This is a genomic window from Pedobacter sp. AW31-3R (assembly GCF_052180285.1).
Lineage (GTDB): Bacteria > Bacteroidota > Bacteroidia > Sphingobacteriales > Sphingobacteriaceae > Pedobacter.
In genome coordinates, this window is the sequence record NZ_CP197475.1 from 2191519 (window position 1) to 2652891 (window position 461373).

A 461373-nucleotide genomic window follows, 5' to 3' on the forward strand; every position below is an offset into this window, starting at 1 on the left:
ATACCCAACTATCCGTTCTTTCACATTTGGAATTAACGTCTTATTTTAATTAGAACAACATGAAGAAAATGAATATAAAAAATAAGGTCTGTGCAGCTGTGCTTGCAGGCTTGCTCTTCTCGCAGTCTGCCTGTACGGATTTGTCTGAAACGCTCTATAGTGATATCGCTACAGAAAAGACAAATTTTACTGATGCAGATATCAAAAACCTGATTGCACCTGCTTTCTCTAACCTGAGAAGTGTTTATTGGGGATGGGATGGAATGTTCGACATCTACGAGGAATCGTCCGATCTGCTTATGACGCCTTATAGAATAGGTACAGGCTGGGGGGATTATTATATCACTATGCATAAACATACCTATCATTCCTCTGTATCGCACTTCTATAATCTCTGGAATTTCGGTTATAAAGGCATCGGCAGTATCAATAACGTACTTGATCTGCAGAACCCTGTGGTAGATGAATACAGGCCGGAATTGCGTGCCATGAGGGCGTTGTTCTATTATTATTTATTTGATAATTTTAGAAATATACCACTGTTGACAACAAATAAGTTAGAGGCAGGATTTCTTCCTTCGCAGGTGGGGCAGCAGGAGATGTACGATTTTATTGTTTCTGAATTAATTGAAGTGAAGGAGACCATAAGTACCAGTACGACCAATTACGGGCACATGAACAGGTATGCTGTCAACATGTTGCTGGCGAAAATGTACCTGAACCATAATGCCTGGTTTGGTGGCAATGACAATACCTATTATCAGAAGGCATTGGCGGAGGTAAATGAGCTCATCGCTGCAGGCAAGTATTCCCTGGCACCAAATTATACAGATCCTTTCAAGGATAACCTTGCCAGCTGTCCTGAAGTAATTTTTGCTCTTCCTTTTGATATTGTTTATGCAAGTGGTAACTATTTATCCAATAAAGCATTACATGGTGGCAGTGCGGCTACTTTTAGTTTGAGTTCTGCACCATGGAACGGCAGTTGCGCAGTGCCACAATTTATTGATACTTATGATGCTGACGATTCCCGGTTGAAGTCAACCTGGCTCATCGGTACACAATATACTGCAAATGGAAACGTCATTCAGATAAATGGCAGCCCTATGGTGTACACAAAGGATGTGACCAGTATTGATAATCCGGGTGCATATGAATTTGAGGGTGCCCGTTTTCAGAAATACCAGATCTTGGCAGGCAATGTGGGGACTTATTCAGATGATGTTCCCTTATTCCGCTTAACTGATGCTTATTTTATTAAAGCAGAGTGTCTTTTACGTTTGGGTCAGGATGAGCAGACTGCTGCCGATCTGGTAACTCAGGTTCGTCGAAGGGCATTTACCAACAATACCAGTAAGGCTGAACGGACAGTGGCACAGCTGAAAGGGGCAAGTGTGTATAATTACGGCCATTATGAAAATAAGAAATGGCAGACCGTTGAAGGAGGAGCTAATATAGAGCTGGGAGGTCTTCTGGATGACCTGGCATGGGAATTCGTAGGAGAACACCACAGAAGGCAGGATCTGATCCGTTTTAAGGTAACTGGGACGGATGTCAATGTGTATACCGGTAAATCCTGGTTCTGTAAAGATGCTGAAACAAGCTCTGCGAACTACAAGAATGTTTATCCGATCAGTCAGACATTTCTTGATGCTAACATGAATTTGAAACAAAATCCTGGATATTGAGATCAGTGATTTTTTATACCTGGTGATTTATCCGAAAGGATTAATAAAGCCGCTTCAGAAGAAATTTTGAAGCGGCTTTTTGGTGTTTTCAGATAGTTCTTCTATACCTGGAGATAGTGGCAGGATGCTGAGTCAGGCTGGTTTTACAATTGTCAGTCGGTATTGGTTTTATTGTATTTTAGGATTGTAAGGTTATGCCTCATAGTCCTTCTGTCCTTGAAAATGATGCAATAGAGAAAAGATGAAATTTATACTTGTCTATGGAGGCAAAGTCTAATCTTCGTTTGCTGAATTTGCCTTTGCAATAACCTCCCTCAATTTATGCTGATGTTCAACTCCATTCTCCAAGCGTAAATATTACCGGTATCAAACTTTTCCCCAAATCTGTTAAACTATATTCTACTTTTGATGGGAGCTGGGGGGAGTCTCTTTTGTAACCAGTTCATGTTGTTCCAGTGCATTTAGGTGCATATTCAGGATCCGTCGGGAAGCATCAGGAATTTTACGCTGCAGTTCGCTGGGTCTTTGTGGCCCTGGTGAATAAAATATAATAAAAGGATTTTCCATTTCCCTTAAAGAACTTCAGCTAATAGGTCGAGCCCACAATTAAGTGACAATCCTATCTTCTTTTCATAAGTCATAAACAAGGATAAAATATTACTCCTGATGTTGCCATAGGGATAAATTTATCCCTATGCGAATCATTTTTCCGTATTTGTTTGAACCCTCATATAGCTCAGATTTGTCTTATGAAGAAAGAAATGGATCAATATCGCTTTAATAACGAATTATCAGTTAAAGTTGCCCTCGTAACAGGAGGCACAAAAGGAACGGAAGAGCAATAGCGGAAAGGCTGTCACAGGGTGGAGCTCAGGTGATTGTAACTGCCCGAACAAACCAGAAGATATCTCGGATGACGTCCAGTTTATTACGGCAGATCTCAGTACGGTTGATGGTACCACAAATTTGATTGCTGAGGTTAAAAGCCTGTTTGCTGGAGTTGACATTCTCATTAACAATCTGGGTGGCTCCGAAACGCACGGAGGTGGATTTAGCTTTTTAACGGACAAACACTGGGAGGATACTATTCAGGCAAATCTCTTTGCACCTGTTAGATTAGATAGGGGACTATTGCCTTATATGCTGGAGAAATTGGCAGGTTGTATTTTACATATTGCTTCGATTCAGGGAAGCCTGCCATTATATTATTCAACTATGCCTTACGCTGCTGCAAAAGCTGGCCTCATCAACTATAGCAAAAGCCTTTCTAATGAGGTTTCACCGAAGGGTGTATGGATGGATGCTTACCGTCTCCCCGGGATGGATCAGAACATCTACTGCGATCAGAATGATGGAACGACTAACACAAAGTTCAGGTGTTGGTATAGAAGAAGCGACTCAGGGTGTAATGGGTTCTCTTGGAGGAATACCTATGGGGAGGCCGGCTGACCCTGCAGAGGTTGTCGAATTAGTTGGTTTTCTAGCATCTCCGCGGTCTCCTTACTTAACGGGAGAGGAATATGTGATTGATGGGGGCACAATATCTACATTTCAATTGTAATTTCTTGAGTAGTCATAATATTTTTAGAGATAAACTTAATTATATAACTTTCAGCAAAAACCTTTCAGAGTTTAAGAAATTCTTAAAATAAAAAAATCCTATAAGTCGTTGACTTACAGGATGCTTAATTCAGGTGTTAAAATATTGATTGTTAATCGTATATCAAATAAAAATCAATTCAAGGAGCCTAATTGGTTACATTTTATTGGATATAAATTGTGCCTGATTAATGCTCTTATAGTTTATTGTAAAAATCTTTCTATTTTATTTTTTTTAATCTGTAAGTTACATTAGTATAGATTTGAAGAAGATGAGTGATGACTTATTCCATTCTATTCTACTTTAGGGTAATTGTTCTTTATAGGAAGAAAAATAATGTGTGTTTAGAATATATGAAAACGTTATGATAAAGGAATTAAGCTCTTTAATTATTACACGCTTGATGTGGTAATAATGATGGTTAAATTCAGCCTAAGTTATTATGGAATAATATTCTCAGTTGCTGATAAAGTGGTAATAAAAGAAGGAGAAGTATTAATATCTCCACTAGACTGCCAAGCATATCCGCCAGTCAGTCCTATAAAAAATGACCAACTTGATCCTCCTAAACTGAAACTACCTTGTATACTTCCCGATAAATGCCCTTGACCTCCTGCCCCACCTGTCACAGTTGCAGATCCACTTCCATTTCCAAGTCCTGTATATGTCACCAGTGGGGAGCTAGCAGAAGAGCTTACGACACCTGACGTTCCATTCAGGTAAGTTTTTACACCTGAAATTTTTTTCCAAGTGTATCCTATGGTCGCATGAGAAGTATATGAAACACCAACCATACTTAAAGTTGCGCCGCTCACCTGTGCAGTATTTGATGCCGGTGCGGTATATGACTTATAGTCTATACCTTGATCTTCTGCTAAGGATGAATTGATGCTTTGTATATCTTTAGATACAAATTCATCAGTTTCGACTATACTTGATGCTTTTGATTTTACTAACAGGGAGTCTTTATTATCTAGATATTTTAGACTCTGATACACTTCTTTGAATGTACTCACTTTTGTTATAGAATCATTTGTTGGAGATGTGGGGCCGATTAAGCGTAAGTTAACCATTTTCTCCAATTTAGCTTTGTAATAGGCTTCATCTAGTTGCTCATTTTTTGCAACATCCTTTTTACAAGAAGTCATTATTAGACAAAATGTCAATAATAATAGCAATGATTTGTTTTTTTTCATAGTTTTTAAATATTAATGATTTAATTTATTAAATAATTCAACAATCTCGGGTTTGCTTAATCCTGTACTGACCTCTGTGATAAATAATTGACTGATTTTTGGAGGTTTATTAGTTTCGTTCTTATCCTCCGATTCAAACCAAATGACTTGATATTTGAATTTTGGCAATAATCCATTTAATGGGGATTCAACTTTTATTTTATCTTTGGTATAAGCGAATCTGCAGGGTTGCCCGGAAATTTGTGCAATTGCTAATTGGCATTTAAATCCATTTATTTCAAATATATGTTTCGATAGTGTATCTAGTTTTTGAAATTGAGCTGTATCCTGTTTAAGGCTGGCTCTGTAAAAAAGATCGTAATTATAATCTTTTAGGTTGTATTTTTTAAATTCGTCTTTTTTTGAAGAATACGTTTTTCCTATAACTTTTTTAGATGTATAATCTATCAAATAAATGGGAGTCTCCATCACTGCAGTTAGTTTTGTCGTATCATTATTGTTTGGTGTCTCTAATTTAACTACGTTAGGTTCTGCTCTAAGAATTAAATTCTCAGCGACGTTATAAGTAGACCTATTCCACATTCGGCCCGAAGTGTCCTTACAATTGCTATCTGGTAGATAATACCATGAGACAACAATTTTACCTTGTCCGAAATTATGCTTATTTTGAGCTATAGCTCCTGTGGTTAAGAAAGTAATAAAAAATATTCTTAGTAAGAATGACATGCTTTTCGGATTGTTTTTTTAAAAATATTTATATTTACGTTCAAATAGTGGTTGAATTTTATCAATAAGTTTGCAATAATTATCTTTTTATTAAGAATTTGAGTTTTTATATTTTTTTTATTTGTGTTTATTGGAATAATGATGTTCTTGGTTGTTAACTTTAAATCTTATTTTTTATTTATTTATGTTTAAAATTGATCTAGGGAGCTGTAGTTGCCCGGATTTTTTCGACTTTTCAGCAGTCTGGTTTTTCGGGGGGAGGTCAATTTTATGAGTGACGTGCTTACAAATGGGCGGAAATTCAGAACGCTAAATGTGATAGATGATTATAACCGGGAGGCTATTGCCATTGAAGTTGCCCATTCTATGCCCGCCCTGCGGGTAACAGAACTATTAGAACGAATAATTCAAGAGCAAGGAAAGCCAAAAAGCATCAGGACTGATAATGGTCCGGAATTTATAAGCAAGGAATTTAATACCTGGTGCGAAGAGAATAATATTGAAATACAATATACTCAACCAGGTAGGCCGATGCAAAATGGATACATAGAACGTTTTAACAGGAGCTTCAGGGAAAGCATTCTTGATGCATATTTATTTGAAGATATCATGCAGGTACAAATACTGGCAGAAGAATGGGTGGCCGATTATAATTCCATGAGGCCACATGAAGCCCTAGATGGTAAAACACCTTTGGAATATAGAGCACAATGGAGCCTCAGCATGGAGTCAGCTCCGCGGGAGCTGACTCCATGCTGAGGCATGAAAAATAATATATAAATTTGAATTCTCGCCTCCTAAACCGGTTCGAAAAAAGGGAGGGTTACATCAGTACTCAAATACGAAAGAGAATTTTGAAGAAGCAGACATTATTAAAAATATTAACAAAGAACAACAAGAGTTAATCTCGAATGTTATCAAAATTGAATTGAACAAAGGGAATAAAATATCAACTCAAAATGCTACCAAGGTTTTATTCTTTCTGTTAAAACTTGCAGAAATTTGTATTTCTATCAAAATCAAGATCGGTTAAAAAAAGAAAATATTTAAAAGCTTGAACGTGGTTCGAATCCTGTCAACATATTTCAATATTCTCAATTTTTAATTCAAAAATAATTAAAAAACACTTTTGCAACTAAAGAAAATCTCAACAGGAACCCTTCCTATGGAAATAAAAAGGCATTTAAACAAAAAATGGCGCCACTTGTCTTTAAGTGGCGCCATTTGGCTTTTCAGTCGGGGTGGCAGGATTCGAACCTACGACCTCCTGCTCCCAAAGCAGGCGCGATACCGGGCTACGCTACACCCCGAAAAATTGGTATCACCTTTAGTATTTTACATAAAATTAAGAAATCCTCCTCAATTGCTGTGCGACAAAAGTAAGTAAATTGAGGTGACTTTTTTAATTTCTTAAGCTCCAAAAGACAAAAAAATCATAATGCATTGCTTTTCAAGCAGAAAAAAATCAAAAGAGTAACGAAATAATATAGAAAGCCTATCAAAACATCACAAATAGGCATAGAATTGAGCTCAGATGGGTCCATAACATCATATTTAATCCAGTCCGATTGCCTATTTACGGCCTTCCTTCTTTGTAATCATAATGATAATCAACCCTACCAAAATGGAAGGGTTTACCAGCTGTTTTTTTTCAATACAAACGTGTTTTATGTGTAATCGTTTGATAATAAGCGTGTAGTGTTTTGGTTGGTTAGCCTGGCATTCAATTCGCTTTCATGAGTCAAAATGAACCATGGATATAAACAATCATCACCATATCAATAAATACATTGAAATATATGAATAAGTTGGCGAATAAAGCTGATGACTGTCTTACTCAACTCATTTAAGTACAGATATTAAACATTAACCACATGAGTACATACCTGGAGTTTCTATTTACAGCGTTATTGATTTTTACAGGCAGTATCTTGCTCCTAAAATTCCGCCCTTCAAATAAAAGAAGATCGGGGAGTTTTCATAAGGGTAAAAAAAGTGGAACGAAGAAAACAGTTCCTGTTTTAAGTAAAGATTCATTTAAATTTATGGTGTTTTTGTGTATTGCCTGTTTATTCTTACCGGAGATGAGGTATCTGATGGGATCTGGACTGGTGATCTTCTGGTAATACTCGTCATCTGTAAAGAGCAAAGAAAAAGATGTCTAACAATTTTAACGTGTGCTATTTAAAAAAATGATATTATAAATGAAGATAAAAACAAAACTCCGCCTTGGATTTGGATTCCTTTTCCTGGTGGTACTGTTCTTCGGGTTCATTTCGCTTTATTATATGAACCAGATTTCAGTAAGTGCGAAAGTGATTCTGAAGGATAATTATAAAACCCTGAATTACACCAGGGAGATGAGAAGAATGCTGGATGAAAATGAACTGCCCCTCTCTAAAACACTAACCGCTCATTTCAGGGATCTCTTGCAGAAGGAGAACTCAAATCTTACAGAAAAAGGAGAGGAGCAGGCACTTCAGCTACTCAGTACTGCATTTGATACCGCTGTAAATCCCCTTCTTCCTGCAGCAACACAAAAAATTGCTTTAAGCCGGATCAAGCAACAACTGGCAGTGATTGATGACCTGAATATGTCAGCCATAGTAAGAAAAAATGAGGTGGCGCAGGCTTCCGTAGAAAAAGCGAGCCTCTATTTAATTACAGCAGCCTCTTTTTGTTTTCTGGTGTTGTTTTCTTTTATCGTGAATTTCCCTGGTTTTGTGGCCAATCCATTAAGAGAGTTTTCAGAAGCAATAGAGGCTATCGGACGAAAAAATTATAAACAACGTCTTGAATTTGATGGTGCTGATGAGTTCTCCGATCTCGCAAAATCTTTTAACGAAATGGTTGCTCAGCTGAATAAATGGGAGAATAGTAATCTTGCCAAAATACAATCCGAGAAATTAAGGATAGAAGCTATCATTGAGCAAATGCAGGATGCGATTATTGGCCTCAATGAACGTCAGGAGATTATTTTTATCAATAATTCTGCTGCACAGGTGCTGAACTTAAATGAAGGACAGGTTGTAGGAACCAATGTGACCAGCCTGATGAAGAAGAATGACCTGCTTGGCAGGATGATGAAGGAGGATAAAAAGAATGACCTGATAAAAATATTCGCAGATCATAAGGAATCTTATTTCCAGTTGGAAAAGAGAGAGATTTTGGTCCCTGAATATGAGGACCAGGATACTCCAATCATCAGACAAAGCACGAGGACTGCGGGGATGGTCTGTATTTTGAAAAATGTTACCCAGTTTAAGGAGCTGGACGAAGCAAAGACCAATTTTATAGCCACCGTGTCTCATGAGCTTAAAACCCCAATTTCTTCCATTAAGATGAGCGTGAAATTGCTTGATGATGAGCGGGTGGGGGACATGAATACCGAACAGAAGGAACTGATCAGCCATATCAAAGAGGATTGCAGCCGTTTGCTGAAAATTACCAGTGAGTTGCTTGATCTGGCGCAGGTGGAGACAGGGAATATTCAGCTGAATTTTGTAAATGCCAAACCGGAAGATATTGTTGCCTATGCGCTTAATGCTGTGAAATTTCAGGCAGAACAGCGTTTCATCCAATTGGAACTGAACAGCAAAAATGTGGTCTCTTCAGTGAATGCGGACGTAGAAAAAACAGCCTGGGTGCTGATCAATTTCCTGTCAAATGCATTAAGGTACAGTAGTGATAAAGGTAAAGTGATGATACAGGTGGAAGAAAAAGGTAAAAACATTGAATTTTCTGTCCGTGATTTTGGAAGGGGTATTGATGAACAGTACCAGAAAAGATTGTTCGACCGCTATTTCCAGGTCCCAACTGATGGGAATAATAAATCAGGATCCGGATTGGGGCTCGCCATATCAAAAGATTTTATAGAAGCAGAAAATGGTAAGATCTGGGTGGAGAGTGAAATTGGTGAAGGGAGCAGATTCTGTTTCTCACTCCCTGTTGTTCAGTAAAGTACTGTGTTTCCCCATAACGTATGGTGTTATTCAATAGCTGCTGTGGTACTGAATAAATATGAGGTTGGACAATACCTATTTCTTCGGAGGGTTGGTTGTTATGGACTGATCATCTTAAATGCCAGTGCTGCCGCAAGTTTAGAGGTAGCATTATTCTGGTCATATTTTGGATTACATTCCGCGATATCACTGCTGATGACCTTTCCACTCTCCAGGATAACCTGCAGGCAATGGAAAAAAAATGGATCAGGAAACAGCCCGTTATAGGCAACAGCACTCACTCCGGGGGCTACAGAGGAAGAAAATACATCCATACAGATGGTTAGGTATATCGCAGAAGATTCCGCTATAAAGGTGTGGATTTTATGTAGCAGTTCTGTTTGTTCATGAGGCATGAATTGCCCGGCAGTGATATAATTAACCCCCAGGTCATCGGCCTTATCAAACAGTTGTTTGGTATTGCTGTTTTTCTGGATCCCAATAGGGAGGTAGCGGAATTTTATATTCTCCTGCTGACAGTCATTGGCGATCTGCAGGAAGCCTGTACCGGAGTTATAGCCGTTTTCGTTGCTTTCGCGCATATCGAAATGTGCATCGAAATTAATGATGCCAATAGGAGCTGAGGGAGCTAAATAATTCTTAATCCCGTTATAGTGCCCATAAGCGATTTCATGCCCCCCTCCAATAACCAACGGTTGATAACCACTCATTAATGCATATTTTACCATAACGGAAAGTGCCTGCTGGGCTTCTTCCATGTCATGATCCGGACAGATGATATCTCCTAAGTCTACAAAAACCAGGCTTTCCTCAAAGTGTACTGGCAAACTGCCACAGGCTTTCCTGATATAAAAAGGCCCCTCTTTTGCTCCAACACGTCCTCCGTTGCGTTTCACACCTTCATCGCAGGAAAAACCAATCAGGGCAATGCCTTTTTTGTGCTCTAAATCGGGTAGGTCCTGTTTGAACAGGTCGATTAAAATAATGCGCTGATGCCAGCGCTGAACATTATTTTCGTTGCCGTCATTACGGCCGTTCCATACATCTTCAGCGGTCTTTCTATAAAATAAAGGATTGATATTCATAAAGGCAAAATGGGTAGTGTGGTGTGTATCTTTCATTAGCTTATACAAATTTCGTTCCTTCCTGCAGGTTTATTTCCGGCAAGATTGCTTTCTGATTGGTTTAAAATCCTTTTTTCGCAGATTCAATTGTGGTGTGATGAGGTTAACTGCTTAAATAACAGTGCCTTTTTTCCATATGCTGATTGGTTTTAGCTTGCCCTGCAGATATAATATTTCTCTGTAATCGGCACAGGGATAAGCCTGCATATCAGCCAGCATTCCGCTGGATAGGGCACCCCTGTCGGTCAGCCTTAAGGCATGTGCTGCACGGAAAGTGAGTCCCGCGAAAACTTCTGCACTGCTTAGCTTTTCAGCAGCACTCATAACGGCAGCCTGCATCAGTAAATCGCCCATTGGTGCCGAGCCCGGATTCCAGTCGCTCGCAATAGCCATACATGCACCGGCATCAAGCAGCTTCCTTGCTGGGGCATACTGCATTCCCAGGCCTAATGATGCGCCCGGTAAAACAACGGCAACAGTATCCGAATTTTTAATCAGCTCAATTTCCTCATCGCCTGAGGCTTCAAGGTGGTCTGCCGAAGCTGCACCCAGCTGCACTGCTACACGTAAACCTCCGGTAGAGAACTGATCGGCATGTACGGTGAGTTCAAATCCGAGTTCCCTCGCAGCAATCAGGTAATCTGTGGCAGTAGTGGGATCAAAAGCATTTTCCTCAATGAATATGTCTACCCTGGAACACAGATTTTCCTGCTTGAGAGTGGGAAGCAGGTTGCTGACTACATGATGAAGATAATCTGCTGCTGCACCTTCAAAATCTTTCGGCAACAGGTGAGCTGCCAGACAGGTAGGGATCAGATCTGCTTTTGTAGATTGTCCCGCGATGCTGATGGCCCGCAGTTGCTTGAGTTCATTGGATATATTGAGTCCATAACCGCTTTTTACTTCAATCGTGGTCACACCTTCCGCCAGATGACGGTTGGCACGTGCGGTTAGCAAAGCAATCAGTATAGATTCTTCCGCAGCCCGCGTTTGCTGGACAGAGTCCCAGATGCCTCCACCTGCCCTTGCGATCTCCATATAGGTTTTCCCCTGGATACGAAGACTATAATCCTTTGCCCTGCTACCGGCAAAACAAATATGGGTATGACAATCAATAAATCCAGGCAACAGCACCCTGTCGCCTTGAATGTCTTCAATCCTGGCTTCGGGGTGCTGCGTTTTTAACAGGTCAAAATCACCCGTTTCCAGGATCAACCCATCCTGTACGAGCAGGCCACCCTGAGGGATGATAGGCAATTGATCATCATTCAATGCTCCCTTTAAGGGCAGGTTGGCCATGGTAAGGATTTGTGTAAATGGGCCTATAATTGTTTTCATGATCTTTTTTTTATTTACCATACTTTCAGGCCGAATTCTTCCGCCCATTTTTGTGCTTTGTCGTACCCCGCATCCGCATGGCGGAATATGCCCATGGCGGGGTCATTGTAGAGTACCCTGCTGATACAGGACGCTGCCTGTGCTGTTCCGTCGGCTACGACTACCATTCCCGCATGCTGGGAATAGCCCATTCCCACGCCTCCACCGTGGTGGAAGGATACCCATGTGGCTCCACCGGAGGTATTGGCCATCAGGTTTAACAATGGCCAGTCGGATACCGCATCTGAGCCATCTTTCATGGATTCCGTTTCCCGGTTTGGTGATGCCACCGAACCACAGTCGAGGTGGTCCCTGCCAATCACGATAGGGCCTTTTACTTTTCCGCTGGCGACCAGTTCATTAAATAACAGTCCGGCTTTTTCTCTTTCCCCCATACCTAACCAGCATATCCTGGCTGGTAATCCCTGAAAGCTTACTTTCTGTTGTGCTTTTTCCAGCCAGTTGATTAAATGGGTATTCTCCGGAAAGGCTTCCATCAAAGCACGGTCAGTGGTATAGATATCTTCCGGATCCCCGGACAAGGCTACCCATCTGAAAGGGCCTTTTCCCTCGCAGAATAAAGGACGGATATAAGCAGGAGTGAAGCCTGGGAAATTAAATGCATCAGGTTCACCTCCCTGCTTGGCAAATTCTCTTAAGTTATTTCCATAGTCGAAGGTTACGGCACCCATTTCCTGTAATTTAAGCATGAAGCCTACATGGCGTGCCATACTTTTCAGGGAACGCTGCTTATATTCTTCGGGTGCATTTATGCGTAGTTCGGCAGCCTCAGGCAGTGATAAGCCATTGGGAATGTATCCGTTTAAAGGATCGTGTGCTGAAGTCTGGTCGGTTAAAATATCCGGCACCAGCTTATCTGCAATTAAACGTTCCAGTAAGTCGCCGGCATCGCTGACGAGTCCTACAGAAAGGGGCTCCCCCGTAGCCTTTGCTTCATTGATCCAGGTGATAGCCTCTTCGTAACTGTGCGTGATTCGGTCTATATATTTGGTATCTACCCTTTTCTGGATTCTTGAGGCGTCAACATCTGCGCCAAGGAATATTCCGCCGGCCATTGTGGCTGCCAGGGGTTGAGCGCCACCCATTCCACCAATACCTGCACTCACAATAAGTTTACCCTGCAGGTTATGCCCAAAATGCTGACGTCCGCATTCTACGAAGGTTTCATAAGTCCCCTGAAGAATCCCCTGTGTACCAATATAAATCCAGCTCCCTGCGGTCATCTGTCCATACATCATTAATCCTTTGCTGCGCAGTTCGTTGAAATGTTCCCAGGTTGCCCATGCAGGTACCAGGTTACTGTTCGCAATGAGTACACGTGGCGCCTGGGGGTGACTCCTGATGATGCCTACAGGTTTACCGGATTGTACCAGCAAGGAGTGATCTTCATCCAGTTCCAGCAGAATTTCAATGATTTTTAACAGGGATTCCGGATTCCGTGCTGCCTGGCCTATGCCGCCATACACCACAAGCGCTTCGGGATTTTCAGCCACTTCGCCATCCAGGTTGTTTAACAACATCCGTAATACCGATTCCGTCTGCCAGCTTTTGGCGTGCAGCTGCATGCCTTTCGGCGCTTTATAATGCGGGTGGTTCGCGTAGGTTTTAATAAATTCCGAATTCGTCATCGTTGTTTAAGTTTAAATGGTTCTGGAGAGCGGCTTCATTTGCTGTCGTCAACAGCAAGCCACTGGTGATCAATTGGTGCAGCTGATTGATGTCATCTGCAAAGACACGGTCTTCATTGATAAATGGGGTATGCTCACGTACCAGCGCATGGCAGGCTTCTACTACCGGTGCCGACTTCAGTGGTTTTCTGAAGTCCATTGCCTGTGCCGCATACAGGAGTTCAATGGCCTGAATATATTCGAGGTTATCAATTACCTGATGCAATTTTCTACCGCTGATCGAACCCATGGATACATGGTCTTCCTGTCCTAAAGAAGTAGGTACACTATCGGCACTTGCCGGAAAACACAGGGTCTTGTTTTCTGTCACCAATGCTGCGGTGGTATACTGGGGAATCATGAGCCCTGAATTTAGACCTGCATCTGCAGTAAGTAATTTAGGAAGTCCGTATTTCCCTTCATTCATCAGGTAACAACGCCTGTCCGATATATTGCCCAACTCTGCTGCGGCGACCGTTACATAATCCATTGCCATTGCCAAAGGCTGGCCATGGAAGTTACCCCCGCTGATGGAGTCTTCAGCACTGAAAATAATCGGATTGTCTGTCACTGAGTTCAACTCGATCTCCGTCAGTTCTTTCAGGTGTAGCCAGGCATTTCTGGAAGCACCATGTACCTGAGGCATGCAACGGATAGAGTAGGGGTCCTGAACCCGGCTGCAGTCAATATGAGAGAGGCCAATCTCAGAACCTTCCAGTAAAGCGGAGAGACGCTGAGCGACCAGTTTTGTTCCTTTGTAAGGTCTGAGCTGATGCAGGCGTTCGTCGAAAGGACGCTTGGATCCTGTTAAACCTTCCAGAGACATGGCACCGATGAGGTCGGCAATGTCCAAAGCATGACTTAAACGTTCTACTGCTTTTACCGCAAAGGCCAGGATAAATTGGGTGCCATTGATTAAAGCGAGCCCCTCTTTCGGCCCCAATGCCAGCGGACTTAAACCATGTTCTTCCAGCATTTTCGCGGAAGAGATGCGTTCTCCCTTACGAAATACTTCCCCCAGTCCGATGAGCGGCAGAAATAAATGCGATAAAGGCGCTAAATCGCCGGATGCACCTACAGAACCTTTTTCCGGTACCACGGGAATCACATCATTGTCTATATGCCATACAATCCGCTCCAAAGTTGCCAATGCTATGCCAGAATATCCCTGTGCCAGGGCATGAACTTTGGTAATCATCATGATCTTCGCAATTTCCTGAGGGATAGGTTTTCCGACGCCGACACTGTGACTTTTCAGGATATTGATCTGCAACAGGGAAGTATCACTTTCGGAGATATGCGTATCACATAGTGGACCGAATCCGGTGTTTACCCCATAAACGGGTTGCTGGCTGTGTACAATTTTTTTTACTTCTTCCCATGAAGAAGTGATGTTTGCTGCAGCTTCCTGGTCAATAAGGCCCTGCGTATTTCCTGCTGCTATAGAAAGGCAGATCCCACTGGTTAGGTGGCCTGTGCCGTATGAAAATGTATTATGCATTGGTTGGTGATTTTTCTGTCTGATGAATTTTGTCGGTGATACTTTTAACGATGTTTGTGGATTTAAAGGCAGTTTCCAGTTTGGTGAGCTTATCTAATAAATCCTCACTTTCTGCTCCGCCACCTGCTACCTCTTCCATCGTTTCCCGAATGGCATCCCATATCGGGATAATTTGCACTAAAAGCGCTTTGCCTTTTGGACTCAGCTGAATCAACTGTTTACGCGCATCATCCGGACTTGTGGTCGCTATCACCAGGTCTTTACTCTTAAGATTGGTGATCAGCTGGCTTGCGGCAGGATGGCTCACTTCAATGTGTTCACATAATTCCTGTATGGACAGGGAATGGTGTTGCGACAAAAGATGGAATACCGGAAACCAGGTTGTTTCAAAAACGATCCCTTCAGCACGGTAAGATTTGTTAATTTCTGAGAGGAAAAGCTCACTCAGGCGCTTTAGCCGACTTCCGAGAACCAGGTATCCTAAAGATTGATAATAATTCATGGCTAAATATATAAGTAATTATATAAGTACTTATATATTTAGCCATGAATTATTTTTTAACGCCCTTATTTTGACGCTTTTTACCTCCCTCCTAAACTTTCAACCAGCCAGTAATACTCCTTCTTGGTTTATTCGCTACCAGCACTTCGTGTTCCAGTTCACTGCTTTTAAAAAACACACTCTTCCCATTCAGGGGAGATATATGCTGGCTGCTGTCTTTATGATATACACAAAGTTCACCTCCATCTTCCTGTTGCCAGTCGGTATTTAAATACGTAATCATGGAATATTTCCGGCTTTCATTGTTGCGGAACTGATCCAGGTGTTTCTTGTAAAAACTTCCTTTTTCATAGAGGGCATAATGAAATTCATACCCCGTGATACCAGTGTAACAAGTACTGTTCAGATGGCTGACAAATTTATCCATCAGGTCGAAAAAATCATTTTCCCAGGGATCGTTATGCTTTCGGTCCAGCCAGTAAATACGGTCACTTCTGACAGATTTGTTGTGTGCCACGGTGGTGTCGTTTCCTGTTCCTGCGGAAAGGAAGAGGTCATTTTTAAAGAGATTATCCATATTGTCCTTCAGATGGGAAGATAGGGAGGCACTTAAAAAATTTTCTGCTATACCCACATTATTGTCAATAAAACTATCGATCAGTGTATTAAATATCTTTTGCAAAAGTGATGGGGAGGTTAGCACTATGATTGGCAAATCGCCGGAGTTTCGGTAAGGTAGTCTTAATTTTTTTTGTATTTTGCGGCAAAAATCATTATTCTTCAAAAAGTGCCCTCATCTATGTTTCACGAACATCTTTTATTAATTCTTGTGCTCCTGCTTGCTGTATTTATGCTGATTATGGTTGGACAGAAATTGAAAATATCCTATCCGATCTTCCTGGTACTTGCGGGCCTGGGAATAAGTTTTATTCCCGGCATTCCGAAGATAGAGGTACAGCCGGATATGATATTCCTGCTTTTTCTTCCCCCGCTTTTATATGAAGCGGCTTGGTATACCTCGTGGAATGATTTTATGAAATGGAGAAGGCCAATTGGGATGCTTGCCTTTGGACTTGTTTTTTTAACCTCTATTATTGTTGCCTATGTGTCTGTAGCGATGATCCCAGGTTTTACCCTGGCACTCGGATTTCTGCTTGGAGGGATTATTTCTCCTCCTGATGCAGTTGCGGCAGGTTCCGTATTAAAGAATATTAAAGTACCGAAGCGTATCACTACTATTCTGGAAGGGGAGAGTTTAATCAATGATGCCTCCAGTTTAATTGTATTCCGTTTTGCCCTGGCGGCAGTGCTTTCGGGACAATTTTCAATGACCCAGGCTGTAGGGCAGTTTTTCATTGTCGCTGTCATGGGAATCGTGATAGGACTGGCCATAGCACATATTTTATATGTGATACACCGTTTCTTACCTACAACCCCCAGCATGGATGCCGCACTCACACTGATGTCTCCATATATGATGTACCTGGCAGCAGAAGAATTCCATTTTTCGGGTGTAATGGCTGTTGTTAGTGGCGGTTTATTCCTTTCTTACCGCTCTCATGAGATTTTTTCTTCCAGCAGGGCGCGTCTGCAGACCGTCAATGTATGGGCTACTGTGGCTTTTATTCTTAACGGATTGGTTTTTATACTGATTGGCCTGGAGTTGCCGGCAATTATGGCCGATATGGGTGAATATTCTATCAGCGAAGCGATCTGGTACGGTCTGGTGATCAGTGTCATTTCAATTGTGATTCGTATCCTCTATGTGATGCCTATTGCCTATGTACCTAAATGGATGGGAAGAACGAAAAGAGCTGACCTGAAGAATCCTGCCTGGAAAGGGCCTTTGATTATAGGCTGGGCTGGGATGAGAGGGGTGGTTTCATTGGCATCAGCCTTATCTGTGCCTTTATTGCTTGGCAATGGACAGGGATTTCCGCACCGTAACCTCATTCTGTTTATCACTTTTGTTGTTATCCTGGTTACCCTCGTATTTCAGGGACTGACATTGCCGGTCCTGATCAGGTGGGTAGGGATAAAAGATACCGGTGATTTTCTACCTGAAGAAGAACAGGAGGCTGGTATTCGTCTCCGCTTGATGAAAGCCTCACTGCATAAACTGGATGAAAAATACAGCCATGAAATAAAGGACAACGAACTGGTGGGATTTTTTAAGAAGCAACTGGAAAATGATGCGTTCATTGTGGAACAGCAATTGGAGTCCTTAACCTGTGATGAAACGGAGAAAAAGGAACTAGACCTTTATCGTCATATTTTACTGGATATTTATAGTGTTCAGCGCCATGAACTGGTCGCATTGCGAAAAGAAAAGTTCTACAGTGACGAAGAACTGCGTAAGCAGGAAAGTCAGCTTGATCTTGATGAAGCCAAGGTTTTAGGCAACCTGGATTAATTTCATGAAACTCTGCTGAATGTAGAATTTTCATTTGTTTTCTTATCTACCTGATAGGGGTAAGATTATTGTTAATCGATAGTTAATGATAAGGGAGTTGAACAGTGTGACAATAGTTTTCTAATGAACTAGAGTTCCATGATTGACAGTTGAGTCATGTTTAACTCGTACCGGATGCACCATGAATGCAGGATGATCTTATCCCTCATCAGATAACCATTTGTCCCTGCTCTATTTTCGGTATTCTGATTGCTTTATGGGTATTGAAAATGTTTTGCCAGTTGATTTTGTTTTTGTGATTAAAGGTTGTGTTTTTATCTTTTCGATCATTTTTATTTGTATCTTGTTGGTAATTCTAAAATTTGGGGGATTTGTGCTAAACTTTTAGCTGGATAATTTGTTTTTAATTAAGCAATACCCATTAGCTAAACAACCAGATATGGCATTAGAGATCGTTGAAGAGTGCAGTAAATTCCTGATCAGGGAAGGATTTACCATTGCCTTTGCAGAAAGTGCTACAGCAGGACGTATATGTGCTGAATTCTCCCTAGCCAAAGATGCCGGGAAGTTTTTAAAAGGTGGGATTGTCTGTTATGATGCCTGCATTAAGCAGGATTTACTCCATGTCCCTGATCAACTGATTAAACAGTTTACACCAGAATCTGAAGAAGTCACTGAAGCGGCAGCACTTGGATTGAGGAAACTGATCCCTGCAGATATCCATATTGCAGTAACCGGCCTGACTTCTTCCGGTGGAAGTGAAACAATCAATAAACCTGTAGGTACGATCTTTATTCATGGGGTAATCGATAAAAAAATGTTCTCTGAAAGATGCCTCTTTAAAGGAGACAAAGAGGCTATACTCCTTCAGGCAGTAGAGCGGGTGGCCGGACTGATTTTGAACCGTGTGTTTTTTATGTACTGACCTGCCTTAGCCGTATCTCATTGGAACAGCTGATTGATATACTGTCAGCATCAGCGCTAATCCCATATAAAATTTTAAACTACCTTTGCTGAGTGCTAAAGGAAACTGTGGACAAATGCTGTTCAAATTTGAACATGAAACTGTTCGTTAACGTACACTTTTGAGCCCTTATCGAAGGTGTAAGTACAGTAAAGCTCGTTTTACTCCATGGCACAAGATTGGTATGTGAAGCAATATATACACCTCGCATTATGTTTCAACATCATTTGTTACTCCTCTATAGAAACCTGAAAAAGTACAAAAGTTCTTTTTTTATCAATCTGATTGGACTTTCTGCAGGCCTGACTTGTGCTTTGCTGATTTATCTGTGGGTGAATGACGAATTGCAGGTCGATAAATTTCATCAGAAAAGTGAGCGTTTGTTCCAGGTCATGGAAAACCAGACTACAGCAGATGCAATTCTTACAGGGGATGGCACGGCTGCAGTTTTAGCACAGACCTTACTGGCTGAATTTCCGGAAGTAGAAAGTGCCGTTGCCAGCTCTCCCTCTTATTGGCTGGAGCATACAAAAATAGAAGTGGGGCAGGGTCACACGGTGATTAACGCCGGAGGTAAATTCGCCGGAAAAGATTTCTTCACTTTATTTTCTTATCCCCTGATCACAGGAAAAGCAGATCAGGTGTTAAACGTTAAAAACAGCATCGTAGTTTCTGAAAGTCTCGCTCAAAAGTTATTTCATAGTTATGATGTGGTTGGAAAAGAATTGATATGGAACAATGCAGATATCGATAAACCGCTGCATGCGGTAATTTCCGGTGTTTTTAAAGATATTCCTGGCAATTCTTCAGATTATTTCGATTTTTTGATTTCACTGGATGTACTGTTCAATATATCTCCCAATTTCTCCAACTGGGGGAATGCAGGTCCTCATACTTTTGTGGTATTGAAGAAAGGTGTAAACCGGGGTGAGTTTGAAGCCAAAATTAAGGATTTTATGAAATCCAAAGGGCAGAAGGACAGGACGCTTTTTATCAGGCCTTATGCCGATGGTTACCTCTACGGTAAATATGAGAATGGGCTGCAGTCTGGCGGAAGAATTGAATACGTAAAGTTATTTTCCATTGTTGCTGTATTTATCTTATTGATCGCCTGCATCAATTTCATGAACCTGTCGACCGCAAAAGCTTCCAGAAGAATGAAGGAGGTGGGGATCAAAAAGGTTCTTGGTGCACAGAGAGGCTCATTGATTATCCAGTATATGGGAGAATCTATGCTGCTTACCTGTATGTCCTTATTTGTTGCTTTGCTGCTTACAGAACTCCTGCTTCCCCAGTTTAATGTAATTACCGGCAAACTTCTGCATCTGCATTTTGACATGCAGATGATCAGCTCTTTATTGGGGATTACCTTTATTACTGGTTTGATTGCAGGAAGTTACCCATCTTTTTATCTTTCAGGTTTCCATCCGGCACTTGCTCTTAAAGGGAAGATTGGAAATACGGCGGGAGAATTTTTTACCAGAAGGGGCTTGGTGGTATTCCAGTTTACTCTTTCCGTTGTTTTGATGGTTTGTGTATTGGTGGTATACAAGCAGATTGAATTTGTACAGACAAAAAATCCGGGATTTCAAAAGGAGAATGTGGTATATATTGAAGCCGATGGGGCGCTTAAAGACCGGGCGAATGCTTTTATGGCAGAAGTGAGAAAATTACCAGGGGTGAGAAATGTAGCTGGAATGGACAAGCGTTTCCTTGGTGATCTCCACGCCACAACAGGTGACTTCAGCTGGGAGGGAAGGGATCCTAAAGAGGTGATCAAGTTCCAGCATGCTGGTTTTAACAGTGGAATGGTGGAAACATTGGGGATAAAGATGGTGGCAGGACGCAGCTTCTCCCCGAAGTTTGGTGCCGATAGCAATAAAATCATGATCAATGAAACCGGACTCAGGGCGATGCGTTTAAAGGAGCCTATAGGTAAGGTATTTACACTTTGGGGAAAGGATTACCAGATTATTGGAATAGTGAAAGATTTCCATACAGAATCCCTTCATGAGATGGTAAAACCTATGTTTATAAGATTTGATGGGGTAAAAACCAGCAGGGTAATGATCAGCATAACCGCTGGAAAAACTACGGGAACGTTGTCAGACCTGAAAGAGGTTTTTGAAAAATATAATCCGGGAAGATCTTTTGAATACAAGTTCCTGGACCAGGATTTCCAGGCACAATATGTGGCGGAAAACAGGGTAGCATTGTTGTCGCGATATTTTGCAGCACTCGCTGTGCTAATATCTTGTCTTGGCCTGTTCGGTCTGGCTGCATTTACTGCAGAACGCAGGATGAAAGAGATTGGTGTGAGAAAAGTACTGGGAGCCAGTGAATGGAGTATTGTTTATATGTTATCTAAAGATTTTACTCAGCCCGTTATGATATCCATTATTGTGGCCCTGCCATTGAGTTATGTGATGAGCCGATCCTGGCTGGATACCTTTGCTTACCGTATAGACCTGGAAGTATGGTATTTCCTGTCTGCCGGACTTCTGGCCCTGGTGATATCCTGGATTACCGTGGGAATGCAGGCGGTAAAGGCTGCTTCGGTGAACCCTGTTCAATGTTTGAGGGATGAATAATGGTGGTCGCTACTACAAATAATAGTTGCTGATGTCGATTTCAGATGAAAGGGTTTTCCGGAATGGCTACAATATGGTAGCCGTTTTCTTCCAGTTCCCTGATCACCACCGCTTCTGGTATCTGTTTAAAAATGACTGCGGATAGCACCTGTCCTGGAATGATTTTACATTTCACCAGAAAATCGAGAATTTGTTTCTTCAGTCTGATGCTTCGGAATTTACTATTTCCCGGTTGTGCCGCCATATTTTCTGCTCCTTTGAAATAAAAATTGGGATTAATTTTCTTAAATGCGACCAGGGGCAAATTAAGGCCGGCAGCAAATTTTTCGAATTCCCTTTCGGATACTTTATAAACGAAATTGCCAACAGGCTCAAAAGAGAAACGGTTTTTCCAGAGTTTATTTACGAATAAAGATCCTGTGGGCAACAGGTTTACAAGAAATAATAACAATGGCATTTTTGAAATAGGATCCTGCGGTTCCATAATGACAATTCCTTTTTTCGCTACCCTCATCATTTCATATAATGCTGCATATGGCCTGGGGAAGTGATGGTATGATTCTTTACAAAGTACAAAATCGAATTGGTCGTTAGGAAAAGAAAGCTTTTCTGCATTTTCTGCAGCACATTGCGTGATGATTTCCTCCTCCCTTGCGATACTAAGGAAATCTGTATTGAGGTCTGTTGCCAATACGCTACCTCCCTTGCTGATGATATATTGTGCATCATATCCATAGGCATCCCCAACAGTAAGCCAGTGATGAGACCCGCTTTCCAGCAATGGGTCAAGACATTCGAAAAACAGCTGCTGCAACCAGTGTGATATGGTTAATTTTCCTTTCAGTTTGTTATTGCGGTAATAGTCGATTTTTGATTCCCTGGTTGGATAATGCTGATTATACCAGTTCTCGTGAAGGTCATAGCTTTTGTGATGGTACATAAATTTCTTAATGAGGTGTTATTCTTATTACGAGTGTACAGCACCATTCGTTGGGTAGGATTTTAATGAAAATGATAAAATAATAATTATAAAAAAAAAGTTCATATTCGCCCAGCGTTTTCAACTCCAGCTGCGTAACCTCAATAGATGACAATATATTTTCCGGAACTTAACTTATGGAATGAAACTTTTTGCTAGTCAGGAAGAACGGTTGGTTAGCGGCTGTAAGGCTAACCAACGTGCTGCGCAGGAGGGCTTGTATAAGTTGTTCTATGCTGAAATGCTGAGAATATGTTACCGGTACCTGAAAGCTGATGAACTCGCTGTTGAGGCCCTGAATGCTGGTTTCTTAAAAGTATTTCAGCACATCGGCAGTTTTGATGGTAAGAAGGGAGAGCTTGGTGCCTGGATCAGGACAATCATGCTGAGAACCTGTATTGATCTCGGCAGAAAGGAAGCCAGATTTTATGAGCACAATGGGGATGACCAGGAGATAGATGAGGTGGTGGTGGAACCTGAAATACTGGATAAATTATATGCTCAGGATCTTCTCCATGCAATTCGGCAATTGCCGGGAGCTACGCAACTGGTTTTTAACCTTTCTGTGATTGAAGGGTATTCCCATAAGGAAATTGCGGAGCAGTTACAGATAGGAGAGAGTACGTCCAGATGGCATTTATCGGAAGCCAGAAAACAGCTGAGGACGATCATTCATCCTGAGCACATCAGTTCAAATAAACCTACTGAAAATAAAAATACAGCAACATGAGAAATTCAGGATGGTATCATAAATTATGGCGTGATAAGCTGAACGAACTCCCGGTTGATACGGGGAATCTGGATGCGGTATGGAAAGAGATGAAGACTACTCTTGAGCAACAGCTGCCGGTAACCGGGCTGGTTGAGGGTGGAGTGGTTAAATCATTAACAGCAAAAATTATTTCAGTTCTTACCTATGCTCTTCCGGTAGCAGCAATGGTTGTTGCAGCTGCTTATTTTATTCTTTTACCTGAGAAACCTGGTCAATTACATCCTGGCCAATCGAAGGAGACGATTAAAAAGAAGACTGGACCTGATGCTCAGGAAATCTTTTCAGCAGATAGTGTTGTTACGGAGACAGACACGACAAGAATTTCTGCTTTTGAGCAGGTAGATAGCCTTTCAATTCGACAACAGCAGCTGCTAAAGGATTCCTTAAACATGGAAAAGAGGAATCATGATGCCGATCCTCCGGCAGATTATCATGGGAACCGTCGTCCGGTAGTTCATGGTGGAAAAGTATTGAGGATTGCGGATAAAGACAATTTGCTGGAGAAGCAAAGGAAAAGAGGGGCGGTGTTGAACAGTAACAGAAATTCAGTAGGGTTTAACAATTTATACCAGCAGCAGTTAGCCTATCAGGGAAAAATAGGTTGGCTGGATTCGTCGTTTCATGAGGATCGTATTAAACTCCTGACGTCAACATTCGTAGTTAACGAACAGGTGGTATCCCGTTCAGGGAAAGCTGTTATGGATAGGAAGGCAAAGAGAGAGGCACTGAAACAAGGTAAATTACTGAAACAAGGTAAGTTGTTAACTAAAGATAATAGAAGGGCAGTCAGCAAAATTCAAAAAGATAAAATTCCGGGAGATAAAAAAGCAAAGGATAAAAAAGTAAAAGATAAAAAGGCTGAGAAGAGCAAACCCAGGGAGATTGTGACACCGGATTATAATTACGGATTAATGATGGGGATGAATAGCCCTGATAAAAGTTTGTATCTGGGAGTCTTTGGCAGCTATGCTTTAAACAACAGATGGATCATCAATGGTGGCATTTCTGTAAACAGTAAACGATTGATCGAAGGAGAATATTCTCATGAAAGTTATTATAAGCCGGATTCCCTGCCACGTTTTGTTGTTATTGATTCAAGGAAAATACTAGTGATTGATATTCCTTTGAATCTGCAATACAGGGTTTCGCGGAAGATCAGTGTAAAAGCAGGCCCTGTGGTCGGGCTGACGCTAAAGCAATCGGCCATAAGCAGTAAAATAGGTCCGCTGGCTGATCCAAGGGACACACTTTATCATAGTAAACAAATTGATACGGCCTTAAGAAATACCACTGTCCCTAAAATCAACATTGGCTTCAGGGCTGGACTGAGTTTTCACCTGGGGCAGTTTGACATTGAGGGGAGTTATCAGATTCAGCCCCCCTATAAGGTGAAAAGTGATTTGGGAAGCTACCGTAAGTCATACCAGGTATTCCAGCTGGGGATTGGTTACCGGTTTAAATAAAGACCTTGCTGCGGATCAATCACCCGCAGGATCGCCATTTCTGATCACACTGTAATTCGGTGAAAGTATTTCTATTCCGGCAGTATTAAAGGCATCCTGAATATTTTCCAGCAGGCTGCTGTAAATTACCGCCTGTTTGTTGGCTTCCCTGGTATAGGCGTTGATCTGATAGGACACATAAAAATCATTCAGGCTCGTCTGTAAGACAAAAGGTTTCGGGTCTTCAAGAATATATGCAGTTTTTAAGGCCGACTGGATTAGTAAATCATAGACCTCCTTCCAGGCAACATCATAACCTACTGTTAAGGTGTAATGAACAATCAGGCCCTCGCTTTCTTTCCGGGTATGGTTGGAATAATTGATGGTACTGGAGGAAAGCACCATAGAATTGGGAACCGTAATGTCTTCGTTTTTGATCGTCTTGATACGGGTAACCAGCATGGTCTTCTCCATAACGTCACCGGTAACTTCCCCTATTTTCACCCTGTCACCTACTTTGAAAGGACGCATATAGGTAATCACCAGACCGGCAACAATATTGGTAATGGCACTTGAAGAACCCAGGGAAATCAGTATGCCCAGAAAGACGGATACCCCCTGGAATGCCGGAGAGCCTGATCCCGGTAAATAGGGAAATATAATGATCAGCATGAAGGCATAGAGAATCACCCTCAGGATATTGAAAGTCGGTATCGCCCAGTCCGCATGGAAACCACGCAGCTGGATATTCCCCCTTCTTACCTCTGTAAAGAAATAACGGATTCCTTTTAAGACATATTTAAAGATATAATAGATGACTAAAACGGTGAAGAGGTTGGGAAGATAATGTATAATGGAATTCAGGGCGGTATGTACCGGACTCAATATCCAGCTCAGCAGCGTCCCTGTCCATGCTTCAGTTACAGGAAATAAGCTGAACAATAAGGGTAGGGAGAGATAAATAATCAGGATGATGACGGTAATGCGCAGGATGTTGTTCAGTCTGACCAGCGCCTTTTCCAGGTGGGATGGTGTAAATATCCTGACATTCTTGATGGTCAATCCATTCAGAAATCTATCCTGGCGGGAGGAAATAAATTCAGATGACCTCCTGAATAAATAATTGATGGCTTTTATAATTATTGCCAGCAGAAGAATGATTAAAATGACCAGGCCCAGTCTTTTTAGCCAGTTCAACAAGCTGTTGGCTTGCTGTTCCTCAGCCACGCTCTGGTTGATCTTTTGCAGGTATTCTTTGGCCAGCTGCGCGTTGCTTTTCCCGAACCACAGACCGTCAAGGTCGGCCACGGAGAGGATGATGTCGTTACCCTTGTAGACAAGGTCATAGCTGTCTTCATTTTCTATCACAGCCAATGAATCTGTAGCATAGAACGGGTCTTCATATAAAGCTTCTATTTTTCTGGAAATGGCAGCAGCACGTTCTGAAGCATTGAAGGAACCTGTTCTGGTATAAATATAAAAAAGGGTATCATTATTTAATTTTACCGGGTATCCTTTCGCATTCTTTTTTAGTGCCTGTATCTTTTCGATCTGATGTATTTTACGCAGTGAATCGCTGATGACAATCTGACGAAGTTTTTGCTCCAGTTCTATCGTTTTTTTTGCATTTCCCGTTGCCTGCTGAAGTTCTTTCTGCAGCTGGATCTTGACTAAGGAATCTATTTGCTGCTGCTGGTTGTCCTTTATTAATAAAGCCTCATTCAGGTTCAGATTTTCAGTTTTTAGCGTGTCCGGTAATTGTTGTGCAATGCCGGGAAGCATAACCATCAACAGGCAGGAAATCATCAGAAAAATCTTCAGTCTCATCATAGGGGCAGCTTAGTTATTTCTTTTAAAGCTACACATATCTGTCGTAACACCAAAATAGGCCCTAACTGACTAAAGTTCTGTTGATGTCTTTTGGTTAAGAAGCGCTATAACTGATTCAGGTAGGCTATAGGCGCCCTAGCTGCACTATAAAGAATTGCGGATAATCACTGTTGAAGGAACAGCGAAAAGATCATGTTGAGGGGAGGAGACCATCTCGGCGGCCTTAGCACCCATGAGACGGAAGTCGGTGGAAATGGTTGTTACCCCATTCACAATGAGTTTCTTAATCGGGGTCTCATTGTAAGAGATCACTCCAATGTCTTTTCCTATCTTATACCCGGAAACCAGCATTTTATCGACCAGCAGGATGAGGTCATCTTCACTTAAACAGATATAAGCCACATTTTCTTTAATGGTTTCCTGGTTAATGTCACTGAATACGGTATAATCAAAGGCATAATCTATACAATAGCGGGAAAAGCCATTGATAATAGCCTTAGGATAATAGCTGTTATCGGGATACAACAGTTTTATTGTCTGATATTTGCTGAGGGATCCGTTAAGTTGCTGAAGGGAATCATAAATATCTTTCTCAAAATCCTCATAAACTGCAGCAAAGTTTCCTTTTACCAGCGGGTCGAGCTTATCAATTAACAGCAGTTTCTCTTTCGGAATGGCGTTCAGCAGCTGGTACGCTCGTTGGTCGTCCTCTTCGAATGAGGGGATCACCATATATCTGGCATAGTCTTTTTTTTCGGCCTGTTTGAGTATTTTCTTGAAGATCCGGAGTTCATTGTGGTAGATATGGAAATCCAGGAGATAACGACCTGCCAGTGCCTGGATAAAAGCATCGAGGATTATTTTTTTATGTCTGCTTAATTTATTGAAAAGGACCAGTATGCTTAAGGGCTTTTCAATTCCGCTATTGACCAGAAAGGTTTCTTCGCCAGGCACCGGAAGAATAACCTGGTTCTCCTGAAGTCCCTTATATAGGGCTTCTATGACAGATATGGGGATATTTAATTGTTCACTCAATTCAATTGCGGATGGCAGCAGGTCATCTTTAAGGAGATCCCCTTTTTCTAAGGCATGTAAAAAAGCATTGGAAAGCTGAACTGATTTTGGTATGGCAACATGTTCATCTACAGCTAAAATTTTTAAATAGTCTTTCACCACACTAATATAAGGATTAAATTAAACAGAAAAACCCATCGGTCACATTGTGCCGCCCCAATAGCTCAACTGTCAGTTGTTTGTTCCTGCTGAGACTGGTTTTGCCTGTAATTGGCCTAGTTGACCCATTTCCCGAATGCGGTATTCTGTCGGTGTGATGCCTGTTTTTTCCTTGAACAATTTGGAGAAGTAAAAACTCGACTCAAATTTGAGCAGGTGGGCAATTTCTTTCACCAGGATATTCGGGTCGGCCAGCATCACTTTTGCTTTTTCTATTTTTAGCTGTATGGCATATTGTCCCGGAGATAATCCGGTATAACTTTTAAATACTTTCCTGAACCAGGAATAGCCGACCTGCAGTTCTTCCGCAGCCTGTTCAGGCGAAAAAGCCTTGTCTATATTGGACCGGAAGAGGATCCTTGCTTTGTTTACCAGGATTTCTTTATCCCCGTGTTCTTTTGGAATTTGTTTGCTGAAAGAATTCAGGCAGCCCATGAGGTAAAAGATGGAGCCAGAGATCAGTGACTGGTAGCCGGGAAGTTCAGTTTTTGTTTTTTCTATAATGCTCTCGAAAATGTTAAATATATGCTCATTAAAGCCAATATGGAAACATGGGTTTTCAGGACGGAAGAAATGGTTGGAGACCAGGTTGTCCATGATCTCTCCCTTTGTACCGATCCAGTATTCATCCCATCCGGTATCCTGATGCGGTTTATAACGGTGCCTTTCTCCGGGAAAAAGGATGATAACGGTCCCTTCTTTAATTACCCTGTATTTGCAGCTGTCCGATTCAAAAAATCCTGATCCACGGGTAATGTAAAGTATTTGATACTCATCTAAAATCCTTCCGCTGGTCCAGTTAAAATAATGGTGTGACGGATGTGTGCTTACCGGATAAGCTACCGCAGGCTCCGTACGGATGGTACCTGCATTTAACACACATAATCCCCATTTTTTATCCTCGGCACTCAGAGGCAGGTATTTGTAGTAATTGGTCATGTAATTTTATTTGGTTAGGTAACATGAATCAGAATAAACTTACTAAGAATTTCCGGATTTGTAATTATGTGTCAAAAAATACAGGCAAAATATCAAATCAGATAACCCAGGAGATAGTCATTCCTATAATTTAGCAATACCAAATATGAACTGTATCCCAAGACAGGATTTTCCCCTGAATTGACAGATATAAATTCATTAAATAATATCTGATCAATGTATAGTATATGACTTTAACAGAGAGAACCACACATTCATGTAAAGAGTTGATCGGCCTGATGCTACGTGTAAAAAAAAGAAACCATAATTGATAACCCCCAAATTATTATTCTAACCAAATAACAAACAAATTATGCAGATTATTCTTGGAGTTTTATTCCATTTCATCGGAGGTTTTGCCTCAGGTAGTTTTTATATTCCCTATAAAAAAGTGAAAGGCTGGGCCTGGGAAAGCTACTGGATTGTTGGTGGGATTTTCTCCTGGCTGATTGTGCCGCCATTAGCGGCTTACCTTACTATTCCCGATTTTACTGAAATTATCAGGCATACCAATGGTTCTATCCTTTGGCTGACCTACTTTTTTGGCGTTTTGTGGGGTATCGGGGGCCTTACCTATGGTCTCGGTGTACGGTATCTCGGGGTTTCACTGGGAAGTTCCATCATTCTGGGATTAAGTTCTGTCTTCGGAGCTTTGCTGCCATCCATTTATTATGATGTTTTTCCGAAGGAAGGGAAAGATAGTTTCAGCCATATTTTTGGGAGTGAGTGGGGACAGGTTGTACTTGTCGGACTTGCGGTATGTGTCATCGGTATCATTCTCTGTGGAAAGGCAGGTATGATGAAGGACAGGGAACTGGCTGCACAAACGAAGGAAAGTACGGAGTTTAAAGTCGGACTTGGCCTTTTTGTCGCCATTGTGTCTGGTATCCTGAGTGCCTGTTTTGCTTTTGGTATCGACTCTGGAAAAGATATGGCACATGAAGCCAATAACCTCTGGAAGAATCTCCATCCGGGAGAAGGGGAGTTCCTGTACCAGAATAATGTGACCTATGTAATTATCCTGTGGGGGGGACTCACCACGAACCTTTTGTGGTGTCTGATCCTGAATACAAAGAACAAGAGCTTTAAAGATTACAGCAATAAAAAGACTCCCTTGTTATCCAATTATGTGTTCTGTGCGCTGGCCGGTACAACCTGGTTCCTGCAATTTTTCTTCTATGGCATGGCAGAAAGTAAACTGGGTAATGGCGCTAGTTCGTGGATCCTGCATATGGCATTTATCATATTGATTGCCAATGTATGGGGACTGGTGCTGAAGGAATGGACTGCCGTGAGCAGGAAGACCTTAATGACTGTCCTTGGAGGGATTGCTTTCATTATTGCCTCAATTATTATCGTAGGGTATGGTAATTCCATCAAGTAGTATAAAAACTCAATTCAATAATATTATCATTTAACATCAAAGTATATGTACAACGAAACAGACCGTTTTAAGCACGTAAGTTATTTATGGGATGAAACTGAAGCCGCTAAGTTAGCTGGCGATGAGGTAGCTTTATTACTTTACCGCTCCAATTTACTGGGGGCGGATTTGCGTTTAACAAATTATGGCGGCGGGAATACTTCCTGCAAAGCAGACGCTGTAGATCCTTTAACCGGGAATACTGCGGAAATCATGTGGATCAAAGGTTCCGGTGGTGATATCGGTACGTTGAAACGTAATGGACTGGCTGCGCTGTATGTAGAGCGTCTGAGAAGTCTGAAAAACATTTACAAAGGGATAGACCAGGAAGATGAGATGGTAGAGTTGTTTAACCATTGCATTTATGACCTGAATTCCAAGGCTCCATCAATCGACACACCACTGCATGGTTTTCTTCCATTCAAGCATATCGATCACCTGCATCCGGATGCCGCTATTGCCATTGCTGCGGCAAAAGATGGTCAGCAAATTACGCAGGAGCTGTTCAACGGAACCATTGGCTGGGTGGACTGGCAGAAACCTGGTTTCGACCTGGGTTTACAGTTAAAACAATGCCTGGATGAAAATCCTGGCATCCGTGGTATTATGCTGGGCTCCCACGGTCTGTTTACCTGGGGAGATACAGCTTATGAGAGTTATATCAATACCCTGGAGGTGATTGAGATCTGTGCCAATTACCTGGAAGAAAATTACGGTAAAAAGGGACCTGTTTTCGGGGGACAAAAATTAAGCAGCCCTGAAAAATCTGTTAGGGAAGCACAGGCTGCATTGCTGGCGCCTGTTTTGCGTGGTTTCTGTTCAAGTGAACGTCATATGGTAGGCCATTTTACCGATGATGCACGTGTGTTGGAGTTTATCAATTCCAACGACCTTTCCCGTCTTGCTCCCCTGGGAACCAGCTGTCCGGATCATTTCCTGCGTACCAAAATCAGCCCGCTGGTACTTGAACTGGATCCTGAAGAGGACCTTACAGATACAGCAAAAATTAAAGAGCGGCTGGAACCTGCTTTTGTGGCTTATCGCCAGATGTACAGCGATTATTATGAGACCTGTAAACATGACAACAGTCCCGCGATACGTGATGCCAATCCGGTAATCATTTTATATCCTGGGATCGGCTTGTTCTCTTTCTCAAAAGATAAGCAAACTACCCGTGTAGCGGCAGAATTTTATACCAATGCCATTAACGTGATGAAAGGTGCTGAAGCCATTTCGGAATATACGTCATTGCCACGTCAGGAAGCTTTCAATATTGAATACTGGTTGCTGGAAGAAGCCAAACTACAGCGCATGCCTAAGCCTAAAGCACTTTCCGGAAAGATTGCCCTGGTTACCGGCAGTGCCGGCGGGATCGGGAAAGCGATAGCCAAAAAATTTGTGGAAGAAGGAGCAGTAGTGGTCATCAATGATAACGACAGCAGTCGCCTGGAAAATGCCGCCGCAGAATTTAAAGGCTTGTTTGGAAAAGATGCCTATACGACGGCGAAACTGGACGTCACCAGTGGTGCTGATATCCAGCAGGCTTTTGACATTGCAGCTATTGCCTTTGGCGGGGTCGATATCGTGGTCAACTGTGCAGGTCTTTCGATCTCTAAACCGATAGAAGAGCATACCGATAAAGACTGGGACTTGCTTTATGATGTGCTGGTGAAAGGTCAGTTTAAAGTGACCCAAAAGGCTGTTGAAGTAATGCGTAAGCAAGCTGTTGGCGGAGATATCCTGAACATTGTCAGCAAAAACGCTTTGGTATCGGGACCTAATAATGCCGGTTATGGCTCGGCAAAGGCTGCGCAGCTTCACCTGAGCAGGTTAAATGCCGCAGAACTTGGTGGCGATAAGATCCGTGTCAATGTGGTCAATCCGGATGCTGTAATTTCTGACAGTAAAATCTGGGAGGGCGACTGGGCTGCGGGACGTGCCAAAGCCTATGGGGTTAAAGTAGAAGAGTTACCTGCATTTTATGCCAAACGTACCTTATTGGACAAAATTATCCTGCCGGAAGATATTGCCAATGCCTGTATGGTATTTGTGGGTGGAATGTTAAGCAAATCGACCGGAAATGTCCTGAATGTGGATGGCGGAGTAGCCATGGCATTTGTAAGGTAACAGAAAAGATAATCTGAAAGAAGTTAAGAATTAAATAAAAGGTAAGAACATGGAAATAGAAAAATATCAGATAGATGCCCATAACCATCAATTGGAGAATGAACATCAGCGTAGATTTGACTTTGCTGCATCGACCAATGACAATGTGGAAGAGGTGATCAGTAAATTAATTAAATTCCAGATTGCTATACCAAGCTGGGCTTTGGGAACCGGGGGTACGCGCTTTGGCCGTTTCTCTGGTGGGGGAGAACCACGGAGCCTGGAAGAAAAAATTGAAGATGTAGGTCTGCTGCACAAACTAAATCAGTCGAGCGGAGCCATTTCGCTTCATATTCCATGGGATATCCCACAGGACTATGCAGCTATAAAATCGCTCGCTGCCCACCATTCCCTGCGTTTTGATGCCATGAATTCAAATACTTTCCAGGATCAGCAGGGACAGGCACAGAGCTATAAATTCGGCTCCCTGCAACATGTGGATAAAGCCGTTCGCCAGCAGGCGATTGAACACAATATTGAAGTCATCAGACAGGGAGTAGCCTTAGGTTCTGATGCTTTAACTGTATGGCTCGCCGACGGATCCTGCTTCCCTGGTCAGCTGAACTTCAGAAATGCCTTCCAGAACACGCTGGAAAGTCTCCAGGAAATCTATGCGGCATTACCTGAGCAATGGAAAATCTTTGTAGAGTACAAAGCATTTGAGCCCAATTTTTATTCCACTACGGTGGGCGACTGGGGGCAGTCCTTGCTGTATGCGACAAAACTAGGGCCTAAAGCTTTCACGCTGGTGGATTTGGGCCATCATTTGCCGAATGCAAATATCGAGCAGATTGTTTCCTTATTGCTCATGGAAGGAAAACTGGGTGGTTTCCACTTCAACGATTCCAAATATGGTGACGATGACCTGACGGCCGGAAGCATGAAGCCTTACCAATTGTTCCTGATTTTCAATGAACTTGTGGAAGGAATGGATGCCAAGGGAATTGACCACGCCACAGGATTGGGCTGGATGATTGATGCTTCACACAATGTAAAAGATCCGCTGGAAGATTTACTGCAGTCGGTTGAAGCCATCATGTTGTCCTACACCCAGGCTTTGCTGGTGGATAGAAAAGCACTGCAGCTTGCTCAGCATGAAAATGATGTTGTCCGTTGCCAGGAGATCCTGCAGCATGCTTTCCGCACAGATGTGAGAGCTATTGTTCAGGAAGCCCGCTTAAGAAGTGGTGGTGCTGCACAGCCAGTAGAATTATACCGTGAGCTGAAGGTAAGGGAAAACCTGATCAATGCCAGGGGATTGAAAACTGTAGCCACAGGACTGTAATGAGTGCGCTGCCGGTAATCGTAATTTTTGATGTCGGGAAGACCAATAAAAAGATCTTCCTGTTCGACGAGAATTATAAGATTGTATTCGAGCGCTCTGCCCGTTTCATAGAAACTTATGATGAGGATGGTGACCCTTGTGAAAACCTGGAAAGTTTAAGATTATCCATATTCGATTCTTTGCGCGAAGTCATTAAGCGCAAAGAATTTGAAATAAAAGCGATTAATTTCTCCACTTATGGTGCAAGTCTCGTATATATAGATGAATATGGGAAGCCACTCGCTCCCTTATATAACTATTTAAAAGAATATCCTGAAGCATTGAAAAAGGAATTTTATGAGACTTATGGCGGGGAAGAGGCCATTTCCGCAGCAACGGCATCGCCCATTTTGGGCAGCCTGAACTCAGGGATGCAATTGTACAGGATAAAAAAGGAAAAGCCGGAAATTTATAAACAGATAAAATATGCATTGCACCTGCCGCAATACCTCAGCTACCTGGTTTCAGGTATGGAGTACTCAGATTGCACGAGCATAGGATGCCATACCCAGTTATGGGATTTCACTAAAAATGATTACCATGCCTGGGTGAAGAAAGAGAGACTGGATAAAAAGCTGGCACCTATTGTCGATGCTGAAGTAGTTTTTCCTTCTGAATTTCCAGGAAATCAGTATAAGGTAGGGGTTGGTCTGCATGACAGTTCTGCGGCACTTATTCCTTACCTGATCAATTTCCATGATCCTTTTCTGCTGATCTCAACCGGTACCTGGTGTATCACCATGAATCCGTTTAATGCTTCTCCGCTTACGGTAGAAGAGCTGGAACAGGATTGCCTGAGTTATATGCAGTTTAAGGGGAAACCCGTAAAAGCCTCACGGATTTTTGCAGGTTATGAACATGAGCAGCAGATTAAACGTATCGCGGCCCACTTCAACCAGAATGTTGGCCGCTACCGCAATATGAAATTTGATGCAGGTATTGTTTACGAGCTGTTGAAAGAAATGGAAAAGCGAAATGAACCCGCTCCGCAGGCAACCAAGGTATCTGCTTTTGGTGCCAGGGAGCTGTCTTCTTTCCCTTCAGATGAGATCGCCTACCATCAGTTCATGCTGGACATTGCGCGGCAGCAGTATGCCTCTTCCAGGCTGGTCATGGCGGGCGAGCAGGTGAAACGTATTTTTGTAGACGGTGGTTTCAGTAAAAATGCCATTTACATGAATTTACTGGCCATGTTGTTTCCTGATATGGAAGTATTTGCAGCTTCCATGGCGCAGGCAACTGCAATCGGAACAGCCTTATCCATCCATAAATCATGGAACAGAAAGCCTATGCCGAGTGATATTATTGAACTTAAATTTTACGCAACAAATAACGATCTTGCCGTATGAGAGTAGGACTTTTTATTCCCTGTTATGTGGATCAGTTTTATCCGAACGCGGGGATAGCTACCTATAAATTGCTGGTTAAACTCGGTGTGGATGTCAGCTATCCGATGGGGCAAACCTGCTGTGGTCAGCCGATGGCGAATTCTGGTTTTGCACACCTGACAAAGGAGTGTGATGAGCTCTTTGTGGATAATTTCTCCGCATTCGATTATATTGTTTCCCCTTCGGGAAGCTGTGTGCTGCACCTGAAAGACCATCTGCACTCGGAAAAAAATGAAGCTGGCGCACAGGGCATAAGGAAGAAAATATATGAGTTGGTGGAGTTCCTGGTAGATGTGCTGAAGGTTGATAATCTTCAGGCCAGTTTTCCTTACAAAGTAGGGCTGCACCAGAGCTGTCATGGCCAGAGAGGGTTATTGCTCAGTCAGATGACAGAACTTGTGGCGCCTTATTTTTCCAAGCCGGAACAGTTGCTGGCACAAGTGAAGGGCCTTGAACTGGTTCCGCTCAGCAGGGGAGATGAGTGCTGTGGATTTGGGGGGACTTTTTGCGTGGTAGAGGAAGCGGTTTCTTCGAAGATGGGAAAAGACAGGGTAAAAGATCACCTTAGCCATGGGGCAGAATATATCACAGGTGCAGATATGTCCTGTCTGATGCATATGGAAGGGATTTTAAAAAGGGAAAATAGTAAGGTTAAAGTATTGCATATCGCAGAGATTCTGAATGCAGATTAAAACTGCTGCCAGAATTGAGGATGCATACTTAAACAATCAAATATAATTTAGAGTCAAGCTTACAGGCATGGAATCAAAGGTGAAAACGCACCCGGAACTATCAGATCTATTCAATACCGATGAGGACAGGGTTGACTGGCACGACCAGACCTTGTGGTGGATCAGGCAGAAGCGGGACAAATCTGCCCATAGTATTGCGGAATGGGAACTGCTCAGGGAGACTGCCTCGGGCATTAAGAACAATGTCTTGTCGAATCTGGCCAGCTACCTGGAAACCTTTGAGCGGAATGCTTTGGCCAATGGGGTTATTGTACACTGGGCAGCAGATGCTGAAGCGCATAACCGCATTGTACATGGTATTTTAGTAAAGCATGGGATCACCGAAATGGTAAAAAGTAAATCCATGCTCACCGAGGAATGCCATCTGAATGAATACCTCGAGCGCAATGGGATAGGGGTGATCGATTCCGATCTGGGTGAACGTATTGTTCAGCTGGCTAAGGAGCCCCCAAGTCATATTGTACTGCCTTGTATCCACAAGAAAAAAGAAGAGATAGGTGAGCTGTTCCATGAACATCTGGGTGTTCCGGCCGGGACTTCTGACCCTCAGATCCTGACAGAAGCAGCAAGGCAACACTTAAGGGAAACTTTCCTTACCCGGAAAGCGGCCTTAACCGGTGTGAACTTCGCGGTTGCAGAAACCGGAGAGTTTGTGGTCTGCACCAATGAAGGGAATGCCGATATGGGAGCTCATCTGGCAGATGTCCATATTGCCAGTATGGGTATGGAGAAGATCATTCCTGAACGTCAGCATCTTGGTGTCTTTTTAAGGCTACTGGCCAGGAGCGCCACGGGGCAGCCGGTGACAACCTATTCCAGTCATTTCAAAAAGCCCCGTAAAGGTCAGGAGATGCACCTCATCATTGTCGATAACGGGCGCAGTATCCAGATGGGGCGTGAGGACTTCAGGGCATCGCTGAAATGTATCCGCTGCGGGGCCTGTATGAATACCTGCCCTGTTTACCGGAGGAGTGGGGGGCACAGTTACCACAATGCCATTTCAGGTCCTATTGGAGCAATTCTGGCTCCTAACCTGGATATGAAAAAGTATGCGGACCTGCCTTTTGCTTCCACTTTGTGCGGTTCCTGTTCCAATGTGTGTCCGGTGAAGATTGATATCCACCAGCAATTGTATAAATGGCGACAGGTGATCGTCAAAGAAGGTTATGCAGATACCACAAAGAAAATTGGCATGAAACTGATGACACTCACCCTGTCTTCTCCCGTAGCTTTTCGAACGGCCGGTAAAGCAGGGCGGTGGTTTTTAAAACATGTGCCCTTTGCGGTAAATAATAAATTAAATCCCTGGTATAAACACAGGGAGATGCCGGCTCCGCCAGCAGAGTCGTTTGGGGAATGGTATAAAAAGAATGTTAAAAAATGAGCAGAGAACAGATACTGGCAACTTTAAGGGGAAATCAGCCTGCAGTTGTACAATTGCCGGTTATACCGGAATTTAAACCGGATCCTAAGCTTGATCTTGTAGAAAAGTTTAAGCTGATGGCTGAAGGTATAGGAAGTACGGTATACGTGATAGAGCGGCTGACTGATGTGATTCCGCTTATTTTGGCCCGGTTTTCCGGTCAGGGGAGGATCGTGACAACAGTGGAGGAGCTGGTGACCAGGGAGATTCCTGCATTTGAACTGAACACAGATCCACATACGTATGCAGATGTGGATGTGGCTATTTTTAAGCCTTTGCTGGCCGTTGCGGAAAATTCTGCCTTATGGCTTACAGAAGATTTACTGGGCATAAGGGTGTTGCCTTTCATCACACAGCATATTGTCATGGTGGTGGATATGGCTACGCTTGTCCCGGATATGCACAGGGCTTATCAGCAAATTGGTTCAGCGGAGTATGGTTTCGGTACCTTCATTGCCGGGCCTTCCAAGACCGCGGATATAGAGCAGTCATTGGTGTTGGGTGCACATGGTCCACGGAGTATGACGATTTATCTGTATTCCTCAAAGTGATCTCCGTTCAGATTTCCCTCCTGGAGACTGTGGTCAGTGTAGGTATATAAGATCCCTCTGCCTAATAGCTTATTTACAGGGTCGCTAAACGCCGACCCTGTTGACCATTTCTTTGTGATTGATAAAGGCATCAATGTTGTTAAACGTAGTGGTTGCAATTTGTTCCATTGCTTCCTTCGTCAGGAATCCCTGGTGGGAAGTAATCAACACATTAGGGAAGGAAATCAGTCTTATGATAAGTTCATCCTGAATGATATCTTCTGATAAGTTCTGAAAAAACAGCTTTCCTTCCTGTTCATACACATCAAGTCCCAGGTACCCTAATTTGCCGGTTTTCAAGGCTTCAATTACATCAGGGGTATTGATTAATCCGCCCCGGCTGGTATTGATCAGCATTGCGCCATTTTTGAACAGCTTCAGCGATTCAGCATTGATAATGTGTCTGGTACTGTCCATCAGCGGGCAATGTAAGGAAACAATATCGGCATCTTTCAGGGTTTCCTCCAGTGTACCATAAATTACACCATTATCAATGAGCTCCTGATTGGGATAAATGTCATATGCCCTGAGTTCACAGCCGAAACCTTTTAATAATTTGCAGAAGATCCTGCCAATATTTCCAGTTCCAATGACGGCGATCTTCCGGTTATGAAGGTTAAAACCCATTAATTTCTCCAGGGAGAAGTTACCTTCACGTACCCTGTTGTAGGCTTTATGTGTTTTTCTGTTCAGGGTTAAGATCAGCGCCAGTGCATGCTCTGCCACAGCTTCAGGAGAATATGCCGGTACACGGAGCACAGGTATCCCCAGTTCTTCAGCTGCTTTTATATCTACATTGTTAAAACCTGCACATCGCAGTACAATCAGTTTTACACCGTTGTCTTTCAGCATATGCAGGACTTCTTCATTTACGATGTCATTGACGAAGATGCAAATGGCTTCAAATCCTTTTGTGAGTGCAGCAGTTTGCTCATTCAGTGCTACTGCATAGTAGGTTATTTTATGACCCGGATTGAATTGGTTAAGGTATTCTTCATCGTATTGGTAGGTACTAAAAACGGCAATTTTCATATGGTTACAGGTGATTTATTAGAACAGGTTAATTTACTATGGTATTGACGTACTATTCAAATATAGTTTTTTCTCTATAATAAATTAGTTTTTGACTGTTAAGGTTCTGTTCGCTTTATATGTGTAGGTTGTTATGCCCTTATTAAAATTAAAAGCTTATAGGAATGGTGTTTATCTTCGTTTTTATAGAAATAGTTTTGATTTCTGATGAATAGTTGTACTTTTGCCGGCCTGAAAAATGGTGGTTTTAGCTCAGTTGGTTAGAGCATCGGTTTGTGGTACCGAGGGTCGTGGGTTCGAGCCCCATATTCCACCCGTGATGGGACAAGAGATTTTTAAAGGTTTTTTGTCCCTTTTTTTTTGCTCTCTAAAGTCTTGTTTATTAGATAAATATATCGAAACAGTTGAGTCAAATCTGCGGTTCGATGTTTTAAGGAAAATAAATCAAACTTTTCGACGCACATCGAACCAATCAGCCTTCTTTTATCAATAACCCCCGATTTGCTGAAAATCACGCTCAACTGAGAAAGGGTCAAAATACTCCTATCCAAGATAGGTTCCAGTTGCGCCCGCTTGTATTTTTTCTTTTTCGCTTCTTCCAAAAGTGCTTCCAACCGCACCACATTTTCCTCGCAGTCCGATTTGATATTTTTATATTCCGTTCCTTCCAGATCTCCAGCTAACAGCAACTCACGCGCCCTGCTAAGCTTTGCATGGTTTTCCGACAGTTGTTTTGCCAGGGAACTTTTATACTCTTTGTTTTCCAATGTATCACTGGCATGTTCATCCAGGATTACCATCTTGAACAATTCGGCTGTTTTAGTATTGAGTGTATATTCTTTCAACAACTGCATGAATTCCTGGTTCACTTCCTCTGCCTTTAATCGGCAACCACATTCTGAAGAACAGTGGTAATAATGGTAATGCTTGCTTCGTCCTCTTGAAGCACTCCCGCAAAGCGTCCTGGTGCACAATGAGCAACTCAAAAAAACCTTTCAGGAACAAAAGGTCGTTTGACCTGATTTTTGCTTTTAAACTCCGCTTTTTTCCATTTAAAATATCCTGAACTTCCAGGAACAGTGCAGGGGACACCAAAGGCTCGTGGACACCTTTAACAACAGAAGCCTCTTCGTCTTTATATTTCCGGATGTGAATTTCTCCGCAGTAGAAGGGATTCCTCAAATGCCGGGTGAAATTTTTCTTGGTGCAGTCAAGGCCAAAGTCTTTTGCCCGCAGGTAAACTTGACCTAGGGAATATTTACCTTTGACAACTTCTTTGAATGCCCAAATGAGCGCTTTTGCAGGATCTGGATCAATAGCAATATTCTTCTTCCCGTTTTCCGCTGTCCGGTTGATGTACCCCATTGGCGCGAGTCCCGGCCAGCGCCCTTCTTTTCTTGCCCTGCGCATGCCATACATGGTGTTGAGCCCGCGCCTGTCATTTTCAATTTCCGGTGCGGTGAGGTAGATTGCCAGCATCATCTTGTTTTCCGGCACATCCATGTCCAGCGGCTGTTCTATCGCCTGAGGTTCTACACCTAGGGATTTGAGTTTGCTGATCATGTTGTAGGCATCAGGGGCATTCCGGCTGAACCTGTCCCATTTGGTAAATAGCACGAGGTCGGTTTTATTGCGCTGTTTGCGGAGCAACAATAGTAATTTCTCCCATTGCGGGCGTATGAAGATCTTGGCGGAATGATCCTCATAAATGATTTTCCGGATGGAGATATTATTTACCTTGCAATGCCTCGTCAAACGTTCTTCCTGATCACGTTGGGAAAATCCTTTATCGGCCTGCTCATCGGAACTTACCCTTACTGGAGTTGCTATATTTGAGTGGACACGAAGTTAAGAGAATTACATACCTTAACAGAAATTATGTCACGAGAAAGAAAAGCGTACTCGAAGGAGTTCAAGTTGATGAGTGTTGAACTGAGCAATACCCGCACGGATCTGACTGCACTAGCTAAAGAATTGGATATCAATGTAACCTTATTGTATAGATGGCGGAAGGAATTTGTAAACAAACAAGGGAGTAGTTTTCCTGGGAATGGGAAAGTTATCTTGACCGCTGCCGAACAGGAATTGGCCATTTTGAAGAAGAAACTTCGTGAAACACAGATGGAAAGGGACATTTTAAAAAAGGCTATCAGCATTTTCTCCAAGGGCGACAACAAATATTCAGGTTCATAAAAGAGCATAGCAGGATATTTTTAGCCTCAGAAAATGTGCTCGGTATTCAAAGTAAGCCGAGGTGGATTTTATAAATGGACGATGCATATCCCATCAAAAAGGAGCATTGAAAATCAGCTGATTGAGTCCGAAGTCCAACAGTCCTTTGAAAACAGTAAAAAAATATATGTTAGCCCAAGAGTTACACTGGAACTGAATAAGAAAAATATAAAAGTTTCCAGACCACGAGTGGCCAGAATGATGTGGAAAGCAAAACTTAGAAGTATCGTGAAAAAGAAATTTAAGGTCACCACAGACTCCAGTCATAAATTTCCTGTACCGGAAAATATATTGGATCGTGACTTTAAGCCGGAAATAATAAGTACAGTTGGGGTTTCTGATATCACCTACATCAGAACGAAAAAAGGTTGGCTCTATTTGACTACGGTAATTGACCTTGGCGATCGAAAAATAATAGGCTGGTCCTTAAGTTTGACTATGAAGGCAATTGATACAGTGATACCTGCGTTTAAAATGGCTCATAGAAGACGGCCAATTACAAAGGAGCTGATCTTTCATTCTGACCGGGGAGTTCAGTATGCCTGTAATGAATTTAGGTGCCTGCTGGAAAAGAATCCCCTGATCACAAGAAGTATGAGCAGAAAGGGAAATTGCTGGGACAATGCAGTGGCTGAGAGCTTCTTTAAGACGCTCAAAGCTGAATGTATATACCAACATAAGTTTGCAGACAAAGAGCAGGCAGCGCTCATCGTCTTTGAATATATAGAAACTTGGTATAACCCTAAAAGACTACATTCTGCCCCTGGATACCTGTCCCCGGAAGAATTTGGTAGGAACTTAAATAAACAAAAAAATGCTGCTTAACTAAATGTCAACTTTAATGTTGCAATTCCACTGATAGGATGAAATGAATTTTTGACATTTCACTACTGAAAAAAATTCAGGATCTCTGAAATTTTTTCAGTTTGGATCGCAGCTCGGGCCTTCAGAATTCCTTTTTTCCAATTGGCATAAGATTGGATATAGTCTCTTTGAACACAATGTTCAGCGTTTAATTAATTGTAAGTTTTAATCATTAAATCAAATTAAGGAGGACAGACCTATGACACTTGTTAAATTTAATTCCGACAAAAACAAAAATGCAAACGTTCCAGCTTTCAGCAACGTTTTTGATTCCATCTTCAATGACACCTTTTTCTCGGACCGCATGATGACCCGGGTTCCGGCCGCTAACATCAGCGAGACCGCAGACCACTTCCACGTGGAGCTGGCTGCACCCGGCCTGAAGAAAGATGATTTCAAACTGAAACTGGAAAGGGATGTGCTGAGCATTTCGGTGGAACAGGTGAACCAAAATGAAGCAGCGGAGCGCAGCTATGCCAAACGCGAATTCAGCTACAGTTCATTTGTGCGTGCCTTCACCCTGCCTGAAAGCGCAAATGCAGAAGGCATCGAAGCCAAATACAATGACGGGGTATTGTGCATCAATATTCCTAAACGCGAGGAAGCCAAAATGGTAACACGCCAGATCGAGATCAAGTAATTTCAAAAGCTTTTTAACCGGAGCCGCCTAGCAGCGGCTCTTTTTATAAGCAACATATGGAAACAAGATTTGAAATTTCCCTGAACATGAAAACCTGCAAAGGCATCGAAACCTATGGCTGTTTTGATATTGGTCAGGATACCCGCTTTGCGAGGGAGCTGTTCGATAGCCTGCAAGGCAGCAAGGAAGTAACGCCCGATTCGGTCATGACGGTCGATTTGATAAAAAGGAAAAATGGAATTCCTTACCCTTTAGATCTGAAACACTGCAGCCTCGCCCAGCTGGGCGAGAATGTAAAACAGATCAGTAAGGAACTGTTCAAACACCTGAACCTGGAACAATAACCATTCGTTCTAAGGAGAACCTGGATTTAAATATTCCGCAAGGAATGGAGCTGTCCGGCTGTCATGGAATTTAAGGAAGTCCCCTGGGCTGGTGCTGCATACCACTTTACCGCCTTTCAGCCCTGCACCTGGACCAATCTCCATGATCCAGTCGCTTGCGGCAATAACAGAGAGGTCATGCTCAACCAGGATCACGGTATTGCCCTGTTCCACCAGGTAATTGAGTTGAACCATCAGTTTCTCCACGTCTGCCGGGTGCAGTCCGGTTGTAGGCTCATCCATCACGTAAAGTGTCCTGCCCTGCTGGCTGCGCTGCAGCTCAGTGGCCAGTTTGATCCGCTGCGCCTCACCGCCGGAAAGTTCGGTTGCAGGCTGGCCGAGTTTCAGATAGCCAAGTCCAACCTGCCTGACAATATCCAGTCCGCGTGCAAGCGAAACCTCTTCCCTGAAAAATTCCCAGGCCTGATCCACAGTCATTCGGAGAACTTCAGTGATGTTTTTTCCATTGAACGTGATTTCAAGGGTTTCCTCATTGTAGCGTGTCCCCTTACAGACCGGGCAGGGACTGTACACGCTGGGAAGGAACAACAGTTCAACCATAACAAAGCCTTCACCCTGACAATGTGCGCATCGACCTTTTGCAATGTTGAAACTAAAGCGTCCTGCATCATATTTCCTTTTCCGGGCCTGTGGTGTGGTGGCAAAAAGTTTCCTTATCGGATCGAACAGTCCGGTGTAGGTTGCCAGATTAGACCGCGGTGTCCTGCCTATCGGCTTTTGATCTACCTGGACTAATCTTTTGATGTGGCTGATACCCGATGTGATCCTTCCGGTTAACTGTAGGTTTTCTTCCTGCAACAGATCCGGGCTGTTGTCTTCGGGTTCATCCTTCGACTTTTGTCCTAATGCCGCCGAAACCAATGATACCAGTGCCTGGCTCACCAGGGTGCTTTTACCGGAACCGGAAATCCCGGTCACACTGGTCAGCACTCCAAGCGGAAACGCTACATCCAGATGCTGAAGGTTATTCCGGCTCAACGCTTCCAGTTTCAACCATGCCTGAGGCTCACGCGGGTTTTCATTTAGGGTATTTTTCTTATTGAAAATATATGCTCTGGTTTTTGAATCTTTGATTTGCCGAAGCCCCTCAGGCCTGCCGCTGTAGAGGATCTGCCCGCCATCTTCTCCTGCCCCGGGCCCTACATCCACGATCCAGTCGGCGTGCCGGATCACATCCAGCTCATGTTCCACTACAAATACCGAGTTGCCTGTGGCCTTCAGTTTATCCAGTGCGCTTAGTAAAGCCTGTGTATCGGCCGGGTGCAATCCTGCAGAAGGTTCATCCAGTACGTAAACCACCCCGAATAAATTCGAGCGGATCTGCGTGGCCAGCCGAAGACGCTGGAGCTCACCGGGGGAAAGGCTGGGCGTACTTCTGTCCAGGCTCAGATAACCCAAGCCAAGATCCAGTACAGTTTCCAGCCGGGACACCAGGTCAGCTGCAATCCGCTGGGTGACCATGTTTTTTTCCGGATGCGCAGATGATGATATTTTATCTGCCTGGGAATAATCCTTAAAGATCTCGTAGAGCTCATCCAGGGAAAAAGCATGCAGCTCGCTGATGTCTTTTCCGTCAAATGTCACACTTAAAGATTCTTTACGCAGCTTTTTACCTTGACATAGCGGGCAGAGCACACTGAGCATAAACTGGCTCACCCGCTTTTTCATGAGCTGACTCTGGCTTCCGGCAAAAGTTTGCATCACATATTTTTTAGCGCCGGTGAAAGTGCCCATGTAATCAGGCTGTACTTTTCCGGCAATAGCTCTTTTCACCTGCTCCGCGGTATAACGGGGATATACCGGAACTACCGGTTGTTCATCGGTAAATAGAATCCAATCCCGGTCTTTCTTAGGAAGTTTTCTCCAGGGTGTATCCACGTCATATCCCAGAGTGATCAAAATGTCACGGAGGTTTTGACCCTGCCAGGCTGTAGGCCAGGCAGCAATCGCCCTTTCCCGGATGGTCAATGAGTCGTCGGGGACCATAGATTGTTCAGTGACCTCGTAGACCCGCCCGATCCCGTGACATTGCGGGCAGGCACCTTCAGGGGTGTTGGCGGAAAATCCCTCGGCATAAATGATCTCCTGATCCTTGGGATAGTTTCCGGCCCTGGAATACAGCATACGCAATAAGTTGGACAATGTCGTTACACTGCCCACCGAGGACCTGGAATTGGATGCACCACGCTGCTGCTGTAATGCAATGGCAGGCGGAAGCCCTTCAATCTCGTCAACCTCCGGAATGGCCATCTGGTTGAACAGCCGTCTTGCGTACGGAGATACCGATTCCAGGTACCTGCGTTGGGCCTCGGCATACAAGGTACCGAAAGCCAATGAAGATTTACCCGAGCCGGATACCCCGGTAAAGACCACGAAGGCATCCCTGGGGATTTCAAGGCTTACATTTTTCAGGTTGTTTTCCCTTGCGCCGCTTACTTTTACAAAACCTTCGTTTTTCATGCTATCCTTCCTAATTTGTATTTGCTCGAAACTGATATTGATCAAAAATTCTACTGCCTGGCGTTCAGCCTTTATTGCCCAAAAATCAAATTCATCATTTGATCTTGTAAGTTAACCAGAGCACTTCATCTTCAATCTGTTTTACACGCTCCAGCTTTAATAAAGTGGCTTCTCCTTTTTTAACCGAAGGCTCAATTTCAAACAGGGTTGATGTTTCAATAGTCCCGTCCGCAATTGGCAGTATCAGTTGATGCAGTTCATCAATGAGCCCCTCATTCAGGAAGCTGCCATTGAGGCGGGCACCGCCTTCGAGCATGAGTTTCCTGATACCAAAAAGCGCCCGCAATTTATACAAAGCAGTCTTAAGATCTACTTGTTCCTGCCCGGCGAAAATATAAGAAACACCGATATCCTGCAAATGCGCCAGATAGGCGTCCGGAACTGCCTCAGTCAATACCGTGATGACATGGTCCCCCTGCATCTCCGCATTTTGCCATCCCAGTTTTCCAGAGCCGTCTATGGCAATGGCAAAGGATTCCGCGTCTGGTACTGCTACGAAATCCTCGCGTTCGATTTCCTGATGGCCTTTTTTGAGGATAGGCTTAGCGTACTGCGTAAAATCTTTCTCCATGGTTGTGCGGCCGACGATCCAGGCCTTGTTACCGATCTCTGTATGAATCTGCTCAAACTTCTGCGCCAGGTGTTTAACCTTGGGGTTATTTCCCCATTTCTCTGAAAGTATTTTCCCGTCTACCGAAGTCATCATCAGGCAGATTACATATGGACGTTCATTTTTCATTTTTTTATGTGAGTTTTTTTCAAGCTATCAATAACGTGACCATTTATTCAACATCAGTCGCCGAGGCCAAACGCAATGAGCTACCTTCGCCGAACGCTTATCGGAGATGGGCAAGCTTATCCAGGTTGACTACTGCTGAAAAGTCCTTCAAGAGCTGCTGTAGTTTTGGGTTGACGACGTTACGGCAAAAAGGCTTATCGGGGTCGGCGAAATAATAGTTCAGGTATTCAGGAGTGTTCAGCTTAAACGAACCCAATCTCAATACTTCAGTGATGAGTGGAGCCTCAAAGTCCTGCTGTGAGTCCTGTACCATCCCGACCGCCTGTGCCTGCTGTTCCCTGTCCATCGTATACACTGCGGAACGGTATTTATCACGCATGCTGTGATCGGATGTGCTGCTGTGCGTGTGCAAATGGACCGCAATCAGGATTTTCATGGGGATGATCTGCGGATCAAATTCCACCAGCACCGCTTCGCTGAATCGGGACGGATCTGCTGATGAGGCGACCCATCCCTGCTCAACTGTAGTCACTCCCTTCAGTGAAAGAAAAATGGCTTCGGTGCACCAGTGACAACTTCCGCCAAATCCAATCTTTTCCATTTTTTACAGGGTGCTTTCTTCCTCATCTGCGTTCCCATCAGGCCCGCTTAAAGCCTGCAGGTCATCATCTATCAGGTCATATTCGCCTGCATCCAGATCTGCCTCATTGACCGTGTCAAAACCTGCACCCCTTGAAAGCTCTGCCTCATCGCCATCGGCTGCCTCAGCCTGTTTGATGTTGCTTTGCTCACCCTGATCCCTAGGCTTCGGGCTGATGCCCTTTTCCGGTTCGAGCGTAAAAGATGCTGCGCTAGCCTCGGTGGCCTGATCCAGTTCTTCCTGTTGATGTGGTTCCTGGCCGGCCAGCAGCGAATCGTCTTGTTGATTTTCCTGAGTATCCATAATTATAGGTTTTATGTTAAGTAAACACCGCTCAGCTACAATCGTTCTGGAAAGTTTAAAACAATAAATGGAACGACTAGCCAGGCACATTTATCAATCTACAGATCTACTGTTCAGAAATATGCACACCGAAATGAACCTGGCCGGTTAGAACATCTTTACCTTGATAATTGGATAAAAAGGAGAAGCCCTGGCAATTAGCCAGGGCTTCTCCTTGTAGGCTGAATTAACTCGGCTCATGCCGTTTTAAGTTCGTTTTTGTAGCTGCTCTCGTACATCTTCAAATGCTTTTTAAGTTCCTTGCGGGCTACATGAATGCGGGTTTTTACAGTTCCTATAGGGATATTAAGTTCATCAGCTATTTCATGGTATTTTTATCCTTCAAAATATCTTAGGAAAGGAACGGAGTGTTCGGGTTACAACCTGCTGAGTGCGGTTTCGATGTCTTTCATTCATAAGAAATTTATTCTCCGCCTGATTTCTGGTTGCACTCATGCTCAGGTGCTGCGGAGTAAATTCTTCAGTGTTTTGGATAATGCATTTTTCCTTGAACCTTTGCGGTAATCATTGATAAGGGTGTTTTTCATGATCGTATACAACCAGCCCTTCAGATTGGTGCCTGCTTTATACAGGTGGTGGTAACGGATCGCTTTGATTAAAGTATCCTGTACCAGGTCATTGGCATCTTCTACATCCTGGGTAAATTTCATGGCGAAGGTTTCCAGGCATGAACGGTGATCGCATACGGCGTCATTGAATGAGATAGTTTTCATAAGTAGATGATATTAGTTTTTTGTTTTTAATAGGCAGGTCTATGAACACAAATCCTATACCAATTGAGAGAAAGTAGAAATATGTAATTATTTTCGCTGGATATATAAACGAAAAAGCCCCTGCTGATCACAGGGACTTTTTATGGAATACAGATAGTACTTATTTCAGTGCAGCCTTCAACTGGCCGGTGGCATATGCCATCGCTTCTTTAGCTTCCGGTACAACAGCACCCATTCCAAAGAATTCATGGGTCACCCCGTCATAGTTCTTGCTGTCCACTTTCACATCAGCAGCCCGGAGCTTATCGGCCAGCAACATGCCGTCACTTTGCAGCGGATCGATCTCTGCAGTAATGATCGTTACCGGAGGCAGTCCTTTCAGGTTTGCTGCGACCAGGTTGATGCGCGGATCTTTTGCCTCGGCCATCGAGCTCAGGTAATTTTTTACAAACCACATCATCATGGGTTTATCCAGTGGTTTTGCTTTCGCATGGGCCTGGTAAGACTTGGTATTCATGTCTGATCCGGCCACCGGATAAACTGCCAGTATTGCCGTTGGGATCATGATCTTGCTGTCTTTGGCTTTGATGGCTGTATTGATGGCCAGGTTACCGCCCGCACTTTCTCCGGCTACAGCAACCCGTTTTGGGTCTCCTTTGAAAGATGCTGCATTTTTCAGAACCCACTGGTAAGCGGCGAAAGCATCATTATGGGCAACCGGGAATTTATGCTCCGGCGCCAAACGGTAAGCTACCGAAACTACGATCGCACCTGTTTGCTCAGCCAAAGCCTTTGCCGATGCGTCATATACATCCAGATTGGCGATCACAAAACCACCCCCATGGTAATAAACAACAACAGGCAGGGGACTGCTTCCGGCTTTAGGGGTATACATACGCAAATGGATATTGCCTCCGCTCACCGGGATGTCTTTGCCCATGGTATCCACGTTCATCACGGGAGCCGGGATGTTGTTTTCCTTCATCAGGGCCATTACAGCATCAGTTGGGGTATGGTTCTTCCGTGCCTGTACCGCGGTTAGTTCAGGAATGGGTTTATCGCCGTAACTGGCCAGCTTCTCCATCACTGCCTGCATTTCGGGTCTGATGGTCGGTGCCCATTCAGGTGCAGGTCCCATTGGTTTGACCGCGTTTACCGTAGATGCAGTGTCTTTCATCATGGTATCAGTTGCAGCCATTGTGCTGTCTGCCGATTCAGAACCGGTCTTGTTACTTTGACATGCCGTGAGTCCGATTGCGCCGGCTACAGCCATAGAAATTAATAATTTAGTTTTCATAATTAGGTAGATAGAATTCTTTCTATCTAACACACTGTCAGCACTCTTGTTTTGAGTGTCTTACCGTTAAAACCAGTGGTTGTGAGTTTTAGAGATTAATCATCCAATTGACGCTTCTTAAGCACTAAATTTTAATGACCATGCCCTCCCTCGCTACCGGAAGTTCGATCTTTGGCAACTCTTTTAACATTTCTTCAGACAGGTGGGTCAGCAGGATCTGCTTGCAGGTCAGCCTGGGAATCTCTGCAATGAGCTTAAGGTAATTCAGGTGTGTTGGGGTACTGGTATGGTAAAAATTGCACTCACAAATAAACAGATCAGCGCCTTCGCTTAAGGGCACCAGGTTTTCCGTCCAGCTCGTGTCTCCGGAGTAACTCAGGATCTTGTCACCAATGGTAATGCGCAGGCCGTGTGAAAGTGCCGCCTGGGAATGTACTACCGGAAATGCTTTAACCTGGATTCCAGCCAGCCTGATGACCTGGTCAGGAGCATAAGCTAAAAATTCTACCGGAAGTTTCTCGGTTTTATCAGATGCGGGATACAGCAGATCAAGCAGTGCTTTAATCCTGGCTTCACCTGTCGGGGGCGTTACAATGGTCAGTTTTTTCTGGCGCTTATTGACAGCGGCATCCATCAAAAAGTAGGGCAAGCCTCCGTAATGGTCGCCGTGAAGGTGCGTGATCAGGATCACATCGATATCTTCAGGCTTCACCTCAAACTTTTTTAAGCTTTGAAGTACTGTTGCTCCGCAATCTATGAGCACACCGGCTTTTGGTGTATGCAGGTAAAAGCAGGTGTGGAACTGGCCCCCGCTGGCGAATGCATCTCCGCAACCCAAAATTCGCAGGCTATTGGTGGTCATACTGAACGTTTGGTGAACAAATGAATTACCGGCTTTTTTTTAACGCGGATGCCACTACAGCTGTTATCAGGGCTCCAAAAACATAATAGCCCACTGTCATCGCCTTGATGCCGTCTGTTTTTGCGACTGGTTTGGGGTTCAAGCCTAAAGGCTCGGGCAGCTTAACTGCGCCAATGCCCGCAAGCAGGCCCATAGCGATTGCCTTGGTAAACAAATGCTGGCTTTTTGCTGAAGCGATCCAGCTGTAATAAATCGTATTTGAAATGATGTCCCCTGCCAGCGTAGCCTTATAAAGATCATCCGTGTCGGAGATGTTGCCGCCAAAATAGCGGACTGTTTTTTGAAGGGCCTGTTCACCCAGGAAATCAATTCTGGGCGTAGTTTTTTTATCCTTTAAAGATTCATGCAGCACATTGAGTGCGACGGCGCTGGCAAAACCAGCAAATAGGTTACTTATCTTTCCCATGTTTTTAATAATTGATGAACCAAGTATAATCCAGAACACAGCCATTTTTTTCTGACTGGCTGCGTGTTTCAATTCAACAACCAACGGATATTTAAAGTTTGAAAAATCATCCCCATTGATAACGCGTTATTAGGCGGGCTAAAGCAGCCTGTGGTGTGATGGCGACGGTATAAGTTCCAAGTATGTTGTTTTGGATGTTAGCAACTTAGCCAGGCCGGGGTTTTGATGCGCGGAAATGTCTGCGGTGTGCTGGATGGTGGTAAGGGTGGAGTAGCTGCTATTGCCCTTGTGCAAATTTATTCTTGTTCTTTTTTCGGGTTTTGATCGGGGTGCAGGAATTCCTGACTGCGCTCCCGGAGGTCATCCAGTTTTTGGTTGGACTCGGCAATGCGTTCGAGCAGCTCGCTCTGTTTTTTCAAAATATCATTGGAAATTTCTTTCGCGCTCTAAATGTCATTCGCTTAATTTTGTTCTTCCATGGTCTTTTTTTTATCTAATATAAAGCTTGTAAATTAATAACGGTAAAAATACAGGTCACAGTATAGTGACGGGTTTGCAGGCAGTAGCTGAGTTTGAAATTAAGATAGGGAATCAGAGAACAAATTTATCTCTCTACCATCTTCGAAAAATCGAAACCGTTCTTTTAAGAACTGGTTTATTGAAACAACTCGTTTTCTCAGCAGAGAAAGACGCGCAAAAGTTCTATCTGAAAGGCAACAGGTCGGCTGGGGTCAGGTTAAGGGCTGCATTGCAGAAAAGTAAGGTGTTAGCGCAGGAAGTTCGCCAATCAGTATTGGCGAAAAAAAACAAAAAATAGGTTTATCGGGTTTATTGGGAGCCGTTCTGCTGGAACGGCTCCTTTTTATTTTTGAGATGTATCATGGTTAAACTTTTTATCGTAGGTTATCCGCTGGATATGGCGGAGGCGGAATTAATTGAAATGGTTGCAGCACATGGGATGCTGCACAATATGGTTTGATGATGGAGGAATCGACGGGTAAGTCCAAAGGATTTGGTTTCTTGGAGATGCTGGAAAGGCAGGGTGCCGAACGGGTGATCGCGGCTTTAAACGGGCTGGTCCTGCGTGGAAGGCTGCTCACGGTGAAGTTTGCAGATAAACCGGTCAGGCAGCGTATCGCCGGCGCTGTCATTGCTGCTTAAATGCTAACTCATGATGGCAGCGCTGGAAAACCTTCAGTGCATCTGCTTGTTGTTTGTATAAACATCGATTTATGCTGACAAAAATTGAAAACCTGCCTGATCATGTATTGGGTGTCCGCGCTGCGGGAGAAGTTGATAAAAATGACCTGGATACGGTATTTTTACCTGGCCTGCAAGCCTTAGCTGATCGATACGGCGAGATTTATTATCTGTTGGTATTGGAAACGCCTGTGGAGAATTTTACAGCTGGTGCCTGGTGGAGTGATCTGGTTGCGGGAATTAAACACCTGACCCATTGGAAGAAGATGGCGATCGTGACTGATCAGAAAGCAATTGAAAATTTCACCGATATCTTCAGTTATGTAGATCCGGGTGAGGCGAAAGGTTTTCAGCTTTCAGAACTCGATGAAGCGATCAGTTGGGTAAGCATCAAAGCAGATTGATATGCGTGCGTATGTATTGTTAGCCATGTTGCTGGGTTTTGGGCTGAAGCTTTCGGCGCAAAACGATACGGCACGTTATACCAAAACGCCGACGGGCTATTTGATGGTCTTGCGTCAGGGAGATGATGTGTTCAAGGAAATTGAGAAAATGGCAGTTGCCGAAAAGATACCTTCAGCAAATTTAACAGGGATGGGATTTGTAAATGCGAAGTTCGGTTTTTTTGATTTCAAGAAGAAGGAATATAAACCTAAGGATTTTCAGCAGGTGGAAATGGGCAGTATGACCGGTTCCATCGCCTGGCAGAAAGATAAGCCTTCACTGCATGTGCATGGGGTGGTCACTGACGCATCCTTTAAAGCCTGGGGCGGGCATTTGCTGTCCGCGACGGTGAGTACCGGGTCCCTGGAAATTATGGTGATCGTGCACGACAAAAGGTTGGAGCGGAAAATGGAAGAGCCGCTTGGTGCGAATGTCTTGCAGTTACAATAGTTTAAAAGGATGAAAGAACTGCTGTTTAAAAATTGGGAAAGTCTCTGGCATGTAGCGGTCTGTACATTGCTGGCCTATTTTGTGTTGTTTTTGTTCATTCGCATATCTGGTAAACGCACACTGGCGAAATTGACGGCTTTTGATTTTGTGGTGTCTGTGACCCTGGGTTCTACGCTTTCCTCCATGATGCTCGGGAAAGTGACCCTGGCTGAAGGTGCGGTAGCGCTGGTGGTCATTATTGGTTTGCAATATGCACTCGCCTGGATGGCCAGGGAATCCAAGCCCCTGGAAAAGGTCATCAATTCTTCGCCCACAATGGTGTTTTACCGGGGTGATTTTTTAGAGGATGCGATGAAGAAAGAAGTGCTGACCCATGAAGAGATTTATGCGGAGATCAGGAAGTTCCGCATGCTGGATGTGGACCAGGTAGAGGCTGTGGTGATGGAACTGAACGGGGAGCTCACGGTGATCAAGAAATCGCCGGGTTCCGCGCATACATCGTTGAAGGCTCTGGATAGTGAAGGCTCATGATGGGCAGCTATGAACCGGCACTGATTCTGACCCTGCGTATGGATGAAGCATCAGCTTTGTATTTTGATGGCCTCCGTCAGCTGCATTTTCCGCCGGAACGGAATTTTTTGAAGGCGCATTTGACGCTGTTTCACAAATTACCCGAGGATGCCGGGCTTTTGGAGCGTCTTTCAGTGGTTGATTTCGCTGGGTTTGAAATGGAGGTAACGGGACTGATCAATCTGGGCGCAGGGGTGGCCTTTCGGCTGGAAAGCGAAGAATTGCTCCGATTGCGTCATCGTTTGATGGAGTTATTTGAATTTGGGCTTTCTGCTCAGGACAGCCAGGGCTTCCGTGGACATGTCACGGTTCAGAATAAAACCAGTCCGGAGCAGGCCAGGACTTTGCTGGCTGAGCTGTCTGCTGGTTTTAAGCCCTTCCGGGTGCAGGCCCTGGGACTGGATATTTGGTACTACCTGGGCGGGCCATGGGCACATGCAGGGTATTATCCCTTTGGGAGTTAAATGGTTTTTAGCTTACTGATCGCTATAGGCCTGCAGGTTCAGAAAACGCTGGGTTTTCTGGTCTTTTTCTCCGTCGAAAAATTGTTTTAGGACTTGCTGAAAAACCGGGTCTGATCCGGGAACAGCAGCAAACAGGGTCATACTGGAACGGAGCTTCAGATCATCCGGGCTGCCCAGGATTTGCTGTGTGCTCCGGTCTGTATGTTCTAGAAGGGCTTTGCTGATGGTGATCAGTCTTGGGCCAAGCGTAGTATGGCTAAGGTATTCCCTGGCTTCTTTGAGGTCTTTAATGCCGTAAAATTTTGCAGATTCAGAGAAACCCAGCCCCTGGATCTGCGGAAAAATGTACCACATCCAGTGGCTTTCTTTCCTGCCATACCTGATTTCTGTAAGTGCTTTTTCATAATCCCGCTCCTGGGCAAGCAGGAAACGCTCTAGTCCCTGGGAATCTGTGGTGTCCATAGTGTGATGGATTTGGTTATTCGTTTATTCTTCTTCGTCTTTTTTAATGATCAGGCTTTCCTCGGTGGGTACGGGGTTATTGCTTCCTGTTCCAATAGTTTTTGGGGGATGTTCTGTTTCTTCCTGTTTTACGAATTTTTCCAGCGCCTCTGAGGGCCTGACGTCCTGCTGGTTCTGTTGTGATGATTGCTGATTTTCCATAATGCTTTTTTTAATCCTTAACACTGTGGAAGGGCTAATGGTTTAGCGGAACTGAAGGATTTTGTTTGGAATGTGAGCAGGATGAGCCCTTACAGGCGATAACGCAGGGCCAAATTTCTTGCAATCGCCTTCAGCAGGTCTGGCTTGTCGGAAATGGTGGTGTCGGCGGCATACCATTCACCTTTCCCGGTAGGTACGAGTTCGAATTCTTTTCCCTCCATTTCAATACGGATCAGGGTGCTGAGTTTGTTAATGGATTTGGTGAGTACCTTGTAAGTATAATCCCTCCCTTCAAATGTAATGCGCAGTGGTAGTCCCATAAAACAAATATATCATTAGGGTTGGATTTCAAAATGGTTATTTAAAAATCGATGCTGATGGGTATTTAAAGTATATTGTTTCAAACTTAGGGGTTTGGGAGTTGTTTAAAGTAAAAGTTTCGGCTATGAAAAAGGAAGAATTTGCAGATGCACAGGACATCAATATGGACAATGATTTTGAGGTTGAGTATTGGACCAGCCAATTGAAGGTTACCAATGATGAGTTGAGGGAAGCAGTTGCCGAGGTGGGCAATGGCATCGAAGCAGTTAAAGTTTATTTAAATAAAGCATAATACGAGAGTTATGGAATCATTTGAGATACAATTACTGGAAGATCGCTTCCGGGTGGAACCGCAGGATAATGGCGTATACCGCATCCTGGAAGGGGAAAATAAAATTGGGGTCATTTACGCGGAAGCAGAGGGAGACCAGGTCAGGTGGTTCAGCCAGGATGAGCTGGACGAGGGCTTTGTTCAGCAGTTGGGTGAGCTGATCACTGAGCACAACCTGTAACGATGAAAAGCCTGTTCTATGAGATCGCAGCATACCAGCTGTTTGCTGCGGGGGATGACCTCACGGTGATCCCTATGGCGGATGGCGTCTATCGGATTTGTTTTGCCGGTCAACAGATTGTGGACCTGTACCCCGAGATTACTGCTGCGGGAATATACTGGAATGGTTTTGGGCTGATTGAGCCCTGGCGCGCTGAGGAAATTGGCGCTGCAATATTCGCTTACGAAGTCTAATGCTGAAGTGATGAAAAAGAATTTTGAATTGTACCAGTTGGCTGATGATGGGCTGATCCCCAATAGTTGTTATCCGCTGATCGTTTACCATAATGTCCTGGACGGACATCCGGGAAATGCGGCTGATTTTCTAGAAGACGGCTTTGCAAAAAATGTCTGGGGTAATGCCTTCAGGTGGCGGGTGTATGATTTCCACCATTACCATACCAATACGCATGAGGTACTCGGGGTATATGTTGGGACAGCGGAATTGCAACTGGGCGGACCCCAGGGGAAATTATTGCATGTTGCGCCGGGCGATGTATTGGTTCTGCCTGCCGGAACGGGTCATATTTCGTTAGTCCATAGTGATGATTTTGCGGTCGTGGGTGCTTATCCCGGTGGGGTGGAACCGGATCTGATTAAGCTTACGGACAGCCGGCCGGAAGCGGTTCGGGAGCAGGTGGATGGCATCCCGGTTCCGGAGCTTGACCCTGTTTTTGGTGATCACCAGGATGCGGCGCTCCGCAGATGGGATGAATTGCGTGTTTAATTTAAATGCTGATGAATATGAAAGCTAAAGTATTGAGCCCTAAACAGCATGCGCTGGTGGATTATGCCTTGACCGGGGCTTTAATGGTCTTGCCCAGCCTGCTGAAACTGAGTAAGAAAGTCCGTTGGATTTATGCAGCGGAAGCTACAGTGCTTTTGCCTTATGTTGCGTTGACCCGTCAGCCTGTGGCGGTAAAAGGACTGATCCCTTTTAAAACGCATGGGAAAATCGATCCCTTTAATGTTGCCCAGTTTGCTTTGCAAAGCCTGGCGCCTGCTTTCCGTAAAAACCGGAAGGAATTGTGGTTTAACCTGGCCTTTACGGCGATTGCTGGTGCAACGGTTCTACTGACAGATTGGAATGGCAGGACAAAAAAGTGATGGCTGGCTTAAGGATGTTCAAGGATGTTGACCAGCTGGTTAAAGGGGTCCTGTACAAAAAAGCGCCGGACGCCCCAGGGCTCTTCGGTGAGTGGGTAAATGATCTGGAATCCAGCTTTCTTCATGGCGATGTAGATGGCATCCAGATTGTCCACTTCGATGGACAGATCAGGTACCGGCGTACCTGAGCCGCCTTCACTGGCGATACTGATCTGAACTTGCATCTGCTGAGTGGAGCCGTAGGTGATGATCCAGCCATGGTTCATTAGTTCTTTTAATCCCAGTATTTCATTGTAAAATGTTTTGGCTTTCTCCAGGTCATTTCCCTGGATGTTGGCCACAATTCTTTTGACGCTCATGGTTTTAATTGGAGTTGCTGTTTGATTTCAAGGGTATCGCACCACAATTTGAAGCAGTTTCTTTGTTTGCGTAAACTTGAACCGGATTGTCTAAGAGGCTTTGCATTTTTAGGGGCTTGTCTTTGAACCTGCTTTCTGATCAGGTACTTTAATTTAAATTGGGTTTCAACAGGCTGTGCAGGCGTTTTGTGACATCATCCAAATCAAAGGGTTTTGAAATGAATCCATCAGTATGGATCTCGGGCACTATTTTTTCCGGGCTCATGTGGGCAGACATCATCACTACCGGAATGTTCCGGGTGTCTGAATCTTCTTTGATCTCCTGGCACAGGGCAAGACCGTTTCCGTCGGGAAGCATGATGTCCAGCAGAAACAGGTCAGGCAGTTCATCTTTCATCCTGCTTTTGATGGCGGCAACATTCGGAAATACTTCCACGTCAAAACCTTCGTTGACCAGTAATAATTCCAGGATGTAGCCGATGTCCTGGCTGTCTTCTAATATATAAATCTGCTGCATATTCGTTTGTGTGTATTGAGCTAACAAGTTGAGCGGTTGATGGTTTGAGGAAATTCGAAAGACTGTCGGAATTTCGTAGCATTTGCCGCAACTTGACAAACAACGGTGGCTCATTTACCTGAACGGCTTTGCCCGCTGCATTTTTTACTGCAATATTTAACCTGCTCCCAGTTCTTTTCCCATTTCTTGCGCCAAGTGAAAGGGCGCTGGCAGATGGGGCAGATCTTGGTAGGCAGGTTCTGTTTTTTTATGGGCTTCATGTTTAGCCGTAACGTTTTTTCCAGTCGGACTTCAGGTGTTTGTAAATGGGGTTGGCCTCGGCCTGTTTGTATTTGTCATAGAAGATTTGGGCTGCAGCTGCTTTTTCGGCTTCCCCTGTCCCGCGTTCGTTAAGTTTGTAGTCGTTGTCCTTTTGGTATTTGACCCCGCCTTTGTAGTTGGCGTATCTTCTGGCCCTGGTATAACCCATCTGGAGGTATTTACGTGCCATGTCTGCGCCCACGAAATCGTTATTCTGGAGGTACTGGCTGAACATGGAGAATATCTGTTCGCTGCTTTTGATGGCAATTTCCACGTTTTTAAAACGCCAGTGCTGGCCGATCTCGGATTTGTAGGGCTCGCAAATCAGTACGCCCTGTTCGCCTTTTCCGACTTTGTATTTTTCAGGATGCCGGCGGTAATCGATATCCGGTTTCCAGGGATAGGAACCGGTATCGAAGTTCAGGTAGGAAGGTTGTTGAATTTTAGGCATGTGTTGGGTTTGCTACCAGGTTAACCATGTTTATTTGGAAATGGTTTTTGAACATTGGGAACTCACGATCAAATAAAAAAGCCGGATTGCTCCGGCTTTAGTTTTCATAGGTAGGTGTAGGTATTTTATTCACTGATATTTTCCAGGCGGTGGCGGTAGGTCTCAATTTCACTCAAAGCCTCGCGGATACCGGTGCGCTGTCTTTGCAGCAGTTCGATGTGGTCGGCATGGGTAGCGGGGTCATCCAGCGTCTGGTCGAATTTTTCGATGGCTGCTTTTTCTCCGGTTTCGATGGCGTTAAGGATGGCCAAATCTTCTTTGCTGGTCAAAGCTTGTTTGATGTCGATCCAGGTACGGTGCAGTGCGCCCAATATTCCGCCTGTTTCATTTTCAGATTCGCCACCATGTTGTTCCAGGTGTGCTTTCAGGTCATCGGCAAAAGCAGCGCGCTGGGCGGAATATTTCAGGAAAAGCCCTTGCAGTTCTATACTCTCAGTGGTTTCGCTCGCAGATTCGTAGCCTTCTTTACCATCGTTTAGGATATTGATCAGGCCTTTCAGGTCGCTGATGATTGTTTTGTTGTCTTCCATGGTTTTAGGATTGTTGTTTGTGATAACCTGCTACCCGGGAAAAAGTTTGCTTTTTGTAGGGTTGGGTGATAGGGGTTACCTGATCCTCAATTCAAGGAGCAATCAATCTTAAATTGCCAATGACTGCTAAAATGAAACGCCCCGGAAAATTGCCGGGGCGTTTCATTTTAGCAAGGTAATATTACTCTGCGGAAGCAGGAGCATTGATAGAGGTCTCCGCAAGCTCGGTAAGCGCTACATCGGTCGCTTTTTCATTTTCCAGGGTTTGGGAGAGCAGTTGTTCTACTTCTGTATGGCCCATGTTAGCTGCAAATACCCGTAAGGTACCATAAGTTGCAATTTCATAGTGCTCGACTTTCTGAGCGGCAAGGATCAATCCTGCATCGCGGATCATGGTCCCTTTATCGGTATCCTCAATAATCCCGCTGGCTTCTTCCAGCAGACCTGCCATCGCATCGCATTTTTTGGCCACCGCTTTTTCGTCCAGGAGTTCAAATACTTTTTCCAGGGTTTCGATGTGCTGCTGGGTTTCCTGGGTATGTTTTTCAAATGCCGCCGCAAGTTCAGGACTGGTCGCCGCTTTCTGCATTTTTGGCAGGGCTTTCACCAGATGTTTTTCTGCCCAGTAGATGTCTTTCAATTCGTCAACGAAGAATTCATGAAATTCTGAGTCTTCCATTTTGCCGGTTTTCGAAGCTGCTGCTTTCGAAGCTTTTGTAGTTGCCATAATTTTGTTTTTTATAAGTGAATAGATGTAGTCACAGAACAATTTGTGAGGGATGGTGGTTTTTAAAATAAAAAAATATGGATCCATTTAATATCATCATCAGACCAGGAGGTAATCAGATTGACCTCAACATCCACCCTCAGGAAGCAGGCACTTATAAAATCATTTATCATGGCGCATTGCTGGGAGAAATATTTATGGGCAGCGGCGGGGAAAATTGGGAAGCCATTACCGCCGATGAGCTGGAACCCGGAGGTTATCCGGTTTATGAGTATGATGAAAGTTCTGGGCACCAGGACCTGCTGCTTGATGAGCAGGTGATCCAGGAGATTGGGCATGAAATTGCCAAAAGCCAGAACCTAGCCTAAGGAAACTTTCATTTATTCTGGTTTATTGTTCTCATTGAAATCCTCAGATGAACTTCCGGTGTGACTATCGCTATCATCCGGATTCTCGCTAGGTTTCGGTGAGGAGCCTGTATAGCCATCATCGCTTAAAGAATCGTAGCCTTGGGTGCCTGTATTATCCAGTCCGTCCCTGGGACTAATTGGTGTAGAGGGGTGATGGGTTTCTTTGCCATAGCTCAATTGATTTATTTAAAAACACTACCTGGGTACTTTTGTTTTGACGTGGCCCCTGGAACCTCATTTCCCCTTATTTTTAATTTTTTAGAAAAATTTTGAGAGGTTAGCAGGATTGACAGTGTTTTGGGGCGCAATGATTGGCACATTGCATTTGGAGATATCTAATACCGCCAAAGTCAATCACCCGGTATCAGCACTAACAAGACTACAAGGATACCTACCCTTCTTTCTAATCGTGGTGGCTGGTTTCGGGATCATGGACGATGCCGGAGATATCCCTGTCACCGGACCGACAATTGCCCAGGATCATAATTATAACCTGTTTCTTTTCAGGACAAGAAGTCCGGCAGCTGCAATCAGCAATAAACCGGAGGCCAGGTATTTTCTATGGGCTTTCGGTTTTCCCGGTAAACCCCATCCGCCATATACCGCATTTCCAAAAGCGGCCGGCAGGAATAAATTGCCGTCAGTTTTTTCAATCGGTTCGGCCTGTTTTAAATATCCTTTGATGACCATTCCTGTAATTGTCCGGGTGATCATGGGAAACAGGGCATAACTCGCCCTCAGCAAATGAGAAAGGCTGCCGATCATGGTTTCGGACCTTGGCCGCAGGGAAACCTTGACTACTGCCTGAGCGATGCGTGCGGGATCGTAAACCGGCGGAGCAGGTTTTATACTTTTCCCGGTATAGTTTGCTGCGTGCTGAATACCTGGTGTATCCAGGAAGGCCGGGAAAATATCGCAGACATGAATCTCCGGAAATCCGCTCAGTTCAGCTTTTAACGCGGCAGAAAATCCCCTGAGCCCGAATTTACTGGCAGAGTAACCTGTTCCATAGGGTACCGGAAGAAATCCACCAATAGAAATGTTGTTGATAATGATGCCCCTTCCTTGCTTCTTAAAATAGGGAAGTATTGCATGAGCCCCATGAATGTATCCCATAAGGTTGGTCTTGATGACCTGATCCAGGACAACTACAGGTGTTTCCTCAAAAAGTCCCGCGGCAAGGACCCCGGCATTGTTTACCCATACATCTACACCGCCACCAAAATCATCGGCCATTGCGGCGACACTGATCATGTCGCCGGACTCAGTTACATCGGCCTGTATATATTTGACCTCAGCTCCAAGGCTTTCACATTCTGCAGCGATTTCTTCCAGCGCTGTCAGATTCCTGGAGGCTAGCACTAATTTTTCTTTCCTTTGGGCAAAAGCCAGCGCAATTGCTCTTCCTGCTCCACTGGTTGCACCCGTTATGACTATCGTTCTAAGCATTTTTTCTAGGTATTGATTCATAATCATGATTAACCATATGGAACTCCAGATTGTTTCGTTTCGGTTACCACAGACTACTTGCCGGTCTCCATGTGCGGCGCATCTACAGGCTTGGATTCAGGAGATCCTTTCTGACGCAGGTAAATGGTCAGGAATACGATTGCAAGTACCGAAAGAAATTCACTCTGCCAGTTCTGAAAGGTTTCAAACCAGAATTCTGCCTGGCCTAAATACGCGGCTACACTTTCTTTTGGCAGATGTTTGGCAAGCTGCTCCACATTGTGGTTCTGCCAACTGCCGTAGAAGTGCAATACCCAGGAAAACAGGAACAGCAGCGAAAAAACGATGGATAGCGAACGGCTGTACAGCCAAAGGACCCAGCCGCCTTTTTTTACTGCCCAGGGAGCGTTTTTCGCGGCCTTTGGCTCCCGATCTACCTCTTCGGGTTCATCCAGCTTTTTAGATTCTGCGGAGCCGATTTGTCTCAATGAAATGGTTAGCATAACATATAATGACATTTGCAGGAACTCACTTTCAAAATTCTCAAATGTAGCAGAAATAAAATGACCGCTTTTCAGGTAGGTGCCGAGTCCGAGTTCTGGAGCATGCTCTTCGGTCAGGTCTTTATTATGCTGTTTCCAGCCTGTGAGTCCCTGCGCCGTCAGTGTGAGAAGAAACAAAGACAGGAAGACCAGGCTCAGCCCGTTCCGGTAAAAAAAGCCATATCTGGCCCGGTTTGCTAAGTTGTTCATTTCGATTGGTTTATTATTCCTAAACAGCTCGGGAATAAACTTGTTTCGGGGATTTATGCTGAAACTTTTTCTTTTTCAAGGTGTTGGTTTAGCTGTCTAACTATTTAAAACATCCTTATGAAAGCAGCAGTATTTCACAAACCTGGAGACATCAGCTACACGACCGTAGCGGATCCCAGAATTGAACTGGCGACAGACATCATCCTAAAAGTAACTTCCACCGCGATCTGCGGATCCGATCTGCACATCCTGAGTGGTTCCGTACCTCAGACCACTGATATGGTCATGGGGCACGAGTTTATGGGTATCGTTGAAGAGGTCGGTGCGGAGGTCAAAAACCTAAAAAAAGGCGACCGGGTGATTGTCCCTTTCCCGATTGCCTGCGGTTCTTGCTTTTTTTGTAATCATGGCGCCTCTCCAAGTTGCGAGAATTCCAACTACAAACATTATGGGCCGAATGGTGACCTGATGGACCAAAAAGGGGCAGCATTGTTCGGTTACACGGATCTTTACGGCGGTTATTCCGGCGGACAGGCAGAGTACGTACGTGTACCTTATGCGGATGTAAGCCCGAGAATCATTCCTGACAACATCACCGATGAACAGGCCTTATTTCTTACGGATATTTTTCCTACCGGCTGGTCGGGCGTAGACTGGGCACAAATGAAGGGCGGAGAGGTGGTCGCCATCTTTGGTTCTGGTCCTGTCGGCCTGATGGCACAAAAAGCAGCATGGCTGCACGGTGCCAGCAGGGTGATTGCGATCGATCCGCTAGATTACCGTTTGGAAAAAGCAAAAGCAGTCAACAATGTGGATACCCTCAATCCGCATAAAGTGGATGTGGTAGAAGCCATCCGCGAAATGACGCAGGGCCGAGGAGCCGATGTCTGCATTGATGCGGTAGGATTTGAACCTGAACGCACCTTCCTGGATAAAGTAAAAGCCACGATCAATTTTGAAAAGGGCAGCATCAAGGTACTGGAAATGTGTTTTGAAGCGGTCAGAAGGAGCGGTACGGTTTCTATACTCGGTGTGTATGGCAGTCCCTATGATAACTTCCCTTTGTTCCGGATTTTTGATAAAGGCTTGACCATCAAGCAGGGACAGGCGCCGGTACTGAACCATGTCGATACCCTCATTCAACTGGTGAAAGAAGAAAAGGTGGTGCTGGATGACATCATTACCCACGTGATGCCACTAAGTGAAGTCTCACATGCTTACAAGATCTTTGACGAAAAACAGGACGACTGTGTTAAAGTAGTGTTGAAACCTTAATCCCCTTGTGATGAAAAAGTTCATTAATCACATTCCAAGAGACGGCTCCACCCTAAGTCCCTGGCAGCTGGAAGAGCAGGTTTCGCTGACAGATCGCGCAGTCCAATCTCCAGATACCTTTGATACCATCATCGTCGGGGCAGGAATCACAGCGATCACTACAGCCTTGACGCTGCAAAGAGCCGGACATACATGTGTTGTTCTTGAAGCCGCAAATATTGGTTTTGGTACTACCGGCGGTACGAGTGCGCACCTGAATACGTTCTTCGATGCCACTTACCCGGAAATTGAAAGTGATTTTGGTGAAGCGGCAGCGAAACTGGTGGCTGATTCGGGGAAGGAAGCATTTTCGAGCATCAAAGGTTTTATTGATGAATATGGGATCGATTGCGATTTTGAATATAAAAAAGGCTATTTATTTTCGGAAACTGATAAGGAAACCAAACAGCTAAAGGAAATCCTGGATTCTTCAGTAAAAGCCGGCATCGCAGTTGAGGAATCATCAAAAAATGATGTGCCGGTTCCCTTTGAGCTGGCCATTTGTTTTGACCAGCAGGGTCAGTTCCACCCGCTGAAATACGTCAATGCACTTGCCAGGGAGTTTATCGGACTGGGAGGTGTCATCCTGCAAAATACTTTTGTGAAAGAGAGTAGAGTAAATGACGGAACTATTGAAGTTACAGCAGGGAACAAAACTTTTAAAGCCACCAACTTGGTTTATGCAACACATATACCTCCGGGAATCACAGCTTTCAGTTTTCGTTGTGCACCTTATCGCAGTTATGTTCTTGGCGTCAGGCTGAAAGATAACCAATATCCTGAAGGGCTCAGTTATGATATGCAAGAGCCTTATCATTATTTCAGGACTCACGAAATAGACGGTCAGAAATATCTTATTGTTGGTGGTGAAGATCATAAGACCGGGCATGATGAGCCGGAAAAGGCATTCGCAAATCTGGAAAGTTATGTAAACCAATATTACCAGGTAGAATCAGTGGTTTACAGGTGGTCGTCACAGTATTACATCCCGGCCGACGGCTTGCCCTACATCGGTCGGTTAGGCGCCTCAGGTGGAAATATTTATATGGCAACAGGCTTTAACGGGAACGGGATGATGTTTGGTACTTTATCAGCTCAAATCATCAGTGACCAGATCCAGGGAACCGAAAATCGATATTCGGAACTGTACAGTCCCTCTAGATTGAAACCGGTAGCCGGTTTTACGGAATTCGTTAAGGAGAATGCAGATGTGGCCTGGCATTTCATTGCCGATCGGTTCGGAACGGAAGAACTTGATGCGGTATCCGGGCTCAAAAGAGGTGAGGGCAAAGTAGCTGAACTGGAAGGGCATAAACTTGCGCTTTATAAGGATGACCACGGTAAAGTTACAGCACTGAGGCCGGAGTGTACCCATGCGGGTTGTATTGTCAATTACAACACTGCAGAAAAAAGCTGGGACTGCCCTTGTCATGGAGGAAGATTTGATCTTTACGGGAAAGTGATCTCCGGTCCGCCCCGAAAAGACCTGGAACAAATTACCCTCTCCAAATAACGGAATAATAGATATATAAACAATCCTATGAATACAACAAATAAATATGCCTTGATTACCGGTGCAACCAGCGGTATAGGCTACGAACTTGCTAAATTATTTGCGGCTGATGGTTACAACCTGGTCATTGTCTCCAGAAACCAGGGCGACTTGGATGCAAGGGCATCAGAACTGAAGCAAAAAGGGATTACCGTGATTCCCATCGCAAAAGATCTTTTTGATCCCGAAGAGGCGTTTGCACTTTATGCGGAGCTGCAGGAGCAGCATATTCGGATTGATGTGTTGGTCAATAATGCCGGTCAGGGTGTTTACGGAGAATTTGAAGAAACCGATATCGACCGTGAACTGGACATCATTAACTTGAACATTTCTTCCCTGGTGGTGCTGACCAAGTTATTCCTCAAAGAAATGATCGCCAGAAATTCAGGTAAAATACTGAACCTGGCCTCGGTGGCCAGTAAAGGCCCGGGGCCATGGCAAGCGGTATATCATGGGACGAAAGCATTTGTGCTGTCCTTCAGCGAAGCGATTCGTGAAGAACTGAGGGATACAGAGATTACGGTAACTGCACTTATGCCGGGAGTGACAGACACCGACTTTTTCAATAAAGCAGATATGCTGGACAGTAAAGCAGTCCAGGACAAAGATGCGATGGCTGATCCTGCCGATGTAGCCAAAGATGGTTATGACGCGCTGATGGCCGGGAAAGATAAAGTGGTATCAGGACTAAAGAATAAATTGCAGGTTGGAATGAGTAATGTGCTACCAGACAGCACGGTTGCCCATCAGACCTATGAGCAGCAAAAACCTGTTGATCACAAGTAGTCAATTATTAGATCTATTATCGCTTCGGAACGGCATTCACACTGGCAATCAGCAAGAATGCCGTTCTTTCTATAGTTTGCAAAATGATTTCTTCCGGGGCGCCCTTATAGAAACTGCGTTCTCCGAAGAGCAGGTCTTTACCGCTAAGTCCATAAATAAACATGGTTCCTACAGGCTTTTCAGGAGTTTCACTTCCGCCAGGACAGGTCAGCCCTGTACACCCGACGTGGATATCGGCAGCAATCAGCTGCTGAAGGCCAAGGGCAATAGCATGTGTAACTTCCGGAGATTCCGGCGTTAGGTCGGTTATGAGTTGTTCAGGTACTTCAAGCAAACTTGTTTTCAGCGCGGCATCATAGGAGATTAAGCCACCTTTGAGGAATTTACCGCATCCGGGACCAGCGAGAATTCAGCTGCGATCCGGCCGGTGGTTGCGCTTTCTGCAAAGGCAATGGTCAGATTTTTTTTGATCAGGAGTTCCCCGCGGGCAGTTAAAGTCTTGCTTGTTTTTCTCATCATGGTTTAATACTGTTTCCCTGCCTTAGCGTGTTACGCGTATATTCTGAGTTAAACCGGGTATGGCAGAGATCTCAGGAAAAGAAACACTGGAACTTTTTGCTGCGATGACCGCTCCGGCATCTGCTTTTTTCACGGTCTTTTTAGAAGATTTTTTTGAACGGGACATAGCTGTAGGATTTGGTTAAAGCATAAACAGGTGTGGGAATGATCTTGTTTAATATTTTTTTTGCTTTTCTAAACACAGGATGCCTGGACGGATGTTATACAACAAACTCTGAACATGATCGTAAATTATACAGAATCTGGATGGCAGATCATTACACAGCGCTCCCACGGTTTGCTCGCTGCCCAAATCTGCGCACACTGGTGCAAAGACAATCAGCCTGAGCGCTGGGTAGATACGCTGACCGCTACTGCGGAACATGATGACGTATATAATGAATTCGAAAACGACGATTTGCTGAACGATAACGGCGGACCCGTAAACGATTTTATCGGAACACGAAACCAATGTCAAGAGTAAAATGAGGGTAGTAATATGGAGATTGTTTTTCATTGGATGGGATGTCTGTCTTTTGCTGAACTTGGGTTAGCTGAGCTCTTTTGATTTTATCTCAGCGTTCAATGTTTTAACCCGTAAATAGACTGGGAGAAAACCTAAAATAATCGTAACAACGGGAAGAAACAACGCTATGTTACTTTTTTTGTAATAAAAGTAAATGGCGGCAGCGAGTATACATGGCCAAAGGATACAGACACCGATAAGGAGGCCTCTGAGAAAATCTCTTTGTTTGATCAGCGTTTTGAGATCTTTAGGGTTGGATGGAATTTTAGTTGTCATTTTTATTGTTATCGTTTAATAATGAGGTAAATATGCTTTAGTCTTGTGATAGGGTATGCCATCAATTTTTCGATAGCATACCTCTCCAATATTGTTAATAGTGTTGTACTCGTATAATCATTCTATCTTCTGACAGTTATCACTGGACACCATCTTTTGAGTTGGATTGGTTATCAAAGAATCAGGGGTTTTATACCGGAAAGTAGAAGTGTCAACGATACTGTTCGATTTCTGCACCTGTATGCTTTCAGATTTAGTTTGTTCTGTTTGTGTCTGCATTAGTTGCGCTTCTTGTTCCTTGCTACAGGATTGCAAAAAGATGGTTCCATTTACTGTGAGGAACAAAAGTTAATTTTTTTCATTGTTGAATGGGTTCAGATGGTTATTTGTCTGGCTTTAGAAGTGCACATTAAAAGTCTTCCGGTTTAGAAATCAGAAGAAATATTAAAGCTCCCCTAAATGCTGCGCAAGTGTAAAAATAGTAAATATTATTTTATATCACAATATTGTGATATAAAATAAATACGTTCTTTGTTTCGCAGTGATCTGATTTTGTTGTCACCTGAATTCTGTATAGAATTGGCCTTAGCGCTCAATAAAATGCAAAAGCCATTTGTTTCTATAGAGGAATCTTTGACTGTGGCGCAAAAAAATTGCAAATTGCACCAAAGTTGAATCAAATGGCAAGAAAAGTTACAGATGGCCCTGTTAGGAACAAGGAACGCACCAAGGCGAACCTGATCACCGCTTTGGGAAAAATTCTGAAAAAAGATGGTTTTTCCGGGCTTAGTATCAGCAAGGTTGCTGATGCTGCAGAGGTAGATAGGAGGCTGATTTATGACTATTTCGGTAGTCTTGAGGGACTAGTTAAGGAGTATCTCAATACCAATGACTACTGGAAAATTAGTCCGGAGGAAGTCGGTGATATCGTGGAAACCAGTAAAGCGGATGCTGGAAAGACGCTTGCTTACAATGTTCTGGAGAACCAGTTCGACAGTCTGATCAAGAATGAGGAAATGCGCCGGATCATTACCTGGGGCCTTAGCGAGAAGTTGCCGATTTTGAAAGAACTTGATTTGAAACGCGAGAACATAGGTAATCAGGTGTTGAGTGAGGTCTTCGATGGACATTTTGAGGGTAGCGATAAAAACTTTAGGGCGATGTATGCTTTACTAATGGGAGGGGTCTATTACCTTACCCTTCATGCCAAGATGCAGGAGAACCCTTTTTGTGGTATTGACTTGCAACAGCCGTCTGGTCAGGAAGAAGTTAAGAAAGCGCTCAAACGGTTTATTGAACTTGCCTACTCTTAATTGCTCTATACAAAATTACATTCATTTGTGAACATATAAATAACATTGAAGTACTATAAATCGATTATACACGTCTGGGGCCTCAACAGTTAGCTTACTAAACTGAAGACCTTTAGTTTAACAATAGGTATCTTACTTTTCAGGACTTGGTTCTAAGTATGTTGGCTAAGACAAAATATAGCTGACAAAGTATTTACACTTCTAAATAAATTTCTTTCGATCTTTTGCACTCAGTTTAAATATTGTTATATCACAATATTGTGATTTATTATTTTTAAATTTGAACTCTTTTCAAGGAGAAGTGATTCTATGCAAATGCATTGTTTTAAGGCAACGCCGAATTTTTGATCCGTTATTATTTTGCGGATTCCGAAATGACCTGATATAATGACAATTGCATCATCAAATGAGTATCAACACCTTGATTAGACGTAAGCTTATAACAATAATGAAATATAGAATCTACATTACGCTTATTACAGTTATCTTTTCCAGCTGTGCCATAAAGCTAACAGACGCTAGAAAATCGAGTCTAAAAAATGAACTGGCAGCTATGGTTAAAACCGATCAGATTGCGGCCTTCCGATGGGAGAAACAGTGGGACACTTATAAGGATAGTGTTTTCACGGCTCATAAATTGCAGGTGGAGAAACTTTTCAAACAATATGGTTATTTGGGCTTTGATAAAGTGGGGCAAGATGGTTCGGATAACTTCTGGCTGATCGTACAACATTGTGATAAATTTCCCGAGTTTCAGAAAAGGGTGTTGACGGCAATGAACAAAGAGGTTCAAAAGAAAAACGCAAACCCCAAAAACTATGCATATCTGTTTGATAGGGTTGAGGTGAATGCAGGACGCAGGCAACTTTTCGGAACCCAGGTGGATTATGAAGTGGAGAAAACAGGGAGGGCATTTGTGAAGAATGGCTTAACCGATAGTTCAAATGTTGACAGTCATAGAAAAGCCTATGATCTGAACTCTCTAAAGGAATATCTGAATATGATGACAACAATGCACTATGAGATGAACAAAGCCCGTTATCAGGGCATGGGCGTTGCAAAACCGACATTATATTAATTCGTTGCGAGTTTTTCAATGGTCACTGATGCTGATTTCATACCCCAAAGGGCTTTCCTGACACCTGGTCACTACATCACGATAAACTGTTGATTGAAATCCTTTCGGCGCAGCTAAAGTGTATTTGCCCATTTCCAAATTCCTCTTATAAAATTTATGGAATTGTTTAGGTGAAATTGGCCATCTGATATTCTCTTCGTCTGATGGGGCATGCTTGTTTCTTAGTGTCTCTGGGTTAGCTGTTCTTATAAAAAATATGGTGTCGTCTGCGTTTTCAAAACGTTCATCCATTGTCTCACGCGCATGTACAATGATTGTTTCTGCAGTATCCCCTTGATAACCTGTCTTATAAAAAAAGAGATTGTCGGAAACGTTATTTGTATTCCTTATGATAAAATACCCTTTTTCGTCAGACCGAACCTGCTGCCGATCTTATCCTAACAAAACGTCTTTTAAAGGAAGATTGGTTTTGCTATCAAAAATGTAACCATGATACCCACTCTTTCTGCAGGATACTAGTAATATGCAGATCATTAATGTGAATGATCTAAGTGCTGTGGGATTAATTGTACTTATCATGTGGGGTACGTGTAGCGCTTGATAGCTAATGTTGGCTAGCGTATAGTGCTGTATGTGGTGGTTTTATTTCTTTTCTACAGACCGGAGCCACATCAGCTGGTTATCTTTGTCTATGCGGTAAATATCTTGCCACCATCGTGCACCTCCTCTACAAGCCGTGTAAAAAAGCTTTTGTTTGGCATCTAGGCTTACGTCGCATAGTCCGGAACATTTTGCACGTGGATCCTTACTTTCCTGCAAGGGCTCAAAACGTTTGGTTGCCGGGTTATATAGCCAAATGTTAAAATCTTGATAAACCCCCATGCCAGCATCAGGAAGAGAAAATGCAAGGTCGTCGTAACCATCGAAGTTATAGTCTCTAATGTAACATGATCTGGTTACATTTGGTGCATCTAACGAAATGAAGTTAGGGCTGCTAACTTTTCCGTTAGGATATGTGAACATAAACTGGTTGTCTGCACTGGTCCAGGCAAACGTAACCAGCACATTGTGTAGCAGGTATTTTTGAATATCATCGTGCGAGGCGTCTTTAACAAATCCGGTCAATTTGAACCGCCGGCCATCTTTGTTGCGCGTATACCAGGCGTCTGTAACCTTGCCCAACTGTTCTTTAACTACATAACTGCCGGTAATTTTTCCTGCTAAGACTTCGCTCCATTCATAATAATAGCCCTTAGGTTGCTTATTCGTATTGGTAAGAACGCTAGTAGTAAATTTTTTAAGACTTAATGCCATAAATCCTTCTTGCCCTCTATATTGAACAAGGCCCGCCTCACCTTCAGCAGTACAGTAGATGCGCAGGTTGAACGTTTTAGCCTGGTTAACGGATGATAATTGAAATGATTTGGCATTCGCTAGGCCGGCAAGTACCATAAAGAATAGCAGGTTGAGAAGTTTTGTGAGCATGGAAACGATGAATTAAAGAAATAAAACTGGATTGCGGTAGCTTTCAAATAGTTATATAATGGTCAGGTTGTCAAAGGCTTAACACGGGAACCAACATTGCATAAAATAAAGCTTTTCGTTTTTAAGGAAAAGATTAACATGCCCGTCAGAAACATTGTCTTTGTCTTCTCTTAACTTTATGACTTGTAGGCTGCCCTCATTAGCTACATCCATCGCTCCGATTTGTTTTGCAGCATTTGGAAATAACGCCTGTAAATCTACAAGTGTAGTGTTTCCGTAGAGTTTCTGATTATGGTACATAATGAAATCGCCCTTCGCAAATTTTATCTCGTCGATAGCTACTTTATCTCTGGAGCACTCAAAGCGCGATCCGTTCTTATATAAATACTTAGCTTTGGGATCAATAGAGCCATCTTCTTCCTGAAAAATGTTAGTGCAGGGTTCGGCATCACTTAATAGTTGAATGCTGTCGGGATCGCCAAGTACAAAATGGGAGTTTCGGTAAAAGTGGTTGTTCCCCGCTTTTGGTCGTAATTATGATAATTGAAGGTTAGTGTTCGTTACAAAATAATGAATATTGCCAATCTAATTTTCTCTTCTGCTGATATATTTAAGGTTATTTCTGTAGTTAATCAGATAAATACATATGTGCAGAGCCAGCAGAGAATATATTTATGTCTAAATTGCTGTGAACCCTTTACCAAAATACATAGTTATTACATATGGAAGTTCAATGATCTAACCACCTTGGAAAAGGGCAGCAAACCAGCAGAAAGAATATGTTATCATTTTTTAGTACCTGTCAGCGATACTAGTTTGCTGATGCTTATCCATAGAGCTTCTTTACCTGGCCCTGTCGTTTTTACGGCCATAGGGATTGATGATTGGGCTCACAAAAAGCGGGAGAGGTATGGCCGCATTTAGGTAGATTTAATAACAAAAAGAGTTGTCGATTTGTTGCTGAATCAACTTCAGGGCTGGATAGAAAATGTGCTGGACTCAGGCATTAGCGAGATCGTGGCTTTTGCTAATGGTCTGTTAAGGGATTACCAAGCCATTGAAAACGCAATCAGCTTGTCTGGGAGCAATGGCCCGGTAGAAGGCAATGTAAATAAGCTAAAGACTATCAAACGGCAAATGTCTGGAAGGGCCAGTTTCAAATTGCTCAGAAAAAGATTGCTACTCAAACCGAAGTAACCACCAAAAGTGGTGAAGAACCACTTTTGAAACTCCCACTAATGCCGCTGATTACAAATATCCATACCTGCTGAAAGAATTGAAGATAGAGCATTCGGGACAGGTATGGTAGCTGCTATCACCTACATTTCAATGTCCAGTGGCTTTATGTACACATTGCCATCATTGATGTTTACATCCACAAAATTGTAGGTTAGCGCATCTCTAATACCAGAATTTTAGAATGGTGCAGCGAGGTACTACTCTGAACCATACATGAACACTTTGCTCTAAAGATATTTAACACTGATCAGGGCTCAGAATTTACCAGTACCATATCCATAAAAGTCTTGAAGGATAATGAGATATCTATGGCGGGTAAAGGAAGGGCTCTGGACGACGAGTATATTGATGGACAAAACAGGAATATAATTATCTGAATCCACCCAATGGCAGTATTGAATTATTGCAAGAAGTAAAACGATACGTGGAATTCTATTATAATGAAAGAAGACAACAGGCAAATGGTGACCTTACTCCTAATGAAGTGTTTTACCAGAACAATAAAAAAGTATTAAAATAATCTCAGTTCTGACCTATAGCTGTAGGAAAGATTGGGAGTACTTCACCTTAACTATATATAGTCTTCATCTTAACACTACATGATCTGTTACTCTTACTTCAAAAAAATAATATGTTTCAGCTATCAATAGTTCTTTTTTATTAAAAAATAAATAAAATTGTGAAATAATAATTCTATATTTATATCATAGGATTCAGGAAATAAATTTAATTATGTACAACTGTATTGTAGTCGATGATCACATTCATGCCATAGAAGGAATTAAAACTTATCTTGAATCATTTCCGGAATTGCAATTATTTGCAAGTTATACGGACTCTTTAACAGCATTAGCGGCAATCAATTCGCTTGCTGAACCCATAGATCTGGTGTTACTGGACATTGATATGCCGAAAGTAAATGGTTTGGAACTTTCACGTATCATCAGGAAAAAGACGAATAAACTAGTATTTACCACTGGACATACTCGGTATGGATATGAGGCCTTTCAGGTAGATGCAGATGCTTATTTATTGAAGCCCTATACGTTGGCGGAATTTGCTGCTATTATCGATAAACTATTTCTACCAGAGAAAGAGAATGAAATAAGGATTCAGAAAAATGAGTTTTTTCTTGTAAAAAGCAAAGAGGATAATCAAAAACTGATAAATGTAAAATATAGAGATATCATTGCCATTGAAAGCAAGCTCAACTATATTATGATTTATACTAGGACAAAAAAAATTCTAACCTACATGTCTCTCACCGAAATCGCGAAAGTGTTAAGTAAGCATCCAGGATTTATGCAATTTCAAAGGAGTTATATAATAGCTCAGGATTACATCGAATCAATTGATGGAAACTCTATAAGAATGATCAATGGACTTGAAATTACAGTAGGTGATTACTACCGTAAGGATTTTACGAGATTCCTTAATGAAAAGATAATAAAGCTAGGGAGGAAAGGGTAAAAGAACTTGCGAATTATTATTTCTTTAATTAAACATTTATTGTTTTGAATTCATTGTCTCCAAAATACCTGTAACAGTTATGGTAATTGTCATGGTGGTTGGTTCAGTAGTTCTTAGTTTATTCTTGTTGCTGTTGTTTTTATATACAAAAAGTGTGTTTTTCGTAATATTTAACATTTTATTCTTCATAAGAGTGTATTTGTTTTATAGGATATGAAGCTATCAAACTCATTTTCATTGCTTTTTGCAAGCGGTATGGTTAGGGTAGTTTCATAAGAATATATCGTTTTTTAGTGGTCGTGAAGCAATTAGGATTTTATATTAATTTGGTTATGTGATTTGAAAAATCGTGATAGTTTCATCTTGCTCTTGAGAAAATACAATGAATTCTATCGCATTAAAAAACTAGTATATATAAAGCTTGAAAAGCTATATTAAAAGGCATATTTAGATGAAAGAGATCTTTTCAAAATGGTTTATTGCTAATAAGATCCACCTGCTTACCTGGGGAATTTTTATACTTTATGAAACTCTTGTAGTGGGTATTATTTTCAATATTTATGGGAATCCAATAACTTACCTTCTCCATTATGCAGTGATCATCTTATGCTTTTACCTTAATGCTATTGTGAGTTTACCGTGGGCTTTAAGCCAAAAAGGAGCTAAGTGGTGGCGGATATTTTTGACCATCCTATACTATCTGGCAAGCTATATTATTCTCCACTACATAGTCGACTTGTTTTTAATATACCTTCAAGTTGTTGGTATTGATGGCGTTTATAGGTTAGATTATCAATTTGTTCTAAAGAATCTTTACAGAGGAATTTTCTTTTTAGGATTTTCTACGGGTTACTATTTTCTCAAAACATATTTACAGGAAAAATCACGACAGCAAGAATATGCAGCGCAGCATTTTAAAGATATTATGAATCAGCGTGATACTGAAAAAAAACTGGCTGATGCACAAAATTCATTTCTTAAAGCACAAATAAGTCCGCATTTTCTTTTCAACACACTTGATTTTATTTACTATAATATTGACAGGAATTCAGTTAATGCATCAGAAGCTATTATTATTCTGTCTAAAATGATGCGTTATATAGTAGATCTTGATAAAATGGGAGATTTTGTTTTATTGGAAGATGAAATAGAACAAGTAGAGCATTTAGTTCAGCTTTATCAACTTATGAGGAATACCAAATTAGATATTCATTTAGAATGTCATCCGGAAATAAGGAATATTCGTTTTGTACCCTTAGTGTTGCTTACGCTTGTAGAAAATATATTTAAACATGGAGATCTGAGCAAAAATGGACCGGGCGCATTCATTCGCATGTGGATTAAAGATGAATTTTTTCATATCCAAACAAAAAACCAACCGAATAGAATACCTGATACTTCAGGAAGTAAGAATGGACTCAAAAATATTAAAAACAGACTGTTTTACGCCTACGGTTCCGGATTGCATTTTGATTCCTGCATAGATCAAGATGATAATTTTATTATTCAAATCAGCTCTTCTATGGCCACGATATCCAAATCATATAATGCCTGTAACTGATCAAGGAGGTTTTTCTGTATAAATTCACACTTATTATCAGGAGTATATCCGCTGATTTTTGACCTGCATATGGTAATAATCGAAGGTATGATCTTCTTTTCTTTCAGATTTTTTATCAGACTGGAAATCCTCGTCTGTATAATCTCCTCCTCTACGTTTTCTGCAAAAGGATAGACTTCTTTAAAATTATTAATTACATAATAATACTTATCCTGGATTTGTAGGGTCTCAATCTGCTGGTCAAGCATCACATAACGCAGCATATGGTATTTATCCACATTAAATTCATCAAATTCATCTTTTGTAATTTCAATATAAGTTTCCTTCATCTTCTGAGGATCTCCGGTGCAACAGAAATAATCCAGATCAATGTCAAGCAAAAGATCATGGGCAGGTATCATATCTTCAGCGTGATGCAGATAATAATCAAAACGCTTAAGATCACTTCCTTCCGCTATGTTTTCAGCAGCTGCCTCAGCATCTGTTTTGCTGCATTTTATTTTTTTTCCTGCAGCGTTATAAGATCTCGCAAGCATGCTGAAGTGTCCGTACCTCTTTTTATGGTGGTGTTGTTTAATCCAGAATACCTTATCAAACAGGCCAAGCAATACGGCAGGAACAATGAAGCCCCCAATGCTTACCTCATTATAGGTGAAATCTCTTATGGCTTTAAATGAGAGGGAGGAATCATAAATCGATGTCTTATACTGACTGACACCCATATCAGAATGTTCATCAATATGGATCAGGGTGTTGTTCTTTTTCTTTATAAGGTCCGATTTCAGCGCATATTGCCATACCATGTAGGCTTCATTATGCTCTTCAAGTATAAAAGTTTTAATCTTCATTAGGATATCTTTTTAAAGGTCATGCAACTATTGCTGCTTATATGGTGTTCTGGATGTATTTTGTGTTTCAATCAATTTTTTCTGTCTAATTCTTCCTCTATGATGGAATTGGATACTTTACTTCTTTTCTGCGGGGCAGAAGAGAATTTATAGGTAAAAGAGAGGCCTATTCTCCTGGCATCCCAATAATATCTGGACCTAAAGTATTGGTTCGCAAAATCTACAGTTCCTTTTGAGTTTTGTGTATTAAAGAGGTCTGTTAAAGTTAATCTTAAGGCTGCCCTGCTCTTTAATAAAGATTTTCTTATTGCAATACTGGTAATGAAATAGGAATTATAGTGAGTTTGGGCATCAATCCTTCTCGACTTATAATAAGTAAACAGGGTGATGGAAGCTGTCTTATTCAGGATGAAGTTATTGTTGAGTCTCAAGCTATAAGCACCAAGTTTACTGTCTACCACCCCCGAATTGGTTTGTCCTTTATAGGTATCATAGCCATAATTAAAATCAAATTGTGATTTTAACCAGGTGTTTACTGTAAAGGGAAGTATCAGTATTGCGTAGTAAGATTTGTAGGAATCGATGTTAACCGTATTAAATGTAAAAACACGGGTAGTGTCATTCTGGTTTGAAAATTCTGACTGGATAAAGTTTTTTGAATCTTTTATTCCTGCAGACAGAATGTAGTCCTTAAAAGTATAATTCAACTCAAATGAATTGGTAATCTGGGGGGACAAGTTCGGGTTTCCTTCCTCATAAAAATAGGGATCATAGTAAAACTTTAGTGGATTCAGGCTTTGATAATTAGGGCGCTGTATTCGCCTGCTGTATGAAAAAACCACATCATTGTCTTCATTTAACGACTTTTTTATAAATAAGGAAGGAAAAAGATTTAAGTAATCTTTTTTCGACACTGCATCAATAGAAACGGCCTCTCCTCTGGTGCTTGTATTTTCCAGCCGCAGGCCAGCCTGAATCTCCCAGCTTTTAAAAGACCTGTTCCAGTTCAGGTATCCTGCAAAAATATGCTCGTTGTAAGTAAATTGGTTACTTCGGTCGGCAATAAATTCCATCGTATTCAGATTAAAGAATGCTATGGAATTGTATGTTTTAATAAAAGAGGTTTTTATACCTATCTCTACTTTATTCTTGCTCCAGAGTGTAGAAATATAATCTGCTTTAAAGGAATGAATATCCAGATTTGTTGGATTATAGGATGTGTTGCGGTCCATTCCTCTCTTTTCGAGACCATCACTATCATAAAAAGAGGTATTATAAGCTACATCTTTCTTGTCCCTGAAAACTGAAAAAACATAGCCAAGGTTCAATTGAGTTCCTATAGTGTCGAGTTTAAGCTGATATCCTACATTGGAAGCGAAATTCATACTGGTAAGATCCGATCTGTTCTGCGTTACAAATGAAGAATCAAGTGATTGTTGTCCATTATATGCCAGTGTAGAGGAGTTATAGTCACTATTCAATTTTTGGAATAGTCCATTAATGCCCACACTAACTATACTATTTCTTGTAAGGTTGTAATCAGATTGAATGTTATAGTTAAAGGTTGGCTTTTTGTCAAGTGTAGTATCAGCCTGATTAAAAGAAAAGGGGGAGGGTACTACTTCATAATTCCGGTTTACATAGTAGTAGCCTATAGATCTTGTCTGATTTACATTAAGGGAGGAGTAAAATCCAAGCTTTTTGCCCTGGTAATTATAGTTTATACTGCCGTTTGAATAAAGGTATTTCCTGCCCCGGGTATGCGATAAGTTCACATCACCATTAGACCCTATGCCATGTGCTTTTTTCAGGATGATATTGATAATGCCTGCTGATCCTTCAGCGTCATAACTTGCCGGAGGGTTTGTGATCACTTCAATACTTTTAATCTGATCAGTTTGATATCCCTTTAAGATGCTCGTCAGTTGTTCACCGACAGCATAAATTCTTTTTCCATTCACAAAAAAAATGAGTCCCGATTTTCCGTTTACCTGCACCTGATCTCTTTCATTTACAAACAGGCCAGGCAAGTATTGCATGCCTTCGACCAGATTGTATCCCGTAGCTACCATAGATTCTTCCAGGTTAATTACATACCGGTCAATCTTGCGTTGAATAAGTTTTGGATTTGCCCTTATGGTAACCGAATCAAGGCTGATGGATTGATCTTTGAGGATGATATTTCCCATATCAATCATATGATCAGCATTAATAGCTGGTATTTTCTTCACTGCAGTACTATTATAACCTACTGCACTTATAGTCATGCTTAAAGCTTCTGTGTAAGCAAACAAAAATTCAAACTTCCCGGCAGAATCTGTGGTAAAGGTTACCTGATTGTTCGTATCACCTTCCTTTGTCATCGTAATATTTGCAAAAGGAATACTCTTTCTGTTCACCGATTTCACATTACCCTTAAACATAACCTTTTTTGAAATAACAGTTGATTGTGAATTGCCGGTACTACAAAACAAAAAGGAATAAATAAGCACAATACATAAAGCAGTATATTTTTTAAACTTCGATTCCGCCATATTCTAATACTTCTTTTGGAATGAAAACCGTTTTTTCTCTTCGTTTATTGTGCTGTTCTGCAGGGGAAAATGCTCTTTTTTATACAACTTATCCACCATTTCCGGACTTAATTTACTTATTATTTTGTCCTTAAGCATAGCCAATTCTTCTGCTTTTTCTTCAATACTGTATTTGCGGTCAAGCGGATAAAATGCTTTTCTGAAAGCAACATCATCATTGGCAAGTTTTATGATCAGGTCAGTGAGTACCTTTAACCAGGTTGTCATCATCAGTGTAATATGGATGCTGGCAAAAATAGAATCATGCATAAATAGTTCGTAAGTAAACCCTTTTGGCACGAAGGCCGTGTCGCCATCATTCAGTGTAAATTCCAGGGGAACACTACAATCCAGCTCATCATTTCTCCATATCTTTATTTTACAATTCCCGTAAAAAGCAAGAAGCAGCAGATCTTCCGTCTCTACGCAAGTCTTCTCATACTTGCTTCCATATGGAAAAACAGTAGTCGCCAATCCGATATTGCAGCACAACTCCGACTTCACTGAATTCTGTAACGCTTTGGCTTCTACTGAATCCGGCAGGTAACCATTGAATCTTACAATTGATTTACCGTGGTGAAAAAATTCCAGCATTGTGGCAGCATGAACTGCAGTTTTGATATCCAGGTTATAAATGCTGCTGAACGACATATAGACGTTATCCGGAATTTCTCCTGCTGCATTGATGATGGATATATTTAGCGTATTCAACAAATGAGGCGAATTTAATATGTCCTCGATATCTTCAAGCCGCACAATAGGTCCAAAGTAATTTTTCTGATTCCTGTTAATCACAAAAGGTTTTTTTTCAAGGAATTCATTTACGAATACCTTAAAATTATAAGGGCTTATACAATGTTGTAGCGTCATATCAGTTTTCGGTTATCCTTAAGATCTATTTGAAAATGCTATCAGATGTATCGGTTTGAAAAGAGCGGTGCATATTTTGGTCGAGTGTTTCCTCAAAAATCTGCTCCAGATAGCGTATAGTCAGCTTCTCATGGATGATGCTGCTGATCTTATGAAGGTCTTTTAGTTGCTCAGCCTCACTTTTATAAAGGTTTAACAGTGCCCCTTTGGCGAACACAGGTTCATCGGCCACCATTTTTTTCAATGAATCGATCAGGCCCCGGGTCCAGGATGTGGTATATGCTCCCACAGAGACGTGAGCCGACAGCTGGTCTGAGGTCATCGCTTCATGAATAACCCCCCGTGGAATATATATCAGGTCGCCGGCTTCGATCAGTTCGTCGATCACAGGGACCAGCTTAGCTTTATCAAAAGGCTTACCTCTTTGCGTACCGATTGGAAGTTCAACAGGATCAGGATTGTCGTATACTATCCATCGCTTTACACCATATATCTGTAGAACAAAAACATCATGAATGTCAAAATGGGCTTTAAATCCCTGCGAGTGGGCTGGTGTGATATAAGCATTAGCTCCAACTGCACATTTTAATTCCTCATTTAAAGCCTTACATAACCACAATAGTGTATCGCAGCTATCAATAATATTCTCAATCACTACGGTAGCCTGCTGTTCCTTAAACAGGGAAACTATTTTATTTAAATCGATACCTACATTAAGATATGCCGGGCCTGCCTTTTGACTTTTTACATATAATGATGGATTCACTTTACCTTTTGACGAAACTAGTCTTACGTTGACCGGACTTAGCGCCTGTGCCTGAAACAGCATCTTCTCTAACTGGCTTAATACAAGCAGCTGCTGGTAATAGTCTATATTCTGACGTTTAATCAGCAGCGGCCTTTGACCAAAATTCCGGGTAAGAAAGGCATCCCGCGCTTTCGATCCTAATATCCACTGTAAATTAAAGTGCTCCTCCATAATTATATTTTATTAAGCTCTAAATAAACTTGTGTATTTATCCCTGTTCGAGACAACTGACTCGTGGTTGCCCGCAGAAATCAGCTTTCCGTCTTTTAAATAAAGTATTTCATCCACGTCAACGATAGTAGTTATGCGGTGGCTGATGATGATAACCAGTTTATCCTTAAACAATTTGAAGATATTGCCTAGTATAAACTGTTCGCTTTCCGTGTCTAGGGCAGATGTTGCTTCATCCAGGATCAGTACCTGAGGATTTCTGAGAATCGCGCGTGCAAGCGCAATTCTCTGCATTTGTCCGAATGATAATCTGAAGCCTTTATTGTCAATTTCAAAATCCAAGCCCTGGGGGTGTGAAGTTACAAACTCACTGAATCCTACCTTTTCCAAGACATGTAAAATGTCCCTGTCTGTTTTAGTGTATGAGCCATACCTGACATTTTCCCGTATAGAATCCGTATACATTTGTGGTTCCTGAGGAACGATACAGATATTCTCCAGCCATTCTATCTGATTTAAAGTTTTCAGGTTAAATGTATCATTCACCATCATTATACCCTGGCAGGGCTGCAGCAGTTTGCAGATTAAATTCACCAGTGTAGACTTCCCGGCACCACTGGGCCCCACGATAGCATATTTCTTTCCAGTTTCGAAATCGAATGAAATTCTATCAATAACAGGATCCAGGCCAGTGTATCTGAACGATACATCCTTAAATGAAATCTTATCGATTCTTTCCTTCATTGCTATACCCGACCGCGCAGCATCAAAATTTTCATCAACCGGAGTATTCAGAATCTCAACAAGCTGCTGCATAGATACCTTTGCCTTAATCAAATCATTATGAAAATTGATCAAGTCTGTGGATGGGGCATATAGCCGGTTCAGATATTGCAAAAATGCTACAATTGTACCCAGCGTAGCCTGGTCAGAGAATACCTGCCAGCCACCGAAACCAAATACTGTAACCGGGCCCAATGCTATAAAGAAAAGTGATAAATTCCTGTTTACAGATGATGTTTTTACTGTATTGAGGTTAACATTTATTAATCCCGTCAGCATTGAATTTAATTTATCACTTTCGTGACGCATTGCGTTAAACAGCCTGATAAACTTTACATTACTTAATCGTTCAGTGAAAAAATGGTTTATTCCTGCCTCACGTTTACTCGCTTTTTTATACTGTCTTCGCAGGATTGGCGTAAAATATATCGTAGTGTATATGATTAAAGGGAAAAGTACTATAGATACAAAGAACAGCTGTTTATTCAGAATGTACAGCATTACTATAAGGCCGGCAACAGTTAATATGTTGGTAACATATCTTGTTACCCCATTTGTAAGAATATATTCTACTCTATCCACCTCATTTGATATTTTATGGACAAGTTCACCTACTTTATTTTCCTCGAAAAAAATTGGCGGTACCAGGAGTAAATGGTTGAATATATCAAGTCTTATTTCCTTAACAATTCTGTTTCCCATTAATGCAAAATAATACTCAGTGGCATACATAGTAACCAGTCTGACTACATAAATAGAGACAAGGAACAAGAGTACTTTTATCAGCAGGATATGATCTTTATGCGGAAAGGCCTGATCTATGATTATTTTTAAAGCATAGGGAGAAGCCAGAGAGCATACACTGGTCAGCAGCAGCAAAAAAAATATAATAAACAGTGTCTTCAGATACCGGGCAACATATTTTTTAAAAAAAAAATAGTGCAGCCTTCCGCGATAATTATTCCGGTTTATCTTCAGCATATTTCAGCGCTAAAGTCAGTCTCGAAGCAGAGCAGGTCCGCATCGGCAGTGAACCGATGTGTTCTATGGCACCGGGAAATAAAACAAACCTGCCTGGCTTTGGTAAAACTGCAACCCTGGTATCGTGGTCTTCATAAAATTTCGTTTCTCCACCCCAGGTATAGTCCCATTCCCTGTTCACATAATAAAGAACCGTTATATCAGTGTCTTTAACATTACAATCCGTGTGCGGGTATTCCATATCTCCGAAATGGCACATATTAATGTATGCCCTTTTCAATTTATAGTTGCTGCCATTCATCAGTTCATTTAACAGCGTGCGTGCCGTCTGGCCTACTTCTGTATTTGTTTCAAATTGCGACGTTTTAAAATTTGTGCTGAAAATAGGGTACATATCAGTATCATTACTGCGTTCGCTCCTATAATAGGGTAGCGATAAAGACATTTTATAAAATTCCTCTATTACATTTTCGGGAAGAACAGCATCTACCACAAACATATTCTTGTTATCCAATTTTATTTCCCGTTTATGATACATAACTGCCTGTTGTTAATTCACCATTATTTTCGTTTTTCAAGTTCATTGCTACAATATTACTCATCGTTTTATGGGATTTCATCATATCGGATTTCTGGAAATAAGTCAATACATTCTGCCAGTTGGTGCTGTTAATAAAATTTTCAGTCACCGAGATTCCTGCTTCTAAATTATACACCGCATGCCACCAATTGCCAGGCGTGAAAACAACATCTCCTGGTTCCTGTATACATATAAGGGGTTTTGCATTTTTGTATTTTTCAAATTTCGCCAAATCAGGGTTAAAAGGATTTACCATACCATCGTATAAAAATTCCTGCTGTTCTTTATCAAAAAATAACCATAGTTTTTTGCCTGTAATTACACAATGCCAGGCGCTTGTATTCCATATATCAAGATGAAGGGAAGAAAATGTATCCCTGGCACCGATATATAGCCATGACAGGTTATATTTTCTGCTTGCGTCCGGGAGATTGGCATACCAGCAATTAAAATAATCGGGAGGAGTATAGTGCGTACGCAACACTGTTCCGATATGAAAATTGCAATTTTTCAAATAGTAGGGTGGTACGTCAGGATTAGTCACAAAGTGATCGATAAATTCTGCCATTTTAAATGATCTTTTAATCATCTGGTCACCATTAACAGCTTCGCCGTTTACCACTACTTCACCGAAATTATTTCTGAAGAAGTCAAAATCCCATAAATTTAATGCAGGCCAGCTAGTCGCAAGATCCCTGATGAGAACAGGTTTACCCGGTATTCCATATCTTTCATCAAAAGTTTCCTTATTAAGATTGGTTGCAGTTTCAATTTTTTCCAGGTCTTGATAATTAATCGTATTCATGTAGTTACTTGTTAGAATGGCCAGTATTTTCTTTCATCATATTCTCTGGGGCAGCAAATTCCTCAGGATAATTTACCATATTCAGGTATTGTAACTTCAAGATATCCTCCGTATTGTTTTTCCATGCCGTACATGATGGCGGCGGGGAGTCATGGTGTTTAAGAACTTCGTAAGAGCAGGTCAGCTGATCACATACAGGCAAAAATTTGCAGTTTCTGCAGATTGCATTTAATTCACATCTATCATACGCCATATAAGATGTAAAATCCCTGGAATCATATTTCTCAAAGACAGAAGTGGCGGCTTTTTGTTCTTCATGGATAGTTTCCCAACATTTATGAATATTGCCAACCGGATCTATTACAAGACTGTATTGCGAGGTCCAGGTGGCGCATTCATCCTGCAAGCTGGGCAGTAACCAGCTTAGCCGAGCTTTTTTTAAGTTTTGAGTATGTGCCCAGAAGTTGTACAGTCTGAGTTTCGACTGTCTGAAATCCAGCAGGTACCTGAAAAAATCATCATTGGTCATTCTGCCAGACACATCCGTTTCATTGGCATCAGGATACGTTCTGAGCCATGAGGGCGAGAGGCTAATAGAGCTATGCATTTGTGGCCATATTCCATAGTCATTCAGGTCACTAAAGAATTTTGGCATTGTGGCCGCTATTTTATTATCAGTATTTATTCTTATCGTAACATTGATCTCTGCTGGTTTCTTTGAAATATTTTCAAGTATCTGCGTATAATTACTTGCATTGCCATTTTTCAGCGGCCTGCTGATATCATGTGTTTCCTGAGATCCGTCAATTGTAATTTGCGCATTGGTTACATGGTTATCTTTTAGCAGCCTCCATGTATCCGGGGTCAATAGGATCCCATTTGTAATAATTTTTGCTGAGTAGACTATACTGTGTTTCTCACACAATTCCATTAACATTGGTGTTAATTCAGCTATGGCGCTTTTGTTGATCAGCGGTTCGCCACCATACCAGGTAACAATCAGGTTTAGCCAATTATTGACCGGAGATTTTTGAATCATATCCTCCAGATAAATGATCAGTGCATCCATAATTTTAGGATCGCGAAGAGATTTATTAGGTTTTTCAAATTCATAGCAATAGGCACAGCCCATATTGCAGGTAATTGTGGTGCCGATTGTTAATGTGATAGATTTTTCTGTACCACTAAAGAAGCGTTCCTGTTTGCTTTTATAAAGGAGAGAATACTTTTCTACTTCATCAATCTCGCTATTAATCAGATAACCTTTATTTTTCAAGGCCTGGACAACGATCTGAAGTTCATCTGTAAGCAGGTCAACATCGAATGACTTGTTTTCAGGGATTTCATAGAGAAACCGGCCTTCCTCTGCTGTTAGTATTTCAATGCCACCTGTTAAGATGTTATATAACAGCCATTCATTTGTTTCCTTTACTTCAGTCAAAACATTGTAGAGACTAGATTTTAACTTTTCCATACTCAAGTTTATTTATCGATAATTTGTAGGTAGCAGTATTCCCTCCTCCGTTCACAGGTGGGATCGAATTTCATAGGGAATCTAGAAAATCAAATCTTCATCAGCAGTTGAGGCATTTCTTGCATTCTCGTTTCTTCCACGAGCGCAGGAGCAGTCGCCATCAATAGGATTTGTAATCAGGAACGCTTCCTCAATAGAATTAGGAACAACCAATTCTCTGAGGTTAATTCTGGTCACTTCTAGGTTTTTCATAAGGCATCATTTTAAATTGTTAGTCAATACCGTTTCTTAAAAGATCAGATCCTCATCAATAGTTGATGATCCATTCCTGGTTCCTGCGTTTCGCCCTCTGGCGCATGAACAATCTCCGTCAACCGGATCTATGGTTAGAAAATTTTGCTCCGAAAGATTTGGTTCAACCAATTCTTTTAGATTAAGCTGGGATACTTCTTTTTTTTTCATGATCAGACATTTTATATTTAAATAACAATAACGATTGGGTGGTAGAAATAAGAAGAAATTAGAAGATCAAATCTTCGTCAATAGTACTTGAGCCATTTCTGGTATCAGCGTTTCGTCCACGCCCACAAGAGCAGTCTCCGTCAACAGGGTCTATAATCAAAAAGGATTGTTCTGAAAGATTTGGCGTCACCAATTCCTTCAAAGTAATTTTGGATGCATCTAGGTTTTTCATAGCTTTTATGTTTAAATATTTTACTTGAATTTAGTAAGTTCCTTCAGTACGCCGGTTACCTTTTATATGAAAAGGTGTTTTTGCAGGACATAAAGGGAGCTATGTTGTATTGAATTTTTGGGAAAGTGATTTTGATCATTTATTTCCCAATAATTGGAACTTAAAGCATGGAAGAATTTTGGGAAAGAGTGCTCAGGCTTTGAGTATCAACATTTAACTGGACAACATAGGGGTGCGTATCAACAAGATTTATGATGATATGCTCAAAGAGCAAGGATTTGCAAATGCGCAAAAGATAAAACTATCCTTTTTGGGAGTTGGTGTATGGATGATGCCATACTTAAAGTTTTTAAAGACCAGAATGAGGATTTTGAAAGAATGGTTAGCAAAGGCAAATGTTCCCAAAACACTTATAATAAGTATAAGACCGTTTTTAATCATCTTTCGGAATTTATTAGGGAACGATACCACAGGAAGGATTTAGCTTTTCGAGAACTTACATCCTACTTTATCCGCGAATTCGATTTTTTTCTGCGTATAAATAAGGAGTGCACTCATAATACGGTTTGGGTTTATATCACGCCTGTTATTGTATTTGCAGATTTGGCTATAAAAAAAAGACTCATACGCCAAAATCTTTTCGAAGATTATGAAATCAGCATGGAAGAAACTGATCGTAATTATCTTTTAAAAGAGAATGTAGAAAAATTAATGCTTTTAAAATCATCTAAGTCCAAATGTGAGCTTGTAAAAGACCTCTTCATTTTTAGTCGCTTTACCAGACTTTCTTATGTAGATATCCAGAAGCTGAAATGGAGGAATACTCAGTGCTTTTTTGATGGGCACCAATGGATCATTAGTAGAAGGAAAAAATCTGATGTTGCTTCAAATGTGCGCTTATCAGAAATTTCAAAACATATTATTGAAAAGTACAGAGGAATTACTCACAATGAGTATGTCTTTCTGGTCCCTTCCAATGCTACTTGCAATAGCCATGTCAAGAAATTGATAGAGGAAGCCGAAATCATTACAGAACAAAAAGTAACCTTTCATACTGCGAGACACACATTTGCTAACATGTTCCTAACTGAGGGGGGGGCTTGAAAGTCTTAGCAAAATGATAGGGCATAAATATATATCCACCACGCAAATTTATACTAAGACTACAAGTCAAAAGATCAGTAAAGATATGGACATGGTATCCCATAAATTCAAAGCAATGGAAAGCGCTTTTATGGGAGCCGTGTAAGTTTCACAAATAACAAAAGCAGGTTTACCATTCCTGCTTCTGTTGTTGCGATTTTTTAACTTCAGAAAGAATTAATCGTAGACCTTACGAACATATGAAAGATTTCTTGTGACAATTTTCAATTTCAAGACACGTCTAAATTCCAGAGAAGATTGAACCTTTAATTCTTTTAAAGTTCTGATTCAATTTGCTTCTAAACTTAAGGAAGTAGTTTCCCATCATACAAATTACTTCAGGTGATTCAAGAAACTGAATAAGAGTAATATATTTTAGTCTCAAGTTATTGTCCCTGCTTGATTTTCTGTCCATATCGATATAGGGCTTCATAAATTCCAAAAAATACATTTTCATCTTTTTCGTCTAATGAAGTATTGAAAAATACGACAACCCCGATCTCCCTTTCCAGATCAGAAAGCATAAAAGTTCTTACACCTGGGTCGGAGCCGTTGTGTCCAATCCTTGTACCTCCTAATTTTGTTGACCAGAATATTCCGGAATTCATTTTTTTTATATCTAAGCTGTCTGGCTTGTTTTTTTCGGTGTATTGGAATCTCAGCATTTCCTGCGCAAGCTCTTTTTTTAGTAGCCTCTTTCCATTATATTCACCATCATTCAAAAGTGTGATGAAGAATCGGGACAATTCGTCCACAGAAGTTCTTACGCCGCCATCCGGATAAGTAATACCTTCATATAAGGGGATTTGTTCAATTTTGCCTTCCTTTTTTGCATAAAGCTTGGAATGCTTAACCATATCGATTTCCGATAAAAACCAACCCGAATTTTTCATTTTTAAAGAATTGAAAATAAATTGCTTACCGTACGCATTAAGTTTTTTACCAGTTCTCAATTCTACAATATATCCGGTCAAGCCTGTTGCAATATTGGAGTAATCACGAATCTTTCCAGGTTTTGCATTTAGAAAATTATCCTTTGAATAATATTTTCCACCCTTTACATAGTAATTTTTCAAAAAAATACCCAAATCTTCAGCTTTTTGTCCATCATAAATATAAGTACTATCCGTATAAAAAGGATAACGGTCAGTCAATCCGGAGGTGTGCGTTGCCAATCGTCTTAACGTAATTTTTTCATCAGGGAAATTGGGATTCACCACCTTAAATGGTAGATAGTTATTAATATCCTCGTCCAGCGAAACCTTTTCCTCTTCCACAGCTTTCATCATGCAAAATCCGGTGAAGGTCTTGCTGATGGAAGCGATATTCATAACTGTAGAAGGTGTAAAAGCAATTCCTTTTTCTTTATCTGAGTAACCATAACCTTTTTCCCAGACCAGTTTTTTATCAATAATAATTGCTGCGCCGATGCCCACAATACCGGACTGCTTCATCTTATTCTCGATAATGCTGTCAATTAAGGATTTTTTTGAATCTAAGTTATTTATTAAATTTTGAGCTGATAATCTTTGGTAGTGAAAGATTGATATAGAGATAAAAATTAAAATGTAATTTATCTTTTTCATAATTTTTGATTTGAGCTACAATTGGGTATTAATATTGAACGTTAGATTTTTCGCTTGATACTTTACTTACCATTTCATTGATTGCATCTTCAATAATTTTTGGCTGTTCCTGATTGATATAATGTCCGCTATTTGGCACTGTTATTTGCTTGCTATCCGTTGAAAGAAGCAAAAAGTCTTTCTGCATTTTATTCCACGCACTAAGCATTTCATTTTTAAATTTTTTCTCCTTGATGGTACCATCAAAGCGTTTTTCATCTGCTGCGGTCAATACTAGAAGAGGGATATTGCCAAAAGATTTTATTTTTGATGCTTCTTTTTTGATGGAGCTCATCTCCTCCTGTTCTTCCAATACGGCATCGGCACTTTTGAAAAGTAATGCAGGCATTATCGAATTCTGATGTTCGAATGATTTGTCATTGGGAAACATTCCTTTGAACATCATTCTGGCAAGTCCGAAAGTATTGGCAAATTTTAGAAAACCGCTGGGAAGACCCTGATTTACCATTTTGCATAGTTCAGGAGATAAATATCTTTCATCATCAGGGCATTGGCTGTCCACCAATATCACACCTCCAATATCTTCAGGATATTTGTTGACGAAAAACCGGGCAAGCGTTCCACCAAAGGAATGTCCGACAAGAATATAAGGTTTGGGCATGCTTGCTTTTTCCAGCAAAAGATGCAGTTCTTCCGCCATTTTTTCTCCCGATTTTGCGTTTTTTCCACGCTCACTCCACAGAATTCCTGACCTATCATAGGAAAAGGTTGTGTAAGAATTAGGTAATTCTTGCTGAATATTGTACCACTGTAGGTGTCCTGCCGGGTCAAATGCGGTTTCAAAAACAATGGTAGGTCCGCCGTTCCTTTTTTTGTAATAATGCATCCTATGATTTTCAATCACTGCAAAGTTTCCGTCGGGATTAATCTTTTCGGCATCATGTCGGGATTTACTTTCGAAGATAAATCCTCCAATGAGTAAGAATATCACAAAGGTGATTAATGCTAAAGCTATCCGTTTTGCCCATTTGAGAATTCTTCTCATTGTTTTTTTACATTAAGACAATTTGGTTTAAGTTTTTAATATATCAGTATATTTTCTTGAGTATCTTCTTTATTTTTTCCATCCAACTTTTTTTCGCCATATAATATCTTCCGCATTTTGATTTTCAATGAATTCAATACTCTCGATGGGAGGGATACTGTCAATCTTTTCTTGCGTAAGCTCTGGCAGGTGATTTTTTTTTCTTAGCCCATTGATTTCGTTTTTATTGATAACCGGATAAATTGTTCCATCTGAATTAAGCTGAGTTCCAAATTTCTGTGGCGTCCCTTGAAAAAACTGAATCCTGTCAAATAAAAATGCAAGATGCCTCAAATTAACATCAGCCGAATTTTCCAGCATTAGTTTGTAAGAACTTTTCATAAATTCGGGCTCTGCTATCGAATGTTGAACAATCAGCCAAGCAGCATCACTTGCCTTTTCTCCGACTTTTGAGATGGTTGGAAAACCAATTTCCTTAATTATTTCTTTTAGGCGTTGGGCATTTTCTTTATGCACTTTTTCCATTTCAGGATTATATCCGTCAGAAAGTTTGTTTATCGCCAACAACTGTTCCCTTATCAACAAATCATTTTCTGCCAATTGTATCAATTCTTCAGAGAATTTATCCTTCATGCTTTTATAAATTTTCTTATATTTACTAAGTTAGTTGTGCTATAAGACGTATTAATAACAAGGTTTGTTACACAATATAAAGTTGTGATAATAATTTTGACCATTTCTAATGGCAATACCCTCTGAGGTTATCATGATTTTACACGCCGGACATCAAACACAGTTATCTCCTGAATCCATAGATTTTAATATTAGTGATAAGCACTTTTGCACCATTTTCATAGGTACATGGAGTGGTAAAATAAAAGTTTTTGGCAACGGAGGGATTAAAAAAGATTCCTTCCTGTAGTTTTTGCCTGTCCAGATATACGATCATCTGCTGTCCGTCTACAGCTAAAGCCACGTGTAGCGGGCGGTTTAAATAATTAGAAAGGTCAAACGTGGTATTGATGAATTTTTTAGGACTGCTATTGCCAAAATTTATCTGGTCACCATCATAATAATGGAATTCGACATAAGCGCCTGCATTGCTGGTATATTCCTCTGCGCTGTTGACTGTAGCAAAGCCAAAACGACATCGGGGAAATATCCTTTATCTTCTCACCTGTTGCCAATACATCAAATTCGACGGTGAACTGCCTAGGGTATATTATTGCTTTGAGCTTAATCCTTTTTTTCGCTGGCCATAGCCAACTCTTTTTGCGCATCTAATGCTTCCAGACGTGAGACCAAAGCAGCACGCATATCGCGGTAAGCATCACCGCCTAGGGCCAGCCGTAGTGGGGCAGGAGATACCGCCGTGCTATCAATTATAGCTTGTACGGTTTTATCTACATCTCCTTTAATAGGGAACGTGCCTTTGGCAATGGCCCGCCGTACGTCGCCAGCCGGAGTATGTTCATATGCCTCCATGACAGGCGCAGTAGTCATCCCCGAACCAAATGATGTTTCATGAGCTCCTGGCTCCACTATCGTTACACTGATATTAAGCGGAGCCAATTCCTTAGCTATAGTATCACAAAAACCTTCAACAGCCCATTTCGTGGTATGATAATAGCCAAAATTAGGATAAGTAGTTTGTCCACCGGCTGATGAAAGCTGCATAATATGCCCATGGCCCTGCTTTCTGAAATGTGGTAGTGCAGCTCTGATGACTTGTATAGAACCAATAACATTGGTGTTGATCTGGTGCAATATCTGTTCGTCACTTGCTTCTTCAACTGAGCAGAATAGTGCGTAGGCTGCATTATTCACGATTACGTCGATCTGCCCTACCTCTGCAAAAGCCTGATTGACGACTGTTTTGATAGCTGCGGTATCGGTAACATCCAGTACAACAACCCAAAGATGCTCAGGGTACTTCTCTTTCAATTCATTCAGCGCATCGGCTTTACGCAGGGTAGCCACTACGCGATCTCCTTTAGCCAGTAGCTTTTCGGTAAGCACTCTGCCCAATCCGGTTGATGTTCCGGTTATAAACCATGTTTTCATATCGTATCGTATTTTAATTTACGATACAAAATTACCTGGAGCAGCAGACATTGATGAACCTTAGTCAAACGGATGCTGACCATAATCAAACCATCAACGCATTATTCAAAGCATCAACGCATGGAAGATGGAGTTTTTCCAGTAGCGGAACGAAATGCCCTGGAAAAATGGGTAGGTTCTTCATATCCCAAACTATGGCTTATTTGACTTATGCTCCAGTTCGAATGTACCAATAGGGCACGCGCCTCCAGAATCAGCCTTTCGTTGATCAGTTGCGTGGTGGTTTTTCCTGTTACCTCCTTAAGCGCCCGGTTGAGTGAATTGGTATGCACAGCCAGTTGATCAGCAAATTGTTGTGGTGTACGCAGGGTAATCTGTTGATAGGGATAAGCCAATGGAAATTGACCGGCCAGCAAAGTTTTGAATGATGCAGCCAGCCGTGCAGTAGCTGCCTGGCTTTTACTTTCTACCTCGGGTTCCAGCTTTAAAGCACCATGAATACATTCCAGTACGTGTAGAAACAGCAGATCGTATTTATGCACATAGTTTGATGCCTGCTCGTCAAGCATTTTTTCAAAAAGGCCTGCAAAAGATGCGGCTTTTTGCGCATCAAGTTTAAAGACCGTTTGCGCGGAACCATTAAAAACGTCCCAGTCCATGGGACGTATGTGTGTATGTAGCGGCAGGAAATCTTCGGTAAACATACAGGCATAGCCTTTGCAAACGCCATCGTGCACTTCCCAGCGGTAAGGAACTTCGCTATTGGTGAACACCAGGGCCCATTCGTCGCCATGTAGACGATATTCTGTTCCCTGATAAAAATAGGAAGTATGACCAGTGATCAATGAGATCTTGTAAAAATCTTTTCGGCTATATTGAGCAGTGGCTGCAATGCTTTTTGCAGAAAAGTCTTCCAGGCGCACAGCCGCAAAAAATCCGGCTGCAGGATCCTTTTGGGTGGCTATATCCGGAGCAAACACATGAATGGGGTGCATATTGAGCATACCACAAAATTAAACATTAAAATGCCGAATACGATATCATTGGAAATGATCACAAAAGTTTGCCGATATGGAGTGTGCCAATCAATATTTTACAATCCAAGGATACAGTAAGGAAATAGATTCCCGGGTTCTTTCGCTAGCTTAGCTTTACATTCGCTTATAAATCATGTAATCAATGAAGAAAATAGGATTTTTATCATTCGGACACTGGTCTGATCATCCTTCATACCAGACGCGTACTGCGGGCGACACATTGCTGCAATCCATAGACCTCAGCGTTGCTGCGGAGGAAATAGGTTTGGATGGCGCCTATTTTAGGGTGCATCATTTTGCAAGGCAATTGGCTTCGCCATTCCCATTGCTTGCAGCTATTGGGGCAAAAACCAATAAGATAGAGATTGGGACAGGCGTGATCGATATGCGCTATGAAAACCCCTTTTATATGGTAGAAGATGCCAGTGCAGCAGATCTGATTTCCGATGGTCGTTTGCAGCTTGGTATCAGCAGAGGTTCGCCCGAGCAAGTCATCGAAGGCTGGCGTTATTTTGGTTATCAGCCCGAGCAGGGAGAAACGGATGCAGATATGGGCCGGAAAAAAGCCCTGGAGTTTTTAGATCGCTTAAAGGGCACCGGATTTGCCCAGCCCAATCCTAACCCCATGTTTCCGAATCCGCCGGGTCTGTTACGTTTAGAGCCTTATTCGGAAGGACTGCGGGAACGTATTTGGTGGGGAGCCGGCTCTAATGGAACTGCAGTCTGGGCTGCCGAGAATGGCATGAACCTGCAAAGTTCAACGCTTAAATTTGACGAAAGTGGTAAACCTTTTCATATCCAGCAGGCGGAACAGATCAGGTTGTATAAGGAAGCCTGGAAAAAAGCTGGGCACCAGCGGGAAGCCAGGGTTTCCGTAAGCCGTTCGATCTTTGCACTGGTTAATGACCAGGACAGATATTATTTCGGACAGCAGGGAAAAGGGTCGGATAGCTTTGGTTATATTGATGCTGAACAACGCGCGGTCTTCGGGAAGAGCTATGCAGCCGAACCTGATCAGCTCATTAAGGAACTGGCCGGAGATGAAGCTATACAGGAAGCGGATACACTGTTGCTGACTATTCCGAATACCTTGGGCGTGGATTACAATATCCATGTACTATCTGCCATTTTGGAGCATGTTGCTCCGGCACTGGGTTGGAGATGATGAAATCTTACCGGATATACGAAAAAAATAGACACAAATAATGATTATCTTGGATATATATCGATCATGTTATGGCACAAAGTTCAGAAGTTTGGCAAAGGGGACCAATCCCGGAAATTCCCGCTATGTTACAGCCAGTGGCCCATGCTTTGCTGCAGGCAAGGGAAGAAATAGAGGAATACCTGTTTAATTTTCCTGATGAACTCTTATGGGAGCGTCCGGCAGGTATGGCATCTTGTGGTTTTCACCTGCAACACCTCAGCGGGGTGCTGGACCGGGTTTTCACTTATGCCAGGGCAGAAGGCCTAAATCCGGATCAGTTTGCATGGCTGGAGGGAGAAGGTAAAAGTGCTTCCCATGGAACGACGGTAAAGGAGTTACTGGAGCGCTTTTCTAATCAGGTAGAGCTGGCATTGCTGCAGTTAAAGGAAACAGATCCTGCAATTTTACCTGATTACCGGGGAATAGGCCGGGCAGGACTACCCTCTACAGTCATCGGACTTTTGGTGCATGGCGCAGAACATACCATGCGGCATGTAGGGCAACTGATGGTGACCGCAGCTGTGGTAAAATCGCAGGATAAATTGAATTAAAATGCCTTATTTTGCGGCGAAACATTAATTGATAATTCTTAATACCTGTAATATGACGGAAAATGAATTTGTAATCTATTGCCAGAGCCAGTTGTCGGGCCCGTTTAAAGATGAAGATATTGTATTGATGCTGACGGCATGGGGACAAATAAAATATTCATCGGGATACAATCAGGCTTTAATTGATAATGGAATAGAAAATAAAGAAGATACTGCTTCTGCTGAAGGATTGCAGTAAATGAACTGAATTGCCTGGTTCTTTAACCGGGCAATTCTATCCTGAGATTTTAAAACCATCCTCTTTTTGAAGATGAATGAATAGACGTTCTGTCTATTTTCTGCTTCGGCGCCCTCCTCAAGTTTTTCTGATGAACATCCTGTCTGATGTCCTCTTCGGATATCAGTTTCCGGCAGAAATCAGTTTTGAACTTACCTTTCCTGATGAAACCATCATGAATCTACCGCTTGCCAACAGCAATGAACTTAATGAAGCATTCTCTTGAATACAAATGAAGAACAATAAAAGCTAATGAAAAACCGAGCATGCGAGTTCTTGAATACAAATGAAGAACAATAAAAGCTAATGAAAAATAAGCCTGTGATACTTTCATAACCGATAAACAGAGCCTCGGCGAACCCATGAACACAAATAAAATTGAAGGCTTGTGAATAAACTGCCGAAGACAGCTTGTACACCAAAACACCATAAAAAACTCCTGAAAAACAACTAAATCCTGATGGAAATAGGCCTCTAAACACTTAAAATAGCATATTTAAATATTTATTTAAATAAATTCTAAATAGCGTGGGGGTAAAGTTAGGGTTGTGATAATTAGAGTGTAGAAAAGGGTCATACAGTTCGTACCTGTATGACCCAAACCCTAAAAGGGATACTTCCAAATCGAAACATTTAAAAGTAATGCAAATTAAGAAAATCTTGCTAACGGGCATACTATGTGCCATTATTTTTTGTGTACAGGCACAAAAATCAAATACAGGCGGTATCAAAGGAAAACTTTCCGATGAACAATCGCTCTCCATCGCCTCCGCAACCGTCAGGCTTATGCCTCTAAAAAAAGAGGTGGTGACCGATAATCATGGAAACTACATTTTTACTCAGCTACCTGCCGGAAATTACACCATCCATATCAATGCTTTAGGTTTTGAGAAGCAGGAAAGGAAAGTCACTGTTAAAGTAGGACAGGTTCTGGTTCAGAATTTCTCTGTGGTGGTAGATGGCCGGGATATTGAAGAAGTAGCGATTGTTGGGCTTAGTAAAAATAAAAAAATTAGCCAGGAAGCTTATAATGTTTCCGTTATCGATGCTAAAAAATTATACAATACCACGATGGATATTGGACAGGCACTGAATCGTGTGTCTGGTGTAAGGTTAAGGGAGTCCGGTGGAGTGGGATCGAACATGACCTTCTCCTTAAATGGATTCTCAGGCAATCAGGTGAAAATGTTTCTGGATGGTTTGCCAATGGATAATTTTGGATCATCTTTTCAATTGAATAACATTCCTGTAAATTTTGCTGAAAGGGTGGAAGTGTACAGGGGAGTCGTCCCCGTTTGGTTGGGTGGTGACGCTTTAGGAGGCGCTGTAAATATTGTGTCCAAAACGGATCCGGGAAAATATCTCGATGCTTCCTATTCATTTGGTTCTTTCAATACACATAAAACCAATATCAATGCCGGATTTGTAGATAAAAATGGTTTTACTGTGCAGCTGAATGCTTTCCAGAACTATTCCGATAATAATTACTGGGTGAATATGAAAGTTGCCGACCTGGTCAGCGGGATATATAGTCCGGTACAGCGTGTAAGGCGTTTTCACAATACCTACCATAATGAAACAGTAGTCGCGAACGTGGGGGTATCAAATAAAAAATATGCAGATCAGTTATTGCTGAGCCTTACCGTAGGCAATAACCGTTCGGAGGTACAGACCGGAAATATTATGGAAGATGTATATGGCGGCAGGGAAACCAGGGGCAGTATTCTGCAGCCGGGTATCAAGTACCTGAAAAAGGATCTTTTCCTGAAAGGGTTAAATGTGAGTGTAACCGGGCGTTTCAATCTCGGAAAAGAAAGAAGTCTGGATACGGTACCAAGGAGATTTAACTGGCTTGGAGAAAGCGTACCCAGGTATCCCAACAATCCGGAAGCCCAGGGAGGGGAATCATCCCTTACCGATTACCGCTACAAGAATAATAACGGCCTGGCGTCTGCAAATGTGAGTTATGATATTTCAGAGAAACACAGTCTGATGTTAAATCACATGTATTCTACTTTTAACAGAACAGGATTAAACACCTATTTTCCGGATCTGCCAGAGAATAGATTCCCCAAAAAGACCAGTAAAAATATTACCGGACTGGGGTACCGCATCGCCTGGAATGAAAAGTGGAATACCAACTTATTTGTGAAACAGTACAACCAGAAGAATTCTTCTTATACCTATCTCAATGAGGTTTTTAACCTGAATGAGTCTTCCTTAAATAAAACAGGGTATGGTGTCGCTACGACCTACTTTTTGAAAAAGGATTTACAGTTTAAGTTGTCTTATGAAATGGCATACCGGCTACCGGAAGGCAGTGAGCTTTTTGGCGATGGTCTAAATCAAATTGCCAACCCTGATCTGAAACCTGAGAATAGTGATAATATAAATGTCGGATTATCCTACTTCTTCAAGCTTAACCATTCACACCGCTTTAGCGTAGACGCAAATTATGTATACCGAAGTGCAGATGACTATATCCGTGCGGTGTTAGGAAGTTTGCAATCCAATGGTTCACGTACACTCAGGTATGAAAATCAAAGAAGTGTAAGGAACAACAGTGTAGATGCAAACCTCAGATATTATTATAAGAATTTAATCTCTTTAGGAGGAAATATAACTTACCAGAATCTGATCAATACGACTAAAGGTGAGCCTGGTAAGTTGATTCAAAGTACAGTTTATAAAGACAGGTTACCAAATACGCCATACCTTTTCGGAAATGCAGATGCCAATATCAACTTCGCAAATGTACGTTCGAAAGGTGATGTCCTTAGTATTGGTTACAATTTACTGTATGTACATGAATTTTTCCTTGACTGGCCAAGTCTGGCTACTCCGTCTGAGCGGTTTACCATTCCCGGACAGCTTTCCCATGATGTAAACATGGTCTATACCATGGCTTCGGGCAAGTACAACATTGCCCTGGAATGTTTAAATATTACCGATGTGACGAGATATGACAATTTCGCCATGCAAAAGCCCAGCAGGAGCTTCAATGTTAAACTTCGCTATTTCATCAACAGATAGGCCTGCCTGAATAACAAAGGAAGCTCAAATAATGATTTGAGAGATCGGCTAATGAATAACAGTGGTATCAAAAAAATCATCTCAGCACTAAAAATCAAGTAATAACTAATCATATAATAATAAAATGAGAAAATCTAAAAATCTATTGAAAGCGTTTTTGTTGGCCGGATTGTTCAGTGCCAGTCTTTTGTCCTGCAGTAAAAAGGATAATGGTGAGCCTGAAACTTTTGAATCGGGAACCCAGAATTTTGTTTTTGTAGTGACCAGTGAAGCCGCATCAGAAGGTGGGGGAGCAGGAAGTTATGTCGTAGCGACAGATAATGTGACAGAGGGAACATTAAGTGTTGTAGGAAATGGTATTCCTTCCAATGAGTATTCTTTCCTTCCACAGAATAACTACGTTTTTGGAATGGTTTATGGCGATCAGGGACCAATTACCCCGTATGGATTTAATGATGCAGGCGTGTTGAAACGTTTTGATGACAGAACAGTGAATGCCATCCGTCCAGGTATCTACGGAACATATGGCGATAAAAATATCATTATCGGATCAACCAACAGGAATATTACCAGTCCTATAGCAACGCTGATGAACTACAATACAGAGACATTTTCTATTCAGGCACAGAATACTGTAAATCTGTCGACAGAAGTAGCCGGTAGTGGAAGAATGGCAATCTGGACAGGTTTATTCCAGGTTGGAGACAAAATTTATGTGCCTTATCAGATTGCGGATGGAACTTCTACCTGGGGTGGAAATATTCTGGAAGTCAACAAGTCGACTATCGCTATTTTCAGCTATCCTGACCTGAAACTGGTTAAAACAATTAGTGATGACCGTGGAAGTTTTATCGGAAACTGGGGTAGTCAGCAAGGGGTTGGTGTAACACCTAATGGGGATGCCTATACCTGGTTTACATCCGGAACTACAGAAGCTGGACTTGTTCCTAGAAATCCTTCAGGAATATTGAGGATAAAAAGTGGTACGGATGCTTTTGATTCCAGCTATTTCTTTGATGTAGAGGCTTTGGGTAAAGGAAAAATTGCCCGTGGAAATCATATCATTGACAATAAGTTCTTAATGACCATGTACACTACTTCAGAAACAGGTGGTACTGCCGGTGGAAAAGTGAACCTGGCCATCGTAGATGCGGAAGCCAAAACATTAAAAGAAGTGACGGGTATCCCTGCCCATGACCAGTCGTCTTACAACAATAAAGTTTATGTAGAGAAAGATGGTAAGACCGCATATTACCTGCTTCAGGATGATGCAGGTGAATATTATGTGTATGTGATAGACTTACAGAATTCAACTGCAAAACGTGGATTGCACCTGGTGGGTATTACAGATGTAAGTGCATTCACTAAACTGAATGTTAACTAAATACTGATACTGAGCAATTGTGGCAAGAGAAAATCCAATGAATATAAAAAGTATGCTGAGCAAAGTGAATGCCTGGCTTCACCTCTGGCTCGGGATAGCCTCAGGAATTATTGTCTTCGTGATCAGTATAACCGGATGTATCCTGGTTTTTGAACACGAGATCAAAAGTCTGTTAAATGCAAAACTGAATGTAGAGCCGCAGGAAGAAAGCAAGCTATTACCACCTTCTGTGCTGTATAAGTCGGTCGCGGAGGCTGTTCCTGGGAAAGAAATTCATTCATTTTGGTACCATGGATTAGGCAAATCAGTTGCTGTTTCTATGGACTCTGATTCTACAGTGTATGTCAACCCCTATACGGCAGAAATTGTTGCCTACATGGGTCATGAGGATATTTTTCATGAAGTAAATGACCTCCACAGAAACCTGATGCTCGGAAGAGATATTGGTAAGCCCATTATAGGATGGGCTACCTTTATCTTCTTCTTTCTGCTGATCAGCGGAATGATACTCTGGTGGCCGAAGAAATGGAATAAAACGAACCGGGACAAGAGTTTTAAGATTAAATGGAGTGCTAAGTTTAAGCGTATCAATTACGATTTGCATAATGTCCTGGGTTTTTATACCCTGTTGATTGCATTGTTAATGACCATTACCGGATTGGTGATGAGCTTTTCCTGGTTTTCCAGGAGCCTCTATTGGGTTACAGGCGGGGAAGGTGCTCCGAGAAGAAGGCCTCCGAAAGAAGTCATGGCCCCATCGGTAAATGCTGCGCTGGTAGATGCAGATAAAATCTGGTATAAAGTACGCAAAGAGATTGCCTTGTATAACAAAAATGAGGTGATTGTACATTTAGCGGAAAAACCAGACGAACTGATTTATGCCTGTACGGATATGCATGCAGGATATTGGAGGGACCTGTATTTTGAACCGGCTACCCTGGAATTATCCAAAAGGAGTGGTAAACGTTTGGGCGATTTGAAATTTCCGGACCAAGTACGGAAGCTCAACTATTCCCTGCATGTAGGGGCTTATGGGGGACTTGCCACGAAAATTATTTATTTCATTTGTAGTCTTGTCTGTGCCAGTCTACCGATCACAGGTTTTTATATCTGGTGGGGGAAAAAGAAAAAGAAGAAAAGTCCGAAGAAAGTGCTGGCTGTTTCATAAATTTTCCCTTCTTACTTGAAAAACTCCATCAGGTTTCTCTTCAAATGTGTGTTGATATAAATAGTAAACCCCAAAAGTTTTTGTCTAACTTCTGGGGTTTACTTTATTAGGATGCAGTCTTTTTGATCTCAGAGAGAAATGGCTATAAGGCCAGTTTTTTCCTTAGTTCTTTGGATAAGGCGGCTTTTGGAACAACCAAACTTACCGTATTGATCGCAAAATAAGGTTCAGATACCTCAATGTATCCCTGGAAAGGCCCCACGGCTCCCCATGAGTTTTTTACTTTAAAAAATAATTTGCCATCGGCAGACTGGTCTAATCCTGTCAGGTGCATCAAATGGTCATCCTGTGTGGTCAGGTTTTCATACAATTGCTGGCGTAATTCTGCTGAATAGGCTGTTTCTTTTGCCTCAGGATTTAATGGCGCCTGTTTACCGTCCTCTGTATTTGCGAACAACATCGCATAACCTTTTGCCTGCTGGAAATTTCTGTTGCTTACATCTGCATCCCACATAATGGTATATCCGCCTTTTAATGCGTCTTTGGTAAGACTCACCATTTCATTCAGCGGGAGATTATAAAAAGATCCATTGGAGAAGTTATCCGGTGCTTCTAAAATGAATGGACTATAATAAGGATGATGGGTAAATGAGGTAATGTTGACATAATCAGCAGCATTAAACTTTAACACCTCTTTTGCAAAAGTTTGGGGTGTATAGTTTTTTCCTTTAAAATCAAAGGTAGCTGGCGGAACACCTATTTTCTGATCAAGGATTGCTTCATAACCTTTCAGCCAGTCTGACGCCAAAGGACGTTTTTTCAATACTTCGTCCAGGTAAGTTTTCAAGGTTTCATCCAATCCGCTGTGGTCAGGGATTTCACCGGTTACCCCCTGAAAAGCTTCCTGAGGCATTGCGCCATAAATGGAAATGGCACGGATCAGGTCATGGCCAAGACCACCTTCACTGAATTGTGCTTTTCCCTGACGAAGGATATAATTTTTAGCTTTTTCAATATAGGTATTGCGGGCCGTAAACATTTCAGAAAGATTAAACTCCCCTAATCCTTTACGAAGTCCTTCAGCTTCCAGTAGGGAAGTGGTCGAATAATCCCAGCAGGTGCCGGATTTCCCCTGGTTTTTTACTGAGGTTACCGCATTGGTTTTGATGTTTTTTAAAGGTAATTCCTGGGCTTGTAACGACAGGGTAAATCCAATACCACAGGCAATCAGAACGATTTTCTTCATTTATCAAATAGTTTTTTATGAACGACTAAAAATACTCAAAATTTATAAATACGAATATCATATAATAATTTAGACAGGTAATAAATCAATCTTTTCCAGTTGAATGGTAACTAACAATAGTTCAGCCCGTTTTACTGATGCTCAGATCAGACCTTAGGAAGGCTATAGCCATTATGGTAGGGTGCAAGAAGATATTTATCATTAATCTGCTGGTCGGTAAATTGATGTTTCCCCTCATCCCAGGTAAGTTTCTCTCCGCTTCTGAAAGCAATGTTCCCCATTTGGGATACGGTAGCCACGTGTGCACCTGCCTGAATTGAACAATTCAGCTCTTCCTTTTTTCGCGACCTTAAACAACTAAAGAAATTGACCATATGGTTGTCAAGCCCCCTGTCTGATGCTTTGACAAGTGGTTTGCTTACTTTATTTCCACTTTGCTTTTCTTCAATCACTTCCCATCCGCCGCGGTTTAAGATCAGGGTGCCGTTATTTCCTATATAGGCTATTCCATGGTCCCTGTTGTAAGATCCATTGTCAATGCCCATGGCTGAATCCCATACCATGTTAAAGTTATCGAACTCATACAGCGTGGTTAATGTATCAGGGGTTTCTTCATATAAATCAGGATAGGCAAACCGGCCTCCAAGCGCTGATATGGTTTTTGGTACCGGAGAATTCATTCCCAGCAAGCCGTAGTCCAGTAAATGTACGCCCCAGTCGGTCATCAATCCACCGGCATAGTCCCAAAACCAGCGGAAGTTAAAATGGTACCTGCTGGAATTAAACGCACGTTTTTTAGCGGGTCCAAGCCATAGCTCATAGTCGGCACCAACAGGAGGGAGGGAATCCGGGACTATGGGGCCAGGTTTCATCCAGCCCTGGTAACACCAGACTTTGACAGTCCTGATATTTCCCAGCTGCCCGCTTTTTACGAAATCTACCGCATCTTTAAAATGCTGCTGACTCCGCTGCCATTGCCCGGCCTGCACTACTTTATTGTATTTTTCCTGGGCAGCTACCATGGTACGGCATTCAATGATGGAATTTCCTACAGGTTTTTCGATGTATACATCTTTGCCGGCTTCACAGGCATGTACCATCATGAGTGCATGCCAGTGATCCGGAGTACCTATGATCACTGCATCAATATCTTTTCTATCCAGTAAGGAACGGTAATCCTTATAGGCTTTTACTTTTTTACTGTCAATATTCATCGATTTCAGTTCAGCCATACGCTGATCGAGTACATTTTTATCTGAGTCGCATAAAGCAACAAGATTTACACCCGGGACTTTTAACGCAGCCTGCAGGTCTGACCATCCCATTCCCTTGATCCCTATCACTCCGATATTGATCTGATCATTTGCACCAACAGTGCGTTGGTAAAAAGCATAAAGTGGGTTATCAAGTGCAGAAAGGAGTACAGTACTTCCCAGCGCACCCGCAGTGTTGCGGATAAAGTTTCTTCGGTTTAACATTTGGTTATCTTTTAGCGGTTGAAATTCTATCTAAAATACAAATTATAATCGACTAATCTTTTTGTCATCACAATGATACCTTACGATTTTTTCAGGTAAATCTTCTGGAATTTTCCTGTCAGGGTTTACCCTGTACTGTAGTTTATCCTGTAAAAAATATCATGAAATTAGAATGAGATTAGAGAAAAGAACTATTGTTAACAATATGTTTAATTACTGAAACTTATTTGGGTTCCGCTACGTAGCTAAGGCTATACATCACATCGAAAGACCACCAACAAGTGGTCGTAAACAAAAACCTATTATGAAAATATTTAATTTATCCCTATCTCAGATCAGCATGTACTGTGCGTGTGTTGTGCTCCTTACCTTCTCTTCCTGCAAAAAGGACGATCAGAACGATAACAATGAAAAGGGGACCACAGGACCTGATTTATCTTTTTATGCCTTAACAGATAACAATGTATTGCTTCAACTGAATGCCAGCAATGTATCTTCAATTACTAAACAAAGTACGATTACAGGTCTGCAGACCGGAGAAAAAATTCTTGGGATTGATTTCAGACCAGCTACGGGGACACTTTACGGGGTAGGGAGCAGCAGCCGGATCTATGTGATCAATACCGGAACCGGAGCAGCAAGGGCAATAGGTGCTGCGGCGTTTACTCCGGCAATCAACGGTGGGGCTATCGGGCTTGATTTCAATCCGACGGTAGACAGGATCCGTTTGGTGACTTCCGCTGGGCAGAACCTTCGCCTGCATCCTGAAACCGGTGCTGTAGCAGCAACTGATGGCGCATTGAATGGTGTCACCAATCCAAATGTTACTGCCGCCGCCTATACCATGAACCGTGCCGGTGCTGCAACAACGGTGTTATTTGTCATCGATGTGGCTACAGATAAACTGTATAAACAAGACCCGCCGAATGACGGAAAACTGGTAGAGATAGGAAATATTGGCTTTGACGTGGAACAGGCGGGAGATTTTGATATCAGTCCTGATGGGGAAAATGCTTTGGCCGCATTAAAGGTAGGTGGTAAAACTCATCTGTATCAGATAGATCTTGGGACCGGTAAGGCGACAAAGATCGCAAATGAATTTACAAACACCATTATCAGTATTGCCATTCCTACAGAACCAGTGGCTTATGCTGTCAATAGCGCCAATGAACTGGTTATTTTTAATCCCTTGAATCCAGTTCCCGTAACTAAAGCAATTACTGGTTTGGTTACAGGTGAAAATATCCTTGGAATGGATTTTCGTCCGTTAAACGGTCAGTTGTATGCCCTGGGAAGCAGCAGCAGGTTGTATACAATCAATGCGTCATCAGGGGTGGCAGCAGTTGTCGGTTCAGTACCATTGGCCACCTTACTTGGAGGAACGGAGTTCGGGTTTGATTTTAATCCTACCGTAGACCGTATCCGTTTGGTGAGCAATACAGGTCAGAACCTGAGGTTGAATCCTGACAATGGAACCATCGCAGCAATTGATGGAAACTTAAGTCCTGCTGCAGCAGTAATAACCGGGGCAGCCTACACCAATAATTTCGCGGGTGCAACCACTACGGTATTGTATGATATCGATTCGCAAAACGGGCTTTTGTATAAACAGGATCCACCAAATGATGGTGATCTTGTCGCTGTTGGCCCACTGGGTGTGACAGGTGCTGCCGGGAATGGTTTTGATATTGGAAGTACCAGTGGTACGGCTTATGCTTTACTGACCGTGAATGGCGTAACTAAAATATATACCGTAAACCTGACTACAGGTGCTGCTACGGCAGGAGCAACACTCTCTGGATCTGTAAAGGCATTTACACTGGGTTTAGGATTCTAGATCCCGCTTAGATTATCTTACCTGAATGCAAAAGGCCTGCGCATAGTGCAGGCCTTTTGCATTCAGGTAAGATATGATATTTTTCACCAGATCATTTCTTTTCTGCCATACGCTAAAGTTAGGCTGTGCTGAAACAACAGCTTATCGCGGTGATAAACAGCGGAGGTTTAGAATTTAATGGAAAGCACTTCCGCCATAAGTTTATTATTGTCATAGTATTCGAATACCCAGCTTTCATTTTTTTTGAAAACTATTCCATGATAATTTCCTTTGGCTGCGATGAAATAATTCTCCACCGAGGTCTTTGATAGTGTTAAAATTATTTTTGGTGTAGCATCTACCAGCTGGAATCCTATGGCTGTAGGCTGAGCATATAGTGTGGCTGCAGCTGGTGCAGCAGATTCAGCAACGGCAGCTTTTATGGCCGGCTGGATGGTAGCTACAGGTACCGTTTGGGGAACAGCCTGTGGTTCTGCAGCAATTACAGCTCCATTGTAAGCATATTGAAATTCATTTAATGACGTAAAGGCAGCTTTCAGGGAAAAGTTATAGGCAAGTCTGTATTCCTTCTCACGGCTTTTGCCTTCTTTTCCTTTGAAGAGGACATTGCCTTTACAATCTTTTAAAACCAGGGTCAGATTGGTACTGAACATGCTGTTTTTTTCGAGCACTTCAAGAACCAGTGCACTGCATCTGTTATTGGCAATTTCAGAAGGCAGCTCGGAATTGTCAAAATAAACGGTAAAACCCTTCTCTTCCAGGTTGGTTTTTGCCTGCGAATTTAATCCGTACTGATCTGCTTCTTTGAGAAAGTTGAATCTTTCAGGTACCAGTACATATTTATAATTGTTAAGGGTGTTCTGGGCATAACCAGAGAAGGAGATGAATAAAAGAACCAGTAAAAAGTATTTTTTCATATTTGACATTGATTGATATTTTCAATTGTTAAAAAGTGATTATTCCTGTATCTGATCAGGATTAGCCGAAGGCTAAGTTAATAAATTAGGGACACAAATATATTTTTTGTATTTTTCAGTCATCTGGTCTTTTTGCGGACAAATATAAATACACATAAAGCACGTATATATAAATAATCACGATCCATTATATTAAGATTATAGATGCTTTCCTATATTTGAACATATGATTAGCACAAATTGACCCGGAATATTTCTGACAGCGAACTTTGGGCCATGTTATTAAGCGGTGAAAGTTCTGCATTCGAACTGATTTATAAACATAATTTTCACAGTCTTTTCCAATATGGCATGCGTATCCTTGATGATGAGGATGCTGTTGGGGATTGTGTACATAACCTTTTCGTCAAGATCTGGGAAAACCGTAAAAACCTCAGTCCGGTTGTCAATACGCGGTTTTACCTGATGTCTTCCCTCCGGAATATCATTTTCAATTACAATACACAGCAGAACAGGTTTGCGAAAAGGGAAATAGATGATACCAATTATTTTGATCTCAAGTTCACGCTGGAATCTGACATGATCCGTAAAGAGGAAGTGAATGAGAAAGCAGTCCAGCTTGCTGCGGCAATGAATAAGCTTACCCCAAGACAGAAAGAAATTATCTATCTCAAATATTTTGAAGAGCTCAGTTATAACGAAATTGCGGAATTGATGGACCTGAATGTGAACGGAGCCTATAAATTGGCTGCCCGTGCATTGGAAGCACTCCGGGAATTACTTAAAATTGACAAAACGCTACTTCTTGCATTACTTGCCGAAGCCAAATACCAATCTTTTTTTTAAAATAATTCAATTTTCATGGGTTGATTTTAAAAATACAACTGTCTATAGTGTAAAGAGGTAATAATTTATACCATTTATTATATGCAAAAGGCAGAATATACAGGATTTAATGTGACTGACTTCTTAGATAACGCAGACTTTGTCCGTTTTATCAAGTTTCAGCAGGCTGATGATGTTCTTTTCTGGAACACATGGCAATCATCGCATCCTGATAATTTGGAATCATTTAAACAAGCCTCTTTTCAACTGAGGTTGATCCTGAGTCCCGGCCATTATCAGGTGCGGGCAGGACTGCAGGATGATATCTTTACATCGATACAAAACACGATACAGCAAAACCGTGTCCATCTTAAAGTTCAGCGCCGGAAATACTACTGGATGTCTGGACTCGCAGCTTCTCTTCTTGCGGGTATGTATGGCCTGTGGTTTTTCAATTCAACCGTTACCCTCAAAGCGGCTTATGGGACAAATGTAAACTATACGCTGCCGGATGGAACAGCAGTTAAGCTGAATGCAAATTCGGTACTGACTTATCCGCGGAGTATAAACTGGAACAAAGTGCGGCAGGTCACCCTCAACGGGGAGGCTTATTTCAAAGTGAATCACCTCAATAAAAACAACCGGTTTATCCGGAATGGCGATCGGTTCGTGATCACCACCAGCCATCTGCTGGTGGAAGTACTCGGTACAGAATTCAATTTAAAAGACCGTCGTAACCGTGCAGAAATTATGCTGGTGAAAGGTCAGGTGAACGTGAAATCTGTGGAGACCGGAGAAGCGTATATTATGAAACCCGGTAATGCTGTACAGTGGCATCGCAACAAGCTTCAGCTAAAACAGCAAGTCGATTCCCTGGAAAAAACTGCCTGGCTGCAAGGAAAGCTGCAAGTGAACCAGACTTCGGCGAGAGACATCATCAATGAATTCGAAGACCTGTACGGCTATCATGTGGTACTGACAGATACCGCAAAAGCAAACAAAAAAATCGATGGAGTCATCTCTATTAAAAGTGAAGATTCGATGCTGTTCGTAATTAGCCATATCCTGGAAGTAAACATTAAAAAAGAAGGAAAAACAATCTACCTGACCAACAACGGGAACTGATCAATCCCGCACCAATACAATTAACAACAATTTATCAAACCACCTAAACCAACAATTATGAAATCAACTTTTACCAGACTATGCTGTCTGGGCTTGTTGTTTACCTTACTATTGCCATTCTCTGCGGCAAATGCTCAAGGATCAAGAATAAGCCTTGCCCAGGCCCTGCAACTCATCTCGAAAAAATTCAAGACTGAATTTGCTTATGAGCACAGCATTATCGAAGGGAAATTTACCAGTAGCAACAATCTCAAAAGTAAGGAGATAGACGAGGTACTGAAATCCGTTTTATATCCCAATAACCTGTTGTTCCTTTACCTAAGCAAAGGTAACTATACGATAGTAGAAGGGAATGAGAAATCAGCTGCTCCGGCAAGCTCAGTTATAGCTAATAAAGCCAATACAAATAATAGTGATGAGATCTTTGTATCAGGACAGGTTGTCGACGATAGTGGCAAGCCTTTTCCTGGTGTTACCTTAAAATCTGATGGATCAAACAGATCTTTAACTACAGACGGGCAGGGTAATTTCTCCCTTTTTGTACCTGTTGAAGCAAAGTACGTTAGCTTCTCTTATCTTGGTTACGAGCGCAAAGAAATTCCGTTGACTGGCCAGTCACACAGGTATACGGTGACTTTAAATCCGTCTTCGGGTACTAATCTTCAGGAAGTAATGGTCGTTTCTACTGGTTATCAAAATATCAGTCCTGAACGTGTAACGGGTTCTGCACCTGTAATCACTGCGAAGCAAATTGAGCAGGTAAAGACGGCTAATATTATTCAGCGTCTGGAGTCGATGATCCCAGGAGTGAAGATCAATATCACATCGGGCGACAATAGTTTTGCTTATGGTAACACGCAACCAGCAATTAATAGCGGTACCAGAACGATAGGTGCTACAGATTACGGTATGACCATCCGCGGGACAAGCTCCCTTAGAGGTAATGCATTTCCACTCGTGGTAGTAGACGGTGCAATTACCGAATTTGACCTCTCTACCCTTAATCCAAATGACATAGAAACCATCACTTTCTTAAAAGATGCAGCAGCGGCGTCAATTTGGGGTGTACGTGCTGCTAATGGTGTAATTGTAATTAAAACTAAAGGTGGCAAGAATAACCAGGCACCTCAAATCAGCTTCTCTACCACAGCATCAGTTAGTAATGCGCCAAACCTCAGCTATCTTAAAATCATGTCTTCTTCAGAGCAGATTGCTTATGAGCAGGAACTAGTACGCAAATCTTTAATAGTAAGACCTAATGTAAATGCATTTCTTGGGGCTCCCGTGGCGGATGTAACCGACCTTACTTTTCAGTTGGCTGATGGCAGGATTTCCCAGTCCGATTATGACGCACAGATCAATCTGTTCAGCAGCAGGGATAGTCGCGCTCAAATACAAAAGTATCTTCTCCAGCCTGCTAATAATCAGCAATACAATCTTTCAGTAGCCGGTGGTAGCACATCTAACACTTATTTTTATTCTGCATCTTATAGTAAGGAAAGACCAAATGCGGTAGGCAATAATGCAAAGCGATTGACGCTGACTTTGAACAATACTTTCAAATTGTTTAAAACTGCCACATTGAGCACCAATGTGAAGGGATCGTTTTTCAACTATGTGAACAACGGAATTGGCCTGAGTAGTTTATTTCGTCCGTCGGCTACTACTTTCATGCCTTACAATCAATTGGTGGATGATCAGGGAAACAGAACTAGCTTTTCTTCCAGTTATTATTCTGGATGGACACGCAATCTAGAGGCTAGTGGATTCCTGAACTGGAACACCAGTTATCTTGACGAACAGGATAATGCTGATAACACACAAAATGTTAACAATTACTCATTTACTGCCAACCTGAATGTACCTATTGTAAAAGGTCTGTCTGCGAATGCTTTTTATAGCAATGAGCGTACTTTCGGCAAGCAAAAAAATTATTATAATGAGAGTACCATTTATTACCGTAATCTTGTAAATAGTTTTACTCCAGTTCCTGTATCGGGCAAAGCAGTAAATTCCATAGGTCTTAGTCAGGGTGGAGGAATTTTGCAACAGGTAAGTTCAACCAATAACAACTATACTGTACGCGGTCAGTTGAATTACGACAACACTTTTGCAGAGAAACATCAATTGAATATTATTGCCGGATCTGAGATCAGGCAAACCATAGAAGGACAGGGTAGTAATACGCTATATGGTTACAATACTGGTACTGGTTTTTCAAAACCTGTTAACTATAGTTCAGGTTATCAAACTATACAGGGCTACTCTGGCGCAGTAGGGGGCGCACCTAATCAGCAGGACAAAACAAGACGTTTTCTTTCTTATTTTAGTAATGCAGGATATACTTTTGATAATAAATACACCCTTTCTGCAAGTGTGCGTTATGATGATTACAACAATTTTGGGGTAGATAGAAAGTTCCGGGCTACGCCTTTATGGTCTACCGGACTAAGGTGGAATCTGGCAAAAGAGAATTTTATCAAATCGCAGCAATGGATCAGCAGCCTGGCAATAAGGGCTTCTTATGGCGTAAACGGAAATATTGCGAATTCATTATACCCTTTTACCTCTATTGGGCTGGGTGATTTAAACTATGAAACTGGCTTGCCGTATGCATTTATCACTTCACCTGCAAATCCTGAACTGCGCTGGGAAAAAACATATGTAACCAATATTGGCCTCGATTTGGGACTTTTCAATGGAAGAATGAGTGCTACCGCAGATTACTATCGTAAAAATGGTAAAGATCTTTTTTACGAGTTTCCAATCAACCAAACTTATGGTGTATCTACTTTAACCAGGAACTCAACCACCTTACTAGGTAAAGGTTTTGATTTGGGTTTGAGAGGCATTTTGTACACTACAAAAGACTGGGAGGTGAATACAGGCATCAACTTCTCTTACAATACCAATAAAATTACCGATGCCAGATTTGTGCAGAACTCTTCCCTTTTTGGTAATCCGGCTTATGCTGCGCAAATGGCAGGTTATCCGATGGATAAATTACTGGTCTATAAAAATGCTGGCCTTGATGCAAGAGGCTTAACCCAGATTTTTGACCAGAATGGCAACAAAGTGGCTGCAGAAGGCAATATCAGTTCACTTGATGCACTTACTTTTGCTGGTCGTTCAAGCGCGCCTTATTTCGGAAGTGTGAATACCAATTTCAGGTATAAGCGTTTCACGCTATTGGCTATAGCCACCTATCAATTTGGCAGTGTATTTCTGCGTCCTACAATCACTACTTTCGCAGGAGGAAGGCGTGGATTGTTCTATGACTTAAATGCTGATATCGCTAAGAGATGGCAAAAACCGGGTGATGAAGCATTTACTACAGTGCCGGGTGCCGCTGGAAATGCCGCAGCTACCAGTTTATTACGTTATCAGCAGTCGGACATTAATGTACTAAAGGGCGACTATATCCGCTTAAGGGAGTTGTCTCTTACTTATGCTATTCCGTTGGAGCGTTTCACTAATATCGCAAAAACTGCTGATTTTGGTTTCTCCGTACGCAATCTGGGTTTACTATGGAGAGCGAATAAAGAGGGAATAGATCCTGATTTTACATCCGGTCTAAGCAGCAATACACTAGGACTTCCTGCGGCCGTATCTTATAATTTCTCTTTAAATGTTAATTTCTAATCCTGCAAAAATGAAACCATTATATCAATTCCTCATACTCTCTCTCTCAGTAGCAGGTTTAACCGGCTGTAAGAAATATGTAGATATCAAAACTCAGGGTAATTTAGTACCCAGTCAAACTATCAATTACCGTTATCTGTTAAATAATAATCAGGCGCTGGAAGCTACAGCAAGTTTGTCTGATTTTGCTTCATCAGACATCAACTTCACTGATGCAGATCAGATTGCTGGATTGACCAGCAGCTCTTATTACAGTCAATTTGTGAAGGCATATAGCTGGCAGAATAATATCTACATTTTAGGCTCTACAGATGAGAACGATTATAACTGGGCGGTACTGTACACGAGAATTCTATATTGTAATACAATTATCAATGAGCTCCCGGCAAGTAATGGTACTGCTGCTGAAAAAGCTGCACTTACAGCAGAGGCTTTAGTGCACCGTGCTGATGCCTATTTTACATTGGTTAATACCTATGCAAAACCATATAATGCAAGTACTGCTGCAACCGACCTTGGTGTGCCTTTATTACTGGAGCAAACGGTAAGTCAGCGTTTAAACAGGGCAACGGTACAGGTAATCTATAATCAGATCATCAGCGATCTTACAACGGCCGTTGGTTCACTTCCTGCTACACAGCAGATGAATACCTTACCCTCTAAACCTTCAGCCTATGGTGAGTTGGCGCGTTGTTATACGTATATGCACGATTATACAAATGCTGCAAGATATGCTGATATGGCCCTGGCTTCGAGAAACACGATTGTGGATCTCTCAGGAATGGATCAGAGTACGATGTACACTTATCCTACACGCTTTGTTAATCCGGAAATTCTACTTTCTGAGCTTCCTCAAAGTGGTGCAGCTTCCTATTCACCACTTATTTTTAAATTGAGTAACGAATACCTTGCATTGTTGGGCACGGCAGATCAACGTTTTACTCTCTTTACTTCTGATGCTTCAAATGTGTCAAGCACATACACTGGCAGATTTTTCACTAAAGAAGCCGCAACTGGTCAGACTAGAAACGAAGGTCCTTCAGTACCAGAAATGATGCTAATCAAAGCAGAAGCTTTCGCCCGGGCCGGGGATGTCGGTAGTGCGATGGAATGGGTAAATAATCTACGTGTAAAACGTTTCAAAGCAGCAGATTATGAAGCAATGACAGCGTCAAGTCCAAATGATGCACTCGTTAAAGTGATCGATGAACGCAGGCGTGAATTCTACGGTACATCGTTGCGCTGGTGGGATATGCGACGTTTAAAAGACGAATCTCTTTTCCAACGTAGCTACACCAGGTTTTTTAATGGAGTTACTTATACTTTGGAACCCAATAGTGACCGCTATGTATTTCCTATAGCTGCCAAATTAAGCCAGTTAAACCCTGAGCTAGAGCCCAACCCTTAATATCATAACGATGTACGTATGCTGATCAATACCATGTTAAATTCAGCATACGTTCATTATATACACCCTTAAAAATTAAACACACAATATGAAATCTTTAACAAAACAGAGTTTATTCCTTCTGATGATACTGTGCCTGGCCCTGAAAAGCTTTGCACAGATTCATCCTAATTTTACCTTCAAACCGGAGAAGCCTACGAATGGGCAGACCGTGGAAATGTCTTATGATGCAAAAGGTACTCCTCTGGAGGGTAAGCAGAAGATTACTTCAGTAGTTTACCAATATATTAACTACAAATGGGTGGCAGCAGACGTGCCTTTTAGTGGTGGAAATAATAGTTGGAAAGCCAGCTTTAAAACACCTGCAGACTGCGGATTTTTAGCTGTTAAATTTAAATCCGATACCCTGACAGATAATAACCATGATACCGGTTATTTCATCATGTTGCAGGATAAGGATCGTCCCGGAGCTCTCGCCCCAGGGTCTTATCTGGGATGGGGAGTGGCGCGTTCTCCAAAAACCGAGATGGACATCCCAGGGTATATGAAATTTGAAGGTATTAGTGATACCGCAACGTACATGTGGTTTAACCAGGAGATTACGTTTAATCAGGCTAATAAGTCTAAACTAGTAGTGCCGTATGCCAAGGCGGTAAAAAATTATCTTAAAGATGCTGCTACGCCGAAACTGAGAGCTGCTATAACTTTCCTTACCCGTACGGATGCCACTGAAGATGAACTGTTAAAAGCAAGATCCATTAGCGGCAATGTCATGGAAGATGCAAAACTGAAAGATTCTATTGATCATATAATTACCACAAGATTCCCTAAAGGTAGCCTGGCAAGATTGGCAGCTTTTAAAAATATCAGTACCAACAAGGAAATGCCAGCAATGGTTAAAGCGGGTGAAAAATTCCTCGCTGATTTCCCTGTTGCTGAAACGAATGCAGAATTTGATAAAGAGAATTTTATCAATTATGGTACGGTTTATCAGAACATTATTGTAACTGGTAGTTATCTTGATAAAAACGATGATTATCTTAATAAGTACATCAATCTATTGCCATACAACATCCTGTCAACTGTTTTTTACAAGATAGTTGGTATCCCCTACAAAAGAAAAGATGAAACAGATGCGAGATTATTGGCCAAAACAGAGTTGCTGATGTCACGTTATAATTATTTCCTGGCTAATCAGCCTGCAGATTTAGCTTATCTGTCGCCATTAGAATGGAAAACGAACTGGGAAATGGAACGCTCCAAATTTGAGTTTATTCCTTATATCGGGTTGCTGATCAGTGCCGGAAAAGATGAGGAGGCTTTCAAATATACTGAATTGGCTGAAAAATATCTGGAATATCATGATGCGACAGTTAATAATTACTATACAATACTTTTACAAAAAAGAGGGGAAACAGCACATTTGAAAGAGGTATTAAAATACAGCCTTTATAATAACCAGGCAACAACTGAAATGCTGGAAATGGTTAAAGCAGATTATGTGAAACAGAATGGATCCGATAAAGGATATGATGACTACCTGAGTAAATTGAAAAATCCGGCTGATAAAGCGGACTTTGAAAAAGAAGTAGCCGAAGGAATGATCAACAAAGCTATGCCGGAATGGTCTATGAAAGATATGAACGGTAAGGTAGTCAGCTCAAAGTCGCTGCGTGGAAAAACTGTTATATTGGATTTCTGGGCAACCTGGTGCGTGCCTTGTAAGGCTTCTTTCCCGGGTATGAAACTGGCTGTGGAGAAATATAAAAATGACAAAAATGTTGTTTTCTATTTTGTAGATACCGAAGAGCGGGGTTCGACCTATAAAGCTGAAGTGATGAAATATATCAAAGACAACAATTATCCATTTAACATCCTTTTTGATAATACAGCTGCAGGATCTAAACAAAACAGTGAAGTTTTCGACCGTATCTGTAAAGAATTCACGATTTCGGGAATACCACAGAAACTTTTCATTGATCAAAACGGCAAATTGCGCTTTATCTCTGTAGGTTATAATGGAAGTGCTTCTGCATTGGCAGACGATATCTCTACACTGGTTGAAATGACTAAAACAGCAAAATAATATGAAGTACTCTTTTTTAATTTTATCTGCATTGTTTTGCTGCACAGCGGCAAATGCACAACAGCAATCTTCAAAAACAAAACTGCCGGCTAAAAAGCCGGTTGTTGCAACTGCACAACAGCAGAAATATACCGAGACCACAGTAAGCTTCAAAAGTCAAGACGATACGATTACTTTTGCAGGCGCCTTAACGCTGCCAAAAGGAAAAACAAACATACCCGCAGTAGTCATTGTTTCTGGTAGTTATAAGCAGGATAGGGATGGTATGATGGCTGGCCACCCTCTATTTAAAGATATAGCTGATTACCTGAGCAGTAATGGTATAGCGGTATTGCGGTTGGACGATCGTGGTACGGGTAAAACTACTGGTGTTTATGAGACGGCAACCACGGCAGACTTTGGAGATGATGCGTTGAAAGCCATTCAGTATTTGAAAGGAATCAAAGAGATCAATCCTTTTAAGATTGGTCTTCTGGGCCATAGCGAAGGTGGCGCTGCAAGTGCCATAGCTGCAGCAAAGAGCAAAGATGTAGCCTTTATTGTGAGCGTGGCAGGTCTGGCTACGTCGGGTTATAATTCTTTGATTCAACAAAATGAAGATTTAGTGAACAATTCGCAGCTTACTGAGGTAGATAAAAAGCGCTCCAATGAAATCAATGGGATGATGTTCAAAATAGCTTTTAAATATGCTGATTCGGATAGTCTGGAGAATAAACTGAATACTACTTACAATGACTGGAAGGTAAAAGATGATGCTTACTTTAAAACGTTAAATATAGAGTTTGACCATTTTCGTTTCCCTATTTACAGTTATGTAAATTATGCAATTGGCCCATGGTACAGGTATTTTGTGAAATTCGATGCGGCCAAAACCATTGGTCAGGTAAAGGTGCCAATATTAGCATTAAATGGCGATAAAGATCTGATGGTTTCTGGTCAATCTAATTTGGATAACTGGAAGAACTATGCCGCTGCGGGTGGAAATAATAAAGTGGAAACGCATTTGCTTCCTGGTTTAAACCATCTTTTTCTGCCTTGCGTTACCTGTACACCACAGGAATATTCAACAATAAAAGCAGGTTTTTCCCCTGAAGCCCTTTCTTTAATTCGCAACTGGATCCAGCAACACACAAAATAATAATGCAGGTTAGTAATAGTTAATAGTAGATTGAAGCCAGAACATCCGTTCTGGCTTTTTTTTAACAAGCTGGTAAAATTTATACGCAGATAATCCGTTATGATCTAAAATACATTTAACTATTTTTGGTTTGTAAAATTTAGGTGCCTAACTATAAGGTCAATAAAAGTACTTTACTTATCTGGAAGTGAGTAATGATGATAATCAGATAGTTATTATGGAAAATAAGACGGAAAAATGTTCAAAAAACAGTAATTGTCCGATTAGAACAGTTTTGGACAGATTTGGCGATAGGTGGTCCATGTTGGTGATTTTGGTATTGGGGGACTCGGAAAAAATGCGATTTAGCGAAATACATAAGGAATTGGGAGATATTTCGCAAAAAATGCTGACAAGTACCTTGAGGACTTTTGAGAATGATGGTCTTGTGCAACGGACTATCTTTCCGGAAATTCCTCCCAGGGTAGAATATAGACTTACTGATAAAGGAAGGTCTTTGTTACCGCATCTTTACAACCTAATAGAATGGGCGACGGAAAATATGCCATTGGCAGAAAAAGCAGTGTAAACGAAAAATAAAAAATCAATTGTAGACTTGTGTTATATAATCTATAATTGATTTATGAAATTAACCCCCAATCCATAAAGAAGAACAAAGGCTTTTACGATCATAAGCCTTTGTTCTTCTTTATTCTAATATTCATTATTACCCTTTCTTATCAGGTTGTAACTTATTTTTTATGTGCCATCGAAAATCGCCTTGAAATACTGAACCCCCATCTGTATTGCCCTTTTAACCACGAGCTGGTTGTTGATGGAATATACTGGATCTCTTCAATCGCAGTCGCGTTCGTGAAATTAAGATGGAATACGTGTCCGCCAGTTTCAATCTCTAAACCTATACCGAGGGGATTGTAGAATTTGGTAGCATTAACTTGCTCCAGATATTGCTTGTCTGATTTATTTCTGAATGGCAGAAAATAATCCACAACGAGCGCCATTCTTTTTGTAAACTTTAATCGCCCACCTGCACCCAGTGCAAATAGATCGTTCTGATCCCTAAAGGCTGTAAAGTTACGGTGTACATAACTAGGGGTAAGGATAAAAGAGAAGTTGGAATTAAATTTTCTGGCGATGATCATCTGGGCGACCCAATTCATACGATCTTTAAAACCATCATAGGCAATTGGTGAAGTCGGATCATCTCTGTTTGCCTGAACCCCGGCAATGGTATTACTCCCAAATAGCGTAATTGCAACGGGGATACGATTATCTGTAGTTTGCTGTATTAAGCGGTATTTTACGCTACCTTCATATAGCTGCTGGACAGCGGTCGCCCCTTTAGCTCTGGCAATTCCTACGGTTAAATTATCGGTCATTCCGTATTCAAAACCGATACGGACGTCCGTCGAGTTATCCAGTCCAAAAAATCTCCTTACACCTCCATTGGTACCAGCTATATCTCCGAAACGGTGATCGACCTTAAAGTCGAGTTCATTTTTGTAAAGGGTTTCATTGGTAGGGCCATTGATCAGTTTTGTAGATTTAAAAGTTGCAAGTACTTTCTCATGACTTGTCTCCTGATTGTTAAGTTCTTTTTCGAGCTCTTCTTGACCAAATACTTGTATTGCGCTGACTGTTAATACAGCGAAAAGAATCAGAAAGCGGGATTTAAATGTTTTTATTTTCATAAGTAATATTGTTTTTTATCGGTCATGAAGCTATCACAAGCTTATTTTTTAGCTATGTAGCTAGCCTGAACACTTACTTCAACGTATTCAGCGATATTTTTAAATACTAGAGTTGGAATTTCAATCCCATGGTCGGCGATCTTAACTTTAAATGCAGCTTTCGCAACTAAAATCCCTTTATTCACGGTCAGATCAGCTATACTCTTATAGGCCTTGTTGACACCATGTATATTTAAGATTCCTTCAATTTCCACTTTGTAGTTGCCATCCTTTTGAAAGTCAATCGGCGTTTTGATCTTTCCCTTAAATTCGGATGAAGGAAATTTTTCTGATTCCATGTAATTTTCATTAAAGTGTTCCTGCATCAACTTCTTTTTAAATTGAAATGAAGTATTCTTCACCTTGAAAATGATATTTCCTGATTTAGTATCAATAACAGAGCCTCCAACAGCACTCTTTCCTTCAATATCCTCCATCACTGTACTGGAGAAAAAGGATACTTTAGCATTGTTGCAAATTAGAATCTGCTGCGCGCGGACCACACTGACTGTTACAATGAATAGTACAGATAGATATATTTTTTTCATGATCATAGCTTTTATTCGGGCATATTATTATCGAACCATTGTTGTAGAGAAGTCAGTTCGGCAGCTGTTAAGCTACCGCCCAGAGGCATTGATCTCGTTACAAGTACCACACGACGAATTCTGGCCTCATTGGATACGACAGAACTACGGCCGTTAAAGGACCAGATTGATGATGCGGAGCCTCCTGCTGCATGGCATCCGGCACATCTGGTCTGCAGAAGATTTTGGGTAAAATTTGCGTAAGTAACTGCTGTGACAGGTGTCTCTGGATTTGTAGGGGGCGATGGAGTCATTTCTGCAGCTTGCCTTTTAGAGCAACTAATAGACAAGAGAACATAAATTAAAATGATGGTCGTATATACCATTTTGTGCTTAGTGGTCATAGATCTTATTTTAGGGCTACAATAAATTTGTTAGGTTGTCAAATGCGATAAATATTATTTGCTATTACTAAGGCCATGCTTGGGATCTGGATACAATGGAGATACTCATCATATCCCAGCTTTTTGAATTCGACAATAGATGGGTAATGATTTTCCATCTGAAAAATCGCCACTTGGTTTTGGTCGTGTTTTGCATAGTTCTTGAAAATTAAGTGTGAGGAATGTTTCAGTTCAAGTGATTTGGAAGAGTGCAACTTTATAATTTCTTAAGCTTTTGGATTCAATCGTGTCAATTATCTTTTATTGTAACATTAATGTGATGTTGACCAAATGTAGCGGGTAATATTCGGCTTGACAAGAAGGTACCTGTAGTTAAGATACTTACGTTGAAGAAACTATTATTGGTAATCAGATAGATAAGTGGCAAAAAAAAAGATAATATTCGTAACAATGGTTCAGATCCGGGTGTGCGAACCTTTATGCTATCGGATCTACAAAAGGAGATCGCTGTCATTTTCTTTGCCAATACCTCACTCAGCGAAAAAGAGGAAGATACTTTTTTTGATATTTATAATATACTTTATGATTACGGCATTACATTAAAAAACAAAGCTAATTGAATTTCACTGCCTAATAAAATGTAGAGAAATGTTGAGTGACGGAAAGAAATTCAAAAATAATAGTATAGCTTTTAAGCGTTACAAATAAAAATACAAAAGCATGGTACTGCTCAGATCCCGAAATGCAGAAACGAGAAATAAAGGCTTGGAAGAGAAAGGCTAGCTGGATAAAATAATTAACTGTCAATCTTTAGCCATGAACCGATTTTTCAACAATAATCACTGTTTCACCGTTTTCCAGGTCGTGGTTATTTTAATCTCCATCGCGCAATAATGACTATTTTTTCATCACCAAATATTGACAAAGAAAACCTGTCGCTCATTAGTATCACTTCATATTCAAAGTCAGTTACGATTAAGAATTTAAAGTCCCGACATAAATATCTGCTTTCCTGTAACTGGTTTGATCTTAAATGCGTCAAACATTAAAATTTAAAAAAATGATAAAAACAGACCCACTCAAAATGCTATCGATCCTATCTTTATTGGCCTTTAGCTTATACAAATAATCTTTTTGCGCAAAGCTTGGAAGACAGAATCGACAGCACCATAAAGATGGAATTCAACGACCCAAATGGGCCCGGTGGTGTATTCATGGTTGCTCAAAAAGGGAAGATCATTTATCATAAAGCTTTCGGTAAAGCTAATCTGGAGCTGGATGCAAACCTTCATACCGACAATGTTTTCGAACTGGGTTCCATGACAAAACAGTTCACTGCTGTGGCAGTACTAATGCTGGAGCAACAAGGTAAATTAAAAGTAAGCGATCCTATTACCAAATACATCCCGGATTACCCCTCAGGTGACAAGATCACTATTCATCACCTATTGACGCATACTTCCGGCATCAAAGATTTCACTAAAATGAAAGCGCTATCAGATATTGATCAAAAAGAGATGACACCCCAAATGATGGTTGATTTTTTTAAGAACGAGCAAGTTGATTTCGCGCCGGGCGAGAAATTCGAGTACGACAATTCCGGCTATGTGCTCCTAGGATATATAATAGAATTGGTTTCCGGGGAAACTTACGAGGATTTCGTCACTAAGCATATTTTCAAAAAAGCAGAAATGGAACATTCACATTATGCCAGTGACAGAAACGTGATCCCAAAAAGAGCTTATGGATACCATAAGAAATCTTATGGCTACGTTAATAAGACCGTGATCAGTTTTAGTGTTCCGTTTGCATCAGGTTCCCTGATGTCGACGCTGGATGATATGCTGAAGTGGCAAAATGCGTTAAACCATAATGTCCTTCTCAATAGTGCTGAAACTAAAAAAGCCTTCAGCAAATACAAATTGAATGACGGAAAAGAATTTAGCTATGGCTGGCATATCAAAGAAATAAATGGCATACCGACCAGAGAACATGGCGGAAGCATATTTGGATTTAAAACCATGGGCGTATACATTCCCAAGAACGATATTTATGTGTTAGGTTTAAGTAATTGTGATTGCCACTTGCCAACTAAAATAACAGGAGATATCGCAGCATTAGCGCTTAAAGTATTAACTAAGGCAAGCGATAAATACGGAAGGGTTAAACGGCTCCATGTCATCCAGCTAAAACTTGAAGATTAAAGGTTGTAAGGGATAATACTAGTGACATTTTTATCAATAGAGGTTAGCCACAGATAGAGACCAGAGAACGTTTCATTTAAATTCCTGCTTTTTCCGGCTCTTTTTAGGTGGTGTGGGAAATAAAAGCTTGCGCGTTCAGGAACTGACTTTAAAAACAAACATGCACTAGTTTTACATGGTCAGATGTATGTTGTAAAATACCATGTAAGCTAGCTAGCAGCATGCTTTTTATGTTTTAGGGTAGCAGTACCATAACGTGTCGGTAAGACAAGGTTATTTACTGAAAAAAATGATTTATGCAATCCACAAACTACGTTTGATGTATTGAATAAGCAGATACAAAACACAATAACAAAAACTTTGACGAGATCTATTGGCTGCAAAACAGCTTATTATCACAAATAAAATGAAAAGGCAGGCGCTAAAATTTCCAGATGTGGCTGCTATGCCTCAAGCTATTGAAATTTTCATCCTGGATTATAACGTTTCCACCTTTCATCCATTGTTCCCACTTGAATAAGGTTGTTTATTTTACTGGCTCTTCAGCTTCTTCCGGAACCTTAGTCAATCTGAACCTGTTTGCTTTATTTGCATCCTATATAAATTAGATACAGTTGAATTTATGGAATTTTATCGGTTTTTGACTCTTAGTTATTAAACGCGTCCTATGAACATTTGCAAAATTTTTGTTTCTATTTTCATCTTCTCAGTTTTAGTCAGCTGTAAACCGGCAATTAGTGAAACCTTTATTTCCAAACCTGAAGATCTTCAGGGACAATGGAAACTCACTCGCATCTTTCAGGACACTCTAACTTGTAAATGAGCCATAAAACCTGTGTTACATCTGTGCCTCTATCAACGAAATCGCCATTTAATACTAAGTGACCATCTCCATATATCCAGTTGCCTTTATTATCGATCACCCGGTTACTTAGCAAAAAGCTGAAATTTAATATCTGATATGGCAAGGACCTTGTCTGGAGTAGAGTATAGGGCTTTTTCAGCCTTTTCCAAGCTTTTTAGCTTTACTTTGAAATCCTGTAGATATTCCTTCCCTGTAAGGACTTTTATTTCGTTGTTTACTGTTAAGAATTTGCTTAAATGCCCTTTTTCATTCACTGAATACACTACCTTATTTATAATTTAAGGACCGTCTAAACCATCAAAGGCGGTTTCAAGGCTTTTGTTCTTTATTATCCCAAATTCTTGATTGTTAAATAGTGCATGCAAACCAGACCAATAAAATGTATACAGACCCTTCTTTTCGTCAACCTGGGAGTATCCAAAGTACAGTATGGTTAAGAAAAAAATAGACGGATATTATAACCAATAGCCATCTAGCTATTTTCCAGATTTTTTTATAAACATTTCCCCTAAATTGATTTAAAGGCTTTAGATCAACTGTTAAGCAATAAGTTGCAAAAATAACCTTCTAATTAGGATAAATTAATTCTAAATTTCTTCGTTTTTTAAGACTTTCCAAATACATCTTAATTTTTTTGTTGCGCTACTTGCCTGAATAAATTATAGCTAAAAGATAAATAGTCCCCGGATGATTGGCCAGGTGAAAAAAGCCTGCAGCCGAGATAGGAGTTGAAAGAGGAGACTATACCTTCCAATGATCAAGAAAAACATAAATATTAAACGACATCAATTAAGGATAATTCAGTAACATTGGCCAATATTATTCTGTAATTTTAACGGTGGCAAAAATATTCAACGCAGAGACACATAAATCATCAGATAAGGAATTGATCCTTTCTTTAAAGGAAGGCAAAAAAACTGCATTCGTTGAAATTTATGATCGGTATTGGTCACTGCTTTTATCGCATGCAATCAGAATGCTGCAAGATGAAGATATAGCTCAGGATGTTGTTCAGGATGTTTTTCAAATGCTATGGGAAAAGCACCTGACCTTGAATATCCACACCTCCTTGTCATCATTTTTATATTCGTCTGTCAGGTACCGGATTTTAGATCAGATGAAACGTGATAAAATTGAAGACCGTTTTTTATCGACACTACAAACTGAGATTGAAAGTGGAGTTACAAGTACTGATGATGCAATTGCAGAAAAGGAATTTACAAGAAAAATTGAAGAGGGATTAAACAAACTGCCGCCAAAAATGCGAACCGTATTTGAATTGAGTAGAATTCATGAATATTCTTATCAGGAAATATCCAAAGAGCTGAACCTTTCGGAAAATACTGTAAAAAAGCAAATTAGTAACTCGCTAAAAATCTTGCGTAACAGCATCAAAAAAGGATATTGGTTCTTTTGTTAACAAATATTTCATTTTAATATTACACAAAATCTGTTTTCAATCTTCATAACTATATAATCATCCTAAAATTTGATTAGTTATGAATAAAAAGGAAGCGGAACAGTTATTTGAAAAGTACTTGGCTGGTAATTGTACGCCCGAAGAACTGGGAATCATTAAACGTGCTTATAATAAAGAAATTCCTGGCGATATGAAGGAGATCTCTGAGAAACGTTACAGTGAAATGAAAGTAAATATGTGGAGTAGACTGAAGCAAGCACATGACTCCTATGTTACAACCTACAGTTTCTGGCCTAAGATTGCTATAGCGGCTGTTTTGTTGATAACAACCGGGGCTGGCCTGTACTTTTTCACCTTGAAAAAGGAAGAGGTTGATAAAAATAATATGTCAGTTTACGCTAATAAGATTCCTGCTGAAAAAAATACAGTTGTGCTGACATTGGCTAATGGAAAAAGGATAAACTTAAGTGATGCTAAATCGGGGGTAGTTATTAAAACATCAGAATTAACTTACGATGATGGCACACCCATAGAGAATATCAATTCGAAAGGTTCTGATATTACGACAATAAGTACCCCACGGGGCGGTCAATATAACATTGAATTATCTGATGGTACTAAAGTAGTCCTGAACGCAGCCAGTATGCTTAAATTCCCTTCAAGATTTGCAGGACTGATAAACAGGACTGTTGAGCTCAGCGGCGAGGGTTATTTTCAGGTAGCTAAAGACAAAAAGTATCCATTTATAGTCAAAAGCGGCAATCAGGAAGTGAAAGTACTTGGAACGCACTTCAATATCAATTGCTACCCTGATGAAGACATCATGAAAACTACATTGGTAGAAGGCAGCGTAGAGATCAGACCTTTGTCAGGTACGTTCAGTAGTAAAAAGCTTGTGCCGGGTCAGCAGGCTGAATTGAGTAAAGGTGGTATCGAGATATCCATTGTGGATACTGAATCTGCGTTGGCCTGGAAAGATGGGGATTTTATCTTTAACGATGATATTACAACAATCATGCGGCAAATTTCCCGCTGGTATGATGTAGAGGTAGTTTACCAGGGTAAGGTTTCAGCAAAGGAATTTGTGGGGACTTTTTCCAAATCAAAGGACATCAGTGAAATTTTAAAAGCTCTTGAACTAACAAACCGTGTCCACTTTAAGATTGAAGGAAGGAGGATCATAGTGATGCCTTAGTTTTTACAAAACGATGCTTTTCTGAGAAAGAACCGGAGGCGTTGGAAGCGCCCCCGATAACATTTGGTTAAGCGAATACTCATGCGACTAAACACAAATTTTCAACTACTAACCAGTTAACAAATGTATAAATTTTACTATACAATAGGGCATGGTCTAACTAGCTGTGTCCGGCAAACCATCATGAATTCATTGCGGCAGAAAGCGGATAACAATCCTAAATTTAACGGGTGGTTTATGCGAGGTAATTTTACCTGTGTCTTATTAACGCTTGCTTTGCTGCAGTTGGCATTTACTGTCAATGGGCAAAATATCAGCATGTCAAAAAAAAATGCCAACCTTACTGAGGTCTTCAAAGAGATCCGTAAACAAACAGGGTATGATTTTGTCTTACCAAAAGAATTATTAAAAGAAGCAAAAAAAGTATCTATACAGGTCAAAAATGCAAGAATTGCGGAAGTGCTTAAAATATGCTTTGAATCTCAGCCATTTACCTATAAGGTCAATAACAAAGTGATCATTGTCTTTAGTGAATCCCAAATCGAAAGTCCCGTAAAAATCATCGGCAAGCCTGAGACCATCAACCTTCGCGGGAAGGTACTGAATGATGAAGGGGAACCGCTGGAAAATGCCACAGTTAGGGCAAAGGGAAATTTGCGGGCGGCAACCACTAATCAAGAAGGAATATTTTACATTGAAGATATCGAAATAGGAACGTTACTGGATATTTCCTATGTTGGTTACCGGAAAACTGAAGTGAAAGTTGCAGTTGGACTTAAAGAGATCAGGCTGAGCGCTGATAAATCTCCGCTCGACGAAGTAAAAGTAATTGCCTATGGAACAACAACATCCCGTAAAAGCACCGGTGAGGTATCGACGGTTACTTCCCAGGATATTGCCCGACAGCCAGCTTCAGATGTATTGCAGGTACTACAAGGTCGTGTGGCGGGACTGGTGGTCAAACCTTCTAGCGGTTTTTTTTCAGGCAATTATAGTATCAAGATTCGGGGAAATAACAGCATCCCAATCAACGGTGGTAATGCTGTTAGCGATCCGCTATATGTTGTAGACGGCGTTTCGTTGACCGCAGGTAGCGGCGATCCGAATGGTGGCGGACTAAATCAGAACGGAATCGCAGGGCCGGTACAGGGGCAAAATCCGTTATTGTATTTAAATCCTTCGGACATCGAAAGCATTTCTGTTTTAAAAGATGCCGATGCGACAGCACTTTATGGTTCAAGAGGGGCAAATGGCGTTATTTTGATTACGACCAAAAAAGCGAAACCTGGGAAAACGCAGATCGATGTAAATGTATATACCGGATACAGTCAGCAAACTAAAAAACTAGACCTGATGAGTACACCGCAATATCTGGCGATGCGCCGGGAGGCCTTAAAGAACGATGGTCTTGTACCTGATGATCAAAATGCTTATGACCTGGTGGTTTGGGATACAACCCGGAATGTAAACTGGCAAAAACAACTGCTGGAAACCGCAAAAACGACTGATGCCCAAATAGGTTTTTCCGGTGGTGATGAAAAAACCACTTTCAGGCTGAATACTGGGTATCATCAGGAGACGCCGCCTTTTCCGGGTAATTTTTCCGAACGGCGTGTGAGTAGTTTATTGAATATTGGTCATTCAGATCTTAATGGGAAACTCAAGACTAATCTCATTTTAAATTATGCCAACACTTTTAGCAATTTACCCGCTTCTGATATTACCTCTTCTATTTTACAGGCACCTAATGCGCCTGATATTTACAATGCTGCGGGTAATTTGAATTATGGAGGCTGGAGGCCTGCAGACTACCCACGTGCTTTTACATCTTTAGAAAAGCCTTACAAGGCCAATACAAATAATTTTTCAAGCAGCCTCGTAGTTGACTACAGCATTTTGACAAATTTGCATTTCAATGTTTCTGGAGGCTACAATCTAACTAATCAGGATCAGACACAGCTCAATCCTGGGACAGCACAAGATCCAGAGGGAATCATACGACGGGAATCCACCTTTGGCCAGAATAATTACAAGACCTGGGTGCTGGAGCCAACGGTCAAGTGGATGCTCCCGCTAAAAAACAGTAATCTGGAAACAATGATCGGGGCCACCTATCAGGAAAGTATAGCTGATGGCAACCGGATCTCGCTGGGGGGATTTACCAATGACAAACAACTGGAAGACCGGGCTGCTGCATCTGAGTTTTTCCTTGCCGGAAGCAATTATACGCAAACTAAGATCCAGTCACTCTATGCCCGTGTCAATTACAGTTTCTTAGATAAATACATTGTCAATATCAACCTGCGCCGGGATGGTTCAAGCCGTTTTGGTCCGGGCAATCAGTTCGGGAATTTTGGTTCTGTTGGTGCCGCCTGGCTATTCAGTGAGGAAAGATTAGTGATAGATGCACTTCCATTTCTCAGCTTCGGTAAATTAACAGGTTCATATGGTACCACCGGGGGCGACCAGATTGGTGATTACGCTTACCTGTCAACGTATACATCCGGATACGCTCCCTATGACGGAAACCCGGTACTGCTTTTAAACAACGCGGATAATCCAGATTATAAATGGACCGTAAACAAAAAATTAAACGTATCGCTGAATCTTGGCTTTTTTAACGACCGTTTATTGTTGACTTCAACCTATTTCCGCAACCGTACTGGCAACCAACTGGTTTATTATCAGTTGCCTGCCTTAACTGGCTTTAGCTCTGTCATTGCTAACCTGCCTGCGCTTGTGCAGAATAAAGGATTTGAATTTCAATTGACCACTAAAAACATCCAGACCAATAAGATCAGCTGGAGTACTTCGGCAAACCTCAGTATCAACAGGAATAAATTACTCGCTTTTCCAGGACTCGAAAATTCCACTTATGCTAGTCAGTTTACGATAGGCCAATCGATATCCCGTACGGCACTTTACCATTATACTGGCCTGGATAAGGAAACAGGTACCTATACATTTGAGGATAAAAACCAAAATGGCACACTTGATCCAATTGATGATCAGTCGTTTTACAATAATGACCCTTCTTTTACCGGAGGAATAGACAATAACCTGCAATTTGGAAATCTGTCCCTGAGTTTCTTCTTCATCTTTACCAAGCAAAAAGGATTTGAGAACATTTATAATTTCGTACCCGGAGCACTTCAAGCCAATCAGTCAACAGCACTGATAAATAACCACTGGCAAATGCCGGGTGATGATAAAAAGTACGCCAGATTTACGACTTATAGTGAGGATATCATTAATTATGGTCAATCTGATGCGCTTTGGGTTGATGCTTCGTATATCAGATTACAGAATGTTTCGCTTTCCTATCGCCTTCCATCTACATTTTGGCGAAGTCAGCATATGCCAAGCACCACAATTTCTATGCAAGGGCAAAACCTGCTGACCTTCACCAGATACAAAGGTACAGATCCTTCCAATCCAGGTTTGCAATTGGCACTTCCATCAAGGCGCTTTTTAACGGCCAGAATTCAGTTTATTTTCTAACCCATTAATTACAGAACATGAAAGCAAAATACTTTTTTAAGTTATTGGCATTAGCTATAGTTGTGCAATGCATGGGGTGTAGCAAGTTTTTAGAGGTAGACCCACCTAAAACTGCACTTGTGGCTTCAGAGGCATTTAAGACCAGCGAAAGCGCCACTGCCGCGGTTACCGGTATTTATGACCAAATGAAAAGCCTCTCAGAGTCGCCCGCGGGCTACGCCGCTACCCTTTATCCAGGGCTGTCTGCCGATGAGTTAGTTAACTTTAACGCCAATCCGGATGTGGAACAGTTTGCAGCTAACCGGCTTAATCCATTAAACGCCATTGTTTCCAATATCTGGAACAGTAGTTATAAAATGATCGGCCAGGCCAACAGTGTAATCACCGGTTTAACGCAATCGACCACCCTACCGCCGGCGCTCAAATCGCAGCTTCTTGGTGAAGCCAAAATATCCCGGGCACTGATTTATTTCTACCTGTTGAACCTGTATGGTGATGTACCTCTGGTGCTGACCAATGACTGGAAGGCTACACAGACGATTTCCCGTTCATCTCAGGGAGAAGTGTATTCACAGGTGATAAAAGACCTGACAGAAGCTGCAACTGAAACTTCAGCGGCTTACCCTACAGCAGAGAAGGTAAGGCCTAACAAGTTTGCCGCACTTGCCTTACTGGCACGTGTTTATCTGTACACAAAAGATTATAAAAATGCTGAAGCTGCGGCCAGCCAGGTGATCGAATCTGGTGTTTATGGTCCTCTGCCGGATCTTGACGATGTTTTCTTAGCCAATAGTACAGAGGCAATCTGGCAGCTGGCTCCTACAACTGGTGTCGGTTATGTCACCTTTGAAGCCAATGTCTTTATTCCCGGGAGTAGCACTGGGCCACCGGATTATTATTTCAGCGATAAGCTGATCAATGCCTTTGAGGAAGGTGATAAACGTAAAGATCACTGGATGCAAAGAAGAGATTATCTTGGTACAACGTACTATTACCCTTTTAAATATAAGATTTTGAGTGCGTCAGGAGGCTATGGTGAATACTATACCATTTTACGTCTCGCAGAAACTTACCTTACCCGTGCGGAAGCCCGGGCGCAGAATGATAACCTGAGTGGTGCGTTGGAAGACCTTAACCTCCTTCGTGACCGTTCCCGTGCCGAGGCAACGGCGAGTGTTCCAAACCCTTTACCCGCTTTATCCTCAGCACTGTCCAAGCCTGCTGTATTGATTGCAGTTGAACAGGAACGAAGGACAGAGCTTTTCGCAGAATGGGGACATCGCTGGTTTGATTTGAAACGGACAGGGAAGGCTAATGCAATTCTGAGTCCGGAAAAACCGAATTGGAGCGTCAACGGGCAACTCTATCCCATACCCCAGTCAGAAATATTATTAGATAACAAGCTCGCTCAAAACCCTGGGTATTAATAACACTAGAATAACAAATTAAAAGATGAAACACCTACAAAATATTTTTAAAATAGCAACACTATGTATAGTCATTGCATATCAACCATTCATGACGCTTGCACAGAATAAAAAAAGTTTTCGTAAAGCCACTGAAACACAAGAGCAGCTAAAAACAGAACGTTTTGAAAAAACCTTCAAAACCAAGAATCTGGATTCAGTTCCTGTTTATCTCAATCAGTTTTTGACAAGGTATCCCAATGCAATCAATGAACCTCGTTATAGCTCGGATGCACTTTATGGAAACATTGCACAGCGGATGGCTGAAGAAAAGAAATGGGACCAGTACGAGATTTATCGCGCTAAACTGAGTATGACCGCATCGACGGATCTGGACTATGGCACTGCTTTTGATCTTAGCAGTAGAGGCGACTTTCAAGTGGCTGAACGCCTTGCGCTGAGAGCTGTACAACAATACGAAAAGGCAAATAGCTCAGTTCTGCCAAAAGATGGAAAACCGGATAACGTCTTTTTAAAAAATGAGGAGGAACGTTCAAAAGGAACGTATAGAAGGGCTTACAAAAATGGCAAACCCGATAGTACCCTTATAAATAACGAGAAGATCAGAACATATGGGAACATGGCATCCTTATATGCAGAGCTTGCTTACAGGAATAATCATGATTCATCAGGTATGCCGTATGCGGTTAAAGCCAGTTATATTATGGGGGATAATGTGAAGGAACTATACTTAAAACTATTGTCCCGTACGGCCGAGCCTGAAGTTGCGCTGTCTGCAATTGAAGCACACTACCGCGCAGGAAAACTCAACGATGATGAACTTCCGGGTATCGTTGCCGGTTTATTTAAAAAGCTTCATCCTTCCGGTGAAGGTTTTGCATCCTATTATGATGGCCTGCGTAGTCAATTGCTTGCTGCGACCAAGGAAAAGTTAATCATGGAAAAAATATCCATGCCCGCTCCAGATTTTTCATTGCTTAACATGAATGGTAATACAGTTAAATTATCTGAATTGAAAGGAAAGACAGTGATTCTTGATTTTTGGGCAACGTGGTGTTACTACTGTAAAAAAGGTTTTCCGGCCATGCAAAGAGTGATGGACACCTATAGCTCAGATAAAAACGTTGTTTTTTTGTTTATCAACACACAGGAGTCGTTAAGCCAATCTTCGCGTAAAAAACAGATTGCAGATTATCTAAAAGCCAACAAGTTTAATTTTAACGTTCTGCTGGATACCAAAGTGAAACCAGACTATGATGTTGTAACTGCTTACAAAGTAGATGGACTGCCCACAAAATTTATAATCGGCCCGGATGGGGGAATAGTTTTCAAGGAGGTCGGTTATTCGGGAAGTGATGAGAAGCTGATCAATGATCTCTCCACAATGATTGATCTTGCAAAACAAAAAGTCCCAAATCAATAGATTCGTAAAACTATCCATTATGTTCTTAAAAAAGCAGATCCCATATGGGATCTGCTACCCTTGCGATAATACCATATGGGAAACGAACTTTATGCTAATAATCGACAGCTAATTTGATAAAACCTTCTTATTTTAACCCCAAATGTGTCTTTTTCAAATTTTCAAGAAACTCTCCTATATTTGCTGCCGTCGCCAGATCTGAGAGAAATTGGTTCTTAACCATGCCTTCTTTTAGTATTTTTTGAAGAGATTATTTACATAGGATTTCTTTTTGGGCAATTTTACAGGTTCACACGACTTGGATTTCTGCCTTCAGTTTTTTAGGGTCATTACTATTCGCAATCGCGCACTTGTATCAAAGCACAGATTTCGTTGAGCTTATCGGAATATTCTCAATAACATTTCTTGGATCTGTGTTGTTCTCTTGGATCTACGCAGAATGGAAATTCAACTTATGGACAGCGATATTTTTGCATTGTTTAATGAACCAGTATTGGCTGATGTTCGATGTTGATGTGAATTCGTTAGGAGATTTATACCCTGATGTTTTCAGATTCTTAGTAGTATTCTTTTTGATTTATGTGGTTATTATTTATAAAAGAAAAATAATAATTTCTTTTGAAGTAATAAAAAAAACCTTGTGGATGAAGCCAGATAACAGACGACTTTAAAATTGTAAGGTTGAACCTTATTGCCCCATTTTCAACAGCCTATAATTTATGGCTTATTTATCTTTTCCTATCCAGCCCAAGCTGGTATGCTTAAAATCATCGGGAAACTTTAGGCCATACCCAAGCATACGGTCAAATGATGAATGCGCTGCCAATAGAAGTCCGCCAGTAATCAACATGTCCAGGTGTATCAAAAAGCCGGAAGCCAATAGAGTCAGTGCTATGGCACGGTGATGGAATAAATTGTAGGTAATGGCGCCAACCCGAGAATTGATGAGGTAGCCTACCATGGAAAGATCAGGGCTAAAAAACAGTAGCGCCCACAACCAAATCGTTAAGCCGAGATTGTATTTCGATAAAAAATAAATTAAAACTGCGGTTATTGCTGCTTCTTCAATTTGAATGGTGATGTTCATCGCTTTTTCCTGTAACATGATCCTGATTTTTGTTAAATCAAACTTAAGCGCGAAATAGCAGTTTTGCTCTTGACAAAAATCAAGAAAGCATTTTTCTTCTAATCCGGCTAAATGTCTCGGGTGTCATGCCCAGCATAGAGGCCAGGAATTGCAGGGGTACCTGATTAAAGAGTTCCCGGTTAGACTCAAATAGTTTTTGATAACGCTCTTCTGCAGTCATAGAAATGAGATCGAAAATGCGATCCTCCATCATCACAAAACATTTACCCAATAACAATTTTTCAAACTCATGCCATTTAGGCACCAGTTTTCCCATCGTGAGGTATCCTTCATAATCAATGGTGAATAATCGTATATCTGTCAGTGCTTGGATGTTGAATCGCGATTTATTACGGAACATAAAACCTTGGAGATCCGTTATGAAATAGCCGGCGGTACCTATCCATTGGGTGACTTCTCTATCGGGAAGGCTAACATACACCCTAATAATGCCGCTTTCTATAAAACTAAGCTTGTTGCAAAACTTACCAGTTCGTAAAAAGTAGCCCCCTTTTTCCAGTGTCTCGGCTCTAAATAATCCGCTTACTTTTTGACAGTCATCGGGACTAATACCGAAATGGTGATGAATATAACTTTCAAGCTCCGTCATTGTATGGCATTGTTAGCAGGAATAAAAATTACCGGTTTTAAATATATAAAAATAAGGTTGCGAGTTAACAATTCCCAAATAGTTTGTAAGCAAATCGAACAACACATTTGGCAGGGTCTAAATATACCACCCTTTTTCGATGATTTGAGATGAGTGATGATAGCGTATTTGTACCTATATTAACTCCTCTGATCATTTTGTATGCACCCTCAACTGTGCTTGCATTGAAAATAGCGAGAGTTTTTGATACCTCTGTAGATGAAATATTTATTTTAGAAGACTCTGATTAAAATAAAGTGTTACCATGGGAAATAAAGAATCAAGTCATAGTTTCTAAAAGTACTTGCATTCAGATATTCTATTATTTTTTTTACCTACTTTAGTATATGAAAATATCTGATGAGACACCTTCCATCGCACCCGCACATTTCTCTGAAATATCAAACACTGTTCAGAATGATGCAGATACTTTTCATATATTGGATCTTAGCATAGCTCACAACCTACTCCTTTCATTTGAATATAATAGGAAAATATTTTACACCGCCACATTACTACAGGGGGATTATCAACTTGAATTTGAAGACAGAAAGATTGATATTTCTGGCAACTCGTTACTTTTTACCACTACCAAAATTCCTTTTGGTATACATGCCACTGGTTTGGGATACGCCGGATTTAGCTGCGTGTTTAAAGAAGAGTTTGTCACTAAGGCTAACAGTGGTTATCGTTTACTTGAATTCCCGATCTATAAACCAGGCAGGCAGAACATCTATTCGCTTACCAATAGCCAAACAGAACATTTTATTGACATCTATGCTAAGATATTTAATGAACAACACGAAAATAGCACTTTTAAAAGTAACCTGCAACGCACTTATTTACTTGAAATTATTTTCGGCGCACAAAAACTCGCGCCGATTGACTCTTTTGTAAAAACAAATAATACGACAGAGTTCATTGCCTGTTCCTTCATAAGACTATTAGAATCACAGTTTCCCTTAGAATCCCCCCAAAGTGTGATCAAGTTTAAAACTCCAAAAGATTTTGCAGACAGTCTGTCGCTTCATCCCAACTACTTGAACCGTCAGGTAAAATTAGCTAAAGGCAGAACCGTAAGTGAGATCATAGCGGCAAGGATTGTTCAAGAGGCCAAGATCCTGTTAAAATTAACCAATTGGCATATTGCGGAGATTTCTTTTGTACTTGGTTTTGCGGAGCCATCACATTTCAATCTGTTTTTCAAAAAGAATGCAAACGTTTCTCCTACGGATTACAGGAAAGTACATAGGGAATAATTAGATTTATTACTTTCTGTTGATCTTATGCTCCCAAGCTTTAAGAGGCATGCAATGGCTGCTCCTCTACCAATTAAAGAAATCACCTACGAAATAGTGTGCTTTCAGAGATCTGGAACAAGAAAGTTTGATTTTAGTAAGGATCTGTTTTATTTACGCTAACAGCGGCTGTGTTATCTGTTCTACCTTTGTATTGAAATAAAACAATTTTCAACATGACAAAGATAGCATTAGTGACTGGAGCCAATAAGGGCATCGGTTTTGAAACAGCGAAACAACTTGCCGAGCAGAACATCAAGGTTTTTTTAGGGGCAAGAAATGAAACTGAAGGTAAAAAAGCAGAGGCAGTTTTAAGGGGATTATCATTAGATGTCACCTTCATAAGGCTGGACATCAGTGATTCCATAGATATAAAAAACGTTAAAAACTACATTGAAGGTGAATATGGTGTATTGGACATACTGATCAACAATGCAGCCGTATTTTTAGACAGTGCATGGTTTGGCAATAATACGGAAACCGTTTCCTTGCAGACCCTTCGCGACACTTTTGATATTAATTATTTTGGAACCGTGGAACTGACCCAGGCTTTGTTACCTGCCATCAGAAAAAGCGAGGCTGGACGTATTGTTAATATTAGTAGTGTTTCGGGTTCCTTCGGTGTACATTTGGATAAAGCACATTGGCTATACGATTTAAAACCTTACGCCTATAGTGCATCAAAAACAGCTCTTAACCAGTTCACTGTTTTTCTAGCAAATGCGCTTGGCGATTCCAAAATTAAGGTAAATGCGGTTAATCCAGGCTGGGTGCAGACCTCAATTGGTTCAGATCAGGCGCCGTTGACCCCAGAAGAAGGCGCCAAGTCAGGTGTTGCAATGGCATTGATTGATGAAAACGGGCCAACAGGAACTTTTTCTCAGTCAGGTGAAATCTTACCGTGGTAAATTCCGACCGTTATTTTGTATAATAGATATGAAGTTAGACAAAAAGGTATTGAGGATTAGCTAAGTTTGCTTAAATATAATTGCATCACTTTTTATTATGAATGTTGAAGAGTTCAGGGATTTCTGTTTGTCATTCCCGGATACCCGGGAAGGCATGCCATTTGGGGGATTCTTTCAGAATTCGAGGTCTATTCTTGTATTTTATGTGGGTAAGAAGATGTTCCGCTTGTTCGACCTTGAAAAATTTGACCGTTGTACATTAAAATGTGATCCTATGCTCATTGATGAGCTTAGAGAACATGAGGGCATCGACAAGCCATTTAACTTAAGCCCAAAACACTGGATAAGTGTTGATTTAAACGGGAAGGTTACTCTGGAATTAATCAAAGATCTTGTGGCGAAATCTTATAAACTTGTTGTAGGAAGTATTGCAAAGAAATAAATAAAAATTCCCCACCCTGACTCATCTTGGCAGATTGCTTGCGCGGGCTACGTGAGTGAGCGTATGAGCTGCTCCTGTTGCTGCGCCGCGTTGGCCGAGTCGAAATAGTCCCGCCAGACGGTGATTGCACCGTCCTCGATGGTGAGTGTCCCCATCACCGGTACTGTGAGGGTGGTGCCGTTAGCATGTAGAAAGTTATCAATCCGCTCGTTGAGCACGACATTGCCGACGGCGGCGAGATGAACGATTTCCCAGTTCGCCCGCAAGGTCGTACCGATACCGGCGTCATCATTAAATTTAAGGACTGCCTCTCTACCTATGAGGTCGGGAGTGGGAAAATTTTGATAGAGCACATCGGGCGAGAGCATGGCGAGTGCGTCTTCCACCCGATTGGCTTGCCAATGGGTGAAGAAGGTTTCAGCGACTTCTAGAGGATTATTGGACATGTTTTTTTGATAAAGTTAAAATAAATAGTTCTGAGCTGGTAATGTCGGCTTGGACGAAATATTGGAAAGGCGGTTTGATAGCTAGTTTGCTTACTAGCTGCCTGGTGTACCGGGCCAACAAGAATTCAAAGTCGACTTCTTTAAAGAATAACGCGGAGATAGCGAATCATTCAATTATACGATTGTTTAAATTGTTGTGGTGTCAAATCGTCGAAGACTCACTAATGTTAGTCATGTAAGCGGCTCTTTCTTCTTTGTTTAGATCAAGCCTAGCTTGTTTTGATGTAAAAATTTCGATAAAATACTTCATAATGTTAGTTTTTTTCTAATTATAAATAAAACTGGTCTATGTGACGCTCAACCGATAATGGTTGTATGCCTGGTCGCTTACAAAGATAAAGGCAATGAAAATGGTAAGTAATAGACAAATAGTGCTAAAAATGTCACTATTGGTGCCAAGTTCTGATCGATTAGGATTTTGCGCACCGATTTATTATCATTGTTATACTGCTCATATGTGTTATAGCGTATAAATACCCATACTAAAATAATCTATCTCAACTTCATGAAATCAATAGTTCAATATCATTTTATTAATGAAAAATATGGTAAAACTTTACTGATAGACATTGTTCCACTTTCTGAGATAAATAAGTATATAGAAAAAGAGCCCATTCATAGGCTTACATTTTATGATATTACTTTTATATCCAGTGGAAATGAAAACGTATTTATCAATCAAACGGAACTGAATATCCGTTCAGGAGATGTAATATGCTCTATTCCCGGTGAGATATGGAGCTGGCCGAAACAGACCGAAATGCAGGGGTATGTGCTGCTGTTTGAAGAGGAATTTCTGTTTTCATTCTTCAATGATAAACAGTTTTTAAATAAGTTCAGGTATCTGAATCATGGACGTAGTTCTCCATTGATCCGGCTTGACAAAAAGCTCTTTAAAACCATTGTCGCGTATTTGGAGCAGATTAACGATGAAATTCAATTGGGTGTTAGCAGTAGTGAACATGTTCTTCGTGCTTTGGTCTATCTGATCCTGGCATTGCTTGAACGGGCAGAGGCCGAAACCTTAAAGGCTACCGAAACATTCATAAAAGAAGAACAGGCCAACAGGCATATCCAAGCCTTTGTAAAGTTGGTTGATGAATATTATCTACAATCACATGACGTTCAGTTCTTTGCTGACAAACTCTTTATCTCAACTAATTATTTAAACAGGATGACGAAAGAGTATTTAGGAGCGACGTCCAAATCGTTTATACTAAACAGGGTTATTCTGGAAGCAAAAAACTTACTTAACTATACCAGCTTATCAATTGCGGAGATTAGCAATCAATTAAAATTTGAAACGCCGAATTACTTTTATCGTCTTTTCCGAAAGTATGTAGGGATGACACCAAAGCAATACCGCAAACTATTATCCGTTTAGGGATGGTGAGATTGCCGAATTAGAGCAAATATCCGAAAGTGAATATATTTCCGGAATACTAAATCGTCCGCTTGTTAAGGTGTTTAATAATATCCTGGAATACACTTTGAAACACAAAGGCAAAACAGCCGGTGCGGAAGGAAGAATAGCAATTTCTATAGCTGGAGATAACCAGAAACACAAAAAATTAGTCGCTCAGCTGGTTGATCTTACAGGTTTTGATACCGTTGATACTGGAAGCCTCGCTGAATCCTGGAGACAGCAGCCTGGCACACCCGCCTATTGTACTGAATTGAATGAAGCAGAATTAAAACAAGCACTAGCTAACGCTGAAAAGGAGAGGGCTCTGGCAATCCGGGACTTGATCATGGGCAACCTAATAAGTAAGGGGTCATGGCCTTCGTATGAAGAAATTCTAGCTGGTAACCGGTCACTTCAAATGGGAAATAAATAGATTGAATAACATTTTTTAAAAAAAATCCATAATGCAGGTGAGGAACACGTTGTCATTATTCTCACCATCACAAAAGTAAAATCCTTAAAGAAACTAAAAAACATTTGTTTATTTGAACACTGTTCAATATATTTGTGTCCTCAATTGAAATGAGAATTAAAATGGAAATATTTTCTACGTCTGATATATCTTACAAATCATAATTATCCATGGGCATTACAGAACGGAAACAAAAAGAGAAGCAGGAGATGCGGCAGCGAATATTAAATGGTGCCAGAAAGGTATTTCTTCAGAATGGCTACGAGCTGGCCAGTATGCGCAACATCGCCAGCGAGATCAATTATAGTGCAGGAGTGATTTATTTTCATTTTAAAGACAAGGGCGAAATCTTCCAGGAACTCCACAAGGAAGGCTTTAGCCTATTACTTAAACAACTTCGCGTGCTGGATTCGGTTATTGATCCATTTGAGCGATTAAAAGCTTCTGGTCGGGTATTCATCCAGTTTGCTCAAGAGAACAAAGACTATTATGATCTGATGTTCCTGGTGGAAGAACCATTGAAAAATTCAGAGGAAAGCGGTTTACAAATAGCCCAGAGCGCAATCAGCCACCTGCATAACCTAATCAAAGAATGTCAGGACCAGGGAAGGTTCAAAGACATGGACACCGATTATTTCTCTTTTATGTTTCTTTCTGCCATACATGGAATCTGTGCTCTTTTCTGTAAGGACCGGACTGTTGGTTTTGCGAACAGGACTAATGAAGAACTCATGGAAAATGGTTATACCTGTTTAGTTAATCTTCTGGAAAAAGGGTGATCCCCTTTTTTTAACCTATTATTGAACACTGTTTAAATTTAATACAATGATTAATTACATTCGAAATCTGCCTACTATTTACCGGCTGACCGTATTACAGCTTATGGTCATCTTACTCCCATTGGGGTTGAGTGCCCAAAGCCGCCTAAACGACTATATCTCGCAAGGGCTGGCATCAAATCAAAGCATCAAAGAGCAGGACTTCCTGCTGAAAAAGAACATGTATGCGCTTCAGGAGGCAAAAAGCATGTTTCTGCCGAGCGTTACGTTTTCTACCACCTACACCAAGGCAGATGGAGGCCGGACAATTGATTTTCCAACGGGTGATCTTTTTAATGCTGCCTATGCTACGTTAAACCAGCTGACTGGAAGCAACTCCTTTCCACAGTTGGAGAACCAGAGTATATTGCTCAATCCTGATAATTTCTACGATGCTAAGTTTCGCACCAGTCTTCCTATCCTAAATGCCGAATTGGTATATAATAAGAGAATCAAAGCGCAACAGGTAGACTTGCAGAAGGCAGAAGTATTGTTGTACAAACGTGAACTGGTGAAGGAAATCAAAACGGCCTACTATAATTATCTTAAGGCTACCAACGCCATCAGCATTTACCAATCCTTTCTCAAACTGCTTGAAGAGGGCGAAAGGGTGAACCGTAAACTCTTTGATAACAACAAGATTAATCGTACTGCCGTAATTCGTAGCCAGAACGAGGTGTCTAAAATAAAAGCATCACTTACTGCAGCCCAAAAAACAGAGGAATCTGCCCGTTACTATTTTAATTTCCTATTGAACAGGCCATTGACGGATCCTATTCTGACCGATGATGTTCCGTCACTGCCTGCACAGGATAACCTGCCACTGGGTGATGTAAATGGTCGTGAGGAACTGGCGAAGCTCGAAATTGCCAAAGGGATCAATAAAAACCTGACCGGCCTTGCTAAATCTTACCTCATACCAAAAATTGGCACATCGCTCGATCTGGGCTCTCAGGCTTTCGACTGGAAGTTTAATGATAAAAGCAGGTATTATCTATTTGGGGTTTCATTGGAATGGAACCTGTTTTCCTCGGGACGAAACAGTTATAAGATTAAACAGTCCATTGCCAGCGAGCAGGCGGTATCAGCGCAGACCAATCATGTCACCCAGCAATTGCTTACCGAACTGAATGTACGCAGGGCAAACCTGCAAAGTGCTGCTGCACAGTACCAGGCGGCGCAGTTTCAGTTGAAGACTAGCCAGACCTATTATAATGACATGACCAAGCTCTATAAAGAGGGGATGGCCATTTATATAGAGTTGCTTGACGCCCAAAACCAATGGGTAGATGCCCAGCTCCAATCCAACATTGCCCTATTCGATACCTGGATCTCCTTTACCGCCATCGAACGTGCCAACGCCAGTTTCAACATACAATAAAGATCATGAACAAGACACAACTCACATTTATTGCGCTTACATCACTATTGTTCGCCTGCAAAGAAAAACCGAAAAATACAAATCCCCTGGGCCAGCAAGATATCATCTCGGTGAAGGTAGCCCCCGTTTCCTCATTTGGCATTACTAGCGCTATTCAGGCCACAGGTCTGGTCAGCACTGAAAATGAAGCTAATTATTCATTTAAGATTGGCGGCGTAATCAGTAGCATACTGGTAGATGAGGGACAGTTCTTTAAAAACGGGCAATTGCTGGCTACCCTAAATGCCACCGAGATTTCGGCAGGTCTGGCCCAGGCAGACCTGGGTGTAGATAAGGCCACGCGGGACTATAACAGGGCAGTAAACCTTTATAAAGACAGCGTTTTTACACTGGAGCAACTGCAGAATACCAAGACGGCACTGGATGTTGCCAAAAAAACAAGTGAGGTAACCGCCTTTAACCAGCGCTATGCGAAGATCTATGCTGCCTCGGACGGTTTCGTGACTAAAAAAGTGGCCAGTGAAGGAGAAGTAATTGGTGGGGGAATGCCGGTACTGATGACCAGTTCTACCCAAAATAGCGATGGTTACCTGCTAAAGGTTGGAGTAACTGACCAGGAATGGGCAGGGATCAAGGCAGGGCAGTCTGCTATGGTGAGCCTTGACGGCTATCCTGACCAGCAATTCCAGGCAAAGGTGCTGCGTAAACTTCAGTCGGCTGACGCCTCAATAGGATCCTTTCAGGTAGAACTGAAACTTCAGCTCGGTAACTTAAGGCCTGCAATCGGCATGTTCGGTAAGGCAACAATCCAGACCAATGTTACACAAAACGCAACCGTGATTCCTTTTAGCGCCTTGGTGGAGGCAGATGGAGAGCGTGGTTACATCTTTACGCCTAAAGGCACAGACCGCGTTAGAAAAGTGCCCGTAACCATCCTGACGTTTGACAACAAAAATGTTTACCTCAAAGATAAACTGGAAGGGATTGAGCAGATCGTTACTTCCAACAGTGCCTATCTCAACGAACAGTCTACCGTAAAAATTATCAAGTAAAAACGCCGACATGACACCATCATGATTTGTCAAATCAAACATTTGGAAAAAAAATCATGATCGCTTCATCACCGTTAAAAACAAACTATATATACCGATGAAAATTACAAATTTTGCAGTAAAGAACTATCAGTTCACCCTGATCATATTTATGCTGGTTGCAGTGGTAGGGCTGCTTACGCTCTTTACCATGCCCCGCTCGGAAGATCCCACTACCCATCCGCCGCAATACCTGGTGACGGTCATCTACCCCGGTACCAGCCCCAAAGATATGGAAGAACAGGTGGTAAAGCCTATAGAAAATAAGATCTACGGCCTGGAGAACATTGATAAGATCCTGACTACAGTTGAAGATGGTGTAGCCGCCATTCAGATCAAGTTCAAATATGGGGTTGACGTAGACAACAAGTACCAGGAAATCTCAACAGAGATCAATGCCCTTAAAAATGGTGAACTTCCAAAGGACATTTATCTGATCAAGACCGAGAAAATTGCCTCTTCAGATGTAAAAATCATCCAGGTAGCGTTGATTTCCAATACTGCCTCGTCCAAAACATTGAGGGACAATGCGGATAAATTGAAGACCCAGCTGGAAAAGATCACTAACCTCAGGGAAGTGAAATACACTGGAATGCCGGAGCAGGAAATCCGGATCGATATGCAGCTGGATAAACTTGCACAACTCAAAATTCCCTTTAACGTGGTCTTGGGCAGTCTTCAAAGTGAGGCGGCCGATATTCCTGGCGGAAGCATCAACATGGACGACAAGGTTTTTAACGTAAAGACCAGTGGCAAGTTCAAGAATGTTGAGGATGTAGCAAATACGGTGATCTACAATGCTGGCGGCAAAATCATTTATCTAAAGGATGTCGCCAGGGTGAGCTATAAAGATGGGACGGTTAGCCATATTACCAGGATTAATGGACAGCGCTGTATATTGGTTACTTCTTCGATGAAGAATAATGTGGATATCAGCCAGGTGAAGAAAGAGTATACTCCGGTACTGGAACAGTTTTCTGAAACCTTGCCAGAGAATATTAAAATGGTCAAAAACTTTGACCAGGCAGATATGGTGTCCAAACGGTTAGGTCATCTTGGCTTTGATTTTGGACTGGCGATCGTATTGGTCGTAGTTACCTTGCTGCCTCTTGGCTTTAGGCCATCGCTGATCGTGATGATCTCCATTCCACTTTCGCTTGCCCTTGGCCTGATCGCAATGAACCTGTTGGGCTTTTCGCTCAACCAGCTCAGTATTGTGGGACTTGTGGTCGCATTGGGTTTATTAGTAGATGATAGTATCGTCGTTGTAGAGAATATCGAAAGGTGGCTCAGGGAAGGGCATTCCAGAAAGGATGCTATTTTAAAGGGTACCAAACAGATAGGGGCAGCAGTTGTCGGTTGTACCGCAACCCTTGTAATTGCCTTTTTACCACTGGCCTTCTTGCCTGATATGGCCGGGGAATTCATCCGAAGCCTGCCAATGGCCATCATTACCAGTGTACTGGCTTCGATGATCGTAGCACTTACCCTAGTGCCATTTATCGGCAGTAAGATCCTAAAAACCCATACGCATGGAGAGGGAAACTATTTCCTGAAAAAATTACAGGGCTTTTTGACATGGTCATATAAAGGTATTATGCCACTAGCACTCAAATGGCCAAAGGTGACCATTAGTATATCCATTGCACTCAGTGTGCTGGCCTTTTTACTCTTTCCTATGGCAGGATTTAAACTTTTTCCCACTTCGGAAAAGCCAATGTTCCTGATCAATATTAAAATGCCTTTGCAAGCTAATATCCCGGAAAGCGACAGGGCCGCAAAGCTGGTGGAAACGGAACTGAAAAAGCATAAGGAAATCATCTATTATACTTCAAACGTTGGAAAGGGCAATCCACAAATCTATTACAATGTGCACCAGCAGGACATCAAACCGGATTTTGCACAGATCTTCGTACAATTGGAAGAGGAAACCAGTCCAATCGACAAGACCGAACTGATCAAAATCCTCAGAACCAAATTCACTGATTTCCCCTATGCAAAAATAGAGGTGAAAGATTTCGAACAGGGCACGCCGATCGAAGCCAATATCGTGGTCAGGGTTTTTGGAGAGAACCAGGATACCCTGAGATCACTTTCGTTCAAAGTGGAAGAGTTGTTGCGCAGACATCCGGGAACTTTTTTCATCAATAATGAACTCAATGCCTATAAATCGGATGTTAAGATCAAGATAGATAAGGAGAAGGCACGGACCTTGGGCGTACTGACCAGCGATATTGACAAGGTGGTCAGGATGGCCGTTGCCGGACTGAATATTGGCGATTATATTGATGACATGGGCGATTCGAGAAATGTGGTGATCACCATGTCACGGGACAAATTCTCAAACCTGAACGCATTAAAGAACCTTTACGTGAATAATATCCAGGGTGCCCCGATCCAGATCGATCAGATTGCGGCCATCAGCATGGAGACCTCTCCCACAGCCATCAACCATTTTAATAAATCGCGGTTTGCCAAGGTCACCTCGCTCACAAAGGATGGGGTGCTGGCGAACGATATCCTCAAAGACATTGTACCAGAACTCAACAAGATGAAAATGCCAAAAGGCTATAACTACAAATTATCTGGTGAGGCGGAATCAGAAGGTGATGCGTTGGGTGGAAATTTCCTTTCAGTGATTATTTTGAGCACGTTCCTATTCATCGCGGTCCTGTTACTGCAGTTCAAGACATTCAAGGGAATCATCATTGTCTTGTCGATTATTCCATTGGGCGTGTTGGGCGGGGTAATCTTCCTTCTAATTACCGGGAATCCGATGTCCCTTGTCTCTATCATTGGTTTCATCGGTCTATCAGGCATACAGGTAAAAAACTCATTGCTATTAGTTGATTTTACTAACCAGTTGCGCGAAGAGGGTAAAAGCATTGATGAGGCGATAAATATTGCGGGTGAAACCAGGTTCCTACCTGTTGTACTTACCTCGATCACCGCCATCTGTGGTCTAATTCCAATTGCCATGAATCCGAATCCGCAGATCGCCCCACTGGCTATTGTACTGATTGGCGGACTGATCAGTTCTACGATATTATCTCGTATTGTGACTCCGGTGATGTACAAGCTTATACCACCGCAATTGGATGAAAAGATATGATCCGTCAAAATAGATGGGAAGAAATCCCGCCTACCAAGATGCAGATTTCCTGAAATAGGGAATCTGCTCAAAGAAGAATTCAAATATCAATCACTTATTAAGATCTTTTTATTGGCAAGATCTTTACGGTATCGAGTCACCGGGGCTGACCGTATTTTTATTACATGCGGTTATAGGCCCTACTTGTGTCATTGGGGGTGGTAATAATGCACATCACCAACATGACGTTGCAGCCAGTTCGCATAGACATGCGGAGTCTGATCATCAAAACTCTATAGATCACATGCATGCTGAGCACCATCAGCATGGTGATGGAAATAAAAATTGTTGCAAAGACGAAGTCGCTAAGCTCAATTCCAGTAATAAACTGACATCTCGCATTTTCGATCTTAGTCAGCTTTCTATGCCATTTGTGATACTTCCGGGTAATGTCTATCCGATAATCCTTGTAGTTAGTTTACCCGCTAATGTTCCGAATGCTTACTTTACCAGGCACTGTCGTTCACCAATAAGGGATGTTCGCGTGGCCATACAGAGTTTTCAGATTTGATTTTAGTATAATGTTCCCGGAAAGGTAATATCTTTCCGGATGGATAACTATGTACTTATTAAATCAAATAAAATGAACAAAATATTTCTGCTGGTGGCCTTCGTCGCAACCGCATTCGCACAAACTGGATTCTCCCAGCAAGAAAAAAAATCATCTGGCTTACTGCAATCATATGATAACGTCAAAGATGCCCTTGTAGCGGATAATGCGGCAATCGCCGCAACCATAGCTTCGGAATTTGTACAAGTCATTTCTGATACTGATGAAAAAACTATTAACAACATTGCAAGAAAATCTCTCCTTAAACATGCTGGCCTAATTGCTGCAAGCAAATACCTGGATAGCCAGCGGGAACATTTAGCAGCAGTTTCTGATGACTTGATTATAGTTGCTAAGACGGCAAAGCTCACTGTTGCTCCGGTTTACCAAATGTATTGCCCAATGAAGAAAAGTAATTGGCTAAGCAGCGAAGAAAGGGTAAAGAACCCTTACTACGATAGCGCTATGCTTACCTGCGGAAAAGTTGTGGGAACTATTAAGTAATTACAACTATTGGTCCCTCCCGATAGCGGGGGCTTTACCTGGATAATATCAATTAAGATATAATGAAAACGATCAGATATGATTAAACCATCTATTTTTAATTAAACACGTATATTTGATACTTAAGCATGTTATGTTAATTAAGCCCCTTCCTGAGGAAAGTGAATTGCTGCTCAAAGTTGCAAAGGGAAACGAGCATGCCTTTAAACTTCTATACAACCATTACCGTATCCTGGTTTATTCAAGGGCTTTGTATTTATTGAAGTCCGATTTGCTTGCTGAAGAAGTCCTGCAGGAGGTCATGCTCAAGCTCTGGCAAACAGCAGGCCGGCTTGCCCAAGACAGCAACCTGGCAGCTTATCTAACCACACTTACGCGTAACCGTAGTTTTCAGTTGTTGAGGAGAAAAGTTCTTGAAGCCAAAACAGATACGGAACTCGGAAAAGGCTGGACTGAGCAGGATAATGGAACTGAGGAGGAGATTTTGCTGGCCGATACCAGAAAGCTTCTCTCTGATGGCATTGCACTATTGCCGCCGCAACAGAAATTGGTTTATGAACTTTGTCACATTGAGGGACTCAAGTATGAGGAAGCCGCTCAAAAGATGAATTTAAGTGTTGAGACGGTCAGAAGTTATATGAAGCTAGCCCTTCGCTTTCTCCGGGCTTACCTGAAAACACATACCGATGTGACCGCCATTCTGATTCTTTTTAAATTACTTTAATTTATTTCGTCTTTCATACCCCCTAAAGTATTTCTCCGGGATTGTTATTAAAAAGGGAGGGAGTAATACCTTAAGCAAATACGATATGGTCAATTGGGAAGACAAAAGGATCATCGATTTATATTCGAGGTTCTCTGCAAAAACTGCTTCTGCTACTGAATTGGAAGCATTCAATACTTTTCTGAATACACCCGGTGCTGAGCAGCGGTTGTTCGACTTGCTGGAAACGGATTATCAGCTGAGTGAAAGCTACGAAAAAGATATTAGTGAATTCCGGGCCCTTCAGATTTTCCAAGAGGTGACCAGCCATCCTCAGGAGCTAAAAAAAGTGATCAGGCTTTGGCCACGCCTGGCCGGAGTTGCGGCAGTCGCAGCAATTATCGCCTTTTCATTTTTGCTAAAGAGGAATTTATTTAATGATGATACGAGTCGCTTGACTTCCATTGCTGCAGCTCAGGATATCGCACCAGGGACCAACACAGCAACGCTCACTCTGGGAAATGGCCGAAAGATTGTACTTTCTGCCGTCCTTAATGGGATACTGGCTGCCGAGTCCGGTGTCCGCATTTCTAAAACAGCGGATGGCGAAATAACTTATGAAATTGTAGACAATGGCCTGGCAGAAGGGCTGGGAATGAATATACTTTCTACTAACAGGGGTGAGACCTACCGCGTCAAATTGCCCGACGGCTCATTGGTTTGGCTAAACGCAGCCTCCTCAATAACATATCCGGCTTCCTTTAACGGGACAAAGAGCCGGAAGGTTAAGATGTCCGGAGAAGCGTACTTTGAAATCCAAAAGGATAAAGAACATCCGTTTATTGTGGAGACAAATGGACAGGAGGTAAAGGTGTTAGGAACCCATTTTAACATTAAAGCATATGAAGATGAGGCGGACGTAATCACAACGCTTCAGGAAGGAAGCGTCCGTGTAGATTTCGAGGCGGCCGCCTGGGGTAGCAAAGGAAAGGTCCGTTATAAAGACGAGATTGTGCTGAGTCCGGGACAGCAATCCCTGCTCAAGGGAGAGACAATCAGCATTTCCAAGGCTAATTTAGAAGAAAATATAGCATGGAAAGAGGGGGATTTTATATTCACTGAAGTTGGTATTGAAAAGGTTATGCGTGACATCGCCCGATGGTATAACATTCAGGTGATCTACGAAGGAGCTATCCCTCCAGGTACTTTTTCAGGAAATATTTCCAGAATTAAAAATATAAGCCAGATACTCATGGCTTTAGAATCCACAAAATTGGTACACTTTAAAATCGAAGGAAGGAGGGTATACGTGAGGAAATAAATACTAAAGAAAATGACCAGATCCCGGATACCGGAACCTGGTTTAAGTTTGGCTTAGGCCAATTATCAACTGATCAACCGAACCGCAGTTACCTTTCCCGTGGAAAGTTGAGGTATGCTGCAAAACCAAACCTAGACTAAATGTATACAAAATATACCAAAAACCCTGGTATGCCTAAAGGCGTATACCATAAAATTTTGCTCACTATGCGATTAACCAGCGTGATATTGTTAGCATCCCTTATGCAAGTTGCCGCGGCGGGCTTCGCACAAAAAATCACTTTGTCGGAGAGAAATGCTTCTCTGTCAGGTGTTTTTGCTAAAATTAAATTGCAGAGCGGTTACGATTTTGTCGCCGATGGCAACCTATTGAAAACCGCTGATCCTGTGAATATCCGCGTAAAGAATGTGGAACTTCCTGAAGTACTTGAGCTGATTTTCAAAAACCAGTCATTGAGTTTTGAGATCCAAAATAAAATGGTCGTTGTCATGAAGAGAGAAAGCTCCTTAATTGATCGGATCAGCGAAGCTATATTCAGGATTGATGTTAGAGGCCTGGTGTTGAACGAAAAAGGTGAAGCGATGGCTGGCGCAAGTGTCAAGGTACTTGGCCGGAATCACAGTGCAAGGACGGCATCAGACGGATCGTTCAACCTACTTGATCTAACGGGTAAGGAAACCTTGATTACCACCTTCATCGGCTACACACCGGATACATTAGAGTTGAATGGTCGAGCTAGTGTGGTAATTGCAATGAAGACTTTAGTAGCCGCTCTTGAGGATGTTTCGATTGTGAGTACAGGTTATCAGAATCTGAACAGAGACCGCGCAACTGGTTCATTTGGGATCGTAACGGCTAAGGAGATCGCACAATTTCCAACGGTCAGTATCCTGGAACGTTTGCAAGGTCTGGTTCCAGGAGTGAATATTTCGACAAAGACAACAGCTGGTAAAAGCCGCAACGGGACCATTAATATACGTGGTATTTCTACAATTGTTGGTAATTATACTCAGGTAAGCGTAGAGCCCCTTTTGGTGGTCGATGGCTTTCCATCGCAAATTTCCATTGCAAATGGTGCACTGGATTTGCTTAACGCAGATGATATTGAACAGATAACTTTCTTAAAGGATGCTGCTGCAGCATCTATATGGGGTATTCAGGCAGCAAATGGCGTCATTGTGATTACCACTAAAAGAGGCAAACAAAATGCAGCACCATCACTTAACTTTTCGACTACCTATAGCACCGGTGCAAAACCCAGGACGGATTACGGACCAATGATGTCTGTCGCTGATTACATTGATCTGGAAAAAGATATGATCAATAAAAATTATGTGAATGACGTTACACAATCATCCTATATAGAGGGAAACCTGACTCAAGCCCAAGCGATCATTTTTAAAAACAAGCGTGGCGAAATTTCTGAAGCCCAGATGAATGCGGAACTTGCTGCATTGGCGCAGTATGATAATGCAGATCAAATTTCTAAATACCTGCTTCAGCGGCAGGCCACAAAACAATATAATTTATCACTTTCCGGTGGTGGTGCAAATAGTTCTTATTACATGTCTGGCTCTTACTATACTGATGACAGGATATACAAAAGCAATAAGAATAAGGGTTACTCCTTCAATGTATCTACAACTTCCAATCTCCTAAAAGGACGCGTTGCAATTAATACTTCCCTGACTTATGGTAATACTACGGATCAAACTAATCCCGCCGCTGCGCTTGGGATGAGCATGTCTCAGTTTGGACTCCGCCCTTATGATTTGCTGGTCAATCCGGATGGAAGCACAATGTACTACGATGTCTTTACGACTCCATCCAGAGCCCGGAGTTTAGAAAGCAAAGGTTATCTTCCGTTTAGGTATTCAGCTCTGGATGAATTAAATTACAACAATACCATGAATACAGGTAACAATTTGGGACTGAATGTGGATGTCAGAACTAAGATTACTTCATGGCTTAATTTTTCGGTTTCTGGAAATATAGGCCGGAATTTTACCGAGCGTGAAAATTATCAGGAACCGGATAGCTACGAAGCCAGGATTATGGTAAATAAGGCGACTAGTATAAATTCTGCAGGAAACTTGGTTTATGGCCTTCCTATTGGTGGAAAGTTGATTATGAATAATGGATCAACCAGAAGCTATAATTTGAGGGGCCAGGTAAACGCAAATAAAAACTGGAACAATAAACATGAACTGAGCGCTGTACTGGGGAATGAAATTCGTGAGGTTTTTAATAAAACCAGCGGAGGAAGCCGTTATGGCTATAATAAGGAGATCAATGCATTTACGGAGGTAAATCCCAATGGCAGCTATCTGGATCTATTAGGAAACCGTCCGACTATTGGGTCTACGTCCTCGCCGGTTGTAGAGAAAACCACCAGGGCATTGTCTTATTATTCAACTGCCTCATACACCTATGACAGCAAGTATACCGTTTCGGCAAGTGCACGTTTTGATGATTTGAACCTGCTTGGTGTGGAACGGAGAAAAAGAGCCATCCCGCTTTGGTCTGGAGGATTAAGCTGGAACATGAAAAAGGAAAGCTTTTTGAAAGATGTGGAGTGGCTGAGCGCCTTATCCGGACGTTTTACTTATGGTTTCACCGGAAATGCCCCACAGGGCTATGCACCCGTAACGGTGATCAGTTTACTGGGGACAGATAGTTATTCCCTCCTTCCGAATGCGCAGATTAAAACCCCTGCGCGAGAAGATTTGGCATGGGAAAAAACTAAAATGCAGAATTACGGACTTGACTTTTCTCTTTTTGACAGCCGCATTTCCGGAACCTTTGAATACTATAAAAAACATACTAAGGATATCTTTTATGAGTTGCCCATTAACGCAACCTATGGTTTTTCAAGAACTTTATTTAATGCGGCCACATTAGACGGACAGGGTGTAGATTTAGGTCTTTCATTTGCACTCGCTAAATCCAAACAAGTGACCTGGGCCAACACGATCAATTTGTCTTACAATACCAATACTATTCATGATGAGCGTTTTAAATTGCCTATCCCCAATACGCTGGCGCCAGGGCAGGAGGCATTCTACGATAGTTACCCAACAGACTATTTATTTACGTATAAGTTTGCAGGACTGGATGAAAAAGGAGAAACATTAATAGAGGATCCTAAAGAGCCGGGTAAATTGTATACGACCTGGGATTTCCCTTTTTATGATGTAAAGTCGTATTCAGGAAGAACGTCCTCACCATGGTATGGTGCATATAGTACTAATGTTACCTACAAGAGGTTTGATCTGAGTCTACAATTTCAATACCAGCTCGGTGGTGTTTTTTTAAGGCCCTCAATTGCTGAAACGGGATATTATGTAAGCCGTGCCGGAGATTTGGCACAGCGCTGGAGAAAGCCAGGTGATGAATTAACGACCAACGTTCCAGGGATTACTTCGGATTATTCGCAGGGTTTTAATTATGGAACCAGTGTAGAGAGATATTCCAATTCGGATTTACTGGTGAGAAGCCGGAGCAATGTAAAATTGAATCAGGTGCGCCTGTCCTATGCGGTTCCTCAGCGGGTGGTGGCTAAAATGGGTATTAAGGCCTTGAGTTTATCTGCAGTTTGCAGGAACTTGGGTATGATCTGGGCCAAGAATAAGGAGAAAATTGATCCGGACTATTTATATAATGTGAGCAGCACTTACCAATTGGCTCCCGTACGCAACTATTCTTTTCAACTTAACCTAAGTTTATAATGCATAAAGAAATCACCATGAATGTATTTAAAATATTTTTCATCACTATAACTGCCACAACCTTACTTTCCTGCCGGAAATATGTAGAAAATGTTCCGGTGCAAGGCCAGCGGGTTTTAGTATATACAAATGATTATCGCCTACTTATGAACAGTAGAAACGATTTAGAATTAGGCTCGGCAAATGCAGCGATTATAGGTTGTGATGACATTGATCTTAAAGATCCAAACCTCCAAAGCGATATCTCTTTCAATAGGGTATACGTTTCGCAATATACCTGGGCAAAACCATTCTATATCGAACAAGAGGATGATTTTGACTGGAATTCTATGTATAAAGCTATATATACTTTTAACACCGTGATCTCAGGTGTATTAGAGAGTAAGAATGGCTCCCTGGCAGAGCAGAATGCGATTTATGCGGAAGCACTTGTTCAAAGGGCATTTACTTATTTTACACTGGTAAATTCATATGGGAAGCAATACGATGCTTCGACAGCTGGCACTGATCTTGGTGTACCGCTTTTATTGGAAGCAAAGCTGTTTGTAAACTTACAAAGGGCTACTGTTGCTCAGGTTTATGCCCAAATGCTGAAAGATATAGAAACCGCCATTCCTTTATTACCTACTGCTAAAACGAATTCAGTGAACGCGTATCGAGGCAGCGCATATGCGCTATTGGCAAAAGTGCATTTGAACATGCGTAATTTTGAGGCCGCTCGAGAAGCAGCAGAACAAGCATTAACACTTTCAAACGGACTTAATGATTATAATCTGTTCGTTAATGCTGCATTTCCTACGCTTATACAAAACAAAGAAGTTCTGTTACGTAAAATTCCCCGACTTAGTTACGGCAGCTTGCAGTTGAGCGAAGACTTATTGAACTTATTAGGTACTAAAGACTTGAGATATAGACTATTTACCAAATCAGGAAATGCCACTGACATTTGGCCAAACTTTTCGGGAATAGGTTACTGGGCTGGAAATGGAAGTGATGGGGCTAACGTAGGCTTATCTGTGAGCGAAACCTGGCTCATCCGGGCAGAATGCCTGGCACGTGCCGGAAGGCGTGAAGACGCCTTACAAGCGTTGAACGATTTGCGTAAATCGAGGTTTAAGGTGGAAGATTATGTGGCGCTTACGGCTACATCAGATCAGCAAGCATTAGAATTAGTAATTAATGAGCGTCGAAGGGAATTGTTTGGAACAGGGCTTCGCTGGTTTGACCAGAAGCGCCTAAATAAGGAGCCATTGTTTGCTAAAACAGTAACAAGGTCACTTAATGGTGTCACCTATACATTGGAGCCCAATAGCAATGGATATGTTTTTCCACTTTCAACAATTATTGTGAATCAAAACCCTGAGTTGATTCAAAATCCTGATTAATTTAAAATAAGCTGATTTTCTATTGATGTGCCCAACTCGGGCCATCAATAGATTGAAGAATATTCCTATAAAATGTAAAATCACTAAATTTTGGAAAAAAGTATTGTAAAGATAGAAAATTTGTCACATCGGTATAGCAGTAGTTGGGCGATAAGCGACATTAACATGGAAATTAGCCAGTATGGCATTGTTGGACTTTTAGGTTCCAACGGTGCTGGGAAATCTACCACAATGAACATCCTGTGCGGTTCGCTGAATCAAACGGAGGGAAATGTATATATCAATGGGATCAACTTTAGGGATGATCCAATGCGGGCTAAAATGGAGATTGGCTTTTTACCCCAGAACCCGCCTTTATATCTGGATCTTACCGTAGATGAGTACCTTGAATATTGCGCAAGCCTGAGGGACATGTCTGGACAGGTCAGAAAAGATGCGGTGAAAGAAGCCAAAGAACGCTGTGGAATAGATCACTTCAGCGGTAGGTTGATCAAAAACCTATCTGGCGGGTACAGACAACGCGTGGGCATCGCCCAGGCGATTGTACACCGGCCCAACGTCCTGGTTCTCGACGAACCGACAAATGGACTAGACCCCAATCAAATCATTGAGGTCAGAAACCTGATTAAAGACATCGCTAAAGACAGGGTGGTGATATTTTCCTCACACATTCTTTCCGAGGTACAGCTGCTGTGCCGGGACATTAAGATGATTGAGAACGGAAGGATCGTATTTGAAGATACCATGGATGCGTTCAACAACTATATAGAGCCGCACAGCATGTTGATTCATTTTAACAATATGCCGGAAATCGCTGCATTGGAAGCTATTGATGGGATCATGAGGGCGGAACTACTTACCGAAAGGCTTGCACGACTATATTTTAGTGGTGAGGCTTCAATCGCAGAAACCATCGTCACCATCAGCGTACAGAATGGTTGGCGCTTGCAAGAAATCACACTCGAAAAAAACTCTGTAGAGGAAATATTTAAACAATTGTCCCAACAATAATTACATCAAAAAAAACTTAATGAAAACAATTTTTCGAGTGGCTAAAACAGAATTGAAACTGCTGTTTTATTCTCCTATTGCCTGGTTTCTAATTATTATTTTTATGATCCAGTGCGGCTTTGTCTACCTTAAGGGACTTGACAACATCGCGATGACCATAGAAGGTGGTTACAAACTTCCGTTTAGCGTTATCAGTTCCATATTTTCAGGGGGGCAGGGCGTCCTCTCTAATGTGATGGGCAACCTTTACCTTTACCTTCCCCTTCTTACCATGGGGCTCATCAGCCGCGAAACGAGCAGCGGTACCATCCGGCTTTTATATTCCTCACCAATTCGCGTTAGGGATATTGTACTAGGGAAGTTTGTCGCAATGGTAGCCATGAGTATAGTCATGGTAGGCATTGTATCTATATATATCATCACCAGTTATTTTACGGTAAATAATCCGGATACGGGATTACTGCTGAGCTATGTGCTTGGTTTATTCTTATTGCTCTGCGCTTATTCCGCGATCGGAATCTTTATGTCCTGCCTAACCACCTATCAGATTGTAGCCGCTGTGTGTACTTTCGTAACCTTTGGTATACTTTATAATGTATCGGGTTTGTGGAAGGGAGTACCTTTTTTAAGGGACGTCACCTATTTTCTATCCGTAGCCGGACGTACAGATTGGATCCTCGCAGGACTGATCACCAGTAATGGAGTTATCTATTTCCTGGCTATTGTGTTTATGTTTCTGCAGTTGACTATTTACAAGCTGAAAACAGGGATGGAAACGACGTCTACGTGGGTAAAGGTAAGCCGATATAGCTTCATTGTCATTGTCACCATTGGTATTGGCTACATCAGCTCCATTCCGCAGCTTATTGGTTACTTTGACGTAACACGGGGAAAAAATAACACCATCAAGCCGGATACGCAGAAAATTGTAAAGGATCTTGGCGACGAGCCACTGGAAGTTACCGGCTACGCCAATATTCTGGGCGGATTTATGGAAGATGGAAATCCAGAGGCCTACCAATTGAACATTAACCGCTGGGCACCCTATGTACGGTTTAAACATAACATCAAGTTGAAAACGGTAATGTATTACGATACGCTCAACTTGGGTAATGGGATTATGAAAGCCAACCCGGGGAAAACTTTAGAAGAAATCATCAAAAAGATGGCCGAAACCGGCGACATGCGTCTGAGTCAGTTTAAGCGACCGGACGAGATCCGCAAGATGGTAGACCTTTCTCAAGAGCCCAATTATTACATTATGCAATTGAAATATAAAGGAAGAGAAACTTTCTTAAGGGTATTTCCTGACAACGATCACTGGCCATCGGAGACCGAAATTTCTGCGGCACTAAAAAGGCTGCTCCTTGCAAAAATCCCAAAAATCTTGTTTGTAACTGGCAACCTAGAGCGTAACATCAATAAAATGGGCGACCGTGATTACCGTGCGCTGGCGAACCTTAAAAATTTTAGGAATTCCTTAATTAACCAAGGGTTTGATGTAGACACTATTTCTCTGCAAAACGATTCGATACCTAAGAACATTTCTGCCCTGGTACTCGCTGACCCGAAAACAGCACTCAGCGGACTAGAGACAGCGAAACTGCAGCAATATATTGATGATGGTGGAAATTTACTGATTTCTGGCGAGCCGCGAAAACAAGCCGTGCTCAATCCACTTTTAAGTCAGTTTGGAGTTCAATTAATGAACGGAGCTATTGTACAAACCAGCAGAGACCTTGAGCCACATCTTGCAGCACCTTTTTTAACTGGTAACGGGGCTAAACTTTATCCTCCGCTGGAACAAGCCCATGCTGACAGTGTCGTGATTTCTATGCCGATGGCTACCGCACTGGGAATTGAAAGCTCAAGCCCATATACTATTAAGCCCTTGCTGGTTACTGATCCAAGAAAAAGCTGGCTGAAGAAGGACAAATTTGTAACAGATTCTGCAAAGGTGAAATTTGAACCGGAAAGAGGTGATTTGCAAAAATCCTTTCCGCTAGCGGTTAGCCTTACCAGAAAAACAAAAGGGAAGGAGCAGCGCATTGTTGTTGCGGGCGATGCCGATTTCATGTCTAATATCGAATTAAATCGCTTTAACATGAGGACAGCCAACTTTGCCTTCAACACTGGAATTTTTAGTTGGTTAAGTTACGGTGAGTTTCCAATCAGTAGTTACCGTCCGGCGCCGAAGGACACTACGATTTCAATCAAAAGAGAACAGATCAAATACTTGCGCATCACATTCCTTTGGGTATTCCCGGGTATCATGTTGGCAATCGGCGCATTGATATTAATTAGAAGAAAAAGAAAATAAAAAATGGCATTCCTTACCGATCAGCAAACAATAAATGACCTGAACCTTTTTGGGAAATCTGGTGGAGCGTCCATCTACCAGATTTTTAACAGGACTAAAACGCGTGGCGGGGCGGCCATGCTGGAAGAAATGTTTCGCTTTCCGCTGTCAGATGAACGTAAAATCAACCATCGTAGCCAGATCATTCAGCAATTTGCGAAGACAGGAGCATCATTCCCTTTTAGCATAGACCATTTTGATCCGGTTGAATCGTATTTGAAAAATACCGATTCAAGGACGAAGCTGTCCGCACAAGAGGATTCCATCACCAAAAAGTTAAGCAATATGGTCGCCGTAGATGCCATTACCTCCGGTATCTACCTCGGGATCGCTAATTTGTTGAAGTTGTTGAACGAGTTGCAGCAGTTTCTAAACAGTCATAACGGGGGAGATTTCGACTTCTACGAGCAGGATAAAGAAGATCTACTGGAAATGTTGGCTACCCCAGGGATTAAGGAGGTCCTTGAACTACCTGTCAATGTAAAGATTTCTGCCAGAGAATACATTCAGTACGATGAGCTGTTCCGCTTCCGTCACCGGGATGTGGTGCTCAAAATAATAAGTTATGTATACGGTCTAGACGTTTACTTTTCTGTGGCACTGGTCGCAGTAGAGCGTGCATTTGTTTTTCCAACAGCCTTGCCTAAGCAGCAGCATGTGCTAAAACTTGAGGGCGTGTATCATCCGGAATTACAAAAAGCAGTGCCCAATTCAATCCACATCAATGCGGGCAGTAATGTGATTTTCCTTACTGGTGCCAACATGGCCGGGAAATCAACCTTTATGAAGTCGCTGAGCATTGCGCTTTTTCTTGCTCACATAGGCTTCCCGGTTGCCGCTAAAAAAATGGAATTTTCTGTGCTTGATGGCATCTATACCACCATCAATCTTCCCGATAATCTGGGCATGGGAGCGAGTCATTTTTATGTGGAGGTACTGCGTACTAAAAGGATTGCCCAGGAGCTTAAGTTAGGTAGGAACCTGTTTGTACTTTTTGACGAAATGTTCAGGGGAACAAATGTGAAGGATGCTGCGGAAGCAACGATTGCTTTTACCGAAGCCTTCGCAGGAAAACGTGACAGTATTTTTGTTATTTCTACACACATCATTGAAGCGGGCGAGGTACTGAAAGAAAGATGTGATAACATTAATTTTGTTTACCTGCCAACCCATATGGACGGCACTAAGCCCATCTATACTTATACACTAGAACAAGGTTTAACTGCCGACAGGCACGGAATGATCATCATAAGAAACGAAGGTATACTAGAAATTTTGGCTACCGGCATGGCGCGGATGAATACACAAAAGATATGAACTTTACAGTCGACAAACAAACGCTTGAGGATTTAAACTTACTAGGTAAGTTCACACCAGGTTCCATTTTTAGCATGTTTAATAAGGTACAAACCAGTGGCGGTGAAAGGTTGTTGAATCAACTATTCAAAAATCCCTTAACTGATTTTGATGCGATCAATAAACGCAGTAGCCTATTCCGTTATTTTCAGGGGAAGGACCTGGCCTTTCCTTTTAGCCGTGCTGAATTCCAGACCGTGGAGAATTATTTTGGTATCGGTAGCAGCACAAACTATCCTGCAGCATTGCTAATGGCTTTCTCTAAAAAGATGCAGGCTACCCTACTCAGGGACGAGCGTTACCCAGCATTACAGAAAGGTCTGTTGGCCACGATATCGTTATTAAATGACTTGAATGATTTCCTGGGGCAGCTCAATGAACCGCAGTCAACACCTTTTGATGAAGAGCGACAGGTCATTCAGCGCATTCTGGCTACACCTTCATTGGGTAATTTGTTGAAGGAAAAAGAGGCAAGGGAATTTTCTACAGCCAAACTGGCGGCTTATGATCATTTAATAAAGCATACGCTGCGTAGCGATTTTGAAGTCCTGCTAGAGTACCTGTATAAGCTAGATGTCTACCTTGCCGTAGGCAAAGTAGGCAAGGCTCAAAACTTTAATTATGCACAGGCGTTGCCTAAAGAAATGCAACGGATAGAAACCGCGGCCTTATGGCATCCGGCATTAATTAAAGGAGTGGCGAATGCCGTCGATTTCAACGAAAACAATAATATGGTTTTCCTTACCGGAGCCAATATGGCGGGGAAGTCTACTTTCATGAAGTCGCTGGGTATAGCGCTTTACCTTGCGCATATGGGCTTTCCCCTTGCGGCGAAGGATCTTCATTTTTCGATCCTCGATGGAATCTATTCGTCTATAAATGTCCCCGATAGTCTGAATATGGGTTACAGCCATTTTTATGCGGAGGTTTTAAGGGTTAAAAAGGCAGCGGAAGAAGTGGCTGCTGGGAACAGCTTTTTAGTGTTGTTCGATGAACTGTTCAAAGGGACGAATGTTAAAGATGCTTACGACGCAACATTATCGGTCACCAACGCCTTTGCACAGTTCAGACAATGTTTTTTTATTATCTCTACCCATATTATTGAAGTAGGGGAAGCCTTGCAAAAGACTACTGGAAATGTGCAGTTCGCTTATTTGCCTACCATTATGGAAGGTAAGGTTCCAAAATATACATACTTGCTTGAGGATGGAATTACTACGGATAGGCAGGGCATGCTTATCATTGAAAATGAAGGTATTCTGGATCTGCTTAAAAATAAAAATTAACAAATTCGTGATGATGGCATCACTATAAACTAAATTTTACGTATGAAACATAGCATATTCTGCATTGGTATTTTACTGATGACAGCGGGGACTTCTGTTGCACAGAAGGCACTGAGCCGGAAAGAAGCGGAAGCACTTTCGGTTAAAGAATGGGCGCTGGAGAAGCAGCGTCTACTTCCTGCGGCACAAAAGGTGTGGTCAGAGGGGATTATTAAGTTTGGCGATTATATGATGCCCATTGCCTACAGGGTTTTTGGAGACAAGCCTGCAGATGGGCGAAGTCTCTATTTTTCGCTGCATGGCGGGGGTAATGCTCCTGCTGCGGTAAACCATCAGCAGTGGGAAAATCAGCGGACGCTTTATCCTATTCCGGAAGGTCTGGTCATTGTACCTCTGGCACCTACCAATACCTGGAATTTATGGCACGAGGATCACATAGATAACCTGCTGGATTCCCTGATACGCTATGGGATGATTTTAGAAGACGTGAATCCCAATAAAGTGTACATTCTGGGCTATTCTGCAGGTGGGGATGGTGTCTTTCAGCTGGGGCCGCGTATGGCCGACCGCTGGGCATCGGCTTCCATGATGGCTGGACATCCGGGTGACGCAAATCCGCTGAACCTTCGCAACCTTCCGTTTTCTATTTATATGGGGGGCAGAGATACTGCTTATCACAGAAATACACTGGCTGTTGCCTTTAATACAAAGCTGGACAGCCTCCAAAAGCTTGATCCGAAAGGCTTTGTTCATGATTTTCATTTGTATGCTGACAAAGCCCATTGGATGGACAGAAGGGATACGATCGCAATCCCATGGATGTCTTCCTTCAGGAGAAATCCATTCCCGGATAGGGTGGTATGGGTAGAAGACAACAGAGTTCAGCATCGGTCTTACTGGTTATCGACCCCTGTTTCGGCGCAGGTGAAAGGTTCGGCGGCGGATGTCAGTATCATTGGAAATGAAATTTATGTTAACAAAAATACTTTTAGCAAGCTTAATATCAACCTTAATGATCAGCTCCTGGATTTAGATAAGCCGGTTTCGGTAACGATAGGTGATAAGGTTGTATTTCGAAAGAAGCTTAAAAGGAGTTTGTCGATTATCAAAAAGACAATCCAAGAGTATCAGGATCCAACGATGGTTTTTTCCGTTACGCTCGTCCTGAACGGTAATAAAATTCGATAGGCCAGTTCTACACATGCATCAACTAGGTAAACCTTTTATGAAGAATACCATTCTTAAAAGAATATTGATTTTTACATTAATTGCAGTCGTTGCATTATCGAGTTTTAAAAAGAAAACCGCAGGGGCCGGAGACCATAGCCAAGTGAAAATGGTTTGGGCCATGCGTCTGGATGTGATGTAGAGAAAAATTAATTAATAAAAAATGCCGGCTTACCCTGGCATTTTTTATTAATGGCCTACAGTTCGTAAAACACAATTTGTTTTAACCTTAAGGGCGGCACAAATTTCCAGCGACTGCAACCTGTAAAGCTATTTAACCATGTGTTATGGGGAGGGAGCCTGATTTTTTTTTAATTCACTCGGCCGAATGCCATATTTTGATTTGAAGACCGTAGAGAAGTAATTCGGGGAAGAAAAACCAACCATATAAGTGATTTCTGCTATGCTATATCTTTCATTAATCAGTAGGTACTTGGCTTTTTTCAATCTTCTGTTCATGATATAGTCCGTTATACTACAGTCCAGCAGTGCTTTAACTTTGCTGTAGAGATGAACTCTTGAGATTCCTATTTCTTTACTGATTTCATCTACACTAAAATTTTCATTAGAAAGGTTCAATTCCACGATTCCGGCGAAATCGTTGATAAACCTTTTTGTCCAGACTTTTTAAAATGGGGTGTTTACCCGATGCACTAATGTCGCTCACATAATGGCTTTTGAGCAATGAGCGGTTCTTCAATATGCTTTTTACCGTTGCCAACAGGTATTCGTAGTTAAAGGGCTTTACAATATAAGCATCAGCCATACTCTCCATACCATTGATCTGGTGTTCCAGGCTGCCATGAGCGGACAGTAGTATAATTGGTATATGAGAGGTCCGGATATCTAATTTCAGTCTTTCAGTGAGCGAGCGTCCTGATTATCCGGGAAGAACAATATCCGATATGATCAGGTCTGGTACCTGTTCGTATGCTGAAACTATGCCTTTTTCACCCGAGTCTGCCAGGAAAACCTCATCGTCTTCATCAAACTTATTACCCAGATAATTCATTAGGTTATGGTTGTCTTCGATAATCAGTATCGATTGTTCTTTTATGGTGCCTAGTGCATTCAGGTTTCTTAAAGCCGGTGAGTCATTAAGCCCAGTAGTATAGATCTTGGCATATTCATAAAGTGCTTCTTTGCCGGCTTTACCTTTCAGTTTCTTCTCCTCGGTAAAGTGAGCGTCTCCCAGTTGCAACCGGATACTGAACCGGGTTCACTGTCATTTTGTATTTTCAACTGTAATGTCACCATGGTCGAGGGTCATCAGTTCCTTGGATAAAGATAAACCAAGTCCCGAGCCCTTTGCAGCATTGGTATGTGCCTGGTAGAAATACTCGAATACATGCTCAATCTATTCTTCGGCGATTCTTGGGCAATTGTCTTTTATGGAAAGCAATACGGATGCTGAACTATGACTAATTTCAGCATAAATAATCCCGCCCGCCGGGGTAAATTTTAAGGCGTTTGACAGGAGATTAAAGATGACTTTGTCCAGCATGTTAATATCGAACCATACGTTAATTTCCTGGGCATCTGTAATCAGCCCTAAACGTGGAGTACATTAGTGGATGGATTGATGGCCTAAAATTTGCGCTTCAGAATTCATTCTAATTTTAGGTCTTTAAAAAAATATTATGAGAAAGCTTATTTTCGCGCTTCCAGCGCTTATTCTCCTTGCTTCATGCGGTGGTGCATCAAGCGATAAGGCGACAACAACTGATCAGCAGGAAGCTGCTGCACAAGCAGGTAAAGCCTACATTATTGATACTATAACAACTTCTGTGACCTGGAAAGCCGCACACAAAGGTGGAATGGCTCCAAGATGGGGTGTCATAGGTGTCAGTTCTGGTATGATCTCAGTAGACAGCAATGCGGTGACAGGTGGAGAATTCATCGTGAATATGTCGTCTTTAAAAGTGGATAGTGCATCGGTTACAGAAAAGGACAAAAAAGCTGCTGACCTGGAAGGACACCTTAAAAGTGCAGATTTCTTTGATGTGGCAAAAGCACCGACTGCAAAATTCGTAATTACTAAAGTAGAAGCTTATGATGCCACAAAACAAAAAAGTTTGCTGGCTGATGCAAATTATTTGGTAAGTGGAAACCTAACCTTAAAAGACAGTACACTGAATATCACTTTTCCAGCAAAAATTGAGGTCACTGAAACTGGTGTAACTGCTACCGCTAAGTTTACGATCGACAGAACTGCATGGGGAGTGAATTACAAAACTGAAGGTAGTCCGGAAAACTGGGTGATTGCTAAAGACGTTGAAATTGGCTTAAACCTGAAAGCTACCAAATAATAGTTCTTTTGAGAACAGATCCCCGTCAGGTAAGCTGGCGGGGATTTTTTTTGCAGGAATCTTTTGTCATTTGCGATAGATTCATTGTCATTCATCTTTTTCCTGTGTTTTTTGTATGGATATATGTGATATTTTTAAACAATACCCGTAGCTGCTTGTTGCTCTGATAAATATCATGCTATGGAATTCAAGAAAATAATCAGAGCCGCGCTTAAAAAGGAATCTGGCGCAAACACAAAAGTTGCAGTAGCAATCATTACAGGTGTAGCAGTCGGTGCAACACTGGCTGTGCTGTTCGCTCCCCAAAGTGGAAGAAAAGTACTGAAAACGGTGGGCCATACCGGGAGGAAGTTTTCCGATCATGTAAACGATCTTGTCGCTGAACTGAAGGAAAAATTCTTCACTACCGGAGACAATGCTGAAGCGCAAAGGGCAGAAGAAATCACAAATGAGCTGCATGCGGTTAAAAAACCAAAGTCAGATATCAAAGAATTGCTCCATAAAGCACACCAAGCTGCCGCCCATCCAACTGAGGCATAAGTTTACAGGGCTATGCATAGGGGGGAAGGTCTTATTGACCTTCCCTGAGCCTGGTATTTTTTACCGGGCTTTGCTGTTGCCAAAGGCTGGAAGAAAGTATCTCGGGAGACCGGAGGATTTAAGAAAAAACGTAATCAGAAAATGGGAAGATTAGAGACTAAGATTCTTAATCAGTTTGTTCAGCAATTCATGTAATTGAATTCCTTCCTCTACAGATATCCCGATATTTGCCAACAGTTTTTCCTGTAATGCCGGAACCGATGACTTTAATGCTATCCCTTTTGGGCTGAGCGAAATGATAATACTCCTTTCATCCTTTTCGGAACGTACCCTTTCTACCAGTCTGGATTCCTGCATTCGTTTAAGTAATGGGGTGAGTGTATTTGACTGCAGTTTGAGTTTCTCTGAAAGCAGGCTCAGGTTCACTCCGTCACTTTCCCATAAGACCATTAAAACCAGATACTGGGGATAGGTAAGTCCCAGGTCATCAAGGACAGGCTGATAACATTTAGTGACCAGCCTGGATGCCGCATATAAAGGAAAGCACAATTGATTTTCTAATTTTAGCGATTCGTTGATGTCCATTCCATTTTTTTTAGGTTTCAATTCAGTAATGATGCGAAGTAAAACATTTTTTGTCTCATTTCCATCAGGATCAGCATCTGAGGATATTAAATCACTTCCAGCTGAACCTCTATATTCCCCCGGGTTGCATTTGAATAAGGACAGATGGTATGTGCTTTTTCAACCAGTTGCCGGGCTTTTTCCTTTTCAACACCAGGAATATGTACCAGTAAGGATACGCCAAGCTGAAAACCTCCATTTCCATTGGGGTTTAGGGATACTTTTGCTGTAACTGTTGAAGCCTCTTCAGGTGTTATTTTCGCCTGATTCATGATCAAATTGAGTGCGCTGTCGAAGCAGGAAGCATATCCTGCCGCAAAAAGCTGTTCTGGATTGGTGTATCCCTGTTGGGTACCTCCAAGTTCTTTAGGCATTCTGACTTCGAATTCAAGTGCGCCATCTTCGCTGGTTACTTTTCCGTTACGGCCACCGGTTACGGTAGCACTTGTTTCATATAGTGTTTTCATGTTTATATATCGTTAGCGATTATGTCGTTCACGATACAAATATAGGTAAAAGCTAAGAAATAGCAAGTGTTAAATCCTAAATGATTTTGATTTGACACTTGCTCCCTGGGAGCATATAGGTGCTTAAACCTTATATAATCCCTTTTTTAAAAAAACACAATGAATAGCTGTAAATCCCTGGTGTTGATACGGTCTGCGCCATTTGTTGTTTCTATTAAACCCTATAAAGTCTGGAATAATTGGTTTGTTGATTGTTCATCGATACATCTTCCGTTGTCAATACGTTGAATTCGATAAAGGGCGATTTAAGAGAGCCCTATCCACCTTTTTCTTATTTTCAATTATAATTGGGTCTTCAAAAGACCATGCGGAATTTATTGATGCTACTGAACGGGGGAGGGCTGTTTGCTCCCCTTTATTTCTGTTCAATTTTTTTTGAAATTCTGTAAACAATAGTGGTGATGTTTGGTTGTAGTAGGACATCTGACATATCAATAGATATGTAATCCAAAACCTATAAAAAAACGATTATGGCCACAACAAAAACAGCAGCGGCAAAGACCACTGCAAAACCAAAAGCAACCAAAAAGGAAAGTAACACAGAAAAAATGGAGAATTCTGAATTCCATCAATTCTTTGTAGATGAATTAAAAGACATTTATTGGGCGGAAAAGCACCTGTCTAAAGCGCTGCCGAAAATGAAAAAGGCAGCTACCAGTCCTGAGTTGGCTACAGCTTTTGAAACCCATACAGAAGAAACTAAAAACCACATTGCTACGCTGGAACAGGTATTTCAGTTGTTGGGGGAAAAAGCACAGGCTAAAAAATGTGACGCTATGGAAGGATTGATTGCTGAAGCTGAAAGTATTATAGAAGACACCGATGCAGGCACAATGATCCGTGATGCGGGGTTAATTCTTGCCGCACAGAAAGTGGAGCATTACGAAATTGCCACCTATGGTACTCTTGTCGTCTTTGCGCACAATATGGGGCATCAGGAGGTAGCTGATCTACTCCAGTTCACGCTTGATAATGAAAAGGCAACCGATATTGCACTGACAGAAATTGCTGTCAAAACAATCAACCAGGAGGCGGCTGCAGAGTAATATCAATGGCCTCAGACCATATCGTCTGAGGCCATTAATAGGATTTTCCACCCAACAATCTTAGGGGTATCGGACTTCTATTTCAGCTAAGGACGATCTGTAGGATTTTTTAAATAGCACACAGCCTTATTTTTGACAATCGGCCGGTATTTTCCATCGATATTGGCCAATTTTTCTACCCTGCACAATGATGGATTTACACCACACCCCAACTTTCTTCCATTTATATGCTGCCCAATTTTCCGTATCCAGGTATACTTTAATAAAAGAACCAGATAAAAAATATTTCTTCTGAATTTGTAACTGGAAAATTGATCAAAAAATCTATAGCTTTTTAATTTTAGTGTATCATTCTTTATATTAGGGTGTTATGTATTTAAAATAAAGTATACTGAAATGGTAGTATTTTATTTTAATTGCTATATTTGAGGACTATTAATTTTATAGAGAAGTTGTCATTGAATTTACTGGAATAAATCAGGAAGTTTATTTTTCTCTTTCATTCCTTCCCATAAAATTCAATTTAATTATGGTGTTAAAATTCCAATTTCCATCTCTATACAATTGTACATGCTTTACCAAAAGCAATAACAACTAATTAACTATTTAAACGAAAGGAGGCTATATAGCTGAATAAAAACTCAACTCTCTATATTCCATATTTAACTTATTGTAAAATGCAGGGGTAGTTGTAGCTACCCCTGCTAAAAGTGATGTCATTACAATAATTTACCAGAATGCGAATTAAAGTTTAAACCACTCAAACGAATATACCGAGAATTATGATGATTTCATAATTTCCTCGTTGATTGCTATGGGTATATCTTCTTATTACCTGGTATCTCTTGCTTATATGAAATTTGATGGTCAATGAACTTGTCAATCTAAATGATCGATACCGGATCGGCTTATGCCTGAATCGGTAGTTTAATTAACTATTATTTAAATAATATAATGAAAAGAACTTTACTCAGGTATCTTAGTGTTCTTCTAATGCTAACAATTTCAACAATTGCCAATGCTCAGGAAAAAACAATTACAGGTACAATAGTTTCAAAAGAAGATGGTTTGCCTCTGCCGGGGGTAAGTATCAAATTAAAAAAATCCACAATTGGCACAACGAGCAATGCTGCAGGGAAATTTACACTCAGGATTCCCGCGAATGAGGAGCATGTCCTGGTCATTAGTTTCATAGGTTACCTGACACAGGAGATAAAAACTGAAAGGAAAATTTCTTTTGATGTAGCCCTTGTTGCAAATGACAATACGTTAAATGAAGTGGTGGTTTCTGCGGGTGGTATACTTCGGAAACCAAAGGAGCAGGGTTATGCAGCGACCAGGGTTACCGCCGAAGAGCTCACTAAGGGAAAATCACCAACAATTGCCGGGGGATTAATTGCAAAGGTTCCCGGCCTTCAGATCAATGCGATCACAAGTGGTGTCAATCCAAATTATAGGTTGGTACTGAGGGGGAACAGGTCTCTTACAGGTGATAATACAGCCTTGATAGTGGTAGATAATGTTGTTGTGCCGAGTAGTATACTGGGAAACATCAATCCGGAGGATGTGGAAAATATATCTGTATTAAATGGGGCTGCAGGGGCAACCTTGTACGGTTCGGAAGCCTCAAATGGTGTATTGCTGATCACTACCAAAAAGGGAAAGGAAGGGAAACCTGTTGTCCGCTTGTCAAATACGACGACATTGGAGCAAATTAGCTTCTTTCCAAAATTGCAGGATAGGTTTGGTGCAGGATCAACTGCTGATGCGCAGATTTATAATCCTATAGAAAACCAGCAGTTCGGGCCTGCTTTTGACGGAAGCTCCCGTCCGCTGGGAGACCCGCTTGCCAATGGCGACCAGCAATATGTCATTTATTCTCCTGTGTCCGATAGGAATGATTTCTGGCAAACCGGCGTAACTACGCAGACAGACTTCTCTGTTTCCTCTGGTGACGATAAATCTACGACCTACGTAGCAGGCCAGTACCTTGATGGTTCAGGTACCACACCAGGTGACAAATTCAAAAGGATTTCCCTCCGGTTTAATGGAACCCGAAAAATCATTCCCAACCTCAGCATTGATTATGCGGCCAACTATATAGAAAACAACTATGATGTCACCAGCGCCACAGCTACGGTGTACTCTTCGTTAATTCAGGTGCCGGCAAATATTCCTTTAAGTGAGTACGAAGACTGGCAGAACGGCAAATATTCCAACCTTGACGGCTTTTACAACCCCTGGTATTTAAATCCTTATTGGGAGGCCGCTAACCGTCGCCAAAATAGTAAAAACGCTTACCTTACAGGTAAGGTTGAACTGAAATATTCACCACTGGCATGGTTAAACTTCACTTACAGAGCAGGTTTATCGAACAGGTATTATACCAACAAGTCAAGATCTGCAGTCGGCATTTATACCGATTATTCCCAATCGTTAGGAAAGACCAACTTTGCCGGTACGGTGAGTGATGCTGCCGAGCAGACTTCCAGGTTCAGTAATGATTTTCTGGTGAACATGAAGCAGGAAGTGAAGGACTTCTCTGTCAACCTGATCTTGGGAGCTTCATCAGTAAACAAAACCTCAAAAGATGTAGGCGTGGGGGCTAATGGACTGGTGATTCCCGACCTGTATAACGTGAGTAACCGTACAGGAATAGCCACGGCGACAGAGTCCAACACCAAAAGTAAATTGTACGGACTTTGGGCTGATGCCACGATCGGATACAAAAACTATCTTTACCTGCACCTTACAGGAAGAAATGACTGGACCTCTTTGTTAAGTAAAGAAAACCGCTCATTTTTTTATCCCTCAGCAGATCTTTCTTTTATCGTATCCGATGCTTTTCCTAAACTCAAAGAAACCAGGATAATTGACGATTTAAAGGTACGTGCCGCAGTATCTAAGACCGGTTTGGTGAACATCGATCCTTATTCCCTTGATCCTATATTCGATTCTGTTACCGGATTCAGCAGCGGCACCTTTTTTACGCAAAATGGCACCCTTGCCTCCACTGATCTGAAACCGGAAACAACAAGAGGGTATGAGCTGGGAACCGACTTCAGACTTTTTAACGGAAAGATCGATGCGGGTTTTACTTATTATTACACCAGTACCAAGGGACAGGCAATTTATGCAGGTATTCCTTTGTCCACCGGCTTTTCAAGCTACCTGATCAATACCGGGGAAGTCACCAATCAGGGAATTGAAACGGCATTGCATGTTACCCCCTTAGAAACAGGCGACTGGAAACTGACTGTTGGGGGAAACTATACCTTCAACGAAAACGTGCTTAAATCTCTTCATCCTACCTTAAAAACGATAAGTATCAATACCAGCAATGTGATTTATGCCGTTGAAGGCCAGCCGATCAACTCTATTATTGTGACCGATTATAAAAGGGACGACCAGGGCAGGGTAATCGTTGATCCTTATACGGGGTATCCGAGCCAGGCCGCCACTACGCAGAACCTGGGCAGTACGACGCCAAAATACAGGCTCGGACTGGATCTGCTGGTGTCGTACAAAGATTTTACTTTAACAAGCCTATTTGAATACCGTGGAGGATATAAAGTTGCATCCATAAGTCTTGGGAATAACCTGGACTTTGCCGGTGCTTCTGCGAGGAGTGCCTATTATAACCGTGAGCGTTTTGTCTTTCCGAATTCATCTTACCTAGATGCCTCAACCGGAAATTACGTAGAGAACACCAGTATCACGGTATCTGATGGCGGCTCAGGCTTCTGGACCAGCGGTGCACCAAACAGAAGTATCTACAGCAACTATGTCTATTCAGGAAACTACTGGAAATGGAGGGAAGTATCCCTTGCCTACAACCTTCCGGGCAAGATCCTTGGCAAGCAGAATGCCATTAAAGCACTTCAGGTTAGTGTACAGGGAAGAAACCTGTTGTTGTGGACTCCGGCATCCAATGAGTATACAGACCCTGATTACAGTGCCAACGATAACAATGCAGTTGGGGTTTCTACCTTGGCCCAAACACCACCTACACGTTATTTCGGTGCCACCTTATCCGTAACTTTTTAAACCTATGCCATGAAAACATATTATAACCTACTCAAATTTTTGGTATTGATAACCCTCCTGTCTTCTTGTGAAAAGGACCTGGATATTAACAATAATCCGAACAGTGCCACGGGCTCCACAGTAAAACCATCGCTGATTTTACCCAATGCACTTACGGTTACGGCCGCCAATACAATTACGTATAACACCTATGCCTCTTTCCTTGTGGGGTACCAACTGCCGGGTAGAGGAATAAGTGGATATAATGATACTTATTCCTACAATTTTACCTCATCATCCAATAATACCTTATGGAATAATGTATTTACAAACCTTAAGGATTACCAGTATATCATCAACAATTCTGAAACTGCTCCGGAATTGGTGTTGTTTAATGCGGTCGCACATATTGGAAAAGTGTATAACTACCAGCGGCTTGTAGACACCTATGGTGATGTCCCTTACACCGAGGCGCTTAAAGGCTCAGGGAATGTTGCGCCAAGATTTGATGCAGGTGCTTCAGTTTATGAAGGACTTGTCGCTGAGCTTGATGAAGCTATAGCAAAAATCAAATCCAACAGTGCCAATGCCGGGACCAGTGTGACAGCCTTAACCTCCAGTTCAGATGTACTTTTTGCGGGAAACCTCACGAAATGGATACAGTTTGCCAATAATATTAAACTCAGGATCCTGGTGCGTGCAGAAGGTTCCTCGATAGGAGGTTTTGTAACCAGTGCTTACCAGAATTTTTCAGCTGAAGGATTTTTACTGGAAGATGCCATTGTCAATCCGGGCTATAATGCCTCTGCCAATCAGAATCCATTTTGGAACACCTACCACAGTAGCGTGACTGGATCTGCAACCACTGCCGCCACTTATTTTATCCCTTCGAAGTATGTCTATACTTTCTATAATGGCCCTGTTTTAACTGATATCAGAAGAGGGGAACTGGTCTACAGAAACTTTCCATCCACTCCAACTGGTCAGCTGGGAGATGAAACAAATAATCCGGGTGCGATACCTACCTATTCTGCCTGGTATACCGGATCCGGATCGGGACTGACCGCCACCAATACCATCGGGGTGCTGAAAAGCCGCTCTTTTGGCCTTGCGATTTTTCTGGCCTCCGACATTTATTTCCTTCTTGCAGAAGCAGCGCTGAATGGCCACGAGTTATCGGGAGATGCAAAGACAAATTTTGATAAAGGTATTCTGGCATCCTTCAGGTACCTGGAGACCAATGGAAATAATGCCATAGAAAGTGGTTACGATCCGGAGAGTGATGCAGCTGCCTATCAATTGGAGAATAACACCTATCTGGCGAATTATGATCTCGCAGGAAGTAAAGAAACCAGGCTTGAAGCTATCATTACCCAAAAATATATTGCTTCCAACCTGATCAACAGTTTCGAATCCTGGTCAGATTTCAGAAGGACCGGGTATCCTAAAATTCAGGCGAATGGCACTGCTACCACCACATTTGTCTCCATTTCATCTGCTTCCACCAGACCAGATAAACTTCCTGTCCGGGATATCTATCCGCAAACAGAATATAACTTGAATCCCAACACGCCGGTTCTGAGCAATGCCTACACGAATCCGATATTCTGGGACCTTAATTAATAGAATGGAAGGCATGATATGCTTATAGTTTTCAAATGAGACCAGCAGACCGCTTACAAACAGTAATGAAAACCGGGCATGCGAGCTCTTGAATACAAATGAAAAACAATAAGAATTCATGAAAACCACTTATGATGGCTTCATAACCGATAAATAATACTATATTCAAATGAAAAAATATCTAAAAACCGGCCTGATGAGCAGTATCCTCCTGCTCTCATTTTTATCCTCCTGCACAAAGGAAGACAGCGTATTCACTGATGGTGGATCGGCGGGGATTGTTGAACTGGAATTACCTGCGCGTACAACCTCCACAGTTTATGCAGTGAAGAGTCTTTCCTTTACAGCCCAGGAAGAAGTAGATTTCCCTGTCTCCATTAACTACACAGGTGTAAATGGTACTCCCTCGGATGTTAAAATTGCTGTTGAAGTAAACAATAGTGCGGTAACTACCTATAATGCCGCTTCAAATACATCCTACACGCCTTTGCCAAATGAACTGTACACAGCTACTTCAAATGAAGTAACCATCCCCAGGGGAACAAAAACCGGAATCTTTTTAATCAAACTGAAAACCGGATCTTTTGATTTCACAAAATCATATGCCTTAGGAATCACTATACGGAGCACTTCATCAGGAACGGTAAGCGGAAATTATGGCACCGGCATTTACCGGGTCACTGCAAAGAATAATTATGAAGGGAGTTATAGAGTTACCGGATGGTTTTTTCATCCTACGGCAGGAAGGGCAATTAATGCGGTAAAAACACTTTCTACCACAGGAAAAGAAAGCGTATCTGCACCTCTGGGCGACTTGAGTGGTTATGCCATTGAATTTTCGATTAACGGGTCGAAACTTGAAGCTTACAAACCTCTGGGTTCTACACCGACAGGGTTAAACTCTGGATTTTTTACGGCAGACCAACCTGGGGTAAGTCCGACATGGATAAATAACCCTGTAAGCGCTGATGCCCCGGGGAAAGGGCCTTGGGTTGTCTCCACCTATAATAACAGTTATGATGAAACAGCAAAAACATTTTATCTTGCTTATGGATATGTGGCTTCAGGCGGTTCCGGTCAGTCGTCCTGGAGCCGGCAGATTTATGAAAAATGGGTAAAACAGTAAGGTTTTTTTTATGTTGCGCTCTTTTGCTCTCCGGTTGTATTTCCGGGGAGCAAAAAGTTTTTGTTTATCCCAGGATAGGTATCGGAGAAAAGATTTACCTTTCAACGGTATCCATTGATGGGGAGTACACGAAAAAAGACTCCTGTCTGATTTTGGAAAGCGGTAAAATGATCAGCTTCAATTTGCCGGAAGAAAACCAGCTGTATGCGCTGACTTCAGATTTCAACAGCTATTTTGTAGTCTTTATCAATGATAAGGGGGATAAGATCATCCATGCCGATTATTTTTCCCGGCACTATAGCATTTCCGGTTCTGCAGCTACTAAAAGCCTGATTCATTTCCAACGCTTACAAAATGAATTGGAAAAAAGGCGCAGGCTTGCAGCTGAGAAAAAAGAGGATCAACATGCAATGGAACTTGCTGAAAAAAAGCGAAAGTATTACATCAATTACGCGGACACCGTTGAAAATATAAAAGCCTTTCTGATTGTAAATGATGAACTGAACTTTGGTCAGGATACGAGGGCCTTTGAAAAATTTATGGAGAGGGCCAAGCTCAGGTTTAAGGGCAATCCGGAGTTTGATCAAATTTATCAGCGTTCTTTGGTATACCTACAGTCACAGAAAGAGCATCCGGAATAGCGGGATGTCGATGCCAATTTCTTAACAGCCATGGTGTAACCACTAAAGGTTAGACCATGGACTGTCTGAATCTATAGGCTGAATGTTTTGCCCCATGTTGCCGGCAAACAAACATTTCAACTGATATTTATCTTTATCTTCTGAATTATTTTGCCTTTAACCATGACAAATGCTCCGTTTACAAGTTGAGGAATGGTTGTTTATGGGCGGTAACTGGCGTAAAAGAAATGTGAATAAAAACAAAAGTTTATGAATAGTTTAGTGAAAAGTTCCGCCCCTGCGAAAATTATATTCCTGATTTTATCCTGCTTTTTGAGCGTTCCCGTAGCGGCACAACAGCTGACAGATTTTAATGTTCCAGCTGGTTACACTAAAATTATGGAAGTGAAAGGCGACCTGGATAAGGATGGAGTGGAGGAGATTGTATATGCTTATACAACAGATAAAAAGGTGGAAAACCTTGGGTTCCAAAGATTATTCTACATCTGCAAAGTGGTAAACGGGAAGGTGATGCTTTGGAAGAAGAATACATCTGTTTTAAGGAGCAGTACTGACTGTGGATTTTGTTTAGATAAAGGAATTGACCTCTCTATTGAAATCAAGAATAATACCCTGATCATCAGGCAGACATTCAATCATAATGCAAGGCATGACAGTACCCATAAGAACATTTTTCGCTATCAGAAAGGGGACTGGTTTCTGATTGGATCTACCTTTACGGATTATGATACCTGTTATTTCGATTTCCAGTACGATATTAATTTTTCCACAAAGCAGGTGAATGTAGCTGAAACTTATGGGGATTGTGATGATGGAAGAGAAGTGATGAAAGATGAGTTTTACGATTTCAAATATCCATTTAGCGGCATCCCGAAAATGGATGGCTTCAAACCTGGACAAGTGGAACTCCGTATTCCGGGATCTAAGAAATATTTTTATTATTAAAGTTTTGTTTTTAAGGGCGGGGGATAGTTGGGCATAAATTTAATCTTGTTGCTACTCTTTCTGTAAGTATTCATGGGCAGGAATGATATGTATGTCAATTGAGTATCCATGTGATCAGCTGCAGCAAGAATAATCTGTGTTAGCGGGCTTTTGTCGCGATAGCTATGCAGTCAAAAAGCATTGCAAAAATATCTGCATATTCATATCTTTGTTAAGTAAGTTTCTAATAATGAGAGTTAATACGGTACGCATATTACTTATTAGCGGACTAATAGTCCCTCTGTTATTCTGGGGTTCGATTCTCGTTTCGGCCAGTATGCAGGTTAACTATAACCACTTTAGAGACACGGTGAGTGCACTAGGAGCCATTGGATCCCCATCCGAAAAACTCATGGCAATTCTTACCTGGGGCTGTACAGCTTTTAGTATCACTTTTCTTGTCGGATTGTCTGTGGTATGCCAACAGTTGAAGCTCAATAAAACACCTTTGACGGGAATTGTGGGAGCAATTGTCATGTTTGCCTGGGCTGCTACTTTTCATTCAGGTAATCCCATGCACCCCAAAGCTGGCCCTGCTTTATTGCTTCTGCTCCTGGGACCTTTGTTATCCGTCATATTATGGAAGGAGGTGAAGCTGAAACCACTCAGAAAGTTTGGGATTTTAAGTTTCGTAATGATGTTAATGGTACTATTAAGGGCAATTCCTTCGGAAACACTTCAATATAATTTTACAGGTTTAATACAGCGGTTTGTACATTTCGGATGGTCAGTTTGGTTCGTTTCCCTTTCTTTAACTTTTCTCAAATTGAAAAATGATGGCATAAACTGAGAGTTACCTTCTATCCCTCCAAAATTTTACTGGCACATCTACTTCATGTGGGCAAAAAAAATACTGAATACAGCTGTTAGTGTATTCACTGTAGCTATCAAAAAAGTCCAGAATGCCCAGCTTCCAGTCTTGAAACGGCCCTTGCTGAGTTGAACAAACGAAATGATACCAATCAGCAATTGAGTGGCCAGCAATGGAAGGGTAAGAGCCTCCTGAATTGCACCAAGCATTTTATCCTGGATATTCAACCAATATGCGTTAGCAACCAGGAAGGCAAAATAGACCGCAATCGATCCACTCAAAAAGCATAAAATTTTACTGTTCATTCCGTTTATTGTTTTTTTATGATGTACATTAATCACAGCAACCACACCGTGTTAAAAGGTGTTCTGTACACGATGGTAGTTTGTGAAATTCTGTTGAATATTCCATCATGCAATTGATTTATCTCCACGGAATCGAATATAAACAATATACACCTATCATTTAATTTTTTAATAAGGGAAACCTTACTGTAGCCTGTGCACTGTTGCTCCAAATTCCTACTTTCCTGGCATCTTCTTTTATATCCGCAGCAGTGCTGAACTCACCACGCTCGATTTCAGCGTTATCTTTTACCATGTCTTTGTTATATTGCGCAGGTGTTTGTGGCTTCTCTGTGGTTTGAAACTCTGTGTTAAATAATTTACAACTATTACTATGAAACATATCAGTTTGTTTGCCGTTTGCATGTTGTTTAAAATAAGTGCTTTTTGCCAGGAAGGCGCTGCTGTTCTTGATCTGGCATTTCCAGAAGGGACAGTAAAGATTAATAAAGAACAATTTATAGACTTTTCTACTAAAAGATTTCCTTCTCCCTCATCTTTAACAGTAACAGAGTTTTTTTTTAATCTCTACCAAAAGGATAATATACTAGTTTATTTGCGCAATACTATGGCCAGTGTTACAGGAGCATATAGTCTCGAGATTAAACAAAAGGAAATGGTTTCTCTGGTTGGGCAAGCAGGATATGCTACGGATATAAGTTTCAGGATACTCATTTTTAATGAAGTTAGGTTTTTGGTCGTAAAGTATAAACATAATGGCTATTATACCTTCAGGTTTATTTCTGACCATGATTCGAAAGAGCGCTATATGTACGGAGATATTTTATTTGATATGGTTGATGCTGATAAAGCTGAAGATTACTTGCAGACTTTTTTAAAGACTATGCATTTTAAAAAGTAGAGGGGTATTTAAACGGGTTCTTTTTCAATCAGGTTATTTTTTATTTTATTCTTGAGATGAAACTGTTTTTTTGATTATCCGTATTGTTCTAAACCAGGTGGATATTCTGATCATGTCCAGAATATCCACCTGGCATCTTACATTGATTCTCTCCATTAATAAAGATGAATTTAAAATCAATTATATTAGAATAAAAAACTCTGGACATGAGGAACTCTATAGTTAATGGGGGCGAATACAAAGGTAACCTGGTGGGCGATTATATCGACTTGTTTGATAAAGTTAGAAGGACAATAAATTCTTGTAATACGGCAGGTCAGACAAAGGAACAATTGTTTGAACAATTAAATTTAGCAGGTTTTTAATCCAGGTCAACTAACTGCCTCACCACGATTTGCCGTTCTTTTTTTGTCTGAGGGATTATTCTTTTTTTGCAATTTTTCTTAAACTCCTCATCTTGCTAGGATTGATGCCTCTTATTAACTTTTTGCGGTAACAGACTTTGGCAGCATCAACAAAAATGGTAAAGCTTTGGAATAATTCAGATCAGGATATTCCAGACCTAATGCTCTTATGTTATTGTAATAAGTTTCGTGTATAGTAGATCTTGGAATTGCTAGATTTGCACCTAAATGGGTGAAAGAAATGTTTAATCTAACTTGGAAACGATGATAGACAACCTGAAAAAAATGTTGAGGGTTTTTAGAATGAAGGAGAAAATTTCAAAAGACGAATATTCATTCTTTTGGAATCTTGTAACAAGACTACCTGACAAATATGATTTTTTAAGGAATCAGGCTAATGAGGAATTTATTTTGGGAAAAAGACCAAATCCACTTAGTAAAAACGGAAGCTATAATTTTCTTTTAAACGCAAACTTAGAAAAAAAGTACTCTGATAAGTCTTTCCCAAATTATTTTATCTTAAAAGATATTAAAATATGGAATAAAGTAAAAGGAAGTTATGAAATGATAGAATTAGATATATTTAAAGGAATGTTGGCTGGATATAAATTGCCTTCGAAAATATCGGATCTTGATTACAATAAAATGGATGTTACACAAATCAAGGAAAAAACATTTGCTGAAGAAGATAGACATAAGGTCGAGCAGCTTTTAGGAGAAATCAGTGAAAATCTTAAGTCTATTCTTGATATACAAAGTGCTTTCCAAATAGAAATTCAGGGAGATATCTATTATGTGATCAAAGATTTGGGTGATGGTAATTATTTGTCAATCAATGAGGTGGGTGCAATCTGTCTTATGATTCATGATCCTTTTATGATTGAAGAAATATTTATAAATAAAAATTTATTTATAAATGCAGTAGAATCCGGTGACTTTAATATCCAAAAATTTTATGAATCAAAATTTAAGTAATTCAAAATATGTAAATTTAAAGGTGCATTTTACTTACGGATGAAAATTCTTGTATATTAAACTTGTAGGCTTCTCACAAAATCACACCATCGCTGGGTACTACACTGTATTTTTAGAGTGTTTCCAAAGCTCTAATTACCTTTTTTGCGGATAAGGGAAGATCCGGGGTCAATACATATTATCTCTTTGTTGTAATCATCAACAATATTTAACACCCCAAATTTCTTTTCATAAGCTATCACTCTTGAAGTCAATAGACTATACACCTACGCCTAATTCACGTAATAGCTCATTTCACTCCTTTGTCAGAAATGCCAGGAAGTGATTAAAGAGTCTAAATTCTTTGTTTAACAGATGATGTAAATTGGCTAAATACAAGTGAACGATTCTATGATTACCTCAGGCGTCAGCATCAAAAGTTTTAAGGTAAATTATCAATTTTTTTGCAGAATAACATTCGCATGAAAACTCCACTGTTTATTTAAACTTCCACTCTAGTTCCTGTGTAAATGGTACATTATATTTCTTTATAATGCGATTAATGATCACTCTGAAATCTTCTTCTGGTATCTCAGCTTTTGGTACAATTAATACTTCCGCAGTTTTGAATTTGATGAGGTAATAGCGACGAATTTCATAAATATACTCCAGTTGTTCAAGATTGATTTTTGATTCCCCGGCAAAGTCGGCACTTAGAAGCTGATCTTCTGTAAACTCTATCCAACCCGGTTTGCCATGTCTGTTCTTGTAAGTTTCAGCAATATTTTTTCTATAGTGTCTTTGGTATAACCAGCGTTGATAGAAAGAATATAGGAAGATAAATATAAAGGCAAAAATTATAATTTCCCACCATTTTATAGTAGGACGTTCTTCCAGAAGTGATGATATCGAAAATAACATAAAGGCCCCAAAAAGTATAATTAGAGTTTTTCTTCTTCTTCTTTTTACAAGTTTGGATTTCGAAGAAATAAAAAGTGATCCGGTAAGGTAATCTTCTTCGGTCAGGGTAAGTGCAAATCTCATGATCAGGGCGCGTAAATATCATCAATGATACGGTTAGTTGTTTTAATAATAAAATGAAATTAAAAATTCCAAAAAAACACCTTACTTCCTCGAATTAAACCGTCATAAATTATCAGTCAGGTACCTTGCCCCTGCGCTGATCACATTGCTTTTTGTCATTCCATCATAATAGTCAGCCCTTGTCTATGTTTTGTCCCCCCTCTCATTTTTTTATATGCATCAGGAAATGATATATCTTGCTGACATGATGTATTGTTATTGAGCAATCTTGTTTTTACCTATAAACTGAACAACGTAAGATCAGCATGTAAGCATCCTAATTTAACAGGAGTCTCTATAATAGTGATTTTGCCCTTAATAGTTCTAAAGGAGGGAAATCATGATCGAAGTAAAATGGTTAAATTGAAAAATGTATCAGTTGAGTCTTGCCCGATAATCAGTCGGAGAGACGCCTAATAATTTCTTAACATATCGGGTGAAAAATGACCTACTGCTGAAGTGCATCTTATTGGCGATTTCAGAAACGTTAAGGTTTCTGTTCTGTAATAAAATAATCAGCCGTTCTTTAACATGTCGTTGTATCCATTCTGAGGCGGTAATGCCTGAATGCACTTTACAAAGGTGATTCAGATATTTGGCACTAATGTTAAGTTTATTGCTGTAAAAACTTACTTCACGGTTCTGCATACAATGGTCTTCCAGCAGTTTGATGAAACGCTGATAATGTGTTCCAGTCTGGAGACTGTGTTTGCGTTGTTCATATTCATTTGCGAAGGTATGCCACATTTCAAGAATAAAAAGTTGCATCTGTAATTTGAGTCCCTCTTCGTAAAATCTATGGTCGAAATCTAAAAAACGTTCATTCAATCTGTTAAAATTGTCAATAATTCTCAACCTATCATGACTGTTGTGGATTAACTTTACTGGAAATACTCTTGAATGGAGTTGTGCATTAATGCTCCAGCCCTGGTCTGGCACATTGTCCATCAAAAAATTCTTTTCCACCAATAGAACGGTTGCCCTGAAATTTTTTGAAAAATGAAGACTGGATAAACGGCTTCCGGCAAACCAGAACAGGAATTGTCCACTTTTGCATTCCATTTCCAAATCATTAAATAAAAATTTGATTGTACCGCTTTGACAATATAAATGAGTGTGGTATAATCTAAAAAAGATATCCGGTAAATCAGATTCCTTTTTGATTTTCAGTAATTTAACCCTATTGATAGTAGTCATGATCCATTGATGAATAATCGTTTTGGTTAAAATAGGTAATATTTGACATTTTTGGCGTACTTAATATAACAAAACACTTGTGCCTTCAGGTGTACCTTTGTGTTTATATATCAAAACATAAATTTCATGACAGACAATATATTCGACAGCCTGAGAAATGGGGAAACTATTTCTGCAAATCATGCTGACGGTGGTAAATTAAGAGAGGCTTCTTTTGCGACGATGAAACTGCTTTGGCAGTTAAATAATTCCTTTGATCCAGAGGAGATCCAGGAAGTGTTTAGTAAAATCACCGGTTCAACTGTTGACCATAGCTTAGGACTTTTCCCCCCAATCTATATCAATTATGGGGAAAATTTAAAAATAGGAAAAAATGTATTTATTAATTTCAATTGTACCTTTTTGACACTGGGCGGCATTACTATTGAGGATGATGTACTGATCGGTCCCAATGTCAAGCTTATTTCTGAAGGCCACCCGCTTGATCCTGAAGAAAGGCACTCACTCGTTCCGGGGAAAATCCACATCAAACAAAATGCCTGGATCGGAGCGGGCGCAACAATCCTTCCAGGTGTCACCATCTACGAGAATGCTGTGGTTGCTGCTGGTGCAGTAGTCACAAAGAATGTCCCTGCAAATACAGTGGTAGCTGGTATACCTGCAAAAGCAATAAAAAAAGTTAAGTCATAGATTTTAAATAAAAATATAACAACACAGCATTAAAAAACCATTGCCAAAACATGTGGGAATGGATAAACCAAAAACAATTTAACATACAATATTATAATCATGCAATTAAAAAGAAATGGAACACAGTTTTCGGTTAAAGGAAATACCGATTGGTTCACAGGTGAGGTTCGGATTGACCCATTGTTTGCCAAACAAAATTCTACCAAAGCTGCAGGTGCGCTGGTGACTTTTGAGCCCGGTGCAAGAACTGCCTGGCATACTCACCCCGCCGGACAAACGTTGATCGTAGTTTCCGGACTAGGTTGGGTACAAAAAGAGGGTGAACAGCTGCAGGAAATATACCCTGGTGATGTGATTTACTTTGAACCAAATGAAAAGCACTGGCATGGTGCATCAAGAGATAAGGCTATGAGCCATATCGCTATACAGGAAGAAGTAAATGGTGAAGTGGTGACCTGGATGGAAAAAGTAGGTGATGATCAATACAAATTAAAAGGTTAATGGTAGGAGGTATAGGGTTTAACTTAGAACACGCCTTTAGGGCGAAATTGATCATGTTGCTGGGCTTACTTATGGTCCTAGGACAGTCATGCAAACAGTCTGCAGAACAAAATACCAATGACGGAGCAGGACAAACAATTGATTCCAGTGCAGATCATTATACTTTCAGGTTGAGTGATAAGGTGCTGCGCAGCAGAGTAAAATTTAAAAACCGTTATGGTATTACTCTTTCAGGTGATCTGTATATGCCTAAGACTAGTGACAGGAAGTCTTTATCTGCCATAGTAATTGGCGGCCCTTTCGGAGCGGTGAAAGAACAATCTTCAGGTTTATATGCAAATCAACTGGCGGAACGAGGCTTTGCAACATTGGCATTTGATCCTTCATTCACAGGTGAAAGCGGGGGAGAACCGCATAATACTGCTTCCCCGGATATTTATACTGAGGACATGAGTGCTGGTGTAGATTTCCTTGGTTTGCAACCCTCAGTGGACAGAAACCGTATCGGCATGATTGGTATTTGTGGTTCGGGTGGTTTTGCACTCAATGCGACTGCTGTAGATAAACGTGTAAAGGCAGTGGCAACAGCTGCGATGTATGATATATCACGCGGTTCGGCAAAAGGTTTAAATGATTCAATGACACCAGAACAGCGTGCTGAAATTTTGAAAAAACTGGGCGAACAGCGATGGAAAGATGCCGGAAGCGCTAAACCTTTTGTGGCCGGCCGACATATTCCGGATGTACTCCCAAAAGATGTTGACAGTATCACTAAGGAGTTTTGGGATTACTATAAAACCCCTCGAGGCTACCATAAAAATGCTGTGAATTCTAATGACACCTGGGTTTCAACAATGTCTATTTCATTTATGAATATGCCCCAATTAACGTATATTAAAGAGATTTCGCCACGACCGATTTTGATCATCTCAGGAGCAAATGCACATTCAAGGTACTTTAGCGAAGATGCCTTTAAAATGGCTAACCAGCCAAAAAAATTATTGATTGTTCCAAATGCTAACCATGTGGATTTATATGATCAGTTTGATAAAATTCCATTTGATACACTGGAACTGTTTTTCAAGGATAATCTGAAATAACTCATTTGAAGAAATTTTTGTCAAATGTAGGGTTGCCAGTTACAATCATTTATACTCTTGGTGTACTTCTTTGTTCGCGGTATTCGGATGGAGATAAGCCCATTACTTTGGTAAACAACCTGGAAAAATAATACTGATCATTTATGGCTATTTTGAAGGCAATCTCTTTAATTCTGAGTTGTGTAAACTGCAGGTATTGGCAAGCTTTCTGGATTTTAAGATGATTAAAATATTCAATGGGTGGGAAGCCTGTACGTTTTTTAAACAATGCAGAAAAATGGCTGGAAGAACTATTTACATTTTCTGCAATCATCTATAAGGTTAGGTTTCTGTCCAGGTTGTCTTGCATGTGTTTAAAGGATAAAAACTTTACAATTCTGGGGGTATCATTAGATCAACCAGGAAGAAAGCAAGCCTGGCTGGATGCTATTCATAAGGATGGCTTGACCTGGACCCACGTTAGCGACCTTAAGTTTTGGGATAATGCAGTGGTAAAACAATATGGTATTAAAGGAGTTCCCGCAAACTTTTTAATTGACCCGACCGGTAAAATTATTGCCAGAGATTTACGTGGTGAACAATTACAAGGAATGCTTGAGAAGGTGATTGGTGGTCATTGAAATGATGCTGACTGAGCAAGTATGAGCTTACTGAGCAAGCCTCTCAACTATTTTATGATATATCTTCACCACACACAATTTAATGAATTTCTACCAAGAGAATAATTAACGGAAGAATATATTACACACAGTGTTCTTAACCTGCTGTACTTCTATGGTTGGGCTTGAGAACACTGTGTTTAAAGAATCTACTCCATGTTGCCATGCTCCAATCCACCAATACCGATCACACCTAATTTATCACCTTTCTTAATATTGCTCCAAATTATTGCTATTTACTGGCTTCTGCTTTTAAAGCCGCAGCTGTCCTAAACTCACCATGCTCAATTTCAGCGTTACCATTTTCCAGGTCTTTGTTCTATTGCGCAGGTGTTTTGAAACAAGAATCTGCTAATTTTTATTCATTAAAGGATTAATGGTGTATATTTATCGCTTGCTGAACTAATTAATTGATGAATAGTGAATATTTAGAGGTAGAAACGGAAGAAAATCTTTTGCTTTTGATAAAGAAAGGCGATTATTCCGCTTTTAATAAAATTTATTCCCGCCATTGGTCTGTTTTATATGGAATGGCCTTTAATATTTTACGCGATCACCAACATAGTAATGATATTGTTCAGGATATATTCGTCTGGTTTTGGGAGAATCGGGTTCAATGGGAATTAACCTCCTGTCGCGGGTATCTTTTAACCGCTGTTAAATTTAAAACTGCCAATTTTATTCGTGCAAATAAAGTCCGGGAAGATTTCTTTAAAAGTGCTGGTACACGTGATGAACCAGTTTTCGATCAGAGTCTGATGCTTGAAGCGAAAGAGTTAGAAGTATTGATTCACAATATTATAGCCGACTTGCCTGGCAGGTGTAAGCATATATTTTCATTGAGCAGGTTGCAGCACATGTCAAATAAAGAAATAGCTGCCGAACTTAATATTTCAGAAAAGACTGTTGAGATGCAGATCACTATCGCTATAAAAAAACTAAAGGATAAGCTTGGAAAAAACAATATGCTGATGTTTTTATTTATCTGATAGTTAGTGTTATAGCGGGTATTTTCGATTTTATTTTTATTCTTTACAGGGCTAAGCCCTTCTGAAGTGCTTTACATTATATTAACACAGTTATAACATAATGGACAAGGCAGATTTAATTCTTATTGCGGATAGGGTTGCTGAAGGTACAGCCACAGAACAGGAAAGGGCAATATTTCTTTTTCATGTCAATAGTTATGCTCGGGAAAACCCGATTTGGGACCGTGTTCCCCTGTCCGCAAAAAATGAAATTGGAGCACAACTCCGCAAAACCATCGAAGAACGCATTAACTTACCACCTAAATTATCAGTAAAAAAGGCATTTACTTACTGGCGTAGTATTGCTGCTGCCATATTTTTGCTAATCACATCGGGATTATACTATGCGAGTACTTTAAATAAGAGCACGGTATCTGATCATACCGGATTAGTTGGCAATGATATTTCAGCAGGACACAACGGCGCAACGCTAAAATTGGCCAGCGGTGAATTGGTAGATCTGAGTGCAGCTAAGTCAGGGGTACAAATCAACCCGACCCAACTGACCTACAATGATGGGTCATCGCTCGCAACCCAGGAGCCGCTTACACCCCTTGGGTACGGTGAGGCTGCGGATAAAACTCTTGAGATTTCAACCGGACTTGGTCAGACGTACCGGGTCGATCTTTCAGATGGAACCAAAGTATGGCTCAATGCGGGAAGTAGCATAAGTTTTCCACGTGTATTCGACAAAGCAGGGGCACGAATGGTGAAACTTTCCGGGGAGGGGTATTTTGAAGTAGCCAAAGATAACTTTCATCCATTCATCGTGAAAAGTGACAGGCAGGAAATCAAAGTTTTAGGGACCCATTTCAATATCAATGCCTATGAAGATGATAAGGTTGTTAAAACGACCTTGCTCGAAGGCTCTGTTCAGGTTTTTAGTCACCATCAATCGCAGCTTCTTGTTCCTGGCCAGCAGTCTAATGTGTCAGCCCTGGGGATTACGATTGCTCAGCGTGTTGATTTGGAGGATGTCGTATCCTGGAAAGAAGGCTATTTCAAGTTTGATGACAGCTTAGAGGAAATTATGGTCAAAATTTCAAGATGGTACAATATTGAGGTAGAATACCGTATTAAACCTGATCCAGGACTTACTTTTTCAGGTGAAATTTCCCGTAGCAGAAATATTTCCGGAATCTTGAAAATGCTGGAATACAATGGAGATGTACACTTTATAATTGAAGGAAGGAGGGTGATCGTAACAAAATAGTTTATGGTGGTATCCTTTAAAATACCAAATCCCGATTGGAGTCGGGATCTGGTGATTTGTGGGCTTACCCTTCCTTAACAGGATAAAAAAGATTGACTTAGAACCAAACATTTAAGAACTAAACCCAACAACCCAAATTTATGAATTTTAACTTATATTTTAAGCATGAAGGAAACCGTCATGTCAGAAATAAATTTCTGCTGGTTATGAAATTAATTGTTCTTTTGCTTATCACTGCCTTTATGCAAGTAAACGCAAGTACCTTTGCACAGAAAATTTCTATAAAAAGGACAAATGCTCCGTTAGGACAGATTATCAATGAGATAAGGAAACAGAGCGGATATGATTTTTTATATAAAACCAAACTTCTTGAAATTGCTAAACCTGTTACCCTTAATGTAAAAGGAGCAAGTATTGAGGAAGTACTTCGTATTTGTTTTGAAAATCAACCCCTGACCTATAAACTGGAAGATAAAGCGGTGTGGCTTAAAGAGAAGGAAAAAACATTTATTGAAAGAATTGTCGATCAATTTCAAAAGATAGATGTCAGGGGAAGAGTGATGGACGGTGCAGGAATCCCACTGTCGGGTGCCAATGTGGTATACATTGGTGGGAAGAAGGGAATTAGCACTGATGCCAATGGCTACTTTTTACTTCATGATGTGGAAGAAAAGGATGTGATTACGATCTCTTATGTTGGCTATGGTGTCCGGAAATTAGAAGCAAAGGAGCAAATGGGCGATATTGTTCTGCAACTTGTAACGGCAGAGCTTGATGGTACCCAGGTGATTGGCTATGGAACAACTACCAGACGATTTAATGTGGGTTCGGTAAGTACAGTTACCGCAGAAGATATAGAACAGCAGCCCGGCAACAATGTTCTGCTTGCTTTGCAGGGACGGGTGCCTGGACTTACGGTTACTCCCAATGGAGGCGCACCAGGGGCTTCAGTTCGGATACAGGTGAGGGGCCAGAATACGGTTCAAAATAATATCAATGGATTTAGGCCCTATGATCAGCCTTTATTTATTATTGATGGTATTCCTTACTCGCCTCAAAATAAAAAGATCAATATCCTGAATGCTTTTGGTTCCCATGCCAATGGTACCGATGCACGGTCATTGACCGATGCGGATGGTTTTAGCCCATTTAGTAATATCAATCCGTCAGATATTGAAAGTATTACTGTATTGAAAGATGCCGATGCAACTTCTATATACGGTTCTCAGGGATCGAATGGGGTGGTGCTCATTACCACAAAAAGAGGAAAGAGTGGTAAAACTGAGGTGTCGGCGAAAGTGGAACGGAGCCTAAACTTTGTCGCACGCCCATTAGAGATGCTGAATACACAGCAGTACCTGGAGATCAGACAGGAGGCTTTGAAAAATGACAATGTTCCCGATTTTTTCTATACGGCATCGTCATATCCAGATTTACTGGTGTTCGACCAGAATAAATACACCAACTGGTATGAACAATTTTATGGGAAGACTTCCAATAATACCAATGCCAATGCTAGCATATCGGGGGGCTCTGATGCGACGCGGTTTATGTTCAGTGGAGGATACCTGAAAACAGAATATAACTTTCCCGGAGATTATGCAGATCAGAGATATTCCTTTCATAGTTCCCTTCAGCACAGTGCTTTCCATGATAAGTTGAATGTGGAATTCGGCACTGATTATTCGTATGAAAGAAACAATACTTCGGGAAGTCCCAGTGTGAGTAGTGCATTTACTCTTCCGCCAAATACACCTGATCTGTTAGACAGTAAGGGCGATTTGATCTGGAGATACGGGAATTCCTGGATTTCATCTTTTCAGCAATATGCCTATCTAAAACAAACGAGTAATCTTCAAAGTAATAATTTCAATACCTATCTCAGGGCAGGATATAAAATTGTAAAAGGCTTAAAGTTCAGTGCGAGCCTTGGTTATAACAGAGTGGGTGTCAATCAGGATGTTGCCACCCCCCTGGCCTCACAAACACCTGAGTTTACTGCACAGTCAAATGCGATTTTTACCAAAACGACGATGGAGACTATTAACATAGAGCCACAGCTAGATTATCAGTTGATTTCTGGAAAGGGCAGGTTTACTGCCTTACTGGGAGGGACCTATAAAAAGAGTACGAACAAAAGTACTGCCCTTGCAGGTTATGATTATGCAACTGATGCTTTGCTGGGATCCATCAATGGGGCGAGGACCATGTCGGCATCTGATGATGGTAACCTCTACAAATACGCCGCTGTCTTTGGACGTATCGGTTATATCTATGAGGAGAAGTACATTGTTAACTTAACCGGCAGAAGGGATGGCTCCAGTAATTTTGGCCCCAACAGGCAATTTGGGAATTTTGGTTCTGTTGGGCTGGGATGGATTTTTTCAGAGGAAGGCCGTTTTCAGAAAGCTCTTCCATTCATTAGTTATGCAAAGCTTTCCGGAAATTACGGAACCAGTGGCAGTGATGGGATTGCACCTTACCAGTTCCAGTCTTTCTGGACAGCATCCAACAGTGCGAGCCTTTTTCAGGGAACACGCCCATTTGTGCCCGGTAACCTGTATAATCCCGATTACAGTTGGGGGCTGAAAAAGACCTTGAACGTTGGATTGGATATCGGTATTTTCAAAAACCGTTTGTTGTTGAATACCACCTACTATTCCAGCAATTCAGGCAATCAGCTGAGTAATTATGTCCTGCCTACCCAAACAGGGTTTTCCGCAGTGCTGAGAAACTTTGATGCGGAAGTGAGAAATACCGGATTTGAATTTTCAGTTAATTCCACGAATATGAAGTCGAAAGATTTCAGCTGGTCAAGTAGTTTCAATATCTCATTTAACAAAAATAAACTTATTGCCTTTCCAGGCCTAGCGGAGTCATCTTATGCCTATATCTATACTATTGGTCAATCTGTAAATACGGTAAAAGGTTTCAATTATAAAGGAGTTAACCCTGTAACGGGCTTATTTGAATTTTATAAGTCAAATGGAGAACTGACCAGTACACCTGTATCGGAGTTGAAGGAAAAAGGTGGTGATATTGCCCCTCTCGTGGATCTCCAACCCAAGTTTACAGGTGGATTTAACAATACGCTAAGCTATAAGAACTTTTCGTTAACAGCATTCTTTCAGTTTACCAAACAGACTGGTCTGAATTATAAATATACATTATACAACCCCTCATCTGCACTTCCCGGAGGGGTGATTAATCTACCTGTCCAGGCTCTTGATCATTGGAGGCAAGAAGGGGATGTTTCAGAAATGCAGAAGGTTAGCACAGGTTTCGATAGCCAGGCAATGATCGCAGCCCAGGCTTTCAGTCAGTCTTCCGGTGCTTATAGCGACGCATCTTACATCCGTTTGAAAACTGTTGCCGTGGAATATAGACTGCCTTCGCATTCGCTGCGCAATGCCGGCCTGAACAATGTACGTGTTTTCCTCAATGCCCAGAATTTATTGACGATCACTGGCTATGAAGTAGGTGATCCTGAGTCGGCTGGAAATTTATATAGTTTTCCATTGCAACGTACCGTCACTGGTGGTTTATCCTTCAATTTTTAAGTATAATGTTATGAAAAGAATATTTGTAATTACCTATAAGAATATCTTGCCAGGCCTGATTTTAATCTGTGCACTGTTGAGTTCGTGCGAAAAATTAATCGAGATCCCGGTAAACCCACCCAATAAAATCTCAACAGATAATCTGGCTGCAGATAGCGCCACAGTTATGGGGGCAATTGCAGGAGTGTACAATGGAATGGGCGCAACGATGAATACCGGTCTGGGCTTCACTATCGCAGTCTATACGGGATTATCGACTGATGAATTGGTCGGCGGACAATTCCTGGATCCGAATGCTACCCAATTTTTGACGAATACGCTGATCAGCAGCAATTCTGTCGTACGTAGTTTATGGAGTGATGCTTATAAGAATATTTATCAGATAAATGCCTGCATCGATATCATCAATACTTCAGGGGCTATAAGCAGTACATTGAAGAAGCAACTGCTGGGAGAAATGTATGTGGTTCGTGCATTTTACTTATTCAATCTCTGGAATATTTATGGTGAGGTACCTTTGGTTGTATCTACCGATTACAATGTAAATGCCAGATTGCCCAGGGCAACTGAAGCTGAAATCTTTTCTAAGATCATCAGCGATTTACAGGAGGCGCAACAATTGCTGTTGGTTTCTTATCCATCCCTGCAGCGGGCGCGCCCAAATATCTTTGTAGCAAAAGCATTGCTGGCTAAAGTCTATCTGTATCAAAAGGAGTGGCAAATGGCTGAAGGTATTGCAAATGAGATTATTAATTCCGGTACTTATCTGCTGAATGCAGAATTAAACCATGTTTTTCTGGAGGGAAGTACTGAAGCGATCTGGCAATTGCCGGCAAATGGTTTATCCAGTCAGACGGCAGACGGACAGCGGTTTGTTCCTTTTTCTACCTCTACTGTACCTTCCTATCCGGTAAGTCCTTCATTAATAAATGCGTTTGAAGCAAATGACCAGCGGAAATTGAAATGGTTAGGGCATAATAGAGTGGATTTAAATTTTAACGGAACTTTAACGTCCTACTACTATCCCAATAAGTATAAAAATAACAGATTGGCTGCCGCTACTACTGAGGCTTATATGATTTTACGGGTCTCCGAACTATATTTGATCAGGGCGGAAGCCAGGGCAAGGCTCGGCAATTTAGCTGGTGCGGCAGCAGACCTGCAGGTTATCCGCGACAGGGCAGGGCTGGGGCCGGGGAATGCTGTTACCCAGGCAGATTTGTTGACCGCGATTGCCAAAGAACGTCAGACAGAGCTGTTTTGTGAATGGGGCAACCGCATGTTCGATCTCAGAAGAACAGGTACTATCGACGAGGTGATGGGCGCCGTCAAACCAGGCTGGAAATCTACTTACGCCCTATTTCCGATTCCTCTTGATCAAATCAGGGCCAATTCCTTTCTCAACCAAAATCCAGGGTACAATTAAATAATCAAATATCATGATCACGCTCCTCTAACCTGCGCTTTATGCGGGATGGGGAGCGTATAACTAAAAATTATTAGAAAATGCAAAACCAAATTTTAAAAATTGAGCATTTGTCACACCAATACAACAGCTCCTGGGCAATTCAGGATATCAATCTCGAAGTCCGGCAAAATGCAATTGTAGGCTTACTGGGCTCAAATGGTGCCGGCAAGTCTACTACAATGAATATCATGTGCGGTGTGCTCAGCCACACAGAGGGTTTGGTACAGATTGATGGAATAGACATGAGAAAGAACCCGGAAGAAGCAAAGAAAAGGATAGGGTTCCTGCCTCAGAATCCACCGCTGTATCTCGACTTTACCGTCGATGAATATCTGAATTACTGTGCATCACTTCGTCTGATTCCAAGACAGCTGATCACTGCCGCCGTTAGTGAGGCGAAAGAGCGGTGTGGGGTGACCCATTTTAGTTCGAGGCTGCTGAAGAATCTTTCGGGTGGGTACCGTCAGCGGGTTGGCATTGCTCAGGCGATTATTCACAAACCCAAGCTAGTTGTTTTGGATGAGCCAACAAATGGACTCGATCCGAATCAGATCGTTGAAGTCAGGTCTCTGATCAGGGATATTGCGGTAGACCGGGCGGTTATCCTCTCCTCGCATGTTCTTTCAGAAGTCCAATTACTGTGTAATGAAATCACCATGATCGAAAATGGAAAGGTAGTGTTTGCAGATACGATGGATGCATTCAATAATTACGTGGAACCACATAGTCTATTGATGCTGATGGATAACCCGCCACCGACAGAAGAGTTTATGAAGATTCCCGGCGTAAGCGGAGTCGATTTTCTCAGCACCAGACAAATCAGGTTATATTTTAATGGCGACCAGCAGATCAGTGGAAAAATTATAGAATTAAGTGCTTTAAAAAATTGGCAACTCAAAGAGATTTCCCTTGATAAAAGCGCTGTAGACGAAATTTTTGCACAATTGTCCAATAAATCCAAAAGATAATCGAATCCAAATTTATATATCATGAACACTTCAATAAAAATAGCGGGCGCCGAACTGCGTACGCTTTTTTACTCACCCATCGCCTGGTTCCTGACCATCATTTTTATTTTTCAGAGCGGCCTGTCATTTACCTCCATATTGGAGGAAAATTTTAAACTTCAAAGCCTTGGAGGTGGTTACGAGAATGGAATTGGTTATTTAACCATGAAACTGTTTGGAAGGACCGGACTTTTCGGTGAAGTTGCCAAGAAGGTTTACCTCTATCTTCCCCTTTTAACTATGGGGCTGATCAGTAGGGAAACGAGCAGTGGAACGATAAAGCTGCTTTATTCTTCTCCCATAAAAATCAGGGAGATTGTTACCGGTAAATTTTTAGCCATGATGGCCTATAATTTACTGCTCGTCATCATATTATCTTCTTATGTGGTTATTGGCAACACAATTATAGCGCATGCCAGCCTCACAACGATGTTATGTGGATTATTAGGTGTTTTCCTGATTTTTTGCACTTATGCAGCAATTGGTCTGTTTATGTCTTGTTTAACAAATTACCAGGTGATTGCTGCTTTGAGCACCTTAGTGGTTTTTGCAATTCTAAATTATATCGGCACTGTCTGGCAAAACTATGAGTTTGTAAGGAGTCTTACTTACTTCTTGTCCATTTCCTCACGGGCTGAACACATGTTTATTGGTTATATCAGCAGTAAGGATGTTGTTTACTTTTTGGCCATTATTGGAATGTTCTTAACTTTTGCTTACTTAAAAATGGAGGGGGAACGACAGCCGAAACCATTCCTGGTAAATGTCATGAGGTATGTGGTTACTTTCTGCGCAACGCTTTTTATCGGTTATCTGAGTACAATGCCTAGGTTTATTATTTCTTACGATGGTACTCCTATCAAATTGTTTACCCTGCATCCAAATGTTAAAAAATACATCGGGGAATTGGGCGATTATCCATTGGAGATTACAACTTATGTGAATTTGCTCGACAGGTTCGTCTGGATTGGCATACCCAGTCAGCGCAATAGGGATTTAGATAGATGGGAGCCCTATCTGAGGGCAAAAAATAACATTACCTTAAAATATGTCTATTATTATGATTATCCGGCGGATGAACAAAATGTAAGGGAATCCAACCAGGGCAAATCATTGAAGGAGATTGCTGAACATACCGCAAAAAACTTTGATATGGATCTGGCAGATTGTAAAAGCCCTGAAGAGATGCGTCAGATTATAGATTTGAGTGGGGAAGAAAACAGTTATGTTAGCGTGCTGAAATACCGCGGGAAATCTACAACATTGAGACTCTTTAATGATCTTGCGACTTTTCCAACAGAGACCGAAGTTGTTGCAGCATTGAAACGGTTAACGGTTCCAGTTCCAAAAATCGCTTTTGTGTCCGGGCAGCTGGAACGCGGCAGAAGTTCGAGGGCCTATCGCGACTACGGTGGTCTGACGAATGGCTTGCACATGAGAAACTCACTGATGAACCAGGGCTTTGATAGTGAAACCATCCTGTTGACTGGGCAGGAAATACCTGGAAATTTAACGGCTCTTGTTATTGCTGATCCCAAAACGGAATTTTCAATAGAGAACAGGCAAAAAATTCAGCGTTATATCGATGCTGGGGGGAATTTACTGATCTGCGGAGAGCCAGGAAAACAAGCGGTACTGAACCCGGTACTTGCCGGATTAGGCGTCCGGATTATGGATGGACAAATTGTGCAGGATGATAATCTTGCTAAAAAAACTGAGGTTGTACTTCCCGCACGTAGTGTGGCCGTATCTGGCCCTGGTGGTAAGATTGTGGGGCCACAAGGTCGTTCAAGTGGTCCTATCAGTATGGGATCTGCCAATCAGCAGGACGAAAATACAGTTCCCTACGAAGTTGTGCGCACAGGGGTTACTGCTGAAGCTGCACAAGAATCGAGGTTTTTTAGAAATGCCTACAACTCCAGGGTTCCTGTAACCATGACGGGCGTTGCTGCCCTGAATTATAAAGATACCAGCGGCTTTACGGTCAAAAAGATGCTGGTTTCTGACACCAGATTAAGCTGGATAAAAAAGAATAAGCTGGTGGCAGATTCCGCAGCGGTAGCATATTCCTCAGCTGACGGAGATGAACATGGTAGTTTCCCAACCGCGCTATTGTTGACCAGGAAGATCAATGGTAAACAACAACGGATTGTGGTTTCCGGTGATGCCGATTTTTTGAGCAATAAAGGTCTATTTGGAAATACATTTGGTGCACAGTCGAATGAGACTTTTGGCATTGGTATTTTTAGCTGGTTTGCCAATGGGGAATTTCCTGTCGATGCCGATCATCCCCCTATGCTGGATAAGAGGTTTGTGATGAATAACCTGCAGTTTAAAGCGATGAAGATATCCTATCTGGGGGTGTTGCCAGGTTTATTGCTGATTGCCGGTTCTATCTTTTTAATCAGACGTAAAAGGAAATAAGCTGATATGGAGTTCATCACAGATAAGCAGACGCTAGATGATCTGAATATTTTCAGTCCATCGGGCAGATCATCGGTTTATGGCATATTTAACCGGACATTCACCTCCGGCGGGGCAAGCATTATGGAGCAAATGTTTAGAAGTCCACTTGCCAGGGAGGAGGAGATCCGGAAACGGTCGTCAATCATTAGTCACTTCGTTCGCACAGATACTGCATTTCCTTTTGTAAATGAGAATTTTGCAGCTATAGAGGAATATTTAAATAACAGAGATGAAAGAACGCAACTAGCCGGGGAAGGACAAACGCTGTCAGGTAAGCTCAATGCGCTGATTGCTACAGACGGTAACTATAAAATGATACATCTTGGTCTGAAAGCAATAATGAGTACGGTAGTTTCCATGCGAAGATTTCTGCTGAATCCTGGAGAAACAGCTGAAACGGCATACAGTGCTTTACTTAATGGCATAGCAGGTTTATTGGCTACTGGTCCTTTTGCCAGTCTTCCCAGGGCGGATAAATATAAATTGTCTTACCAGGAATTAGCCGGCCTTGATGTGCTTTTACGATTCGAAAATCACCATCTGGTCAGGCAATTGCTTGACCAGATATACCATCTTGATGTATTCATTTCAGTCGCAAGGGTCGCAAAATCACGGTCATACACTTTTCCTTTGCTTACAGCTGAAGCTGAGCATCGTGTGCTTCTGGAAAATGTATATCATCCTGAACTGCAGAATGCTGTACCGAATTCGCTGCAGATCAATCCGGAGGGGAATTTAATTTTCTTAACCGGTGCCAACATGGCGGGTAAATCTACCTTTATGAAAACCCTGGGACTTGCAGTGTATCTGGCGCATATGGGATTTCCTGTACCGGCTGAAAGGATGGAATTTTCGGTGTTCGACGGGATATTTACGACGATTAATCTTTCGGATAACCTGAGTGCCGGAACGAGCCATTTTTATGCAGAGGTCCTTCGTGTAAAAACCATTGCGAAGGAACTTCAGGAGGGCAAAAAACTTTTTGTCATCATCGACGAGCTTTTCCGTGGTACCAATGTGAAGGATGCACATGAGGCTACCGTAGCGATTGCCACTGGTTTTGCTGCCATACCTGAATCAGTATTTGTCATCTCTACGCATATTGTAGAGGCAGCCCCGGTGTTGCAATCCGCGTGCCCAAATATCGTTTTCAAATATCTGCCCACAAAACTATTGGGCAACGTTCCACAGTATACTTATCAGCTGGAAAACGGAATCACAGATGACCGGCATGGGATGGTGATTATTCATAATGAGCAAATTTTGGAAATTCTTAAAAGGAGAAAATCATGAGCTTTTTTGCAGACCAACAAACCCTGGATGATTTAAACATTCAAGGGAAGTTTAAACAAGGTTCAATCTTTAACCTCTTTAACCGTGTAACAACTACGGGGGGAGAAAGACTTCTTCAGACCATGTTCAGGGCACCACTTGAAGAGGAAAACTTAATCAATGAACGGGTAGAAATATTCAACTACTTTTCAAAACAGTCGCTCAAATTGCCATTGGACCGGGAAGAATTTATGCTGTTAGAGAATTATCTCCGGACAAAAAATACAAATAACCTGTTATTTACTGGTTTGCAGACAGCAAAAAATCAACTGGTCAACTTCGCTGTTCAGGACGAAACATATCAGCTTGTTCTGTCGGGCATCCACTCCACTATTTCAATGATTAAGGCATTTAGGACCTTATTTAGTGAAATGCAGGTACCAGGAGAGCATCATCCATATGGTAAACATTACACGCTTTTGGGCGACAGTTTAAAATTCGTGGGAACACAGATCGGCAAAGTGGGACATACCTCCGGCGCATTATCCCTCCTGAAGGTCGCCCGGTATGATTACCTGTTCAGAAACAAACTGTACGATGCGCTTCAGATCCTACTTGAAATGGCTTACCATATGGATGTTTGCCTGGCCGTAAATGAGGTTGCTTTGGAGAAAAACCTGGTCTATCCAAGAGCTTTGCCTAAAGTTGACAATAGGCTTCATGTTCTTGATATGCGCCATCCTGCACTGGATCAGGCCAAAGCCAATGCCGTTTCATTCGGTCATCAGCATAACCTGATTTTTCTTACAGGAGCCAATATGGCGGGGAAATCAACCCTGATGAAGACATTGGGTGTTACGGTTTACCTGGCGCATATGGGATTTCCTGTAGCTGCGAAAAAAATGGTTTTTTCAGTGAAAGATGGAATATACACCTCAATTAATGTTCCGGATAGTTTAGGGAAAGGATTGAGCCATTTTTATGCCGAAGTCCTGCGGGTAAAAAAAGTTGCTGAAGCTGTTGACGGTGGTAAAGATTTGTATGTACTCTTTGATGAGCTTTTTAAGGGTACAAATGTCAAAGATGCCTATGATGCTACATTACAGGTTACCGCGGCTTTTTCAGTGCATAACAATTGCTTTTTCATTATTTCCACACACATCATTGAAGTGGGAGAGGCATTGGGTGAACAGTGTAAAAATATCCTTTTTGCTTATTTGCCCACGATCATGGACGGGCAAATCCCAAAGTATACCTATCAGTTAAAAGAGGGGATAACTGCCGACCGGCAAGGCATGACCATTATCCGGAATGAGGGTATTCTGGATATGTTAAAAATTAATTTACATCAATAAATAAATCATCATGAAAATCAAAATCTGCTGGAAAAATGTAATTCCAGTGCTGCTTGTTGGGCTAGGTACAGCACTTTCAACCCGGGCACAGCAACCTTTACCACAAAGTTCAGCCGGACAGGAGAATCTTCCACTTGATTCTGCCGTGAGAACTGGCAAATTGCCAAATGGGTTTACCTATTACATCAGGAAAAATCAAGAACCAAAAAACAAAGTGGTGATGTACCTGGTCAATAAGGTCGGCTCGATTCTTGAAAATGACGATCAGCAGGGGCTAGCCCATTTTTTAGAACACATGAGCTTCAATGGAACAGTTCATTACCCTGGAAAATCTATGGTAGACTTTTTGGAAAAGACAGGTGTGCGTTTTGGCGCCGACCTTAATGCTTATACCTCATTTGATGAAACTGTTTATCAACTTCCTTTTCCAATAGAAAACGCAGCAATGTTAAAAGATGGACTACAGGTGATGCGGGACTGGGCGCAGGAGGCTAGCCTTGATCCTATCGAAATTGACAAGGAAAGGGGAGTCGTTTTGGAAGAAAAGCGGCTTGGAGAAGGCACTAAGAAAAAGATTATGGACCTTGTTTTTCCAGTCATGACCAACGGTTCACGTTATGCCAGCCGTAGTCCCATTGGTACTGAAGAAGTCATTAAGAACTTTAAAGCGCATACACTTGAGGATTTTTATCGTACCTGGTACAGGCCAAACCTGCAGGCACTGATCGTTGTTGGAGATATCGATGTAAAACAGGTAGAAACAATGGTGAATACGATGTTTTCTGATTTGAAAAATCCGGTAAATGAAAAGGAAAGGTTAACTTATCCAATCGAGCTTAAGGGAAAAAATCAATTCACTGTTTTTACCGATAAGGAAGTTCCGGTAACGAGTATTCAGGTAAGTGTGAAACATTATCGGCAGGCATTCAGCACTTTCAATGATTACCGGGAAATGGTAATCAGGGCATTATTTAACCAGATGGCTGGCGCCCGGTTCGCATCGCTGGCAGAAAAGCATACGGAACTGTATTTAAATGCCGGAGTTGGAATCGCACCATTAATTGCTAATCTTGATAATTTCAGTGCTTCAGTTTCCACAAGACCTGGGCAGTTGGAAAAAGGCTTTAAGGCCTTTTGGACCGAAGTTATGGCGATCAGAAATGCTGGCTTCAGCACGGCAGAATTAGACAGGGCAAAAAAAAATTACCTCAGCGCCATGGAACGTGCAGTCAGTGAAAAGGACCATAAATCCTCCGCTGAATATGTTCAGGAATATACCCGTCATTTTACGGTCGGAGAATCAAGTCCGGGAATTGCGATGGAGTACAAACTGACAAAGGAATTCCTTGCACAGATCAGCCTTGCAACAATTACTGAGCTGGCTAAACGTACCATTGCCAATATCAACCGGGATGTGCTTATTATTGCGCCGGAGAATGAAAAAGCTAATTTACCCGGTGAGGAAAGATTTGCCTCCTGGTTCAAAACCATTGAAAATACACAGTCATTAACATTTGAGGATGAAGACCAGACTGCACCAGCTTTACTGGCGGATGTACCAAAGCCTGGTACCATCGTATCTCAGAAGAAGATAGCATCGTTGGGGGTCACTGAACTGACATTGAATAATGGAGTACGGGTTATCCTGAAACCAACCAAATTTAAAAAGGATGAGATTACGTTTTCAGCCTTTAGTGAGGGGGGAACATCTCTATATGCAAATGCTGATATTCCCTCTGCAGCGAGTGCCGCAGGTATCATCGCTGCAAGCGGTATAAGAGAACTGTCTCCTGTGCAATTGAAAAATACCCTCAATGGGAAGCAGGTAAGCGTTTCGCCATTTATTGGCGAAATGACAGAAGGTCTTTCCGGTGCAGCAAACAATGCTGATTTTGAAACGGCCATGCAGATGGTCTATCTTTATTTTACCCATCCAAGGGCTGATACAGCAATATTTAAAAATAGTATGAGCCGGAACAGGGCCGCATTCATTAACCTTGTAAAATCACCCGAAGAAGAATTCGCAGACACGATCAATGCAGTCGTAACCAATGGTCACAGCAGGCGGACAGGGCCAAGCCTGGAAAAACTGGAACAAATAGATCTTTATAGGGCATTGGAAATTTACAGGGAACGCTTTGCTGATGCCTCAGACTTTACTTTTATCCTCACCGGAAGTTTTGAGCCTGATCAGATACAGCCAGTATTATTAAAATACATTGGAGGTTTGCCTGCCATTTGGAGAAAAGAAAAATCAAAGGACCTCGGTGTAGGGATGCGAAAGGGAAAACTTGAAAAAACAATTCGTAGTGGTACAGCAGAAAAAGCTACGGTAAAATTGATGATAAGTGGAGATTATGTAGTTAATGATGAAAATAACCTTCAGCTACATGCGCTCAAAGCCATTCTCGGTTTCCGGTTAATTGAGCGTTTGAGAGAACAGGAGGGCGGTGTTTATTCTCCATCGGTTGGCCTCGAAATCACCAGGAAGCCCATACCCTATTATGCTTTTACCATCAATTTTGGATGTGCGCCTGAAAATGTAGACAAGTTGATTACGGCTACAAGAGAGGAAATTCATAAACTTCAGAAAGAAGGTGTATCAGCCGATGATATTCAAAAATATGTTGCAGAAGAAAAGGTCTCGATGGAAGCTGCTCTGCAGACCAATGCATTTTGGGGAAGTTATTTAAATGCGAAATATCAAAATCAGGAAGACCCTGAAAGCATACTGGATTACAAAGAAAACCTGAACCAGTTAAGCAGTAGGGTATTGCAAAAAGCGGCAGTTAAATACTTTAATCAACGAAATTTCTTGCGTTTTGTACTACTTCCCGTTCAATCAACAAGTGCTAAAAAATAATTCCCTGATGAAACTACCATAAACATTAATGCTTACACCAATCAATGAACAGCTTCATCAGCTTTAAACTGAGCCTTGGCGGGCTCATGAACACAAATCATATTGAACACTTTGAGTAAACCGCCGAAGGCAACTTGAAGGCCAAGAAGTAATAACCGGGCTTTACCTGGTTCTTGAAATCAATACATAAACTAAAAAATAACTCCTTAAAAAACAACTAGAAGAAAATGAAACCATCATAAGCTTATGATAGCTTCATCACCTTTAAAAAACAATTATATTTTTATGAAAAAACTATTTATATCATTCGTACTGCTCTTCATCACAGGTGTTTATGCAAATGCGCAATCCTCTCCTGCCAATATGCCGACAGCTAAGGAAATGGCCATAAGAACAAGTGGCGAACTTTCCAGCAAACTTAAGCTGAACGCGGCGCAGAAAACAAAAGTGACGGCTATCTTAACAGATTATAATGAAAAGATGTATAAATACTATACCATGAGTAAGAATAACCAGCAGGTCAGTCCTGCCATTTACAAGCAGCTCAATAGTGATACGGAAGTAAAAATTAATGCAGTGCTCAATGCCGCACAAAGAAAAGAACTCGCAAAATTAAAAGGGGGAAAAGAAAAACAATAGTCCAGGGCAAGTTAAAGTAAATCAGTACCGTAGAATGTTACTGATCAGAGTCAAACAACCATAAATCACGGATACTTTATCCGTGATTTTAAAAGATAGCCGATGATAGATGGAATGGTTATTCTGACCAGGAATTTATCAATTGGGCTATCTTTTATTATATTCGTCGTGTGATGATCATTTACAGTGTACTTTCCGACGATGAACTTGTTTTCTTGCTGAAAGAATCGGATCATGTTGCTTACACTGAAATCTATAAAAGGTACTGGGCTTTACTTTACCGTAATGCCTTGAAGATGCTGCACGATGAGGAAGAGGCCACTGACATTGTTCAGGAGATATTTGCCCGTCTGTGGGAAAAGGCAGATCAGTTCCAGTTAACCACCTCCCTGTCTTCTTATCTTTATACTGCGGTAAGGAATACGATCATTACGCTAATTAATAGAAACAAGCTTAAAAACTATTATCATGCTTCTCTGGCAGATTTCGTAAATAAAGGCGAGTATATTACCGATAATACGATTTTAGAAAGAGAACTTGCCCTTAAAATTGAGAAGGAAATCGCAGCCTTGCCAGAGAAAATGCGATTGGTTTTTGAACTCAGTCGTAAATCGAATCTTTCCCATGCAGAAATTGCCCAAAAACTTGGCATATCTGAAGGTACGGTTAAAAAGCAGATTCATAATGCCATTAAAATTCTGCGTATCAAGATGGGACTGGCATCGCGGATGAATCTCTTGTTCTTTTTTAAGGGTTTCTTTTAATTTTTACTGTTTTTTTGTTTTTTATCTACCACTTTGTTTGCAGTTCTTAGTCATATCTATAGAAGGCCTTAAAAAATCTTCATTATGGATCAGAACGGAGCAAAAGAATTGCTGGATAAATATATAAATGGAGCATGTACAGCAACGGAAAAGAGGTTGGTGGAAACATGGTTTCTGGAAGAATTGGAGCTGGCCAAAGCTGATTTTCCAGATCTTGATTATGAAGTAAAAGAGAAGCAGATTTATGCCAGATTGCCACAGGCAAAACCAAAAGCAAGTCCTGTGTTGTGGCCAGGGATTGCTGCGGCAGCAGCTATCCTTTTAGTGATCGGATTCGGTATTCAGTTTCTGGACAATAAAAAGGAAAGAAATAGTACGCAATCTTCTTATGCGCATGATTTTTCACCTGGTGGAAACAAAGCTATATTGACGCTGGCTAGCGGAAAGCAGATTGTGCTGGATGATGTTAAAAATGGCCGGCTGGCCGATGAAAGTAATTCGGTCATCAGAAAAACGAAAGAAGGACAAATTGTATATGATTTAAGGGAGGCTGCCCATTCGCCTGCTGATAGTCTTGCTTTCAATACGATTGCTACTCCACGCGGAGGGCAGTACCAGGTGATTCTGCCCGATGGTTCCCATGTATGGCTTAACGCCGCATCTTCTATCAAATTCCCGGTTTCTTTCTTGGGCAAAACCAGAAATGTTGAACTCCGTGGTGAGGCGTATTTTGAAGTGGCAAAAAATAAGGAAAAGCCGTTTAAGGTTTTCTCCGGAACACAGGTGGTGGAAGTTTTGGGCACACATTTTAATATGAATACCTACACTGACGAACCGGTGAATAAAACAACTCTGCTGGAAGGGCTTATCAGGATAAACCAAGGGAAGTCTGCCGGTCTGCTTCAACCTGGAGAGCAGGCGCAAATTTCTGCCCAAAGGCCTTTAAGGATTGTTGCGGCGGATACTGAAGAGGCTGTTGCCTGGAAAAATGGCATATTCAGTTTTAAAAGAGCAGATATCCCAACGGTAATGCGTCAGCTGTCACGCTGGTACGATTTTGAGCTGAAGTATGAGAATGGTTATCCTGATGTGCATTTTACGGGTGAGATTGACCGGAAGATCAAGGCGTCTCAAGCCCTGGATATGCTGAATTACCTGAACATCCGGTTTGAAATAAAAGGTAAACAAGTCATTGTTAAAAATTGATACGTGGAAGAAGTATCAGAGGAAATTAATTGAGATCAGTAAGTTCAATCTCAGCATCATTGGCCGGCAACACCCAAACAATAATCAACTAAAATTATCAATCAACTCAACCCCAAAACCACACATTATGCAGAAAAAATTACGAAAGCAGCATTAATCAGCACAGGGTCGTTTCAAAAAGCCGCAGAAGTACTGGAATACTTCTACGGCAAATATTTGAGTTAACCCTCTCCCGCAAGCGGGAAAAACAATTGGACATTGACGATTACGTATTAACCCAAAATCTTTTAAAAGTAATGAAATTTAGTCAAATTACTATAGCCACCGCTTTGGCCTGGCTTCCTCCTAAATTGATAAACAGGAGAACACTTATGCGGATAAACCTGACAACTCTTCTACTTATTATTGCACTCATGCAGGCTAGTGCAGCTGGTTACAGCCAGATTACGCTGAATCTGAAGCAAGCTTCCCTGGAAAAAGTGGTCACATCCTTAAAGAAACAATCCGGATTGATGTTTTTATACAATGACGATGAGCTGCAGGATATCAGGATTAGTGTACAACTGAAGAATGTGCCGCTTGACCAGGCATTGGCTACCTGTTTTAAAGACCTGCCGGTTACTTATAAGCTGGTAGACAATACCGTACTGATCAAAAAAAAGGAGCTGTCTTTAATGGATAAAGTAAAGACGTATTTAAATATTCCGGTGGATATAGCAGGCATGGTGACCGACTCGCTCGGTAATCCCCTGGCGGGGACAATCATTAAGGTTAGAGGTTCTGCGACACAGGTGCTTACCGGTGCAGATGGGAAGTTTTATCTGGATAACTTTCAGGATGGAACGGTGATTACCGTTTCCTATATTGGGTATGCCACCCAGACTTTAACAGTAGGGAAGGAATTTGTGACGGTGGTGATGAAGCCTGCCGTTGCTGCTTTAAAAGAGGTAACGGTATTGAGTACGGGGTATCAGGTATTATCAAAAGAAAGAGCCACCGGTTCCTTTTCGAAACCTGACCTGGAGATCTATAAAAACCGTACAGGAACCATGGATATTATCGGGAGACTGGAAGGATTGGTGGCTGGCCTTAGCATTACCAGTTCTAATAATGCAGAGGGGGAGACCTCTAAGAATCCCATTATCAGGGGTAACAGTAGTGTAGAGCTGACTTCTTCACCCTTATATGTGGTGAATGGCGTGATTGTAACCAGTATCAACGACCTTAATCCAAATGATATAGCTGATATTACTGTACTGAAAGATGCAGCTGCGGCGGCAATCTGGGGCGCACGTGCTGCAAACGGAGTGATTGTGATCACGACGCTTTCCGGTACCACAAATCAAAAGATAAATGTAAACTATTCTGGTTTTGTTAATTTTGGAGGAAAACCGGATTTTGGTTATAACAGGCTACTGAACAGTAAGCAGTATATTGAGGCAGCAAGGGAGACCTTCAGTCCGCAACTGAACCAGTGGGATTTCCTGTCCAATTCTGTCATTACTCCCCATGAGGTGATTTTGTATAATGAATACCGCGGATTGATCTCTAATGCCCAGGCCAATGCGAGTTTAGATAGCCTGTCTAATATCAATAATACCAGTCAGGTTAAAGACCTGCTGTATGCGAATGCACTCACGACAAATCAGACTTTTTCAGTATCCGGGGGTAGCAAGGCCTATTCTTTTTATGGATCCATGTCTTACACGGGAACCCATTCCAACCATCCGGGGCAGAAAAGCAATGCTTACGGACTGAATTTCACACAAGATATCAATCCTGCGAAATACTTGCGCATCTCCCTGAATACAGCTTTGAAAACAACCCAGTCGAATGCGCAAAGGAATATCAATATCCAGGATAAATTTTTGCCCTACCAGTTGTTCCGTGATGAAGAGGGGAACAATATTTCCATGCCGTATGTACAGGGCTGGTCGGATGAAACCCGTGCAGGTTACCAGGCGAGAAGCCGAATCAATCTGGATTATAATCCACTGGATGAACTGAATTATGGATATACCAAAAGCAATAACCTGGCGGTAAACCTCACCGGGAATGCATGGCTGAAATTACTGCCAGGTTTAAGTTTCCATGGAACTTACGGCTACAGTAAATCGCCCACAACCGGCAAATCCTATGATGATCACCAATCTTACCGCCTGCGCAGAGAGTTGCTGGGGCTTACTGAAGCTTCTTCCACTAGCGTAGACCCTGTGTATTACCTACCGACTACCGGCGGAACGTATTCCTTAGCACAGACTGAGCAGCGCAATTATACGCTTAGAAACCAACTGGAGTACATGTTTAGTGGTAGAAATGGAAATGACCAGCTTAATGTTCAGGTAGGACAGGAGGCGAATGAGCAATATGCGAGCTTTACTAACAACCGCTTGTATGGGTACAATGAGGGATTGGGGACTTATACCCAAATTAATTATGCGGCGATAAGTACGATTACTGATCCGGTAGATCCAGAGGGAGGTTATTTTGGAGGCGGAAACCCATATACAGAATCGGAAACCAAGTCGCGCGCCACTGCTTATTTTGCTTTGGGAAGTTATACATTTAACCGTAAATACAGTCTGGATGCCAGCTGGAGAATAGATCACAGTAGTTTAATCGGTCAGGATAAGTCGGCACAAAACAGGCCGATCTGGAGTATTGGCGGAAAATGGCTGGCAGCCAGAGAAGGATTTATGAAGAATGTGAGCTGGGTGAATGACCTTGCACTACGTGCGACTTACGGGATTACCGGTAACTCGCCTCTATCCGGTGCTTCTTCCTCTTATGATATCTTAACTGTTCAGCAAGACAGCTTTGGTGCAACTTATATTGGTGGGAATGCCTTGATGCTCAGTACACCTGCAAACCGGAAACTCAGTTGGGAAAGCACAGAGACCCTCAACATCGGTATTGATTTCGGTGTTTTGAATAGAATTAGCGGAAGTATAGATCTATACCGCAAGAAAACGACAGACCTGTTGGGTCAGCTGACCGCTAACCCCTTGACTGGCTATTCCTCTTATTTAAGTAACATCGGCAATCTGAATAACAAAGGTATTGAGCTGGATATCCGCAGCCAGAATATCATTGGCAGGGACTTCAGCTGGAGCACCGGATTTATATTTGCCTACAATAAAAATAAGCTGGTCAGTTATATTGCACCTACAGCTTACCAAAACACCGGTTTTGGCCGATTGTATAGCAGCAATATAGAAGGTTATCCTATCAATGCCGTTTTTGCATATCGTTACGCCGGACTTGATCATTTGGGAGATCCACAAATTCGTCTTGCAGATGGAACCGTAACTAAGGAACAGTCCGTAGCTACTGCGGCAGATTTAGTTTATATGGGCTCGAGGACCCCTAAGTTCAGCGGGGGATTGACAAATTCTTTCAGGTATAAAAGCTTCGGTTTATCTGTCAATATGGTATACAACCTTGGTGGGGTGATGAACAAAGAGGTGAATACTTTCTATACCGGCAGACTGACCTTACAAAATAGGGGATCATTCATCGGTAATGTTCCGGCATTGTTTGCCGATCGCTGGAAGGTAGCTGGCGATGAGGCATTTACTACCATCCCATCTTATGTAGCCGACAGTGAAGAAAGCGATAGCCGCAGGGATGTGGATTATTATCAGCATGCAGACATCAATGTGGTGAGTTCTTCTTATGCTAAAATACGTGATTTCACCTTGTCCTATACTTTATCGCCAAGGTTGCTGAGGAAGTTAAAAACACAGGCCATCAGCTTTAATGCACAAGCCACGAATTTTATGTTATGGACAGCGAATAAAGACGGGCTCGATCCTGAAAATCAGGATCTGTCCAGTGGCACTCGCTACCTGCCTGCAACTAAACACACCTTCAGCTTAGGTGTAAACGTAACTTTTTAACATTTTAAACTGAGACAAAATGTATCATTCCATGAGATTAAAAGCCTTATATATTTTCCTTTTCACCTTACTGGTTTCCTGTAAAAAAGAATTCCTGGAGTTTGTGCCCAAAGGCAGGCTCATCGCAACTACTGCTGAGGAATACCAGCTGCTGATGAACAACAATACTTTTTATAATTATAACATCACTTCGGGCTGGCATATGCCCATGCTAATGGGGGATGAGCTGGCTGCTGAGGGCCGTTATTTCAACTCAACCGGGGCAACGACAAGAAGGGCATTCCGGTGGGAGCCGGTTATTTTTGATCCTACAGCAAACGATTCCCAGCTTACTTCTTTCCTGTCTAATATCTACGTGTGTAACTCCATTATCAATCAAGTGATGGAGGTGGAAGGAACTGAGGCGCAAAAGAAATCAGTACAGGCACAGGCCAAGGCGACCAGGGCCTGGATTTATTTCCAGCTGATTAACTTTTACGGTAAACCTTACCTTGCCTCCAGTGCCGGACAGGATCCGGGATTCCCGATCATTACCGAGGGAGATATCAACCAGAATTCTTTCGACAGAACAAGTGTTCAGGCCGTCTATGATTTTATCATTAAAGACCTGACGGATGCGATTGCTAACCTGCCTGTGGACAATGGCATACGCACACGGATGTCAAAACCTGCGGCAGAAGGAATACTTGGTAAAGTTTATCTTTTCATGGGGCGCAACAGTGATGCATTGGTGCAGTTGAACGCGGCCATGAATGATATAGCAGGTTTATCAAATGGTCCCCGTTTATATGACTACAATAAAGAGTTAGGCACTGGGGGCTCTTTTATGCCCATAGGCACTACTGGTCCGGCGGGACCCTTGACCAATACCAATGACTATACGGAATCGGTGGTGTTTAAGACCTTCCCCAATTTTAACAGTGGCTCTTACGGAAATATAGGGATGGTGATCAGGCCGGAAGTAGCAGAATTGTTTAATGCATCAGATCTGCGCTTGAAATTTTATACCCCCAATAATCCGAATGGCACACCAAATACGGGCGGCAGGTTACGCAAATATGTAAGGTACACAAGGTTCGGATTGGAACTGGCAGATCTGTATATGCTGAACGCTGAATGTAAAGCCAGGTTAAATGACCTTACTGGCGCGACAGCTACGCTGGAAACTTTCCGTAAAAACAGGATGCCGGTAGCGGCTGCGGTGGTACCGGCTGAAATTTCCGGTAACCAATCGGCCCTGATTAAATTTATCATCGAGGAAAGGATCAGGGAATATGCGGAGGAAGGTTACCGGTGGTTTGATATGCGCAGGCTTTCAGTGGATCCTTTATTTGCCGGACAGGTCTTTACCCATACCATTTATGCGATTGATAACACAGAAACTGTGGTGACGATGGATCAGCCTAACCGTTTGGTGATGCGGATTCCCCAGACCATTATCAGTGCCAACGCGAATATGCAAAACAACCCTTAAAAGGCTTTCTGATTAACGCTTTATTCATTTTCCCCCGGAATTTTCTCCGGGGGGTAGATGGGTATGTCTCCTGGAATTCAGAAAAAAATAAATACAACCATACACAATGAACAAAACTATAGTACAGATTGAACACCTCTCGCACCGTTACAGTAAAGACTGGGCGATACGGGATATCAATTTTGAAATTGATGAAGTTGGAGTTTTAGGACTGTTAGGGTCTAACGGTGCGGGTAAATCAACCACCATGAATATTCTTTGCGGCGTACTCAACCAAACGGAGGGAAGAGTAATCATTGATGGGATCGACCTGCGTGACAAGCCGGAAGAAGCAAAAAGAAAACTTGGCTTCCTGCCTCAGAATGCACCTTTGTATTACGATTTTACGGTTGATGAATACCTAAATTACTGTGCTTTTATACGTGATATTGCATCCTCAAAAATTAAGTCGGCCGTAGCAGAGGCCAAAGAAAAATGTGGGATCAGCCATTTCAGCGGTCGACTGATCCAGAATCTTTCCGGTGGTTACCGCCAGCGTGTGGGGATTGCCCAGGCGATTATCCACAAGCCCAAACTGGTAGTCCTCGATGAACCCACCAATGGTCTGGATCCCAATCAGATCCTGGAAGTGCGCAAGCTGATCAAAGAAATTGCGGAAGAGCGGGCCGTTATCTTTTCTACCCATATTCTTTCCGAAGTACAGGCTACCTGTAAAAAGATCAGGATGATAGAGGGCGGACAAATGGTGTTTGCGGATACGATTGATGCATTTAACAATTATATAGCACCGAATTCGATGTTGCTGAATATGGAAACACCACCGGCAGCAGCGGTCCTGGCGGAGATACCCGGGGTAACTGCGGTTGATTTTATAGACGGCCAGAACATCAGGATAAGGTTCGTTGCCGGCCATTTGGTAAACAGACAGCTTATCGATATGAGCGTGAAACACGCCTGGAACCTCAATGAGATCACGCTGGAAAAAAGTTCGCTCGATGCCATATTCGCTAAATTATCAGGTAAAATAACATCATAACATGAAGAAGATCATAAAAATAGCTGCTACGGAATTAAAGAGTCTCTTTTACTCTCCGATAGCCTGGCTCATCCTCACCATATTTACAGTACAAACCGGTATTTCTTTTTTCGACGTACTGGAAGGATTTGCCAAAAACATGGGGCTTGGCCAACAGATTGCGCGGCTGACTTCAGAGGTGTTCGAGGGCAGGGAAGGGTTTCTGCTGCCGCTGCAATCCAATCTCTACCTTTACCTGCCTTTGCTGACTATGGGATTAATGAGCAGGGAGACCAGCAGTGGATCCATTAAGTTGCTGCTTTCTTCTCCTTTAAAGATCAGGGAAATCATATTGGGTAAATACCTGGCCATGATGATTTATGGATTGCTTCTGATTGCTGTGCTGGTGATGTTTTCCATTATTGCCGCTTTCTCCATTAAATCAATCGATTATGCTTTGGTGTTTTCAGGTTTATTAGGGCTGTACCTGTTGATTTGTACGTATGCCGCAATTGGTTTATTTCTATCCTGCCTCACCTCTTATCAGGTAGTAGCGGCAATCAGCACGCTGGTTGTATTCGCCACCCTGAGATATATTGGCACTGTATGGCAGCAAGTTGATTTTGTAAGGGATCTTACCTATGCACTTTCTATCTCAGGGAGAACAGACGATATGATCATCGGACTGATCAGCAGTAAAGATGTAATCTATTTTTTTACCATCATTATACTTTTTCTTGGTTTCAGCATTTTGCGCTTACAGGCAGACCGGGAGTCAAGGAACTGGATCAGGACAGGTAGCAAATACGTCATGCTGATTTGTGCGGTATTGCTGGTGGGTTATGTTTCCTCCAGGCCGAAACTCATCTTTTATAAAGATATGACCCATACTAAAGTGCGCACCCTCACGGAAAAAAGTCAGCAGGTAGCAGAGCAATTAAAAGGCGACCTGACGGTAACGACTTACGTCAACCTGCTCAATCAGGGGATGTATTATGGCTTGCCTTTAATGCGCAACACAGACATCGCCGCGCTTGCGCAATACCAGCGTTTTATTCCGGGGATGAATATGAAATACGTATATTATTACGACCAGAGTTCAAATCCGGGCATGTCTACCAGATTTCTTGAGCATGCGAAAAGCCTGGATGATGGGGCAAAAAAATACGCTAAATCTATTGATATCGACTTTGGTCTTTTTATTCCGCCTGCTGAAGTAAAGAAAATGGCAGACCTGAGCGGGGAGGACAATGAACTGGTCAGGCAGATTGAATACAAGGGTAAAAAGACCTTTTTGCGCTTTTTTAATGACATGCTCATTTACGCTTCTGAGGCAGAGGTTACCGCTGCATTGAAGCGACTGCTGGTCGATGCACCAAAAATTGCTTTTGTAACCGGTAACAATGAGCGGAATGCCTTTAAGATAGGCGACCGTGATTATGGATCTTCCCTAACGGCCAGGAAAAACAGGAATTCACTGCTGAACAATGGATTTGATGTCATCAATGTAAATCTCGATACCGCCTCAGTTCCAGCAGATATTTGTGTATTGGTTCTTGCAGATCCAACGGAAGCTTTATCACCGGTTGCACAGGAAAAAGTGAAGGCATGGCTAAATGCTGGTGGCAATATGATGATTGCCGCTGAGCCTGGTAAACAAAAATTGATCAATCCGCTGCTCGCTCAGTTGGGCGTAAGCCTAAAGGAGGGGACACTGGTTAATAAAACCAAAGAATACGCACCTGATTTATTAAATGGGGGTATTTCCGCCCAGGCGGCAGCTGTTGACAGCAGTCTGCTCAAATGGAATGCGTATGGAATTGTGCTGACTATGCCCACAGCTGCAGCTTTAACTATTGATAAAAAACCGGGTATTACGGTCGATTCTATTGTAGTCAGCGCTAACGACGCCTGGATCAGGCAGGGGCAGATTGACAATGCTGCCGAGATTAATTTTGACCCTAAAATAGGGGACGTAAAAGCTCAGTTTCCCGTGGTGGTGTCGCTGCGCAGAAAGATTAATGATAAAGAACAGCGGATCATCATTAGTGGGGATGCAGATTTTATGAGCAATGGAGAACTGGCGAAACGTTCCGGTACCGGTAATCTGGGGATGGTAAGCAAGCTATTCAAATGGTTCAGTAATGGTGTTTTTCCAATTGATGTCAGCAGGCCCGTTGCGCCGGATAACGAAATTTTGCTCAGCCGTGACCAACTGTTTACCCTGAGAATTATCTTCCTGTGGATAATGCCAGGGCTATTGATGCTCGGTGGAACACTTTTTCTGCTGCTTCGGAAAAGGAAGTAAACAAATTTACAGTTCTATAAATAATTTCCTGAATACCCTTGCATAGTGGTACCTGCCTATATCGCCGGAGTATCACTGTGCAATATTCCCTTTGATGGAGGCACCTATAGCCATCCATCAAAGGGATAGTCATTTTGCGAAATTATCGCTTCTCATTTTATATGTATGAATTATTATTCTATTTTAGGAGTCGCATATAATCTCGATGGTATCTTACAATAAACTTTCTGATCAGGATTTATCCATTCTTCTGGCAGAAGGTGATGAAGCTGCTTTTAAGGAAATTTATAACAGATATAAAGCTGTGTTATATGTACACGCTTACAACAGGCTCCGCAATGCTGAGGAGGTACATGACATCATCCACGAACTTTTTGCTACACTTTGGAATAAAAAGGGAACTCTTGAGTTTAAAAATAGTCTTTCGGGGTATCTATATACCTCCATCAGAAATAGGATCCTGGATTTCATCTCCCATCAGAAAGTAGAATCGGCCTACATTTCCGGATTTCAGGATTTTATAAACCGCAGTGAGTCTACAACAGACCATCTGGTACGGCAAAAAGATTTGTCGACCTTAATAGAGGCAGAAATATCTCTCCTGCCTTTAAAAATGCGCGAAGTATTTGAAATGAGTAGAAAACAGCATCTTTCTCATCGTGAAATTGCTGAAGAATTGCATTTGTCAGAAAAAACAGTTAAAAAACATATCAACAATGCCTTGAAAATATTACGCACAAGGCTTGGTGTGGTTGTTTATCTCTGTTTTCTCTTCAATAAGTAAATATTTTATAAATATTTCTTTTTTACTTACGCCCTAGCCTCTGCTTACCCGTCTTAACTATAGAATTAGATAAATCTAAACTATTCAATGAAATCACAGGCAAAGGAATTATTGCAGAAATATCAGTCTGCTTTATGTACACAGGAGGAGAAAGCAATTGTTGAATTTTACTATCAGCAATGGCAGCCGGTTACGGCGTATGATTTACCGGAGGAAGAACTACAGGCAGGTTTGGCTAAACTCGACCTGGCAATCAATAAATTGGTCAGCGTACGGCCACGTAGCCATACATTTTGGACTAAAGTTACTTCTGCCGCTGCTATTTTAATTATTGCAGGAGCCGGAGCATTCTTCTATTTGAAAAATAACAACACACCAGGTGGAATAACATATGCCACAGACATTGCCGCCGGATCCAATAAAGCAACGCTAACCCTATCTGATGGGAGGAAAATTAATCTTGATCAGGACAACAATAGTGAAATACCTACACAGGATGGATCAATCCTAAAAAAAGCAAATGGTCAACTTGTATATGACTTATCCCATTTATCATCGAAGGGTCCGGAAAAGTTAAAACAAGGGGAAGGCATAAATACTGTGCAAACGCCTTTGGGTGGACAGTATGAGGTGATTTTGTCAGATGGAACGCATGTCTGGCTAAATGCGGGCTCTTCTATAAGCTATCCGGTTGCTTTTAATGACAAAGTACGCAGTGTTCATATCAGGGGTGAAGTCTACTTTGAAGTAGCGAAGAATAAAAACAAACCTTTTATCGTACACGGAGGAAATCAAACCGTACAAGTGCTTGGCACCCATTTTAATATCAATTCCTATACGGATGAAGAAGCGGTTAAAACGACCTTGCTGGAAGGTATGGTCAAAATCAGCGTATCAGGTACCAGTGCTACCCTCATTCCGGGACAGCAGGCGCAGCTTGTCCAAAATAAGCGTATTTCGGTACTTTCAGTAAACACAGATGAAGTCGTTTCCTGGAAAAATGGTGAATTCTTTTTCAGGGATGAAAGCTTCAGGGCTAACATGCGCAAAATTGCGCGATGGTATAACGTAGATATAGATTACGATGCCTCTGCTCCGCAGAACCTGCCCCTTGGAGGATGGATATCAAGAAGTAAAAATATTTCCGAAGTGCTCAAAATGATGGAGGCGACAGGATATGTCCATTTTAAACTAGAAGGAAGGAGGATTACAGTGACTAAATAAATACACGTCCTGTAATGCAAGGAAAAAGCCAGAAGTGCGGAAACACTACTGGCCGGTATCCCGGCATTACGTTAATAAAATTTGCGATTGCATTAACCTTAAAACCAAGACTTAACAAATGTATAAAATTTATACCAGGAAAAATGGTGTACTGTATGAGTATGCCCGTAAGATTCTATTAATTATGCGTATTACCGCCATCCTTTTATTTATGACGATGATGCAGGTCAGTGCCAGTACCTATGGGCAGCGGATCACCATCAATAAGCGTAATGCTTCCCTGGAAGCTGTGTTTAAAGAAATCCGGAAGCAGAGTGGCTATGATTTTCTCTTTAACAGGGAGTTGTTAAAGGAGGCCTCGCCAGTGAATATCCGTCTGACCAATGCCAGTCTGGAAGAGGTGCTGAAAAGCTGCCTGTCTGGTCAGGCGCTGGAGTATGTAATAGGAAATCATTCGGTCATCATTAGAGCGAAAGAAAAGGGACTGCTCGATAGAGTAAGGGGCTTCCTGCAGATCGCTGTGATCAAAGGAAAAGTACTGAATGAAAGTGGCATCCCCCTGGCTGGTGCAACTATTAAAATTATAGGAACAAACCTTAGCGTAAATACCAATGCAGACGGTGAATTTATCATTAGTGGAAATACCGGAATGACAAAACTGAGTATCTCTTTTCTGGGATATGAAACAAGGATCATTAATGCCCAGGGTGATCTGGGAAATATAGTTTTGCAGGTTGTAACCGCGGAATTGCAGGAGGTGAAAATTTCTAAAGGCTATTATGAAACTACACAAAAACTGAATACCGGCTCGGTGGTGAAAGTTACGGCCGAAGAAATTGCAAGGCAGCCTTTAGCTAATCCCCTGCAAACACTGGAAGGCCTTGTTCCGGGAATGTTTATCAGACAGTCGTCCGGTATGGCGGGATCTGCAACCGGGGTGATTATCCGTGGAAGGAATTCACTGAACCCCGGGTCTTCTACCATACCTTTTTATGTGGTGGATGGGGTTCCTTTTAATGGTGCGCCGCTGGATCAGCAGATCGGGGCAGGAGCGGCACTGATAGGTGGACAGGCCAATGGTAGTACCGACCCTTTCAGTATGATCAACCCACAGGATATTGAAAGTATTACTATCCTTAAAGATGCAGATGCGACGGCTATATATGGCTCAAGAGGTGCAAATGGTGTGGTACTGATCACCACCAAGAAAGGGCTGAAAGGTAAGTCTACGCTTAATTTAAATGTATCACGGGGATTTGGTAAGGTGACCAATATGATGGAGCGGGTCTCCACAGCGCAACACCAGGCTATCCGCAGACAGGCTTTTATCAATGACGGGCGTACACCGACTGCAGCATTGTTGCCTGACCTTGTGTTATGGGATCCATCAAATCAAACTGATTATCAGAAGATGGTTATTGGAAATACCGCAGAGGTGACTGAAGCTACAGGTTCATTTTCCGGAGGGAATGAAACCACTACCTTTTTATTTAGTGGTACTTACCGTGATGAAGGAAGTGTGATCATGGGCGACTATGCTTACAAAAGGGGAAGTGTAAATATGAAGGTTAACCACACTTCAGAAGATGGTAAGCTGAAAGTAGATTTTAGCACGAACTATGCGCTTGGCAAAAATAATATGCCAGCATCTGACCTGACGACACTGGCACTGCAACTTCCTTCTCATTATCCAACATATAATGCAGATGGCAGCCTGTACTGGTTTTCATCTTTAAGCAATCCGGTGGGTGTTTTAAAAAGAAGGTATGATGTGGATAATAGCAATCTTTTTATAAATGGCGGACTGAGTTATGCTATTTTGCACAATTTAAATTTCAAATTAAGAGTAGGCCATAATTCGATTACACAGGACCAGCGACAGCTTTATCCCGCATCTTCTTCTAATCCGGTATTCAACAATGTATCCTCGGGATTGTACGCGAGCAATAACACGAAAAGTTATATTGCGGAGCCGCAAATAGATTACCATACCAAAATATGGAAGGGTAAACTGAATGCGATATTGGGCGGTAGCTGGCAGCATACCCTGTCAAAAATGCCGTATTTTGTACAGGCCTCAGGATTTTCTTCTGAAGGGTTGATGGATAGCTATGCCAGTGCGGGTACGCTCACTAATAGAACGATGGGCTCGGAGTACAAATATGTTTCCTTATTCGGGATCCTTAACTATAATATCAGCGATAAGTATATACTGAATGGTACTTTCCGCAGGGATGGTTCCTCACGCTTCGGCCCTAACCGGAAATTCGGGAATTTCGGCTCTGTAGGTGCTGCATGGATTCTTTCTGAAGAGCGCTTTATTAAAGATTTGAATATATTCAGTCTGGCGAAAATAAGAGGCAGTTATGGAATTACGGGTAGTGATCAAACAGATAATTATACCTATATGGATACTTATTCCTCAACGTTTGCACCGTACAATTCCAATGCTGGCCTTATTTCTACAAGGGTAGCCAATCCCTCTTTTAGTTGGGAAGAAAACAGAAAGATGGAAGTTGCGACTGAACTTGGCTTTTTCAATGACAGGCTGAATTTAAACGTATCTTATTATCGCAACCGTTCCAGTAATATGATAGGCTCAGTCCCTCTGGCTCCACAGACTGGCTTTGGCTCCTATATTGCCAATGTAAATGGTCTGGTACAAAACAGTGGTGTCGAACTTGAATTGAGAGGAACTCCTTTGAAAACAAACGAGCTGACCTGGAATGTGTTTTTTAATATCACCAAAGCAAAGAACAAACTGCTGAAATTTCCTACTGGCCTGGCCAGCAATTATAATACTAATTACATTGAAGGGGAGCCACTGAACCTGATTAGGGTGTATGAACTAACGGGGTTTGAAGATGGTGCAGCTCAATTTAAGGACAGGAATAATGATGGCAGGATCAGTGGTGGACTTTTAAATGATCAGATTGTCGCGGGCACTACGGATCCAAACTTTTATGGTGGTTTATCGAATAGCTTTAGGTATAAAAACCTGCAGTTAGATGTGCTGGTTAACTTTGTGAAACAAAAAGGTACCGCGGTAACCAGTTTACCTGGTCTGCTAGGCAGCACTACCGCTGATATTCTTGACAGTCAGTTTAAACCTACATCATTGGCTTCTTCTGCTTCTTACACCTCATACAATAACTATTATCTGTCTTCTGATGCCAGGATCGTGGATGCGTCTTTTATTCGCTTAAGAAATGTGTCTGTTTCCTATAATTTACCGGAAAGGTTTACGAAGACAATCAAGGTAAAGAATGCGAGAATATATGGCCTGGGACAAAATCTGGCTACAATAACCCCTTATAAAGGCTTTGATCCTGAAACACAGGGGATCACGCTGCCGCCTTTGAAAATGTTTACCCTTGGAATTCAATGTTCATTCTGATAAAATTGAAACGATGATGAAATTTAATATAAAACACATTTTGCTGCTTCTCAGCCTGATCACCGGGTTATCTGCCTGTGAGAAAATGGTTGATGTAGACCCGCCGGTTAATCAGTTGGTGTCTGCAAGTATATTTACCGATTCTTTAACTGCACAGGCTGCTATGAATGGAATCTATAGCTTAATGTATAACGGCAGTGGCCAGCTGGTGCAAAATGCATTTAGTGCGAATACTACATTTTTACCGGCAAAATTAGCTGATGAAATTTATATCCCTACCTCTTCAAGTGATGAGTTTATTTTGAACAGCCTGAGTGTATCCAGTGGACCTGTAACTACGATGTGGTCTGATGCTTACCGATTAGTTTATAATGTGAACAGTTTGCTTGAAGGAGTGCAGGGTTCTTCTCTTTCTCCAACCCTCAAAGCACATTTAACCGCAGAAGCGAAATTCCTGAGGGCCTTTATCTATTTCACCATGGTGAACAATTTTGGTGATGTGCCACTGGTGACCACGACTAACGTTGAGGTCAATAATATCATGGAAAGAACACCCTCCGCTACGGTACATGCACAAATCATTGCCGATCTTAAGGAGGCGCAATTTGGTTTGGCAGCAAGTTACTCCTGGTCGCAAAATAACCGGACCCGGGCAAATCAGGGTGCTGCAACAGCACTTCTGGCGAGGGTTTATTTATATATGGAAAACTGGGCAGGCGCCGAAGCGGAAGCTACACAGGTAATTAATCAGTCAATATACAGGCTATCGGATGACCTGAAAACTGTTTTCCTGAAAGCGAGTACTGAAGCAATATGGCAGTTTTCAGCGAACCAGAACGGGTATACCTTTATTGGTAATATTTTATTGCCAAACGGGGACATCGCCCCACAGAATGTACTGACACCGGAGCTGATGGATGCTTTTGAAGATAACGATAAAAGACGTACAGAATGGGTCAGGGTCTATTCTTCTGAAACAGCAACCTTTCCTTATGCCTATAAGTATACCACCAAAACCCCAGGCGCCAATACAGAGAATGATGTGGTATTGAGGCTTGCCGAACAATACCTTATCCGTGCAGAGGCGCGTGCGCAACTGAATAATTTTTCGGGATCCGCGTCAGACTTAAATGTTGTACGTGAACGTGCCGGACTGCCAGAGACTACTGCCAGCACGCGGGAAACCCTTTTAACTGTCATCGCTCAGGAGCGTCGGGTAGAGCTTTTCCTGGAATGGGGCCATCGCTGGTTCGATCTGAAAAGAACAGGACAAGCTACAGCTATTTTATCTGTCGTAAAAGGAACGGCATGGCAGCCAACAGATGTGCTGTTGCCCATTCCGGAATCATCCATTCTTATCAACCCTAATTTAACGCAAAATGATGGTTATTAACCCAGTGAGAATTATAATACTTACTCTTCTTGTTTTCCCTTCCCTGCTTTTTGCACAAGCAGGGAACAATAAGGCTATGCGTAAGCAAGCAACAGATCATACAGCTGTTCCTGATGAAGCATCTGCTAATAGGCCAGCGCATGTTAACGCCGGAAATTATACGATTAAGGCAGATATCGGTACTTTAGGTGCGCCTGCTTTAGCCTATCTGAATTATGTTTCCGGTGCTGAATCCTTTTTAGATTCAGTACCCATTGTTCAGGGGAAGTTTGAATTTAAAGGGCTGATAACAGATCCGTTAAAGGCAAATATCCTGATTAGTCCGGAAGGTAACAGAAAAACGTTTGCCACTAAAAATGTGATCCCTTTGTATCTTCAATCCGGGATGATCAAGATCCGGGCAACAGACGAGCCCATGTTTGCTGTGATCAGCGGAACTCCATTGAATGAGGTGAATGCTGAATTTTCTGCATTGCTGAAACCTTTAAAATTAAAGCTTCAGGCTGCTCAGGAGCAATCAGACAATGTTGCTAAAGAGGTTGGCAGAGAACAGCAGGAGCTGACGAGAAAATTCATTGCCAATCATCCTGATTCTGAGGTAAGCCTGGATCTGATTTATACTTATGCTGGAAGAAATCCATCTGTAGATACGCTGGAGTGGTATTACAAAAAGCTGTCGACACGAGTTCAACATAGCAAGCCGGGAAAGAATTTTGCGATAAAAATCGATGCCATGAGGCAGACGAATATTGGTGCGATGGCACCTGTTTTTACGCAGAATGATACAGCAGGACATCCAATTTCTTTAAAAGACTTCAGAGGGAAATATGTGCTGATCGATTTTTGGGCGAGCTGGTGTATGCCTTGCAGGGCTGAAAACCCTCATGTTGTTGCGGCTTACAAACAATTTAAAGATAAAGGATTTACTGTCCTAGGTGTTTCGTTAGACAGCGAACAAGGAAAGCAAGCCTGGTTAAAAGCAATTAAAGACGATGGCTTGACCTGGACACAGCTTGCAGATCTGCAGGCATGGAACAATTCCGCGGCAAAAATGTATGATGTAAAATCTATCCCGCAAAATTTTCTAATAGCACCGGATGGAAGGATCCTGGCGAAAAATCTTCGTGGGGAAGAATTGATCCGGACACTTTTAGCTTTACTAAAGTAGTTTTATATATCTTTTGAACTTGATTCCATTATTCCTGAGATTAGGTGTAAACAAGGCAGCCATTAAATTAAGATTTAATGGCTGCTTTTGTATTTCAGTGATGGAAGAGGTATTGGAGCTTGATCTTTAACATGTTGGAAACAGCATCTGTATAATTTATGGTATGATAACAAAAGATAGAATGGTTTTGATCAATGTTCTTGGAGACTAATATGGATACAGCAACCACTTGTCACATTATGAACATTATTTCCATTAGTTAAGTATTTTGCCTAATTTTCGCGGCCATCAGAGCACTATGAAATTTACTGATCAGACTATTATCGATGCTAAACTTGTCAAAGAAGTTGTAAAGAGTTATAACACGTTGGACTATAGCCCTCGATTGAAAGAATTACTGCGGATGATTTTCCCCGGCGATAGTTTCAACGGATTGTGTAAGCTGGATTTGCATCGGATGATGAATGAGCTCGTCGTTCGGTCATATGGAGGAGAACAAGTGGTCAAGTACGCTTTATTTAAGGCCTTCAAAAATAAAAATGTGGTCGGCGCCTATGAGATCAAGGTTAAGAGCAGCAGGGTGGACTTTTTAACGATAAATGGTCATACTACGAGTTTTGAAATTAAGTCTAACCTTGATAATTTAGATAAGCTAGCTAAGCAGTCTGCCGATTATTCATCGGCATTTGAATTTAACAATGTCGTAATTGATGAAAGGCACTTGAAAAAGTGCTTGGCTATGATCCCCGAACAATTTGGCATCATTACCGTTGACAGCAACGAACATCATTTTTTGCGCAAGCCGAAGATGAGCAAGCACCTTGATCCTATTGCCCAGTTGGCTCTGATGACAAAAAAGGAATTAGTGCAGAATTTTGGTCTGGTTATTATAGAAGATATTTTAAAGAGCAATAATTCTGAGACCATAAATGATCTTTTTAAAGTCGCTCTAAAAGATCGATATAGGAGTCGGTGGGAATTTATTGTCGAACATTCCGTTGATATTCTTCCAATTGATATTCAATTTTTCTTCAATAAGAATATAAAACCAGCCCAAATTTATACCTAAAATAGGAAATAACCAGAGTCAATTTTGGTTTTAATACAATGCAAATAGTGTTCCATAGATATTCTTTTGAATTTGCCTTGATTTTTTCCGCTTTCCACTTTATCCCGAATATTTTCTAGCATTTTCCAGCCTTTGTTTTGTGGACTAAGGAAATCCAATCGGGAGCCTTGCATCCTTGCGGCAGCGTCTGAATGAAGTACTGCAGGAACGATGATGGTCTCAAAGTCAATTAGTTCCCTTTCTCTTGAACCTTTGTAACCATAGAAATCATTATCTACTGCATCATAAAATATGAAACCGGGGCTTATACCTCCTCCGCCTTCTAAAGGGTCTTTTTTTATACCGCCATAATCAGCAAAGCTGTGTGCACCAAGTTTATCAAAATGATTCATCAGGCTGTTGTCTACTATTTCAATTTTATGCCCATGATTTAGCTCAAAGTTTTTTATCGTGTTGAAGATGGAATTGCGTAACAGTACAATATGACATTTGTCAAAAGTTTTCAGATAATTTAGCATAAACTGAATAGTTAACAGATCATCCGGATCAGACAAGTTATAATTTTCCAGGTCTACAATCAAAAAGTCCTGGGACTGCACTAATGCAATAATTTGGTTAATGTCGTTTCGAAAGGTAAGTTCGGATGTCCTAAAAGCGAGTATCGGATAAACCTCCCGCAAATCTGCTGCTTGTAACCTGATAGAGTTGGGTTCACCAGTTAGTTGAGCATAGGTGCTTATTACTGGGATGATTTTATCACGTAGGGGTTGGAGGCTTAAAAGGTAATCGGTACGAACTGCTCTATTGGCCACAACTCCGCGTAAGAATTCCAAGACTTCCTTTTTCATTTTTCGGGATTGTTTCAAATGAACAGGTAGATCGACGAATATTTTTTCGCTTTTAATGCTATTCAGTGTTGGCAAATAGGTCTCGTGGAAGTGCTTTGGTTTCCTGATAGTTTTTGTTTTACCTGGTTTTGGCTTCGGCGGAAGTCTTTCAAATTCCTTGAAGATCTCCACATAGGGAAAAATATCCCCGCCAAAATCAAAGGTAGTAAGTACCTTTTTTTCCTCTTGGCGTAATCGTAAAATAGGAATGTAAGTAGGTATGCTCATCATTGTTTTTTTAAATTGATAAGTGTTCTATGAAATAATCAAGATTGATTTTTACTTTTAAATCTACACCAAAAAAATGCGGCACTTTATTTAAGTTTTGAAGACGTCCTATGACAATTGCTGGGTGAGTGCCATAAGTTCTTGCGATCCGTCGAACAACTTTTTCGTCAATTTTTTCGTCAATAATCTCCTCTAAGAAAGAATCGGGCAACAACCAGTCCCGAGCAAATTCGTTTGCTTCTTTTTCTTTGTCTGCATCATTTTCGATACCCTCAAATTCTTCAATGAAGATATCCTTCTTGCCATGAAGCAAAATATGTGCGGCCTCATGATAAAAAGTAAACCAAAAATGATCGTTTGTCTTATAGCGGTCAGTGATCTGTATCAGTGGTATCCCGCCAACCCAACGAGCCGCACCGCTAATTGGTGCTTTAGGCAGGCTATGGGAATATACGACTGCTACACCGGCCTGCTGACACATCGACTTTAACACAGATGGATAATCTTCCGGCTGAGATTCGACAACTGGTTTTAATTTTTCCAACAGGCTTTTGAATATATCTTTTTTAAACTCAGGATAATGTTTATCCCTAAGTTGTAATTCTCCTATTCTCAGCCAGGCGGCCATACTGCCCATTAATGTTCTCTGTGCAGGACTTTTCCTAAAGCTGGTTTGTGCATAGTTCTGGATATAAATATTTTCCCATTGTAATGGCGAAGCCACACCATAAAATTTTAGACATTCTTCAACCATTTCCGTTCCTACCTTTTTACTTTTCAGGTACCCAAATTTTTGGAGTTCTTTGATCGGCTGTTCTTTTAGCCAGTCAATGTATTGCTCCAGAAATTCCTCCTGTTCAATTCTTGCCAATTTCTCGCGGTAGTGCATTTCCCTGTTCAGCCAAAATTGCATATCAATGCCAAGCACCTTTTCGAGTTGCAAGGCTGTGTTTACTGTAACAGGGGCTTTACCTGAAATTATATCGTTTACTTTCGCAGGTGTCTTTCCTATCCGCTCTGCTAATTCTGCTTGGCTCATTTTTAGAAATTCTATGGTTTCTAAAATGGTGTCACCAGGTTTGGTTAACATTTCTCTTTCTATTTTAATATTGCTGCTCATGTCTGTGTTGTTAGGGATTAATGGTAGTCTTTGGTTTCTATAATCCTTATGTCTGTCACTTTTATTGTTTCGATTCCACCAGTATCTTTTTCTGGTATAGGATCATGGTTAATATCAAAAATCATACGATGGTTTGCTGATATGTCTAGTGCCCATTCGCCTCTCATATCACCGGACAATGGGTGACAGTTCGCGGCAGGGAGTTGCATTAGTACTTTGAGGTTTGGAGATGATTCAATGTCGTCCAGCCTCATTTGTACTTTTTTTGCCATTACACCATAAGCCTTCTTTATTTCAGACAAGGAACTAAGCTTTTTTTTTATCTTATTTGAACCGTAACTAATGTCCATATCGTTTAATTTTGTTACCTAATTTCGGTAAGTATATTATCAAAGGTACGTTAGTTTTGGATATTTGTCAAATTATTAATGAGTTATGGTGTTGTGATGCCTTTCGTTCAGATGGAACTCGTATGGTTCTCGATCAATTCGCTCAGCAATTGTATAGCTATTGCATCATTTTGCACTGTAAATTTTCCTATTACAAACTATTTAATGGCGACATCAATTCCGGGACATTATTCACTTTCTTATTCACCACGGTAGAATTAACAGCTGTAGATACCCTGAAGGCCTTTATCTTTTCATCCGGATATGAATCACAAAGACCAAGCAAATCCGAAACCCCAATATCTCTGCTCAACCATAAACTTTCTTCCTGTTTATCCAGAATCACCGGCATCCTGAATTTTGGATCATGCACTTTTCCGACGGTTTACTTACCACAATGAATAATGTAAAAAATGCACTAAAGGGTGTCCATAAATTAGGGCTTGTAGCCGTACTGATCACAGCTGGCCTGCTAATGGGTTTCAAGGCTTCTGAAAACAAATTTGTCAACAAGAAATGGGGATACATACCATCCAATCCCCTGGGTTCCCAATATGTAGATGTAACCGGACAAATGCAATCCGGAGACCAGGGTGACGGACAATACCGTTGCGATGAAAGTAACCATCACCTTAAATTTTGTTCAATTCCACTGTCATCAATTTCATTTTGTGGTATCGGAAGCACATATTTCCTATCATTGGGCTGCAGCAGGTATTCCCTGTTATAAGCATTTCTTTTTAGGGTAACAGCGAACCGCACATCCTGGTTTAACCTTTTCAGATCAGCCCACCTGGTTGTTCTGGTAACCAGTTCTTTTCTACGCTCCGCAAGGATCTGCTTCAACGCATCTTCGCTGCCTGAAGCGGTAAAGGTTGGAAAAGGCACCTTATTGTTCCATCGTTTTTCCATCAGTAAATTCAGGTCTTCCATTGCCCCATTAACATCGGCAGCTCTTGCGCGGCATTCCGCACGGATCAGGTAAAGTTCATCATTGGCCAGTCCGGTAAAGATGGTACTGGATCCGCTGTAGTTCCCTTTGAAGGTCATGATTCCATTGCCCCTGTCCCGTAAAAAAACACCTTTCCTTAAATCATTAGGATGGTAAAGGCCAACCAGGTCTGAAGCAATACTTACCGTTGCTGAAGCTGCGAAGGAATAGGCGATCATGTATTGGGAAAAGATAATCTCCGTACTTCCGTTCTGGTAGCTGATGGGTCGTGTAGAGGTTGCGGACAGTTTATTGTAATCCAGCAATGCAGGAGAAATTTCGATGCATTTATCGGCATAGGATAGCGCCTTGGGGTAATCAGCCATGGAGAGATAAATACGTGACAGCAATGCCCATACGGCCAATTGGCTCGGGCGGGTCAGATAGTTTTCCTGTTTTAAGGGCAACAGCCCTTCTGCTCTGCCCAAATCGTTAATGACCTGATCGTAAACCTGTTTTTGTGTTCCCCTGCCCGGCCTTTCATTGACATCTGAACTGAGTTTTACAGGGATACCCAAAGACGTTCCTGCCGTTGCCGCATGGTAAGGTTCGGTAAATTCATCAGCCAGTTGATACAGCGCATAAGACCTGTAGAAAAGCGCGCTGCCCTTTATCTGGTTCCATTCCTTCCCATTGCCAGCTGTCACTGCAATCTTTTCAAGGCCGTCAAGGACAACATTCGCATAAAAAATAGTCTGGTAAGGCCGGTCCCAGTCCGGTGCATTATTGCCTTCATAAATGTCATCTGCCCACAGATAGGCATTCCTTTCGGCGGCCAGAACCAGTGGCGCTAAATTCGCTGTACTTATTTCATAATCATCGGTAGATAAGCCCTGCAATCCTGAATTGCGGTTCATCACATTGGTATTGTCAAGCAATGCCCACATATCGGTCAAGGTTGTCGGCACAAGCAAGCTCTGGTCGGGTTTAATGGCCAGGTAATCCTTTTTGCAGGAGAAGGGGACAAGCACCATTCCGTAGCTGAGCACCGTCAGCAGTGTTCTGTATAAAATTTTCATTTTCAGGTATTTTATGTTCAATATTAATTCAAGTCAATTTTTACACCTGCAGATAAGGTCAGGGGGATGTTGATCAGCTGGCTTTCGGGATCAACATCAAAATGGGTCGCCTTCCATAAAAGACCGATATTGGAGGCATACATGTAGAATTGCGCAAACCTGAACGGCATTTTCCGGGCAGTGCCGGCCTTCAGGTCATAACTCAGTCTGATGTCCTGCAGGCGTATATTGTCGGCCTTGTCCACCAAGGCATTTGAATACAGGTAAAACAGGTCGCGGTTATTATCTGCAGTTGCCGGTATCGAAGGGATAGAAGTATTCAGCTCGTCTCCGGGCTTTTGCCAGCGCAAGGCATAATCCCCGCTATTGGCATTCAGCCCATAAGTGTTGCCATAGCTTATGGAAGCTTTCCTGAAGTAATGCCCAAACCTGTATGCCAGATTAAAGGAACAGGCTATGTTTTTATAGCTGAACGTATTGCGGATTGATCCGAAGGTCGTTGGCCTTGCTGAACCATTGTATACCATGTTTTCTGTAGTTGTATTTGAAATGATGTTCACATAGTCAGTACTTAGGCTTCCATTGATATAACCCTGCGGATCTCCGGTCTGTGGGTGTAGTCCCGCCGATGGATAGCTGTAGATGGAATAAAGGGGCATTCCGGCAAGAGGGATGGCAAAAGAACTCTGGATGTAGCCACCGCTATTGGCACCCATTGTAAGGGCATAACTGGTTACCTTTTCGCTGAGGTAACCGAAAACAAGATCCGTATTCCATGAAACTAAACCCTTCATATTTTTGCTGCTCAAGGCAATATCTAGCCCATTGCCGGCAGTATTTGCTGAATTTCCCCTGAAAAGGCTAATTCCCGAGGAAGGAGGGAATGGCGTATCTCCAATCAGGTCTTTGCCTTGCTTGTGGTAATACTCCAGGCTACCGCTGAGCACATTCTCCTTTGTCCCGAAATCTATACCCGCATTGATGATCTTTATCCTTTCCCAGCGTAGCTCGGGGTTTGGGGGATTGATAATCGTCGCATAGGGAAGCTGGTAGATGTTAAGTCCTGTAAGGGATGCCGTGGTATAGGCGGAGACAGATTTATTCACACTTCCATTGTAACCATAGGTGGCCCGCAACTTAAGGTAGGGGAGAAAACCGGATTTGTAGAATGGCTCCCTGCTCAGTGTCCAGCTGAGACCTGCCGACCACAGCGGAACACCCTGCTGGTTGGTCTTCACACCAAATAAATTGCTCTGGTCTAACCGTGCACTGGCTGAAAGTGTAAACCTGCCATCATAGGTATATGCCGTATTTGCATAATAGGAACGGTAACGGTCTACATACATGCCACTTGCATCAGCATTAGGAATAGCGCCTACCTTTGAGGGATCATAGTAATAGGGCAGGGTATCGTCTGTATAATTCACCAGTCCGCTTTTGGCATGTTCAATATCATAACCATAATAGCGGTAATCCAGACTGTTGGTCCTGGTATCGCGCAACTCAAACCCTCCTATTGCGCTGAGCTCGTGCTTTTTTGCAAAACTATGCTGGTAATCAATTTGGGACCTGAAGGTATGGTTGATTGCCGATTGGCTGGAATGGTCCAGTATACCACCCAGTGGAACAGGGCGCAGGATATTTGTTCCGGTAACCTGGGTAAACTGATTGATCAGATCCCTGGCATAATAACTATCCTGGTGATGAAAATTGCGTGTCTGTGCATCCATATCAGTGTACTGGTAAAGGATTGAAGCCTTTAAACCGCTAAGGATAGCATAGGCCGCACCGGCATTTAAGCGCAGCGTTTTGCGTTTACCTACATTGTCTGACAGGTAAACTTCGGCCAGTGGTGAATACCCCCAGTCCAGTAAGCCATTTTGCTGTGCCGTGCTGATAAAAGAGGTCTTGTAATCTTTAACCACGGGGAGCGGATTTCCGGCATCGTCTGCAAGCCTGGCATAGGGAAAAGTATAATAGCCTGTGGTACCGTTATAAATACCTTCCCTGCCGGGATTGTTATTGCTGGTTTTATTGTGGATATAATTAATGCCTGTGGATAGGTCAAGCCTGTCTTTCAGCAATTTGAACGTATTTCCTGCATTGACAGTGATCCGCTGGTAACCGTTGCGTACAAGGTTTTCCCTGCTCCTGTCCAGGCCGGCAGAGAGGGTGTAGGTATGCTGTTTGCCGCCTCCATTCAGGCCGAGGGTATATTGCTGGTAGATACTTTTCTGGTAAAGGTATTTATCCAAATCGTTGCGGACATCTTCATTTTTGAGTGCTTCAATCCGCGCATTGATGGCAGCGGCTTTGCCGGGCTCGTCTTTAGCCTGATAAAGGAGTTCAACAGCCGGCGACAAAGGTTTATATCTCGTCAGATAGTCCGCATCGTAATAATTCTCCTGAAACAGCCTTTTTTCGATGTCAATGTAATCTGCTGAAGAAAGGGAATTGGCAACATAGAGATCAGGTTTTGGTGCGATAGTCACGTTACTGCTGAAGGAAACCTGTGCCGGGCGGTTAATTTTTCCTTTTTTGGAGGTAATCACGATAACGCCATTACCAGCCCTTGCACCCCATATGGAGGCTGCGGCGGCATCCTTTAACACGGTGATGCTTTCCACATCATTGGGGTTAATGTCCTGTAAATTACCATCGAAAGGGAAGTTGTCGATAACAACCAAAGGTTCTGCGTTACCAAATATGGTACTCTGACCCCTTATACTGAGGGCACTGGTTCCGGTCCTGTTGAAGGAAAGTCCGGGAACAACATCCCTCAGCCGGTCAATAATATGGGTACCCACACTCCGGTTAAGTAATTCATTATCAATTTGCACAAAAGAACCTGTAGCGCGTTCTTTTGGCAGGGTCTGGTAGCCTGTGGAAATAAATATTTCCTGTAAACTGGCATTCAGCTGTTCCAGTTTTATGTTCAGCTTATTGGGAAAGGGGGGAACTACCTGTTTGGAACGATAACCAACATAGCTCACTGTCAGCGTATCTGATGGGCTTAGAACTATCGTAAAAAGGCCATTTGCATCTGTAGAAACAGCCGTATTGTGACCCTTTATATTTATAGAAGCCCCGGGTAGCGGACGGTTATCTGAACTATCGGAAATTCGCCCCTGTATACGCTGTTGGGCGCTGGCGGAATAGGCAGTAAACAGGAGGATGAAAAGATGAATTTTATACATAATTGCTTGGTTTAGTGATCTGAAGAAAAATTGAATGGGTTTAGGTGATCTTGTCCCTGATGACAAGTACATAGGTGGGGTAATCTTCCAGGACAAATTCCAGGTCGTACTTAACCAGTTGCTTATTCAGCTCTTCCAGGCTTGAAAGATTGGCGTCGATATCCATATCCACCCGACCCTTGTACCCTGTGCCATTGACAATGGGGTATTTAGAATTTTGCATGTACAGTATTTCCAGGCGGGTAGTCAGTGCTTCCAGAAAGCTGTTCCGGATTTTACAGCCCTGGCCACTAAATTCAATTTCAGTGGTACCGCCCGAGGTATGCAGCTTGTTCTGTTTTGAACTGCGTTTAAGTACCAGGCACTTTACGCTTCTGTTTTCAGTATGTACGGCGTACCCGGGAAAAAACCTGCTCAGGTCTTCCTGCATGAATTTAAAGGAATTCGTGTCGGGCTTTAAAGGGATGATCAGTTCATAGCAGAACCCATTGTTTTTGCTTAGCCAGTACAGATATGATTTGCCGGTTTCTTTTGAGATCAGCCTTGTGCTGTCCCTGCATTCCAGGATAACCCTGTTCAGTCCTAAAAAATTATAGTAGCCACCATATGCAATGCAGTACAGCTGTAAGAGGTCAGTATTCCTTGCGGTGATCCTGAATTCATTGTCCTTGCTTCCCATAGGCGTAAACGTATAGCCTAACTTTAAACCTTCCTGATAACGGGTAAGCACTGAGTGGTATAATAAACCGCTTCCATCTCCGCCATTTCCATTGATGAGATAAGGCTTTTGGGGATTATAGGCAATCTGAAGATCCTGTTTTCGTTTAAGATCGGTTCTGCCCCGGAGCATATCCTGTATGTTTTCGGCAGATACGGCTTTATCTTCAGTAATGGCCTTAACCATGCCATTCCTGTCAATCCAGATGAAATGGGGTAGGGTATGGTGGGGGAAAAGCTTATGCAGTTCCTTATCGCCCATCACCTGGGCAATTTCATAGTGTTTACCGGCAACTTTCTCGTATCTCTCCAGAAATGGCAGCACCTCCTTCTCCTGTTGATAGGTGACTGAAAGAAATTGCACCTGGTCACCAAACTGTTTTTGGAGGCTGTCTATTTTTGGGAACATGGCAAGGCAGGGGCTGCACCAGGTAGCCCAGTAATCAAGTATCAACAGTTTGCCCTTAAAATCCGAGATTTTGGCGGTCTCTGTGTTGAAGTTATACACCTTCTTAAAGGTCACTTCAGGTAAGTAATGCCCGATTTGAAGGCCTTTTGAAGTGACATCAAAAGCCTTGGCAGGTTGAGCTTCTACCCTAAAAAAAAGGCATAGCAATGCCATTACGATAGTTATCGTTATTTTTTTCATGTGATATGATTTAGGTTATTTTAAATTTAAAGAACGTCCCTTACAGGGTCATAAATTGTCGGTGAGATAACTAGCCCGCGCCGATAACACCGCTTTTTGCCATTCCATCATGATAGCCCTCCCGGCTTTCACCTTTGCCGCAAAATCTTGCGTTTTGCCATTTGGAATATAGGCAGTTGCACGATTGAACTTGGTTAGGTATTTATCCTGGAGTTCCGGATCAACATGGTAAGATGCATCCTCATATTCAAGGAAATTGATGAAAAATAAAGTTGCCCAGCGCTCTTTACCGTCGGGATGGCTATAGAACAAGGGAAAGGAAAGACGGTCAATGAATAATTGAAGCAATGTTTCCGGGTTGATCTGGAAAATTGAACAGAGCATATCAAAGTCATCGCTTCCATACAGGGAAAGGTTGAGTTTGTTCTTCATGATGCATAAATTATTGAGGATTCATATTTTGATAATGTGTCTGATAGAAATTTTGAAGGATTGCAGTTCGTTCTTTGGGATCCCTGACGATGAAAATTTCAAGATGTAACTCTCTTTTTTTCTCATAGAAATCTATTTCCTGTTCGGTAAGATGAAGGGGCTGGTTGGCATCTCTGCCAAACCCGTTCACAATGGAAAGGAAAAACAGATAAAGGTAATTCTCCTTTTCTCTTTTTAGTCCCCGGAATGCATCTTCCTGTGCCAGGGAAATATGATCCATAAAATATTCAAGAAACTCTGATGGGTAGCAATTGTACAGTTCGCTCAGCACACAAATCTCCTGGTTAAGGTATAGCACCGAATCTTCGTTGAGGTATAGCCTGTCTGAAGGGGTATATACCCTTTCCATGGCATGGAAAATTGTCTTCACGTAACCTGCAGACTTATTTCTTAGTTTGCTGATATCACCATCGAAGAAGTGCAAATTTAAGATAGACTGAAGGGCAGTTGAAATTGTATCCATATTTTTCTTGAATCCCATTGAAGGAGTTGGGGATATTTTATGGCTCTTCACATAATTCCCAATCATCCAACTCGCTTCTGAATATCCCGGGCTATACCCTTTATGAAGGCTATCAATAAAGGTAACATGGTCTATGAAAACCTGTAATACTTCCGCGATTTCCACTTTATAAATGGCACATGCCAGTCTGAAATTTGATGGTATTCGAATTTGGACCTGATTATTTTTTTTCATTTCAATTGGTTATGTTATTCGTTTAGATTTTGCTCTTTTTACGGTTTGAGGAACCATCCGTTTCCATGCTACCGATAGCAATATCAATAATAATTTATGATCGCGTTATTCGGTTGCAAGGCTGGCAGGAAATCTCATGGATTCAAGCTTTTTCTCACATTTTGTTCTGGCTAATTTGATGGTCATACTGCATCTTTTTTGCAGATAGGTCACATCAACATCGTCATTGAGTGATAGTTTTCCGACCGACTTTACATTTTGGTGTGCCGTCAGTAGTGCATCGAAATTGCTTTTTTCCAAAGAGTTATTTCTTGGGAGCAGGGACTGCAGTTCTATGCTGAAATTGTTGCACAGGTGATTTAAGAAATTGAGGCTGGTATCAGCAGGTTTATAGCCAATAATACATAAATTATACCGAGATATATTTGTTCAAAGCTTTGTGCAATCAGTGACAACGCAACGTTTAAATCTTCATATAAAATATGTTTAGCTGCCTCGAGAAAAGATTCTGCTCTTTCCAGCCTTTCCATCCAATAATCATTGGTATCCATGTAGTCTATTTCAGCCATGAAATTCTGTTCGATTGTTAGAGGTGCAGCACTCTCACGACGATATAGCAGATTATTCTTTCTTAAAATCTCATGAAAAAATCTATTGTTTAGTTTCAGGGCATTGGAAAACTGGGTTCTGGTATGAATCAATAAGGTTGCACAAAAAGTGATACCGTACTTTTCACTGATCCATTTTTCAATTGCTGACTGAATAGCTACTTCATCAGATGTTACGATAAGCAGATCGTAACTCATTCTTGTTTGTACTTCATTTTCTGTTTCAAATATATTATCTGCTGTATGGTTGAAAAACCGCTGTCCAAAGCAGAAAATCAGTTCAACTTTTGGCAGTTTGGCTATGAATTTAGTGATGTTATCCAGTTCGATCTGATGGGATGGTATTACAGTATCAGTTTGATTTAATTTTAAGGTGGTTTTCATATTTCTTCGATAATTTGTTGAGATATATTCTGGATCTAAAAATTGGTTCAGGCATTAATATGGCTGACTAAGAATTAGTTGTATGGTGGTGAATCATCGATAGAATTTATGGAGGCTTATTATAAAGCTTAGAGTGGTGGTGGTGATTACACACGCTAATACAATCGAATAAAGAAATACCTATAGAAAGATAGCAATATTCAAAGTATTGGATTCGATTGGTGAATATGACTTCAGGTCCTAACTTCTTCCACTCATTATTACTGAGGCTTGAGAAACTGCCCGGTCTTTTTGCAAAGAAGTCGGACCATCTGCCATATAATATTTTTATAAATCTAGTCATCCCACAGTTATTTAGGTTTCTCAGGCCAGCAATAAGGATGATATTCAAATGTACAAATTATTTCTCTAATGTATATGATCGTATACAATATTTTTTCTGAAAACATTTCACCTTCATTCAATCCAACAAAGAGAGAAATATATGAATGAGGTTGATAAAATAAGGATGTCTAAATTTCGGGACAATCTTCGGAGATTGAGAGTAGAATTGATTGGATCGCAGCACGATTTGGCAAGTAAATGTAACGTGCAAAGATCAAAAATCAGTGCCCTTGAAACCAATTCAGATGCTAATCTGAATCTTACTACGTTATTTGAACTTGCGCGTGGGCTTGGTGTACACCCATCTAAGTTGATTGATTACCCATTCGATTTTGAGTGAAAAATTGAATTAGTCAAACTGTGATATTCTTTCCTGACAAGTTTGGGAGACAATCCTTTTCATTAGATTTATTTTTGTTAATAATGAAAAGGTTTCTTCTTTGGTTATCAGATAATCAGGTTGATATCTAGCATCAATATATCCTCGTTTTAGTAAGTCAAATAATCTTTTCTCTTTGCTATCATTGTTTGGGATGAGAAATATTGCATACAGTTCAATAGATAATTCTTTAGTATACTTTCTCAGTTTAGCAAGACTATGGATTTTTGGCTTGTAGCCAGTAAAGACTAATAGCATGGTATTATAAAAATTTTCGCAGGCTTGATGTAACTCGAATGCGGCCTTTCTGTAACTCCCACGTTCATATGCGTTAGTTCCATCGATAAGGAATTCGTCAGCAACAATGGACCAAATATTAAAATATTCTTTTGCTTTGATCTTCTCTTCTTCCAAGGTTAGAACCTTAGCTTTTTCAAATTCATAATTTCCATCGTCGAATAATAATATCCCCTCCTTGATTATATCAGTAAAAAAATACTGGCCAAAAGATAGCCCGTAATTGACGTAGTCAATTGTGTGGGAAATAATATTTATTTCTGTTTGAAAATGAAATCTATTAACAATTTTGTCACTAATCAAATGCTCTTTTGAACTATCATCTTTCATTATTATCAGAAAATCATAGTCACTGATATATTCAAACGTTATCCCATTCTCGACATATTTATCCTCTACATAGGTTCCTTTAGCATAGCTACCAAATAGGATGACTTTTGCTGGCTTTATGAGCTTGATAATCGCATTTGCTACATCATTTATTTGCTCCTGCTTAGCTTCCGGAAGATGTGAAAGAGATGTTTTCATACTATTGTAAAGTTAAGAAAATTCTCAAAAGTAAATGCGATTTAACTACTTCTCTATTGGATGTTCTTTAGCGTTGTTGCTTACAATTCATTTAACTACGTTCATGTTGAATACTCTGAATCCTCACAAATAGAGACGAGAGCTGATTTATAATATTGATCACATCACTATTCCACTTTTTCTTTACGATCGACAAAAAAATGTAAAGGACTCGCAATTAAAATACTAACTGGTAGGAAATAATATAGGTATTTTAAGTTTTTCCATAAGGGGAATGACCAAACATTTATAAAGGTTCCTAGAAGACAGAAGGCAATAATGAAAATGAAATTTAATAGAACTATCTTTTGTAAGAGGTTAATTTTGAGCTTTTTGCCTATGTAGGTTAAAACGAAATTATACGGTATCAATATCACAATTGAACAAAGAATTGGTGTAAAAAGGAAAATATTATAGACCCTTTGCACCTGATAATATTCCTGGAATGTTCCGGAGAATATATTGTGATCATGAAAAATCTCGACCTGAATATAATCTCTAATTACCACGCATAGCGGAATAATGATAAAAGCTAAAGCTAAATTTAATAGGATTCTATTTCTCATTGTGATATGATTAGTCTGGACTGTAGGCTTCCCGCAAAATCAGACCATTCAAAAGTAGAATTTAGCTGCTAATTGACCTGCAACAAATCTGCAGGTGTTTTGAGGCCTAGCACTTGATGTGGCCTGTGATTATTATAATCGTACATCCACTCTTCTGATTTCTCTCTGATCTCATCCAAGGTTCTAAATATGTATGCATTTAATAATTCCCTTCGCATTGATCCGTTAAAGCGTTCCACATATGCATTCTGTGTTGGCTGACCTGGCAGTACAAATATCAGGGTGATCTTCTATCAGGTAAAGTCTAATGTAATTCCGTATTTCACTCCTTTGTCAGAAATGCCAGGAAGTGATTAAAGAGTCTAAATTCTTTGTTTAACAGATAATGTAAATTGGGTTAACCACCATTCTACGTTTATGGATATGTTTTTCTTGTTAAGATATGGTGCCAATCGGTTAATATTTGTTTTCATTATTTAGTTTTTATATTATATTTTGTTGAAAGTTAATTGGTGCTAATAATTTTAACTGGACTGTTAATTATGAATTTTAAATATAAAGAATGTACTGTTCTGTTGATGCTATGCTTGGTCACAATTTGTACTCATGCGCAACCATTTATACAAAGTAAAGCGAAAACGGATTCAACATTATCAAATTTTGGGAGGCCAGGATATTTTCTGATTAAAGGAAAGATCAAAAATACTAATTCCACTTTCTTTGAATTTGTCATGACTTCATATCTGGACGATGAGATGCAGGCTGTGCCAATTCAGAAAGATGGTAGCTTTGAGCGCAAAATTGCAATATGTAATAGTCAGGATGTCTATTTGCTTCTAAATAATGATGTGGTACCATTAACGATGAAGGAAAATGATACACTTACATTAAACTGGGATGAGAAGGATTTTAATAGGACTTTTCAATTCAAAGGAACCAACAGATTGAGAGATAAACTTCTACATATACAATTCGCTGTTTTCAAAAAGCATCGTCAGGGGGAAATGAAGATGAGGGAGGAGTTGTCCCAGCAGAGCAGTACTCAGTACACTGATGAGCAGAAGTATACTTTAATCAATAAACAATACAATCGTACGCTTTTTACAACGCTCTCTCTTTCTGAGAACGGATCATTGCCTCTTGACCACTTACTGTTGGCAAATTACTTTAATTATTGTGAGTTACTGAGAAGCAATGGCCTACTACCCAGGTATAAGCTCACCATTATAACAGATAGTTTGCCAAAAAACTCAGAAGATACGGCAGTGGTCAATGGAGAAAAGCGTTTTTTTCCTAAGTATACCGTCCTTCATAATTATGTAAACTATATAAGCGAAAGTGACGACTGGTTTAAAAATATCGCAAGCTACCGTGAGTTCATCTTCAATTATATTCGCTCTTCCAGCGCAATGTCTGGGGCAAACTATTTATATCCCGTGCAGAATACTGTGCTTAAGGAGTATCATCTTGTAAAAGCAAATATTGTTTCGCCACTTATTCAGGATTGGCTCTTTACGAAGTCTGTTATCTTGGGTTTTATTCATTATGATTTCGAAAGTGTTGAGTCAGCTTATCAATGCATTTATCCAGAGTATCGGACAAGATTCTTTAAACAAGCCCTCTCTGGTTATTATGAAGCCATACGATTTCTCAGGCCAGGGAGCAAGGCCCCGGCATTCACTTTGAAAGATGAAAACGGGAAAGAGGTATCGCTTTCAGATTTCAAAGGGAAAGCGGTGTATATTGATTTCTGGGGTGTTTATTGTGGTCCGTGTATATATGAAATAGAAAATGAAGCCGCTAAAATGTATGATTTCTACAAAGACAAAAATCTAGTCTTTATCAATATCTGTGTGGATGTAAAGGAAAATCAATGGAAGAATGCCCTCAAAAAGTATAACATGCATGGGGTAAATCTCTTTGCTGAAGGTTGGGTGAAAAATCCGGTATGTCAGGCATATAATGTTACAGGAATTCCTCATTATGTGTTGATTGACAAGAATGGTAATATTGCTAACAATAATGCAGGTAGACCTTCAGATTTTAATAGGTCTCTAGGCCAGAATGAAATTGATAAGTTGAAATAATTGCTGATGCCCTGCAAGCGACTATTGATGATTTACTTTATTAGCTAATTTTATCTTGACAGGGGATTTCTACAATCTTATTGCATATAGGTTGTTCCTTTAAGCTGTCATTTCCAGGGATCACTAAAAAATCGTAATCGTTTAAGTATTCGTATAGTGTATCTTTTTCCTTGTATTGATCTTACTACATAACTATCTTTTCCATAACTTCCGAACAGAATAACTTTTTCAAACTGACTATTGATTGCACTTTATCGTTTATTTGGCTGTGTTTTGCTTCCGGAAGATGTGAAATAGATGTGTTCATACTAATTTAAAGCTAATAATATTCTCCCAATTACATCCAGTTTAACAGTTCTTCTCTGCCTCTTCTGGTATTTAGGAATTTAGCATTTAGTCGGTTTAATATGTTGTTATTCCCATTTCTTTCCAGAATTCCAGGCGTTTTTTGCACGTGAACAAAATAAAATGGAAAAGGCAGGCGGATGGATTCATTTCATCATCCCGCCTTCACAGTACACACAATGGATATGAAGAAGAATTTTTTACTGGCGATTGGTATGACAATGATAATATGCAACACTTGTTTTTCACAAATCAGCTCCCCTGGATTGGGCAAGGCGAAGACGGCCACCTGGCTAGCAGTTGGTATTAGGCAGGATTTGGATACCATTCAAAAATGGCAATCTGTTTCCTATATTGGAATCGGAAGAAAAAGTAATCCTGAACAATGGGATCCGCTGTTTAAACCTGCAATTCTCGTTTTCAATCAGGAATTTTACCATCAATTTAACCAACATTGGCAATCCTCCTTTGCATTAAGCTACCGTAGGCAGGATGAGTATATAGAGAATTCTCCCTACGTCCACAGCAGCCCAGACATTCAACAGGAGTTTAGGTTGTACAGCAGGTTATCCTATACAATAAAGAACTCCAGACTGAAATTCGTTCCCACATTCAGACAGGAATTCAGAAAGTTTTATACGCCTGATTTTAATCATATGCCGGAAGATTTTCAATTCCGCTCCAGATTGCGGCTGCAGCTCAGTCTGTATTTAAATGGAAATCAGACACGCAGACTTATCGCCGGATCGGAGCAGTTGTTTTCAATCAGTAAATACGCAGGTGCAAACTCCTGGTCTGGTTTTAATTATCATGAAAGCAGGTTTTCATTGTATTATTCTGTAAGCCCTCAGGCTATTCCTTTCACCTTTAGCCTGGGGTATGTGAACAATCTTGTTGGTGTTCACCATCCTTATGCTGTTCATTATTTATCATTTGATGTGATCTTTGAAAATCCATTTAAACGGCATGCAAGAAAAAAAACGCACCGCAATAGGGATTTGGAATAGTCTGGAAAGCCAGGCTACAGCTCATAAATCATTCTGGCAATAAAACTATATCCGCTGTTTTGATGTGCTATAGGAATACCTGAGGCCATACCAATACCCACATGCTTAGCTAACTGAACTTTAGCTTGTGGCCGTAGTACAGTAACGATCTCATGGTCTTTAAATTCCTGGTTCATTTCTACACCAATAAAATGACTGGCAACCATGTAGTGCATGCTGACGTTAAGTAGGTAGGTCGATTCATTTCGCTGAGTTTCAAAATCTTTGTAAAACTCAGGCCCCATGTATACCATCGAATGCAGATGGGTTCCCCATCGTTTGGCTACGATCAAAAAAGAATTGAAACTATTGCCCTTGATGAGTCCCAGGTGATCCTGGATCGATTCGAAAGAATGAAAGCGTAATTCATAAATCCCACCGGCAGCCATGGAGAGCCTTGCTTTTTTATTCACGAAAAAAGTATACTGAACCGCAGGCTTAATACCTTCGATTTTGTTTTTTGGTGCAACAATAGTCCCACCATTCTGGTAACTTCTGCTGTGGAACTGAAAAGGTATTTCAATCTCCAGACCTAACCTGTTTACCGGTGCAAACTCATACTCTATAAAGCCTCCCTGTGTAGCATAATCAACATTCTTTTCAGTTTCATATCCGATATTAAGTTCACGTTCCCCTTTTCTCGCCCCCAGATCGCGAACAATATCATTAAATACGGGTTCGGCATGTTTAATCTTTAAAGGGAGGCTATCAATTTTCTGTGCCATCGCCGCGGAGGTCCCTAAAGTAAAAACGATCAGGTTGAATATTCTTTTTCTCATCATTGCTGTGTTTGTATAGGGCAAAAGAAATCCGGGAAACTGGAAAGAAATGGGAAAAGAGAAATTTCAACCATACAACTGTTCAAATCGCAATCCGATGGGTACAGTTGGATATAATTCTATAATTTTGTAAAACGATGAAAGTACTGGTAATAGAAGATGAGGCCGAACTGCGGGAAATTATTCAGCAATCACTGGAGAAACAGAGTTATCTTGTAGAGACAGCAGGCACATTTACCGAAGGATTGGAAAAGATAGCTTCCTTTACCTATGATTGTATCCTGCTGGATATTATGCTTCCTGATGGCAGTGGTTTAAATTTATTGGACGAATTGAAAACCATCAACGGATCGAATAATGTCATTATCATTTCGGCAAAAGACTCGCTCGAAGATAAATTAGCAGGCCTGGATGGTGGTGCTGATGACTATCTGGTGAAGCCCTTCCATCTTGCAGAGCTCAATGCCAGGGTAAAATCAGTAGTAAGAAGAAAATCATTGAATGGCAATAACAAGGTTGAGCTTGCAGCGCTCTGTGTCGATTTGCAGGAGCGTCTTGTTACCGTAAATCAAAAAGAGCTGGTTTTAAACCGAAAAGAATTCGACATTCTGAGCTATCTGGTGATCAATAAAAACAGACTGGTTAATAAAACCGCCTTGGCAGAACAGGTTTGGGGAGACCATATGGATGAGGCCGACGATTATGAGTTTATCTATTCACAGATTAAAAATCTGCGTAAAAAGTTGCGGGACAGCGATTCCGGTGTAGAGATACAGGCAGTTTATGGGATCGGTTATAAACTTACTGGTATATGAACCTGCTCAATTACACACTCAAATATCTCTATGTAACGCTATTGGTGGTCATCAGTATCTGGGCCGTCATCTTTTATATCCGGATGATTGATGAAATAAGGGATAGCTTAGACGATGGACTGGAAAATGATAAGATGCTGGTTATTCAAAAGGTTGCCCATGATCCTGCCACCATTTCCAGGGCAGGATTTGATGAACATAATTATTCCATCAGGCAGATCAGTAAAACGCTGGCGAAGGATGTAAAGGATGATTACAGGGATACGATGATGTATACCTTAAATGAAAAAGATCTTGAACCATTCCGTGTGTTAACTACTGCTTTTGAGAATGATAAGGTGTATTACGAACTAAAAGTGGTGGCTTCTACATTAGAACAGGATGATCTGGTGAGATCCTTATTCTATAGTTTGCTGGGCTTATATGTTGCCATATTGATCAGTATCCTGGTGATTAACAATGTCCTGCTCCGAAAAATATGGATACCATTTTATCAATTGTTAGCGCGACTGAAAGTCTTCCGGCTGGATCAGGATATCCGGATTGAAATTACTGCAACCGGTATCAAGGAATTTAAAGAGCTTAATCTGGCGATCAGTGCCCTGGTAGATCAATCCGTTAAAGCTTATGGCAGTCAGAAACAATTTATTGAAAATGCTGCCCACGAATTACAGACTCCATTGGCCATTAGTCTCAACAGACTGGAATTGATGACAGATGACCAAAGCCTGTCACAAAGCAATATGGAATCTATTGACCAAGTGATTACAACGCTCCAAAGGCTTGCCAGACTCAATAGGTCATTACTGATCATATCAAAAATAGAAAACAAACAATATGGTGCAGTTGAAACCGTTGTCATCAATGATCTGGTAAAAGCCATGGTCAATGAATATCAGGATCTGGCCGAAGTGAGACAGGTAAGCCTGCTGGTTGAGGATGAAGGGATCTTTAATGCCGTGATGAATAAGGATCTTGCTGCGATATTGATATCCAATTTATTGAAGAATGCCATTAACCATAATATCTTAAATGGAATGGTGAAAATTTTAGTTGGCCGGAACAGTATCACCTTCCTGAACTCCGGGAAATCACAACCATTAGACCCTCAACAGATTTTTGAGCGTTTCAGGAAAGGAAGTCAATCAAAAAATAGCACGGGATTAGGATTGGCAATCGTTAAATCCATTACCAGCTTATACGGTTTTGATTTGCAGTATTCTTATGATGAGGCACATATGCATCAGTTTAAAGTGGTTCTGAGAACTTAAAACTAATGCTTTTTCCTAACCACTTTTCCATTCCAGTTTCTTTCCAGTTTTACCTTTTTATTTTGTGATATCAATTTATCTTAAATTATATATCATGAAACACCTCATCATTATTTCAGCAATACTGCTTAGCACAAACTTGTTGTCCGCACAAGACTTATCCTCTGCTGACGTTCCATCGGTAGTCAAAAACTCTTTCCATAAAATTTTCCCAAAAGCTGATCATGTGGAGTGGGAAAGAAAAGGGGATACGTACAATGCAGAATTTGATATCAACTGGAGAGATCACGAAGTATGGATCAGTCGTACAGGTGCTATTCTCAAATATAAAAAAGAGCTGAAAGCAAATGAATTACCTTCCGCAGTTACTGCACAGATTAAACAAAATTATGGGAGCTACCGCATAGATGATGTTGACCAGTATGAAGTAAACAAACGGTTTTACTACAAAGTTGAACTGAAGAAACATGATGAAGAAAGAAAAATTCTGTTTGATCAAAAAGGTAAGATTTCTAGTCTCATGCTGTAAATTTAATCCATTTATAATTCAAGGTTAGTATATCTGCTTGTTTTAGTTATTGGAGAGATACATATTATATTTTTTTTAGGAATATGTATCTCTCATCTATTTCTTGACCTTCTCAGCCACAATTTCTTCTCATTTGTTCCTAATTATTACAGGCGATAGGTAGAGAAAAACTAACAAGATAGGTTGTGCTACAAGTGCATCCTCTCTTTTAATTTTGGATAATTCAAAGGGAGCCTAGATGTGGATTGCAGCAAATCAAAAAGACAAAAAATGTAGGCAGGAATTGTAAAATATATAATAAAAATATATACAATAAAACTTCGGGGATAGGACAAAATAGGTTTTATGATAATAATTCAATGATCAATAGCTTTCATATTATCCCCCTGCTGTTCCCTTATTTTGGCTCTTCCACTTTGGGTTTTCTTCTCCTGGAAATGGTTTTAGCCAATTGTTTTTCAGTGATTTCCCGGAGTTCCGCAAGACTCTTTTTCAAATCAATGATCAATTCAATAAGCAATTGCACATGAAGATCGTCTGAATTCAAGAGTCTGAAGCACTGGTCATCCGCTAGATTGAATTGTTTTCTCAATATAGGAGGCACCCTATAACGTTGGGCAGTCAGTACACAGGCATAGGTGAACAAACACTTTATGGTTTCTACTAACAAGCGTTCATAATACTGCTTTAGTTTTTTGTAACTTTTCGATTTTTTGTACATGAGGTAGTAGGGTTTGTACCTGTAGGATTCATTGTCTAATACTTCATCATGAAAATCATGAACCTCGTCAATGTTAAGGATGTCTATTAACTTCAATTTATAATCTGCCAGTTTGAAATTTGCTTCCGCACAATTGGTCACATATAAATCTCCGGTAGTATAGAAAAAGGCCAAATCCAGAACGGGTACTTCGTCCGGATCATGGAATTCTTTCTTGTACATTCTCATAGACCGCTTGAAGGTTAAAACATAAGCATATTCGTAAACATCATCTAATACGAAGGAGATCATATTGCCCAGGCCTCTGAGACAAATATTAACATCGAACGGGTCATTTACGGAAGTTTTCATCATGGTTAGTTTTCTAGGTTACCAATTATTTTCTCTTCTCAGTTTGTACATTTAAATTGTTGAACGAATGTATTTCAAATTAGCGAAAACTCCACATGTTTTGCCGGGAGTGTCTTCATTTGTCTTCGTTTGTCTTCATTTGTCCTGTTCATACAGGACAAATGAAGACAAACCGCTCAAGGCATTTGGCCCATCGTCCATATGCTGAAATTAGTCCCTAGTTGACTAAACACAGCATTTCAAATTGCAACTGGGTTTGTGAAATTCATCCGGATAATTGATGCGCTGGTTGACAATGATTGAGCTCGTGCAAGGTACGTGCTTGTGAATGATTCGGTACGTCCTCGGGCAAGGTGCCATTCAAATCCGCCTTAGGTAAGCCCTACCTGCGTATTTTTTTTACTAGCTGTTTTCGGTGGTACCTAGGCCTTACCCGAAGCTTAGTTGAAAGTTACCTTCCCCGAACAGTTCTACAGCACTTCCCCTACAGTTCAGGGGGAATCTTCGAATTGACCCGGTAGTTGTTCATTCAATGTTGCTTTTTTTACCCTACGGGTATAGGTTAATCACACAAGACAAATGAAGACATTGTGATAAATTTATCTGAGAATGTAAATTATTTGATTTCAGAAATTATACTTTTGATTTTCATTTAAACAAATAAATACGATGGCCGAATATGATGGAAAATTCCTACGAGGAATTATTGGTCCCGTGGTTTTTAAAAAATCGAGGGGACGGCAACAGGTAATTGCCAAAACAGAACCCGGTACAACAAAGCAAACAGAAGCCACTAAAATAGCTTCCGCGAACTTTGGTAAGGCCGGCTTTATGAGCAGTCAGATCAAGAATGCATTTGACGAAGAAACGGATATAGCGGAAGATGGTTCTTTACATGCGCGACTTAGTGCAGTGCTCAACCAGGTGCTGATGCTGAGTCGTGACCAGGAAACCGGAGAGTACCATTTTGTAGAAGACAGCTTCTACGGACTGGAAGGTTTTGAATTTAATCAGGCACGGCGCTTAACAGAACGGCTGCCAGGAAAACTCCAGGTAAAGCTTGAGGACGGAAAGTTGCAGGTAACTTATCCGAATAGGGAGCTACCCAGGACGCTTAAATTCGTCACGGGCAGCACCGCCTGTGAACTGTGTTTCAGCATGGTCCTTTTCCGGTTAAAACAAGGTTTGGTATCCAGGACAGTTAACCGGCAGTCAGTAATGGTGGAAACTGAGGTCTTCGATTTGAACGGGTTATCCTTTTCCTTCGAGGTTCCGAACGACTGTTTGTGTTTGCTGGCGGTTACCCTGCAATATTACAACAGGAAAAGACCAATCTCCAAGCACAACTTGAATGTGGGGGGGATCTATGACGCCAGGATTGTACCTGGTGTGTACGATGAAACCAGAGAATTTCTATGGGCAGAAAATGACTTTTATTTATAAAAATTTTATAAGGATCTTTTTACCACACACCACCAATGGGCCGCATCAATTTTTTGGTGCGGTCTTTTTTGTTTCCCGGGTTTAATCCATTGTTCCTGTTTTAGAAATTCAGCATCGTCCTGATCAGCATACCGCAATCATAGGTACGCTGAAAATCTAAGGTCTGAATGTCCTGTTCACACCAGACAAATGAAGACAAACAAAGACAAATGAAGACACTTGTGTCTGAAGATGAGGTAATTATGAATTATTGCTGTACGTTTGACCTAACGAATTTAACCTACCGGTAGTAGAGACGTTTAATTAACAGATTAATTCAAATTCTAAATTTTAAAAAAATGGGAATCGTAAGAAATGGAATACTGGGAAGTGTTTCAGGCTCAGTAGGGCCAGTAGTGCTATGCACTTACCGTGACAAGGAAGTTGTCAAATCAAAACCAAAAAAATCATCAAAGCCAGCGGTGCAATCGCAGATTGACCAGCGAAGCAAATTCAAAATGATCACAGAGATAATGTCGTCTCTCTCGGACACCATTGAGTATGGTTACAAATCTGCCGATAAATCCACCTCGGCAATGAACAGGGCTGTGCGTTACCATCTCGACAATGCAGTAACCGGTGTATCACCAGATTTCAAACTAGATTTAAGTAAACTGAGACTCACCAGTGTGAACAAGGCTTCATTATTTGATACTGAAGTTGTCGCCGTGGCAGGCAGAATGCTGGAACTGACCTGGGGAGTTTCGGAGGAAGCAGACGAGGCTTTAAGGGTATTGCGCGATACCGATTATGCCATGATTCTATTTTATGGGGAAACTACGCAATTGTTCCTGAGCCAGAATCGGCTGGCCGTAAGGGGGGCAGGAAAGCATACGGCGAAATTTCCCCGCTTGTTTCTCGGAGATACGATCCATGGATGGATGTTCTTCTTGTCTAAAGACGGGAAAACAGTATTCAGGGATGCCTATCTCGGCGAGTACACACTTATTGCTTAGTCGCCATAGCTAAGTAATACAACTGGAATTCCCGGCCGGAAGCTGAACTGGCCGGGTTTCCATTACCAACAAATCTTTTTTTACACATTCAAAATTTACAACGATGACTACAAAAATTTATCAAACTCCCCATAACCGGGAGCAGGAAGATGATATCTCCTTCCTTACACCTTCAGTACCATTTCTGCTGTTTATTGCCTTACTGCTGATGTGGTTTTTTGTACCGATGCTCCTGAACAGGATAGATGCAACGATAGGAAATGTAGACCAGAGCATCTGGTTGCTGGTTCTCCTGAGCATGATCAGTTTCCTTATGGTCTGCGGACTGTGCTGGTGGCTTTTACAACAATTCTGGCTGGTTTTGCAGCTTCCCCCAATTGAACAGATGGTTTCACAATTTAATAGTCTACTGTTATGGCAGCAACTAAGTTTTTATTATGCATCTTTTGCTTTGCTCTTGGTGGCAGCATTGGGTTGCCTGATCGCCATTTGTTAAAGAAGACAGCTGAGGTAAAGCAGCTTGAGGCCCAACGCACAGCAATTGTCCAGATAGCGACGAATGAACTGGGGGTAAGGGAGAAAACAGGGAATAACGATGGCGAAAAAGTTGAGGCTTACCTGAAATGCGTTGACCTCAAAAAAGGGCAACCCTGGTGTGCTGCATATGTCAGCTGGGTGTTTGCCAAAGCAGGATTTAAAGCACCGCGTTCCGGCTGGTCACCGAGCCTGTTTCCCTCATCGCGATTAGCAAGGTCGGCTCTTCCCGGTAATGTGCTTGGCATCTACTTTCCAGCTTATAAACGCATAGCCCATGTGGGACTGATTACTGGCGTAGATGGCGAATGGATTGTTAGCGTAGAAGGAAATACCAATGTCACCGGTAGCCGGGAAGGAGATGGTGTATATAAAAAATGGAGGCACATCAAGACCATTTACAGGATGGCTGACTGGCTAAGAAAGGAGGAAGGAAAGTGATGAAACGCAGATATGACTTACATTTTTTTATGCTGCTATGTTGCTTCCTCCTATGCAGCAGCTGCGGTTTATTAAGAAAGACGGTAAAGACAAAAGACCTGATGCTTCTCGATTCTATTGCCAAAAGCGAAATGAAGGTGAGCAGCCAGGAGGAAAAGCTGACCAATACACTGATTTTGGGTGTAGACAAGGATTCTGCTGCCGGTAATTATCAGGTGAAGATATGGCCAAAAGGCAGTTTCACTATCAGCAGTGGCAATGGTTTTGAAGGGGAGGCAGACAGTGTGCAGATCAGCGGGGATTTCCAGCGAGTTGAAAATCGGGCTGCAGTGCGCTATTCGTCCGGCTCAGAAAAAACACAGTTCAATGCCAGTGAAAATCAGGAGACAAGGATCAAAAATAAATCGGAACAAAGCAGTGTCAGGCGTTCATTCGATTATAAGCTCATCGCGGGTGTGATTATTTTATTGACTGTTATCACATTTCTTGTATTTGGAAAAAAAATAAGTGCACTTAAATCGTGCTTTTTTAAAAATAAAGAATAAAGTGTCAGAAGGACTTGTGTATCAATTGTCTGTAAAATAGGCTTATAATTATGTTTTTATAACCCTTGGAGAATGGTTATTCTGATCTATCGTATAAATTAATAGTTGGTAAATCGGCCAAGTTGATAAATTTTTCTTAAACCAATTTTATTCTGCTAGGAGCGATAAAATTATACAGTTACGTTAATAGATTTGGATTAATACCTACAGCATTTGAAAAAATTATCCTTCATATGGTTATGTATCCTCGATATGAAATTTCCGCATGATTGCGGTAAGCATATTATTGCAATGAAGATTGCAGGGAAGATCGAAGAGTCAATCAGAAGCCAGTTTTTACAGCCTGGCGCACAGTTACCTCCAACAAGGGCAATAGCTGCTCATTTCGGTGCAGGAGTGAGCAAATCAACCGTTGATCTTGCCTGGCGAATTTTGAAAGAGGACCTGAAATTGATTGTCACCCGGTCGGGGCATGGTACGCATGTCGTTTCAGTATTACCTGAAAAGAAGCAGGAACTGAAAGACCGCAATGTACCTAAATTCAGGCCCAGAGGAGCTTTGTTTAATAAGGAGTGCATACTTCCAACAGACAATGTAATGAAAGGTCTGGATAACGAAATATTTAAAGGAGCCAGGTATTATTCTGTACAGGATGACCATAGGTTGGGAAAAATACTGCTTCCCTCATTGGTGAATAACCTGTTGACGTTGGTAAATGAAGGTTTATGTACTGCCTACAGAGACCATGAGTTGTATTATATGCAGGGATATCAGCAGTTGATCCATCACATTTGCCGGGCATTGCTTACACCACGAAAAATTTTTGTATTGGCAGATACGGCATCGGTACAGGTTGCAGATGCGGTAACCGGTGCAGGCTTTAAATGGGTAACAGTGAAGACGGATGCCTCCGGAATGATAATGGAAAGCCTGGAAAGTGTGCTGGAGAAGGGGAATGTAGGGATGGTGTATGTACGAAGCCGGTCGATTGTGCCCTGCCGGCAGATTCTGGGTGCAGATCGTATTGATTGCTTACTGGAACTGCAGAAGAAGTATGGTTTCATTCTTATTGATGACGACAGGTATGCAGGTTTTCAGGAGCATAACCGCCATTTGCTGATGGATAAAGCATATGACAGACATGCGAAGGTGATTTATATCCGGCCGGTTTCACGTACGCATCCCGACCTTTCGGAGATCAACATTGTAGTGGCCAGACGCAAAATGATTGGCCATTTGAGAAGCTTATTTCAAAAGGTAGGTAAGCTGCTGAACATGAGAATGAGCCGTTCGCTGAATATACTGGTGGACAACGGGTTGTTGACTAAATACGAGTACAGGATGCATCGCCAGTTACAGGTGATCAGAACAATGGCCTGCAATACATTGCTGGAATCGGGATTATGGAAAAAAGAAGGGTTGTTTCAGGATGATGGGTTCTTTTTTTACCTGGAGTTGAAAAATGGAATGTTGCCTCCAGACATTCATGAACTGCTTCTTGATGAACATATTTTCCTAATGGAGACTGCAGCATGCGGGTATAACCCGGGGCAGTCTACCATGATATTGAGTATTGCGGCTTATCTGGATGGCCAGCATTTAATCGATGATATTAAACGGCTGAATAGCTTCATTCTGCTTGTGATGAAGCTTAAAAACGAAGATAGTAATCACAAATTAACCTGAGTTTTTTACAATTAACCTTAAAAAAAAATGAAAAGAAAGAAGAAAAAAAATGTGTTTGATTCTGCTGACCTGACTCAAATTTTTCAGAAAAACATTCGCACAATTCTCCGCTGGACAAAGAAGAAGATCGTAAACGGAAATAAAGTGAGTGGGCGGTATTATTATGCTGCAGATGAGATTAATGCGCTGGTCCGTAAGCGAGAGGAAGGTAAGAGTAGTGATGAAAAAGCTTAATTATTATCCATTATTTATGGAGAATTTAAAAAAGTATAAAATTAAAATTATGAGTACAGTGAAATATAAATCAGAAGAAGTTATACCCATTGTAGCAGGGGTATTGTGTTTATCGGGATTAGGTATGGTTAGCCTTACTTTTAAACTTGCCCTGGAAGGGGTGTATGCAAAGCTGAAAGGTTTGGTTTCTCCTACAGAAGTAACGAAACAGATGGTCCATTTGGTGGAGAATCTGCAGGATGAAACGTCTAAAGTGATCCTGGATTCCTCCAGGAAGATTTATTATTGCATGGAGCAGATATGTGGGATGTTTAGTTTGAAAACGAAGAATTTGCTGTTGACTGAAGCCAAGCTTGATATTTATTCAATGTATTATGCTTTTAGCAGTTTTGGCCCCCTGGAAGAAGGGCAGGAAGAGATTCCTGCAGATAAAGTGTTTGATCTGGATGAGGTGACCCATTATATGTGTACGCTGCGCGGATTGTTTTCGAGGTTGTGTTATTTATTGAAGACCGGAGAGGTTGATATGGAGCTGGATGCGGAGTATTGGAACTGGGATATTTATACCCCCCATTATTGCCTGTTTGATTTACATAGCGAGAATGAGGTGATTAATTTGATTTCAAAGCTGTCATGGGAGCTGGATGAGAATTACAATAAACTGATCGTGATGGATTTGAGGAGCTGATGGGTTGAGCGTTTATACCTTATCTAAATGTAATAGCCAAATTAAGCTGTATTTTTGTATCAAAGTCGACAGGAGGCTGTATCAAATTAGATGATGCAGCCTTTTTTATTTTAATAAGTTTTGTACCATCTCTGGACACCAACGCGTTCATTTGCATTTTAGTCATCTGATTTTGAAAAAGGTCAATGAAACAGCTCTTTTAGGCTGCTTTTTTTCTGATATTTTGTGCAATTGCGAGTAAGCCCCATTCGATGGCCACTTTTTCCTTTCCACGGAGCCTAAAGCGGCGGAACCCGTGGTTCTGTTTGATATTTCCGAAGACAGGTTCTACATCATAACATCGTTTCTTTCGCCGCTGTATTCCTTCTTCGCTGTTCAGCTTTTCGAATGCGTTTTGCTTAAGCCTGTTCAGGTTTTCATTGATTTCAATGATGCGGTTCTCTTTTGATTTATGGCAAACTGCTCTCATAGGACAGTTTTCACAATTCCTTGCCTGGTATCTTTTAAGGGTTTGCTTAAAGCCTGTTGTCGTCTTTTTTGTGTAAGACCCGATTGACAGCATTTGCTGGCCCATTGGGCAGATATAACAATCCTGCTGCTGGTTATAAAAAAGCTTGTCTGCCCCAAAAGGAGATTTGCTGTTGTACTTACCCTTCTGCTGTTTATCGAACATGCCATATTTCACAAAAGCCTCAACTTTCTGATCTTCCAGCAGTTGGTAGTTTTCCTCAGAACCATAGCCTGCATCTGCTGTAAGTTTCTTTGGTGCTTTTCCAAAGCTGCTTACGTGTTGTTCCAGGTGGATCTTCAGGGTAGTCGTGTCGGTTGGGTTGGGATGTATCGTGTAATTGACGATAAACTGGTTAGAGGTAGATATCTGTACATTATAGCCGGGCTTCAGCTGTCCGTTTTTCATGTGGTCTTCTTTCATCCGCATGAAAGTAGCATCTGTATCTGTCTTGCTATAACTGTTTCTCTCGCCCAAAATAGCCTCCTGAGCTTCATATCTGGCTATATTCTGCGGATAATTTTTAGTTACATAATTTAGCTTATCCTTCACTTTCTTGTCTATATCTTTCCGCCCGGCAAGCTTTTCATTCAGCTGCTCTACAGCTTGCTTTACCTTCTCACTATCAATCTGTTTAAAATCAGGCGGCTCAGGCATCTTGTCTTCATCACTGGCCACCTGTTGCGCATATTCCCAAATGTGGGTCAGCTGCTTTTTCATTTTTTCCTTATTGGTCTGAATGGATTTCTTCCAGACAAAAGTGTACTTGTTGGCACTGGCTTCGATCTTAGTCCCGTCGGTATTGATTTCCTCAATGCTTAATAAGCCTTCAGCGGCAAGTAGTTTTACCACATCCTCAAATACACTGCGAAGGGCATGTTTCAGGCGTACACCCCGGAAACGGTTGATGGTATTGTGATCTGGGTAGCTCATGGAGCTCAGCCACATAAAGTAGATGCTTTCACGGCAAGCGGCAGCCAGCTTACGGCTCGAATAGATATTGGTGAGATAACCATAAACCAGAACTTTAAGCAAAAGTTGGGGATGATAGCTGGAACTGCCTTTAATGTGGTAGGCTTTTAGAAGAGGTTCTATACTAATCTTATTAATCACCTCATTTACAACTCTAACAGGATGGGAATCAGGAATTAATTCATCAAGAGTGGGCGGGATGGCAAGAATCTGCTGTTGGTTATAGGGCTTAAATACGGGTTCTCTGATTGCCATATCTAGTGTGTTTTAATACATTAAATATATGAAAATCAAATAATTGAGTCAATAGCGCTGCGAAAAAATGTTATAAAAAATAAGCAGAGACAGAAGCTATAAATAAAAAAAGAGGCTGATCATGATTTATGATACAGCCTCTTTGTCTATATTTTTCCCTCCTCTGATTTTTTCATTTGCGTCAGGAAATGATATTTATCTTAAGACCCGTGTTACTAAAAGAAGTTGCTTTGCTACCAATATTTTGGTCACGGGTAAAGGCCCTGGTTCGGAGAAAAAAAACGCTTCAGCCCTGCCGGCACCCCGGAAATGCTGATAGGCCGTTATCATTTTCGACACCAGTACCAGGAACTGTTATTAGGCTCTAAGGTGACTTTTCTATCACAGCGGAAGCGGATTTGCTTTTGCTGCTTGTACAGCAGAAGAATGAACTGCTGGAACGGCGTTTAGCGTTGATCAAACTTTGGGGAGAAGACACTTGTTTTAATGCCCGCAGTATGGATGTTTACAGGTTAGCGTTGCATGAATTTGCTAATAGCATATATCAGTTATATAATATGCAGCTAAACCTTCACTGCGCGAAATTCGTTGAATGCAACGTGAAAAAATAAAACAAGTTTTTCCAGGTATTGATATCATTCCCGGCATAGCATGTATGCTGCTGATGTTCCAGGCTTACCTTATCGCTCCCTTATCGCCAACACTGGCCAAAGATTTCAGTTCTTCGCTGATCAACCTCGCCGTACCTGCATTTGCAATCCCTTTTGCCATAGCCGCGGGTGGGATGATTTTACTAAAGCCTGCAGTTGATCTGCGCAAATGTTTTTTAGTTTCCCTGGCAGCGCTGTGGGCGGGTACCTATCTGCTCAGTATGGCCTGGTCGGCAACTGCATTTTTGCTGATCAGGGTGCTGACGGGGTTTGGTACGGGAGCTATGTTACCTTCGGCATTGTTACTGGCCATACGACCTGATGACAAAAAGCGTTCACTTAACCCTATGGTGCTGATCATATTTGCACTGGCAACCGGTATGACTTTCGGGCCCAGTTTGGGAGGCTGGTTCAATGGGCTGATTGGCTGGCGGGGTCTTTTCCGCTTGGTCATGATAGTGGCTGCCTTACTTTTTTTGGTTTATTGCCTGAAAGACAAACAAGAAAGCCCAGAGCGGATAGTGCAGTATAAAATGAAAACAAAAGCAAGCTCAGGATTGGATTGGAAAAGCACCTATATCTATAGCTTTGTATATTTAACGGGTGTTTTTCATTCAGGTGTATTTGTGTGGATCAGCTATTATTTTTCTACTCAATATGGATTGGATGAATTTCATATCGCAACTGATTTATTTATTTTCGGACTGCCCGGTTTTGTGGTTACCTTACTGATGCACTATTATCAGCTGGATAAAAAGGTGGTGAGTATCCTTTACATTGCACTTTGGCTGACGGTTACAGGACTGCTAATGTTGATGGGCAATTTGCCCTTGTGGATGGCCGAATGTTTACTGGGTATTATGTCTATTGGATTTGGCTGCAGTCAGCCTCTGTTTATAGGCATTCTTAAACTGCCGCGGGCAGGTGTATCTTTGATCGGGCCTGTTGCAAAAGGTTCAGGGCTTCTTTTTGCAGGTTATGGCAGCGGGCCATTAATGATGTTCGCATTACTCAACGTCAATTTGTGTGCTGCGACGTTTTTTTTGATCGTGTTAGTTTTAGCCCTTGCTTACAGTTCACTGCGTATATGGAACAAAGAGATTATTAAATGGACAGCAATATGAATTACGAACAAATTGCATTTACCGACGCGGTAAAAAAACTACAAGAGTTGTATGGCAGCCGTATGGCCTATGCGAGGATGGAAGCGGGTGATCATGAAGCAGGGTTTACTGATGACGAAATGAGTTTTATCAGTAGCAGGGACAGCTTTTATATGGCCAGCATCAGCCAGACTGGTTATCCTTATATACAACACAGAGGAGGGCCAAAAGGGTTTATTAAGGTATTGGATCATGCTACACTGGGTCTGGTTGATTTCAGCGGTAACAGACAGTACATCTCTGTGGGTAACGCGGCTGAAAATTCTAAAGTGTCTTTGATCCTGATGGATTATCCGCATAAAGCCCGGCTTAAGCTGTTTGCAGATCTAAAGATCGTTGAGATTTCGGACGACCCGGAACTTTTTGAAAAGCTTGATCCGGCGGGGTATAAACATAAAGCAGAGCGAATGTTACTTTTTTCGGTAAAGGGTTACAATTGGAATTGCCCGCAGCATATTACACCGAGATATACCCTGGAAGAAATAGAAGCAGCATTCGCTGAAAGGAATGGGTATGTACAGTCTTTGGAGCAGGAAATCAAACGCTTGCGGATGTTGAAGGGATAAATGATCAACCATGGCTTGCCTGGTAGGAAGGCCAGTTTCTGGCTAAAATATCTTCGAGATATTTGATCTCTTCCGGATAAGCTGTAGACTTGCGCTTCCCAAAATAGAGCGTATTTTCTACAAGAGGACTGCTTTCCCAGGCCAGTTTGATGACGTTGGCCGCTAACTCATTAGCACATAGGAAATCAGGCGCCACTGCAAAGCCTCTGCCATTTGAGATGCAGCGCAGAATTGAACCAAGAGAAGGTAAAACATATTTAGGCCTAAAGCAGGGTAAAGTGTCGAAACTGGCAGACCAGAAACGTTTGAGGTGTTCCATATCAGAAGCTGTAGTATACCAGATTTGCCTGGAGAGCCAGTCTTTCAATGCAGGCCGGTTATCTCTAAGCAGGAGTTCATCCAACTCAGTGGTATCTGTTTGGCTTCCACAGATCAGCACGATCCGTTCTTTGTTGAACGACTTGTATTCCTGGTTATGCTGCGTGCCTTTTTGTGGGCTGAGGATCAGGTCTAAAGTACCATTGTTCAGCTCCTGCAGCATCTGGGCATAATCGCCGAATTTGGTAACCAGGTTAAAGGGAAGCTCAGAAATATGCGCTTCGAGCATGTACTGAAAAATCTCTGCTGACATGCCTATACTAACCGTCGGCTTTTCCACCTTAGACTTCCGGTGAAGGTTATGCTCAGCCTCCTCGAGCTTATTCATATGGTCTATGATAAAATTGTAGAGCATTGTGCCCCGCTCGGTAGCTATCATTTTTCGGGTGTCCCTATCAAAAAGACGGTGACCGGCATAAGATTCCAGCGAACTTAAATGGAGACTTACCCCCGGCTGGGAAATAAACAAAGCTTGTGCTGCTGCAGATAACGTTCCCGTTTCATAGATAGCTTTAAAGGTCCTGAACCATTCTAAATTGATCATGGCCGATATGATTTTAGATATTCCATAACAACAGCATAGTCAAAGTTGTGCCACAATTGTTAGAACCTACAGTTGTGAAGAATTATTGCGAAATAAAATGATAATCAATTCATTGAAAGTTTAAAATATACACATTAAAACAAAAAATATTGGCTGACTCCGAATTTTTCGGAGCTGATCTGCTTTAAACTCTGAAAAAATTGGAGTAAACTGAAGAGATGATCAGTTTCCTGCGGAACCAGAATAGTCTTCCTTTCTGACGCCCAGTTTAGCTATTTTTGATTCTAATGTGGTTGGCTTAAGATTGAGTAACTCTGCTGCGCCGCTGCTTCCGCGAATACGTCCTTCTGTTTTTTTGAGCACAGAAATAATATAATTCTTTTCTGTTTCTCGCTGGACCTGTTTTACATCTTCGAGTGTTTCTATATTGGCTTTTTGGGAATGTTCTGCGGTGGCACTGTTAAGATGTTGCATCAATTGCAATTCGGAATTTCCGCTACTGAGAATTACGGAGCGCTCGATCACATTTTCAAGTTCACGGATATTGCCCGGCCAGTGATAACTGAGCATTGCGTCTATCATCGAAGCGGAGATACCCTTGAACTCTTTATTGAAACTGTTGCAGAAATTGCGGGCAAAAAAGGTGATTAATGCTACAATATCGCTTTTCCTTTCCCGTAAAGGCGGCAAGGTTATTGGAAATACGTTTAGACGATAATAGAGATCGAGCCTGAAATTACCTTCGGCAACTTCTTTTTCGAGGTTGCGGTTGGTTGCTGCAACGATACGGACATCCACTTTTTTAGGCATATTGCTGCCTACATAGTTGATTTCCTTTTGCTGTAAAACACGCAATAATTTAACTTGCATGTCTAAGGGTAGTTCTCCAATCTCATCTAAGAAAACGGTGCCTCCTTCAGCTTGTTCAAACCTGCCTTTTCTTTTTTCGGTGGCCCCGGTAAATGATCCCTTTTCGTGACCGAATAACTCCGACTCTATCAGTGCAGCTGGAATAGCTCCACAATTTAATTCGATGAACGGTCCGTTTTTTCTGGATGAAAGTGCGTGGATTGCATGTGCAACTTTTTCTTTTCCGGTTCCGCTTTCCCCAAGTAATAAAACAGAGGTATTATAAGGTGCTACCTGGGTAGCAAAATCTAGTGCGGCCAGTAAAAGCGGGTGTTTTCCGATAATACCTCTGAATTCCTGGCGATCAGGTTCTTTGCCGGGCCCGGCATCAGCAATACTGGCTTTAAGGGCGGGGGAGGGGTTTCCCGAAAGCATCATTTTGTTGGTAATTTCTGTTAAACAGCTTTTAAACTGCCTCAATACAGCCTCATGTTTTGAAGTATAGAGATTGCGCTCGCGGCTATGAAAGCAATAATTTACTATTGATCCGTTGCTGGTAACCAAAGATATGCTGAGCGATGAGGTTATTTTAAAACAGTTTCGCCATACTTTCTGTAACGGGGTAAATGCGGTATCATCATTTGATATTCCTTCATCACATGAACTATCGTTTAGCAGGTAACTCTCTTTGAGTATGCTGGAAAGGTTGTTGCTGCTCAGACCTGCAATGGTTATTAATTCCTTTTCACCGATGTACTGGTATTCATCAAAGCCTACGCGCAGATATCCGGAATCCGTAAACTGGGCATCATCCGTCGGGCTGCTGCCCGAAACAATAAGATCAAAGGGAATAAACACCCGTATCGCCTGTGCAATTTTTAAAAGTTTCTGTTTGACATCTGAAGTTTCATTACTGATGTCGGCTAAGTGTTTATGCAAAAGTACCTCTTGCTGTAACTTGGATTCCATTGCATTTTTTTGACGGTAAGAGGCAATATCAAGTGTTACCAACAGGTCTTTTTCCCTGAATGGTTTAACCAGGAATCCATATGGATCGGTTGCTTTTGCTTCTTCAAGTACTTGCTGGCTGGAATTTGCAGATAAATAAATAAAGGCGATATTATCCTGATTAAGCTTTCTTGCCAGGTCGATGCCCGATCGTCCTCCTTCTAACTGAATATCTAAAAGTACGAAATCCGGGCGCTGCTTTTGCAGCTGCTCATCAGCGGCTTTAGCTGAGGATGCAATGCCAGTTACTGTATAGCCTGCCTGCATCAGCGTTAAACGCAGCGCATTGGCTACAACAAATTCATCTTCAACGATTAGTATTTTTTTATTCATATCCACTAATTCTAACTATGTTTCTGATTTAGCAGCAGATTTCATCAAAGATAGTTATTGAACCAGGTTGTAATCCTGATGAGCAAATATACCGAATATTCGCTGATAATTAAGAGAGGAAGCCAAACCCTTTTACCTCATACAATAAGCGCATCAGCCGGGGGGAGGGTATATTGAGAGCAATCTACATTTTTGTAAATGAGTAGGTGGGCAAGTTGTTGTGTGCCATGACTTTGTGGTGTAGATAGATATATTATAAAACTAATACCATTTACTATTATCATGGTATACCAATATCGGCCTGTCCACTTAATTTTGATTGTAAGCTGATATTATTTAAAGAGTTAAGCATTTAAATTACCCGGTTACTTAACGGAATTTCACCTGCAAAAATCAACGAAAATTATGAATAGAGTTAAAAACAATGATGCAATTAGTGTCTGCTACAGAACGTTGACTATCAGTAACGTGGAAATATTTTACAGGGAAGCCGGAAATCCGGAAAAGCCCACTATTTTATTACTGCACGGCTTCCCGTCTTCGTCCCACATGTTTCGCAATCTAATCGAACAGCTCTCTGCCGATTACCATTTAATTGCGCCCGACTATCCGGGTTTTGGCTATAGCAGCTGCCCCGATCCTTCCGAATTTGATTACTCTTTTGACCATCTCTCAGAGATGATGGAGTTATTTATCGATGCCCTAAAGCTTGAAGATATTAATATTTATATGCAGGATTATGGCGGTCCTGTTGGATTCCGAATCATCAAAAAGAGACCGAAGCTGGTCAGCAGCCTCATTATTCAAAATGCCAATGTGTTTTTGGAAGGTCTGGGGCCTGATGTGCAAAAGATCGGAGCACTCGCAGAAGCGCAGGATTTAGCAGGGCTGGATGCAGCAATCGAGTACATGATGTCGCTGGAGGGAATCAAGAACCAATATGTTTCGGGAACCCTGCATCCTGAACGTATTAGTCCTGACAGCTATTTTATGGATCTTTTCTTTTTCGGACAGCCCGGTAAAAAGGCCATTCAAAAGATACTTTTTGCCAACTATAGCAGCAATTTTCCTAAATATCCGGAATGGCAGGCATACCTCCGAGAGCATCAGCCGCCCGTGCTGATCATCTGGGGTAAAAATGATGCTATTTTTCCCGGTTCCGGTGCCGTAGCTTATCAAAGGGAGCTGCCCGGTGCAGAGCTTCACTTATTTGACGGTGGTCATTTCCTGCTGGAGGAATATGGAATAGAAGCTGCCCGCTTGATCCGTTCCTTCCTGCAGAAGAAGGCCGTTGAATAAACTGAACTGCTGAAAGTTTATCCATAATATCTAAATCATTAATTCTTAACAACATGAAAAATCAGACAACTCACCACTTTATTGACATCAATGGTGTCAACATTTTCTATCGGGAAGCAGGGCCGAAAGATGCGCCAACCCTTGTATTACTACATGGTTATCCGGCATCATCTTTTATGTTCAGGAACCTGATCAACCAGCTATCAGACAAGTACCATTTGATTGCGGCCGACTATCCTGGTTACGGTAGGAGCGAACAGCCGACTATTGCTGACTTTGCTTATACATTTGACAATTATGCTTCAATTATTGAAGGGTTGCTGAGCAAGCTAGCGATTACCAAATACAGCTTGTACCTGATGGATTATGGTGCACCTGTTGGCTGGCGTATCGCGGCTAAACATCCGGAAAGGATTGACACACTGATCGTGCAAAACGGCTGCGCCTATGAAGAAGGTCTTCAAACTTTCTGGGATCCAATCAAAGCTTACTGGAAAGACAAAAACGATAAGGAAGCTGAAGATACTTTAAGGACCTTCCACAATCCGGATGGGTTGAAATGGCAGTATACGCATGGTGTGGCTGACACTACGCTGATTAGCCCCGACAATTGGGAAATGGATCTTCGCCACCTGGAAAGACTTGAAAATGACAGGATTCAGTTAGATATGTTTTACGACTATGGCACTAACCCACCCAAATATCCGGAATGGCAAAAGTATTTTAGGGACCATAACCCGGAAATGCTGATCGTATATGGCAAGAACGACTATATTTTTCCGGTAGCTGGTGCCGAAGCTTATAAAAAAGATGTTAAAAACCTGGAATACCACTTGTTTGAAGGCGGACATTTTGTACTGGAGAGCCACGGTGACGTGATCGCTGAGACGATCAAAGATTTCCTTGACCGTAAGGTAAAACGCTAATCCAACAGTATTTCAGTATCCGATTGAAGGACCTTAAGGTCCTTCAATCTTCACCTTACTTCACCCATTCCTATTCATTTTTACACATTACAGCAACTGTTCATGAATAATGTCTACTTCGACGGGGAATTTTAATGTAATCGTTAGTCCATTATCATTCTCGACAGAAAAGATGCCTCTAAGCTGTCCCGTAAGCCCTTTTAAGAGTGTGATCCCTAGTGTATTTGTGCTGTCAAAATCAAAATCTGCCGGCAAACCCACTCCATTATCGCTAATCTGCATCTCTATAAAATCTCCAATTTGTTTAACGAGGATAGTGATTGTTCCCATTTGATGATCAGGGAATGCATATTTTAATGCGTTAGTCACCATTTCATTCAAAATGATACCTACAGGTATGGCCTGCGAAACATCAATCGAGATCTCATCAATTTCCCATTTTAACCTAATATTGTTATTTTTTCGGTTTAAGGAATCATTTAGCGAATAAATCAGTTCCCTGATATATGATGATAGGTTGATTTCTGTAATATGCTCAGTTTTGTACAATTGATCATGAATCAGCGCTATGGACCGAACGCGGTTCTGGCTTTCCAAAATAGCCTGTTGTGCACTTTCGTTTGACAGATATACAGATTGTGACTGCAGCAGGTTCATGACGATCTGCAGATTGTTTTTAACCCTGTGGTTAACCTCCCTTAAAAGCAGGTCCTTTTCTAACAATAATTTATCCTTATCATCTAAAAGCTGGCTTTTATCCTTCACCAGCTCTTGCAGGGACTTGTTCTTATGGTCGATCTCCAACTTTTGCCGCGTAAGCAATGCATTGCTGCGTTGCTTTAATCTATAACGACTGTAAATTAGACCAGTGATGGTCAGGAGCATTATACATCCACCAATGGTTACCCGCTGTATAAGCTGGTTGCGCTTCAGTTTGCTATCGTTGATCTGTGCCTCGCGGGTGAGCGCATCGATATGTTTGTTTTTTTCCAGTGTTTCATTTTCGATCTGCAGCAGGGATATCTGGTACGCTTTTGCGATATGATCTATAGAGTCCTGCAGCTCTCGTCCTTTAAGGTAATGCCCGATAGCTAATTTTAAATTCCCTTTTAAAGAAATCAGTTTGTAATAACGATTTTCGGCCGTTCTGATACCTGCGATATAATTGAGTTTATGCGCCATTGCCGCATATAGATCCGTATAGTGGTACGCTATTTTCGCCTGGCCTATCTCCGCATAATACGCAGCGAGTGAATTATACGCATTCATGATCTCTGTTACATTATGCGGGGGAATGCCTGCTACCAGCTCTTTAACCTCCTGTGCATGTTTAGCAGCTGGTACATATTGTTTTGCATAGGTCAGGTGATTAAGGAAACCTACACTAACCGATAGTTTATCCAAATCACTATAAGCATTGTCTTTCATTTCATCGAGCAGCGTTAATGCTTTCGAAAGCTGGTTTGTGTGTGCATAAGCTAAAGCCAGAGTAGAAGAAATTGCATTGACATAGTCACGGGCTTTGTACCGTTTTGCAGCCCTCAATGCCTGGATGGAGTATGGAATTGCTCTGCCATAATCCTGCATTTTTATATAAGTTGAAGCAATGGAATGGTTGATACCGCAAAACTGCAGGGTAGTGTCTTTAACCTCTCTGGCCGTTTTATTTGCTAACAAATGGTATTTTAATGCATTTGGGTAATCACTTAATTGGGCGGATATTCTGCCGATCTGCCAGTATATTCCCTCGACAGTTCTGCGGCTTACACCTCTTCCCAAATTCAAAGCTTCGAACAATAATTTAAGTCCTTCGGTAGTTCGTCCAGATTGAAAAAGCAAATCTGCATTTGCTGTCAGCATGAAGGAGAGCCAGAGGATATTCTTGTTTTTCCGGAAGATGTCAATCGCCTTGTTGATGTAAAATATTCGGTTACGAAGCGCTATGGGGTCAGAAACCTGGTAGTATTGAGCAATCACATGATATGATCTTGCCTGCCCATCACTATTATTGTGCTGCTGAGAAAATGTAAGTGCGTTTTGAGCGGTCTTTAAACCCGTTTCCCAATCGTCTCTATTGTAAAAACTTTCTGCACTTAGCAGCATGGAATTGATTATTCCAAAATCATAATTAAGCTGACGGCTGAGTACAGCAGTCCGGGTGGCAAAATTCATTGCTGAATCAATATCCTTTTGTCCCTTGGTGGCTTTTAAAAGCATCAAATGACCCAGGGCAAGTTGTATTTGAACTTTATTTGTATCATTGATACTTGTTGCCAATTTTTGCCTTAATACGTTCAAAGGCAATTCATCCAAATTGCTGGTTTGCGCCAGAGCAGGTATTGTAAATTGAAGCAGGAAAATGCATAACAATATCTTTCTCATTAATTATTTTGATTTGCTGTTCAAATACATCCGGTGTTTTTATCGAACTAATATAATACAATGGCAACTTAGTTTTGCATCCAAATTTATATCGATTGGTCAAATCTGTATATCTTCCAGCTCGCTCCCTGCATAGAGAATATCCGGAGCCATTAAACATCGTTTTAAGCCACAGCTGATGGTCGTTTATCAGAAAGCTGATAATAGTTATTGAGCAGGTGATGACTCATTTCGTTAGGCTTTCGATAATTTGGTATTGAATAATTACCTCAATTCTAAATAAAACAGTTAAACATTATGAGTATGAAAAAGATCGCCATTTTTGGCTTTGGCCGGATTGGCCGACAATTAGTAAGGATAGCGCTTGACAAAGGTTTATTTATTCCTCATGCTGTGGCTGATGTGAAGGACATTAATACGCTGGGCGCTTTATTTTCCGTAGATACCAATTATGGGCGCTGGCATGGAACTGTGACTGCTGCGGGTTCTGCTTTCATTTTGAATGGGAATGAAATTTCTTACGTAGATTCTTCTACTGGTGTACCCAATTGGGGCGAAATGGGAGTAGACCTCGTTGTGGATTGCTCTGGCAGGGCCACAACGAGGGCAGGAGCGCAAGCCCATCTTGATCAAGGTGCCCGATATGTATTGGTAAGTGCCCCAAGCAAGTCGCTGGCAGATTGCGATGCTGTTCTGTTAAAGGGAATCAACCTGGAGCATTTTGACCCCACTGCGCAGCACATTATCAGTATGGGCAGTTGCACAACAAATGCACTGGCTGTTCCCATCAAGGTAATCAAGGAGGCTTTTGGTATAGAATACGGTCTTTTTTCTACGGTACACTCCTATACCAACTCCCAGTCGCTAACCGACCAGCCAATGGCGGATCTGCGGGATTCCTGGGCAGCGGCAGAAAATATCATTCCTTCATCATCCGGGGCAGCCAAAGCTTTACAATTTATATGGAGCGATTTAAAGGTTACCGGCAAAGCATACCGGGTGCCTACAAGAACAGGCAGTATAGCAGAATTAAACCTGATCACTACAAAACCCTGTACGGCAGAGGAGGTAAACGATGCTTTCCGTAAAGCTGCATCAGGAATGGAATTAGCGGGCATTTTGGATGTACTGGAAGATCAGTGGTCATCTGCAAGGATAGTAGCCGACCCGCATTCTTCTATTATTGACTTGAATCTAACTGCCAAACAAGGGGATCTTTTGTCCATTGCCACATGGTATGATAATGAGTGGGGCTTTAGCAACCGTTTGGCCGAAGTGGCTCAATATATTGCCGCAAGGATCTAGAACCTGTTCATCGTATTTATAAAAAATGAGGATTGATAGACGATAAATAAGGCCTGCGAACATTGATTTGCAGGCTTTTATAATATTGATCACATCAATATTCCACTTTTTCTTTACGATCGACAAAAAAATGTAAAGGACTCGCAATTAAAATACTAACTGGTAGGAAATAATATAGGTATTTCAAGTTTTTCCATAAGGGGAATGACCAAACATTTATAAAGATTCCTAAAAGACAGAAGGCAATAATGAAAATGAAATTTAATAGAACTTGCATTTTATGCTAGATTGAAGAGAGCCCGTTAGGACACTTAGAGGAATTTTGAGGGTGTCAGAGAAGATGATAAGAACAAATAGTATTCCTTTGATTTTCTTGTGTATACCAAATGGTTGTGTTGTTATTACAGAATTGTGTATGTTTATGTGTTATGCTTCAGTCTAAAAAACGACCTCTTGGAAAAAGAATATATTTTTTAATCTTATTATCGATTACTCTTTTTAGTTGTGAGCACTTCGACTCAGACAAACCTGATTCCGACAACAACAAAGAGCGATTTAAAGAATATGTAGAAATTGAATTAACAGGTGACATAAATAATATCTATACTTATGGAGACCTAGGCCCGGACTATAGTGTAATCATCTCATTTAATTGCGACTCTACAACAGTTGAGCGAATTATTAAAAAGAAGAATTTAAAACTTTCTCATCAACATCATGATACTGGTTTATTTTTCTTGGAAGAATTTCCTTGGTGGGATAAGGAACTGATTGATAAAATCAGACCTTATAAAAACATAAAAAAATCAAAACTGTCGCAATACTTGTGGTATGACAAAAAAAACAATAAAGCCTATTACGAGGAGCTTGGCTTTTAACAAAAGCCGAACATAATTAAGCCTTATTATAATATGCTGGTTCAGGTAGCAATATCAAGTTAAGTGTTTTTTGCTATTTTAGCGTCGGTTTAACTGAAAAAAACAGCTTCAGTGTGTCTGAAACGGGTTTAGCGGGGAATCGGATTACCCGCTACAACATCTACAGGAACTATTCAGAATAATCAGGGAAATCTACAAGGATAAGAAGCGGATGGATGAAAATGAAAATGTATAAATTGAACGGACAACGAGCTGAAAGCCTTTTATGTCTACTTAAAAGCAGAGTTTATCAAACACGATGATACCAAGGCTTTTATAAGAAGTAACTCAAAAAAAAACAGGGTTACAACATGACCCCACCTGAGATTTTAAAGGAAGGGAATTTTCCTGTATATGACAAGCAGGTTGAGGATATTTTAACTTTCTACACCAATAACATCATCCGCATGGGTTGGAAATAATAATGTAGGCAATTCTAAAAATCTGAACGAATTTGCCAGGAGGTAATTATTTTAGACGTTGATATCTTAATGTATTCACGAGCCTTATCGTTAAACCAGCTGTCAGCTAAATGATTGATAAGATCTAGTTATTTTTGTATCACGTATATCTTATTAACTTATACTCGCCTTTGTTACAAAAAAGGAATGAAACTGGGTTTGTTTTTTATGAGCGTTTATACCTCATTTAATAATATAGGATAAAGTATTTCTGCACATAAACCCAATTTTTTAATAGGCAGTTTTCAATAATTTAGAGGAGACTTGCTGGTGTGCCTCATACGAATGATACGAATCTGATCTTTTAAGATACGGTAGGAAATGCGATAGTGATACTTTTCAAAAGCCCTCCAAGTTCCATCATTGTCTTTTTTCAATTTATCCGAAGGATATTTCTCTGGGTGATTCGGTAATTCAATGGTCAAGTCAATTAGGGTGTCTCTTACCGTTTTTGCATTTTGTAAGGAATCCAAAGCAATATACTCATAAGCTTTTTTTAACTCAGCCTTTGCACTATTGCTCCAAACTACTACCATTTACTGGCTTCGGCTTTTAAGTCCACAGCAGTAGTGAACTCACCACGCTCGATTTCAGCGTTACCTTTTTCCAGGTCTTTGTTATATTGGGCATGTGTTTGTGGCTTCTCAGTAGTTTGAAATCCTATATTCATTAATTTCAGTGAATTAATTAACCACTCTCTTTTAGAAGGATCTTTTATTTTATCGAAATCAATTACTAGTTCCATAACATAAGTGTTTATATTACGAATTTACACATAATGATGCAAATAAACAAAGAAGAGCAGTAATTGGACAAACCACAAATAATCACCTCTTTAGCTAAGAATGAAATGATCATTTCATTTTTATAGTCAGATAATTTAGAGAGATGTTTTTTTGGCGAAGAAGGATTCGAACACTTAATGATCCTATAATTTCTAAGATGGTAGAAACTCTTTTTGCTGGCATTAGTGTATTTTTATAAGATGCATGAAACAGATTGAGTGTTGATGTAACAATGGAGTTTTATATTGAATTTACCCTTGTTCTCTCCCTATTACTGACATTGGCATCATCAACAAAAATGGTAAAGCTTTAGAATAATCCAAATCGGTATATTCCAAACCTAAAGCTCTGATATTAGTATAGTAAGTCTCATGCTGTGTATAGTAGTATTTCTCAGACTGGATAAACCATACTTTATCTCCTAGTTTTTGGGCTAAAAACCATTTTTCAAACAACTGTGCACTACGCCCATTGCCATCATTCCATGGATGTATTTTTACAAATACAAGGTGAAGCATACTGGCAAAGAAAAAAGCTTCTGAAATAGTCAGCTCAGTATCCAATAATATTTGAAGATCGGCATAGAGTTTATCCATTTCGGTGGGTACTTCAAAAGGTGTTGCTGCGACGTATTCAATGCGTCCGTCTTTAGTCGTAACAAACATCTTCTGATTTCTAAACTTGCCCAGCCAGTTATTAGACACAATATGTTTAGCTAAGAACATATGCATCTGTGCAAAGGTGGTTTCCTTTGGCTTATGTTCTGATGCGAACTGATAAGCCAAATACAAATCGTCTATTTTACAGGTGTAGTCGGGCTGAAATTCAATATTAAAACGCTTGTGCTTAATGTAAGAATCCAATTCTATTGCTTCACCTTCAATTTTGCTGGAATAGACAGCAGCTGCAGCAATAAAAAAGCTAAACCCATCCGTAGAGAGTTCGGCATCTTTTAATTGGTTGAATGCCGTAGATAAAGAGCTATCTGAAACAGTATTCTTGTATTGCTCAAGGAGATCTTTAGGGATGATTTGTAAATCTATTGCCAACATGGTCTTCTCGCTAAAAGGCTATAAACAAAAAAGCCTGCTAATCGTATGATTGCAGGCTTTTTGTTCAATTTAAGCGGAGGAAGAGGGATTCGAACCCTCGGTACCGTTGCCAGTACGACAGTTTAGCAAACTGTTCCTTTCGGCCACTCAGGCATCCCTCCGTTTTTCAAAATTGTTACCCGTTTTTCGGGATTGCAAATATAGCAATAGAATCATTAAATCAAAAATTATTTACACATTTTGTAGGTAATCTATGCGTACATGATGGATGCTCATAAGCATTGTCTTGAATATCAGCTTTATAGTTTCAAGGTCTTTTAACGTTAAATCGCAATTATCTAATTGGTTTTGTTCCAATTTGTAATTAATGATGCGTTCCACCAGATCATTGATGTTTTGGGCATCCGGATTTTTGATACTTCTTGAGGCTGCTTCAACAGAATCTGCCAGCATTAATACCCCTGTTTCCTTAGAAAAAGGAATTGGGCCAGGGTAGCGGAAGATATTTTCATCGACAAACTTCTCCGGTGAATTTTTTAGAAAGGACTGGTAGAAATAATCTACACGGGTATTCCCATGGTGCGTTCTGATAAAATCAATCACACTTTCCGGTAACTGGTGCTTACGGGTAATCTCAATCCCTTTAAGGACATGTTTAATGATAATCTGTGCACTTTGCTCATACGGCAGTTTGTCATGCGGACTAAGCGAGGTATTTTGGTTCTCTATGAAGTACTGTGGATTTTCAATCTTTCCGATATCATGGTAAAGTGCCCCGGCTCTCACCAGCAGGGAATTTCCTCCAATCTTGAAGATCGCCGCTTCAGCAAGGTTGGCTACCTGCAGGGAATGCTGGAAAGTTCCCGGTGCCTTAAAAGCAAGCTCCCTGAGCAACTTATTGTTTGTATTCGTCAACTCAATCAGCGCAACATCAGAAGTGATGCCGAATACCCGCTCAAAAGCATAAATCAAAGGATAGGCAAGCAGTGACAGCAGTACACTGATGACAAAGGGCAGGAAGTTGATCCATTCAATTTCACTGAAAGATCCTTCGCGTAAAAGGGCAATACCAAGGAAACAGATGAAATAGGCCGTCAATATAAATAAGGCAGAAAGCAGCAACTGTTCTCTTTTGATCAGGTTCCTGATACTATAGATGGCCACCATACCTGCTGAAGTCTGGAAAAACACAAACTCGAAGCTGTTTGGCACAAAGAACCCGGCAATCAGGATAACGAGCAAATGGAGGTAAAGTGCCAGACGCGTATCAAATAATATCCTGATGATAATCGGTACAATACAGAAAGGAATATAATACAGGCTCGGCAGGTTCAGTTTAATGGCCCAGGTGAGGGTGAGCAGCATGGTGGTGATGACCAGCATCAGGAGTGACAGCTGCCGGTTGTCTGCAAAGATGTCCTTCCGGAACATATAGAGGAAGATCATGAGCAGACTGAGGATAAAGCCTACCAGCAGAATCTGACCCAGGTATACAAGTTTACTGTCGCCAATGGTTTTGGTCTGCGCCTCATAAGTTTCCTTGAAAGATTGCAGTTTCTGGTAAATTTCATCGTCTATGACACTGTTCCTTGCAATGATCAGTTCTCCTTTTTGTACCATGCCCCGGGTGGTGGACAAACTGTTAATGGTGTTGGTTTGGACAATAGCGGTTAACTTTTCATCAAAAACAATATTCGGCTGTAAATGGTCTTCCACCAGGTTCATGACCACCTCTTTCTCTTTGAGGTTGATCGCGGTAAAGGTATTGTTGAAATAATCCAGTGCCGATTGTACGGTATATAAATCCTGCGTACTCAGTGTTTTTGAAATATTATTGTTGAGGAGGGAGATGTCATAATATTTTTTACCCTTCAGGTGTTTCGGATTCGTCGCAATGATACCTTTCTCGTAAATCGACTGCAAGAGTTTCATCGAGTTGGCCTTTATTGTTGGTTTTTCCTCTTCAGGAAAGGTATTGCCACGCCATTTGACATCAAACTCATTGCTGTAAGCTTCCTCTACATTGTTAAAAAGATCTGCATCATACCTGTATATCGGCAGTACATTTTCCAGCGCATCCCTTTTATCTGTATTTACCTGGGGATTGGTTTTCAGGATGGCAAAACTGAAAGGGGAGACGAGGTCTTTATTCAACCAGACTTTTCCCTTTTGGAATTCATACCTGAAACGCGGTTGTTTGGGTAAAAACAGCGTAATGATAAATACGGTAAGCACCATCATAATATATTTAATATTAGCGGAATACTTACGATAGAGCAGTTTGTGAGAGTTCTTTTTGATTTTAGCCAAAATGATATATATTGATAATAGTCAAAAATAATCATTTAAAATTGAATCTGACCAACTTACACAAATCCGATACACAAAGGCAGGAGAATCTCCTGCCGGAATGATGCAGCAGATTCCATTGTTACAGGGATAATTTAGGTAAGATCTCTCCATACATATCTGATATAATCACTAGGTTTGCTTAAATTTTTATACCCATGCAAAGCATCCTGATCATTGATGATGAAAAAAAATTATGCAGTCTCCTCGCCAGGATTATTGAACTGGAAGGTTTTACGGTTTTTCAGGCCAATACCGGAAAGGAGGGACTGAAAATTCTCGCTGCACAGGATATCTTAGTGGTGATCAGTGATGTCAAACTGCCCGATACCAATGGCGTAGAGCTGGTGAAGCAGATCAAAGAGATCAGGCCTTATGCAGAAGTGATTAACCTCACCGCATTCGGAACGATACAGGATGGTGTGAAGGCCATGCGTAACGGTGCATTCGACTATATCACCAAGGGAGATGACAATGATAAAATTATTCCACTGGTGTATAAAGCAATGGATAAGGCCAGTTTACAGTACCGCGTTTACGAACTGGAAACCAAAATACAGAAGCAATACGATTTTTCTTCCATTCTGGGACAGTCGAAAGCCATACTTGCTGCGGTAGATCTGGCCCGTAAAGTTGCACCAACAGATACCACCGTTTTGTTGCTGGGAGAAACCGGTACGGGTAAGGAAGTTTTTGCCCAGGCCATACATTATGAAAGTCCACGCAGGGCGAAACCTTTTGTCGCCTTAAATTGCAGCGGATTCAATCCCGATCTCCTGGAAAGTGAGCTCTTCGGTTATAAACAGGGCGCTTTTACCGGGGCACAAAAGGACAAAAAAGGACTGCTGCAGGAAGCCAATGAGGGAACACTTTTTCTGGATGAGATCGGGGAGATGAACCTTGATCTGCAGGCTAAATTATTGCGTGTGCTGGAAAATCAGACTTTTATTAAATTGGGAGATACGCAGACTTCTAAAGTGAATGTGCGTATTGTTGCCGCTACAAACCGCGATCTGAAGAAAGAAGCGGAAGAAGGCAGGTTCAGGCTTGATTTATTTTATCGTTTATCTGTATTTGCTATCGATTTGCCTTCCCTGAATGAACGTAAAGCTGATGTGCTGCTGATTTCTAAATTTTACCTGCGGCAGTTCTCTGTTAAGGTAAATAAACCATTGCTGACCATGGAGGAGGAATTCAGTCATTTATTGCTCAACCATACCTGGAAGGGGAATATCCGGGAACTCAAAAATGTGATAGAACGTGTGGTTATCCTGGCAGATGGCAATACAGCCAGTGCAGATCTGCTTCCCTATGAATTTCATCACCAGATACCGGAAGGTGATTCCATGAAAATGGAAACGGTGGAAAAAATACATATCATGAAGGTATTAAAGTATACCAGTAACAATAAAACAGAAACTGCAAGGTTATTGGGGATCGGATTGACCACATTATACCGTAAATTGGATGAATATCAACTGACCTAATGGATATGGACGGCCCAATCCGGTCTCTGTATATGCGCTACAGGCCTTTACTATCAACCGGCCTCATCGATAGGGCCGGCGCTATGTATGTGGATTCATTCTAAACTGCGTTTAAATAGCTTCCGAAGCGGATAAGTATAAACAAATAGCTGAAATTAGGTGTTACAAAATCGGTCTCTTTCTTTGTTTAGGCTAAACACAGAAAGGGAAAATGGATAAATTGACACCCAACAAAGCTATGATAGAAAACAAGTCCCTGGAAGAAGAGGTGAAATCAGGCGGTTCGCGCCGTGATTTCCTTAAAAAATCCTCTGTAATTACAGCGATAGCATTTACACCTGCTGCTGCTGTGAAAGCGTCCGATCTTAAACTGGACGAGCGTTTATCGGATGCTTTGGAACAAATGCCACTCAGTATCCACATCAACGGACAACAGCACCAGTTGCGGGTAGAACCGCGTTTAACCCTTCTTGATCTCTTAAGGGAACGACTGAAACTTACCGGCACGAAGAAAGGATGCGATCAGGGACAATGTGGTGCCTGTACCGTCCACATTGATGGTGTACGTACCAATGCTTGTCTCACACTGGCCATTATGCATGATGGTGCAAAAATAACTACTATTGAAGGTCTTGAAGATGGAGGAGAGCTGCATCCGATGCAGGAAGCTTTTATCAAACATGATGCTTTTCAATGCGGTTATTGTACCCCTGGACAAATTATGTCGGCTGTAGCCTGTATCAATGAAGGGCATGCGAATTCTGAAATGGAAATCAGGGAGTTTATGAGTGGCAATATCTGCAGGTGCGGGGCATATGCCAATATCGTAAATGCCATACAGGAAGTAAAAGCAGGAGGTAAAAATGCATAATTTTCAATATACCAGAGTGAAAAATACGGCAAATGCCATTGCAGAACTTGGTAAAGATGCTTCTGCCAAATTGGTCGCTGGAGGCACTAATCTCATCGATTTAATGAAATATGGGGTAATGGCACCCGATAAGCTGATTGATATCAATCGCTTGGAGTTCAATGACATTAAAAAGGATGGCAATCAATTGTATATAGGTTCTACCGTGCGGAATAGTGTGGCTGCGGCCGATCAGTTGGTGTTGCAATACCAGCCTTTGCTATCGCAGGCGATGCTTGCCGGTGCCTCTCCGCAATTGAGGAACAAGGCTACCATGGGAGGGAATTTATTACAGCGCACCCGCTGTCCGTATTTCTATGATATTTCTGCTGCCTGTAATAAGCGCAAGCCGGGGACCGGCTGTGATGCTGTTGGAGGTTTTAACAGGATGCATGCTATTTTTGGTGGCAGCAGTAGCTGTATCGCCGTGAACCCGAGTGATATGAATGTAGCACTGGTCGCGCTGGATGCAGTGATTGAGGTGACTGGCCCAAAAGGTAAACGGAGTATCCCTATGGCAGATTTTCATCGCCTGCCGGGTAAAAATCCTGAACTGGACAGTACGCTGGATAAAAGGGAAGTGATTACCGGACTGGTGATTCCTGATAACAATTTTGCAAAAAACACGACGTATTTAAAGGTACGCGACCGTGCTTCTTATGCATTTGCATTGGTCTCTGTTGCCGTTGCCATGGAAATGGAGGGCAATGTGATCAAGGATATTCGTTTGGCTATGGGCGGGGTTGCACATAAACCCTGGCGCCTGACAGCAGCTGAAAATATGCTGAAAGGAAAAGCAGCAGTCATGGAGAATTTTAAACTGGCTGCTGAGGTGGCCATGAAGGGGGCTGTGGCCTACGGACATAACGATTTCAAGCTGAAAATGGCACCAAATTCCATCATTCAGGCACTAAGAACCGCTTCGGGCATTAAAGCATAAATCATGAGTAAAAAACATTTAGACAATGCTGAGATGGCCAAAGCCATGAACAGGGTAGACGGAAGAGTGAAAGTGACAGGTGCTGCTAAATATTCGGCCGAAGTGCAGTTGCAGGACCTCAGTTATGCTGTTCTGGTAGAAAGTACAGTGGCTCAGGGAATAATCTCCAAACTCGATACCAAAAAAGCAGAATGGGCACCCGGAGTGATTGCTGTGGTTTCACATTTAAACACCCCTGGTGTACCGGAATATAAACTTGAAAATCAGGAGCTGATCCAAAAACAACTCCGCGTGTTCAATGATGCGAATATCTATTACAACGGACAGCCTATAGCAGTGGTGATTGCAGATTCTCTGGAGAGGGCACAATACGCAGCTTCTTTGGTCAGCGTAACCTATAAGCAGGAGAAACACCTGACGAACCTGGAGGAAAACCTTTCCAGGGCGGTAGTGCCCAAAAGGGCAAAGGCAGACCCAAAAGGGTTTACGGCAGATTTTATCCGTGGTAAAGCGGGAGCTTACCTTGATGCGGAGGTACAAGTTACAGAAGAGTATATTCAGCCTTCTGAAGTCCATCATCCCATGGAGTTACATTCCATTATAGCGAGTTGGGAAGGAGAGGACAGGTTAACGCTGGTGGATAAAACCCAGGGTTCACAGCAGACGCAGGCAAGTATTGCCAAATCTTTCCAGCTACCGGTAGAGCATGTGAAGGTACTGGCGACCTATGTAGGTGGCGCATTTGGCTCTGCATTGCGTGTGTGGCCACATGAGATCGTTGCGATCCTTGCCGCTAAAAAAGTGCAGAAACCCGTGAAACTGGTACTGACCAGGGGACAAATGTCGTACATGGTCGGGTACCGCCCATACACCACCCAAAAAGTATCGATTGGTGCGTCAAAGGATGGAAAACTACTGGGGATTTCTCATGAGTCTTATGGAAAAACTTCCATGTATGAGGAGTTTACGGAGAATGTGTTGCAGATGACACGTATGATGTATAATGTGCCGAATATTGATACAAAATACAGGATTGTTCCTTTGAACGTGAGTACACCGGCTCCCATGCGCGGACCGGGAGAGGCTACAGGTTCTTTCGCATTGGAATGTGCATTGGATGAGTTGTCATATAAACTGAATATCGATCCCCTGGAACTGCGGCTGATCAACTATGCTGAACAGGATCCGGATAAAAATATGCCCTGGTCGAGCAATTACCTGAAAGAATGTTACCGCTTGGGAGCAGAGAAAATTGGCTGGAATAAACGGAAGGCAAAGGCCGGAACAGTGCAGGAGGGGGAATGGAAAGTTGGATACGGTGTAGCTACCGGTACTTTTGGTGCGTTCAGGAGTGCCGCGACGATTAAAGCGACTTATAGATCGGATGGAAGTTTATTGCTGCAATCGGCAATTGCCGATATCGGTCCCGGTACAGGGACGGCAATGACAAGCATAGCTGCGGCAAACCTGGGCATTGATCCTTCGAGGATTACTTTCCAGCTGGGGAATTCCAGTTTCCCGAAAGCCCCGATGCAGGGTGGTTCTAATGTTGTGGCTACTGTAGGTTCTGCCGTGATTGCCGCCTGTACAAACCTGAAGGTTGACCTGGCAAAAAGAGCTGCAAAACAAAAATCAGAATGGCACAATGCGGTTCCTGACCATATCAGCTTAAAAGGAGCCCATCTGGTAAATAATGATGATACTTCTTCGAAAGTTGAGATTGCTTCCCTGTTTAAGCAGGATGGTCTGAATGAACTGGTGATTGAAGGGAGTGCAGCACAGGGAGAGGAGAGGAATAAATATTCCTTTTATTCGTACTCGGTTCATTTTATCGAAGCCCATGTACACGAACTTACCGGTGTAGTCCGTATTAAAAATGCGGTTTCCGTGGTAGATTGCGGTACTGTGGTGAGTCCGAAGACCGCGAGAAGTCAGCTGATGGGCGGGATTGTAGGTGGAATTGGAATGGCACTGATGGAAGAAGCGGTGATTGATGACCGCACCGGGCGGACCATCAATGCGAGTTTTGGGGATTACCATGTACCCGTGAATGCCGATATCCCGCAGATGGAAATGTTGTTTGTGAATGAAAAAGATCCTTACCTGAATCCCATGGGCTCGAAAGGCCTTGGGGAGGTCGTTATTATTGGGGTAGCACCTGCAGTAGCGAATGCGGTATACAATGCCACCGGTAAGAGGGTGCGGCATCTGCCGATCACGCCCGATAAGCTGATCTGATGAAATAGGGTGCCCCTGGATTGAAATCTGAGGGCATTTTTATTTATATTGGAACCATAAAATTTGAACGATAAACCTTATTTCATGGAAGATCTTATTGAAGAATACGCATATCCTATTGGCCGATTTCAGGCGGCCGAAAATTATACTTCCAAGTCTTTGACGCAATGGATTGGTTCCATTAATTCCATCCCACTTTTATTGGATTACTGCATCGAGAATCTCGACGAGGCGCAATTGAATACGCCGTACCGTCCGGGTGGCTGGACGATTGTCCAGGTGATCCATCATATTGCCGATAGCCATATGAATGCTTATGTCAGGTGTAAACTTGCCCTCACGGAAGACCGTCCTGTCATTAAACCTTATGATGAAAAGAGCTGGGCAGAACTGCCTGACGTAAATGATGTTCCTGTAAATGTTTCCATTACGCTGATCCATGCCCTGCACCGCCGCTGGACTTCGCTGCTCAGCCTGCTGAAGGAGGAAGATTTAGCGCGTGAATATTACCATCCCGGAGATCAGCGTGATGTTCCTTTGTGGCAGATGATCAATATGTACAGCTGGCATGGTAAACACCATGCGGAACAAATTCTGGCCCTGAGAAAAAGAATGGGCTGGTCATAGGTTTCCGCCCCTGAACACCCAGTACTTCTGCAATACATAGTTGAAGCCGAGGGACACGATAATATCTGTGATTACCCGGCTAATTTTATAATCTATCCCTAACCAGGTGGTCAGGAGGTAAGTTCCGGAAGATTTTAAAACGATACTTCCGGCAACTACCGTACAAAATTTGAATAGTTGTCCGGCGATAGCAGGAGAGGTATGTTCGCCATGGCGAAAAGTCCAGTGCCTGTTGATACTGAAGTTGACAATGGCACCAATCATGCCACTGATTAAAATAGAAAGGGTATAGTGGATATGAAGCAGTTCCGTGCAGGCTACCATGATCAGGTAGTCCACTATTCCGCCGGTAAAGGCAGATGCCTGTGCTTTTGCAAATACAATAAATGTATTTTTTTTAGTCATTGTTTACCCCCGTTTTGGTTTCCCTGGCGGCCTTTTCTTCTCTTTCTGCCTGGTCCCGGATGTCCCCGAGTTTCAGTAGTTTTACCGTATCTACAATGTTGATAATGGAAAGTATGGTTACCATTGCCGCCGCAAAGTATTTGATGGTATCATTGAATACCACCTCAAATACCAATACAAATACGAGGATAAAGCGGATCTCTGTCGGACCGATTATCCCTGCATCAATGGTGTACAGGTCGGTGATTTTATAACGCAACTGGGTAATGATCATGGCCCATCCATAGAGTACGACAAAAAGAAAGGGGATAAGTTCATAAGTACCTTTGGAATAGACGAGGTAACCAAGGCCGATCAGGACCATCCCAATCCAGTCCATCACAACATCCAGCGAAAATCCATACCACTTCCTTGGTTTCTGACGATAATAGGCCATTCGCCCATCCAGTGAATCACCAAACCAGTTCAGTGCTAAGCCCGGAATTCCCAGCAACAAGTAGTTGGGATTGAAATAGAAGCCCAGGATAAAGCCCAGCATCACGATGAGACATCCTATGGTGCCTGTAAAAGTAAGCATGTCGGAACTGATATAATCCGGTATTCTTTTCACCAGGAAGGATATTGTCCACTGCTCGCTTGCCCTTAGTATGTTTGTTCTTTCCCTGTCCTGGAAAATCCTTTTCAGTGTACCTTTTTCTGTTGTATTTACAGGTTGTTGTCCTGCAGATTTATTGTCTTCCATCAATGGCCATCCTCCTGTAATCAGGAACAAAAATAGGTAAATAAAACCGAATCCATTTTTTTCTTCTTCCTGAAGCTGTATCATTAACGCAACCAAGCCTCTGAGCATTGAATATTTGAAAATGCTTCCGTAGGAGGGTACGGGTAAAAACAACAAGAAAGAGGGTGGTCATGATTGATGATACACCCTCAGCGTACTGAAAGCAGGCTTGCGATATGGAAATTAAGCAAATAAATAGTATTTTGCTTAATTTCCATTAAACATCGTTTTCAGACAGGATGTCATCGTCTGTTAAGGAAAGCTTGCTTTGGATCTGCGGATAGATCAGCAGTTTGGTATACGTTTCAAACATGTTCTCCAGTTTACGCTGAATATTGGTCAGCGGAATCAGGTAAGTAGGCTCAGTATCCCGGTCGACTACAACAATGAGAAAATCTTCTGCGTTAATCTTATCTTTTAATAGTTTCCATTCTTTCCATACTTCTTCGTGGACAAAATTGAAAATAACACTGGACTTGGAAGCTGCCAGGAAATGGTTGATATGTGCTTTGGTCTCTTCGTCACAATAACAGTTGATGTCGAGGCTGAGTTCAGCACTTAGCCTGGTGACTTTAGATAACCATACCAGCATTGTCTTTTCTGTAGATAGGGAAGGGGGACAAACCAGCTGGATACTGTGATGTACAGTAAGCGGCCTTTGCAGGTGCAGGATAAAGAGATTTGCCGGGGAGCGTTCCACGAGGACGGCCGACTTATCGCCCATGAATTTATCAAATACCGTGACTTTCCTTGGCCAGCCGGTGATAATGATATTGGCTAATTTTTCCTTTGCGATGCGCAATACACCGCTGGGTACATTATAATCCAGTGTGGCAATGACTTCAACGTTGGTGCCGTTACCCGAAGCATATTTTATGGTTTCATTGAGTTTTTTACGGGCCGTAATCAGGTTGGCCTGGGCATTGTCACTGTCTGCCACCACCGAAAGCAGGTTTATGGGCTGTGTAGTCGTTTTATCGGTAAATAAAACAGCAAGATCCAGCAGGGATTCCATGTTGTTGAAGTCGGCGATCGGGATCAGGATATTCTCTGAATTCTGCTGTATGTCAGGCACATCGGTTTCTTCCGAAGCAATGATTCTCCGGCTTGCTTTTTCGGTGGCAAAGGAAGCCACGATACAGGTAATCAGGATCAGAATAATGGTGCCGTTGAGGATATGGTCGTCAATGATTTCCGCCTTGTAGCCTACCAGAATGATGGCCAGTGTAGCGGCGGCATGTGCACTGCTTAACCCGAAAATCAATAAGGTCTGGTTTTTGGTGTATTTAAAAATCCAGGAAGTGAAGGTGGCTGATAAATACTTACCCAGAATTGCAACAATCGTCAGTGATCCCGCTATGATCAGTGCATCCGGACCATTAAAAAGGACTTTTAAATCTACCAGCATGCCCACGCTGATGAGGAAAAAGGGAATGAACAGCGCATTACCCACAAACTCAATCCTGTTCATGAGGATAGAGGAGTGGGGAATCAGGCGGTTTAAGGCAAGTCCGGCGACAAATGCCCCGATGATCGGTTCAATCCCGGCGAGTTGTGCCATGAAAGCAGAAAAGAACACCACGGAAAGCACAAAGATATAATGTGAGGTTTTATCACTCTCCAGCTTCGTGAAAAACCATTTGGCAATTTTAGGGATAAGGATAAATACCGTGGCTGTAAATATGGACAGGGAGATGGCCAGCTGTATCCAGAAGGTACTGTTGAGCTGTCCGTCTACAGAACCCATGATCACGGCCAGGATAATCAGTACCGCTGTATCGGTCAGGATAGTTCCGCCTACAGTTACGGCCACTGCCTCGTTTTTCGCGATCCCAAATTTATTGACAATCGGATAGGCAACCAGCGTATGTGTGGCAAACATACTCGCGGTGAGGATGGAGGTCAGCAATGAATAGTTTAACAGGTAATAACATACCGGAAAACCGATAAGGATAGGGATAATGAAGGTAAAAAAGCCGAATACAAAACTCTTGTGTTTTTTCTTTTTGAATTCTGCCAGGTCGAGCTCGATACCTGCAATAAACATGATGTACAATAGACCTATGGTAGAAAATAAGTCAATTGCAGAGGTTTTTTTGAGAATATTAAACCCGTTCGGGCCAATGATAATCCCGGCAATGATAAAACCTACAATCCCAGGAATTTTAATTTTCCCAAGAAGGATAGGGGCAATGAGTATAATAAAAAGCAGTACTGAAAAAATAAGTACAGGGTTGGTAAAAGGTGGATCGAATTGTCTGGAAAGATGATCGAAAAAATTGCTGTGCATCATGAATTGAGTCCTCTGTTTTTTAGCTAAGTTAACCTAAAATAGCCGCTTAATGATAACAAGAATGTTATACAGCCTGTTTGGCCGACTTGTTTACCGTCCTTTTCAGGCTATCCTTCCTGTACCTTTACGCAGAAGCTGAGCAGCAGGTAACCAGCTGCTCAAGCCCCTTGGTTTGAATAAGCGGAATTCGTAAAATACTATAAAAAATAGAATAATTTGTATAGATTAGTTAAAAACCACACGATCATTATGCAGTATTCAGTATTGGGGAAATCAGATCTGAACGTAAGTTCAGTTAGCTTTGGCTGTATGTCATTAAATGGCAGTACGGCTGAAAACGAGGTGATTACGGGCAAGGCAATCGCTTCGGGAATCAACCTGTTTGATACGGCCGACCTGTATGAAAACGGAGGAAATGAAGTTAAAATCGGAAACCTGGTCAAATCCTGCAGGAAGGATATTGTTCTTGCGACAAAAGTAGGCAATCAATCCCGGCCGGATGGTAGCGGATGGGATTGGAATCCAGGAAAGGAATACATTCTTTCTGCTGTGGAAAAAAGTCTGAAAAGATTACAAACAGACTATATTGACCTGTATCAGTTACATGGCGGAACGATGGATGACCCGATGGACGAAACCATTGAAGCTTTTGAACGGTTGAAGGAACAAGGCAAAATAAGGCATTATGGCATTTCTTCTATCCGCCCTAATGTGATCAGGGAATATGTTAAACGCTCCAATATCGTCAGTGTGATGACACAATACAGTTTACTGGACCGTCGCCCTGAGGAAGAAAGCCTGGATTTGCTGGAAGAAAACGGTATTGGGGTCTTGTGCCGCGGGAGTATTGCGCAGGGATTGCTGGTCGACAAACCTGCAAAGGCCTATCTGAACTGGTCTGAACAAGAAGTTGCTGAAGTGGCCAGGGCAGTCAGCAGTTTTAACGGAAATCGAGGCCCTTCTGCAGAGACAGCGATCCGTTATGTTTTGCAGCACCCCGCCGTGAAAACAGCAGTGGTGGGTATATGGACGCTTGAACAACTGGAAGATGTGTTGCGTGCAGCTAATCGCCCCTTACTTTCAGCCGTGGAATTGGAAAGTTTAGTGAAGGGGATGCCGGTAAATTATTACCAGGAACACCGGTAAATTATTACGAGGAACACCGGTAAATTATTACCAGGATCACTGGTAAACAGCACCTGATGCGTATAAGTTAGCTGTAGGGCTAGCTGGGAACTTAAATAATCATTCAATAGTAAGGTATAGATATTATGAAATTATCATTTGGTACTACCGTAAATAACCAGCCAAATTATTTTATAGAAAAAATCTGGAAAGGACTATTGGAAGGACCGGGCCATCTGGAGGAAAGTTACCTGAATTATCAGGGACGCTACCTTGATAAGTTTGATGCTTTCTGGGATGGCGATACCTTCAGTGAGTTTCTGGAACCTAAACTCCATACCATTCGCCGCGACCCTGAGCACCTCTGGAAGGCAGGAATGGATATTCAGCTGGTGATCAACCAGGGGCAGCCCGATGAATTTCAGTTTGCGCCAACCATCCGCTGCCAGTCGGTACAGCGGATACAAATTGATTACTCCCTTTTAATCAATCCGGACGGTCCTGCAGTGTTCATTGATTACGAACTGCTAGATAAAGAAACGCTGGTCAGGCTGGCGATAAATGATGGCTTTGCCACAGTAGCAGATTTTTTCTATTACTTTAATGAAGAATTTACCGGTAACCTGGTGCATTGGAGCACCCTCAGCTATGGCTAAAGCAGGCTAGCGGTTCAGCAACAATTCAAAATGTTCGTAAAGCGGGGCATCTTCACCTTCCTGAAGCCCCTGGTGAGGAATAGCATAATAACTTCCGCTGATCGTCAGTCCCTCCGTCTTTTTCTCCACTTCAAGCTTTAAAAAGCCGTGCTGCATTACGCAAGAACGTTTTAGCACCACATCGTCGAAAAGTTCGCTTTCTTCTGTATAGTTCAGGTCGTCAGGATCTGCCAGCTTGTGCAGTTCATCGAAACCACCGCCCCCGCATACAATAAAGGGTACCGTGCTGCCATCTTCATAGGTTTTACTGAAACGCTGGTAATTATGAACGTGTCCGCTGAGGACCAGGTCGGGACGTACACCAGCTTCTTTAAAGCAGTCGTCCATAAACCCAATCATGGCCAAGCTGGAGCCGTGGTTTACATCGGCAGAATAAGGTGCATGGTGGATGCAAACAATAATTGCCTTCTCTGCTTTTTCGAGTGCTGCGTGGCGCAGTTCTTCTATGAACCAGTTTTTTTGTTCTTCTGTGATTACCCCAAACTTCGGCACATTACTGTGGAGGCCGATGATATTAGCCATAGGCACCTGTAAGGTCCAGTAGATATGGGGCTGCATTCCGCTTTTGCGTTCCTGATCCTCACAAAAGGGAATAACATGGGCTTCCCGGCCGCAAAAAACTTCCATAAAGGCATCCAGGCTGTGGTAAGGTGTTGCAGCTGCGGGATTTACATCACTGTCATGGTTCCCGGCAATGGCATATATGGGCTGTGGGTAGTTTTTATAAGGCGTAAAAAATTGTTTCTGGTATTCTCCGGCTTCACCAAAATGGTAAACAATATCGCCAACATGGTAAAGGAAATCAGGTTGGTCTGCTTCAGTACCGGCCTGAAAGTATTGCTTTGCCATTTCATTGGCAATAAGTTGCTGAAAAGCCGGAGATTTTATTCCTCCGGTATCACCGGCAACATGGAATACCAGTTTCCGGGTATTCTTTTTCAATGGAGTGTCCTGTTTTAAGCGATAGGGATAGTCGCCAACAGGTGCGGGGGTAGGTTGAAACTTATAACTATCGTCCGGCTGATTTAATTTGAATACGGGTTTTTCTCTTAATTTAGTTAAAGACATTCTTCTTTATGCATTTTTGATCAGGATAGATTCAAGGACGTTAGCTGCGTCATCACATTTATCCGATGCCATTTCGAGTGTCTGTAAAACCTCTTTCAGTTTGATGAGTTCAATCGCATCGGTCTCCAATTGGAATAAACGGGCAATGGCTGAATTACACAGGTAATCGGCCCGACCTTCTCCTTTATTAATTCTGGAACAAACATCAGCAATAATTTTTGAATTATTCGACACTCCAAGCTCAATAATCGCAATGTCCAGATCTTTACACATTTCAAGGAGCAGCTCCGCAAGCTGGACTACCTCTACACATATTTCTTTTATTTTATAGAGTTCTATGTTTAAGGCTGCAGCATAGATATAATCAGCAATATCATCCAGTGAACTGATCAGTGAATGGATGTCTTCCCTGTCAAATGGCGTGATAAAGTTCCTGCTCAGCTCCAGGAAGATGGAATGGGCAATATCATCACCAATCTGCTCCAGCTTGCCAATTTCTTTCAGTAAGCTCTTTTGCTCTGCCGCATCTTTTGTTTGCAGTGCAAGGACCAGCGTCTCTGAAATTTTCACCAGGTTTTTCGCACACTTTTCAAAGGCAGGCTGGAATTTTTTATCTTTGGGACTGAATAAATTAAATACGAAATTCATAATGGGATATTTCTTTCAAAATTAGCCTATTAATGTTAAGATAGTATAAAATATCTTTTTAATTACTGCTCGCCAGTTGCAGCAATTCCTCCTCAGAGATCAGGTCAGGATCTTTAAACTGCCGGTTCAGAATGGCGTTCCTTATTTTCAGTTTACGGGTACTGGTAAAAACTATTGCCCCCTTGCTGTTATAGGTATGGGACACATAAGTCCCTATAGAGGGGTTAAATTGTTCTATTCTGATGAGTAATTCGTAGATCACAAAGACGGGTATCGGCACTTCACAAAGCTACTGAAGCATTAGGATAATGTTAAATTATCATTATGTTGGTATTATTGAATAATTAACATTAATTTAATACAGTGTTTTATTCTGTAAAAGGGATACTGCCCTTATCGAATTCAATCAAAAAACGAATCATAGGCTATAATATTTTGATTTTTGGGCTTAGTTTACTGGTACTGAAAAAATACAATAATTTGCATCTCAATGAATTAACAATTGTATACATTTGCGCCACTCAATTTTAAAAAATGGCAAATCACAAAGATGTCAATAAACTAACAGCTGCTGGTTTATTAATAAGCTTAGGAATCATTTACGGTGATATCGGTACTTCCCCTTTATATGTGTTTAAAGCAATCATAGGAGACCGGCTGATCACGGCAGATCTTATCCTTGGCGGACTATCCTGTATTTTCTGGACCTTAACTTTACAGACTACAATTAAATATGTGGTGATTACACTGCAGGCAGACAATAAGGGAGAGGGAGGTATTTTTTCTCTTTATTCATTGGTGAAACGCAAGGCGAAGTGGCTGATTATACCTGCAATGATAGGTGGTGCAGCTTTACTGGCAGATGGGATTATGACACCGGCGGTGACGGTTTCCTCGGCCATTGAAGGTCTTGGAATTATCTATAAGGACCTGCCTACGGTACCTATCGTGATCTTGATTATTACCTTCCTGTTTGGTATTCAGCAATTTGGAACATCCTTTATCGGTAAAGCCTTCGGACCGATCATGTGGCTCTGGTTTACGATGATTGCCGTTCTTGGCGCGCTTTATGTCGCACAATTCCCGGAAATACTCAAAGCAATTAATCCTTATTATGCCTACCATATCCTGACGACCAACCCTGAAGCATTCCTGATTATCGGGGCAGTGTTTCTATGTACCACGGGAGCTGAAGCTTTATATTCAGACCTTGGACACTGTGGCCGCTCAAATATCCGCGTGAGCTGGGTATATGTTAAAATCTGCCTGATATTAAGTTATATGGGCCAGGGTGTATGGTTATGGCAGTTGCAGGGGCAACATCTTGGGGAAATCAACCCTTTCTTCCATATTATGCCCGATTGGTTCCTGATCTATGGAATCCTGATTGCGACTGTAGCGGCGGCAGTAGCCAGTCAGGCCCTGATTTCAGGTTCTTTTACGCTGATCTCTGAAGCCGTTAGGCTGAACTTATGGCCTAAAGTAAAAATTAATTATCCCAGTAATTCCAAAGGCCAGTTATACGTTCCTTCCATGAACTGGGTACTATTCATTGGTTGTATCCTGGTGGTGCTGATCTTCCGCAAGTCAGAACACATGGAAGCTGCCTACGGATTGTCTATTACTGTAGCCATGCTCATGACAACGATTCTGGTGTCTATATTCATGATGCGCAAAAAGGTGCCTATGTACCTGATTGTGATTTTCCTGAGCATCTATGGGGTCATAGAAATCACCTTCCTGGCCGGGAACGTCGCGAAGATACTCCATGGCGGATGGTTCACCCTGATCCTGGGCTTATTGCTGTTCTCTATCATGTGGGCCTGGTCTAACGGAAGAAGAATCAGGAACCGCTACATGAGCTTTGTGGATATTGAGAAATATTACCCGATTATCAGTAAAATAAGTGATGACGAGTCCATTCCTAAATATGCCTCACAACTGGTTTATTTAACCAGTGCCAACTTCAATTCTGAAATTGAATCTTCCATCATGTATTCCATCATTCAGAAACACCCGAAAAGAGCCGATGTCTATTGGTTATTGCATGTGGATGTTACCGATGAGCCTTTTACCATGGAATATAAAGTGGAGCAGCTGGTGGATAAAAAGCTGGTGCGCATCGACTTCCGTTTAGGTTTCAGGGTTGAGCAACGGGTGAACGTCCTGTTCAGAAAGGTGGTGGAAGAACTGGTGAAAAATGGAGAGATCGATATTACCAGTAAATACACCTCTTTGCAGGAGCATAAAATCGTTGGTGATTTCAGGTTCGTCGTGATCGAGAAAGTCCTTTCCAGATCTAATAGCCTGAAGTTCCTGGAGCGTTTTATCATGAGCTATTATGCGCATTTGAAAACATTCAGCGTGCCTGAAGAAAAAGGATTCGGACTCGACCTGAGCTTTGTTGCAGTAGAGAAAGTTCCGTTGATTGTCGACCTTCCGACCGATTTTTATTTAAAGCGACTGGTTTAAAAAGGTTCTTTTACCAAAATCTGATGGCCTGAAGTTCGTGAGCTGATAAAAAGCCTTGCTAAAAGAGGCGAGGCTGTTGTATCCTGATAAATAAGCGATTTCACTGGTAGATTTATCATTTTGCAGGATCATTTCTATGGCTTTTACAATCCGCAGCAATTTAAGGTACTGAAGGAAAGATATGCTCATGGTAGACTGAAAAAGCCTAGACAGTGTACGTTCTCCCATCCCGAAACGCGCACTGATGTTTTCCAGGGTGATGGTTTTCTCATAATTCTGCGATAGATACAGCAGGATCGGCTTCAGGCGGGTATTGTCGGTGGTCGGTAAAGCAATGGGATACGATTTGATCCCCATTACAGGAAGGATATTCTTTATGGCCGATAAAAAGGTGAATGCAGGTTCATTTTTCTCTATAGATCCACTCCAGTTTTCCGTAAATACAAGCATCTCGAACAACAGGTTATTTACCGGATAGATTCCCAGTTCCTGGTAAAAAGGGAATTTAGCGTCATCAGTGGTATAAAAGTACAGGTTTCTGGTTACCGTAGCTGAATTGCGGACCTTGACAAAATGTTCCAGTCCGGCCGGAATCCATACATAATGCCGCGCAGGGATAATATAGGTTTTATTGGCAATATGGATATAGGCAATCCCGCCGTCTACGTAGGTCAGCTGACTTTTGGTATGGGAATGCAGGGGAAGCAACCTTTCCAGCTTCTGGTGGACCACAAATACATTTTCCGGATGAAGATCGATATTACGAAGATACTCTTCAGTGTCTAAATTATACATTGGCTGGAATGGACAAATAATTGGTAATATAAGCAAAATTGTGGGTGATTTCAGTGCGTAAATTTGTCCATCGTTAATTTTATGAAATATTACAATAAGCCTCTCGCTCTTTTAGTACTTTCAGCTTTTCTGCTGAATGATGCAATTGCCCAGGAACACACAGGAAAAATACCGCTCACACTCAGCCAGGTATGGCAGAAAGTAAGTGAAAACAACAAGACCGTACAGATGCAGGGCCTTCGGGTTCTCGGTGCTGTAGAGAAGGTCAAGGATGCTAAAAATGAGCGCCTTCCGGAAATCAATGCAGAAGCTGAGTATGCCAAACTCAGCAATGTGCCCATTTATGAAGATGGATTGTTTCATGCCCACGACCAGTTCGAAGGGGTGATACACACTTCTTATAAATTTGGTGGGGATATGTATATGAATTTATACAATGGGGGCAAGACCACGCTTAAAATTGAAGAAGAAAAAAAGGAAAGTGAAATCACACGTGAACAGAAAAACCTGACGACTTCGGAAATGAAACTGAGAGCGACAGCCTATTACCTGGACCTGCAGCGGAGTACCATCTTTAAAAATCTGTTATTAAAAGATATCAGTACCCAGGAAAAGCAGCTGGAAGAAATTAAACAGCTGCAGAAAAATGGAGTGGTCCTAAAAAGTGATGTGCTTCGTGCCACTTTAAAGTTATCACGACAAAAAATGTCACTGGTACAGCTGGATAATGACCTGGCCATTGCCAACCAGAAGCTGAATATACTGACGGGAATGCCTGATGATACGGTTGTAGCAACAGAAGAAGATGCGGAGGCCGATCTGCCTGCATTGAAAGCTTATCCTGAATACTTAACCGAGGCAATGGAAAATTCTTATGCCTTTAAGATTTCAGAAAAAGAAGAAGAACTGCGGAAGCTGGAACTGAAGGAAGTAAAGGCCAATGTTTCTTTTAAACTGGGACTCTTTGCCAATTACAATTATGCCTATCCGCAGATTCTGCTGTATCCGTATTCTGCTGCTATATACGGTCTGGGCATGGCGGGTGTGAAAGCAAGTTTTCCCATCTCTTCTTTTTACCATAATGTCCATAAAACCAGGGGCGCAGAAATAAAATACCATATTCAGGAAGTTGAACATGCCGATACCCAGGATAAAATAAGGCAGGAAGTAAATGAAGCCTTTTTACGGTACAGGGAATCCCTGACGCGCATAGAGGTGGCCAAGGAAAATATCAGCCAGGCCAGTGAGAATTTAAGGATTGTAAACAATACCTATTTCAACCAGCTATCCCTGCTGACCGACTTACTTGATGCAGATACGCAACTGCTGCAAACGCGTTTCGATTATGCTGCAGCACGTATTGCCGCCAGACTACAATATTATCAGTTACAAAAAGCCTTAGGAAACCTCTAGAATGAAAACCAAGAATAATTACACGCAAACAGATCAGTTGATTACTAAAATAACGGGCTGGATAGCCACCGTTATCGCTATAGGCCTGGCCATATGGGGTGGTATATTTTTATATCAGTTATACAATTATGAAGAGACGAATGATGCCCAGGTGGAGGAATATATCAACCCCATTACTTCCCGGGTGTCCGGATTTATCCGGGAAATCAGGTACGAGGAAAATCAGGAAGTTAAAAAAGGAGATACCCTGTTGATTATTGATAACAGTGAATACAAGCTGCAGCAGGAGGAAGGTGAAGCTGCCCTGGCCAATGCTGAAGCACAGATCAGTGTGATGGAAAGTAATATCATCACCACTTCGAAAGTTTCTGAAGCCAGTGAATCGCAAATTGCCTCAGCAAAAGCTAAACTACTGAAACAGCAGCAGGATTATGACCGTTATTCACAGTTGTTTAAAGTGGAATCCGCTACCCGGCAGCAATTGGAAAACAGTAAGGCTGCCCTGGATGTGGCTACTTCTGAATACCAGTCTGCCGTAGAAAATTATCAGGCTTCTTTATCGAAGATAAATGATATCAAAGCCCAGAAAGGGGTTTACAATGCGGAAATTAAGCGCCGCCATGCCTTGTTGGACAGGAATAAACTGGATGTGGGATATACGGTGATCCGCGCACCGTACAATGGGAAAATGGGACGGAGAACCATTCAGGAAGGACAGCTGATACAGGCTGGACAGACCCTTGCTTTCATCGTGGATCAGGAAGCCGGAAAATGGGTGATTGCTAATTTTAAGGAAACGCAAATCGCACATATGCCTGTCAATGCGGAAGTGGAAATCACTACAGATGCCTTCCCCGATAAAATATTTAAAGGTGCCATCGTGTCCCTTTCTCCGGCAACCGGAGCAAGGTTTTCCTTATTGCCACCCGATAATTCGACAGGTAACTTTGTGAAAATCGTGCAGCGTATACCGGTTAAAATTAAATTAACCGATAGTGCCGCAACCTTAGCCCAATTGCGTGCAGGGATGAATGCAAATGTAAAAATCAAAAAAGACTAATGGCTATTTCCACTTTGCCCGTATTTAAATCGTGGGTGCCTGAATGGCTGACCGGCACCACGATCTTCCTGGTGCTGCTGCCCGGACTCCTGCTTTTTGGCCTTTCAACGGCCAGTGTGCCCGGTGCGGCAGGATATTATGGAATTGAGCCGGCCGATGTGCAATATTCTATGATTGTATTTTATGCCGCTGTTGCCAGTTTTTTCGCATTGGAACGCAGGTTCTTTGTTTTTACTGCGACAAGGGAATATTATATACTCAGCCTCATCATTCAGATGGTGACTGCCTATGTCTGTTTCCATACCCATAATTTTTATGTGTTACTGATCTTCAGGTTCCTGCAGGGAATGTCCAATTGTCAGTCTACCAGTATCTGTATCACCTTGATTTTTAGCCGGCTGCACAATGAACGGGCCAGGGAAATCGGCTATTCTATCTTTTATTGCCTGTTGTTGTGTATCACACCGGTATCGGCCTTAATTACCGCGCCTATCCTGGATGTATACGATTTCAATACTTTGTATAAGTTCCTGGTGTATGCCTATGTTCCGGGAGCGGTACTCCTGCTGATCGTGATGAATAATGTGCGGCTGAACCGGAAGATGCCCTTGTACCAGCTGGATTGGGCGAGTTTTATGATTTATGCTACTGCATTGTGTTTGCTGGGGTATGTCCTGGTCTATGGCCAGCAGTATTATTGGCTGGAAGACCGCCGTATTGCCTTCAGTTTATCGGCATCGGTAGTGTTGATCCTGCTGCATCTTTTCCGTCAGCAGCATTTAAGAAGGCCATATCTAAGCATTGAAGTCTTCAGGCACAGGAATTTTAACCTGGGCGTATTCCTGATCTTTATCCTGTATATGGTAAGGGGGGCATTGGGATTGGTTTCTGTTTATTTTGCAACCGTTTTGGGAATGGATCCTATACATGTTGCCTATATCTTATTGGCAAATGTAGCGGGGATTATGATCAGTGTACTTGTTTCCTCGCGATTAGTGTTGATGAAACGGCCGATGCGGCTGATCTGGATGTACGGATTTTTACTCCTGCTGGTCTTCCACGTCTGGATGTGGTTTCTGTTTAGTAGTCAGGGAGATCCCTCAACTTTTGTTTTGCCGCTGATGATCCAGGGGGCAGGTGCGGGGATGCTGATGACACCAATCATCATTTTTACCATTTCTTCCGTACCGGCAAACCTCGGAAGTACGGCCTCGGCAACCGGTGTGTTCTTCAGGTTTACAGGATTCTGCAGCAGTATAGCTTTTATAAATTATTTTCAGCTGCACCATAAAAATGCACATTATAACCGTTTTCAGGAGCATCTGAGTGTTTTAAGTACAGCTGTAACAGACAGAATTGCTTTGTACACCAGTTCCCTTACCGGAAAAGGGCTTGCACCCGACCAGGCGGCTAAAATAGCCAGGGGATTGTTCAACAGATCAGTGGATACACAGGCACAGCTGCGTGCGATAATGGACTATTATACTTTTATAAGTGTCGTCCTGGTATTGGTGGTGTTGGTCATTGCACTTTTTCCTAAGGTAAACCGTACCATTATCAACCTGAAATCCAATCAGCCGGCCCCAGCATCTTATTAAAATAATGGAATCACCCCGTGTTCTTAAGTCCTGATGATCTCTTCATGGCGGTCGTTGTCGTCATTATTTTTGCCGTTCCCAAGGTCGGTTTTTGACGGATCTCCATGCAGCGAGTGGTCATTTTTAGGAGCAGAAGATGAGTTTGTATCCTCTTTTGCCTCCTTTAAACCGTCTTTAAGGCCTTCATCGTGATTTAAATTTTCAATTGCGGGCAGTTTTTCTGCTTTACGCTCAGTAGTTGTGCTATTGTATAATGGCTTGGTGGTTGTTTGCGGATTTTCAATGTTATGTTGCTGTAAATCAACGCTTTTTGGTTCTTTTTCTTCTTCTTTGTTTTCCATGATCTGTTGCTTTAAAGGCACTAATGTTTTAACAAAAGCCATTTTAAATGGTTTTAAAAATTACCTGGACATATAAATTCTTAATAATCCTTCGTTTAAGATTTGGAAGAAAACCAATAATTATTACCTTTAAGGCCTTAAATCAAATTTAATTAACATAATATCATGGAAAAATTCGCAAAATTAAAAGAATTAATTGCCGGAGTAGAGGCAGATGCTGACAAGTTTTACAATTCAGGTAACGGCGCTGCTGGTACCAGAGTACGTAAAGCAATGCAAGATTTAAAAACTTTAGCTCAGGAAATTCGTACTGAAGTTACTGACAAGAAAAACAGCGCTAAATAAATACTGTATTTCTGGAGACAGAAGAAAAAATGAGCGTCCCGGTTAAGCAATTAACCGGGATTTTTCATTTAACTGGTGTGTAGTTTTATTTTTTCCGGCTGGAAAGCATTCTCATTTTTTCTGCGCAGGTTGCAGGTAATCCAATATTTTTTCCAACAGTTCTTTTTCTGTATAGGGTTTCACTAAATAGTCATTCAAACCGGCAACAAGATAACTCTGGTGTGATTCCGGCGAGACTTGTCCGGTAATGGCGATCACTGGTGTACCTGCTTTTTTGGGATCATGATGGGCACGTACTTTTTTAGTTAATTCAATTCCATCCATTAAAGGCATTTCTATATCCGTCAGGATCATTTCAAAATCTTTATCCTGGAATAATTCAAAGGCCTCTTCTCCATTTCTTGCCGTTTCAAAGGCTATTCCATGTTTGCCGAGGATCATCTTGATCACAATCAGGTTGATCTCCGCATCATCGACAATCAATAAGCGTATCTTTTTGAAAGCTTCTGTATGTAAAGGTAGCAGTGTTTCTATCGTCTGCATTTCTGCATTTTCCGGAGCAATGGTATAGGGTATGTCCAGGAAGAAAGTCGTTCCCTGGTTCACCAGGCTTGTCGCCCAGATTTTACCACGGTGGAGCTCTACCAGCTTTTTACAAATGGGCAAACCCAGGCCTGAACCTTTTTGCCAGTCATTTCTTTTCTGGTGTATCACCTGGGAGAATTCATCAAAAATATAAGGAAGATCTTTTGCTGCGATACCAATCCCGGTATCCTGTACCTGTATCTTCAGGATAATATGACTGGAGTCTACCTCCTGAGCTGCTACGTTTACATTAATTTCCCCTTGGTCAGAGAATTTAATCGCATTGGCTACCAAATTCATAATCAGTTGCTTCAGGCGGTAAGGATCTCCCGTGAGTAAAAGGTCAGGTGCCTGCTCCTGATTCAATTTTAATACGAGACCCTTTTGCTCGGCGAGAATTGCCGTTGCCGAAATAATTTCACTGGATACAGATTTATAGTAAAAAGGAGTATGGGAAAGGGATAGCTTTCCTGTTTCCAGTCTGGAGAAATCCAGTACTTCATTCACTGCAGATAACAGCATGGAAGATGAATTTTCGAGTAAAACTGACATCGTTTGCTGCTGCGCATTCAGCGGCGTAGATTTCAGCTGTTCCGTTACGCCAATGATGGCATTCAGGGGAGTCCGCATTTCGTGGCTCAGGCTGGTGAAAAATCTGGATTTGAAGATGACCTGCTCTTCAGCTGCTTTCTTTGCCTTTAGGATCCTGTTATAGGCGTAATACAGCTTTATAAGAAGAAATACGATCATCGCGAGTGAAATTACATTCACCAGTAAATGGATTTTTCCTGACCTGTCTATCACATCGATGGCATGAAGACTTTTGTTTTTCAGATCTGTTTTCCTGCTTTCTGCGATTTCACGTTCCCTGTTGCTGAATTCCTGAAATATCAATTTAATGTTCTGCAGGATCTGTTCATTCAGCTTTAAGATGGATTTCTCTTTTTCTGTAAGGTTGAGGTGGTTTTTCTGCTGCTGTTCAAAAAGATTCCTGTAGTATTTCTCTATTTTCTCCAGTTGTTTTTTACTGTAGGTACTCGAGTTTACTGCTGATTTCTCGTAAGTAGTTTCTACCTTGCTCGTTTTTATGGAGTCTGATTTTTGTTCTTTATTGAGAATGGCACTTTTCAGCCGTTGAAACAACCTGGTTTTCTTCGCCGGCTCTTTACTTTTGACCTCTTCCATTTTAACGGTCTGTTTAACCACCTGTTGTTTTAGGGGTAAAATAGCATGTATGGGGCCAGTTGTTTTTGTGCTGTCCATTTGCAGGTTGATGAACATAAGGGAATCGGTAAGCCTTTTGATCCTTACATACAGTAATAGTTGTTTTTTTCTTTCGAGAAGATCTGTATGTATATTTTCTGATGCGTTCCTTATCTGGTTTTCCTTGGAAAACTTTTCCAGCAGTACAGATACCCTTTTGATTCCTGCGTTGTATTTAGCGAAATATTCTTTCTTCCATGAGGTGGTATAAATCCTGTAATCATTTTCGGCTTCGCTGAGGCTCATGCTGATGGTATCGAGCCTGGAAATCTGTTTGCTGTTTACGGTCATCAGTTCACTCGTGGAGCGAAGACTGTTTTGTTCCGCATATTGGTCGAGCGACGTTTTAAAGAGGGCAGCTATACATAAAATGATGATGAGTGAGATCGTGGTGATAGAGATGTTACGGGTTTTCATCAAAGGGCAAGAGGCTAAAATATTTTTTGTTTAAAGAGAAACCATTTGCAAAGTTTATACCATTTTCTTAGAATGATATCCACCGGATTTTGCCCTAATCTTTTTTAGGAGCGGGATATAATCCTCCCATCTGCAGGACAACCAGAGGTTGTGCAGGAGAATAGGGGCTGAATGATGGTATTACCTGTGTTTAACGGTGTTTCTTGATTTTGATGTAATGGTCAACGGAGTAAGGACCTGAGCCGGCCACCCAGAATAAGATCAGCAAGAGCAATACCAATACGGAAAGCCAGAGTTCCGAGTTAAGCGATGAGAATCCCATGGTGATGTTCACAAAGAAAATGGCGCCCAGTAAAATAGGGATTTGTATCACTACCGCGAACCGGGTAACAAGGCCTATCATGATTAATAAACCTCCCACAAGATGTACAAAAGCAACAATATGCAGGACTGCCACAGCCATGAGTCCGGAAAACCCGAAAGTATTGTGTTGTAAAATCCAATCCTGCTGTGTATCGGTATGGCTGATAAAGGCAATACCTTTACCTAAAATAAGCAGCCCCAGGGCCATTCTTACGATATCTAGCCATTTGGCATGGTGCATATCGCCCCAATGCTCAATTTTTTGAAAAGTATTCATAACGTTCTACTTATGAAGTGTTTATATTTGGTTCTATTGAAGTTAGGAAAAAATAGCTGAAAAAGCTTAAGCTTTCTTTTTAATTTTTGAAACTATGATACGCCTTCAGGTTGTGGCGTGATGGGGGCTGAGGTGTATTTTTCTCCATTTGTTGTGTAAAATGCCCACAGCCATTAGCCGGCCATCCAGACAATTGCCCAAAGAGAAGCGCCTGAAATCGCTGCCCATAACAGGATCCCCTGAAGAAAAGGCCTGATGCCTATGGACCGGATAACTTTCAGGGAGAGGCCGGTGCCAATGAAAAAGAGGGTGAGGTGAAGCAGCTGTTTGCTCAATTTAACAATGAATGGGCCGATCTGCTGCAGGAATGGCACAAAGGTGTTCAATACCATCACTAGAATAAAAATGGCGATAAACCAGGGCATCTGCACCTTTTTACGATCGGTGTTAAACAGGCAGGCGGTAAAAAAGGAAACAGGGACGATCCAAAGGGCACGTGCAAGTTTAACAGTTGTTGCGATTTCTAATGCCTGTTCCCCATATTTACTGGCGGCGCCCACCACAGAACTGGTATCATGGATCGCTATGGCACACCACATCCCAAACTGGCTTTGCGTTAAGTGCAGGGCATGACCAAGTGGGGGAAAAATCAGGAGGGCAATAGCATTCAGAAAGAAGATGATACCCAATGAAACCGAAATCTCTTTTTCCCTGGCTTTCATGACCGGAGACAGCGCTGCAATAGCACTTCCTCCGCAAATAGCGGTTCCCGCAGAGATGAGAAAAGAAACTTTGCGCTGGTTTTTCATCACTTTTCCAAGCAAAAAACCCAGGGTAAGGACACTGAAAATGGAAATCACTGTCAATAGTATTCCTTCTTTACCCGCGTTGAATGCGCTGAAGATATTCATCCCGAAACCAAGTCCGATGACTGAAGATTTCAGGAGCCAGCCTGTGACTTTATGGTTCAGCCTTGGATAGGGGTGGTTGATGAATTGTGCACAGAGTAAGCCGGTCAGCAGCGCTGCGGGAGCTGACATAAAAGGCATTACACATAGGATTGCACTCGCTATAAAGATAATTTTGTGTGTATTCAGGGGGATAGCCATTGCTGTTATTTGTCCCGCAAATTGCACAACCGGAGCTGTTCCGTCAAATTCCTATAATTGATCTTCCATTACTTCAGGTTATGCAGCAACATGGCCTGACGTAAAAATACCTGCGAGAGGCCATCCGGTTTGCCCTGTAGCTGAATGAAATAGAAACTGCGCGCAATGGTTAATCCTGTGACATCAATGATACATAAACTCCCGCTCTGTAGTTCTTTATGCAGGGCATGAATAGAAATAAAGGCCAGGCAGTTGGAATGCATGAGATAGGATTTGATACTTTCTGTACTTGCCAGCTGGATTTCTACCTTAAGGTCCTGTATTTTGATGTCTATTGCTTTCAGGGCATGACCGAGTACTTCCAGTGTCCCTGATCCTTGTTCACGCATAACAAAGGAATGTTCCTGTAAAGATTCCGGACTGATTTCATTTTTCCGTGCCAGGGGATGCATTTTTCCGCAGACCAGTACCAGTTCATCCCCTATAAATTCGGTGTATCTTATTTCCTGGTTCCTTGATTTGCCCTCCACCAATGCCAGCTCTATCTCTTTTTCCAGCAAGGCTTTTTCAATCTGTTCTGTATTCCCGTTAATGAGATGGAGCTGTATCGCAGGAAATTTTTGCCTGAACCCTGCCAGTAATGGCGCGATGACATAACTGGAAATGGTTGTGCTTGCGCCCAGGTGCAGGATACCGTTGTCACGATGTGCCAATGCATTCATGTCAAAATCTATGTTCCTGTAAATGGAGAATAAGGATTCAGCATGTTTCAGCAGCAGGTGGCCTGCCGGTGTCAGCTCTATTTTATTCCCTTTTCTTTCAAATAACTTGTTGTTATATTGTTGTTCCAGTTCATTGATATGTTTGGTCACTGCCGGCTGCGTAATGAATAAGGTTTGTGCTGCCTTGGTAAAGCTGAGGCGCTTAGCTACCGCATAAAATACTTCTAAACGAAAATCTGCCATCGTGTTTTAATTCTGCTTGCCCAAAGCTAGTGGTAATCGCCGGAATTATAGCGCATCATCATAAATAAGCAGGTAAGGGGAGAGCAACAGCACTGGATAAAAAAGAAGCTGTATCATTAACGAAACTAAGCCTCTGAGAATTGAAGATTTGAAAATGCTTCCGTAGGAAGGTACAGGTAAAAACAACTGGAAAGAGGGTGGTCATGATTTATGATTCACCCTCGTAGCTATGCGGGAGATTTTTAGTTCAATCCCTGCAGTTTTTCGTCAATATGATTCAGCTCTTCAACAGTAAGGGTTAAATCTGCTGCCCTGGCATTGCTGATCGCCTGGTCTGCATTTCTCGCTCCGGCAAGCACGACGGTAATACCTGGCTGCAGACTTGTCCATTTTAATACCAGTTGAGCTAGTGAAGCATTTTTGCTTTCAGCAACAGGTTCAATACCAGCTAAGAACTGTTTTACTTTCTCCGGATTGAACTGCCCAAAGTAACCGTTACGGTGGTCATCAGATTTAAGTATGGCATCTTTGAAATATTTACCGGTCAGCAAGCCTCTTTCAAGCGGGCTGTAGGCAATAATTCCAATCTGCTGTTCAAGTGTAAACGGAACCAGGTCCTGCTCAATCGACCTGTTCAGCATACTGTAAGATACCTGGTCGGATGCCAGGCCGATGGTTTGTCCTGCTTCTTTTAACTGTTCAACAGTATAATTACTTACCCCTGCTGCCCTGATCTTGCCAGCTGAAATCAGTGTTTCAAGTGCTTCCATTGTCTCCTGGATGGAGGTTGTATGGTCCGGCCAGTGCAACTGAAGCAAATCGATATAATCTGTTCCCAGTCGCTTCAGGCTTTCTTCTACCTCTTTGATGAGGTTCGCTTTTGAAGCATACTTATATACCGGGACAGGATTTTCCTGCGTGCCTGCATCAAAAAAGAAATCTCCTTTACCATTGTTGCTGCCATCCCATACCAAGCCAAATTTGGTGAGTAACTGGATCTTAGTCCGGTCTTTACCTTTGATTGCTTCGCCTATTAATTCTTCACTTCGTCCGAATCCGTAAAAAGGTGCCGTGTCCAGACTGCTGACACCATGGTCGAGCGAAGCGTGGATAGCTGCTATCGAATCTTTCTTTTCATTACCGCCCCACATTGTTCCTCCAATAGCGAAAGCACCGTAAGTTATTGCAGATAGTGACAAGTCCGTTTTACCTAATTTTCTGTATTCCATGATTGTGTATTGATCTTTAACTTATTTTTTCTGTTTCATAAATAATAAATGGGCCATCTGTTAATGATGCTGACTCCTTTAAAAATTCAGCAAAATGTGCCTCCTGCTGATGCGCTTGAAGACCATTTCTGTCTGCCCAATGTTCATGAAATATAAAAGTATCCGGGTTTTCGGTGGATTGATGCAGGTCATATTGAAGACATGCCTCTTCTTTTGTGGATGCGGTGACCAATTTCAGCAGTAGCTGCCTGAGTAATGCCGTGTTCGTTTTATTACTTTTTGTAATGGCTGTTAAATAAATGCCCATATGTATTGCTTTTAGATGGAGAGCAAAATACGGGAATGTGTAGCTATTATAAAAATAACCAAACTAATAGTCTATCATGAGAATTCTGATAGATTATGGGATTACGGAATGCGTGGGTTTTAAGGTAACGGAGATCACCCCATTTTTACCTTTCTCTCCATATTTATCTAGGGCATGTTCACCTTTAAACACATTAATGGACAGGATTTCATCAGGCTTAAGCTGATCGAAGGAATCTGCCTCATGACCATCAATCAGGATCAGCGGCGGATTTTGTTTTCCATTGGAGGAAGGAGAATTGGAAGGCCGTACAGTTGATCGCACAGAAATTCCTGTTTTGTTATTCGTAACGGTCATCACTGTGGTATCCTTTTGGGTTTTTAAGGGCTGCTTCCGCAGTCCGTTATGGCTATTGCCTGTTACCCTACTGCCTGTTGCAACAATTTCTTTTACAGTGGTTTGTCTTGCTGAGCGGAAGGTTTTTGGTCTGACAGAAGCCGGGGCAGCCTTGCGGCGGATCTGATCTGCAGGTTGAATTTCTGTTTCTTTCGTGTCCGCTATATGCTGCGCAGTGCGCTGGATCACGGAGGGGGGATTTTTCATTTCAGGGCCAGTTGAAGTAGCTGCGGATACCCCTTTGATATAAGATACCCTGTAATCCGGTTTTGCAAAAGCATAAAGAAATAACAACATAGCCGGCAAGACCAGCAACACAAGCAGTTTTTTTATCGGCCTGGACTCCGGTTTGTCCATCATTCTGATCCTTTGCAAATTATTGACAGAAGCAAAAGAACTGGCCAGCTCAAACACCGGTGTCTGAAGCGTATGGTTAATTAAGACTGCGCGATATACAGCTACAGGATTTCCTGCATTCAGCACGGCATGGTCAGCCAGAAATTCATGGTTTTGTTTGACCACACGCAGATAAATCCATATAAATGGATTGAACCACTGTAAAGCACAAATGACCTGTACCAATAAAAGATCTGCCCAATGGCGTTGTTTAACATGTGCCAGTTCATGCTGAATAATTAATTCTCTTTCCTTCTCCGGGGCAGATTTTGAATTGTCAATAAATATGAAGCTGCCTATGGAAAATGAAGTCTTAAATATTGAATTATAAACTACCTTACAACCATTAACCAAAACATATCCATTCCGGCGGATCACCCTGCGGACGGTCAAAATCCCCCAAAGCTGTTTCAGGATATAAATGATAAAAAATAAGGCATAGCACAGAATAGCGGTATACATCCAGAAGGGCTGGCTGCTGGCTGAAGGAGGAGTATTGTTTCTGCCTGTATCGGAAGCAGGAATATCTGCCTGGATTTCCAGGTGTACGATATAACGGTAACTATAGAGGGGGAAGAGTACAGCACACAACAATCCTGCAATCAGGAAATACCTGTTGAAATGATAGAAGGTTTCATTTTTTAGAAAACACCAGTAAATACCGAAAAATAAGGTAGTACAAATTGCAGATTTTAAAAGGTATAAGATGAATTCTTCCATAACACAATCATTTTCTTATTTTTCTTTACGAAGTTCTTCCTTCGTATTTTCTATGAGGTTGTCCAATTCTTCGATGGTATAATTACTCTCTTTGGCAAAAAATGAGGCCATGGAGGAAAAGGAATTGTTGAAATAATTTTTCAGTAAACCGAATAACTGCGATTTGGAATAGACTTCTTTGCTGACCAGGGGGCTGTAATTATTCACTCTTCCAATGCTGTGGTGACTGGCAAACCCTTTGTTTTCAAGGATGGTCAATACCGTTGAAATGGTCGTTCTTGCAGGTTTGGGCTCTTCCAGCTTTTCGCGGATATCCTGCACGGTACCTTCTCCCAGCTGCCATAAAATCTGCATAACCTGCTCCTCAGCTTTGGTTAACTGAACTAGATCTTTTTTTTCCATAACACTATAAATGTATGACTAAATTTATAGACAAGCAATTTATTCAGCTTTATTTTTAATCTATTCCATGTTATTTTTACAGTTTCCCCCTGTAAATTACTCCCTGGACAAACTTCTGGGCGATTATTTAATCCTGAATCTGATGGACAGCAATATCTGGGCAGGACGCAGGTCATAGGCCGAATAATAGGTACTGATATCATTGTAAGTAGCAGAAATGTATTGTCGCGCATTAAATATATTGTCATATAAAATACCGAACTCCAACTGCCTGAATTTATACTTAGCCCCGATATCTGCAAAATGGATGTTTCTGTTACCCGCTGCTATGGCATTGGAATAAAAGTATTCATGTGCCATGTGTATATTGAGCCCTTTTAGCGGGAATAAATTGACCTGTGTATGCTGTGTATGGGAACGTATGGCCGCCAGAGGGTTTGCCTGATCAGGGATGGTGTTCTGGCTGACCATATATAGAAAATCATATTGTATGGCTGCCCAGGATTTTATTTTCGTAGCTATGCCGGGTTTGATGAGATAGGTTTGGTTCCGGTATTGGGTCAGCTGACCCAGTACGATCTGTGAATTCGAGGTATGGCTGTAACTGGCTTCCAGTGTAAATGTGGAGGCAATCCGGTCTGCTCCTTTACTCAGGCGTCCCTGAAAATTGTATCCTGAAACGTTGTTGGGAATGGCGTATGCTGTCTTTATCCTGAGATTTCCCAGGTAATCATAACCGTACAGGAGGTTGATGTTATTTCTGAAATAACGTCCCCCGAAATTGATGAATATGGCATGGAGCGGGTGGCGATAATTCAAATCTATGGTATAGGTTTGTGTTTTTTGTTCCGGCAGACTTCCATCATTTCTGCTGAGGTTGCGGTAAGTTTGCATGAGGAAACCTGTGTAGGCATCACCTATTTCTCCCATTTTATTGCTGTAAGCCGCTGCCGCAGTCATGGAAAGAAAGAGGTTGATGTTGTAATTGACACTGAATGTAGGATTAAAATACAAGCGGTCAAGGTGTTGCTCCTTCCGGGCCAGCTGGTCATCGGTGTGCAGATAATTATAGCTTAAGGGTAAATTTGCGGAGATCCGGAACTGGTCAGTCGTATAGGTATAATCCGGACTGAAATACAGCTGGTATTTGCCCCAGTTGAAATCGTTTCTCAGGGAATCTGCGCTGAACGAATCTGCCCCGGGGGAATGGACGGGAGAACGACCGCTCAGTTCCGAATTCAGCTGCTGCAGGTTGATATTTACACCGAGGTTATAGCTTTGTTTCCAATGTTCAGCCGACAATCCGAATGACAGCTTGTTGTTGGTAGTGAATTGTTTATTCCCATAATCCTGCACCGTAGCCTCCAGATTTTCCCCACCGAACAGGTCGGGATACAACATCGGGCTTACTGCGAGTGTCTGTTTCACACTTTTATACGATTGGTAGGAGTAGATTTTCAGGCTCCTTTTCTTGTAATTTTTGACCATATTCAGGGTGTTTTCCAGGGCAAAGGAAGGGCTCCTGACATGCTGGAGGATGGTATCCTGTTGTCTCACACTGCCTTCAGAATGATTCCGGCTCCCGCTGAAACTAAGGGTGTGATCGAGGTAGTAATCTTCTTTGTTTGCATTATACTGTAATGCCGCATTGAGCTGATTTATCCTTTCCGCTGAGGCCAGGCGCTCTTCTATCGTCAGTATACTATCTGCATTCAGGTAGTATACTGACCTGGAAAAACTGCTTTTTTGCTGAAGATCGTTCAGGTAAGCCATGGTGAGATTCAGCTGTTTGTCCTTACCCAGGCTCCATAGATTATTTGTTGAAAAGGCATGTGCCCTGTTGAACAGGTATCGATGCTGACTGATAGCGGGACTGCTTGGGGACTGTACAGATAAGAACGGAGCATTCGTCTTTTCTGCCTGCTGGAAAAAGGATTTAAATTCCGTGGCCGGATCTTCACCAATGTTATTTCCTTTATAGGTATTCATGCTTTGTCTTTCTTTGTTAAAATACATAGAAATCAGTTCATTGTCCCAAAGCACAGGAGCAAGTCCGGTGGCTAATTTGGTATTGGCAATCAGTACGCCTTTCGCCTCGTCGGTTAATTTCAGGTTTAATGCCGCTTCATCTGTGAATTCTCTGTTTTTAAGTGCCTTAATGGGTTGGTGGTTCTCCATCACCTGCACAGCGGCTACATCTTTAGCCTCTATATTGTTGGTGGCTATTCCATAACGTCCCTGCAGCAGATCTTTATTTTCGATGTAGAATTTATTGATGGGTTTGTTGTTATACAATATACTTCCGTCAGCTTTTACTTCAATACCCGGCATCTTTTTCAACACATCTCCGATGGTACGGTCACTATTATCTTTGAAGCCCTCTACGAGATAGTTAAGGGTATCATTCAGCTTACGGATTTTTGGAGGATTCACTTTAATTTCCTTTAATTTGATAGCACTGGCTTTGAGTTGAAAATCAACTTGTTGGTTGCGGTTAATCACTTCCCTGTTTTTCTTTTCTACATTGAATCCCGAAACGGAAATCACCAGGCTGTCTGCAGGACTTTTAAAACTTATTTCATAGCTACCATTCTCCCTGGTCAGGGCATAGCTGATCAAGGCAGTAGATTTCTTATCCTTTACAGTGATGTTGAGTCCCTGAATTCCCTTTCCGTCAGGATAACTTGTCACCCTGCCTTTTATCGTTGTTTGGGAAAAAGTAACCGTTGCATACCACATGAAGAATATGAAGAGAAGGGCAGTTTTCATCTGTCTATCTAAAATCGCGCTGTCAATTGATCTGTATACTTATTGGATTTCCATGGAAACATAATCGTAATTTCCTGGCAGCTCAGCAATGATCAAATTCCCTGCATTTAAATTGATCTGTGTTCCTGCACCCTGTTTTTTCTTTTGTTTTTCAAACTCTTCCCTGGTACATGTAACCATCTTTTTGGGATTTTGAGTGATGATGGGTACCTGCTTCGTCAGCTGTTCCAGGCCGATCAGCTGGAAACTGAACATAGTTTGGGTATCTTCTACGCTCAGGATAAGTCCCGGCAGGCCTTTAAATTTCCATGGACCGTCTTGCAGGGGGATTTCCGAAGTAAACCAGGCGACATAATCCCTTCCACGAAAATTTAAAAATGCTTTTTGACAAGGATATCCCTGTATCGTATCCGTTGCGGTATCAATTTTCCAATTCATCTTACTGTCCACATCTTCATAGCTGAACTTATCGCCAATTGCAGAGACATAGTCAATTACCGTTGTTTTTCCAGTTGATAAATCCTTGAAAATCTGGTAGCTTTCGCCGTCTGCGGAAGGAGAAGAAATCGTGCCGGGAATAGGAGACAGGTCTTTTGCTTTCTCCCCTTTGAATACAGTTACACTTTTGATCGATTCGGCACCCATGTTATTCATCCTGGCCGATAGAAGGGAATCCCTGCCAATTCTTGCAGGATCATAAAATCTGGAAATCCGCTCCCCGATCTCCAAAACCATCGTATCTGTGCGGTAGGGCTGGGTTTCAGTCGCTTTCTTTTTACTGAAGGTATAATAACATTTCAGCTTCACACTATCAATTGTTTGTTGTGCGGATGTTTTTGCGGGGCCAATGATCTGAAGTCCATTTAGCCTGACTGCATTCTGGCCAAAAGTGTAGCTGTTTAAACAGCCTAAAGCAAGTATCATAAATAGTTTCATGGGAATAGGATTAGGTTAATGATGATTTTAAATAAATTGCCCGCCTGTCCATTGGAATGAATAAGAGAGAAATCCTATACAATTCTACGTCTATAAATTTAGACAAACAAGTAAAAAGACATTTTTGTCTAAATATTTAGACGAATGATGATTTATGGCAGCTGGGGAGCCTGGCTGGGTCTCCTAAAAGGGGGGAAGGAAATGGCTTAAACCTGGTCAGCAGCTGTGCAGGATAAGATTAAACTATTCATTTGGGAATGTACTTTTAGAAAGAGAGACATTCCCAAATGGTAGCTGTTTAGGCAGAGCATTCACCTGATGGAGAGGAGTACTTAGTTTTCTTCAAAGAGATACCCGCTATAGGCAAGTCCTTTTGCAACGCTGGTAAAGTTATCTCCGGAATTTACAGGGATATGGGGGAATTTAGTTTTGAACAAATCCTGTATACCACCCACCAGTGAAGTTCCACCGGTAAGGAAGAGGCTATCAATGTCTTCAGGTTTGATATTGTTCTTCAGCATAAATTCATCCAGGTATACACTGATTTTTTTGATGTCTTTTTCAATGACGGCATCATACTGTGTTCGGGTAACCTGTTCATCTATCTCAATTTCCATATGCTCATAGGTAAACCTGGATGACTGGAGATCCGAGAGTTCAATTTTCGTCTTTTCAATGGACTGGAAAATGGAATACCCCAGATTGTTATCAATAAGGGTCATGAGGTTTTTAAACTTACGGTCCCTTTTGGAATAGTGATAGTAATTCTCCAGGTCTTTTTGTATCCTTAGTCCGTTGAAAAAGTTCATTTTATCCCAGGAGCAGATATTGGCGAAAAGAGATATGGGAACAGTTAACACTTTACCGGGTGTCGCTTCATACTGGGTATTTTTCCCAAAATACGGGGTGCCTTTTTCCCACATAAAAGCGGAATCAAAGCTATCTCCTCCAATATAAATACCACCGGATGCAATCATGTCACTTCTTCTGTCTTTATTGCCCGCATTTGCAGGGTCTAATATCAGGAAGGTAAAATCTGTGGTTCCGCCGCCGAGATCGGCAACTAGGACTTTCTCCTTTTTCTGGATTGTTTTTTCATAGGCAAAGGCAGCACCTATAGGTTCAAACTGGAACCTTACCTCATGAAAACCTGCGATTTTAGCAGCCTTGGTGAGCCTGGTTTGTGCAAGCGTATCTTTTTGTGCACTGTCATCATCAAAGAATACTGGCCGGCCAATAATAGCTTTCTGGCAATCCAGACCAATAATTTCATCAGCTTTTGCCTTCAGGTCTTTCAGGATCAATGCCACCAGGTCTGATGCATTGTATCTTTTATTGTGGATTCTGGTTTCAATAAAGCTGCTCCTGGAAAGGATTTGTTTGATAGACTTGATAAATCGGCCTTTCATCCCATCACTCAGATAGGCGGCAATGGCATGGGTACCTACCACATAATTTGTGGCTTCATTGGCTGTGTATTCCTGGTGAAAATAGAGTAGGGAAGGAACGGTTATAGTAGAGATGATTTCTTTTTTTTCTTCATCATAAATGGATAGGGCAGAATTGGTTGTTCCAAAATCAATTCCATAAATATACTTACTCATTGCAAGGGGAGATATAAGGGTTTTAATTGTTTTCTTCAGTAAATAGTTGTTTTTAAAAGGTTATGAGGCTATCATAAGTGCTTATTGTTTTTCATTTGCATTCAGGAACTCTTCAGCTTGGTTTTTCATGAGCTCTTATTGTGCTTCATTTGTATTTAAGAACTCTCCAGCTCGGTTTTTCATTAGTTCTTATTGTGCTTCATTAGCATTCGAGAACTCGCAGGCTTGGTTTTTCATGAGCTCTTATTGTGCTTCATTCGCATTTGAGAACTCGCAGGCTCGGTTTTCATTGCTGTTTGTAAAGTGGTAGGCGCATGATGGTTTCATCAGTAAAAATTGTTTTTTAAAGGTTATGATGGTTTTTTCAGAAGTGGTATGTTGCGGATTGTGTATTGATGCGATAGCTTCAATAGCGGGCAGACGAATACCTGAACTAATCTGCAAAACTATAAATCTATTGTTAAATTGCGAAGATTTGTTCTATTAAATTGGAAGGATACAGACCTTCCGGCAGGGGATACCGGAAATATGATTCATTCTGCTGCGGCCTTTACCCTAAATAGCTAATACTTTTGGTAATGTATGGATTTCAGGAGGGCTGTATTTAAATGAGGTCATTTTTAACAGCATGTGTGTAAAAAGTACAACAAGTGTCCTGCTCAGTAAGGGATTGGTAATATGAACTTAGGCAGCGAGTTGTGCTTTTACAGTATTGATCAGGTTATTGATATCGAATGGCTTAGCCAGAAAATCATTAGGTGAACCTGGCATAGTCAGAAAACTATCCATATTGTGGCTGGCAGAAATCATAATAATAGGAATCTGATTGTACACGGCATCACTCTTTAATGCCCTGCAAATATCCCTTCCATCTACTCCACCAAGCATTACATCAAGCAGAATTAAATCTGGCTTGTCATTATTCACATACTCAAATACTTTTTTTCCATCTGTAAGCGTGCTTACTTCATATCCTTCGTCTTCCAGGATAATCCTGATTACATCCAGTATGTCGTTATCATCATCAACCGCTAGTATTTTCTTAAACATTTTCTTTCCTCATTTCTATCTTGTGTTAGCGATTAACATGCCATAGATATAAAAAATGATAATTTATTATTTTTACTAAAATAATTAGCACTTTTGTATTCTTATTTGAATCGGAAGAATGTTATATGCTGTAGTAGATATTGAGACAACCGGTGGGCAACCTTCGGGTAATGGGATCACGGAGATTGCTATACTTATCCATGATGGTGTAAAAGTTATAGATTCCTATGAAACACTGATCAACCCCAATCAGTATATTCCTGATTACATACAGGCTTTAACTGGAATTGATAATGAAATGGTCATGGATGCCCCTGAATTTAATGAAGTGGCACCAAAAATTTATGATATGCTGAAGGATAAGGTTTTCGTAGCCCATAACGTCAACTTCGATTTTTCTTTTATTCACCATCAGCTGTCTGTGGCCGGATTTCAGCTGAAAAGCAAAAAATTATGTACGGTAAGGACGAGCCGTAAGCTGCTTCCCGGACATGCTTCCTATAGCCTTGGAAAACTATGCAGTGCTTTGAGGATCAATTTGAACGACAGGCACCGTGCCGGAGGTGATGCCAGGGCTACGGCCATATTGCTGACCATGCTGCTGGAGAAGGATACCGACGGGGTGATTTCACAGTCATTGCACAAAGCTTCAAAAGCGCAGGCTTTGCCTCCCAATTTGCCTGAAAAATATATTGATGCCCTTCCTGCAAGTCCGGGAGTTTACTATTTTAAAGATGCGAAAGGCAAAATAGTGTATGTCGGTAAGGCTGTCAATATTAAAAAAAGGGTGTGTTCCCATTTTACAGGAAATAGCATCAACAAACAGCGCCAGGAATTTCTTAAACATATCCATGAAGTAGATTTTACCGTTTGTGGAACGGAACTCATGGCATTGATCCTGGAAGCTTCAGAAATACAAAAAAATTGGCCGGAGAATAACCGTGCACTGAAGCGATTTGAACAACTGTATGCCTTGTATACTTTCGAGGATCAGAATGGATATATGCGGTTTGGAATTGATAAGTATAAAAAGAACAGCAAAGCTCTGTATACTTTTAGCAGCCTGCTTGCAGGGCACAGTATGCTGCGGGCCATGATTGCTGAACATTCCTTATGTGAAAAATTATGTTTTATTCAAAAAAACCGGGAGAGTTGCACTGCTCATGAAAGCGGGAATTGTCATGGCGCATGCCTGAAACAGGAGCATCCCTATAGTTACAATACCCGTGTGAAAGCTGCAATTCTGCATTTAAAATCTTCTTTACCCTCTTTTGTACTGCTGGATTCTGGCAGAAATGAGGAAGAACAGAGCTTTTTATTGGTCGAACAAGGTAAATTTAGCGGTATGGGATATATTTCTTTTCATTCAGATGTACAAAATATGGAGCTGTTGAGATCCTGTTTAGTTCCTTATCCATCAAATGATTATATCCTGAATATGGTGCTGGATTATGCCGTGTTGCACCCTGAAAAGAGGTTGGAGCTATCAGATTTCACATAATTTTTTAAAATATATTTGCTCCTATTGAGGATAAATTCTATCTTTGTCGCTCTCAAATGAGGATACGCATCCATAGCTCAGCTGGATAGAGCAACGGTTTTCTAAACCGTAGGTCATAGGTTCGAATCCTATTGGGTGTACAAAAGTAAAGAGCAGCTTCTAATCAAATTAGAAGCTGCTTTTGTTTAGAAAATAATTTGATTATACCTTAGTTGACGTAATTGCCCTGAATTTAATTAAATTGGTCGTCAACAAATGACTCGTACTATTCTTAATATTTAGTTGTCTCAAAGATTTTGAAAATTATGAAAGCATCAGATATATTAGAGATTATTCAGCAGGGAGAAAGTTCTAAAGTCCAATTCGAAGAAAAAATTCCTCATACTGATTCTTTAGCACATGAACTAATTGCATTCTCTAATTCAAAAGGTGGGATTATAATCATAGGGATTAGTGATAAAACAGGGGCTGTAATCGGTTTAACTTTCGAAGAGATCCAGGAATCTAATCAGAAACTGGTTAATACTGCTTCTCAATCTGTCTTTCCAGCTATTATAATTGAGACTGAAGTTTTAAATGTATCCGGTAAAAATGTAATTGTAGTTGATGTTGCAGAGGGCTTAAATAAACCATACAAGGATCATTTGGGAACTATATATTTAAAAAATGGTTCAGATAAAAGACGCGTTACATCTAATGATGAAATTGCAAGGCTACTTCAAAGCGGTGGTTCTTTTTTTACAGATGAAGCTCCTGTTTCCGGAACTTCAGCAAGCGATATTAATTTGAGCTTATACTCTAAATTTTTATATCGGAAACTGGGTAAACCATTCGCAGATCTTGGCCTCAATTTAGCACAATCACTAGAAAATCTGTGTTTGCTAAAGTCTGGACATCTAACTCTTGCTGGCCTTCTCTTGTTCTCGGAAAAGCGCAGTACGATAAAGCCCCAATTTTCGATACAATGTGTAGCAGTTAATGATGTAACATTAAATGGTAATAATTTCACTGATAATGAACCTGCTTTTGAAGGAACACTCAGTGAAGTTTATGAAAGGGCATTTGGCTTCATCGACAGGAATATCAGGAAGATACAAGTCGGCAATTCATTTAACAGCCTGGCTGTTTGGGAAATTCCACAGGAAGTCTTTGAAGAAGTTCTGGTTAATGCACTCATCCACAGGGATTATTTTATACAATCAACCATAAAGGTGTTTATTTTTTCTGACAGGATTGAAATTGTTAGCCCGGGAAAACTTCCAAATTCATTAACCATAGAGAATATAGCAAATGGTATTTCTATAGCGAGGAATCCGGTTTTGCAATCTCTTGCACAATATATTCTTCCTTACAAGGGATTGGGAACTGGTGTTGGACGGGCAATATCTGCTTATCCTCAAATAAAGTTTGTTAATGAGATAGATACTGAACAGTTTAAAGTTATCATTCCAAAACCTAAAGATAAGTAGATGCAATGGTTTCTAAACCACAGATCATAGGTTCGAATCCTATTGGGTGTACTTCTTTAAAAACGGCCTCTAATTAAACTTAAAGGCCGTTTTTGTTTTCTAAAATTGTTTTTTCTAATTAGTTTTATTTTACTATTTGAGTTTAACTTTGATACTGTGTATTTTTGGTTAAGAACTTAGTAACTATGGCAGCTACAGCAATTAGGGACAGACTATACGACTACATCCGTTACGCCGACGAAAAGAAGGTGAAAGCGATATATACAATGGTTGAAGATAAAATCAATGAGCAGATCAACTTATGGGACGATAAAGACTTTCTGAAAGAAATTGACATGCGCCTTAATGAGTATGAATCGGGTAATGTTCAAACTTCAACCTGGGAAGAGGTAAAACAAAAAGCTAAATTAGCAAAGAAAGGCTAATGGATTATAATGTTAAAGCGGATGGATGGACTGATGAAGCAATGACTTTTGCAAAAATTAAAGTCGTTTGCAATCAATGTTATATTGAAATTAAAGAACGAAACCAAGCCTTTTTTTGAATGTTACCTTGATAATTTATGAAGCTATAGCCATACTCATTTTGACAATAATCAGGCTTTGTTTTTTCAACCCTTTCCAGTGATGCTTAAGAAGGCAATTTTATTCAAATCTGTTAGCAACTCGTTTGACAATAATCTAGTCTGGAATACACATCAAAAAAACAGCTTCTAAATATTTAGAGGCTGTTTTTGTTTCTAGAACTAAATAGCTACGCTACATCTTTACATCCTATCTTTAACTTTGAAAAATGATCACCAATCGTGTTATATTTTTCATATTTGATAGCGTTCACCTTCTGGATCTGGCGGGTGCCGTAACCGTTTTTTATGAATCCGGATGCTGTGGAAAGAAATACGATATGCGGTATGTTTCGCCGTATTTCAATCCGGGAACTTCATCAGGGCTTGGATTTACAAATGTTGAGCCACTCGGTTCAGTAACAGTTGATAAGGATGATATTGTCATTATAGCCGGGATGGAAATTGAAAAGTGGAACAGGGCAGATGATCACCTCTGGATACCCTGGTTACAGTCTGCCGCTACAAGTGGTGCTACCATAGCTTCAGTTTGTACAGCAGCCTTTGCTCTTGCTGCTGCAGGCCTTTTAAATGGTCAAAATTGTACAACGCACTGGGCATGGACTACTGTTTTACAACAAAAATACCCGCTGCTTAAGGTGATAGAGAATAAACTATTCGTGCAAAGTGGCCGGATCTTTACCAGTGCAGGAATTGCTACAGGTATTGATCTTGCGCTCTATCTTATTGAAGAGCAGCATGGGGCAGCTTTTGCAAGTCTTGTAGCACAAGATATGGTAGTTTATATCCGCAGAGACGGAACGGAAGCTCAAAGTAGTATCTATTTGCAAAACAGACAGCATATTAATCATTCTATACATCAGGTACAAGATTTTATCACCAGGCATTTGCACCATAAAATAACAATAGGAGAACTGGCAGATTTAATCTTTATCAGTCCGCGGAACCTTACACGCTTATTCAAATCTTCTACAGGAATCACTATAGGGCAGTATATCCAATTGCTCAGACAGGAAAAAGCGAAGCAACTGCTTAAGACCAAACACAAGCTAGCCTGGATAGCGAAAGAATGCGGCTACAACAGTACCGCCCAGTTGCGAAAATTTGTCAAAGAAGCAAACGGTTAAAACATTTATCTAAGATAGAATGGCCGGATTGTTACTATAGCTGTCCTGATTTATTGTTTGGTTTCCCTTAATTTTGGAGCTAAATAATATATTTATGAAACCACTATTATTGTTATTTTTTTTGATTCCCTGCTTTGCATTTACGCAAAAATATGGAACTACCTATGTGTGTCCGCCATGCAGCCATCCATGTGATACTGCCACTTATCAGCAACCCGGCGTTTGTACGCATTGCGGGATGACATTAGTTGAGAAAAATCAACAGGTGTCAAATGATAAAAAAATAACGGTTTGCTTTTATTTATATGATGGAGTAGAGGTACTTGACTTTGCAGGACCTATGGAAGTCTTTTCCTATGCGGGCTTCAAAATTATAACCGTCGCAAAAACTAAAAGTCCTCTTTTGTCACAGGGAATTCTTAAGATCACTCCAGATTACAGTATTAAGGATGCACCGCAAACAGATATTTTTGCAGTATTTGGTGGCTCGGATGAAGTCGCAACGGATGACCCTGAAGTTATTTCATGGATAAAATCAAGGGACAGTGGGACTAAAAACTATTTTTCTGTTTGCACAGGTGCATTTATTCTTGGGAAAGCGGGCCTGCTTGATCAGCTTACAGTTACCACTTTTCATAAAAGCATAACAAATCTTCAAAAGGCTGTGCCGAAAGCTAAAGTACTTCAAAATGTCCGCTATGTCGATAATGGAAGGGTAATTACCACAGCAGGAATATCGGCTGGTATAGATGGTGCCCTGCATTTGGTTGCAAAATTGAGAGGTAAAGAAGTAGCTGAAGCCATCGCAAAACAAATAGAATATGACAAATATGTTCCTGAACAAGGTCTGGATCTATCGAACCAGCATTAAATTGCTTGGAAACACTTCTTTTGGTAACTTTCCAAAATTCTTGGCACTCCTGACTCAAGCTGTTCTACCAATTCTAAATCCCGAGATACATGCTATCCATTCCTCTTACGGATCATGCTCAAAAACACTGGCGTAATACCCAGATAGGAGGCAATGTGTTTTTGGGGGATGCGCTGCTCCAGTTGAGGGTAAAGGTGCTGAAACTGCACATAACGTTCTTCTGCGGATCTGGAGATGATTGAATTAACGCGCCGCTGATATAAACTGAAACCATTTTGGGCCAGTATCCGAAAGAAGCGCTCCAGTTTGGGCACATCAATATACAATTGCTCCAAAGACTGATAACTGAAATAAAATAGTTCCGTAGTTTCCAGGGCGGCGATACTGTAATAGGCTGGTACCTGACCCGAAAAGCTAGTCATGTCTGCAGCCCACCAGTTTCTGGGGCAAAACAGAACGTTATGCTCCAAACCGTCCTTATCCCGGTTAAAAACACGCAGGCAACCTTCGGCAACGAAATAAAGATTTCGGCATGTCTCGCCGGCTTCCAACAGCGTTTTGTTCTTTTCTAACGTTTTGTGCTGTAGAACAGACGTTATGTGCGCCTGTTCTACAACATCTAGGTTAACGTGAAGCGCAAAGTTTGCGAATATGCGTTCAAAATCAGGCATTCTACAAGGTAGGAACAAATCCTATGATCTTCGTCATCTTGTTTTCATCATTATATTCCACATAGTCCCGGCCTACAAATTCTCCTTTGCCTGGGATATCGATGCCCCAGGAGTAATAGCAATGATGATCGAAATATTCCGGTTCAGTCAGCAGGGAAAAGGTACGGCCAGGCACTTTCTCATGTGAAGACATGACCAAATCAACAAATGCATCAATTCCTGTGACCAAAGGGGTTTGCCTGTCCTGGTAAGTGATGTCATCGGTTAAGATGAGTACAAAATCAGCTTTCACTTCTGATGCTGTCATTTTGTTCCAGGCGCTAGTGTAGCGCTCAACTGTTTCTTTTATGTTTTTCATATCACAAAATTAAGGCGAGGGCTTCAGCCGAAAATTAAAGTAGTTTAATAAAATGAAAAAGATTTATAACAACAGCAGAAGCTGCGGGCGATAAATTTCGTTACCACAGGTTAGCATCAATAACTCTATCCTTCAACAGTTGGCCTGAGATGGTATTACTCTTCACTCAAACTTGCAAGGAGATGTTTTTTCTTTAATTTTAGGCTCTCAATCAATCGTGCTGTCATGAATTCAAGCATTGCTCCAGGATGTTTTTCTTCCTCTGTAAAACATTCCAGGTAATCTCGTTTATTAACTTCCTTTATGAAAATAGGGGGGAATCCTTTCTGTAATAAAATAAGGTTCATGAAAATACGCGCTATTCTACCATTTCCATCACCAAATGGATGTATGTGATTAAGAAACACGAAGTGGAAACGAGTAGCTATGGATAAGGGGTGAAATCCAATATCAGTTGAATTAAAATTTAAAGCTTCATTTGTCTCCCTAATCAATAATTCAATTGCCGTTTGAACTTCCTCTGGCGCTGCATATAAGTGTTCTTTACCATCAGATCTATAGGTACGATTTTCAAAAATCTTGTACTTACCTGGATCACAATAGGTATCATCTGCCCATTGGGCAGGATTTTTCATCAACTCTTTGTGTAGTTTCTTGATATTACTTTCTGTAATACGTTCTGATTGATAATTTTCGAAAACCAAATCGAGAACCTTTTTATGATTAAGGATATCAAGATAATCAGAAATAGAAGTATCCTTTGGGCTAACAAAATCCTTTAATATTTGAACGGTCTGTCCGTGTGATATCTTATTACCTTCAAGGTTATTGGATGCATACGTAAAATCAACTTTTACTTTTTCCAAATAATCCTGGTTCCATATTACAGGATCTGGCTCCAGCTTAAGGATTTGTTTTTGAAGGGCGTTTATTTTTTTAAATTGATCTTCAATTGCCATTTAAATAAACTTTACATCATAATCAAAACCACAAGTTTTGATCTTTTGTAACCATCTTTTATACGTATTTCTTCCTATAATTACTTTTCCGTCGCGTACACCTAGAGTTTCGCCTACAATGAAATTTTGAAGGTCTGCACGATACTCCTTCCTGAGATCAGTCAAAAAAACTCCATCTTTCCTCTCAGCAAGTTTAACTAGCGTATTTATCCTTCTGGAAATAAGATCTACTGTATGCATGAACGCAATCTGATAAGGTTATACATCAAAAATAACTAAAATATGTGTTCATTACAAAGTCTATTGATGATTAAAGAAAAGAAGGGCTTGATTAGTTATTCAATACCCGGTTATTTAAAATATTCCCCTCTGGAAATGCGAATAAACCCGATGTTCCATTACTCAATGTTGCCTCTACCTTGACCTCAGCCAATCCGCCACATGTAAAACCCCTCTTTAAATGCTACAATGAGCGTAGCAACGTAGGGATTTGGTCGTTATGAAGCCATGTCTAAGCCATTGTGAACCAATGATGTTACTGTAGTTGACAAGGTGCTGACAAGGTGTTGACAAGGGGCTGGCAAGGTGCTGACAGGGTCTAGTCCTTGTCAACACCTTGTCAGCACCTTGTTATTCACTTGTTAAACATAGTTTCACTATACTTTCATTTTCGTTTGACTATTGCTTTACCCCGATCATGATACGACCTTGTCCATAACGTATTCAGTTGTTAAACCAGAGAATTATGGCAAAATTACCAGATGGGATTAATGAATGGGCGAGCGGCCATATAGGAAATATGGTGTACTATGCCAACAAAAGAGGCTTCAGATAATGTTTATCTGGGTTGCGGTATTCTTCTCAGGTAGTTGAATTCCCTGATCAGACGACAAATGACGAATGACCCGCTATCCTGAAAAACTTCTCAATCCATGTTGATATTTAACTGTACCTCATAGAATGATTCTTCATCCACAATGCGGAGCAGATGCTTGCCCGGATATAAGATGTTCAGCCGCTTTTTGGTATTGGCAATGCCAACTTTAGTAGAGGTCAGGTGTGTGCTGTTTCGTGCAGATGAGTTTCGAATGCGCAGCTGCAGCACTGACTCTTCCATCCTGAATTCAATTTGTATAAAGCCCTTTGCCCCGGGAACTGGTGCCACATAATGCTTAAATGCATTTTCAACAAAACAGATCAGGATCATTGGTGCAATTGTATAGGATTGAAGTGCAGAATCTTCGGGCATACAGGAAAGCTTTACGGTACATCTTTCAGTGACCCGGTCAGCTTCAATCGTAATGTAATCACGGATGAAATTCAGGTCTTCCTGGAGGCTCACATATTTCCTGCCGGATAATTCAAGGTAATAGCGCATAATGCTGGCCATGTGCATGATCTTTTCCGGAACCTCTTCAGGTTTTTCAAGACTGATACCATACAGGTTGTTGAGGCTGTTGAATAGAAAATGCGGATTCAGCTGACTCCTCAATAGGTTCATCTCCATTTCTTTAAGTAGAATCTGGTTGTCGGTATCCCGGTTTTGCTGTTTGTAGTATTCAACAATGAAGAAGATGAACAATAGAATAATGAGAGAAACCAAACAACACAGCACATAGTATAAATAGAGCTGGGAATGTTTAACGACAGCCTCATCATACCAGCCTACGGTAGACAACCAGCTGTCGATAAGGTAGGCGAGAGTTCCAAACAAACATACCGTAGCCAGCGACAGCACACTGTACAATGCATACCGATGCGCAATAAAATAGGGTAAAATCAAAAACCTCTGGAACTGAAGATGAATATAGAGGATGAAAAATATGAAAAAACCGTCTCTGAATTCATGGGGCCTGATCATGCCTTCCCGGTCATTTAAAACCATGAGGATAAACAACAGGGTGAAGATGGAGATCTCCCTGATCCATTTATTTTCTATGATCTTTATTTGGAAATAGCCGTGCTTCAGTATGTTTCTTATCTTCTTCAAATTGCTTTTACAGTTTTGCCTTTACAGCGTAGGTTGGCCTTTATAGCGTGGGCAATTTAAGGATTTATCAGGGATGTGCCACCTGCAATTAAAGTTTGAATGCTTCCGCAAGGATTCTTCGGTAGGTAATTCCAACCGGTAAATCTATTTCCGGCTGAAGAAGTGAAACCATATCTCCTTTAATGTTTTCAATTTTACTGATGGCAACAATGTACGATTTATGAATTCTGATGAACTCAAATTTTGGCAGCCGTCTTTCTACTTCAGCAGTTGTTGCCGTACACAGGTGAGTCTGCGTGGCGGTATGGAGTTTAATGTAATTGCCCCAGCTTTGAATATAGGTAATCTGATCCAGCGGAAAATCAATCATCCCATCATCGGTTTTCAGGGTGATAAAGTTATTCGGAGCCAGTATCTCCGCATTTGTTTTGACCATCCCCTGGTGTTCATGATAGCGTAAAATGGCCTGCTCAAAGCGGGGGTAGGGAATGGGCTTCACCAGATAATCCAATACGCCATAATCATATGCCCTGAGTGCATACGTGGAATAAGCAGTGGTCAATATGATTTTTGGAGGAGAGGTTAATGCTGAAATCAGTTCAAAACCATCCAGCTCAGGCATGTTGATGTCCAGGAAAATTAAGTCAACAGCGGTATGCTGCATAAATTCGATCGCCTTTGCCGCGTCAAAAAATTGTGCAGTCAGCTGTAGTCCGGAATGCCTTTTAATGTAGTTCTGTAATACATAATGCGCATTTCGCTCATCATCGATAATCATACACTGAATGCCTTCTTTCATCTTAATTGTTGTTTATCCCGGTAGGTCTAATTCGTTTGTGTTTAAAGTTCCGGCTAACCATCAAAAGTACCGGAATGAGTTTATCTGATTCTTCTTGATGCGATCCCGGCAGGTATGGGTACAAATATACTTCAAGTATTTCAGGACTGTATCATTCCGGCTTTAAAACAACAATTCAGGCCTGGAAACAGACCTGAATTGTATTTGTTAATTTTTAGGGTTGCCAGAATACTTTATTGACTAAGCCGTCAATATTGCCTTGTTTGGCTACTTCAGCACTGTTGGTACTTACTTCTGACGATGGATAGCGCAATCTTTTCGGCGTAGTGGCAGCGGGTACCGCAACAGAAGAGGGCATCCCTCTGGGTAAACCGAGTCTCCTGAAATCGCTCCAGGCCTCTGCTCCATCAATACTGTTCAGGGCAAGCCATTTCTGGTCAATGATCCTCTCTATTTTGTCTGATGCAGAACTGTCATCAAAAGCGACACCCGCCTGAAGGTTATAGGTTGAAAAGGCGCTTTCAGGAACTCCGGTGTAGGCAAAGGAAGCTTTGATTCCATTTTCATACAGTGCTTTTGCTGTACCCGGTATCCAGCCGCGCTGCACGGCTTCCGCCTGAAGAAAATAAGCTTCTGCCAGGGAGAAGAGAAGGGCTGGGGAAGTGGCTGTTTTGATGATGCCTGCGCCCGGCCCCCTGAAGGCCGAAGTGGAAGTCGCATTCTGGGTCGCATCGGTGGTATTCTGACCCAACAATACCCCTTTGTAACCACCTCCATTTACTGCTTCAGCATAAATCAATGCTTTCCGCGGATCATTTACTGCCTCATATCTGGCCAGTAAAAACCGTGTAGGCCTTACTGCATTAAACATGGCTGCTGCTACGCCCTGGCTATTCCTGAAATAAGTAGTGAAGAATGGGTTCTGCTGATTGTCTGCCTGCAAAGTGAATCCCGGATTCGCCAGCACATCAGCCGTTATATATCCTGAACCTTCCGCGGTGATTTTTGCAATTTCTGCGGTAATGTAATTGCTTTTTTCCGCCAGCTGACTCTGGTGCAGTAATGCCCTCAGTTTAATGGTGTTTGCAAATTTTATCCAGGATAATGCATTGCCCCTGAAGAAGATATCTGCTGTAGTGGGTGCTGCGGTAACGCCTGAATTCTTGATGTCGGCAATACCGGATGTAATTAAATCCAGCGCCCCTGCATATACCTCTTCCCCTTTGTCATAAACAGGTTTGGTGATACTGGGATCTGAAGCCTGGGAAAAGGGAATATTGTTATAATGATCTACCAGTTGCAGGAAATGTAAGCCCTTGATGATTTTAGCGATTCCGGCATAAAAGGGTGCATTTTCCTGGGTCTGGTGCTGTAAAATCGTATAGTTGTAAATGGAAGTATAGGATTTTTCCCAGATGTCGGCAGCAAAATTATCAATTATACTGTAATTGCCGATAAGATCTAATGTTGTGCCTGCAGCCCCCGTGGTTGTTCCGGAGATGTCATATGCCTTACCCCAATACCCTCCCCAGAAGTTTCCGAGTTCATTAATGGTGTTGGTCTCCAGCCGCGTTGTAGTGAGCATGGAGCCGGCAAGCAGCATATCGTTGGTAACTGTAGTCGATGCATTTGGGTTGGTATTGATATCCAATACTTTTTTACACGCGGTACTGCAGCATGTGGCAGCAATGAATGTGGTATATAATATAGCTTTCTTCATGTTTTCTGATTGATACTTTTGGGGAATGGGACTAAATGGTAAGGCCTAAAGTGAAACCATAAGAGCGGGTAGAAGGCATGGTACGCCAGCCACTGAAACCAACTCCACTCAGATAGATAAATTCAGTTTCCCCGAAAATATTATCCTTAGCACGCAGGTTCACGAGATTACGGCCATATACAGACAGGTGTAATCCTTTGATCGCTTTCTGGTTTCCCAGCAACTTCACCGGAAAATCATAATTTAAGGCAACCTCACGAAGCTTCACAAAATGTCCGTCAAAGACGTTATTCGACAGGATGTTCTTATAGGTGTTCCAGAAAGCAAAATCACCATTGGTGAGTACCGAAGTATTTTCCGTAAATACCCCTGGAGAGCTTTCTAACACGGAATTCGGGAAAATGAATTTCTCTCTTCCGAAATCTTCGGCAGCACTTTTTGGCAATAAACCTGAAGCAGTGATATTTTCCGCTCCGGCAGTGTAGAACATACTTCCCCAGCGTGCATCAATTTGGGTGCTGAGCTGGAAGCGTTTGTAACGTACTGAAGTATTGAAACCTAACATATGTACGGGTTGTGAAGTCCCTTTGTCTGTTAAGGCAGAAGCCTGTGCAGGCAATCCTGTACTGGCATTGATAACGACCCTGCCCTGCGGATCCCTGACATAGTCAGGTAACTGATACGTTGGGTAACGGTCACCTACAGATAGATAGAGTCCTTTCCATTGATTCAGGGTTTCCTGTCCGCCTACGAGGCTGACTACCGTATTGTCATTATGGGTATAGTTGACTCCGGCCGACCAGCTCCAGTCTTTTGTTTTAATGAGGTCGCCGTTCATGGTCAGTTCAATGGATTTACTTTTCATCCGCGCCGCATTGGCTTTTGCGGATCCGAAACCGGAGGCATAGGAGGTACCGATATCCAGGATCTGATCCCTTGAATCTGCATAGGCATAAGTTCCTTCCACACGTAACCTGTCTTTGAAAAAGCCCAGTTGTATCCCGCCTTCATAGGAATAAACGAACTCAGGTTTCAGATTGCTGCTCAGGTTTTGTGCGTTTACCGTAGCACCTGGCAAACTTCCAAACGGAAATCCATCTACACTCGTGTATACATTTTGCAGGGCATACGGTTCAACCGTTACGTTACCGCTTTTACTGGCGGAACCATAGATCTTACCGAAGGATAGGATGCTGCTGTTGGCCAATGCCGGAATGGCCTGGGTAAACAGGAATGATACGTTTGCACCCGGATAGAAATAATTGCGGTTGTCTGCCGATAACAGGGAAACAGATTCCCGCCTGCCATTTAGTGTGGCAAACAGGTAATTGTTGTATCCTAGGGTAAACTCGCCAAAATAAGCATAACGTCGCTGATGGGTGATTTGCGAGCCACCGTTCAGGTTTCCGGTTAAGTTACTTTCATTGTATAAGTCTGGGAAGTTGAGTGCCGCTGCACCTACCTGCACAAATTTATATTGTATATCCTGGTAGTTCTGGCCAAGCAATAACCTGGTGCTGAATTTTCCGAAATCTTTATTGAATTGCAGGAGCAGGTCACTGTTCAGTTGCTGGTTGTTAACCGACTGGTCACTCACCATTCCGGATGCGGTTCCGCCATAACTGGTGCTTCTGCGTGTAGCAGTGACGATGTTTCCTGCTGCATCCATATAGCGGTAGGGGATGGATGCATCATCAAATTTGTTTCCGAAGCTTTTATAACCTGTATTGACACTGGTTAAGCCCAATCTGTAGGTTGCTTTGAACCATGGGGCTACCTGATAATCAAAACTTACATTCCCGGTCAGGTTTTCCTGTTTTACATCCTGGCGCTGATTGTCTATGGCCCAGTAAGGATTGAGTGTTGTGGTGGAAAAATAATACTGCGGTTGCGCATATGCGGTATTTTTCCAGTCTTTTAATTCATCCAGTGGGATAAATGAAGGAAGTCCGCGGACATTGTTCCACGGCTCTGAAGTAGTGGTAGAGGTATTGGTCTGTACATAATTAACGGTGTACGATGTTTTCAGTTTTCCGAAATTTCTGCTCCCGTTAAAGCGCAGGCTGGCCTTTTTACTCTGGTCTTTCGGAATAACCCCATTGTTATTGACATACTGACCGGAAAGGAAATAGGTAGATTTATCATCTCCGCCACTGAAGGAAATATTTTCCTGATGGGTGATTCCGGTATCAAAAAAGTCTGATTTTTGGTTTTTTACAGGAGAATAGGGCAATTCCCATTGTGTGCCATCTGGCAAAATAGGACCTACCTTCACCAGGCTGCCATCGTATTTTGGTCCCCATGAACGTACTTCATAAGGCTGGTATACCCCATTGAATCCGGATCCATAGGTCTCCTGAAATTCCGGAAGCCAACCTACATTCTCCAGCGTGGTGGCATGGGAGAAGCTGATGGTTCCCTGTCCGTTTTTACCGCTTTTTGTGGTAATGATGACTACCCCATTTACCCCCTGCGAGCCATATACCGCTGCGGCGCTGGCACCTTTTAAAACTGTTATATCTTCAATATCATTCGGGTTGATCATGGAAATGGCCGAGGCATCCCTCTTGTTGCCTGATGCCTGGGGATTGTAATAGGATACCGTGGCCAGGGGTACACCGTCTACCACGAACAATGGCTCATTCTTCGAATCATTGATGTTCCTGGCACCACGTAGGGTTACCCGTACCTGTGGATTTACACCCCCATCAAACATGTTTACCTGTAAGCCGGCAACCTTGCTTTGCAATCCGTTTAAGGGATTCACGACCTGGGTTTGTGTGACCTCATTGCCTGTTAAAGTAGCTACGGCTACCCCTAATTCTTTGGATTTGCGTTTGATACCAAAAGCTCCGGTGATTTGTACTTCCGACAGGTCGTTTGATGATTCTTCCAGACTCACGTTCAGGAAGTTTTTTCCCTTTTCTACCTGAAGCTCCAGTGTTTTGAATCCGATATAGTTGAAGATTAATAATTCGCCATGATGAGCATTGATACTGAATGTGCCTTTTTCATCGGTAAGACTTACTTTACTGGTCCCTTTAACACGTACTGTTGCACCGGGAATTGCCCTCCCGCCATTTTTCTCTGTTAAAACTCCTTTGATTTTTCTTTCCTGGGCAGTTGCAGTGCGCATTTGGCAAAGCAATCCGATCAGGAAAATGAAGCGTATACATTTCATCATATAATTAAGAATAGTTATAAATTGTCTGCAAAAGACGTTATTTAGACTAGTTCTTTCTAATTATGGAGACGAAGTTTTGGGATTAAATGACGAGTTGAATTCGTCATCGCTGAAGCGGATTTTCCCTGGTTGATTGAACGCGTTCCTGTTCAGGCCAACCAGGGGAGAAGTGTTGTATACGGTTATGTTGGTTTTCAGTTCCTTACCCGTAATAACACAGGTAGGCTACATCAGCATCGCAGCTGACTTCAAAGGAAGTTCCTGCGGCGACATCAAATTCCTGGTTTTCGGTATAGGTTTGATAGGCGCTGTCTTTCAGGAGTACTTCCAGTTTACCGGAGAGGATGATCATTTTTTCGGGTGATGAAGTGGAAAAAGTATAGGTACCTTTTTTCATGACGCCCAGGGTTGCTTTTCCTTTTGGCGTGTCTAGCCCAAGGCTCTGTACTTTTCCGTCGAAATACGTGTGGTGTGCTACAACCTCATGCTGTTGAGGTAGATCGGATGAATTGCTCATATATAGGGTTTGATTGGATTGAAGCTGAAAAATACAATTATTCTACCACAGTTTCAATCGCAATTGGGTTGGTCAGTATTTTATGGATGGGACATTTATCCGCAATTTCCAGAAGCCGCTGCCGTTGTGCTGTGCTGAGATCACCCTCAAATTCCATCTTCATGCTGATCCTGGTGTCTTTACTCAGTTCTTCCTCTTTGTTCTCTATGGCGAGGTGGATTTTCACAGCTTCCAGGGCTATTCCTTTTCTGTCGGCATACATTCTTAGGGTAATTGCCGTGCAGCTGCCCAGACTGGCCAGGAGCAATGCCGCAGGGGTCATGCCCTCATCGGTTCCCCCGATATCTTCAGGCTCGTCTGCGTAGATAAAATGTCCGCCAGCATAGACTTTGGTACGGTAATGGGATTGGTCAAGTTCTGTTATTGCGGTGACTTTGTTTTCTGCCATGTGAGGGTTTTGTTTTTTACATTTACTGCTGAATCAATTCTAATTTTATTCAAAATCAATTATTCTACTAATCAATCAGGTATGGAACAATCCGAAGCTGCAAATCGTTTAAATTTTTTAAAGTCCTTTATAGGGAAAGAGATCGAGGGTTCACCCTCCCCCTACATGAACTGGCTTAAACCTGTGGTGTTGTCTGCAGCACCGGGTTCACTTCAATTCAGTTATGTGGTGAGGAAAGAGATGACCAATCCTTACGGAACATTACACGGAGGGGTGACTGCAGGAATTATTGACGACCTGATTGGAGCCACAGTGTATAGCCTGGGACTTCAGGATGCTTTTACTACCGTGAATAATGCGATTGATTATTTTGCTCCTGCCCGCGAAGGGGACCTGATTGTGGCGCAAACCACCATCGTGAAAAGGGGACGGAGTGTGATCAACCTGCAATGTGAAATCTTCCTGCCCGCAAAGGACAGGCTGATCGCCAAAGGATACTCCAATATGATGAATATCGGATAGTGCTGAAGATCATATTTTTAGCGAATACTTTGCTGTAAAACTTAACGTTATGATATTATCAGCTTAAAATTCAGTAAACCTTTTTCGCTGATATTTGTTATCAAATGTAACTAACCAGATATGAATATGTTAAGTAATTATGTCAACTTTCAATTTGATGTACAGGGAAAGCCTGTAAAAGGGTTTTGCATGAAAATTCATGATGAATTTCATGAGACCTATGCTGTTGTAATGGATGGTTATCATTCATTTTGTGTGTGGCTCGATCAGCCTTCTTCTACATGGAAGTCTTCCAAGTATGTAAATGTGGAGCCGGGTGTTCTTGAAAAGATTATCAGTTATTTAAATATGGAAACGGCAACAGCTTAAATACGAGCAATAATAAAATTTAAAGGCCTTTTCTGATTGATCAGAAAAGGCCTTTTTCATAAACAGCACTTTAGTACTTTGTGCCAAATGCCCGCTTCTTTTTACATAGAACTGTCCATTTTAAACGAAACCATTTTCAAATGAGGGGGCTTTTATTTTAGTGGAAAAACAGATAAGCGACAAGCACCGCTGCTATGATCCCGGCCAGGTCTGCAATTAATCCATAAGGAATGGCGTAACGCGTGCGTTTAATCCCCACAGAACCAAAATATAAAGCCACAATGTAAAATGTAGTATCGGCAGAACCATTAAAAATGCAGGAAAGCCGGCCTACAAAGGAATCAGGGCCAAAGGTTTTCATGGTGTCTACCATCATTGCCTTGGCACCGCTGCCACTTAAAGGTTTGATCAGCGCCGTAGGCAGGGCAGGTGTAAAGTCTGTGTTGACACCAACCTGTACAAAACACCAGGTGAAACCATCTACGATGTATCCCAGTACGCCGGAATTACGCAGTACGCCAATGGCGACAATCATGCCCACCAGGTAGGGAATAATGGTAATACAGGTCGTGAATCCACCTTTTGCCCCCTCAATAAAAGTATCATAGACATTTATTTTTTTACGGATAGCACCTAGAATGAAGGCCACGATGATAAAAAACAGAATGAAATTGGAAGAGACTTTAGACACCACTTCTATTTGTTCTTTGCTCAGGTAATTGCTGAAATAATAAATCATTCCTCCAATGAATAGGGTAATGCCACCCAGCCAGGAAACTACCACCCTGTTGAATAAATTGATACGCTGTTTAATGGCCACAGCAATCAAACCAACCAATGTGGCAACATAGGTAGCAATCATGCAGGGAATGAAAATATCTGAAGGATCGGCAGCACCCAAAACGGCGCGTTGTGCCATGATACTCAGGGGAATGAGGGTCAGGCCAGAGGTGTGCAATACCAGGAACATGATCTGTGCATTACTCGCCGTATCTTTGTCGGGGTTAATTTCCTGCAGGCTCTGCATTGCTTTTAACCCGAAAGGGGTGGCCGCATTGTCTAGCCCCAGCAGGTTAGCAGAGAAATTCATGACCATATGGCCTGTTGCCGGATGGTTTTTAGGAACTTCAGGAAATATACGGTTAAAGAAAGGCCCGATAATCCTGGATAAAAAATTAATGGCGCCCGCTTTTTCTCCAATATTCATGATACCCAGCCAGAGCGTCATGATACCGATCAATGGTAAGGCAATGTCCATCACAGCGACCTTGGCAGAGTCAAATGTACCATCAACGATTAGCTTGAATATTTCCGTATCACCAAAAAATATAAGCCTGATGAGTGCTACGACGAATGCCACAAGGAAGAATGCGATCCACAAATAATTTAATGCCATTAATTTTTTAGTTTGAAGCCATGAAAGTAAAAAAAAGGATCTGTATTTATGAAATACAGATCCTTTTTAATAGAAATATAAATGAAATGGCCTTTAAGGTTTATCGTTTGTTAGTTCAAATCCCCATGTTCTGCCTTTTTCCGTAGCAGGTATTCCGCCTGTCATCCATACCGGAGCTTTTGCATCCTTCAGGTAATAATCAAAAAATTGCTGTTCACGGATTTGAATGTCTTTTCTATTCTGGCGTTGTACCAGATTATGCGCTTCGTTATTGTAATTTAATAACCATGCAGGTTTTCCAAGACGTTTAAGTCCGGTAAACATTTCAATTCCCTGGTACCATGGCACAGCTCCATCTGCATCATTTGCCATGATGACTACCGGGGTCTGTACCTTCGGTAAGTTGAACAGGGGTGAATTTTCCAGGTAAAGCTCTGGTTTTTCCCATAAGGTTGCGCCAATCCTGCTTTGCGTTTTTTCATACTGGAATTGTCTGTTCATGCCAGATTCCCAGCGAATACCCCCATAAGCTGAAGTCATGTTCACCACTGGTGCACCAGACCAGGCTGCCGCATACATATGGGTTGCCGTAATCAGGTGTGCGACCTGGTAACCGCCCCAGCTTTGTCCCTGGATACCGATCTTTGCACCATCAACCCAGGCATTTTTCTTTAAGGACTCTACACCAGAATTGATATATTCCTCGGCAGATTTCCCCGGGTGCCCAATTTCATAACTGATATCAGGAGCAAAGACCAGGTAACCATTACTCACAAAATAGGAGATGTTTAACCGTGATGGGGTAGGTGCAGGTGGAATGTAGGCGTACAGGTTATCAGATAGTTTCTCATAAAAATAGGCGATCATCGGATATTTTTTTGCCGGATCAAAGTTTTCCGGTTTGTAGAGTGTGCCTTCTGCCTGGTATCCTTTAGGCGTAGTCCATTTTACCAGTTCTGCCGTTCCCCAGTTATACTGCTGTTGCTGCGGATTGGTAGTACTGAGTTTAACTTCAGTTTTCAGGTCGTTCGAGACATATACATTCGGTGAAGTGGTATAGTTTGCCTTGTCATAGATCAGTTTTTCGGCCAGTTTAGCTTTGATCAAAGCCGAGTATTTGAACTTCGCCATCACCACTGGTTCAGGGTTTTTGGTACTTGCCGCGTTGGTACGGTAGAATCCATTTTCTTTGCTGAGATTGTTGAGTGTGCTCAACCACATCTCTTCCCCTTTTTTAAGGAAACGGGCTTCAGGATCCAAGTTTTCATAACGGAAGGTCAGGTTATTTTTCCTTCCGAAACCATTGGTCAGATTTTTGGCTTCGCTCTTACCATCAGGTGAAAAACTCCAGATATCATACCGGTCATAGAGTAAAACCTGCTTGTCATCTTCAGTCCATCCGGCAACACCATAGGCCGATGCATCTGCAGGGACATCATTGTCTTCTTCTGCAAATTTTACCATGTTGCTGGTGTTCAACTGTGTGATTTTCCCGGTGGCAATCGCGTAGGTGTACCAAAAACCTTTAGTTTTATCAAAGTATAAGACATAGTTCCCATCAGGAGAATCTGTTGCATAAGAGTTGATACCTGACAGGATCTTTTTCCTGATGCCGGTTTTGGTGTCTACAATGTAATAATCCCTAAGCGTACCTGCGTTCCACTGTGCCTGTATCCTGTTTCCGTAATCTGTACCGGCAAGAACGAGATTTGCATCTCCCTCTTTTAATGGCATGGCTTCCGGAAGTTTGAGGTCTGCCAGGGGAACGATTTTCGGATCACTGCTAAAAATGTCTATGACGGTTAAATAACTCCTTTTAAGTTCCTTTTCCAGATTTCTTAACTGCATAGGCTGCAGGTAATCATCTTTATACCCCCAGATATCCAGTTTGGCATTTTCAAAATCTACCAGTGTGGTGTCTTTTGCTGTTTTTACCGGCGCAATGCCGAAGAACAGTTTATTGCCATCTTTGCTGAATTTCAATTTGCCATCGCCACTTACACTCCATTTGGCCGGCATCCCTTCAATTTCCCGGTCGACCAATATTTGTGCGGTATCGAGGGTAAGCGAGTTGAAATAAATACTGTAATCTTTGATTTCTTCCTTTTCCGGAGAAGTTTCCCCCAGGAAGGCGACCTGCTCTCCATCTTCATCAAATACGAAATCCTTAAAGTTGCCCTTGGTGGTCACGAGTGATTTCAATGTTCCTTTTTCTGTCTGCAGAAGAAAAACACCGGCTTTTACATTTTTATCTTTTTTCGATGGGACTACGCTGAAGATCAGTTGTTTGCCGTTTTTGCTGAAATTGTATTCCACTACAGCACTGAAGGTCTTCTCTGTACCGCTGATCAGGTTACGAAAAACGAGGTCAGATCCTTCTTTTTTATCCCTGGTTTTTTCTTCTTCAGCAAAAAGAGAGTCTCCTGTATCATCTTTTTGTGTACCCTCCGTAGATTTCGATTTTTTAGTGGTATCTGGCAGCGGTTCTTTCTGATAAGCCAGGAATGCCCCACCATTCTCCGGAATTTTAAAGGATTTTACTCTGGGGATTTTTACGACTGCTGCAGTGGCAAGGTTGATGAATCCCAGGGAATCTTTAGTCATCTCAGCTGCTTTCTTCTTTTTAATCTTTTCCAGTCTTGTGGTGGCATATAAAGGCTTGATGATAAAACCTGCATACTTTGAATCTGCACTGAATTGTAACAAGTCTCCTCTGGAAACAGCGATTTTGGTATTTCCTGACAGATTATTCAGGAATAAGGTGGCATCACCCTGTTGTTTAACAATGGTATAAGCAGCCCACTGCCCATTCGGAGATAATTGTTTTGTCCCTACACTTTCCCATGAATCATAAACGGAATGGTCTAATGGTTTTTTCTGAGCGAATGAAGTCGTCGCATAGAATAAAATAATGATCGCTAGTAATCTTTGCATATGAATTGCTGTATCTTTTAGAAAATAATGTGGTCAGCATTTAAAAATTGTAAAATTTTATCAATAATCCCTTATTGTATATCAAATTTTACAAAAATATCGGCACGGTTGCGATAAGTAAAGCCATAGCTTATATCATTGGGATTTGAAATGGGGGAGAAGGCTATGGAAAAGGTGCTATTTTATACAAATAGGTTGAAATAAAAAAGAGGCCATGTCATCAATGAAACTGAGCCTCTGAGAATTGAATATTTGAAAATGATCCTAAGGGGATACGATTGAAACCAATAAAAAAGAGGCTGATCATAATTTTATGATACAGCCTCTTTTAAAAAAAGCAATTTGCTTATTTATTTTTCTTCTCCTGAGTTTTCACTTGTTGTTGCTGACGCATATAGTCATCTAAACGTGTTTGGAACTTGGATTTCTTTTTAACGACTTCAGGTTTTTTCTTGTTTTCTTTCAGGATGTTATGAATTTTCTCATCATTCACCATCGATTTGATCAGGAACTGCTGACCGAAAGTAAGCATGTTCGCTAAGAAATAATAGTAGTTCAATCCTGATGGATAGCTGTTCAGTACACCGAGGAAGATAATTGGCATGATGTAACCGATATACTTCATCTGTCCTGTAGCACCAGATACCTGGTTGTTAAAGTACGTATAGATCAGTGTGGAGATGGTCATCAATACACACATTAAACTCAGGTGGTCACCAATAAAGGGAACAGTAAATCCGAATTTAATGAAATCATCATACGTGGAAAGGTCATGCATCCATAAGAAGCTCTGTCCCCTCAACTCGAATAAATTCGGGAAGAAGAAGAAGAAAGCCATTACAATAGGTAACTGGAGCAGCATTGGTAGACATCCGCCAATTGGATTCACCCCCACCTGTTTGTATAATTTCAGGTATTCCTGTTGTAATAAAGTCGGATTATCTTCACCTACTTTAGCTTTGATCTCATCCATTTCAGGTTTCAGAATTCTCATCTTTGCCATTGAAATGTAGGATTTGTAAGTCAGTGGTGACAGTACCAGCTTAAGGGCAATCGTCAGCACTAAAATGATCAAGCCATAACCCCATCCAAAACCTTCAAGGAAGTTAAATACAGGAAGCACAATAAATCTGTTGATGTATTTCAATGGCCAGTAGCCCATTTCCACTAATTTCTCCAGTTCCTGGCCCTGCGCTTTTAATACTTTAAACTGGTTGGTGCCGAAGTAGAACTTCATGGCATAGTTTTGTGTAGCCAGCTGATTAAATGCCAAAGTCATGTTGGCTGCATAACCTTTTACCTCATTGGGGGTAGTCAGCAGTTTAACTTCCAAGTCGGCCTTGTCAAATGGAACGGCAGGAATCAATACTGCCGAGAAGAAATGCTGTTTGAATGCAATCCACTCTGTTTTTCCTTTGATCAGGTCTTCCTTTTCATCTTTGGCAACACTCAGGTGATCCGGGTTTTCTTCCACATACTTATAGTATGGTGCAGAATACTGCTGCTCATTTTTCAGGGATTTTTCCTGCTGAAGCAATACTGTTTCCCAGTTCAGGGTGATGGTGTTGTTTTGGATGACCTGGTTCAGCCCGTTCAGGTTGATGTTGAAAGCAACATCATGGGTATTTGATTTCAGATCATAGACAAATTCAACATATTTATCCGCGCTGTAGTTCGCACGCATCGTCATTGACTTATCCGTTTGGGTAGCCGTAAAATACAGGTCATTGGTATTGATGATTTTACCACCAATATTCAAATTCAGCCCGAACTTGTTGTTGTCTCCATTAAAAAGAACCACAGGTTTATCCAGATAAGTTTTCTCACCTTTTACTTCTACAGACTGGATTTTACCTCCTTTATTTGTGAAAGTTAATTTTAAGAAATCATTTTCAATTACACTAGTGGCCACAGTGCCTGAAATATTTGCGCCAAAAGGACCTTTCAGCGCTGCAGAATCTACTGCCGGAACAGCAGCTTTCACATCCGGCGTAGCTGCCGGCGATTTGTTGACATTGGCTTTCGCAGCGGAGTCAAGGGCAATCCTTTCGCGTTCTTTCTTGATTTCAGCCTCACCTGGCTTGAAAAAATAGAAGGAACCGGCCAAAACGATCATGATCAGGAATAATCCTGTGAATGTATTTCTATCCATTATTGTTATTTAAACGCGTATTAATTTGTTTTCTTCTTCGCAAACTCCATCGCAGCGGCGACAAATTTAACAAAAAGTGGGTGAGGATTAGCAACTGTTGATTTTAATTCTGGGTGAAACTGTCCGCCAACGAAAAAAGGATGGTTTTTAAGCTCAATTATTTCTACCAGATTACTGTCCGGATTAATACCTGAAGCGATCATACCTGCTTCTTCATACTGTTTTAAATAGGCACTGTTGAATTCATAACGGTGACGGTGACGTTCCTGGATATGTGCTTTTCCGTAAGCAGAATAAGCTTTAGTCCCTTTTTTAAGGTCGCATGGATAAGAACCCAGACGCATCGTTCCACCTTTGTTGGTTACCGTTTTCTGGTCTTCCATCATATTGATAACCGGATCAACGGTATTTTCATCAATTTCTGTTGTATTCGCTGTGGGTAAACCCAGCACGTTACGTCCGTACTCAATTACGGCACATTGCATTCCTAAACAAATTCCGAAGAAAGGCACATTATTTTCACGTACAAAACGGATAGAGTCGATTTTTCCTTCAATACCACGGCTGCCAAATCCTGGTGCAACCAGTACACCATCTAAATGGCTAAGTTTTTCTTTGGCATTGTCCGGATAAATTTCTTCCGAATGGATATATTCTACCCGTACTTTACATTCATTTTTAGCACCGGCATGGATGAAAGATTCAATGATCGATTTATAGGCATCTGGTAATTCCACATATTTTCCGATCAGTCCGATTTTAACTTCTGAAGTCGGATTTTTTAACCTGCCCAGGAAGTCTTTCCAGCTTTCCATATCCGGCTCATTTTTCTGCGCCAATTTAAGTTTGCTCAGTACAGTTTTGTCTAACTGTTCCTTGATCATTAACAAAGGAACAGAATAGATAGAAGAAGCATCGATAGATTCGATAACGGCATTTACATTCACGTTACAGAACAAAGCGATCTTTTTACGGATATCTGGGGTAAGGTGCTGTTCCGTACGGCAAACCAGGATGTCTGGCTGAATACCATACTCCAGTAAGGCCTTTACAGAGTGTTGGGTCGGTTTTGTTTTTAGTTCCCCTGCTGCGGCAAGGTAAGGAACCAGGGTAAGGTGGATCACAATCGCATTGTTTGCGCCAGCTTCCCATTTGAATTGTCTTACTGCTTCGATAAATGGTAAAGATTCAATATCACCTACTGTTCCACCAAGCTCAGTGATCACAATATCATAATCTCCGGTCTCTCCCAGGATACGCATGTTACGCTTGATCTCATCAGTGATGTGCGGAACCACCTGAACGGTTTTACCAAGGTACTGTCCCTGACGTTCTTTGTTGATGACATTCTGGTAGATACGGCCGGTAGTAATGTTGTTTGCCTGAGTGGTCGGTATATTCAGGAAGCGTTCATAATGACCAAGGTCAAGGTCAGTTTCTGCACCATCTTCTGTTACGTAACATTCGCCATGTTCATATGGATTTAGAGTCCCCGGATCAATATTAATATAAGGGTCAAATTTTTGAATGGTTACACGGTAACCTCTTGCTTGTAAAAGTTTGGCTAATGAAGCGGATATGATGCCCTTACCTAAAGAGGAAGTGACACCGCCCGTAACAAAAATATACTTAGTCATGTTTGTGAGTTTGTGTGATAAAAGCAGTTTTTAAAGCTGTTTTATTGTTTTTGTACGGGGTACAAAGCTAAGAAATATTGTCGGACTAGCTCAATGATTAATAGATATTTTTAATTGTCTTCTTTTGATGAACGAAATGATCAGGTTCGGGGAGCCAAACCAGAAGGCAAAAAAAGACCAGGTATTTGCCTGGCCTTTTCGATAATATATTTGGTTAGAATATGTCTGGATGGTCAGTGATAAAAACCTTGATTCTTAACACTAAGATAAATTTACAATTAATTTTACAATATTATTATGATTTAGATGTTGATTTTGTAAAATAATCGTATGTGACTGATTGTGAGGTGATTTAATTATTGGGGTAGCTGATTTGTTACATAAAATCGGCTGTATAATCCCCGTTTTTTCAGTGGTTATCCTGCGGTTTTCCTTCGGAAATGTTTTGGTGTTAAAGTGTAGTAATTACACGAAGTATTCTTTTTAAGAGTACGTTATTTTTGGCAGCACTGGTAATAGACCTTTACTTTTTTCTCTTGATCAGACCAGGCAATGTATACTTTGCTCTCTTTGCCAAGCCGGTACTGGAAGCCATTTAAAGAGGAAACTTTGAGCTCTTCAAAGAATTTTTTATCGGGCATATTTTCATCCGCTTCTTCCGATTCGGTTACTGCCGGTTCAATAAAGTTTTCTTCATCAAAAAACAGGTCAAGCTCCTGTTCCATAAATTTGATCTGCTGCTTTTTTTTATCTAAATCTACCGTTTCCTTATAGTTGTCCAGCAGTGCTGTGGCTTTTAAGGTTTTAGTATAGATCTGCTTTCCATCCTTGGGGACAATCGTGAAAACCAGTTCCATGTCTTTGGGTTTTTCACCGGTCAATACAATGCGGAAAGTATCCAGTGCAGTGGTATCGGAAAAGGAGCGGAGGACAGTTTTTGTTCGGCCTGCCAACAGTTCCTGTGGATCTTTAGAACCGCTGTTACAGGCGGAAAGCAGGAGGACAGCGATAAAGGTGGTATAGATACTTTTCATTCGCAAGCAATTTTTACCTCAATATAGGCAAATTAATTATTTTTTGAGCCTGATTATTTTTTCAAGGTCCTGCGGCGTGTCTACCGCTATCGTTTCCAGGTCTGTAATTTTGGTCTGTATTTTATACCCGTTTTCTACCCAGCGCAACTGTTCCAGGCTTTCCGCGAGTTCCAGTGTGGAAGGCTTCAGTTTCGTGATTTCCAACAGCGTAGCCGTCGTGTAACCATAAATGCCGATATGTTTATAAAACTGGTGTGCGGCCAGGTAATTTTCCCCTGATATATTTCTTAAGTAGGGGATGGTATGCCTGCTGAAATAAATTGCTTCCTGACGGGAGTTGATGACGACCTTAGGGATGTTGTTGTTAAACAGTTCTTCTTCCGAATCGATGATTTTGATCAGCGTGGCAAGCCTGACCTCCGGATCCCCGAAGCAGGAACTCAGCAGGTCAATCTGTATAGGGTCAATATAAGGCTCATCTCCCTGGATGTTGATGACAATGTCATATCCGGGACGTTGCAGGGCAACTTCAGCACAGCGGTCGGTACCACTCTGGTGGTCGTTGCGCGTTAAGGCATATTCGCCGCCAAAACTCTTTACGACATCCACAATCCGTTCATCATCAGTTGCAATGACCACCTGGTCGAGACTGGAAGAACTGCAGGCCTGTTCATAAACCCTTTGGATCATGCTTTTCCCATAGATATCTACCAGGGGTTTTCCGGGAAACCTTGTTGAAGCAAACCGGGCAGGGATAATTCCAAGCGTTTTCATTTAAAAAAGTCCGTTAATTTCTGCTTCGATCGACTCAATAACCGTTCCGAGGTCTTCCGGACTATTGGTGAAATCTAGCTTGTCTTTATCCAGGATGAGTAATTTTCCCAGGGAATAGCCTTTGATCCAGGCTTCGTATTTCTCATTTAGTTTGGATAAATAATCCAGACGGATGCCCGCTTCGTAATCACGGCCGCGGCGCTGAATGTTGTTCACCAATGTCGGTACTGAAGCACGCAGGTAGACCAGCAAATCGGGTGGTTTGATAAAAGAAGTGATGTTATCGAAAATATCCCTGTAATTCTGGTAATCACGGCTGGTCATGAGCCCCATATCATGCAGGTTCTCCGCAAAAATATGTGCGTCTTCATAAATGGTACGGTCCTGGATCACGTTCCTTTTATGCGTTTCAATATCGGTAATCTGCTGAAAACGGCTGTTGAGAAAATAGATCTGCAGGTTGAAACTCCAGCGTTTCATGTCGCTATAAAAATCTTCCAGGTAAGGATTGTTGTCTACAGCTTCATATAAAGCTTCCCATCCGTAGTGTTTGGCCAAAAGACTGGTCAGCGTAGTTTTGCCGGCACCGATATTTCCAACTATTGCTATATGCATATGATTACATTAATGAACTTAAGGTATTGATATTAAATGATATTTATGATGTCAGCAAATTAAAAAGGCTTAAAGCCAATCAATTCCCTCACCTCTTTTATGGTTTTGCGGGCACTTTCCCGCGCTTTTTCTGCACCGTGATTGGCCACTTTACGCAAGTAATCGGTATCTTTTGATATTTCTTCAATGCGCTCACGGATAGGGGAATTGAAAACAATCATATCCTCGGCAAGCTGTTTCTTGAAATCGCCATAACGGATCGCACATTTATTGTATAACTCATCGAAATGAGCCAGGGTGTCTGCCGGAGAAACAATTTTCATCAGGTCGAACAGGTTTTGGATCGCCTCAGGTTTAGGCTGGTTTTCTTCGGTCGGACCACCATCTGAAACGGCCTTCAATACCTTTTTGCGGATGATTTCCGGACTGTCTGCCAGGTAGATGCAATTCGCATCACCTTCAGATTTACCCATTTTTCCTTTGCCATCCAGCCCAGGAACTTTCACCAGGTTTGCCGAATAACTGAAAGCAAAAGATTCAGGGAAGTAATCTGCATTGTATAACCTGTTAAAGCGGTTTCCGAAAGTACGTGTCATTTCCAGGTGTTGTTCCTGGTCTTTACCTACAGGAACCTTGGTGGCTTTATGGATCAGGATATCGGCTGCCATCAGTGAAGGATAGGTCAGTAAGCCTGCATTTACATTGTCAGGCTGGGAACGGATCTTGTCCTTGAAGGAGGTACTTCTTTCCAGCTCTCCCATATAGGCATTCATGTTCAGGTAAAGGTAAAGTTCTGTCACCTCAGGTACATCCGACTGGATATAGATGGTACAGGCTTCAGGGTCAATGCCACAGGCAAGATATTCTACGAGTACATGTTTCACATACCCATGTAAATCTCCCGGGGTAGGGTGGGTCGTCAGGGAATGTAAATCAGCTATAAAAAAATAACAATTGTACTCATGCTGCATTTTCACAAAGTTGCTCACTGCACCAAAATAATTACCCAAATGTAATTTCCCTGTTGGACGAATACCACTAACTACCGTTTCTTTCATTTTACTTATATTTTCTGTTCTGCTTGGACTACATTTTTTATCAGGCCCGCCTGTGAATGCCGGGGCGTATAAAAATGATGAAGTTTGAGAGGTCGAAATTAATAAAAAACCCCTTAGCGGGAAGCTTATAATTTCTTTTTATCGTTAAACATTCTGTTTTATAACTAAATAAGATTTGATATTGTATATTTAAATATACTCTTCCATTTTTTTGTAGTTTTGAAATCGATGATGATACTACTCAAAAAGGTACACCGCTGCTACGTCCTGCTGATTATCCTGCTGTTTTTTGTCCTTTTTTATCCTTTTTATGCGATCGCCGCCAGACGTCCCGCCTGGTATGGCACGCTGAACAGGTTAAGGACGCTGAACAGCTTTTTATGCAGTATGTTTACCGGAATATTCTTTCGTTTTACCTATGCGGTACCGCTGGACAAAAACGCAACCTATATTTATTGCGGCAACCATACCTCTAATCTCGACATCATGATCCTTTGCCTCATCGCCAAAGGCCGGTTCCATTTTATGGGGAAAGAGGAACTGCTGAAGAATCCGGTACTGAAGATATTTTTCCAGACGATTGATATCCCTGTGAACAGGGAAAGTAAGATTTCGGCTTTCAGGGCCTTCAAAAGGGCAGCAGAGAACCTTAAACAGGGAATGAGCCTGGTGATTTTCCCCGAGGGGAAGATTGATGAGCACCAGTATCCGCCGGGTCTTTCCCCCTTTAAAAACGGGCCTTTCCGCCTTGCCATTGAAACCAATACGGCAATAGTGCCGGTGAGCATCACCAATGCATGGAAAAAAATGTGGGATGATGGCGCAAAGTATGGAACACGACCAGGAATTTGCGATATTTACATCCATGCACCACTGGATACTGCGGGATTGACAATTGAAGATGCGGATTCCCTTAAAGATTCGGTGTATGACCTGATTAACTTAAAGCTTATCAAACAATGAACATAGATAAAAATACCATTTACAAAGTTGCGGACCTTGCAAGGATCGAGATCAAGGCAGAGGAGGTAGACGACCTGACGGTAGACATGAATAAAATCCTGACTTTTATGGAGAAATTAAATGAGCTGGATACGACTGACGTGAAACCACTGATTTATATGAACCCCGGCCTGAATGTATGGCGTGAAGATGTGGCCAAACAGGAAATTTCCGTGGCCGACGGATTAAAAAATGCGGCCCTTCACAATGAAGCGTATTTTTTCGTCCCTAAAATCCTGGAAAAATAGGTGGCCCTGTAACAAAGGGGAGGCGAGTCTGTCTAAAATGAAATATAACCGCTAAAAGCAAAGAGATTCTGATGGAAAAGCCCCTGATTCATATTAAAGATATTGGCCGTAAATACGTAATCGGAGCTGAAGTGATTCATGCACTGAAATCTGTATCACTCGACATCCAAAAAGGTGAGTTTGTCGCACTGATGGGGCCATCAGGTTCAGGAAAGTCGACACTCATGAATATTCTTGGCTGCCTGGATACCCCCAGTAAAGGTGATTATGTACTGAACGGAACCAACGTCAGCCACATGACAGATGATTCCCTCGCCGAGGTGAGGAATAAGGAAATCGGTTTCGTATTCCAGACCTTTAATCTTTTACCGCGGTCAACCTCACTGGATAATGTTGCCCTGCCGTTAATTTATGCGGGAGTAAATAAAAATGACCGGGATAAACGCGCACAGGCGGCGCTGGAGAACGTGGGACTGGGGCACCGGGTGACACACAAGCCCAATGAGCTTTCAGGAGGACAGCGGCAGCGTGTGGCCGTTGCAAGGGCACTGATCAATAATCCTTCCATCATCCTTGCAGATGAGCCGACAGGTAACCTCGATACGAAGACCTCTGTAGAGATTATGGGACTGCTGGAAGAAATCCACAGTAAAGGAAATACCATTATCCTGGTTACCCACGAAGAGGACATTGCCCAGCATGCCCACCGGATTGTCAGAATGCGTGACGGATTGATAGAAAATGACTATTTAAACAAAGATATCAAAACCGTTTCTCCAAGATTGTCTGAGCTGGAGGATTTAAAATAAGGTTTTACCACACAAACCGATGAAGATATATACCAAGACAGGAGACCAGGGGGAGACCTCGCTGATCGGGGGGACAAGAGTCCCAAAATTCCACCTCCGCATAGAATGTTATGGTACTGTAGACGAACTGAACTCTTATATTGGGTTAATTCAATGTCAAGATATTACTGCACCTCAACAGCACATATTAAAAGAGATCCAGGATCGTTTATTTACCATAGGGGCATCCCTGGCTGCAGATCCGGAACGGTCTAAGATGAAAATCCCCGATTTACAGGAAGCAGATATACTTTTGCTGGAGAAGGAGATGGATGAGATGAATGCGCAGCTTCCCGACCTGAAACACTTTGTTTTACCGGGCGGAAACACCATTGTATCGTATTGCCATATCGCCAGGTGTGTCTGCAGAAGGGCAGAAAGGCTGACTGTTCATTTGGCTTCGGAGAGTTTTGTTGACCACAACATGACGATATACTTAAACCGCTTAAGCGATTATTTATTTGTTCTGGCACGTCAGATTGGATTCGATACGAAAACTGAAGAAAACATTTGGTTGCCCCGATTGTAAATGGTGGAAAAAAAAGTTTGTTTTCGTCAACTTTTTTAATATACTTTTGCAAAAACAAATAAGAACCATAAATAGTATAGGAATATGTATTGGACATTAGAACTAGCATCGCATTTGGAGGACGCTCCATGGCCTGCAACGAAAGACGAACTGATTGATTACGGTATCAGATCAGGTGCACCAGTAGAGGTGATCGAAAACCTACAAGCATTGGAAGATGACGGTGAACCTTATGAAACTATTGAAGAGATCTGGCCGGATTATCCGACAAAAGATGATTTCTTCTTTAATGAAGATGAATACTAGAGAATCATAATTTTTTAAGCCCCGTGTAACGGGGCTTTTTTTTTGGAACGATGATTGTTTATTAAATGTCAAGAAGCATCTAAATTTTTAAAATATTTAATTAACAAATCAAATCTAAAAAATTAAAACTATGGGAAATCTACTTTATTTAGTCGCAGTAATATTAGTTATATTATGGATCATAGGCTTTTTCTTTCATGGCTTTGGCGATGTAGGAGGCCTTATCCACGTGCTATTGGTAATCGCAGTGATTGCAATTATTCTCAAAATTATCAATAGAGCAGCATAAATTCATGTTTTAACCTAATTAAGACATAATTAAGGCTCCTGAAGAATCAGGGGCCTTTTTTTTGCAATAAAAAGGCTGCAAGTTCCAGGTCTTCCTGGTAGGTGATTTTCAGGTTGTTCCTGTCGCCGGGTACCATATGGATCAGGAAACCGGCCTTTTCTACTACGGAAGCATCATCCGTGAATTCCTTCGAAAAAGGTTGCTGGTAGGCTTTTTCAAGCTGACAGGTATGGAAGGTCTGCGGCGTTTGTACCAGAAACAGCTCTTCCCTGTTTACGGGTACCGAGGCCTGATCCTCCATTTTCCTCCTTACGGAATCTACAGGCTGTATAGCGGCTATGGCGTTGCCATTTTCTCCGGCCATCAGATAAGTTTTCAGGATCAGTTCCGGAGACACCAGTGGTCGCACAGCATCATGTATGGCTACTACAGCTTCACCATGTACGGCGGCCAGTCCGTTTCTTACCGAATCATAACGTTCCTGCCCCCCGTTAACCAGTTGATGCGGGATGTCAAATCCGTACGTGGCACCTAAACTTTTCCAATATTCCTGCTGCAGTTCATTCATGACCAGGATGATTTCCGGCTTCAGCTCACAGTTATGGAAAGCCTTCAGCGTATGCATAAGTACAGGAAGGCCATTCAGGACCAAAAACTGTTTGGCTATGCTGGTATTCATCCGGTTTCCTTTTCCTCCTGCAACAATGATTGCGTAATATTTCATGTTTATTTTTTCGGGTTGACCCTGTTTTTATGTTCCATTGCAAGGGTTGAACCCTGCGTTCCAGTGTTCAAAGGTAGGCAATACGGCATGAATTGTACCCCCGGAATGCAGGGAATACACTGTTTTTTATTCATTACTGATTATTATTGTATACACTCATCGCCATGCCAAGCGGGATTTTGAGGCAAAAAAAATAGGAGGAATCAAAAAAGATCCTCCTATTTTTCATATACACTTGCTTTTAAAGGTGATGAATTGATCAGATTTAGATAATCAGCATCGCATCACCATAGCTGTAAAATTTATATTTTTCTTTTAATGCCACATCATAAGCATGTCTTACATAGTCAAAACCACCGAAAGCACTCACCATCATCAACAGGGTTGATTCCGGGGTATGGAAGTTGGTGATCATGGAATTGGCAATGCTGAAATCGTATGGAGGGAAGATAAATTTGCTGGTCCATTCATTGGCTGCTTTCAATGTTTTAGCAGAAGAAACAGCAGATTCAATTGCACGCATTGAAGTGGTACCTACCGCACAGATACGTCTCTTTTCTGCCAGTGCCTTATTGACAATGTTCGCTTCTTTTTCATTGATAATGAATTGCTCAGAATCCATTTTATGTTTCGTCAGATCTTCTACCTCAACTGTTCTGAAAGTACCCAGGCCAATGTGTAAAGTCACTTCTGCAAAATTAATACCTTTTAATTCAAGGCGTTTCATCAGCTCACGGCTAAAGTGCATCCCTGCAGTAGGGGCAGCAACAGCACCTTCATGTTTCGCAAAAATGGTTTGGTAACGCTCTTTATCCTGTGCCGTAGCCTTACGCTTGATATATTTAGGAAGTGGTGTTTCTCCTAGAATTTCAATGTTCTTTCTGAATTCTTCATCAGTTCCGTCAAACAGGAAACGGATGGTACGTCCGCGTGAAGTGGTATTGTCTACAACTTCCGCAACCAATAAATCGTCATCACCAAAATATAACTTGTTTCCTACACGGATCTTACGTGCCGGATCTACCAGAACATCCCATAAACGTAATTCTTTATTCAATTCACGAAGTAAGAATACTTCAATCGTTGCACCTGTTTTCTCTTTGTTTCCGTATAAACGGGCAGGAAAAACTTTAGTGTTGTTCAGTATCATTACATCCTGATCATCAAAATATTCTAATACATCTTTAAATATCTTATGTTCAATTTTGCCACTATCTTTATGCAAAACCATTAAACGGGCTTCGTCCCTTTGCTCGGAAGGATTGTTGGCAACTAATGATTCAGGGAGATTAAACTTAAATTGAGATAACTTCATGTTTTCGGATAAAAATTATTAAGGGTGCAAATTTACGAAATATAATTTGTTTTAGTATATTTTATTTATATAGGCATTTTTTACATTAAATTTAAGGCAGCTGTAACCTTTTAGGTTAGATTTACTCTAACTTTTAATTATGATAATATTCAGACTGATTGGGGAAAGTTTCAGGTTTGCCATTGATGCGATCCGGCAGAATAAATTACGTACCATGCTTTCTTTGCTGGGGATCACCATTGGGATTTTCACGATCATTGCCGTTTTTTCCGGTGTGGATACACTGAGGGCTAAACTTCAGGATAGTGTGGACAAACTCGGATCGAATACGATTTATGTACAGAAGTGGCCATGGGTGGAAACAGGCGAATACCGCTGGTGGAAATACATGAACAGGCCAAGGCCGACTTTACGTGATTACCAGCGGCTGAATGAAAGATTGGGCAATGTGGAAGGGGTATGTTACCAGGCTTCCACAGAAAACAGGATCATTAAATACAGGAGCAGCACGGTGGAAGGTGTATCGGTTACGGCCGTGAGCCATGAATTCAGCAAGACCAAGAATCTGGAATTCCAGGAGGGCCGTTATTTTACAGATAATGAAAGCCGTTCCGGTTCACCCGTGATTATTATTGGGGCAGATGTGGCTAGTGGATTATTCGATGGACAGGAAGCTGTTGGTAAACAAATCAAAGCCATGGGCCGGAGGCTGACAGTGATTGGGGTCTACAAAAAAGAAGGAGAGAGCATGATCGATGAGTCATCGGACAATATTGTGACCATTCCCCTGAATTTTGCAAAGAGTATTTTTGATGTACAGGGGGATAATTATGGAGGAACAATTACAGTGAGGGGGAAAGACAATGTCAGTCTGGAAGAAGTAGAAAGTGAACTCCGCGGTGCCCTGCGTTCTATACATAGCCTGAAACCAGGCCAGGAAGATAACTTCTCCCTCAATAAAACCACCATGATCACAGAACAGCTGGATGCCATGTTCCAGATGTTAAAAATTGGCGGATGGGTAATCGGAGGATTCTCTATCCTTGTCGGTGGTTTCGGTATTGCGAATATCATGTTCGTATCGGTAAAGGAAAGAACAAATATCATCGGTATACAGAAATCGCTTGGTGCAAAGAACTATTTTATCCTGCTCCAGTTCATGTTTGAATCTGTCTCTTTATGCATTATGGGGGGAGGATTGGGACTCTTGCTGGTCTACGGCCTTACGCTCCTCTTTACCTATGCGATGGATTTTGAAATTGTGTTGTACATGAGTAATGTAATATTGGGAATTGGCATTTCGGTGGTGATCGGTACCATATCCGGTTTCTGGCCTGCCTATTCGGCATCCAGGCTGGACCCCGTGGAAGCGATCAGGTCTTAACCCTTAACCTTAATCTGGAAAGAAGCTATTAAAATTCTGCAAGCGGTTGAAAAACGCGCTGCCTGCTTTAAATAGATAAACCTTAATATATACAAAAGACCCCGGCCTGTTCCTATTGGCCGGGGTCTTTTGTATATATTAAGGTTTACGAGTATAGGCTTAGCTTAATTTGGCTAATGCTTCTTTAATTCTTGATACCGCTTTTACCAGTTGATCTTCCGCAGCAGCGTAAGAAAGACGGATACAATCTTCATTACCGAAAGCTTCTCCGGTTACCGTAGAAACATGGGCTTCATTCAACAGGTACAGACATAAATCTTCAGCATTATTGATGGTGCTGCCATTTACACTTTTACCGAAGTAAGATTTCACTTCAGGGAAGAAATAGAAGGCTCCGTCAGGAAGGTTTACTTTCACTCCCGGTATTGCTGTCAGCAGGCCGTACACTAAATCCCTGCGTTTTCTGAATTCATCTTTCATCGCTGTCACTGTTTCCAGTCCGCTTTGGTATGCCGCAAGGGCAGCACGTTGTGAAATTGATGAAGTACCGGAAGTAATCTGTCCCTGTAATTTATCGCAGGCATTGGCGATCTCTTTGTTCGAGGCCATATAACCCACTCTCCAACCTGTCATGGCATAAGCTTTTGAGAAACCGTTGATGATAATGACACGGTCTTTAATCGAATCAAAAGAAGCGATTGAAGCATGTTTGTCCACAAAGTTAATGTGCTCATAGATCTCATCAGAGATGATGTAAATTTCCGGGTATTTTTCAAACACAGCAGCCAGGCTGGCCAGTTCTTCATACGTATATACCGATCCGGTAGGATTACACGGAGAAGAGAACATAAACAATTTAGTTTTTGGCGTAATTGCAGCCTCGAGCTCTTCAGCAGTAATCTTGAAGTTATTTTCTACAGTAGCGTTAATGAATACGGTTTCGCCTTCTGCCAGTTTAATCATTTCAGAATAAGATACCCAGTATGGGGTAGGAACAATTACTTCCTGTCCCGGATCAACCAGGCACATGACCGCATTTGCCAGGGATTGTTTTGCTCCTGTGGAAACAACAATCTGATCAAAGGTGTAGTCTAATCCATTTTCATTTTTCAACTTTTCCACAACAGCCTTTCTCAATTCAGGATAACCGGAAACAGGAGTATAGTAAGAGTAGTTCTCGTCTATGGCCTTCTTCGCAGCTTCTTTAACATGTTCCGGCGTAAAAAAGTCTGGCTCTCCAAAGCTCAGATTGATTACGTCAACTCCTTTAGCGGTGAGTTCTCTCCCCAGCTTTGCCATTTTAATGGTCTGTGATTCTGATAGGTTGTTGATTCTTTTTGATAAAAATGTCATGGTTCTATTATAAGTAAGCAAATATAAAAACCTAAGGCTAATGTTAACTAAAAAAAATACTTTTAATAGATTATGGTGGCTAAATCGTATTTTTGGGAGCTAATACCAGTACTTTGCAACCTAAAAAGAAAGCCATATTAATCGCATTATGCATTAGTGTTTTACTTATGCTCGCGAAATTTGGTGCCTACTTTATTACCCATTCCAATGCGATTCTAACGGATGCCGCAGAAAGCATTGTGAATGTACTTGCCAGTAGCTTCGCCTTTTACAGCATTTATCTCGCCACACTTCCCAAAGATGAAAATCACCCTTACGGACATGGTAAGGTTGAATTCTTTTCTGCTTTTGTGGAAGGTGTTCTGATTGCTATCGCGGGACTCATTATTGTGTTCAAGTCGGGGTATGACCTTATTTTCCCCAGGGAAATCGTAAAACTTGTAGAAGGAGCCATCATTATCGGAATCACCGGGCTAATCAATATGCTGACGGGGTATTACCTGATCCGTACGGGGAAAGTGCAGCACTCGCTCACCCTGGAAGCAGATGGGAAACACCTGTTAACGGATGCGGTGACCAGCGCGGGACTGGTGATCGGAATTCTGCTGATTAAACTCACGGGAATTGATCTGCTGGATAGTATCATTTCTGTACTTCTTGGCATATATATTATTTACAATGGCTATAAACTCACCCGAAGGTCGGTCGGGGGATTGATGGACGAGAGCAATACAGAACTCGTCGAAAATATTGTCGGATTACTGCAGGACCACCGTCAGGATGCCTGGATCGATGTCCATAATTTCAGGGCGCAGCAGTATGGTGCCGATTTACATATCGACTGCCATATCACCCTGCCCTGGTACCTAGATTTGAATAAGGTACACAAAGAAATTTCAGATATTGACCGGTTGATCAATGGGAATAGTTCCCATGCTACCGAACTGTTTATACATGCAGACCCCTGTTTGCCGGAGTGCTGCAATTACTGCAAATTATTAACCTGTCCCGTGAGGAAGGAAGCCTTCCGTGAAGAAATCCGCTGGACAGTAGAAAACACCACTAAAAACAAAAAACATTTCCAATGAGCTATTTCAATGTAAGAGTCTACGGTTTATTAATCAATGCCCAAAATCAGCTATTAGTTAGTGATGAACAGTCTGGCGGCAGGATTTTCAGTAAATTTCCGGGAGGCGGATTAGAGTATGGTGAAGGTCTGATTGATGCTTTAAAGCGCGAATTCATGGAAGAATGTAACGCCGAAATAGAAGTCCTGAGCCATTTTTATACGACTGATTTTTTTGAAAAGTCGTCTTTCAATGACAGCCAGATCTTAAGTATTTATTACCTGGTGAGGGAAGTCAATCCCTTGGAAATGGTATTTAAAACCGAAGTTTTTGATTTTGATGCCGACACTGTACAGTCTTTCCGCTGGATAGATCTGGATGCACTGAAAGAAGAGGATGTGACTTTCAAAACGGATAAAACTGTGGTCAACATGTTGCTTTCCTTAATTTCAGAGAGCAATGAAAGTTATACGGAAGAAGAGGTATAATTTTTCCGTATCAGGCATATAAGCAGCAAATCAAGTACTATAGCAAATGAAGCACTATAGTAAATCAAGCGCTATTGCTATCCATAGTCAATTAAATGTGATGGCTACAAACGGCACATTAAACCGCAACAACTGAGGAAGGGGTAATAGCATAAAACTGATCACCTTCCTCAGTTTTAATTTTACTGAGTCCGGTAAACTGACTGAATGCAGGCAGTATCGCACAGTTTTTGCCAAAATAGAAGCAGGGCAGGCGCAGGCGCTGCCGTGATTTGCCAAATACTGTCACGCCAGGATGGATATGTCCGGTAATGTTATAGTAACCATCGGTTTGTTCGGGCTGGTCGTGGACAAAACGGAAAGGGCCGCACAGGAGCTCCTTTTGCCGGATGTCAATGTTCAGTCCCGCATAATCACTTTCCTTCAAACGGTCGTGGTTACCTTTGACGAGTATAATCTTCAGTGAAGCATGTGCTGCCCTCCATTCACGGAAGACTTCCGTATCACTGTTCAGCTGGTAGTGGAACATGTCCCCGGTAATCAGCAATACCTCAGGAACAAACTCGCCGATCAGCAGCGTCAATTTGTGCAGGTCGGTATTTCCTATCGTAGAAGGAACGGGGATCCCTGCCATCCTGAAAGTTGCCGACTTCCCCAGGTGCAGGTCGCTGATGATCAGCATTTTTTTCGATGCCCAGAAAATTGCCCTGTCCTTACTTAATATCAATTCTTCCCCTTTACAGCTGATGGTCATTCTTCTTCCTTCTTCTTTGTGGTTTTGTTTCTGTTTTATCGGCTTCAGCGGTCATGCGGGCGATCCTTTCTCCCAGCTCCTCGGTACTCATATTCTCTCTCAGGCTATCCACCTTAATTGGGAAACAAAGCGGGGTATAGCTTTCTGCTTTCACAATGATCACTTTACTGCGCTGTATCCTGTGTAAGGCTGCAGCCAGTCGCGGCTCTTCAATCTGCTGATAAAAAGCTTCATCATAGGCCTGGCGCAATAATAGGTTATGTTTATCGTAATCGCTAAAAACATTAAAAAATAATCCTGAAGAAGATTGCAGGTGTTTGTTCGCTACATATTTCCCCGGATATCCCTGGAATACCAATCCGGAAATACAGGCAATATCCCGGAACTTACGCCTGGCCATTTCAGTGGCATTAATGCTGGCCACAATATCTTCCCCCAGGTTTTTCGGACTGAACAATTCTTTCACCTTTTCCTCCTCAAGCGGAATAGGCTGCTCGCTCAGCAGTTCAAAACCATAATCATTCATGGCAATGGAAAAGCTTATCGGTTTAACCTTGCCCAGCCGGTAAGCGATCAGTGCAGCCATCACCTCATGTACCTGTCTCCCTTCAAAGGGGTAAGCAAAGAAATGGTAACCATCCCTGGTTTTGATCAGTTCAATCAGGAACTCATCGTCTTTAGGCACATGTGATACCTTCGCCTGTCTTTCAAACAGGGGCAGGACAATATCCAGTTCTTCATCGGTATGGGTTTTAGCCAGTGTTTCATTGTACTTCTTTCTCAGCAGGGCACCCAGGTTTGCCGTCAGGGAGAGTCTGCCGCCCAGCCAGCTGGGGGTGATGGCGGTTTTCTGTTTACTTTTCCTTACCAGCACGGTCATTTCTTTAACCATGATAAATTCCAGCACCCTGCCGGCCAGCGTAAAACTATTCCCTGGCTTCATTTTAGCCATAAATGATTCTTCCACCATGCCCACGTACCCCCCGGTAAGGTATTTTACCTTGATCATGGCATCACTGACAATTGTGCCAATATGCAGGCGGTGCCGCATGGCGATCTGCCTGTTGGTGACTTTCCATAATCCATCTTCCAGCACAACTTTACTGAATTCATTATAGGCGGTCAGGCTATCTCCTCCGGTGGTGATAAACTGCATCATCCAGTTCCATTCTGAAGGTTCCAGTTCCCGGAAAGCATGGGTTTCTTTGACTTCTGCATAAATCTGCTGTTCATTGAAGCCATCACCTACAGCCAGGGTCACCAAAAACTGGATCAGGGTGTCAAACGACATGACCACCGGTTCCCTGCTTTCAATGTTCTGTGTTTTTGCGGCTTCTTTAATGGCTGCAGCTTCCACCAGTTCCAGGGCATGGGTAGGAAGGAAGTAAATTGTTGACGTTTCGAATGGGGAGTGCCCGCTGCGTCCGGCACGTTGTAAAAAGCGGGCGACCCCTTTGGGTGAACCGATCTGTACAACGGTATCTACTGGCTTGAAGTCTACCCCAAGATCCAGGGAAGAGGTACTGATCACTGCTTTTAAGATTCCGGTATGGATGGCATCTTCAATCCAATTCCTTAACTCATAGTCGATTGATCCATGGTGTATAGCGATCTGTCCCGCCAGGTTCTCGTCCTGTTTCAACAGGTTCTGGTACCATAATTCCGCCTGCCCCCTGGTATTGCAGAAAATAAGTGTGGTTTTACTTTTTGCAATAATAGGCAATAACTTATGGGCGAGTTTGTGACCAAGGTGACCCGCCCAGGGCAGCATATCAATATGGTCGGGCAGGATGGATTTGATTTCTATTTTCTTTTCTATATCTGCTACCACAATGGTTTTTAAGACATCCTGATAAGGCACCAGTACGTCCAGTGCCTGCTCCATATTTCCTATCGTTGCCGAAATTCCCCAGATGCGCAGCAATCGTTCAGGATGTTTTTCTTTCAGCAGTCCTTTGATCCTTGAAATGGCAAGCTCGGCCATTACGCCTCTTTTACTGCCCAGCAGTTCATGCCATTCATCAGCGACAATACACTGGAGGTCGTTAAAATAATCTGAAGTATGTTTTTGTGCCAGCAGCAGGTGCATACTTTCCGGGGTAATGATCAGCACTTCCGGCATTTGCTTTTTCTGTTTCAGCTTTTCACTCTGGGCGGTATCGCCGTTACGTACGCCCACCTGCCAGTCCAGTTCCAATTCCAGGCATACTTCCCTCATTGCTCTGGCGAGGTCTTTCGCAAGGGAGCGCAGGGGGGTAATCCAGATCAGCTTCATTCCTCCTGATTTCTTCCTGATTGTTGACTTTTTTCCTGTTTTCAGCGGGACGGTCTTTTCATTTAGCGCCGATTTATTGAGCTCATCGATCGCTACCGCAAGGAACATAGAGAAGGTCTTTCCGAATCCTGTAGGCGCATTCACCAGTCCGCTGTATCCCTCCGCATAATATTCCCAGGCTTCGGTCTGGAACTTAAATGGCTTCCGTTTACTGCTTTTCAGCCATTTAATGACCTGTTTATACCCTTTACTTTTTTCTAAGTTCATAAGGTAGAAGCTAATAGTTGTCTCAAATCGTCCAGCGTATTGATCTCCGCAGCCTTTTTATCTTTACGCCAGCGGGCGATACGCGGAAAGCGCAGGGCGAGTCCCGCTTTATGTCTTTTACTTTCTGCGATCCCTTCAAAAGCGATCTCAAAGACCAGTTCCGGTTTGACTGTTCGCACCGGGCCAAATTTCTCTATCGCATTTTTCTTTACAAAGGCATCTACTTCCTTGATTTCCTTATCGGTTAATCCGGAATAAGCTTTGGCAACGGTAATCAGTTGTTCTCCGTCACGTACAGCGAATGTATAATCGGTGAAAAAATTGGCTCTTCTGCCACTTCCTTTTTGGGCATAAATCATGACGGTATCGACGGTATAGGGGTTGATTTTCCATTTCCACCAATCCCCGCGCTTGCGCCCGCTGTGATACAGGGAATCGAGTTTCTTCAGCATGATCCCTTCGCTGTTGTTGTCGCGGGAACCTTTCCGTATCTCTGCCAATGCCTCCCAATCTTCAAAAGGAATTACCGGAGAAATAACGGCAATATTTTTTTCAGTCAGGCGATCCATTATACTGCATAGCAGTTTCCGTCTTTCCGCCAGGGTTAAAGTACGGATATCCTCTCCTTTATACTCCAGGATATCATAGGTATAAAAACCAATGGGTGCATCATTCAGTTGCGATTTATTGATCGTTTTTCTATTCAGCCGCTGCTGGAGGATACTGAATGCCTGTACATTTCCGTCTTTTACGGAGAGGATTTCCCCATCCAGTACCGTGCCGTCGGGAAGGTCATCCTGCAGAAAATGAAGTTCAGGGAACTGATCCGTCACGAGTTCTTCGCCGCGCGACCAGATGAAGAGTTCTCCGTTCCGCTTAACGATCTGTCCCCGGATTCCATCCCATTTCCATTCTGCCTGCCAGGAGGAGGTTTCCCCCAGGCTTGCGGGTTCGACTTCCAGTGCATAGGCCAGACAGAAAGGGTAGGGCCAGGAGTTATCGGTATTTACATGTGCACCCGCAATAAGCTCCTGGTAGCTGATTTCCTCAGGCTTCCATTTCCCCATGATGCTGTGCATGATTTTATTGCTGTCCGTATCACTCTGTTTGGCCAGGGCATTGACCAGCATTTTGTTCGATACGCCAATTCTGAAATTGCCGGAAATCAATTTATTGAAGATAAAGCGTTCCTGTGTATCCAGGCTGTCCCAGGCATTGAGTATAAAGTCCTTCTTGAAGGCATCATCTTTACCATTCAGGTCTGCCAGGTCTGTAATCCATTCATGCAGTTTTCTGTCGGTCACCTTTGAAGCCGGTGGAAGTACCAATGCTATGGTTTCACTCAGGTCGCCCACACTGTGGTAACTTTCCGCAAAAAGCCATGGTGGAATGCCGCTCAGATCGATCGCCCATTCTTTGATCAGGGCTGTGGTGACCGGTCGTCGTGGTTTTTTACCTGTAAACATCGCGATGACATAAGGTTTATCTTTTTCATCGGCGGTACTGAAATAGGAAACAAGGGCCGCGATCTTATCGTTGGTCTTGTTGCTCATTTCCAGTTGCTGTATCAATTCTGTAAACCTTCTCAATATCTGTTTATTTTAACCCTTGTTCATTTTAACCCTGATTTATTCTGTTGTGGCAATGTCTTGTTGTGGCGATGGTCCGTTAGCTGTTGCTGTATTTTCTTCCAGCTCTTTTTTCTCCTCTTCTTCTTCATTGCCATACCGGGTAACGACTTCTTCTGAGGCGATACCGATTTCATTAAGGTATTTGGAGAAAGTAGAGACAAAACCATGGGTTACATATACTTTTTCTGCTGTTGTTGCTTTGATAGCCGATAATAAACCGGGCCAGTCGGCATGGTCACTCAAGGCAAAACCGGCATCCGCAGAACGCCAGCGTCTGCTCGCCCTTACCTGCATCCATCCTGAGCATACGCCGGTAGCAGCACTTTGCAGATTTTTAATCCACCTTCCATCGGCAAGCGCTGGCGGGACAATAACGATGCCCTGCTGCAGTTCTTCTTTTTTTATTTCGGGGGTGATACGAATAGTTTTCGGCAAATCCACTCCCGCCTGAATGAAACGCTCATTAAGATTGGCTATGGAGTTATGGACATAGATATGGTGGTCTGCTGCAAGGTTTTTAATGAGCCGTTGTGCTTTACCCAGACTGTAGGCCACCAGCACACTGGTTTTTTGTTTGTCATGATTATCGGCAATCCAGTTTTTTATTTCGTCGAAGACCAGCTGCTGCGGCTTCCATTTATAAATAGGTAAACCGAAGGTACTTTCCGATACAAAGGAATGGCACTTCACAGGTTCAAAGGCAGTGCTGATGCCATCATATTCTACCTTGTAATCGCCCGAAACCACGCAGATTTCACCTTTATATTCCAGCCTGATTTGAGAAGAACCAATGACGTGTCCAGCAGGAAAAAGGCTGACTTTTACGCCATTAATGCTGATTTCCTTGTTGTAAGGCAAGGTTTCGATATGAAGATCATGACCGAGACGCTGTTCTAATATAGGTTTGGTCAACTCATGGCACAGGTATGCCTTGTTGCCCCATTTTACATGGTCGGCATGTCCGTGGGTGGTGACAGCGAGGTCCACAGGTTTCCATGGGTCAATATAAAAGTTGCCCTGTTTACAGTAAATTCCTTTGTTGGTGAATGAAATTAATGCCATTGAGAGCTACAACAGTTCCTGAGTAAATAAAGTTTGGTTTTGCAGGATTTGTCTGGTCATTAATTTGATGAGCGCATAATTAAGGGTGAATATCTCAAATAAAATACATCGTGTAATTAATTTAATTTTTAGGTTAAATATATTTGAGTATTTGGATTTAAATTAGTTATTTTAGTGTCGTGGGGATAGCTGAAGATGAGCATTTGGAAATCGAGATTGATAAACTGACGAATAGTATAGTTGATACGATTACCGGGGAAAGTTTTGAAACTGAGGTCAATGAATTGAGTAAGGAAGACATTAAATCCATCTGTAAAAAGAATGGTTGGTTATTTAACTGGAAAGAGGAGTACAAACGTAAAGATGCAAAAATTTATAAGTTAACAATTCTTGCGCGCAATGACATACAAGGACTTGTCAGCCTATCGGATATGGGTGACCATATGTTTCTAAATTTAGCTGAAAGTGCTCCTTTCAACCGTAATAAAAAAAGGCTATATCAGGGGGTAGGTGGTAATTTATTCGCATTTTGTTGCAAGCAATCGTTTGATACTGGAAATGATGGGATAATTGCATTTGTAGCTAAAACAAAACTTATACAGCACTATCAGGAGACACTTGGCGCTGAAGTAATAAATGGAAACAAAATGGCTATTTTTCCAGAAAAGGCATTAATTTTGATTAATCATTATTTTAACAAGTAAGATTATGGGATATATAAAAGAACCCAAGGGCATAGATTTTATTGTAGCACCGAGTGTCCTAACAGCCGATGACAGAACGGAAATAAGTGAGTGTATAGCTAAATATAAAAAAGGCAAATCTAAAATTGCAGTTTTGGCTGAACCAAAATATAATATGAAGCTGGAAAAATCAACCGGAGATATAAAGAATACTACTGTTTCCAAGGGAAAGAAAGAATAAGCCGTTGCAACATAAATCATTACCTGATTTTTCAAATCGTCTGAAGAAGAATTATATATCAAAAGAAGTGAGTTATCCTGACTTAGTTCTCTGAGAGTTTTGCCGAATATTCTATATATAATGGGCTCTATGTATTGGGGCATTTCCTTCGATATAGTATGTTAAAATATTTTCATAAAATCCATGTAAAGGTGTATTCGCAGTAGAAATTGAGCGTGTGGATGGGGTGTAGCTAAAATATTTGTCTTTCAAAACCTCAAGGATAAAACCAATTCAGTGTTTCTTGGTTTTAAAAGGTAATATGACGAAATCAGCACCTTACTTACCTATTGAAGATTACGGGATTATTGGAAATATGAAAACGGTGGCCCTTATCTCTCTGGAAGGGTCGATAGATTTCATGTGTTTTCCTGATTTTGATTCACCAACCATCTTCGCCAGTCTGCTGGACCATAAAAAGGGTGGGAGTTTCTCCATTACGCCGCAATTCAAATCCCATAAAACGAAACAGCTGTATATTCCAGGTACGGCAGTATTGTTAACCCGTTTCTTTTCAGACGAAGGTATTGCAGAGTTAACGGACTACATGCCGGTTAAAGGGATGGCAGAAAACAGCATTTGTGCGATTGTAAGAAAAATAAAAACCATCCGAGGAAAGGTCACCTATAAAATTAACTGCAGGCCACGATTTGATTATGGCATGGCAGAACATGATACATATAAAGAAGGAAAAAATGAGCTGAATTTTCTGGCCATCAATGACGGGGATGCGGTAGTGCGGTTGATCGCCGATTTTCCACTAAAATTCAAGGAAAAAGATGGCTATGCAGAGGTCACTATACCACAGGGTGAAGAAGGATATATCGTATTGGAGTCTGTAAAAAAAGATGACAACAGTAAACTGCAGGACATTGATTTCTATAAAACCAGTACCTACCATGAAACGGTCGACTATTGGAAAAAGTGGATCAGTAAATCCACTTACAAAGGAAGGTGGAATGAGCTGATCTTACGCTCGGCCATTACCTTAAAGCTGCTTACTTCTGCATCACATGGTTCCATGGTCGCTGCTCCGACATTCAGTATCCCTGAATCACTGGAAGGGAACCGGAACTGGGATTATCGTTTCACCTGGATCAGGGATGCTGCATTTACAATGTATGCCTTTTTACGACTAGGTTTTTCTGAAGAAGCCGCTAAATTCCTGCACTGGATTCATGAACGTTCAGGAGATGAGATGCTGCACCTGATGTATTCCATAGACGGGTCATTGGCTTTAGAAGAAAAAGAACTTGAACATCTGGAAGGTTATCTTCAGACTGCTCCGGTGCTTATTGGCAATGGAGCGAGGGATCAGCACCAACTTGACATCTATGGTGAGCTGATCGACACGATCTATATCTATAATAAGAACCACTCTAAAATCAATTATGAACTGTGGCAGACTATCCAGAAACATATCCTTTGTGTGGTAGAAGGCTGGGAGAAGCCGGATCATGGGATCTGGGAATTCAGAAATGGAAAAAAACACTTTCTTCATACCCGTTTAATGTGTTGGGTAGCGATGGACAGGGCGATAAAGATTGCTACCGACCGGTCTTTTCCCTATCCTGAACAGGAATGGAAAAAAGTAAGGGACCTCATCTATACTGATATTTATGAAAATTTCTGGAATGAGAAAATCGGTGCCTGGGTACAATATAAGGGAGCAAATGAGGTTGATGCTTCAGCTTTGCTGATGCCGCTGACCCATTTTATAACTCCCGATGAACCCAGATGGTTATCAACGCTCCAGGTTATCGAAGAAACGCTGAGTACAGATGTTCTCATCTACAGGTACGACAACAGTAAAAATCAGGATGGGTTAAAAGGAGAGGAAGGAACATTCAATATGTGCTCTTTCTGGTTTATTGAAGCACTGGCAAAAAATAAGGAAACAGATAAGGCATTGGAATATTTCGAGAAAATGACCGGTTATGCCAACCATCTTGGACTATTCAGTGAACAGATCGGGAAAAGAGGGGAACATCTTGGAAACTTTCCCCAGGCATTTACGCATCTGGCTTTAATCAGTGCCGCCCTTGAACTCGATAAACAACTGGATAGGGTATGAGGTTTTTAGGCCGTAAAAGGTAGCTTGAAGGCAAAAAACACAATAAAAAAACAAACATATACTAATGAAACCATCATAAGCCTACCGATAATAAACAACAATGAATAGCTTATGATCGCTTCATCACCTTTAAAATCAATTATATACTAATGAAACCATCATAAGCCTACCGCTAATAAACAACAATGAATAGCTTATGATCTCTTCATCACCTTTAAAATCAATTATATACTAATGAAACCATCATAAGCCTACCGCTAATAAACAACAATGAATAGCTTATGATCTCTTCATCACCTTTAAAATCAATTATATACTAATGAAAAAACTTGAAAACAAAACTGCTCTCGTCACAGGATCTGACTCTGGAATTGGACGTGCAATCGCCATTGAGTTTGCCAGAAATGGGGCAAATGTTATTGTATGTTACTATAGTGATAAAGAAGGTGCAGAAGAAGCCCTGAAGGAAGTATCCCAGTTTGGCACCAAAACCAAGGTAATCCGGCTGGATGTCAGTGATGAAAAAGATGTAGAAAAGAAAATGGAGCAGCTGATCACTGAATTCTCCGGCCTGGATATCCTGGTGAACAATTCAGGTGTCAACGGATCTGGCATTCCTGTAGATGAAATGGAAACGGAAGTCTTCGATAAAACCATTAAAACCAATTTATACGGAACTTTTTTCTGCAGCAGGAAATTTGTGCAGCACCGGAAATCGCTGAAGAAACCGGGAAAAATCATCAATATCTCCTCCATTCATGAAGAGGTCAATGCACCGGGAAATGCAGATTACAATGCATCGAAAGCGGGAATAAGGAATTTCATGCGTACCCTGGCACTGGAAGTTGCTGCGCATGGGATTAATGTCAATAATATTGCTCCGGGAATGATCCTTACCCCAATGAACCAGAAGGCTGTAGATGATCCGAAGGCCTTAAAAAAGGCAGAAAAAAATATTCCTATGGGCAGGGCAGGTCGTCCCGAAGAAATTGCCTGGCTGGCTGTTTTTCTGGCTTCTGAAGAAGCGGACTATGTAACGGGCAGTACGTATGAAATGGACGGAGGTTTAATGATCAATCTGGGGCAGGGGGCATAGTATTTCACCCTTTCCTACAGTTATATCAATTGATCACTTTAAGTTTCAGGCTGAATTCCACCTTTAACTCATCTTTTGTTCTGATCATGCCACCGGCTTTTTTAGGAGGGGAAAGGTTAAAATCGGTGAAGTTCACATTTTGGGTGCCGATTAAGGTCAGGGATTTACCATTGCCGGAAATTACTTTGTAGTTCACGTCAAATTTTTTGGTTACACCTGCAAGGGAAATATTGACTGTACCATTGATCTGCTCAGGCTGTCCATCAAAATCAGGGTATTTGCTGAGGCTGACGAATTTGATCACCAGTTTTGGAAAAGCTTCTGCTTTCAGGGTTTTGCGTAAATCTTTGGTGATCATTGAGTTCTCGCAGTCAAAATTCTGTACGTCCAGTGCGACTGCGCCGGTCACTTTTACAGGAGCGGAAGCATTGGTATTGGCGAAGCTGAGGGTATCCGGATTGGAATAATTCAGGATGGTACAATTGAATTGGTTGATATTGGTTTTTCCGGCAACTTTTAAGGAACAGCCACTGCTGATCACCCATTTGGTATTGGGTTTAGGCGTAAAGCCTGAAACAAGAACCAGCATGATAAATAAGAAGAGAAGTTTTTGTGAAGTTTTCATCGTTATATTATTTATCTGGTGAATGGATAACGCAGTATCAGTAGATTAACGTCTTTTCTGTCTTAAACCTTATGGGATTTTACCGGTTAAAAATAAAAGGCTGAATAAATCAGCCCTTTATTCTTGGAAAAGTGTGGGTCTAGAAACCTACAACAGCGTGAATAACATATCCGTGGAATTTACCACCATTCAATAAGGTGTTCGTTGGATAGTCTTTGTATTTTTGGTTAACGTATTCACCTTTTAATAAGATGTTTTTAGTAAGAAACCAACCACCGGCTAATTCATAACGGTTAAGGTTAACATCTTCATTATAAGTAATTGCGGCAGTAGTAGCAGTTGCAGCTACGTTCGCTAATCTTGCGCTTACAGTGTTGTAACGTGCACCGATGAACAGGTTCTCATTCAGTTTGTTACCAATGGTAAATCTGTAGATACCTTCAATTGCATATTGTTCTGCTTTCCTTGTAGAAATTTCGTTTTTATTTCTACCTTTTGATTGCTCATAAGTAGCAAATACTTCGAAACCTTTCACTTTGGCAAATCCGTTTACCATAGCTGCATTTACATTTTTAGTGAAGCCTGGGTTAAAACGGCCTGAAGTTGCGTTAGCAGCATAAGTACCTGTTACAGGTTCCATTGGCATGTAGTAGTTGGAACCTGTACGGTCACCACTATACAAAGAGTTGCCTGAAGAACTTGCCTGGTTGTAGAATGATCCGGATAAACGTAATCTCACATCAGGATTCACTTGTTTATCCACACCTGCTTTGAAGTACAGGGAAGGGTTTTTGTGAATGTTACCATCCTGAGGTGTGGCAACCAGGCTGTCAATATAACCTCTTACAGTACCGTTACCTACGCCGACCATTCCGAAGAATGCACCTTTTCTCACATATACCTCACCACCAATCTCAGTATTGAAAGCATCCATGATATAGTTTTCAATGAATGGGTTGTAAATTGCGTTACCACCATCAGTTCTGCGGAAGTGCTGATCACCATAGTTGATCTCAGTGTGTCCGATCTGGATAGTTACATATTTCATGATCTCATCCCAGAACTCTCCTTCAAACGGAAGTTTGTTAAATTGGATATAACCACCTTTTACCCAGGTCTCATTGTGGTGACGTGCAGCTAAATAGCTGGTCAGGTTCATTCTGATACCTTCACCCAATTGAATATCCATGTACAGGTTAGCATTTGCGGTATTGAATCCCGGAGAGATTTTGTATAAACCACCGTTGGTATTAGAGTGTTTCAGGTTCTGGAAACCTTGTACGAAACCTGCACCCCAGTTAATTTTGATTTTATCGAATGGTTTGTTTACACTGTCTTTAGGAGCTTCAAAGACGTTAATTCCTGATTTATCATAAGCGCGGATACTTCCCAATTCAGTAGCATTCTGTGCATGAACCAGAGCGGGAGTTGACATTAAAAGTGCCACACCGGCTACTTTTAATAAGTTTGAAATTTGAGTTTTCATTTGTTTGGTCTTATTCGTAAAAATTTATATCATTTAGTTGTTTTAGCCTTTTAATTTCAGCTGGATGTCTATAGTCAGATCATCAGTTACTTTCATGGCTCCAAGCATAAATGAAGGGGCTTTTAGTTTAAACTGGCTAAATTTGATTTTCTGAGTTCCTTTAATGCTGATTACGCCTCCGCTTACAGTATAAGTCGATACAATGGTCACCGGTACAGTATTGCCAGCGATGGTTAAATTACCTGTAGCTTTGATTGTTTTGCCTGATACAGCTGCATCGGTTAATTTGAAATTGATGGTTTTGAATTTCTCTGCTTCCAATGCTTTGTAAGCTCTTGAGTCAAGCGACTTGTCTTTACTTTTTAAAGTCGTTACTGTGATAGATGCAGCCAGTGCAGAAATATCTGAGATCTGATCGCCTTTAACAACTATACTTGCATCGCAGTTTACAGTTTTTGAAGTCATCGTCCAGTCGTGGATGTTGGATGATCCGTTTACTGTGATCTGGCTTCCTTCTGCTTCATGGTAGGCAGTCTGTGCCATTACATTTTTACTGGTTGCACTAATCCCTAATATGATAAGAACTGTTAAAATACGGGTTAAGTAAGCTGGTGTTTTTCGAGTGTTTGTGCTTAAACGTTTCATAACTTTTGAATTTTTATCGTTGTTTTGATACCTCAAATGTAGGGTAGGTTAAACTGCTGTACCGTGATCTGAAACGTGGAAAAAAGTGATCTTCGGCACTAAATTTTTATGGAATAGCCCTTTGCAGCCTTTAAACGCAATTACGGTGTATCGAAGGACATTTTTTTTGTCTGGCAAAAAACAAAAAGGGAAAAAATAAAATGATTTTTTGAAGAAAATGTCTCAGCTGACCTTTGCTAAAACGAAAAAAGAGGCTGTATCATAAATCATGATCAGCCTCTTTTTTTATTTATAGCTTCTGTCTCTGCTTATTTTTTATAACATTTTTTCGCAGCGCTATTGACTCAATTATTTGATTTTCATATATTTAATGTATTAAAACACACTAGATATGGCAATCAGAGAACCCGTATTTAAGCCCTATAACCAACAGCAGATTCTTGCCATCCCGCCCACTCTTGATGAATTAATTCCTGATTCCCATCCTGTTAGAGTTGTAAATGAGGTGATTAATAAGATTAGTATAGAACCTCTTCTAAAAGCCTACCACATTAAAGGCAGTTCCAGCTATCATCCCCAACTTTTGCTTAAAGTTCTGGTTTATGGTTATCTCACCAATATCTATTCGAGCCGTAAGCTGGCTGCCGCTTGCCGTGAAAGCATCTACTTTATGTGGCTGAGCTCCATGAGCTACCCAGATCACAATACCATCAACCGTTTCCGGGGTGTACGCCTGAAACATGCCCTTCGCAGTGTATTTGAGGATGTGGTAAAACTACTTGCCGCTGAAGGCTTATTAAGCATTGAGGAAATCAATACCGACGGGACTAAGATCGAAGCCAGTGCCAACAAGTACACTTTTGTCTGGAAGAAATCCATTCAGACCAATAAGGAAAAAATGAAAAAGCAGCTGACCCACATTTGGGAATATGCGCAACAGGTGGCCAGTGATGAAGACAAGATGCCTGAGCCGCCTGATTTTAAACAGATTGATAGTGAGAAGGTAAAGCAAGCTGTAGAGCAGCTGAATGAAAAGCTTGCCGGGCGGAAAGATATAGACAAGAAAGTGAAGGATAAGCTAAATTATGTAACTAAAAATTATCCGCAGAATATAGCCAGATATGAAGCTCAGGAGGCTATTTTGGGCGAGAGAAACAGTTATAGCAAGACAGATACAGATGCTACTTTCATGCGGATGAAAGAAGACCACATGAAAAACGGACAGCTGAAGCCCGGCTATAATGTACAGATATCTACCTCTAACCAGTTTATCGTCAATTACACGATACATCCCAACCCAACCGACACGACTACCCTGAAGATCCACCTGGAACAACACGTAAGCAGCTTTGGAAAAGCACCAAAGAAACTTACAGCAGATGCAGGCTATGGTTCTGAGGAAAACTACCAACTGCTGGAAGATCAGAAAGTTGAGGCTTTTGTGAAATATGGCATGTTCGATAAACAGCAGAAGGGTAAGTACAACAGCAAATCTCCTTTTGGGGCAGACAAGCTTTTTTATAACCAGCAGCAGGATTGTTATATCTGCCCAATGGGCCAGCAAATGCTGTCAATCGGGTCTTACACAAAAAAGACGACAACAGGCTTTAAGCAAACCCTTAAAAGATACCAGGCAAGGAATTGTGAAAACTGTCCTATGAGAGCAGTTTGCCATAAATCAAAAGAGAACCGCATCATTGAAATCAATGAAAACCTGAACAGGCTTAAGCAAAACGCATTCGAAAAGCTGAACAGCGAAGAAGGAATACAGCGGCGAAAGAAACGATGTTATGATGTAGAACCTGTCTTCGGAAATATCAAACAGAACCACGGGTTCCGCCGCTTTAGGCTCCGTGGAAAGGAAAAAGTGGCCATCGAATGGGGCTTACTCGCAATTGCACAAAATATCAGAAAAAAAGCAGCCTAAAAGAGCTGTTTCATTGACCTTTTTCAAAATCAGATGACTAAAATGCAAATGAACGCGTTGGTGTCCAGAGATGGTACAAAACTTATTAAAATAAAAAAGGCTGCATCATCTAATTTGATACAGCCTCTCCTGAGTGCAATGAAACCATCATAAGATTACCGCTTACAAACCGTAATGAATAAGCTTATGATCACTTCATCACCTTTAAAAGGCAATTATATTCTGATGAAATAGACAGTGTGAAATCATGGCGATTACAATAAGCTTGTTTTTCTCCTGAAGTTGTACAGGCCGCATCCCCACAGTGCCAGTGCAATGATGGTTATGGATAAGATATGCTGTACGACGGTAGCTGTTGTATAACTGCTGTAATGTTCAGGATGGAATTGCTTCCAGTCTATGCTTTCTGCTGTTCCCCCGCTAAAAATGACCGGATAAAACTGTAAGCGTAACTTTTCATGGTAGATACTGACGGCACGCTGAAAGTCGAGTTGATTTTGCAGGTCAGAACCCGCAAGACTATTTAAACCAAGTTGTGCCTGAATTCCTGGTAACAATAAGGTGCTTATTTGTGTGAAATTCTGGCGCTGATGTAGTTTTTCAGCCATTCTGTCCGAGCTGGCTCCCGCTTCATCGTCCCCCATCTGCTGCATGGCATAGTACCAGTACCAGCTGAAAGTGAGATCAGCCGGAAAAGGGTATTTTTTGAACTGCGGATAGTGTGCGTAAAACTTGTCCATAGTAACGCTTTTATCAAGGTCCCATTTTTCATGGTATCCTTCCCGTTGTTTCACAACGTTCTCCAGGGCTTCAGGAACCGGGTATTGCTGCGTGAGCCATACATTTAACAGGGCAGGAGAAATGATATTCAGCACTACCCAGAAAGCAATCAGGCTGACTGCATTGTGGTTCGAGGACTTGCCCCTTGAAATTACCCAAAAGGATAGGCTGAACCAGAATAGCAGATATAAACTGATCAGCAAGCCTACCAGGAAAAAGCGCAGGTCTAAGGCGAGCTGGAGATAAATCACGGCACTACCCAGCAACACCAGCAGCACACCGAAGATAATGACGATCCTGATAACCAGCTTGCGCCATATGATTTGCACAGGAACCGGCGATTGCGACCTGACCAGTCCCCATACACCCGATTCCTGTTCTGCGGAAAGGAGGTTATAGGTAAATGCGATGATGACGAGTGGAAACAGGAAAACGATGACAAAGGCCATGTCCATGTTCCCCAGCAGTAAGGTAGTTGGGTTGTTCAGGTCGGTATCATAACGCTGCCCTTCCAGGCCAAGGATGGTTACGGATAGGAGATAGGGGTTGATATCCCGCTGGCCATTCGCAAAAGCGGCCCAGTTATCCGGAGTATTCGCAATAATGAATTTGTTATAAAAAAGGAGCAGTCCCAGGTCTTTGCCATGGTACTTCAGATTTTTAGCGATATGCTGTTCCTGAAGCTTTCCTGCCTTTTCAATGACTATCCGTTGCTCCGCTATAAATTCTTTGCCAAAATACAATCCTCCGGCACCGCTGAGGAGCAGGATCAGGATCCCGACCCAGGCAGCCTTACTTCTGAAGAAGATATTAAATTCTAATTGATATATATTTTTAATCATGATTGCTGTTTATAAGGTTTTAATCCATCTGGATGAGATTGCCAATGCCGCCACGACTACCGCAAACCAGCACAATAAAGAAAGCATCGTGCTCATCTGTCCGGCAATAACCCAACTCACCGGTTTAAATACATACTGGAAATCCGGCTGTTCCGCCCAGTGGGTATGACTGATGCTGGCTGCTTTTTCCTTCTCCCCATGCTTTTTGTTGCTTATTTTTTCAATCTGTAGCTGGTTCATGTGCTGGGCAAGCTGGTAACGGTAGGCTTCCGCCTGCTGCTGAAAATCCATATAGGTATTGAAGTCGGATGCCGTCAGTGCCATCGATAGGTTTTTTATCGCGAGAAAGGGATTGAAATAACCTGCGGCAACAGCAAAGCTATTCTGGGCTTCATATATTTTATTCAGTTCGCCCTGGTGCTGATTATAGATGCCTGCAGAAATCCGTTCTCCTTCTGCCATCACATAACCGCCGTAATTGAAAGGGAGTTTTTGCACCTCATCTACCTTATACTTTTTCAGTACATCGGCTTTGAATTGAGCATAATGCGGATCGTCAGGATTATGGCTGTCGCCCTGCTTTTGTAAATCTGACGCAATTGCCGCTGTAAATTCAATCTTTGAAGGGGAGGGGTAAACCTTCACTCCAATGGCCTGGGTAATTCTCGGCATCACGATAGTGAACACTACCCATAAAACAAGGAGTGTGGTCAATGCCGCTTTAGAGGATTGATGAAAGGCGGAAACCAGGACAGCGATACCGGAACAAATAATAAAGTAGACCGCATACGCGCTGATCAACAAGCATAGCCGGATCGCGGCATCTGCCGATACCTGCCAGTTGCTTAAGGCCGCCCAAAGGACAATGGTCAGGAGGATGACGGGGATAAACAGGCTGAAGCTGACACCAATGATGCCCAGGACCTTGCCGGAAAGCAGCTCCCGCCAGCTGACTCCCTGACACAACAGGATCTTTAATGTGCCTGCTTCCCGTTCTGCGGAGATACTGTTGTACCCCAGAAAGAAAATCAGCAGGGGCACCAGTAATTGCAGCACCATGGCTACACTCATTTCTCCGAACCGCAGCATGCCATTGGAAAATCCTGCCTCAGAGAAATTTACGGTGTTCTGCTTATGTGCTTCAAGGAAAATGGAAACGCCGGCAAAACTTTCTATACCAAAATCAAAAAAACTAAGTTCATGTTTGTCCCTGAAAGCCAGGTAACCATAGTGCGCCATCCTATGGGGGTGTTTATCCGGTTTGGAAAGCCATTTTTGTCGGACAATTTCCTTGTATTTTAAACGCTGTGCCTGCTGGATATTGAAATTCTGCCAGCCAATTAAGGTCGCCACACCCAATGCCAGACCAAGAATGATGGTGAGTATTAAAGTGGCCCTGTTTTGAAAGGCCGTTTTCCAGGTCCTGCAGGATATTATAAATAGTGTCTTCATGGTTATCAATTGATCAGAACCTATAGGTTACATTAAACATTACATTTCTGGGCGTGCCGGGAAATAAGCGAAGGTAATTTTGTGCACCCACCCAGTAGGTCTTGTTAAAAACATTGTTGACGTTCATCGCCAGCTGTACTTTTGTTTTTGCAGGCGAGTAGTATATTGCGGCATCTGCAATGGTGTAGGCAGGCAGAGTGAAATTTCTGATATATAAAGGCAGCTTATCCCCACTATACTGTACTCCTGCACCAAAACCTATACCTTTAAATAACCTGTTTTCCCGGAGGTCATACCTGGTCCATATGCTGCCGCTATGTTTCGGTGTATTCTGAACGCGGCTGCCAATTAAGGCCGCATCGTTGTCCTGTATCACCACCGCATCAACATAACTGTAGCCCAGGTTGAATTGCCATTGCGGAAGGATAAAACCTGAAGCCTCGAGCTCTATACCCCTGCTTCTCTGCGCCCCGCGTTCTACCAGCAGGTTCACGTCTACCGGATCGTTTGCATTCAGCAACAGGTTTTTCTGGTTGATCTCGAAAAGGGAGAAGCTAACCATCAGGGTACGGTTGAGCCATTCCGATTTTGCACCGATCTCCTTTAAATCACTTTCCAGGGGTTTGTAGTTGGTGCCGGCCGGTGGAGGTACAATGACAAGGTTGGAGGTGTTGCCCTGTGGCTGGTAACCTTCCAGGTAGGTACCATAAACATTGATGTTAGGGCTAAGGGCATAGGTCATTCCTAATCTGGGCAGCAGCTTCTGGCGGGAAATTTTTTTCTCGCTGAGCTGCTTGTAATTGCTGTAGTCTTCATACCATTCCTGTCTGAGCCCCAGGGTTAACCCTAGTTTACCGTAGCTGAGCTGGTCCTGGAGGTATACCGCATTCACAAGGGAGTAGGCAGGTGGGATTTCAGTTTTGCTGAATACATAATCGCTTAAGTTGCGGATGGTATAGCTGGGCGTAGCCAGGTTAAAGTGATCTACGTTGGGTACCGGCGCTGTGATGCCGTTGACTGTACTGAAAAGGTAAAGGTCTTTTTTAGCAGGATCATATCTGGATGCGATGGTGCCATCTTTTAAACGATAGCCCGCAGCACTGTTTTCTCCGCCACCTCGTTGTTTCCGGGTGGTGATTAAATCGTAACCCGCAACTATCTTATGTTTGACCGGACCAGTTTTGGCATTGATGCTGAAATAAGTACTCAGGTTATCGGTATCCCATTTTTGCTGACGCTGTACCGCACGCATTGCAGCAAGGGTTGGAATGGCAAGGTTGTTTTCCTCTACCCCGAAGGCATTTGTGGTACGGTGCTCCAGCAGATCTTCTGTCCATGCCTGTTTCATATAGGCCACATTGAATACAATGTCTTTAGTCAATGCATGGGACAGGTTGCTCATGAGCATTAGATCCTGGCTGATGAAGTAATCGTTACTGCCACCCATGTTAAAGCTTATTGGCGTGCTGTTTAAATCCGTTTTCCCTGCAATGGCACCGAATATGGCCTGTCCACGGTCTAACCTGGACTTGCTGTTGTTCATCACCAGCTCTACATTGATACTGGTCTTGTCATTGGGTACATAAGAGAATGAAGGGGAGATCAGGTACGCTTTTTTGTACTGCAGGTCTCTGAAGCTTTTGCTGTCCTCATAACCCACATTCAGGCGATACAACAAGGTTTTCTCCTCATTCAAGGGGCCCGTGAAATCCAGTGCCGCCCGCATGGTGCTGAAGCTGCCCGTGGTGATGCTGATTTGTTTCCTGTCTTCCGTCAGCGGCTTTTTAGTGACCATATTGATACTCCCGCCGGGGTCTACACTGGAAAATGTAGCACTCGCAGGGCCTTTGATCACTTCCACCCGTTCCAGATTGTTCGTGAGTGGCTGGTTGAAGAAGTATTGGTGTGTCCGCATCCCGTTGATAATCGCACCTTCCTGATTCTGGTTGATACCGCGGATGGCAAACTGGTTGTAGAAACTGCTCTGTGATACCCCTGCCACATTTTTTACCGCATCGACCAGTGTGGCGGCCTGTCTGTCGTTGATTAATTCCTTAGAGACCGTAGAAATCGACTGCGGTATATCTTTATTCAAGGCAGCGGTCTTGGTGGCCGAAAAAGAATAATCACTGAAGTATTTTTTTGCTTTTGTCCCCACAATTTCCACTGTCTGAAGTTCTTCGTTGGTAGCGGACAGGACAATCGTATCAAGCTTCAGGTCGGCATTGCTCTGCACAGGCAGTTCCTGGTGGTAGGGGAGGTAACCAATTGCACTTATGGTCAGGGTGTAGGTTCCAGTTTTTGGCAGCAGCAGCTGAAACCTGCCTGAGGAGTCGCTGGAAGTATTCAGTACATCCCTGCCATTTTTCAACCTGACCGTTGCATTTTTTAAGGGATTGTATTTCCCGGAGCTCACATGTCCACTTACTTTCGTTTGTCCGTAAGCATGGAAGGTAAAAAACAACACCACAGCCAGCGTGGAGGTCAATTTAAATAAGGTGTTTTTATATGGCCTTGTAGCGTATAATTTCATTGCGGAGCGCGCTGTTAAATCGTTTGTAAGTATAATTTCTGAAGATCGACAGCATTGATATCGCTCGCATTCAGGGTATGGATCAATTTACCCTTACGCATGATGCCAATATGGGTACCTACATTTACTGCATTAAAAATATCATGCGTCGCCATCAGGACAGATTTACCCTGTTCACCAAGATTTTTCACCAGCGCGGTGAATTCGTCGGTTGCCTTAGGGTCAAGTCCGCTGGTCGGCTCATCCATCAATATCGCATCTGCATTTTTTGCCAGTGCAATAGCGATACCTACTTTTTGCCGCATCCCCTTGCTAAACCCGGCCAGGTGTTTCTGATGGGCCTCGGCCTGTAGTCCGCATTGTAAAAGGAAAACGATGAGACGCGGTGTATCGTAACTGAACCCAGCCAGGCGACTAAAATAATCCAGGTTTTCTATGGCAGAAAGGTTACCGTATAACATCACCACTTCGGGGATATAGGCCAGATGTTTACGGGTATCTGCTGCGCCTGGCTTAACTTCCGAATGGTTAATCATCACTTTTCCGGAGGTCGCGGCAATGAATCCGAGAAATAAATTGATCGTGGTGGTTTTGCCCGCACCATTTTGTCCTAACAGACAAAATACTTCTCCGGGTTTCACTTGCAGGTTAAGATCATCCAGTGCCACATGGCCCTGGTAATGCTTTGATAAGGATATTGCTTGAAGCATAAAAAAAATTACAATATAGGAATGCGCAACCGGCAGGAAGCGTTGAATTTCAAATAAATACGGGGAAATACGGTGGGCAGCTGCGGATTAGCAGTGCTGACCGAAAATTGCAGGTGGCCCTTTATTGGCACATTGCAATATAAAACCGCTGCTTGATTGTACATGAAAAAGAGATGTTTCCTTTTTGATCAGCGGATGGATCAGGATAGCCATGTCAACTTGAGCAATATAAAAATGTACAGATCTATGTTTCATCATTTCACATAGCTTGCATTTTTCTACAGAAGAAGAGAAGGTTTTCTCGCGATTGTTTTTGAGATCATGACCAACCGTATGGTTTATCTGGCTAATCGTCTGAATAAATTCCTGGCTTTCATGGTGATGAAAGATTTCAATTAGCGATACACTTAGGAAAAGCAGCAACAGCAGCAGGGCTCCAATGCTTTGGGATAATTTCCCTAGGGGGGATAACAATTGCGCTTGCTTTTGCTGTTGAATCTTCATCAATGCAACAAAGTTACAAGAATTATATGAATACCGAAGTTTAATTCAGTTTTAGCTTTCATCCCATACCAGAAAGAGGCTATATCATTAAATCATGATTAGCCTCTTTCTGGTTGTTTTTACTCGTACCCCTGACTGGAGCATTTTCAACTATTCAATTCTTAGAGGCTCAGTTTCATGAATGATACGGCCTCTTTCTGGTATGGTGTCGTCCGGTAGGCCGACTCCAGATTTATTTTCCTCCTGCAGGACAAAACTGTTGCAGGAACCTGGTGTAAGTAAGCGCGAGATGTTCTCTTGTTCCTTCTCCTTCACTGATGCTGTGCGTACGGTTAGGGTATGACATCAGCTGGAACACTTTTTTGTTTTTAATCAATTCATCAATCAGCATTTCTGCATTCTGGTAATGAACATTGTCGTCACCTGTACCATGGATATACAATAAATTACCTTGCAGATTTTTAGCATAAGTAATAGGTGAACCTTTAATGTAAACCTCTTTCGTGGTTAGCGGAGGTCCCATATAACGTTCCTGATAAATATTATCATACGTAAGCTGATTGCCCACGGCAGCTATAGCGATACCTGTCTTATAAATCTCAGGATACTGGAACATAAGATTCAGGGTAGACGATCCGCCACCGCTCCAGCCCCAAACGGCAACCCTGTCTTTATCTACAAAAGGCCATTTGATGATTTGTTTGGCAGCATCTGCCTGATCTTTGATGTTCAGTAAACCGATATTCTTATAAATGCTCTTGCGGAATTCACGGCCTTTCGGTGCAGGTGCTCCACGGTTTTCAATAGAAATATAGATATATCCGTCTTTAGCCATATCTCCGGCATATAAACGGTTGTTTCCAGTGCCATAGGTATCGGTTACGGTCTGGCTGGCAGGTTCACCATACACATAAAACACAACCGGATATTTTTTTGTCTGGTCAAAGTTGTCTGGTTTCTTCATCCAGCCATCCAGCTCAGTACCATCTTCGGTCTTCACTTTGAAAAACTCAATTTTATTTTTCGGCGGCTGTATTCTGGCGAGCTGGTTGGTGATACTTCCTTCCATCGTAAAAGGATTCCCTGAAGTCATTCTCATCCATTCCGTAAGAGGTCTTACATTCACGCTGGTATACATGTGGATGGCATACAATCCATTGGGAGAAATATCATAACTATGGGTTCCCGGTAAAATAGAAGGGGTCACCATTTCTAATTTACCCTTACCATCAAGCTTTGTTTTATACAGGTAACGTTGTGTCGCATTTGTGGGGGAAGCCATAAAATAAAAAGTATTGTTCTTTTCATCCACCAGACTGCTCTCGATCACATCATAGTTTCCTTTGGTAATCAAAGTTTGTTTTTTACCATCCTTACTGATTCTGTAGGTATGTTTCCATCCGTCTTTCTCACTTACCCACATAAACTCCTTTCCATTATTGATCCACTGCCATGGGCTGGCGGCATCAATCCATGCCTTATCCGTTTCGGTATAGATGTTTTTTACTTCGGCCGATTTGGTATTGGCCACGAAGATCCTGCTGGTATTTTGTTCCCTGTTCAGCTGTTGTAAAATGATATCGCTGGTATTGGGTACCCAGTCCATCCTTGGGATATAATGCTGGATATTGTCTCCTGGTACCTGTACCCAGTTGGTCTGTGCAGTATTGATATCAACCACACCAATTTTACAGGCTGAAGGATTCTCACCAACTTTTGGATATTCTACAGGAATGGTAAAAGGGTAAATTGAATCTGTGTTATTGATCATCAGGAAGTTTTTAATCTTCCTGGCATCCAGTTGCCAGTAGGCAATAGAAGCACCATCAGGACTCCAGCGAAATCCGTCACGGCAGTCAAACTCTTCCTCGTACACCCAGTCGAAAGTACCATTGATCAGGCGGTCGGTACCATCCGTAGTCAGTGCCTTACCATTTGCTCCGTTAATATCTTCTACATACAGGTTATGGCCGCTCACATAGGCAACCTTTGTGGCATCTGGAGAGAATTTGGCAAACATCAGGGATGATGCCGGTTTATCTTTCCCAATCTGTGTCAGGGTATTAGCGGTCAGGTCAGCCACCCAGTAATCGCCACGGGTTTCGTAACGCCATACTTTCTTGCTATTCGTATAAATCAGTGCTTTGGTTCCATCCGGAGAAAGTACAAAGTCTTTAATCGCCAGTGGCTGGTAAGCTCCTTTTGGCGTAAGCAGGTTACGGCCAATCAGCGTTTTCTGTTCATTCTTCGGGAGGGTAATTATTGTAATCTCCCCATTGGCAGTTAAATAATATCCATTGCCATCCTTTGTCCAGTTGACCTCTCCACGATTCTGGGCATAGGTGGCGGGACAAAAGCTATAAATAAATACAGCAAGGGTCAATTTAAATAATAGGTTTTTAGGTTTCATTTGTCGTATTTAAGTTTTTCAGAAATATGTTTGGGTTGGTTTTGGTTTTTTTGTCTTTTCCTAAGGCTTAATTCGTTCTTTTAAGAGATAAGATGGTCAATAAACTGCTTTTCCGGCCTAATATAGCGATAATGCTTGTTTTTTAGAAGGATTACAAGCCAATAAAATGCTGGTGAACCGATTGTAAGTACGCTTTTCCGTTCCTGCTAAGTGTATCTGAATACTTTACATCCTTTGGCTGATCATTATATAATACCATTTTTCCAATATTATCAAATGTAACACATTGTTTGTGATCTATAAAACCCATTCCATTGTCCCAGCTAAACCACGCGAAGGCTTTGGTATAGGGGTTCAATAAGTTCTTGCTCCAGATAAAAGGTTTCGCATCCATATCCAGCTGGTGCAGCAGGGTAGAGGCAATATCAATCTGGCTGCCTACCTGGTCAAATCGTTTTCCTTTATACTCCTCTTTAATGACATCCCCAAAAAACAGCAATGGGATATGATAACGTTGGGGAACATACACTTCCTGACGGATTTTCGGGAGAATATGCCCATGGTCGGCCACAAAAATGAAGAGTGTATTTTTATACCAGGGTTGTTTTTTTGCTTCCATCAAAAAGGAATTCAGGCAGGAGTCTGTATAAAAGGCCGTACTCTTAAATTTTTCGACGTTGTCTTTATTCCCGAATTTAGGCTTTCCGGGTACTTCAAAAGGCTCGTGATTGGTAAGGGTCATCTGTGTTGAAAAGAAAGGCTCTTTTGTCTTGTTCAGTTCCTGTAGCTGCCTGTTAAACACTACACCGTCATAGGCTCCCCATTTGGAGTTCATGTCTTTGCTGGCAAAGCTGTTTTTATCCACCAGCAGCTGATAGTCGTGGCTCATAATAAATACCTTATAATTCTCGAATTCTGATTCCCCTCCGTAGAAAAAAGAGGTCTGGTATCCGTTTTTTGCAAAAGTCTGGGAAATGGCAGGAATCTTTTCCAGTTTCTCCGGCCATTTCACAATGTTCTCTGCCGCTATGCTGGGGAAACCTGCCAGGGTACCAATGATTCCCTTATCGGTACGGTTCCCTGTTGAATAAATATTGCTGAATAATATCCCTTCTTTCATCATCCTGTCCAAGTTAGGGGTAATCCCGTCTTCATTTCCCAGGGTTTTGGTCAGGTCGGCCGTAAAACTTTCCATGATGATCACGACAACATTCGGCCGTTTGGTTTTAAGGACCAGGGTTGTAGAATCTTTTTCAACGGCATACAGGTCCTTCACGATTTTTTCGGCCTCATCATTCGGGAAATACAAATCCGGATTGTTGCTGGAACGTTTATTGGCGAGGATGCTGGAAACCAATCCCCATTCCGTATTGACGGCAGCATGATTTAAAATAGGTACATCGCAGTAATAGGCCATACTCTGGTTATTTGGGGAAACCCCCAGTCCACCACGGATCATCAGGAAATTAACACCTACCAGCAATACCGCAAAGAATAATTTCAGGAGTACAGGGGAGGGGCGGAGTTCAATATTTTTTAAGGTCAGCCATTTATTCAGCGCAAGTCCCGCACAGATTAAAACAGCTAAAACGGAAAGACTAAGAAAAACAGGAGAGGAGGCACTGGAGGCAATAGCTTCATTGGGTGAAGTAATGGCAAAACCCAATGCCTTGGCATTGATCTTACTTCCCCATTCCCGGTAAATGTTAAAGTTGGCAACACCCAGGATGCTGAAAATTACCACCAATACCTTATTATAAACGCTGATCCATGAAAACGGAACTTTCTTTTTTAGGGGAATGAAAAAGAAAAACAGGAAGAACAAAATAGGGGCTACAGCCATATAGGCAACCATCGATAAATCCAGGCGCAGACTGTAATAACAGGAGGCAAGGATCTCCGTTGCAGAACTGTTTTTCAGCTGTTCCAGGTTGATCCCTATAAATATAAGCCTGTCCAGCAGAAAGAATAACAACCACAATACAAAAAATCGGGCAAAAAAAATCAGGGCTTTTAACATTGCGGCAAAATTAATGAAAAGCTGCGAATTAAAAACTCCTGATTTTGTAAAAATAGTTTCGTATGCTACTGACCGCCGCCCATTGACCTTAAGGCTTCCATCGTTGTCATTTCATAAGCTGAAGGTACGGTCAGGGATATTGGACCTACCTTTTCTTCTTTTAGCTCTTTCAGCGTCAGCGTTGTTTTTACGCCGTTCTGTACCGTGGTATATTTTACGGGTGTTGCATTAAGTTCCTTAAACTGTTGCCCGATAATGCCTTCAGGCAATATCAAGTCTTTCGTTGCCCACAGTTCAAGAGCGGCACCTTTATCATCTTTATAAGTGTATTTTTCTGTTTCATAGGTGCCTATTTTTTGTTTCTCTCCCGTAGCTTTGAAATCGCTTAGTTTAGGTGTTGGCCCCATGGTTTGCTCATTGTCTTCTTTGGTCGTTTTAACGGCATACTGTTTCTGCATGACAGGGATATCAACGAGTACCAGGCCTTCTTTTGAAATCCCATCTGATATAATGGTAATGGTTGCAGGTCCCTGGGACATCCCGATTTTTAACAGGTTACCGTTGAATTTTAATTTGGTTTCCGAAGGAAGCTGCCCTTCCAGTGAAGATTGTTCCGGGCTCAGTTCATAGGCCATTCCATAAGTAAGCGTTCCTTCTGTAACCTTTTTTTGAGCATAGGCAATCACTGCACTGGTCATGAGTATTGCTGCGATAACAGTAGTTTTAATAGATTTTATCATGTTTTCTGTTTTTTAGTATCAATTAATAGTAACTCTTGTAAATAGTTTGTCTAGTATGTAATAATTCTTTGATAGGATAATGCTTTGATAGGATAGGTCCTGGGTATGGTATTGATCCGCTTACCAGTTAATTTTCTCTTTGTTAATAAATGAAGCGATTCCCCGCTTGAAATCATCGCTTTCTCTCACCCTTGCATTGATCTGTACCGCGAGCTCAAGACTTTTATCCAATAAAGGATTTGTTGTTTGTCCGATGAGCTGTTTCGTTACCATTAACGCATTTCCTGATGCTCCATTGCATAAGTCCATTGCAAATTCCCATACCTTCTGACTGATTTCTTCCTTGTTTGTTACATAGGTAATCAAATTATAGGCTAATGCCTGTTCTGCAGGGAACAATTCTCCGGTAAGGAGAAGTTTTTTCGCTATGGTTTCCCCAGTCTTGCGCATCAGGAAGCAGGATACAATGGCAGGGACAAAACCCAGTTTAACTTCGGTATAGCCAAAGTTTGCCTCCGGAACAGCAAAGCTGATGTCACATACTGTCGCCAGGCCACATCCTCCGGCAATGGCATGACCCTCAATCTGTGCGATCACTACTTTTGGAAGGTAGTAAATAGTAGTAAATAAGGTTTTCAGGTTTTCACTGTCTGCTACATTCTCTTCATGTGTATTGTATTGCAACTGCTGGAGGTAAGCCAGGTCTGCACCGGCACTGAACGTATTCCCTGTAGCCTTTAAGATGATCACTTTTACCTCTTCATCGTCAGATGCACGCAGTAAACTCTCGGTGAGTGATTTGACGAGTTCAGGATTTAGCGCATTCCGCTTTTCTGGACGATTGATAGCTATGGTGGCTATCCGGTCTTTAACGCTGTATAAAACCAATTCTGTTGTCATAAAGAGTGACTGTTTAAGTTTAGTGGAGGGGAATATAAGATTTATCCTTGTAACTGTTTTGCCTTATCTTCCTTTTCTCTCAAGGATTGATACAGGAAATTTTGCCATACCGGTGGAAACCACACTTCCCTCTTTTCTTTCCACTGATGTAATATGGGATCAATCACCACTTTCCTTTGCAATGGATTCACACGCTCGTTTTCAGCAATTTCCCTGATCTGATTGACCATTTTTTCTGCGTTTTTGCTGTCATTCTTTTCCATATAACATTTGGCGAAGGCTATTAAGGTGGTGATTTTACTGTCGAACACCACATATCTGGGAATAATACCAAATTCTCCTTCCCCTTCCTCCAGCAAATGCAACACCTGCTGCGGATCGCGGGTCGAGAATTCCCCGGGAAATTCAGTTTGTAAAAATTCAAAGTAATCGGATATTTTTAACGCTTCAACCAGATTTTCCAGATGGCTCCTGAGTATTTTTTCCGACTGTTTTAAATCAACCTTCCAGCTGCCCCAATCACTCAAATGCTTATTCTTATCCCTGAATTCATCGGGTAACCACCCACTGAGTTCGTAGAAGAAATGCCAGTCTTCAGGTAAAAGTGTAACCTTCTTCTCCTGCCACTTGAGAATAAGGCTGTGCTGCAGGGCCAATTTGCAAAACAAGGTCTTTTCCTGCACATCCAGTTCCACCTGGATAAACTGGCGATGCCCCGGTCCATTATATTTTTCATCGGCAATGTCCTGATACCATAGCCACTTTTTATCAGGGATAATCTCTACATAATTCCAACCCAATGGCGCCAGGTAGTGATGGATTACCGGTTGTATCAGTTTTATCTTTTCTGGCCCCTGCGCTGTAGCCAGCAGTTCTTTCCGGTATGCGTCTTCCAGTTTTGCGCTGCTTTTTGAAAGGTCAAGCAGGTAGCGAGTCCTGTAAATTTCTTCTATTCCGCTCGCACTCATCAGGTTAACCTTCAACCCAGGAAAAGACAGGTAATCGTCGCTTCTTCTCCGGCTTTGCTGCTGGCTGACCTCATTTCGTACTGCTAAATCACGAAGCTCAGTAAAATCATCATCTTTTAATAAGTCTGGGAAGGTGGTTGGAATACCTTCTGTTTCACCAAAATCCCCTTCTAATATCGCATTAGCCAGGAAACTATACCATTGTTTCAATAAAGTGGTTTCCTGCTGTTGCGCTGCTTCGAGCATGAGTGTCTTAACGGTTTGTGTCACCGGAAGTTTTTGCGGACTTTGATGGTCTGCTTTTGGAAGGATATCCATTTCGCATAAGTGCTTCCAAAGCTGACTTCCGGCATCAGCGTATAAATTCACTGTTCCATTGTCGTTCAGGGCATAGGCAATCGTATTTCCATCGGCATCATTTACCCAGCCGTTTTTTCCATCGGTAGGAAGCGTGGTGGCTAGCTTGAGCTGAGGATAGCTGGCTGGCGTTATCTGATACACAAAATGATTCCCAAGTAAAATATCGATTACCCGGAAATGGGTATAGCTGGTATCAAACATTTCCTGCAGGCGGTACATATTGTACAACAGGTTTCGTTTTGTATTTAAATCAAAGTTTACCGATCTGTCTACCAAATGTGCGGTTTCTTCAACCAGATCCTCTATAGCGTGCATCGACATAGGCTCAATTATTTTTAGCTATCTTTTTATTTTCTGCTGAGGTCAGTTATCAATAATGGATTCTGCTGTGTTAAAGTTGTAATCAGTTCTTTTACGGCATCTGTTGTTGGATTTAGCTTCAGTAGTTCTACTTCAGTGTTGGTGATACCCACCAATTGCAGGAAGCTTAGTTCACCGTGGACTGTCTCGATTTTACCGAGTTCCGGATCCAGCGCAAACACAAAACCGGTAATTTCCGTTTCCGTATCCAGTCTTATTGGTCCGTTGGCCGGAATAAAGTGATTTTCTTCGAACCATTTACCACTCGAAAATACATAGCGGGCAAGGTTGTTCATCACCTGTACTGCCCAGAGCGGATCATTTTCATCTCCTTTATAGGGAGACAGTCGGAAAGTAAATTCAAAACCCCATTTGCTGAATTCTCCGCCGGCTTTCTCGGCGTTATAATACAATTCGCTCATTCCGTAGCTAACAATATGGCGATGGAAGGTTTGGTGATCACTGTCGTAAATACTTGCACCATCTATAGGGTCGGTGCCGCCGGCCATATAGTGGAGTCCGCATAAAGGAGGGTAGTGGCGTGGTTCTGCGTTGCCATAAAGCTTGTCTAACTGACTGTCAATGGCCTGCCATCCGGGAGTGTCTTCTGTTGTAAACTGTTTTTTATATTCTTCTGTATTCATCGCAATTGCCATTGTTTCTGATTAAATGAATTTTTAGTATAAAAAGCGTGCCTGATTTTTAACATCGAACAGATAATTTTCTTATTGCGATTATAGCTGTCATTATAGTACCTGCAAAAACTGTCACAAATAGTGGCGGGAATAGGATGAAATCACAATATGCTGATTCTTTAAAAATGTGATGATGAATTGGGACGGCAGTTTTATGCCTGGATAAGACAACTTGTATAAGTCATTTAGGAATACCATTTTAATCTGTATAACTATTTTACAATTAATTATAAACATGGTATAGCTATAATAGGAGAAGACACAGTTCGGAGACGCATTGGGGTAGGTCCGTGTTGACTTCGTGCTGAGTCCGACCTGAGTCCGACCTTTTTCAACTAGTTGTTTTTAGTCGGACTCAGGTCGGACTCAGTACGCACCCAGGTCGCAGCCACCCGAACGATGTACCATGCCTGTCTGTAGGTGTTAGCTGCTTCCGTGTCAGAATCAGTTAGGAACCGTAAACCTAAGAATGATATTTTTTTATGGCCTCAACTTTCCAATCCTGAAGGAAATTACCCTGGCCTTTCTCTTTTTCAAAACTATCGGAGCAATGCTGCGGGAATTCTGCTGAAACCTTTTCATCCATTTGTCTGTATTGGTCGCATCAATCCACAGTTGCTTAAGACCCACCTCATTTTGTAAGTCGCCTGGTTGAAGGTGCGGATTGTGCTGTATCCATACCGCATCAAATAGAGGGCGGTGAGCAATTTTTAAAGAATTGAACGCCTTATCCACGCGCAATATAGTGAAGCGTTTAAAACGCAGCTGGTGGCCCTGGATCTGCAAATTACTCGTGACCGTATCTCTTCCGGAAGGAATGCAACTCACATGCCGTATGTTTAACTGGTCCAGCGCGGGCTGAATGAAGAATTTAAAGCTTTTTTCATCCTGTTTCAAACCGGTGATCACTACGGCGGTGTCGGCTGATATAAAAGCAATGGCGTAATTCCTGTTCAGGGAAAACAGGATGATCTTCTGCTGGTGTGAAAGAATGATCCTGTCATACGCCAGATGGACTTCCAGCAACAGGAGCAACGTTGTGGCAATGATGAACTGAAATTTACTCCTAGCCACCAGGCTGCTGATCAGGAGGGTAATAAAAAGACACAGCAAAACCAATTCTGTCTTATTGATCCAGATGCCATCCGCGGTAGAGTAGGGGAGTTGCGATAGGAAATGAAGTCCCCGGTTGGTAAATACAATCAGCCATTCCAAGATGCCGGCCATCCATTGTATCCGGAGCAGTAAAACCAGTATCCCCAGGTACATCAGTAAAGTCATGGGGACTGCAATAAACAGGTTACTGATGATAAAATATACCGGGAATTGGTGGAAGTAGTAAATGCTGAAGGGGAAAGTCGTGGTCTGAGCAGCCAGCGATAAACAAATCAGACCCCATAGCTTTTCCAGAAATTTCCATTTAATGTGCAGTAGTCCCTGAATTTTCGGCTGCAGGCAGATTAAGCCGAATACGGACAAATAGGAAAGCTGGAAGCCTGCATCCCAAAGTAATTGGGGTTCGGATAACAACAGTACAAAGGCAGAAAATGCAAGGATGTTATAGCTGTTGGTGTTTTTATTCCATGACTTTGCGACAACAAAAGCAGATAACATAATCGCTGAACGAAGTACAGATGCCGAACATCCGGTAAGGACGGTGTAGCACCAGATGAGTAGCAGGATCAATACTGCTTTTACAATTTTTAATCCCCTGCAACGGTTAAGGAGCTGTAAAGCCCATTCTATAACGAGGTAGATAATGCCGACATGCATACCGGAAACCGAAAGCGCATGGATGGTTCCTGTCTTTGAATAAGCGGAGAGGGTGTCCGCGCTTAGGTCTGAGCGGTAACCCAGCAACAGTGTAGCGGCAACAGCGAAAGCTTCATCGTCCTTGATCAGTTTACGGTATACCGCAAGTTGCCGCTGGCGCAGGGCCAATGAAAAGCGGATAACAGGATTGCCTTTGTTTTCTCCGCACAAGACCAGCTGTTGTTGGCGAAGGAAGGTCTGCTGATGAATGTGCTTTCTGCTGAGCCAGGATTTGAAATCGAACTCGCCAGGATTAAAAGGAGGATCAGGTGTTTTGTATTTTGCCGGAATGAGATACAGTTCTCCATACCGTGGGGAAGCCGGATGAAGGCTGTCTGTTTTAAGGGCGACCAGTAAATGACCTGTACATTGGATTCCAAGGTATCCCTTGCTTTTCGGGGTCGTTTTTTTGTTTACACCTGTCGGGTAAACCTGAAGTACCCTCGCTTCGAACCTCGTGATGTCATTCTGTTGCAATGGTTCGTTTGCTATTTTTATTAGTAAAAAATCTCCGGGGATAGGACAGAAATAATGGGGATGCCCTGGAGCATAATGCAGGATGGAAAGCCAGCATCCAAAGCTGAAAAAGAAAAAATGAAACAGTAGTCCAATAATATGTTTGTAATGGTATACTTTAAGTGTTTTGTATAATGAATTGATTGTCAGTAATAAAATAAATATTAAAAATGCTAAATACCCCTGAACCAAATTTAGTTTGGCAAAATGGGCGGAATCTGAAACCCAGATTCCGCAGGCAAAAGGCAGTAAAATAACGGCGAACATGGAGGGGGATTGATGCCGCATATCCATCAGAACTGGTACCTGAGCTGTGCTTTCAATTCAGACTTTTGATGTCCCTGGATTTCGTCAAGTCCGCTTCCGATACGCTCCTGTTCCCCGTAAACAGAAAGCGCATATTTCAACCAGCCATGCAGTTTGCGGGTGATGCGTAATTTCAGGTTCAGATAGGTCCGCATTCCTTTTCCATAGTAAAGTCCGGAGGATGATGCGTACAGGACATCGTCCTCATAGGCGTACAGTCTGCTGTTGTAAGAGCTGGTGTGGAATCCGGCAATTCTCAGGTTGCCGCTGATGCGGGAGGATGGAGGGGTATAGGAGATATCCTGGTAAACCAAGTAGCCGGTTTCTGCTGGTGACGGACTTTTTTGGTAACGTGTGAGTTCCGCCCGGTGCTCCAAACTGATTTCCCTGTTCAGCTTCCAGGTGATTCCGATCCGGCAATTGTCCTTTTTAACCTGCTCCGCTGAATTGAAGGGAAGATATTCGTCTGTGTTTTGTGCTGTTTGCTTTGTTTTAAGCTTTAGCTGGGCTTTAAATGATTTGGATGGGGTGTAAGTTAGTTGGGTCATTAATTCGCTCCCAGAGGAGCTGAAATCGATTCTGTACCTGAGCCAGGGCAACTGGAAAGTGTTGAGGTAGGCGGAGCACAGCCATTTTGATGCCGGCCTGATGTTTATCCCTACGTAAATCCCACGTTCATTGTTGACCTCACCTTCAGCAAGTGCCTGCGCATAGAAGTTGTGGTAGTCTTTCGCATAGTTGCGGTAAAGCACCACGGCCGATACGCCGGGACTCAAACTGGCCATGATGCCATTCAGGAAAGCCATTCCTCCGGGAAGACTTTTTGAGCACTCTCCGAAAAGGTAGCTGTTGCGGTAACTGTAGTTGTAATGGAAGCCTGCGATGCTGAGCGATGTTCCGCTGAACTGGTGTTTTTTGTAGAGTGGATTTCCGGTGCTGAAGGGGTGTTTGTATTGAGAGTAGTTAAGGATAATGCCAGCGCTGAATGCCCTGCTGTGGTGCTCTGCAACTAATCCATAGAAGAGCAGGCGCTGGCTTCCCTTGCCGGCGATTTCTGATGCCGTGCGGTGTAGTCCGCTACTGCTGAGTCCTGTGCTGATCCATTCCTGATCTTGGTTTTGTGTGAGGTTTGCATCTAAATTTCTTAAGGATATAAAAGGTGTTAAGTTGATGATTTTTAATAGTTTAAAATTTACTGACAGACCCCTGAAAAAGCTGTGCTCACTTCCTGAGGTATAGCTGCCGAGGCCGGATTGTTTCTTTGCGAGTCCTGCTACGTCCGCTCCTTTGCCAAGGGAGAAGCCTGACCAGAGCGAGATGCCCTGGCCAAACTGCAGGCTGTAATCTCCTATCACCAGTCTGCTGAAAGGGCCGGCGTTTTTTAACAGGAGGCTGCCCGATACGAAGTCGAAACCTGTCCGGTTATTCCCGCTGAAGAAAGTTTCCCCGGCATCTTTTTTAAACAAGAGGGAGGCGTTGATGGTGTTGCCCATTCTATACCTGTATTTGAACAACAGTTTCTGGGGGCTTCCCAGATATCTGCTTCCCGGTAAGTCGGTATATCCTTTTTGCTGTTCAAGCACCTGCGCATAGCGGCTGAACAACTCGTGGTTTCCTTTTTTCAACAGGTCAGAAAACTTCAGCCGGCTGTATTCTGTTTCCTGTTCCAGGCTGAGAAAGGGAAGGAGTTTTTCGATGGTGGAAGTGTCGAACCCAGGCACCGATTGTAACTCCATTAAGTCGATCAGTTTCCCATTTTTGCGGAGATACCGGAAGAGATTGGCGACCTGTGCAGCAGAAAGAAATGGTATGTCCTTTAAAACTTCAGGTGTCGTTTTATTGATGTTGATTTTGTGGGTTTTATAGAATTTAAGATCGTCTGATAGGTTTGTTAGAAAGTCCATATTTTTGCTGCTTTCTTCCTCTGGTAAATCATCTGCAATCAGAGAAATAATCCGTTTTACCTCTTCTTCTTCCTCCTGTCCTCGGGCTGTATTCATTGGGCCCGGACTAAGGATAAAGGGGAAAATCAACAGGATGTGAAGGAAGGTTTTACCAGACATAGGACAAGTTAATTTGTGAACGGTAACCCATGATCTGATCGGAACAAGCCGTAAGATCTGCGCTTAAGGATTTCATGGAAAAGCCGAATCCGGCATAGTGTTTCAGGGGATGCAGGGCCAGCCCTCCACGGATGGTAAAGGGCAGAGCTGGGCGGTAGGACAGGCAGGCCCTGAAGTCTGCCGGCTGCTCTGTTTGTTGTTCGGCCATCCCTTCTAAAAGCACCTGTTCTGAACTTCTCCAGGCAATTCCAAAACCATATCGGGAGGCAATGGGTATGCCTGCCCGTACTGCCGGATACTGTTGCTGTGAAAGGTTCACACCATAGGCGCCAAGACTGATCTTTTCCTGAACCCTATAGACCAGGCCGAGGTTAACGGAAAAGCTGCCGGTACCTGCATAACCGGCCATGCCCAGCTGATGATAACTGAACTTCATTCCGATGGACAGTTCGCTTCCAAACATCTTTCCATAAATCACTCCTGCCGTGATTTGATTAAAGGCGCTGAACCCATACCGGTCCAGTTGAATACCAATGGAATTTCTGTTGAGCGGAAGAATGAACAACACCTCCTGTGTACTGATTTCAGGCAGGTTGAATGCTGCGCTATACTGCAGGGAAAGGCTTGGCTGATAGATGCTGCAGATCCCTGCGGGATTGCCGGATATACTCCAGGGGCCTGTACCTGTTGCTGTAGGCATCCCGGTTGCCGTGATTGTTGTGCCTGTCGGCCGCTGTGCATACATGCGGCCCGCAATACAAATAGAGGTAAAACAGAGGCAGCAGGTGATACAGATAAAACCGCCAAAGGACCTTCGGCAGAGGTTTCTGCGCCTTGGTAGGACGGCAGATAAGAGGAGAAAAAACATTAGCTCTGGCATGATTTTCCAAAGCTAATATGGTTTTAACTGATGTAGTTAACTTATTAATTTTTACTTAAATCTCGTCGTTCAGTTTCAACAGGAAATCTTTTAGTTTTTCCAGTGAAGCGATGATTTTCTGGTTTTCCTTTACGTCGCCGCTGTTGTTTTTCAAGTGCTCTTTGGCACCTTTGAGGGTAAAACCTTTATCATCTACCAGGTGAAAAATGATCTTCAGGTTTTCAATATCTTCAGGGGTAAAAAGGCGGTTGCCTTTCTTGTTTTTCTTGGGCTGAATGATGTCAAATTCCTTCTCATAAAAACGGATTTGTGACGCATTTACGTTAAACATTTCTGTCACCTCACCCATCGTATAATACATTTTATTAATTTCCCGCTCTTTGTAAGGCATACTTCTGTGTTGATTATAAGTCTTTTATAGGATTTGATTGAAGGATTCAAATGTAGCGGGATTTTAGTAGAATACCGCAATAAAATTTTAATTTTGTTGGATAATTTTCTACTCCGAATGACAGCAAAAGAAATAAGACAAGCCTATTTACAATTTTTCGAATCGAAACAACACCATATCGTTTCTTCGGCCCCTATAGTTGTAAAAAACGATCCCACATTGATGTTTACCAATGCAGGTATGAACCAGTTTAAGGACCTTTTTTTAGGTGAAGCGCCAATTAAGTACCCAAGGGTGACCGACACGCAACGCTGCCTGAGGGTTTCCGGTAAGCACAACGACCTGGAAGAGGTGGGGATTGATACCTATCACCATACCATGTTTGAGATGCTGGGAAACTGGAGTTTCGGCGATTATTTTAAGAAAGAAGCGATTGCCTGGAGCTGGGAATTACTGACTGAAGTGTACCGTATCCCCAAGGATAAATTATATGTCTCTATTTTTGAAGGAGATGATAAGGAAGGGCTGCCGAGAGATACGGATGCCTATGAATTATGGAAGCAGTTTGTTCCTGAAGACAGGATTATCCTGGGGAATAAAAAGGATAATTTCTGGGAAATGGGCGATACAGGACCTTGTGGTCCCTGCTCTGAAATCCATGTGGATTGCCGTCCAGACCATGAACGTGAGGCTGTTAGCGGTAAAGAGCTGGTGAATGCAGACCACCCGCAGGTGATTGAGATCTGGAATAATGTATTTATGCAGTTCAACAGGCTGAAGGATGGTTCATTGCAGCCATTGCCGGCACAACATGTGGATACGGGGATGGGCTTCGAACGCCTTGTCCGTGTGCTGCAGAATAAAGCTTCCAATTATGATACGGATGTTTTCCAGCCGCTGATCCAGTTTATCGCTGGCAAAGCTGGCATTGCTTATGGTGCCGATGAGAAAACGGATATTGCTATGCGGGTGATGGCCGACCATGTCCGTGCCATTTCATTTGTGATTGCCGACGGACAATTGCCGGCGAATAACAAGGCTGGTTATGTAATCCGCAGGATCCTGAGAAGGGCAGTGCGTTATGCTTATACTTTCCTGGACCTTAAGGAGCCGTTTTTAAACCAACTGGTGCCGGTACTGGCTGAACAGTTTAAAGGTGTTTTTGAAGAACTGGTTTTACAACAGGATTTTGTACAGAAAGTGGTGTTGGAAGAGGAAGTTTCTTTCCTGAGGACATTGGCTACGGGCATTCAGCGCTTTGAAAACTATACGAAAAAACAGGGTGAACTGTTGATGTCGGAGAATGCGATTGATCCGGAAAAACCTTTTACAGATGCCTGGGTGTATAGTATACTGAAGGACCAGATGGTGATTTCAGGTGAGTTTGCCTTTGAATTGCAGGATACATATGGCTTCCCGATCGACCTTACCGAATTGATGGCAAGGGAGAAAAACTGGACAGTGGATATGGAGGAATATGAGAAAAGCCTGCAGATCCAGAAATCGCGCTCCCGTGCGGCTACCGCTATTGATAAGGGGGACTGGATTACGGTGAATGATGATCCGGAGACCGCGTTTGTGGGGTATGATTTTCTTGAAATTGAAACTAAAATATTAAAATACAGACAGGTTACGGCGAAGGGGAAGGAGCAGTATCAGATTGTATTGCAAAACACTCCTTTCTATGGAGAAAGCGGTGGACAGGTAGGTGATACCGGTCGCCTGGAAGATCATTCACGCCTGTTTTCTGTAGAGATTACCGATACGAAAAAGGAAAATGGTGTAATTGTCCATTATACAGATACCCTGCCGGAAGATCCTGAAGGTCAGTTTTGGGCGGTAGTGGATGAAGATAAAAGAGTGCAGACCAATAATAACCACTCTGCTACACACTTGTTGCATGCTGCTTTGAAGCAAGTACTGGGAAGCCATGTGAATCAGAAGGGCTCTCTGGTTAACCCGGACTATCTGCGTTTCGATTTCTCCCATTTTGCAAAGATCACTGAGGAAGAACTGGCAAAAATTGAGCATTTGGTGAATAAAAAAATAAGGGAAAACCTGAGGTTGAAAGAACAAAGGGATGTGCCTTATGAGGAAGCTTTATCAAGTGGGGTTACGGCCCTGTTCGGAGAAAAATATGGTGATTTTGTCCGTATCATTACCTTTGATGACAATTATTCAAAAGAGCTTTGCGGAGGAACGCATGTGGCGGCAACCGGACAGATCGGTTATTTTAAAATCCTTTCGGAGAGTGCTGTAGCCGCTGGTGTGCGCCGTATTGAAGCCATTACCGCAGATGCTGCAGAAGCTTTTATCCTTGCACAGAACCAGGAAATTACGCAGTTGAAGGCATTGCTGAAAGGGAATAAGGACCTTACTGCTGCAGTGACATCATTGCTTGAAGAGAATGCTAAACTGAAAAAAGATGCTGAAAAGGCAGTTCTTGCACGTTCGGGCGACCTGAAGCATGAAATTGTGCACCATATGAAAACCATTAATGGGGTGAACCTGATTGCGGTGCATGTGGATCTGCCGAATGCGGATGCGGTTAAAAACCTGGCTTTTGCAGTGAAGGACCTGGTTGATAATTTGTTGCTTGTGTTTACTACCTTGATTGATGATAAACCGGGAATCAGTGTGATGCTGTCTGAAAACCTAATAGCGGAACGCGGATTAAATGCCTCGAATATCGTTAGGGAACTGGCAAAAGATATCCAGGGTGGAGGCGGCGGACAGCCTTTTTACGCTACTGCGGGCGGTAAAAATAAAGATGGATTGTCTAAGGTATTGGAGAAAGCTGCCGGTTTGATTAAATAGGCTGCTTCCAATATACTATATAATAAGGTAAATTATATACGGTAAAAAAAGGGAAGCCTGATCGCTTCTCAGAAATTTGATAATAACTCCATTGTTGTTCAGCTGTGCTGTTCTTTTTATTGCCCTGTTTCGTTTGTAAATGTGGATGATAAAAAGAACAGCTTTTTTTTTACATTATACAATGATCTCCTTAATCACTGCTGATTTGCTGATTTGTTTCTGTTGGCGTGTTTATTGTTTATATGTTCTTCTGTTTGTTCGATTTTTGTATTTGTAAATCAGCTGATTTTTAAGGGGTTGGTTGAATAGTTTAAGAAAATTTATCAATTACTCAGTATAATGAGTAATTTTACTCAGTATACTGAGTAATTCAAAATATATGTTTCAAAGACCTCATTTAAAAGAACTTAAAAGCAGGATTAAAGAGCCAAGAAAATTTCTGCAAGTAGTTATGGGACCACGTCAGGTCGGTAAAACTACATTAGTGAACCAACTTGCAGAGGAAATCAGTATTCGGACTTATTTTATTTCTGCAGATGCCGTCCCTTTTTCTGATGGCACCTGGTTGCTTCGTCAATGGGAAACAGCAAGACAGCAGATGGGTAGGCTGTTTTAAGCTACTGCAAGTGTTAAAGTTAAATATGCCCCATAAAAAAAGGGAAGCCTAACCGCTTCCCTTTGCTATAACTGAAGAAAAATTAATGACGGTCTCTTCTGCCGCCCTTGTCGTGTCCACGACCGTGGTCTCCTTTGCGTACTACTTTAACTTTATAATTGTCGCGGCCCCTGTGGTTATCTCTGCCATGATAAACCACTTTACGTCCGTTGTCGTGTCTGTAGTTGTTTCTTACAATTACTCTTGATGGTCTGCTGTAACCTCCGTATCTGCTGCGGTAATTGCTATGGTGAAGGTAGGGTTTTGGCGAGTTGATCACTACTTTTCTTCCGTGGTACAGGTCATAACTTCTGTAACGTGAAGGAAGTCTGCTTGATCTGATCCACCGGTTACCATTCAGGTAAATGAACTGCCTGCTGGGCACGTAATAATAACTTTCCACTTCCGGCAGATAATAATAATCTACATGATTATATCCGGTTGGACCCCATTGCGGCTGTGAGCCGATATTGATACTAACACTAACCTGTGCTTTTGCTGGTGCGGCTATCAGGACCCCAAGTCCTAAAGTAGCCAGTAAAAGTAGTTTTCTCATTTTGCTTTCATTTTGTGTGTGATAACATTTATTCCAAATGTATGCCAACTGTATAATTGTGCGGTTAAATAGCCGGCATTGAAAATTTGGTTATATTTGTGAGACAGTAATTCTATACATAAGTTTAATCTATTGCCCTTAAATGACTACACCTCCTGCAGTTTCAACCCATGATTTTGAGTTAGTATCTGGTTTAGAGATTCACGTTCAGCTGAATACGGCTTCAAAAATATTTTCTTCAGACAGTGCTACTTTCGGTGCGCAACCGAATGCGCATATCTCTGCAGTGTCGCTGGCATTGCCGGGTGCATTGCCGAAACTGAACAGAGAAGTAGTTGAAAAGGCGGTGAAGATGGGACTTGCGCTGAATTGTACCATCAATCAGCTGAATTACTTCGACCGGAAAAACTACTTTTATGCAGATTTGCCGAAGGGATATCAGATTACCCAGGATGCGGAACCAATCTGCCGTAACGGTTACCTGGACCTGGTCCTTGCAGATGGAACGGAAAGAAGGATAGGGATCAACAGGATTCACCTGGAAGAAGATGCAGGGAAAAGTCTGCACGACCAGGATGAAAACTTCTCTTATGTGGATCTAAACCGTGCCGGTGTACCTCTTATTGAAATTGTGACTGAACCTGATATCCGCTCTGCGGAAGAGGCTTCCCTGCTGCTGACAGAAATGAGGAAGCTGGTGAGGCACCTTGGGGTGAGTGATGGCAATATGGAAGAAGGGAGCCTGCGTTGTGATGCCAATATCTCTATACGTGAAAAGGGAGCAACCGCTTTCGGCACCCGCTGTGAGGTGAAAAACCTGAATTCCATCAGGAATGTACGCAGGGCGATGGACTTTGAGTTTAACCGTCAGAAGGAACTGGTTTCTGCCGGGGGAAGTATTGTACAGAGTACGCTTACTTTTGATGCCGACCAGGGGACTACAGCCCCTATGCGCAGTAAGGAAGAAGCGAATGATTACCGTTATTTTCCTGATCCTGACCTGGCACCAGTATCGATCAGTGAGGAGTGGCTGAATGCGATTAAAGCAGCGATGCCGGCCTTACCTGCAGAAATTACCCATAAGCTGGTGTCCGATTTCGGGATCAGCAATTCAGAAGCAGGTATTTTTGCTGAAGATGCGGCATTGCTGGATTATCTCCATAAGGCCCTGGAGACGGTAAAGAACCCTAAGAGTGTGATCAATTGGTTAACCGGGCCAATCCGGGCCTTGCTGAACGACAGGGGGACTGATATTTCCGGTTTTAAGGTGGATGCTGCACGGTTCGCGGAAGTCATTAATCTCGTAGATGATAAAAAACTGACGCAGCAGATTGCCATACAGCAGTTATTGCCTGCATTGGAACTGCAGCCTGCGAAGGATGCTGCAACGCTTGCAGCAGAAATGAGCCTGCTGATTACGGATAATGGTGACCAGCTGTCGGAATTTGCCGATCAGGTGCTGGAGAAGTTCAAACCGCAGGTGCAGGCTTATAAAAATGGTAAAAAAGGAGTGCTCGGTTTATTTGTAGGGGAAGTGATGAAAATGGCTGGCGGGAAAGCCGATGCACAGAAACTGAATGCCTTGCTACAGGAAAAATTGAAATAATTGCTGGTTTTGAAATAATTCCTGATTTTGAAATAACATCAGGTTTTGAAATGATGCTAGGATTTGAAATCATTCAAAATTGATGTACCTTATCCCTGTTTATGGAAAGAGGGGTAGACAACATAAAAACAGATCTGCTTACCTATATATTATTATATACAAACAAATGAACAAAATATTATTCTTCCTGTCCATCTGCATTGCATTTATGGCTTGTGGTGACAAAAGTAAATTTGAGATCAGCGGTAAATTTGAAAATGCACAACCGCAAACCAAGGTTTATCTCTATGGTATCAACAAGGCAAATGAAGAAGCGCTGGACTCTACTGTATTATCTGATAAAGGGGAATTCAGGTTCATCCATGCCACAGCCGATGTGGATTTCTTCAGGGTCAAGATCGACAATAGTGAGTATATGCTCATCGCGAAAAACGGAGATGCCATTAAACTGGAAGCCAATCTGACCGATCCTTCCATGAACTATACACTTTCCGGTGCCGCCGAAGCGGATAAACTGGAGGAGCTGAATAAAAACAAGAACGGCTATATAGCCAAAATTGCGGCCCTGCAGGCTCAATTTGAAGAGAATGTTGCGGGACAACCGCAGAACCGTGACGCGATTGCCAACCAGATGAGACCTGCTTTAATGAAGGAAAATGAAGGCCTGGTGAATTATATCCTGAAGTTTGCAATGGACAATACCAATTCCCTCGCAGGTTTTTATGCCATCAATTCCTTAAATCCGAGTGATTATGAAAAGGAAATCCTGGCCTATGCTGATAAAATCAAAAGTAATTTTAATAAAAATGCTGCGGTGACCGATTTCCTGGTGAGGATGGCGAAATTAAGATCGGTACAGGTAGGGCAGTTGGCGCCGGATTTTACGATGAATACGATCGACGGAAAAAGTATCAAGCTGTCTGACCTGAAGGGAAAATATGTGCTGCTGGATTTTTGGGCTTCCTGGTGTCAGCCTTGCAGGCAGGAGAACCCCAACGTTGTGCGTTTATACAAACAATATAAAGATAAGAACTTCACCATCCTGGGGGTGTCTTTAGATAAAGACCCGATTGCCTGGAAACAGGCCGTGATACAGGACGGATTGACTTGGACGCATGCCAGTGAACTGAAAGATTTTGAAAGTCCTACGGTACGTTTATATCAGGTTGATGCGATCCCAAGTTCGTTTTTATTGAGTCCTGATGGTAAAATTATTGCCAAAAACCTTCGTGGTGAGGAATTGGCTGCGTTTTTAGCAAAGACTTTATGATAAAACTAATTGAATGTTAAACTATATGTAGTGCTTAACAATTTGTTAACCTATCATTAACGTAACATTGCATTTGATTAGTTAATTTCGTAACAAATATTTAAAACATGAGCGCTGTAAAACAAAAAATTCTAATCGTAGACGACGAACCGGATATTTTAGAGTTAGTAGAATATAACCTGAAAAAGGAAGGTTACCAGGTATTTACTGCCGGTAATGGTCAGGATGGTATCACAGTGGCGAAAAAAGTACATCCTGATTTGATTATCCTGGATATCATGATGCCTAAAATGGATGGAATTGAAGCCTGTCGTTTAATGCGTGCCATTCCGGAATTTAAAAATACATTTATGGTGTTTCTGACTGCACGCAGTGAGGAGTATTCTGAGATTGCAGGTTTTAATGTAGGAGCTGATGATTATATCGCGAAACCAATTAAACCAAGAGCCCTGGTGAGCAGGATCAATGCGATATTAAGAAGAAATGTAAGCAGTGATGAGATCTCTGAAAATAAGGTCGAGATAGGTGACTTGGTGATTGACAGGGAAGCGTACCTGGTATTCCAAAACGGAGAGAAGGTGATTTTGGCGAAAAAAGAGTTTGAATTGTTATACCTGCTGGCCTCTAAACCAGGAAAAGTATATACCAGAGAGGCAATCCTGAAAAATATCTGGGAAGATTCTGTCGTGGTAACGAACCGTACAATTGATGTGCATATCCGTAAACTGAGAGAAAAATTAGGGGAGACCTATGTGGCTACAGTAAAGGGTGTAGGATATAAATTTGAACTTTCGTAAACAAATCCTTCAAATTAATCTATGGTAAGGGGATGAAATTGTACTTTTGTACTGTTTTATAAATCTATACCATTGAAATATCCCTCATTTAAAGACCTCATTCTATTCGAAGACGACCACCATATCGTTGTAAATAAGCCGCCATTTGTTGCCTCACTTGATGAACGTGGCGGCTCAGGCGAAGTAAATATTCTTCGTCTTGCCAAACAGTACAGTCCTGATGCTCAGGTCTGTCACCGTCTGGATAAGGAGACTTCCGGCTGTATCATTATCGCCAAGACCCCCGAAGCCTACCGCTCGGTTTCCATGCAGTTTGAAAAACGTAAAGTCAAGAAAACCTACCACGCAGTGGTGGACGGACAGTTTACGTTTAATGAGTTGTTTATTGACCTCCCTATCTTAAATGACGGCAATAAAAGTGTAACGATCGACCGCAAGGAAGGTAAAAGGGCAGAAACCATTTTTAATTCTATCAAATTCTACAGACATTATACCCTGGTAGAGTGTAAGCCGATTACCGGACGTATGCACCAGATCAGGATCCACCTGGCTACGCAACGTGCCGCCATCTGTGGAGATACGATGTATAAGGGGAAACCGGTATACCTTTCCAGCATGAAAAAAGGATACCGCATTGCCAAGGATGATGAAGAACAGCCGATTATGAAACGCTTTGCCCTCCATGCGAGGCACCTGGTATTTAAAGGGATGGACGAACAGGATATTGTGGTGGAAGCGCCGTACCCTAAAGATTATGCGACCCTGATCAAACTGCTGGATAAGTTTGATTGTTGATCCGTATGGAGATTAAGAAATATCAATTGATAAGTGTTTTTAAATATCGCTGGAACCCTGCAGATTTAAAATCTGGTTCCAGCAATGGTTAAAGAAAAAAAGATGTACATAAGAATGGTTGGCTATATTGACAGTATAAATCAGTATCGTAAAACTAAGATATCAAACAGAAACTTCCTGGTTTTTGCCGCCCTGGTAGTGGGTATCCTGGCAGGTCTTGCCGCTTCCCTGCTTAAATCCGTTACCCAGCATATTGAACATTTCCTGCAGGATGGTTTTCACTGGGAGTATAAATACTATTTGTTCCTGGTGTTTCCTACGATAGGGATCCTGCTTTCGGTGATGTATGTGCGCAGGTTTATCCGCCGGGGGAAATTTGAAACGGGCCTGACGCCCTTGTTATTTACGATATCCAAAAAATCAAGCAGGGTAGAACCTCATAATATTTATTCCCAGCTGATCACTGCTGCGCTGACTGTAGGTTTTGGAGGATCAACAGGTCTGGAAGCCCCAATTGTGACCAGTGGTGCGGGGATCGGTTCCGTCGTTGGCCGCTTTCTCGGCTTGTCTTACCGGGAGACAACCTTGTTACTGGCCTGTGGAGCCGCTGCGGGGATCGCAGGAGCGTTTAACAGTCCGATTGCAGGTATTGTGTTCGCCGTAGAAATTTTGCTCCCTGAGTTCACGATTCCGGCCTTTATTCCATTGCTGCTTTCTTCAGCTACGGCAGCCGTTGTGGCCAGGTTTTTTTACAATGAACAGCTGTTCTTTCTGGTGACCGAAGGCTGGGAGTATAAAGCCCTGGGCTGGTATGTAGTCCTGGCGATTCTGATTGGCCTGTTTTCTATTTTCTTCAATAAAACGTATTATTTTGTTAAACATTCCTTTTATAAGATCAAGGGGCCTTATCAGAAGGTGGTTGTTGGCGGGCTATTGCTCGGGGGACTCCTGTTTTTGTTCCCGACTTTATACGGGGAAGGGTTTATCACCATGAAGAATCTGCTTGGCGGGAATTACAGTACGGTGATTACGAATAGTATATTTGCTTCCTACAGTAATATTCCATTCGTTATTATTTTATTTACCACCATTACCTTATTTGCTAAGTCGGCCGCCACGCTGATTACCTTAAGCGCAGGAGGAAACGGGGGAATTTTTGCACCAAGCCTCATTATGGGTGGACTGATGGGATTTATCCTGGCTTTCAGCATCAACACCCTGGGGATTGCCCATGTGAATGTTGCTAATTTTATTGTGGCAGGAATGGCGGCTTCACTCAGTGCCATTATGCATGCGCCGCTGACCGGGATATTCCTGATTGCCGAGATCACGGGTGGGTATATCCTGATGGTTCCCCTGATGATTACTTCGGCGATTTCTTACCTGATTGGACGTCGTGCAAACCAGTATTCCATCTATACCAAACCGCTGGCAGAAAGCGGTGACCTGATGTCTTATGAAGATAAGGACTCAACAGTACTGAATATGATGAAACTGAAATACCTGGTGGAGAGTGATTACCTGGTCCTGAATGAAGACGACAGTATTTCCATTCGCCTCAATGAGGTGTTGCAGTCGAAAAGAAATATTTTTCCCGTGATTGGGGAAGACCAGCAGTTCAAAGGACTGGTTTATGTGGAAGAAGTGCTGAAAAAGGCAATCAATAATCCTAAAATAGACGAACTGACCATACATGACCTGATGCATACCGCGCCTGACCTTATCTTTATCAATGACTCGCTGAAAGCGGTACTGAAGAAAATGGATAAGGAAAATGCCTGGCTGCTGCCGGTGCTCAATGAGCAGAAAGAGTTTATCGGTTTTGTGTCCAAGACAGCTGTACTGAATAAATACAGGGCATTGCTGATCAGGCAGGCCGATTATATGAAGTAAGTCCTTAACCTAAAAAATCCCCGCTCAGCTACTGGACGGGGATTTTTTTTAGGTATTATATTTTGGTTTATTGTTCTGTAACTCTCTTTAAACCAAATTTTTCAATTTTACTGTACAGGTGACTGCGTTGAATATCAATATCGTCTGCTGTTTTGGATACGTTCCAGTTGTTTTTCTCCAGTTTGAACTTGATAAATTCTTTCTCTGCATGGTCTTTATAATCCTGGAAATTGCTGAATTTATCGAAATTGGTGGATACTGATGCTGAATTTCCATTCAGCGGTACACCGTTTGCAGCACCGATATTGGTTCCTCCACCTGGATTGGCAAATGCAGTGACATCATGTTCCGTGATCATCTTATCACTTAAAATAATCAGGCGTTCAATCATGTTGTGCAACTCGCGCACATTCCCTGTCCATGGAAGGTTTTGTAATGCTGTCATTCCTGTCTCGCTGATTTTCTTCACCGGCATGCCGTAATCCTTACAGATTTCCTCCAGGAAGCTCATGGCGATTTCAGGAATATCTTCCCTGCGTTCCGTTAAATGCGGAACATGGATATTGATCACGTTCAGACGGTGGTACAAGTCCATCCTGAAATTACCGTCTTCAATTTCTTTCAATAGGTCTTTGTTGGTCGCAGCAATCACGCGTACGTTCACTTCCAGTTCTTTTTCACCACCAACACGGGTAATTTTATGCTCCTGCAGGGCGCGCAATACCTTCGCCTGTGCCGAGATGCTCATATCGCCGATCTCATCAAGGAACAGTGTGCCGCCATTGGCCAACTCGAATTTACCGATACGCTGTTTAACAGCAGAGGTAAAAGAGCCCTTTTCATGTCCGAACAACTCACTTTCGATCAGTTCAGAAGGAATAGCTGCGCAGTTCACTTCAATCAGCGGACTGTCGGCACGGTGTGATTTTTCATGTAACCAGCGTGCAACCAGTTCTTTACCGCTTCCATTGGCGCCGGTAATCAATACACGGGCCTCAGTAGGAGCCACACGCTCAATAGTTTCCTTGATTTTGTTGATATTTTCAGAGTTTCCAAGGATATCCCTGGTTTTGCTTACTTTTCTTTTCAGGACCTTGGTTTCTGTCACCAGGTTTCCTCTGTCAAGCGCATTTCTAACTGTAATCAGCAGTCGGTTTAAATCAGGTGGTTTGGAAATAAAATCAAACGCTCCTTTTTTACTGGCCTCAATAGCCGTTTCTACAGTACCATGGCCGGAAATCATGATAAAGGGAAGGTCCGGACTATAAGCGAGTGCCTGTTCCAGTACTTCCATTCCGTCCATCTTGTTCATCTTGATGTCGCACAAAACGAGATTGTACTTTTTCTTCTTGATCAGTTCCAGTCCCTCAATGCCATTATCAATATCATCCACTTCGTAATTCTCATACTCCAAGATCTCACGGAGGGTGCTTCTGATTGCACGCTCATCATCAATTATCAATAATTTTGCCATAGCTTGTACTGTCTTCTTTGTTGGATACGAATATATTTACTAATTATCAATTAATATCTAATAATAAAAAAAAATGCAAGCCTGTAAGCCGGGTTCTGTACCTTAATGAATTAAGGCTTCTACCATTAATCTACTATAAATGTTGCCATTTATCTCTAACGACCTACCCACTAACATCGGACGAGCAGCCCTACATGCGTTAGCCTATTTGGTCTTTCAACTCCCGGGGTTTACCAGTCCTCCGGTCGCCCGGAAAACTCGTGAGCTCTTACCTCACGGTTTCAACCTTACCTGTGCTGTTGCCAGCCATCGGCGGTATACTTTCTGCTGCACTTTCCATAATTCAGGTATTCATTCCTGAACCTCTTCCCGTTAGGAAGCGAGATGCTCTGTGTTGCCCGGACTTTCCTCTTTATCAATGCTTTCACATTGATCCAGCGATAGAACGGCTTGCATTTTGCGCAAAGATAGGAAATTTTATGGTTTACAAGCCTTCAGATCCTGTGCGACCTGCTCTGTGGTATACATTCCCTGCTTATTCCCGAAATCGTTCGTGATATAAACGATCAATTGGGCAATGTCAATGTCGGCCATATTGAAAGCAGGCATTTTACCCTCATACACCTGGCCGTTGACGGTGACAGGAACATCATTGATTCCGTTTTTGATGAAACAGGCAAGCAGCTGTTTGTTCTTTTTCAGGTAAATGCTGTCGGTTAATGGTGGAGCAAGTGCGCCCAGTCCTTCTCCTTTGGCACCATGACAGTTCTGGCAACGGGAAATATAGAGGTCCCTGCCGTTCACATAATAAGCATCCTGTCTGATCTTATCGGCCGTTTGGCAAGAAAAGAAGAGTACGGTAAGGGTAGAGAGGAGGAATACTCCCAAAATAATTTTGCGCATATCTTATTTCTTATCTTCAGCAAGTAAAACGGGAATATCTTTTGTCAGCTGTGCCACCTGTGCAGCATCCGTACCATCATAGGCACCTCTGATTCTTCTGTCTTTGTCAATCAGTACAAGATAACCCTGGTGGACATAACCATCCCTGTTGGTGCTGTCTGCCTGTACCGCCACGAGGTAGTTTTTTTCAGCCATGGTATATATGGTCTCTTTCGGGCCATAAACAAACTGCCACTTCGGGCCATCCACACCCAGTTTCTGTGCATATTTTTTTAGCACGGAAGGTTTATCATATTTAAAGTCGATGGTATGCGATAAAAACATCACTTCCGGATTATCCTGAAACTGGTCATAAATTGTTTTCAGGTTTCTGTGCATCTGGGGACAGATACTGGTGCAGGAGGTAAAAAAGAAATCTGCGATATAAATTTTACCCTTAAACTGCGCATTGGTAATATAGGTACTGTCCTGATTCAGGAGTTTAAATGCCGGAATAGTCTGGTAAATGGTGTCCACGGTAGTGGAACCGTCTGCATTTTTAACGGTCTCCGTATCCCTTAAGCCATAAATTGGTAATTTTTTTTCTTCCTTACAGGAGGAAAGGAACAGTGCGGATACCGCCAGGACGGTGAATATGAATGTATACGGGTATTTCATAGTGTGTGATTTGTAGCCGCAAAGGTACAGTCCTATAAAAATAAAGTGTAACGTAGCTGTAAATATTTATTAGTTTTGCGCCGAAGAATTTTTGATACTTAATGAGAAAAAGATATAACGCTGTTATCACAGCTTTAGGAGGGTATGTTCCGGAGACCATTTTAACGAATCATGATCTGGAAAAAATGGTGGACACCAATAGTGACTGGATTATTTCCCGTACCGGGATTCACGAGAGAAGGATTTTAAATGATGATTCTCTGGCGACGTCTGATCTGGCAACTATGGCTGTTAAAAAACTTCTTGAAGACAGCAATATCAATCCTGAAGAAATTGAATGTGTGATTGTGGCTACAGCAACACCAGATTATATCATGGTTTCTACGGCAAGTATCGTATGTGAAAAGGCAGGCCTGAAAAATGCATGGGGAGTAGATTCCAATGCGGCTTGCAGCGGTTTTCTGTATGCCCTTACTTTAGGAGCCAGCCTGATTGAGAGCAACCGTTATAAAAATGTAATTGTTATCGGTGCAGATGCGAATAGTTCTATCGTAAACTATGAAGACAGGAATACCTGTATTTTGTTTGGTGACGGTGCCGGCGCGGTATTGCTGGAGCAGACAGAGGCAGAAGTCGGCTTGCTGGATAATGTATTTAAAACTGATGGTGTAGGTAAAGAACATTTGATCGTTACTGCCGGAGGTTCATTGAATCCTTCCTCACTGGATACGCTGGATAAAAAACTGAATTTCATCTCCCAAAATGGCAGGGTCGTATTTAAAGCCGCTATTGAGGGAATGAGCCAGACCTGTAATGAGGTGATGGAAAGGAATGGACTGGAGAATAAAGATATCAACTGGTTAATTCCGCACCAGGCTAACCTGCGTATTATACAGGCTGTGGGAGAAAAAATTGGTTTGGGTGCCGACCAGGTAAAGATCAATATCCAACGCTACGGCAATACGACGGCAGCGACGATTCCTTTGTGTATGTGGGAATATAAAGACGATTTCAAAGAAAATGATAACCTGTTGCTGACTGCTTTCGGGGCAGGATTTTCATGGGGTGCCACGTATCTGAAATGGGGTAAATTAAGAAGTTAAATAGGATGACACGCGCTGTAGCCATATTGCTTATCTTTTGTTCTCTTTCTGTGTGCCTGTCGGCTTTTATAGTCAACATCGGTTTTGAAATGAACAGGGCATATATTGCTACGGAGCTTTGTATCAATAAAGATCAACCACAGCTGCATTGCAACGGGAAATGTTACCTGATGAAAAAGCTGAAACAGGCGGAGGAGAAGGAGCAGAAACAAGCCCATGAGCTCCTGAAAATCCAGCTGCAGCAGCCTCTGGCGAACCTGCGTGTGGAATTTACCGCTTATACAGATCAGATGACACCTGTACATATTCCCTACAGTACAGGTAAACCTTTATCGAAGGTGAATCCGGTTTTCCAACCTCCGCAGGAAGCCTAGCCTGTTTGTATCACCGAAGTTTCTTGCTTCGGTCCTTATATTCCTTTAATTTTAATTCTTAATCCCCGCCGGTATTGTCCGGCAGGCAAAACGATATGTATATGAAACTTTTCCCAGCTGTATGGATAATCGCTGTTATGGCCGTTTCCTGCAAACCGACGTCAGATTATAAAGCAGAAAGAGATGAAGTCATGAAAATCCACGATGTGGTGATGGCTGATAATGGAGTCCTGGTCGCCAATGAAATGAAAGCAGATTCACTGCTGAAAGATCTGCCAGGTTTAAAAAAGAAATATCCTGACCTCGATATAGAAGCAGAGAAAGCGGCATTGAATGCCACCCTGCAAAGGTTAAAAAATGCGGAAGACCGGATGAACGACTGGATGCACAACTTCGAGCCTGATGTTACCGGAAAGTCTGATGAAGATGCCGTACAATATTTCAGGAATGAAAAAGTAAACATACAGAAACTGGATAGCATGTATAAAATGGAAATCAAGTCTTCCAATGCAACTCTAGCCAAATTCAGAAAATAATGGGGAGAAATATATGCTTATGCTGTCTCCTGGCGATATTCCTGCTGGGCAGTTGTAAAGATAAACAAAAGCGGTTGCCTTACCTCCAGCAGGAGATTACAGGGAATGATACCAGCTATCGTACCATTCCTACCTTTCAGTTCCTGAATCAGGACAGTGTTCCGGTGAGCAATAAGGACTTCGATCAGTCGATTTATGTGGCGGACTTTTTCTTTACCTCCTGTCCCACTATTTGCCCTACGATGCACCGGAACCTGTTAAAGATTTACCAGAAATATCTGGACAATCCACAGGTGAAATTTGCCTCGCATACCATTGACGTTAAATATGATACGCCTTCCAGAATGAAGGCCTATGCAGATAAGCTGGGGGTAAAGGGTACACAATGGGAGTTTTTATGGGGGAGCAGGGATTCTGTGTATACCCTGGCTGAAAAGAATTATCTGGTTGCTGTAGGGCAGGATAAGGCTGCTCCGGGCGGATTTATCCATCAGGGCTATCTGGTGCTGGTCGACAAGGAAAAACGCATCAGGGGAGCCTATGATGGTACCGTGGATGAACAGGTGAAGCAGCTGATGGATGACATGGATATATTACTTGAAGAGTACAAAAAGTAACAAACAATTATTCTCTACGGGGGTTATATCATTAATAAATACCATTACACATGAAATTATATAAAAGCTTATTGCCGGTTATCCTGTTATTGGCGGGAACCCAGTTCGTGAATGCACAATTTAAACTGGCACCTTTGCCATACGCATACAATGCTTTAGAACCTGCTATTGACAAGGAAACGATGGAGATCCATTATTCGAAGCACCACCAGACTTATGTCACCAACCTGAATGCAGCAGTTAAGGGGACGGCAGCGGAAGGAAAATCCCTGGCGGATTTGTTGGCTAAAGTATCTGCCTATCCAACAGTGATCAGGAACAATGCGGGCGGACATTTTAACCATAGCCTGTTCTGGCAGATCATGTCGCCGAAACCAAAACCTGCTTCTGCTGCTTTTATGAAAGAGATTGACGCAACTTTCGGCTCCCTGGAAAAGTTTAAGACGACTTTTGCCGACAGTGCTGCCAAACGTTTCGGTTCAGGTTGGGCATGGCTGATTGTCCACAATGGAAAACTGGCCATCACCACAACAGCTAATCAGGATAATCCACTGATGGACATCGCAGCACAAAAAGGTACACCTATTTTAGCGCTTGATGTCTGGGAGCATGCCTATTACCTGAAATATCAGAACAAGAGACCCGCCTATATTACGGCATGGTGGACAGTAGTCAACTGGGCAGAAGTAGAACGCAGGTATCATGAAGCGAGTAAAAAATAATTAACGGATTTCCTGTAAAGGTGAAATCAGACAATTAGATGATGCAAAAAGGCTGTCCTTACGGGCAGCTTTTTTAGTTTTGTATACAAGGCAAAATTTTAGATCATATATGAAGGTATTTGTAACCAGAATCCTTCCGGCAGCAGCTTTAGACCTATTGAAGGCGGCTGGACTGGAAGTAAAACAATGGACAGAAAAAAGAAAGCTGACACAGGAAGAATTAATTGCACATTGCCAGGATGCAGATGCATTGTTGTCGGCAGGACAACAGATCAATAAGGAATTCTTGCTGGCGAGTACCCATCTTAAAGTGATAGCCTTACATTCCGTTGGTTTTGACAATACTGATGTTGACACGGCTACTGAACTGAAAATCCCGATAGGCAATACCCCTGGGGTGCTGAGTGACGCTACTGCGGATACCGCATTTTTATTGATGCTGGCCACTTCCAGGAATGCATTTTATATGCACCAGCAGATCATTAACGGAGAGTGGGGTTTCTTTGAACCTACGGCAAATCTGGGGATTGAGCTTCAGGGAGCTACGCTGGGCATCTTTGGCTTAGGGAAAATAGGGCTGGAAATGGCCAAACGCTGTATAGGTGCCTACCAGATGAAAGTTATCTACCATAACAGGAGCAGAAATGAATCGGCAGAGCAGGAGCTGGGGGCCACCTATGTTTCTTTTGAGGAACTGCTGAAGCAGAGTGATGTGATCAGTGTACACACCTCGCTGACGACTGAAACTGAAGGCAAGTTTAATATGGAGGCCTTTAAACAGATGAAGGAACGTGCCATCTTTGTAAATACGGCGCGCGGTTCTATTCATCAGGAAGAAGATTTGACTAAGGCATTGCAGGAAAAGGTAATCTGGGGAGCAGGACTTGATGTGACCCATCCGGAGCCAATGGCACCAGATAATCCATTGCTGACTATGCCTAATGTGTGTGTATTGCCGCATATTGGCTCAGCAACTGTGGGGACCAGAAATGCAATGGCCAGGATTGCCGCAGAAAATATTATTGCCGGATTAAAAGGGGAGCGGCTTCCACATCTGGTCAATCCGGAGATTTACGGGTAATTGTACAGGGATATGGAGACTGCAATTTAAATATGAACCGAAGCGAAGGACAGGGGGACTGGCCTTCGCTTCGGTTTATAGACAGGACTGTATGTATCTGTGGTTATCCTGCTAAATCTCTTAATTCCCGGAATAATTTTCGCTGAGCATCAGATAAGGAGGCTGGTATTTTAACAATATAAGTCAAGAAGAGATCGCCAAACAGGCCATCCTTCTGGTATACAGGAAAACCTTTGCCCTTTAAACGGATCTTGGTTCCGTTTTGAGTCCCGGCCGGGACTTTAAGCTTCACTTTGCCATCAAGTGTATTGATGGTAGCTTCCCCGCCGAGAACCGCGGTGTACAAGTCAATTTCCTGGTCTTCATACAAGTGGTCATTCTGCCTTTTGAATATAGGGTCTTCAGCAATGATTATGGTAATAAAAAGATCACCGTCTGCACCACCATTTACTCCTGATCCTCCCTGGCCTTTCAATTTAATCACTTGTCCGTTGGCAATTCCACCTGGAATGGTGATCCTTAAGTTCTTACCGTTTACGGTAATGGTTCGTTTGTGTTGAACAGCAGCATCCCTGAGGGAAATGTTCAGCTCGGTCTGTAAATCCTGTCCCTTGAAACGGGAACTGCCCCTGGAACGGCCACCACCACCAAACATAGATTCAAAGAAATCTGAGAAATCACCGCCTCCGAAGCCACCTCCACCACCGCTGTAACCGCGGCCGCCGCCGAAGCCACCGCCGTTAAAAGGATTACGTGACTGCGCCTGGTCTGCATGTTTCCAGTTTTCTCCGTATTCATCATATTTTTTTCGTTTCTCCGGATCACTCAGCGCTTCATTTGCTTCGTTGATCTGCTGAAACATTTTATTCGCTTCCTGGTCATTTGGATTTAGATCAGGATGGTATTTTCTTGCCAGTTTTCTGTATGCTTTTTTAATATCTTCCTGGGATGCATTTTTGTCTACCCCCAGAACTTTATAATAATCAATGTATGCCATAATTTATGAACAGATGTAGAACAAATTTACGCTTTTAAATGATATTGATGGCAGAATATTATGGACAGACCGCTGCAATTGGCATCACCAACCAGAATTTACAGGGCTTGTTGGCAAAAAATACACCCTGGTATCTACTCAAAAAAATAAATATAAACTCATGCAAAAATAATTAAGGATCAGACAGTGCAGACTGTTTTATAATTAGATTTTAATTTTCTAGCTTGCCTGACAGAATTATAATTGACACACTTGCAGCATGTTGTTGCTGCAGGATAAAATAAAATAAACGGATGAAACCTCTTTCCATAAAAGATATTGCCAGCAAGGCAAATGTATCGATTACGACTGTATCTTTTATTTTGAATGGCAAGGCAGAGAAAATGCGGATCAGCCAGAAGATGATTGCGAAGGTGAACAGCATTATTCAGGAGGTAGGGTTCAGGCCTAACCAGGTAGCGCGAAGCCTGCGTACAGGAAATTCCAAAACTTTGGGCCTGATTGTGGAGGACATCTCCAATCCATTTTTCGCTTCCATAGCGAGGCTGATTGAAGACAGGGCTTACAAACACGGCTATAAGATCATCTATTCCAGCACAGAAAATGATATAGACAAAGCCAAAGGCTTGTTCAATATGTTTAAATCAAGGCAGGTAGATGGTTACATTATTGCACCCATGGCTGGTATGGAGGACGATATCAAGGCTTTGATTGCGGAGAAGATCCCGGTTGTCTTATTTGACAGGAACCTCCATACCCTGAATACGAATTGTGTGATGATAGACAATCTGGGTGGGAGCTATATGGCCACTGAATACCTCATCCGTAGGTTGAAAAAGAAAATTGCCTTTGTCACCGTTGATATTGATGTAGAGCAGATGAAAGACCGGTTAAAGGGCTATGAGCAGGCCTTGCGGGATTACCAGATGGAACCGCTGGAAAAATTGCGCATTGAGATCCCATTTACCAATACCGCGAAACAGACAACGAACAGCCTGAAGAAATTTTTCAAGAAGAATAAAGAAATAGATGCGGTAATATTTTCCACCAATTACCTTGCCGTAAGGGGCTTGTTCTGCTTCAGAGAAATGGGCAAGACCATTGATGATCATTTCCAGATGATTGCTTATGATGACCATGATGTTTTCAGCCTGCATTCTCCTCCCATCAGTGTGGTTAACCAGCCGGTAGAGGATATTGCTGATCACATCATCAGTTTAATGTTAAAGGAATTGGCGCTGGTGGACTCCTTTGAGAAAAAGCCTGATCCCCAGAAAATTATTCTGTCGGCAGAGTTTATTGAACGGTAGTTTTGGCGCAGGTTTTGTTGTGGATAAAGAAAATCGGTTAAAATTTGTTTTTACTGATTTTTTAATTAAATTTAATCAGCGTTTGCAAAAACGCTTTATGAATCAGGCAAGTATGTAGGTAATATAGGTGCAAAAAGAAGGCCTTCCGAAATCATTTGGAAGGCCTCTTTTTTTGGAAGGTGATTTTCCTACAGCGGTTAGGCCTGTAAATCTTCCATCAATGATTTTATTTTGGCGCCAAGTGCTGCATCTGCTGCTGCAAATTCTTCTTTGCTTGCCAATGGTGCATTTACACTGCAGTAGAACTTGATTTTAGGCTCTGTACCTGAAGGACGTGCAGAAATGATACTTCCGTCCTCAGTAATAAACTGAAGCACGTCAGATGTAGGGAAATCAAGTTTTGTCTTCTCTTTAGTGATCAGGTCTGTTTCTTCGCCCAATTCATAATCCTTTAAGGTTTTCACTGGAGATCCACCCAGCGTCAATGGAGGGTTTTCCCTGAATTTAACCATCATGGCTTTGATTTCTTCGGCACCGGTTTTTCCTTTTTTAGTCAAAGACACCAGTTCTTCTTTATACAGGCCGTATTCTACATACATGTTCAGCAGGGCATCGTATAAGCTGCTGCCTTTATCTTTGTAGAATGCGGTCATTTCTGCGATAAATGCACAGGACACCACGGCATCTTTATCCCTTACCAGTTCACCAATCAGGTAACCATAACTTTCCTCACCACCGCCGATAAAGGTTTTTTTGCCTTGCAGGCTGGTGATCAGCTGACCAATGTATTTGAATCCGGTCAGGGTGTTATAATATTTTACATTTTTTGCGTCAGCAATAGCTTCAATCAGGTTAGAAGTCACGATTGTTTTCACAATATACTGGTCGCCATCCAGTTTACCTTTCTCTTCCCATGCGGTAAGCAGGTAATTGATCAGCAGACTACCAGTCTGGTTTCCATTTAACAGGACGAATTCACCATCATTATTCTTAACGGCAATACCTACCCTGTCGGCATCCGGATCTGTAGCCAGAACCAGGTCGGCATCAATTTCCCTGGCTTTATTCAGGGCAAGGGTAAGCGCTTCTTTTTCTTCGGGGTTCGGATACACTACCGTAGGGAAATTACCATCGGGTATGCTCTGCTCTTCCACCAGGGTCAGGTTTTCAAAACCAAACTGTTCCAGTGCTTTTGGAACCAGGGTAATTCCTGTTCCGTGGATAGGAGAGAAAACGATCTTTAAGTCCTTTTGTCTTGCAATCGCTTCAGGAGAAACAGAAAGTGCGGTGATCTGGTCAAGATACAACTGGTCAATTTCTTCCCCGATCAGTTCAACATGGCTATCGACACGGTCGAATTTAACTTCATCGATGCTGCTGATCTTTGCAACTTCATCCATCACAAGCTGATCATCCGGAGAAGTAAACTGTCCGCCATCTGCACCATATGCTTTATAACCGTTATATTCCTTAGGGTTGTGTGAAGCCGTCAGCATCACACCGCTGCGGCAGCCCAGGTGCCTTACTGCGAAAGAGAGTTCCGGTGTAGGGCGTAAGGCGGAAAAGAAATATACATAAATACCATTTGCAGAAAATACATCGGCAGTAATTTTAGCAAAATAATCGGAGTTGTTCCTGCTGTCATGGGCAATTGCCACTTTAATTTCTTCTCCCGGATATTTGTTTAACAAGTAGTTTGACAAGCCTTGTGTGGCTGTACCAATCGTGTACTTATTGATTCTGTTAGATCCGGCACCCATAATGCCGCGTAATCCACCTGTACCGAATTCTAAACTTCTGTAGAAGGAGTCTGTGAGTTCTGTGACTGCTTCTTTGTCCATCAAATCCTGTATTTCCTGTTTGGTTTGCTGATCGTAATTTCCGTTCAGCCATTCATTGATGGTACTGAGTGTTGAGGCTTCTAATTGCATGAGATATTTGAGTATTTTGATTTACTGTTTTGTTCAACAATAAAAACGGCGGCATGTTTGGCCATTGAATAAAAAAAGCCAGTGCCGTTATTTTATTTTGCTGATATTATAATTATTAGGCGCGTTTTCTTTAATTTCACGCCCCAATACAATTATATACCAAATAATTTGAATTAGGAACACCTGTCTGAAATAAATTTTACCTTGGGTTTTATCCCTGGTTCCAGATATTATTTTATTCCGGGCATAAAAACCAGAACCATAAACAATAATTAAACAATACAGAAAAAAATGAAGATATTAAAGTTTGGCGGGACTTCCGTTGGAAGCCCTGAACGGATGACCAAATTGCTGGATATTATTGATCCTGCAGAAGAACAAATTGTAGTTTTATCAGCCGTGTCTGGTACAACAAATAGTTTAGTAGAGATTTCAGGCAAACTTTTAAAGGAAGATAAACAGGGGGCGTTAATTTTAATTAACGCCCTGAATGAAAAATACAATGATTTTGTGGCTGAACTGTTACCTGAAGAAGAATTCAGGGCACAGGGACAGGAAGTAGTCGATTATTATTTCGGTTTTCTGTCGACCCTGGCCAATGATATCTTTACCCCAATAGAGGATAAAGTGGTACTGGCACAGGGAGAACTGTTGTCGACTACTTTGTACCATATCTATTTAAAATCGATTGGCGTGCCTTCGGTTCTATTGCCGGCATTGGATTTCATGAAGACGGATGAAGACAATGAGCCTGATATCCCTTACACAACGGCGCATTTACAGCCTATCCTGGCTGCACATCCGGGTAATAAATTATTCATTACCCAGGGTTTCATTTGCCGGAACAGCTTTGGCGAGGTAGATAACCTGAGACGTGGTGGCAGCGATTATACGGCATCATTGTTAGGGGCGGCTATTATGGCTGAGGAAGTACAGATCTGGACAGATATTGATGGGATGCACAACAATGATCCGCGGATTGTGAAGGGCACCAAACCGATTTCACATTTATCATTTGATGAAGCTGCAGAGCTTGCCTACTTCGGTGCAAAGATCCTGCATCCGCAATCGGTGTTCCCTGCCCAGAAATACAAAATCCCGGTACGTCTGTTGAATACCATGGAACCAGCAGCTTTGGGAACCCTGATTTCCACAGAAAGTGAAAAAGGAAAGATCAAGTCTATCGCCGCTAAGGATGGTATTACTGCCATTAAAATACAATCGAGCCGCATGTTGCTGGCTTACGGTTTCCTGAGAAGGGTATTTGAAATTTTTGAGCGTTATAAAACGCCAATCGATATGATCACTACCTCTGAAGTAGCCGTATCCCTCACCATCGATTATATCGATAACCTGGATCAGATCATAGAGGAACTGCATGCTTTCGGAAGTGTGGAAATTGATAAGGACCAGTCGATTATCTGTGTGGTAGGTGATTTCGGTGCAGAGAAACATGGTTTTGCTTCCCGCGTGCTGGATTCTATTAAACATCTTCCTGTACGGATGATCTCTTATGGTGGAAGTAACTATAATATCTCCCTGCTGATCAATACAGAGGATAAAACGGAAGCATTAAGAAGTTTGCATAACCGTATTTTTGAATAAGGGGAAACGCTTTAAGTATTTCTGTTGATTTGAAAAATGGATACTTAAAGCGGTTTACTTTCTTTTTAGATAGGCAAGGACAGCGATAATGATAAACAGGAGAAGGATGGAGAGCCTGCTTCTTCTGTCATATTCCTTCTGGCTGATTTTATTCCGCTGGAGGTCGAAGTAGTTGCCCATGTAAATTAATACCATTCCAACTATAAAAAATATTATAAGATATTTAAACATTATGTTTTCTAACAAAGATATAGCGCAATTTGCACAATTAGAAACACCTTTTTATTATTATGACCTCAGTTTATTACAGGAGACCTTGTCTTCCTGTGCTGCTGCGGCAAAAGTTTACCATTTTCATGTGCATTATGCCATGAAAGCAAACTTCAATGATACACTGTTAAAGAAAATCAGGGAAACGGGTTTTGGTGCGGATTGTGTAAGTGGTAATGAAGTAAAGAAAGCCATAGAAATGGGTTTTTCTGCCGGTCAGGTCGTTTTTGCCGGAGTTGGTAAATCGGACAGGGAGATTAACTATGCTCTGGATCAGGATATTTTCTGCTTTAATGTGGAATCTGTGCAGGAACTGGAGGTCATCAATGAACTGGCCCTTCAAAAGGGTAAAAAAGTGAAAGTGGCCATCCGGATCAATCCGAATGTGGATGCACATACCCACCATAACATCACGACCGGACTGGATGAGAATAAATTCGGTGTGAATTCATGGGATTTGCCTGCCTGTGCGGAGATGCTGAAGAAATGTACTGCACTGGAGTTTGTAGGGATCCATTTCCATATCGGTTCACAGATTACCAACCTGGATGTGTACAAAAATCTATGTGTGCGTGTAAACGAATTTGCACAATGGTTTGAAGAGCGCGGATATTTAGTGCGCGTCCTGAATGTAGGTGGTGGACTGGGAATTGATTACCATAACCCCGACCAGCAAATTCCGGATTTCGAAGCCTATTTCAAGATTTTTAATGATTTTCTTGACGTGCGTTCCAACCAGGAAGTACATTTTGAACTCGGTAGGGCATTGGTCGGGCAGTCATCTTCCTTAATCAGTAAAGTTCTGTATGTGAAGAATGGCAAGAAGAAAAATTTCATTATCCTGGATGCGGGGATGACCGAACTGATGCGCCCGGCACTTTACCAGGCTTACCATCAGATTGAGAATATCAGCAAGAAAGGGCAGGAGGTCAACTTCAAATATGATGTGGTAGGGCCGATTTGCGAAAGTACCGATTGCTTTGGCAAAGAAGTCGCCTTACAGGAAACCCTGAGAGGTGACCTGATTGCGATAAGGAGTACGGGTGCTTACGGAGAAGTGATGGCTTCACATTATAACCTGCGTGAGAACGTTTCGGTAGTCTTCAGCGAAGAAAATTAAAGGAAGTAATCTTATAACGTATATGGCAGAAGATGCATGGTTAAACAGGTGGGAGGAAAGGTACAGTGGCGAAGCATTTGCTTACGGGACGGCACCTAACCATTACCTCAAAGAACAGCTGACGAAAATATCCCAGGGAAAAATCCTATTTGCTGCGGAAGGTGAGGGGAGGAATGCCGTATTTGCTGCCAGCCTTGGCTGGGAAGTGGCTGCATTTGACATCAGTACTGAAGGAAAAAATAAGGCAATGAAGCTGGCGGAGGCCCGTGGTGTGGAAATTGACTACCGGGTTGGTGAACTGGAAACCTTAGGATTTGCGAAGGAACAGTTTGATGTGATTGCTTTGATTTATGCCCATTTTCCGGCAGCGATCAAATCTTTGTGCCACCAGGCACTGGATAAATATCTGCGTAAAGGTGGAATCATCATTTTTGAAGCTTTCAGTAAAAAGCACATCGACTATCTTTCCAGAAATGAAAATGTTGGAGGGCCGAAAGATATCGCATCCTTATTCTCCATGGAAGAGCTGGAGGCTGATTTTTCAGGTTATGAATTTCAGGAACTGATGGAGACGGAAGTGGAACTGAGCGAGGGTTTATACCATAATGGCCTGGGATCCGTCATCAGGTGTATCGCCAGGAAGAAATAAGCATTTAAAAGAGAAATAAGCAAATAAAAAAGGTATTTACCGGTCTGGTTCTTTATCCTTAAAGACCAGACGGGTAAATACCTTTTATTGTTTTTTGGCGGTGGCCAGAACGACGATACCTGCGAGGATCACTACACCACCTGCATATGGAGGCCAGTTTACCGTTTTCTCTCTGTCTGCGGAAACCTGTATAGGTCCTGCGTCAATGATTTTTTCCTTCTTGGTATAGGTAAAGCCCGTCCATGCCAGGAGAGCGGCTCCTATAATGATTAATAGAAATCCAATCGTGCGATTCATAGTTTATGAGGTTAAAGAATTTATTCTTCCTCAAAGAAATCCGCTAAGCCTCCAATATAATGTTCATTAATACCACTTGTAAAATCATCATAATCCTCATCAGGAATATTGGTTTGTACAAACTCCAGGGATGTACCCTTCTTGTCTGTATGCAATTTAATGGTCACTATTGAAGGTTCATTTTCTTCTCCGAAGTACCATTGCTGTACAATTTTTTTGCCAAACTCGAATTCAATATTTTTTCCTACAATATCTCCGTCCCAAAATGAAAATTCTGTACCGGCTTCTTCTGTGAATTCTACTTCTGCGCCTGTCCACAATTGGATGCTTTGTGCTTTAGTCATAGCCAGATAGACTTCTTCCGGTGGAGCTGGCAGGTAATAATATTTTTTAAAGGTTTTCATTATTTTGTTGAATTAATCTTTTTGTGGTAAGGTATTTTGCTGTTCATGTATTGCGTTTTTCCAGGACGATTCCGGATAAGTAAACACAAAGGTTCTCGCCACCCGGGATGACCTTTTGAAATAAAGGATCCAAAGTATGGAGAACGTAATGCCGACGAAAATAGTTATTAATTCTTTTAAATTGAAAACTGGCTGGTTTTGGATGTTTTTGATGATTAATCCCGCAAGGTATACGAGGACGTACAAAGCCGTAGAAAAGATGGTGCTTTTTATGGCCTGTTCCGGTAACAATTCCCTTCTGTTGATGAAAAGAAAGAACAATAAAATCATCCAGCTGAAATCTATGGCATACCCTATGATTGTAATTAAATAGACGGCAGTTGTAAATATACAGGAAGTCAAATTCTGACTTTCTGTAAAATCCCATGCCGCATTGCTGAAGAGTCCTGTTGCTTTAAGCTGGAAGGGATAATAAATAATGGAAGAAACAAGCATAAAGGCAACAATGATCAGCAGCCCGCGAATGGGGAGTACATCTGCGATAGCCTTCAGATCGAATTCCATTTCCTGTTGATAAACCTTCATAAAGAAAAAACCGGACACTATAATCACCAGTACTGCCAGCATAATTGTGTAAGAATTTAAGTCGCCACCTGGTTTTTGCTCATCATAGAAAACAGCAAAAGAAAGCTTCTCCCGGGTGTTCTTGCTGTCTTTTATATATTTTTTAACCTCTTCAGAAGGCACATCAGCCTTCAGGCTTTTAAAATAATAATTGAGTGTAATTACATGGTCTTTATGGGTAGCATCAAAATCGAACGAGAAGTAATCGTTATCCATATTCCAGGAATCATTTCCAAAATCTGGTACATAAGGCAATTCGATGGAGACATGCTGTTCAAGATTTGCAGGATACTTTAAAGAAAGTGGTTGAACCCTGTTTTTAATATTTAACTTTCTCAACTGATTATAGATCAGATCGCCATAAAAATAGATGTAATTGCGCGGTTTTTGCTCCTCTTCTTCCAAAATCCATACATCGCTTATGGCATATGATTCTGTGAGTTCGACCCTGTTCTCCTTTTCATTGTCATTGATCTTAATATCTGCATTGCTTTCTGCCTCCGGGTAATAAGATTTGATATATTCAAGGAAAGATTTTTGAACACCGTCAGTTCCTTCATCAGCAATCAGGCTTCTGATATTATCTGCATAATTATCGGTGTACCTGCTTTTAATCACCAGTGTCGTTTTTGTTGAGCTGCTGGTATCCGCAACTTTAAATTTGAGGTTTGCGATGAGTTTTCCGGTAGCAGGGCTGATCACCTTTTCCGGGCTTTTAATGCCTTTTTTTAAGACCAGTGCCTTCCCGTAATCAGGAAAATATAGTTTTTTAACAGGGCCTCTCTGGTAAGAAATTGTCGGGTCGATCCATGTTTTCTGGTTTTGGTAGTCCACCATAACCACCACATGGTTAAAAAGGAAGGGGCTAGGTAAAAAGCCATCTAATTTCTTCCCTTCATAAGTGTCCACATAAGCCATGTATGCTGGGATATTGGCCTTTTTCAGCAGATAAACGAGTAACAAAGATTTATCTTTACAATCGCCATAACGCTGTTGGAGAACCTTTTCCGGTGAGTTTGGACGTTGTGAATATTCTCCAATCTCTATGCCCATGTACCTGATCTCATCCTGGACAAAACGGACGGCCAGTTCCATGTATGTAAGGGGATTGTTGCGGGCCTTTGTTTTAAACTCTTCGGCTAATTTATCTACCCCAGGTGTTTTTAAATCTGCATAATCATTGACCTTCAGTCCCCAGTCAACAATTTCTTCCCAGGAATTGTATTCTGAGATCTGGGTGCGTTTAAAAGGATTATACCAGGATGGCTCGAAATCAGCATTGGGATAAGTGTTGGTTTGTTTGCTTTCCCATTCGTACAATTTTAATCCGTCTTTATCTGACACTTTCGGTGCAGCTGCAGAGTTGAAGGCTTTGAATTTCAGTTTTCTATCTTTATCCACCAGGATATTGGTATAAGAATGACCATGGCGGTAAGCTCCTTCAAAGTATAATTCCTCGCTGTATTTATCTCCCCATATCGGATTATTTCCTTTCAGTGTGTAGGCATATTCAATGCGGTCACCTTTTCTGATGTCATCAAGCAACAGGTAGGCATCAAATGTGCCGCTATAGATGAATTTTGAAAGGTCCTTTTCATTTTGCAGCACTTTAAATTTTGTACCGCTCAGCTTATCTATGGGCTGGTTATTCCGCCACACGGTAACCTTATGAACGGTTAATTTCTGATAGGAAGGATCATAAGTAATAGAAAGCTGTGAGCCATTTTGGACACCGGCCTCTGAGGTAATTTCTCTGAATACGTGGGAAAATCTTTCCTGTAATTCGACATGGTGCTGCGCTTCCATAAGGGAAGCATAATAACCATCTACCACGTCTTTGGCTTTAACTTTCTCACCGTCAGTATTGATTTTAACTATCCAGGAGGGGAAAGACCGGCTGATATTAAAATTCTTGTGTTGGGAGAACGATAAAAGATTGTTAAAAAATAAAAGGAATACGACAAAAAAAACTTTTTTAAGGGAGTCGGCAAACATCGTCGAAGCGTTAATTTAATTATTGTTTCTAAAAATAATAATTAAATGTCCTGTTTAAGTATTTAAAGAAAAATATTGTGTTTAACAGTGAATATTGTTTTCATCCTTATGCTGAAACTAAACACCATCCATTCTTTAAGAGTAAACTATTTAAACGCATTCAATCCCGTCACATCCATCCCTGTAATCAACAGATGAATATCATGTGTCCCTTCATAGGTCACCACAGATTCAAGGTTCATCATGTGGCGCATGATGGAATATTCGCCGGTAATGCCCATTCCGCCGAGCATTTGTCGTGCATTCCTGGCAATATCCAGTGCAATCTCGACGCTGTTCCTTTTGGCCATAGAGATCTGTTCTGCCGTTGCCCTGTTTTCGCTTTTCAGCACGCCCAGGCGCCAGACCAGCAGCTGACCTTTGGTGATTTCGGTAATCATTTCTGCCAGTTTTTTCTGCTGCAGCTGAAAACCTCCTATGGGTTTACCAAACTGGATCCTTTCTTTCGAATAACGAAGGGCAGTATCATAACAATCCATGGCTGCGCCTAATGCTCCCCATGCAATGCCATAACGTGCCTGGTTCAAACAACCCAGGGGACCTTTCAGTCCGGACACATTGGGAAAAATATTTTCTTTGGGAATCTTCACATTGTCAAATACCAGTTCGCCGGTAGCAGATGCCCTCAAGCTCCATTTGTTATGGGTTTCAGGAGTCGTGAAACCTTGCATACCACGCTCAACCACCAGTCCTCTGATTTTTCCACTTTCATCCTTTGCCCATACCACGGCAATATCTGCAAAGGGAGCATTGGAAATCCACATTTTTGCACCATTGAGCAGATAATGGTCGCCATTGTCTTTGATATTGGTCACCATGCCGCCCGGATTTGATCCATGGTCTGGCTCCGTTAACCCGAAGCAGCCCATGATTTCTCCTGTTGCCAGTTTGGGTAAATATTTTTTACGCTGCTCTTCGGAACCATAGGTATAAATAGGGTACATCACCAGTGAACCTTGTACGGACGCAGTAGACCTGATCCCTGAATCTCCGCGTTCCAGTTCCTGCATCAGGATACCATACGCGATATAATCCAATCCTGCACCGCCATACTCCACCGGGATTGTCGGGCCGAATGCACCGATTTCCCCTAAACCTTTGATCAGCTGGGCAGGGAATTCTGCTTTCTGGGCATAATCCTCAATTACAGGACTCAGTTCTTTCTTCACCCAGTCGCGTGCCGAAGAGCGGATCAATAGATGTTCTTCCGATAATAACTCATCCAGCAAATAATAATCAGGTGCTTCGTAAAGGTCTTTCTTTCCGGTTTTATTCATGGTATATCCTATATTTGGTCAGCAATAGATGCTTTTGTGTATGCGGTAAATGGTAAGCGGTGCTGTTTCAAAGGTAATAATTTCAGCTAATCGCTGGTTAAAACCGATCAAAAAATTAATTTTGCTAATCGATCTACACTTATTCTAATCAATATTCCCCTATATGTTTGTACAAACGGTTGCGCTCAAAGATGTTAAATGTTTCGCCCTGCATGGTTACTATCCTGAAGAACAGGTAACCGGTACAGAATTTCTGGTGAGTGTGGAGGTTACCTTCTATCCTTCAGGAGATACGGAAGACCTGCAGCGGACGGTGAATTATGAGGTTTTAAATGACATCATCAGGGAAGAAATGGCCAGCACCAAGCAATTGCTGGAATCGGTAGTCAGACGGATACTCGACAGGGTGATCTCTGCGTACCCTTTTGTGCTCACTGCAGTGACGGGGATCAAAAAGATGCATCCGCCAATGCCGGGGGAAATCAACCATTCTTTTGTACAGCTGGCTTACCATGCTGAAAAGTACAGTCAACACCAGGTTTAAATTAGCAGAAATACATGACGCCAATATCCCAACTCTATACTCCCATCAACCAGGATCTGCTTGCACAGCTAAAAACTGCGGTGGGTGCTGAAAATATCTTCACCGATCTGGCGATACTGGAAGATTACAGCCATGATGAAACAGAAGATCTGCGTTACTACCCGGAGGTGGTGGCAAAACCTTTGGATACGGCTGCTGTGTCGGCCTTACTGAAACTATGTAATGCGCACCATGTTCCGGTTACCCCACGTGGGGCTGGGACGGGCCTGAGCGGTGGGGCATTGCCGGTTTTTGGCGGGGTATTGCTTTCCATGGAAAAGTTTAAGGCCATCCTGGATATAGACACGGAGAATCTGCAGGCAACGGTAGAACCGGGGGTAATCACAGAAGAATTCATGGATGCGGTGGCGGAGAAGGGTTTGCTTTATCCGGTAGATCCTTCCAGTAAAGGTTCCTGTTTCATCGGCGGCAATGTTGCCCATGGTTCCGGAGGCCCAAGAGTAGTGAAATACGGCACTATTCGGGAATATATTTTAAACCTGGAAGTGGTATTGCCTGATGGTTCGGTCATCTGGACAGGGGCAAATACGTTGAAATACGCTTCAGGATATAACCTTACGCAACTGATGATCGGTTCGGAAGGCACGCTTGGGGTAGTCACAAAAATTGTGACCAAGCTCATTCCAAAACCGCAGCTGAGTGTGGTCATGCTGGGTTCCTTTCCGGAAAATGAAAAGGCCTGTGCAGCAGTATCAGCGATATTCAGGGCGGGAATTATCCCATCTGCACTGGAATTTATGGAACGCAGGGGAGTAGAATGGGTCATCCGTTTCGACAATATCCGTTTTGACCTGAAAGATGGTGTCAATGCATTTCTGATGATTGAGTTTGATGGAAATGATATGGATGTCCTTTTGCGCGACTGTGAAAAGGTAAATGCAGTGCTGGAGCAGTTTGGTTGCACTGATGTGCTGCTTGCCGATACGGCACAGCAGAAAGAGGAATTATGGCGTATGCGGAGGACCATGGCCGAATCAGTAAAATCCAATTCTGTTTATAAGGAAGAAGATACGGTCGTGCCAAGGGCGGCGTTGCCCCGGCTGATCAATGGAATAAAGGAAATTGGCGGTCGTTATGGTTTTGAAAGTGTTTGTTACGGTCATGCCGGTGATGGTAACCTGCATATCAATATCATCAAGGCAGGCATGAGTGATGAGGACTGGAAAAACAAACTGAAGGACGGAATTAAGGAACTCTTTGTCCTTACTGCTGCGCTGGGAGGTACCATATCCGGAGAACATGGCATTGGGCTGGTTCAGAAAGAATTCATGCCCATCAAGTACACTGAAATTCATCTGGACCTGATGCGCAGTATCAAAAAGGTATTTGACCCGAACTGGATTCTCAATCCGGGGAAGATCTTCTAAGGGGTTAACTGTTCAAAAGTCATCATTTTAGTCTTTTCCGTTTCGGGGATGGGCATCGGCATTTTTGTGCTGTAATCAAATGCCACACATACAGATTTGCCCCTGGTGCAGATCTGTTCTTTCCCATTTTCACGTTTGACCAATACATATTCCAGTTCAAAGCTACTATTTCCTATCCTTGCAGTGCGGACATACATGGTAATTTTATCTTTCAGAAATACGGGTATGATATAATCCAGTGATGCCTGTGCGATCACCACCCCTGTTTTCTCCCAATCCCATGAAATTGCCTGTTTCCAGTATTTCGTTCTTGCGATTTCCATGTAGGTAAAATACACGGCATTGTTCACATGGCCCATCATATCGAAATCAGCAAAACGGGTTTCTATGTCGGTTTTGTACTTGAAATCCGATAAATCACTAGGTAGAACTGCCTTTTTGTCTGCTTGTTTTTCTTTTGTGCGCCAAAATGTCTTTAAAATCATAGAAAAATGGGTTGGTATGAGAGTTGAATAAGTGTTGATAATTAATCGATAATAAAAAATAAAAAGGAGAATATAACAATGACACTAGTAAAATTTAACAATCGTACAAGAAACACTGCACCTTACTTTAACAATGTATTTGATTCTTTGTTTAGTGAAGCATTGAATAAAAATTATGCAGTAAACAAAGTTCCCGGAGTAAATATCCTGGAAAATGAAAGCGACTATGTAATTGAATTGGCTGCACCTGGTTTGGTCAAAGAAGATTTCCAGATCAATCTGAAAAAAGACACTTTATCTGTTTGGGCGGAGAAAAAATCTGTTGATGAAGCCACTGCAAAAAATTACACCAGAAAAGAGTTTGATTACCTGTCGTTTGCGAGATCATTCAATTTACCTGAGACAATTGATGCGGATAAAATTGCCGCAGAATACCTGAATGGGATCTTAACGATCACTATTGGTAAAAAGTTAGATACACAGCCAGAATCGAAAGAAATCAAAGTATCTTAAGGGGCCTTGTAGAATCAATCCTTTTCTGAGTTTTTGAGTTCTCCGGAGGGGATAGAAAAATGACCTTTAAAAAAAGAGCCTGCCCAATGATGGTGCAGGCTCTTATTATTTTATGGCGGCTCTCCTTTGTGAGGAATCGCTGATCGCTGAAATTCTAGGTATAACCCAGGATTTTCAACACTTGTTTACTGTTTTGTTCTTCACCAAAAACTTCGAAATTGAAGGTTTCATCGCGGTTACGGCGGATAATCACATGTTTCGGACTCGGCAATAAGCAGTGGTGGATACCACCATATCCGCTCAGCACTTCCTGGTAAGCACCTGTATTAAAGAAACCAAGATACTGTACTTTACGTGTTTTCGGCATAAATACAGAGTTCATGTGTGCTTCCTGGTTGTAATAATCCTGACCGTCGCAGGTAATTCCACCAAGGTTGACCCTTTCATATTCTGCATCCCAGTTGTTCACCGGTAAAAGAATATACTTCTGGTTCAATGCCCATACATCAGGTAGGTTGGTAATAAATGATCCGTCCAGCATTAGCCACTTTTCACGGTCGTTCTGTTGTTTCCGGCCCAATACTTTATACAGGATGCCTGAAGCTTCGGCTACAGTATATTTTCCGAATTCGGTAATGATATCTGGTTCTACCACGTCATGCTCTGCACAAATCTCTTTGATACGTTTCACGATTTCGTTCACCATATATTCATAATCAAAATCAAATACCAGTGAATCTTTAAATGGCATACCGCCACCAATATCTAAAGTATCCAGTTCAGGATTGATTTTTTTGAATTTGCAATATAAAGTCACATATTTCTCCAGCTCATTCCAGTAGTACGGTGAATCCGTAATACCGGAGTTAATGAAGAAATGGAGCAATTTAACGCGGAAGTTTGGGTTATGTGAGATTTTATTGTTGTAAAACTCAATCACGTCTTCCATACGCACCCCAAGGCGGGAGGTATAAAACTGTGAATCGGGTTGTTCCTCTGCTGCGATACGGATCCCTAAATTACAAGGCGTATCCATTTCCACCTCATCATCAAAAAGGTTGAATTCCTCTTTATTGTCAAGTACAGGGATGATATTCTTATATCCGTCGTGCAACATATCGATGATATATTGTTTGTACTGATACGTTTTAAATCCGTTGCAAATCACAGTGATGTCTTTCGTAAGGGCACCTTTTTTCTCCAGGGCTTCAATCATAGGCATATCAAACGCAGATGATGTTTCCAGGTGAATACCATTCTTTAAAGCTTCCTCCACAATATGTTTGAAGTGAGAGCTTTTGGTACAATAGCAATATTTATAATCCCCACGGTAATTGTTCTTGATGATTGCCTGCTGAAACAACAGCTTAGCCTGTTGAATCTTTTTGCTTATCATCGGAAGATAAGTGAAACGTAATGGCGTGCCATAAGTTTCAATCATTTCCATTAGATTCAGATCTTGAAAGTATAATTCGTCGTCTATAACGCTATAGCCTTCCTGCGGAAAACCTACACTTAGATCAAGAAATTCGGAGTAACTCTGCATTTTTTATATTTTTGAACAATTATTTAAAGGGTTGACAAATTAAAATGAGTTAATTTTGGAGCCAAAGATAATCACTTTAGCATACACTCGTCATTTTTTTATGATTAAGAATCTAAAAATTACACAAGTTAAGCAAGATTTTGTAGCGTAAATGTTTTTCCTGATTTCAGGAAGTAACTGCGGTTATTGCTGCTTAACGGTTGAAGGGGAGGATTTGCTAGAGGAGGAATATCTTTAAAATAGAAGATTGGGGCTGTACTGGCTCTAGAAAAGAATAGAATTATGAATATCGAACAACATATAGTCACGGCGACAGTAAAAGCAGTAAAAGAATTGTATCAGCAGGATTTGCCTGAGGCACAGGTAAACCTTCAGGATACGCGCAGCGAATTTGAGGGACAGATTACGATTGTAGTCTTTCCTGTAGTACGGTTCTCTAAAAAATCTCCTGAAGCTACAGCAAATGACCTGGGGGAATACCTGGTCGCGCATATTGAAGAAGTGACCGCATTCAATGTCATTAAAGGCTTCCTGAACCTGAGTGTGGCCAGTACATACTGGGTGAATTTATTCAACACCTCATTGCTGAAACCTGATTTCGGGACGATCGCAGCAAACGGGAAAAAGGTCATGGTAGAATATTCTTCACCGAATACCAATAAACCTTTGCATTTAGGGCACGTACGTAACAACCTGTTGGGGTATTCTGTCTCTGAATTGCTGAAAGCCAACGGAGCAGAAGTGTATAAGGTAAACCTGGTGAATGACCGTGGGATTCATATCTGCAAGTCGATGCTGGCCTGGCAGAAATGGGGCAATGAAGAAACCCCGGAAAGTTCCGGTTTAAAAGGAGACCACCTGGTTGGGAAATACTATGTGATTTTCGACAAGGAATATAAAAAAGAAATTGAGGCACTGAAGCTGGAAGGGCAGACGGAAGAGGAAGCGAAAAAGAATGCGCCATTGATTAAAGAAGCGCAGGCGATGCTACTGGCCTGGGAAGCGGGTGATGATGCGGTGATCAGTCTCTGGAAAAAGATGAACAACTGGGTATACGATGGCTTTGCGATTAGCTATAAAAACCTGGGGGTCGACTTCGATAAATATTATTATGAAAGCAACACCTATCTTTTAGGAAAAGATACGGTAGAAGAAGGACTGGCAAAAGGGGTATTCTTCAAAAAGGAAGACGGTTCGGTATGGATTGACCTCACTGCTGATGGCTTAGACCAGAAACTGGTCTTGCGTGCTGATGGTACTTCAGTATACATTACGCAGGACCTGGGTACAGCACAGATGAAATTCGATGATTTCGGAATGGACGAGTCTATTTATGTGGTAGGAAATGAGCAGGATTACCATTTCAAGGTCTTGTTCCTCATCCTTGACAAACTGGGCAAAAGCTGGGCGAAGGGATTGTACCATTTATCTTACGGAATGGTGGATTTACCGAGTGGGAAAATGAAATCGCGTGAAGGAACTGTTGTTGATGCCGATGACCTGATTGCTGAAATGGTTGCTACTGCAAAGCAGAAGACAGAGGCTTTGGGTAAGGTGGATCATTTTAGTGAAGAAGAGAAGGATACGCTTTATTACAATATCGGAATGGGTGCTTTGAAGTACTTCCTGCTGAAAGTAGAACCTAAGAAACGTTTGTTATTTGATCCTGCGGAGTCTATCGATTTTCAGGGAAATACGGGGCCTTTTATCCAGTATACCCATGCCAGGATCAAGTCCTTGTTAAGCAAAGCTGATTTTAAGGAGGGGCAGACGGTGGATGAACAGATCAGCTTATCGGAAACAGAACTGGAAATGATTATCCTGCTGGCGAAATACCCGGCTGAGATTACTGCTGCGGCAAAAGCGTTCAGTCCTGCGATGCTGGCCAATTATGTGTATGAAGTAGCCAAGATGTTCAATAAGTTCTACCATGAAATTCCGCCAATTGTAAAGGAAGAAGATCTGCAGCTGAAACAGCACAGGTTAAACCTGAGTTCTGTAACGGCGAATATCCTGAAATCGGGCATGAGAATTTTAGGGATCCAGGTTCCTGAGCGGATGTAATACGAAGGATAAATGTAGCTGTGTTCTTTCATGGAAATATAGCGTTTCACACATAGAAATATAGCTGTCTCCTCCTGGAAACGGAGGGACTGGGAAAGTTCAAAATATTCCCTTAGGGGGATATTCCTAAAAGTAAAAGAAGAGGGTGTATCATCAATCATGACCACCCTCTTTCTAGTTGTTTTTACCCGTACTCTGCTACGGAAGCATTTTCAAATATTCAATTCCCAGAGGCTTAGTTTCGTTAATGATACCGCTTCTTTTCTGCTGGTAAACAAGAATTTATAAAGTAATTTATAAAATAACGTTGCGTTTAAATGCGCAGCCCAGCTCAATAATAGAATCCGTTTTGGCAATTCCGGGAATGTTGTCAATTTTACTGTACAGGACATCCCGCATATGGGCATGGTCTTTCGCAATGATCTTAAGATACAGCGTATACCCTCCTGTAATATAATAACACTCCGTGATTTCAGGTATTTTCTTCAATTCTTCTATAATCCTGTTGGAATCATGGTCCTTTTCCAGGGTCAGTCCCGTAAAAGCTCCCCAGTCATACCCCAATTGTTTTTCATTCAATACAGGTTTAATGCCGGTCAGTATTCCTTGTTCGGTCAGCCGGTTTACCCGCTGGTGGACCATGGTATTGGAAACTCCCAGTTCAGCTGCAATGGCAGAATAGGCCATGCGGCCATCGGTTTCAAGACGCTTTAAAATCTGTATGTCAAAATCATCAAGTTGATTCATTGTCTGTAGGGTTAGGAAATAGTTAAAAGTTAAATTTGATTAAATTGATGCTGTAAAAAGTCAAAGTTGGTCTGTTTTGGTGTTTTTTAATTTATTATCATACATTTGTATGATCGTAAAAACATCCAAAAAATGGAAACAGTAACAAAAGTAACAAAAAGTGAAGCTTTTATAGCAAAGGAAAATAATTATGGTGCGCACAATTACCATCCTCTTCCGGTAGTGCTGGAAAGAGGAGAGGGAGTATACGTCTGGGATGTGGAAGGCGATAGGTATTACGACTTCCTGTCTGCTTATTCTGCCGTAAACCAGGGTCATTGCCATCCAAGGATTATTCATGCCCTGAAGCAACAGGCCGAGAAACTGACGCTTACTTCCCGTGCGTTTTACAGCGATAAACTGGGTGATTTTGAAGAATACCTGTGCAAATTATTTGGCTATGAAAAAGCGCTGGTCATGAATTCCGGGGTTGAGGCGGTAGAAACGGCCATGAAACTGTGCAGGAAATGGGCATACGAGGTAAAAGGCTTGGCTGCGGATCAGGCAAAGATTGTCTTTGCGGATGGAAATTTCCACGGACGGACCATTTCTGTGATATCAGCCTCCAATGATGACAGTGCCAGGAAGAATTTCGGGCCTTTCGTTGATGGGATTGTACGGGTTCCCTATAATGATGTGGATGCTTTTGAACAATTGTTAAAAGAAGATAAAAATATAGCCGGATTTATTGTGGAGCCTATACAGGGTGAAGCAGGGGTAGTGGTTCCGGATGAAGATTACCTGTCCCGGATACGTTCCTTATGCAAGGAATACAATGTATTGTTCGTGATTGATGAAATACAGACTGGTATTGCACGGACTGGCCGGATGCTGGCTTCCTATGCGATAGATGAAAGTGACAGCAGTTCCAAACCGGATATCCTTATCCTGGGGAAAGCCCTTTCCGGCGGTGTACTTCCGGTATCGGCTGTTCTGGCAGATGATCAGGTTATGCTTTGCATCAAACCGGGTGAGCACGGGTCTACCTATGGAGGCAATCCACTTGCCTGTGCTGTTTCCCTGGAAGCCCTGCAGGTGGTGATCGATGAAAAGCTTGCCGACAATGCGCATTTGATGGGCATGGTCTTCCGTGCTGGCTTGAATGATATTGCAACGCGCTCACCGCTAATTAAAGAAGTAAGGGGCAAGGGGCTGCTTTCGGCCATTGTGATTGATGGTGCTGAGGATGGACACCTGGCCTGGGATATCTGTATGGAGTTTAAGGCCAATGGCCTGCTGGCGAAACCAACGCATGGCGACAAAATCAGGCTGGCACCTCCTTTGGTCATTAATGAGGAGCAGATCCATGAATGTTTGTCCATTATAGAAAAATCATTGGCCAGGTTTGCTTAATTGCTATGAAGAAAACAATTGAGCTTATCAAAAACAGGTCTGATATCGGTGCAGGCACCAGGGGTTCTGATCTGGGGATAGATGCAATAGAGATTGCTGCGATCAATCAGGGAAACCAATTCTTTAACAAGTATCCCTATGTGGATGTGGAAACCCGGAACAATTCCGTATATGATCCTAATTTCAGCCCATATGGCAAAAGGATAAAAGAAGTTTTGCACCAGTGCAAACGGGTGGCGATTGCGGTAGAAGAAACCTTGTCGGCCAATAAATTCCCTATGGTATTTTCGGGAGACCATTCTTCTGCGATTGGTACCATTGCGGGAATAAAGTCTGCCTTTCCGGATAAGACACTAGGGGTCATCTGGATTGATGCACATGCTGACCTGCATTCCCCATATACTACACCTTCTGGTAATTTACATGGAATGCCACTCGCTGCGGTCATCAATGAAGATAACCTGGATTGCCGGATCAATGAAGTGGACGAGGAAACGGTACTTTACTGGAACAAGCTGAAGGCCACAGGGGCACAGCAACCAAAGGTATTGCCGCAACATTTAATTTATTTTGGCGTCCGGGATACCGAAGAGCCAGAAGACAGACTGATCGCCAATTTAAATATTAAAAAATACCGTGTAGAAGAAGTACGCGAACGTGGCATAGACGATTGTGTGAATGAAGTATACGGTCAGCTGGCCGGGTGTGATTTCATCTATGTGTCTTTCGATGTAGACAGTATGGATAGCGAGTTGATTTCCAATGGTACGGGTACACCGGTACCCAAAGGGTTTGACCCCGCCGAGATCATCCTGCTCCTACAAAAATTCATCAACTCCGGGAAATTGGTCTGCCTGGAGATTGTGGAAGTCAATCCTTTATTGGATAGCAAGGGAAACAGGATGGCAGAGGTGACGTTTGACATCCTGAAAGTCGTGACCGAATCTATTGAAGCCGTCATTTGATTTTTTGGCGTTTGCTGATGGGCTATTGCCTGTATTTTCAGGTTAAAAGGGCAAGTTACTTCCTACAGTAACTTGCCCTTTGTGCTTAAATTGTTACGCATTATTCTTTTGGTAAATAATTTCTCTAACTTTAGGTCATGACCAAATTATACTTCTTATTGAGCCTGGCAGTCTTTTCACTGTTTCAGCAATCAGCCACAGCCGGATATAAAAAAACAAATGAACCGGATTCTGTCTATCTTTTCTCTTACACTACGGATAAAAATGAGAACAAAAATGGATTACACTTCGCCTGGAGCCGAAATGGTTCGGAATGGTATGCGATAGGAAATGAATACAGTTACCTGCGTTCAGATTATGGCCGCTGGGGATCAGAAAAAAGAATGTATAGTCCGTTTTTATTGCAGGGTCCGAATGGAAGCTGGCAATGTGTATGGAGTGTGAACGACCGCGACAATTCATTTGCCATTGCCACATCGGCCGACCTAATTCACTGGAAACCGCAAAGTTATCCTTTGGTGAAAGAGGGGACAAGCTTTTTGCTTCCTGTGGTAAAGTACGATGCCAGCCATAAGAATTATTTGGTTAGTTATGCAGACAAAGGAGGTAAACATTATCAGTTCAGCAGCCAGGATTTTAAGACCTACAGTCCGGTGAAGGAAATCCGCTCTTCGGAATATACTGATCCGGCCATATCTATTACTTTGGCTTCAGGTAAAGTAAAGGGGCAGAAACACCGTGTGGCCTGGTCGCTGGTTGACCAGCTGATCAAAACTTATGAATTGAAGCAATATAAGCAACAGTTAAGCAATGAGCTGATGGCGGATGATCCGCAAAGGTTTGCCGGTTTAAAGGATGTCAAGACAACGTTTACAGTTCAACCTAAACAGGCAAAACCCATCAGCGACTTGTTGACCGGGATATTTTTCGAGGATATCAATTATGCGGCAGACGGTGGTTTATATGCTGAGCTTGTGCAGAACCGTGACTTTGAATATGCGCTGAGTGATAAGGAAGGGCGTGACAAGAATTGGAACAGCAGTCATTCCTGGAAAGTCAGAGGGGAGGCTTCGGGTTTCAGCATTGATTCTGTAGCTCCGATCCATGCCAATAATCCGCATTATGCAGTACTACATGTACGGGAGTCGGGTGTGGTATTGGAAAATTCGGGTTTCGATGGTATTCCCCTGCGGAAAGGAGAAAGTTACGACTTTAGCCTGTTTGCGAAAGCACTGGAGGGAAAGTTTACTGCTTTGGAAGTCAGCCTGGTGGGCAAAGACGGAAAGGTATTGGCCCAATCTAAGATAAATTTAGCCTCTGGTGGTTGGAAGAATTTAAAAACCACGCTGGTCACCACTGCAGATGCGGCTGATGCCGTATTGACCATAAAACCCCAAGGCAGCGGAAAGCTGGCGCTGGACATGGTTTCTTTATTCCCGCGTAAAACATTTAAGGGCAGAAAAAATGGCTTAAGGCTGGACCTGGCACAGACCGTTGCGGATATCCATCCCCGCTTTGTGAGGTTTCCAGGTGGATGCGTGGCACATGGGGATGGCATAGAAAACATCTACCGCTGGAAAAATACAATCGGGCCATTGGAGAGCCGTACGCCACAGCGTAACCTTTGGGGATATCATCAGACTGCTGGTCTTGGATATTTCGAATATTTCCAGTTTTGCGAGGATATCGGTGCGCTTCCGCTTCCTGTTATTGCTGCGGGCGTACCCTGTCAGAATTCAGCCACAGGCGGGGCTGGTCAGCAGGCAGGAATTCCAATGGATCAGATGGATGCGTACATTCAGGATATCTTTGATCTGATTGAATGGGCAAATGGGGATGTGAGTACTCCATGGGGTAAAAAAAGAGCTGCTGCGGGACATCCTAAGCCCTTCCATTTGAAATATGTGGGCATCGGTAATGAAGATTTAATCGGTGATGTTTTTGAAGAAAGATTTACGATGATCTTTAATGCGATGAAAGCGAAACATCCGGAAATTACGGTTATTGGCACCGCAGGGCCAAATTCCGAAGGATCAGATTATGAGGCAGGATGGGATTTGGCTACAAAGTTACAGGTTCCGATGGTGGATGAGCATTATTATCAGAATGCTGCCTGGTTTATTCATAATCAGGATTTTTATGATAGGTATGACCGGTCGAAATCTAAAGTTTATCTTGGAGAGTATGCTGCTTTCCTGCCGGGAAGACCGAGTAACCTGGAAACAGCGCTTTCTGAAGCGCTCTATATGACCTCTCTTGAGCGCAATGGGGATGTGGTGAGTATGGCATCTTATGCACCTTTACTGGCGAAGGAAGGACATACCCAGTGGAATCCGAACCTGATTTATTTCAATAACACTGAGGTGAAACCTACAGCGGGTTATCAAATTCAAAAGTTATATGGAAATAATTCGGGGAACAGTTATGTGCCTGCTGAGAAAAGTGTAAACAGCGATCAGGATGCTGTGAAGAACAGGATTGCTTATTCATTTGTCAGGGATGCAGACAGTAAAGACCTTATTGTAAAATTAGTCAATCTTTTGCCTGTGAAAGTTGATGCGAAAGTAGACCTGAATGGTTTTGCTATTGCAGGTGCAAAATCTACCCGGACAGTAGTACAGGGAACACCCTCGGATAAACAGTTGAGTCCGGTGGTGTCTGATTTTACGGTGTCTGACCAGTTTAATGTTGACTTACCCGGATATTCTTTTACCATTATCAGGATCAAAGCAAAATAGAAACTGCTGCTGTGCCTGTTTTATTTGTTACAGGAATAGTGGAAAGCTTCCGTTTAAGGAAGGACGAATGAAAGCAATAAATGGAGGGTGTTCATATAATTTGCCTTCAAATAATATCATTACAGTGCCCCAAAAAGTATTTAACTTTCTGGGGCATTTTTTTTGTCATTACAGCAGGCAGTAATCCGATTTTACACTGAAAATTGTTGATGTTCAGTGTTGTATGGTGTTTGTGAACGGATTTTCAAATTCTCAGGGATTCGTATACATTCCGGATATTTCCTCCTCGTGTTTATCCAGCACACAATTTTTTATTTACACCATTCTGTTTCTAATGCGTGGCATGCAGAAGATGATCCTTATTTCTAAAAGGATTAAAAAGCTATTAATCCTATCGGTAATTTTTATGTTTATCGGCAATAATAGTTGGCAAGTGGTTTACCAGATCGTTTTTTATCTTACATATTTCATCCTATACAAAGAGCAGGAGTTGAACTTACAGCTCTTTGTATATTTATTGAGGGTGGAGTGATAGACGTGTATTTTGCTTCAAAGTAGTTGTAATGAGGGATAGGGAGGTGATGGTTAAATTATGCAGCAATATTTTTATAGATATTTTGTTATAAATAAAATGTTGTCTTATATTTATCCGATAATTTTCTGTGTCATATAATTATAGCCAAAAACAACACACCTAAATATGGGGAGGTTACTGACGTAACTTCCCTTTTTTCTTTCAAGCTGGATGTATGGAATGGGGAGCTATTCCTCGACGCCACCAGTGGTCTTTACCGTAGCTTTTTTTCTGAAAGTTGGAAAAGTCATGGGACTTCGAGCCGGTCTTTCATCCCCGAAAAGTACACCCCACTGTTTAAACATATCTGTTCTGTCAAATACGATCTTCATCACTGCAATGATTGGCATAGAGAGGAACATTCCTGAAACCCCGGCTACGCTGCCGCCAATCACCACTCCGAGGATGGACATTAGTGCATTGATCTTGATTTTTGAACCTACGATCCTTGGCATGAGAATATTGTTATCCAGAAACTGTACGCCTGCAATCACGGCAAGTACTGTAATAATTGGTGTCAGCGTGGTTGCTGCAGTTAAGGTCAGCAATACACCGATAATGTTACCCAATAGGGCACCTACATAAGGAATTAAATTGAGGATTGCGAAGATCACACCGATCAGTAAAGCATGTTTAATACCCAATAACAGGAGAATTCCACCCAGTAATACCGTCATATAAGTCACCTGAATCAGTAATCCCACCAGGTAACTTTTGATAATAGACTCTGTTTCATAGATAGCTTCCTTTACTTTTGGATGGTCGTCTTTTTTGAACCACATGAAGATAAAGCGCAATAAAATATCTTTATAAAAAAGCATCAGGTAAATATATATGGGCAACAGGCCTACAAAGACGAATACTGAACTCAGTGTGACTGCTGCTCCACTGGCGGCATTTCCTGCCATTGCCAATAGATCGTTACTCTTCTTATTGATAAATGCAAGCTGCTCTGTAGGTGAATAATGACTGATATTGCTGATCCACTCACTTAATGCATGGAGATGCAGGGACACATTTTTCTTGATTTGCGGAAAATCTGCAACCAGCATTCCGACCTGGGCGGTGAAAAACCATACAATCAATCCCACAAAGATGGCGACGATCAGGATAGGGAGGACAATTGCAAATACTTCAGGAATTTTGTGTTTTCTTAGGAACCGATAAATCGGAACGAGCATGATACTGATAAAAAATGCCATGATTACGGGCATGATGATATCGCTGCCTATGACAAAAAGGGCGCCGACTAACACTACTCCCAGTAATTCAATTGATCTCTTAACGGTTATTGGCATTTCATTCATTGTAATTCTTGTGTTAAATTTAGATGTTAGAACAGGAGAAGGTACGAAATGTTTGGCTAGTTTTGCGTATTCTTAAATCTAAGTCAATACACATGATATCAAATGAAACAATTGTAGCGTTATCTACTCCTCCCGGATCGGGAGCTATAGGCGTAATCCGCTTGTCTGGTGCTGCTGCGATTGAGATTACGAATTCCGTGTTCAGCGGGAAAAACCTGTTAAGCCAACCTACGCATACTTTACACTTCGGATTGATTAAGGATGGTGACATCGTTATCGATGAGGTGGTGGTGAGTTTGTTCGTCGGGCCGAAGTCATATACAAAGGAAAATGTGGTGGAGATTTCCTGCCATGGATCAAATTATATTATCCAGCAGATTATTAACCTGCTGATCAGGAAGGGAGCTACCGCAGCTAAACCTGGAGAGTTTACCCTTCGTGCTTTCTTAAACGGAGCGATGGATTTGTCGCAGGCAGAAGCAGTGGCTGACCTGATTTCTTCGGATTCCCAGGCGGCACATAGTGTGGCCATGAATCAGCTTCGCGGAGGTTTCAGTAATGAACTGAATGTTTTGCGTGAGCAGCTGATCCATTTTGCTTCCATGATTGAGCTGGAGCTTGATTTCTCTGAGGAGGATGTGGAGTTTGCGAACCGCGACCAGTTGCAGGAGCTGATCAATAAGATTACGCTGGTGCTGAGTAAGCTGATCCGTTCTTTTGAGTTGGGAAATGTGATTAAGGAAGGGATTAATACGGTTATTGCCGGAAGACCAAATGCCGGGAAGTCGACTTTACTGAATGCTTTGCTGAATGAGGACCGCGCTATTGTGAGTGAGATTGCAGGAACAACCAGGGATACGATTGAGGAGGTTTTAAATATCAATGGTATTAACTTCAGGCTGATTGATACGGCGGGTATACGCGAGGCTACAGATACGATTGAAGCGATAGGAGTGGAGAAGACGATGCAGAAGATTAGCCAGTCGGCCGTTTTGGTGTATGTTTTTGATGTGGTGAATCTGACGGTTACCGAGATTCAGGAGGATATTGCCAGTTTGTACCAACCGGGGATTGCTTTTGTTGCGGTTGCGAATAAGATTGATTTGACTTTTACGGATCGGCTGAAGGAGCTGGAGTTGCCATCAGATATTCAGTTTATGGCGATTTCTGCGAAGGAGAATCAGCATGTTGAAGATTTGAAGGGTTTGTTGTACGAGACTGCAGTGGGGGATAAGCTGTCGGAGAGCCATACGATGGTGACGAATATCAGGCATGTGGAAGCGTTGAGAAGGACTCAGGATTCATTGAATAGTGTGAGTGAAGGTTTGGTTAATCCGGTGACTTCGGAGTTTTTGGCGATTGATATTAAGCAGGCGCTGTATTATTTAGGGGAAATTACTGGGAAAGTGACGACGGATGATTTGCTGGAGAATATATTTAGTAAGTTTTGCATCGGCAAATAGTTCTTTAAAATTAAATAATTATCTTTGTTTATTTGTTGACGCTCGGTTCAGGTAATTTAACTAATCAATTAAAATAAGTAACCTTGGTTTATTTGTGCTGACTTATTCCATGGCAATAATCTCAATTTAAAAATGGAAGATAACCACTCATTTCAATTTTCGGATATTATTTTTTACAGTTCACCAACTGGGGGCGTTAATATTGAGGTTGTATTTAATGATGAAACATTTTGGCTTAGTCAGAAGCGTATGGCAGAACTTTTCGGTGTTGAAAGCCATACAATTAATTATCATTTAAAAGAAATTTATAAAACAGGTGAATTAGAAGAAGATTCAACTACTCGAAAAATTCGAGTAGTTCAAAAAGAAGGTACCAGGGATGTTTCCCGGGAGGTAGATTTCTATAATCTTGATGCAGTTATAGCAGTTGGATATCGTGTAAATAGCTTTCAGGCTACTCAATTTCGTATTTGGGCAACCAAGTTATTACGCGAGTTTATGATAAAGGGATTCGTTTTGGACGATGAGCGTCTTAAACAGGGGCAGAAGTTTGGGAAGGACTATTTTGATGAGCTTCTGCAACGTATTCGAGAAATACGGGCGAGTGAGCGCAGATTTTATTTGAAAATAACTGATATCTATGAGCAGTGTAGTATTGATTATAATAAAGAGGCAGAGATAACCCAGACATTTTTCAAGACCGTGCAGAATAAATTACATTATGCAATATCTGGGAAAACTGCCGCTCAAATTATAGCAGAAAGAGCAAATTCTGATCAACCTTATATGGGTTTACAAACATTTAAAAATGCTCCCGGAGGAAAAGTTTTAAAAGGCGATATTAGCATTGCAAAAAACTACCTGATAGAAAAAGAAATCAAAGATTTGGAAAGGATAGTCAGTATGTATCTCGACTATGCTGAAAATCAGGCTGCCAGACAAATACCTATGAAAATGGGCGACTGGATTAATAAATTAGATGCTTTTTTAGATTTCAATGAGTATCAGGTTCTGCAAGATGCTGGTAAAGTAAGGCATGATGTAGCTTTAAAACTTGCCGAAAAAGAATACGAAAAGTTTCGGATAGTTCAGGATCTAAATTTTATTAGCGACTTTGAGAAAAAAATCCTGAATTTACCGAAGAAATAAAACGGCCTTATTAATAGGTTGAGAATTATTTTAAATTAAATGCGCCTGAAATAGATTCATAATATTATTTGGTATTATAAGAAACCTTATAGTCAGTACAATATCTCCTGTAATGCATATGATTTATGGCATTTGCCTGGATATATTGCCCTTAAGAAATTGTGTGTTAGAAAAATAAAAATATTTTATTCTCTCCATCTTAACTACATTAAGGCCTTATTTTTGAATAAGATCTGGTTAAAACAATTAGCATGAGAAGAATGGTGATGGGAGATATTCATGGTGCATATAAAGCATTAAAACAATGCCTCCAGCAGTCGGGCTTTGATTATGAAAACGATCTGCTCATTCAGTTGGGGGATGTAGTAGATAGATATCCCGAATCTTACGAGTGCGTAGAGGAATTACTAAAGATCAAACATCTGATCATAATCAAAGGTAATCATGACGATTGGTTTGATGAATTCTCTAAAACAGAATTTCATCCTTATTTCTGGAACCATGGTGGTGAGGGCACGTTATTGTCTTATCTGGATCATGCAGGGAAAAGCGGCCGTTTATTCCGGACAGCCAGTGGATATAAAAGTGCATTGGAGTCTAAGGATATCCCGGAAAGCCATAAAGCATTCTTCAGCAATCAAAAGCCTTATTATATTGATCAGGAACAAAGATGTTTTGTACATGCCGGGTTCAATGCCAGCTTTCCTTTCCTAGCTCAAAATACTGAAGATTATTATTGGGACAGAAGTTTATGGGAAAGTGCATTCCGCAATCAAAAAAGTGGAATGCCGTTTAGCATCGAAGCTGATTTTAAGGAAATTTACATCGGTCATACACCCACTACAAAATTCAATTCTGACAAACCGCTAAATGCATTTAATATTTATAATCTCGATACCGGTGCAGGGAATTCTGGTCGTTTAACTATTATGGATATGGAGACCAAGGCTTTCTGGCAATCCGATTTGACTTCGGAACTTTATAATGAATATATAGTATAACTGATGTTACCTTATATTTTGGTTCACCGATCCATATTTCCTGATTAAAGACAAGCAATGGAGAATTCTCAATTTTTGACATTCGCTTGAACTAATGCCAAAGCGGAGGGTAGCTTAGAAAGTTTGTACCTTAATTTGTACATCGATATTTGCAAGTTGCTGCAGATCAATTGGCATTGCATTCTGCATCGTATCACTGCAAAATATCATTGCCGGAAATGGACAGGATGGGCAAAGCAGCCAATTTAAAAAAGTCCAAGATTATGCAAAGCACAGCTCTATAACCTGTCTAAAAAAGTACCGATAAATTTTATCATTTCGTCAAAATCAGGTTGACCAGAATAATACAATGCGGAAGTAGAAGCATATCGATCCTTGTAATCCGCCTTTGTTTCTTCATTCTCTAATAAAAATGCTTGATTCTTTGTGATTGGGATCACTAGATCAGCCTCTGGGAACCAAAATTTTTTGTGTTCACGATATTCATTAGTGCCAATAAATTCAATTATAGCATCTTGTTGCAATAGATTGTAGACATCATAATATTGTCGCATAAAATTCACCCTGGTTTTATCTTTCTTGCCTTCGGATTGGTCTGCCCTGTACTTAGTTGATATGGTTTGCAACTTTTCAACAAGTGCATAACCCGGGTGGTAGCAGCGTATATCCTGGGCACGGTTATCCCTTATTTTAAGCTTGGCTTTAACTGCTTTATCGTACATCCACGAACTTATTGTAAGGGGAGAGTTAGGCGTAACTTTTGCAAAACCTACTTCCAGTAATATTCCGTCCTTGATCCCCGGAACCGGATCAAATAAGGTCGGATAAATCAGTCTTATACCGGCACTCCTAAATTTTTCATCATCAAAAGCTTTATCACGAACAATCTCGGTAATTCCATCTATTTGTATATTTTGTGCAAGCCAGTCGAAAAGAATTTCTCGATTAGCGATGGCTGATTTGCTAGTAGCGCCAGGATTTTCGTTGACAGTTATTTGTGTTTCTTCGATGAATTTTTGGGGCGGACTAATATGGAGGTCAATATCTTCAGAAAAGCGTTCAATAATATTATAACCCTTAGAAAGTGATGTGCCTCCCTTTAATTCAAAACTAAGACCGCAGGAATGCAGTCCATTGAGTGATTGCATTATCCAATAGTCTTTTTCAATGAGTGCAGGTAAGATGGCCAGTTCTTCTGAGAGGGTTGAAAGAAGAACTTCAAAGTCCTTTCTTTCATGTAAATATTGTTCAGACATATTTTTTAACTGGTTTAAAGTACCTCTGCAAGTAATTTTCTGGTCTTAGGTGTTCCGTACTGGTGCAAAGCTTCCTGGAAAGATTTTGAGTCAAGGTTAGAAACCTGCTGATAAACCTTTTCCAAAACCTTCGGTTGATCTTCAGCGAGATTATTTAGGTTGTTTACCAAATCAATAAAGATAAATTCCTTTGTAGGCTTGTCAGGAAATGTATTTTTTTTCTTGAACATAAATTTTTTGGTGCCCAGTTTATATTCACCGCTTCTTACATGATTATATACTATCTTTTGATTGTACAGTTGCGTAGTTCCGAGCCCTAAACCGTTAAAATGATTGTAAGAAGTAATTAGAAACTTGTTGCTTTTCAGAAACTTTTGTATCAATTCAGCCTCTTGAGGTGGTTCTTTACCAAAAGCATTAGTTTTTGGATAATGATATATCCCTGTAGCGACCTTTTGGAGTGTCCCATCTTTTACAAGTTCTGCTACTTCGCGATCAACAGAATTTGACCACTGTTCCAGATCGGCACGTCGATATATTTTTCCACGGCGCAAATGTTTTTTCAAAGTTTCCGCTTTTGTCATATTCTTAATCCTTCCAATACAAATATAACAAATGTCTCTAGAGAAATGCATGAAATACGGTCAGATTTCATGCAATGTTGTGGTGGGTCTTATAATTTTACAGACCAATTTTGCAAACCACCCAGGTCATCCAGTTCAGGGGTTAAATCCTGAAAACAATCTCCTGTTGAATAGACATTACATCCCAAATTGTACCCTATTTTATGAAACCCATTCAGATAATTGAGGTGTCGGTTGCAAATAATTGAACCCTGCCGGACGGGGTACGTGTTCATAAAAGATTCGGTACGTCTTCGGGCAAGGTGCCATTCCGATCCGGGTTAGGTACGAGCTACGAGCCTATTTTTTTAACTAGTTATTTTCGGTGGTACCTAGCCCGTACCTGAGGCTTAGTTGAAAGGCACCTTCCCCGATCGATTCTGCTCCATGTATCCTGCAGTTCAGGGGGGATCTTTGAATCCACCTGGTTGTTTGCCAATTCACAATTCCTGCATTCTTGGAATGATACAGCCTTTTCTGGAACGAGACATGTCCTGTCACACCAGACAAATGAAGACAAACAAACACAAATGAAGACACGGATCTCTGAAAATGAAGCGATTGTAAATTATTACCGTACGTTTGACCCAACGAATCCAACCTACCGGGAGTAGAGGCGTTCAATTAACAGATTAATTCAAATTCTAAAATCTTAAAAAATGGGAATCTTAAAAATTGGAATACTAGGAAGTGTTTCAGGCTCAGTTGGGCCATTAGTGTTATGCAAGTACCGCAACAAGGAAGTGGTCAAATCAAAACCAAAAAAATCATCAAAGCCTGCGGTGCAATCGCAGATCGACCAGCGAAGCAAATTCAAATTGGTCACAGAATTTATGTCTGCCCTCGCAACAACCATCGAGGTGGGTTACAAATCTACAAATAAATCCTGCTCAGCAATGAACAGGGCAGTACGTTACCACCTTGACAATGTGGTAACCGGGGTATCACCAAACTTCGTTCTTGATTTCAGCAAGCTGAGGCTGACCAATGTGAAAAGGGCTTCGATATTTGATACTGAAGTCATTTCCATGACGGGAAGGATCCTGGAATTGACCTGGAGAGCCTCGGAGGATGCAGATGATGCGCTGAGGGCATTGCGTGATACCGATTATGCCATGATCATTTTTTATGGTGAAAACACGCAGATGTTCCTGAACCGGAGCCGCATGGCTGTAAGGGGCGATCGGAACCATTCTGTGAAATTTCATTCCAGGTTTGCCGGGGACACGATCCATGCATGGATGTTTTTCCTTTCTAAAGATGGGAAGACAGTCTCCAGAGATACCTATCTCGGCGAACATATACTTATTGCTTAGTTGCCATGGTTAAGGAATATCCCTGGAAGTCCTGGCCAGAAGCTGAACTGGCCGGACTTCTTTTACCAATAAATCTCATTTTATACATACAACTAACCGCAATGAACACCAAATTTTATCCACCTTCTAACAACCGGAGGCAGATATTTTCTTGGATAAACCTTTAAGTGTGGGTTCCTTCCCTAAGACGAAAGCTATAGCCCTAAAATTATTATGATTATATAACCTGATTACTATTTTATTTGGCCTTTTAAACTGGAATCCTGCTCAGCTTTCATCCCGGCAACATCCTTGATACCATATGCTTCAAAATACGAATTATTCGTACGTATATTATTTTTCAATTCTTCATAATAGTTTGCCGGTAGGCCTCTGGCAGCACATTCTTCCTTACTAAACTTTAAGACCTGCTTGTTATTTTCTACAGCCACTCCGTTAAGCAGGATATCTTTGATGGCATTTATCACTTTTTGCTGCTCAGACGTACGTAAGCTATCAGGAATCATGCCCAGGAATTTGTACTTGTTATTCTTAATGTCATAATAGGTAGTGTCCTTTGCCTTGACATTGTAATTGGTATAGGTAACCCCGTTGACAGTTATTTTTTTTCCCTCACCCTTGCAGGAATTCAAGAAATTTAGCGCAATAGGGCATAACAAAAATAACATCAATTGTACCCTGGTATGACCTGTAAATATTCTTTTCATATGGATCAAGTTTATGGTATAAGTCTATCAAATTATCATGAAATCCTAAATTTTTAAATCCTAAACTAGAGTTAAAAAACCATGTTCTTAAATTTTTAACTGGGAAAGCTCATTTTACACTATCAAGGAAACGAATAGCCTCTCCCAAAGCAGGAAGAGGCTATTCGTATTGTTGATCTGATCATCTATTCTCTGCACTTCCACTTGTTAATCCCCTTCACTTCTCAATTGAAACACGCCGGCATATCCCCTTAAGGAGTATATTTCCCCGGTTTAATTTGATGAGTAGACTCCTTAGGCTATTTTTTCACCAGCTCAACACGTCTGTTTTTCGCCATATTGGCTTCATTGTCATTCGCAACTAATGGTCGCTCTGCACCAAATCCAGCCGAAGTCAGCCTGTTTGCATCAATACCCCTTGAAGTTAATGATTTCAGGATCGTGTTTGCGCGTGCTGCGGAAAGGTCTTTATTGCGTTGAGCTGAACCCGCATTATCAGTATGGCCTTCAATAGCGATTTTGAGACCAGCGTTACTTTTCATCAGCGTCAGTATCTCGTCCACTACTTTCTGCCCATCAGGTTGCAGATTTGATTTGTCCGTATCGAAGTTGATATGTAAGATCGCTTTTCCATTCACATCAATATCCTTTTTCATCTGCACTGCTGTAGGTGCCTTTATGGTTTGCTCAAAGGCAGCTAACTCCACCACACCGACTTCGCCGCTGGCCGTATTGGAAAACACCTGGAACATAATTTTTCCTTTCGAATGGTTCAATGCATAAAACCTCACGGGTTCATTATAAGGGTCACCCACAATATGTTTATAGATGGCCATGTCATCATCCTTGTTTAAAAATTCTTTTTGTGCATTACTCACTTTCAGTTTACCCAATAATTTAGCGCCAATGCTAACCAGGTACTTCTCAACACTTGTGTCAAAGCCATATTGGTTCCATTCCGTACCTTCACCTTTCATACGGAATTTTAGTTTTGCGACCTTTCCCTCTGCATTATAGAAATACTGTCCATTAAATATAATCAGCTTGTTAAAATCGGACAGGTAAGAATAGCCATTTTTCGATTCATCATAACTGTCTTTTTCCTGTATGTAAAAACCTGCAGGAGCAGATAGGTAAGGGAAAGCACCAATCTCAGCAGTTGATGCTGGAATGGTGCTCCAGTCGAAATCTTTGAAGGTTTCTGTATTTGCCTTTGGATCTTCAGCCGTAGATGCCGCAGTTGCTGTAGATGTTGTTGCTACAGAGTCTGCCTCATCGCTATTTGTTTTATCGGAAGAACCGCAGCCCGTCATTGCAACTGTAAACGCCAGGGCTAAAAATATCTTTCCAGGTATAAAGTTTGTTTTCATATTGGTTTTTATCTTAAGGTAACATAAATCATTCCATTAAATGCCTAAAAATTTATACAGTAGAAAAAAATTACGTTACCGGCTTAACAATATGTTAGGTCTGTGATTGCCAACGAAAGAAACTCCCTGGTTTTATACCATAGCTTTCCCAGACGCTATAGTGCCAACCTTGTTTGTTTTCCTCTGTAGGAAATAGTTTTTGTATCTTTCAAACTTGAAACCCCTGTTGGTTTGTCTTTGCTGATTAAAGTGACTTTGAACTTTCTTGATTTGAGCATTTTGGGGAAACTGCCTTTCCTGTCTTCTATGCTGAGGGTTCCCGATACATCATCCCATTTGAACCTGATCGTAGAATAAATGCCCTTTTCATAGTTATAGTTGTCATTCTCGTCTTCGTAAAGTACAAATTCAGCATCAGCCCCGGCATAAACTCGTATTTCCAGCTGATCCCATTTTTTCTCTGTTGAGTACTGCACATCCGGCCCGAAAGGAAGGATAGAACCTGCTTTGATGTATAAAGGGACAATGTCTACAGCTGCTTCAGTATTGATCGTTTGTCCCCCGGAAATATATTCCCCTGTCCAGAAATTATACCAGTCACTTCCCTTTGGCAAATAAACTGGCCATTTCCTTGCCTGATATTGGGTAACCGGAGCGACCAAAATAGAACGTCCAAACAGGTATTCATTGCCTATTTCATGCGTTTTCTGGTCTGCAACAAAATCCATGATGAGGGGGCGCATAAATGTGCCGTTGTTTTTACTCACCTCCCAGGAGGTGCTGTAGATATAAGGCAGCAAGCTATAGCGCAATTTTATGGATTTCTCCTGTGCATCGAAGCACCATGTGCCACGATCACCAAAGTTCCAGATTTCACGGGGCAATTCCGTTCCATGGGAACGCATCATGGGACTAAAGGCACCAAACTGCATCCAGCGTACATATAGTTCCTGGAACTCTGGATTTTTGTTTCCTCCGTCTTTTTGCCAGCGTCCGGCGAAAAAGCCACCGATATCGCTGTTCCAGTTCGGTATTCCCATTAGCGTATAATTGAGGGCAGCCGGAATCTGTTTTTCAAACATGTCCCAGGTAGAGTTCACATCTCCACTCCAGGTATTGGAACCATAAAGCTGTTGCCCGATAAATCCTGATCGGGTAAGGATCACTACACGTTTCTTATCGTTACTTGCCCGCTGGTGCGTGGCAATACCCTTGTTGTGCATCAAACTATAGGCATTTTTAACGCTGAGGTAACTGCCCAGGAATGTTGGGAGCATAAAATCTGAAGCTTTTGCATTAATGTGGTCTGGTTCCGTTGAATCCAGCCACCAGCCATCATTCCCGATAGCACTGAATATCCCTTTATTTAAATAGCGCCAGTAAATGTCAAGGGCTTCTGGATTATACACATCGTAAGGTCTTGCCCCACTTTTCGGTGGCCAGGTATCGAAGTTGATGATCATTTTCTTACTGTCGAATTCCTTCCGCTGTTCCGTTTTCGGCCCAAAACCTGGCCAGGTAACTATCAGCAGTTTTGCATTTAGCTTATGGATTTCATCTGCCCATTTCTTTGGATCAGGAAACCGTTCTTTATCAAAACTCTGAGAGTTCCATGCGCTGTCCGACTTCTCGTATTCCGGCCAGTAACGCCAATCCTGGATGACCACATCCAGGGGTACCTTCAATTCACGGTATTTTTTTAATACATCCAGGCTTTCCTCCTGCGTATGGTAGCGTTCCTTGCTCTGGAAAAATCCATAAGCCCACAATGGAAGCATCGGCGCCTTTCCCGTGAGTTCGCGGACTTTTGAAATTACCCCATCCGCATTCTGCCCATACATAAAATAGTAATCTGAACAGTGGCCAATCCCCTCGAAAGACAGTTCCTGGGGATTATCATTGAATTCCGAGATGGAATAGTTATCCCACAAGACAGCATATCCCTTTACAGATAGAAAATAAGGGGAATAGGTTGACATGTTTTCATTTTGCATATGGTGGGAGGAGTTACGCCGGTTGAATTTGTTATCCAGGATTTGGCCAACCCCGTAAATTGCTTCCTGCTGATCGAGCAGAAAACCAGCCCTGACCTTGAATGAAGGGCTACCTGCATCATCCAATGGCGAAAACTGTGTGCCATAGTCTTTATCTTTGAGCAGCTCCTTACCCAATGAATCATAAAAATAGATTCCCCCGGTTTCCGTATTCACTTCTACCTGTAAAGCACTGCTTTTGAGGAGCGTGTTGCCCCCTTTTTTTTCAGAGGTAACCGATGTAGGTTTTGCCTGACTGACGACCGAAAGGCTTTTTTTAGAATAGGGTTTGCCAATGGGCGTTTTGTATACCCTGACAATATTTTCAGTATAGAATTCAATCCGGATATCCATTTGCTGCGCTGAAAATTGCAGCCCCTGCTGCGTCCGTTGGATCTGCTGTGCAGTCACCTGTAGGGTTACGAAGGATAACGCAATCGCTAAAAAAAGCCGGACTGCTTGAAGAAATTTAATGTTGCCAATCATATTTGTATTTGGTTGTGTGATGAGGCAAAAGTATCTCAGGGAGCGATTTGGAGATAACAATCCTGTTGAAAAAAACAGTAATCAGGTTGATTTTTTTGTTTTTTCGACGTATTCTGAAGGACGACAGCCGTATCTCTCCTGAAAACATTTGCTCAGATAACTAGAGCTGCTGAAGCCAACCCTTTCCGTGATCTCGGAGATATTGAGTTCTCCTTCCAGAATCAAGGCCGCTGCTTTCTCCAGGCGGACATTCCTGATGAATAGGGATGGGGATTTGTCCAGCAGGGTAATCAGTTTGCGGTAAAGGCCCGTACGGTCCATATGGAGGTCACGGCTGAGTTGTTCTACGGAATAGTTGGAGACATGGAGATTTTTCTCTACTTGCATGAGGGCCTTCGCCAGGAATGCCGATTCAGTTTGGTTTTGCCTTGTATCCGGTTCTGAATTGATGGAGTCCGGATGGGGCGTTCCCTGCTGGATTTCTTTTTCCGCCTGGAGATTGTTGCATTGGTCAATCAGGTTTCGAATTCTAAGCAGCAGGATGTCTTCGCGGTGGATGCGTTCAAGTTTTTTCCTGGTATAACGCAGGTAAAGGAATAGCATCGCAAAAACCAGTAGGAAGGAAAAGCTAATAAACAGTATGCAGGCAAGGGTAGTTTTGTACCATGGCGCATGAATGGTCAACTGTAGAACTGTGGCAGGAGCTTTCCAGTCACGATTGTTGTTGGATGACATGATCCTGAGCCTGTATTTTCCATGTGGGAGGTTGGTATAAGATTTAGTCAGGATGCCGGCAGTCGCCATATTGCCATTTTCCTCCCTGCCGTAAGTTTCTATCCAGTTTTTATCTATGCCTTCCAACTGGTACCTGTAATAAGTTTGAGAAGGATTTTGATAATTGAGGGCTGAAAATTCAAAAGTCAGGAAATTCTGATCGTGGGACAGTTCAAGGCATTGGGTGTAAGCGGTACTTTTTTGCAAAATGATGCGTCCATCGTATCGCTTCCCTATTTCGACCTTTTCTCCCCTTAAAAACAGCTTGCTGAAAACGGGTTTGAATGGTAGCCTTTTTTGTTTGAGGGTTTTCGGTTCCAGTATGCTGAATCCGTTGATGCCACCAAAATAAAGAGTACCGTTAGCGGACTCGAAAGCGGAGCCATCCGTATATTCTTCCTTCAATGTTCCTTCCTCCGGACCGAATTTGATGAAATTGATCTTTCTGTCTGGTGATGCTGCCTGAACTTTGTTGATCCCATAGCTGGTCGTTATCCAGATATTGTGGTAGCGGTCCTGAAGTAGAGCATGGATAAAATTATTGGATAATCCATCTCTGGTATAAAAAAATCGCTCAGTCTTTGTCTGGGGATCTATAACTTTTAAGCCATCTGCTGTTCCTATCCATCGGCGGTCATGAATATCGGTAAGTTCTGCCCTGTGCTCATTACTCAGGTGATCAGTCAATGTTTTTTGACGGAATTTTTCGGATATCTCCTGCGGCAGGGAAGAAGGCGTGATGGGGCCTGATAAGATATTATTCTTTGCCTTTGGATGGTACCGATAGATTTCAGATTGGCATTTGAGGTATATATTTCCGGAATGATCTTCCGCAAATGATTGCACGACAATATCCTTTGACCAGGTTTTCTGAAACTGCGATCGCCCCACATGGGTAAAGGTGTACCGTGAAGGGTGGTAATAAAGTAGTCCCTGGTTTACGGTTCCTAGCCAAAGGCCATCTTGTTTATCATAAAAGATGGTGCTGATCTCGGTATTCAGTGTAGTTCCGTCTGTTTTTTTTAATAAGGGCAGGTAGCGCTTTTTCCCGCTTCCGGAATCAATTACCCAAATGCCAGTGGCACAACTGATAGATGCCGTTCCGTCTGCATTAACGACTAAAGTGTTGAGGGTATAACTGGTCTCCAGGATTTTTCGCCAGGAGCGATCCCGGATGTCGAAAAAGAAAAAACCACCCATGCTGCCATTCCGGAGTTGATAAAATCCGTTTTTTCCTTTAACAACCAGCGAGGTGCGCCCGAATTTAACCTGTTGTGTTGCCGGATAGGCAGCAATACTGTACTGCTTTCTTTTTGTTTTTAAGTCATAACATACAACGGCTCCGGTATGGTAAAAGAGATATAAGTTATTCTTTTCTGTGGCTAAATCCTGTAACATACCCTCATGAGCTGAAATGTCTAGTGCCAGGGAATGATCTTCAAGTAGGAGTTTGCCGTCTATCAGCAGCCATAAACGTTTTCTTGCATCTACAAATACATCATTTATAGCTGTTTTAAAACCTATCTTTCTGAAATAGCTTCCTAAATCCTGGACATACTTTTCAGTACGCAAATCAACACACATCAGTTTATGGCTGTCTTTTATCCACAGGATGGAATCCCTGCTTTGGTAGATGCGGTAGAAACCATCATAAGCACTGAGAGGATAAAGTTGTCCTGCATCCTGGTGGAGATACTTAAAATGTGCGCCATCATAGATATTCAAATTGCCACTTGTTTTAAAAACCATTCTGCCATCAGGCAACTGAATGATGTAGCGTATTTGGTTGTCACTTAATCCTTGGGAAACATTGATGGCGGAAAAAACAAGATCCTGAGCTTTAGCGACTGTAAATGTGAGCAGAAAGATTGCAGTTACCCGGATTATTAGCTTCATCTATTTTGTGAATACTGGTTTATGATTTGGTCGATAAATAATGGAATACTGTCTTCAGCTTGTGTTGCAAACAGTAGGATAGCTTCCATAAACATGTTTATGAAAATTGCGCCGATCCAAAACAATCGATTGCTAATATCAGGAAAATAACTTGGTTTTTCTTTTTCAAATAATCGCAGCTGCGGGTTTTGAGGATTAGAATTTTAGGAATAAATCCGGGTTTTGGAACTTTCAAAAGCTGTGCAAAAAAATGTTGTGCTGCCAGGTAGAGGATGCTGGTTGATAGATTTATACGCATTGATCATTTGTAATGCTTTTTCAATTGAGCATCTGGCGGAATTCCAACGGGGACAGGGCCGTTTTCTTTTTAAAAAGTTTATTGAAAGACTGGGGATAGGAGAAGCCTAAACGGTAGGCGATCTGGGCAACAGTCAGGTCGGTGAGAGAAAGGTATTCCTTTGCCTTTTCAATAAGTTTATCCTGCAGGTGTTGCTGGGCACTCCTTGCGGTCAGTGAGCGTAGCATATCGCTTAGATAATGAGCAGATACATGAAGTTGTTCAGCAAGGCCTTCAACAGATGGGAGGCCTTTGTGCAAGGATTCTTCCTGGTCAAAATACGTGTCAATCAATTGTTCCATCCTGGTCAGCAGGTCGTGGTTTGCCGCTTTTCGGGTAATAAATTGTCGCTCATAAAAACGATTACTGTAGTTTAAAAGGAGGTCAATCTGAGAGAGAATGATATCCTGAGTATGCCGGTCAATGTATTGGTATTCTTCTGCGATTTTTATAAATAGCTCAGCGACATTCTGCTCTTCACGGGCTGAAAGATGGAGCGCCTCATGAACTGCATAGGAAAAGAAGCCATAGTTTTTGATCACTGTGGCGAGCGGATGTTTATATAGAAAGTCAGGGTGGAACAATAAGGCGTACCCATTTCCTGATTCCTGCTGCAGTTGGTCTTGACTGGAAATTTCAAGGGATTGGATCTGTTTTGGGGCAACAAAAGTCATCATACCTTTATCGTAATCATAATATTGCTGGCCATATTTCACTTTCGCGCGTATGTTTGTTTTTAGGGAAATGCAATAAAAGTCTAAAGCGAATGTGCCCCATAGGGCGTGCTCCTGGTACCGGATGTCCGCAACATTGATCACACTGATCAATGGGTGTAAGGGCTCAGGTAAAGAGGTCAGGCGGTGAAATTCTGAAATGGAGTTAATGATTTTCATGGTGTATAAACAATTAAAGTTACAACAGTAAAACCTCAAAGCTGAAGTTTTACTGTTTTTTCTTTTAGGCCTGGAATTGCTTTCTGATCTCCCTGCGGAATTCCTCATTTCCGATCTCAAGGCGTCTCTGGTAGAGTGCGTTGGCATCTCCACCCGCCACATAGCGGATTTGGTCTTTACCATCTGTTGCCGCCAGATAAACGACCTCTGCAATTTGTTCGGCGGTGGAGGCCGATTCCATCATGATATCGATATCTCCATATAGTTTATCCTCAAGCTGCCGGTAGGCAGGATGCGAACTGCGGTCCAGGGATCGTCCCAGAAAATCAGTAACGATTCCTCCCGGTGCGATGGTTTTGATGCCAATACCATGTAAACCCAATTCAAAGGACATGCTTTCCGACCAACCTTCTATAGCAAATTTGGTGGCATGGTAAATAGAGTGCAAAGGGAAGCCAAATAACCCGCCCATAGAGGTTGTGCTGATAAACAGACCGGATTTTTTCTCCCTGAAGTGGGGGATGAATGCTTGGGTAACACGCAATACGCCCAATAGGTTGGTATTGAGTTGTTTCATGATTTGTTCGTCAGTTAAAACTTCCAGGGCACCCATCAACCCGTAACCGGCATTATTAAAGACCACATTGATGTCGTGCTTAGCTATGGCGCTGGCTATGGTAGTTGTTATTTTTTCCGGATCGGTGACATCAAGCGGTAAAATAGTTACGCGGTCTAGCTGTGCAAGCTCGTCGCCGTTTTCCGGACTCCGCATGGTAGCGATGATGTTCCAGCCTTTCTCTTGAAATAGTTTTGCGGTGGCCTTTCCCAGTCCGCTGGATGCCCCGGTGATGAAGATTGTTTTTCTCATTTTTACAACAAATTGGATTATGGGTGTAAAGATCAGGACTCCTGCCGTCTGCAATGTTTCCAAACCGAAGGTAAGTGTATCCAAATCGTACCGATCTGTTCAAACATTCAGGGGCTGAACGTTATTGAAAGTGGCGGAGCAGGGAATGTACTCATTGTTTGCAGGTTACGGTAGGTAAACTGCAAACAAATTCCATTTCCATAGGTTATACTACAAAACACCTCATGTTATGTTATTGAACAAAGTGGAAAAAACAGCACTCTCTGGTTTTATTGGGACAAGCTTTATGACTGCGGGCAGCGCAGTGATGTCGCTTGCCGGACAGGACTTCCGCGAGCCGGAGCATTTAAGTACGATGGTTAGCCGCGTGGCTCCTTTTTTATCCAAGCGGGCAAAGGTGCTGGCAGGATGGGGTGGACACTATGCAATGGGACTTGTTTTTGCTTCCGTATATGTGGAGCTATGGGAAAGCCGGAAGATTGAACATCATCTCAAAAACGGTTTGATTCTCGGAGTTTTCAGTGGTATCATTGGTCTGTTGATATGGAAGGGAACTTTCAAAGTACATCCGCTGCCACCTTCAATGAAATATACAAATTTCTATTTACAACGTATTCCTGCACATATTGTATTCGCGGTTTTTACAACTATTGCTTATAGGATGATTAAAGAAAAGGAAGAGCGCGATATGGCCGGAAATCAATACCGGTAAGGAAAGGATGTATTCCTTTTTATCTAAGTGTCATTACCCACTTCAAACTGTAAGCCGCTTAAATACCGGTATAATCCCTGCTCACTGCTAATCAATTCTTGATGATTACCGGATTCAATTACCTGTCCTTTCTCCAGCACAATAATCGTGTCTGCCTCGCGGATGGTAGATAAGCGGTGTGCAATGATGATTGACGTACGGCCTTTCATTAATTCTTCTAGTGCTTCCTGTACCAGACGTTCCGATTCAGAGTCGAGCGAAGAGGTGGCCTCATCCAGAATCAGGATAGATGGGTTTTTCAGTAATGCACGGGCGATAGCGATGCGCTGACGTTGGCCGCCAGATAATTTTACGCCGCGTTCTCCAACTACGGTGTCGTAGGCTTCAGGGAATGAACTGATAAACTGATGGGCATTTGCCTGTTTTGCTGATTGTATGATTTCTTCTTTGGTCGCACTCAACTTGCCGTAGGCAATGTTCTCCAATATGGTACCGCCAAATAACATGACATCCTGTGGAACTATGGCTACCTGGTTCCTGATGTCAGTCAGTGAATACTCAGCGGCAGGTTTGCCGTCGAACAATATTTCGCCGCTTTGCGGATGATAAAACTGCAGGATCAATCCGGCGATGGTAGATTTTCCTGAGCCGCTGGGGCCAACGATGGCCAATTTCTGACCGGCCCTGGCATCGAAGGATACCCTGGTTAAAACTTCCATTTCGGGACGTGAAGGATAGGCGAAATTGACGTTGTTAAATGATAAGTTCCCCGCTATTTTTTGTTGCACCAGGTTATCTTTTTCATTTATGGATACTTCTTCGCCTTGTTCCGCCAATATTTCCAGTACCCTTTCGCTGGCACCTACTGTTTTTTGCAGATTTGCAAACAGCTCTGGGAAACTGCCGAGGGAACTCCCTAAGAACATAGCATAAAGAGAAAACTTCAATAGTTCGCCCAGGGTGATTTCATGCTGGCTGACCAGTACGCATCCATAGCCTACCACTGCCAGAACACCACCGAAAACACAAAGCACAATAAAGGAAACAAACATACCCCTGAATTTTGCGCCCTTAATGGCAATATTTGCCACCTCACGGATGGTGGTACTGTACCGTTTGGCTTCGAATGACTCATTGACAAAAGCTTTTACATTGCTTATGCCTAACAGGGTTTCTTCAACGATAGTATTCGATTCTGCCATCTTATCCTGGGCCTGACGTGAAATCTTTTTGATAAACCTACCGAAGTACACCGCAAAGACAATCATCAGAGGTAAAACCAGAAGCAAGGCAAACACCAGTTTTTTCGAAATGATAGCCATAAAGATAATACCGCCGATGAGTAAAACTGCTTGCCTTAACATTTCGGCAACGGTGGTGGTCAGCGTATCCTGAACCTGTGATAAATCGGCAGATATTCTGCTGTTGAGTTCCCCAACCCTGCGGTTGGAGAAAAAGTTCATTGGAAGCGTGATCAATTTGAAGTAGGTGTCCCGCCGGATGTCGGCCAATGATCTTTCTGCGACATTCACAAACCATAATATGCGAAAAAATGACACCACTGCCTGAAATACCAGGACGATAAAAGCCAATAGCAGGATGCCTTGTATGGTACCTGGTAAATAACTATTGGTATGCTTCCCTTGTGCAGTATCGATGAGCGCGCCAATAAATGAGGGAAAAGCAAGTCCGACCAAACTCGATAAAAACAGAAAGCATAAAGCTGCTATAAATTTACCGCGATAGGGTTTTAAATACGCGAGCAAACGTGACACGTGGGTTAAAGTCTCTCTGTTTATTTTTGCTTTTGATAATTCAATTCCTGAGGCGTTACCGCTGTTTAATTGTTCCCTTGCCATTATTTTTGTTTGGTACGCGGCTATTAAAACCGCAATCTGTATGAATCGATGATTTTCTGTTTCCATGACCGACGGTGTGCCAGTCCTGATCATACTAGTGAAGACGAATCAGAAGGAAAAAAACTTTAAATATTTTCAAAATATAATTGAAAAGATCAAGTCCGACTTTACAGGATAGGTTGAGCGGTCTACGGGTAGCTGCCATTGGGAGTATTGAAGCTATCATAAATACTCCGGTTGCGCTGTGTAAGCGGGATATTTATGATAGCTTCAATACTGAACAGGGGTATACTCAGCAGGTATATTGCAGTCCTCCAGCAATTTTATTTTTTGCTTTCCAGCACTTCTTCTAAAACTTTCTGAGCGGCTTTGGCTTCCTTTTTACCAACTGTTGATTTGATTACCGTTACGAATTGTTGTAGCTGATTTTTCGTTAAACCAACATGTATACATATATTCAGGTGTGATCTGAGCATGGGTTCCACTCCACCGATACTACTGAGTACCGATACGGTGATCAACTCCCTTTCAACATAGCTTAAGACATCCCGTTCAAAGATATCGGCAAAAAGATGTTCTTTGAGAAAGACTTCAATTACAGGTGCAAATGCTGCATATCCGGTTTTGGCCCCTGTTTCAGGGATACCGGTTAAAGCCTCTAATATGGCTTTTCCACGGTCGTATTTTTTACCCTCATCTTGAATAGGAGATGCTTCTGCACCCTGTTTATCGATGATACCTTTGGCCTTACGTTCATCCAGGACTGTCATGAATGTTTGTAATCCCCTTAGACTGCGTGGGAACCCGGCATAAGCATAGACTTGTATGATCGCTTCCCTGATCTGGTTGACCGTCAGACCGGCGTCTAGTCCTGCATTTAATTCCGTTGTTAACTTTGACAAATCGCCCTGGGCTGTTACCCCTGCAATACGTACAAAAGCTTGTTGGCTGATGCTTAGATCTTGATTTGCACCGGTTTGGGCATTTGCCGTAATTGAAAGTATTCCCATGAGTATGAATAGTATCGGTTTTAAGAATTTTATGCTAGTTTTTTTCATCAGTATATATTTGATTTTTAAAGGTGATGAAGTGATCATCAGCTTATTCATTGCGGTTTGTAAGCAGTAAGCTGATGATGGTTTCATTGGTAAATATTTGATTTTTAAAGGTGATGAAGCGATTTTAAAGGTAGTTATTTACCACCTGTGCTGACTAACTTAGTGAACGACAATGACCCTAATTTCCATGACCCATCCTGTTTGATATAAACTTCGGTGACCATAAAAGGATTTGTGACTTCGTTTCCACCAACAATAGCCAGCAAATCAATCCTATTCAAAAGAATGGCCGTATTATCGATGACCTCAACAGATACCTCGTGGATATCTGCTTTCTTATACCAAATACCTCCACTTTTAATGACATTGATTTCCTGCTGCTTTCCCCATGATCCCCCCATGTGGACAAACACCGATTTTTCATGAAATAACTTACCAAGGATATCTACATTCTTGTCCGACATCCATTGCCATTTTTCTTTGGAAAGTTTAATGATTTCCTGTGCTGCAGGCGAATTTTGTGCAAAGGACGATTGCATGCCCGCAATGATGAAGAATAGTCCTGTAATTAGTGCTTTCATATGGATTATTTATAAGTTGATGATGATTTCAATAGTTCAAAGAGTTATTTATCCAGGCCTTTTTCTTTTAGCCATTTTGATAATTTATCTGCTACCTGAATGTTGTTCAGGTCAGAAAATGGGAAGTGTGTATTTCCTTCGATACCAATTTCCGGCAGATGGATGACGGTGGCATCACCTCCATGTTTGTTGATAGTAGCTGCCCAGATCCTTGCCATTTCAAGTCCGGAACGCCAGTGGTCTTTATTCCAGGTCGTTGTGGACTCTTTAGCGATATTGTCACCGTAATAGATAATGATGGGCCTGCGGGTAAGTTTATTAAAATCTGATAAGGGTATCGCCACACCTTTTAATTCGCCGAAAAGACCATTTGATGGAATAGGCTGTGGAAGCTCTCCTTCGGGAAACACAAAGCCACTGTAGGGTTCATAGGCTACAACCGCTTTAATCTTATCATTTTTTATTGCTGTCAACCAACCCGGTCCGCCACCCTGTGAATGCGTAATTAAGATCCCTTCTCCAATTTTGTCGAATAGTTGGGAAAGGGCATCTGTGATTACACCGGTATCAAAAGCACCGGTATTGGGAGTCATTTGCCTGTAAAACTGTTCAAGCGAAGCTGCATCTTTTGGAAACTGTACCTTCGGAAAATAGTCTGGATAGTTGCCGATCCTGAATTGGGTGAACCAGAACTGCTCATCGGGAGTAGGGCTAATGTTTGCTGCAATGGAACTCTTTCCGGCCTCTCCGCGTCTGGGTTGGTCCAGCAGATAGACGCCAAAACCACGTCTCAGGAAAATGTTCTGAAAACCTTCTCTTCCGTCAGGTGTGGTTTCCCATGTTCTTTTTGATTGTCCCGCCCCATGGAGAAACACCAATGGGTATTTACGTGCCTTTACCGGGATTTGGTAAAAGACATAGGCATGGTCGCCATGGAAAGTTTGTCCCTGGGGCTTCAGGGCATTATCCAATGCAAATTGCCCGGCTTCGGTATGCTTTGTTCCTCCAATAGCGAAGCTGCCTTGCTGTTCAATGCTGAGGGGCTTCAGCTTAGGCTGTGCATGGAGTGCATGCGCAGTAACCAACAATATGAAGACTGCCCCTATGTACCTGATTGATTCATTTTTCATCTCATTCAATTTTATTCTGCTGTGCTGTATTCCCATCAAACCCTTACCTGACAAAGGTCTTGTTTGTGAGGGGCTAATGTGTATACCTATTACGGATTTTGCTACCAATATTACTTATTGTTATTCGCCTGCTACAGGACTTACCTGCTAATGCGTAATTTTGTTTGAGGTAATGATAAAATTAAGAAACATGAAGCAGGCATATGAATTTGATACAGTAAGCCAGTACAATGCATTCAATAACCAGGAGACCCTGCACCCTTTGGTCAGTATTATTGATTTTTCAAAAGCAAAGGAGAGGACTGGTTCCCGCATGACTTTTGGTCTTTACTGTATTTTCCTGAAGGATGTGCATTGCGGAAATTTAAAGTACGGATGCCATTCCTATGATTATGAGAAGGGGACACTGGTATTTGTTTCACCCGGACAGGTACTCGATGTAGAAAACAAAGTCGATTATTACCAGCCCATTGGCCATGGATTAATTTTTCATCCGGATTTAATTAAGGGTACCGCCCTTGCCAGGATATTGAATGAGTATAGTTTTTTCAGCTATAATACCAATGAGGCCTTACACCTCTCTGAAAAAGAGCGAAAAATTGTTTTTGATTGTTTTTCTAAAATTGAGAATGAATTGTCCCAGTCGGTCGACAAGCATAGTAAAAAATTGATTACCTCTAATATTGAATTGTTTTTGAATTACTGTGAACGTTTTTATGACCGCCAGTTCATTACCAGGGAACATGTAAATAGAGGAATACTGGAGCGGTTTGAACAGCAGTTGAACGATTATTTCGCCTCAGAAAAACCTTATCATATCGGCTTGCCTTCGGTCGCCTATTTTGCGGAGAGGTTACGCCTATCTCCGAATTATTTCGGAGACCTGATCAAAAAAGAAACCGGGAAATCTGCCCAGGATTATATCCAGAACAAGATCATTGCTATTGCAAAGGATAAAATTTATGGGAATCACAAGACCATCAGTGAGGTTGCCTATGCGCTGGGCTTTAAGTATCCACAGCATTTTAGCCGTCTATTCAAAAAACGCGCAGGTTATACACCCAATGAATACAGGAATTTAAATTGATCCAATAGGATGACGCTGTTAGCTGTGCATGGTTAACCTTCCGGGAACTTTTGCTTAGTTGAAAGCTGCCCGGAATTCAAGGGGCGACATATTGGTTTTCTTCCTGAAAAGGGTGCTGAAGGACTGCGCATGTTCAAAACCTAGCATATAAGCGATTTCACTTACAGATAAACTGGTCGTGGAAAGCCGTTCTTTCGCTTTTTCAATCAGCTTTTCGTGGATATGCTGCTGTGTATTTTGTCCGGTATGCACACGCAGAAGGTCACTCAGATAATTGGGAGATAAATTCATATGTGCTGCAATGTGCTGTACGGTTAACAAACCCTGCGCTGCAGTATGGTTGGTGTCAAAATAATCATCCACAAAGTGTTCAAATTTTGCAAGTAGCTGGTGGTTATTGTTTTTTCGGGTGATGAACTGTCGCTCATAAAAACGATTGGAATAGTTGAGCAGCAGGTCAATTTGCGACAGGATGATTTCCTGGGTATGCCTGTCAATGTGCATGCACTCCTTGTCAATTTTATTTAGGATCGTCATGAGGTCATCTTCCTCTTCAGCGGAGAGATGGAGGGCTTCATTGACTGCATAAGAGAAAAAGCCATAACTATTAATGCTGTTTGCCAGCGGATGTTTGAGCAGGAAATCAGGATGGAAGATCAGCAGGTTACCCTTACCACGACAGTCCACCGTTTGCAGATCTAAAGATTGCACCTGATTGGGGGCAGTGAAACTCAGAACGCCTTTGTCATAATCATAATGTTGCTGACCATATTTCACTTTTCCTGTTGCTTCTCTTTTCAGGGCTACGCAGTAAAACCGGTTCACAAATCCTTTCCACACCTCATCTTCCAGGAAAACGGCATCCGTAAGGCTGATCACACTGACCAGCGGGTGTCTTGGTTCGGGCAAAGACAATAACCGGTGGAACTCTGAAATGGATTTAATGGCATTCATACAACTAATTTAAAAATTACAAATGATAGAACAGCGGCTGTATTGTCATAAAATACAACCGCTGAAAAAGAATTAATCGATTAGCCCCATACTGAACTCATCATATGGATGGCCAGTATCGGTACCCAAAGGAACGATGCTTTCCAGTTTTGATACATCGGACGAGCTCAGCTCAATCGCAGTAGCTGCAATATTTTGCTCCAGGTATTTTCTCCGTTTGGTACCCGGAATAGGGAGTATCCCTTTGCTCATGATCCAGGCCAGTGCCAGCTGTGAAGAGGTCACATTTTTTTGTTCCGCCAAGGTCTCAATGGCTTTTACCAATTCCATATTTTTGTGGAAATGGGCCTCCTGAAAGCGCGGGATTGCCCGGCGGAAGTCGTTCTCTGGTAAATCATCTATTGAACGGATTTGTCCGGATAAGAACCCGCGGCCAAGAGGGGAGTAGGCTACAAACCCTACGCCCAGCTCTTCGAGTGTTTGCAGTACACCACGTTCTTCCACACTGCGTTCGAACAGGGAGTATTCACTTTGTACGGCAGTAACCGGATGAATGGCATGGGCTCTCTTTACGGTTTCTGAAGATACTTCTGATAAACCGATACAACCTATTTTTCCTTCTTTAACCAATTCGCCCATGGCTTCAACTGTTTCCTCAATAGGAGTTGTTTTATCAAGCCGGTGCATATAATAGAGGTCGATATAATCTGTTTGGAGGTTTTTCAGCGAGCGTTCAACCGATTTCTTTACGTATTCCTTTTTACCGTTGATGGCCCAGGTGAGGTTATCCTGATCGTCTATTTCCCAGCCGAATTTGGTGGCGATAATGTATTTGTCCCTGTTGCCTGCAATTGCCTTTGCAATCAGCTGCTCATTTTTAAAGGGACCGTAAAGGTCGGCCGTATCCAGAAAGTTGCCGCCCAGTTCGAGCGAGCGGTGAATGGTGGCGATCGCCTCGTCTTCATTTGCTTCCCCATACATATTGCCATCCTGAAAGCCGGTCATGCCCATACAGCCCAGACCGATTAAGGGAACGTTAAGTCCCTGTGTTCCCAATGCTATTTTCTTTATTTCCATAATGCTGATTTTATAGAGGTCAAAATTAGGCAGGATAGGCATGGGGCATGTATGCAAAGCCCTGAATGTTGTGTGTAAATCAGGGTTTGTGCAGAAGATAAAATCAGAAGGAAAAGCTTATTTTAAAGCCTAACCGGGTTTTGCCGCCCTGTCCCTGTGTTTTAGTTCAGCACTTTTCTTCCCAGGCAGTAGTGTTCATTCCAGGCACCAAGCACATCAATAAGGGGGAGTAAACTTTCTCCCAGTTCGCTCAAGGCGTATTCCACACGTGGGGGCGATTCTGCATATGCCATTCTTTTCAGGATTCCATCTCTTTCTAGTTCTCTCAGCTGGATCGTCAGGGTTGCCTGGGCAACATTATCTAATTTCCTGCGGAGTGCACCGAACCTTTCCATTTCTCCTGTCCTTAGAAATTCAATTATCGGAAGTTTGTATTTTCCTTTAAGTAAATTAAGGACATTTGTCACAGGGCAGTTATTTTGTTCGTTTATTGTTTTTTCAACGTTCTGGTTTACAGTATTAGTTTCATATTCCATACTTGGTATTGTATTTTTTCCTACTTGAAAAGCATTCCTGCATAGTGCAATTTCGCCTCGCCAATTTAAGCATAACCAGGGCCTTAATGCGTAATGCACATGACATATTTCAAAAACAAGCGAAAGTCACCATTTCTTCTCCTCCTTATTTTATCCTCTACCGTATTCCTGTCAGTACTGGATATTTTTATTGTAAATGTTTCTTTGCCTTCTATTCAAAGGGGATTGCTCGCATCCAATACCGACCTTCAGCTGATTGTTGCGAATTATCTGTTGTCCTATGCGGCTTGTTTGATCTTGGGAAGTAAGGTCGGGGACTGGCTGGGAAGAAAAAAAGTACTTATATTTTCTATTGCAGGTTTTTCCCTAAGCTCACTGGCCTGTGGTCTTGTTTCCTCGTCCGACCAATTGATTATCGGCAGAACATTTCAAGGCATCTGTGCAGCATTTATGGTTCCACAAGGTCTTGCTATACTCCAGACTGTATTTACCCATCAGGAGGCCAGGTCAAAGGCGCTTGGAACCTACGGCAGTATTGCAGGTATAGCATCCGTTTTAGGACAACTGCTTGGAGGACTGTTACCGGCTATGGAGATCTCTTCGCAGCTGTTTGGACACATCGAGGGATGGCGACTCATCTTTTTGATCAATGTACCTGTTGGAATTTTTGCAGCAATTCTGGGGATTAAAATGGTTCCTGAATCGGCTCAGCTAAAGTCAGCAGGTTTTGATCATCGCGGTTTTATCGCTTTAAGTATATCATTGATTGGCTTGATTTATCCATTAATATCCGGACGGGAAAAACAATGGCCTGTTTGGATGATTTGCCTGTTGATGATTTCATTGCTGGGATTTTGGTTTTTAACAAAAAATGCCAGATATGCCAATGATAAAAAGACAGTACCCTTCGTTGACCTGAAACTTTTTAAGGAAAGGAGCTTTAGGTATGGCAGTGTTTTAACATTGTTTTATTTTATTGCACAGGATTCTTATTTTCTGATAAACGGAGTTTTTATGCAGAGCGGACTTCGTCTTTCACCGGTCAGTGTGGGTCTTTTATTTATCTTTCAGGGTATCGGTTATGTTTGCGGCTCAGCATTGTCTTCAGGGACAGATGATGAAAAGCTTCCCCGGCTGTTGAAAATTGCGCTCCTCATGATGATGTTAGCACTTTGTGGCCATTTATACTTATTTGATAATGGGGAATTAACAGTATTACACTATTTGGTACTCATCATTTATGGAGTCGGATGCGGAATTGTCCTGCCATCCTTACTTCTGTTGTCACTTAAGGATATTTCCCAGGAAAATGCCGGTATGGCATCGGGAGTCTATTCGACTATTCAGCAAACAGCCATTGCATTGGGGGTGGCCATAACCGGGGGGATTTTTTTCTATCTTACTGAAAGTCTTCACACCTCTGCAAAGTTTGTTTTGGCCTATCATAATGCCACTTATGCTAATATTTTCTTTTTGTTTGTTGTGCTGCTGATTTTAAATAAACTAGACCGATAAGAGTAATGCTTTATATCGTGAATCCTGGAAATGAAACAGTCGATAAGAAATAAATTACAAGTGCCACCATGACAATGAAAATCCCGAGTAGAATAAAACTAACCGGTCTGGCAAAATTAAGCGTATATCCAGACATTCTTGATAGTTTCCTTGGAACCCATAAACGGGAATCGTTAGGGTTGAAATAGAAGGTGCCGAACCTGTAATTTTTTAAATCATCCATAGTAATAAATTCTTTTGGTATGTGTTGTTAACTAATATAAGAATTTTTATTGACTGTTTTATATTTGGTGCGTTAATTTTAATTGATTTTTACGCTACAGAGCTGCTGGTTTGTGTTTTATTTGTTTGGTAGCCATTGAAATAAAAAACCAGATGGACTATTTACATGTTCTACTAGAAATGATTCTTATGATAGCTTCATAACCGATAAAAAAAATATTTTATTGATGAAACCTTCATAAGCCTACCCTTACCAACAACAATGAATATATTTATGAGAGCTTCATCACCTTTAAAAATCAATTATGTACTGATGAAAACACAGTCTTTTATTAGTGCTTCCATTATAGCAGCGTGTATATTCGCTGGTTGTTCCAAAAGTGATACACCGGGGGAAGAATCCAGTTCGGATACTACCGCTACCAGCCCATCGGTTGAAACTAATCCTCCAAATACCAGCTACCAAGCCGCATTTTCTGGGCAAACCCGAATAGGCGGATTGAAGAGCGTTACAGCTTATACTGCTCAGGTGATGACTTCATCACTGACAAATCCGTGGGGGATAGTCAGTCTTCCGGACGGAAAACTTTTAGTTACGGAAAAAGCCGGACAGATGCGGATCGTTACAGCTGCCGGTACTGTAAGTAACGCCATTACCGGACTCCCGGCAGTGAATGCAGGTGGTCAGGGAGGATTATTGGGATTGTGCATAGATCCTTCCTTCACTTCGAACAGGTTAGTGTACTGGGTGTTTTCTGAACCTGTAACTGGCGGAAATGTAACAGCTGTGGCGAAAGGGAGGTTATCTGATGATGAAAACAGGATTGAAAATGCTGTTGTTATTTACCGTTCAAATACTCCCTACAATGGAACGCTCCATTATGGGGGCAGGGTTTTATTTGACAAAACAGGCAGTCTGTTAGTCAGTATTGGTGAAAGATCTGATATGCAGACTCGCCCTTTAGCGCAATCCTTAAGTAGCAGTCTGGGTAAAATCATTAGAATTCAAACCAATGGACAGCCCGCTCCTGGAAACCCGGTATTTAGTCAGGCAGGGGCCTTAGCCGAATTGTACAGCATTGGACATAGAAATCCTCAGGGTTTGGCTATACATCCTGAAACACAGGAGATATGGCAAAGTGAACATGGTCCCCGTGGTGGCGATGAAATCAATCGTCTGCAGGCAGGTGCGAATTACGGATGGCCAGTGATCACTTATGGTATTGAATACGGCGGACAAACAATCGGTGCAGGCCTCACCAAACAAGATGGAATGGAGCAACCTGTCTATTACTGGGATCCGGTAGTTTCACCAAGTGGTATGACCTTTTATAGTGGTAACAGTTTTCCTGAATGGCAAAATAATCTTTTCATTGGTTCATTGAGTGGGACACATATTGTACGATTAGTCATCAAAGACAACAAGGTTAGGGGAGAGGAACGGCTGTTGGCTGGTGAAAATCAACGTTTCAGAGATATTACTCAAGGCACTGGAGGGGCATTATATGCGGTCACCGATGCTGGCAGATTATACAAGATTGATAAAAAATAATTCATTTATACCAGGAAGGGACTGTAAGGGTTTACCATACAGACCCTTCTGGTCAATCTATTAATTCTGTTTTTTAATAGGCTGTCTCATCAGCTCCAATGTCAACCCTTAAGTTTTGTACCCTTGCTTGGTTATCGATGTCATACTCTCCGGATGCGGCAACAAAGGAAGGTAATCCTTTATTGATGCATGCAGATGAAACACTTGTTAAATGAAGATCAGGAGTTGGAAGAGTAGTAGAAGCGAATCCGGGTAATGCATAGGTAGAGTTTGCATCCAATCCCAATGCGGTTTGAAAGGATGCCAATGAATAATAACCCAGTGAATTGATTCCTCCCCAGTCGAATGTTATAGTTGATGAAGAGCCTGAGGCTGTATAATAATTGTTATAATCCATAGTCAGGTTGGTAGACGTATAATTTAGCAGGGCAATGACTACGATATTACTCCTCGACTGGATAATGTTGTTAATGATATTTAAATGATCTGTATTTTGGATATCTATTTCACCATCATATAATCCATTTGAAACGTTTTTAAATAACGTATTGTTGGAGATCGTTGAATTGGTCGCCTTCCCATTCGGCTGATTTGAACCCAGTAATAATCCTGCTTTCACATTGTTATAAATCAAATTATTGCGGATGTTAATATGATCTGCATTGTGATTGTTATTTTCACATCCTACACTAATTCCTACGGTGTTGGCATAGGTAATATTGCCTTCAATATTGATATAAGCTCCTCCGTCAACATATATACCTGCGGAAGTAGCCACCGGAGAGATGCAGTTATATACCGTGTTATGTCTTACGTTTCCTGAGCGGGCATAGTTCAGGGCAGCGGGTGCACCTGTCCATGCGTAATGGCCTGTCATATCAATACCGATATTAGGGATGTCGTGGACAGTATTATTTTCTATCAGGAAAAATTCAACATTTCCTGCCAGGGTAAGCCCTTCGCTATACCCTGTATTACAATCATAAACCTCGTTACTGCCTATGTAAACCTGATTATACGAGCTTGCACCGGTACCCACTACAATTAATGGACTGGCGTTATCCGTAGAAGATGGGTAAGCAGTTGAGCTGGTTGTCCAGCCTACATGGGAGACCTTGCAATAAGTCACATGCACATCTGTTCCTGAGCCTGCAATATAAATACCTTTTGCAAATGACATGATGTTATTCGTAAAATTGATATGGTCAATGCGGATATAACTTTTGCTGATGACACTGAGCAATGGGGTTTGAGCAGCTGTGGTGGTACTGCCATCCACTGTGACTACTCCTCCATTATAACTGGTAAGCGTAATAGGGGCGCCGGAAGCACCCGAATTTGGCCAGTTCAGCCGTTCGTAATAGGTGCCGCCCGCTACATAAATTGTGGCACCTGTACCTTCTGTGGTTTTGTTTAGTCCTGCCTGAATAGTTTTGAGGGCGCTTGATTCAGAAAGCCCTGAATTGGTGTCGCTGCCGGTACTCGCATTGACATAATAGTTGGTTCCTGCAATAAGTAAAGAACTGGCCAGTTCAGCATTCAATGCCATTTTGTCTGGTGTTAATTCTGAAGGAGATTGTTTTGAACATCCGGCGCAAAGGGATAAACACAAGAGCGCGAAAATTAAATGCTTCATAGTTTTTGGTTAAGGTTATTGAATAGTAAACAAGTTACGCTATTTTATAATGATTGTATGGTTGTATTTTGTTGTTAGTGAGGTATTTATGTTAATCAAACGTTTGCGTAATCGTACGCACACGTTTGTGTAATTTTCTTTTTACGATCTTTTGATGGTGAATGTTAGAGGGAATGTTCAATATTTTAAGGTGCAGTGGTATAGGTTGGCGGATAGCACACCCCTTAGTGTATGGGAAAGACAAGGTCATACCCCTACCTATATATTTCTGCACATTAGAATAAAATTAGAGATGGTTTTAGTTAATAGTATTATATTTGTTACATGGATAAGCAGTTTTCTGCTGATTCAACCAAATAAGAGCACCTGACTGTGGTTAATATTCCCATGAAAAAACTAGTATCGGTAGTGATTCCTGCGTATAATGAAGAAGATAATTTGATGGTTATCATTGATCGTCTTGAAAATATATTTCTAAATTCATCATATGATGTAGAATTTATTATAGTAGATGATGGCAGTTCAGATCAAACGGCATTAATTCTGAAGGCGATGACTAAGCTGAGGCAAAACATATTTTATATAGGGTTTTCGAGGAATTTTGGTCATCAGGTTGCGCTTAAGGCCGGTTTGGATAAGGCAAAGGGCGATTGTGTCATTTCGCTTGATGCCGATCTTCAACATCCCCCGGAACTCATTATCGACATGCTCCGGAAATGGGAGGAAGGGTATGAAGTCGTATACACCAGGCGTAAGGAAGATAAGAGGCTGCCTTTAATGAAAAGGAAAATGTCTTCCTTGTTTTATCACCTGCTTAATGTGTTGTCTGATGTAAATATTGAATCCGGCACGGCAGATTTCAGGTTAATGGATAAAAAAGTAGTAGATGTTTTTAGGGACATGGAAGAATACGAACCTTTTATAAGAGGGCTTGTGAAATGGATGGGATATAACCAATATGCAATTGATTATATCCCTAACGAGCGTTATAGTGGTTCAAGCAAGTACAACCTAAAAAAAATGATTCGGCTCGGTATTCACGGCGTTACTTCATTCAGTATCAAACCCCTGTATACTGCTGTCTATTTAGGGTTCATGTTTTCATTGTTATCTGTTTTATACATTCCTTATGTATTATACGCTTTCTGTGAAGGTATTGAAGTGGATGGCTGGGCTTCATTGATTATGACTGTGGTTTTTTTTGGCGGACTCCAGTTAATTATCCTTGGGATTATTGGCGTTTATATTGGAAAGATGTTTATGCAGACCAAAAACCGCCCTGGTTATATCATCAGTCACACTAACCTTACGCAATAAATCTATGGTCCTGTTAAGTTTTGATATTGAAGAATTCGACATGCCTTTCGAATACCAGAAGACGATTGCTTTTGAGGATCAGATCAGTATCTCTGTTCAAGGCACTACAAAAATATTAGACCTGTTAAAGAAACACGGAATGAAAGCTACATTTTTCAGTACGGTTGTTTTTGCAAGAAATGCGCCTCATCTCATCCAACGGATCATTGACGAAGGACATGAGCTGGCTTCCCATGGTTTTTATCATTCCGAATTTAAGACAGCACATTTGCTGGAATCCAGGTTGTTGCTTGAAGAGCTTTCAGGAAAAAGGGTCGCCGGCTATAGGATGCCCCGCATGATGCCAGTAGATGAGATAGAAATACAAAAGGCAGGATATCGCTATAACAGCTCCATCAACCCAACGTGGTTGCCGGGACGGTACAACAACCGGCATATTTCCAGAACCTGGTTTTTCCAGGAGGGGGTAATCCAATTACCTGCTTCGGTAAGTCCAATCACCCGTTTTCCTCTGTTTTGGTTATCTTTTCATCATCTTCCCCTTTGGTTTTATAAACACCTTTTATACAGGACCTATCAGAAAGATGGTTATCTGAATATTTATTTCCATCCCTGGGAGTTTATAGATCTCAGCGATCAGTCACGTTTCGGCTTCCCTGGTTATGTGAGTAAAAACACAGGTGCCGCTATGGAGGACAGGATGGATCGCCTCATGGGTTGGATAGTCCGGAAAGGATATCAGACGGGAACGATAGCTAATTTTATTGATCAACAGATCACTGCATCAGCAATACCTGAATGCTAAAAGAACCACTTTAATTTAAAAAATATGTACTCCAGGCAAGACCAGAAAAGTAATTTATACGAGGCTTTAAACAGGTTATTCACAAACAGGTTATTTATTCTCACCGTATTTATCATATTACCCAGTTTCATCTGTCTTAGCCGTTATCTTCATCACAGCAACCACAACAATTACAGAATCTTTATCTATACCTATTTCCATGCAGTAGATCAGGTATCACTATTTGTTAGCTATCCGGAATATGGGGACACAAACCATTATGGCCCATTTTTCTCCCTGATTATTGCCCCATTTGCCTTATTGCCTGAATATCTCGGCACCTATTTATGGGAATTGGTCAACACACTGTTCCTTTTTTATGCTGTTCAGACCTTGCCCCTGAAGAATAGCAAGATCATTGCAGTTTACTGGATCATAGCGAATGAATTGCTTACTTCACTCTTTGCCTGTCAGATCAATCCTGCAATTGCAGCGATAATTATCTTAAGTTATACACTGATGGAGAGAAAGCAGAATTTTATGGCTACCTGTCTCATTATGCTGGGGACATTTATCAAACTCTATGGCATCGTGGGACTTGCTTTTTTCTTTTTTGCAAAAGAAAAGCCTAAGTATATAGCATACTGTATCTTCTGGGCTATACTTTTCTTTGTCTTGCCCATGGTATTTTTTGGGCCTTCCTATATTCTTTCACAATACCGGGAATGGTATGTTTCACTTAGTGAAAAACAGCTTTTAAATGCCTCCCTGGATTCTCAGCAGGATATCTCTGTCATGGGTTTTATAAGACGGATTACGCAAAATCCGACAATCCCCAATCTCCCCTTCCTGCTAGCTGGGGTATTGGTCTTTGTTATACCTTATTTTCGCATTGGTCAGTACAAAAAATTGAACTTTAGGATGATGTATCTGGCATCTGCACTGATTATGGCAGTCATATTTAGCAATTCTTCAGAATCGCCTACTTATATTATCGCATTTGCTGGTATTGCTATCTGGTTTGTGCTGCAACCCCGGCCTTTATCGCGCACGGTCCTGGTGTTGTTTGTATTGTCCATCTTGTTTACAACGATGGTACCAACCGATTTCTATCCCAAATTTCTCCGTCAGTTTTTTCTGCATTATTCCATAAAAGCGGTGCCCTGTTTACTGATATGGTTGCATATTAGTTATCAATTAGTGTTTAAGGACTTTCATACAGAACAATGTCCATTAGCAGAAGAACCTGTTTTGAAATCGGAAGAAAAGGTGATCCCGGTTTAAGCGTTGCCGGGCTGATCAGTTATTTTCCGGAAGGTCACATACGTTTGAAAAAGATAGCTTATGCTGGCTAGTAAAACAATGATGAACCCCTGGGCAAGGGTAGCAGGGAGTTTCATTTTTCCGATCAGAAAGTGGAGCAGGATATACTCCAATACTATATTTGTGCTGGTCAAAGCAAAATAAAGAAACAGCTGCTTACCCGTACGGCCATTGATTTCCTGAAAAACGAAATACTTGTTTAAGAGAAAACCTATGGGAAAAGTAATGGATAAAGCCACGATATAAGCGGCAATGTATGGAGTGATACTAATGCCGGGTAACACCACGTTCTGCCGCTCGAATAAGTAGTTATAGCTGATATAAAATATAGCAAGATTTAAAACTGCATTGCTTCCGCCGGTCATCCCATAACGGAATGTTTTCAACGGAATAAATCTGGAAAAAGGAGTATGTATATAAATTATAGCTTTATCGAGGGAAGTGTTCACCATAATTGATTCTTGCTTGCTACGGTAAACCTAGAAAAATATTATGGGATATAAAAAGAAATTGATAAATCCAACCCCCTTCATCAAGGGGGGGTCCATTGTGCTGCAGTAAACGCCGGATTGAATTCTATGGCGGTAGTTGTTACTGTAATCGTGCTTTTTCCATCAGAAGATTCCGTAACTGATGGATACTTTATGCCATTTTTCTCGATGAAGTTACGATATACAGAAAAATAAGGAACTGCATTGATCACATAGCCATTTGCTTTCATTTTAAAGGCCTTGTCAATCAGGTAGACCACTTTTACTTTATGGATAAAAAAGCTAAGCGAATATTCCTCATCCTTTGTGAGGGATACTGTCCCTGAAAGGAAATGCTTGTTTAATTTTTGGTGTAAACCGAGAACACCCTGATGCAGGCTGAGTTCTATCTCTGTTTGATCACGCGGTGAAAGTGGACTGGTTATACCATTTAGCCACTGCCAGCCAGCATTTGCTTCCATCTGTTTTACCATCATCAACTTTCCATTTTGCCTTATTTCTATACGCAATCTATTATTGGCCAGGTCGGTTAAGGAAATAGCTTCCAGATTACCTGTTATGGCCGATGTTTCCTTAATTGTAGTGATTTTGTCTATGTTTTCAGCTCCATATGCTAAGCGCAGTTTATTCAATAATTGAGCTGCCGATGGCAATCCGACTGTTGCGTGAAGAGAAGTTCTTTCTTTAGCAGTATTTTCTGCAGTCTGGTTAGCGGCAGATTCTCCTTCTTCCTGCCTGAAATAAAACTCACCATTCACTACAATCAGGTCTTCTTCATTGGGCGGACTATAAAAGAAGCTCTGTTTCACCACATTTCCATTAGGGAAGCTTAGCGTGATTTCTCCCGGACTGAGTTTATACCTTCCTTTTTTTGCCTTGTCGTTATTTTCAACTTTTCCCCCAATGGTGCCGTCTGCCACATCACCACCTATTCCCACCATACCAGACCTGTCGGATGAAAAGTTCCCTTTGCCATCAAAATAAAGGAAATCAGAGGAGAACGCAGCTACGTTGGGCATACCTGTTCCCAACCCCCCGCTGCTTGAAGCTGTTTTGCTTTCGTATGCCGCTGCAGGTATGTTGATGACGTTTTTCACCTTATGCAAGGTATGTTTAATCCCTGATGTGCTTTCCAGGTTTCCATTACTGCTTAACTTGTATTTTTTAGTTTCGTTATCAGACCTAAACTGAACCCTATTGTTTTGAACTGTATATCTACCGCTGACATTGGTTTTCCAGTTGGGGATATTTAATTTGTCAGAGAATGTGCCGTCATTTCGGAAGTAGAAGACGAGATGATCTATCTGCATCCCGTTAAAGGGCGTATTGTATAACTGTGCACCAACATACACGCCATTAAGCTTCTGAACTTGTGCCGCTGCAAGAAAAGCGTTTAAAAGTAACAGACAAACCAACAGGGTTTTATTTTTCTTCATCTCACATCAGTTATTTTTCTTAAAAGTGATTGGGAGTGTTCAACATTTAATACCGGTATGGATAGCATAACAACTTGTATCGTGATTTTGCTTGTTTTTTCTGATATTTATGGAGTTGGGGTAATTTTTCCAATACACTTATCTGGCTGAAAATAAATGGTCAATTTAAAATAATACAGGCGGTTATAACCCAATTTTCCCTTCTACCCAATAAGGCTGTGTTTTGATATTCCGGCTACTGACTCCCTTTCCCAGTAAGGCTTTCCTGAAATTCTGAATGGAACGGCCGTTTCCCATTAAATAAAAGGCTCCGTTTTCCCACAACTTCCACACCCTTTCAGGTAAGCTCTCCAACAGGGAAATGGCATTTTGGGCTTTATTGGCCGAAGAGGAAACCACATCAAGGCCATTCCTGATATTCAATTTCACCTTTTGTGTATCTGTGTTCAACTCCATAATTCCAATATAATTTTGGCCATTTTCTTCAATCAGTTGCTGGAGGCTTTCAAACAAACCGATGGTGGTTTCATCGCCAAAAAGGAAATGGTAATTGTACTCTTTTCTGTAAAGATCGAAGCCACGGGGAAGTACAATACTTAATAAATCGTTTAATTGCAGGCCGGAGATGTAACTGCTGCCGGGACCATTGCCATGTAAATGAAAAATAACCTCAAAAATACCTTTTTCACTGTCCCAGTAGGAGGGGGTATAATTGCGGAAGTTGGTTTCATCAACCCTGATGCTGATGGCTTGGCCTGGTTTGAATATGACTTTGGAAAACTCACCGCGGAAGGTGACTTTTTTGATATAAGGATTAAGGTAAGTAATTTCTGAAACAGCAACTTTTCTGATCTGACCACTAAAGACGCTTTCCATTGCATCTGCAACCCATTTTGGAACTTTTGGCATAATACATTGTTTTTTATACAAAATACCATAACAATACCGGCTAAAAGATTTTATAGAAACAGGGAATGATTGGACTATTCGTGGAATCTTTTCCGGAAGGTCAGTGGGGTTTCATGGGTGATTTTTTTAAATAAACGCGAAAAATAGGTATGGTCCTGAAAGCCCAGATCAAACGCAATCTTTTTCACATCGTCATGGGTGTAATACAGCAACCTTTTCGCTTCCAATACCAAAGCCTGCTGTAGAAACTTCGTTACGGATAAACCGGTGGTCGATTTGATACATTCATTCAGATGGGCAGTTGTAATATGCAGTTTGTCTGCAAAAAAAGAGGCCGTGTGCAAAAACGAATGCTGTGTAACCAGTTCTTTGAACTTTTGGCTAAGCCTGAAGGATTGGTTCTGTTTCCCTTTATGTTGTGGTATGGATACTGAAAAAAGAGCAGCAGCCTTCACCAGGAATGCATTTAATAAATGCATCGTTATTTGTGTTTTGTAAAGATTCCCGTCATGGAACGACTGATATAAGAGTTGGGTCATCTTCAGGACCACTTTCATCTCCATAGCTGAAAGTTTGATACACTGATCAGGGATAGCAATATTCTCCAGGATATCCCTGCAAAAGGCTGGGACAAGAAAGGGGGCTATGCTAATAAAATAGGCATCGACCAGACTGGCATCTGGTCCTGCAGAATGAATCTGATACGGTTTTACCAGTAATATACTTTTTGGGCGGACAGCTACTGTTCCCATATCACATTTCATTGTTCCGCTTCCTTTCATCACCACACAAAGAATATAATATTCATCTCTGTGTGCTTGCAGTGTCTTTTTTCCATTGTATTGGAGGCGAAGGATGTCTACTGCACCAATTGCTGTTATCTTTTGCTGGTGGACCGGAATTTGATCTTGCTGCGACATGGTACGAATGTATACAATCATTTGCTAAATTCAGAAAAAGTCCAGGGCAGTAATTCTGGTCTTCCAGGATAAAAATAAGGTCGTGGTGAAAGATAGGCTAGGTTTGAACGATCTTTTGCAGCATGTTAAAAACTGCCAGCCTCAGGAATAGGCCAGTATGAAGGAAAAGATGGCGGAGGAATGGAGCAGAAGGTGGACACATTTCAATTTATTAAAATAATAGGGCTGACGGGTTGGATAACACCTGTTAAACTTTAACTTCGCCCAGGCAGGAAGATGAAGTCCTGCAGATGATCAACAATCCAATTCAGATGCAGCCAACCAAACTGGATATATTCAAGCGGTTCTTTACTTCCGGATCAGCATCCGGTATTCTTATATTCAGTGCGGTGATTTTGTCACTGATCATTGCCAATACTTCTTTTTCCGTACCCTTTCAGGCATTTCTGGATACACAGGCAGGATATCAATCCGAATTTCTACATCTTCGTTATCCGATCCAGCTTTGGATCAATGATGGCCTAATGGCTATCTTTTTTCTCCTGGTTGGCCTCGAAATCAAACGCGAGATGAGGGGAGGTGAGCTGTCTACACCGAAAAAAGCACTGATGCCGATACTTTGTGCTGCAGGTGGTGCCATCACCCCGGCAATTATTTATGCGGTTTTCAATAAAAATCAACCCACTGCAGGTGGTTGGGGGATTCCCATGGCTACCGATATTGCCTTTGCCCTCGCCATCATTGGTCTGCTCAGTAAGAAGCTTCCGGCTTCATTAAAGATATTTCTTGCCGCACTGGCCATAGTGGATGATCTGATGGCTATCCTGGTGATTGCCGTTTTTTATGCAGCTGAACTGCATGTAGCCTATCTTTTCTATTCTGCAGGAATTGTCCTGCTATTTTTTGTCCTGAACAAACTTAAAGTCGAGAAGCTGGCCTGTTACCTTATTCCAGGTGCGGTACTCTGGTATTTTGTGCATCATTCCGGTATCCATGCAACCATTGCAGGCGTACTTACCGCATTGTTTATTCCGGCGAGTTCCAATGGAAAACAATCCCCATTAGAGAAATTGGAGCACCTGCTGCTTACGCCTGTGAATTATCTGATCGTACCACTGTTTGCACTGGCCAATACCAATATCACGTTTCAAAGTGAGATGATCGGTGGACTGTTAAGTCCGCTCGGACTAGGTATTATCGCTGGACTGGTGATTGGAAAACCTGTGGGTATATTGCTGGTATCCTGGATAGGAGTGAAGACAGGGATCTGTCAGCTACCTGAAAAAGCAAACTGGTGGCACATTACGGGGGTGGGCATTCTTGCCGGAATAGGTTTCACCATGTCGATATTTATGGCATTGCTTTCTTTTGAAGACCCCTTACTGATCTCAGCAGCAAAAATATCAGTTCTTTGTGCTTCATTCGTCGCGGCAGTCGCTGGATATCAGTTGCTCAGGTCAACGGCAAAATCATCATTTAGCTGAGGAGTGTGAGGTACTGTCCGAAAGGAAAATTACTATAACCAATGCATGCAGCAGTCAGCATCAACAGGATAAAGATTCAGAAAATTCCTGGGTATATTGGTCATCACGGAATTTTCTGGATCTTTATTTAAAATGGAAGCTGAATCTGTTACTCCTGGGGCATCAGCATTTCTTCAAATTTACTGATCTCTACCTGGAGCCATTTCTCATACTCTGCATCCATAAATCGGTGGAAAATGCTGAGGTTCTTGTGTTTCCGGGTGTCAATAAGTGCCTGGAAATAAACGGCTTTTGTTTCGCTGTCGACAGTTGTCAAAGGCAAATTGAAAACCGCCTGTATATAATTCATGAGCAATCTCGACGTCCTTCCATTTCCGTCATAAAAAGGATGTATGCTGACCAGCTTGAAATGTGCATCATAAGCAAGGTCTAATTTTTCCCTTAACGTGGCAACCGTCTTCATGCGTTGATTCAGTTCCTCAGCCAGTTGATGGGTCAGTTCTTCAACCTGTTCAAAATTTGGGAAATAGCTTTCTCCTACAGTGATATTGCCTTTTCGGAATGCACCTGTAGCCGCATCAATGGAATGAAATTCAGTATGGTAAAGACCACCGTTGTTTTTCAGGACTATCGAATTCAGTTGTCTGATCAGGTCGGCTGTAATCGGCGTGTTCTTTTTTGCCTGGTTGAGGGTAAACTGAAGTGCGGCATAATAATCTTTTACCATCAGTTTTTCCAGTAAGGGTCTGCCTTTGGGCATCAGGCCGTCACTGAGGAAGATTTGTGTTTCCATCTCGGTCAGGGTCGAGCCTTCAATCCGTGTAGAATGGTAGACAATAGAGATCTGGTTGAATTTTTCATGATCAATTACCTCGTCAATGTCGAGGCTTTTATATTTCTCTATGAGTGCTGTAACTTTCATTTTTTTATAAATATAAAGGTAATCAATTATTTTTTTTTTTCTTTTATTATGTTTGTATTCAGGTGTTTGTGTGTTTTTAATTCATTTCAATCAGTTTTCCCTGGGTGAACCTCCTGTACTGTCCGGGGGTCATTTCTGTTTTTTTCCGGAAAAGTGTGGCATAGTACTCCGAATTGTCAAAACCGGTATGGTAAGCAATTTCCTTGATAGACATCAGTGAATTGGTCAGCAGGGTTTTACTTTTCTGTATACGCAATTCCAACACATATTGATTCGGGGAAAAACCGGTATATTCTTTAAAGGAATGCCTGAACCAGGAGTAACTCATCTTTACCTGTTCCGCAACTTCCTCAAAAGGAATATTGGTATTGAACCGGTCAGATAAGATCGTCTTGGCCTTGTTGATTTTATTGGAAATCTCCGTTTGTTCAAATGTTGAATTCTTGTGCAGGGAATACATGAGTCCCAGTAAATTGCTGACAAAACCTGACAGTTTTTGCTGGAATCCCGGTGTTTCATTCTGCGCGGTCTCAATGGCCTTTTTATAAAGTTGTATCACATCATCCTGAATCCCGATATCATAAACAGGCATCTGTTTATCAAAAAAACCATTTTTTACCCTGTTGTTCATAATCGCCCCATTGAAACCAATCCAGTATTCTTCCCAGCCGGTATGCTGATAGGGACGGTAATTATGCCATTCCCCCGGAAACAGTAAAAGTACATTTCCTTCCCTGACCGGGATTTCTTTGTGCTCACTGGATTGAAAAGTGCCTCCTCCTTTAACAATATAGACCAGTTGATATTCTTCAATCATACGTCCTTTCTGTGTGGAGAACCGGTAACGGGTAGGGTGATTGGCGGGAGGATAATTCTCATTCGTACCGATATGCTGAAAGCCAACCGTGTTCACCACATTTCCCCAAAGGTGATCTACCTCATTGGCCATCAAATATTGAATATGTATGGCCTGAATGCATGGTTTCATATCCGTACGATTAAAATTAGTATAAGCTTGGTCAGTTGATTACAAAAATGCAATATGTTTTCGTGGCAGATAATGATAGAAATCACTAAAGCCATTTTGTTAAGTATTTCTGCCAAAATCATCAAAAGTGGTGACCGTAACACCGCTTATGTTTGCCTCAGATGATGAACCTTAGTATAATTTCATGAAAACAAGCTACCACTTTTTTGCCTTCGACTTAGGCGCTACCAGCGGCAGATCTCTACTGGCAAAGATTGAAGATAATACGATCACCTTTCGGGAATTGACCCGCTTTCCCAATAAAATCACAAAGGTCCACGGTCAATATCATTGGAATATCTTTGCCCTGTTTGAAGCCTTGAAAGACGGCCTGAAAGCTGCTGTTGCGCAGGGGCTGAAAATAGATGCGATTGGTATTGATACCTGGGGGGTAGACTTTGTATATCTCGGCAAGGATGGTTGTATCCTGAGTGAACCCCGCTGTTACAGGGATCCCTATACCGATGGCATTCCGGAAGAATATTTCAATGTTATTCCCAAAAAGGAAGTGTATGAAGCGACAGGAATTCAGATCATGAATTTCAATTCTCTCTATCAGCTTTTTGCCGCTAAAAAAGAACATTCCTCTGCACTTGAAGCAGCTACTGGTATTCTTTTCATGCCCGATGCCCTTTCTTATTTGCTGACCGGTAAAAAAGTGTGTGAGTACACGATTGCCTCTACCTCACAGTTGCTGAACCCACGTACCAAAACTTTTGAATCCAAACTGTTTGAGGCTATTCCCCTGAGTTCTTCGCTGATGCAGCCCATTGTGATGCCCGGTGAAGTGATTGGAGAGCTGACAGAAAGTATCATGAAGGAATGTGGCATCGGGCCCGTCCCGGTTATTGCTGTTGCTGGTCACGATACCGGATCGGCTGTGGTTGCTGTACCGACCGACAATGAGAATTTTGCCTACCTGAGTTCAGGAACCTGGTCGCTGATGGGGATTGAAGTGAAAGACCCGATTATCAATGAGGAGTCTTTTGCACTGAACTTTACCAATGAAGGCGGCGTGAACGGCACGACACGTTTTCTGAAGAACATTACCGGAATGTGGTTACTGGAACAATGCCGCAAGGAATGGGAAAGTACAGGCCTGCAGTATAGCTATGAGCAGATTGTCAACCTGTCAGATACTGCGGAAGGCTTCCGTTCCCTTATTGATCCGGACCATGAGTCCTT

412 protein-coding genes, 4 tRNA genes, 1 other RNA gene and 4 pseudogenes (2 of these 421 cut by a window edge) are annotated in these 461373 nt (G+C 41.9%); 219 read left to right on the forward strand and 202 right to left on the reverse strand.

All coding sequences use genetic code 11. The annotated features are described in order from the left end of the window. Both ACSBL2_RS08805 and ACSBL2_RS08810 read left to right on the forward strand, forming a co-directional pair. Positions 1-49 carry the 3' end of a SusC/RagA family TonB-linked outer membrane protein gene (locus tag ACSBL2_RS08805; RefSeq protein ID WP_442591319.1) on the forward strand. Its footprint begins 2924 nt before the window's first position, so the window shows 49 of its 2973 coding nt (coding positions 2925-2973); its start codon lies beyond the left edge, outside the window; the stop codon is at positions 47-49. Between the two features lie 10 nt (positions 50-59). Then, positions 60-1688 carry a RagB/SusD family nutrient uptake outer membrane protein gene (locus ACSBL2_RS08810; protein ID WP_442591320.1) on the forward strand — a complete coding sequence of 543 codons (1629 nt, stop codon included), beginning with the start codon at positions 60-62 and terminating at the stop codon, positions 1686-1688. A gap of 331 nt (positions 1689-2019) precedes the next feature. Here the strand turns inward: ACSBL2_RS08810 and ACSBL2_RS08815 are convergent. After that, positions 2020-2255, reverse strand: a pseudogene (locus ACSBL2_RS08815) (winged helix-turn-helix transcriptional regulator). 360 nt (positions 2256-2615) lie between these two features. Here ACSBL2_RS08815 and ACSBL2_RS08820 point away from each other — a divergent pair. Beyond that, positions 2616-2933 (forward strand): annotated as a pseudogene (locus ACSBL2_RS08820) (SDR family NAD(P)-dependent oxidoreductase); the annotation flags it as partial. A 25-nt stretch (positions 2934-2958) separates the two neighbouring features. After that, entirely contained in the window at positions 2959-3249 is a 291-nt protein-coding gene (locus tag ACSBL2_RS08825; RefSeq protein ID WP_442591321.1) for an SDR family oxidoreductase, read from the forward strand. Between the two features lie 479 nt (positions 3250-3728). Here the strand turns inward: ACSBL2_RS08825 and ACSBL2_RS08830 are convergent, their stop codons facing one another. After that, the gene (locus tag ACSBL2_RS08830) at positions 3729-4484 is read right to left on the reverse strand and encodes a hypothetical protein (protein WP_442591322.1); all 756 of its coding nucleotides are present in this window, start codon (positions 4482-4484) and stop codon (positions 3729-3731) included. A gap of 12 nt (positions 4485-4496) precedes the next feature. Next, the gene (locus ACSBL2_RS08835; RefSeq protein WP_442591323.1) at positions 4497-5210 is read right to left on the reverse strand and encodes a hypothetical protein; all 714 of its coding nucleotides are present in this window, start codon (positions 5208-5210) and stop codon (positions 4497-4499) included. A gap of 270 nt (positions 5211-5480) precedes the next feature. Here ACSBL2_RS08835 and ACSBL2_RS08840 point away from each other — a divergent pair, with 270 nt between their 5' ends. After that, positions 5481-5969: a transposase gene (locus ACSBL2_RS08840; protein ID WP_442591324.1), complete on the forward strand. Its 489-nt coding sequence runs from the start codon at positions 5481-5483 to the stop codon at positions 5967-5969. Positions 5970-6446: 477 nt separating this feature from the next. Here the strand turns inward: ACSBL2_RS08840 and ACSBL2_RS08845 are convergent. After that, positions 6447-6520 (reverse strand) — tRNA-Pro (locus ACSBL2_RS08845). A 564-nt stretch (positions 6521-7084) separates the two neighbouring features. Between ACSBL2_RS08845 and ACSBL2_RS08850 the strand changes: the two genes are divergently transcribed. Beyond that, on the forward strand, positions 7085-7336 hold the full coding sequence (locus ACSBL2_RS08850) for a hypothetical protein (RefSeq protein ID WP_442591325.1): 252 nt from the start codon (positions 7085-7087) through the stop codon (positions 7334-7336). Between the two features lie 78 nt (positions 7337-7414). Then, positions 7415-9169 (forward strand): ATP-binding protein, encoded by a 1755-nt coding sequence (locus tag ACSBL2_RS08855; RefSeq protein WP_442591326.1) that lies wholly within the window; start codon positions 7415-7417, stop codon positions 9167-9169. A 101-nt stretch (positions 9170-9270) separates the two neighbouring features. Here the strand turns inward: ACSBL2_RS08855 and hutG are convergent, their stop codons facing one another. The 6 genes from hutG to ACSBL2_RS08885 all read right to left on the reverse strand — a co-directional run bounded on the left by hutG (position 9271) and on the right by ACSBL2_RS08885 (position 16046). Further along, positions 9271-10293: a formimidoylglutamase gene (hutG, locus tag ACSBL2_RS08860; RefSeq protein WP_442591327.1), complete on the reverse strand. Its 1023-nt coding sequence runs from the start codon at positions 10291-10293 to the stop codon at positions 9271-9273. A 114-nt stretch (positions 10294-10407) separates the two neighbouring features. Next, positions 10408-11634 (reverse strand): imidazolonepropionase, encoded by a 1227-nt coding sequence (hutI, locus tag ACSBL2_RS08865; RefSeq protein ID WP_442591328.1) that lies wholly within the window; start codon positions 11632-11634, stop codon positions 10408-10410. Between the two features lie 14 nt (positions 11635-11648). Then, on the reverse strand, positions 11649-13322 hold the full coding sequence (hutU, locus tag ACSBL2_RS08870) for a urocanate hydratase (RefSeq protein WP_442591329.1): 1674 nt from the start codon (positions 13320-13322) through the stop codon (positions 11649-11651). Then, entirely contained in the window at positions 13300-14862 is a 1563-nt protein-coding gene (gene hutH, locus ACSBL2_RS08875) for a histidine ammonia-lyase (RefSeq protein ID WP_442591330.1), read from the reverse strand. Before hutH ends, hutU begins: the two co-directional genes overlap by 23 nt. Beyond that, positions 14855-15364: a MarR family winged helix-turn-helix transcriptional regulator gene (locus tag ACSBL2_RS08880; RefSeq protein WP_442591331.1), complete on the reverse strand. Its 510-nt coding sequence runs from the start codon at positions 15362-15364 to the stop codon at positions 14855-14857. Before ACSBL2_RS08880 ends, hutH begins: the two co-directional genes overlap by 8 nt. A 91-nt stretch (positions 15365-15455) precedes the next feature. After that, positions 15456-16046, reverse strand: a complete 591-nt coding sequence (locus ACSBL2_RS08885) for a 2OG-Fe(II) oxygenase (RefSeq protein ID WP_442591332.1) — start codon at positions 16044-16046, stop codon at positions 15456-15458. Positions 16047-16163: 117 nt separating this feature from the next. Here ACSBL2_RS08885 and ACSBL2_RS08890 point away from each other — a divergent pair, with 117 nt between their 5' ends. From ACSBL2_RS08890 to ACSBL2_RS08900, 3 genes are all read left to right on the forward strand, one after another. Then, the gene (locus tag ACSBL2_RS08890) at positions 16164-17777 is read left to right on the forward strand and encodes a Na+/H+ antiporter (RefSeq protein ID WP_442591333.1); all 1614 of its coding nucleotides are present in this window, start codon (positions 16164-16166) and stop codon (positions 17775-17777) included. 439 nt (positions 17778-18216) lie between these two features. After that, on the forward strand, positions 18217-18702 hold the full coding sequence (locus tag ACSBL2_RS08895) for a CinA family protein (RefSeq protein WP_442591334.1): 486 nt from the start codon (positions 18217-18219) through the stop codon (positions 18700-18702). Positions 18703-18953: 251 nt separating this feature from the next. Further along, the gene (locus ACSBL2_RS08900) at positions 18954-21332 is read left to right on the forward strand and encodes an ABC transporter permease (protein ID WP_442591335.1); all 2379 of its coding nucleotides are present in this window, start codon (positions 18954-18956) and stop codon (positions 21330-21332) included. 40 nt (positions 21333-21372) lie between these two features. Here ACSBL2_RS08900 and ACSBL2_RS08905 read toward each other — a convergent pair whose 3' ends face one another. Then, on the reverse strand, positions 21373-22272 hold the full coding sequence (locus ACSBL2_RS08905) for a class I SAM-dependent methyltransferase (RefSeq protein ID WP_442591336.1): 900 nt from the start codon (positions 22270-22272) through the stop codon (positions 21373-21375). Positions 22273-22453: 181 nt separating this feature from the next. Here ACSBL2_RS08905 and ACSBL2_RS08910 point away from each other — a divergent pair, with 181 nt between their 5' ends. Continuing rightward, positions 22454-23041 carry an RNA polymerase sigma factor gene (locus ACSBL2_RS08910; protein ID WP_442591337.1) on the forward strand — a complete coding sequence of 196 codons (588 nt, stop codon included), beginning with the start codon at positions 22454-22456 and terminating at the stop codon, positions 23039-23041. Continuing rightward, positions 23038-24546: a hypothetical protein gene (locus tag ACSBL2_RS08915; protein WP_442591338.1), complete on the forward strand. Its 1509-nt coding sequence runs from the start codon at positions 23038-23040 to the stop codon at positions 24544-24546. Before ACSBL2_RS08910 ends, ACSBL2_RS08915 begins: the two co-directional genes overlap by 4 nt. Before the next feature lie 15 nt (positions 24547-24561). Here the strand turns inward: ACSBL2_RS08915 and ACSBL2_RS08920 are convergent, their stop codons facing one another. The 3 genes from ACSBL2_RS08920 to ACSBL2_RS08930 all read right to left on the reverse strand — a co-directional run bounded on the left by ACSBL2_RS08920 (position 24562) and on the right by ACSBL2_RS08930 (position 28527). Next, positions 24562-26355 carry a mechanosensitive ion channel family protein gene (locus ACSBL2_RS08920; RefSeq protein WP_442591339.1) on the reverse strand — a complete coding sequence of 598 codons (1794 nt, stop codon included), beginning with the start codon at positions 26353-26355 and terminating at the stop codon, positions 24562-24564. Positions 26356-26499: 144 nt separating this feature from the next. Next, entirely contained in the window at positions 26500-27528 is a 1029-nt protein-coding gene (locus ACSBL2_RS08925) for a substrate-binding domain-containing protein (protein WP_442591340.1), read from the reverse strand. Between the two features lie 72 nt (positions 27529-27600). Then, entirely contained in the window at positions 27601-28527 is a 927-nt protein-coding gene (locus tag ACSBL2_RS08930; RefSeq protein WP_442591341.1) for an AraC family transcriptional regulator, read from the reverse strand. Positions 28528-28879: 352 nt separating this feature from the next. Here ACSBL2_RS08930 and rhaT point away from each other — a divergent pair, with 352 nt between their 5' ends. From rhaT to ACSBL2_RS08965, 7 genes are all read left to right on the forward strand, one after another. Beyond that, the gene (gene rhaT / locus ACSBL2_RS08935; protein ID WP_442591342.1) at positions 28880-29950 is read left to right on the forward strand and encodes an L-rhamnose/proton symporter RhaT; all 1071 of its coding nucleotides are present in this window, start codon (positions 28880-28882) and stop codon (positions 29948-29950) included. 45 nt (positions 29951-29995) lie between these two features. Then, positions 29996-32116 (forward strand): bifunctional aldolase/short-chain dehydrogenase, encoded by a 2121-nt coding sequence (locus tag ACSBL2_RS08940; RefSeq protein ID WP_442591343.1) that lies wholly within the window; start codon positions 29996-29998, stop codon positions 32114-32116. A 49-nt stretch (positions 32117-32165) separates the two neighbouring features. After that, on the forward strand, positions 32166-33440 hold the full coding sequence (locus ACSBL2_RS08945) for a TIM barrel protein (protein ID WP_442591344.1): 1275 nt from the start codon (positions 32166-32168) through the stop codon (positions 33438-33440). After that, complete coding sequence (locus ACSBL2_RS08950) at positions 33440-34828, forward strand: FGGY-family carbohydrate kinase (RefSeq protein WP_442591345.1); 1389 nt, start codon at positions 33440-33442, stop codon at positions 34826-34828. Before ACSBL2_RS08945 ends, ACSBL2_RS08950 begins: the two co-directional genes overlap by 1 nt. Next, complete coding sequence (locus ACSBL2_RS08955) at positions 34825-35559, forward strand: (Fe-S)-binding protein (RefSeq protein ID WP_442591346.1); 735 nt, start codon at positions 34825-34827, stop codon at positions 35557-35559. Before ACSBL2_RS08950 ends, ACSBL2_RS08955 begins: the two co-directional genes overlap by 4 nt. A gap of 67 nt (positions 35560-35626) precedes the next feature. Beyond that, positions 35627-37003 carry a lactate utilization protein B gene (locus ACSBL2_RS08960; RefSeq protein WP_442591347.1) on the forward strand — a complete coding sequence of 459 codons (1377 nt, stop codon included), beginning with the start codon at positions 35627-35629 and terminating at the stop codon, positions 37001-37003. Next, positions 37000-37593 (forward strand): LutC/YkgG family protein, encoded by a 594-nt coding sequence (locus ACSBL2_RS08965; RefSeq protein WP_442591348.1) that lies wholly within the window; start codon positions 37000-37002, stop codon positions 37591-37593. Before ACSBL2_RS08960 ends, ACSBL2_RS08965 begins: the two co-directional genes overlap by 4 nt. A gap of 84 nt (positions 37594-37677) precedes the next feature. Here ACSBL2_RS08965 and ACSBL2_RS08970 read toward each other — a convergent pair whose 3' ends face one another. Continuing rightward, positions 37678-38664 (reverse strand): 2-hydroxyacid dehydrogenase, encoded by a 987-nt coding sequence (locus tag ACSBL2_RS08970; protein ID WP_442591349.1) that lies wholly within the window; start codon positions 38662-38664, stop codon positions 37678-37680. 240 nt (positions 38665-38904) lie between these two features. On the opposite strand from ACSBL2_RS08970, the gene ACSBL2_RS08975 reads away from it, so the two are divergent. Beyond that, positions 38905-38980 (forward strand) — tRNA-His (locus tag ACSBL2_RS08975). A gap of 19 nt (positions 38981-38999) precedes the next feature. Here ACSBL2_RS08975 and ACSBL2_RS08980 read toward each other — a convergent pair. Both ACSBL2_RS08980 and ACSBL2_RS08985 read right to left on the reverse strand, forming a co-directional pair. Continuing rightward, positions 39000-39509, reverse strand: a complete 510-nt coding sequence (locus ACSBL2_RS08980; protein WP_442591350.1) for a hypothetical protein — start codon at positions 39507-39509, stop codon at positions 39000-39002. Then, positions 39484-40494 carry a recombinase family protein gene (locus tag ACSBL2_RS08985; protein ID WP_442592229.1) on the reverse strand — a complete coding sequence of 337 codons (1011 nt, stop codon included), beginning with the start codon at positions 40492-40494 and terminating at the stop codon, positions 39484-39486. Before ACSBL2_RS08985 ends, ACSBL2_RS08980 begins: the two co-directional genes overlap by 26 nt. A 48-nt stretch (positions 40495-40542) precedes the next feature. On the opposite strand from ACSBL2_RS08985, the gene ACSBL2_RS08990 reads away from it, so the two are divergent. The 4 genes from ACSBL2_RS08990 to ACSBL2_RS09005 all read left to right on the forward strand — a co-directional run bounded on the left by ACSBL2_RS08990 (position 40543) and on the right by ACSBL2_RS09005 (position 42744). Further along, positions 40543-40857: a transposase gene (locus tag ACSBL2_RS08990; RefSeq protein ID WP_442591351.1), complete on the forward strand. Its 315-nt coding sequence runs from the start codon at positions 40543-40545 to the stop codon at positions 40855-40857. A gap of 81 nt (positions 40858-40938) precedes the next feature. Next, positions 40939-41721 carry an IS3 family transposase gene (locus tag ACSBL2_RS08995; RefSeq protein WP_442591352.1) on the forward strand — a complete coding sequence of 261 codons (783 nt, stop codon included), beginning with the start codon at positions 40939-40941 and terminating at the stop codon, positions 41719-41721. A gap of 238 nt (positions 41722-41959) precedes the next feature. Beyond that, a complete protein-coding gene (locus ACSBL2_RS09000; RefSeq protein WP_442591353.1) occupies positions 41960-42400 on the forward strand; it encodes an Hsp20/alpha crystallin family protein in 441 nt (146 codons plus the stop codon). 56 nt (positions 42401-42456) lie between these two features. Next, positions 42457-42744 (forward strand): hypothetical protein, encoded by a 288-nt coding sequence (locus ACSBL2_RS09005; RefSeq protein ID WP_442591354.1) that lies wholly within the window; start codon positions 42457-42459, stop codon positions 42742-42744. 9 nt (positions 42745-42753) lie between these two features. Here ACSBL2_RS09005 and uvrA read toward each other — a convergent pair whose 3' ends face one another. The 10 genes from uvrA to ACSBL2_RS09055 all read right to left on the reverse strand — a co-directional run bounded on the left by uvrA (position 42754) and on the right by ACSBL2_RS09055 (position 50823). Further along, a complete protein-coding gene (uvrA, locus tag ACSBL2_RS09010) occupies positions 42754-45264 on the reverse strand; it encodes an excinuclease ABC subunit UvrA (protein WP_442591355.1) in 2511 nt (836 codons plus the stop codon). Positions 45265-45358: 94 nt separating this feature from the next. Beyond that, on the reverse strand, positions 45359-46063 hold the full coding sequence (locus tag ACSBL2_RS09015; protein WP_442591356.1) for a dihydrofolate reductase family protein: 705 nt from the start codon (positions 46061-46063) through the stop codon (positions 45359-45361). 97 nt (positions 46064-46160) lie between these two features. Beyond that, complete coding sequence (locus ACSBL2_RS09020; RefSeq protein WP_442591357.1) at positions 46161-46664, reverse strand: peptide-methionine (S)-S-oxide reductase; 504 nt, start codon at positions 46662-46664, stop codon at positions 46161-46163. A gap of 3 nt (positions 46665-46667) precedes the next feature. Beyond that, entirely contained in the window at positions 46668-47006 is a 339-nt protein-coding gene (locus tag ACSBL2_RS09025; RefSeq protein ID WP_442591358.1) for a hypothetical protein, read from the reverse strand. A 236-nt stretch (positions 47007-47242) separates the two neighbouring features. Further along, positions 47243-47368, reverse strand: a complete 126-nt coding sequence (locus ACSBL2_RS09030; RefSeq protein WP_442592230.1) for a hypothetical protein — start codon at positions 47366-47368, stop codon at positions 47243-47245. A gap of 135 nt (positions 47369-47503) precedes the next feature. Further along, complete coding sequence (locus ACSBL2_RS09035; RefSeq protein ID WP_442591359.1) at positions 47504-47779, reverse strand: sigma factor; 276 nt, start codon at positions 47777-47779, stop codon at positions 47504-47506. Positions 47780-47939: 160 nt separating this feature from the next. Then, entirely contained in the window at positions 47940-49076 is a 1137-nt protein-coding gene (locus tag ACSBL2_RS09040) for an alpha/beta hydrolase fold domain-containing protein (protein WP_442591360.1), read from the reverse strand. Between the two features lie 124 nt (positions 49077-49200). Next, positions 49201-49938 carry an MBL fold metallo-hydrolase gene (locus ACSBL2_RS09045; RefSeq protein WP_442591361.1) on the reverse strand — a complete coding sequence of 246 codons (738 nt, stop codon included), beginning with the start codon at positions 49936-49938 and terminating at the stop codon, positions 49201-49203. A gap of 25 nt (positions 49939-49963) precedes the next feature. Beyond that, the gene (locus tag ACSBL2_RS09050; protein ID WP_442591362.1) at positions 49964-50476 is read right to left on the reverse strand and encodes a hypothetical protein; all 513 of its coding nucleotides are present in this window, start codon (positions 50474-50476) and stop codon (positions 49964-49966) included. Positions 50477-50700: 224 nt separating this feature from the next. After that, entirely contained in the window at positions 50701-50823 is a 123-nt protein-coding gene (locus ACSBL2_RS09055; RefSeq protein ID WP_442591363.1) for a hypothetical protein, read from the reverse strand. 239 nt (positions 50824-51062) lie between these two features. On the opposite strand from ACSBL2_RS09055, the gene ACSBL2_RS09060 reads away from it, so the two are divergent. The 6 genes from ACSBL2_RS09060 (at position 51063) to ACSBL2_RS09085 (ending at position 53532) form a co-directional block, all read left to right on the forward strand. Continuing rightward, positions 51063-51221: a histone H1 gene (locus tag ACSBL2_RS09060; RefSeq protein WP_442591364.1), complete on the forward strand. Its 159-nt coding sequence runs from the start codon at positions 51063-51065 to the stop codon at positions 51219-51221. A 161-nt stretch (positions 51222-51382) separates the two neighbouring features. Next, positions 51383-51565: a hypothetical protein gene (locus tag ACSBL2_RS09065; RefSeq protein WP_442591365.1), complete on the forward strand. Its 183-nt coding sequence runs from the start codon at positions 51383-51385 to the stop codon at positions 51563-51565. Positions 51566-51636: 71 nt separating this feature from the next. Beyond that, positions 51637-52008, forward strand: coding sequence for an STAS/SEC14 domain-containing protein (locus tag ACSBL2_RS09070; RefSeq protein ID WP_442591366.1), 372 nt, complete (start codon positions 51637-51639; stop codon positions 52006-52008). A gap of 1 nt (position 52009) precedes the next feature. Beyond that, positions 52010-52498 carry a PPC domain-containing DNA-binding protein gene (locus ACSBL2_RS09075; RefSeq protein WP_442591367.1) on the forward strand — a complete coding sequence of 163 codons (489 nt, stop codon included), beginning with the start codon at positions 52010-52012 and terminating at the stop codon, positions 52496-52498. A 9-nt stretch (positions 52499-52507) separates the two neighbouring features. Continuing rightward, entirely contained in the window at positions 52508-53029 is a 522-nt protein-coding gene (locus tag ACSBL2_RS09080) for a DUF421 domain-containing protein (RefSeq protein WP_442591368.1), read from the forward strand. Beyond that, positions 53026-53532, forward strand: coding sequence for a 2'-5' RNA ligase family protein (locus ACSBL2_RS09085; RefSeq protein WP_442591369.1), 507 nt, complete (start codon positions 53026-53028; stop codon positions 53530-53532). Before ACSBL2_RS09080 ends, ACSBL2_RS09085 begins: the two co-directional genes overlap by 4 nt. A 12-nt stretch (positions 53533-53544) precedes the next feature. On the opposite strand, the gene ACSBL2_RS09090 is transcribed toward ACSBL2_RS09085, so the two are convergent. From ACSBL2_RS09090 to ACSBL2_RS09100, 3 genes are all read right to left on the reverse strand, one after another. Then, a complete protein-coding gene (locus ACSBL2_RS09090) occupies positions 53545-53994 on the reverse strand; it encodes a DUF1810 domain-containing protein (RefSeq protein ID WP_442591370.1) in 450 nt (149 codons plus the stop codon). 24 nt (positions 53995-54018) lie between these two features. Then, positions 54019-54195 (reverse strand): hypothetical protein, encoded by a 177-nt coding sequence (locus tag ACSBL2_RS09095; protein ID WP_442591371.1) that lies wholly within the window; start codon positions 54193-54195, stop codon positions 54019-54021. Positions 54196-54284: 89 nt separating this feature from the next. After that, positions 54285-54515, reverse strand: coding sequence for a hypothetical protein (locus ACSBL2_RS09100; protein ID WP_442591372.1), 231 nt, complete (start codon positions 54513-54515; stop codon positions 54285-54287). 125 nt (positions 54516-54640) lie between these two features. Here ACSBL2_RS09100 and ACSBL2_RS09105 point away from each other — a divergent pair, with 125 nt between their 5' ends. From ACSBL2_RS09105 to ACSBL2_RS09125, 5 genes are read left to right on the forward strand one after another with little or no spacing between them, the layout of a single operon-like run. Further along, entirely contained in the window at positions 54641-54808 is a 168-nt protein-coding gene (locus ACSBL2_RS09105) for a DUF3606 domain-containing protein (RefSeq protein WP_442591373.1), read from the forward strand. 10 nt (positions 54809-54818) lie between these two features. Further along, positions 54819-55028: a hypothetical protein gene (locus ACSBL2_RS09110; protein WP_442591374.1), complete on the forward strand. Its 210-nt coding sequence runs from the start codon at positions 54819-54821 to the stop codon at positions 55026-55028. A 2-nt stretch (positions 55029-55030) separates the two neighbouring features. Continuing rightward, positions 55031-55261 (forward strand): hypothetical protein, encoded by a 231-nt coding sequence (locus tag ACSBL2_RS09115; protein WP_442591375.1) that lies wholly within the window; start codon positions 55031-55033, stop codon positions 55259-55261. A gap of 10 nt (positions 55262-55271) precedes the next feature. Beyond that, entirely contained in the window at positions 55272-55793 is a 522-nt protein-coding gene (locus tag ACSBL2_RS09120; protein ID WP_442591376.1) for a hypothetical protein, read from the forward strand. Between the two features lie 17 nt (positions 55794-55810). Continuing rightward, positions 55811-56173: a hypothetical protein gene (locus ACSBL2_RS09125; RefSeq protein WP_442591377.1), complete on the forward strand. Its 363-nt coding sequence runs from the start codon at positions 55811-55813 to the stop codon at positions 56171-56173. 8 nt (positions 56174-56181) lie between these two features. Here ACSBL2_RS09125 and ACSBL2_RS09130 read toward each other — a convergent pair whose 3' ends face one another. The 6 genes from ACSBL2_RS09130 to ACSBL2_RS09155 all read right to left on the reverse strand — a co-directional run bounded on the left by ACSBL2_RS09130 (position 56182) and on the right by ACSBL2_RS09155 (position 59117). Next, the gene (locus tag ACSBL2_RS09130; RefSeq protein WP_442591378.1) at positions 56182-56532 is read right to left on the reverse strand and encodes a VOC family protein; all 351 of its coding nucleotides are present in this window, start codon (positions 56530-56532) and stop codon (positions 56182-56184) included. 148 nt (positions 56533-56680) lie between these two features. Then, a complete protein-coding gene (locus ACSBL2_RS09135; RefSeq protein ID WP_442591379.1) occupies positions 56681-57049 on the reverse strand; it encodes a response regulator transcription factor in 369 nt (122 codons plus the stop codon). Between the two features lie 110 nt (positions 57050-57159). Continuing rightward, entirely contained in the window at positions 57160-57309 is a 150-nt protein-coding gene (locus ACSBL2_RS09140; protein WP_442591380.1) for a DUF2256 domain-containing protein, read from the reverse strand. 2 nt (positions 57310-57311) lie between these two features. After that, positions 57312-57800 carry a DUF4385 domain-containing protein gene (locus ACSBL2_RS09145; RefSeq protein WP_442591381.1) on the reverse strand — a complete coding sequence of 163 codons (489 nt, stop codon included), beginning with the start codon at positions 57798-57800 and terminating at the stop codon, positions 57312-57314. A 125-nt stretch (positions 57801-57925) separates the two neighbouring features. Continuing rightward, positions 57926-58390: a ferritin-like domain-containing protein gene (locus ACSBL2_RS09150; RefSeq protein WP_442591382.1), complete on the reverse strand. Its 465-nt coding sequence runs from the start codon at positions 58388-58390 to the stop codon at positions 57926-57928. A 181-nt stretch (positions 58391-58571) separates the two neighbouring features. After that, positions 58572-59117 (reverse strand): YciE/YciF ferroxidase family protein, encoded by a 546-nt coding sequence (locus tag ACSBL2_RS09155; protein ID WP_442591383.1) that lies wholly within the window; start codon positions 59115-59117, stop codon positions 58572-58574. A 77-nt stretch (positions 59118-59194) separates the two neighbouring features. Here ACSBL2_RS09155 and ACSBL2_RS09160 point away from each other — a divergent pair, with 77 nt between their 5' ends. Next, a complete protein-coding gene (locus ACSBL2_RS09160) occupies positions 59195-59485 on the forward strand; it encodes a hypothetical protein (RefSeq protein ID WP_442591384.1) in 291 nt (96 codons plus the stop codon). Between the two features lie 12 nt (positions 59486-59497). Here ACSBL2_RS09160 and ACSBL2_RS09165 read toward each other — a convergent pair whose 3' ends face one another. From ACSBL2_RS09165 to ACSBL2_RS09175, 3 genes are all read right to left on the reverse strand, one after another. Beyond that, complete coding sequence (locus ACSBL2_RS09165) at positions 59498-59704, reverse strand: hypothetical protein (protein WP_442591385.1); 207 nt, start codon at positions 59702-59704, stop codon at positions 59498-59500. Between the two features lie 309 nt (positions 59705-60013). Then, positions 60014-60997 carry an SDR family oxidoreductase gene (locus tag ACSBL2_RS09170; protein ID WP_442591387.1) on the reverse strand — a complete coding sequence of 328 codons (984 nt, stop codon included), beginning with the start codon at positions 60995-60997 and terminating at the stop codon, positions 60014-60016. A gap of 53 nt (positions 60998-61050) precedes the next feature. Beyond that, positions 61051-61728, reverse strand: coding sequence for a DUF6766 family protein (locus ACSBL2_RS09175; protein ID WP_442591388.1), 678 nt, complete (start codon positions 61726-61728; stop codon positions 61051-61053). A gap of 117 nt (positions 61729-61845) precedes the next feature. Here ACSBL2_RS09175 and ACSBL2_RS09180 point away from each other — a divergent pair, with 117 nt between their 5' ends. Genes ACSBL2_RS09180 through ACSBL2_RS09190 form a run of 3 tightly spaced genes read left to right on the forward strand, consistent with a single transcriptional unit; the run spans position 61846 to position 65380 of the window. Further along, positions 61846-63003 carry a zinc-dependent alcohol dehydrogenase gene (locus ACSBL2_RS09180; protein WP_442591389.1) on the forward strand — a complete coding sequence of 386 codons (1158 nt, stop codon included), beginning with the start codon at positions 61846-61848 and terminating at the stop codon, positions 63001-63003. Between the two features lie 10 nt (positions 63004-63013). Continuing rightward, entirely contained in the window at positions 63014-64555 is a 1542-nt protein-coding gene (locus tag ACSBL2_RS09185; RefSeq protein ID WP_442591390.1) for an FAD-dependent oxidoreductase, read from the forward strand. A 27-nt stretch (positions 64556-64582) separates the two neighbouring features. Further along, on the forward strand, positions 64583-65380 hold the full coding sequence (locus ACSBL2_RS09190) for an SDR family NAD(P)-dependent oxidoreductase (protein WP_442591391.1): 798 nt from the start codon (positions 64583-64585) through the stop codon (positions 65378-65380). 16 nt (positions 65381-65396) lie between these two features. Here the strand turns inward: ACSBL2_RS09190 and ACSBL2_RS09195 are convergent. Continuing rightward, positions 65397-65899: pseudogene (locus ACSBL2_RS09195) on the reverse strand (CinA family protein). 59 nt (positions 65900-65958) lie between these two features. On the opposite strand from ACSBL2_RS09195, the gene ACSBL2_RS09200 reads away from it, so the two are divergent. The 4 genes from ACSBL2_RS09200 to ACSBL2_RS09215 all read left to right on the forward strand — a co-directional run bounded on the left by ACSBL2_RS09200 (position 65959) and on the right by ACSBL2_RS09215 (position 69131). Further along, positions 65959-66084 carry a hypothetical protein gene (locus ACSBL2_RS09200; RefSeq protein WP_442591392.1) on the forward strand — a complete coding sequence of 42 codons (126 nt, stop codon included), beginning with the start codon at positions 65959-65961 and terminating at the stop codon, positions 66082-66084. 95 nt (positions 66085-66179) lie between these two features. Further along, a complete protein-coding gene (locus ACSBL2_RS09205) occupies positions 66180-66422 on the forward strand; it encodes a DUF3891 family protein (protein ID WP_442591393.1) in 243 nt (80 codons plus the stop codon). Positions 66423-67420: 998 nt separating this feature from the next. Then, positions 67421-68053: a TetR/AcrR family transcriptional regulator gene (locus tag ACSBL2_RS09210; protein ID WP_442591394.1), complete on the forward strand. Its 633-nt coding sequence runs from the start codon at positions 67421-67423 to the stop codon at positions 68051-68053. A gap of 406 nt (positions 68054-68459) precedes the next feature. Beyond that, positions 68460-69131, forward strand: coding sequence for a DUF6624 domain-containing protein (locus ACSBL2_RS09215; protein WP_442591395.1), 672 nt, complete (start codon positions 68460-68462; stop codon positions 69129-69131). Between the two features lie 642 nt (positions 69132-69773). On the opposite strand, the gene ACSBL2_RS09220 is transcribed toward ACSBL2_RS09215, so the two are convergent. After that, on the reverse strand, positions 69774-70616 hold the full coding sequence (locus tag ACSBL2_RS09220) for an XAC2610-related protein (protein ID WP_442591396.1): 843 nt from the start codon (positions 70614-70616) through the stop codon (positions 69774-69776). Between the two features lie 957 nt (positions 70617-71573). Between ACSBL2_RS09220 and ACSBL2_RS09225 the strand changes: the two genes are divergently transcribed. The 3 genes from ACSBL2_RS09225 (at position 71574) to ACSBL2_RS09235 (ending at position 74886) form a co-directional block, all read left to right on the forward strand. After that, a complete protein-coding gene (locus ACSBL2_RS09225) occupies positions 71574-71813 on the forward strand; it encodes a transposase (RefSeq protein ID WP_442591397.1) in 240 nt (79 codons plus the stop codon). 774 nt (positions 71814-72587) lie between these two features. Continuing rightward, on the forward strand, positions 72588-73325 hold the full coding sequence (locus ACSBL2_RS09230; protein WP_442591398.1) for a LytR/AlgR family response regulator transcription factor: 738 nt from the start codon (positions 72588-72590) through the stop codon (positions 73323-73325). A gap of 451 nt (positions 73326-73776) precedes the next feature. Further along, positions 73777-74886, forward strand: a complete 1110-nt coding sequence (locus tag ACSBL2_RS09235) for a sensor histidine kinase (RefSeq protein ID WP_442591399.1) — start codon at positions 73777-73779, stop codon at positions 74884-74886. Here ACSBL2_RS09235 and ACSBL2_RS09240 read toward each other — a convergent pair. From ACSBL2_RS09240 to ACSBL2_RS09290, 11 genes are all read right to left on the reverse strand, one after another. Beyond that, a complete protein-coding gene (locus ACSBL2_RS09240) occupies positions 74832-75734 on the reverse strand; it encodes a UPF0489 family protein (RefSeq protein ID WP_442591400.1) in 903 nt (300 codons plus the stop codon). The two genes, ACSBL2_RS09235 and ACSBL2_RS09240, sit on opposite strands and share 55 nt — an antisense overlap. A 71-nt stretch (positions 75735-75805) precedes the next feature. Continuing rightward, positions 75806-78157, reverse strand: a complete 2352-nt coding sequence (locus ACSBL2_RS09245; protein ID WP_442591401.1) for an outer membrane beta-barrel protein — start codon at positions 78155-78157, stop codon at positions 75806-75808. A gap of 114 nt (positions 78158-78271) precedes the next feature. Further along, positions 78272-79177: a hypothetical protein gene (locus tag ACSBL2_RS09250; RefSeq protein WP_442591402.1), complete on the reverse strand. Its 906-nt coding sequence runs from the start codon at positions 79175-79177 to the stop codon at positions 78272-78274. 25 nt (positions 79178-79202) lie between these two features. Then, positions 79203-80156: a cupin domain-containing protein gene (locus ACSBL2_RS09255; RefSeq protein WP_442591403.1), complete on the reverse strand. Its 954-nt coding sequence runs from the start codon at positions 80154-80156 to the stop codon at positions 79203-79205. A 12-nt stretch (positions 80157-80168) separates the two neighbouring features. Then, the gene (locus tag ACSBL2_RS09260) at positions 80169-81920 is read right to left on the reverse strand and encodes an ABC transporter ATP-binding protein (protein ID WP_442591404.1); all 1752 of its coding nucleotides are present in this window, start codon (positions 81918-81920) and stop codon (positions 80169-80171) included. After that, positions 81898-82458, reverse strand: a complete 561-nt coding sequence (locus tag ACSBL2_RS09265) for a 2OG-Fe(II) oxygenase (RefSeq protein ID WP_442591405.1) — start codon at positions 82456-82458, stop codon at positions 81898-81900. The genes ACSBL2_RS09260 and ACSBL2_RS09265 overlap by 23 nt, the downstream gene beginning before the upstream one ends. Further along, positions 82448-83305: a cupin-like domain-containing protein gene (locus ACSBL2_RS09270; protein ID WP_442591406.1), complete on the reverse strand. Its 858-nt coding sequence runs from the start codon at positions 83303-83305 to the stop codon at positions 82448-82450. The genes ACSBL2_RS09265 and ACSBL2_RS09270 overlap by 11 nt, the downstream gene beginning before the upstream one ends. Positions 83306-83309: 4 nt before the next feature. Further along, on the reverse strand, positions 83310-84779 hold the full coding sequence (locus tag ACSBL2_RS09275) for a radical SAM protein (protein ID WP_442591407.1): 1470 nt from the start codon (positions 84777-84779) through the stop codon (positions 83310-83312). A gap of 81 nt (positions 84780-84860) precedes the next feature. Next, positions 84861-85031: a hypothetical protein gene (locus tag ACSBL2_RS09280; RefSeq protein ID WP_442591408.1), complete on the reverse strand. Its 171-nt coding sequence runs from the start codon at positions 85029-85031 to the stop codon at positions 84861-84863. A 36-nt stretch (positions 85032-85067) separates the two neighbouring features. Beyond that, complete coding sequence (locus tag ACSBL2_RS09285) at positions 85068-85241, reverse strand: hypothetical protein (protein WP_442591409.1); 174 nt, start codon at positions 85239-85241, stop codon at positions 85068-85070. A gap of 58 nt (positions 85242-85299) precedes the next feature. Beyond that, positions 85300-85473 carry a hypothetical protein gene (locus ACSBL2_RS09290; RefSeq protein ID WP_442591410.1) on the reverse strand — a complete coding sequence of 58 codons (174 nt, stop codon included), beginning with the start codon at positions 85471-85473 and terminating at the stop codon, positions 85300-85302. A 324-nt stretch (positions 85474-85797) separates the two neighbouring features. Between ACSBL2_RS09290 and ACSBL2_RS09295 the strand changes: the two genes are divergently transcribed. After that, complete coding sequence (locus ACSBL2_RS09295) at positions 85798-86577, forward strand: site-specific integrase (protein ID WP_442591411.1); 780 nt, start codon at positions 85798-85800, stop codon at positions 86575-86577. A gap of 425 nt (positions 86578-87002) precedes the next feature. On the opposite strand, the gene ACSBL2_RS09300 is transcribed toward ACSBL2_RS09295, so the two are convergent. The 6 genes from ACSBL2_RS09300 to ACSBL2_RS09325 all read right to left on the reverse strand — a co-directional run bounded on the left by ACSBL2_RS09300 (position 87003) and on the right by ACSBL2_RS09325 (position 92315). Further along, the gene (locus tag ACSBL2_RS09300; RefSeq protein ID WP_442591412.1) at positions 87003-88202 is read right to left on the reverse strand and encodes a serine hydrolase domain-containing protein; all 1200 of its coding nucleotides are present in this window, start codon (positions 88200-88202) and stop codon (positions 87003-87005) included. Positions 88203-88230: 28 nt separating this feature from the next. Beyond that, positions 88231-89247 carry an alpha/beta hydrolase gene (locus ACSBL2_RS09305; RefSeq protein WP_442591413.1) on the reverse strand — a complete coding sequence of 339 codons (1017 nt, stop codon included), beginning with the start codon at positions 89245-89247 and terminating at the stop codon, positions 88231-88233. 69 nt (positions 89248-89316) lie between these two features. Continuing rightward, positions 89317-89880: a DUF6624 domain-containing protein gene (locus ACSBL2_RS09310; RefSeq protein WP_442591414.1), complete on the reverse strand. Its 564-nt coding sequence runs from the start codon at positions 89878-89880 to the stop codon at positions 89317-89319. A 163-nt stretch (positions 89881-90043) separates the two neighbouring features. Further along, positions 90044-90223 carry a hypothetical protein gene (locus ACSBL2_RS09315; protein WP_442591415.1) on the reverse strand — a complete coding sequence of 60 codons (180 nt, stop codon included), beginning with the start codon at positions 90221-90223 and terminating at the stop codon, positions 90044-90046. Between the two features lie 260 nt (positions 90224-90483). Then, entirely contained in the window at positions 90484-91311 is an 828-nt protein-coding gene (locus ACSBL2_RS09320; RefSeq protein WP_442591416.1) for an SDR family oxidoreductase, read from the reverse strand. A gap of 113 nt (positions 91312-91424) precedes the next feature. Continuing rightward, positions 91425-92315, reverse strand: a complete 891-nt coding sequence (locus tag ACSBL2_RS09325) for a helix-turn-helix domain-containing protein (protein ID WP_442591417.1) — start codon at positions 92313-92315, stop codon at positions 91425-91427. A 175-nt stretch (positions 92316-92490) separates the two neighbouring features. On the opposite strand from ACSBL2_RS09325, the gene ACSBL2_RS09330 reads away from it, so the two are divergent. From ACSBL2_RS09330 to ACSBL2_RS09360, 7 genes are all read left to right on the forward strand, one after another. Continuing rightward, positions 92491-93513, forward strand: a complete 1023-nt coding sequence (locus tag ACSBL2_RS09330) for an LLM class flavin-dependent oxidoreductase (RefSeq protein ID WP_442591418.1) — start codon at positions 92491-92493, stop codon at positions 93511-93513. 71 nt (positions 93514-93584) lie between these two features. Next, entirely contained in the window at positions 93585-94106 is a 522-nt protein-coding gene (locus tag ACSBL2_RS09335) for a DinB family protein (RefSeq protein ID WP_442591419.1), read from the forward strand. A gap of 52 nt (positions 94107-94158) precedes the next feature. Further along, entirely contained in the window at positions 94159-94344 is a 186-nt protein-coding gene (locus ACSBL2_RS09340; RefSeq protein ID WP_442591420.1) for a hypothetical protein, read from the forward strand. Positions 94345-94474: 130 nt separating this feature from the next. Further along, positions 94475-94609, forward strand: coding sequence for a hypothetical protein (locus ACSBL2_RS09345; RefSeq protein ID WP_442591421.1), 135 nt, complete (start codon positions 94475-94477; stop codon positions 94607-94609). A gap of 416 nt (positions 94610-95025) precedes the next feature. Then, positions 95026-97416, forward strand: a complete 2391-nt coding sequence (locus ACSBL2_RS09350) for a TonB-dependent receptor (protein WP_442591422.1) — start codon at positions 95026-95028, stop codon at positions 97414-97416. Between the two features lie 124 nt (positions 97417-97540). Then, a complete protein-coding gene (locus tag ACSBL2_RS09355; protein WP_442591423.1) occupies positions 97541-98800 on the forward strand; it encodes a DUF4374 domain-containing protein in 1260 nt (419 codons plus the stop codon). 37 nt (positions 98801-98837) lie between these two features. After that, complete coding sequence (locus tag ACSBL2_RS09360; RefSeq protein WP_442591424.1) at positions 98838-99968, forward strand: PepSY-associated TM helix domain-containing protein; 1131 nt, start codon at positions 98838-98840, stop codon at positions 99966-99968. A 142-nt stretch (positions 99969-100110) separates the two neighbouring features. Here ACSBL2_RS09360 and ACSBL2_RS09365 read toward each other — a convergent pair whose 3' ends face one another. Then, positions 100111-101214, reverse strand: a complete 1104-nt coding sequence (locus ACSBL2_RS09365; RefSeq protein ID WP_442591425.1) for a C1 family peptidase — start codon at positions 101212-101214, stop codon at positions 100111-100113. A 146-nt stretch (positions 101215-101360) separates the two neighbouring features. Further along, positions 101361-102692: a Gfo/Idh/MocA family protein gene (locus ACSBL2_RS09370; RefSeq protein WP_442591426.1), complete on the reverse strand. Its 1332-nt coding sequence runs from the start codon at positions 102690-102692 to the stop codon at positions 101361-101363. Between the two features lie 304 nt (positions 102693-102996). On the opposite strand from ACSBL2_RS09370, the gene ACSBL2_RS09375 reads away from it, so the two are divergent. Next, entirely contained in the window at positions 102997-104529 is a 1533-nt protein-coding gene (locus ACSBL2_RS09375; protein ID WP_442591427.1) for a DUF4394 domain-containing protein, read from the forward strand. 167 nt (positions 104530-104696) lie between these two features. Here the strand turns inward: ACSBL2_RS09375 and ACSBL2_RS09380 are convergent, their stop codons facing one another. After that, complete coding sequence (locus ACSBL2_RS09380; RefSeq protein WP_442591428.1) at positions 104697-105446, reverse strand: hypothetical protein; 750 nt, start codon at positions 105444-105446, stop codon at positions 104697-104699. A gap of 276 nt (positions 105447-105722) precedes the next feature. Here ACSBL2_RS09380 and ACSBL2_RS09385 point away from each other — a divergent pair, with 276 nt between their 5' ends. From ACSBL2_RS09385 to ACSBL2_RS09415, 7 genes are all read left to right on the forward strand, one after another. Beyond that, a complete protein-coding gene (locus tag ACSBL2_RS09385) occupies positions 105723-106292 on the forward strand; it encodes an RNA polymerase sigma factor (protein WP_442591429.1) in 570 nt (189 codons plus the stop codon). An 81-nt stretch (positions 106293-106373) separates the two neighbouring features. Continuing rightward, positions 106374-107396 (forward strand): FecR family protein, encoded by a 1023-nt coding sequence (locus ACSBL2_RS09390; RefSeq protein WP_442591430.1) that lies wholly within the window; start codon positions 106374-106376, stop codon positions 107394-107396. Between the two features lie 57 nt (positions 107397-107453). Next, positions 107454-111038 (forward strand): SusC/RagA family TonB-linked outer membrane protein, encoded by a 3585-nt coding sequence (locus ACSBL2_RS09395; RefSeq protein ID WP_442591431.1) that lies wholly within the window; start codon positions 107454-107456, stop codon positions 111036-111038. 10 nt (positions 111039-111048) lie between these two features. Continuing rightward, complete coding sequence (locus ACSBL2_RS09400) at positions 111049-112446, forward strand: RagB/SusD family nutrient uptake outer membrane protein (protein ID WP_442591432.1); 1398 nt, start codon at positions 111049-111051, stop codon at positions 112444-112446. An 88-nt stretch (positions 112447-112534) separates the two neighbouring features. After that, positions 112535-114532: a TlpA family protein disulfide reductase gene (locus ACSBL2_RS09405; protein ID WP_442591433.1), complete on the forward strand. Its 1998-nt coding sequence runs from the start codon at positions 112535-112537 to the stop codon at positions 114530-114532. Between the two features lies 1 nt (position 114533). Further along, positions 114534-115670 carry an alpha/beta hydrolase family protein gene (locus ACSBL2_RS09410; protein ID WP_442591434.1) on the forward strand — a complete coding sequence of 379 codons (1137 nt, stop codon included), beginning with the start codon at positions 114534-114536 and terminating at the stop codon, positions 115668-115670. Between the two features lie 217 nt (positions 115671-115887). Next, positions 115888-116238 carry a winged helix-turn-helix transcriptional regulator gene (locus tag ACSBL2_RS09415; RefSeq protein WP_442591435.1) on the forward strand — a complete coding sequence of 117 codons (351 nt, stop codon included), beginning with the start codon at positions 115888-115890 and terminating at the stop codon, positions 116236-116238. A 163-nt stretch (positions 116239-116401) separates the two neighbouring features. On the opposite strand, the gene ACSBL2_RS09420 is transcribed toward ACSBL2_RS09415, so the two are convergent. The 3 genes from ACSBL2_RS09420 to ACSBL2_RS09430 are packed head-to-tail and all read right to left on the reverse strand — an operon-like array spanning position 116402 to position 118331. Further along, the gene (locus ACSBL2_RS09420; RefSeq protein ID WP_442591436.1) at positions 116402-117361 is read right to left on the reverse strand and encodes a DUF5777 family beta-barrel protein; all 960 of its coding nucleotides are present in this window, start codon (positions 117359-117361) and stop codon (positions 116402-116404) included. A gap of 41 nt (positions 117362-117402) precedes the next feature. Continuing rightward, complete coding sequence (locus ACSBL2_RS09425) at positions 117403-117948, reverse strand: YceI family protein (RefSeq protein WP_442591437.1); 546 nt, start codon at positions 117946-117948, stop codon at positions 117403-117405. An 11-nt stretch (positions 117949-117959) separates the two neighbouring features. Then, positions 117960-118331 (reverse strand): hypothetical protein, encoded by a 372-nt coding sequence (locus ACSBL2_RS09430; protein ID WP_442591438.1) that lies wholly within the window; start codon positions 118329-118331, stop codon positions 117960-117962. 1145 nt (positions 118332-119476) lie between these two features. Between ACSBL2_RS09430 and ACSBL2_RS09435 the strand changes: the two genes are divergently transcribed. The 8 genes from ACSBL2_RS09435 (at position 119477) to ACSBL2_RS09470 (ending at position 131037) form a co-directional block, all read left to right on the forward strand. Further along, positions 119477-120535, forward strand: a complete 1059-nt coding sequence (locus tag ACSBL2_RS09435; RefSeq protein WP_442591439.1) for a serine hydrolase domain-containing protein — start codon at positions 119477-119479, stop codon at positions 120533-120535. Positions 120536-120908: 373 nt separating this feature from the next. Then, on the forward strand, positions 120909-121055 hold the full coding sequence (locus ACSBL2_RS09440) for a hypothetical protein (protein WP_442591440.1): 147 nt from the start codon (positions 120909-120911) through the stop codon (positions 121053-121055). A 1183-nt stretch (positions 121056-122238) separates the two neighbouring features. Next, positions 122239-122820 (forward strand): RNA polymerase sigma factor, encoded by a 582-nt coding sequence (locus tag ACSBL2_RS09445; protein ID WP_442591441.1) that lies wholly within the window; start codon positions 122239-122241, stop codon positions 122818-122820. Between the two features lie 79 nt (positions 122821-122899). Continuing rightward, a complete protein-coding gene (locus ACSBL2_RS09450; protein ID WP_442591442.1) occupies positions 122900-124015 on the forward strand; it encodes a FecR family protein in 1116 nt (371 codons plus the stop codon). A gap of 318 nt (positions 124016-124333) precedes the next feature. Continuing rightward, positions 124334-127516, forward strand: a complete 3183-nt coding sequence (locus tag ACSBL2_RS09455) for a SusC/RagA family TonB-linked outer membrane protein (RefSeq protein ID WP_442591443.1) — start codon at positions 124334-124336, stop codon at positions 127514-127516. Between the two features lie 17 nt (positions 127517-127533). Further along, positions 127534-128943 carry a RagB/SusD family nutrient uptake outer membrane protein gene (locus ACSBL2_RS09460; protein ID WP_442591444.1) on the forward strand — a complete coding sequence of 470 codons (1410 nt, stop codon included), beginning with the start codon at positions 127534-127536 and terminating at the stop codon, positions 128941-128943. Positions 128944-128968: 25 nt separating this feature from the next. Next, a complete protein-coding gene (locus ACSBL2_RS09465; RefSeq protein WP_442591445.1) occupies positions 128969-130366 on the forward strand; it encodes a TlpA family protein disulfide reductase in 1398 nt (465 codons plus the stop codon). Positions 130367-130668: 302 nt separating this feature from the next. Beyond that, positions 130669-131037 carry a CPBP family glutamic-type intramembrane protease gene (locus ACSBL2_RS09470; RefSeq protein ID WP_442592231.1) on the forward strand — a complete coding sequence of 123 codons (369 nt, stop codon included), beginning with the start codon at positions 130669-130671 and terminating at the stop codon, positions 131035-131037. 53 nt (positions 131038-131090) lie between these two features. Here the strand turns inward: ACSBL2_RS09470 and ACSBL2_RS09475 are convergent, their stop codons facing one another. Together ACSBL2_RS09475 and ACSBL2_RS09480 are read right to left on the reverse strand one after the other, a co-directional pair. Beyond that, positions 131091-131471 (reverse strand): DUF4260 domain-containing protein, encoded by a 381-nt coding sequence (locus tag ACSBL2_RS09475; RefSeq protein WP_442591446.1) that lies wholly within the window; start codon positions 131469-131471, stop codon positions 131091-131093. A gap of 61 nt (positions 131472-131532) precedes the next feature. Continuing rightward, complete coding sequence (locus tag ACSBL2_RS09480) at positions 131533-132102, reverse strand: Crp/Fnr family transcriptional regulator (RefSeq protein WP_442591447.1); 570 nt, start codon at positions 132100-132102, stop codon at positions 131533-131535. 386 nt (positions 132103-132488) lie between these two features. Here ACSBL2_RS09480 and ACSBL2_RS09485 point away from each other — a divergent pair, with 386 nt between their 5' ends. From ACSBL2_RS09485 to ACSBL2_RS09495, 3 genes are all read left to right on the forward strand, one after another. Next, positions 132489-133400, forward strand: a complete 912-nt coding sequence (locus ACSBL2_RS09485; RefSeq protein ID WP_442591448.1) for a helix-turn-helix domain-containing protein — start codon at positions 132489-132491, stop codon at positions 133398-133400. A gap of 215 nt (positions 133401-133615) precedes the next feature. Beyond that, on the forward strand, positions 133616-134347 hold the full coding sequence (locus ACSBL2_RS09490) for an SDR family oxidoreductase (RefSeq protein WP_442591449.1): 732 nt from the start codon (positions 133616-133618) through the stop codon (positions 134345-134347). Between the two features lie 97 nt (positions 134348-134444). Next, positions 134445-134789 (forward strand): MmcQ/YjbR family DNA-binding protein, encoded by a 345-nt coding sequence (locus tag ACSBL2_RS09495; RefSeq protein ID WP_442591450.1) that lies wholly within the window; start codon positions 134445-134447, stop codon positions 134787-134789. Between the two features lie 47 nt (positions 134790-134836). Here ACSBL2_RS09495 and ACSBL2_RS09500 read toward each other — a convergent pair whose 3' ends face one another. Both ACSBL2_RS09500 and ACSBL2_RS09505 read right to left on the reverse strand, forming a co-directional pair. After that, complete coding sequence (locus ACSBL2_RS09500) at positions 134837-135235, reverse strand: limonene-1,2-epoxide hydrolase family protein (protein WP_442591451.1); 399 nt, start codon at positions 135233-135235, stop codon at positions 134837-134839. Between the two features lie 202 nt (positions 135236-135437). Further along, positions 135438-135545 carry a DUF6616 family protein gene (locus tag ACSBL2_RS09505; RefSeq protein ID WP_442591452.1) on the reverse strand — a complete coding sequence of 36 codons (108 nt, stop codon included), beginning with the start codon at positions 135543-135545 and terminating at the stop codon, positions 135438-135440. Between the two features lie 255 nt (positions 135546-135800). Between ACSBL2_RS09505 and ACSBL2_RS09510 the strand changes: the two genes are divergently transcribed. From ACSBL2_RS09510 to ACSBL2_RS09590, 17 genes are all read left to right on the forward strand, one after another. Continuing rightward, positions 135801-136679 (forward strand): helix-turn-helix domain-containing protein, encoded by an 879-nt coding sequence (locus tag ACSBL2_RS09510; protein ID WP_442591453.1) that lies wholly within the window; start codon positions 135801-135803, stop codon positions 136677-136679. A gap of 79 nt (positions 136680-136758) precedes the next feature. Continuing rightward, positions 136759-137133 carry a hypothetical protein gene (locus ACSBL2_RS09515; protein WP_442591454.1) on the forward strand — a complete coding sequence of 125 codons (375 nt, stop codon included), beginning with the start codon at positions 136759-136761 and terminating at the stop codon, positions 137131-137133. A gap of 209 nt (positions 137134-137342) precedes the next feature. Further along, positions 137343-137951 (forward strand): TetR/AcrR family transcriptional regulator, encoded by a 609-nt coding sequence (locus ACSBL2_RS09520; RefSeq protein ID WP_442591455.1) that lies wholly within the window; start codon positions 137343-137345, stop codon positions 137949-137951. A 46-nt stretch (positions 137952-137997) separates the two neighbouring features. Then, positions 137998-139371 carry a TolC family protein gene (locus ACSBL2_RS09525; protein WP_442591456.1) on the forward strand — a complete coding sequence of 458 codons (1374 nt, stop codon included), beginning with the start codon at positions 137998-138000 and terminating at the stop codon, positions 139369-139371. A 5-nt stretch (positions 139372-139376) separates the two neighbouring features. Then, complete coding sequence (locus ACSBL2_RS09530) at positions 139377-140423, forward strand: efflux RND transporter periplasmic adaptor subunit (protein WP_442591457.1); 1047 nt, start codon at positions 139377-139379, stop codon at positions 140421-140423. Positions 140424-140520: 97 nt separating this feature from the next. After that, positions 140521-143574, forward strand: a complete 3054-nt coding sequence (locus ACSBL2_RS09535; protein ID WP_442591458.1) for an efflux RND transporter permease subunit — start codon at positions 140521-140523, stop codon at positions 143572-143574. A 589-nt stretch (positions 143575-144163) separates the two neighbouring features. Further along, positions 144164-144667: a DUF3347 domain-containing protein gene (locus ACSBL2_RS09540; RefSeq protein ID WP_442591459.1), complete on the forward strand. Its 504-nt coding sequence runs from the start codon at positions 144164-144166 to the stop codon at positions 144665-144667. Between the two features lie 133 nt (positions 144668-144800). Then, complete coding sequence (locus ACSBL2_RS09545; protein WP_442591460.1) at positions 144801-145391, forward strand: RNA polymerase sigma factor; 591 nt, start codon at positions 144801-144803, stop codon at positions 145389-145391. Positions 145392-145476: 85 nt separating this feature from the next. Further along, positions 145477-146691, forward strand: coding sequence for a FecR family protein (locus tag ACSBL2_RS09550; RefSeq protein WP_442591461.1), 1215 nt, complete (start codon positions 145477-145479; stop codon positions 146689-146691). A gap of 242 nt (positions 146692-146933) precedes the next feature. Then, positions 146934-150419 (forward strand): SusC/RagA family TonB-linked outer membrane protein, encoded by a 3486-nt coding sequence (locus ACSBL2_RS09555; protein ID WP_442591462.1) that lies wholly within the window; start codon positions 146934-146936, stop codon positions 150417-150419. Further along, positions 150419-151804, forward strand: coding sequence for a RagB/SusD family nutrient uptake outer membrane protein (locus tag ACSBL2_RS09560; protein WP_442591463.1), 1386 nt, complete (start codon positions 150419-150421; stop codon positions 151802-151804). Before ACSBL2_RS09555 ends, ACSBL2_RS09560 begins: the two co-directional genes overlap by 1 nt. A 90-nt stretch (positions 151805-151894) precedes the next feature. Then, a complete protein-coding gene (locus ACSBL2_RS09565; RefSeq protein ID WP_442591464.1) occupies positions 151895-152815 on the forward strand; it encodes an ABC transporter ATP-binding protein in 921 nt (306 codons plus the stop codon). A 19-nt stretch (positions 152816-152834) separates the two neighbouring features. Beyond that, a complete protein-coding gene (locus ACSBL2_RS09570; protein ID WP_442591465.1) occupies positions 152835-155135 on the forward strand; it encodes a Gldg family protein in 2301 nt (766 codons plus the stop codon). Between the two features lie 3 nt (positions 155136-155138). Continuing rightward, positions 155139-156491, forward strand: coding sequence for a MutS-related protein (locus ACSBL2_RS09575; protein WP_442591466.1), 1353 nt, complete (start codon positions 155139-155141; stop codon positions 156489-156491). Further along, positions 156488-157816: a MutS-related protein gene (locus tag ACSBL2_RS09580; RefSeq protein ID WP_442591467.1), complete on the forward strand. Its 1329-nt coding sequence runs from the start codon at positions 156488-156490 to the stop codon at positions 157814-157816. Before ACSBL2_RS09575 ends, ACSBL2_RS09580 begins: the two co-directional genes overlap by 4 nt. A 42-nt stretch (positions 157817-157858) precedes the next feature. Beyond that, positions 157859-159004: a hypothetical protein gene (locus tag ACSBL2_RS09585; RefSeq protein ID WP_442591468.1), complete on the forward strand. Its 1146-nt coding sequence runs from the start codon at positions 157859-157861 to the stop codon at positions 159002-159004. A 37-nt stretch (positions 159005-159041) separates the two neighbouring features. Continuing rightward, positions 159042-159185: a hypothetical protein gene (locus ACSBL2_RS09590; protein ID WP_442591469.1), complete on the forward strand. Its 144-nt coding sequence runs from the start codon at positions 159042-159044 to the stop codon at positions 159183-159185. Positions 159186-159328: 143 nt separating this feature from the next. Here the strand turns inward: ACSBL2_RS09590 and ACSBL2_RS09595 are convergent, their stop codons facing one another. The 3 genes from ACSBL2_RS09595 to ACSBL2_RS09605 all read right to left on the reverse strand — a co-directional run bounded on the left by ACSBL2_RS09595 (position 159329) and on the right by ACSBL2_RS09605 (position 160547). Beyond that, on the reverse strand, positions 159329-159628 hold the full coding sequence (locus tag ACSBL2_RS09595) for a helix-turn-helix domain-containing protein (RefSeq protein WP_442591470.1): 300 nt from the start codon (positions 159626-159628) through the stop codon (positions 159329-159331). Between the two features lie 295 nt (positions 159629-159923). After that, entirely contained in the window at positions 159924-160244 is a 321-nt protein-coding gene (locus ACSBL2_RS09600) for a hypothetical protein (protein WP_442591471.1), read from the reverse strand. A 156-nt stretch (positions 160245-160400) separates the two neighbouring features. Further along, positions 160401-160547: an ATP-binding protein gene (locus ACSBL2_RS09605; RefSeq protein WP_442591472.1), complete on the reverse strand. Its 147-nt coding sequence runs from the start codon at positions 160545-160547 to the stop codon at positions 160401-160403. A gap of 136 nt (positions 160548-160683) precedes the next feature. On the opposite strand from ACSBL2_RS09605, the gene ACSBL2_RS09610 reads away from it, so the two are divergent. Together ACSBL2_RS09610 and ACSBL2_RS09615 are read left to right on the forward strand one after the other, a co-directional pair. Then, entirely contained in the window at positions 160684-161352 is a 669-nt protein-coding gene (locus ACSBL2_RS09610) for a YceI family protein (RefSeq protein ID WP_442591473.1), read from the forward strand. Positions 161353-161532: 180 nt separating this feature from the next. Next, positions 161533-161892, forward strand: coding sequence for a YtxH domain-containing protein (locus tag ACSBL2_RS09615; RefSeq protein WP_442591474.1), 360 nt, complete (start codon positions 161533-161535; stop codon positions 161890-161892). A gap of 150 nt (positions 161893-162042) precedes the next feature. Here ACSBL2_RS09615 and ACSBL2_RS09620 read toward each other — a convergent pair whose 3' ends face one another. Both ACSBL2_RS09620 and ACSBL2_RS09625 read right to left on the reverse strand, forming a co-directional pair. Beyond that, positions 162043-162477, reverse strand: coding sequence for a MarR family winged helix-turn-helix transcriptional regulator (locus ACSBL2_RS09620; RefSeq protein WP_442591475.1), 435 nt, complete (start codon positions 162475-162477; stop codon positions 162043-162045). An 86-nt stretch (positions 162478-162563) separates the two neighbouring features. After that, entirely contained in the window at positions 162564-162983 is a 420-nt protein-coding gene (locus ACSBL2_RS09625) for an organic hydroperoxide resistance protein (RefSeq protein ID WP_442591476.1), read from the reverse strand. Positions 162984-163513: 530 nt separating this feature from the next. Between ACSBL2_RS09625 and ACSBL2_RS09630 the strand changes: the two genes are divergently transcribed. From ACSBL2_RS09630 to ACSBL2_RS09660, 7 genes are all read left to right on the forward strand, one after another. Further along, positions 163514-164089 carry a YciE/YciF ferroxidase family protein gene (locus ACSBL2_RS09630; protein WP_442591477.1) on the forward strand — a complete coding sequence of 192 codons (576 nt, stop codon included), beginning with the start codon at positions 163514-163516 and terminating at the stop codon, positions 164087-164089. A gap of 954 nt (positions 164090-165043) precedes the next feature. Then, positions 165044-168136, forward strand: coding sequence for a SusC/RagA family TonB-linked outer membrane protein (locus ACSBL2_RS09635; protein ID WP_442591478.1), 3093 nt, complete (start codon positions 165044-165046; stop codon positions 168134-168136). 9 nt (positions 168137-168145) lie between these two features. After that, complete coding sequence (locus ACSBL2_RS09640) at positions 168146-169738, forward strand: SusD/RagB family nutrient-binding outer membrane lipoprotein (protein WP_442591479.1); 1593 nt, start codon at positions 168146-168148, stop codon at positions 169736-169738. Positions 169739-169907: 169 nt separating this feature from the next. Then, positions 169908-170864, forward strand: coding sequence for a DUF1735 domain-containing protein (locus ACSBL2_RS09645; RefSeq protein ID WP_442591480.1), 957 nt, complete (start codon positions 169908-169910; stop codon positions 170862-170864). Beyond that, positions 170849-171505 (forward strand): hypothetical protein, encoded by a 657-nt coding sequence (locus ACSBL2_RS09650; RefSeq protein ID WP_442591481.1) that lies wholly within the window; start codon positions 170849-170851, stop codon positions 171503-171505. Before ACSBL2_RS09645 ends, ACSBL2_RS09650 begins: the two co-directional genes overlap by 16 nt. Positions 171506-171754: 249 nt before the next feature. Further along, positions 171755-172450 (forward strand): hypothetical protein, encoded by a 696-nt coding sequence (locus tag ACSBL2_RS09655; RefSeq protein ID WP_442591482.1) that lies wholly within the window; start codon positions 171755-171757, stop codon positions 172448-172450. Between the two features lie 229 nt (positions 172451-172679). After that, complete coding sequence (locus tag ACSBL2_RS09660) at positions 172680-173279, forward strand: DUF998 domain-containing protein (RefSeq protein WP_442591483.1); 600 nt, start codon at positions 172680-172682, stop codon at positions 173277-173279. A gap of 38 nt (positions 173280-173317) precedes the next feature. Here ACSBL2_RS09660 and ACSBL2_RS09665 read toward each other — a convergent pair whose 3' ends face one another. Both ACSBL2_RS09665 and ACSBL2_RS09670 read right to left on the reverse strand, forming a co-directional pair. Then, positions 173318-173605: a hypothetical protein gene (locus ACSBL2_RS09665; RefSeq protein ID WP_442591484.1), complete on the reverse strand. Its 288-nt coding sequence runs from the start codon at positions 173603-173605 to the stop codon at positions 173318-173320. A gap of 160 nt (positions 173606-173765) precedes the next feature. Beyond that, entirely contained in the window at positions 173766-173900 is a 135-nt protein-coding gene (locus ACSBL2_RS09670; RefSeq protein WP_442591485.1) for a hypothetical protein, read from the reverse strand. A gap of 78 nt (positions 173901-173978) precedes the next feature. Between ACSBL2_RS09670 and ACSBL2_RS09675 the strand changes: the two genes are divergently transcribed. The 3 genes from ACSBL2_RS09675 (at position 173979) to ACSBL2_RS09685 (ending at position 175885) form a co-directional block, all read left to right on the forward strand. Beyond that, the gene (locus ACSBL2_RS09675) at positions 173979-174506 is read left to right on the forward strand and encodes a hypothetical protein (protein WP_442591486.1); all 528 of its coding nucleotides are present in this window, start codon (positions 173979-173981) and stop codon (positions 174504-174506) included. Between the two features lie 206 nt (positions 174507-174712). Continuing rightward, positions 174713-174871 carry a hypothetical protein gene (locus ACSBL2_RS09680; RefSeq protein WP_442591487.1) on the forward strand — a complete coding sequence of 53 codons (159 nt, stop codon included), beginning with the start codon at positions 174713-174715 and terminating at the stop codon, positions 174869-174871. Between the two features lie 303 nt (positions 174872-175174). Next, positions 175175-175885: a hypothetical protein gene (locus ACSBL2_RS09685; RefSeq protein WP_442591488.1), complete on the forward strand. Its 711-nt coding sequence runs from the start codon at positions 175175-175177 to the stop codon at positions 175883-175885. Positions 175886-176362: 477 nt separating this feature from the next. On the opposite strand, the gene ACSBL2_RS09690 is transcribed toward ACSBL2_RS09685, so the two are convergent. Beyond that, a complete protein-coding gene (locus ACSBL2_RS09690) occupies positions 176363-176908 on the reverse strand; it encodes a YcxB family protein (protein WP_442591489.1) in 546 nt (181 codons plus the stop codon). Positions 176909-177322: 414 nt separating this feature from the next. Next, positions 177323-178009, reverse strand: a complete 687-nt coding sequence (locus ACSBL2_RS09695) for a helix-turn-helix domain-containing protein (protein ID WP_442591490.1) — start codon at positions 178007-178009, stop codon at positions 177323-177325. A 261-nt stretch (positions 178010-178270) separates the two neighbouring features. Between ACSBL2_RS09695 and ACSBL2_RS09700 the strand changes: the two genes are divergently transcribed. The 3 genes from ACSBL2_RS09700 to ACSBL2_RS09710 all read left to right on the forward strand — a co-directional run bounded on the left by ACSBL2_RS09700 (position 178271) and on the right by ACSBL2_RS09710 (position 180435). Continuing rightward, complete coding sequence (locus ACSBL2_RS09700) at positions 178271-178834, forward strand: DapH/DapD/GlmU-related protein (protein ID WP_442591491.1); 564 nt, start codon at positions 178271-178273, stop codon at positions 178832-178834. A 99-nt stretch (positions 178835-178933) separates the two neighbouring features. Then, entirely contained in the window at positions 178934-179335 is a 402-nt protein-coding gene (locus ACSBL2_RS09705) for a (R)-mandelonitrile lyase (RefSeq protein WP_442591492.1), read from the forward strand. Between the two features lie 71 nt (positions 179336-179406). Next, complete coding sequence (locus ACSBL2_RS09710; RefSeq protein ID WP_442591493.1) at positions 179407-180435, forward strand: alpha/beta hydrolase; 1029 nt, start codon at positions 179407-179409, stop codon at positions 180433-180435. A gap of 49 nt (positions 180436-180484) precedes the next feature. Here the strand turns inward: ACSBL2_RS09710 and ACSBL2_RS09715 are convergent, their stop codons facing one another. After that, a complete protein-coding gene (locus ACSBL2_RS09715; RefSeq protein WP_442591494.1) occupies positions 180485-180748 on the reverse strand; it encodes a helix-turn-helix domain-containing protein in 264 nt (87 codons plus the stop codon). On the opposite strand from ACSBL2_RS09715, the gene ACSBL2_RS09720 reads away from it, so the two are divergent. The 23 genes from ACSBL2_RS09720 to ACSBL2_RS09830 all read left to right on the forward strand — a co-directional run bounded on the left by ACSBL2_RS09720 (position 180672) and on the right by ACSBL2_RS09830 (position 217666). Continuing rightward, entirely contained in the window at positions 180672-181055 is a 384-nt protein-coding gene (locus tag ACSBL2_RS09720; protein WP_442591495.1) for a peroxiredoxin family protein, read from the forward strand. The genes ACSBL2_RS09715 and ACSBL2_RS09720 overlap by 77 nt on opposite strands. Positions 181056-181507: 452 nt before the next feature. After that, on the forward strand, positions 181508-182083 hold the full coding sequence (locus tag ACSBL2_RS09725) for an RNA polymerase sigma-70 factor (RefSeq protein WP_442591496.1): 576 nt from the start codon (positions 181508-181510) through the stop codon (positions 182081-182083). A 100-nt stretch (positions 182084-182183) separates the two neighbouring features. Further along, on the forward strand, positions 182184-183335 hold the full coding sequence (locus tag ACSBL2_RS09730; protein WP_442591497.1) for a FecR family protein: 1152 nt from the start codon (positions 182184-182186) through the stop codon (positions 183333-183335). A 242-nt stretch (positions 183336-183577) separates the two neighbouring features. Then, the gene (locus ACSBL2_RS09735) at positions 183578-186895 is read left to right on the forward strand and encodes a SusC/RagA family TonB-linked outer membrane protein (protein WP_442591498.1); all 3318 of its coding nucleotides are present in this window, start codon (positions 183578-183580) and stop codon (positions 186893-186895) included. Positions 186896-186905: 10 nt separating this feature from the next. Then, positions 186906-188321, forward strand: a complete 1416-nt coding sequence (locus tag ACSBL2_RS09740; protein WP_442591499.1) for a RagB/SusD family nutrient uptake outer membrane protein — start codon at positions 186906-186908, stop codon at positions 188319-188321. 80 nt (positions 188322-188401) lie between these two features. Continuing rightward, complete coding sequence (locus ACSBL2_RS09745; RefSeq protein WP_442591500.1) at positions 188402-189331, forward strand: ABC transporter ATP-binding protein; 930 nt, start codon at positions 188402-188404, stop codon at positions 189329-189331. A 21-nt stretch (positions 189332-189352) separates the two neighbouring features. Beyond that, positions 189353-191794 carry a Gldg family protein gene (locus ACSBL2_RS09750; protein ID WP_442591501.1) on the forward strand — a complete coding sequence of 814 codons (2442 nt, stop codon included), beginning with the start codon at positions 189353-189355 and terminating at the stop codon, positions 191792-191794. 6 nt (positions 191795-191800) lie between these two features. Next, positions 191801-193129, forward strand: a complete 1329-nt coding sequence (locus tag ACSBL2_RS09755; RefSeq protein WP_442591502.1) for a MutS-related protein — start codon at positions 191801-191803, stop codon at positions 193127-193129. After that, on the forward strand, positions 193126-194463 hold the full coding sequence (locus tag ACSBL2_RS09760) for a MutS-related protein (RefSeq protein ID WP_442591503.1): 1338 nt from the start codon (positions 193126-193128) through the stop codon (positions 194461-194463). The genes ACSBL2_RS09755 and ACSBL2_RS09760 overlap by 4 nt, the downstream gene beginning before the upstream one ends. A 10-nt stretch (positions 194464-194473) precedes the next feature. Then, the gene (locus tag ACSBL2_RS09765) at positions 194474-197326 is read left to right on the forward strand and encodes a M16 family metallopeptidase (protein WP_442591504.1); all 2853 of its coding nucleotides are present in this window, start codon (positions 194474-194476) and stop codon (positions 197324-197326) included. Between the two features lie 285 nt (positions 197327-197611). Continuing rightward, the gene (locus tag ACSBL2_RS09770; RefSeq protein WP_442591505.1) at positions 197612-197965 is read left to right on the forward strand and encodes a hypothetical protein; all 354 of its coding nucleotides are present in this window, start codon (positions 197612-197614) and stop codon (positions 197963-197965) included. 173 nt (positions 197966-198138) lie between these two features. Continuing rightward, positions 198139-198729: an RNA polymerase sigma factor gene (locus tag ACSBL2_RS09775; RefSeq protein WP_442591506.1), complete on the forward strand. Its 591-nt coding sequence runs from the start codon at positions 198139-198141 to the stop codon at positions 198727-198729. A gap of 84 nt (positions 198730-198813) precedes the next feature. Further along, complete coding sequence (locus ACSBL2_RS09780) at positions 198814-199935, forward strand: FecR family protein (RefSeq protein WP_442591507.1); 1122 nt, start codon at positions 198814-198816, stop codon at positions 199933-199935. Positions 199936-200348: 413 nt separating this feature from the next. Further along, complete coding sequence (locus ACSBL2_RS09785; RefSeq protein ID WP_442591508.1) at positions 200349-203834, forward strand: SusC/RagA family TonB-linked outer membrane protein; 3486 nt, start codon at positions 200349-200351, stop codon at positions 203832-203834. A gap of 31 nt (positions 203835-203865) precedes the next feature. After that, on the forward strand, positions 203866-205308 hold the full coding sequence (locus ACSBL2_RS09790; protein WP_442591509.1) for a RagB/SusD family nutrient uptake outer membrane protein: 1443 nt from the start codon (positions 203866-203868) through the stop codon (positions 205306-205308). A gap of 106 nt (positions 205309-205414) precedes the next feature. Continuing rightward, positions 205415-206344 (forward strand): ABC transporter ATP-binding protein, encoded by a 930-nt coding sequence (locus ACSBL2_RS09795; protein ID WP_442591510.1) that lies wholly within the window; start codon positions 205415-205417, stop codon positions 206342-206344. Between the two features lies 1 nt (position 206345). Continuing rightward, entirely contained in the window at positions 206346-208631 is a 2286-nt protein-coding gene (locus ACSBL2_RS09800; RefSeq protein WP_442591511.1) for a Gldg family protein, read from the forward strand. A 205-nt stretch (positions 208632-208836) separates the two neighbouring features. Then, positions 208837-209415 (forward strand): RNA polymerase sigma factor, encoded by a 579-nt coding sequence (locus ACSBL2_RS09805; RefSeq protein WP_442591512.1) that lies wholly within the window; start codon positions 208837-208839, stop codon positions 209413-209415. An 87-nt stretch (positions 209416-209502) separates the two neighbouring features. Continuing rightward, positions 209503-210639, forward strand: coding sequence for a FecR family protein (locus tag ACSBL2_RS09810; RefSeq protein WP_442591513.1), 1137 nt, complete (start codon positions 209503-209505; stop codon positions 210637-210639). Between the two features lie 118 nt (positions 210640-210757). Then, the gene (locus ACSBL2_RS09815) at positions 210758-214036 is read left to right on the forward strand and encodes a SusC/RagA family TonB-linked outer membrane protein (protein ID WP_442591514.1); all 3279 of its coding nucleotides are present in this window, start codon (positions 210758-210760) and stop codon (positions 214034-214036) included. Between the two features lie 13 nt (positions 214037-214049). Beyond that, positions 214050-215429 carry a RagB/SusD family nutrient uptake outer membrane protein gene (locus tag ACSBL2_RS09820; RefSeq protein WP_442591515.1) on the forward strand — a complete coding sequence of 460 codons (1380 nt, stop codon included), beginning with the start codon at positions 214050-214052 and terminating at the stop codon, positions 215427-215429. Between the two features lie 4 nt (positions 215430-215433). Continuing rightward, positions 215434-216597 carry a redoxin domain-containing protein gene (locus tag ACSBL2_RS09825; protein WP_442591516.1) on the forward strand — a complete coding sequence of 388 codons (1164 nt, stop codon included), beginning with the start codon at positions 215434-215436 and terminating at the stop codon, positions 216595-216597. Positions 216598-216895: 298 nt separating this feature from the next. Next, the gene (locus ACSBL2_RS09830) at positions 216896-217666 is read left to right on the forward strand and encodes a sce7726 family protein (protein WP_442591517.1); all 771 of its coding nucleotides are present in this window, start codon (positions 216896-216898) and stop codon (positions 217664-217666) included. Here ACSBL2_RS09830 and ACSBL2_RS09835 read toward each other — a convergent pair. The 10 genes from ACSBL2_RS09835 to ACSBL2_RS09880 all read right to left on the reverse strand — a co-directional run bounded on the left by ACSBL2_RS09835 (position 217663) and on the right by ACSBL2_RS09880 (position 229044). Further along, positions 217663-218784 carry a beta family protein gene (locus tag ACSBL2_RS09835; protein ID WP_442591518.1) on the reverse strand — a complete coding sequence of 374 codons (1122 nt, stop codon included), beginning with the start codon at positions 218782-218784 and terminating at the stop codon, positions 217663-217665. The two genes, ACSBL2_RS09830 and ACSBL2_RS09835, sit on opposite strands and share 4 nt — an antisense overlap. Positions 218785-218791: 7 nt before the next feature. Continuing rightward, a complete protein-coding gene (locus ACSBL2_RS09840; RefSeq protein ID WP_442591519.1) occupies positions 218792-219901 on the reverse strand; it encodes a HigA family addiction module antitoxin in 1110 nt (369 codons plus the stop codon). A gap of 17 nt (positions 219902-219918) precedes the next feature. Beyond that, complete coding sequence (locus ACSBL2_RS09845; protein ID WP_442591520.1) at positions 219919-220251, reverse strand: killer suppression protein HigA; 333 nt, start codon at positions 220249-220251, stop codon at positions 219919-219921. Between the two features lie 190 nt (positions 220252-220441). Then, entirely contained in the window at positions 220442-220663 is a 222-nt protein-coding gene (locus tag ACSBL2_RS09850) for an SOS response-associated peptidase family protein (protein WP_442591521.1), read from the reverse strand. 254 nt (positions 220664-220917) lie between these two features. Beyond that, positions 220918-222300: a RagB/SusD family nutrient uptake outer membrane protein gene (locus ACSBL2_RS09855; protein WP_442591522.1), complete on the reverse strand. Its 1383-nt coding sequence runs from the start codon at positions 222298-222300 to the stop codon at positions 220918-220920. 23 nt (positions 222301-222323) lie between these two features. Further along, entirely contained in the window at positions 222324-225497 is a 3174-nt protein-coding gene (locus tag ACSBL2_RS09860) for a SusC/RagA family TonB-linked outer membrane protein (protein WP_442591523.1), read from the reverse strand. A gap of 40 nt (positions 225498-225537) precedes the next feature. Beyond that, positions 225538-226863 (reverse strand): TlpA family protein disulfide reductase, encoded by a 1326-nt coding sequence (locus tag ACSBL2_RS09865; protein ID WP_442591524.1) that lies wholly within the window; start codon positions 226861-226863, stop codon positions 225538-225540. A gap of 48 nt (positions 226864-226911) precedes the next feature. Then, complete coding sequence (locus tag ACSBL2_RS09870; RefSeq protein ID WP_442591525.1) at positions 226912-227295, reverse strand: hypothetical protein; 384 nt, start codon at positions 227293-227295, stop codon at positions 226912-226914. 10 nt (positions 227296-227305) lie between these two features. Next, the gene (locus ACSBL2_RS09875) at positions 227306-228052 is read right to left on the reverse strand and encodes a hypothetical protein (RefSeq protein WP_442591526.1); all 747 of its coding nucleotides are present in this window, start codon (positions 228050-228052) and stop codon (positions 227306-227308) included. 359 nt (positions 228053-228411) lie between these two features. Continuing rightward, positions 228412-229044 (reverse strand): hypothetical protein, encoded by a 633-nt coding sequence (locus ACSBL2_RS09880; protein ID WP_442591527.1) that lies wholly within the window; start codon positions 229042-229044, stop codon positions 228412-228414. A gap of 508 nt (positions 229045-229552) precedes the next feature. Here ACSBL2_RS09880 and ACSBL2_RS09885 point away from each other — a divergent pair. After that, positions 229553-229768, forward strand: a complete 216-nt coding sequence (locus ACSBL2_RS09885) for a helix-turn-helix domain-containing protein (protein WP_442592232.1) — start codon at positions 229553-229555, stop codon at positions 229766-229768. Between the two features lie 9 nt (positions 229769-229777). Here the strand turns inward: ACSBL2_RS09885 and ACSBL2_RS09890 are convergent, their stop codons facing one another. Beyond that, the gene (locus ACSBL2_RS09890; RefSeq protein ID WP_442591528.1) at positions 229778-230632 is read right to left on the reverse strand and encodes a HEPN domain-containing protein; all 855 of its coding nucleotides are present in this window, start codon (positions 230630-230632) and stop codon (positions 229778-229780) included. Positions 230633-231305: 673 nt separating this feature from the next. Beyond that, a pseudogene (locus ACSBL2_RS09895) lies at positions 231306-231524 on the reverse strand (integrase core domain-containing protein); the annotation flags it as partial. A gap of 255 nt (positions 231525-231779) precedes the next feature. Here ACSBL2_RS09895 and ACSBL2_RS09900 point away from each other — a divergent pair. Further along, complete coding sequence (locus ACSBL2_RS09900; RefSeq protein WP_442591529.1) at positions 231780-233324, forward strand: TlpA family protein disulfide reductase; 1545 nt, start codon at positions 231780-231782, stop codon at positions 233322-233324. Positions 233325-233884: 560 nt separating this feature from the next. Next, entirely contained in the window at positions 233885-234676 is a 792-nt protein-coding gene (locus ACSBL2_RS09905) for a hypothetical protein (RefSeq protein WP_442591530.1), read from the forward strand. A gap of 14 nt (positions 234677-234690) precedes the next feature. Here the strand turns inward: ACSBL2_RS09905 and ACSBL2_RS09910 are convergent, their stop codons facing one another. Then, entirely contained in the window at positions 234691-235497 is an 807-nt protein-coding gene (locus ACSBL2_RS09910) for an HAEPLYID family protein (protein WP_442591531.1), read from the reverse strand. 134 nt (positions 235498-235631) lie between these two features. On the opposite strand from ACSBL2_RS09910, the gene ACSBL2_RS09915 reads away from it, so the two are divergent. The 3 genes from ACSBL2_RS09915 (at position 235632) to ACSBL2_RS09925 (ending at position 238109) form a co-directional block, all read left to right on the forward strand. Then, a complete protein-coding gene (locus ACSBL2_RS09915; RefSeq protein ID WP_442591532.1) occupies positions 235632-236309 on the forward strand; it encodes a response regulator transcription factor in 678 nt (225 codons plus the stop codon). After that, on the forward strand, positions 236306-237580 hold the full coding sequence (locus tag ACSBL2_RS09920) for a sensor histidine kinase (protein WP_442591533.1): 1275 nt from the start codon (positions 236306-236308) through the stop codon (positions 237578-237580). Before ACSBL2_RS09915 ends, ACSBL2_RS09920 begins: the two co-directional genes overlap by 4 nt. 94 nt (positions 237581-237674) lie before the next feature. Further along, positions 237675-238109: a PepSY-like domain-containing protein gene (locus ACSBL2_RS09925; protein ID WP_442591534.1), complete on the forward strand. Its 435-nt coding sequence runs from the start codon at positions 237675-237677 to the stop codon at positions 238107-238109. 397 nt (positions 238110-238506) lie between these two features. Here the strand turns inward: ACSBL2_RS09925 and ACSBL2_RS09930 are convergent, their stop codons facing one another. Beyond that, positions 238507-239184: a hypothetical protein gene (locus ACSBL2_RS09930; RefSeq protein WP_442591535.1), complete on the reverse strand. Its 678-nt coding sequence runs from the start codon at positions 239182-239184 to the stop codon at positions 238507-238509. A gap of 666 nt (positions 239185-239850) precedes the next feature. On the opposite strand from ACSBL2_RS09930, the gene ACSBL2_RS09935 reads away from it, so the two are divergent. The 8 genes from ACSBL2_RS09935 (at position 239851) to ACSBL2_RS09970 (ending at position 245747) form a co-directional block, all read left to right on the forward strand. Continuing rightward, entirely contained in the window at positions 239851-240624 is a 774-nt protein-coding gene (locus ACSBL2_RS09935) for a hypothetical protein (RefSeq protein WP_442591536.1), read from the forward strand. A gap of 338 nt (positions 240625-240962) precedes the next feature. Further along, positions 240963-241619, forward strand: coding sequence for a DUF6266 family protein (locus tag ACSBL2_RS09940; protein ID WP_442591537.1), 657 nt, complete (start codon positions 240963-240965; stop codon positions 241617-241619). A 103-nt stretch (positions 241620-241722) separates the two neighbouring features. Further along, positions 241723-242115 carry a hypothetical protein gene (locus tag ACSBL2_RS09945; protein WP_442591538.1) on the forward strand — a complete coding sequence of 131 codons (393 nt, stop codon included), beginning with the start codon at positions 241723-241725 and terminating at the stop codon, positions 242113-242115. Beyond that, a complete protein-coding gene (locus ACSBL2_RS09950; protein ID WP_442591539.1) occupies positions 242109-242594 on the forward strand; it encodes a peptidoglycan-binding protein in 486 nt (161 codons plus the stop codon). The genes ACSBL2_RS09945 and ACSBL2_RS09950 overlap by 7 nt, the downstream gene beginning before the upstream one ends. A 29-nt stretch (positions 242595-242623) precedes the next feature. Beyond that, a complete protein-coding gene (locus ACSBL2_RS09955) occupies positions 242624-243139 on the forward strand; it encodes a hypothetical protein (protein ID WP_442591540.1) in 516 nt (171 codons plus the stop codon). Positions 243140-243391: 252 nt separating this feature from the next. Beyond that, the gene (locus ACSBL2_RS09960) at positions 243392-244825 is read left to right on the forward strand and encodes an aminotransferase class I/II-fold pyridoxal phosphate-dependent enzyme (protein WP_442591541.1); all 1434 of its coding nucleotides are present in this window, start codon (positions 243392-243394) and stop codon (positions 244823-244825) included. 27 nt (positions 244826-244852) lie between these two features. Beyond that, the gene (locus ACSBL2_RS09965; RefSeq protein ID WP_442591542.1) at positions 244853-245059 is read left to right on the forward strand and encodes a hypothetical protein; all 207 of its coding nucleotides are present in this window, start codon (positions 244853-244855) and stop codon (positions 245057-245059) included. 49 nt (positions 245060-245108) lie between these two features. Next, the gene (locus ACSBL2_RS09970; RefSeq protein ID WP_442591543.1) at positions 245109-245747 is read left to right on the forward strand and encodes a hypothetical protein; all 639 of its coding nucleotides are present in this window, start codon (positions 245109-245111) and stop codon (positions 245745-245747) included. A gap of 199 nt (positions 245748-245946) precedes the next feature. Here ACSBL2_RS09970 and ACSBL2_RS09975 read toward each other — a convergent pair whose 3' ends face one another. Further along, entirely contained in the window at positions 245947-247482 is a 1536-nt protein-coding gene (locus ACSBL2_RS09975; protein WP_442591544.1) for an IS1182 family transposase, read from the reverse strand. A 592-nt stretch (positions 247483-248074) separates the two neighbouring features. Between ACSBL2_RS09975 and ACSBL2_RS09980 the strand changes: the two genes are divergently transcribed. Both ACSBL2_RS09980 and ACSBL2_RS09985 read left to right on the forward strand, forming a co-directional pair. Further along, positions 248075-249256, forward strand: coding sequence for an MFS transporter (locus tag ACSBL2_RS09980; protein ID WP_442591545.1), 1182 nt, complete (start codon positions 248075-248077; stop codon positions 249254-249256). After that, positions 249253-249861: a pyridoxamine 5'-phosphate oxidase family protein gene (locus tag ACSBL2_RS09985; RefSeq protein WP_442591546.1), complete on the forward strand. Its 609-nt coding sequence runs from the start codon at positions 249253-249255 to the stop codon at positions 249859-249861. The genes ACSBL2_RS09980 and ACSBL2_RS09985 overlap by 4 nt, the downstream gene beginning before the upstream one ends. A gap of 4 nt (positions 249862-249865) precedes the next feature. Here ACSBL2_RS09985 and ACSBL2_RS09990 read toward each other — a convergent pair whose 3' ends face one another. Both ACSBL2_RS09990 and ACSBL2_RS09995 read right to left on the reverse strand, forming a co-directional pair. Next, positions 249866-250783: a LysR family transcriptional regulator gene (locus tag ACSBL2_RS09990; RefSeq protein ID WP_442591547.1), complete on the reverse strand. Its 918-nt coding sequence runs from the start codon at positions 250781-250783 to the stop codon at positions 249866-249868. A gap of 222 nt (positions 250784-251005) precedes the next feature. After that, on the reverse strand, positions 251006-252973 hold the full coding sequence (locus ACSBL2_RS09995; RefSeq protein WP_442591548.1) for a sigma 54-interacting transcriptional regulator: 1968 nt from the start codon (positions 252971-252973) through the stop codon (positions 251006-251008). A 405-nt stretch (positions 252974-253378) separates the two neighbouring features. Between ACSBL2_RS09995 and ACSBL2_RS10000 the strand changes: the two genes are divergently transcribed. Together ACSBL2_RS10000 and ACSBL2_RS10005 are read left to right on the forward strand one after the other, a co-directional pair. Continuing rightward, a complete protein-coding gene (locus ACSBL2_RS10000; RefSeq protein ID WP_442591549.1) occupies positions 253379-254272 on the forward strand; it encodes an alpha/beta fold hydrolase in 894 nt (297 codons plus the stop codon). 53 nt (positions 254273-254325) lie between these two features. Next, on the forward strand, positions 254326-255198 hold the full coding sequence (locus ACSBL2_RS10005) for an alpha/beta fold hydrolase (RefSeq protein WP_442591550.1): 873 nt from the start codon (positions 254326-254328) through the stop codon (positions 255196-255198). A gap of 87 nt (positions 255199-255285) precedes the next feature. Here ACSBL2_RS10005 and ACSBL2_RS10010 read toward each other — a convergent pair whose 3' ends face one another. Beyond that, a complete protein-coding gene (locus ACSBL2_RS10010; RefSeq protein ID WP_442591551.1) occupies positions 255286-257580 on the reverse strand; it encodes a histidine kinase dimerization/phosphoacceptor domain -containing protein in 2295 nt (764 codons plus the stop codon). 303 nt (positions 257581-257883) lie between these two features. Here ACSBL2_RS10010 and ACSBL2_RS10015 point away from each other — a divergent pair, with 303 nt between their 5' ends. Together ACSBL2_RS10015 and ACSBL2_RS10020 are read left to right on the forward strand one after the other, a co-directional pair. Beyond that, positions 257884-258885, forward strand: a complete 1002-nt coding sequence (locus tag ACSBL2_RS10015; RefSeq protein ID WP_442591552.1) for a type I glyceraldehyde-3-phosphate dehydrogenase — start codon at positions 257884-257886, stop codon at positions 258883-258885. A gap of 428 nt (positions 258886-259313) precedes the next feature. Continuing rightward, positions 259314-259763, forward strand: a complete 450-nt coding sequence (locus tag ACSBL2_RS10020; RefSeq protein ID WP_442591553.1) for a hypothetical protein — start codon at positions 259314-259316, stop codon at positions 259761-259763. 745 nt (positions 259764-260508) lie between these two features. Here ACSBL2_RS10020 and ACSBL2_RS10025 read toward each other — a convergent pair. The 5 genes from ACSBL2_RS10025 to ACSBL2_RS10045 all read right to left on the reverse strand — a co-directional run bounded on the left by ACSBL2_RS10025 (position 260509) and on the right by ACSBL2_RS10045 (position 264338). Further along, entirely contained in the window at positions 260509-260799 is a 291-nt protein-coding gene (locus ACSBL2_RS10025; protein ID WP_442591554.1) for a type II toxin-antitoxin system RelE/ParE family toxin, read from the reverse strand. Then, positions 260793-261008 carry a hypothetical protein gene (locus ACSBL2_RS10030; protein ID WP_442591555.1) on the reverse strand — a complete coding sequence of 72 codons (216 nt, stop codon included), beginning with the start codon at positions 261006-261008 and terminating at the stop codon, positions 260793-260795. Before ACSBL2_RS10030 ends, ACSBL2_RS10025 begins: the two co-directional genes overlap by 7 nt. Positions 261009-261299: 291 nt before the next feature. Continuing rightward, a complete protein-coding gene (locus tag ACSBL2_RS10035; RefSeq protein ID WP_442591556.1) occupies positions 261300-262100 on the reverse strand; it encodes a Fic family protein in 801 nt (266 codons plus the stop codon). Positions 262101-262174: 74 nt separating this feature from the next. Further along, positions 262175-262261: transfer RNA gene (locus tag ACSBL2_RS10040), tRNA-Ser, on the reverse strand. A gap of 70 nt (positions 262262-262331) precedes the next feature. Continuing rightward, on the reverse strand, positions 262332-264338 hold the full coding sequence (locus ACSBL2_RS10045) for an HD family phosphohydrolase (RefSeq protein WP_442592233.1): 2007 nt from the start codon (positions 264336-264338) through the stop codon (positions 262332-262334). A gap of 269 nt (positions 264339-264607) precedes the next feature. Here ACSBL2_RS10045 and ACSBL2_RS10050 point away from each other — a divergent pair, with 269 nt between their 5' ends. The 5 genes from ACSBL2_RS10050 (at position 264608) to ACSBL2_RS10070 (ending at position 270651) form a co-directional block, all read left to right on the forward strand. Beyond that, the gene (locus ACSBL2_RS10050; RefSeq protein ID WP_442591557.1) at positions 264608-265936 is read left to right on the forward strand and encodes a sigma-54-dependent transcriptional regulator; all 1329 of its coding nucleotides are present in this window, start codon (positions 264608-264610) and stop codon (positions 265934-265936) included. A 211-nt stretch (positions 265937-266147) separates the two neighbouring features. Next, the gene (locus ACSBL2_RS10055; protein WP_442591558.1) at positions 266148-266807 is read left to right on the forward strand and encodes a 2Fe-2S iron-sulfur cluster-binding protein; all 660 of its coding nucleotides are present in this window, start codon (positions 266148-266150) and stop codon (positions 266805-266807) included. Beyond that, positions 266800-267786 (forward strand): FAD binding domain-containing protein, encoded by a 987-nt coding sequence (locus ACSBL2_RS10060; RefSeq protein WP_442591559.1) that lies wholly within the window; start codon positions 266800-266802, stop codon positions 267784-267786. Before ACSBL2_RS10055 ends, ACSBL2_RS10060 begins: the two co-directional genes overlap by 8 nt. A gap of 3 nt (positions 267787-267789) precedes the next feature. Next, positions 267790-270024: a xanthine dehydrogenase family protein molybdopterin-binding subunit gene (locus ACSBL2_RS10065; protein ID WP_442591560.1), complete on the forward strand. Its 2235-nt coding sequence runs from the start codon at positions 267790-267792 to the stop codon at positions 270022-270024. An 84-nt stretch (positions 270025-270108) separates the two neighbouring features. After that, a complete protein-coding gene (locus tag ACSBL2_RS10070) occupies positions 270109-270651 on the forward strand; it encodes a YfiT family bacillithiol transferase (protein ID WP_442591561.1) in 543 nt (180 codons plus the stop codon). Here ACSBL2_RS10070 and ACSBL2_RS10075 read toward each other — a convergent pair. The 3 genes from ACSBL2_RS10075 to ACSBL2_RS10085 form a co-directional block, all read right to left on the reverse strand. Beyond that, entirely contained in the window at positions 270646-271056 is a 411-nt protein-coding gene (locus ACSBL2_RS10075) for a GtrA family protein (RefSeq protein WP_442591562.1), read from the reverse strand. The genes ACSBL2_RS10070 and ACSBL2_RS10075 overlap by 6 nt on opposite strands. After that, a complete protein-coding gene (locus ACSBL2_RS10080) occupies positions 271049-271906 on the reverse strand; it encodes a CDP-alcohol phosphatidyltransferase (protein WP_442591563.1) in 858 nt (285 codons plus the stop codon). Before ACSBL2_RS10080 ends, ACSBL2_RS10075 begins: the two co-directional genes overlap by 8 nt. Before the next feature lie 148 nt (positions 271907-272054). Next, entirely contained in the window at positions 272055-274130 is a 2076-nt protein-coding gene (locus ACSBL2_RS10085) for a cation:proton antiporter (protein WP_442591564.1), read from the reverse strand. 249 nt (positions 274131-274379) lie between these two features. Here ACSBL2_RS10085 and ACSBL2_RS10090 point away from each other — a divergent pair, with 249 nt between their 5' ends. Further along, on the forward strand, positions 274380-275276 hold the full coding sequence (locus ACSBL2_RS10090; RefSeq protein ID WP_442591565.1) for an aldo/keto reductase: 897 nt from the start codon (positions 274380-274382) through the stop codon (positions 275274-275276). A gap of 125 nt (positions 275277-275401) precedes the next feature. After that, a complete protein-coding gene (locus tag ACSBL2_RS10095) occupies positions 275402-275911 on the forward strand; it encodes a hypothetical protein (RefSeq protein WP_442591566.1) in 510 nt (169 codons plus the stop codon). A 6-nt stretch (positions 275912-275917) separates the two neighbouring features. On the opposite strand, the gene ACSBL2_RS10100 is transcribed toward ACSBL2_RS10095, so the two are convergent. From ACSBL2_RS10100 to ACSBL2_RS10110, 3 genes are read right to left on the reverse strand one after another with little or no spacing between them, the layout of a single operon-like run. Then, positions 275918-277039 (reverse strand): metallophosphoesterase family protein, encoded by a 1122-nt coding sequence (locus ACSBL2_RS10100; RefSeq protein WP_442591567.1) that lies wholly within the window; start codon positions 277037-277039, stop codon positions 275918-275920. A gap of 6 nt (positions 277040-277045) precedes the next feature. Further along, complete coding sequence (locus ACSBL2_RS10105) at positions 277046-277687, reverse strand: DUF47 domain-containing protein (RefSeq protein WP_442591568.1); 642 nt, start codon at positions 277685-277687, stop codon at positions 277046-277048. Between the two features lie 58 nt (positions 277688-277745). Continuing rightward, positions 277746-277949 (reverse strand): hypothetical protein, encoded by a 204-nt coding sequence (locus ACSBL2_RS10110; RefSeq protein WP_442591569.1) that lies wholly within the window; start codon positions 277947-277949, stop codon positions 277746-277748. 272 nt (positions 277950-278221) lie between these two features. Between ACSBL2_RS10110 and ACSBL2_RS10115 the strand changes: the two genes are divergently transcribed. After that, positions 278222-280159: a KUP/HAK/KT family potassium transporter gene (locus ACSBL2_RS10115; protein WP_442591570.1), complete on the forward strand. Its 1938-nt coding sequence runs from the start codon at positions 278222-278224 to the stop codon at positions 280157-280159. Here the strand turns inward: ACSBL2_RS10115 and ACSBL2_RS10120 are convergent. After that, positions 280142-280954 carry an AraC family transcriptional regulator gene (locus tag ACSBL2_RS10120; protein ID WP_442591571.1) on the reverse strand — a complete coding sequence of 271 codons (813 nt, stop codon included), beginning with the start codon at positions 280952-280954 and terminating at the stop codon, positions 280142-280144. The two genes, ACSBL2_RS10115 and ACSBL2_RS10120, sit on opposite strands and share 18 nt — an antisense overlap. An 81-nt stretch (positions 280955-281035) precedes the next feature. Here ACSBL2_RS10120 and ACSBL2_RS10125 point away from each other — a divergent pair, with 81 nt between their 5' ends. From ACSBL2_RS10125 to ACSBL2_RS10135, 3 genes are read left to right on the forward strand one after another with little or no spacing between them, the layout of a single operon-like run. Further along, complete coding sequence (locus ACSBL2_RS10125; RefSeq protein WP_442591572.1) at positions 281036-282367, forward strand: TolC family protein; 1332 nt, start codon at positions 281036-281038, stop codon at positions 282365-282367. 1 nt (position 282368) lies between these two features. Then, a complete protein-coding gene (locus ACSBL2_RS10130; protein ID WP_442591573.1) occupies positions 282369-283427 on the forward strand; it encodes an HlyD family secretion protein in 1059 nt (352 codons plus the stop codon). After that, positions 283427-285025 (forward strand): MFS transporter, encoded by a 1599-nt coding sequence (locus ACSBL2_RS10135; protein ID WP_442591574.1) that lies wholly within the window; start codon positions 283427-283429, stop codon positions 285023-285025. Before ACSBL2_RS10130 ends, ACSBL2_RS10135 begins: the two co-directional genes overlap by 1 nt. A gap of 23 nt (positions 285026-285048) precedes the next feature. Here the strand turns inward: ACSBL2_RS10135 and ACSBL2_RS10140 are convergent, their stop codons facing one another. Continuing rightward, entirely contained in the window at positions 285049-285408 is a 360-nt protein-coding gene (locus ACSBL2_RS10140; protein ID WP_442591575.1) for a hypothetical protein, read from the reverse strand. 123 nt (positions 285409-285531) lie between these two features. Here ACSBL2_RS10140 and ACSBL2_RS10145 point away from each other — a divergent pair, with 123 nt between their 5' ends. Continuing rightward, on the forward strand, positions 285532-285711 hold the full coding sequence (locus ACSBL2_RS10145; RefSeq protein WP_442591576.1) for a histone H1: 180 nt from the start codon (positions 285532-285534) through the stop codon (positions 285709-285711). Positions 285712-285822: 111 nt separating this feature from the next. Here ACSBL2_RS10145 and ACSBL2_RS10150 read toward each other — a convergent pair whose 3' ends face one another. The 12 genes from ACSBL2_RS10150 to ACSBL2_RS10205 form a co-directional block, all read right to left on the reverse strand. Next, a complete protein-coding gene (locus tag ACSBL2_RS10150; protein WP_442591577.1) occupies positions 285823-287976 on the reverse strand; it encodes an ATP-binding protein in 2154 nt (717 codons plus the stop codon). A 190-nt stretch (positions 287977-288166) separates the two neighbouring features. Next, the gene (locus tag ACSBL2_RS10155) at positions 288167-288616 is read right to left on the reverse strand and encodes a DoxX family protein (RefSeq protein WP_442591578.1); all 450 of its coding nucleotides are present in this window, start codon (positions 288614-288616) and stop codon (positions 288167-288169) included. A gap of 173 nt (positions 288617-288789) precedes the next feature. Continuing rightward, positions 288790-289656, reverse strand: a complete 867-nt coding sequence (locus tag ACSBL2_RS10160) for a YeiH family protein (RefSeq protein WP_442591579.1) — start codon at positions 289654-289656, stop codon at positions 288790-288792. Between the two features lie 137 nt (positions 289657-289793). Next, positions 289794-290690, reverse strand: coding sequence for a LysR family transcriptional regulator (locus ACSBL2_RS10165; protein ID WP_442591580.1), 897 nt, complete (start codon positions 290688-290690; stop codon positions 289794-289796). Positions 290691-290932: 242 nt separating this feature from the next. After that, positions 290933-291919: an aldo/keto reductase gene (locus tag ACSBL2_RS10170; RefSeq protein ID WP_442591581.1), complete on the reverse strand. Its 987-nt coding sequence runs from the start codon at positions 291917-291919 to the stop codon at positions 290933-290935. A gap of 16 nt (positions 291920-291935) precedes the next feature. Next, the gene (locus ACSBL2_RS10175; protein ID WP_442591582.1) at positions 291936-292226 is read right to left on the reverse strand and encodes a putative quinol monooxygenase; all 291 of its coding nucleotides are present in this window, start codon (positions 292224-292226) and stop codon (positions 291936-291938) included. A 93-nt stretch (positions 292227-292319) separates the two neighbouring features. Continuing rightward, complete coding sequence (locus ACSBL2_RS10180; protein WP_442591583.1) at positions 292320-293738, reverse strand: M56 family metallopeptidase; 1419 nt, start codon at positions 293736-293738, stop codon at positions 292320-292322. A gap of 15 nt (positions 293739-293753) precedes the next feature. Next, positions 293754-294140, reverse strand: a complete 387-nt coding sequence (locus ACSBL2_RS10185) for a BlaI/MecI/CopY family transcriptional regulator (RefSeq protein ID WP_442591584.1) — start codon at positions 294138-294140, stop codon at positions 293754-293756. 123 nt (positions 294141-294263) lie between these two features. Next, a complete protein-coding gene (locus ACSBL2_RS10190; RefSeq protein ID WP_442591585.1) occupies positions 294264-296909 on the reverse strand; it encodes a hypothetical protein in 2646 nt (881 codons plus the stop codon). A gap of 39 nt (positions 296910-296948) precedes the next feature. Continuing rightward, a complete protein-coding gene (locus ACSBL2_RS10195) occupies positions 296949-297845 on the reverse strand; it encodes a GLPGLI family protein (protein ID WP_442591586.1) in 897 nt (298 codons plus the stop codon). Between the two features lie 332 nt (positions 297846-298177). Further along, positions 298178-299449 (reverse strand): Hsp70 family protein, encoded by a 1272-nt coding sequence (locus tag ACSBL2_RS10200; protein WP_442591587.1) that lies wholly within the window; start codon positions 299447-299449, stop codon positions 298178-298180. Positions 299450-300133: 684 nt separating this feature from the next. Next, a complete protein-coding gene (locus ACSBL2_RS10205; protein WP_442591588.1) occupies positions 300134-300499 on the reverse strand; it encodes a response regulator transcription factor in 366 nt (121 codons plus the stop codon). Between the two features lie 118 nt (positions 300500-300617). On the opposite strand from ACSBL2_RS10205, the gene ACSBL2_RS10210 reads away from it, so the two are divergent. The 6 genes from ACSBL2_RS10210 to ACSBL2_RS10235 all read left to right on the forward strand — a co-directional run bounded on the left by ACSBL2_RS10210 (position 300618) and on the right by ACSBL2_RS10235 (position 306050). Continuing rightward, positions 300618-302000, forward strand: coding sequence for an exonuclease domain-containing protein (locus ACSBL2_RS10210; RefSeq protein ID WP_442591589.1), 1383 nt, complete (start codon positions 300618-300620; stop codon positions 301998-302000). Positions 302001-302066: 66 nt separating this feature from the next. Continuing rightward, positions 302067-302140, forward strand: a tRNA-Arg gene (locus tag ACSBL2_RS10215). Positions 302141-302305: 165 nt separating this feature from the next. Further along, the gene (locus tag ACSBL2_RS10220) at positions 302306-303469 is read left to right on the forward strand and encodes an RNA-binding domain-containing protein (protein WP_442591590.1); all 1164 of its coding nucleotides are present in this window, start codon (positions 302306-302308) and stop codon (positions 303467-303469) included. A 185-nt stretch (positions 303470-303654) separates the two neighbouring features. Beyond that, the gene (locus tag ACSBL2_RS10225; protein ID WP_442591591.1) at positions 303655-303894 is read left to right on the forward strand and encodes an addiction module protein; all 240 of its coding nucleotides are present in this window, start codon (positions 303655-303657) and stop codon (positions 303892-303894) included. A 367-nt stretch (positions 303895-304261) separates the two neighbouring features. Then, positions 304262-305179, forward strand: coding sequence for a GlxA family transcriptional regulator (locus ACSBL2_RS10230; protein WP_442591592.1), 918 nt, complete (start codon positions 304262-304264; stop codon positions 305177-305179). Positions 305180-305273: 94 nt separating this feature from the next. Further along, the gene (locus ACSBL2_RS10235; protein ID WP_442591593.1) at positions 305274-306050 is read left to right on the forward strand and encodes a DJ-1/PfpI family protein; all 777 of its coding nucleotides are present in this window, start codon (positions 305274-305276) and stop codon (positions 306048-306050) included. A gap of 92 nt (positions 306051-306142) precedes the next feature. On the opposite strand, the gene ACSBL2_RS10240 is transcribed toward ACSBL2_RS10235, so the two are convergent. The 10 genes from ACSBL2_RS10240 to ACSBL2_RS10285 all read right to left on the reverse strand — a co-directional run bounded on the left by ACSBL2_RS10240 (position 306143) and on the right by ACSBL2_RS10285 (position 316696). Continuing rightward, positions 306143-306721: a Crp/Fnr family transcriptional regulator gene (locus ACSBL2_RS10240; protein ID WP_442591594.1), complete on the reverse strand. Its 579-nt coding sequence runs from the start codon at positions 306719-306721 to the stop codon at positions 306143-306145. Between the two features lies 1 nt (position 306722). Then, complete coding sequence (locus tag ACSBL2_RS10245) at positions 306723-307079, reverse strand: hypothetical protein (protein WP_442591595.1); 357 nt, start codon at positions 307077-307079, stop codon at positions 306723-306725. Between the two features lie 155 nt (positions 307080-307234). Beyond that, entirely contained in the window at positions 307235-308038 is an 804-nt protein-coding gene (locus ACSBL2_RS10250) for a Fic family protein (protein ID WP_442591596.1), read from the reverse strand. Further along, positions 308039-308278 carry a hypothetical protein gene (locus tag ACSBL2_RS10255; RefSeq protein WP_442591597.1) on the reverse strand — a complete coding sequence of 80 codons (240 nt, stop codon included), beginning with the start codon at positions 308276-308278 and terminating at the stop codon, positions 308039-308041. It lies immediately after the preceding gene. 685 nt (positions 308279-308963) lie between these two features. After that, a complete protein-coding gene (locus ACSBL2_RS10260; RefSeq protein WP_442591598.1) occupies positions 308964-310028 on the reverse strand; it encodes a sensor histidine kinase in 1065 nt (354 codons plus the stop codon). Positions 310029-310116: 88 nt separating this feature from the next. Next, positions 310117-310827 carry a LytR/AlgR family response regulator transcription factor gene (locus tag ACSBL2_RS10265; protein ID WP_442591599.1) on the reverse strand — a complete coding sequence of 237 codons (711 nt, stop codon included), beginning with the start codon at positions 310825-310827 and terminating at the stop codon, positions 310117-310119. 214 nt (positions 310828-311041) lie between these two features. Next, the gene (locus ACSBL2_RS10270; protein ID WP_442591600.1) at positions 311042-312547 is read right to left on the reverse strand and encodes a SusD/RagB family nutrient-binding outer membrane lipoprotein; all 1506 of its coding nucleotides are present in this window, start codon (positions 312545-312547) and stop codon (positions 311042-311044) included. A 31-nt stretch (positions 312548-312578) separates the two neighbouring features. Further along, positions 312579-315731, reverse strand: a complete 3153-nt coding sequence (locus tag ACSBL2_RS10275) for a SusC/RagA family TonB-linked outer membrane protein (RefSeq protein WP_442591601.1) — start codon at positions 315729-315731, stop codon at positions 312579-312581. Positions 315732-315933: 202 nt separating this feature from the next. Next, positions 315934-316248 (reverse strand): pyrimidine/purine nucleoside phosphorylase, encoded by a 315-nt coding sequence (ppnP, locus tag ACSBL2_RS10280; protein ID WP_442591602.1) that lies wholly within the window; start codon positions 316246-316248, stop codon positions 315934-315936. A gap of 37 nt (positions 316249-316285) precedes the next feature. Beyond that, complete coding sequence (locus ACSBL2_RS10285; protein WP_442591603.1) at positions 316286-316696, reverse strand: OsmC family protein; 411 nt, start codon at positions 316694-316696, stop codon at positions 316286-316288. 81 nt (positions 316697-316777) lie between these two features. On the opposite strand from ACSBL2_RS10285, the gene ACSBL2_RS10290 reads away from it, so the two are divergent. Next, the gene (locus tag ACSBL2_RS10290; protein WP_442591604.1) at positions 316778-317218 is read left to right on the forward strand and encodes a PaaI family thioesterase; all 441 of its coding nucleotides are present in this window, start codon (positions 316778-316780) and stop codon (positions 317216-317218) included. A 126-nt stretch (positions 317219-317344) separates the two neighbouring features. After that, on the forward strand, positions 317345-317587 hold the full coding sequence (locus ACSBL2_RS10295) for a hypothetical protein (protein WP_442591605.1): 243 nt from the start codon (positions 317345-317347) through the stop codon (positions 317585-317587). A 157-nt stretch (positions 317588-317744) separates the two neighbouring features. On the opposite strand, the gene ACSBL2_RS10300 is transcribed toward ACSBL2_RS10295, so the two are convergent. From ACSBL2_RS10300 to trpS, 8 genes are all read right to left on the reverse strand, one after another. Next, positions 317745-318983 (reverse strand): nucleoside recognition domain-containing protein, encoded by a 1239-nt coding sequence (locus ACSBL2_RS10300; protein ID WP_442591606.1) that lies wholly within the window; start codon positions 318981-318983, stop codon positions 317745-317747. Positions 318984-319076: 93 nt separating this feature from the next. After that, positions 319077-321917, reverse strand: coding sequence for a S9 family peptidase (locus tag ACSBL2_RS10305; protein ID WP_442591607.1), 2841 nt, complete (start codon positions 321915-321917; stop codon positions 319077-319079). 346 nt (positions 321918-322263) lie between these two features. Next, on the reverse strand, positions 322264-324069 hold the full coding sequence (gene yidC / locus ACSBL2_RS10310; protein ID WP_442591608.1) for a membrane protein insertase YidC: 1806 nt from the start codon (positions 324067-324069) through the stop codon (positions 322264-322266). Between the two features lie 20 nt (positions 324070-324089). After that, positions 324090-325706, reverse strand: coding sequence for a CTP synthase (locus tag ACSBL2_RS10315; RefSeq protein ID WP_442591609.1), 1617 nt, complete (start codon positions 325704-325706; stop codon positions 324090-324092). Between the two features lie 494 nt (positions 325707-326200). After that, positions 326201-326740, reverse strand: a complete 540-nt coding sequence (locus ACSBL2_RS10320; RefSeq protein WP_442591610.1) for a hypothetical protein — start codon at positions 326738-326740, stop codon at positions 326201-326203. Between the two features lie 36 nt (positions 326741-326776). Further along, positions 326777-327514: a 3-deoxy-manno-octulosonate cytidylyltransferase gene (kdsB, locus tag ACSBL2_RS10325; RefSeq protein ID WP_442591611.1), complete on the reverse strand. Its 738-nt coding sequence runs from the start codon at positions 327512-327514 to the stop codon at positions 326777-326779. Beyond that, positions 327515-328129, reverse strand: a complete 615-nt coding sequence (locus tag ACSBL2_RS10330) for a deoxynucleoside kinase (RefSeq protein WP_442591612.1) — start codon at positions 328127-328129, stop codon at positions 327515-327517. 59 nt (positions 328130-328188) lie between these two features. Next, positions 328189-329187 (reverse strand): tryptophan--tRNA ligase, encoded by a 999-nt coding sequence (gene trpS, locus ACSBL2_RS10335; RefSeq protein ID WP_442591613.1) that lies wholly within the window; start codon positions 329185-329187, stop codon positions 328189-328191. 228 nt (positions 329188-329415) lie between these two features. On the opposite strand from trpS, the gene ACSBL2_RS10340 reads away from it, so the two are divergent. The 6 genes from ACSBL2_RS10340 to ACSBL2_RS10365 all read left to right on the forward strand — a co-directional run bounded on the left by ACSBL2_RS10340 (position 329416) and on the right by ACSBL2_RS10365 (position 332409). After that, positions 329416-330150: a lysophospholipid acyltransferase family protein gene (locus ACSBL2_RS10340; protein WP_442591614.1), complete on the forward strand. Its 735-nt coding sequence runs from the start codon at positions 329416-329418 to the stop codon at positions 330148-330150. Then, positions 330147-330437: an Asp-tRNA(Asn)/Glu-tRNA(Gln) amidotransferase subunit GatC gene (gatC, locus tag ACSBL2_RS10345; protein ID WP_442591615.1), complete on the forward strand. Its 291-nt coding sequence runs from the start codon at positions 330147-330149 to the stop codon at positions 330435-330437. Before ACSBL2_RS10340 ends, gatC begins: the two co-directional genes overlap by 4 nt. A 71-nt stretch (positions 330438-330508) precedes the next feature. Then, entirely contained in the window at positions 330509-331246 is a 738-nt protein-coding gene (locus tag ACSBL2_RS10350; RefSeq protein ID WP_442591616.1) for an ABC transporter ATP-binding protein, read from the forward strand. A 19-nt stretch (positions 331247-331265) separates the two neighbouring features. After that, entirely contained in the window at positions 331266-331814 is a 549-nt protein-coding gene (locus ACSBL2_RS10355) for a cob(I)yrinic acid a,c-diamide adenosyltransferase (RefSeq protein WP_442591617.1), read from the forward strand. A gap of 84 nt (positions 331815-331898) precedes the next feature. Beyond that, positions 331899-332120 carry a DUF2795 domain-containing protein gene (locus tag ACSBL2_RS10360; RefSeq protein WP_008240955.1) on the forward strand — a complete coding sequence of 74 codons (222 nt, stop codon included), beginning with the start codon at positions 331899-331901 and terminating at the stop codon, positions 332118-332120. A 130-nt stretch (positions 332121-332250) separates the two neighbouring features. After that, the gene (locus ACSBL2_RS10365) at positions 332251-332409 is read left to right on the forward strand and encodes a lmo0937 family membrane protein (protein ID WP_442591618.1); all 159 of its coding nucleotides are present in this window, start codon (positions 332251-332253) and stop codon (positions 332407-332409) included. A gap of 46 nt (positions 332410-332455) precedes the next feature. Here ACSBL2_RS10365 and ACSBL2_RS10370 read toward each other — a convergent pair whose 3' ends face one another. Both ACSBL2_RS10370 and queA read right to left on the reverse strand, forming a co-directional pair. Next, on the reverse strand, positions 332456-333133 hold the full coding sequence (locus tag ACSBL2_RS10370; RefSeq protein WP_442591619.1) for a 2-C-methyl-D-erythritol 4-phosphate cytidylyltransferase: 678 nt from the start codon (positions 333131-333133) through the stop codon (positions 332456-332458). Between the two features lie 265 nt (positions 333134-333398). Beyond that, on the reverse strand, positions 333399-334448 hold the full coding sequence (gene queA, locus ACSBL2_RS10375) for a tRNA preQ1(34) S-adenosylmethionine ribosyltransferase-isomerase QueA (protein ID WP_442591620.1): 1050 nt from the start codon (positions 334446-334448) through the stop codon (positions 333399-333401). 139 nt (positions 334449-334587) lie between these two features. Here queA and ACSBL2_RS10380 point away from each other — a divergent pair, with 139 nt between their 5' ends. Continuing rightward, positions 334588-335832 carry an ABC transporter permease gene (locus tag ACSBL2_RS10380; protein WP_442591621.1) on the forward strand — a complete coding sequence of 415 codons (1245 nt, stop codon included), beginning with the start codon at positions 334588-334590 and terminating at the stop codon, positions 335830-335832. Positions 335833-335991: 159 nt separating this feature from the next. Here ACSBL2_RS10380 and ACSBL2_RS10385 read toward each other — a convergent pair whose 3' ends face one another. Beyond that, entirely contained in the window at positions 335992-337185 is a 1194-nt protein-coding gene (locus ACSBL2_RS10385; RefSeq protein ID WP_442591622.1) for a pyridoxal phosphate-dependent aminotransferase, read from the reverse strand. A 167-nt stretch (positions 337186-337352) separates the two neighbouring features. On the opposite strand from ACSBL2_RS10385, the gene ACSBL2_RS10390 reads away from it, so the two are divergent. Next, positions 337353-338273: a cation diffusion facilitator family transporter gene (locus ACSBL2_RS10390; RefSeq protein WP_442591623.1), complete on the forward strand. Its 921-nt coding sequence runs from the start codon at positions 337353-337355 to the stop codon at positions 338271-338273. Beyond that, on the forward strand, positions 338270-338740 hold the full coding sequence (locus tag ACSBL2_RS10395; RefSeq protein ID WP_442591624.1) for an NUDIX domain-containing protein: 471 nt from the start codon (positions 338270-338272) through the stop codon (positions 338738-338740). Before ACSBL2_RS10390 ends, ACSBL2_RS10395 begins: the two co-directional genes overlap by 4 nt. Positions 338741-338858: 118 nt before the next feature. Here ACSBL2_RS10395 and pdeM read toward each other — a convergent pair whose 3' ends face one another. Genes pdeM through ACSBL2_RS10415 form a run of 4 tightly spaced genes read right to left on the reverse strand, consistent with a single transcriptional unit; the run spans position 338859 to position 344729 of the window. Next, positions 338859-339494: a ligase-associated DNA damage response endonuclease PdeM gene (gene pdeM, locus ACSBL2_RS10400; RefSeq protein WP_442591625.1), complete on the reverse strand. Its 636-nt coding sequence runs from the start codon at positions 339492-339494 to the stop codon at positions 338859-338861. Beyond that, on the reverse strand, positions 339478-342036 hold the full coding sequence (locus ACSBL2_RS10405; protein WP_442591626.1) for a ligase-associated DNA damage response DEXH box helicase: 2559 nt from the start codon (positions 342034-342036) through the stop codon (positions 339478-339480). The genes pdeM and ACSBL2_RS10405 overlap by 17 nt, the downstream gene beginning before the upstream one ends. Continuing rightward, a complete protein-coding gene (locus ACSBL2_RS10410) occupies positions 342033-343625 on the reverse strand; it encodes an ATP-dependent DNA ligase (RefSeq protein WP_442591627.1) in 1593 nt (530 codons plus the stop codon). Before ACSBL2_RS10410 ends, ACSBL2_RS10405 begins: the two co-directional genes overlap by 4 nt. Before the next feature lie 39 nt (positions 343626-343664). Then, positions 343665-344729: a ligase-associated DNA damage response exonuclease gene (locus tag ACSBL2_RS10415; RefSeq protein WP_442591628.1), complete on the reverse strand. Its 1065-nt coding sequence runs from the start codon at positions 344727-344729 to the stop codon at positions 343665-343667. A gap of 179 nt (positions 344730-344908) precedes the next feature. Between ACSBL2_RS10415 and ACSBL2_RS10420 the strand changes: the two genes are divergently transcribed. From ACSBL2_RS10420 to ACSBL2_RS10435, 4 genes are all read left to right on the forward strand, one after another. Then, on the forward strand, positions 344909-345433 hold the full coding sequence (locus ACSBL2_RS10420) for a hypothetical protein (protein WP_442591629.1): 525 nt from the start codon (positions 344909-344911) through the stop codon (positions 345431-345433). Positions 345434-345437: 4 nt separating this feature from the next. Continuing rightward, the gene (locus ACSBL2_RS10425) at positions 345438-345653 is read left to right on the forward strand and encodes a hypothetical protein (RefSeq protein ID WP_442591630.1); all 216 of its coding nucleotides are present in this window, start codon (positions 345438-345440) and stop codon (positions 345651-345653) included. Positions 345654-345954: 301 nt separating this feature from the next. Further along, positions 345955-347766 (forward strand): glycoside hydrolase family 15 protein, encoded by a 1812-nt coding sequence (locus ACSBL2_RS10430; RefSeq protein WP_442591631.1) that lies wholly within the window; start codon positions 345955-345957, stop codon positions 347764-347766. A gap of 319 nt (positions 347767-348085) precedes the next feature. After that, entirely contained in the window at positions 348086-348862 is a 777-nt protein-coding gene (locus tag ACSBL2_RS10435) for an SDR family NAD(P)-dependent oxidoreductase (RefSeq protein WP_442591632.1), read from the forward strand. Positions 348863-348887: 25 nt separating this feature from the next. Here the strand turns inward: ACSBL2_RS10435 and ACSBL2_RS10440 are convergent, their stop codons facing one another. The 3 genes from ACSBL2_RS10440 to ACSBL2_RS10450 all read right to left on the reverse strand — a co-directional run bounded on the left by ACSBL2_RS10440 (position 348888) and on the right by ACSBL2_RS10450 (position 351618). Beyond that, a complete protein-coding gene (locus tag ACSBL2_RS10440) occupies positions 348888-349487 on the reverse strand; it encodes a YceI family protein (protein WP_442591633.1) in 600 nt (199 codons plus the stop codon). Positions 349488-349626: 139 nt separating this feature from the next. Next, a complete protein-coding gene (locus ACSBL2_RS10445) occupies positions 349627-350973 on the reverse strand; it encodes a hypothetical protein (protein WP_442591634.1) in 1347 nt (448 codons plus the stop codon). 42 nt (positions 350974-351015) lie between these two features. Then, a complete protein-coding gene (locus ACSBL2_RS10450) occupies positions 351016-351618 on the reverse strand; it encodes a YceI family protein (protein WP_442591635.1) in 603 nt (200 codons plus the stop codon). A 391-nt stretch (positions 351619-352009) separates the two neighbouring features. On the opposite strand from ACSBL2_RS10450, the gene ACSBL2_RS10455 reads away from it, so the two are divergent. Beyond that, the gene (locus tag ACSBL2_RS10455; RefSeq protein ID WP_442591544.1) at positions 352010-353545 is read left to right on the forward strand and encodes an IS1182 family transposase; all 1536 of its coding nucleotides are present in this window, start codon (positions 352010-352012) and stop codon (positions 353543-353545) included. A 254-nt stretch (positions 353546-353799) separates the two neighbouring features. Here ACSBL2_RS10455 and ACSBL2_RS10460 read toward each other — a convergent pair whose 3' ends face one another. The 15 genes from ACSBL2_RS10460 to ACSBL2_RS10530 form a co-directional block, all read right to left on the reverse strand. Continuing rightward, a complete protein-coding gene (locus ACSBL2_RS10460; protein WP_442591636.1) occupies positions 353800-355167 on the reverse strand; it encodes a DUF3526 domain-containing protein in 1368 nt (455 codons plus the stop codon). A 9-nt stretch (positions 355168-355176) separates the two neighbouring features. Beyond that, positions 355177-356619 carry a DUF3526 domain-containing protein gene (locus ACSBL2_RS10465; protein ID WP_442591637.1) on the reverse strand — a complete coding sequence of 481 codons (1443 nt, stop codon included), beginning with the start codon at positions 356617-356619 and terminating at the stop codon, positions 355177-355179. Positions 356620-356632: 13 nt separating this feature from the next. Further along, the gene (locus tag ACSBL2_RS10470; RefSeq protein ID WP_442591638.1) at positions 356633-359152 is read right to left on the reverse strand and encodes a TonB-dependent siderophore receptor; all 2520 of its coding nucleotides are present in this window, start codon (positions 359150-359152) and stop codon (positions 356633-356635) included. A 14-nt stretch (positions 359153-359166) separates the two neighbouring features. Then, complete coding sequence (locus ACSBL2_RS10475; RefSeq protein WP_442591639.1) at positions 359167-359862, reverse strand: ABC transporter ATP-binding protein; 696 nt, start codon at positions 359860-359862, stop codon at positions 359167-359169. Positions 359863-359949: 87 nt separating this feature from the next. Beyond that, complete coding sequence (locus tag ACSBL2_RS10480) at positions 359950-360366, reverse strand: hypothetical protein (protein ID WP_442591640.1); 417 nt, start codon at positions 360364-360366, stop codon at positions 359950-359952. Between the two features lie 232 nt (positions 360367-360598). Then, positions 360599-362776 (reverse strand): S9 family peptidase, encoded by a 2178-nt coding sequence (locus tag ACSBL2_RS10485; RefSeq protein WP_442591641.1) that lies wholly within the window; start codon positions 362774-362776, stop codon positions 360599-360601. Between the two features lie 151 nt (positions 362777-362927). Further along, positions 362928-364796 (reverse strand): LTA synthase family protein, encoded by a 1869-nt coding sequence (locus ACSBL2_RS10490; protein WP_442591642.1) that lies wholly within the window; start codon positions 364794-364796, stop codon positions 362928-362930. A gap of 65 nt (positions 364797-364861) precedes the next feature. Further along, positions 364862-365536 carry a DUF4412 domain-containing protein gene (locus ACSBL2_RS10495; protein ID WP_442591643.1) on the reverse strand — a complete coding sequence of 225 codons (675 nt, stop codon included), beginning with the start codon at positions 365534-365536 and terminating at the stop codon, positions 364862-364864. 120 nt (positions 365537-365656) lie between these two features. Further along, entirely contained in the window at positions 365657-366436 is a 780-nt protein-coding gene (locus ACSBL2_RS10500) for an enoyl-CoA hydratase/isomerase family protein (protein ID WP_442591644.1), read from the reverse strand. Positions 366437-366477: 41 nt separating this feature from the next. Continuing rightward, positions 366478-368085, reverse strand: a complete 1608-nt coding sequence (locus ACSBL2_RS10505) for a hypothetical protein (protein ID WP_442591645.1) — start codon at positions 368083-368085, stop codon at positions 366478-366480. A 26-nt stretch (positions 368086-368111) separates the two neighbouring features. Further along, positions 368112-368768: a suppressor of fused domain protein gene (locus ACSBL2_RS10510; RefSeq protein ID WP_442591646.1), complete on the reverse strand. Its 657-nt coding sequence runs from the start codon at positions 368766-368768 to the stop codon at positions 368112-368114. 531 nt (positions 368769-369299) lie between these two features. Further along, positions 369300-371441 carry a ComEC/Rec2 family competence protein gene (locus ACSBL2_RS10515; protein ID WP_442591647.1) on the reverse strand — a complete coding sequence of 714 codons (2142 nt, stop codon included), beginning with the start codon at positions 371439-371441 and terminating at the stop codon, positions 369300-369302. Next, positions 371441-373453, reverse strand: a complete 2013-nt coding sequence (locus ACSBL2_RS10520; protein WP_442591648.1) for a helix-hairpin-helix domain-containing protein — start codon at positions 373451-373453, stop codon at positions 371441-371443. Before ACSBL2_RS10520 ends, ACSBL2_RS10515 begins: the two co-directional genes overlap by 1 nt. Positions 373454-373505: 52 nt before the next feature. Continuing rightward, complete coding sequence (locus tag ACSBL2_RS10525; RefSeq protein ID WP_442591649.1) at positions 373506-374261, reverse strand: hypothetical protein; 756 nt, start codon at positions 374259-374261, stop codon at positions 373506-373508. Positions 374262-374451: 190 nt separating this feature from the next. Further along, the gene (locus ACSBL2_RS10530; protein ID WP_442591650.1) at positions 374452-374787 is read right to left on the reverse strand and encodes a MerR family transcriptional regulator; all 336 of its coding nucleotides are present in this window, start codon (positions 374785-374787) and stop codon (positions 374452-374454) included. A gap of 117 nt (positions 374788-374904) precedes the next feature. Between ACSBL2_RS10530 and alaS the strand changes: the two genes are divergently transcribed. Next, positions 374905-377604 carry an alanine--tRNA ligase gene (gene alaS, locus ACSBL2_RS10535; RefSeq protein WP_442591651.1) on the forward strand — a complete coding sequence of 900 codons (2700 nt, stop codon included), beginning with the start codon at positions 374905-374907 and terminating at the stop codon, positions 377602-377604. Positions 377605-377983: 379 nt separating this feature from the next. Beyond that, positions 377984-378220, forward strand: a complete 237-nt coding sequence (locus ACSBL2_RS10540; protein WP_442591652.1) for an AAA family ATPase — start codon at positions 377984-377986, stop codon at positions 378218-378220. 82 nt (positions 378221-378302) lie between these two features. Here ACSBL2_RS10540 and ACSBL2_RS10545 read toward each other — a convergent pair whose 3' ends face one another. Further along, positions 378303-378815: a hypothetical protein gene (locus ACSBL2_RS10545; RefSeq protein ID WP_442591653.1), complete on the reverse strand. Its 513-nt coding sequence runs from the start codon at positions 378813-378815 to the stop codon at positions 378303-378305. A gap of 142 nt (positions 378816-378957) precedes the next feature. Here ACSBL2_RS10545 and gatB point away from each other — a divergent pair, with 142 nt between their 5' ends. From gatB to ACSBL2_RS10570, 5 genes are all read left to right on the forward strand, one after another. Further along, positions 378958-380421 (forward strand): Asp-tRNA(Asn)/Glu-tRNA(Gln) amidotransferase subunit GatB, encoded by a 1464-nt coding sequence (gene gatB / locus ACSBL2_RS10550; RefSeq protein WP_442591654.1) that lies wholly within the window; start codon positions 378958-378960, stop codon positions 380419-380421. Positions 380422-380587: 166 nt separating this feature from the next. Then, entirely contained in the window at positions 380588-381691 is a 1104-nt protein-coding gene (locus ACSBL2_RS10555) for a redoxin domain-containing protein (RefSeq protein ID WP_442591655.1), read from the forward strand. A gap of 107 nt (positions 381692-381798) precedes the next feature. Continuing rightward, positions 381799-382488 carry a response regulator transcription factor gene (locus ACSBL2_RS10560; RefSeq protein WP_442591656.1) on the forward strand — a complete coding sequence of 230 codons (690 nt, stop codon included), beginning with the start codon at positions 381799-381801 and terminating at the stop codon, positions 382486-382488. A 72-nt stretch (positions 382489-382560) separates the two neighbouring features. Beyond that, entirely contained in the window at positions 382561-383283 is a 723-nt protein-coding gene (locus ACSBL2_RS10565; protein ID WP_442591657.1) for an RluA family pseudouridine synthase, read from the forward strand. A 102-nt stretch (positions 383284-383385) separates the two neighbouring features. Continuing rightward, a complete protein-coding gene (locus tag ACSBL2_RS10570) occupies positions 383386-385176 on the forward strand; it encodes a chloride channel protein (protein ID WP_442591658.1) in 1791 nt (596 codons plus the stop codon). 67 nt (positions 385177-385243) lie between these two features. Here the strand turns inward: ACSBL2_RS10570 and ACSBL2_RS10575 are convergent, their stop codons facing one another. The 4 genes from ACSBL2_RS10575 to ACSBL2_RS10590 form a co-directional block, all read right to left on the reverse strand. Next, entirely contained in the window at positions 385244-386650 is a 1407-nt protein-coding gene (locus ACSBL2_RS10575) for a sigma-54-dependent transcriptional regulator (RefSeq protein WP_442591659.1), read from the reverse strand. Between the two features lie 68 nt (positions 386651-386718). Then, positions 386719-387107: RNase P RNA component class A (gene rnpB, locus ACSBL2_RS10580), an RNA gene on the reverse strand. 20 nt (positions 387108-387127) lie between these two features. Then, positions 387128-387553, reverse strand: a complete 426-nt coding sequence (locus tag ACSBL2_RS10585) for a c-type cytochrome (protein ID WP_442591660.1) — start codon at positions 387551-387553, stop codon at positions 387128-387130. A 3-nt stretch (positions 387554-387556) separates the two neighbouring features. Next, positions 387557-388210 carry an SCO family protein gene (locus ACSBL2_RS10590; RefSeq protein ID WP_442591661.1) on the reverse strand — a complete coding sequence of 218 codons (654 nt, stop codon included), beginning with the start codon at positions 388208-388210 and terminating at the stop codon, positions 387557-387559. A gap of 101 nt (positions 388211-388311) precedes the next feature. On the opposite strand from ACSBL2_RS10590, the gene ACSBL2_RS10595 reads away from it, so the two are divergent. The 6 genes from ACSBL2_RS10595 to ACSBL2_RS10620 all read left to right on the forward strand — a co-directional run bounded on the left by ACSBL2_RS10595 (position 388312) and on the right by ACSBL2_RS10620 (position 392643). Beyond that, entirely contained in the window at positions 388312-389313 is a 1002-nt protein-coding gene (locus tag ACSBL2_RS10595; protein ID WP_442591662.1) for a beta-ketoacyl-ACP synthase III, read from the forward strand. A 5-nt stretch (positions 389314-389318) separates the two neighbouring features. Further along, positions 389319-389687 (forward strand): hypothetical protein, encoded by a 369-nt coding sequence (locus tag ACSBL2_RS10600; protein ID WP_442591663.1) that lies wholly within the window; start codon positions 389319-389321, stop codon positions 389685-389687. A gap of 101 nt (positions 389688-389788) precedes the next feature. Beyond that, entirely contained in the window at positions 389789-390223 is a 435-nt protein-coding gene (locus ACSBL2_RS10605) for a hypothetical protein (RefSeq protein ID WP_442591664.1), read from the forward strand. Beyond that, positions 390223-390840, forward strand: coding sequence for an SCO family protein (locus ACSBL2_RS10610; protein ID WP_442591665.1), 618 nt, complete (start codon positions 390223-390225; stop codon positions 390838-390840). The genes ACSBL2_RS10605 and ACSBL2_RS10610 overlap by 1 nt, the downstream gene beginning before the upstream one ends. A gap of 50 nt (positions 390841-390890) precedes the next feature. Beyond that, positions 390891-391562 carry a superoxide dismutase gene (locus ACSBL2_RS10615; protein ID WP_442591666.1) on the forward strand — a complete coding sequence of 224 codons (672 nt, stop codon included), beginning with the start codon at positions 390891-390893 and terminating at the stop codon, positions 391560-391562. 109 nt (positions 391563-391671) lie between these two features. Next, on the forward strand, positions 391672-392643 hold the full coding sequence (locus ACSBL2_RS10620; RefSeq protein ID WP_442591667.1) for a 2-hydroxyacid dehydrogenase: 972 nt from the start codon (positions 391672-391674) through the stop codon (positions 392641-392643). A 103-nt stretch (positions 392644-392746) separates the two neighbouring features. Here the strand turns inward: ACSBL2_RS10620 and ACSBL2_RS10625 are convergent, their stop codons facing one another. After that, positions 392747-393640 (reverse strand): DnaJ C-terminal domain-containing protein, encoded by an 894-nt coding sequence (locus tag ACSBL2_RS10625; protein WP_442591668.1) that lies wholly within the window; start codon positions 393638-393640, stop codon positions 392747-392749. Positions 393641-393933: 293 nt separating this feature from the next. On the opposite strand from ACSBL2_RS10625, the gene ACSBL2_RS10630 reads away from it, so the two are divergent. Next, positions 393934-394950, forward strand: a complete 1017-nt coding sequence (locus ACSBL2_RS10630; protein WP_442591669.1) for a LacI family DNA-binding transcriptional regulator — start codon at positions 393934-393936, stop codon at positions 394948-394950. 197 nt (positions 394951-395147) lie between these two features. Here ACSBL2_RS10630 and ACSBL2_RS10635 read toward each other — a convergent pair whose 3' ends face one another. Then, a complete protein-coding gene (locus ACSBL2_RS10635) occupies positions 395148-396881 on the reverse strand; it encodes a phospho-sugar mutase (protein ID WP_442591670.1) in 1734 nt (577 codons plus the stop codon). Positions 396882-397172: 291 nt separating this feature from the next. Here ACSBL2_RS10635 and ACSBL2_RS10640 point away from each other — a divergent pair, with 291 nt between their 5' ends. Continuing rightward, positions 397173-398486 carry an aspartate kinase gene (locus ACSBL2_RS10640; RefSeq protein ID WP_442591671.1) on the forward strand — a complete coding sequence of 438 codons (1314 nt, stop codon included), beginning with the start codon at positions 397173-397175 and terminating at the stop codon, positions 398484-398486. 54 nt (positions 398487-398540) lie between these two features. Here the strand turns inward: ACSBL2_RS10640 and ACSBL2_RS10645 are convergent, their stop codons facing one another. Continuing rightward, positions 398541-398681: a hypothetical protein gene (locus tag ACSBL2_RS10645; RefSeq protein WP_442591672.1), complete on the reverse strand. Its 141-nt coding sequence runs from the start codon at positions 398679-398681 to the stop codon at positions 398541-398543. Between the two features lie 37 nt (positions 398682-398718). On the opposite strand from ACSBL2_RS10645, the gene lysA reads away from it, so the two are divergent. Both lysA and ACSBL2_RS10655 read left to right on the forward strand, forming a co-directional pair. After that, on the forward strand, positions 398719-399876 hold the full coding sequence (gene lysA, locus ACSBL2_RS10650; RefSeq protein ID WP_442591673.1) for a diaminopimelate decarboxylase: 1158 nt from the start codon (positions 398719-398721) through the stop codon (positions 399874-399876). A gap of 22 nt (positions 399877-399898) precedes the next feature. Next, positions 399899-400525: a class I SAM-dependent methyltransferase gene (locus ACSBL2_RS10655; protein ID WP_442591674.1), complete on the forward strand. Its 627-nt coding sequence runs from the start codon at positions 399899-399901 to the stop codon at positions 400523-400525. Between the two features lie 84 nt (positions 400526-400609). On the opposite strand, the gene ACSBL2_RS10660 is transcribed toward ACSBL2_RS10655, so the two are convergent. From ACSBL2_RS10660 to ACSBL2_RS10675, 4 genes are all read right to left on the reverse strand, one after another. Next, positions 400610-400822, reverse strand: a complete 213-nt coding sequence (locus ACSBL2_RS10660) for a hypothetical protein (protein ID WP_442591675.1) — start codon at positions 400820-400822, stop codon at positions 400610-400612. A gap of 20 nt (positions 400823-400842) precedes the next feature. Beyond that, positions 400843-401226 (reverse strand): SRPBCC domain-containing protein, encoded by a 384-nt coding sequence (locus tag ACSBL2_RS10665; RefSeq protein WP_442591676.1) that lies wholly within the window; start codon positions 401224-401226, stop codon positions 400843-400845. A gap of 12 nt (positions 401227-401238) precedes the next feature. Next, positions 401239-403845, reverse strand: coding sequence for a DUF3857 domain-containing protein (locus tag ACSBL2_RS10670; protein ID WP_442591677.1), 2607 nt, complete (start codon positions 403843-403845; stop codon positions 401239-401241). 146 nt (positions 403846-403991) lie between these two features. Further along, positions 403992-405182 carry an acyl-CoA dehydrogenase family protein gene (locus ACSBL2_RS10675; protein ID WP_442591678.1) on the reverse strand — a complete coding sequence of 397 codons (1191 nt, stop codon included), beginning with the start codon at positions 405180-405182 and terminating at the stop codon, positions 403992-403994. 163 nt (positions 405183-405345) lie between these two features. Here ACSBL2_RS10675 and ACSBL2_RS10680 point away from each other — a divergent pair, with 163 nt between their 5' ends. Beyond that, on the forward strand, positions 405346-405726 hold the full coding sequence (locus tag ACSBL2_RS10680) for a dihydroneopterin aldolase (protein ID WP_442591679.1): 381 nt from the start codon (positions 405346-405348) through the stop codon (positions 405724-405726). A 14-nt stretch (positions 405727-405740) separates the two neighbouring features. Then, on the forward strand, positions 405741-407153 hold the full coding sequence (locus ACSBL2_RS10685) for an FAD-binding oxidoreductase (protein ID WP_442591680.1): 1413 nt from the start codon (positions 405741-405743) through the stop codon (positions 407151-407153). Here ACSBL2_RS10685 and ACSBL2_RS10690 read toward each other — a convergent pair. Then, complete coding sequence (locus tag ACSBL2_RS10690) at positions 407150-407638, reverse strand: acyl-CoA thioesterase (protein WP_442591681.1); 489 nt, start codon at positions 407636-407638, stop codon at positions 407150-407152. The two genes, ACSBL2_RS10685 and ACSBL2_RS10690, sit on opposite strands and share 4 nt — an antisense overlap. Positions 407639-407716: 78 nt before the next feature. On the opposite strand from ACSBL2_RS10690, the gene ACSBL2_RS10695 reads away from it, so the two are divergent. Further along, on the forward strand, positions 407717-408151 hold the full coding sequence (locus ACSBL2_RS10695) for an Hsp20/alpha crystallin family protein (protein ID WP_442591682.1): 435 nt from the start codon (positions 407717-407719) through the stop codon (positions 408149-408151). A gap of 154 nt (positions 408152-408305) precedes the next feature. On the opposite strand, the gene ACSBL2_RS10700 is transcribed toward ACSBL2_RS10695, so the two are convergent. After that, on the reverse strand, positions 408306-409697 hold the full coding sequence (locus ACSBL2_RS10700; RefSeq protein ID WP_442591683.1) for an arginine decarboxylase: 1392 nt from the start codon (positions 409695-409697) through the stop codon (positions 408306-408308). A gap of 282 nt (positions 409698-409979) precedes the next feature. Here ACSBL2_RS10700 and argS point away from each other — a divergent pair, with 282 nt between their 5' ends. Beyond that, a complete protein-coding gene (argS, locus tag ACSBL2_RS10705) occupies positions 409980-411761 on the forward strand; it encodes an arginine--tRNA ligase (RefSeq protein ID WP_442591684.1) in 1782 nt (593 codons plus the stop codon). A 294-nt stretch (positions 411762-412055) separates the two neighbouring features. On the opposite strand, the gene ACSBL2_RS10710 is transcribed toward argS, so the two are convergent. Continuing rightward, on the reverse strand, positions 412056-412508 hold the full coding sequence (locus ACSBL2_RS10710; RefSeq protein ID WP_442591685.1) for an Lrp/AsnC family transcriptional regulator: 453 nt from the start codon (positions 412506-412508) through the stop codon (positions 412056-412058). A 132-nt stretch (positions 412509-412640) separates the two neighbouring features. Here ACSBL2_RS10710 and rocD point away from each other — a divergent pair, with 132 nt between their 5' ends. The 3 genes from rocD to ACSBL2_RS10725 all read left to right on the forward strand — a co-directional run bounded on the left by rocD (position 412641) and on the right by ACSBL2_RS10725 (position 417603). Further along, positions 412641-413900: an ornithine--oxo-acid transaminase gene (gene rocD / locus ACSBL2_RS10715; protein ID WP_442591686.1), complete on the forward strand. Its 1260-nt coding sequence runs from the start codon at positions 412641-412643 to the stop codon at positions 413898-413900. 5 nt (positions 413901-413905) lie between these two features. Then, positions 413906-414865, forward strand: a complete 960-nt coding sequence (locus tag ACSBL2_RS10720; RefSeq protein ID WP_442591687.1) for an arginase — start codon at positions 413906-413908, stop codon at positions 414863-414865. Between the two features lie 137 nt (positions 414866-415002). Then, positions 415003-417603, forward strand: a complete 2601-nt coding sequence (locus tag ACSBL2_RS10725) for an alpha-L-arabinofuranosidase C-terminal domain-containing protein (protein ID WP_442591688.1) — start codon at positions 415003-415005, stop codon at positions 417601-417603. Positions 417604-418365: 762 nt separating this feature from the next. Here ACSBL2_RS10725 and ACSBL2_RS10730 read toward each other — a convergent pair. Then, positions 418366-419475 carry an AI-2E family transporter gene (locus ACSBL2_RS10730; protein ID WP_442591689.1) on the reverse strand — a complete coding sequence of 370 codons (1110 nt, stop codon included), beginning with the start codon at positions 419473-419475 and terminating at the stop codon, positions 418366-418368. 101 nt (positions 419476-419576) lie between these two features. Here ACSBL2_RS10730 and mnmE point away from each other — a divergent pair, with 101 nt between their 5' ends. The 3 genes from mnmE (at position 419577) to ACSBL2_RS10745 (ending at position 423097) form a co-directional block, all read left to right on the forward strand. Further along, positions 419577-420947, forward strand: a complete 1371-nt coding sequence (mnmE, locus tag ACSBL2_RS10735; protein ID WP_442591690.1) for a tRNA uridine-5-carboxymethylaminomethyl(34) synthesis GTPase MnmE — start codon at positions 419577-419579, stop codon at positions 420945-420947. A gap of 132 nt (positions 420948-421079) precedes the next feature. Continuing rightward, complete coding sequence (locus ACSBL2_RS10740; protein ID WP_442591691.1) at positions 421080-422096, forward strand: virulence RhuM family protein; 1017 nt, start codon at positions 421080-421082, stop codon at positions 422094-422096. 251 nt (positions 422097-422347) lie between these two features. Next, a complete protein-coding gene (locus ACSBL2_RS10745; protein ID WP_442591692.1) occupies positions 422348-423097 on the forward strand; it encodes a metallophosphoesterase in 750 nt (249 codons plus the stop codon). 278 nt (positions 423098-423375) lie between these two features. Here ACSBL2_RS10745 and ACSBL2_RS10750 read toward each other — a convergent pair whose 3' ends face one another. Together ACSBL2_RS10750 and ACSBL2_RS10755 are read right to left on the reverse strand one after the other, a co-directional pair. After that, positions 423376-424353 carry a nucleotidyl transferase AbiEii/AbiGii toxin family protein gene (locus ACSBL2_RS10750; protein WP_442591693.1) on the reverse strand — a complete coding sequence of 326 codons (978 nt, stop codon included), beginning with the start codon at positions 424351-424353 and terminating at the stop codon, positions 423376-423378. A gap of 14 nt (positions 424354-424367) precedes the next feature. Further along, positions 424368-424937, reverse strand: a complete 570-nt coding sequence (locus ACSBL2_RS10755) for a DUF6088 family protein (protein ID WP_442591694.1) — start codon at positions 424935-424937, stop codon at positions 424368-424370. Between the two features lie 698 nt (positions 424938-425635). Here ACSBL2_RS10755 and ACSBL2_RS10760 point away from each other — a divergent pair. Next, on the forward strand, positions 425636-426292 hold the full coding sequence (locus ACSBL2_RS10760) for a DUF6266 family protein (RefSeq protein ID WP_442591695.1): 657 nt from the start codon (positions 425636-425638) through the stop codon (positions 426290-426292). Positions 426293-426525: 233 nt separating this feature from the next. On the opposite strand, the gene ACSBL2_RS10765 is transcribed toward ACSBL2_RS10760, so the two are convergent. The 6 genes from ACSBL2_RS10765 to ACSBL2_RS10790 all read right to left on the reverse strand — a co-directional run bounded on the left by ACSBL2_RS10765 (position 426526) and on the right by ACSBL2_RS10790 (position 435656). After that, positions 426526-426999 carry a hypothetical protein gene (locus tag ACSBL2_RS10765; protein WP_442591696.1) on the reverse strand — a complete coding sequence of 158 codons (474 nt, stop codon included), beginning with the start codon at positions 426997-426999 and terminating at the stop codon, positions 426526-426528. A gap of 299 nt (positions 427000-427298) precedes the next feature. Beyond that, positions 427299-428369 (reverse strand): OmpA family protein, encoded by a 1071-nt coding sequence (locus ACSBL2_RS10770; RefSeq protein WP_442591697.1) that lies wholly within the window; start codon positions 428367-428369, stop codon positions 427299-427301. A 155-nt stretch (positions 428370-428524) separates the two neighbouring features. Beyond that, a complete protein-coding gene (locus ACSBL2_RS10775; protein ID WP_442591698.1) occupies positions 428525-430888 on the reverse strand; it encodes a glycoside hydrolase family 31 protein in 2364 nt (787 codons plus the stop codon). Between the two features lie 81 nt (positions 430889-430969). Beyond that, the gene (locus ACSBL2_RS10780; RefSeq protein ID WP_442591699.1) at positions 430970-433558 is read right to left on the reverse strand and encodes a ligand-binding sensor domain-containing protein; all 2589 of its coding nucleotides are present in this window, start codon (positions 433556-433558) and stop codon (positions 430970-430972) included. 318 nt (positions 433559-433876) lie between these two features. Continuing rightward, on the reverse strand, positions 433877-434788 hold the full coding sequence (locus ACSBL2_RS10785; RefSeq protein ID WP_442591700.1) for a helix-turn-helix domain-containing protein: 912 nt from the start codon (positions 434786-434788) through the stop codon (positions 433877-433879). 64 nt (positions 434789-434852) lie between these two features. Next, on the reverse strand, positions 434853-435656 hold the full coding sequence (locus ACSBL2_RS10790) for an SDR family oxidoreductase (protein ID WP_442591701.1): 804 nt from the start codon (positions 435654-435656) through the stop codon (positions 434853-434855). A 229-nt stretch (positions 435657-435885) separates the two neighbouring features. Between ACSBL2_RS10790 and ACSBL2_RS10795 the strand changes: the two genes are divergently transcribed. Further along, entirely contained in the window at positions 435886-436368 is a 483-nt protein-coding gene (locus tag ACSBL2_RS10795; protein WP_442591702.1) for a hypothetical protein, read from the forward strand. Positions 436369-436391: 23 nt separating this feature from the next. Here ACSBL2_RS10795 and ACSBL2_RS10800 read toward each other — a convergent pair whose 3' ends face one another. The 4 genes from ACSBL2_RS10800 to ACSBL2_RS10815 all read right to left on the reverse strand — a co-directional run bounded on the left by ACSBL2_RS10800 (position 436392) and on the right by ACSBL2_RS10815 (position 440996). Next, positions 436392-438227 carry an ABC transporter ATP-binding protein gene (locus ACSBL2_RS10800; protein WP_442591703.1) on the reverse strand — a complete coding sequence of 612 codons (1836 nt, stop codon included), beginning with the start codon at positions 438225-438227 and terminating at the stop codon, positions 436392-436394. A gap of 323 nt (positions 438228-438550) precedes the next feature. Next, on the reverse strand, positions 438551-439237 hold the full coding sequence (locus ACSBL2_RS10805) for a carboxymuconolactone decarboxylase family protein (protein ID WP_442591704.1): 687 nt from the start codon (positions 439235-439237) through the stop codon (positions 438551-438553). A gap of 182 nt (positions 439238-439419) precedes the next feature. After that, positions 439420-439866 (reverse strand): nuclear transport factor 2 family protein, encoded by a 447-nt coding sequence (locus tag ACSBL2_RS10810; protein ID WP_442591705.1) that lies wholly within the window; start codon positions 439864-439866, stop codon positions 439420-439422. 44 nt (positions 439867-439910) lie between these two features. Beyond that, positions 439911-440996 carry an alpha/beta hydrolase gene (locus ACSBL2_RS10815; protein WP_442591706.1) on the reverse strand — a complete coding sequence of 362 codons (1086 nt, stop codon included), beginning with the start codon at positions 440994-440996 and terminating at the stop codon, positions 439911-439913. A 190-nt stretch (positions 440997-441186) separates the two neighbouring features. On the opposite strand from ACSBL2_RS10815, the gene ACSBL2_RS10820 reads away from it, so the two are divergent. Further along, entirely contained in the window at positions 441187-442083 is an 897-nt protein-coding gene (locus tag ACSBL2_RS10820) for a helix-turn-helix domain-containing protein (RefSeq protein WP_442591707.1), read from the forward strand. A gap of 54 nt (positions 442084-442137) precedes the next feature. Here ACSBL2_RS10820 and ACSBL2_RS10825 read toward each other — a convergent pair whose 3' ends face one another. The 3 genes from ACSBL2_RS10825 to ACSBL2_RS10835 form a co-directional block, all read right to left on the reverse strand. After that, positions 442138-443037 (reverse strand): helix-turn-helix domain-containing protein, encoded by a 900-nt coding sequence (locus tag ACSBL2_RS10825; RefSeq protein WP_442591708.1) that lies wholly within the window; start codon positions 443035-443037, stop codon positions 442138-442140. 72 nt (positions 443038-443109) lie between these two features. Then, the gene (locus ACSBL2_RS10830; RefSeq protein ID WP_442591709.1) at positions 443110-444114 is read right to left on the reverse strand and encodes an aldo/keto reductase; all 1005 of its coding nucleotides are present in this window, start codon (positions 444112-444114) and stop codon (positions 443110-443112) included. 161 nt (positions 444115-444275) lie between these two features. Beyond that, positions 444276-444650: a winged helix-turn-helix transcriptional regulator gene (locus tag ACSBL2_RS10835; RefSeq protein WP_442591710.1), complete on the reverse strand. Its 375-nt coding sequence runs from the start codon at positions 444648-444650 to the stop codon at positions 444276-444278. 99 nt (positions 444651-444749) lie between these two features. Between ACSBL2_RS10835 and ACSBL2_RS10840 the strand changes: the two genes are divergently transcribed. Beyond that, on the forward strand, positions 444750-446165 hold the full coding sequence (locus ACSBL2_RS10840) for an MFS transporter (RefSeq protein WP_442591711.1): 1416 nt from the start codon (positions 444750-444752) through the stop codon (positions 446163-446165). A 496-nt stretch (positions 446166-446661) separates the two neighbouring features. Next, a complete protein-coding gene (locus ACSBL2_RS10845) occupies positions 446662-447939 on the forward strand; it encodes a PQQ-dependent sugar dehydrogenase (RefSeq protein ID WP_442591712.1) in 1278 nt (425 codons plus the stop codon). A 73-nt stretch (positions 447940-448012) separates the two neighbouring features. Here the strand turns inward: ACSBL2_RS10845 and ACSBL2_RS10850 are convergent, their stop codons facing one another. Further along, complete coding sequence (locus ACSBL2_RS10850; protein WP_442591713.1) at positions 448013-449575, reverse strand: right-handed parallel beta-helix repeat-containing protein; 1563 nt, start codon at positions 449573-449575, stop codon at positions 448013-448015. 387 nt (positions 449576-449962) lie between these two features. Here ACSBL2_RS10850 and ACSBL2_RS10855 point away from each other — a divergent pair, with 387 nt between their 5' ends. The 3 genes from ACSBL2_RS10855 to ACSBL2_RS10865 are packed head-to-tail and all read left to right on the forward strand — an operon-like array spanning position 449963 to position 452960. Beyond that, positions 449963-450892 carry a glycosyltransferase family 2 protein gene (locus ACSBL2_RS10855; protein WP_442591714.1) on the forward strand — a complete coding sequence of 310 codons (930 nt, stop codon included), beginning with the start codon at positions 449963-449965 and terminating at the stop codon, positions 450890-450892. A 4-nt stretch (positions 450893-450896) separates the two neighbouring features. Beyond that, entirely contained in the window at positions 450897-451697 is an 801-nt protein-coding gene (locus ACSBL2_RS10860; RefSeq protein ID WP_442591715.1) for a polysaccharide deacetylase family protein, read from the forward strand. A 24-nt stretch (positions 451698-451721) separates the two neighbouring features. Further along, entirely contained in the window at positions 451722-452960 is a 1239-nt protein-coding gene (locus ACSBL2_RS10865; protein WP_442591716.1) for a glycosyltransferase family 87 protein, read from the forward strand. Here ACSBL2_RS10865 and ACSBL2_RS10870 read toward each other — a convergent pair. The 4 genes from ACSBL2_RS10870 to ACSBL2_RS10885 form a co-directional block, all read right to left on the reverse strand. Next, positions 452957-453451: a GtrA family protein gene (locus tag ACSBL2_RS10870; RefSeq protein WP_442591717.1), complete on the reverse strand. Its 495-nt coding sequence runs from the start codon at positions 453449-453451 to the stop codon at positions 452957-452959. The genes ACSBL2_RS10865 and ACSBL2_RS10870 overlap by 4 nt on opposite strands. Before the next feature lie 80 nt (positions 453452-453531). Next, positions 453532-454926 carry a hypothetical protein gene (locus tag ACSBL2_RS10875; protein ID WP_442591718.1) on the reverse strand — a complete coding sequence of 465 codons (1395 nt, stop codon included), beginning with the start codon at positions 454924-454926 and terminating at the stop codon, positions 453532-453534. A gap of 183 nt (positions 454927-455109) precedes the next feature. Beyond that, on the reverse strand, positions 455110-455835 hold the full coding sequence (locus ACSBL2_RS10880; protein ID WP_442591719.1) for a siderophore-interacting protein: 726 nt from the start codon (positions 455833-455835) through the stop codon (positions 455110-455112). Positions 455836-455909: 74 nt separating this feature from the next. After that, positions 455910-456755 carry an AraC family transcriptional regulator gene (locus ACSBL2_RS10885; protein ID WP_442591720.1) on the reverse strand — a complete coding sequence of 282 codons (846 nt, stop codon included), beginning with the start codon at positions 456753-456755 and terminating at the stop codon, positions 455910-455912. A 311-nt stretch (positions 456756-457066) separates the two neighbouring features. On the opposite strand from ACSBL2_RS10885, the gene nhaA reads away from it, so the two are divergent. Next, positions 457067-458239, forward strand: a complete 1173-nt coding sequence (gene nhaA, locus ACSBL2_RS10890; protein ID WP_442591721.1) for a Na+/H+ antiporter NhaA — start codon at positions 457067-457069, stop codon at positions 458237-458239. A gap of 148 nt (positions 458240-458387) precedes the next feature. Here nhaA and ACSBL2_RS10895 read toward each other — a convergent pair whose 3' ends face one another. Next, positions 458388-459161: a Fic family protein gene (locus ACSBL2_RS10895; RefSeq protein ID WP_442591722.1), complete on the reverse strand. Its 774-nt coding sequence runs from the start codon at positions 459159-459161 to the stop codon at positions 458388-458390. 76 nt (positions 459162-459237) lie between these two features. Continuing rightward, positions 459238-460149: an AraC family transcriptional regulator gene (locus ACSBL2_RS10900; RefSeq protein ID WP_442591723.1), complete on the reverse strand. Its 912-nt coding sequence runs from the start codon at positions 460147-460149 to the stop codon at positions 459238-459240. Between the two features lie 184 nt (positions 460150-460333). Between ACSBL2_RS10900 and ACSBL2_RS10905 the strand changes: the two genes are divergently transcribed. Continuing rightward, positions 460334-461373, forward strand: the 5' portion of a protein-coding gene (locus tag ACSBL2_RS10905; protein ID WP_442591724.1) for a rhamnulokinase. It continues 466 nt past the right edge of the window; 1040 of the gene's 1506 nt are visible here — the first part of the coding sequence; it begins with the start codon at positions 460334-460336; its stop codon lies beyond the right edge, outside the window.

Bases quoted from the DNA above. Each gene is read 5' to 3' on its own strand.
- ACSBL2_RS10560 (WP_442591656.1), top strand. From the start codon at position 381,799: ATGAGCGCTGTAAAACAAAAAATTCTAATCGTAGACGACGAACCGGAT.
- ACSBL2_RS10085 (WP_442591564.1), bottom strand. From the start codon at position 274,130: ATGATGCACAGCAATTTTTTCGATCATCTTTCCAGACAATTCGATCCA.
- ACSBL2_RS10160 (WP_442591579.1), bottom strand. From the start codon at position 289,656: ATGTCAGCTCCCGCAGCGCTGCTGACCGGCTTACTCTGTGCACAATTC.
- ACSBL2_RS09505 (WP_442591452.1), bottom strand. From the start codon at position 135,545: ATGAAGTATTTTATCGAAATTTTTACATCAAAACAAGCTAGGCTTGAT.
- ACSBL2_RS09935 (WP_442591536.1), top strand. From the start codon at position 239,851: ATGGCCGAATATGATGGAAAATTCCTACGAGGAATTATTGGTCCCGTG.
- ACSBL2_RS09865 (WP_442591524.1), bottom strand. From the start codon at position 226,863: ATGAAAAAAATAACGATAACTATCGTAATGGCATTGCTATGCCTTTTT.
- ACSBL2_RS09015 (WP_442591356.1), bottom strand. From the start codon at position 46,063: ATGAAAAATGAACGTCCATATGTAATCTGCCTGATGATGACTTCGGTA.
- ACSBL2_RS10690 (WP_442591681.1), bottom strand. From the start codon at position 407,638: ATGATTTTAAAGACATTTTGGCGCACAAAAGAAAAACAAGCAGACAAA.
- ACSBL2_RS10330 (WP_442591612.1), bottom strand. From the start codon at position 328,129: ATGCATATAGCAATAGTTGGAAATATCGGTGCCGGCAAAACTACGCTG.
- ACSBL2_RS08835 (WP_442591323.1), bottom strand. From the start codon at position 5,210: ATGTCATTCTTACTAAGAATATTTTTTATTACTTTCTTAACCACAGGA.
- ACSBL2_RS09815 (WP_442591514.1), top strand. From the start codon at position 210,758: ATGTATAAAATTTATACCAGGAAAAATGGTGTACTGTATGAGTATGCC.
- ACSBL2_RS09265 (WP_442591405.1), bottom strand. From the start codon at position 82,458: ATGTATCATAAACGGGAAATAAAATTGGATAACAAGAATATGTTTGTG.
- ACSBL2_RS10885 (WP_442591720.1), bottom strand. From the start codon at position 456,755: ATGTCGCAGCAAGATCAAATTCCGGTCCACCAGCAAAAGATAACAGCA.
- ACSBL2_RS10240 (WP_442591594.1), bottom strand. From the start codon at position 306,721: ATGCCTGATTTTGAACGCATATTCGCAAACTTTGCGCTTCACGTTAAC.
- ACSBL2_RS09980 (WP_442591545.1), top strand. From the start codon at position 248,075: ATGCAACGTGAAAAAATAAAACAAGTTTTTCCAGGTATTGATATCATT.
- ACSBL2_RS10770 (WP_442591697.1), bottom strand. From the start codon at position 428,369: ATGAAAACAAACTTTATACCTGGAAAGATATTTTTAGCCCTGGCGTTT.
- ACSBL2_RS09820 (WP_442591515.1), top strand. From the start codon at position 214,050: ATGATGAAATTTAATATAAAACACATTTTGCTGCTTCTCAGCCTGATC.
- ACSBL2_RS10575 (WP_442591659.1), bottom strand. From the start codon at position 386,650: ATGGCAAAATTATTGATAATTGATGATGAGCGTGCAATCAGAAGCACC.
- trpS (WP_442591613.1), bottom strand. From the start codon at position 329,187: ATGAAAGAAACGGTAGTTAGTGGTATTCGTCCAACAGGGAAATTACAT.
- ACSBL2_RS10880 (WP_442591719.1), bottom strand. From the start codon at position 455,835: ATGCCAAAAGTTCCAAAATGGGTTGCAGATGCAATGGAAAGCGTCTTT.
- ACSBL2_RS10170 (WP_442591581.1), bottom strand. From the start codon at position 291,919: ATGGAATACAGAAAATTAGGTAAAACGGACTTGTCACTATCTGCAATA.
- ACSBL2_RS09295 (WP_442591411.1), top strand. From the start codon at position 85,798: ATGGATGATGCCATACTTAAAGTTTTTAAAGACCAGAATGAGGATTTT.
- ACSBL2_RS08825 (WP_442591321.1), top strand. From the start codon at position 2,959: ATGAGGTTTCACCGAAGGGTGTATGGATGGATGCTTACCGTCTCCCCG.
- ACSBL2_RS10065 (WP_442591560.1), top strand. From the start codon at position 267,790: ATGAGTAAAAAACATTTAGACAATGCTGAGATGGCCAAAGCCATGAAC.
- ACSBL2_RS10390 (WP_442591623.1), top strand. From the start codon at position 337,353: ATGCTCGCGAAATTTGGTGCCTACTTTATTACCCATTCCAATGCGATT.
- ACSBL2_RS10250 (WP_442591596.1), bottom strand. From the start codon at position 308,038: ATGGCAATTGAAGATCAATTTAAAAAAATAAACGCCCTTCAAAAACAA.
- ACSBL2_RS09135 (WP_442591379.1), bottom strand. From the start codon at position 57,049: ATGCAGCAGATTTATATATTAGAAGACAGCCAGGACATCGGCTACATC.
- ACSBL2_RS10025 (WP_442591554.1), bottom strand. From the start codon at position 260,799: ATGGTAGTAGTTTGGAGCAATAGTGCAAAGGCTGAGTTAAAAAAAGCT.
- ACSBL2_RS09215 (WP_442591395.1), top strand. From the start codon at position 68,460: ATGAGTATCAACACCTTGATTAGACGTAAGCTTATAACAATAATGAAA.
- ACSBL2_RS08905 (WP_442591336.1), bottom strand. From the start codon at position 22,272: ATGTACCATCACAAAAGCTATGACCTTCACGAGAACTGGTATAATCAG.
- ACSBL2_RS09235 (WP_442591399.1), top strand. From the start codon at position 73,777: ATGAAAGAGATCTTTTCAAAATGGTTTATTGCTAATAAGATCCACCTG.
- ACSBL2_RS09585 (WP_442591468.1), top strand. From the start codon at position 157,859: ATGAAACATAGCATATTCTGCATTGGTATTTTACTGATGACAGCGGGG.
- ACSBL2_RS09800 (WP_442591511.1), top strand. From the start codon at position 206,346: ATGAAGAAGATCATAAAAATAGCTGCTACGGAATTAAAGAGTCTCTTT.
- ACSBL2_RS09345 (WP_442591421.1), top strand. From the start codon at position 94,475: ATGAACATCCTGTCTGATGTCCTCTTCGGATATCAGTTTCCGGCAGAA.
- ACSBL2_RS09890 (WP_442591528.1), bottom strand. From the start codon at position 230,632: ATGAAAACATCTCTTTCACATCTTCCGGAAGCTAAGCAGGAGCAAATA.
- ACSBL2_RS10695 (WP_442591682.1), top strand. From the start codon at position 407,717: ATGACACTAGTAAAATTTAACAATCGTACAAGAAACACTGCACCTTAC.
- ACSBL2_RS09300 (WP_442591412.1), bottom strand. From the start codon at position 88,202: ATGAAAAAGATAAATTACATTTTAATTTTTATCTCTATATCAATCTTT.
- ACSBL2_RS09665 (WP_442591484.1), bottom strand. From the start codon at position 173,605: ATGAACAGTAAAATTTTATGCTTTTTGAGTGGATCGATTGCGGTCTAT.
- ACSBL2_RS10490 (WP_442591642.1), bottom strand. From the start codon at position 364,796: ATGTTAAAAGCCCTGATTTTTTTTGCCCGATTTTTTGTATTGTGGTTG.
- ACSBL2_RS09675 (WP_442591486.1), top strand. From the start codon at position 173,979: ATGAAACATATCAGTTTGTTTGCCGTTTGCATGTTGTTTAAAATAAGT.
- ACSBL2_RS10270 (WP_442591600.1), bottom strand. From the start codon at position 312,547: ATGAAGAAAGCTATATTATATACCACATTCATTGCTGCCACATGCTGC.
- ACSBL2_RS08960 (WP_442591347.1), top strand. From the start codon at position 35,627: ATGGAATCAAAGGTGAAAACGCACCCGGAACTATCAGATCTATTCAAT.
- ACSBL2_RS10760 (WP_442591695.1), top strand. From the start codon at position 425,636: ATGGGAATCTTAAAAATTGGAATACTAGGAAGTGTTTCAGGCTCAGTT.
- ACSBL2_RS10225 (WP_442591591.1), top strand. From the start codon at position 303,655: ATGGCAGCTACAGCAATTAGGGACAGACTATACGACTACATCCGTTAC.
- ACSBL2_RS10865 (WP_442591716.1), top strand. From the start codon at position 451,722: ATGTACTCCAGGCAAGACCAGAAAAGTAATTTATACGAGGCTTTAAAC.
- ACSBL2_RS10665 (WP_442591676.1), bottom strand. From the start codon at position 401,226: ATGAAAACCTTTAAAAAATATTATTACCTGCCAGCTCCACCGGAAGAA.
- ACSBL2_RS10195 (WP_442591586.1), bottom strand. From the start codon at position 297,845: ATGAAACTATTTATGATACTTGCTTTAGGCTGTTTAAACAGCTACACT.
- ACSBL2_RS09460 (WP_442591444.1), top strand. From the start codon at position 127,534: ATGAAAGCAAAATACTTTTTTAAGTTATTGGCATTAGCTATAGTTGTG.
- ACSBL2_RS09750 (WP_442591501.1), top strand. From the start codon at position 189,353: ATGAACACTTCAATAAAAATAGCGGGCGCCGAACTGCGTACGCTTTTT.
- ACSBL2_RS10285 (WP_442591603.1), bottom strand. From the start codon at position 316,696: ATGGCAGAAAACAAAGTCACCGCAATAACAGAACTTGACCAATCCCAT.
- ACSBL2_RS09535 (WP_442591458.1), top strand. From the start codon at position 140,521: ATGAAAATTACAAATTTTGCAGTAAAGAACTATCAGTTCACCCTGATC.
- ACSBL2_RS10115 (WP_442591570.1), top strand. From the start codon at position 278,222: ATGGCAAATCACAAAGATGTCAATAAACTAACAGCTGCTGGTTTATTA.
- ACSBL2_RS10135 (WP_442591574.1), top strand. From the start codon at position 283,427: ATGGCTATTTCCACTTTGCCCGTATTTAAATCGTGGGTGCCTGAATGG.
- yidC (WP_442591608.1), bottom strand. From the start codon at position 324,069: ATGGATAGAAATACATTCACAGGATTATTCCTGATCATGATCGTTTTG.
- ACSBL2_RS09105 (WP_442591373.1), top strand. From the start codon at position 54,641: ATGAAAAAGGAAGAATTTGCAGATGCACAGGACATCAATATGGACAAT.
- ACSBL2_RS09005 (WP_442591354.1), top strand. From the start codon at position 42,457: ATGGAAACAAGATTTGAAATTTCCCTGAACATGAAAACCTGCAAAGGC.
- ACSBL2_RS10205 (WP_442591588.1), bottom strand. From the start codon at position 300,499: ATGTTTAAGAAAATACTAGCGGTTGATGATGATAACGACATACTGGAT.
- ACSBL2_RS10645 (WP_442591672.1), bottom strand. From the start codon at position 398,681: ATGGTATTAATTTACATGGGCAACTACTTCGACCTCCAGCGGAATAAA.
- ACSBL2_RS10140 (WP_442591575.1), bottom strand. From the start codon at position 285,408: ATGGCTTTTGTTAAAACATTAGTGCCTTTAAAGCAACAGATCATGGAA.
- ACSBL2_RS10570 (WP_442591658.1), top strand. From the start codon at position 383,386: ATGTACATAAGAATGGTTGGCTATATTGACAGTATAAATCAGTATCGT.
- ACSBL2_RS10365 (WP_442591618.1), top strand. From the start codon at position 332,251: ATGGGAAATCTACTTTATTTAGTCGCAGTAATATTAGTTATATTATGG.
- ACSBL2_RS08940 (WP_442591343.1), top strand. From the start codon at position 29,996: ATGTACAACGAAACAGACCGTTTTAAGCACGTAAGTTATTTATGGGAT.
- ACSBL2_RS10640 (WP_442591671.1), top strand. From the start codon at position 397,173: ATGAAGATATTAAAGTTTGGCGGGACTTCCGTTGGAAGCCCTGAACGG.
- ACSBL2_RS09125 (WP_442591377.1), top strand. From the start codon at position 55,811: ATGAAAGCTAAAGTATTGAGCCCTAAACAGCATGCGCTGGTGGATTAT.
- ACSBL2_RS10360 (WP_008240955.1), top strand. From the start codon at position 331,899: ATGTATTGGACATTAGAACTAGCATCGCATTTGGAGGACGCTCCATGG.
- ACSBL2_RS10455 (WP_442591544.1), top strand. From the start codon at position 352,010: ATGGCAATCAGAGAACCCGTATTTAAGCCCTATAACCAACAGCAGATT.
- ACSBL2_RS09520 (WP_442591455.1), top strand. From the start codon at position 137,343: ATGGGCATTACAGAACGGAAACAAAAAGAGAAGCAGGAGATGCGGCAG.
- ACSBL2_RS09490 (WP_442591449.1), top strand. From the start codon at position 133,616: ATGACAAAGATAGCATTAGTGACTGGAGCCAATAAGGGCATCGGTTTT.
- hutG (WP_442591327.1), bottom strand. From the start codon at position 10,293: ATGAAAGATACACACCACACTACCCATTTTGCCTTTATGAATATCAAT.
- ACSBL2_RS09725 (WP_442591496.1), top strand. From the start codon at position 181,508: ATGAATAGTGAATATTTAGAGGTAGAAACGGAAGAAAATCTTTTGCTT.
- ACSBL2_RS09830 (WP_442591517.1), top strand. From the start codon at position 216,896: ATGAAATTTACTGATCAGACTATTATCGATGCTAAACTTGTCAAAGAA.
- ACSBL2_RS09660 (WP_442591483.1), top strand. From the start codon at position 172,680: ATGAGAGTTAATACGGTACGCATATTACTTATTAGCGGACTAATAGTC.
- ACSBL2_RS10780 (WP_442591699.1), bottom strand. From the start codon at position 433,558: ATGAAGCTAATAATCCGGGTAACTGCAATCTTTCTGCTCACATTTACA.
- ACSBL2_RS10845 (WP_442591712.1), top strand. From the start codon at position 446,662: ATGAGAGCTTCATCACCTTTAAAAATCAATTATGTACTGATGAAAACA.
- ACSBL2_RS10590 (WP_442591661.1), bottom strand. From the start codon at position 388,210: ATGAAATACCCGTATACATTCATATTCACCGTCCTGGCGGTATCCGCA.
- ACSBL2_RS08910 (WP_442591337.1), top strand. From the start codon at position 22,454: ATGAAACTTTTTGCTAGTCAGGAAGAACGGTTGGTTAGCGGCTGTAAG.
- ACSBL2_RS10530 (WP_442591650.1), bottom strand. From the start codon at position 374,787: ATGCCTTACAAAGAGCGGGAAATTAATAAAATGTATTATACGATGGGT.
- ACSBL2_RS10080 (WP_442591563.1), bottom strand. From the start codon at position 271,906: ATGCTCAGAGGCTTGGTTGCGTTAATGATACAGCTTCAGGAAGAAGAA.
- ACSBL2_RS09020 (WP_442591357.1), bottom strand. From the start codon at position 46,664: ATGGAAAAGATTGGATTTGGCGGAAGTTGTCACTGGTGCACCGAAGCC.
- ACSBL2_RS10435 (WP_442591632.1), top strand. From the start codon at position 348,086: ATGAAAAAACTTGAAAACAAAACTGCTCTCGTCACAGGATCTGACTCT.
- ACSBL2_RS10775 (WP_442591698.1), bottom strand. From the start codon at position 430,888: ATGATTGGCAACATTAAATTTCTTCAAGCAGTCCGGCTTTTTTTAGCG.
- ACSBL2_RS09875 (WP_442591526.1), bottom strand. From the start codon at position 228,052: ATGAAAAAAAATAATCAGGTCCAAATTCGAATACCATCAAATTTCAGA.
- ACSBL2_RS10795 (WP_442591702.1), top strand. From the start codon at position 435,886: ATGTTATTGAACAAAGTGGAAAAAACAGCACTCTCTGGTTTTATTGGG.
- ACSBL2_RS09150 (WP_442591382.1), bottom strand. From the start codon at position 58,390: ATGGAAGACAACAAAACAATCATCAGCGACCTGAAAGGCCTGATCAAT.
- ACSBL2_RS10315 (WP_442591609.1), bottom strand. From the start codon at position 325,706: ATGACTAAGTATATTTTTGTTACGGGCGGTGTCACTTCCTCTTTAGGT.
- ACSBL2_RS10810 (WP_442591705.1), bottom strand. From the start codon at position 439,866: ATGAAAGCACTAATTACAGGACTATTCTTCATCATTGCGGGCATGCAA.
- ACSBL2_RS10555 (WP_442591655.1), top strand. From the start codon at position 380,588: ATGAACAAAATATTATTCTTCCTGTCCATCTGCATTGCATTTATGGCT.
- ACSBL2_RS10220 (WP_442591590.1), top strand. From the start codon at position 302,306: ATGAAAGCATCAGATATATTAGAGATTATTCAGCAGGGAGAAAGTTCT.
- ACSBL2_RS09655 (WP_442591482.1), top strand. From the start codon at position 171,755: ATGAATAGTTTAGTGAAAAGTTCCGCCCCTGCGAAAATTATATTCCTG.
- ACSBL2_RS09335 (WP_442591419.1), top strand. From the start codon at position 93,585: ATGGCACAAAGTTCAGAAGTTTGGCAAAGGGGACCAATCCCGGAAATT.
- ACSBL2_RS10710 (WP_442591685.1), bottom strand. From the start codon at position 412,508: ATGAATCAACTTGATGATTTTGACATACAGATTTTAAAGCGTCTTGAA.
- ACSBL2_RS09170 (WP_442591387.1), bottom strand. From the start codon at position 60,997: ATGAATCAATACCTAGAAAAAATGCTTAGAACGATAGTCATAACGGGT.
- ACSBL2_RS10090 (WP_442591565.1), top strand. From the start codon at position 274,380: ATGCAGTATTCAGTATTGGGGAAATCAGATCTGAACGTAAGTTCAGTT.
- ACSBL2_RS09745 (WP_442591500.1), top strand. From the start codon at position 188,402: ATGCAAAACCAAATTTTAAAAATTGAGCATTTGTCACACCAATACAAC.
- ACSBL2_RS10210 (WP_442591589.1), top strand. From the start codon at position 300,618: ATGTTATATGCTGTAGTAGATATTGAGACAACCGGTGGGCAACCTTCG.
- ACSBL2_RS09095 (WP_442591371.1), bottom strand. From the start codon at position 54,195: ATGGAAAATCAGCAATCATCACAACAGAACCAGCAGGACGTCAGGCCC.
- ACSBL2_RS09915 (WP_442591532.1), top strand. From the start codon at position 235,632: ATGAAAGTACTGGTAATAGAAGATGAGGCCGAACTGCGGGAAATTATT.
- ACSBL2_RS08930 (WP_442591341.1), bottom strand. From the start codon at position 28,527: ATGACCAATTACTACAAATACCTGCCTCTGAGTGCCGAGGATAAAAAA.
- ACSBL2_RS10730 (WP_442591689.1), bottom strand. From the start codon at position 419,475: ATGCCAATAACCGTTAAGAGATCAATTGAATTACTGGGAGTAGTGTTA.
- ACSBL2_RS09730 (WP_442591497.1), top strand. From the start codon at position 182,184: ATGGACAAGGCAGATTTAATTCTTATTGCGGATAGGGTTGCTGAAGGT.
- ACSBL2_RS10700 (WP_442591683.1), bottom strand. From the start codon at position 409,697: ATGCAGAGTTACTCCGAATTTCTTGATCTAAGTGTAGGTTTTCCGCAG.
- ACSBL2_RS10840 (WP_442591711.1), top strand. From the start codon at position 444,750: ATGACATATTTCAAAAACAAGCGAAAGTCACCATTTCTTCTCCTCCTT.
- ACSBL2_RS09185 (WP_442591390.1), top strand. From the start codon at position 63,014: ATGAAAAAGTTCATTAATCACATTCCAAGAGACGGCTCCACCCTAAGT.
- ACSBL2_RS09970 (WP_442591543.1), top strand. From the start codon at position 245,109: ATGAGTACAGTGAAATATAAATCAGAAGAAGTTATACCCATTGTAGCA.
- ACSBL2_RS10480 (WP_442591640.1), bottom strand. From the start codon at position 360,366: ATGAAGATTCAACAGCAAAAGCAAGCGCAATTGTTATCCCCCCTAGGG.
- ACSBL2_RS09605 (WP_442591472.1), bottom strand. From the start codon at position 160,547: ATGCTGGACAAAGTCATCTTTAATCTCCTGTCAAACGCCTTAAAATTT.
- rhaT (WP_442591342.1), top strand. From the start codon at position 28,880: ATGCAGATTATTCTTGGAGTTTTATTCCATTTCATCGGAGGTTTTGCC.
- ACSBL2_RS10900 (WP_442591723.1), bottom strand. From the start codon at position 460,149: ATGAAACCATGCATTCAGGCCATACATATTCAATATTTGATGGCCAAT.
- ACSBL2_RS09795 (WP_442591510.1), top strand. From the start codon at position 205,415: ATGAACAAAACTATAGTACAGATTGAACACCTCTCGCACCGTTACAGT.
- ACSBL2_RS10740 (WP_442591691.1), top strand. From the start codon at position 421,080: ATGGAAGATAACCACTCATTTCAATTTTCGGATATTATTTTTTACAGT.
- ACSBL2_RS09835 (WP_442591518.1), bottom strand. From the start codon at position 218,784: ATGATGAGCATACCTACTTACATTCCTATTTTACGATTACGCCAAGAG.
- ACSBL2_RS09720 (WP_442591495.1), top strand. From the start codon at position 180,672: ATGGGTGGGAAGCCTGTACGTTTTTTAAACAATGCAGAAAAATGGCTG.
- ACSBL2_RS08990 (WP_442591351.1), top strand. From the start codon at position 40,543: ATGTCACGAGAAAGAAAAGCGTACTCGAAGGAGTTCAAGTTGATGAGT.
- ACSBL2_RS09810 (WP_442591513.1), top strand. From the start codon at position 209,503: ATGAAATCACAGGCAAAGGAATTATTGCAGAAATATCAGTCTGCTTTA.
- ACSBL2_RS10475 (WP_442591639.1), bottom strand. From the start codon at position 359,862: ATGCTTCAAGCAATATCCTTATCAAAGCATTACCAGGGCCATGTGGCA.
- ACSBL2_RS09485 (WP_442591448.1), top strand. From the start codon at position 132,489: ATGAAAATATCTGATGAGACACCTTCCATCGCACCCGCACATTTCTCT.
- ACSBL2_RS10725 (WP_442591688.1), top strand. From the start codon at position 415,003: ATGACCAAATTATACTTCTTATTGAGCCTGGCAGTCTTTTCACTGTTT.
- ACSBL2_RS10485 (WP_442591641.1), bottom strand. From the start codon at position 362,776: ATGAAACCTAAAAACCTATTATTTAAATTGACCCTTGCTGTATTTATT.
- ACSBL2_RS09805 (WP_442591512.1), top strand. From the start codon at position 208,837: ATGGTATCTTACAATAAACTTTCTGATCAGGATTTATCCATTCTTCTG.
- ACSBL2_RS09910 (WP_442591531.1), bottom strand. From the start codon at position 235,497: ATGATGAGAAAAAGAATATTCAACCTGATCGTTTTTACTTTAGGGACC.
- ACSBL2_RS10060 (WP_442591559.1), top strand. From the start codon at position 266,800: ATGCATAATTTTCAATATACCAGAGTGAAAAATACGGCAAATGCCATT.
- ACSBL2_RS10835 (WP_442591710.1), bottom strand. From the start codon at position 444,650: ATGGAATATGAAACTAATACTGTAAACCAGAACGTTGAAAAAACAATA.
- ACSBL2_RS09575 (WP_442591466.1), top strand. From the start codon at position 155,139: ATGGCATTCCTTACCGATCAGCAAACAATAAATGACCTGAACCTTTTT.
- ACSBL2_RS10385 (WP_442591622.1), bottom strand. From the start codon at position 337,185: ATGACATTTTTATCAAAAAGAATCAACAACCTATCAGAATCACAGACC.
- ACSBL2_RS10750 (WP_442591693.1), bottom strand. From the start codon at position 424,353: ATGTCTGAACAATATTTACATGAAAGAAAGGACTTTGAAGTTCTTCTT.
- ACSBL2_RS09785 (WP_442591508.1), top strand. From the start codon at position 200,349: ATGCAGGCTAGTGCAGCTGGTTACAGCCAGATTACGCTGAATCTGAAG.
- ACSBL2_RS10660 (WP_442591675.1), bottom strand. From the start codon at position 400,822: ATGAATCGCACGATTGGATTTCTATTAATCATTATAGGAGCCGCTCTC.
- ACSBL2_RS09765 (WP_442591504.1), top strand. From the start codon at position 194,474: ATGAAAATCAAAATCTGCTGGAAAAATGTAATTCCAGTGCTGCTTGTT.
- ACSBL2_RS09500 (WP_442591451.1), bottom strand. From the start codon at position 135,235: ATGTCCAATAATCCTCTAGAAGTCGCTGAAACCTTCTTCACCCATTGG.
- ACSBL2_RS10685 (WP_442591680.1), top strand. From the start codon at position 405,741: ATGACGCCAATATCCCAACTCTATACTCCCATCAACCAGGATCTGCTT.
- argS (WP_442591684.1), top strand. From the start codon at position 409,980: ATGAATATCGAACAACATATAGTCACGGCGACAGTAAAAGCAGTAAAA.
- ACSBL2_RS10600 (WP_442591663.1), top strand. From the start codon at position 389,319: ATGACACGCGCTGTAGCCATATTGCTTATCTTTTGTTCTCTTTCTGTG.
- ACSBL2_RS09855 (WP_442591522.1), bottom strand. From the start codon at position 222,300: ATGAAAATTTTATACAGAACACTGCTGACGGTGCTCAGCTACGGAATG.
- ACSBL2_RS10300 (WP_442591606.1), bottom strand. From the start codon at position 318,983: ATGGCATTAAATTATTTGTGGATCGCATTCTTCCTTGTGGCATTCGTC.
- ACSBL2_RS09510 (WP_442591453.1), top strand. From the start codon at position 135,801: ATGAAATCAATAGTTCAATATCATTTTATTAATGAAAAATATGGTAAA.
- ACSBL2_RS10855 (WP_442591714.1), top strand. From the start codon at position 449,963: ATGAAAAAACTAGTATCGGTAGTGATTCCTGCGTATAATGAAGAAGAT.
- ACSBL2_RS09230 (WP_442591398.1), top strand. From the start codon at position 72,588: ATGTACAACTGTATTGTAGTCGATGATCACATTCATGCCATAGAAGGA.
- ACSBL2_RS10235 (WP_442591593.1), top strand. From the start codon at position 305,274: ATGAAACCACTATTATTGTTATTTTTTTTGATTCCCTGCTTTGCATTT.
- ACSBL2_RS09450 (WP_442591442.1), top strand. From the start codon at position 122,900: ATGAATAAAAAGGAAGCGGAACAGTTATTTGAAAAGTACTTGGCTGGT.
- ACSBL2_RS09700 (WP_442591491.1), top strand. From the start codon at position 178,271: ATGACAGACAATATATTCGACAGCCTGAGAAATGGGGAAACTATTTCT.
- ACSBL2_RS09495 (WP_442591450.1), top strand. From the start codon at position 134,445: ATGAATGTTGAAGAGTTCAGGGATTTCTGTTTGTCATTCCCGGATACC.
- ACSBL2_RS10095 (WP_442591566.1), top strand. From the start codon at position 275,402: ATGAAATTATCATTTGGTACTACCGTAAATAACCAGCCAAATTATTTT.
- ACSBL2_RS09190 (WP_442591391.1), top strand. From the start codon at position 64,583: ATGAATACAACAAATAAATATGCCTTGATTACCGGTGCAACCAGCGGT.
- ACSBL2_RS09415 (WP_442591435.1), top strand. From the start codon at position 115,888: ATGGAAAATAAGACGGAAAAATGTTCAAAAAACAGTAATTGTCCGATT.
- ACSBL2_RS09285 (WP_442591409.1), bottom strand. From the start codon at position 85,241: ATGAAAAAAAAAGAAGTATCCCAGCTTAATCTAAAAGAATTGGTTGAA.
- ACSBL2_RS10585 (WP_442591660.1), bottom strand. From the start codon at position 387,553: ATGCGCAAAATTATTTTGGGAGTATTCCTCCTCTCTACCCTTACCGTA.
- ACSBL2_RS09365 (WP_442591425.1), bottom strand. From the start codon at position 101,214: ATGAAGAAAATCGTTCTGATTGCCTGTGGTATTGGATTTACCCTGTCG.
- ACSBL2_RS10505 (WP_442591645.1), bottom strand. From the start codon at position 368,085: ATGTCGATGCACGCTATAGAGGATCTGGTTGAAGAAACCGCACATTTG.
- ACSBL2_RS09610 (WP_442591473.1), top strand. From the start codon at position 160,684: ATGAGAAAGCTTATTTTCGCGCTTCCAGCGCTTATTCTCCTTGCTTCA.
- ACSBL2_RS09955 (WP_442591540.1), top strand. From the start codon at position 242,624: ATGCTGCTATGTTGCTTCCTCCTATGCAGCAGCTGCGGTTTATTAAGA.
- ACSBL2_RS09625 (WP_442591476.1), bottom strand. From the start codon at position 162,983: ATGAAAACACTATATGAAACAAGTGCTACCGTAACCGGTGGCCGTAAC.
- ACSBL2_RS09580 (WP_442591467.1), top strand. From the start codon at position 156,488: ATGAACTTTACAGTCGACAAACAAACGCTTGAGGATTTAAACTTACTA.
- ACSBL2_RS10520 (WP_442591648.1), bottom strand. From the start codon at position 373,453: ATGAATACAGCCCGAGGACAGGAGGAAGAAGAAGAGGTAAAACGGATT.
- ACSBL2_RS10815 (WP_442591706.1), bottom strand. From the start codon at position 440,996: ATGAAAAATGAATCAATCAGGTACATAGGGGCAGTCTTCATATTGTTG.
- ACSBL2_RS10605 (WP_442591664.1), top strand. From the start codon at position 389,789: ATGAAACTTTTCCCAGCTGTATGGATAATCGCTGTTATGGCCGTTTCC.
- ACSBL2_RS09840 (WP_442591519.1), bottom strand. From the start codon at position 219,901: ATGAGCAGCAATATTAAAATAGAAAGAGAAATGTTAACCAAACCTGGT.
- ACSBL2_RS09290 (WP_442591410.1), bottom strand. From the start codon at position 85,473: ATGAAAAACCTAGATGCATCCAAAATTACTTTGAAGGAATTGGTGACG.
- ACSBL2_RS09330 (WP_442591418.1), top strand. From the start codon at position 92,491: ATGAAGAAAATAGGATTTTTATCATTCGGACACTGGTCTGATCATCCT.
- ACSBL2_RS10245 (WP_442591595.1), bottom strand. From the start codon at position 307,079: ATGAAAAACATAAAAGAAACAGTTGAGCGCTACACTAGCGCCTGGAAC.
- ACSBL2_RS09650 (WP_442591481.1), top strand. From the start codon at position 170,849: ATGGGTAAAACAGTAAGGTTTTTTTTATGTTGCGCTCTTTTGCTCTCC.
- ACSBL2_RS09410 (WP_442591434.1), top strand. From the start codon at position 114,534: ATGAAGTACTCTTTTTTAATTTTATCTGCATTGTTTTGCTGCACAGCG.
- ACSBL2_RS10655 (WP_442591674.1), top strand. From the start codon at position 399,899: ATGGCAGAAGATGCATGGTTAAACAGGTGGGAGGAAAGGTACAGTGGC.
- ACSBL2_RS10830 (WP_442591709.1), bottom strand. From the start codon at position 444,114: ATGGAAATAAAGAAAATAGCATTGGGAACACAGGGACTTAACGTTCCC.
- ACSBL2_RS10860 (WP_442591715.1), top strand. From the start codon at position 450,897: ATGGTCCTGTTAAGTTTTGATATTGAAGAATTCGACATGCCTTTCGAA.
- ACSBL2_RS10800 (WP_442591703.1), bottom strand. From the start codon at position 438,227: ATGGCAAGGGAACAATTAAACAGCGGTAACGCCTCAGGAATTGAATTA.
- ACSBL2_RS10510 (WP_442591646.1), bottom strand. From the start codon at position 368,768: ATGAATACAGAAGAATATAAAAAACAGTTTACAACAGAAGACACTCCC.
- ACSBL2_RS10105 (WP_442591568.1), bottom strand. From the start codon at position 277,687: ATGAATTTCGTATTTAATTTATTCAGTCCCAAAGATAAAAAATTCCAG.
- ACSBL2_RS09120 (WP_442591376.1), top strand. From the start codon at position 55,272: ATGAAAAAGAATTTTGAATTGTACCAGTTGGCTGATGATGGGCTGATC.
- ACSBL2_RS09775 (WP_442591506.1), top strand. From the start codon at position 198,139: ATGATCATTTACAGTGTACTTTCCGACGATGAACTTGTTTTCTTGCTG.
- ACSBL2_RS09320 (WP_442591416.1), bottom strand. From the start codon at position 91,311: ATGAAAACATGGTTTATAACCGGAACATCAACCGGATTGGGCAGAGTG.
- ACSBL2_RS09845 (WP_442591520.1), bottom strand. From the start codon at position 220,251: ATGGACATTAGTTACGGTTCAAATAAGATAAAAAAAAAGCTTAGTTCC.
- ACSBL2_RS10450 (WP_442591635.1), bottom strand. From the start codon at position 351,618: ATGAAACGTTTAAGCACAAACACTCGAAAAACACCAGCTTACTTAACC.
- ACSBL2_RS10010 (WP_442591551.1), bottom strand. From the start codon at position 257,580: ATGAGAAAGATATTGTTATGCATTTTCCTGCTTCAATTTACAATACCT.
- ACSBL2_RS09045 (WP_442591361.1), bottom strand. From the start codon at position 49,938: ATGACCACCAATAGCCTGCGAATTTTGGGTTGCGGAGATGCATTCGCC.
- ACSBL2_RS09930 (WP_442591535.1), bottom strand. From the start codon at position 239,184: ATGATGAAAACTTCCGTAAATGACCCGTTCGATGTTAATATTTGTCTC.
- ACSBL2_RS09645 (WP_442591480.1), top strand. From the start codon at position 169,908: ATGAAAAAATATCTAAAAACCGGCCTGATGAGCAGTATCCTCCTGCTC.
- ACSBL2_RS10440 (WP_442591633.1), bottom strand. From the start codon at position 349,487: ATGAAAACTTCACAAAAACTTCTCTTCTTATTTATCATGCTGGTTCTT.
- ACSBL2_RS09140 (WP_442591380.1), bottom strand. From the start codon at position 57,309: ATGAAGCCCATAAAAAAACAGAACCTGCCTACCAAGATCTGCCCCATC.
- ACSBL2_RS10620 (WP_442591667.1), top strand. From the start codon at position 391,672: ATGAAGGTATTTGTAACCAGAATCCTTCCGGCAGCAGCTTTAGACCTA.
- ACSBL2_RS10340 (WP_442591614.1), top strand. From the start codon at position 329,416: ATGATGATACTACTCAAAAAGGTACACCGCTGCTACGTCCTGCTGATT.
- ACSBL2_RS09240 (WP_442591400.1), bottom strand. From the start codon at position 75,734: ATGAAGATTAAAACTTTTATACTTGAAGAGCATAATGAAGCCTACATG.
- ACSBL2_RS09400 (WP_442591432.1), top strand. From the start codon at position 111,049: ATGAAACCATTATATCAATTCCTCATACTCTCTCTCTCAGTAGCAGGT.
- ACSBL2_RS09900 (WP_442591529.1), top strand. From the start codon at position 231,780: ATGAATTTTAAATATAAAGAATGTACTGTTCTGTTGATGCTATGCTTG.
- ACSBL2_RS10130 (WP_442591573.1), top strand. From the start codon at position 282,369: ATGAAAACCAAGAATAATTACACGCAAACAGATCAGTTGATTACTAAA.
- ACSBL2_RS08855 (WP_442591326.1), top strand. From the start codon at position 7,415: ATGAAGATAAAAACAAAACTCCGCCTTGGATTTGGATTCCTTTTCCTG.
- ACSBL2_RS09615 (WP_442591474.1), top strand. From the start codon at position 161,533: ATGGAATTCAAGAAAATAATCAGAGCCGCGCTTAAAAAGGAATCTGGC.
- ACSBL2_RS10185 (WP_442591584.1), bottom strand. From the start codon at position 294,140: ATGGAAAAAAAAGATCTAGTTCAGTTAACCAAAGCTGAGGAGCAGGTT.
- lysA (WP_442591673.1), top strand. From the start codon at position 398,719: ATGTTTTCTAACAAAGATATAGCGCAATTTGCACAATTAGAAACACCT.
- ACSBL2_RS09385 (WP_442591429.1), top strand. From the start codon at position 105,723: ATGTTATTAAGCGGTGAAAGTTCTGCATTCGAACTGATTTATAAACAT.
- ACSBL2_RS10020 (WP_442591553.1), top strand. From the start codon at position 259,314: ATGCTTCAGTCTAAAAAACGACCTCTTGGAAAAAGAATATATTTTTTA.
- ACSBL2_RS10295 (WP_442591605.1), top strand. From the start codon at position 317,345: ATGTTAAGTAATTATGTCAACTTTCAATTTGATGTACAGGGAAAGCCT.
- ACSBL2_RS09200 (WP_442591392.1), top strand. From the start codon at position 65,959: ATGGCAGAGATCTCAGGAAAAGAAACACTGGAACTTTTTGCTGCGATG.
- ACSBL2_RS09115 (WP_442591375.1), top strand. From the start codon at position 55,031: ATGAAAAGCCTGTTCTATGAGATCGCAGCATACCAGCTGTTTGCTGCG.
- ACSBL2_RS09145 (WP_442591381.1), bottom strand. From the start codon at position 57,800: ATGCCTAAAATTCAACAACCTTCCTACCTGAACTTCGATACCGGTTCC.
- ACSBL2_RS10100 (WP_442591567.1), bottom strand. From the start codon at position 277,039: ATGTCTTTAACTAAATTAAGAGAAAAACCCGTATTCAAATTAAATCAG.
- ACSBL2_RS08810 (WP_442591320.1), top strand. From the start codon at position 60: ATGAAGAAAATGAATATAAAAAATAAGGTCTGTGCAGCTGTGCTTGCA.
- ACSBL2_RS08915 (WP_442591338.1), top strand. From the start codon at position 23,038: ATGAGAAATTCAGGATGGTATCATAAATTATGGCGTGATAAGCTGAAC.
- ACSBL2_RS09255 (WP_442591403.1), bottom strand. From the start codon at position 80,156: ATGGAGGAGCACTTTAATTTACAGTGGATATTAGGATCGAAAGCGCGG.
- ACSBL2_RS10180 (WP_442591583.1), bottom strand. From the start codon at position 293,738: ATGGAAGAATTCATCTTATACCTTTTAAAATCTGCAATTTGTACTACC.
- ACSBL2_RS09275 (WP_442591407.1), bottom strand. From the start codon at position 84,779: ATGGAAAAGTTAAAATCTAGTCTCTACAATGTTTTGACTGAAGTAAAG.
- ACSBL2_RS09355 (WP_442591423.1), top strand. From the start codon at position 97,541: ATGAGAAAATCTAAAAATCTATTGAAAGCGTTTTTGTTGGCCGGATTG.
- ACSBL2_RS10050 (WP_442591557.1), top strand. From the start codon at position 264,608: ATGCAAAGCATCCTGATCATTGATGATGAAAAAAAATTATGCAGTCTC.
- ACSBL2_RS10055 (WP_442591558.1), top strand. From the start codon at position 266,148: ATGGATAAATTGACACCCAACAAAGCTATGATAGAAAACAAGTCCCTG.
- ACSBL2_RS10615 (WP_442591666.1), top strand. From the start codon at position 390,891: ATGAAATTATATAAAAGCTTATTGCCGGTTATCCTGTTATTGGCGGGA.
- ACSBL2_RS09350 (WP_442591422.1), top strand. From the start codon at position 95,026: ATGCAAATTAAGAAAATCTTGCTAACGGGCATACTATGTGCCATTATT.
- ACSBL2_RS08890 (WP_442591333.1), top strand. From the start codon at position 16,164: ATGTTTCACGAACATCTTTTATTAATTCTTGTGCTCCTGCTTGCTGTA.
- ACSBL2_RS10000 (WP_442591549.1), top strand. From the start codon at position 253,379: ATGAATAGAGTTAAAAACAATGATGCAATTAGTGTCTGCTACAGAACG.
- ACSBL2_RS10790 (WP_442591701.1), bottom strand. From the start codon at position 435,656: ATGAGAAAAACAATCTTCATCACCGGGGCATCCAGCGGACTGGGAAAG.
- ACSBL2_RS10850 (WP_442591713.1), bottom strand. From the start codon at position 449,575: ATGAAGCATTTAATTTTCGCGCTCTTGTGTTTATCCCTTTGCGCCGGA.
- ACSBL2_RS09990 (WP_442591547.1), bottom strand. From the start codon at position 250,783: ATGATCAATTTAGAATGGTTCAGGACCTTTAAAGCTATCTATGAAACG.
- kdsB (WP_442591611.1), bottom strand. From the start codon at position 327,514: ATGAAAACGCTTGGAATTATCCCTGCCCGGTTTGCTTCAACAAGGTTT.
- ACSBL2_RS09370 (WP_442591426.1), bottom strand. From the start codon at position 102,692: ATGTTAAACCGAAGAAACTTTATCCGCAACACTGCGGGTGCGCTGGGA.
- ACSBL2_RS09205 (WP_442591393.1), top strand. From the start codon at position 66,180: ATGATCGTAAATTATACAGAATCTGGATGGCAGATCATTACACAGCGC.
- ACSBL2_RS09160 (WP_442591384.1), top strand. From the start codon at position 59,195: ATGGATCCATTTAATATCATCATCAGACCAGGAGGTAATCAGATTGAC.
- ACSBL2_RS10005 (WP_442591550.1), top strand. From the start codon at position 254,326: ATGAAAAATCAGACAACTCACCACTTTATTGACATCAATGGTGTCAAC.
- ACSBL2_RS08920 (WP_442591339.1), bottom strand. From the start codon at position 26,355: ATGATGAGACTGAAGATTTTTCTGATGATTTCCTGCCTGTTGATGGTT.
- ACSBL2_RS10320 (WP_442591610.1), bottom strand. From the start codon at position 326,740: ATGAAAAGTATCTATACCACCTTTATCGCTGTCCTCCTGCTTTCCGCC.
- ACSBL2_RS09790 (WP_442591509.1), top strand. From the start codon at position 203,866: ATGAGATTAAAAGCCTTATATATTTTCCTTTTCACCTTACTGGTTTCC.
- ACSBL2_RS10030 (WP_442591555.1), bottom strand. From the start codon at position 261,008: ATGGAACTAGTAATTGATTTCGATAAAATAAAAGATCCTTCTAAAAGA.
- ACSBL2_RS09395 (WP_442591431.1), top strand. From the start codon at position 107,454: ATGAAATCAACTTTTACCAGACTATGCTGTCTGGGCTTGTTGTTTACC.
- ACSBL2_RS09685 (WP_442591488.1), top strand. From the start codon at position 175,175: ATGATAGACAACCTGAAAAAAATGTTGAGGGTTTTTAGAATGAAGGAG.
- ACSBL2_RS10255 (WP_442591597.1), bottom strand. From the start codon at position 308,278: ATGCATACAGTAGATCTTATTTCCAGAAGGATAAATACGCTAGTTAAA.
- ACSBL2_RS09430 (WP_442591438.1), bottom strand. From the start codon at position 118,331: ATGACCACTAAGCACAAAATGGTATATACGACCATCATTTTAATTTAT.
- ACSBL2_RS09210 (WP_442591394.1), top strand. From the start codon at position 67,421: ATGGCAAGAAAAGTTACAGATGGCCCTGTTAGGAACAAGGAACGCACC.
- ACSBL2_RS10470 (WP_442591638.1), bottom strand. From the start codon at position 359,152: ATGAAATTATACGCTACAAGGCCATATAAAAACACCTTATTTAAATTG.
- ACSBL2_RS10305 (WP_442591607.1), bottom strand. From the start codon at position 321,917: ATGCAAAGATTACTAGCGATCATTATTTTATTCTATGCGACGACTTCA.
- ACSBL2_RS09715 (WP_442591494.1), bottom strand. From the start codon at position 180,748: ATGATTGCAGAAAATGTAAATAGTTCTTCCAGCCATTTTTCTGCATTG.
- ACSBL2_RS10155 (WP_442591578.1), bottom strand. From the start codon at position 288,616: ATGAATACTTTTCAAAAAATTGAGCATTGGGGCGATATGCACCATGCC.
- ACSBL2_RS09100 (WP_442591372.1), bottom strand. From the start codon at position 54,515: ATGGGACTACCACTGCGCATTACATTTGAAGGGAGGGATTATACTTAC.
- ACSBL2_RS09245 (WP_442591401.1), bottom strand. From the start codon at position 78,157: ATGTTTAAGGGTAATGTGAAATCGGTGAACAGAAAGAGTATTCCTTTT.
- ACSBL2_RS09880 (WP_442591527.1), bottom strand. From the start codon at position 229,044: ATGAAAACCACCTTAAAATTAAATCAAACTGATACTGTAATACCATCC.
- ACSBL2_RS09155 (WP_442591383.1), bottom strand. From the start codon at position 59,117: ATGGCAACTACAAAAGCTTCGAAAGCAGCAGCTTCGAAAACCGGCAAA.
- ACSBL2_RS10460 (WP_442591636.1), bottom strand. From the start codon at position 355,167: ATGATTAAAAATATATATCAATTAGAATTTAATATCTTCTTCAGAAGT.
- ACSBL2_RS09090 (WP_442591370.1), bottom strand. From the start codon at position 53,994: ATGGACACCACAGATTCCCAGGGACTAGAGCGTTTCCTGCTTGCCCAG.
- ACSBL2_RS09390 (WP_442591430.1), top strand. From the start codon at position 106,374: ATGCAAAAGGCAGAATATACAGGATTTAATGTGACTGACTTCTTAGAT.
- ACSBL2_RS09975 (WP_442591544.1), bottom strand. From the start codon at position 247,482: ATGGCAATCAGAGAACCCGTATTTAAGCCCTATAACCAACAGCAGATT.
- hutU (WP_442591329.1), bottom strand. From the start codon at position 13,322: ATGACGAATTCGGAATTTATTAAAACCTACGCGAACCACCCGCATTAT.
- ACSBL2_RS10495 (WP_442591643.1), bottom strand. From the start codon at position 365,536: ATGATAAAATCTATTAAAACTACTGTTATCGCAGCAATACTCATGACC.
- ACSBL2_RS10875 (WP_442591718.1), bottom strand. From the start codon at position 454,926: ATGAAGAAAAATAAAACCCTGTTGGTTTGTCTGTTACTTTTAAACGCT.
- ACSBL2_RS09635 (WP_442591478.1), top strand. From the start codon at position 165,044: ATGAAAAGAACTTTACTCAGGTATCTTAGTGTTCTTCTAATGCTAACA.
- ACSBL2_RS08840 (WP_442591324.1), top strand. From the start codon at position 5,481: ATGAGTGACGTGCTTACAAATGGGCGGAAATTCAGAACGCTAAATGTG.
- ACSBL2_RS09705 (WP_442591492.1), top strand. From the start codon at position 178,934: ATGCAATTAAAAAGAAATGGAACACAGTTTTCGGTTAAAGGAAATACC.
- hutH (WP_442591330.1), bottom strand. From the start codon at position 14,862: ATGCATAATACATTTTCATACGGCACAGGCCACCTAACCAGTGGGATC.
- ACSBL2_RS10395 (WP_442591624.1), top strand. From the start codon at position 338,270: ATGAGCTATTTCAATGTAAGAGTCTACGGTTTATTAATCAATGCCCAA.
- ACSBL2_RS09260 (WP_442591404.1), bottom strand. From the start codon at position 81,920: ATGCTGAAGATAAACCGGAATAATTATCGCGGAAGGCTGCACTATTTT.
- rocD (WP_442591686.1), top strand. From the start codon at position 412,641: ATGGAAACAGTAACAAAAGTAACAAAAAGTGAAGCTTTTATAGCAAAG.
- ACSBL2_RS09035 (WP_442591359.1), bottom strand. From the start codon at position 47,779: ATGAAAACTATCTCATTCAATGACGCCGTATGCGATCACCGTTCATGC.
- ACSBL2_RS10120 (WP_442591571.1), bottom strand. From the start codon at position 280,954: ATGTATAATTTAGACACTGAAGAGTATCTTCGTAATATCGATCTTCAT.
- ACSBL2_RS09000 (WP_442591353.1), top strand. From the start codon at position 41,960: ATGACACTTGTTAAATTTAATTCCGACAAAAACAAAAATGCAAACGTT.
- ACSBL2_RS10290 (WP_442591604.1), top strand. From the start codon at position 316,778: ATGGAACAATCCGAAGCTGCAAATCGTTTAAATTTTTTAAAGTCCTTT.
- ACSBL2_RS10150 (WP_442591577.1), bottom strand. From the start codon at position 287,976: ATGAAAACCCGTAACATCTCTATCACCACGATCTCACTCATCATCATT.
- ACSBL2_RS09070 (WP_442591366.1), top strand. From the start codon at position 51,637: ATGCTGACAAAAATTGAAAACCTGCCTGATCATGTATTGGGTGTCCGC.
- ACSBL2_RS10200 (WP_442591587.1), bottom strand. From the start codon at position 299,449: ATGAGTAAGTATATTTATGGAATTGATTTTGGAACAACCAATTCTGCC.
- ACSBL2_RS09960 (WP_442591541.1), top strand. From the start codon at position 243,392: ATGAAATTTCCGCATGATTGCGGTAAGCATATTATTGCAATGAAGATT.
- ACSBL2_RS09280 (WP_442591408.1), bottom strand. From the start codon at position 85,031: ATGAAAAACCTAGAAGTGACCAGAATTAACCTCAGAGAATTGGTTGTT.
- ACSBL2_RS09620 (WP_442591475.1), bottom strand. From the start codon at position 162,477: ATGGACATCAACGAATCGCTAAAATTAGAAAATCAATTGTGCTTTCCT.
- ACSBL2_RS09540 (WP_442591459.1), top strand. From the start codon at position 144,164: ATGGATAACTATGTACTTATTAAATCAAATAAAATGAACAAAATATTT.
- ACSBL2_RS09305 (WP_442591413.1), bottom strand. From the start codon at position 89,247: ATGAGAAGAATTCTCAAATGGGCAAAACGGATAGCTTTAGCATTAATC.
- ACSBL2_RS09530 (WP_442591457.1), top strand. From the start codon at position 139,377: ATGAACAAGACACAACTCACATTTATTGCGCTTACATCACTATTGTTC.
- ACSBL2_RS09780 (WP_442591507.1), top strand. From the start codon at position 198,814: ATGGATCAGAACGGAGCAAAAGAATTGCTGGATAAATATATAAATGGA.
- ACSBL2_RS10540 (WP_442591652.1), top strand. From the start codon at position 377,984: ATGTTTCAAAGACCTCATTTAAAAGAACTTAAAAGCAGGATTAAAGAG.
- ACSBL2_RS10630 (WP_442591669.1), top strand. From the start codon at position 393,934: ATGAAACCTCTTTCCATAAAAGATATTGCCAGCAAGGCAAATGTATCG.
- ACSBL2_RS08995 (WP_442591352.1), top strand. From the start codon at position 40,939: ATGCATATCCCATCAAAAAGGAGCATTGAAAATCAGCTGATTGAGTCC.
- ACSBL2_RS08850 (WP_442591325.1), top strand. From the start codon at position 7,085: ATGAGTACATACCTGGAGTTTCTATTTACAGCGTTATTGATTTTTACA.
- ACSBL2_RS10425 (WP_442591630.1), top strand. From the start codon at position 345,438: ATGGGATATATAAAAGAACCCAAGGGCATAGATTTTATTGTAGCACCG.
- ACSBL2_RS09040 (WP_442591360.1), bottom strand. From the start codon at position 49,076: ATGAAAACTAAATTATTAATTTCTATGGCTGTAGCCGGCGCAATCGGA.
- ACSBL2_RS09465 (WP_442591445.1), top strand. From the start codon at position 128,969: ATGAAACACCTACAAAATATTTTTAAAATAGCAACACTATGTATAGTC.
- ACSBL2_RS10430 (WP_442591631.1), top strand. From the start codon at position 345,955: ATGACGAAATCAGCACCTTACTTACCTATTGAAGATTACGGGATTATT.
- ACSBL2_RS09075 (WP_442591367.1), top strand. From the start codon at position 52,010: ATGCGTGCGTATGTATTGTTAGCCATGTTGCTGGGTTTTGGGCTGAAG.
- ACSBL2_RS08970 (WP_442591349.1), bottom strand. From the start codon at position 38,664: ATGAAAATTGCCGTTTTTAGTACCTACCAATACGATGAAGAATACCTT.
- gatC (WP_442591615.1), top strand. From the start codon at position 330,147: ATGAACATAGATAAAAATACCATTTACAAAGTTGCGGACCTTGCAAGG.
- ACSBL2_RS09680 (WP_442591487.1), top strand. From the start codon at position 174,713: ATGAGGAACTCTATAGTTAATGGGGGCGAATACAAAGGTAACCTGGTG.
- ACSBL2_RS10015 (WP_442591552.1), top strand. From the start codon at position 257,884: ATGAAAAAGATCGCCATTTTTGGCTTTGGCCGGATTGGCCGACAATTA.
- nhaA (WP_442591721.1), top strand. From the start codon at position 457,067: ATGCAGCCAACCAAACTGGATATATTCAAGCGGTTCTTTACTTCCGGA.
- ACSBL2_RS10070 (WP_442591561.1), top strand. From the start codon at position 270,109: ATGGAAGATCTTATTGAAGAATACGCATATCCTATTGGCCGATTTCAG.
- ACSBL2_RS10595 (WP_442591662.1), top strand. From the start codon at position 388,312: ATGAGAAAAAGATATAACGCTGTTATCACAGCTTTAGGAGGGTATGTT.
- ACSBL2_RS09965 (WP_442591542.1), top strand. From the start codon at position 244,853: ATGAAAAGAAAGAAGAAAAAAAATGTGTTTGATTCTGCTGACCTGACT.
- ACSBL2_RS09360 (WP_442591424.1), top strand. From the start codon at position 98,838: ATGAATATAAAAAGTATGCTGAGCAAAGTGAATGCCTGGCTTCACCTC.
- ACSBL2_RS10415 (WP_442591628.1), bottom strand. From the start codon at position 344,729: ATGGCATTAATTTCATTCACCAACAAAGGAATTTACTGTAAACAGGGC.
- ACSBL2_RS10465 (WP_442591637.1), bottom strand. From the start codon at position 356,619: ATGAAGACACTATTTATAATATCCTGCAGGACCTGGAAAACGGCCTTT.
- ACSBL2_RS10720 (WP_442591687.1), top strand. From the start codon at position 413,906: ATGAAGAAAACAATTGAGCTTATCAAAAACAGGTCTGATATCGGTGCA.
- ACSBL2_RS09885 (WP_442592232.1), top strand. From the start codon at position 229,553: ATGTCTAAATTTCGGGACAATCTTCGGAGATTGAGAGTAGAATTGATT.
- ACSBL2_RS09945 (WP_442591538.1), top strand. From the start codon at position 241,723: ATGACTACAAAAATTTATCAAACTCCCCATAACCGGGAGCAGGAAGAT.
- hutI (WP_442591328.1), bottom strand. From the start codon at position 11,634: ATGAAAACAATTATAGGCCCATTTACACAAATCCTTACCATGGCCAAC.
- ACSBL2_RS09180 (WP_442591389.1), top strand. From the start codon at position 61,846: ATGAAAGCAGCAGTATTTCACAAACCTGGAGACATCAGCTACACGACC.
- ACSBL2_RS08955 (WP_442591346.1), top strand. From the start codon at position 34,825: ATGAGAGTAGGACTTTTTATTCCCTGTTATGTGGATCAGTTTTATCCG.
- ACSBL2_RS09130 (WP_442591378.1), bottom strand. From the start codon at position 56,532: ATGAGCGTCAAAAGAATTGTGGCCAACATCCAGGGAAATGACCTGGAG.
- ACSBL2_RS09025 (WP_442591358.1), bottom strand. From the start codon at position 47,006: ATGGATACTCAGGAAAATCAACAAGACGATTCGCTGCTGGCCGGCCAG.
- ACSBL2_RS09455 (WP_442591443.1), top strand. From the start codon at position 124,334: ATGTCAAAAAAAAATGCCAACCTTACTGAGGTCTTCAAAGAGATCCGT.
- ACSBL2_RS09740 (WP_442591499.1), top strand. From the start codon at position 186,906: ATGAAAAGAATATTTGTAATTACCTATAAGAATATCTTGCCAGGCCTG.
- ACSBL2_RS09940 (WP_442591537.1), top strand. From the start codon at position 240,963: ATGGGAATCGTAAGAAATGGAATACTGGGAAGTGTTTCAGGCTCAGTA.
- ACSBL2_RS09760 (WP_442591503.1), top strand. From the start codon at position 193,126: ATGAGCTTTTTTGCAGACCAACAAACCCTGGATGATTTAAACATTCAA.
- ACSBL2_RS09695 (WP_442591490.1), bottom strand. From the start codon at position 178,009: ATGGAATGCAAAAGTGGACAATTCCTGTTCTGGTTTGCCGGAAGCCGT.
- ACSBL2_RS09550 (WP_442591461.1), top strand. From the start codon at position 145,477: ATGGTCAATTGGGAAGACAAAAGGATCATCGATTTATATTCGAGGTTC.
- ACSBL2_RS09985 (WP_442591546.1), top strand. From the start codon at position 249,253: ATGAATTACGAACAAATTGCATTTACCGACGCGGTAAAAAAACTACAA.
- ACSBL2_RS08900 (WP_442591335.1), top strand. From the start codon at position 18,954: ATGTTTCAACATCATTTGTTACTCCTCTATAGAAACCTGAAAAAGTAC.
- ACSBL2_RS09250 (WP_442591402.1), bottom strand. From the start codon at position 79,177: ATGACGCTACAACATTGTATAAGCCCTTATAATTTTAAGGTATTCGTA.
- ACSBL2_RS09555 (WP_442591462.1), top strand. From the start codon at position 146,934: ATGCAAGTTGCCGCGGCGGGCTTCGCACAAAAAATCACTTTGTCGGAG.
- ACSBL2_RS10370 (WP_442591619.1), bottom strand. From the start codon at position 333,133: ATGAAATATTACGCAATCATTGTTGCAGGAGGAAAAGGAAACCGGATG.
- ACSBL2_RS09690 (WP_442591489.1), bottom strand. From the start codon at position 176,908: ATGAGATTTGCACTTACCCTGACCGAAGAAGATTACCTTACCGGATCA.
- ACSBL2_RS09340 (WP_442591420.1), top strand. From the start codon at position 94,159: ATGACGGAAAATGAATTTGTAATCTATTGCCAGAGCCAGTTGTCGGGC.
- ACSBL2_RS09640 (WP_442591479.1), top strand. From the start codon at position 168,146: ATGAAAACATATTATAACCTACTCAAATTTTTGGTATTGATAACCCTC.
- ACSBL2_RS10755 (WP_442591694.1), bottom strand. From the start codon at position 424,937: ATGACAAAAGCGGAAACTTTGAAAAAACATTTGCGCCGTGGAAAAATA.
- ACSBL2_RS10230 (WP_442591592.1), top strand. From the start codon at position 304,262: ATGATCACCAATCGTGTTATATTTTTCATATTTGATAGCGTTCACCTT.
- ACSBL2_RS09590 (WP_442591469.1), top strand. From the start codon at position 159,042: ATGAAGAATACCATTCTTAAAAGAATATTGATTTTTACATTAATTGCA.
- ACSBL2_RS09670 (WP_442591485.1), bottom strand. From the start codon at position 173,900: ATGGTAAAAGATAACGCTGAAATCGAGCGTGGTGAGTTCAGCACTGCT.
- ACSBL2_RS10805 (WP_442591704.1), bottom strand. From the start codon at position 439,237: ATGGGAATACTTTCAATTACGGCAAATGCCCAAACCGGTGCAAATCAA.
- ACSBL2_RS09175 (WP_442591388.1), bottom strand. From the start codon at position 61,728: ATGAACAACTTAGCAAACCGGGCCAGATATGGCTTTTTTTACCGGAAC.
- ACSBL2_RS10165 (WP_442591580.1), bottom strand. From the start codon at position 290,690: ATGGCAGATTTTCGTTTAGAAGTATTTTATGCGGTAGCTAAGCGCCTC.
- ACSBL2_RS09545 (WP_442591460.1), top strand. From the start codon at position 144,801: ATGTTAATTAAGCCCCTTCCTGAGGAAAGTGAATTGCTGCTCAAAGTT.
- ACSBL2_RS09080 (WP_442591368.1), top strand. From the start codon at position 52,508: ATGAAAGAACTGCTGTTTAAAAATTGGGAAAGTCTCTGGCATGTAGCG.
- ACSBL2_RS10675 (WP_442591678.1), bottom strand. From the start codon at position 405,182: ATGAATAAAACCGGAAAGAAAGACCTTTACGAAGCACCTGATTATTAT.
- ACSBL2_RS09380 (WP_442591428.1), bottom strand. From the start codon at position 105,446: ATGAAAAAATACTTTTTACTGGTTCTTTTATTCATCTCCTTCTCTGGT.
- ACSBL2_RS10355 (WP_442591617.1), top strand. From the start codon at position 331,266: ATGAAGATATATACCAAGACAGGAGACCAGGGGGAGACCTCGCTGATC.
- ACSBL2_RS10035 (WP_442591556.1), bottom strand. From the start codon at position 262,100: ATGTTGGCAATAGATTTACAAATCATCCCTAAAGATCTCCTTGAGCAA.
- ACSBL2_RS10075 (WP_442591562.1), bottom strand. From the start codon at position 271,056: ATGACTAAAAAAAATACATTTATTGTATTTGCAAAAGCACAGGCATCT.
- ACSBL2_RS09065 (WP_442591365.1), top strand. From the start codon at position 51,383: ATGATGGAGGAATCGACGGGTAAGTCCAAAGGATTTGGTTTCTTGGAG.
- ACSBL2_RS08950 (WP_442591345.1), top strand. From the start codon at position 33,440: ATGAGTGCGCTGCCGGTAATCGTAATTTTTGATGTCGGGAAGACCAAT.
- ACSBL2_RS09525 (WP_442591456.1), top strand. From the start codon at position 137,998: ATGATTAATTACATTCGAAATCTGCCTACTATTTACCGGCTGACCGTA.
- ACSBL2_RS09770 (WP_442591505.1), top strand. From the start codon at position 197,612: ATGAAAAAACTATTTATATCATTCGTACTGCTCTTCATCACAGGTGTT.
- ACSBL2_RS10635 (WP_442591670.1), bottom strand. From the start codon at position 396,881: ATGCAATTAGAAGCCTCAACACTCAGTACCATCAATGAATGGCTGAAC.
- queA (WP_442591620.1), bottom strand. From the start codon at position 334,448: ATGAAGTTATCTCAATTTAAGTTTAATCTCCCTGAATCATTAGTTGCC.
- ACSBL2_RS10825 (WP_442591708.1), bottom strand. From the start codon at position 443,037: ATGAATGCCATTAAATCCATTTCAGAGTTCCACCGGTTATTGTCTTTG.
- ACSBL2_RS10515 (WP_442591647.1), bottom strand. From the start codon at position 371,441: ATGGATATGCGGCATCAATCCCCCTCCATGTTCGCCGTTATTTTACTG.
- ACSBL2_RS10190 (WP_442591585.1), bottom strand. From the start codon at position 296,909: ATGAAAACTGCCCTTCTCTTCATATTCTTCATGTGGTATGCAACGGTT.
- ACSBL2_RS08830 (WP_442591322.1), bottom strand. From the start codon at position 4,484: ATGAAAAAAAACAAATCATTGCTATTATTATTGACATTTTGTCTAATA.
- ACSBL2_RS09630 (WP_442591477.1), top strand. From the start codon at position 163,514: ATGGCCACAACAAAAACAGCAGCGGCAAAGACCACTGCAAAACCAAAA.
- ACSBL2_RS09310 (WP_442591414.1), bottom strand. From the start codon at position 89,880: ATGAAGGATAAATTCTCTGAAGAATTGATACAATTGGCAGAAAATGAT.
- ACSBL2_RS10265 (WP_442591599.1), bottom strand. From the start codon at position 310,827: ATGAAAGAAGGCATTCAGTGTATGATTATCGATGATGAGCGAAATGCG.
- ACSBL2_RS10680 (WP_442591679.1), top strand. From the start codon at position 405,346: ATGTTTGTACAAACGGTTGCGCTCAAAGATGTTAAATGTTTCGCCCTG.
- mnmE (WP_442591690.1), top strand. From the start codon at position 419,577: ATGATATCAAATGAAACAATTGTAGCGTTATCTACTCCTCCCGGATCG.
- ACSBL2_RS10625 (WP_442591668.1), bottom strand. From the start codon at position 393,640: ATGGCATACATTGATTATTATAAAGTTCTGGGGGTAGACAAAAATGCA.
- ACSBL2_RS08880 (WP_442591331.1), bottom strand. From the start codon at position 15,364: ATGAATTATTATCAATCTTTAGGATACCTGGTTCTCGGAAGTCGGCTA.
- ACSBL2_RS09710 (WP_442591493.1), top strand. From the start codon at position 179,407: ATGGTCCTAGGACAGTCATGCAAACAGTCTGCAGAACAAAATACCAAT.
- ACSBL2_RS10275 (WP_442591601.1), bottom strand. From the start codon at position 315,731: ATGATGAAATGTATACGCTTCATTTTCCTGATCGGATTGCTTTGCCAA.
- ACSBL2_RS10405 (WP_442591626.1), bottom strand. From the start codon at position 342,036: ATGAACTTAGAAAAAAGTAAAGGGTATAAACAGGTCATTAAATGGCTG.
- ACSBL2_RS10125 (WP_442591572.1), top strand. From the start codon at position 281,036: ATGAAATATTACAATAAGCCTCTCGCTCTTTTAGTACTTTCAGCTTTT.
- ACSBL2_RS09920 (WP_442591533.1), top strand. From the start codon at position 236,306: ATGAACCTGCTCAATTACACACTCAAATATCTCTATGTAACGCTATTG.
- pdeM (WP_442591625.1), bottom strand. From the start codon at position 339,494: ATGACCATCAGCTGTAAAGGGGAAGAATTGATATTAAGTAAGGACAGG.
- ACSBL2_RS09480 (WP_442591447.1), bottom strand. From the start codon at position 132,102: ATGACGGAGCTTGAAAGTTATATTCATCACCATTTCGGTATTAGTCCC.
- ACSBL2_RS10380 (WP_442591621.1), top strand. From the start codon at position 334,588: ATGATAATATTCAGACTGATTGGGGAAAGTTTCAGGTTTGCCATTGAT.
- uvrA (WP_442591355.1), bottom strand. From the start codon at position 45,264: ATGAAAAACGAAGGTTTTGTAAAAGTAAGCGGCGCAAGGGAAAACAAC.
- ACSBL2_RS09925 (WP_442591534.1), top strand. From the start codon at position 237,675: ATGAAACACCTCATCATTATTTCAGCAATACTGCTTAGCACAAACTTG.
- ACSBL2_RS09995 (WP_442591548.1), bottom strand. From the start codon at position 252,973: ATGAATAAAAAAATACTAATCGTTGAAGATGAATTTGTTGTAGCCAAT.
- ACSBL2_RS09860 (WP_442591523.1), bottom strand. From the start codon at position 225,497: ATGTATAAAATTCATCTTTTCATCCTCCTGTTTACTGCCTATTCCGCC.
- ACSBL2_RS10175 (WP_442591582.1), bottom strand. From the start codon at position 292,226: ATGGGCATTTATTTAACAGCCATTACAAAAAGTAATAAAACGAACACG.
- ACSBL2_RS09870 (WP_442591525.1), bottom strand. From the start codon at position 227,295: ATGAAGAACAAACTCAACCTTTCCCTGTATGGAAGCGATGACTTTGAT.
- ACSBL2_RS10765 (WP_442591696.1), bottom strand. From the start codon at position 426,999: ATGAAAAGAATATTTACAGGTCATACCAGGGTACAATTGATGTTATTT.
- ACSBL2_RS09405 (WP_442591433.1), top strand. From the start codon at position 112,535: ATGAAATCTTTAACAAAACAGAGTTTATTCCTTCTGATGATACTGTGC.
- ACSBL2_RS10500 (WP_442591644.1), bottom strand. From the start codon at position 366,436: ATGACAACAGAATTGGTTTTATACAGCGTTAAAGACCGGATAGCCACC.
- ACSBL2_RS10045 (WP_442592233.1), bottom strand. From the start codon at position 264,338: ATGGTGCTTACCGTATTTATCATTACGCTGTTTTTACCCAAACAACCG.
- ACSBL2_RS10610 (WP_442591665.1), top strand. From the start codon at position 390,223: ATGGGGAGAAATATATGCTTATGCTGTCTCCTGGCGATATTCCTGCTG.
- ACSBL2_RS10820 (WP_442591707.1), top strand. From the start codon at position 441,187: ATGAAGCAGGCATATGAATTTGATACAGTAAGCCAGTACAATGCATTC.
- ACSBL2_RS10145 (WP_442591576.1), top strand. From the start codon at position 285,532: ATGGAAAAATTCGCAAAATTAAAAGAATTAATTGCCGGAGTAGAGGCA.
- ACSBL2_RS09220 (WP_442591396.1), bottom strand. From the start codon at position 70,616: ATGCTCACAAAACTTCTCAACCTGCTATTCTTTATGGTACTTGCCGGC.
- ACSBL2_RS09905 (WP_442591530.1), top strand. From the start codon at position 233,885: ATGACAATGATAATATGCAACACTTGTTTTTCACAAATCAGCTCCCCT.
- ACSBL2_RS09325 (WP_442591417.1), bottom strand. From the start codon at position 92,315: ATGCTCAATATGCACCCCATTCATGTGTTTGCTCCGGATATAGCCACC.
- ACSBL2_RS09560 (WP_442591463.1), top strand. From the start codon at position 150,419: ATGCATAAAGAAATCACCATGAATGTATTTAAAATATTTTTCATCACT.
- ACSBL2_RS08945 (WP_442591344.1), top strand. From the start codon at position 32,166: ATGGAAATAGAAAAATATCAGATAGATGCCCATAACCATCAATTGGAG.
- ACSBL2_RS09270 (WP_442591406.1), bottom strand. From the start codon at position 83,305: ATGAATACGATTAATTATCAAGACCTGGAAAAAATTGAAACTGCAACC.
- ACSBL2_RS09425 (WP_442591437.1), bottom strand. From the start codon at position 117,948: ATGAAAAAAATATATCTATCTGTACTATTCATTGTAACAGTCAGTGTG.
- gatB (WP_442591654.1), top strand. From the start codon at position 378,958: ATGACTACACCTCCTGCAGTTTCAACCCATGATTTTGAGTTAGTATCT.
- ACSBL2_RS09375 (WP_442591427.1), top strand. From the start codon at position 102,997: ATGAAAATATTTAATTTATCCCTATCTCAGATCAGCATGTACTGTGCG.
- ACSBL2_RS09085 (WP_442591369.1), top strand. From the start codon at position 53,026: ATGATGGGCAGCTATGAACCGGCACTGATTCTGACCCTGCGTATGGAT.
- ACSBL2_RS10895 (WP_442591722.1), bottom strand. From the start codon at position 459,161: ATGAAAGTTACAGCACTCATAGAGAAATATAAAAGCCTCGACATTGAC.
- ACSBL2_RS09420 (WP_442591436.1), bottom strand. From the start codon at position 117,361: ATGAAAATAAAAACATTTAAATCCCGCTTTCTGATTCTTTTCGCTGTA.
- ACSBL2_RS10445 (WP_442591634.1), bottom strand. From the start codon at position 350,973: ATGAAAACTCAAATTTCAAACTTATTAAAAGTAGCCGGTGTGGCACTT.
- ACSBL2_RS08965 (WP_442591348.1), top strand. From the start codon at position 37,000: ATGAGCAGAGAACAGATACTGGCAACTTTAAGGGGAAATCAGCCTGCA.
- ACSBL2_RS10745 (WP_442591692.1), top strand. From the start codon at position 422,348: ATGAGAAGAATGGTGATGGGAGATATTCATGGTGCATATAAAGCATTA.
- ppnP (WP_442591602.1), bottom strand. From the start codon at position 316,248: ATGAGCAATTCATCCGATCTACCTCAACAGCATGAGGTTGTAGCACAC.
- ACSBL2_RS09755 (WP_442591502.1), top strand. From the start codon at position 191,801: ATGGAGTTCATCACAGATAAGCAGACGCTAGATGATCTGAATATTTTC.
- ACSBL2_RS09475 (WP_442591446.1), bottom strand. From the start codon at position 131,471: ATGTTACAGGAAAAAGCGATGAACATCACCATTCAAATTGAAGAAGCA.
- ACSBL2_RS09110 (WP_442591374.1), top strand. From the start codon at position 54,819: ATGGAATCATTTGAGATACAATTACTGGAAGATCGCTTCCGGGTGGAA.
- ACSBL2_RS09570 (WP_442591465.1), top strand. From the start codon at position 152,835: ATGAAAACAATTTTTCGAGTGGCTAAAACAGAATTGAAACTGCTGTTT.
- ACSBL2_RS10670 (WP_442591677.1), bottom strand. From the start codon at position 403,845: ATGTTTGCCGACTCCCTTAAAAAAGTTTTTTTTGTCGTATTCCTTTTA.
- ACSBL2_RS08895 (WP_442591334.1), top strand. From the start codon at position 18,217: ATGGCATTAGAGATCGTTGAAGAGTGCAGTAAATTCCTGATCAGGGAA.
- ACSBL2_RS10870 (WP_442591717.1), bottom strand. From the start codon at position 453,451: ATGGTGAACACTTCCCTCGATAAAGCTATAATTTATATACATACTCCT.
- ACSBL2_RS09735 (WP_442591498.1), top strand. From the start codon at position 183,578: ATGCAAGTAAACGCAAGTACCTTTGCACAGAAAATTTCTATAAAAAGG.
- ACSBL2_RS10525 (WP_442591649.1), bottom strand. From the start codon at position 374,261: ATGTATGCACAGCGGCCGACAGGCACAACAATCACGGCAACCGGGATG.
- ACSBL2_RS10785 (WP_442591700.1), bottom strand. From the start codon at position 434,788: ATGAAAATCATTAACTCCATTTCAGAATTTCACCGCCTGACCTCTTTA.
- ACSBL2_RS10350 (WP_442591616.1), top strand. From the start codon at position 330,509: ATGGAAAAGCCCCTGATTCATATTAAAGATATTGGCCGTAAATACGTA.
- ACSBL2_RS10545 (WP_442591653.1), bottom strand. From the start codon at position 378,815: ATGAGAAAACTACTTTTACTGGCTACTTTAGGACTTGGGGTCCTGATA.
- alaS (WP_442591651.1), top strand. From the start codon at position 374,905: ATGACAGCAAAAGAAATAAGACAAGCCTATTTACAATTTTTCGAATCG.